This window comes from Desulfosarcina variabilis str. Montpellier (genome assembly GCF_048565275.1).
Classification (GTDB): Bacteria; Desulfobacterota; Desulfobacteria; order Desulfobacterales; family Desulfosarcinaceae; genus Desulfosarcina; species Desulfosarcina variabilis.
On the sequence record NZ_CP159846.1, the window covers coordinates 9109073 to 9570445 of the forward strand.

Genomic DNA, 461373 nt, shown 5'->3' on the forward strand with positions numbered 1-461373 from the left:
GATACCGTTTTTCTCTTCCAAATCACAAAAGCGGTTCAACAAATCCAAACCGGTAATATCTGGAAGCTCAATATCAATCGTCACCAAATCGTAGGGCTGGTTTTCGTTGATGGACCGGACAAAATGCTCAGTGGCCTGAACCCCATTGACCGCCGTATCGCAGTGTCCGACATTGGTCAACATCAATTCAAGTTTTGTCAGAGCAATGGGCTCATCGTCGATTAGTAAAATTCTCATCATCACCCTTTCCATTGGGCTATAAAGGCCTTGAAAAGAACAAATTGTTGTTCAAGATCATCGAAACCCGCATTTAATGTTACTGCGTTTGCGTCGGGGCTGATTTTCTCCAGGTGTGCAGCCGCTTTGGATAAAGGCGCGGCTTCAAGGGTGGCCGCCCCGCCTTTGATGGAATGCGACTCCTTGCGGATGCATTCCCTGTCTTCGTCAGCGATCGCCTGCCGAATCATCTGCAGTTGTCCGGCCACGTTGTCAATCAACTGATCCGCCACCATTATCACGGTATCGGCATCGCCGAACTCATCCACGGCAATGGTAACATCCATGACGGCCACTTCATGATCCGGCTGAGGAAGGGACACCGATGGTGGCGCTGCAGGCGCATCAGATGCATTTTCCTGTTTGCTACCCGCCTGATCAACCCATTGCTTTACCGTATTGATCAACTGATGCCGATGTACGGGTTTGATCAGATAGCCGTCCATACCGGCATTCAGGCATCTTTGTTCATCACCTTTCATGGCATTGGCGGTCAGCGCGACGATGGGGATGTGGCCGCCATCGCTTTTGGCCGTTTCGATTTCACGGATTTTTTTTGTCGCATCAAGACCATTTAAAATCGGCATCTGGACATCCATGAAAATCAAGTCATAGGCCCCGCGGCCAAAGGCGTCAACCGCCTGTTGGCCGTCTTCAGCCAAATCGACGGTAAATCCAGCGGCGGTTAAATGCATGTAAGCCACCTGTTGATTGACCAAGTAATCATCGACGACCAAAATATGACCACGATAGCCTTGCGCTAAGGCACCATCCTTGGCCCCCTCCATGCCGCCGACGGAGGACCGCTTTTGCGTTTGTGCACAGGGATCCGTGACCGGTCCCGTCAGTTGCTCAACAATTGTTTTAAGCTCTGCGCTTTTCACCGGTTTGGCAAGCACCGCATCAAACCCGAGGGGCGCCCCCCTGTCTCCTGTTATCACCGACCTGAGGCTGGTAGTGGCGATAATGGGCGTTTTTGCGTAAGTCGGCATCTTACGCACATGATCTTGCAGTGTTCTCCCGTCCGATACGGAGAACTGAATATCCATGATAATTGCACGGATCGGTTCCTCACCGGCCCTTTCGCTGAGCGCGGCAAGCGCCGCATTGCCATCCGCTGCGGTAATCGAGGATATTCCCAAGTCATCGAGATAGGTTGACAAGATCCGGGATGTAGTGGCACTGTTAACGGCGATGAGGATTGTCAGGTCTTCCTGGTAACAAGGCTTAACAACATCAGTTTGAAATTCCTTTTCAAGGCCGAAAGTGGCCGTAAACCAGAATGTGCTTCCTGAGTCGACACGACTGTCCACACGAATTTGCCCCCCCATCAATTCAACTAGCTGCTTACTGATGGTTGTCCCCAGCCCTGATCCACCATACTGACGGGTCGTGGAATTGTCGGCCTGACTGAAACTCGAAAAAATCCGGTCCACTTTTTCCGGTTCAATGCCGATCCCGGTGTCAATCACGGCAAAACGCACGACAACGCGGTCGTCTGTTTGGTCCGACAGGTTGGCCTCAATAAGAATTTCGCCCGTATGGGTGAATTTTACCGCATTGCCGGCCAGATTGAGAAGAACCTGACGCAGGCGTACCGGGTCCCCGATCAACACATCCGGAACAGCCGGGTCAACAAAGAGATTCAGGTCGACCCCTTTTTCCGTAGTCTGAAAAACAAAACTCTCTGCGACTTCCTGCATCAATGTACGCGGGTCAAAATTGATCTGCTCCAGTTCTAATTTTCCCGCCTCGATCTTTGTGAAATCAAGCACATCATTGATTTGGCTTAGCAGAGAAAAGGACTCACGGCCGATGATTTCAATGATGCGGCGTTGACTGTCGTCCAGGTTCGTGGACAAGGCCACTTCGGTCATGCCGATGATACCATTGAGCGGTGTCCTGAGCTCATGACTCATCTTGGCCAGAAAATCCCCCTTGGCCTGGCTGGCGGCCTGGGCATCTTTGGCCAACGCATTGGCACGCTCAATGGCCGCCTCCAGTTTCTTTTGGGAGGCGATCAGTTCCCGGGTTCGTTCGGCAACCTGCTGTTCAAGCAGGGTGCTTTGGTTTTTCAGCAGTTCCGTGTGGGCCATGCTTTCCGCCGCATTGGCCACATGCAACAAGATGATGGACAAAAGCGTCATGGCCGTATCCGGCAATGCAGTGTGGTCGGCGGGTAAACGTCCGCCAAACATCCCCTTGATTTGATTGTGGTTGGCAATCACATGCAACAGATACTGCCGGTGATGGTCTTTAGCGGAGATCGTGACGCCGCGGCGTTCCCTAATGGCCCAGGCGAAATAGCCTTCATCGATCATAAAGGCCACATCCTGCTGAATCTTGTCGGCCATGTGATCGGGGTATAAAAAAACCGGCTGGAATGAAAAATCCGTTTCATCAACCATATAAAACGCCATCACCTCAAAAGGAAAAATCGTATCGATGCGTCGCTTGGCTTCCGGCAAAAGGGTATCAAGGCAATAGCTGTCGCCGCCGATTTCAGTATAGAAATCCTCCAGCGAGAGAACCATCTCCAAGGCATTCTGGATATATCGCCGATTGTCCTCAAGGTAGGCGATACGGGCCTTCAGGGTATCGATCTCGCTTGTAGACGGCATCTTTATCCCCCGGTTTGAAAAATCGTTGAAAGAAAATCCAAATGGTGAATCGCCTGGGGAATAATCTTAGAAAGGGCCTGGGGAGAAATCCGCAACTTATCCCAAACATCTGTGTCCAGCGTTGGCAATCGCCATTCACCGCTTTTCCCCTCGCCCAGGCTATGGGCAATCATGTCCGCTAAATGGATCATACCGGCTTTGACCGGATCCTGGGCCGCAGCGGGGCGGTGATGGAAGACCACATTCTGAATCAACGTGACAGGAAATTTCCATTTTTCAAACAGATCGGCGGCAATGTCTGTATGCCGAAACCCAAGGGTCTTTTTTTCACTATCGATCAGGGATACCGCATCACCGGATTGTGCCGACAGCATCAATACCGCGGCTTGGGGATAATATTTGAAAATCACCAGTCGACCAATGTCGTGAAGCAGACCGGAGACAAACATCTGTTCGGTATTGCGGATATTTCCACTGGCCGCCAGAATACGGGACAGCACGCCACACGCCAGGCTGTGTTGGGTAAAAGCGCGCATGTCAAACACCGTTTTGGGAATATCCTTAAACACCTCCATGGTGCTGATACCGACCGCCAGCGCCGTGACCTCTTTGGATCCAATGATGGTCACGGCTCGGGCAACACTGTCAATCCGCGACGGAAAGCCATAAAAGGCACTGTTGACGATCCTGAGCAACAGCGCGGAAAGCCCGGGACTTTTTGAAATAACCTGGGCGATGTCATCTGCCGATGAAAAGGGGTCGGCAATGGTATCGTTAAGCTTGAAAATAATGGACGGTATTTCGGGCAGTTTAATATCGCGTTGGCTGATTTTTTTACGCAGTTCCGTTCCTGTGGAACGGATGGGCTGACGCACGCCATCCCGACCGATGGCGGTGGTCTCATCAAAATGGTCCGTCCGGCGGCTGCGATGAAGGATGGCTTGGCGAAATATCTCCGCCACCGCCGGGTGGGTGAAATCGTTTTCTGCAAAAAAATTTTTCAGTTTCTCGGCCACTTGCCGCATCAATCCAGGGTCCAACGGTTTGTCGGTTTCAGCGGTCGCGTCGTCGCCATGGGTCACCGACACCTCCGGAACCCCCCACATCTTGAAAATATTCACATGACTGGCCGTGATGGCCTTTCCCTCGGCAAGCAGCAAACGCCCGTTACTGTCCAGCACGTCAGCGGCGAGCACCATTCCTGGTTTTATACGATCGGTAGAAACAAAGGGCATGGTTGATCCCGTAGTTGATCTAAAATTATCGTTCTACAATTGTTTTTGGTTGTTACCGGTGCGATCTATGTGGCAGTCAGAAATGACCCGTTTTCCTGTTTCAGACCAGGCACTACCTAGTGTCCGTCCAGAAATAGGAAAATTGGGTTGAGATCAAGGCGCCCGAAAAATTTAACCACAGGCATATAGTTGATATTCCGAGGATTAAATTTTTCGCGCAACGCCGATATCGGGCAAATTGGCCATTTCTGGATGGGCACTACCTAATTATTATCGCGCTTCAATCACCAAACTTTAGCATCCCCGTATCTGCAAAACATCTTGAATCAATTGGACAAGTTTATGGGACAGATAATGATGGGCATTTGAAACCGATAAAATCGGGTTTATTTTATTGAATATTACCAACCCACACGATCATTAGGAGGAAACCATGACCGATAATCGCAACGCAGCTGTTTGGGGAGCATTTGTAGCCGATGCACTCTCGCTGGGTGTACACTGGGTTTACAACACCGGCGTAATCGACAAAAAATTTGGCCGGGTCGAACATTACCATGATCCGCTGACCTCTTACCATAAAGGCAAGAAAGCCGGGGATTTCACCCATTACGGAGACCAGACCCTGGTTTTGCTTGAAGCGGTCTGCGCTAAGGGCGGGTTTGACGGGCAGTATTTCGCCGAACGTTGGAAAGCGTTCTTTACCGATTACAACGGCTATTTTGACAAGGCCACCAAAACCACATTGGAAAATATGGCAACCGCGGAAAACATGACTGCCAGCGGTTCACCATCCGATGACCTGGCCGGCGCCGCACGCCTGGCCGCGCTGCTGCCGGTTTGTTCAGATGACTTGGCGTTGTTTGTCGAGGCAGCCCGTAAACAAACGGCGATCACCCATAATAACGATCCGGTCGTTACCAGTGCCGATTTCTTTGCCCGCGTGGTGGATGCGACGTTGAAAGGCCAGCCCCCCGTAGAAGCGATTGAAACAACGTTGAAAACCGATTTTCGTGACAGCGACATTGCACCGCTAATCACCATGGGAATGGACAGTCGCCAGCGCGATACCCGCGAAGTGATCGCCGAATTTGGCCAGATGTGCAGTGTCGAAGCCGGTCTGCCCGGTGCCATCCACCTCATCTGTCGCTATCCGGACGCGTATCAAACCGCGATGGTGGAAAATGTAATGGCTGGGGGCGATTCCTCGGCGCGGGGTATGCTGGCGGGAATGGTATTGGCTGCTGCCCACGGCATGTCAGCAATTCCCGAAGAATGGATATCACAGATGACCGCTGGAAAACACATCGCGGAATTATTGAAACAGTGCTGAAGCCGGATACTGTGGGGCAGTATCCATTGACATCACCGCAATTGACATTTAATAGGAAAAATGGCCTTTAGTTGACTTATCCGATTTCTTACAATATAAAATTTATTTGGGTTATTAGCACAAGGCTAACCATTAAGAATTGAAAGAAAAATTTATCATTTCATATATTTTAAAGTTCACACTGCCCCTAGTATTGATCCTGGTTTCAATTGCTGTGGCCGATGATACGTTGCTTCAGGTATTGGAAAAAGGCCGTATCAATTGGAGCACCCGCACAGCTACGGTCAAAGGAACGGGGGGCTCCAAAGCCACAGATGAAGGTTTGTCACCAACAGCATTATCAGATGGGTTGGGCGCCGCTCGGGTCAACGCCCAAGCGAATCTTCTGGAAACAATCAGTGCCATTCGCATTGATACAAAAACGAGAATTGCGGATCGTATGGCCCAGAGCCCTGACTTTTCTGATGGGCTGGCCACCCTGGTTCAACATGCAAGCATTACCCATCAGGAGTATTTTTCTGATGGGACCGTGGAAATTGAAATGACCATGAAGCTGAGTGGCGGATTTGCTCAATTCGTGCTCCCTGAAGAAATTCAACAAGTGGATTCAATTACCGCTACAACCAGGGCGACAGAAAATCCGGTCATACCGTCCCTGAAAGATGACACCCAACCCTATACGGGCCTTATTATTGATGCGACCGGCATCGGCGCCAAGCCTTCCCTGGTCCCGTTAATCGTCGATGAATCGGGTGAAATCGTGTATGGGCCGGCGTTTGTCAGTCGTGAAATTGCTGTATCGCGGGGGATGAGTGGCTTTGCCGCAACGTTGGCCGCCGCGCGCAGTGATAAACGGGTGGGAAAAAGGCCAATGATTGTGAAAGCAATCCGTACCCATCAAAAGGGGACTACGGACTTGGTAATTTCCAATACCGATGCGGCCCGATTGCGTAGTTCAGTCGTGTATCTGAATTTCCTAAAGGCATGCCAGGTCAGTATTGTCATGAATTTGGAAACAGGATCATAGCTATTGTCCATAACCACATGAAACCGATAACAAGGAAATGACATGATCCAACGCAGTACGTTAATTCTATTGTTTTTGTTTGTCTGTATTGTTTGTGCATGTGGTCCGGACACCATTTTTCTGCGACCTTCGCTGGATACGCCGGCGCAACACGTAAAAAATGGCCATAGCCTGCTCTCATTCGGAAAAGTCGATGCAGCCAATGCCGAATTTATTCGTGCAACAATCCTTGATGGGAACTATGTACCCGCCTATGTTGGCATCGCCCTGGTGCAGGGGCGTCAAGGCAATATTGATGAAGGATTTAAAACCTTGGATTGGGCAAAAGGATTGACAACGACACCGGAGGACGAGGAGGCGGTGAATCAAGGGTACAAGCAATTGGCTGAAATGCAGCAGCCTCAGGAATCGCATTAGTGTTCATCAATGCCCTGCGGCCCTGATCGCTGGGCGGTCGATACCCAACAAAACACAAAAAGCGGGGACAGCATTATCATTGGGCTGTCCCCGTTTTTTCTTCACGCAAATCAATACCGATAATGATCCGGTTTAAAGGGGCCGTCTACTGGAACGCCCAGATAGTCGGCCTGAATTTGGTTCAGTTTGCTCAATTTTACCCCCAGCCGATCCAGATGCAGGCGGGCCACCTCTTCATCCAGTTTTTTCGGCAGCGTGTAAACTTTCTTTTCGTATTTTCCCGTGGCCAGTTCTATTTGCGCCAGGCATTGATTGGTAAAGCTGTTGCTCATCACAAAGCTGGGATGACCGGTGGCACATCCTAAATTAACCAGACGCCCCTCGGCAAGAACAAGAATGGACCGGCCGGATTCAAGCGTCCACTTATCCACCTGGGGTTTGATGGGTGTTCTTTTGCAGGATGCATTCTGGGTCAGGTAGCTCATTTCGATTTCGTTGTCGAAATGACCAATATTGCAGACGATCGCCTCATCTTTCATGGCTTCCATATGGGCACCGGTGATCACCTGATAGCAGCCTGTGGCGGTAACGAAAATATCGCCTTGGGAAACCGCATCTTCCATGGTGATCACTTCAAAACCCTCCATGACCGCCTGCAGGGCGCAGATGGGGTCGACCTCGGTAATCAGCACACGGGCGCCATACCCGCGCATGGAATGGGCACAGCCCTTACCCACATCACCGTACCCACAGACCACAACCACCTTGCCGGCCATCATCACATCCGTGGCCCTTTTGATCCCATCGGCCAGCGATTCACGACATCCGTAAAGATTGTCGAATTTGGATTTTGTCACTGAATCGTTGACATTGAACGCCGGAAAGAGCAGTTCGTCTTTCTGCGCCAACTGGTAAAGCCGGTGAACCCCTGTGGTGGTCTCCTCTGAAACGCCGCGAATAGTTTTGGCAATCCGTGTCCAGAAACCGGGATCTTTCTGGTAGCTGGCTTTCAACCGCACCATGAGAAGCTGCATATCCTCGGAATCATAGGATTGATTCAGCAAGGAGGGATCTTTTTCCACCGCTACCCCTTGGTGAACAAACAAGGTAGCGTCTCCCCCGTCATCCACGATCAGATCCGGTCCGCTACCGTCCGGCCAGACCAACGCCTGCTCCGTGCACCACCAGTACTCTTCCAGGTTTTCGCCTTTCCAGGCAAAAACAGCCGCCGATCCTTTGCGGGCAATAGCGGCCGCCGCATGGTCCTGGGTGGAAAAAATATTGCACGACGCCCAGCGAATGTCGGCGCCCAGAACCTTCAAGGTGTCAATGAGCATGGCGGTCTGAATGGTCATATGCAAACTGCCCGTGACTTTCAGCCCTTTGAGCGGCTGTTGGGGCCCGTATTTTTCACGAACCGCCATCAGCCCCGGCATTTCGTTTTCTGATAACTGCATTTCCTTGTCACCCAGATCGGCAAGCTCAGGATCGGCTATCTTAAATGGCAACGACGGATCATAGGCTGGCGTGCCGTCAATCGCCACAACATTTTTGGCAAGTGTCATTGGTTGTCCTCCGTAAGATTGTTCTATTAGATACCGGCCTTCTCGCGAATAATATCGGCCTTATTGGTCTGCTCCCAGGAAAATTCCGGTTCAGTTCGGCCAAAGTGGCCGTAGGCGGCAGTGTTGCGGTAAATGGGGCGCAACAGGTCAAGATATTCAATAATGGCAGCAGGCCTGAGGTCAAACACCTCTTTGACAATTTCTTCCACCCGTTCCTTGGGCAATTTGCCGGTATGCATCAAATCAATCATCACCGACACCGGTTCAGCCACGCCAATGGCGTATGCAACCTGGACTTCGCATTTTTTGGCCAGACCGGCGGCAACGATATTTTTGGCCACATGCCGCCCCATGTAGGACGCGCTGCGGTCTACTTTGGATGGATCCTTGCCGGAAAAACATCCACCACCGTGACTGCCCTGCCCCCCATAGGTATCCACGATGATTTTACGACCGGTAACACCGCAGTCGCCCATGGGCCCCCCGACCACAAACCGGCCGGTAGGATTGATAAAATAGCGGGTGTCCCCATCAATCATGTCAGCCGGGATAACCTTTTTAATGACTTCCTCGATGATCGCCTCACGCAGGTCTTCATAGGTGACATCCGGTTTATGCTGGCTTGAAACCACGATGGTGTCCACCCGCTTGGGCACCCCATCATCGTATTCAATGGTCACCTGGGATTTGCCGTCCGGCCTTAGAAAATCCAGTGCTCCGTTTTTTCGCACCTGGGTCAACCGGCGGGTCAATTTATGGGCATACATAATCGGCATGGGCATTAATTCAGGGGTTTCGTCCGTGGCAAAGCCAAACATCAAGCCCTGGTCGCCGGCCCCTTGATCTTTATAAAGCCCCTCACCGGTATTCACCCCCTGGGCAATGTCCGGGCTTTGGTGATCGATGCTGGTAATCACCGAACACGTACGCCAATCAAACCCCATCTGGGAGGAGTGGTAACCGATATCTTTAATTGTCTCACGAACAATCTGGGGCATATCCACATAACAGTCCGTGGTGATTTCACCGGCGATAAACGCCAGTCCCGTGGTCACCAGGGTTTCACAAGCCACCCGGCAGCGTTTGTCCTGAGCCATAATCGCATCCAGAATGGAATCCGAAATGGCATCGGCCACTTTATCCGGATGCCCTTCGGTGACGGATTCAGAGGTGAATAAAAATTTGTTGGTCATGCATTGTCTCCTTTGAAAAGTAAATGATCCACAAGTGGATCATAAGGCCGTTATCAGACCAAAATAGTAAACGCGATAAATTGTTATTTTACGGCCATGGGCCACCTTTGGGCCCATTGGCGTATGGGCTGGAATAGATTAATTCGGAAATCACGACAACGCAACAAAGAATTCATTGAGCCATAATAAAATGTTAATAAAGACATCATCTTATAAAAAAAATAAGGCAAAGCACGATGCCGGCTCTGCCTTATGAAGGGATCACGTTAACGGTTGATGATGGCAACCGCGGATATCGGCTTTTTACCGACACCGGCACGGCTGGCGCCAATGCTATAATTTGAGTTAAGACGCCTTCAACGTCTCCTTTTTATTGACCATTTCGCAGATCATGCCTTTAGCCGTTTGCAAATCCGTTTTTCCCATGTTTAGAACCAGATGATACAGGCGAGGACTTTCGAAATCACTTTTACCCAGCCGTTTGTAGAGGTTGATACGCCGCTGGTCCTCGTTTTCAACCATCCGTTCGGCTTTTTTACGTGACAGATCATACTGCTTCATCATGAAGTTAATACGATTTTCAAGATCATCGACCAAAAGGACGTGAAATGCGTCGGGATGGTCGTTAAGTATGTACTGGCTGCCTCGTCCCAGAATAACCACATCCCCTTCGTCGGCAAATTGAGCGATGATCAGTACCAGGTAATCCAGGTAAATCTGTTCGTCCAGGTAGCCTCTTTCATCGCCCAGGATACGGTCCAGCCAGCGTTTGGAGACCATGCTGGAAACAAACCGGGAAAGCTTGCTACCGGCCTCTTTTTCAAAAGATTCGACCCAATTGGTGGAAACATTCGCCTCTTTGGCGACGCGCTGAATAATATCACTATCGGCGAAGGTATATCCCAATTCATCAGCCACCATTTTACCTAAGGTGACGCCGCCTGCGCCGAATTGTCTTGATATGGTAATGACCGCCATTACTGCCTCCTCAATGTCTCGTTGCGGGTTAGGATCGCTTGTGTCGGTGTGTTGGCACTATCCCTCTGCCGGGGGAATGAGCAGGACAGGAAAGATCGACTGCTCCGCCAGTCCTTTGCTGATGCTGGTGCCCCAACGGTCGGTCCACGACCGTTTGCCTGGTGAGCCGGCGATGATCATGGAAGACTGGCACTCACGGGCTGCTTTTTCAATTTCCGAAAGTGTATCCCCAATGTAAACATGGGGTTTGGCAGTGATCCCATCATCTTCCAGGTCATCACACAGGGCTTCCAGCTTTTTGCGGTTCTCTTTACGGGTCTTCTGAATGCCCATGGCCGATGTTTCCTTCAGATCTTTTTCACTAGCCACGTAAATAATGTCCACTTCCTGAACGACTGCTTTCAAGGATTTGATATAGTCGATGGCAAGCTGGCTGCCGGCACTCCAGTTGGTCGCCAGCAGGGGTTTTTCAAACGGATTTTCCGCCAGCGGGCCTTTGCGAAAGAGATACTTATAGACCAGCACAGGGGTGGCGGAACGATGTACGATCTCGGTGATATCGGAGCCGGAGTAAAGCTGTTCAAAACGACCTTTCTTATCTGGGCTTAAAACAATCAGATCAACGGCTTCCTTCTCAGCCGCCCCAATGACCTGAGCAGTAAAATTGCCCACGACGATATAAACCCCAACCTCCATGCCCTGTTCAAAAAGGGTTTCCGCCCAGTCGATAAAGCGGATGTTGGCCTTTTCCCGCAATCTGATTTCAGCGCCCTTTTCATACCCTTTGCCTCGCCGCATGGCCACCTTGTCGCGTTCGATAACGTTGAGGAAAACCACATGGTTGAGGGCAGCCTTTTTCAGATCCATCAAAGACTGCAGCGCATCAAACCGGAGCTTGTCGAATCGGGTGACAAACAGCAGTTTTTTTATCTCCATGATCCTTGTCCTTGCCTGCGATGGATAACAACACACGGGCCCACGCGAAGCAGGCCGTTTATTTATCCCAGGTACCGTTTGATCTCATTGGCCAGTTCATCCGGCTCAACGGGTTTTTCCAAATAGCTTTCCGGTTCGGGAACCGGCTTATCGCCAAATTCGGTCAACGCCTTCTGGGATCGCAAGAACGTCCGCTTGGCGACCCCGGAAAGAATAATCACCGGAATGTTTACCAAGGCGTTGTCGGTTTTCAGTTCCCGATACAACCGGATACCGCTTTGTTTGGGCATTAACACATCAAGGAGTACAATTGCCGGGGGTTCCTTCTTGATAATCTTGAGCGCCTCTTCACCATTTGAGGCCTCCACAGGGGTATAGCCGTTCTCTTCCACGACAGTGCTGTTAAACATCCTCACGTCCGGGTCGTCATCCACGATCAACACTTTTTTACTCATCACACGCCTCCTTTAAGATTTACCCCAATATTAGAACAGGTAAAATATCTATCGTTAGTTGAGACTGGTCGTTTCCACAGCGTTTACGGGAAGCCGCAGAATAAATGTGGTTCCCTCGCCTTCCGCCGACACGACATCGATGGTGCCCTTATGTTCCTCAACTAGTTTCGCGGTAACCAATAGCCCGAGTCCGGTGCCTTTGACCCCTTTGGTACTGAAAAAAGACGAAAACAGCTTGGATTTGACTTCTTCGGTCATCCCACAACCATTGTCACTGACTTCGAAACGGATCGCCCCGTCTGCTTCAACAGCCGTGGTCACGGTCACCCGGTGATCTTTCTCAAGATTTGAATCAAAAATACATGCATCAATGGCATTTGTCACCAGATTCATCAACGAACGGTGCACCGTCCGCGGATCCATCACCACCGACAGCATCTTGTCCGAGAAATTCTCCACCAGGGTGACATCGTTCTCTTCGGCCACAGTCTTCAGCAGATCACACACATCGTCGGCAATTTGATTGGGATCGCATGGCTCGAATTCGGGTTCGCGCTCCTTGGAGTAGGATAGCAAATCCATTACCAGATCCGATGTGCGGCCGATATTACGCTGAATCATGTCCCAGCCGTTTTTCAATTTTTCTGTGTTGTCTCGCTCCAATCCGACGTCCACCAGGTAACTGCCGCCCTTGAACCCGTGCAGGATGTTTTTTATGCAGTGGGCCATACCGGCAACGGTCTGCCCCACGGCGGCCAGCCGTTCGCTATTGACCAGTTCCCGTTCCAGGCGCTTGACTTCCCTTAAATCCTGAAAAAAGGTCACGGTCCCCATCATTTTTTGTTTTTCGCGCAAGACCGACCCGGAAAACCGGACCGGGATCGACTCACCGGTACTGGCCTTGATTTCGGTTTCGGCCCAGGGGGAACTTTCGTTGCCATCTCCAGAAAACCCCGTACTCATGAGTGTCTCCTGCACCCATTGGGGCAGATAGTCCCTGGCATCCTTTTGATTTTCTACATCTTGGGCGCCATAACCGAAAATTTTCTCGGCCGCCGGGTTGAAGATAACCGTTTTCCAGCTTTCATCGGTAGCGATAATGCCTTCGTTGGCGCTTTTGATTAGTTTGGCCTGAAAATTGGATCTGCGAATAATCTCTTCATGCAACAGGGCATTTTCCAGGGTTGCCCCAATACGGTTGCACATCAGGTCGAGAAGGTGCAACTCCTCCGATGAAAACCGTTCGCTCTCTCGCTCGATACGCATGACGCCAAGCCCTTTGCTTTCTTTGGCGCTGATGGGAATATAGGCGAACGTCACATCGTTTCGGGTTGCATCCGTTAAAAAACCGTTTTGGTGGTGATCTCCGGCGTTATAAACGATAGGCTTGTCAGTATGCAAGACCTTACGCATGATCTCGGTTTCGGTATCCGGTCCCGATTTGCCAAAGCCCGGCTGTGCATAACAAGCATTGAAATAGCGCAGATCGAAGCGATCTTCATCCTCAGACATATAAAGACAGACACTGTCCGCTTTCATGAAGTCACGAATCTCAAGCACTGCCCCCTGAACCCGCTCTTGAAGATCCAATGGGGCGTTCAGGGCGGTATAAATGGAACATAAAGTGGTCAACTCCTGATTGCGCAGTCGCTGTTCTTCTTCAGCGCGCTTGGCCGCCGTCGTGTCCCACAGGGTTTCGATGGCCCCCACCACCGTACCGTCGGCCGCCTTGATGGGCGCGGCAGTAAACCAGCACCAGCGCCCCCCATTGCCCAGCCTTGGAAAAAAAATTTCCGCTTCATATCCCCCTTCAATCAAGGCGGATTTTTTCCACCGGCCGCCGTAAAGGTTCCAGATTTCGTGCTCATTCCATTGATCCAGAATGATATCGGACATGGTCGGCCGCTGGGTTTCCCAAAACGGTGCCCACTGGCGATTGGTGCCGATCATTTCCGGAGACGGGTGCCCGGTAAGCTTCTCCAGGGCCTGATTCCAATGGGTGATGATGTGGTCCCGGTTAAGCACAAATGTGGGGATAGTGCTGCCTTGAATGATTTGGGAAAGGGTGTGCTGATTCTCCTCCAAATTTCGGGTGTATTGTCGACGGTCGGCCTCGGCCCGTTTTTTATCGGTTGTGTCCCACAAGGTTTCGATGGCCCCCACCACGGTGCCGTCGGCCGCCTTGATGGGCGCGGCGGTGAACCAGCACCACTTGCCGCCATTGCCCAGTTTGGGAAAAAACACTTCGGCCTCAAAAGCGCCGTCGATAAGCTCTGATTTCTTCCATTTACCGCCGTACAGATCCCAGATCTCATGATCGCTTTTCTGGTCCAGAATGACATCCGCCATGGTGGCCCGTTCGCTATCCCAAAACGGTATCCATTGGTGACTGGTGCCGATCATCTGGGACGCCGAATAACCGGATAGCTGCTCAAGCGCACGGTTCCAATGCGTAATCACATGCTCTTCATTGAGTACAAAGGTGGGAATCGTGCTGCCTTGAATGATCTGGGAAAAAATCCGGCGACTCTCTTCCAGCTCCCGGGTGTACCGGCTACGCTGAGCCTCGGATTCCCTTTTTTCGGTGGTGTCCCAAAAAGTCTCGATGGCGCCGATGATACTGCCGTCGGAAGACTTGATGGGTGCCGCAGTGAAAAACAGCCACTTACCGCCCCTGCCCAGTTTGGGGAAAAACACCTCGGCCTCGTAGGCACTTTCGATGAGTTCCGATTTTTTCCATTTACCACCGTAGAGTTCCCAGATTTCACGCTCGGTATGCTGGTCGAGAATGACATCGGCCATGGTGGGCCTGGCTTTGTCCCAGAAGGGCGTCCACTGGTTGCGTGTGCCCACCATTTTAGAGGAAGGATATCCGGTCAGTCGTTCGATCGCGTGGTTCCAATGGGTCACGACGTGTTCACGGTTCAGGACAAACGTTGGAATGGTGCTGCCCTCGATAATCTGGGACAGCTGGTGCTCGCTTTCCTCGATGCGGATCAGGTCACGCCGGTGTTCGGCTTCAATATGTTTCTTTTCGGTGGTGTCCCAAAAGGTCTCGATGGCACCGATGATACTGCCGTCGGAAGACTTGATGGGCGCCGCGGTAAAAATCAACCAGCGGCCCTTCTCCCCTAAGTGATCAAAAAATTCCTCAGCCTCGTAGGCCCCTTCGACCAAGGATGAAGGTCGCCATTTGGCCCCATAATATTGGCTGATTTCACCCGTTTCCAGCTTGTCCAATATCACATCGGCCATGATCGGACGGGCTTTTTGCCGAAAAGGACGCCAGTGCTGGTTCGTCCCGACTATTTCATTGGCCGAATAGCCGGTCAGTTTTTCCAGGGCGCGGTTCCAGTGAGTGACAATATGATTGCGGTTGATGACGAAAGTGGGCGTCGTGCTGCCCTGGATGATCTGGGAAAGAGCCTGCTCATGTTCCTCCAGTTCGCGGACATGGCGACGGCTTTCCATTTCCGTACGCCTGTTTTCCGTGATATCCCACAGCGTTTCCACGGCGCCGACCACGGTTCCATCGCCCGTCTTCAAGGATGTGGCGGTAAACCAGCACCACCGACCGCCCTGGCCCAGCTTGGGAAAAAACGACTCGGCCTCGTAAGCGTCTTCGAGGATATTGGATTTTCGCCAGCGCTCACCATAAAGTTCGTGCAGTTCTTCTTCCCCGGTCTGCTCCATGATCAGATCAGCCATGGTGGGCCGTTCATTTTCCCAGAACGGTTCCCATTGATGGCGCGTTCCGATCATCCGGGCGGCCGGGTAGCCGGAGAGCTTTTCCAGGGCCCGATTCCAGTGGGTGATCACATGGTCGCGATCCAACACAAAAGTGGGGATGGTGCTGCCCTGAATGATTTGCGACAACGTGCGTTCACTGTCCTCGATGCGGCGGGTATATTTGCGCCGCTCGGTCTCGGCACGCTGTTTTTCCGTATTGTCCCAAAGGGTTTCGATGGCACCAACGATGGTGCCATCCGAGGCCTTGATCGGTGCGGCGGTAAAGAAAAGCCATTTGCCGCCATTGCCGAGATGCTCGAAAAACTCTTCACACTCAAAGCCACCTTCAACCAGGGTCGACGGCTGCCATTTGGATCCGTAATAGTGATTGATTTCACCCGTTTCCAGTTGGTCGAGGATCACATCGGCCATAATCGGCCGTTCCTTCTTACGAAACGGCTGCCAGTGATCCCGGGTGCCCACCATCTCTTCGGCAGGGTAACCGGTCAAGACTTCCAGGGCATGGTTCCAGTGGGTCACCACATGATCGCGATTGATGACAAAGGTGGGGATGGTGCTGCCTTGAATGATCTGGGAAAGGGATTTTTCATTCTCATAAAGCTCCCTTTCGATCTGTTTAAAGCGTCGGTTGCGGTGCATGACGATGTCTGCGGTTTTGCGGAAACACTCATTGATCCGTGCTTTAACGTCCTCAGTGCTGACCGTCCCGGCCGTCAAGGCGCTGAAAGCGCTCTCGCGTATGGTTTCCAACTGCAACAGATCCCACAAAAAACGTGAATCCTGATGATCGATCAGGTCCACTCCCGCCGGTTTGCACCTTTCGATGGCTTGGGCCAGGTCCAGATCCCAGGTCAATTCGATGATGGTGTCCAGTCCCTCCAATTTGCAGAGGTCAAGATAATTCCTGCAAGTATGAATCCCCATGGAACGGGCATGGACCATACCCGCAGCATCGATATTGATGTCGGCAACCCCCAGCACCTCTGGATGGCGACCTTTGAAATGGTCACTAAACAGGTGTTTGAGCAACTTCTCACAAAATCGTCCCCCACCAACCAGAGCGATTTTCGCATTTTCAATTTTGTTGATCATGTTACCACTAGACTAAACATTAATCGTTGACGGGTCAGGGGACCAACAGGACCGGCAATTCGCTGAGCTCGGCGACCCGATGGGACACGCCCCCCAGCCAGTATTCCTTGAACCAATCCTTCCCGGTGCGTCCCATAACAATCATTGTCGCACCATAGTCCCTTGATATCTTAAGAATTTCTTCAACGGTACGACCGATCGCCAAATGCCACTCACTTGCAATTCCGGCATCGTCAATTTTTTTACAATACGCTTTCAGTCTGGCTGTGCTCTCATCTTCGATACGTTTTACACCAGCAGGCTCAACATTCTTGATCTGCCTGGCACCAATTACGTGGGAAACGATAATCTTTTCTGCCAAGCCATTTAACGCAATCGTGGCATCCAGACCCCGCTGTGACGGGTCGGACCAGTCCGATGCCAGCAAAGGCCGTTTCCAGATCCCATCGTTGGTTCGCATCAGCGGCTCGCCCTGCCACTCGTACTGTACCATATACTTGCTCATCAGTACCGGAACCGTGCTGCGACGCAAAATATCCAAAATATGGGTTCCCACATATACTTTTTCCAAGGTGGTGCGTTTTTTACGTCCCACAACAATCAGATCGACTTTCTCCGTTTGAGCCATTTCTAAAATCTTGGCGTTGGTTGTCCCGACCTCAACCCTTTGGTTGAATGTCAGTTGCGGATCGCCAATGGTCTGAACCCAGTCTTCAAATTTGAGACGCGCCTCCTCCTGAAATCGCTTCAGGTCTTCCTTCAAAAAGCCACCATAGGGAACAAAGGCAACATCTTCTCTTGGAATCACATGAGCCAGAACCACCTTTTTCAGTCCGACGGCCTTCAACTCGAGGATACTCTTCAAGGAGTTAAACGCCAGCTCCCTGAACCGGGTGTGAAATAGCAGGGTCTCGAAACGCATTGGCGGCCTCCTGATTTTTAAAAGAAAATAAGCGTCACCACCACAAATGACGGCAACAAAAAGATAATCGTATATTTCATAATATAGCCAAAAAAGCTGGGCATGGGCGTCCCCGCCTCTTCGGATATGGAACGGACCATAAAATTGGGCGCATTGCCAATGTAGCTACAGGCACCGAAAAAAACGGCACCGGCGGAAATCGCCTCCAAATATAAAATTTTATCGGTCATGAGCAGTGGAACCGCCTGGGCTTCGGCCATTCCCGGAAAGTGACTACCCAAGGCAGTGTTGAAAAATGTTAAATATGTCGGTGCATTATCCAAAAATCCGGACAGGGCGCCAGTCACCCAGAAATAGTGAACAGGTGCTTTGACCGTATTGATCAGGAAGGCCAGTTGTCCGCTGGCGCCGGCTTTCAGGATCAACAGGCAGGGAATCATGGTGATAAAAATGCCCACGAACAAGTAGGCCACTTCAATGATGGGAAACCAGGTAAAATCGTTTTGCTCACGAATTTCCACAGATGTTGTAGCCATGGAAAGTATCCCCATCAACACCAGTAATCCATCCCTGACCCAATCTTGGATCCCGCGATGAACGCCCAGTACATTCACGTCGCCCCAATCGACGACACCACTCATCAACACCGCACCGATCACACCGGCTAGAAAAATGAAGTTGTGAAGGCCAATGATCTTCAATGGGGTTTTCTCAGCTTCGTCAACAGGGACACGACCAGCCTCTTTTTTATAATAATAAAGGTCCAGAAAGAAATAAACCACCAACAGCAAAGCGACCACAGTCAGCATATGGGGCAGGATATGAAGGGTCCAGAAAAAGGAAACCCCATGTAAAAATCCCAAGAATAGCGGTGGATCCCCCAACGGCGTCAACGACCCACCCACGTTGGCCACCAGGAAAATGAAGAAAACCACCATGAAGGTCCGGTTTTTACGATAATTGTTGGCCCGTAAAAAGGGACGAATCAGCAGCATGGCCGCCCCGGTGGTGCCCATCCAGGACGCCAGCAAGGTACCCAGGGCTAAAATAATCACGTTGACCACTGGGGTTCCCCGCAGCGATCCCTTCAAAAGGATGCCACCGGAAACCGTATACAGCGACCATAACAAAATGATAAAGGGCACATAATCGGCAAGGATAATGTGGATGATTTCATACAACGCGGTCCCTTTGTAAACAAAAAGGAAAGGAACGGCCATGGTCGCCGCCCAAAATGCCGACACCTTTCCGAAATGGTGGTGCCAGAATTCCGGCGCCACAAGCGGAAACAAGGCAATCGAAAGCAGCATGCAGGCAAACGGAATACAACTCCAAAGCGGTAGAACAGGTCCAAGGTCTGGATGATCATGATGGCCGTGACCGTCACCTTCATCACCATGAGCGTCTTTTGCATGAGCGCTTTCCGCTTCCGGTTGATGATGGGCGGCAGACATGTCAGCCGGTTGGCTGTGTCCTTCGAGATTCGTGTCCCGATGGTGGGTCGGTTCTTCGCTCCACGCCAATGTTCCGGAAAAAAACAGAAGCAAGAAAATAACAATGGGTCCGAAGTAGCAAACGATTGCGCGTCTACAGGGGATGCTCATCGGTTTTACGGCCTCCCTGCTGTTAACCGGGTCGAGGAAACCACGACCCCTGTTGATGGAAAAAAAGATAGGCGGCTCAATCGATAAATCGCTGTTAACAATTAGATATGCATTGAAATGTAGATGTTGCATACTACGGTTCGGCTTTTTTTGTCAATGGGATTAAACGTCAATTCAGATATTGATCCAGTATAACAACCTGATATTTTTTAATTTCCAACAATGGAATCGGGATTGCCGAATTGCCGCCGTATCCAATACCATCGCTGCAAATTTTGTTGGTGAGATGTTGATTTTTTTGGTAACTGTGATGGGCATAATTCATCAAAGGCCGGTCTGACCATAAACGACCATCCAGCGTCCAGATAGAAACAGAGGATTCATATGAATGACAATTATGACAACCCGGATATCATCGTCGATTATATTACCGGAAAATCCGTTCCCAATGTGGGAGCAGAAATCAATCGTCAGCAAGTTGAACGATATCTAGTCGAGGAAAAGGGGTATCGGCACGAGGAGATTCTCGTGGATGCCCCCATCCAGTTGGAAATCGATGGTGAAATCTACCGATCCACCGTCGATCTCGTGGTTCAAATCGACAATCGTCCGTTGATGGTGGTTAAATGTGCCGCAGGCTCACTGGGCTCCCGGGAACGAGAAGCAGTCAGCGCGGCACGCCTATTTGGCGCCTCGCCGATGCCGCTGGCCGTAGTATCTGATGGTACGACAGCCACGGTGCTTGATACAACCAATGGCAAACAAAAGGGAAAGGGACTGGAGGCCATCCCCCATCGGAACGAGGCCCTTGAGCGGGTTCAATCAGAACCGTTGCCTCCCATCGCACCGGAGCGACTGATCAGGGAAAGACTGGTTTTTCGGTCTTACGATTCCATGAATGTCAATGTTCAAAGAAAAGAGGACTGATATGTTGGGTTCACTGGATAGCTATCCAGCGAACCCATCGCACCTCGCAAGCTTATCGGAAAATCGCAGCAGCGGCCCCCGCCGCTCGGTTGCGTAATCGCAAAGGCGTCTCCACCACGCCGCTCCGGTCAATACCCGATGGATTGAATAATCACGCGGATCGGCAATCCCATTGATTTCAATTTGCTCGATGCCAAATTGCCCATAACCCGGGCCTATCATCATGGCGGCAGCGATCACGTCGATGGCATGCTGTTTCATTACGTTCCGGCCATATAATTTGGAAAGTGCCACAGGCCGGCTGTCATACCTCAGGCTTCGTGCAATGCCCACGATCCGGTCCACGGTGAAACGATGCAATTCAACCGGGCATCCATAATCAGTACTAAAAATCTTGAGTGGGGGATTGTTGGTAACCACCAAAAGATCCAGGTCACCAGGAAGGTGATCGATGGAGTCACCGGTCAGATAACGGGCAAACGAGCCGAACAGCAACAACGCCTTGGCGTGATAATCCTGCATGTCCGCGGTAATCCGTGTTATCGCGGACATCATGGATTGCAGATGAAGCTCGGAATGATCCATTTGACCTATTGTTTAATCTGGTTATCCGGAAAGCTCCAGCTGACATCTGTTCCAGCATAATAGCATGACGTTAACTGATCTAAGGGTCAGTGTTAAGTGTGAAGGAAAGGTATCCTATTGATTCTTAAATAAAATTATATCCGATCCACCACTTAACACGTTTTCACTGGCCGTTAACAGCCGGCAACATCTTTCCCGCAGTGTTTACAAACTTTAGCCCGCTTTTTTATTATTTCCGCGCAAAAGGGGCACTCTCGGGTAAAAAATCGCTCGTGGATTTTTTTTACGGCACGGTCCACCTGTTCCTGTAGGCGCTGATTGCCGAATTTCAAATTGCGGATGGGCTCGATGGCTTCCAACTCACCAATATCCCCAATCATCTCCGCAGCCTTCATGCGTACTCGGACCGGCTCCGTCGAATCGGTCAACAGTTTCAAAATAGAAATTCCGTCATTGTTCACATAGCAGTCGGCAAGGATCGAAAATCCCCGCTTGATATTTTGTTTCAACGCCTCTTCCTCGGCCAGCACCTGATCATCGATCACCTGGCCCTGGCCCCCAACTGGACTGAACACCGGAATAAGCTCAAATTGCGTGGTTCCAGGAAAATTGATGCAGCGATAGGAGGCGCGTTGGGCATAATTATCCATCATACTATCCCAACCACTGGTGTAAAGCGGGCATTCATCGTTAAAACACATAAACAGGTATGGTGTCCCCCAGCCCAGGCCATCGCCGACGTTGATGGGTGGCACCTCCCAGATGGACATCTGCTGATTACAGTGCGGGCAAGTCGGTTTTTCCATCTCCAATATTTTTTCAAGGACTTCCTCTTTGGTTTCAAAAGCCATGGGTGAACCTCCGTAGGCTGGGAAAAAGATTAGATCGATCCGTCAACTATCGTTATCAAAGTATTCAAAATGATGCAGGTAAATTAAGGCACGCCCAAAGATTGTCAATGACAAGTGTTGGGTGTCCTGTATTGGCGTTTGTATCACTACTATGCGTGCAGGGGGTAAATTGCAAGATGTAACAATTTTAAAAAAACTAAAGTTATCCCTCCTACTGTCGATATTTATTGCGGGTACATTAAAAACACGACGGCGAGCCATATGAAAAAACGATCAGTATTTGATCTGCTAGATAATGGAACTCGCATCGACGATATGCAAAAGGAGGGACACGATGGAAACGATAAACGCAACCAATTCGATGAGCAATCAAGTTCAGGGACTGGAAAGAGCCCCAAGGGTTAACGAAATCAAACCGGAGGAAGAAAAAACCACCGGCCAGCAGGCCGCGCAAGCCGAAGACAATCCGGATTACCGCGTTAACCTTTCAGAAGAGTCCAGACAAAGAGTAGCCGAAATGAACAGTCCCATGACGGCCCCCCAAGAAGGCCCGGAAGAAAACATGACCGAACAAGAAGCAGCGGGTCTGGCTGAACAAATGGCCAACCAGCTGTCGCAGACCAATGTCGCCATTGCCAACGAGGCCATGCAAAAAGCGATGGGTATTACCTAATCAACAGGCCATCCACCAAAAATCCATCCAGGTACCCTCACCTCATTCAGCAGCCGGTTGTTGCATACACCGGCTGTTTTGTTTGGTTGCAATAAGAATAACCGTGGTGCACCCGCGCCAATCCACACCCTCACCAGCATATAAGGTAAAAACCGATACCCGTCGCAGGGTTCCAGGTCAGCCAACCAATCCGAAGAGCCTGTTTGATAAATCTGTCTCTGGAATCGCTTTAAACAAAAAGCCGGCCGAGATCGAAATCGGTCGGCCGGCTTTGGTTTATGAGCTTAGGGTGTTACCATCCCCAGGTCAGGTATTGGTGAATGGAGTCGGCCGCCTTTCGACCGGCCCCCATGGCCAGAATCACCGTGGCTGCACCGGTAACGATGTCACCACCGGCCCAGACCCCTTTTTTAGTGGTCTTGCCCGTTTCCAGATCGGCCACGATGTACCCCCATTTGTTGAGCTCCATGTCCGGGGTGGACTGGGTCAACAGCGGATTGGCACCGGACCCCACGGCCACGATGACCAGATCGGTGTCCATATGGAACTCGGATCCCTCAATGGGAACGGGGCTACGCCGACCTGAATCGTCCGGTTCGCCAAGCTCCATCTTCAGGCATTCCATGCCGGTGAGGCGTCCTTTTTCGTCCCCTTTGAACTGGGTGGGATTGGTAAGCAGAAAAAATTCAATGCCCTCTTCTTCGGCATGGTGGATTTCCGCAGTCCTGGCAGGCATTTCAGTCCTGGATCGGCGATAGACAATCTTGACGCTCTCCGCCCCCAAACGCATGGCGGTTCTCGCCGAATCCATGGCCACATTACCGGCACCCAACACCACCACGTTCTTGCCAATTGGAATCGGTGTGTCCACCTCAGGAAACTTATAGGCTTTCATCAGATTGGCCCGGGTCAGGTACTCGTTGGCCGACAGGATGCCAATCAGGTTTTCGCCGGGCAGGTTCATGAAGCGTGGCAGACCAGCGCCCACGCCAAGGTAAATCGCCTCGTAGCCCTGTTCAAACAACTCGTCCAGGCTGACCGTGCGGCCCACCACGGAATTGACCTCGACATTCACGCCGAGACGTTCCAGAAAGTTGACTTCCTGGGCCACAATGGCCTTGGGCAGCCGGAACTCGGGAATGCCGTAAACCAAAACGCCGCCAGGCTTATGGAAGGCTTCCAACACCGTAACGGCGTGGCCTTTTTGAATCAGGTCGCCAGCCACGGTCAAACCAGAGGGGCCAGACCCCACCACGGCCACTTTTCTGCCGGTGGACGACGCCTTGGGGGGTAATTCCCCCGTACCATGTTCACGTTCATAATCGGCCACAAAGCGCTCCAGGTTGCCAATGGCCACTGCCTCGCCGCGTTTACCCACGATGCACTTACCTTCACACTGAATTTCCTGGGGGCATACCCGACCACACACTGCCGGCAGGGCGTTTTTGGTCCACACGTGCCGAATCGCACCAGTAAAATCACCCTGGGCCACCAGATTGATAAACCCTGGGATATCCACCCCCACCGGACACCCTTCTACACATCCGGGTTTTTTACACTGCAGACATCGGGCCGCCTCTTCCTGAGCCATGGCAACGGTATAGCCGGTCGGTACTTCCTCGAAATTCCGTTTTCTGATTTCTGGTTTCTGCTCGGGCATCGCCACACGGGGCGCCTTACCCTTTTTTTCTTTTTTTTCGGTCATTTCAATCCCTCCATCTCAACAATCCCCGTGCGCCGATCCATCCACGTATCGCCTTTTTTGCAGATGTATCCATCGCGTTCATCCCGTTCCCGTCACTTTTCAGGACGCATCCTGAAGGGTGCAGAATCCCTCGTAACATTGCTTTTCTTCATCACAATAAGCTTGAAGCCGCAGCATTAATTCATCGAAATTCACCTGATGCCCGTCAAACTCCGGACCATCGACACATGCAAATTTCGTTTCACCACCGACGGTCACCCGGCATCCCCCGCACATTCCCGTGCCGTCGATCATAATGGGATTCAAGCTTACCAGGAGTTTTACACCGTATGGTTTGGTGATGTTGGCCACGGCTCGCATCATGGGGACCGGTCCGATGCCCACCACCAGTTTGACATCACCTTGATCCAACACGTCTTTGAGCACATCGGTAACAAACCCATGGTGTCCATAAGTGCCGTCATCGGTGCAGACCTTTAAGTCATTGGATGCCGCTTTCATCTGGGATTCGAGAATCAAAAGATCTTTGGTTCTGGCGCCAATGATACAGGTCACATCGTTGCCGATCTCTTTGAGGGCACGGGTGATGGGATGCAGCACGGCCACACCGGTGCCACCGCCCACGCACACCACTTTGCCCACTTTTTCCAAATGCGTGGCTTTGCCAAGCGGTCCGATGACGTCCTGAAATCCATCCCCCACACTCAGGGTTTTGAACAGGGCGGTCGATTTTCCTACTACCATGTAGATAATGGTGATAGTGCCCTTGTCCGGATCCGTGTCCGCCATGGTAAGCGGAATCCGCTCGCCGTCCTCATTGGCCTTCAGGATGACAAACTGACCGGGCTTGGCTTTTTTTGCGATCAGGGGCGCTTCGATTTCATTTAAAATCACGGTCCCCTCGGCCATTTCCTCTCGTTTTACAATCTTGAACATGCGTGCCCTCCAAGTCTATTGTTTCAACGCAACCCGTTGGCTGCAAAACATATTTTTTTTACTTATCGTTCATCCATGGCTACTATACATTCCCGTATTATGAAATCAAGCTCAAAACTGGAGATTGGCTGCAATACGAAATATTTTTAGATTGATGACGATTTGTTTTATTTTTTCATATGGAACGACAACTGCTAAAAAAAGCTAAACATTTTAGGCCGATTATGCAAATATAGCTGTTTTATCAATAGGCGAGCCAACTTGCATTCAACCATTGGAAGGCCTCGACAACGATTTGATAAGATAGCTTAACTATTTCTTAAAATGTTCATGTGTTGCGTTTGCAGTAGTATCTATTTACTTAACAATAAAACCGTATTGGGTCGACATAACGCCTTTAAAAGATGAAAATTTTTGACAGTCATTGCCATTTGGACGATCGTTCATTCAACAAAGATTTCCAGGACGTACTGAAACGGGCCACGCTGGCCGACGTTCACAGAATGCTGATTGCCGGTGTTAACGAAAAATCATCCGAGCGGGCGGTAGGCTTGGCCAGTCAGCATGCCAATCTTTTTGCTTCAATTGGGGTGCATCCACACGATACCCATTCGTGTACAGAAAATACCCTGGCCGATCTCAGCAAATTGGCCGCTAATACAAAAGTCGTTGCCTGGGGTGAAATCGGGTTGGATTTTAACCGTATGTATTCACCCAGAGAGATTCAGGAAAAGTGGTTCATCCGCCAGTTGGAAATGGCTGATGCCCTGGATCTGCCACTGATCTTCCACGAGCGGGACAGCCATGGACGCCTGCTGGAAATCCTGAAAAGCCTGCCCAGTTCCCGCCGACAAGCGGTGGTTCACTGCTTTAGTGGCAATCCAAATGAGCTGGCCCAATATCTGGAGATGGGCTTTTATATCGGCATCACGGGTATCGTGACCATTAAAAAACGGGGAGCCGCATTGCGGCAAATGATTTCGTCCATCCCAATGGATCGGATTCTGGTCGAAACAGATGCACCTTACCTGACGCCCACCCCCCAGCGCAACAAATTTCGCCGTAACGAACCGGCTTTTGTACGTGAAGTACTGTTCAAAGTGGCCGACGTTCGCGGAGACGATCCGTCTGCCCTGGCCCAGCAAGTCTGGGCGAACACCTGTACCCTGTTCGGTATCAATCCATCTTAGCGTAGCGCCTATAAGGCCCTTATCGGCGTCCCTGCTTGATGATCAGGCGGCCATGAGATGCTGGACGGCTTTTTCAAGACCGTCGATGGACAATTCGAACATGGGAAAAATCTGTTGGATCATAATGATCGTGCGCGTGTACCCCCACATCGGCGCCGGCACCGGATTGAGCCAGACACTGTGGGGAAACGTGTGGGCCAGGCTTCTCAGACATTCAATGCTGGGTTTGCCGCTCCGATTCTGAACATAAATGGAACCGTCGCGGGACATCAGCTCATAGGGCGCCATACTGGCGTCACCCACCACGATAATACGAGTTTCCGGATCCAGGCGGGACAGTTCAGCCATGCGCATGGGTTTTCGGTAACGTGCCGGATCTTCCCAGATGGTGTCGTAAATGGTGTTGTGGAAGAAAAAGGTGCGCACCTCCTTAAACTGGGCCCGGGCATAGTCGAAAAGGGTCTGCACCACCGACACGTAAGGATCCATGGACCAGCCGCCGTTGTCGATGGCCAGAATCACTTTGAGGCGATCTTTGAGGCGCCGGTCAAAGACGATTTCGATCTCCCCGCCGTTTTTCATGGTGCGATAGATGCTCTCATCGACGTTGACCTGGTCCTTGGGACCGGCCGGCACCAGGTTGCGCAGCCGTTTGAGGGCCTCGCCGACCATGGCCTGGGTCAGGGGGCCGGACAGGGAGTAATCCTTGTAACGCCTTTCCATGGCGACTTTGACAGCCGACTTGTTGCGCGATACACCGCCCACACGCATACCGCCCGGATGGTAGCCGGAATGGCCCACGGGTGAGGTGCCGCCGGTACCGATCCATTTGCTGCCCCCATCGTGACGCCCTTCCTGCTCCTTGAGCCGTTCCTTGAAATAGTCGATGAGTTCTTCGGGCGTCATGCGATTAAGCTCTTCTTCATTGATCCCCAACGCACCCGCCATGGTTTTGGGATCTTTGAGCCATTCTTCCAGCATGGCCTGGGCGATTTCGTCAAGCTCCAATCCATCGACATCGGGCAACTCGGCCCCCTGGAAATGGTAGGCAAACACCTGATCAAACAGATCAAAGTAGCGCTCACTTTTTATCAGGATGGTTCGCGATGCCGTGTAAAATTCATCCAGGGTACGAATCAGATGGCTTTTCATCGCCCGGTGCAGGGTCAAAAACGCCGTGGGGCTGACCGGTATACCCAACTCTTTTAATTTATAGAAAAAAGCCAGAAACATAATCAGAACATTTTCCGCCGGTTGACAAAGGTATTGGCCCTTTCGTAGTCACCGCTTTTTTTGAACAGCACACCCAAAAATGGCAGATCGCCCTTTGCCAGCCGCTTGGGCTTGAAGTCCGGATCGGCTTTCAATGCGCGAATCCAGTTGATCAGCTCGCGTGTAGCGGGCCGTTTTTCCATGCCGTCCAATTCCCGCATACGGTAGAACGCATCAATGGCATTGTTCATCAGATCATCACTGATACCCGGGAAATGCACCGCGATAATACGACGCATCATCTTGGGGTCCGGAAAGGCGATATGGTGAAAATTGCACCGACCTAAAAACGGATCTGAAAGATCCTTTTTGGCATTGGAGGTGATGATGATCACAGGCCTGTGCTTGGTCGGAATCGTCTTGTCGATCTCGATGATGTCGAACTCCATCTGGTCCAGCACGTCCAGCATATCATCCTGAAAATCAGTGTCCGCCTTGTCGATTTCATCGATCAGCAGCACCGTGCGCTGATCGGCTGTGAACGCCTGGCCGATTTTGCCCATTTTGATGTATTCTTCGATGTTACTCACATCCCGCTGGCTATCGCCGAAGCGGCTGTCATTGAGCCGGGTCAGGGTGTCGTACTGATAAAGCGCCTCCACCAGTTTCATGCTGGACTTGACGTTGAGCACCAACAGCGGCATGTTCAGGCTTTCAGCAATGGCATGGGCCAGCATGGTTTTCCCCGTACCGGGCTCGCCCTTGAGCAGTAAGGGCATTTCCAGGGCCATAGAAATATTGACGATTTGGGCCAGTTCCTCGTCCAGGACATATCTGGTGGCGCCGGAAAAGGACGCCGTTGATGGTTGCTCACTCATGAATACCTCTCTGATTTTTTCTAACAATTTCCACCACTGGATAAAGCAGTACCCCGATCTTTCGATCACAATAGAGACCGATTATTTAACACAGAGAACACAAAACCACAAGAACAACATAACATATTACCAATCCTAAACCAACCGATAGACTAAATAAAAAACAACCGCCTCAATTCATCATCAGGGTTTGATCTGTAAAAATAACCACGAATCCATCAAGGTCCACTTTTTTCAAACCGAATTTGGCCGCCAATTGACACCCATATTCCACAATGATATTGTTTGAGCAGCAGTTTCACCCCTTATTTACGGACCGCTGAAACGACTGGATTATCTACATTTAAAAACAACCTGAACAAATGATTGTGGGTGTTCAATAAAGGAAGCACTTCCCGTGATTCGTCAGGGGAAGGCGAAGATATGGTGATTTAACCATGGGCACCATTATTTCATTAGATCAAAAACTGAAAAACAGCCGTGAAAAGCAGGACGCAATTGTAAAAAAAAGGAAACTTTTAGCTGTTCGAAACATCTTCCGTTGCACGCATTGTATATCCAAGTGTGAAAAATGCGGTGTACAAATAACGGCGGATAATCGTCCGGCATTGCCGTCGTATAGAGTTCCCTATGTATTCTGTGACAGCTGTGCCGAAGACTATGTGGCCTATATTGAAATCCTAAAAGGCAACAAAGACAAGGCCATGTACTGGCACAACGATGCGTGGATGAAAGTGTGGGCGACCTGGATCGAACATCAGGGGGCCATTGACAGCTATTTGAAATCCAAAGAGTTTGAACGACTGTTGGATGAACTAAGACCGAATCAGACCTGAATAGATGCTACCGCCTGAATTCGCGCCTATCCAAAAGAAATGCCTGCTTGCTTTTTTCTTGATGTATAAGTATTGGTGGCGGTGGTATATTACAGCGGTGGTATATTACAAATGGTGCTGTAAAGTTCGTTGCGGTTTAAATTGAGGAGGAAATCATGTTTGGAATCGGCATGCCAGAATTAATCATTATCCTGGTTATTATCCTTATTATTTTCGGTGTTGGTAAGCTGCCAGAGATTGGCGGTGGTATGGGCAAAGCAATCCGCAATTTCAAATCGGCCTCCAAAGAAGTCGAGGAGGACGCACCTGAAAAAAAAATCGAGGAGGAAAAAAAAGCCTGATCACTTAGTTTTCTTTTTGTAATGACAACCCGTTAAATTACGCCGGCTGCGCGGACGTTCCCCCACTAGCATGCGCGCCGGCTTTTTTGTTGATGATTGCCGATAAAACCGCCATTCGGATCCAATATTTTCTCTATTTTGGAGTCATGGGTGTTTTTCTGCCCTACTTCAACCTTTATTGCCTGAAAATCGGCTTCAACGGTTTTCAGATCGGCAGCCTGTCTGCCGTACGGTCGATTGTGCTGATCGTATGCTCTATTTTCTGGAGCATTCTGGCGGACCGCCGAGGCATCAGGCGTCCCATCTATATTCTGTGCAGTTTCGTCAGCAGCGGACTATGGGCCCTGTTTCTGCTGACCACCGATTTTTATTGGATGCTGGCCATTACCGTCGCCTATGGTGCGTTTTATGCGCCACTGATTTCTTTCCTGGAAGCCTTTGCCATGGATGTGCTGGATCAAACCAAAAGCCGCTATGGCCAGACCCGGGCATGGGGGTCGGTGGCCTTTATCGCCGTGGTGCTCATTCTGGGAAAAATTATCGATCGCTACACCGTGAGCATTATCATCGGTCTGGTGCTTGCCCTGTCTTTCGCCCAGGCCTTTGCCGCCATCACTATCCCCCGCACGGCGCATCGGCGCCACGCCCAGTCTCAAGGTGCCGCCCCCCGGCTTTTTTCCATGCCTACAGTAATTTTCCTCATTTGTGCGTTTCTCATGCTGGTCAGCCACGGAGCCTACTACGGCTTTTTTTCCATTCATCTGGCCCAACTGGGGCATGACGGCAGCTTTATTGGAACCTGCTGGGCGTTGGCATCCATGGCCGAGGTGGTATTGATGATCAATTCCGCCCGCCTGTTCAACATGTTCTCCTTCAAACGGGTGCTGGGTTTTTCCCTTTTTGTTGCCGCCCTTCGTTGGAGCCTTTTATGTGTCGCGCAGTCGGCGGCAACCATTTTGGCCAGTCAACTGCTGCACGCCGTCACCTATGGCGCATTTCACATGGCCGGTATCCTTTACATGGATCAATTGGCGCCGCCTGCCGCCAAAACCCTGGGGCAGGCCTTGAACAACGCCGTCACTTATGGACTCGGTCTCACCATCGGTTTTTTTGTCAGCGGGGCCGTTTACGAATCTTTTGGCAGCCAACCGCTGTTTATCTTCAGTGCGGTCACGGCTTTTATCGGCGGTGTTATTTTTACCGGCTTCCACTATTTCGCATCTTTTCATAAACAGACCAAGTGAGTATCCATCAACGCAATGGTTGACAGATGCCGAAAACAAGACCATCTTTTTCTCAAAACGCCATTTTAAGACAATGCCATTTTTATAGTGAAAGGAAGTAAGTATGAAAGAGAAAGTCGTCGTCGCGCTAAGCTGTGGTACCGATAATCCCAATCGTTCCACCCGCGCCATCCACCTGGCCACCATCGCTCATAAAGAAGGAAAAGATACCACGTTGTTTTTGCTCGATGAAGGTGTCTACATCGCCAAGGAAGGACTTGCCGATCACCTGCGGGCCGCGACCGGTGACGTGGCTGACGACCTGATCGCTTATCTCCAGGCCCATGAGGTGCCCATTTTAGTCTGTACCCCCTGCGCCAAAGCCCGCCGCATCGAAGAAACAGATCTGATCGAAGGCGCCCGCATGGCCACAGCGGCCGAGTTGATTCACATGTCCTGTGACGCGGCAGTGATCAGCCTGTAGAACACCAAGGGATCTGTATGAAGTAATCCGAACGGCAACCACGACCCACGGGCATTCAGGATAAACCGCCATGCCCACGATCCAGTGCCCGTGCAATGCCTGTGGTCTTAAAAACTGTACTTGAATTCCAAAAAAAGCCGGTCATTATCTCCTATATTTTTGAACGCGGGCAGATTACCGGACTGATACAGGACGCCCCCGCCATCAACCGTCAGGGCATCGATGATTTCATATTCCGCTGAAAGGCGCTGGTAGGCCCCGTCCTGGCCGGTTTCCCCGTAAAACGAAAGCACAAGGGTCAGGGTCAAGGTATCGTTGAGGTAGTCCTTGTCCATCCGGGCCACCCATTGCAGCTGATCCGTATTCCATCCGTCGGGATCCTGTTTCAAATCATCGTTGTGATGGTAAAGGTGCCGATCGACCAGTTCCAGCGAAATCAACGTCTCGTCAAATCCATTGTATTCCAGGCCGGCCATGGTGTCCAAACGGGAAAAGGTTTCATTGGGTGCGTTGGTAAATTTCAATCCATCCAGCCATGCTATTTCTCCCTTGATCAACCAATTGCCCATGGCCACATTCGTCGATGTCCCAACCATCTTGATGCGTGCGTGTGCGCTTTGCAGAGAATTTGATGGTGCGGATGAGCAGCACTCAACATGGGCATCTTTATCGTAGACATCAGCCAGGTAAATCCCCAGATCCCAGCCTGAGAATATGCCATTTAAAGCCATGGCGAACTGCGTGTTTCGCATGTTGCTGTTAACACGCTTTTCAGCCGGAGACGGCGCTGCAAAGGGATAGAAATCCGAACCGTAGGGCGGATTTTCATTGAAACGCACCTCGTGAATCAGGATGCCGGAGAGGTTAAACGCCCCCCAGTAGTAATCCAGTTTACTCAAGGTCACCGGCAGGCGCAGGTCTTCGATGTCGGTGATCCCCGGCATTCGCAGATCCAGCGGGTTTATCACATCCACGACACGGATGTTGTCCGATGTCCCCCAAACCACGATCTGGCGCCCCACCTTAATATCCCACTGCCGGGCAGGACTGCCCATCAGATACATTTCGCGCACGTCCACCTCGCTTTCATAGGCATCCAGAACCGCATCGGTGTATGCGTCGCGTCCATTGATCGGGTAGGCGAAATCATAATCGGCCCTGCAGCTGGCATACACTTGCCAGCCATCTTCCAGCTTCGCGTCAAATTCCAGAAACAACTCCGTTTTCAGGCTGGACAGACCGCGCCAGTCCGTTTCCCCGGCAGCCGGGCGATCGTGGGCAAAATTATAAATCGCGGCGGCCTTGGCATGTCCCCCCAGACGCCCCGGCGAGTCGGCATTTGTCGTCTCAGATGCCAGATCATGGGGATCAACGGGCATGGTCGAATCGTCAAATCCATCTATCGGCACATCTTCTTCTGCAGGTCCGATGTCATCAAATCCATCGAGAAAATCGTCGCTGCCCCAGCCCGGTCGACCATCGGTATGGAGGAAACAGAAAAACACCCCTGCCACCAGCACCCAAAGCCGCCATCGCAAAACGACGTGGCGAAGCATACGCCCACCTTGCATTTCCATCTGGCGCCCTACAACCCCTTTTCCATCTGGCGAATCGAAAAAAAGGCTTCATCAAGCTTCTGATCGAAGCGGACCTGGTCCAGCTTCAAAATGGTTTTGTGGACCATCTGTTTGCCGGTCTTGCGGGTCACCTGCAACTCGGTGGCCACCCAGATCCCGTCAATCGTTTCCAGACGATTGACCATCATGTATTTAAGATCGACGCTGTTTTCGACCCAGTGGATCGATCGCACGATGAAATCGTTGTCCTGCCGGACAAAAACCAGCTCTTTGGTATAGCCAGTTTCTGCCTCTACTTCTTTTGATCGGGGAATGGCCCAGATGGCCCAGGTTTTTACGCCGTCAAAGACCTGCTCGGGCCCCTTTTCGTAAAAGTGGTAATCGTAGTCTGCCAGTTCCCGATCGGCCATGTCCGCATAATTCAGGTCCGAGCCCATGAAACTGCCACTCTTATCCGTAGTAGCGATGCGCTTTGTTTTTCTGAGGGCCGGCAGATAAAGCCACTGATCGTCATCATGCAAAGGGTCGTCGTAATCAATGGTCAAAAAGGCCGTATCCTTGACGTCGGCCGGGTGCAGAAAAAACATCAGCCGCATGGTATCGGGGCCTTTGTCTTTGGTAAACGTGGCAATTTTTCGTGCTCGTTTGCCGCCATGTTTATCGATCAGGATCATCTGCATGTTGGCGGTCTGGTTATCCCCATCATCCCGGGCGTCCACCCGCTCCATGATGGCCCGGGCCTTGGGATCGTCTTTGCAGTGGCCGCATGGAACAGACATCTGAGCCACAAAAATAAAGCTGAAAAAAAACAAAACCGCATGATGAAACAATGACCTGTAATTAATCTTCATTGTTGATCTCCAAACTCGTTGCGGGTTGAGGAGCGCATGGATCCTCGATTGCGCGGCAAGCCCGGGCGGCCAAAGCTGCGGAGGGGGACTGCCCCGTAACCAGAACCATCAGGGCCGGGTTGACGATGAAATCCGCCAGCAAGGCAAAAATAATCGTGAGCCCCGTCAGCCAGCCAAATACGACAAGCAGGGAAAGCGATGCCGACATGAGGATGAAAAAGCCCGCACTCAAGATCACCGAGGTGAGCAAAAGCGCCCTTCCGGTACCCAGCATGGTCTTCTCTATGGAAAAAGAGGCATCGCCGGTCTGATCAAAGTATTTTCTGAAGTTGTACATAAAATGCAGTGTATCATCGACCACAATGCCGATGGCGATGCTGCCGATCATGATGGTACTCATATCAAGCCGGATGTGAAACGCCCCCATAATGCCCATGGTCATAAATATGGGCAGCAGATTGGATATCATGCTGAGCAATCCGATTTTGACATTTCCCACATGGAGTATCATCAAAAGCGTAATCACCAGGAAAGCAGCCACATAACTTTTGGCCATGCTGTGCAGGGACGCCGGAATGGAACGTGATAAAAGGGCCGGGATGCCCGTCACCACTTTGGATGAGACATCCGGGAAACAGCGTTCCGCCAATGCCTGCACATGGGCAACGAAAATTTTCAAATATACCGCATCCGTCCAGGGCGTTTTAATACTCAAGCGGGCAACGCGGTAATCACGGTCGGTAAACCGCTCCAGATCATCCGACCCGCTGTTCTCAAAAAGCAGCAGCTCCTGTGATACAGCGGCTCGCGTCTGGGGCACGGCATGGTATTTTGGATCGTTGCCGTTTAGTGACTGGTTGACCTCCATAATAATATCGTCAATGGCGTATACCTTGCCGACAGATAGATGCGCGTCCGCATATGCCATGATCTTTTGTTTGAAGGCCTGCAACTGGTTTAAAAACAGGGGGGCTTTCAGGCCATCGGCCATTCCGGTGTCCAGAATGGCCTCCAGAATAATCGTGCCGTTCAGATGGGTATCGATGTAAGGCACATCAGCGGTAATCTTCTCTTTCTCATTAATCCAGTTCAGGACATTGTGGGAATAGGACACTTGACAGGTATAGTAAATACTCATGGCAAACAGAAACAGGGCCCCGGCAACCACCTTCCTGGGATGCCGGGTGGAAAACCTCGAGAAGAACAGGAGGGCTCGGTCCATGGCCGCCGACTTTTTTCGTTCTCCAGAATCGATCTTGCGCCTGATGGGGAATAGCGCAATGCAGGCGGGCAGCATCAGAATCGTGTACACAAAGGCCAGCAACACGCCGGCGGCACCGAAAAATCCCAAATCGGCAATGGCGGTCAATTCGGCAAAGGCAAATGAGAAAAGGCTGGCCGCCGTGGTCAGGGCCGTGAGCAACACGGCAAATCCCGAGTGGCCCACGGCATCTATGATGGCGGCCTTTTTGGTGTTTCCGTTTTTGTATTGGACGTAGAAAACAGAAAGGATATGAACGGAATAGCCCACGCTGACGGCCAGAAGAAACCCCGGTAGAACGACTGTGGTCAACTTGATGGTCACCTGAAAAAGCGCCAGCATGCCGCCTGTAGACAAAAGAGCGAAGATAATCACCAATTCAGGCAAGAGCACACCGGACACCCGGCGGAACAGAATCGCCAGAAACACGGCGATGGTCAACAGGGACAGCAATACCACCTTCACGATGTCGATTTCCATGGCCCGGTTATAGACGTCCATGACCACTGGCTCGCCGGCCATGGCGATGGAAAAATCCGGGCTGTGATAGGTTGAAATCGTGTGGTTGATGGCAGCAATGACGGCCCTGTTTTCCTTCTCACCGAAATAGCGCGCTGCGGGTACCGCCTGCGCTTCATCGGCAACGCCACCCGCCTCGTCAAACCCATCGAGAAGGGCGTCAGCTGCGCCTGAACCCTGCAAAATGGCTTGGGTTTCCACCAGCAGTGCGGTGACCTTGCCGTCCCTTGAAATCAGGGTATCCATATACAGGGGATTGGCAAAGATACGTGTTCTCAGAGTTTCGAGATCAGACGGCGTCTGTGGCCAGGTGTCAAGCAAGGCGCCGACCACCAACTCATCCCCTCTACCATATGTGTCACGCGCATTGATCAGGCTATTGACCTCCTTGACATGGGGGACTTTTTTCTCCAATGCCTCGTGAAAAGATTTCAAACGGTGTAAAAAGGTGAGGTCAAACACCTCAGGCGGCGTGACGGTGATCACCAGCATCTCATTTTCGTTGAAACGGTCGCGGAAGGCATCGTATTGAATGCGGATTGGATCATTTTGCCGCAGCAGGGCAACCGCCGACGTATCCATTTCAGCATGCGGAATCTGGCTTGCCAGGGCGGCGACGATGGCCAATGTCATCCCCAGGCACGTCAGGTGATGGCGATAAATGAGCTCCGCAAGACCTGAAAAGAAACCTTCGATGCGACGTCGAAGTTTCGGATTCATATTCGTGTCAATCCCCGGTCAAGAGCTGAAGCCGGATTGTGTGGCTGCCGTTTTTGCCGGCTTTCCATCGGCCCGCAGGGCATGCTGCCGGCCATATATCATTGCCAGCAGGGCCGGTACCAGCAGCAGATCGGCCGCCAGGGCGAAAAGTATCGCGCATCCGACCAGCACCCCGAAATACGCATAACAGGACAGATAGGCGGTGGTGTAGATAATAAACCCGCCGAAAAGAACCAGGCTGGTAATCACCAACGCCCGACCGGTGTGATAAAGGGTTTCTCTCACGGCAGTTTCCACGCAGCCATTGATTTCGTATGCCCTGCGGAAATGGTGCAGGAAATGAATCGTATCGTCAACAACCAGCCCCAGGACGATACTGCCGATGAGAATGGTCATCAGGTCGACGGGAATATTCATGATTCCCATGATACCAAAAATCAGGATGATTGGCACGACATTGGCGATCATGCTCATCAGTCCGATGCGCAGCCGCCCGATCATGACCACCATCAAGGCAGTGATCACCAGCAGCGCAAACAGATAACTTTTGGCCATGCTGGTAATAAATAATTTGGTGATACCGATAAACAGCGCCATGTGCCCGGTAAGGCTGATGGTTTCATGGGGAAACTGCTGTTTGAGATACGCTTTTATTTTTTCGACGTATTCTTTATACAGGACCGAATCGGTAAAAGGGGCCATGATCGATAACCGGCCGGTCCGATAGGTCGCATCGACCAAGTCCTCAAGATCATCGCTGCCACTGGATTCGAAGAGAATCAGCTCCTGGGCGATCAACCGGCGGTTATCCGGAACGGTGTAGGCCGCATCATGCCCCTGGTTCAGTGCACGGTTGGTTTCCTTGAGCACATCTGCCAGGCTCATCACTTTGCCGGCGCGGATGTTGTGAACGGCAACCGTTGGGATCCTGTCGCCCGCCTCGGCCATACGCGCAAGCAGGTCCGGATCATGCAGGCCGTTTTCCCGTCCTGAATCCACGATTACCTCAAGCATGACTGTGCCGCCATTCCTGCCATCCATCAGCCGGGTGCCGACCCGTACGGTGGAATCTTTGGGCAGCCAGTTCATGGCGTTATGAGAAAAGCGTACCCCCAGGGAGGCCATGCCGGCCAAACCCACAACCGCAGCCCAAACCATGGCCACCCAAAGCGGTCGGCCGGTGGTAACCCTGGCAATGGCATCAAACAGCCTGTCCGCGATGGGACGCGTTCCCCCGGAAACACGGCGGTGGGTCTTTGCCGGAAAAATGGCGATCAGGGCCGGCAGCAGAAACAAGGTATAGAAAAAGGCCAGCATGACGCCTATTGGGGCAACATATCCCAGATGGGCGATGATGGCCACATCGGCCCAGATAAAAGAAAGCAGTCCGCAGGCCGTGGTCAGGCTGGTCATCAGTATCGGCAGCCCGGCATAGGCTACGGCCCGGACAATGGCCTCCCGCTTATCACCACTGACCTGAAGGTTGCGGTAGAAAATGGTCAGGATATGCACCGAATCCCCGACACCGACAACGATCAGAAAAGTGGGCAGGATCATGATGGCGTTGGAAATGGGAATCCGCCAGATGGCCATGATGCCCAGTGAGGCCACAAGCGACAGCAACACGGTAATCAACGGATAAACCACACCGGAAATGCGACGGAAGAGCACGGCCAGAAATACGATGATCACGAGAAAAGAGAGCGGAATCATGAGCCTCATATCCTTTTCCAGGCCCCGCTGCAGCTCACTTACGAACACCGGATTACCGGCAAAGAAAAAGTCAATGCCCTGCCCCCTGTATTTGTCGACGATGCCTCGAATCACGGCATCAATCTTAACATTCTGCGCATTACTCAAGTAACGCCCGGCCGGCTGCACGCCAGTCGAGGACTCCTGGGCAAATCCACCCATCAGATCGTCGTCAGCCGCCGGCATGACGGCCCGGGCCTTGACCAGAATCATGGCCAGTGATCGGTCCGGGGACACCAGCAGGCGCTCATAGAGTGGATAATGATCGATCAGGCCTAAAATGCGCCTGTGCTCTGCCGTGGTTTGCGGGGGCCGGGGAATCAGGTCTTCAACGATCAGGGTGTCTTCCTCGGCCCGCACCACCCGCCCGTTGATCAAACTGGTGACCTCATCAAGATAGGGGACCTGATCCTCCAGTTCGGTGTGAAGCCGGTCCATCGTTTCAAAAAAGGCTGGCGTCAACCCCTTTTCGGGCTGCATGGCGATGAAAAACATATCATCCTGGCCAAATTGGTCCCGGAACCGGTTGTAGGCGATCAGGGTGGGATCCGTCTCGTGAAAAAAACTTTCTTCACGGGTATCGATGGTCAATCTGGGTAATTGACTGGCCAGGGCCAGGGTGAGAATCAGCATGATGCCCACAGTCAACAAACGGTGCGCATAAACCCATAAAGCAAGCGCGGCAAACAGGGATTCCAACCGGTGGTGGACGGTACTCATGAACGGCTCCTTTCCTTTATTCCCCCTAATCTTCTGGATGCCTGTCAAGGCCGGCCAGCGTCTGCTTCGTCATGGCCAGCACCAGATCGGCAGCCATCGCTGGCGTCATGGACGGATCGCGGTAGAACATGATCAACACGCCGAAATACTGTGAGAACAGGGCCGCGGCCAGGATGTAGCTGTCAACGGAGGATGCCATCCGCCCGGTGGCTTTCTCCTCGTCGATCATGTTTTCCAGGAAATTGAAAAACGTGATCGTCTGCCAGGTGAGAAACGGCGTATCCGCCTCGGGCTCGAAGACCGTGCTGCGGATGAGCGCCCGATAGAGTTTCCGATTGGCGTCGTAAAAGGAATACATGGCCCGCCAGATATGGGTCAGCCGCTCGGCCAGGTCCCCTTCGGCCGGCAGGCTCGCAAGCGCCTGCGCCGTGGTGCGCTCGATATCTTCGGTCAGGGCGGCTTCCATCAGAGCGCCTTTGTTCTTGAAATGCACCACCACCGATGCGGGCGATACACCGGCCTCCCTGGCGATAGCCCGCATGGTGCAACGGTCCACATCGTTTTCTAAAAACAGTTTTCGGGCGGCTGCCATAATCAACCTGCGGGTTTCGGCTTTGGATACTTCCCGACGATTCATGGATCGGTCCTTGATTAAACAGGTTTTATTATTAAACGTGTTTAATGAAAAAAGTTCTCCCAGTCAAGATAAAAGTCGAAAGGCATTGACAGACCCACGTCATCTAATGTATCGGCAAATGCAACGGTGCGCTGAGATTTTCCATCTCCTCCAAATCGAACGCCATCGCCGCCAACTGACTGATAGAATTGGAATTTCGGCGATACAAAGCAAAGGATTGTATTTTATGCGTAACCAGTCACTGGATATTGTGTCAATCGTTGCCGACATACGGACGGAATTACCAGCAGCGAATTGATCACGGCCTTCAAGGCCAAGCCATAGGTTTGGGCACTAACTAAAGTCTTATCCCCTGATCACGGTTGGCTGTCCTTTTCAGCCTTCCCCTGCCGGTTGTGTTTCGCCCTTTTGACGGCAAAAAACATTATATATCATATCAAATATTTATATTTCAACCAGGCGCATCACCAACGCAAGCGCCAACCCATAGCCATGCCGACAAAGGCGAATTCAATGGAGACAACCATGATCGATGAAAATCGTACTGACAGCATACATACAAACAGACTCATGCAAGGGCTCATCAGGCTCGGATGGGACCAGACGTTCCAGGCCCACCTGGATAAGATGAATCAACCGACCCGCCTGCCGGCCAGAATAATCGGTGTGAGAAAAAACAGGTTCACCATCAGCCAGGGGGATAAGCCGCGTCTGGCGACCGTCGCCGGAAAGCTCCACCACAATCCGGATGAGCGCTTTCCGGTGGCCGGAGACTGGGTCACCGTTGCCGATACGGTCATTCAGACGGTCCTGCCGCGAAAAAACGCCCTGGTCAGAGGGGCTGCCGGCAGCCGTGGCAAACAGGATGAAGCACCCAGCCGAAAGCAGGTGATTGCAGCCAACCTGGACACGGTATTCGTGGTCTGTGGCCTGGATCGGGACTTCAATCTGCGCCGCATCGAACGCTATGTCACCCTGGTATATAATTGCGGCCTGTCCCCGGCCATCATCCTGACCAAGGCCGACCTTCACGCTCACCCGGAAGCCATTGCCGCCGATGTCGAGGGTATCGCTTTCGGTGTGCCGATCCACCTGGTCTCGGCCAAGGAAAGGTCCGGACTGCTTGAACTGGAAAGCAATCTTTCCGCAGGCCGTACGATCACGATGATCGGCTCGTCGGGCGCCGGCAAATCCACATTGCTGAACCGTCTGTACGGTGCAGCGGTACAGAGCACGGGGGCGGTCAGCAGCAGCGACGGCAAAGGCAGACACACCACCACCACCCGGGACCTGATCATGATGCCCCAGGGAGGAATGGTGATCGACAATCCCGGTATCCGGGAAATCGCCCTGTGGGATGGAGAGGATGGCACCGCCCACGCCTTTCCCGACATTGAGCACTTTGCACAGGAATGTCGCTTTTCCGACTGTACCCACCTGCATGAACCGGGATGCCGGGTTCAAGAAGCGGTAGCAAATGGCGAGATTGAACCCGACCGACTCACAAGCTATCACAAATTAAAACGCGAGTTATTCTATTTGGCCGAGCGGCAGCAAAAAAGCGCCGAGCGTGTAGAAAAAGAGCACTGGAAAGCGATTGCACTGAAAGTAAAGGAGATTAAGAAGAAAAAACGCAAAGGATGGAAAGGCTAACCCATGGCCATAGGGTAACCGTATTTGTTTTTTTCTATTTTACCGGCATGCGATTGTAGCGAATGTCAAATGTCCAATGAAAAATGCCAAATGGTGGCATGCTGTCCGTTTTAAATCGATGCGATCCTTCAGTTGGCATTTGGATTTTGACCTTTGGCATTCGCTCTTCATTTGAGAGCGTAAATCCCCCGCCCCACACGCCGAATTTTATCCGATTTAAGCAAGCGGAAAAGGATGTTCTGTACCTGTTTTTGCTCACAGCCGGATTTTTTAACCAGCTCGGCAATACTGGCCCCCTTGGGGTAGGCGGTGAGCATTTTCAGGATCACGTCGGTCATTGTTGCCTGTTTTTTGGATCTGCGCCGGATGGGTGGTCCATAAACACCTCGAGAGATTCTGCGGATTTTGCCGTCGGCCATCAGGCGGCTGATCACCGGCCGCACCGACGCCAGGAGAAAACCGGTTGTGCCGGCGATTTCCGGTGCCCGAATCCCCTTGGGTGAAGATTCGATGAGGCTTAAGATTTGGCCCTTTTTATCGGCCGGCGTGGTCTTGGCTGTTGGGCGGGATTGTTTTTTGGCCGGCCGGGCAGCATTTTTCGCTTTTTTCTTTCCCGCCGGTTTCGTGCCTTTAGAGGGGGCCGAATTAAAATCAGGCACGGCGTCCATGTCGATGCCGAACACCGCCCCCAGATCAGCCTCGGCAATGGTCGGCGTGGTGGTCTCTTCGGCCTTTTCGATCCATTGCCGGCTGGTTTCCTGAACCGCTGTGGTGATCAGATCGTCCATGTCGACCTGGCGAAGGACGAAGAAAAGCGATGGGTCCTGGTCCAGGCGGGCACCAATCCCGTATAGCACGGCCGCCACATGTTTGCACATATAGGCCCAGTCCGGACAACTGCAGCCAAAGCGAATCTCATCGGGAGACGGGAACAGCCCACTGCCCTTTTGCATAAACAGGTGGGCCAGGCTTTTGGGAAAACGGCCGGCCAACAGATCCTGCAGGGAATCCAGCTGCTCGGCACAGGCCGACCGGATCGTATTCCATATAGGCGGAGCAAGCGCAGCAATATCGATCTCCACCGAATAAGGCTTGCTTCGCGATCCCTGCACCAGCGCGTCGACCTTGCCCCCAGCGATCTGAAGATCGAGCACCGCCAGGTGACGCACGTAACTGCGGCCGCGGCCGATGCGGTTGCTGTAGTCCGCATAGCGCTCCAGGTTGGCGTTCCATGACTTGCCCCACCAGGTGTGGGCCAGGGTGCGACCCTCAATGATCACCGGCGACAGGTTGGGATTTTTCTTTTTCAGCTGGCGGATCTTCTTCTCCGCCCGGGCCCGTTTCTCAGCCACGCTGACATATTTGGGGTACTGGAAATAGCTCATTGATACTCCTCTTATTCCAACGATAATCGGAACAGCTCCATCACCTCCCGGTCGTCCATTTCCGTAATCCAGGTTTCCTGGCCGCTGGCAATCACATCGTCGGACAGCTTTTTTTTCTCCTCGATCATGTGATCGATCCGTTCTTCAACCGTTCCCCGGGTAACAAATTTATGTACCACCACATTTTGCCGCTGGCCGATGCGAAAGGCCCGGTCCGTGGCCTGATTCTCCACGGCCGGGTTCCACCAGCGGTCAAAGTGGACCACGTGGCTGGCCCGGGTCAGGTTCAGCCCCACCCCGCCGGCCTTTAAGGAAAGCACCATGAACGGCAAATAGGCATCAGCCTGAAACTGGTCGATGGCATGCTTGCGGGCCTTGACCGGCACACTGCCATGGATGAACAGCCCCGGACGCTGGAACACATCTGCCAGAAAAGTGCACAGCGGGTCAATGATTTCCCGGAACTGGGTGAACACCAACACCCGTTCGCGCTTTTCCAGGACCGTTTCGCAGATTTCGCGCAAGCGGCTAAATTTACCCGATTCGGCCTCCTTATACCCGCCCTCGCCCAGGTACTGATCCGGATGGTTGCAAAGCTGTTTGAGTTTCATCAGCGAGGATAAAATCAGTCCCCGGCGCTGCATGCCGTCTTTTTCAGCCAGGGCCTTTTCCAGACCATCGACCATCTGTTTGTAGAGCACGATCTGCCTGCGAGAAAGATCCGTGAATGTCTTCATTTCGATTTTGTCGGGCAGGTCGCGAATCACGGTTTTATCGGTCTTCAGACGCCGGAGCACGTAGGGTCGGATCAATTGCCGCAGCAGGCCGTAGCGCGAGGGGTCCTGGCTCAAGGATTTGGTAAACCGTTTGAATTCAGCGGCCGTGCCCAGCAGGCCGGGATTTAGAAAATCGAACAGGGACCACAGGTCCGACAGACGGTTTTCGATGGGCGTGCCGGTCAGGATCAAGCGGTGCTGGGCCTGGTAGGCCTTGAGCGTCCGGGTCTGCTTGGTGCCCGGATTCTTGATCGCCTGGGCCTCGTCCAGGATCAGATAGTACCATTGCTGCGCTTTTAAAAAATCATAACGCCCGGCCAGGGCATAGGTGGTTACGACAAGGTCGCAACCGGCAAAAAGATCGCTGCCGCCCTTTTGTAAATCGGCTTTGGACTGCATCCCCGGATGAGCAAAGAAAACGGATAGCGCCGGGTAAAAACGCTGGATCTCGGCCATCCAGTTGGCCAACAGCGAGGCGGGCACCACCAGCAGGCTGGGCGGCCGTCGGTCCTTTTTTGCCCGCCTTTGCGCATAGATCACATTCAACAGCGCCAGGACCTGAATGGTCTTGCCCAGTCCCATGTCGTCGGCCAGGCAGGCCCCCAGGCGCAGCTGGCGCAGCAGCCCCAGCCAGTTCACCCCCACCCGCTGGTAGCCGCGCAGGCGGGCCTTGAATGTCTTGCCGGGGCGGATGTCGTTGAGCGTTGCCGGATCACGCAGTTTTTGCATGAGCTCGGCCAGCCACACGTCGTGACTGACGCTGACCAGTCCGTCGGTCTGGTCTGCATCCCCAAACAACCTACCCGGATTCAGTTGCAGACGCATGGCCTCCAGCCAGGAAAGCCCGCCCTGGGCCGTCAATTCTTCGGCCCGCTGGTAGGCGGCAAGGGTCTGCTCGAGCTTGTCCGGGTCCACGGCCACCCATTTGTTCTTGATCAGGGCCAGCCCCTCGGACTGGGCCAGCAGTTGCTCGATCTCCTTTTTCGACAGGGGCTCACCGTCCAGGTGCAAACGGGGGGTAAAGGACAGAATCGCCTCCATACCCACAAACGCCGATTGTTGACCGCCAAACTGAAGATCAAGGGTAATCCGCGGGGCGCCGGCTTTCCACCAGTTGGGAATCCGGCACAAAACCCCGGCATCTTCGAAGATGGGAATGTCTTGTAAAAAGTGAAAGGCCTGATCCGCCGACCAGGCCAAGGGCTGAAAAATGCTGCCGCTGTCCAGCAGATCGCCAATCAAACGGGACGACCGGGCCGCATCATAGACGGTGGCCATCAACGCCAGCAGTTTTTCCCGGTCCCCGGCAAATTCCTGCAGGGCGAACTTGAGCGGGACGTGCCGGGACTGCCCCTCTTGATTGAGCCGGGTGGAATAGGTGGCCAGGAAGGCAAAAGGCAGGTCGGCATCCTTGTTCTCCACCAGATGAAAAAAAATGCGGCCCACCAGATGGGCATTGGGCCGATAGGTGCGCACAAAGGCCGCCACCGTGCCATCATAGGCCTGGATGGCGGTCTGCCAGACCTCGTGCAGGCGATCCCAGACCGCTTCCAAACGCGCACCGTCCAGATAGTCGAGCCCGGTCATGATGGGTGCGCGCGCCAGCCAGGTGTCGATAGTCTGCGGCGGCAGATCGATCCGGACCGCCCCGCGCAGGGTTTCAAGATCCGGGGTGCGGATCAATTGCCGGGTAAATCGCCCGGCCACATTCCGCCAGAAATTCAGGGAAGGGGAAAGCGGTACGTCGGCATCCGCAAACCCCAGCCCCAGCAGCCATCCCTGGCCCCCTTGCGCAAAACGCGCGTACAACTCTTCCTGCAGCAGCAGGCGGCTCTTGCTCATCCGCGCCCCGGCCGCGGCCCATTCCAGTTGGGGCGGCCCTTGGGGCAAAAGTACGGCGATCAGGTCCGGGTTGGCGGTTTTTTCACCCATCAATCCCCCTTGGCCGGAAAAAGCAGATGGCGCAGCCAGCCAAAATAGGTGTTGCCCTGCAGCACGGCCTGCTCCCAGGCCATGAAGTCCCGGGCGAGTTTTGCCGGATCGGCAAAAAACTGGGCGCGGGTGGTAAAGGTCTCCTCCGGATCCAGTCGTTTGACCACGCGGGCCGGATTACCGGCCGCCACGCAGTTGGCCGGCACCGATTCCACCACGATGGCGCCGGCGCCGATGATGCTGTTCTCGCCGATGGTCACCCCTTTGCAAACGATGGCGCTGTCGCCGATCCAGACGTTCTTGCCGATCTCGACCGCCTCGGCCTGGCCAAAAGAGAGCCGGTCGTAAATGCCGTGCCAATCCGAATCGGTGATGTACGCACCATTGGCGATCATGCAGTTGTCGGCGATGGTGATCCCTTCAGCACTGCTGATGCGCACCCCCGGGCAGATCAGGCAGTAGTCGCCGAGGGTGATATGGCCTTTGCCCGCCTGGGCCGGCCAGACCGACAAACGGATCTTCTTGTCCGGCGTGGCGATGACCGTGGCGTATCGGCCGATACGGATGGGGGCGCCAAACAATTCCACATGCCAGGGACGCATAAAGGTGAAACCGGTGCCCAGCCGGGTCAATTGGGGCCTTAGGAAATGCCGGGCATAGAACTTCTGGAATTTCAGCCAGGCCCGCTTGACCACGTATGGGCGGTGGTCTTTGATCATCGCCCGTTCCACCCGTCTTGGCTGAACAGGCGGGCCGCCGGGGTCAGGTCGAACAGGGCATCGGCGGCCATCAGCACGACGGCGTTGGTCCAGGCGATCTTTTCTTCGGGCCAGCGGGTCATGTCCGGAAAGGTAAAACCACACCAGAACGACCCGTCGGTGAAGACATGGTCGGTCAGCCAGTTGAAAACGATCTGGGCCTTTTCCCGCTCGCCCATGGCGGTCAGGGTCAGCACCAGCTCTGAAGTTTCCGCGATGGTCACCCACGGCTGGTCGGACACGCAGCGCACCCCCAGGCCTTTGACAACAAATTTTTTCCATTGCCGCTGGATGCGACCATGGGCGTCGGCGCCGGTGACGGCCCCGCACAGCACCGGGTAAAACCAGTCCATGGAAAAACGGGACTTGGTCATATTGAACGCATAAGGACGATGGCGGATGGCATGGCCCAGCCGCGTGTAGGCCGCCTTCCAGCCGGGCTGGCGGTGGCCCAGTTCATCGGCGATGGCCAGCGCGCAGCGCAGACTCATATAAATGGAACTGCAGCCGGTGAGCAGGGCCATGGGGTCCACCTTGCCCAAAGGACTGATGGCCCAGTAGATCTCGCCTCCCGGCCGCTGCAGCGAAAGGGCAAATTCGATGGCACGGCGCACGGTATCCCACATGAGCGCCAAAAACGCCCGGTCCCCGGTGACCCGCCAAAAGTGAAACACACCCACGGCAATGTAAGCGCTCAGATTGGTTTCACGGGTGCGATCGGAAGGGCTTCCCGTTCGATACGCGGCATACCAGCTGCCGTCGGTCCGTTGCATGGACCGCGACCATAAATAGGCCTGTCGGGCCTGGGCATAAAAACCACCCACGGTGAGTCCCATGGCGGATTCCACATGATCCCAGGGGTCGGTTTTGTCTCCCCTGGACCAGGGTATTTCACCGGATGGCAATTGAATCGCCGCGATCAGGCGACACACCGCCTCCACATCAACGGCCAGTTTCTGCCGCTGTTTGCAGTGACTCAAATTCATAATAGAAATAAATCCTTTGACGGATATTGGGTCTGGTATAGAATCCCGGCAGCAGATTGGCTCACAGGCCCGGCAAAAAAATAAAATCCGGTTATCCGGAAAGCTCCAGCTGACATCTGTCCCAGCATAGTTGCATGAATTTAACTGGTCGATGGGCCCGTGTGTTAAGTGGTAAGTTTGAAGTGTTAAGGGAAGGCATCCTATCGATTCCTATATAAAACCAGATCTGATCCACGACTTAACACTTAACACTTGAAACTTAACACTTTTACTAAACAACCGTGTCGGAAGCTTTTCGTCTCCAAATTGAGCTTTCTGGAGAACCGCGAAATAAAATACGTGGGAACACGCCCAGATGCAAGAGCAAACACCGGGCCACCCTGGATAACCGCAGTGAGGTAGTGAGGTTGAGTGCTTTAGCCGGGAAGCGTCTTGACTTGGTCCCTAAAACTCTTTATGAACTGGGCGTTAGCAAAAACCGTGACAATGACACCTTTTATCGCCGGTTGGAGGGTCACCGGTCAACCTGGCCGCCGTCCCGGCGAAGGACGATATGAATAAATGAAAAACCAGCTCAAAGAATTGATTCTGGCCGCGGCTGCGGCGGCCCACAAAAACGGCATTCTGCCTTCATCTGAATTTTGTGAGGTGCTACTGGAAGAACCCAAGGCGGACAGCCACGGTGATCTTTCCACCAACATGGCCATGCAGATGGCCAAAACCCAGCGCATGGCTCCGCGTAAGATCGCCGAGGCCCTGATCGACCATCTGGATGATACCGCCGGTATCATCCAGCGCACGGAAATCGCCGGTCCGGGATTCATTAATTTTTTCATCCAGCCGTCGGCCTGGCATCCGGTACTGACTACCATTCATGAACAGGACGATCAGTATGGCCGCTGCGATCTGGGCCAGGGCACACGCATCCAGATCGAGTTCGTCAGCTCCAATCCCACCGGCCCCTTGCATGTGGGGCACGGCCGGGGCGGTGCCGTGGGTGACAGCACAGCCAATATTCTGCGTTTTTGCGGCTATGATGTTCAAAAAGAGTACTATATCAACGATTCCGGCCGGCAGATCCAGACCCTGGGCCTGTCGGTTTACCTGCGCGGCCGTGAGCAACTGGGCCACAGTGTGGAATTCCCGGACACCTGCTACCAGGGCGATTATATCCGTGATCTGGCGGGGGAACTGATCGAGCGGGACGGGAAGGAACTGTTTGAAAAAGACGAGTCGGAAGCGCTGATGGTCTGCGCCCGGTATGCGGCGGGAAAAATCATCGACGGCATGCGGGCCGATCTGGTGGATTTCGGGATCACCTTTGACAATTGGTTTTCCGAGCAGAGCCTCTACGATGCCGGCAAGGTCGAAACAGACATCCAGGATTTCAAAAACAAAGGGCTGATCTACGAAAAAGAGGGCGCCCAGTGGTTTAAAACCAGTGCGTTCGGGGATGAAAAAGACCGCGTGGTGGTGCGCCAGAATGGACAAACCACCTATTTTGCCTCAGACATCACCTATCATAAGGACAAGTTCGCCCGCGGTTTTGAAAAAGTCATCGATGTCTGGGGCGCCGATCACCACGGATACATTCCGCGTATGAAAGCCGCCGTGGAAGCATCCGGATACCGGCGCGATCAGTTTGATGTCCTGCTGGTGCAACTGGTCAACCTGCTGCGGGACGGCCAGCCCATCGCCATGTCCACCCGGGCCGGCAAATTCGAGACCCTGGCCGAAGTGGTCAAGGAGGTCGGCCGGGATGCCGCGCGCTTTATCTTCCTGACCCGTCACTACGACAGCCCGCTAGACTTTGATTTGGAACTGGCCAAGAGAAAAACCAACGACAATCCAGTCTATTATGTTCAGTATGTGCATGCACGCATCGCCAGTATCCGTCGCAAGGCCGAGGCCGACGGGCTGAAGCTGGGCACTGTTGAGCCATCGGATCTGTCGGCTTTGGACACCGGTGAAGATGTGACCCTGATCAAAGCCCTGGCGCGTTATCCGGAAGCCGTGCAAACAGCCGGGGCCTTGATGGAACCGCATCGCATCACCTATTATCTGACAGCCCTGGCCAAAAACTTTCACACGTATTACAATCGGCATCGCGTGTTGTGTGAAGACGACCTGGAATTGACCCGCGCCAGGCTTTATCTGGTCACGGCGGTTCAAAAAGTGATCCGCAATGGCCTGTCGCTTTTGGGGGTATCGGCACCAGAGCGCATGTAAGCGATACGATCCCCAACATACTCAAACCTGAGCTTAGCTTAGGTTTAAACATGGCCCATTAGACGGTTTTCTATGACAGAGGGCAATGCCACCAAACCAAACGGCCGTATCGCCTGGGGTCGACATCTGTTGCTTTTTGGCGTTGCGGTCTGGATGTTTATTTTAGGAATGCTGGTAGGCCGCGGAACGGCACCAGTAGAGTTCGATACCCAGGCCCTGCAAAAGGAGCTGGCCGCCCTGCGGGACAGCATGGTGAAAAAGGAACGCGATGCGATCGAGAAAGCCATGCGCGGTGAGGACGAAAAGGCCGTCGTGGATTTTTATGAGGACTTGAAAAAAGATGGTCCCGACACCACCGTACAGGCCAGGGTGCAATCCGGGACAAAAAGCCGTCAAACAGGAGGAACGTCCCACAAAATACCGGTGGCGTCATTAAAAAAAAAAGCCCGGGCGGCTAAGCCAGAAGTCCGGGCCAGCGCAAAAAAACAAAAACCGGCCGCCGCCCAGCAAGGCAGTCTGACCATTCAGGTGGCATCTTTAAGGGATGCCGATGCGGCCAAACGAATTATTGCAAATCTGAAAAAGGAAGGCTATCCTGCTTACCTGTCAAAACATGCCGCCACAGGTAAGAAACCCTGGTTTCGGGTCCGTGTGGGCTATTACCAGAACAAACGGCAGGCAGGCAAAGACTTGGCACGCTTGAAGAAGAACCGAAACGCTCCTATTCTGGTGGAAGTTGCGAACAATTAATATCTGAGTCGCTTATCTGTTGACCGATTGCATCGAGCTGAGTTGAAAATGATTGAAAAAATTAGAATTGCTCTTTCCCGTGTGTTCGTATTGGCGCTCTTGATGATCATCTTATTGTCCTCCAGCGCCACCAATCAACGGTGGCCGTTATTTGCAGAAACGCTCTTTTTCATGGGGGTTGTACTGGCAGCGGTGGCTTCCATGGGACGGTTGTGGTGCTCGGTATATATCGCCGGCTACAAAACCGATGTGCTGGTCATGCAAGGCCCCTATTCCATGACCCGCAATCCCTTGTACTTTTTCAGCCTGATCGGCGCGATGGGGGTTGCCCTGGCAACGGAGACCCTGATTATTCCTATTCTGGTCCTGTTTGCCTTTGCTGCTTATTATCCATTTGTGATCAAAAGTGAAGAATCCGTACTGCTCAAGCGCCATGGGAATGCATTTTCCAACTACTTTAAAACCGTACCGCGGTTTTTTCCAAAAATGTCCGGGTTTATGGAGCCTGACACCTATGTGGTGCGGCCCAAAGTGATCAAACGGCACATGCTGGATGCCTTGTGGTTCGTCTGGCTGCTTGGGTTTTTAGAACTCATCGAAGTGCTTCATGAATTAGAAATGCTCCCCACCCTCTTATGGGTTTACTAAAAAGGGGTTTACCAAAAAGGGACGTCGCTGATGAAAATATCCAAAGACGAAGTATTGCATGTTGCCCGCCTGGCCCGGCTGGATATCGCAGAAGGGGAGATTGACCGGTTTGCCGAGCAAATCGGCACCATTCTCGATTATGTGGACACATTGAAGCAGGTGGATACCACCGGTGTCGTGGCCACGTCCCATGCGACGGCCTTGACCAACGCCTTCCGAGAGGATGAAGAAGCCCCTCATCTGTCACAGGAGTCGTCCCTGGCCAATGCACCCGAAAAAGACGACGGTGCCTTCGTGGTTCCCAAGGTAATTTAAAGGATTGTAATTGTAAGGAATTTTTGATGACACTCCACCAACTGACCATCGCGCAGGCCGCCGCCCTGCTGAAAAATAAAGAAATATCAAGTGTGGAATTGACCCGCGCCGTGCTTGACCGCATCGAGGCGGTGGACGGCAAGGTCGATGCCTACCTGACCGTGGATACCAACGGGGCACTGGCCCAGGCCAAGGAGGCCGACCAGCGCCTGGCCGACGGCACTGCCGATACACTGACAGGAATCCCTTTGGGCATCAAGGACCTGATGTGTACCAAAGGCCTGCGCACCACCTGTGCGTCGAAAATCCTGGAAAATTTCATTCCGCCCTACGATGCAACGGTTATTACCCATTTGAAAAAAGCCGGGGCCGTATTGGTCGGCAAGCTGAACATGGACGAGTTCGCCATGGGTTCGACCAACGAGCATTCCGGTTTCAAGGTCACCCGCAACCCCTGGAATCTGGAACGTATTCCCGGTGGCTCCAGTGGCGGTTCGGCTGCCGCCGTGGCGGCGGATATGTGCCTGGGGGCCCTGGGCTCGGATACCGGCGGTTCTATCCGTCAGCCCGCCTCCCATTGCGGCGTGGTGGGGATCAAACCCACCTATGGCCGTGTATCGCGGTTCGGGCTGGTGGCCTTTGCCTCGTCCCTGGACCAGATCGGGCCGCTGGGCAAAAGCGTGACCGACTGCGCTCTGATGCTGGATGCCATTGCCGGTCACGACCCCAGGGATTCCACCTCCGTCAATGAGCCGGTTCCGGTCTTTGCCGATATCCCCGATGGGGATCTAAGCGACGTGGTCGTGGGTATCCCCGAAGAATACACCAATGCCAAGGGACTTGATCCCCAGGTGGATGCAGCCGTCAAAAAGGCGATTGCTACCATCGAATCCCTGGGCGCCCGCACCATCACGGTGGCCCTGCCCCACACCGAACATGCCGTGGCCGCTTATTATGTCATCGCCCCCAGTGAAGCCAGTTCCAACCTGGCCCGCTATGACGGCGTCAAATACGGTTTCCGCGACAAATCCCAGACCGATCTGATGGAAATGTACCGCAACACGCGTTCCCAGGGCTTTGGTCCGGAAGTGCAGCGCCGCATTATCCTGGGCACCTATGCCCTGTCGGCCGGTTATTACGATGCCTATTACGGCAAGGCCTCCCAGATTCGCACCCTGATCAGAAACGACTTTCAAAAGGCATTTGAATCCTGTGACGCCATCGTATCACCTGTGGCACCCACGCCGGCCTACCCCATCGGCGCCACCTTGAATGATCCGTTGACCATGTACCTGTCAGACGTCTTTACCCTGTCGGCCAACCTGGCCGGCATTCCCGGCATCTCGGTCCCCTGCGGCTTTTCCGATGAGGGCATGCCCATTGGACTGCAAATCATGGGGCGTCATTTTGGTGAGGCCATGCTGTTTCGCATCGCCCGGGGGTTCGAGGCGGCGGCCGGCATCCAGGACAAAAAACCGACACTTGAATAAACAAAAAAGGAAGGCGTCATGACCACCATCCAGCCCGAGGGCGAAAACCTACGCAAGGCCGTCAAGTGGATATCCGAGGAAGAAAAGGCCGGCAGTGCCAAAACCCATAAAAAGCTTATGGAAGAGGCCTGTTTGATGTTCAACCTGACGCCCATGGAAGCCGAATACCTGACCCGAAGCTATAAGGAGACATCCTGATCGCCTAAATGTCGACGATTCGAATTCTTCCTGAAATCCTGTCCAATAAAATCGCCGCCGGTGAAGTGGTGGAACGGCCGGCCTCCGTGGTCAAGGAACTGGTCGAAAATGCCATTGATGCGGGCAGCACGCGGATCATTGTCGAGGTGCAGCAGGGCGGCCGCAAGCTGATCCGGGTATCGGATAACGGTCAGGGCATGGACCGCGACGACGCCCTGCTGTGTCTGGAACGTTATGCCACCAGCAAAATCGCCAGCGACCCGGACCTGTTTTCCATCCGCACCCTGGGATTCCGGGGTGAAGCCCTACCCAGCATCGCCGCCGTGTCCCGTTTCACCATCATTACCCGCAAGAGTGATGCCGATGTGGGCACACGCATCGACGTGGCCGGCGGACAGATCAAAAAAGTCACCGACATCGGCGCTCCTGCCGGCACATTGATCGAGGTGGCCAGTCTTTTTTACAACACCCCGGCCAGGCGTAAATTTTTAAAAAGCATCAACACGGAGATGGGGCACATTGCCGACACCATCGCCAGCATGGCCCTTTGCCGCCCTCGTGTTCAATTCCGGCTGATCCATAACCAGCGTGTGGTCAAAGACTGGGCCCCGGCCACCGATCCACTGGATCGAGCCATTGATGTTCTCGGCGCGTCCGTAAAAAAAGAACTGCAACCGGTGACCCGGGCCGGCGATGCCGCCAAGGTCAGTGGGTGGGTAGCCGTGCCGCGCCTGAACCGGTCCACCGCCCGGGGAATTTATCTTTTCGTCAACGGTCGCTGGGTCAAGGACCGGGTCATTCAGCACGCCCTGTTTGCCGGCTATTCCGGACGTCTGATGAAAGGCCAGTATCCGGTGGCCGTGCTGTTTCTTGAGGTTGCCTTTGACCAGGTGGACGTCAATGTGCATCCGACCAAGCATGAAATCCGCTTTGTGCGCCAAAGACAGGTTCATGACACGGTCCGCGACGCGGTCAGCGAGGCCCTGCGCCAATCCGATCCAACCTACCGGCAGCCGGCAGAATCGCGTGTCGCCAAGCCACCCGCTCCAGACCCTTTCCAGCGTGTCTCGGAAAGCCATGCCGTCTATACGGAGCCGCGCGTCGTTGCCCGGCCTACCGACAATTCCCGGACGCCCAGACATCAGACACCGGTGGACAATGTCGCCCCAGCACAAAATTCAGATCACCGGTCATCGGAATCGCCGACGGCTTCCTCGATCACCGCTGACCCACCACCCCCCGTCCGTCCGCCCGGCACCCGCCGGCCCAACGCGCAGGCGCCATTGTGGAAGAAACGATTCTTTGCCGATCTGACCGTTATCGGCCAATACCACGGGACTTACATTATCTGTGAATCCGACGACGGGCTGATTCTGATTGACCAGCATGCGGCCCATGAACGCATCGTGTTTGAATCACTCAAACACCAGGCCGAGACGCGAGCCCCGGCGGTTCAACGCCTGCTGTTGCCTGAAACCATCGACCTGGGGTTTCAGGAAGCCCAAATCCTTGAAACCCTGGCACCGGAACTGGATCGCTATGGGTTGGAGATCGAGCCTTTCGGGGGCAACACGTTTGTCGTCAAATCCATGCCGACCCTGCTGCACAGTGGCGATATTCCGGCGCTGATCACCCAGCTTGTCGAAAAAACAGCCGAAATCGGCATCCATGCCGGACTGGAAAAGATTCTCGACGAGTGTCTGATGGTCATGGCCTGCCACAATGCAATCCGGGCCCACCAGCGCCTTGGCGAGGCTCAGATCAAGGCCATGCTCGAGCAATTGGACGGCTGCGACAATCCCTCCCATTGCCCCCATGGCCGGCCCATCTGGCTGCGCTGGCGTGTTGCCGATCTGGAAAAACAATTCCAGCGGATTGTTTAAGCCTGCAAATATCTGTCAATCGGTTGACAAAAAGTGCACCTCTTGACGAATAGCCGCCATTTTCCGGGCGGGTGTCCTGACCGTTGAAACGTAATTCAACAATTAAAAAACAGTATGCAATAGAAGGTACTTAGGGTAAAATGGGAAAAACATCAAATGGCCGGTTTACTCCCCACATTTAACATTCAGGTATGAATTTTGCTTTTTGTCTTCCGCAAATGTGCCCAGACATCCAATTCATCAAAATGAGGAAAGATTTATGAGCCATTGCAGTCGACGTGATTTCATGAAAATCGGTACCGGTCTTTTAGCCTCCTGTTTTTTGCCTTCGGCAGGCTGGGGATCCCTGTTACCGGATCATACCCGCCGGTCACTCTCTTTTTACAACACCCATACCGGTGAACGACTGAGCGTCTGCTACTTTAAAAACGGGGCTTACCGTCCCGATGCCATGGCCAAAATCAATCATATCCTGAGGGATCACCGTACCGGAGAGATCAAAGCCATGGATCCCGCCCTGCTTGATCTGCTGGCCTGTGTTCACCGCGAACTGGGGTGCAGCACCCCCTTTCACATCATTTCCGGATACCGCAGCCCGAAGACCAATGCCCAATTGCGCAAACGAACCACAGGCGTGGCCAAATTCAGCTATCACATGCTAGGACAAGCCATCGACATCCGCCTGCCCGGGTGCAAGACCCGTCAATTGCGCAAGGTTTGCATGGATTTGAAAGAGGGCGGCGTCGGTTACTACCCACGCTCTGATTTTGTGCACATAGATACCGGGGCATTCAGAACCTGGAAGGGGTAAGCAACGATCAAGGAACCTTCGCTGCCGCAGGCGCCCTACTCTACTTTTTCCCACTAAAACGTTGGCCAAGGGCCTTGTCCAGTAAAGGATCTCGATTGTAAATGTCCCCGCGAAACTGGAGAATACCCTGAGCGTCGGCCCAGGCCGTCATATACAACAGATGGACCGGCACCGGATGATCCAGCTGAATTTTCAATGGTTGCCCACTTTCAACCTGCTTGGCCAGTTCATGCGCTGTCCAACGCGGATCCCCCTCGATCAGGAAATAGGCCAGTGCCAGTGGGTCCTCCAGCCGGATACATCCGGAACTGATATCCCGCTGGATCTGATTGAAAATCGTGTGATCCGGCGTGCCGTGCAGGTACACGGCATGCGCGTTGGCAAACATAAATTTGACGCGCCCCAGTGCATTGTGAGGGCCGGGATCCTGGCGCAGGGTGAAGGGGAAGCGATCCTTATGGTAAACCTGCCAGTCGATGGTGGTCGGATCCATTTCAGTGACGTCCGCCCGCCAGGTCGAATAGACCCGTATCCCCCGCTCGGTCAGGTAATTGGTATCTTTCTGGACGAGGGGCAAAATATCTTCCACGGCAATGGTTGCCGGTACGGTCCAGTAGGGATTTACCACCAGATAGGAAATTTTTGAGCTGAACACCGGTGATCGCCTTGCCGGCCGGCCCACGACAACACGCATGGTCAGCACGGTTTGGCCTGCATCCACGGTGCCAAGCGTAAAATCGGCCATATTGACCAGAACGTACCGCTCTTCCAATTGGTGGGGCAGCCACCGCCATCGTTCAAGATTGATCTCTACCTGACGAATCCGTTGCTCCACCGATACATTCAACATCCCCATTGTTGCAGGCCCGACAACGCCATCGTCGTCCAATCCGTGGCGTCGTTGGAAGCGTTTAACCGCCTCAACCAAACCGCCATCAAAACGCTGTGGATCATTCACCTGGACATATGGGTCAAGGTCCCAACCGGCAAGCAGCCGATGGCGTAGTCCCTCGACCTCCTGCCCCCGATCACCCGGTCGCAGCACGGGGAGGTCCTGGTGTGTGGACCAGCCGCCGTATTCGGCAATTTTTCGCAATTGCGCCAATTCCTTACGCAATGCGATGTACCCCTTGTGGGATGGTCGCAAGGCACTTAAGGCAGCGGCCACATCCCCGGTCTCCACCGCCTGGATCAAGGCTGGTAACAGAGCCACCTGCCCCGGATCAACCGTCCATCTGGCAAGCAGGGTCTTGGGATTTACCTTTCCGATCGACAAATGGGTTCCCAACAGCAGGAAGGCATCGGTCAGAATCAGGTCCAGATCGGCCAGCCGATCGGGCGATACCTGATGGCCCGCTGTCCGCGCTTGAGCCAGCTCAGCCACCAACCGAGAAACGGCAATCAAATGATAATCCGCCGGCAACAGGCCGTCGTCCCCTGCCCGCCCGATGGCCTCGATCAGTGCCCTGGCCGCGTCCAGGTTCAGCTGGTCATCGACCCAAAAAGGCATATACGCTCTGCTGCGATAGGCCAGCGGTATCATTTGCATGCCGCTGATCGACACGCCCTGAATGACAAGGGAGCTATCCGCTGATTGACCGTCCAGGCGGTTGTTGATACTGGCTTGTACCTGGGGCACAGAAAAAGCGGTGGCATAGGATGGTGCGAATAAAAACGCTGCGACCAGAAAAAAAGGTATCAGCAGAAATAAAAAGAAAATCGGGATAGGCTGTTTGCGCATTCCACAGCATCTTAATAAAGTTGGTCGGTAAACGTTGTTTACAACCAAAATCAGGCAAAAAATTAGCCCGATTTCGAGCTTTCGAAATCGGGCTAACTATTTGAAATAATGGCGGAGAGAGAGGGATTCGAACCCTCGGTGGAAGTTTCCCCCCACACTCGCTTAGCAGGCGAGCGCCTTCAGCCGGCTCGGCCATCTCTCCGTAAAGAAACCATACTTATAAAGAACAAATCAAAAATTGCAACCCGTTTTTATGGCGGAGGGAGTAGGATTCGAACCCACGGAGCTTTCGCTCAACGGTTTTCAAGACCGCCGCCTTAAACCACTCGGCCATCCCTCCTCCGAGATATTCCGCCTCATTACCATTTCGAACTTTCAGCGTCAATGCTTTTATCCTGCACACGGACTTGTCTTTTACAGGTTGCCTGGGCTATATATCAGATATACCAAATGATGGTTGACATCATAGATATTTTATGATGTTCCTCCGAGCACAACAATCGAGACAGCATTCCATAGCCTTTGGAGGATGATTAGAATGAAACAGAAATATGTGGTATTGTTAAATAACGAGAGCAATCAACTGGTGATCCAGGAATACGCCGAACTGGACAAGGAAATGCTCTCTTTGCTATGCGAGGAAACCTACGATCTGGAAACAATTAAAACCGCCGCCCAAAAAGGTCGCACGGCGCTGGTCCAGTCCCTTCGCACCCATAACATGTATCCTCCAGGAAGCTACACCGAAGAAATCGCCGATAATATCCTCGACATGTTGGCTCCCGGCGGCAACACATCCGCCGAACTGTTTTTTGAAGAAAAAGAAATGTTCACTGCCGTAGAGGAAGAAACAACGGCTGAGGAAGATGAAAATGAAGATGACGACTCGTCATTGGATGTGGATGAGCTGCTCGAGGAAGATATCGAGGATGATTTTGAAGACAAAGGCATCCCCAAAGATCTTAAAAAAACCATAAAAATTTCAAACGGCGATTCCAATATGGACGAAAGCTGACAAGACGCTGTATGGCAAAAAAAGCGCCTGGAATGGAGGCGCTTTTTTTGCTGTCAATGATGCCCGGCAAGCCTCTCCGGTGCTGATTCCAACCCACCTGAAAGATAGCCAAAACCGCATTTACCCTTGACTTCACCAGGGTCTTCCACTAATAATTCTAAACACTGTTTACTTTTTTTTATTGCCTTTAAAATTTAAATAATAAGATCCTACACCGTTGAGAGAATTAGTTGAACCAGTTCAGCCGCGGCCGTGGTGTTTGTGTTCAGACACAGACAGGGTGGTTGGCGGTGGGCTGGTTTTACTTTTTTTGTATCCATAATCATCCATAATCCGCATCAGGAGGTGCCAATGGAAAGGGAAAAATCATTTTACGCAAGGCTGAAGGAAAAAGGCGTCTCACGAAGAGACTTCATGAAGTACTGCACGGCATTGACCGCCACCATGGGGTTGTCCGCGTCATTCGTTCCCAAGGTTGCCGAAGTGTTTGCCGCACCGGTCCAGCGCCCCCCATTGATCTGGCTGCATTTCGGCGAGTGCACCGGGTGTTCCGAGGCCCTGCTCAGAACTCAGTATCCTTACATCGATGAACTGGTTCTTGAAGTGCTCTCCGTAGAATACCACGAAACCATTATGGCGGCGGCCGGTCAGCAGGCCGAAGAGCAGCTTCATCACGCTGTGAAAAAATATGATGGCAAATTCATCTGCGTGGTCGAGGGGTCCATTGCCACCAAATACAACGGCGGATACGGCAAGGTCGCCGGCCGATCCTTTCTGGAAATCGCCAAGGAAGTCTGCCCCAAGGCAGCGGCGGTTATTTCCATCGGCACCTGTGCCTCCTTTGGCGGGATTCCCGCCGCCAAGCCCAACCCGGGCGGCTACAAGGGGGTCAGCGATGCGCTGGGCATCAAAACCCTGAACATCCCCGGATGCCCCCCGAACCCGATCAACCTGGTCGGCACGGTGGTCAACTACCTTCTGCTGGGCAAACTGCCCGATCTGGATGAAAGCGGCCGTCCCCTGTTTGCCTATGGAAAAACCATTCATGATCAATGCCCCCGGCGCGCCCATTTTGAAAACGAAGAGTTTGTGGAGGAATTCGGCAGCGAGGAAGCCGCATTGGGCTACTGCCTGTACAAGGTGGGCTGCCGTGGACCGGAAACCTATAACAACTGCCCGATTGCCAAGTTCAACGATGGTACCAGCTGGCCGGTGGAGGCGGGTCATCCCTGTATCGGCTGCAGTGAGCCGGATTTTTGGGATACGATGACCCCATTTTACGAAGAGATGTAAGGGCTTAAAATAAAGGAGGACATATAATGGGCAAACGCGTAGTTGTTGATCCAATCACCAGAATAGAGGGCCATCTTCGCATCGAAGTGGAAGTGGCCGGCGGCAAGGTTGTCAATGCCTGGAGTTCGGGACAGATGTTCCGGGGCATTGAAATCATCCTTCAGGGACGGGACCCCAGGGATGCGCACCATTTCGTGCAGCGCTCGTGCGGGGTTTGTACCTATGTACACGCCATTTCATCGGTAAGGGCCGTGGACGATGCCATCGGCCTGAAAATCCCCAAAAACGCCCGGCTGATCCGCAATCTGCTCCACGGCGCCCAATACCAGCACGATCATCTGGTTCATTTTTATCATCTGCATGCCCTGGACTGGGTGGATATTGTCAGCGCCCTCAAAGCCGATCCCAAGAAAACCGCCGCCCTGGCGGACAATGTCAGTAATGCCCAGATGGGCGGTACCGCCTACTACAAACAAGTGCAGCAGCGCATCCAGACCTTCGTGGACAGCGGCCAGTTGGGACCGTTTTCCAATGCCTACTGGGGCCATCCGGCCTACAAGCTGCCGCCCGAGGCCAACCTGATGGCCTGCGCCCATTACATCGAGGCCCTGCGCCTGCAGGCCCGCGCGGCCCGCATGCACGCCATCTTCGGCGGCAAAAACCCCCATCCCCAGTCTCTGGTGGTCGGCGGCGTGACCAGCGTGGCCGACATGACCCCGGACCGCATTGCCGAGTTCCTTTATATCACCAAGGAAACCCAGGATTTTGTCAAAAACGTTTACATCCCGGATCTGGTTGCCGTAGCCTCGTTTTACAAGGATTGGGGCGGCATCGGCGGCACGACCAACTTCCTGGCTTACGGCGATTTCCCCCAGAGCGAGGCCGAGCCCGACAGCCTGTACATGCCCCGGGGGGTGATCCGCAAACGGGATCTGGCCAATATCGATATGACCGACCAGGAAAAAGTCACCGAAGAGGTCACCCGGGGATGGTATGAAGACGGCCCGGCCCTGCATCCTTACGATGGTGAGACCAAACCCCTCCAGGAAGATCCCAAATACCGTCCGGACAGCGGCAAATACACCTGGCTGAAAGCGCCGCGTTACGACGGCCTGTCCTGTGAAGTGGGACCGCTGGCGCGGGTGTTGGTCGCCTATGGCAAAGGCCACGCGGACATCAAACCCCTGGTGGACAGCACCCTTAAAAAACTGGACATCCCGGCCGGCGCCCTGTTCTCGACCCTGGGTCGGACCGCGGCCAGGGGCCTTGAAACCATCGCCGTCGGTGATGCCATGCAGAACTGGGTCATGGAATTGGTCGAAAACATCAAGGGCGGCGACACCCAGACCTATGAACCCTACGAAATGCCCGACAGCGCCAAGGGCGTGGGCCTCAACGACGTGCCTCGCGGCGCCCTGGGCCACTGGATCAAAATCGAGGACGGCAAGATCGGCAACTACCAGTATGTGGTGCCGTCAACCTGGAATTTTGGTCCCCGGGATCAAAAAGGGCAGCTCGGCCCGGTGGAGGAATCGCTTATCGGCACCCCCATTGCCGATCCCAAGCAGCCTCTGGAAGTGCTCAGAACCGTGCACTCCTTCGACCCCTGTATCGCCTGTGCGGTGCATGTGATCGATCCGGATTCCAATGAGGTGTATAAGTTCAAGGTAGTCTAAGCACTTGCTTGAAAACGCCGTCTAAGCCCCGCTAACGGCGTTGGAAAACGACTCAAAATGCTCACATATTACATATATGCTCCGCTTTCGAGTCGTTTTCCGCCTTGTTATCGGGCCTGATCCAGCATTTTTAAACAAGTGCTATAGCAGTATTTTTTCTACATGCCGTAAAAAAAATCCCCTCTTTCGGTTTAACACCCGGGAGGGGATTTTATTTTGTATCGGACATCACAATCGCATCCACCGGGCAGTCCTGCTGACAGAAAGTACAGGCGATGCAGTGGCGTTCATTCTTCAAAAACGGCCGGCGCAGGGTCTCGCGGGTTCCCCGGTCCATGGCAAGATCGATGCAAGCCGTGGGACAGGCTTCCACGCAGATGGTACAGGCGATGCAGAGATTCAGATCAAACACCGGCCGTGGCCAGCGCGAACGGATGCGGATACGCTCGCACAGCACCCCTTGGGGGTCGTTGATGCTTGCATGGGGGCAGATGCGACCGCAGGCGCCGCAGGCGATACACACGTCGGGATCGATGCGATGCTGTTTTTTCCGCTTGCCGCTGATGGCATCCACCGGGCAGATGCGCTTGCACACCCCGCAGCCCACACAGCGATTGGTTATTTCGTAGGTCATAATACCTTTTGCCGCACGTTAAGTGGCATCCTCCGGCCGGTCACAGGGCCTCCAATCCCAAATCATGCAGACATTCCGGCGTGGGCACGCCGTTTTCCAGATCGTATCCCATCTCGCGCCAGTAGTACCGGCGCAGTTTTTCAATGGGCACCGTACGGCCTCGATTGGCGCCCGTGGTCTGGGGCGGATCGCCCAGAACCCGGCGGCTGATACGAACGTCCGTGGGGGCGATGCCCTGCTTGATGTTGAACAGCTGTTTGACGGTCTGGATGCGGTGGCCGATGGTCAGATACGCCTCGGGTGAATCGGTCCACCCGGTGGCCGCGTTGAGCCAGTCAAACACCGGAATGCGCTGGGCCCCCAAAAAAGCACCGAACAGGCACACGCCGGCGCCGTTGATTACGTTCATGTAGTTGCTGCAACTGGCCCCCATGATCGCCTTTTCCCGGTTGGCCTGATACTTGGAACTTTTCAGGTAAATCAGGGACGGGTCGGGCAGATGCGCGATCTTGCGCCACAGCTGAAACATTTCATAATACATGTAGGAACCGATGGTATGGCGCCCCGGCGTGGGTTCGACCACGTTGTGCAGGGCAAATCCGGGATCATAGCGCCCATCGTGCATGCCCGGCTCCTGCCCGCCGGCGTTGATGGCCATGGGCGCGGCATCCTTGCCGATACGCTGGGCCGCCAGTTTGGCCCCGTCGGCCAGAAGATCGCCGATGCCTTCCCGACGCACCATCATTTCCACCAGCCGCACAATGGCCTCGCTGTTGCCCCAGGTCAGCTTCAATCCATCCGTATCCGCCTCGGTGAGCAGCCCGTTTTCAAAACACTCGATGGCAAAGGCCACGGTGCCGCCGGCCGAAATGGTATCCATGCCGGCACGGTTGAGCAGTTCGTTCAAATAATAAATGCTGTCGGTATCTTCATTGAGGCACAACCCGCCCAGGGCAATGGTGGATTCGTATTCGGGCCGATGCACCTCGGTGCTGCCGTCCGGCGCCAGGTTGATCCCGCCGCATCCCAAGGGGCAGGAATAGCAGAAATATTTGGCCACCACCGGCTCGGTGAAAACATCGGGATTGATCAGCTTGGATTGGTCAAACCCAAAATCCCGGTTGGAGCCCTTCCAGTTTTTTACCGGGGCATCGCCGATTTCGATGGCCATCTGGTTCTGATTGACCGTGCCCCACTTCTTGAGCATGATTTTGTATAAAAACCCGTCGATCTCCATCTGGGTCGGCAGCACACGCATGATCGATCCCAGATAGGCAGTCATGGTGCCGTTTAAAAATGGGGGCTGGAAGGCCACATGGCGGTTGCATTCCAGGCTGAGGGCTTTCATGCGTTTGGCATCATGCACATCCACCCGGTGAGCACCGCACAGCACGACGGCCTTGAGCCGCTTGGCCCCCATAACCGCACCCAACCCGCTGCGGGCCGCCAGCCGGCCGCCGTGGTTGACGATGCCGCTGATCAACGACCGCTTTTCACCAGCCATGCCGATGCAGGCCACCCGGGCCCGCTGCTTTTTGCCGTGGGCCTTGATGAGCAGCCGCTCGGTCTCCATGGCATCCTTGCCCCACAAAAAGGTAGCGTCGCGCAGTTCGGCCCCTTTGGTATCGGCATACAGATAAACCGGCCGATCGCTCTGGCCGGTGAAGAAAATGCCGTCCACGCCGCAGCCCTTGATCCCCGGCGCCAGGTTGCCGCCGCAATTGGCATCGCCCCAGGTGCCGGTCAAGGGGCTTTTACCCACCACCATCCAGCGGCCGGTAAACAGCGACCCGCTGGCCGTCAGGAGCCCCGAGACAAACCCCAGGATGTTGTCCGGTCCCAAAGGATCGGCACCGGCCGGAATCCGCTGATACAACAAATAAGCGGCCAATCCGGTTCCCGAAAGGAATCGATGAAAAATATCGTCGGAAATGGATTCGGTGGTGATGGTGCCGGTACTCAGATCGACCCAGAGCACCTTGCCCATGGTTGAACGGCCCATGATGGACTCCGCGACAAAGGTTGTCCGCCGGGCCGGTGCTTCCCACCCGAACGGGCAGTTAGTATCCATCCAGAAATGGCCAATTTGCCCGATATCGGCGTTGCACAAAAAATTTTATCCTCGGAATATCAACCATATGCCTGTGGTAAAATTTTTCGGGCGCCTTGATCTCGAACAAATTTTCCTATTTCTGGACGCACACTAGTTATATGAAATCTCCTGAACGAATCAGATCCTTTACTATTTCATGTTGTGGGTATAATTTCAATAATTGGAGGTCAACATGATAATCCACCGACTTATGATCGTGATGATGGCAATGGTCTGGATGTTCCTGTTCGCCACCGGCGATTTGGCATATGCCGGCGGGTGGCTGCTTGGCGATATATCCCTTGTGGAGGGCACCGGCAAGCACACCTACGGTCAGTATATCAGCGTTTTTCTTACCCGCAAGGCCATTGCCGTGCCCCGTGATCCGGCGTTGAACAGCATGGAGCGGCATCGGCGGCTGGATCGGATCAACCAGATGCACATGGATTTTTTCAAAACCTTTTCCCAGTATCGCGGCCGCCCCGACTATCTGATCGCCCATGCCGAATCCTCGGATACCGGCAATTTCGCCTTTCTGGACGTGCCCGCGGGAGACTATTATGTGGTCGTGACCTTCCCGGCCATGATCGGCGGGTACAAGGTGGCCTGGCAGCAGCCGGTTACCATTAAGCCCGGCCGCCCCGCCTATGTTTCCTTAAATGATGATAACCTGGCACTGCCCACGGATCGACGCAACTAAGGGCTCGCGCAAAAGACCCATTTTCCGAATCCGGTTCTCCGCAACGCGCAAGTTTAAGTGGATATCGGCTGGAGCTTTCCGAAGAAGCGGTTTTTCCTAATCATCATACCTTGAACGGAAGAAGAATTAATGCTACCAATGCAAAGGTGAAAAGCGCCACCGTGTGGTACACGCATGTCCATGCATGGACGCGAAAGAAATGGTAGTAATCCGTTTGACCAACACAGGGATAAAATGAACACTGAACATGTCATGATTATGGGTGTCGGCAACATTCTCCTCAGTGATGAAGGATTCGGCATCCGGGTGGTGGAAGCCCTACAGCAACGGTACGATTTTCCCGACAACGTCTCGGTGATCGACGGCGGCGTACTGGGGATCAACCTGATGGGTGTCATTTCCGAGGCGGACCAGTTGATCGTGGTCGACGTTATCCGCAACAAGGGCAATCCCGGCGATCTTTACCGCATCGACGGAAAGGATATCCCGGAACGGATCCGGGCCAAGAACTCATTGCATCAAATCGATTTTTTGGAATCGTTGACCTTGTGCCAGGCCCTGGACAAGGTGCCGGAAACGGTCATCGTGGGCGTCGAGCCCCAGGACATCGAAACCCTGTCCATTGAGCTGACCCCCACAACGGCAAACCGCATCGACGACATGATCCAGATGGTGCTGTCCGAGATGGACCGCCTGGGAGTCACCTACACCGAAAAAGAGAGGGCCTGAACCACTATGTGCCTTGCGATTCCATCCAAAGTGACCCACATTGAAAACGGCATGGCCACCATTGACGTGGACGGTGTGCAGCGCTCGGCCAGTCTGATGCTGCTGGACGATGTGAACATCGGCGATTACGTGATCGTGCATGCCGGCTTCGCCATCCAGAAACTCGATGAAGCGGCAGCCGCCGAATCGATCCGCCTGCTTCGAGAAGCCGCCGCGATCGTGGACGATCTGAACGCTGAAAACGAATAAACGAGCAAGTCAGAGCAATGCCGCCTGCAACAACTCCCCCACCCACGGCGATTCGCCTTGAAATCAACGGTATTGTACAGGGGGTGGGGTTTCGGCCTTTCATCTACGGGCTGGCCGGACGTTATGGCCTGACCGGCGAGGTGGCCAATACCGCCACGGGCGTCAGTCTCCGGCTTGAAGGGCCGGCAGATCAGATTCAGTCCTTTATCGACGATCTGCCCCGCCGCAAGCCGCCGCTGGCCCAGATTGTGGAGATATCACGAACCCAGGCGCCGCTTTCAGGATTCACCGCCTTTTCCATTGTCAAAAGCCAGGCAAGCACCACCCGGGCCACCCTCATCTCCCCGGATGTGATGGTCTGCGAGGACTGCCTGGCCGAAATGCGTGATCCTGCCGACCGGCGCTACCGCTATCCGTTCATCAACTGCACCAACTGCGGCCCGCGCTACACCATCATCGACGATATCCCTTACGACCGGCCCAAGACCAGCATGCGCCATTTTACCATGTGCCCCGACTGCCAGGCCGAGTATGATGATCCGAACAACCGGCGTTTCCATGCCCAGCCCAATGCCTGTCCGGTGTGCGGGCCGCAGGTGACCCTGTGCAATGGCAGGGGGATACCGATCGACACCGATGATCCCATTGCCGCGGCCGCCCGGCGCATCCGCGCGGGTCGCATTGTGGCCGTCAAGGGCCTGGGCGGATTTCACCTGGCCGTGGACGCGGTCAACGAGGCGGCGGTGGTGCGCCTGCGCCGGCGCAAACATCGCGAGGAAAAGCCGTTGGCCCTGATGTGCGCCAGCATCGAACACATTCGCGCGCTTGCCCGAATCACCCCGGAAGAAGAAAAGGTGCTCGTGTCCATCCAGCGGCCCATCGTGCTGCTCGAAAAAAACGCCGCCACCCCCATCGCCGCATCGGTGGCCCCCAAAAGCCGCACGTTCGGCATCATGCTGCCCTATACGCCGCTGCATCATCTGCTGCTGGACGCCGGGTTCACCGCCCTGGTAATGACATCCGCCAACCTGAGCGAAGAGCCCATCGCCATCGACAACCAGGAGGCATTTGGCCGACTGCGCGACATTGCCGACGATTTTCTGATTCATGACCGCGACATCTACCTGCGCAGCGACGATTCCATCGTGCGTCACAGCGCCGGGCAGATGCGCCCGTTGCGTCGCTCGCGAGGCTACGTGCCCGTGCCGGTGTTCTTGAAGGATGAATTGCCACCGGTGTTGGCCTGCGGGGCGGAGCTGAAAAACACGGTCTGCCTCACCCGGGGGCGACAGGCGTTTGTCAGCCAGCACATCGGCGATCTGGAAAACCGCGCCACCGACGATTTTTTTCGCCTGACCATCGACCACCTCAAACGCATTCTGGACATCACTCCCCAAATCGTGGCCTGCGACCTGCACCCCGATTACCTGAGCACCCAATACGCCCGGGAGACAACCGATCTGCCCGTGGTCGAGGTCCAGCACCACCACGCCCACATTGCCGCCTGCATGGCCGAAAACAAGACCCACGGCCCAGTGATCGGGCTGGCCTTTGACGGCACGGGGCTGGGCACCGACGGCACCATCTGGGGCGGCGAGGTGCTGGTGGCCGATTACCAAGGATTCACCCGCGCGGCCCACCTTGAGGCCGTGCCCATGCCGGGCAGTGCCGCCGCCATTCGCGAGCCCTGGCGCATGGCCCTGGCCCATTTGATGGCCACGGTCGACGATGGTTCGGACATCACGGATCTGCCCCTGGGCCGCTTTGCCGACGCCCGGCAGATACAGATCATCCATCAGATGATGGCCAAAACCATCAACTGTCCGCTGACTTCCAGCCTGGGCCGGTTGTTCGATGCCGTGGCAGCCATGGTCGGCCTGCGCGGACAGGTGGCCTTTGAAGGCCAGGCGGCCATAGAACTGGAAGCCATCGCCGATAATGCGGAAACCGGCACGTACGATTTTTCCTGGGATGAAACCGGCAAGGACGCCATCATTATCCCTTGCAGCCCCCTGATCCGGGCGGTAATAAAGGATCTGCGTGGCGGTCAATCACCGGCGACCATCAGCGCCCGGTTTCACAACACCCTGGTGGCCTTGTTCGACGCCCTGTGCCGGCAGTTGCGCAATCGTACAGGCATCGACCAGGTGGCCTTGAGCGGCGGTGTTTTTCAGAACGACCGGCTGCTGTCCGGGCTTTGCACGGCCCTTGCGAAAAGCGGCTTTCAGGTGCTGACGCATCGCCTGGTGCCGGCTAATGATGGGGGGATTTCACTGGGGCAGGCGGTAATCGCTGCGACTACAACGAAACGATAGAATTTGAGAGAACGGGTTTGGATAGTGTTAAGTAAAAGAGGAATGATATTCCATGGCTTTAGAACATAACCGCGACCGTCACGACCCGGCCATCGCCCGGCACCTGGCGGACCGCATCACCCGCACCAACAAGCGGCCCATCCGCCTGATGGAGGTGTGCGGCACCCACACGGTATCCATCTTCAGAAGCGGCATCCGTTCATTGCTGCCGGACACCGTCTCGCTGCTCTCCGGCCCGGGCTGCCCGGTGTGTGTGACCGCCCAGAAAGAAATCGACGCGTTTATCAAACTGACCCGCGAGCCGGACACCATGGTGGCCACCTTTGGCGACCTGATCCGCGTGCCGGGCAGCGGCTCTTCCCTGCAGCGCGAAAAGGCCGATGGCGCCGACGTGCGCATCGTCTACTCCACCTTCGATGCCCTGGCCCTGGCCCGCCAGCACCCGGACAAGCGGGTGGTCTTTCTGGGCGTCGGTTTCGAAACCACAGCCCCCACGGTCGCCGCCGCCATTCTGGCCGCGAGCCAGGAAGGGCTGAAGAATTTTTTCGTGATTTCAGCCCACAAAATCGTTCCGCCGGCGCTTACGGCACTGGCCACGGGCAAGATCAATATCGACGGATTTCTGCTTCCCGGTCACGTCTCGGTCATCATCGGTGTGGATGCCTACCGGCCCTTTTTCAAAGCGCATCAGGTGCCTTGCGTGGTGGCCGGTTTCGAGCCCACCGATTTATTGCAGGGCATCGCCATGCTGGTGGACCAGATCGAAGCGGGGGCGCCGGCCCTGGAAAACGCCTATGCACGGGCCGTCACCGACGCCGGCAACGTCAAGGCCGTCGAGGTCATGCAACAGGTGTTCGAGGTGGCCGATGCCGACTGGCGGGGAATCGGTACCATCGCGTCCAGCGGCCTGGCCATTCGTGAAGCCTATGCGGCTTTCGACGCCCTAAACGCCTTTGACATTACCATGCAGCCTGTTCCGGAACCCAAAGGGTGCGCCTGCGGAGAAATTCTCACCGGCGTGAAAATCCCGCCCCAGTGCCCGCTTTATAAAACCGTATGCAACCCCATGGCACCGGTGGGACCGTGCATGGTCTCCAGTGAGGGGACTTGTGCAGCGTACTACCGCTACCACAGTACGAATAAAATATGAAAACAGACAAAATACTACTCGACCACGGCAGTGGGGGCAAAATTTCTCATCAGTTGACTGAAACAATGCTTCTGCCGGCCTTTGACAATCCGGCCCTGGCCATGCTTGACGATGGCGCGGTGCTAAGTGTAGCCCCCGGTCGCCTCGCCTTTTCCACGGACACCTATGTGGTGGACCCGATTTTCTTTCCCGGCGGCAGCATCGGCGACCTGGCCATCAACGGCACGGTCAACGATGTGGCCATGTGCGGCGCCACGCCCCTTTATTTGAGCGTGGGCATGATCATCGAGGAAGGCTTTCCCATGGCCGATCTCGAGCGGGTCGTGGCAGAAATGCGCAAGGCCGCCCAAATCGCCGGTATCGCGGTGGTAACCGGTGACACCAAAGTGGTGCCCAAGGGCGCGGCCGACAAAATCTACATCAATACGGCCGGCATCGGCACAATCAAGGAGGGGGTCGATGTGTCCGGCGCCAATGCCCGGCCCGGGGATGCGGTGATCCTGAGCGGCACCATGGCCGATCACGGCATGACCATCCTCACCCTGAGACAGGGACTGGCCTTTGAGTCGGATCTTGAGAGCGATTCAGCGCCACTCAACCACATGGTGGCCGCGATGCTGGACAGCGGGTGCGATATTCATGTGCTGCGTGATCCCACCCGCGGCGGCGTGGGGACCACGCTCAATGAAATCGCCGGCAAATCCAAGGTGGGCATCCGCATCCACGAGGCCAAACTGCCGGTCCGGCCGGCCGTGGCCGGGGTGTGCGAACTGCTCGGGTTCGATCCGCTTTACGTGGCCAATGAAGGCAAGCTGCTGGCCTTTTGTCCGGCCGATCAGGCCGATACCGTGCTGTCAATCATCAGGCAATCGCCCTACGGAAAAGATGCCTGCCGCATCGGCGAGGTGATCGACGATCATCCCGGCCGGGTATTCATGAAAACTCACATCGGCGGCGAGCGTATCGTGGATATGCTCACCGGGGAGCAGTTACCGCGCATATGTTAGTTGTTTTTCAACGCCAAGCCTTTACGAAAATTCTTCTTCTGGTTGCCGTCCTGCCAGCACTGCTCGCTGCCGGTTGCCTGCCCCAAAAGGAACTGGCCCTTTCCGGCAAGACCATGGGCACCACCTATCACATCAAGGTGGTGGCCGGTCTTTTCACATCGGCCGAATCGCTCCAACAGGACATCGACGCGCGTTTGGTAGCCATCAACCGCAGTATGTCCACCTATGACCCGACCAGTGAAATCAGCCGTTTCAACGCCATCCAAAACACCGCAGAAACCTTTTCTCCATCGGCAGATTTTCTCAAGGTGCTGACGGTTGCCGCCGAGGTACACCGCCTGACCGAAGGCGCCTGGGACGGCACCCTGGATCCTTTGATCACCCTATGGGGCTTCGGCCGCAAGGGAATAGTCGACCAGGTCCCTGATCAAGCCCAAATCGATCAGGCCCTGGCCCATGTCGGCTTTGACCTCATTGAAATGGACAAGTCAGGCAAAATGCGCAAGACCGACCCGGCCGTCACCCTGGATCTGGCGTCCATTGCCAAAGGGTATGGTGTGGATGCGGTTTCGCGTTTACTGGGCGACAAGGGATTTGAGAACTTTCTGGTGGAAATCGGCGGTGAGGTTTTCGCCCGCGGCCATCGCAAGGACGGCAAGACCTGGCAGGTGGGCATCAACCGGCCGGATCGGGACGCAGCCTTTACCGATGTCTACAAAGCTATAGGCCTGACCAATCAGGCCATGGCCACCAGCGGCGACTATCGCATCTTCTTTAAGGTCGGCGACCAATTCTACTCCCATATCATCGATCCGCGTACCGGCTGGCCGGAGACGAGCGGCGTGGTCAGCGCCACGGTCGTGGCGGCCAACTGCACCGTCGCCGACGGGCTGGCCACGGCCCTGATGGTCATGGGGCCGGAAAAAGGCGTGGCCCTGGTGGACGGGTTGCCATCGGTGGAGTGTTTGATCGTTGTGCGGCAGCCTGACGGCCGATTTGTCGACCATCCATCCAAGGGGTTTATCCTGGAGCGGTAGCGGTTTTTGCAGGCTTTCAGCGTTGATAAGCTCGTAAAAAATGCCCTCGAAGGGGGCTGAAAACCAAGTTAAGGAACATCGAGAACTGAACGTCCAACGTTGAAGATTGAAAATGGCAATCAGCGCATTTCAAAAGAATCAACGGTCTTTTTGAAATGCACCAGGCCACTATCGTATTTTGATTCACGGCTGACCAAAACGATCGAGACAGAATAAAGCTTGCCATAGCTGCCTTTATAAATGATGCTGTTTGCGATCGCCTTCAAGTCCTGACATTGCATTAGGATTTCCGAAGCAATGCAGGCATTGCTGCATTCTTCAATGTTGTCATTAAAAATTGAGTAATTATAATATTTCCAACCGGGCTTGCTGCTGAACCGCTTCTTATCCCTGGCATAAAATCCATCAAGGGAGGAAATGAACCGGTCGGAATACATTTTAAAACTTGTCCAGCCGGCGTCGGTTTTTTCAGCTGCTATTACAATGAAGCGTTTATTGTTCAAGTCGGAAAATGTGGCCTTGAACTTGTATCTGTCCAAAATTGACATTTTTTTGCTGAAACTCTCAGGAATTTCATTGGATACCGTCCACCCCTCCGGCACTTGCAGTGAGAATTGATACTTTGGATTAATGTACAACCCGTTTTCCACAAAAGAAGGCTTCGTTGCAACGCACCCCATGATCAGGGTAAGCGATAAAATGCCGATTACTTGTTTGTAATTCATATTGGCCTCCGGTTGAATGAAATGGTGGCTTTAACGGATACGTCAAGTTCCAATTACGTCAAGTTCCAATCCGTCCATTTTTTTCAATTTGATGTCAAATTGTCTTGATCATATAAGGTCGAATAATGATGTTCGCTTAACTATTGTCCGGCCTGAAATAGGAGGATCTTCTTGTTTTCAGAATTCTGCGCATATTTCGCGGGTAGGAAAAGGACCTGGATCGATATTCTGGTGGTTTGCCTGCTGCCCCTTTTTTTATCTATTCACGCAACTGCAGCTGATTACAGTATTATTACTATCGATTTTGCGCCATGGTCAATGGATAGAAATACCGGAATTTTCCCGGATATCGTCAAGGAAATCGAAAAGCGCCTGGGCACGAATAAAATACCCCGTAAACTGCCGTTGAATAGAGTGCTGAAACATGATGCCGTTGCCAACGAAAACTATATCCTAGCCCCGGTAACCCGAACGGATTCTTTTGAAAAAGACTGGACATGGATCGTAAATGTGATGCCCTTTGAAATCGTTTTCGTCACTGTCGGCGGTGATCCGGTCGATCTTGAAGCGGCCAGCGGATTAGAAAGGATTCTTGCTTATAAAAATCTGCCTGCCTACAATCTACTTGTTAAGAAAGGCTTTACAAATATTGATGCCTACCCTTGGGGAAAGCTCTCTTTGTTGAAAATGTTGGCGGCCGGACGGGCCGATGCCTGGTGTGTCGGTCGGGCCTTTGCAAGATTCTTTGCCAGGGGAACACCGTATGAAGACAAACTTGTCTTCGGCCCACCGATTTTTAAATCCGGCTTATATATCGCGGGGACAAAAAATATTGATCCTCAAATCGTCAATGACTATCGGAAAGTCTTTGAGGAAATCAGGGTAGAGGGTATTGTGGACGAGATTATTATCAAATATCTTGGCGAATAGGAACAGGATGCGGGGCCATCTCCTGAAGAGTCATAAGAAAGAGTCCCATGGGAGGTCTGGGGACATGAGGTCTGGTAGGTCTGGCGGAGGTCTGGGGGGCGGAGGTCTGGGGACGGGCCAAGCCAATCAACTGAAATAAAATGGAAAAGATTGAAAAAGCTGTTCTATTTGGGACCTATTTTGCGATTTTCAAAAATCGCATTATAGGCCAATTGCGCTTCCCGCAGCTCAAATGCCCCTTCGGTGGGTTGGACCAAACGGCCTTTTGCCATCACTCCCATTGCGTTTTTAATGCCTTGGATAAAGGGCTTGCTTCCAACGGCAACACTTTCCGTCCAGCGACTTTGCCTCGTGTTATCAATTTCTTCGAGAGCCGCTTGAACCCATTTGTGGTGGGCTGAAGCGAAAGCATCATAATTCTTGAATCCAGCCAATTCCCTTAGCCTATCGTATGCGATGATGACATTTTTTCGTCGGGGTGCTTGAATTTCATTATAACCTCCGTGTGGCCATTGGGATGGATGGTCGACAACGCCGGCACGGACCATATTCAAGTCGACGTAAACCAAACATTGCAGCAGATGCTCTCCGGATTCGATGGCAGTGGCATGGTAACGGTCTTCCCAGAATGCCCCTTTGCGTTTTTTACGCTGGTTGTATTCCTGTGCCGTTCTTCCGGCGATCAATCCAATCGCCTGGGGAATAATACGATTTTCACTGTCATCTTTTACGATTATATGGATGTGATTTGAGGTCGCAAGATAGTTCAATACCACCAATCCAAAGCGCCGCTTGGCCTCAAAAAGCCATTGAATCCAGCGATATCGGTCCTGCTTAAATTTCAGCAGGAATTCCCGTTTATGGCATCTTTGGGTGATGTGCCAAATTTGATAGGGGATATAATGCCGTTTAGCTCTTGCCATAATTAGAAATCCTATATCGCGGTTTTTGACCTTAAAAATTGCGATATAGGGGGTATTTCGGCCCTTCCAATCAATAATTTAGCCTTTATACCGATGGGTTGGCGTGGCCCGTCCCCAAAAAAGCTTCGATCCGGTTCATCCCCACGCATGTGGGGAACTCGCTGTCGGCTGTCGCATCGATGCAAAAGAATACCGGTTCATCCCCACGCATGTGGGGAACTCCCAGATATATCCAGCCTCGTCTGGCGGGGTTACGGTTCATCCCCACGCATGTGGGGAACTCGGAATTAGTCACGCCTTTATACATCCCAATGCCGGTTCATCCCCACGCATGTGGGGAACTCTGGACGTTCAGGCCGTCAGCCGTGTTTGAGTCCGGTTCATCCCCACGCATGTGGGGAACTCTTGAATTTCTTAACCTCGCTATCGCTATATTTCGGTTCATCCCCACGCATGTGGGGAACTCTTCAACTCATGGTCCACAATCAACGGGCATTCCGGTTCATCCCCACGCATGTGGGGAACTCGTGGGGGCGTTGGTACACCGCAGGTACCCGCCCGGTTCATCCCCACGCATGTGGGGAACTCGTGGCGGTCCTCCAAATGTCGGTACCCGGCCAGCGGTTCATCCCCACGCATGTGGGGAACTCGTTGTCGGCTGTCGCATTGATGCAAAAAAACACGGTTCATCCCCACGCATGTGGGGAACTCCCACCAACCAGAAAGGAGAAAAAAGCAGAACGCGGTTCATCCCCACGCATGTGGGGAACTCAGTCCTGATGGCGCTACGACGCAGCGAGTATACGGTTCATCCCCACGCATGTGGGGAACTCGTTGTACTTTATGAAGTTGGGAACGTAAATTAGCGGTTCATCCCCACGCATGTGGGGAACTCCTGGCAGCCGGCCGGGAAATCATCACCAACTGCGGTTCATCCCCACGCATGTGGGGAACTCGGCGCAGTACCCGGCAAACCCCGGCAGGTCGGCCGGTTCATCCCCACGCATGTGGGGAACTCCAGTGGTATTGGTCGAGGTAGTGTTTGTGCCACGGTTCATCCCCACGCATGTGGGGAACTCCTGGAGTGCCAATACGCCTATGGGTACAATGGCGGTTCATCCCCACGCATGTGGGGAACTCGGCCCCGCATGATGCACCGTTTAGAAAAATCTCGGTTCATCCCCACGCATGTGGGGAACTCTCAGGTTTGTGGAGCAATAACGCGGTGCCGGCCGGTTCATCCCCACGCATGTGGGGAACTCTATTTTCATTGGCGACATTGTCAGACCTTGAGCGGTTCATCCCCACGCATGTGGGGAACTCTCTCACCATCATACGTGTCGTCAATGATCAATCCGGTTCATCCCCACGCATGTGGGGAACTCGTTCACATTTATCCCTGTCCTTTCTGAAATTTCGGTTCATCCCCACGCATGTGGGGAACTCACTTCCTGTATCACCCTGAAATTAAGAAGTTTTTTTAGTAACGAAAAATCTACCAAGAATTTTGAATCCCAAATGACATTCCAAATTGTCAAAGAGCAGAGCCATCATTGCTTTCCTCCGGCGGTAAAAAAGACACCAACCTCAGCCCATCATAGTCTATGGGAACCCTCCTGTTTTTTCCGTATGTCTGGAAGTCGAAACCAGATTCTGTATTCGTGGCCCAGGCCATGGCCACATTACCATCTTCCGCCAGCATCGAAACCTGCTCCCAGATCATTTCGCGAATCCGTTTGGAGACGTTGCCAACATATACACCGGCTCTAATCTCAAGCAACCATATGGCCAGCCTTCCTCTGAGTCTCGGTGGAACGGCTTCAGTAACAATGACAAGCATACTCATCTTATTTGCTCCGATGTCCTTCATCCCCAATTTTCTCGGGTTCGGGGATGGCTGGCGGTTGTGCATCGTCGGGCGGCGGAGGGGGGTCTATTCCGCCGGCTGAAAGGATATCCTCGATGGCCGGTATGATCTTTTTTAATAGGCGCGTCTGGCGAAAAATATCCCGGCAGGCAATGCGCACTTCACGGTCCGGTTGTCCTGGGTTTTTCGACGCAATCTGGAACGCCACCGGCACAACGGTCTCGAATTTAAAGATGTCTGCGATATCGTATACAAATGAAAGGGGTTTTCCGGTATGCAGAAAACCAACAGCCGGCGCATAGCCTGCCGCAAGGACTGCCGCTTCGGTAACACCATACAGGCACGATGTTGCCGAACTCAAGCACTGGTTAACCACATCTCCGCTTTCCCAGCGCTTTGGATCGTATCGCCTCCCCTTCCATTTCACACCATACTGTCTGGCAAGCAACTCATAGAGCTTTTTGACCCGGGTGCCTTCTATGCCCCGAAGCTGATCGACACTCCGGCGTTCAGGCGGTTTTTCGCCAAAACGGATTTCAAACATCTTTTTTACGACTTTAAGTCGCAATCCCTCATCCAAGGCCAATTTGGCCTGATAGAGCAGTTTATCGGATCGGGCGCCACCCGGCTGTCCCGAGGAATAAAGCCGCACACCGGCCTCCCCCACCCAGATCAGCAGTGTACCCGTGGCAGCGGCCAGTTTTACTGCCGCGTGGCTGATTCGGGTTCCCGGCTCGAGCATGACGCAGGCCACCGACCCAACGGGGATATGTTTGCGTTCCCGGTCCACGCCATCGATTTCGTTGATAACCACAAATGCACCGTCCTTGACATCAATACGGCCATAATAGACGAAAATCATGGAAACGCGATTTTTAATGGGAATAGGCTTCAGTGGAATGGGAGGCGGCACGGGCATTACTTTTTCCTCGATTTTTGTTGTTCCATCATCCTTTTTCGTTTTGGATGATTGGGAGGCAGGCGCTCCAAAAGCTGCCTTTCAAATTCCTCGGCACCTTTCTTGAAGTGATATTGTTGCTTTGACTGCTTGGTTAAATGCCGCTGTCCCTTTATTTCGGAATTCTGCAGGTGATCGGCCCATCCACGCAACTGGCGGGAACAACCCTCGGCCATGGATTTCAAATTTGAAATTTGAGATTTGAAATGGGCAAACACCCTTCGTTGTTCGATGAAGCAGAGCATGGAACGGACCTCACCGGCCGATCCTCGGGCAATGTAAAGAAACGCCAACAATTCCTTGGTGGTGCCACGCTCAAAACCTTCGGCAATATTGTTCGACACGGACAGAGCCGCCCGTTCGATCTGATCACGCAGACTCCGACTGCCCTTCCAGTCTAAACTTTCGGTCATGTCATATACACCGTTGGCCAGCCGGATAGCTTCTTTCCAGACGGGTAGGTCTTCGAAGCGGGCGTAGGTCATAATAAATCTCTCCCATCCCAATAGGGATGGATTATTTAAACTCTTCTAACCAACATCAGGCCGCAGCCAAAGGCTTTGGCCCGTCCTATACCCTTCATCAACGTTCGATAGAATCGATCAGATTCAGTTACCATCAATAAACCGTTGTAATCGAGAACACTGAATTGAATTTTGTCTTTTTGCTTTTTGCTTGTAAATCGGTGTTGTTGATAACCATAAATGCGAACGTTCTCTGGGTCAAAACCGAATCCGAGTTTCTCGGCCCTTTCACCAAGCCATTTGATACCAACAGTGTGTTGAAGCTCGCCAGCTGAGCAATCCATTTGCGATATTGATGAAGCCTTCAGGCTGTGCTTTGCATTCATCACAATATCGTGACGGTATCTTTTTTTGCCATCAGCAGCTTTTTTAGTAATCACGGGATTGATACGTAGGCTGAACGCCAACTGCTGGCCATTGTGCAGTTTTGGCTGATAGGTCTTACTCTCAACGCGGACCAACCCCGATAGTGGTTGCGGCTTTCGTTCAGAAACCAAATAAAAAAATGGCCAACCATTGGCGACTTCCCGACGAAAAAGAAAATCGCGCTTAGCTTCCTGATCTTCTGGAAACAGGCGCCAAATAATTTGGTGAACATTGTAAACATCACCTTTTAACAACGCAACCAAGTCTTCTGGATCAGCTGATTTCGCATCTATGCTGACACGGCTGAAATACATCACGCCTCCTTATAGGACACAAACAGTTTTTCCGTTCGAGGGCTGAATTGCCACCGTTGCCTGCTTTTTGGCACATCCCACCGCTCCACGTCTTGAGTGGCATGTAATCCGCTGTCCGGCGTTTCGTCCCAGCAATACATCTGGCTATGTTGGCGACCAAACCGTAAAAATTTTTCTTCAAAATCCGCTCGGCTGTCCAAAGCATCTTTCAGCGTCTCGTACTTACTGACCTCCGGGGTGCACGGAATAGAGATCGGGCACGATTTTCGGCCAAGGTAGAGAAGGTATTTCGGTTTTCTCAGAGCACTGCACAATTCTTTCAGAGCAAATGGAGCAGACTCTTTTTCACTCCACAGTGCAACTACATACGCGGCATCACATCTATATTCCCGGCTTGATAGGAGCGTTCCCAATTTATCCGCGGCCAGTTCTTCCTTGCGTGTTGCAAAAACGACATTGCGTTTTTGTGGTGGGACCTGGACGGTATGGTAATCCACCAACAATGTGCCTGCTGAAACAACTTTAATGCCAATCCCGTAAGCGGATGCCATGGCGGCGTGAATCTCTTCCTCATTCCTGTCGATACCGAGAGAAGCCCCTACAATCCCAAGCAGGGCAGATTTGCTCGGCTGAAGCGCACTGCGCCGCGTTTCACCCACAGCGATATCACCCCACGCAGCCATCTGGCCGTATAGTTGAAATATAAGATAATCCGGCATGGTTACTCCTTACAAAAATCCACAATGGCCTTTAATGATCCCTCGCCCGCTTCCACATTCATAATGATATGTTGAGCAGCGCAATCGCCATATGCCTGATCCATTTTTTCTCTTTGCTGCTCAAGTGCTTTTATACTGTCTAAAAGAAGATCTTTCCCTCTGACGGGCCTCAGGAATGAAACTGATAGAGAACGGGGTTGTTGATCACCACGCTCGGCCAATATGTAGGAAGCGTAAGCCCTTGAGGCAAAACTGTTCTGTTTGCCTCCTGGAGCTATTTTGGCAACGGTTTCCACAAATGCAGCGATCGCATTAGCGGCCAATGCTTCATCCCCATCGAGGTTTTTTACCAGCTGCTCGCGATTGATACACGAATACAGATAAAATAACCCTGCCGCAAAACCAGCATCCCCCACATGCCCGGCGCCTGCATCCACATCACCGCGATTGAGGTCATCAACCGCAGTGAAATAATCGTCTTCTATAGCCACATCATGGGTTGAAATGGCGTGGGCCACCTGTACTGCAGCCTCAACGTTATAAAACGGCTTATCTGCCAGCATTCGGCCAAAGAAAGCGATATCCACGGCCTTATTGTTTTTTTTTAGAAGGGTGAGTTCGTCCTCGCTGGGTGGTCGTTTTTCGTTTGCCAGAAGTTTGGCCAATTTCATGATTGAATTCCACTCTTCCGGGCTGAAATGGGCAAGCTGCTCTATACTCAAATCTTCATCAGGGTTTTTCTTGTTTTCCTTTTTCAATTTACCAAAAACACCAGCGATTGATTTGGCCCATGTTTTGGATTTCTTTTCGTCAACCCCCATTTCAACCAAGCGGTTACGCACTTCAACACCGGCCCGCTTTGTGCGCGTTCCGACATGTCCGTCAAGTGCATCTTTAAACAGATCGGATGTACGCCAGGCTCTCTTTAAACTTTGGGATGAAATTCGCAGGCGATCCACGCCCCCCATTTTAGCGGTCTTCGGTCGGCCTTGATCATCGCGGTTAAGGTTGGCCGGTGGGTAGGATGTGAGAACATGTAATTGGATAAATCGACTCATGAAACCTCCTTTTTGCCTGCAGTTTTTTCACTTTTTATACTTGCTTCAAAGTAGTCTTCAGCAAACCGGAACTGAAAGCTCTGGCCGGGTTCCGGCCTAATTTTTCCACGCCCTTTAAATCCGAATTGAAAAACCAAATCGGCAACAGAAATGATATTCACGTTGGAACCTACCATTTTAATGGCGCGTCGCATGCGACGATAAAACTCCGGCCAGTCACGACTTTTGATAAGCTGCCGAAATCGGGATTCACTCATTACCGGAGCACTGCCTTCAGTTTTTGCGGAGCCTAGTTGGGTCGCAAAAGTCTTTTGCGGCAAACTCCCCCCACTATAATCTGCGATGGAAAGAAGTCCTGCAACAGCGGCCAAGGCCAGTGACTGGCTGTTCGGCAAATCTGGTATCGACGCCTTGAGCTCATAATAGGAGGCATTCAGCAAAACCTGCATCGGTTCCCGGCAACGCCGAAGTCGAGCACGCTCACCACGGTTGTCATCCAGTCGTTTTTTCCATTCAACAATGGCATCACGATTCTTCTTTTCTTTAAGAAAGCTTGTCATTAACGGCTTTTTTGTCATCGCCCCTCCCGTCTGTTATCGGCTCACGCCTTGCCAAGCAGTTCTTTTGTTTTTTTCCCAGTTTCGAGCCAGATGGATAATTTTCGTCGCGCACTGACCACACGGCGCATGTCCATGTCACCAAATGGCCCACCCATCGAATATTCATCGAACAGTGCCATCGCCGTACGTTTGAGCAATCGGTGGATTTTTCTCATGACATCATTCGTGTTTTTACCTTTATTCAAAGTGTCTATACTCTCCTGCAAGCAGTCGTAAAAAGTGCCTTCGGTGGACTGCCAGAACGCATTGTCCACAAATGACCAATCACCCTTAACATCCTGCGGACGTTTATAGCGGGCATTTCGGATCTCTTTTCTTAAATTCGCATTCATTTCCACAGCCGCGTCGATGATCTTGGCAACTATGTCCTTAATCGTTTCTCTGATCGAAGGGTTCATGTTGTAAAGTGGCATCCTCGAGTCGTACCAGCATCGCGCTTTCATGTTGTCCATGTCATAGCCAAAAGCCCAAATGCGTGGATTTCGATCCATTTTCAGCCGGCGGATACGTTTATCGAAAAAATGCGCAATGGTCCTTGCGGGAAATTGACAATTATCTCTATCCCCCAATGTAAGTCCCAACCAGTTGCGATAGGTGACGCCTCCTTTTTGGCCATGAAGTGGCAATGGTTCATCGGTCTGTTTTTTTCGGGAGTACGGCGTTAATGGATGCTCCCAGATCCCGGAATAATTGATGCCATAATTTTTCGTTATGAAATGTCGGATGAGAGGTGTGTCTTCGGCACCGCAGACATCACATCGTCCTTTCGTAAGGTCTTTAAAATCAATTCGAATTCGGCGGGGCATTCCCCAAAACATCTGATAAGGATGCACATCGCTCAGAAATGTATCTTTACCCGTTTTTTTCTCGCTGGTGGGTGTTGGTCCGAGCCATGGAAATATTTTCGTCAAATCAACACTATAATGGCGTTGATTGTCTTCTTTAGGTAAAAGAGCGTCTTCCGGTAACACATTGAGCCACAGCTTGTGCCAAAGCGTTTGCGTGCCTGCGTTTGTTCCAGAGGTAGTTTCATCCAGATCAATCAATGTCGTTAATGGTCCGCCACCACGTAATCCGACCCGGTGACCGACACCTCCTGAAGGTGCGTTTGTCTGCAAAGTAAACAAGGCAAGAGCCGCACAGGTATGACAAACGGCCTCAATACGCCCTCTTTTTATAAAGTGATCAAGGTTGTCGCGCAGTGTTTTGCCACCGGGAGATTCTATTAGAAGCGCAGAGATGGTTTTTGACTCGCCCTCAGTCAAGTCGAAGTCTTGCATGAATGCCGGCCCATCCGAATCGAATTCGAAGGCGTGCGCCATGGCCGCAAATCGACCATTTAATTCGTCCGAGGTTGGTGGCGTTTTCCACAAGGAAAACCATTCTTTGTCTGTCTTGGGAGACATGATGGTTTGAAGCAGACCGATGAGGAATTGATACAAGGCTCCTTTGAAATCGGGTCTGTCTGTTATTACATCGGTGATGGGGTTGGAGCTGCGAATGTTTTTAGTGATTTCGTATGGGGCAATTTTGGATTTGGTATTTCCTGAATGATGAGCATAACGTAGCCATCGGTCCTCAATAAGATTCATGGCATTTCCCTCGGTTCATTTGGTTTTTTTCGGGCGAAGACAAAGGATGAAAATGATTCCGAAAGTTACTGTCGCCAAATAACATAGTGCAGATAAAAAAATAATTGCCGTGGGTGTAACACTATTTAATGATTTGATTATATTTGATATCGCCTCTGTTAAGAGTTCCATAGCCACTGTCTTTATGGGTTTATAATAATAAGACCATAAACACTTGTGGCCACCTTGTCAAAAGTTATTTAGGTGATTAGTTAAAAGCTTGCTATATTTTTCAAATATGGTAAATACATCTTATTCCTGACTTATTGGGATGAACCGTTATTTAGGTGATTAGTTCGCCTAGTGACAAATTGTTCCCCGCTTCTGTGGGGTTAAAAAATAAGGGGCGGCCATTCAGCCGCCCCTTATTTCATCCCCCACCATCATCCCAAGCTCTACATCATAAAGAATCTCGACTGTATTCCCGTTACCATCAACCCCTTCGGACATCCACTTCCCTTCTTCCCTTTCAGTCACCGGAACAACCACCGCATATTTGTTTAATCGTTTTTCAGTTTGGACGAGCAAATCCAATTGATCCTGATATTTTTCCCGCATCATCGGAGCAAGGTTGTCCAATTTTCTGCGCGGCATTCGAATGCTGCTTAAATCCCACGCAAATTTTCCTTTTTTTAGCGGCACCAAGTTGCCGTCTTCCTCTTTTGCCAGATAGACGATATGGGATTCTTCACCCAGGCGTGTCGGCACATGGATTTCTTCGGACCACTGTCCACTGCTGAAGCTGTACCCCCTATAGAAATCCAATCCGTTATATTTACCAAGACTTGCCATTCCCATGGCCTCCGCCTCGGCTACATTGGACGCTTCCAGCAAAGCTTCCGGAACCGGTTCAAATGGGTCTCCATAAACGCCTTCTATCAATTCTCTTAAATCAAAGGGCATGTTGATCTCTCCCTTCTTTTTCAAAATCCGGGCGGCAAGCCACAATTGACCAAGATTGGGGTAAACGAATGCGGCTTTCGGAAAAAAATCCGCATACCATCGCCCGTCCGGACGATCGACCGGCTCAGGCGTCAGGATATGAAAGATCGGTGCTGGTCTCTGGTCTGCGGCACCGGTTTCGACAAGAAGGTTTCCGTCTGCGTCCCTCTGGTGTCGATGTAGTCTGCCGGCCCGCTGGATTATCGCATCAATGGGTGCCAGGTCGCTAATCATTCCATCGAGACAAAGATCGAGAGAATTTTCTATGACCTGTGAGGATATCAATATTTTTCCGCAGCGGTCAGCGGCGGTGGATGTTTTTCCAAATGCGCCAACAACTTCTTTTTCAATTCTCAAACGGTCAGCCAAGGTGAACCGGGCGTGGAATAAAATGAGTTTTGAAGGATCAATGATTTTTTCTTGTATAAGGTGATGGTATGCCTCAATTGCATCCCATACTGTATTGCGAATCCAGCAAGCGCATCTGCCGTTTTTCGATTGAGCCTCCAGGAAACCATTGGCCGAATTGATATCGTGGATAAACTCTACGGGTATACGCCTTATCGATCCCTTGCTGGCTTTAACAGGCCTGTTCTGTAGGTGTTCTTTTTTTACTATGGTTACCAAGGGATAGTTCTTGCACGCTTTGGACTGACAATCATGACTTCCAAGCCCCCACTGATATGCCTGGGAAAGTTCCGTCCTCATCTTTTGCGGTAATGTTGCCGAAAGCAGAATCGCACTGCCGCCTATATGGGCGTGAAATGTCAGCAACCGTTTCAGCAATTGATTTACATAGGCATCATGGGCGTGAACCTCATCGACCAGCAAAATCTTGGTTCCAAGCCCTAATAGGCGCAGGCTCTGATGCCTGGAAGGCAAGATGGAAAGCAGTGCCTGATCAACAGTTCCCACACCAGCATCGGCCAGGAGTGTCTTTTTCCGATTGTCTGCCAGCCATGCAATACATTGCGCCGTTCCTGTCGGTTCATTTTCACCATAAGATTCTTGATTTGCAGGAATATCGATGATCGATGCTCTGAACTGATTTGAAAGATGGCGTGATCCATGCGCGAGAATCAACGATGGTGACTGGTCATGCTTGAACAATCGTCGGTAACAACCAGCCATTCTACGATACATGCCATCGGCTGTAGCCATCGTAGGCAATCCGATATAAAACCCATTGGCTTGTCCCGCAGCCATCATTCGATTCACCAACAGCATGGCTGCCTCTGTTTTCCCTGCACCGGTTATGTCTTCCAGTATCCAAAGCTGAGGTTCGTTGAATTGACCGGATGCATCACAAAGCGTTTGTAAAGGCGTTGGTGAGAAATCTTCACCTGATAATTTGTTGAGGGACATTGACTCGCTGGGATAGCATGGTAGCAATCCACATTTGCTTAACGCCTTTTTCGAATTCGGCAAGGCAATGACGTGCCAATATTTTTCAAGGCTCATAGGTTCATCGACATAATCGAAGATCAAGTCATCAGAACCCACCCAATCACATACGACCAATAGACCGGCAAGCCACCACGAAAATTGATTGATCCTATCATCTTCTGTAAGCGACTCGATAATATGCGCTACATCATCGACATGCATTTGCCATTGTTCAGAAATAAATAAGTAGACGGTGTCTATGTCCCTGCCGGAAAAATAATTCTTTGCAGATAGCTCCCGGTGGCCATCATTAGACTTGGATGGGTATCCATGATGACCGGTCGCACAACATGCCAACCGATTGAATGAGTCCTCCAATTCAAATTCCGAAGGATGATTGGCATTAAAACCGAAAACCGCATCACAAACCAGACGGTCCCATAAATCCTTCCATACAATATATCCCAAGTTGTCATGGCGCATGGTACTTTGCCGTCCGTCATCTATGCCATAGAGCCGCTGCCTCAGATCTATCCGTTTATTTTGAAACACTTCAGAAAATTTACCAATATCGTGGATAGCCATGAAGAATGTGCAAAGTTGTTTAACCGATTTATCATCGAGCCCCGTGGCAACGGAAAAACGATGACGAAGTAAATCGTGGCATTCGAGCATTGTCATTCCTACAGCTGCGACATCCAGGCAATGATAAACCAAGCAGTGGTAACGATCAGGATCGCCGCGATCCGCCTTGCCCCAATATTTGAAATAGGGTTTTTCTTCGGTCATTGATTTTCCCATGCTTTTAGGCTCATAACGAGTTTCAATCGCGGCCATGGACAGCTCCTACAGGTGCAGCGCTTGTCTATCCGATCTTGCTCTATATCATGCTCGATTGGACATAACGTAAACTCTTCTTATTCAAACGTTAATTGGTTTTGTTGGTTCTATCGGTTTGTTTGTTTAAATAGTCAGAATTCCACCAGCCCTAAAAACTTTCAGCCTTCGACCTAAACCGCTGAACTCTGGTTCTTTGGGTTCGTTGAGTTGAAAAGTGGTAGACTCCCATCTTCCACCTCTATCTCCCCCTTCCCCTCGCTCGCAGCGCCCCTATCCCCTATCAGCTAATCGACAATAGTTTTTTGCATCTCGCCACTTCCGCTCTTCCGATCTTCGGCGCTTCCTTCACCATCCGCTCCTCGCCCCATGCCCAATCCCCCTCTATCTTCCTGAAACCAGAGACCGGAAGAAGCAGTTCCAAACTGTGGGTGAAAGAAGCCTGCGCGCCAGAAGAATGGCCAGAATTTCCTTCTCGCTGATTTGAAAGCGTGGAAGGGCAAATGAGCCGTCACGGTAAGAATACCCCTTGCGGGCGGCATCGTACTCGAGGGGGGCACCAAAACGATCACGCAGGGCATCAATGCATCGCTGGGCGGTTTTCGGTGAAAATTCGAACCGCTCAGCCAGTCGGGTTGCCTTCGGATAGCGCTTGCGCCGGACCTGTTCATCGAACCAGAACATCCGCTCCAAAGTGGCGACGTTAGCCATGACCGTATCTTCGCAATAGCTGAGGCCTGTTATCAGGTCAGAATGTGGATTAATTTGATATAATGTATTTATTTTTTCTATATTAGCGAATACTCATAATATGTCAATTGTTTTTGGTTGACTGATTGGTTGGTTGGTTGGTTGGGTTGGTTGAAAAACGATAGAATTCCACCAGCCTTAAAAACCTTCAGCCTTCAGCCTAAATCGCTGGTTCTCTGATTTGTTAGGTTCGTTGCTTTCGCCATTTCCGATCTTCCGCTTTTCCGCGCTTCCTTAATATAGTGTTTAGTTCACGGCTCAATTGGAATAGTAACTCGTGTAAAATTCAGGTATAAAAAAACAATGGCGGATCTGTTTTCAATGGCATCAAAACGGTGTCTATGGAGTCGAGATTGTCGACTATCATTGAGGTGATCATATGAGAGATTTCCCCCCATCCACCCGGGCAAAATTCTGCTTGAAGAATTTCTGACCCCCATGGGCATCAGCCAGTACAGACTGGCCAAGGACATCAATGTTCCGGCCATGCGTATCAGTAAAATATGCAGCGGCAAAATTGGAATCAGCGCCGACACAGCACTGCGTCTGGCGCGCTATTTCAGCACATCTGTAGAGTTTTGGACAGGCATCCAGAACCATTATGAAACTGAAATGGTTAAAATGAACCTTGGTGACCGGCTTGAGAAAGAAGTCAAAGTGCTGGAGCACGTATCGTAATCAGCCTTCAGCCTGAATCGCTGACCTCTGGTTGAGTTTATTGAGTTGGTTAAAAATGGCAGAATGCATTTTCCCATCACCCATCACCCATCACCGATAACAATCATTTCCCGTTGACAACCCAGCGCAAGTCTTATAATTGGCGTTGAAGTCATCACAAAGCTCATAATATTGATAAGTTAGATTCCAGTGTAGTTAACTTTTTAAGACAAACCGGCTAGGCATGTCCCTTCCGGACGCGCCCTGGCCTGTGGTAAGGAAGGTGAAACGTGGAAATTGCCGTATTGATTAAGCAGGTTCCGTCCACCGATTCAGTCGTCGAAATCGCCGCTGACGGGACAACCATCAAGACCGATGTCATCAAATGGGTCGTCAACCCCTACGATGAAATGGCCGTGGAAGAAGCTCTGCAGATCCGCGACGCCGTCGGCGGAAGCGTGACCGTGTTCACCCTGGGGCCGGACAAAGCCGTGGACGCCCTGCGCACCGCACTGGCCATGGGCGCCGACACCGCCGTACGCATCGATACCGAAGGCAAAGCCCTGGACGGTCTGGCCGTGGCCAAGGTGCTGGCCGGCGAACTGAAAAAAGGCAGCTTCGATCTGATCGTTGCCGGTCACCGGGCTGTGGACGATGACAACTACCAGGTCGGCCCGGCAGTGGCCGAGTTCATGGGCATTCCCCACATCTCCATGGTCATCAAACAGGAGCTGGACGGGGACAAGATCCGTTGCACCCGTACTGTTGAAGGCGGCACGCTGGTCCTGGAAGCCGCCCTGCCGGCCATGATCACCACCCAGCGGGGCCTTAACGAACCCCGTTACACCAGCCTGCCCGGCATCATGAAAGCCAAGAAAAAACCCATCGATACCCGCCCGCTGTCCGAGACCGGAACCGATGTGGGTGAGGCCATGGTCAAGACCATTGCCCTGAAACTGCCCCCAGAGCGCAAAGGCGGCCGGATCATCGAGGGTGAAAGTGCTGCGGAAAAAGCGGCGGCGTTGGTGAAGGTATTAAAAGAAGAAGCCAAAGTCATTTAGAAAGGGAGATAATCATGCCACAAGGAGTACTGGCCTTCACCGAACAGGTTGATGGCGAATTTAAAAAGATATCATTCGAGGCCGTTTCCACAGCCAAACAAATTGCCGAAAAAATCGGCGGGCCGGCCATGGCCGCCGTGATGGGCAGCGGCGTTGGCGCCATTGCCGACCAGACCGCAGCGTATGGTGCCCAGCGCATCCTGGTCGCCGACAATGATGCCCTTCAGGACGGATTGGTGGATGCCTTTGTTCAGGCCGCCGCCCAGCTCGTGGAAAAAGCCGATCCGGCCGCAGTGGTGATCGGCGCCAGTGCCATGGGCAAGGACATTGCCGCCCGGCTGTCCGCCCGGCTTTCCGCCCCCCTGGCCATGGATTGCGTGGATGTCCGCGTTGACGGCGATCAGATCGTGGCCACCCGTCCCATGTACGGCGGCAAGGTACTGGCCGATGTCAGCCTGGCCGGCACACCGGCCATCGTTGCCATTCGTCCGCGGTCCATGGACACCGTGGCGGACCCGGGTGCCGGTGAGGTCGAAACGGTAGATATCGAATTGACAGCCACAGCCCTGAGCCTGGTCGACAAACAGATGGAAACCGGCAAGATCGAGTTGACCGAAGCCGATGTGGTCGTTACCGGCGGACGGGGCATGGGCAGTGACGACTTCAGTGTCGTGGAAGCCCTGGCCAAGGCATTGGACGGTGCCGTGGGTGCATCGCGCAGCGCCGTTGACGAAGGCTGGCGGCCGGTGTCCGATCAGGTGGGCCAGACCGGCAAGGTGGTCACCCCCAATTTGTACGTTGCCTGCGGTGTTTCCGGCGCCATCCAGCATCTGGCCGGCATGGCCTCGTCACGCGTGGTGGTGGCCATCAACAAGGACCCGGAGGCACCGATATTTTCCAAATGCGATTTCGGCATTGTCGCCGACCTGTTCGACGCGGTACCGGCAATGACTGCCGAGGTTGAAAAACTAAAAGGGTGATTTGCTTCTCCCTGCGTAATATTTCCAACCAATGGAACGTAATAGGCCGCCCGAGTATTTTGGGCGGCCTTTTGACTTTTCCACGGGTTGATGTCGGTGGTGGGCAATGCCCACCCTACATATACTGCTCCATATACGGGTAGCCTGGGTTTGAAACCCGGGGTAACCGCATTTATAATAATCCATGCCGACTCACATGATAGTAAGAATATGATAAAAATTCGGATGATTATAATGATTTGAGATGATTAAAAATATGCGGCCGATCGGGTCGTAGGGGCAGGCCCCTGTGCCTGCCCTGGTTTTGAGGCCGGGCCATCATCTTGTTGTGTGGATCGGCTAACAAAATCAATGGGAGGGGTAAAGGGCAACCACTGGGGGTTGCCCCTACGGTCGCCGTGATAACCACAATGCCGTGAATGGGCTTCAACCGGGTATCACCATGTCATCAAAAAAAAACAGGACTAACGGCTGATTGCTGAAAGCTGACAGCTCAGCTTGGGTTTCTTAAACCGGCATTTTCAGCCTCATAAACAGCGGGCAAATCCGTGCATTCAGAAAAAAATAGAAAAGAAATTCCAAATGCGGTCACCCCGGGTTTCAAACGGGAGACGCTCGACAATCGCTCAACAAGGTGGTAGATGAATTCGTTGGCAGTTGACGGGAATATCTAAAAAATTCTATAGCATTCAAGATACTGTTTTTGGGCTGCGTTATCGGTTGTGGCATATGACAATACGGCTTCCTTTCTCTGGCCTTGCCAAAAACATTATTTTAAACACTACATTTGTAAAGGGATTCAACACCCTTTTGAAGGTTCCATGCAAATATACATAGAAAGTTTAGGCTGTGCACGCAACCAGGTGGACAGTGAAACCATGGCTGGACAGTTGCGCCTGGCCGGATGGCACCTGACCGAGGATCCGGCCGAGGCCGAGGTGATCGTGGTCAACACCTGCAGTTTCGTGGAATCGGCCATTAACGAATCCATCGACACGATCCTCGAACTGGCCCGTTTCAAAGAAGACGGACACTGCCGGCAGCTGATCGTGGCCGGATGCCTGCCGGAACGCTTCCGCGATGCCATTGCCGATTCCCTTCCCGAAGTGGATCAATTCCTGGGCACCGGCGCCTTTGGCCGTATCGTCGACGCTGTGGAGGATACGCTTCCCCGTGGGGCCTGTCTTTTGCCCGATCCAGATCTGATTCCCATCCATTCTGCCGCAACCCGCCAGCGGCAGCAGACCCACACCGCATACCTGAAAATCGCCGAGGGATGCAGCCGCCATTGTACCTACTGCATCATTCCCCGGTTGCGCGGCCAGCAAAAAAGCCGCCCCATGCACCTGATCATCGAAGAAGCCCGGCAGTTGATAGAGGCCGGGGTCAAGGAAATCAACCTGGTGGCCCAGGACACCACCGGGTACGGCCATGACCTGGCCGAGCCGGCAACCCTGGCCGACCTGCTGGAACGTCTGGCCGGCCTGGAAGAGCAAACCTGGATCCGCTTTTTGTACGGCCACCCGGAGAGCATCACCGATGGCGTGATCGATACGGTTGCCGCCCATCCCAACCTTTGCGCATATTTCGATCTGCCGGTTCAGCATGCGGCCGAAAGCGTACTGAAAAAGATGGGCCGCCACTATGACAGCAAACAACTGCTTGATCTGTTCGCACGCATCCGCTCACGGGTGCCCGGGGCCGCTATCCGGACCACCCTGATCGTGGGCTTTCCCGGTGAAACCGATGCGGACTTCAAACAACTGATGGATTTTGTCGAGACGGTGCGTTTCGACCACTTGGGCGTATTCGTCTATTCCGATGCCGAGGATCTGCCCTCGCACGCGCTGCCCGGGCATGTATCCAAACAGACGGCCCAACAGCGCCATGATGCCATCATGGCCCGGCAGCTGGATATTTCGGAGGATAATCTGGCCGCCCTTTGCGGCAATGCACTGCCGGTCCTGATTGAACACTCGCCCGAACCCGGCCTGTATGAAGGACGGACGATGTTGCAGGCGCCCGAGGTGGACGGGCTGACCTATGTTCGCCAGCCTCCCGGCGCCCCTGAGCTGGCCATTGGACAAATTGTGCCGGTAACCATTGTGGAGACACTGGAATACGACCTGATCGGAGAGGCAAAATGAGCGACCTGAAAACCAAAATCCTGACCGCCGTGAGCGATGACCTCAAGGTCATCGAGGACGCGCTGGCCGACAACCTGACCCCTTATTTCGACCTGGTGTCTCAAGTGGCCGGGCATATTCTTTTCGCCGGCGGAAAACGGCTGCGGCCATTGCTGATGATCCTGACCGCCCGGCTGTGCGACTATCAAGGCGATCACACCGCCCGTTTTGCAACGATTTTTGAATACCTGCATGCGGCGACACTGCTGCACGACGATCTGGTGGACGGGGCCGACATCCGGCGCGGCCGAACCGTGGCCCACAAGGTCTGGGACAATCCCACAGCGGTACTGACCGGTGATTTTCTCCTGGCCCGGGGCCTGTCCATTGCCGCCGATACCGGACTTAGTGAAGTCATTCGAACCATCGCCCGGATCACCGAAAACATGTCCCAGGGTGAAATCCGCCAATTGGAGCGCAAAGGCGATATCACCCTCACCGAAGCCGAGTATCTTGAGGTCATTCGCTGTAAAACGGCGGTGTTGTTCGAGGGCGCCTGCCGCACCGGCGCCCTGGTGGCCGGGGCCAGCGCCGACAAGGTCGCCGCCCTGACCGATTACGGCTATCAGCTGGGATTGGCCTTTCAGATGGCCGACGACCTGCTGGACTACACCCAGGACCTCGCATCGCTGGGAAAAAAAGCCGGTGCCGACCTGCGTGAGGGCAAGCTGACGCTGCCACTGATTCACGCTCTGTCCCGGGCGCCGGAGGCCGATCGACAGCGCATGGTCGCCATCCTTCAGAAATCGGACTTTTCCGAGGGCGAATTCGCCGATCTGGTCGAAATGCTCGAGCACCATGGTGGTATTGCCTATACCCGGACCGAGGCGGCCGCTCGGATACAGTCGGCCAAAGCCGCCCTTGACTGCTTTGACGGCAATTCCACGCGTCAAGTATTGATGGACATTGCTGATTATGCTCTAATCAGGAAAGCTTAGTTAGTGTCCATCCAGAAATGGCTAATTTGCCCGATATCGGCGTTGCGCGAAAAATTTAATCCTCGGAATATCAACTATATGCCTGTGGTTAAATTTTTCGGGCGCCTTGATCTCGACCAAATTTTCCTATTTCTGGATGGACACTAATTCATTTCTCTATCGACATGATCTGTCCGGACCATATCGCGTCCGGCAAGGACACCCCGGCCATCCATGTGCCGGGAGGGGAGGAGTCCATGTCCAATATGTATTCTGCCAAACGATGGATCGGTTCCATCGTTATTTTGATGTTCCTGGTCATTGCCGCCACCGACGGCTTTGGCGCCGAAACCGTACCCGTCCAGCAGCTGAACGTGTTGGGAACCTCGGTTATCCACAAAGGCAACCGGGCTGAAGGCCGGCAAAATTCGGTAGACAATGCCCTGGCCGCCGCCGTTGGCAGCATGGTCATGGAAATGCTGACCAGTGAAACCGTTGTCCGACGATTTCAGCTGATCAACGAATCCATATTGAATCAGCGCGACCAATACGTGCAGAACTATCGCGTGCTCACCGAATCCATCAATGGCGACACCATCAGAACCCTGGTCCAGGTGGATATCTCCGCGGACCGGCTCAGTCGTGATCTTTCCCAGCTGGGACTGGCGCTGTCAGGCACGGTTTATCCCCATGTCCTGCTGATGATCGCCGAAAAAAATATGGTCAACGGCCAAACCGCCTATTGGTGGGGGCCAACTATGCAAACCGAACGAACGGTCTGCGAAAAGGCCCTGGCCACCACACTCGAGCAGGCTGGCTTCCAGATCATCCCTACCCCCGAACTGACCGCCCCCCTCAACCGTGACATAACCCCCTCCCAAGAGGATATGCTGGCATTGGGCAATCGACTGGGCGCGGATATCATTGTATCCGGCATCGGTACCGCCACGTCCGCCACCAACACCATGGGCGGCAATATCCAGGCCTTCCAGGCAGAGATGAACGTCAAGGCCATCGATGTACAAACCGGGCAACCCATGGGGAGTTTGCACCAGAAGGCGGTGGCCTCGGCCCAGGAAGCGGATGTGGGCGGGCGACAGGCCCTCTTCAATGTGGGTGAACAGGCCGGTGACAATCTGGCCCGGCGACTGATGTCGGCCTGGCAACAAAAGCAAGCGGGCAGTACCGATATCGAGGTCGTGGTGGAAGGCACCAGCGGCCAGATCGCCAGTTTTGTGAAACTGCGCACCGCCATTAATTCCCTGTCAGGGGTCAAGGAATTGAAAATGAAAGAGATGGCCACCGATCATGCACTGATCACCGTCAATTACCGAGGCAGTGCCCGATCCATGGCCGATGCGCTATTGCTGAGAACCTTCAGCGGTTTTGGAATCGATATTTATGACATTACCCCCCAGGCCATTCGTATCCGCCTGATCAACAAATGATCCATATGCAATGAATAGCGGACGATCCAACACAACCATTAACATTCCCAATGCACTGACCCTTTTCCGGTTGCTGCTGACCCCGCTGTTCGTGATTCTGCTGATTCGCAACCAATTAAAGCCGGCGCTGGCGGTTTTTTTCCTGGCCGGGATCAGTGACGGGCTGGACGGCCTGATCGCCCGCTGTTTCAATCAACGCACCGTCATCGGCGCCTACCTGGACCCGGTGGCCGACAAGGTGCTGCTCATGTCGTCCTATGTCTGTTTAGGAGTGCTCGGAATCGCTCCGGCCTGGCTGGCCGTGGTCGTTCTGTCCCGCGATATCCTGATCGTTATCGGCATCGCCATTTTAACCCTGATGGAAAAGAAGGTCCGTATTCAGCCCAGCCGAATCAGCAAATGCACCACGGCCTTGCAGCTCTTCACGGTGGCGGCGTCCTTGATCGCCCCCGGCCCGCTCCTGTTTTTAACAATATTGTTCTGGGCAACGGCAGTGTTGACCATAATTTCCGGTATTCATTATATTTATATGGGGATGGCGATTTTTCAGCGGATCGATTAGTGATAACGTGATGAAATTTCAACCTTGGTTTGTGGCTTTGGCAAACCTGGTAATCATGCAATTTCGATTTAAGTGGCATTTTGGCTGTATTTTCCTTGACAGCGGTAAGGCCAAATGGTATCTGATTCACTTCATGTAGGCACGTAGCTCAGGGGGAGAGCGCTTCCCTGACACGGAAGAGGTCGTTGGTTCAAATCCAATCGTGCCTACCAGACAATAAGAGGGTTTACGGCAATCGCCGTAAGCCCTTTTTGAGTTCGGACGGATTCGTAAAAAGCCCGATATCGGCGTTACGCGCATCCTTCGTCACTGCGGAGTACTCTATGTACGCCTCCTTCCTCAGGATTCGCAAGCCTTGATCTCGGGCTTTTTACGAATCCGTCCGAACGGCGACTTTTTACCGATTCATCAGTTTTGGTCACCCGCGTTAAATTGGAAACAGCTCGGCAAACAGGGGGACGATCTCCGGCTCGGTCAGTTCGAGTTGGACCTCCCACTTGTAATACCCATCTCTTTGCAGCAAAACGTGGTGTTTTCCCATGGGCAGTTCAATCAGCATGGGCGTTACGCCCATATACTCGCCGTCTATGTATATTTGGGCCGCATCGGGATCACTTTTAACAAGAATCGTCCCGCCTTCAGTGATTTCAGGAATCTTTTCAGGTTCCACACAAGCTTTTTTGTACAACGCCAGGATATCCTGAAATTCCGGCCTTTGAACGTAAACACCGCCGGTTTCATCAGCAATGCGGCGGAGAATATCCAGGTATTTTTGTTCTACTTTGGTATAGCCGACGGTCAACACTGAAACGTTTTGTTTCCTGAGGCTGCCGATGACCTGATCAAGGATTGCCCGGCTCCCTTCATCTTTGCCATCTGAAAACAATACAATGTGAACATTTTCATCACCCTCTGCACTCAAAATATCGCCGGCCATCAATAATGCGTCGTTCAATACGGTTAATTTACCGGCGGTTTGAAGACCGTTGATCATCTGCTTCAGAACTTGCTTATTTGAGGTGACAGGAGTAACCAAACGGGGTTGGTCGTTAAAGGTCATCAATTGAACCCTATCCTTGGGACCCATGAGGCTGATAAATTCAACTGCGGATGCCTTGATGCCGTCCATGGGTGCACCTTTAATCGAGCCGCTGGTATCAACCGCCAAGATAAAGGATGCCCCCTGAGCAGAGCCGGGCAAGGGAATCGCCGGCAGACTGTCCAATGGCAGGACAACGGGTTCATCATTGGGCACCATCACTCGGGGGAGCGGCGGTACAAACGATGCGTGGCCTTGACCCGTAACTGGAATTTTTTCTTTCCGGATTTTAGCAGATGTCATTCCCCCTTTTTCTGACAGGGGGATATCCTGGGTGTGTGCTGCAAGGCGGATTTGGCCCTTCATCGGTTCAATGTCTACCTCCGGATCATCTTCCGGGGCAAGGGCGTTGACGGCCGTGGTGGTAACACCAGGCGTTTTTCCAGGGATCCTTACACGTTCAGCAGGGGCCACGATCGCTTCCCGAACCGCTTTCAGGGTACTTTGGGACAGTTTTCCAGGACGCTCGAGATGCAAAACGATGGGCTCTGCCACCATTTCAGGATCGGATATCGCAAGTGTCGATTCATATTCAACGACCATGGGGGTGGACCGGCTACTGAAGACTTTCGGCTCGGAACGTGGACCCGGAGCATGGATGGAAACCACATGGCTTTCCCGAATCGGCAGGGGTTGCACCGCTATCGTTTTTTCCGGTTTATCTTGCGTCGGCAGCCCATACTGGAATAAAAGCGCGGCAATGGCACAATGGAAGAAAATGGAAAGGATAATATAGGGAAACAATCTGTTTGGTTTCACCGGTCATCTTTGCCTTTGATGATCTGCCGAACTGTCAGGGTTCGTTCTTGTCCGATTGAGCCCCCTGCTGCGCCTGCTCTAGTTGGATGGCAGACTCAAATTGTCGCTGGGCCGCTTCGTACTTGCCCATGTCGAGCAAAAGCATCCCCAGATTGTTATGAATATCCGCACGTTGGGGACTGCCGGCTTCGGCGCGGACCAGATATGCATGGGCTTGCGGATAATCCTTTTTTTGGAAATAAAGCACGCCGACGTTGTTCAGTGCATCCGTAAAATCCGGATTTTTTTGCAAAAGAGATTCATAGGCGTGGATGGCACGGTCTGTTTCACCGGCCAAGGCCAATAGTTCGGCCAGTTTGAAATGGGCATGGACATTATCCGGTTCAATTTTCAGCAAAGACTGATAGGCCGCTTTGGCTTTTTCTATTTCACCCAACGCTTGATAGACATTGGCCAACCCTAAAACAGCGTCCCGGTTGGACGCATTCAGGTCAAGGGCTTGTTGATATGCCTTTGCTGCTTCGGCATAGGCATGTTGGCTTTCCAACACGGCGCCTAAATTGTAGAACGCCTGTTCAAAGGACGACTCCAGAACGGTCGCCTGACCAAGCGCCTTTTCTGCGTCGTCAAGGCGGCCTTGTTTCCAGTGTACCACCCCGATGTTGTTATGCACACCGGCATCTTCAGGGTTGATGTCCAAGGCGCGTTGAAAGGCCTCAAGGGCTTCGTTAAATTGCCCCATCCGATGATGGAGCAGGCCCAGATTCGTGTGCGCATCAACAAAATCCGGTTTCAGTCCAATGGCTTTTTGATAATATTGCTTGGCCTTATCCAATTGGCCTTGCCGTTCATACAGGGTCGCCAGATTGAACAGCCCCGCTAAAAACGTCGGATCGATTTGAAGGGCCTTAATATATTCTTTTTGCGCTTGATCAAGTCGTCCCGCCAAATCATGACAAAGGCCTAATTGGAATCGGATCTCCTTGTTATCGGGAGCGATTGATTTGGCTCGTTGAAGGTGGTCCGTGGCCTTTCCAATCGATCCTTTTTCTCTGAAGGCCACGCCTGCCCCCAAAAGGGCCTCAATGTTGTGCGGGTCTGTGTCCAAAACGCGCAGGTATTGCACAATGGCTTCATCCGCTTGACCTTTTTCCATCAACAACATCGCCAATTGGTTCCTGGCGCGAATATGATCCGGCTTCTGTCGCAGCACCAATCGGAATTCGGTCATGGCGTCTTGCAGCCTCTGTTGAGCCCTGTATACTTGTCCGAGTTCGAAATCGATTTCCGGATTCATCGGGTCGATTTGAAGGGCGGCCTGATATTGCTTTACGGCGGCATCCAGATCTTGCAATTGAACATATGATTTGGCCATGCCCGCATGTATTTCCGCCGCACCGGCCGGATGGTGCGATAGTGCCTTTTCATAATTCAAGATGGCGTCGGTGTAGCGAGCTTGTTTGTGGTAAACAATCGCCAGATTGTAGTAATCTTTCCAACTCGCGCGTTGTGCAATAATGTGCAACAATGTTTTTTCAGCATCAGCCAGCTGACCTTGTTGGGTGTAAAGATAGGCCAGATGACGATACGCTTTGAATGAAGCGGAATTGAGCTCAACTGCCTTTTGAAAAGATGAGACAGCGAGATCCGATTTCTGCATTTTGAGATAGGTCAGCCCGAGGTTGATGTGCAGGGCCGCATTATCCGGCGTACGCTTTAACTGGTCGTGATAGGCTTGTTCGGCGGCCTCGTATTGTCCGTTTTGCAGATAAGCAGCCCCCAGCAACGCGTAAAGATTCGGGTACTGTGGATCGATATCCACCGCAAGCTTGAATTGCCGGATGGCCTCATCGAACTTTTTCAGTTGATAGTAGCTGACACCAAGATTGACGTATGACGAGGCTTTCTGAGCAAAAACCGGTGTGGTGGCGGGAAAAAGAAGCCAACCGATGAATATGATATTAATAACAAAGTTTCTCATCAAGTCCACGGCCCCCTAAGAGCCTGAATGCCTTTTCACCGTAATTAAAATTTTCTCCACGCCGGCGGAATTACTGATGTCCATCATTTCGACCACCTTGCCGTGGGGCACCTGGGCATCACCCTTTATCACCAACGTCACACCGGCGCTCTGTTCGACGATTTCACTGAGCACGGATTCCAGATCAGGCACCGCAATGGGATTGTTCTCTAAAAAAATCCGCCCATCGGTTTTTATCTGCAGGGTTAATGTCTGTTTCTTTTGCAGCTGTTCCCCTGTGGCCGCTTCCGGTAAATTCATTTGCATCACTCGCTGAACTTCAAACGTGCTCGTCAAGGCGAAAAAAATTAACAATAAAAACACCATATCGATCATTGGGATCATATCAATGACTTCGATACTTCTTCGCTTGCGCTCTATTTTGCCGCTGTAGCCCCTCGGCACTTCAACTAAGGACAAAGCGGGGGTCTTGGATGGAAGAAACTGCATCAACTCCGGTATCTTGCCGGCCAAATCCCAGGTCTTGCCCCCATCACTGGAAACCATGTCACCCGGATGAATCATGTTTTCATAGGCCCATTTTCGCAACACATTCAAGGCAACGGGCTTATAAATCTTGTCTTTTTTTCTTAGTATATACTGTTTATTCATGGGCGTTGGCCATAAAGATCTGATAGCGTTTTGCCAATTGGCCGATAAACCAGGCTTTGGCCTTTTGGGCATCGGTGACCAAACGATCCACTTTACCCTGAAAATAGCGATGCAGGAAAAAACAGGGGATCGCCACAACCAGACCGGCGGCGGTGGTGACCAGGGCTAACCCGATACCTTTGGACAACAAAGCAGGATCAGGCACACCATCACCGATACCCAACGTAAAAAAAATCTTGATCATCCCAATCACGGTACCCAGCAGTCCCAATAAGGGCGTTCCCCGGGCCAAGGTATCAAGGGCATTGAGACGCCGCTCCAGCGAGGGAATAATTGATACCTGAATTTCTTCGTCCAAGATTCGCTGGACCAGGGCGATATCTTCATCCATGGATGGGTTTGATTGCTCGTCACTTCCCAGCTCCTGCAAAGCGACTAAAAACATTTGGGAGATGAAGCCCTTGCTCTCTTCGCATAACAAACGAGCCTCGCTGATTTTATTGCCGATAATAAGCGGGGCGAGCTTTTGGGTTATTTTTTGAATATTGCCCTTAATCCTGCTGTAACTGACCAATCGTTCCAGGATAATTCCCAAAGCAAAAACCGAGCAGATTGCGATGGGAATCATCAGCCAACCGCCTTTGGTAACCACATCAATCCACAGCATCAGCTTTTCCTTTTATAACTCTTTGTATTATAATAGAATTTACTATATCCGCGCCCATGCCTGTCAAGATAAATTTTTTATAAATCAATCGATCATGGGCATGATCCATAAAATTGGCAGCAAATTTGCTGTTTTCTACATTATAATTGGAAAGCGTGGCATTCTAAACATTTTAGTAAGAATAGAATGTATTATAAACAAAAATGTAATTAACCCTGTAAGAGAATATGATCAAGCACCGGATCCCACATTGGTTATCCTGAATGCCGTTTGGCAGAAGCTGCAGCAAACGCACGTATTGCGTCTGGTAAAATCGTAACCGGGTTAAACGTGAAAGGATGGCCCAGCCATAAGGGCGCAGGAAAAAAAAGCGGGACACACCATCGTGTGTCCCGCTTTTTACCGTAATTCTAAAAACAGATGACGATGATTAATCACCGGTAGCTGCTTTGTGGGTCTTGATCTCCACCTTTTCGGTGAGGCCTTCATAGTACTCACGCAAAATGGCGACAACTTCGTCACGACCAAAGTGATCGGGCAGCTCGCCGCCTTCGCTGAGCATCTTGCGCAGCATGGTACCAGAGAGCAGTACGCGGTCTTCCTTGCTGTGGGGGCAGGTTCTCAGGGAAGCCATGCCGTCACACTTGTAGCAGTAGAAGGTCCAGTCGATCTTCAGCGGCTGGCAGAGCAGGCCTTTGCCTTCACCCGGAGTCGGGATCTTGTCGAAAATGGTCTGGGCTTCAAACATGCCATAGAAGTCACCCACGCCGGCATGGTCACGGCCGATGATCATCTTGGAGCAGCCATAGTTCTGACGGAACACGGCATGCAGGAGGCCTTCACGGGGACCGGCGTAACGCATATCCAAGGGATAGCCACCCTGGATAACGTTTTCTTCAACAAAGTAATTCTTCACCAGGGCATCGATACATTTCACGCGGACTTCGGCGGGAATGTCACCCGGTTTCAGGTTACCGACCAGGCTGTGGATGTAGACGCCATCGCACACTTCCACGGCGATCTTGCACAGGTATTCGTGGCTGCGGTGCATGGGGTTACGCAGCTGCAGGGCGGCCACTTCGCTCCAGCCGCGCTCTTCGAACAGCCGGCGGGACAGTTCCGGACGATGATAGACGCCGGCGTATTTGGTCGGATAGTTGCCTTCGCTGAGGACCTTGACCGGGCCGGCCAGGTTGAAGGCCTTCTGGCCCATCACCATCTGCACGCCGGGATGATCCTCTTTGGCGATCTTCCAGAACTCTTCCGCCGTCGGGGTGCCTTCACCCATGAACACCTTTTCGCACTCCCACACCTTGTTGGCTTCGGTCAGTTCGTACTTTTCGGTGACCTCCATGGTGGCCATGATTTTCTTATCTTCAGGATCAAACAAGGCGATTTCTTCGCCAACGCTAATGGCGCTGGCATCTTCGCTGCTGACATCCAGGCACACGGGCACCGGCCAGAAGGTACCGTCGGCCATCAAAAAGTTTTCACAAACGCCCTGCCAGTCGGCCTTGGTCATGAAGCCGGTCAGGGGGCTGAAGCCACCGATTCCGATCATGATCAGGTCACCCTTAACGCGGGGAGAAATCTCAACCTGTTTCAGGCCGGCAGCCTTCTTCAGTTCGGCTTTTCTTTCGTCGCCTTCGAGCAGGCACATCGTCAGGCCTTTACCGCCATGGGGGGGAATAAGTTTGGACATGGATTCTTTCTCCTTTCAATAATGTGATTTTCACAATCTGTATTCACAGATATTTAGCCGGGAAGGAATGAAAATACCAAGTAGATGTAACTATTCGGGAACGGTTTTTTTGTCAAGACTAATTCGGGAATGATGGAGGAATCATTAAAGATAAAGGCCTCCCGGGCGTTGCTTTTCGAGTAAATGTTCATCCGCAAATGGGACTTCATGCTTGGGTCCGGACGACGGGCAAATTGGTGGCGGTCTGTCAATTATTAGAACCGTCTCAAAAACAGGATTCCGGTTCAAGATCAAGGCGGCGCCGTGTTTCGAACCGCAGGCATATACCTTAGCAACAACGCTTTTAATGGTTTTAGGCCGGGCCAAAACGAAAAGTTTATACTTTGACATCAGTCAATTACGCTTCTATACTGCTTCTTATCAACAATCAGCGGTCCTCGCCTTTAATGCCAACCCCCAAAAAGGAGAAGCAGCCCCATGACAGCGTCCCAGCCCCCGCAAGATTCCCGCAATACAAAACGACGACGAATCGGCGAACAATTGATGGACAACGGCCTGATCAACGCCGATCAGCTTCAACAGGTGCTCAAGCGTCAGGCCCAGGTTGGCGGACAGCTGGGATCCATTCTGATTGAAATGGGGTTTGTGGCTCTGGATGACCTGCTGGACCTGCTCAGTCGCAAATTCGCGGTCCCGGGCGTCAACCTTTACCAGCGCAATGTCAAGCAAGAGGTGCTCCAGTTAATGTCGCCTCAACAAATGGCGGCCATGCAGGCCCTCCCCTTGGCCCTTGACGGTCAGACCCTGGTGTTGGCCATGGTCAATCCCCAGGACTACTCGACCATCAGCGAGCTTGAATTTTCATTGGGCAAAAAAATCAAACCGGTGGTCATGCCCGCGTTTATGGTGCAAAGCGCAATCCGCCATGTCACAGCCAATCCCAATGCCGGACTGCGCGGTGAAGTCCTGGCCGAACTGGTCGAGATGGAGAAGGGTGAAAAATCCCCTCAGTTGATGCCGCTGTTGCGTTATTTGAAAAAAACCGGCGCCAACGACATGGTATTTACCGCCGGGTCGCCGCCGTCCATAAAAATTGCCAACACATTAAAACGACTGGCCATTCCAGAACTGAGCCCCGAAGACTGCCTGGCTTATGCCCGCGAAATGGTCAGCGATGAGGGCTGGGAAGCGTTCAAAACCCGGCACGACTATGATTTTTCGGCCACCTACCCGGATATCGGGCGATTCCGGGTGGCCCTGTATCGCCAGCGCGACACCGTGGCCATTGCCTTGCGGCCCATTATGGACGATGTACCACCATTGCCCCAACTCAACTTGCCGGAATGGATCGCCAACTTTGCCCTGCGTCCCCAGGGCCTGATTCTGGTATCCAGTCCGGCGGGCCACGGTAAAACGACCACCATGTCGGCATTGGTGGACATCATCAACAATCGGCGGGGGTGCAACATCGTCACATTGGAAGATCCGATCGAGTATCTGCACCAACACAAAAAAAGCAACATCAGCCAGCGTGAAATAGGAAGGGACGTGGCATCCTTCGCCCAAGGCATGCGTCACGTCCTGCGACACACGCCGGACGTGATCGTCGTCGGGGAAATGCGGGACAAGGAGACGTTTCGGATTGCCCTTCAGGCAGCCAATTCAGGGCACCTGGTGCTTTCCACGGTGCACTCGGACAATTCCACCTCCATCATCGAACGCGTCGTCAACATGTTTGACCCCCATGAGCAAAGCCTGATCCGCATGACCCTGGCCGAATCCCTTTTACTCTCCCTGTCCCAGCGGTTGATCTCGCAAAAGGATGGCAAAGGGCGGGTTCTGGCCCTGGAATACTTCGTCAACAGCCAGCGCATGAAAAGCTTCATCCGCGACGGCAAAACCCATCAGATTCGATCTCAGATGCAAACCGGCAGCGACGATTTTTCCAGCATCGACATCGCGCTGGCCAATCTGGCAAAAAAAGGATTGATCCGGGTGGAAGACGGCCTCAATTACTGTGAGGACGACCTGTTTTACCGCAGCTTGATTCAATCGCCGAGTCAAAAGTAGGGGATCATCGTGGAATAGTGTGGAATCGCACGATGAGCAGCTATTAGCCTTTAGCATTTAGCTGTTAGCTTTTATTCTACACACCATTGCGTGTCAAACCGACTGGGGTCGCGCCGGCCGTTCATTTGGTGGTGGCCACCGGAATCACCAGATCGGCAGGCATAGCGGTCACATCGCCCAGGGGATAGTCGCGGGCCCGGGTCAGATCTTCCAGGTGGCGGATACGCCGGCGGTTTTCCGGGTGAGAGGCAAAATAGTGGCCGAAACGGCCCGGATCAGCGGCTTCGGGAATTTTTTCAAAAAAAGCGGTGGCGCCGGCCACATGACCGTAAAGGCAATACAGGGCTTCCAGGGCGAATTCGTCGGCCTGGGTTTCCTGTTTGCGCGAAAAGCTCAGCTCGGTCAGCACCATTCCCTGACCGATCATGTCGCTGACACTGTTGTCGGCCCCAAAAAGCATGGTGGATGCGGCCATTAACACCACCGCCCGTCCCAGGCCCCGCAAATGATCCCGGTGGGCAAAATGCCCCAGTTCGTGGGCCAGCACAAAGGCCAGTTCGTTTTCCGAGCGCATTTCCGCCAACAAGCCGCTGAACACCAGAATGTGTCCGCCGGGCAAGGCTGCCGCATTGACGGCTGGGGACGGCTGGACGTGGACGGTGATGGTGTAAGGCAGGGAGGCGCACCGGGCCTGCAGGCGGTCGACCAGGGCCTGAATCGACCGGGTGGTTTCGGCCGTTTCATCGGTTTGGGCAAATCGTTCTACAAAAGCACCGGCCAGCTTTTTCTCCAGGTTCATGGAAATATGGGGCACAACCAGATCCACAGCCAGCCCCAGGGCCAGGTAAACCCCAACCACAATGGCCAATAGGCCTCCCGCCAGAATGGCGAACTCTTTTAATGGATGGGTCGGTGAAACATTGACATTGCCATTGGCATCCGGATGCCGGGGGGTAAACTTCACCTAATCCTCCACGGTCAGCGCCGTGCCATAGGCCACGGCTTCCAGGCAGCCGATGTTCTTGCGTTTGGACTGTTTGCCCACCGCACTAGTTTCGATGCGGACATTGACAATCACCGTGGCATCCCCGGCCATGACCTTCATTCGCAAAAGCGCTTCCCGCCGGGCCCGGTCGATCAGGCTTTCATAGGATTTCACCTGGCCACCGAAAATATTGCGCAGGCTGGCCAGAATGCGCTTGAAATAATCAACGGAAATCACGGCGCTGCCATAAACCATGCGGGCCGACCGGATTTTGTGCTCAGGCACAGCGACGCTTTTCAAGGTTACCACCGGCAGATTGAGCATGTCCATTTCACGTTTGGCAATCGACCGATAATGCCGTTTTTCCGCCCACGTTCCAGCACCGTATCCCAGAGCCAAAAGTGACAAAAAAATGATCAGATCAATCATCGTTAGCGCTCCTATTCCACGCGTACGGCAGTGCCGTAGGCATAAAGCTCGGCCGCGCCCTGGGCCACGGAGGAGGTGGAAAAGCGGACATTGACAATGGCATTGGCACCCATCAGACGCGCCTGTTCGACCATTCTGTCCACAGCCTGCTGCCGGGATTCCTGAAGCAGCTGCGTATAGCCTTTGAGCTCACCGCCGACCAGGTTTTTCAGACCGGCCATTAAATCTCTGCCGATGTGCTTGGCCCGGATGGTACTGCCGGAAACCAGTCCGAAATGCTCGGCGATGGTCTTGCCGGGAACCGTTTCAATGTTGGTGATGATCATTGTTCCTCCATCTGATGTTGGGGTGGTGTGAACCTTGACGTGGGTCTGGGGCGATTGAGGGGGGCTGGCCGGCGCCGGATCAGGGGCTGCGCCGGATTCTGAGGCGCGGGTATCCACCTCACCTTCTTTTCGTATCTCACAGTGTGCACCGGCACTGTGAAACACCTGCCTGTATTTTTCGGCCGTGGCCAGGTCCGTACTTTTGCGCACGGCAACGGGAACGCCGCTGAACAAGCGGCCGATCCCCTGATCATCGATTTTAAGCGCAGATTTGATTCGCTCCTTGACCCTGTCTTCATCTTTGCCAGGCAACAGTCTGCCTTCAAAAATGACATTGTATCGATCACTCATGAGGGGGGGGCTCCTTGTATGTCAAACGGTAATTGACAGCCGATGGCAATTTTGGCTTAATATTGCACAATATACTTAATGAAATCATCGATTTTTAAGCATTATCGGGTGGATGCCAATGAAACATAAGCAGAAAACGATCCAACTACAAATTTCCAATATGATTGTTGTTTTTCTCCTGATCGGTCTGCTTGCCGGATGCACGACCGCTTCCCGCCCGGCACCGTCAACCGGGACCCCTGCTCGCCATGTATCTTTATCCGAGGATCAGGGGTGGTGGCGGATTCGTTTCAGAATGGATCATGCCGATGAAGAACCCCACTGGGAAAGGGATCTTTTAATTGCGCACCGGATCATTGCACCGATCCTGACAGCCCATGCGCAACAGATTCACCTGTGGCGCTTTCATCGCCGGTCCGCCGATGACGAGACGGGGCATCAGTTCAGTTTTCTTTTTTATTCCAAGGCAACGCAAGCAAATTTGATCAACCGACAAGTGATGGAAGTCCCGTTGCTGTCGCGCATGCTGGACCATCAATTGGTGCGTGAGGTTCTTGTTGATCAAGTCGATGCCAACCCCCGGCCCAACATCGAGGATACGTCCGATGCCAACTGGTCACCGGTCATGCAGGTTGCCTGGCCCCATTATATCATGGGGGTCAGCCGGATGTGGCTGGAGATGATCGATCAACTGTCAATGCAGACCGGCACTGCAGGCCCCCTCGACCTGGACCAGATGATTGACCACTACAGCACCATCAACGTCGAAGTCACCAAAATCTGGCAGAAGGAAGCCTATCATGCCCTGCTGCATCATCTGAACGCCATTTACGGGTATACCCCCATGATTTACTGGGAAAAGCGACTAAAAGCATTCTGAGGCCACGATGCCTGCCGCGTCGCTTTGCCGCCCCCTTGCATTGGCAGACACCTTGCTCGGTATGGGTCAACAGTAGCCTTAACGGGGCAGCGCGGTAGCCAGAACCATGGCCCGCACCGGGGCCGGGTAGCCTTCCACGGTCTTCCCGGGATCATCGGGATCCAGAAAATCCACCAGGCTCTGGGTATCGATCCAGTCGGTCTGACGCTGCTCCACCGATGTGGTTTTGGAAACATCCACGCAGCGAATATGATCAAAACCGCATCTTCTCAGCCAGTTTTCCAGGCATTTAACGCTCGGGATAAAGAAGATGTTGTTCATCTTGGCATACCGCTTTTCAGGAAACAACGCCATCTGCGTATCCCCTTCAACAATCAGTGTTTCCAGGACCAGCAGCCCGCCGTCGGCCATCATGGCACGCATCGAAAAAAGCGTGTCCAACGGTGATCGCCGGTGGTACAGGATACCCATGCACAGCACCGTATCGAAACAGCCGCGCATGACCGGCATTTCTTCCAGCTTGAGCGGCAGACAGTAAAGCCCGGGCAGCGCCAGGTAACGGGAAAGGGCAAGATATTGGAAATAATAGTTCAGGTAAGGTTCGATGCCGATCACCAGCGCCGGCTTACGGGCGGCCAGTCGAAACATATAGTAGCCGCAGCTGCTGCCGATGTCCAGCACCCGCTTGCCGGTTTGCGACCCCAAGTGATCGGCCAACCGGTTCCATTTGATGGCACTGTTCCACTCGCTGTCCAGATCAATCCCGAAAATCTCAAAAGGGCCTTTGCGCCATGGCTTGAGCCCCTTTAGACCGGCCAGCAAATCGTCGGTCTCACTGGCACCTATGTCCGTTGCGGCTCCGATGCGAATGCGATCGAGATCCGCATCAATGCAAGATGGCGTCCGGTCGGGCAGGCGGGCCAGCGCCCGGGCCAGTTCGGCGCCCTTTTTATTGCGCTGAAAAATGGACTGGTGGCGCCTTTCGACCCGCTGCACCAGTTCCGGCACAAAGGGGCCAAGAACGGGATCACTGGCCAGCCCACCAAAATTGTCTATTTGAGGCAAATCCATGAGCAAAAGTTGAACCACTTCATCCACAGGTCAAAGTCGTTGAACCCGCATCGGCGCAGCCGGTCCTGATGCGCATCCACGGTTTCCGGCACCAGGACGTTTTCCAGCGCCTCGCGCTTCTGGCTGATCTCCAGTTCGCTGTAGCCGTTCTCTCTTTTGAAACGATAGTAAAAATCCACCTGAAGGGTCGACAGACACGGATCCGGATGAACGATCTTCTCCGAGAACATCAGCATTCCGCCGGGAATCAGGGCATCATGAATCCGCTGCAGCAGCGCATCCCGGTCCGGCGGTGGAATAAACTGCAGCGTGTAATTGACCACGACCACCGAGGCCCGTGTCATTTCAACGCCGCGAATATCATCACAGATCAGGCTGACGTCGCCGGACCGTCCGATTGCGGTGAGCTGTTTTTCAAATTCCGCCAGCATGGGCCGGGAACTGTCCACGGCCACCATTTCAAAGCCGCCGACGGGCATGCACGCGCACAAGGCCATGGCCAGGTTGCCATTGGAGCAGCCCAGGTCATAGATTCGTGTACCCGGCTGGTAGCGCTGCCGGGCCATCTGGGCCTGTCGGCGGACAACCTCCCCGTACATGGGCACCGAACGGCGAATCATATCGTCGAACACATGGGCCACAGCCTTGTTGAACGCAAAGGGGGGCACGTTTTTCCGGCGGGTTTGGTAAATGCGATCAATGGTCATCAATCAACCTGCAATGGGAATTGTCGGCCTTTGGGTCAGTTCCCGTTTTTACCTGGTAAAACCAAATTGAGCACTACCCCCATCACGCCGGACAGGCCGATGCCGCCCAACGTGAACGAGCCGAAGGGCAGCACCATGCCGCCAATCCCGCAAACCAGGATCAGGGCAACAATCGTCATATTGCGGGGATGGGTCAGATCCTGGCCGGCCTTGACCAGGGTGTTGAGTCCCACAACGGTGATAGCCCCGAAAAGTAAAAGCATGATGCCCCCCATGACCGGCACGGGAATGGTCTGCAAAAGGGCCCCCATCTTGCCGATAAACGCCAGGGCAACGGCAAAAATGGCGGCCCAGGTCATGATGCCGGGGTTGTACATGCGGGTTAAGGTGACCGCACCGGTCACTTCACTGTAGGTAGTGTTGGGCGGCCCGCCCAGCATGGACGCAAAAGCGGTGGCGATGCCGTCGCCCATCATGGTGCGGTGGATACCGGGATCCTTGACGAAGTCCTTGCCCGTGACCGTACCGATGGCCAGAATATCGCCGAAGTGTTCGATGGCCGGGGCAATGGCCACCGGCACGATAAAGAAGATGGCCTGCAGATTCCACTGGGGCATCACGAAATCGGGCACCGCGAACCAGGGTGCGTCCACCAAGGCCTTGAAACTGACCAGGGCCGGCCCGCTAAAATTTTTCAGGTTCCCGGGGTCAAACTCCGCCTGGATGGCGGCCGATACCCCCGCGACGTCTAAGATCAGGGCCGTCAGGTACCCGGCACCGATACCGATCAGAATCGGAATCAGCCGCAGCCACCCTTTGGCCAACAAAGAGGTCAGAACCGTCACCACCAAGGATACCCCGGCAATGATCATGGCCGTGGTTTGGGGGACCAGCCATGCGGATCCGTCCCCGGTGCGTCCCATGGCCATGTGAACGGCCACCGGTGCCAGCACCAGCCCAATCACCATGATGACCGGTCCGACCACCACAGGCGGCAGAATACGGTGCAGAAAACCAGCGCCAAACGCTTTGATACAAAGGCTTAAGCCCACATACAGGAATCCGGCGGCAACCAGACCGCACATGGTCCCGGGGATTCCCCAGGTGCCCACGCCGTGAATGATCGGTGCGATAAAGGCGAAAGACGACGCCAGAAAGATCGGCACCTTGCGTTTGGTGATAAACTGAAAGATCAAAGTCCCCGCCCCGGCGGTAAACAGGGCGACATTGGGATTCAAACCGGTAAGCAAGGGGACCAGGACCAGCGCGCCAAAGGCGACAAACAACATTTGGGCACCCACCAGGCTGTCCTTGGGACGAAACGCGTAATCGGTGGAAACATTTAGCGTGGACATAACACCTCCTGTGGAAAATAGGAAACGCCGGGGGCTGGGCATGATCAACGTTGACCGGTCTATAGGCGTAAAACCATAACTGTGTCAAGCATCGTGCAAAACACCTTGTTTCTCGCTCAACGCCCAACCCAAAGTTCTCCAGCTTTTCCTTGCCAAAAGAAAGAAAACACTTTACAAGTCCAATGGTTGTGCCGATATCATCGTTTGTGCAAAATACGGACAGATTACATGACGACGTGACGAAAGACATGAACAAAAAAGCCCAATTATCGCTGATCGAACTGCACAGTATCGGGTGGCTGGTGGTATTCGTTGTCCTGCTGGTACCGCCGGCGGCGGCGGATATTTACATCTACATCGACAGCCAGGGGGTCATGCATTTTACCAATGCACCGACCTCAAGCGACTACCAGGTATATCTCAAGGAGCGTCCCAAGCGCCGGGGCGGCGGGATTGATACCAATCGTTTCGATCGCTACATCGATGAAGCCGCCACGCTGCACGGTGTTGATTTCCCCTTGCTTAAAGCGGTGATCCGGGCCGAATCCGCCTTCGATCCCAAGGCGGTCTCCAAAAAAGGCGCATTGGGACTGATGCAGATCATGCCCGCCAATCTCGAAGCCTTTCAGGTTCATGATCCGTTTGACCCCTGGCAGAACATCATGGGGGGCGCCCGTTACCTCAAATCGTTGATCAAACGCTTCAAGGGGCAGGTGCCGCTGGCGCTTGCCGCCTACAATGCCGGTCCGCGAACGGTTGATGTCCATCGCGGCATCCCCCCCATTCAGGAGACCGAAGAATATGTTAAACGGGTGATGAAATTCTTCTACTTGTATAGAAATGGATGACCCGCTGGCGCATGATCGTTCCCAGCGCCTCCATCGCATACGTCATCCCTTCGTGTTCGTTGTCGTTGTCGTAATCTCAAATCGCAATCGGAACGGTTGGTTTTCGACAACGATTCACGAAAAAATCTCAACGACGTCCAAGGTAAACCAGCAATAGCCCCGCAACCATCATGATCAATCCGAAGCGGCGCAAGTTTCCCGCCGGCGTTTGCATGAGCGCGGCCATCCATTTTTTCATTCGATCCGGCGCCGCAAAATAAGGGACCCCTTCGATAATCATCACCATACCGATCACACAAAGAAAATAATCCATATTGTTCCGTTTGCATACTGATTTGATTACTGGGCAAAATAGTCTACCCAAGGGCTGAAAAATGTCTTGCTGATCCGTTTCTGCAATTGTGTCACCGCACTCAAGGCGTCTTTGAGCAGCAAGGTTTCATGCCGCGTCAGGGTTTTCGGATCCACGGTATGGTCCGGGCTTTGGCCGGCCTGCACCGTCTTCAGGTTTTCGCGAATCTGAAACATGGTCAGGGTCTCGAATCCGGCGCGATAAAGCGCGGCATCCTCGGCATTGATCACACCTTTTTCGGCCAGTTGGTCCAGACGCCCCAGGGTCGATGCGGTAGTGATGTGCTGCCCCATGGCCAGCAGGCGGATCCCATTGATCATGTGGAGCAAAGCCGATTTTTTAATGTTGAATCGCCCTTTGGCCGGCCCTTTTCGCTCGGTCACGATCTGGCCCAGAAATCCGACCGGCGCCTTTTGCATCTGGTCGTCCCGCAAAAACATGGCGCCGGCACTGGATGAAGCGCTGAAGGCCTTTACAATTTCGGTCCAAAGCCGATCAGCCAGATCGGTATTGCCCCAGATGCAGCGGTAATCCATCAGAATCGTCAACATGCGGGTATCGTTGGGTTCCAGGGAGGTCATCCAGCCCCGGATCAATTCGCTCCATTTGGATATGGAACGGCACCACTCGGGGGTGGAGGCCATGACGCCGCCGCGACACCGTTTGAATCCACAACGGACCAATCCGTCAACGATGGTTGTACCCAATTGTCTGAAATACGCCTGTACCCGATCCGCTTGCCCCTTTTCCGGATCAGCATAGATGATGGCATTATCCTGGTCGGTGCGCAAGGTCTGCTCCAGTCGCGCGGCACTGCCCATGTTGATCCAGCAGTAATCCACCGGCGGCGCTCCCCAGCCATCCGCCTGCAGCTGCGCCTCACCGAGTTCGATCACCTTGCGGGTAATGCGGTTGTTCAGCCGGGACATAATTTCCATGGTTTCCCGGACTCCGGCCCGCTCGGCCACCAGGGCTTCGAGGATCTGATCGACACGGCCGCTCAGGCCGGCCAAGGTGTCGATATCGGTCTGATGGGCGATATCATGGATCACCATCAGGTTGTCCACCGACTGGGAGCGTACCAGGTCCGCAAAGGAAACCACGCCCACCGGCCGGTTGCGATCCACCACCACCAGCTGTCGCACACGATTGCGAATCACACTGGCCAGGGCTTCACCCAGGTAGGCCTGCGGGGCAATGGCGAATAGCCGTGAGTCCATGAGCTGGGCCACACGACATCCTGGTACCGGGCATTGCTGCTGGACCACCAACGCATCCACCAGTTGACGTTCGGTGAGGATCCCCTGATACCGGCCGGCATCATCCACCACCACCAAACACCCCACCTTGCGCTTGATCATGGTGCGGGCGGCCGAGGTAACCGGATCATCGGCATGGCAGGTCAATACCGGTGCGGACATCACCTGGCGGACCTTTTTGCGGAACAACATGGCCGCCGCGCCGTGGGCAATGGACACCGCGCAATCATTAAAGCTATGGGCATAGAGAATCCGCATTCGATCGGCCAGCAGCCGATTGAAAAAAACAGCAAACTCCGGGTGGCTGTAGATCAGGGTTTCGAGATCCTGCCGTTTGATACAAATGCAGGTCAAGCGCCCTTTGGACCGGGCTGATCCCGGATAGGGCTCGCCGGACAACACAGCGGTTTCGCCAAAAAACTCGAATTGTTGGCGCCCCCCAACCCGTTTTTCGACGCGGTCCTCGTCCTCGACCACGATTTCTACCCGCCCATCGGCAATGATGAACAGGCAGTCACCGCCGGCATCCCCCTGACGAAAAACATACGCCCCGTCATCGAAGTTACGAACCGCAAGCCGCTGAACCACATCACACAGATCCTTTCGGTCCAGCAGGGCAAACGGGTTGGTTCGCTCTAAAATGGAAAGCAGCACCTCGTTATTCATTGGGTTTTCCTGGTTTTTCATTGATGCATCATAGTCAAAAACGCGACGGCGATCTGAAAATAAATCGTTATCCCCACAGCATCAATCACCGTGGCAATGAACGGTCCGGCTGTCAAGGCCGGATCCAGGTGCAGCCTTTTCAGCAGCAGGGGCAACAGGGCACCGGTCAGGTTGGCGGTCAGCAAGGTGGCCACTAACGCCACCGCGACAGTGCCCCCAAGCCAGACATTGTGATCCTGAAAAAATACCCGGAAGTAGGCCATCACCCCCAACGTGACCCCCAGGGCCAGGCCCATGAACAGTTCCCGGCGAAAGACCTGCAAGAAATCACCCGGACGAATCTCTCCTAAGGCCATGGCGCGGACCACCATGGTGGCCGACTGGGTCCCGGCATTGCCGCAGGTTCCGGTGACCAGCGGAATAAAAAAAGCCAGGGCCACCATCTGATGCAAAACCGCACTGTTCATCTCCATGATCGTCGTAGACAGCAGCGAGGTAAACAGCAGCACGGCCAGCCATATAAACCGGCTCCAGAAAAGGCGCGGCATGGACCGCTTTAAATAGCCTTCATCAAACGGTACCACAGCTGAAATGCGCTGGAAATCTTCGGTGGTCATTACCGCACCGGCGGTCCCTTCGGCGTATTGCCATAACCGGCGAATCTCATTTCGTTCGGCCTGGGCGATCAACGGCATGATGGCCTCGCGGACATCCGTGTCCACCGCTTTGAGCAAATCCACCCGGTCGTCAGGTTCCATGCCTTCAATGAATCGCAGCATGGTATGCGCATTGGAAGCTTCCAGGCAGACCTGCTGGGAGTCGATTGACAATTGGGCAAAGGCATCGCTGGCCTTGTGGTTGCCCACCTGAACCAGCAGGTCGACAATCTGTGACGGGGTCAGGCCGCTTTCTTCCAGGGTTTCGGCAATGTCCGAGGGATGTAGATTTCTCAGTGCCTCAACTTGCGCACGGGACAAGACACCAGTGACGGGATGAACCAAGGGGGTAATGATATCAAGAGCGAGGGTCATGGGGCGCCTCCTTTTCTTCCGCAGCCGGTATCCGGCCGGCAGAACGTCAGGCGCCTATTGACTAACGGGAAAGCCCCCGCGTCAATTGGAGAAGATGACTTGCTGTGGGCCGGATACCCGTTGTTCGGGTACCGGTGGATGGATGGTATTCAATCGTGTTGCTACAACTACCAGGGCCAGGGTCGTCCATTCGATCTTTCCTTTGTTACTGTTTTCGTTCCCGGCAAATTAACCGATCGGACATTAATCCACAATATGGGAAATAGCAAGATCGATTTCCCTTCAAAAACAGGGTAACCGGGGCAATCGCATGTAGATTTCCAGGTTGCCTTTCTTTCTGAAATTAGAGCGATAATGAATACCAATTGACGAAAACTCACTTTTTTCGATAGTCTGAATAATTCAATAATAGAAAATTGCCGGTTGAAAATGGAGGGTGAACGATGAAGAATCATAAAGTCCACAGCCTGTGGATTGCCTTGGTGGTTGTCGGTGTGATCATGACTGGATGCGTTCAATCGAAAATGGCAGGATCCAAGGCAGCCAGCGGCCAGCCAGCGGCCATTCAGGCAAACCCTGGAGAATTGGTCAATCAACTGAGCAGCGCCATCACCGAAGCCCGCCTGGCCAAACTCAACATTCTCGCACCCAATGGATTCAAACGGGCGGAAGCTGCATTTTTAAGCGCTCAGGAAGACCTGGCAAAAGGCAACGAAATTGCCGGAATTAACGCATCTGTGCAGGCATCCCAGGAGTACCTTAAAAGAGCAAAAGAAATTGCTACGATTTCCAGCACAACCCTTGCCGATACCCTCAAGGCCCGGGACATGGCGCGCAATGCCGGCGCGACCAAATTCGGAAAAGCATATCGACGGGTAGAGGACAAATTTCTGGATCTTACCCGTAGCATCGAGAAGGGCAATCTCAGCTATGCCCAAAAAAATCGTGACCAGGTGACCGACCAGTACCGGGCACTCGAAATCCGCGCAATCAAGGAAGAAACCATCGGAACGGTACGCACCCTCATTGCCCGGGCCGAAGACGCTGGTGCCCGCAAAATCGCGCCGCGTACCTACAAGAAAGCCATGGACCAGTTGGCAGCCACGGATGCGTTCATTTCAGCCAACCCTTACGCCAAGGAAAAGATGCAGTCCATGGCCAAGGACGCCTTGTTTCATGCCGAACGTCTGGTCGTGGTGACAACGCTGGGCAACCGGGTCAAAGACATGCCGCCCGAGGATGTTGTCCTGCTCTTGGAAGACTACCTGCATACCATCGCCACCACCGTGGATGCCCAGGATATGCGTAATCACGATTACCAGACCCAACTGGACAACATTGTCGGCTCTGTGGACGCCTTGAAAGCGGACCGCAACTTTATTGCCCAGAAAAATGACGATCTGCAGGCGGAAATGGAAACGCTTAAATCTGATAATCAGGCGCAAATCGATGCCCTCAATGTCCGGCTGGCCATGCTGGAAGGCAAAACCCGTGAAGACCAGATGGCCAAGGAGCATATGGCCAGAGAGCGCAGGGCCGTGGAAAAACGCCTGGCCGCGGAAAGAAAGTTCAACCAGCTCTATGCCGCGGTGCGGGATTATTTTGAGACGGATGAAGCCGAGGTCTACAAGAAAGAAAATCAACTGGTGCTGCGGCTCAAGGCCATGCGTTTTCCCATCGGCAAAAGTACGATCCTGCCGGAAAATTACAGCCTGCTCAGCAAGGTCCAGAAAGCCATCCGCACCTTTGATGATCCGCGGGTCATCATCGAAGGCCATACGGACACCACCGGATCCGACGACGTCAACATGCTGCTGTCTCAACAGCGGGCCGAGGCCATGCGCGATTATCTGATCGCCAACCAAACCCTGCCGCCGGAAAGCATTTCAGCCGTCGGCTATGGATCGGAGCGCCCCCTGGCCTCCAATGCCACATCAGCGGGCCGGGCCATGAACCGTCGCATCGATATCCTGATCATCCCCCAGGATAACCCCATCTGACACCGATTAGGGAGGTTGTATGAAATCACTGCGGCTCACCGCTTTCACCGGTTCCAGACAGACCACCATGGCCAAGGATATGGGATAGTGGCGCGGATCGGCGTTTTCATCTGCCAATGCGGGCCGATGCTTGAAAAAGCGCTCGATATCTTAACCCTTGTCCATGCCGCCCGGCGGTTGAAACACGTCGTCCATGTCGAGACCGTCTCCCTGCTGTGCGCGCCGGAGGCCAAAGCAGCGCTGGTCGAGACAATCCGCGCCCATGCCATCAGCCACGTCGTGGTGGCTGCATGCGCCCCCCGGGAACACGAAAAAACCTTTGGCAAGATCCTTTCTGCCGCCGGCCTGAATCCGTTCATGTTGCAGATTGCAAATATCCGGGAGCATTGCGCCTGGGTGATCCATGACCGGCGACAGGCCACGGACAAGGCTGGGTCCCTCATCCAGGCCGCCGTCCAGCGGGTACGCCATCATCAACCGCTGTATGCCCAGCAGATCGACGTCCAGGCCGATGTGCTGGTCATCGGAGCAGGGGTGACCGGCATCAGTGCCGCCCTGACCCTGGCCCAACCGGACCGCCGGGTCTATCTGGTGGAGCGATCGGCATGGATTGGCGGCAAGGTGGCGCTTTACGAGGACCTTTGCCCGGACATGAACTGTGCCGCCTGCCTGATTGAGGCGGACCTGGATACGGTTCTTCACAACGATCGGATCAACGTCATCACCCTTGCCCGGGTTGTTGCGCTGCGTGGCCGCAAAGGCAACTTCACGGCAACCATACAAAAGGCCCCCCGATGGGTGGACACGGATCGATGCCTGGGCTGTGCGGCCTGCATGGATGTCTGCCCGGTGACCATCCCCAATCCGGTCAACGCTTTTCTGGACCACCACCCGGCCATTCATATCCCCTATCCCGGCGCCCTGCCCCATGTGGCAATGGTCGATCGGCAGCACTGTCTGCGCACCAGGGGTGAGCCCTGTACCCGTTGCCAGGATGCCTGTCCATTTGAGGCCATTGATTACGATCAGACCGAAACATGCAGGGACGTATCCGTCGGCGCCGTGGTCGTGGCTACGGGCTTTGACCCCTTTGATCCGAATCGCGATGGTCGCTATGGCCACGCTGAACAGGATAATGTAATCACGTCCGCCGCATTCGAGCGGCTGGTCAATCCCAACGGCCCCACGCAAGGCCGGATTGTCACCAACGATGGCCGGAGACCGCAACGTGTAGCCTTTGTGTACTGTGTAGGATCGCGCACCGACGCCTTCAATGCCTATTGTTCCGGCGTGTGCTGTCAGACCGCCATCAAGCATGCCCGCCAGGTCAAACGCCAGCTTCCGGAATGCGTGGTAGACCACATCTTCGCGGACCTGTGTCTGCCGGGAAAATCGGGCCAACGCATTTTCGATGGCTTGCGCACCGAACCGGGAATTGTTTTGCACCGCATGAAGCACCCTGGATCGGTTCGAATCGAACGGGAAAACCGCACGCGTATCGTACATGTCACCGGTCCGGATGGTGTCGTTCAGCAAATCCAGGCTGATCTGGTGATTCTGGCAACGGCCCTGGAACCCCCTACCGGAACCCTGCAGCTGGCCGCATGCCTCAATATCGACCTGGACGGGGACGGTTTTTTCAAGGAAAGCCACCCCATCACAGATCCCACACAGTCCTGTCGGGAAGGCATCTACCTGGCCGGCTGCTGCCAGGGGCCCAAAGATATCCCCATGTCCGTGGCTCAGGGACAGGCCGCGGCCGGGCTGATTCTGCAATCGCTGGTGCCCGGTGGTAAAATGTCCCTGGATCCCATTGTGGCCCGGGTCGACACGGATCTGTGCTCCGGCTGCCGAACGTGCCAGGGGCTTTGCCCGTTTGGCGCCATCACCGGCGATGAAAACGAATCTAGCGTCTATATCGAAAAAACACTTTGCCGCGGTTGCGGTATCTGTGCCGCCGCCTGCCCCAGCGGTGCAATTATCATCAACCATTTCAGCCGGGACGCAGTGGATGCGGAAATAACAGGGCTGCTCAAGCCCACTGATGGATATCATGAAATCCCTTGACCTGAAAATCATTGCCCTGCTGTGCCATTGGTGCGCTTACGACAGTGCCGATGCTGCCGGCCGGTCCAGGCGGGATGTTCCTCCCCAGATCCGTGAAGTACGGGTCATGTGCAGCGGCCAGGTGGATCCGGCCATGGTATTGAAGGCCTTTGCCGCCGGCGCGGATGGGGTGATGGTGCTGGGCTGCAAGCCCGGGGACTGCCACTATCGGACCGGTAACCACCAGGCCCTCAAACGCATGCGATTGCTCCAGCAGGTGATGGCGGCCACCCCTATCCATCCCCAGCGGTTGCGCCTGGACTGGGTATCCGCCGGTGAGGGCGACCGCTATGCCCGCCTGGCGCAAGAAATGGTATCCCAAGTCAAAGCGCTGGGACCTGTCGATGCCAAGGGAGGTATGTAACCATGGCCGGTCCCCCCACGATTGCCCTTTACTGGTGTGCGGGTTGCGGAGGGTGTGAAGAGTCGGTCTTCGACATGGCCGAGCAGTTGCTGGATGTTTATGAAAAAACGCGCATCGTTTTCTGGCCGGCGGCCCTGGACGCCCGCAGCTCGGATGTCGAAGCCCTTGCCGACGGCGAAATCGATGCCGCTTTTATCAACGGTGCCATCCGTCTGGACGAGCATGTACAGATGGTACGCCTGTTGCGCAAAAAATCCAAATGCCTGATCGCCCACGGTACCTGCGCCCACATGGGCGGGGTAATCGGGTTGGGCAATTTCTTTTCATCCAAGCAACTGCTGGCCTGTGCCTATCAGCACGCCCCCAGCATGGCTACCCCAAAGGGTCCCCTGCCCGGCCAGGGCGCCGACACCGGCACCACCCGACATCCCCTGCCCGGATTGCTACCAGCGGTGTTGCCCCTGGATCGGATCGTATGCGTGGAGGCCGTCATCCCGGGGTGTCCGCCACCACCCGAAACCATGGCCCAGGTCTTTGACCAGATCATCGCCGGCGTTCTGCCGGCCAAAGGCACGGTCTACGCGCATCAAAAGGCGCTGTGCCATAGCTGCCCCCGACGGGATACCCGGCCGGAACGAATCACGGTCAGCCGATTCAAAAGGCTCCAGGACACGCTCTGGGATCCAACAGTTTGCTTCCTGGCCCAGGATTTGATCTGCCTGGGACCGGTGACACGCGGCGGTTGCAACGCCCGCTGCATCAGTGCCAACATGCCTTGCCGGGGCTGTTTCGGCCCCACAACAGCCATGGACGACTTCGGTGCCGGGGCCATGGCCTTGATCGCCGCCCTGATGGCCGACGGCGACGAGACGGATTACGAGGCCCTGATTGAAAGTATTCCCGATCCAGGGGGCCTTTTCTACCGCTATAGTCTGGCCGCATCAATATTGGGCAAAGGACGCCGCCCATGACCCGCCGCATTCTCATCGATCCGGTGACCCGGCTGGAAGGCCACGGACGGATTGATATCCGCCTGGACGAGGCCGGCAATGTATCCCACGCTTTTTTTCAGGTACCGGATTTCAAAGGGTTCGAGCAGTTCAGCGTGGGACGGGCCGCTGAAGAAATGCCCACCCTGACCCAAAAAATCTGCGGGGTCTGCCCCACGGCCCATCACATCGCCGGCACCAAGGCCCTGGATGATCTGTTCACCGTAACGCCACCGACAGCGGCAAGGCTGATCCGCGAATTGATGCATACCGCGTTTATCTTCGAGGATCATCTGCTGCACTTCTTTTACCTCGGCGGCCCGGATATTCTGGTGGATGGTGACCCGGCAAAGCAGAACCACAATGTGTTCGGCGCCATTGCGGCCATGGGAGATACACTTGGCAGACAGGTCATCAACATCCGCAAAAAGGTCCGGGCAATGAATGCCATGCTTGGCGGCAGTGCGCTGTATCCGGTGTGCGGGCTGGCTGGAGGGGTGTCCAAACCGGTCGATGCCAAGATGCGGGCCGAGATCATCCAAACCAGCACCGATGCCCTGGCCTTGGCCCGGCAACTGTTGGCCGTGTTTCATGACAAGGTTCGCAAAAAGCCGCTTTATAAGGAAATGATCGGCAATCCCGCCTTTAACCTTTCCACCTATTACATGGGGCTGGTGGACGACAACGATCGGGTCAATTTCTACGATGGCCGGCTGCGTGTTGTCACTCCCGATGGACGGCCATGGGCCTGTTTTTCAGCAGATCAGTATCTGGATCACCTGGCGGAGCGCACCGACGTGTACAGCTATATGAAGCTGGTTTATCTTAAAAAAGTGGGCTGGAATGGCTACCAGGATGGCCCTGACAGCGGATTATACCGGGTGGGGCCCCTGGCCCGGCTCAACGCCGCCAAGGCAATGGCAACGCCTCTGGCCCAACAGGAATATGAACGGTTCTACGACACCATTGGCCACAAACCGGCCCACAACACCATGCTTTACCACTGGGCCCGGTTGATTGAAGTCCTCTATGCCGCCGAACAGATGGTGATCCTGTCCAGACGAAAGGCGCTTACCGATCCGCATGTACGCACCCTTCCCACCCAAGTCCCCACATTGGGCGTGGGTGTGTGCGAAGCCCCGCGCGGCACACTGATTCATCACTATCAAACCAATGCCAATGCCATTGTCGAGCGCTGCAACCTTTTGGTAGCCACTCAGAACAACGCCGCCGCCATCTGCCTTTCGGTGGAGAAAGCCGCCCGTGCGCTTATTAAAAAAGGGAATGTGACCGATACTTGTTTACAACAGGTGGAAATGGCCTATCGGGCCTATGACCCCTGTCTGGCCTGTGCCACCCATTAGCAGTTTTGATTTGCGCATATCGGAACCGATGTCAGCTGGAGCGTTCCGAAGAAAAGGAATACTTTCCATGGCTATGGAAATTCTGGATATGGTGGGCATGAAATGCCCCCAACCGGTACTGAAAATTGCCGTTAAGGCACCTGATATGAATTCCGGCGACATCCTTGAAACCATCGGTGACTGCCCCACTTTTGAACGGGATGTGCGGGTCTGGTGCCAGCGATTGAAAAAAACGTTTTTATCCGTCCAGGACGAAGGCAATGGTCGCAAACGGATCCGAATCCTTTTTTAACGCGTGTACAGTGAGATACCGCAACACCCAAACAAGTGATTCTGAATCTGACCGTAGACGCCCTGGATGCCATCAGCTTTCAATGAACGATAAAATCAAATGCAAAGATCTTCTTGAGTGCAAACGGATCGACTGCCCGGCCTATGACGCAGACAATCGCTATTGCTGGCTGACCGAGGGTCCCCCCCCCAACGACGGGAGTCCCGGCCCCGTTCTGTCAAAAGTCGAACGATGCCTCAACTGCCCGGTGTTCAAAAAGAACCTGGATCCAGCGGAGATGGAGGCGTCTTGCCGGATGGTGGCCCGGCAGTTTAGTGAAACCCGCCGGGCGCTGGAACAGCGAGACCAGGAGTTGGAATCGATCAGCATGGAGATGGCCATCGGCCTCTCCGAAGTGTTCGAAGCCTTGAAAAAAATCGCTGCCGGCGATCCCCTGGTGCGGCTGGACGAAGCCTCCCCCCTTGAACTGATTGCCAAGCTCAAACAAATGGTCAACCAGACAGCGGCAAACATGGGCGAGATGGTTGATATGAGCCATGAATTTGCCATGGGACTGGCCGAACATTTCGATGTATTGCATCGGGTCAGTGGTGGAGATTTGGATGCACGTGTGGAAGGCAGGTCCTCCATCGAGCTTCTCGAGTCACTCAAAGCGGTTACCAACCAGACCATTGCCAGTGTCGAAGAAGAAATCCGGCAGCGAAAACAAACAACCAAGGATCTCAAAGAGAGCGAGAGACGCTTTCGCACATTTGCCGAAAATGCGCCCATCGGTATTTCCATCATGGCTCCGGATTTGACGTTTACATTCATCAACCGGACCTTTACGGAAATATTCGGCTATACCATCGATGACATCCCCGACAAATTCACGTGGTTCAAAAAAGCCTACCCGGACCCGGAATACCGGGAACAAGTCATCACTAAGTGGAATAGCGATAGCACCCGCATCGGACGATGCCATCAGGCAACCTTTCAGGTCCGCTGTAAAAAAGGGCTGAAAAAGACAGTCGCTTTCCAGACGGTGATCATGGAGGACGGCAAGCATTTTGTGACCTATGCGGATGTAACCCGTCAGGCCATGGCCCAGGCGGTGCTCAAGGAGTCAGAGGAAAAATATCGAACGTTAATCGACAACATCCAGGACGGAGTAATTCTTACCGAAAAAGGACGGTTTCTGTTTGTCAACGAGGCCATGGCGCGGATGATCGGGTATACGGTCGAGGAAATGATTGGCATGGAACAACTCAAAGTCGTCGCACCTGAAGACCGTGAGATGGTGGCCGATCGGTATCACCGTCGCCAGGCGGGTGAACCGGTCGAGCGCAGTTATGAACTGCGCTTATTGCACAAGGATGGCTCTACACGTTTATACGTCAACATGCAGGTAGGAATCATCAATTACCAGAACCGGGGGGTGACCATTGCCACGATCAAGGATATGACAGCGAGCAAACAAGCCGAGATCGAACGCCGGAAAATGGCCGAGAAACTGGAACAGTCCAAAAAAATGGAAGCCATCGGCACTCTTGCCGGCGGGGTTGCCCACGATTTGAACAATATCCTGTCCGGCATCGTCAGCTACCCGGAACTGCTGCTCATGGACCTGCCTGATGATAGCCCCCTAAAGGGGCCGATTCTGACAATTCAAAAATCCGGTGAACGCGCAGCCGCTATTGTTCAGGATCTGTTGACCCTGGCCCGCCGGGGCGTGGCGGCTATGGAGGCCGTCGATCTGAATCAAATCGTCACCGATTATCTGGGCAGTCCGGAATTTGATAAACTATGCTCTTTTCATCCTCGGGTGACCATTCACCGCAGTCTTGCCGACGGGTTGCAGGCCATCAACGGCTCATCGGTCCATTTGGCAAAAACGATCATGAACCTGGTTTCCAATGCCGCCGAAGCCATGCCCGACGGGGGGACCATTTTTATTTCCACTGAAAATCGCGCCGTGGATTCTTGCATTGACAAAGAGCATGATCTTGCCGAGGGGCAATACGTTGTCCTCAAAGTCGTCGATACCGGGGTAGGTATTTCACCCAAAGACATCGAACAGATTTTCGAGCCCTTCTACACCAAAAAAGTTATGGGCAGAAGCGGAACCGGTCTGGGCATGGCTGTGGTGTGGGGCACGATCAAAGACCACAAGGGACATATTGACGTAAAAAGCGTCGAGGGACAAGGCACCACGTTCAGCCTGTTTTTTCCCGCCTCCCTGGATGCTCGGCACACCTTGCAAAAAAAAGATGTCACCCTGGATTCCATTATGGGCAATGGTGAAACGATTCTGGTGGTGGATGATGTGCCTGAGCAACGCGATATCGCCACCGCCATGCTATCTCGATTGGGGTATCGCGTGACCACTGTTGAAAGTGGAGAGGCCGCTGTCGCCTACCTGAAAAGCCATGCTGCGGATCTCATGCTCCTGGACATGATCATGGCCCCAGGGATCGACGGTCTTGAAACCTATCGGCGCATCGCGGCCTTCAAGCCCGACCAGAAAACCGCCATCGCCAGCGGCTATTCAGAGACCGGTCGGGTCAAAGAACTCCAGCGGATGGGGGTCAGCGCCTATTTGAAGAAACCGTACACATTAAAAAAAATTGCCAGGGTGGTCAAACAGACCCTGTCCGCTCGGGTGATGGACGACAATGACCATTGACAGTCGCACGAAAAAGACCTATTAATAGATCATATAAAAGAATCAATTATCGAACCATTAAAGGTCTTACCATGCTAACAAAAATTCACGCCAACCTGTCGGTCAGTATCAGCGAATTGAAACGTAATCCCCAGGCGATTATCGACGACGCCCACGGCGAAGCGATCGCCCTGCTCAACCGCAACAAGCCGACCGCCTACATCATTCCAGCCGAAACCTATGAAATGCTGATGGAGATGACCGAGGACCTGGAGCTGGCCGGAATCATCGAACAGCGTAAGGGTGAGAAAGCTGATGCCGTCGAGGTCAGCCTCGATGACTTATAAGCTGAAGTTCCTGCCGAGCGCATTGAATGAATGGCGCAAGCTGGATCCGCATATCCAGGGGCAATTCAAGGCGCAATTGCAAAAGCGGCTTGAGACCCCTCATCTCCCTGCATCCCGTCTTAGAGGCTATACCAATTACTATAAATTAAAATTACGATCGGTTGGCTATCGTCTTGTGTATGAGGTTGAGGATGATGCGATCACGGTTTATGTGATCAACGTCGGGCGGCGCGACACGATTTACAAGATGCTGAAAAAACGGTAATGTTAATGGCGCTTAAAATTATGAATGCAGCAAAACAGGCTAAGCGCGCCGAAGCCGAAGGCCACCTGGGCGAGGAAGCAACCGAAAAATAATTCTACGGATTCATTAACTGTTTGGTGAATTTATAAAGCGTTGGGCTGGTGCACACTTCGTAGTATTTGCGGTGGGTAAAATAAAGCTGACTGAGATCTTCGGGATTGACCGCCGGCACCTCGGCTTCACGCAGCACCAACCGCTGGTAGCGGCCGGATTTGGTTGGAAACTTGCCGGTAAAAAGACGAACCTTTTCCAACTGCAGGTCGGGAATGTCACCGTAAAATTCCTTCAGATCGATTTCCTGGCAGAGTTTGCGGAAGCCAGCCTCGTTCAGTTCGATCCCATTGATATTATAACGCAGCATCAAATCGTCGGCCGTCTTTTCCATTTCCTCATCCGTCGCCCCCTGAAAAACAAACAGATTAAAGGGACTGACGTTTTTGCTGATGATACGCCGGATCGATTTATGGCAACCGGAAAGGCGGTCTGCCAGGTTGATGGCCGGCGAAATCATGATGCGGTTATCCCCATCGAACAGGAAGGTCGGTGGACTGGCCCGATGGCAGATGCCGATGCCCAGTTCCAATATCGGCAGCTGGTAGGCCTGGCTCTTTTTGTTGTAGCGGTTGATGATCATCAGCATGTTGATCGCCATGCCGCAGGCCCGGGCAACACTATACCAGCCGCGAGGGGTGTCTTCGTGCTCGAAGATGGTCAGAATAATGGCATCGCCCTCGATAAAAACCTTTTGGGCATCGTACTCGGCAAGAATATCCGTGATGGGGTCGAAAAAATTAAGACTGAAGTAGGACGCCGGGTTCAGCCCCCGCTCGTTCATCTGATGGGTGATATCGGTTGATCCGCGTAAATCGGCCTTGATGACGGTGTGGTTCAGGATGGGTTTCTCGCCGACTTCCTGTTCGTGGGGCAGTAAAAATTCATACAGGGTTCGGTTGGTTTTGGAAAGAGCGATGATTTTCTTGTCGGTAACCAGGTTGATGCGTTCCGCCGCCTCACGATACACCTGAAAGCAGCAGTAATCACGGTGGTACTGGCAAAAAGCGCGCAAAAAGCGGATCAAATAGGCCCTTTTCTTACGCTTGCCAAGCCGCTCCATCTGCACCACCTTGCGATTGAGGGGCCACAGATTAAAGGTTTTACCATAAAGTTTTTTCAGCCGCTTGAGCCGGCTTTTCACCTGTTTGCGACTACGGGGGGCAATCAGGTACTGCAGGATCTGTTGCGGGACAAGCGGAGGACAGAAGTCGCGATACAGCGACTGCATTTCATAGGAAGCGGAAATCCGTTCCAAAAGGCCGGTTCGAGAAAACTGTTGGAAAAAATAACCCATCAGCAAGCGTTGGTTTTTCATCCGCTGGCGCTGATGATGCAGTGTATCCTTGTCTGCTTTTTCCCGTTTCATGGCCTGATACTGCTTTTTGGCCAGGTCCCGATTGAGCAGTAAATCAATATTTTGGGGATGCTTGATCCATCCGTCCAAGCGTTGCAGCTGGAACTTTTTGGTTTCCTCGTCACCGGACGGTTCGGCGGCCGCCATGCGCCGACGGCGCCGGTCCAGCGACCAGGCAATGGGAGCCGTCTCCTCCATGTCCAGATATGCAAAAATATTGCGCATCAAGCCAAGCATCATATCGTAGCGATCCGGATCTTCCACACGGCGCCCCAGGCAGATGTCATAGGCTTCGATCATGAAATGATCATCATCGGGATGGTCCATGTGCACAATGGGATTGGCAAGCAGGTCGAACAGAAACGGCAGATCCTGGCCAAACACGGCCTCGCGCAACTCACGAATGTCGGATTCGCGGATTTCCCTGAAATATCCGCAAAGCTCCAGCCCAACGGTGCGCTGAACCGTTTCCCGAATCGAAAGCACATGGGCCAGATTCTCTTTGAGTTTCAGCACTTCCTTGTTGTCTTCGTTGTGGGCCAGATCCGACCGGCGGATGGCGGTTTTACAATAGCCGATCAAGATGTCATACTGCTTGCGGATCTCATCGTGAAGCATGCTGATGATGGCGATCTGGGCGAGAAAGTCGATCTGGATCTCTTTGGCCGCCCTGGCTTTGTTGACCGCATCGGTAATGATTTCGGTATATGATTCATGGAAACGTTCCTGCTCCCGAGCCAGTGCCGCGACCCTTTTTTTCTCCGAGCGGGTCCAGATACCGGTTTCCCGTTCGATGAGCAGACCAGCCAATTTGGCCGTCGTTTGGCAAAACCCTGGACTCAACCGAACATCGCAACGGATATTATCCACACCCAGAACCAGACGGTCCAATGAGCACTCGACGGAATAGGACTCCATGGGAAATTCTTTGAGTCCGGGCAGTCTCGGTTGAAATTTGAAAAAATCGAGCATTCCAGCACGTTCCGTCTGCTGTTATTATTAGCCCAGGGTCCAATCAACCCTTTGTTACCCTTACCATTTGGTCTTTCTGGTGTCCATAAAATTAACCGGCCCGGTGCGATCACCGGATCGGTGCTGGACAAGCTGCCATTGAGCCGATAAAGTGTAAAAATATCCACTTCACCGATGTTTATATCGCCCACTTATTTGTCTTATAGGGAGTATTCATGACCAGCTTTTTGATTACCCATGCAATGACGGTAAACGAAGGCGTGTCGACGTACCATGATGTATATATTCGCGGCGGCCGGATTGAGGCCATCGCCGGCAATTTATCCGCCAAACCAGCCGACCGGGTAATTGATGCCGGCGGCCGGACGCTCATCCCCGGAATGATCGATGACCAGGTGCATTTCAGGGAGCCGGGACTGACCCATAAAGGAAATATCGCCTCGGAATCCCGGGCGGCCGTGGCCGGCGGAATCACCAGCTATATGGAGATGCCCAATACGAATCCACCCACCACCACCATGGATCGGTTGGCGGAAAAATACCGCATTGCCGAGGAGACATCGTTTGCCAACTATGGTTTTTATTTAGGCGGCGCCAACGACAATATCGAGACCATCAAACGGTTGGACCCGAAAGCCGCTTGCGGCGTCAAAGTGTTCATGGGCTCTTCCACCGGCAACATGCGGGTGGACGACCCTGCAGCCCTGGAGCAAATATTCACCCATAGTCCGGTGATCGTGGCCACCCATTGCGAGGATGATCCGATCATCGAGGAAAACACCCGGCGCTTTCAAATCATTCATGGCGAAGATATTCCCATCGCCCTGCACCCGGCCATCCGTAGTGAAGAGGCCTGTTATCGCTCCACTGCCCTGGCCGTTGAGCTGGCCCGTCAATGCGGCACACGGTTGCATGTGCTGCATTTGAGTACGGCAAAGGAACTGGATCTGTTTTCAGATGGTCTCATGGATGGAAAACAAATCACCGCCGAAGCCTGTGTGCATCACCTGCTTTTCGCGGGCACCGATTACGGAGAAAAAGGCAACCTGATCAAATGTAATCCGGCAATCAAAACAGAAATGGATCGTGAGGGGCTGTTGGCGGCATTGGCAAGTGGCAAAATCGATGTGGTGGGAACGGATCACGCCCCCCATACGCTTGAGGAAAAACATCAGCCCTACTTACGCTCGCCATCGGGTCTGCCGTTGGTCCAGCATGCCCTGGTCAGCCTGCTGGAACATGTTCACAACGGCGTATTGACACTGCCCCAACTGGTGGAAAAAACCGCCCATGCACCGGCCCGGCGATTTAACGTGAAAGACCGCGGATATCTTCGAGAAGGGTATTGGGCGGATCTGGTGCTGGTGGACATGGAACAGCCCACGGTGGTGGACGATGAAAAAATCTACTATCGCTGCGGCTGGACCCCCTTTGCCGGTCGGACCTTCCACGCAAGCGTGGTGGCGACGATGGTTTCGGGGCATCTGGCCTATATTGACGGCAAACTCGATCCCGACCCAAAAGGTCGGCGGCTGGAATTTGATCGGTGAACAGAGGCCTGTCAAATCGCTGTTTCAATTAAAAAACGTTCAGTGCCCCATGTTCCCATAAAATATTCACCCCAATGGCCAGCAACACCAGGCCGCCGGTCAGTTCGGCCCATCGGCTCAATTGGGCCATGCTGCCGATGGCTTTGCCCAGGTGCATGCCAACCGTGGTCAAACCGCCGGCCACCAAACCGATTACCAGGGCCGGGGTCCAGATGGACACGTTGATCATGGACAGGCTCAGGCCCACAGCCAGGGCGTCGATACTGGTGGCCACGGAGAGCATCACCATGGTCATGCCCCTGGTCGGGTCCTTGGCATTTTCCTTGTCATCGTCACCTTTGAACGCCGACCGCAACATCCCCTGGGCCACAAAAACCAGCAGTCCGAAGGCCACCCAGTGATCGTAGGCTTCGATGTGGCTTCTGACGGTCAGGCCGGCACTCCAGCCGATTACCGGCATCATGGCCTGGAACAGCCCGAAATGCCAAGCCAGGCGAAACGTCTGGCGCAGGCTGACGGATTTTAACGTCACGCCGGCGGCAATGGAGACCGCAAAGGCGTCCATGGCCAGGGCCACGGCAATGGCCAGGATGTTAACGAGTTCCAATGATCGTATCCCAATAAAATAAAAGCCGGTGTGTTGCCATTGAGGTTGGTGGTCAATGGGCAGCGCACCGGCTTGTCAGGATCTATGGGGCGAAGTTCAATTCAATCAGCGCTGCGCCGCTCGGGGAGCCTTTCCGGCAAGCGGATTATAGAGCTTCATGATGGCAAGCTTCATGACATCCAGGGTTTTGGTATCGGCAATGACGCCCAGCAGTGTTTGTTCTGCTTCGCCGGGCAGCACACAGGCATTGGCGTCGTCAAAAGCAAGATCCGAAAACCCCTTGCACAACTTTTTCTGTTCCTTTTTGGTCATCCCCACCTGGATCGCTTCTTTCCCGTCAATGGAGGTGATGCTGTCAGTCAAACCAGCTTCTGTGATGACCGCTTTCTTTGCCTCATCCAAAAACACGTTAATAAAATAGTCTGCCATTTTGCTCCTCTCCTTGCAATGATGTGGTTGTCGACAGTGGCAAGAACATCTCCAAATGGCATTTTTTATTAGAAAATGGCCATCAGGTCAACCATGGATTCACCAGCATTTCTCCGCTTTGGGGTAACTGCCTAATAGTTTGACAAATACGGCATGCAGGGTCAACTCGCCAATGGCCGCCTTAACCTCGTCGTCATCGATACCGGCCTCGAACGCGGCATAAAACACATATTCCCAGGGGTTTTCCGGGATCGGCCGGGATTCCAGCTTGGTCAGGTTGAGGTTGTATTTCTGGAAGATCTTCAGGCAGTCCACCAGGGCACCGGGATAATGGCGGGTTTTGAAGGCCACGGTGGTTTTACTGGTGACATGATCGGGAGGAACGTTTTCCTTTTTGGCGATCACGAAAAAACGAGTCGTGTTGGAGCTGTTGGATTGGATGTTCCGCTCAAGGATCTCCATATCGTAAATGCCGGCGCACAGTTCCGAGGCGATCGCCGCACAATCCATGCGATCACCGTCAGCCACGGCCTGGGCCGCACCGGCGGTGTCATAGGTGGGCATCATTTTAATGCCCTGGGATTTGAGATAATCCTTGCACTGCTTAAGGGCATGGGGATGGGAAAAGGCCTCGGTGATATCTTCCAGGCGGGCGCCCTTTTTGGCCAACAGGGTATGACGGATGGGCAGGTAGGCCTCGGCAATGACAAACACGTCATTGGCAAGCAGCAGATCGTAGTTTTCCACCACCGTACCGGCGATGGTGTTCTCCACCGGAATGAAACCGTAAAGTACCGAACCGTCGATCACCGCCTCGAACACCTCGTCAAAGGAGTCGCAGCTGACCGTTTCAACCGTCTCGTCAAAATGTTCATGAAGGGCCATTTCACTATAAGCCCCGCGGATTCCCTGGAATGCGATTTTCATCAATCGAGCCTTTCATGGATGCCGGTCATGGCATCGATAAACGCCTGGCGTTTTTGCCGGGCGTATGGATTGTAAGTATGCATGTCCTCGAAAAGCTGCCAGGTATCGTGACTGACCACCCCTAGAATATGCATCAGACGTTTATAGCCTTCGGTATCGATATCCAGATCCGTGGCGCCAAAAGCCGACAGGGAACGGCCGATAAAATGGGTCAGGGAAAGACTCACGGCGATCTTCTCGTCATGTTCATCGGCCGTGGCCTGGATAACGATCAGGCCCTGGCGCTCGAGCCATGATTTTATTTTTTGGTAAACATCATCGGCAATGCGTTCGGGGCAAAGCACGATCTTGCGATCCTTTAGGGACTCAGCGGCACTGTCCGGCCCGAACATGGGATGGGTGGGCAGAATCGAAACGCTGGCCGGCAGCAGCTCGCGCATCCACTGTACCGGGTATACCTTTACTGAGCAGACATCCACCACCAGGGCGTCCGGTTTGAGCATGGGGGCCACCTGCCTAAGGGTATCGCGCATGGCCGAAATGGGCATACATAAAATCACAATCGGCTGCCCGCAGGCGGTCTCAAAGGAGACCGGCCGGGCGCCGCAGGCACGGATGGCCGCATCTTTGTCGCTGCGCGTGTGCACCACTACAGAAAAATCCCGGGCCAGATAGCGCGTGGTAAGCTGTCCGAAACGCCCAAATCCAATGATACCGATACGACTCATAACACCTCACGAATTCTTTTGAATGCTTCTAAAAGCTGAGTTTCCGGTGCAGCAAAGCAGATGCGCACATACCCATCCAGACCAAAATCCTCGCCCGGAACCACCGCCACACCGGTTTGTTCCAGAATCCGAGCTGCAAAATCGCCCGATGTCTCACCAGGTTTGAGATGACCGGAGACGTTGGGAAAAAGATAAAAGGCACCCTGGGGCCGCACACAGGGGAAAACATCGGCGATCTGCGCCACGGCCAGATCCCGTTTTCGTTCGAGCTCGGCCCGCCTTTGGACCAGCAGTGTCTCATCCATGGAAAGGGCTGCCAGGGCTCCGTATTGGGCAAACGTACACACGTTGCCGGTGGTGTGGCTGTGCAGCCGAATCATTGCGTTTGCCACCGGTATCGGGGCCACTGCATAGCCCAGCCGGAAACCGGTCATGGCATAGTGCTTGGAAAAACTGCGCGTAACGATCACCCGGTCCCGAATCTCGGCCAGATCGTATAAAGAGGTACAAACCGCGCCATCGTACACAAAAAAATCATAGGCTTCGTCAGCCACCAGAATCAGATCGTGCCGGACCGCCAGGCGGGCGATGCGCTCCAGATCCTTGCGCGGATACAAGGCGCCGGTGGGGTTGTTGGGTGAATTGATCAGGATGACCCGGGTGCGCCCGGTAATGGCGGCGGCCATGGCATCCACGTCCAGCTGGTGATCCCGGGTGGGGACCAATACCGGCCGCCCCCCGGCCATCTTCACCTGCTCGGTAAAGCTGACCCAGCAAGGGATGGGCAGGATCACCTCGTCGCCCGGATCGCAGATGGCTTGAAAAATCGTGTGCAGGGCCTGCTTGGAGCCGTTGAAAACCACGATATTTTGGGCGCCGGCCCCTTCAAAACGCTCGGCCAGGGCCTCGCGCAGCACCGGCAGTCCGGGAATTTCACTGTAGCGGGTGGCCTGGCGGTCCAGGGCACGCTTGGTGGCCTCAATCACCGGGTCCGGCGTGTCGAATTCCGGCTCGCCGATGGCCAGGCTGATTACCTGACGTCCCTTTTGCCTGAGCTCGGCCATCAGCGGAATAAAACGCGCGGTTTTTGAGCCCTCGATGGCTTCGATGCGTTGGGATAATTTCAAATTTATCTTACTCCTCTTAATACCGTTAGCGGGCCTTAGACGGGGTTTTCAAATCGCTCCTTAAGGCCTGCGATGGACCGTTGTCTTAACGCCTCATCCCCCAACACCAGGGCAGCCATGGTTTCCACGATGGGTACGGCGCGCGGCACCACACACGGATCATGGCGGCCCTTGGCCTCCAGAACGACCGGGTTGCCGTCGAAATCCACGGTCGGTTGGGGCAGACCGATGGTTGCCGGCGGTTTGAAGGCTACCCGGAAGACAATCGGCTCGCCGTTGGCAATGCCCCCCTGAATTCCGCCGCTGTTGTTGGTCAGGGTTCCCAGCCGACCATCGGCAGCCACAAACGGATCGTTATGCACGGAGCCCTTGAGACGCGTTCCGGCAAACCCCGACCCGATTTCAAATCCCTTGGTGGCGGGGATGGACAGCATGGCCTGGGCCAGCCTGGCTTCCAGCTTGTCGAACACCGGGTCCCCCCAACCGGCCGGCACGTGACGGCACACACAGGTCACAATGCCGCCGACACTGTCTTTTTGCTCCTTAACCTGGGCCACCAGATCTGTCATGCGCACCGCCGCCTCGGCATCCGGACAGCGCATTATATTCTGGTCGACGATGTCGCGGGTAATGGCCTTTTCATCGATCGGGGCCGCCGTGATGTCATTGACCGCACTGACCCAGGCTACAATCTCCACCCCATAGACCAGTTGCAGCATCTTTTGCGCCACTGCACCGGCGGCCACACGACCAATGGTCTCCCGGGCACTGGAGCGGCCGCCGCCGGAGGAGGCGCGGATGCCGTATTTCATCTGATAGGTATAATCCGCATGGGAAGGCCGGGGAATCTTGCTCATCTCACGGTAATCACCGGGCCGCTGATCCTTGTTGGGCACGAAAAGGCCGATGGGCGTGCCCAGGGTAAGCCCCTTTTCCACGCCGGAAAAGATCGTCACCCGGTCGCTCTCCTGGCGGTCGGTGGTCAGTTTGCTCTGGCCCGGCCGACGCCGGTCCAGCTGGGGTTGGATGTCGTTCTCGTCAAGGGGCATGCCCGGCGGGCAGCCGTCGAGAATCGCCCCCACGCCCTTGCAGTGGGATTCACCAAAAGTGGAGACTTTCAATAGGGTTCCGAAACTACTGGACATGATTTTTCCTGTTGATTGGTTTGTTAGTTGATTAGTTATTTAGTTTGTTAGTTCATTGGGTTTGTTGGGTTAAAAACGATGGAATTCACGTTCCCTAAAACCCTTCAGCCTAAATCGCTGCTTTTACCTTTATTTCAATTCCATTAGAATTCGGTCACAAATCATCTCAATGCTTGCCTGATCCGTTTCGATCGTGATGTCCGCGGCCTTTTCGTACCGCGGCAGGCGCTCGCCCAGGACCTGCCGGATTTCCGCAATCTGCCCCTGATCGGTAAGCGAGGGCCGGTTGGTTTGCGTGGCATGGTCGGCCAGCATGCGTCGGGCAATGGTCGTCTCATTGGCCGTCAGCCAGACCACCGTGCCGGTCTTTTGCATGACACCCAGGTTGCGGTCATCCAGGACCACCCCACCGCCGGTGGCCACCACCTGGTCGCTGCCGTTGGCCACGGCCGATAGGGTCTGTCGCTCAAGCCGGCGAAAATAGGGCCATCCGTGTGACTCGACCATTTGGGCAATACTGGTACCGGCGGTCTCGACAACCACCTCGTCCGTGTCCACGAAGGTCCAGCCCAGGCGCTCGGCCAGGGCCTGTCCCACGGTGGTCTTTCCTGTGCAGCGATATCCGATGAGAAACAGGTTCATGAAAAATCATCCGTTGTAAAGGGTGTTCCAGACCTCCCAGAAAGTGGGAAAGGATTTCTCCACACAATCCGGATCATTAATGCGAACACCCGGTACCATCAATCCCGCCATGGCAAAACTCATGGCCATGCGGTGGTCGTCATAAGTGTCGATCACGGCGCCATGGGCATTGCCGCCCGTGACCAGTAACCGGTCCGCCTCGGCCACGGCGGTAACCCCCATTTTGCCAAGCTCGGTGCAGGTGGCGGTCAGCCGGTCGCTTTCCTTGGCCTTGAGATGGGAGACATTTTCGATCACTGTGGTGCCCTCGGCAAAAGCCGCTACCACCGCCAGGGTGGGTACCATGTCGGGCATGTCGGCCATGTCCACGGTCACGGCCGTAAGCTTCCCACCGGTAACCGTGATGCCTTTTTCATCCTCATCCACCCGGCACCCCATCCGTTCAAACACCCTGGCCAGGCCCACATCGCCCTGAGTGGACGCGCGGGTCACGCCCTCGACGGTCACGCTACCGCCGGTAATGGCCGCCGCGCCCCAGAAATAGCCGGCCTGGGATGCATCCGGCTCCACGGTGTAGTCACCGGCCCGGTAGGTCTGGCCGCCGGCCACGTCAAAGCGGGTATACCCGTCGCGCTGAACCTTGATACCGAAATCGGCCAGGATATCCACGGTCATGTCTACGTAAGGCCTGGAGACCGGGCCGTGGGAGACGGTAATGGACAGGCCTTTTTCGGTACACGGCGCCATGAGCAGCAGCGCGGAGAGGAACTGGCTGCTCACGCTGCAGTTGATGGTCACCGCACCGCCCGTGGCCTGGCCGCCCGGAATCCGTACCGGCGGACAGCCGTTATCATCCACAGCCCGGGCGTCGATGCCCAGTTGAACCAGCGCATCCAGCAGGTGACCGATGGGCCGGTGGTACATGCGCGGTGTGCCGGTCAGTGTATATGTGCCCTGGCCCAGTGCCGCCACACCGGCCAAAAGTCGCATGGAGGTGCCTGAATTGGCCAGATAGATTTCATCGGCACAGGGTTTGAATGAGCCGTTTTGCCCCTGGATCTCGATGACGGTCTCACGGTCGACGGCCGTGGCACCCATTTTTTCCAGGGCCGCCAGGGTCAACAGGGTATCCTGACTGCGCAGCGGACGCCTGACCGTGCAGGTGCCATCGGCCAGGGCCGCGGCAATCAGGGTGCGATGGGTGTAACTTTTGGAACCCGGCACACTGACCCGGCAACGGCCGATGCGATGAGGTTTGATTTCAATCATGGTATGTCCTTATTTAGTGTTCAATGCCTCCAGAACCATATCGCGCATCAATTGCACCGGCGCCGTCTGACCCGTCCAGCGCTCGAACTGGATGGCCCCCTGGTGCACGAACATGGCCACCCCGTCCACCACCTGGCAGCCTGTCTGCCGGGCTGTTTGCAGCAGCAGCGTGTCAATGGGGTTGTAAACGATATCCATCACCGTCATGCCGGTGCGCAGGCATTCGCGGGCCACGGGCATCTGATCGACTGCGGGGGTCATGCCCACGGAGGTGGTGTTGACCAGAATATCGATCCCCTCGCCGGTGAATTCATCCAGCCCAACGAACGCACCGTCCAATTCGTCGGCAAGCCGACGCCCCTTGTCCGGGCTGCGGTTGACAATGGTCAGCCGCCCGCCGTGGTGGTTGATGCCGTAAGCCACGGCCCGCGCCGCCCCGCCGGCACCGATAACGGCTGTATGCCTGCCGGCCACGGGGGTCTTTTCCAACAGCGCCGCCATGGCGCCGGGACTGTCTGAATTCAATCCGATCAACCGTCCGGCATCGTTGACAATGGTATTGACCGCACCAATTTGACGGGCAGTTGGATCCACCTCGTCAATCAAATCCATGATGGCCACTTTGTGGGGAATGGTCACGCTGCATCCTGAGACGTTCAGAGCCCGGATCCCGGCCACGGCACCGGCCAGGTCTGTCACGTGAAAAGCCACGTATACCCCATCGATGCCCGTTTGCGCAAAGGCCGCATTGTGCATCAGCGGACTCAGGCTGTGGGCTACCGGATCACCCATGACCGCGTAAAGCCGGGTGCGGGGAGAGATGGTTGGCAAGTCCATGGGCTACACCCCCTGGCCGAGCATGGGATAGGACCCCAGATTTTTAAGGTACAGGGCATGGGGCCGGATCATGTCCATGGCCTGCTGGATGCTGCCATCCGCTATGTGTCCTTCCAGGTCGATGAAGAAAAAATGGCTCCAGCTTTCATGCCGGGTGGGACGCGATTCGATCTTGAGCAGGTTGATCGATGCTTGGGTAATCGGTGCCAGGGCACTGGCCAGGGCCCCGGGCACATGGGCCAGGGCGAACATCAGGGAAGTCTTGTCCTTGCCCGACGGCCGGACCCGCTCTTTGCCGATGACCAGAAAGCGCGTGGGGGGACGTGAAAAGTCCTCGATCTTGGAGGCCGCCGCCTCCAGACCAAACAGCGCGGCCGCACCGACACCGGCAATGGCGGCCGCAGCTTTTTGCTTCTTCGCCTGTTCAACGGCAAACGCGCTGGAGCTGCATTCTTTCAGCTCTGCTTGCGGAAGATACTGATTGAGCCAGGCGCGGCATTGATTCAGGGCAGAAGAATGGGCATACACCGTTTGGATCACGCCCAGACTGACCTCCTGGGCCAGCAGGTCGTAGGAAACCGGCTGATAGCGCTCGGCGCAGATGAACAGATCCGATTCAAAAAACAGATCCAGGGTGTGGCGCACCGATCCTTCCACGGAGTTTTCCACGGGCACCACCCCGTAGTCGCAGGCCCCCTTTTCCACTTCGCTGAAGATTTCACGGATGCTGGGCTGGGGCACATAGGTCACGGAATAGCCGAACTGGCTGGTGGCCGCCAGATGCGTGAAGGTGGCTTCGGGGCCCAGATAGGCCACCCGCTGAGACGCCTGGATGGCCCGCGCCGCGGCAATGATATCGATGAAAATATGGTGCAGCACATTGGGGTTGAGCGGCCCCTTGTTGCGGGCGGTCAGGCGTTTCAAGATTTCGCTTTCCCGGGTACTGTCCACCACCTGGTTACCGGTGTCTTTTTTGAGTTCACCGATTTTTTTGGCCAGGTTCAGCCGCCTGTTGATCAGTTCCAAGATGGTGTTGTCCACATCATCAATCAATTGGCGGATATCACAGATATTTGTTCCCATTGTGCAGTTCGCGTCTTGTTCGTTCCCTACCGTATCGTTCTTTGCCATAATAATCAGCCGCCTTCCATCTAACGTTGCGGGATAAAACAAAGGGCCGGGGAGAGTGTTCTCCACGGCCCTTAAAGCATAAAAAAGCCGTGGGGTTTTGAGGTCTGCCCACGGCTTGGTTTGTCTTTTAGGTTCTTTGGGACATTTTAGCGCGCGCCAGGCAGACCCTTGCTAAAAAAATAATAAAAGCAAAAATAGCTGCCGGTGTAAAAGCGAAACATCAATTCAAATCCTTTTCTTGCGCCAAATTTGCGAAAAAATACAAGGTCGCCTCTTCCCTGTCAAGCTTTTTTCCGGCCTTAATTTATTGAAAAGGCACCAGTAGGTGTACTGGGTGGGCATTGCCCACCACCGATATCAAGCCATCGGGTAGCCGAAAAGAAGATCAAGGCCCTTTCTGTGATGTCGCTGAGGTCGCCGGCGGGGACAGTATCGCCCGTCGTGGCAGGAGAAGTCCCCAGATCAGGCAAATCAATGCGGCCAACAGTGCCAGCCAGAAAACATCAATCACACAATTGCCGATGGCCTGGTGGAGCACCCCAAGCGCGTTCTCAGAAAGCTGCTGCTGCACATCCGAACGAAAGAAATTCTCGAAGTTAAGCCGGATCTGGTTCATGATCTCCGGTGCAATGGCCCCTTGAAGGGCTGTTGTATTGAGCGAATCGGCCATGCGCGCAAATTTGGCCGTAACCAGGCTGCCGCAGATGCCGATACCCACCGTACCGCCCAGGGTGCGGGTAAACTGGTGGGATGAGGTGGCTACCCCAAGGTCTTTTTTTTCCACGCTATTCTGGACGATCAGCAAGGTCGAAATGGAAGTAAAGCCCATGCCCACACCGGCCATCCCGATGGCCAGGGCACAGGTCCACAGGTTGGTAGTGGCCGAGAAGCGAACCGTCATGGCGCAGCCAAGCATCAGTACCAGGCTGCCGATGATGGCAAAGGGTTTTTCCCCGAACCGATGGGCCTGGCGGCCGCAAAAAAGCGCCCCGCCCGACCAGCCGAAACTCAGCGACACCATGACCAGCCCCAGTTGAAACGGCGATTGTCCCAGGGCGCCTTGAATGAACAGCGGGCTGAAAGCCGACAGACAAAAGATCGACACGCTGCTGAAAAAAACCAGGCCATTGCCGGTAGTAAAGCCTTGCATGCGAAAAAAGTCGAAGCAAAAAATCGGCTCCCGGCTGCGTCTTTCAGCCAGGTAAAATCCGGCAGCAGAAAGGAAAAAGAGGACCGACAATCCCACAATCGGCAGGGATGCCCAGGCAACAGTACGCCCGCCCAATAGAAAAACGGTTAAAAAGGATAAAATGGCTACGACCAGGGTAAGGATACCGGCATAGTCGATCTCGATCACTTGTCGTTTTTCACGGGTTTCGGTCAGGAAGAACCAGATACCTGCCAGGGACAACAGGCCGACGGGAATGTTGATGTAAAAAATCCAGCGCCAGGAAACCCAGCTGACGATGAATCCGCCCAGGGACGGCCCCAGCACGCTGGCCAGCCCCCAGACAAAACTGGCATAGGACATCATGCGGCCGCGGTTTTCAGGCTCGCTGATATCCGAAAGTACGATGTAGACTAAAGCGAAGTTGCCGCCGGCGCCAATCCCCTGGATCGCCCGGAACACAGTTAGCGCCAGCATGCTGCGGGCCATACCGGCCAGTACCGACCCCACCAGAAAGATGAGGATCGACACCAGATAAAGGGTGCGGTTGGGAAACAGGTCGGCCAGCTTGCCAAACACCGGCAGGGCCACGGCCCGACTGAGCAGGTAGGTGGAAAACACCCAGCTGTAAAGGTGCAAGCCTCCTAAGTCGGCCACGATGGTGGGCATGGCCGCACTCATGATCAGGGTGTCCAGGGCCGCCAGGAATAAGGCCAGCAAGGTGGCCAGGATCAACAGCACCCGGCGATGGGAGGATAACGGTGCAGGGGAGGCCATGGTCGCCTTTATCGTTTGGTATTCGATTGCCCGGCTTTTCGCCGGTTACATCAAAATTTTGAAAATACGCATGCTTTGCAAACAATTCAAGTTTGCCCATGCGCGTTAAAATGTAAAAGCAGACCAAAAACCCGATGCAACAATAAAGTCAGGCAGAATAGAGAAGGCTCATGGCCTGCCGCAACGCGTCAATGGGGATCTGGCCCGGCGCCGATGAGGCCTGTCCCAAGGCAAAGGTGATGTCCGAGCCGAACAAACCGCCGGCCATTCTGGAGACAAGCCCTTCCTGGGCCATGGATATGGTAATCAGTGGAATGTCGAGGGCTTCTGACCGCGCTTTCAGGGTGGCGCCCAAAAGGGTCAACACATCCTGAACCCCCTTTGGCATCACGGCCACTTTGGCGATATCGGCACCCAGCCTCTGGGCCTGTTTGAGTTTGTCGAGGATAAAATCTTCCCTGGGAGTCTTTGTAAAGTCGTGGTAGGAAAGGATCAGTTTTATCCCATGGCTCCCGGCGGCGCTTCTTATGGCATCGATGAATTCATCGTCATTGATCAATTCAATATCGACAATGTCAATGGCTTTCGACTGGATCGCGGCCTCAATAATGCACCTGCGGGTGGCCTGGGAAAGCGGTTGCATGCCCCCTTCAGCCTCGATCCGGCAGGTAAAAATCAACGGCATACCACCGATGACCGACCGCAGGGCATCAAGCGCCGCCAGACAGTCTGGTATTTCACCGATACCTTTGTAGCCATCCGCACGCCACTCGACCAGATCGGGTGACAATGACTTTATTGACGCGGCCTGATCGAGCAATTCTTTTTTATCCGCTGCCACCAGTGGAACACAGATCAACGGATCCGGTCCGCCGATAACGGTATTGCCCACCTTGACCGGTTTTTTGCTTTGGGATCTCACCGAATTCTCCTTCTTATATAGTGTTTAAGATAATGTTTTTGGTAAGGCCAGAGGGAGGAAGCTGTATAATCAATACCGCGACGACCGATAACGCAGTCCAAAAGCATTATCTTGAATGCTATAGATTTTTGGTATGTTTATCATCCACTAATGATAGCGGTCAAATATCAAAGCGGCCCCTTTGAAGTCGTGCCATCCTAAACAGGGCGATTGTCAAGCTTGCCGCATCCAACACTTTGCTCGAACCGGATACGTCCCTGAATTTTTTATCGGACCGGCTGAAATTTTTGCCGATCGTGCAAAAAATAAGGATATTTACGGTTCGCGAGACGCCACACGTAAAGCATTTGAGCTGGGATTGATAGAGCAATGGCGAGGACTGGATGGACATGTTGCAGAGCAGGAACCTGACGTCCCATACTTACAATGAAGAAGTGGCCGAGGAAATCTGTCGGGCCGTGGTGGGCACATACTACCCCCTTTTCAGGAAACTCGAGAAAAAATTAGATAGTTTGCATTCCCGGTTCGAGCAATCGGCCACAAAAAAGTGAAAAATGCATGCCATACGGTCTAAGCAAAGATATAGTCGATCGGATTATCAACGTGCTATCGAAATTTTCTGAAGTCGAGGAAGTTGTTTTATACGGCTCCCGCGCCAAAGGCAACTTCAGACCCGGCTCTGATATCGACCTCACGGTAAAAGGCCATGGACTTGATTTAAAACGGCTTAATAAGATCCGTTTAGATCTTGATGATCTGCTTTTACCTTACACATTTGATATTTCGTTGTTTCGTCAAATCAAAAACCAGGACCTGATCGATCATATCGAGCGGGTCGGCATTGTTTTCTATCGTCAGGGTTCGGCCCTCCAAGAAAATAAATCGACGAATGAAAACCGTTGACTGGTTATCTTAGCGCCTGAAAAATCGTATCAATGTTTGCCGGATTGAATCCTTTTTCCTGCATCATTCAGCCGGCCTTTGCCATCCACGATTTCATCGAAAACAACATTTTCGATGTTGTGTACAAATCGTAACGAAATACACCTCGGACAATGAATAATCATACCCCGACCACCGAATGAATCGGCGTTTGTGCGGTGTGGAGTCGTATTTCATTTCAACCCACCTCCGTCGTAGGGGCAGGCGCCTGTGCCTGCCCTGGTATGGTATACACGCCCTTATGTTTTTTCGCCGAGAAAAATTGACACCAGTAAAATTCGTTGGTATTAAACGAATATGACTGGTTTAAAACGCAACCTTGAAATTAAAATCAACCGCCTCCTGAAAAACTTTCCGGTTGTCATTATCCTGGGGGTTCGACAATGTGGAAAGACAACCCTCGCTCAAATTCTACGCCCCAAATGGCGTTATTTCGACCTGGAGCGTGGAATAGATTATGATTTTATCACCCGTGATTTTGAGTTTTTCATCAAAGAACATCCTCATTCCATTATTATCGATGAGGCTCAACGCTTCCCAAATCTATTTCAGGAGCTACGGGGTGTTGTCGACCGTGATCGCCAACGCAAAAACCGGTTCCTGTTGACCGGCTCCAGCTCGCTTGAATTGATAAAAAATGTGTCGGAAAGTCTTGCCGGACGCGTGGGGATCGTTGAATTGGCAACCTTAAAAACCAACGAACGTTACGGATTGAATATTCCCGATTTCTATCAACTTTTTCAAGGGCCACTGACTCACAAAACCACTGAATTTATCAAAAGCTTAAAAGCCCATCTTACTCATGATCAAGTGATGGAAATGTTTCTAACGGGAGGGTATCCCGAACCGGTGTTGGCTGAGGATGCTCTTTTTTACGAAAGCTGGATGGAAAACTACGTTCAGACGTATGTCCATAGGGATATCAGATCCCTTTTCCCAAAGCTGGATCTGTCTAAATATCAGCGGTTCGTATCGATGCTGACTGCGCTTAGCGGCACCATCATTAATCGCTCGGAGATTGGAAGATCGCTGGATATCTCCGAAAAATCCATTCGGGATTATCTCCAGATTGCCGAAGGAAGTTACATCTGGCGCAATATTCCCAGCTACGAAAAAAGTGTTAGCAAATCGGTTGTCAAAATGCCCAAAGGCAATATCCGGGACAGTGGCCTGACCCACTTCCTCCAGGGAATCACACGGCGAAACAAGCTCCTGACTTACCCGCAAGTGGGCGCTACTTTTGAAGCCTTTGTTTTCGAGGAAATCATAAAGGGACTTCAATCTACCATGCTGACCAACTGGAGCTACTTTTATTTCCGGACGAAAAATGGTGCTGAAATCGATATGATATTGGAAGGATCGTTTGGCATTTTGCCTGTCGAAGTGAAGTTTGGCAGCACTGTCAAGCTACGCCAGCTGAAAGCCCTGAAAGCTTTCGTTTATAATAATGATCTTCCGTTGGGAATCGTGATCAATAACAGCGACGACATACGTCTTCTTGCGGATCGAATAATCCAACTCCCGGTAACATTTATTTAATCCCCCACTCTTCGCATGTTCTGCGTATGGCGCTACCCCATGCCAGCCGGAAAATAATTTACAAGGGGACATTGTTTCATTGTTGCAAACGCTTATTTCTTGTTCCCGTCATTAAAATGGTATCAAGGAGCAATTTTCCAAGTCGATCGATAGTAAAAAATGATGATCAATTACGCCGTTCGAGCACCAAAAAACGCCAATGCCCGCCGTGCTCGTGCTTAATATCGTAACAGGTTTATTGACATATCCCATCGCCCGGTCTCATGAGATAAACCCGCTACATTTCTGTTGTTTCGTACCAAGGCTATTTTATAATCCACCAGTTCAACATGTCATCAAAGATAAAACAAGGACTTACGGCTAATTGCTAAAAGCTCACCGTGGGTTTCTTAAACAGCTCTTTTCAGCCTAAAAAACAGCGGTCAAATCCGCTTTTCATCCCCTTTTCACAAAACCTTCATTTTTATTTCACCCATCCCGGGCAGGATGCACTCCAACAGTAGATGCGAACCAATTTTTCATCAGGAGGTTTATAATGGGAAAGGCAGCGGTGATTTTTTTTGTAATCTGGAGTGTAGTGTCAGCCGGAGTCGGACCGGCAATGGCGGAAAATGAAGACAGGCACCTTTCACCCTATTTTTTCGTTGAGGGGGGTGATGAGGGCCAGGAATGTTTCCCATTAAAGTCCACAACGGTTAAGGCGGCCATCAGCGGGGTGATCGCCGATGTAAAGGTAACCCAGACCTATACCAACACGGGTACCCGGCCGATCAACGCCCGCTATGTGTTTCCGGCCAGCACGCGGGCAGCGGTCCATGGAATGCGCATGACCGTGGGCGAAGAGGTCATCGAAGCCAAAATAGAGGCCCGTCAGAAAGCCCGGCAAACGTTTAAAAAGGCCAAAGCAGCGGGCAAAAGCGCCTCACTGCTCGAGCAGCAGCGGCCCAATGTGTTTTCCATGCATGTCGCCAATGTCATGCCCGGTGAAACCATTGCCATCGACCTGCACTACAGCGAGTTGCTGGTGCCCGAGGAAGGCCTGTACCAATTCGTTTATCCCACGGTGGTCGGTCCGCGCTATTCAACCATCCCCGAGAAAGGTGCCGACGATCACCACAGGTGGTTGCAAAACCCCTACCTGACCGAAGACCAAGATCCCACCAGCACCTTTGATATAAAGGTCAGCCTGGCTGGCGGCCTGCCCATCGGCCAGGTGGCCTGCGCCACCCACGCCACCGATGTGACCTGGGACGGCCCATCCAAGGCGCAGATCAGCCTGGCGGCCGATGAGACCCACGGCGGCAACCGCGATTTCATCCTGGACTATCGCCTCAGCGGCGACCAGATTCAAACCGGGCTGATGACCTACGAGGGCGATGCGGAAAACGTCTTCATGCTCATGGTCCAGCCCCCCCAGCGCGTCACTCCGGACGCCATCCCGCCTCGGGAGTATATCTTTGTGCTGGATGTCTCCGGCTCCATGCATGGGTTCCCGCTGGATACGGCCAAAGTGCTGATCAAGGATCTGTTGGCGGGCTTGCGGCCCGAGGATCGCTTCAATGTGATCCTTTTCGCCGGCGCGGCCCGCCTGCTGGCCCCCCGATCGATTACCGCCGACCCGGCCCAGATTCAGGCCGCGGTCAATTTCGTCGACGACCAGGATGGCGGCGGGGGCACCGAACTGGACCGGGCCCTTTCCACCGGCCTGAACCTGCCGCGCGATGAAGGCTATGCCCGCACCATGGTTGTGGTCACCGATGGATATATTGCCGCGGAAAAAGCGGTGTTCAGCCGTATCGCCGATCAGGCGGGACAGTGCAATGTGTTTGCCTTCGGCATCGGCAGCAGTGTCAATCGCCACCTGATCGAAGGAATAGCCAAGGCCGGCCAGGGCGAGCCTTTTGTGGTCACCGAGCCCAAGGAGGCCGCCGCCACCGCCGCCCGTTTCAGACGCTATATCGCGGCACCGGTGCTCACGGACATCGAGATCGAGATCGACGGTTTCGACGCCTATGACGTGGAGCCCCTGCAACCGGCCGATCTTTTTGCCCAGCGCCCCTTGATCGTCTGCGGCAAGTGGCGCGGGGAGCGGCAGGGCACCATCGAGATCAAGGGCACCGGCGGCCAGGGCCCATATGCGGAAGTCTTCCATGTTGCCGAGGCGTTGCCAGCGGACGATAACGGAGCCCTGCCCTACCTGTGGGCCCGTAAGCGGCTGGCGCGGCTGAGCGACTTTTCGGTAACCGAGGATGACGAACAGATCAAGGAACAGGTGACCCAAATCGGGTTGGCCTACAATATGCTGACCGCCCATACCAGCTTTGTGGCCGTCCACGAAAAGGTTCGCAATACCGCCGCTCCGGCAACGGATGTGGATCAACCCCTGCCCCTGCCCCAACACGTATCCAACCTGGCCGTGGGCGCACGCCATGTGCCGGAACCGGATCTGGGAGTGATGCTGATAGCGGCCATTCCACTGGGACTCTGGATGGTTTTGCGCCGGCGCCGATCCTGAGCATGATGTCTGACCCACAGGAGGAAGCCTGTAATGAACCTTGCCATCGCCGATCCCCAATCAGACCTGGCCGCTGTCCACTGGCGGATCAACCGGCTGCTGGCCGCCATGCTGGCCGTTGCTGTCATGCTGATGTTCAAACGCCATTACAGCCTGGCCGGGCCGGACCAATTGACCTGGATACTGTCTCCCACGGCACGCCTGATCGCCTGGCTGACCAGTGCGACCCCGGTGTGGGAAGCCGGGGTCGGGTATGCGGATTTTGACCGGGGAATCATCATCGTACCGGCCTGCGCCGGGATCAATTTCATGATCATGGCTTTTGGGCTGGCTGTATATTGCGCCCTCGGACGGTTGCGGATCTTTACCGTGCTGGCCATTTGGATGGCCGCCGCGCTTGCCGGCGCCTATGTATTGACGTTAGGGGTCAACACGCTGCGCATCGCCGTGTCCATGGTTCTTTACCAGGCGGACGTCTATGGTGCCTGGCTCACGCCTGAGCTGCTCCACCGCCTTGCCGGGGTCTGGATTTATCTCGGTGCTTTGGGCTTGTTTTTCAAAGGGCTGCAGCCCATAATAAACGCCTTGGCGGATCGTTTCGATCCGCACCCCCGGTTGGATCGCATCATCTGGCCGGCATGGCTGCCCCTTTTGTGGTACCTTGCAGGGGCCGTGGGGGTACCGGCGGTGAACCTGTTGTTCCGGCCCCCCCTGCCCGCATTCGGCAAGCATGGGGTGACGGTCTTGGCGGCTGCCGTCGCCTTGTGGGGCGGCGTTGGACTGGTTAAATTATTAGCTCAATATTCAAACAGGAATTGGCTAAATGGCAAAGATATTGATCGTGGAGGATGAACCGGCAATCGCCGACACCATCCAGTATGCCCTGGAAACGGAAGGATTCACGCCGTTAATTGCGCCCACCGGCCAGGAAGCGTTGCAGGAGATCGACTCCGATGGAATCGATCTGGTCATTCTGGACATCGGCCTGCCGGACATCAACGGCTTCGAACTTTGCAAACAGATCCGGCAGACCAGTGCCCTGCCGATCATTTTTCTGACTGCCAGAAACGAGGAGGTGGACCGCGTGGTGGGGTTGGAGATCGGTGCCGACGACTACGTGGTCAAGCCCTTCAGCCCCCGGGAGCTGACCGCGCGGGTCAAGGCGGTGCTGCGCCGCACCCAGCCCAACCATGCCCCTTCGACAGAAGAGACGGTCTGGGCTGTGGATGATAACCGGCGCCGCATCGATTACTTTGGCCGGCCGCTGGAACTCTCGCGAACCGAATTCGACCTGCTGCGCACCCTGATTCACCGGCCGGGCCAGGTTTTTACCCGCGAGCAGCTCATGGCGGCCATCTGGGATGAGCCCGAAGCCAGCATGGACCGAACCGTGGATGCCCATATCAAAAACCTGAGGGCCAAGCTCAAGGCCGTCAAACCAGGCATCGACCCCATCGTCACCCACCGCGGCACCGGTTACGCCCTGAAAGAACTAATCGAATCGCCATGAAACTCGGATTACGCATTTTCGGCTGTTACCTGGTCATTTTTTTCATCTGTTTCGCATACCCTGTGGGATGGGTGCTGGACACCCTGCGTACCCGCTACCTGGAAGGGGTGGAGGATCCCCTCGTGGACCAGGCCCACATCCTGGCCGGCATGGTGGGCCAGATGATGGCCGAAGACCGCTTCGATCCCGGCAGACTGTATAAAACCTTCGAGGTCATCTACAAGCGCCCGCTCGACGTGCAGATTTACCATCTCACCAAAACCGTCGTTGATCCGGCGGTCTACATCACCGACGCCAACGGCAAAGTGCTTTTTCATTCCCAGGACCCGGCTCAAATCGGCGAGAATTACACCCATTGGCGGGACGTCGGCCTGACTTTAAACGGCGACTATGGTGCCCGCACCAGCCTGGCTGATGCAACCGATCCCACGTCCTCGGTGCTTTTCGTAGGCGCCCCGATCATGGTCGACGGACGACTGGCCGGTGTCTTGAGCGTGGCCAAACCCACCACCAACATCAACAGCTTCCTGAAACAGGCCAAACCCCGAATCATCCAGGTCGTCATGCTTTCGGGGCTGCTGGCCGTGGTGCTGGGCTACCTGGTAGCCCTGTGGATCACCCGGCCCATCGGACGCATGACCCGTTATGCCAATGCTGTATCCGAAGGCCGGCATGCTGTATTTCCACGCCTGGACCGCACCGAAATCGGCACCATGGGCCGCGCCCTGCAAAAGATGCAAAAGACCCTGGAGGGTAAGGCTTATGTGGAGCGCTATGTCCAGCAGCTGACCCATGAAGTGAAGAGCCCGTTGTCCGCCATCCGCGGATCGGCCGAATTACTGGAAGAAAATGTCCCCCCCCAGAGGCGTAAGCGCTTTTTGACCCACATCCGCACCGAAGCCAACCGGATTCAGAATATCGTCGACCGGATGCTGACCCTGTCGGCGTTAGAAACCAAGCAGCAAATCACCAAACGGGAAAAGATCCGCCTGGCCGATCTCGTTGACGAGGTGATCGAAAGCAAACAGCCTATGCTCATGGCCAAAGACATTGACGTGGCCATAAACGTCGACAAAACAAAAATGCTTTTCGGCGATGCGTTCTGGCTCCGTCAGGCCGTGGCCAACCTGTTTCAAAATGCCATCGATTTCAGCCGGTCGCAGACAGAAATCGCCATTAGAGCAACCTCCGATGGCACTTTCGTGCGGCTTCAGATCGAAAACAGCGGCCCCCCGATCCCTGATTACGCTCTGGAAAAGATCTTCGACAAGTTCTACTCTCTCAAGCGCCCGGACAGCGGCCGCAAGAGCACCGGCCTGGGGCTCAATCTGGTCAGGCAGGTGGCCCTGTTGCATGGCGGCCATGTCAAGCTGCACAACCGTCCATCCGGTGGTGTAATGGCAGTACTGACACTGCCGATAAAAAATGACCCGCGGGTCAAACGCTTTTCAAGGCCACCCATGGCCAGCCAGATGAAGTAATGGAACCTCTTAGCGCCTGTTTTTGAAGTACGGATTTATCAAACAGGCGTTTAGGGAACCGTCACACACCCTTTGGCCTGGGCCAAAACCCGCTGCATATGACCAGGCAGGGATCGGCCCAGGATGGTTTCCAGATAAACCACCGCCTCGCACAGGGCCGCAAGATCGATCCCCGTGGCAACGCCCATGGATTCGAACATGTTCACCGCATCCTCGGTGGGCACGTTGCCAGCCGCCCCCCTGACGAATGGACATCCGCCCAGGCCGGCGGTGCAGGTGTCGAAGCTTTTGACCCCGGCCTCAAAACCGGCAAACAGATTGGCCAGGCCCAAACCACGGGTGTTATGCAGGTGAAGGCTAATGGCGACGTCCGGAAATTCGCTGCGTACCCGCTCAACCATACGGCGAATGGCAAGGGGCGTGGCCATGCCGGTGGTATCAGCCAGATTGATTTCCCTGACCCCTGTGGCCACCATCTTTTCGGTTGCCCGCAGCACGCTATCCGCTGACATGCGCCCTTCGTAAACACAGCCAAAGACACATTGCAGCCCGGCCCGCACGTCCAGACCGGCGTTCAGGGCATCAATAATGAGGCCGGTCATGGACGAAAGCGCGTCGGCCGCCGGGCGCCCGGCATTTTTGCGGCTGTGGGTGTCACTGACCGAAACGGACATGTTCAGGTGCGACACCCCGCAACGCATGGCCCGTTCCAATCCCTTGTCGTTTAAAATCAGCGCCGACACGACCAAAGAATCCGATTTGCCGATAGTGCGAATCAATTCGTCGGTGTCGGCCATTTGGGGTATGATATGGGGATGCACAAAAGATCCCACCTGAAGGCGCTTTACGCCCGCTTTGGATATCAGCTCGAACAGGTGCAGTTTTTCTTCCAGGCTGAAGATTCGGGATTCCATCTGAAGGCCATCCCTTAAGGTCTGATCTTCAATGGATAGCTTGGTTTGGCTTGAGTCGACGCTCATTGTGCGTTCCTTTGCTGTCGCGAATCGTTGCCGCAGCGCAGACGACTGTTGAAATCATCGCGGTTGTCGTGGCATACTGCCGCGAATCGATTTTAATCGCTATTTTTTGCCCATGTTCTTCATGAAAAGGCGGCAACCTCAATTTTTATAGTGCGCATGCCTGCTTTATTTTTTCAACCCCCTGCAGCCGGTGCATCAAGCCGGATTCATTGGTCCGCTGCGGCCAGTTACCTGATGTCCGGTTTACTGCTGCATGCCATCACCCTGATCACGCTGGTGTTGATCGTGCTGGTGACGGTGTTCATAGAAAAACACCCGCTCAAGGTGATAACCATCGCGGGTGGGGGAATCATTGCCGCTTTCGCGCAGCTGGACGCCCGATCGCGGTTCCAGGAATTCAAACAGATCCGGGATCAGCTGATCGACTTCGGCCCGGACCGACGCATTTTTCGGTCCGTTGCCGGATCCCGCTGCCGGCGCGACGCAGCCCTGGCAGCTGCAAGGCAGTTGGGGTATGAAGCGGTCTGTCGCAACCTTTTTACCGATATCGGTTACCGCTGGTATCACCTGTTGCCGGACCGCATCGTTCAGGCTCCCCGAGTGCTGCTGACCCTTGCATTCTGGCGGGCCACCTTTTTCGTGCCCGGTTACCACAGCCGCTACCCGCTTACAACCGATGAGATTTTCCATGCAAGCGCTTGACCCAGGGGTAAGATGGTGTAAGGGTGGTCCCTGTCCGTTTGCAACCCACCAAGGAGCAAGCAAATAATGATTTCTCTATCGGTAAGAAACTTGGCGTTGATGGTCGTTCTGATCATATTGCCAATGGCCGCAGAAGCCTACGAAGAGGTCGAGGATCTGGTTGAAATTTTTGTAACCGACAATCAGTTTACGGCATCGGTCGATGGCCGGCGTGCGTTTCCCGAGAGCATCAAACCGGGAGAAAACGTTCTTTGGGAGGGGGCAAAAGGAGAAGTCGGAGCCATTCTGACCAATGAACGGCTGCTGGCCGTATCCATCACCTCGGGCGGATGGAACATGCTCGATCTGAAAATCAGAGAAAAACGGAGCACGCCGGAAATGCTGCTGGCCGCCCACCTGGTCGTCATGCTGACCGATGAACGCATTGTGGCCTTGGGCACCTACACCGACGGCTTTTTTCAGACCCCGATGCCCATCGGCGAATCGGTGGTGGCCAGCCAGGCCGAAGGTCGTGTGGCCGCCGTGGTCACCTCCAGCCGCGCCTATGGGTTTTCCGCCTATCGCCGCGGTGCCGCTGAGATACGCCTCAAACGGCAGGAGGAGATCGTGGCCATCAAGGCCACTTACAACAAGATCACCCTGCAAACATCGGAGAATCGCGCCCTTATCTTGAGAGCTAAGGATGCCAGATGGTCAAGGGTGGATCTGGATTAGAAAGGAACAACGAAATCATGAACATTCTGTTTGCCGCCCCGGAAAACGCCTGGGGCGGATTCCTGGAATTGGTGCGCAAAAAACTGCCGTCACACCATTTTACCGCTACCGGCGAATTTGCCATCCAGAGTCTGGCCGGCATCGATGTACTCATCCCGACCATGTGTCCCATCACCCGTGAGACACTGCTGGATGCCAATCGATTGAAACTGATTCAGCAGTGCGGATCAGGGTTGGAGGGCGTTGATATTGCCGCGGCCACAAAGAAAGGGATCGGGATGCCTTGGAATGGGCGCTTTCAAGCGGCACCATCGCCGGTGCCGGCCTGGATGTCTTCTGGGAAGAGCCGCCGGATCCCAATGACCCGCTTTTCAATCTGAACGTCCTGGCCACCCCGCATGTGGGCGGTTCCACCGATCGTTCCATGCAGGGGATTGTTGCCGGGGTGGTGGAGAATATCCAACGCATCGAGGCCGGATTGCCCCCCCCATAACCAAGCAGGGTGATGCCCCGATCAACATCATTTGGTTAAAAAACAGATAATTGTTGAATCCTCAACTGAATTCTTCAGGAGTTATCAGATCGATGCATCAATTGACAGATTCAAAAATTCTGGTGGTGGAAGATGACCCCAACATGTGTGAGAGCATACAATCGCTGTTAAATGCAAACGGGTTCGACGTTCAAACAAGTACAACCCTTCCCGATGCACTAAATGCCCTCCAGAACGGCCATTTTGACCTGATCCTGCTTGATTTGAAGTTAGACGATCAATGCGGGTTCACACTCATCGACCAGCTTGTCGACAGACAGATGGATACCCGCGTGATCGTGGTCACCGGCCAGCACTCTGAAACGCATGCCATCACGGCACTGAAAAAAGGCGCGACAGACTATCTGAAAAAGCCGTTTGACCCCAATGTGCTCATTGCATCGGTCAATACGGTACTCAAACGCCAATGGCATCAGCGGGAACTGGAACTGTTCAAACATGCGGTGGGTGCCTCATCGACAGCGATTGTGGTTGGCGATTCCGATGGCAACATTGTTTATACCAACGGGGCCTATGGAAAACTGATCGGCGTAAATAATGGTGGTAGCGGGCATTCAGCCGACGTTGCGTTCAATATTGAAGGACATGCAGCCACCGATGAGCAGATTCGAAAGGTAGTGGAGACCGGAATGCCCTGGAATGGCAAGGCTGAACTGGTAGATCCCAACGGCCAGTCGGTCGTGGTGTGTAAACGGGTCGACCCGATACCTGAACCAATCGGCGGCACCGCCTATGGCGTGGCCTTGATGTGCGACATGACCGCTCAGCGGGAAAAAGAATATACCCTGTCCAACAGCCGTGAGCGCTATCGCAGAATCATCGATAGCCAGCAGGATTTTTTGTATCGATTGAATTCAAAATTACTCATCACATTCGTCAATCAAACCTTTGCATCCACCCAGGCGACCCCCTTACGGTCCATGATCGGCATGCCGATTACGGCCTTCATCCAGGAATCAATTCAGCCCAGGCTGCTGAATGCGTTCGAAGCCATTCGATCCGGCAGGGCGCCAATCGAACTCGAATTCGAGGTTGTCGACAAAAACGGGATCACTTGCTGGCAGCAATGGCGGTTTGAAGCCATTCGTGATGAAGATGGTGATCTGACGGAATTTCAGGCGGTAGGCCGTGACATTTCGGCTCGTAAGCGTGCCGAGAAAAAACTGCAAGAGGAATCGGAAAAGCTCAAACAAGCCCTTGCCAAAGTAAAGCGACTGAGTGGGATGCTGCCCATCTGCGCATCATGTAAAAAAATCCGCGACGACAGCGGATATTGGAACCAGATCGAGGAATACATCCAAAGCAATTCCGATGCTGCGTTCAGCCATGGCCTCTGCCCGGAGTGTGCCCGAAAATTGTATCCGGAGCTATATAAAAAAGGTTAGGGTGCAGGAAAAAAATAATTACGCCAGATTGCGCCGGATTTGTGTTCGTCCACAAGGCTCATCCGCCGGTGCATATTTGGAATCTGTGCCGACGGATGGAACGCCGTGGACGGGCGCAAGGACAAGCAAGATGGTGTAATTATTTTTTTCCTGCGCCCTTTGGCGCTCACCTTGGGGGTTGCACGGGCAGCTCAACCGTAAACGTCGTTCCCTCACCAGGCGTGCTATCGCAGACAAGGTCGCCGCGAAAAGACTTGACGATGTTGTGGACGACCGACAGCCCCAGTCCGGAATGCGGGCCTTTTTTTGTGCTGACATAGGGATCGAAAAGCGTTTCCCTCACGGATTCCTCAATTCCCGGCCCGTTATCCCGAAAAATGATCTGAACATGACCATTGCCGCCTGTCTTGCGCCCCGCAGATTTTACGCCTAACGGCGTTGAGAGAAACCGTGTTTGCACGTCAAGTCGCCCGCCATTTTCAGACATGGCTTCAATCGCGTTTTTAATCAGGTTGATAAAGACCTGCTTCAGCCCATCCGGATGGGCGGCAACGGCCGGCAGGTCGGGGTCCAGGTCGCTGTAAAGATCAATTTTGCTTCTGTCCATAAGCCCCTGGCCAAATAGTGCCAGAATATCTGCCAGCAGTGCATTGGCGTTGGCGGTTGCCTTGGCTGGGACCTCGCTTTTTGAAAAAGAGGTCAATTTCTGAAGCAGACGGCCAACGCGTGAAACTTCTTCATTGATTATTCTCAACTCATCATGTTCCAGTCCTGCTTCCGCCATCCGCATTTCAACCACTTTGATGTAATTTTTGATCACGCTGAGCGGGTTGTTGACTTCATGGATAATGCGTCTGGCCAGATCGATGGAAGCTTCCATTCGCTTGGCATGGACCATTTGCATTTCCCGGCGACGGATGTTCTCCATACGAAGCACGGTAGCCCCTTTGTGCATCACAAGACGTAAAATCCTTTTATTTTCCAGCAAAACAGGAATATCATCGCTTTCAATGCCCACCGCCAGCACCCCCACCGGATCATTATGAACGATCAGCGGCAGACAAAACATGCCCTTGCCACCGAGCAATCGGATAATCTGCTCGTCAATGATCGACAACGGTGCTTTCAGTCCGCTGGCAAACGAATCCATCTCGCAACGCTTTTTGAGGCAATCGACCAATATACTGCCATGCATTTGCATGGAAATGGCAAATTGCGGGTGTTTGATATAGGTTCCCGTCTGATCCGGAAGAAATCCGACAAGCGCATCTCTTTTCTTTTCGGTGAGAAAAAAAATGGCCTGCTGAATATCAAAAAGCAGTTTGATTCCATCGCCCATGCATCTTAAGATATCACTAGTATCCTCGGCCGTGAGAAATCCTTCGAGGATACCCATGGTCAGAGAAAGGTCCTTGACTTCACATCTCAGGCGGTTGCGGATCTGTTTGTCTTTTTCATCGGGAATGGAACCATCAACCGCTGTGGAATCGATATTGATATCCAATGAATTGGCGACATGCCTGGCCTCCTCATCGGATAGGGTCAAAATCGCCTGGCATCGTGACGGATCAAGATTGAACAGACGATCGGCTAATGCGACCCCCTCATCGATTTCATCTGTGCTGTCCCTGCACAGTAAATTGGCCACATGGATGATCTGTACCATGGTAATGGCATGCGTGATGCGATCGGCCCGTTCATGGTGGTAGCGAACGCAATCGACAATGGATGAATCCAGTTTCCAGCGATCCAGCAACCATGCTCCAACCTCGGCGTGGGTCGCCCCCATGCGGGACTCGCCGGTAAGCAGCAGATCGGTATTATCTCCGCATTGGTATAGCAAGGTTTCGTAGTCTTTTTTGAAAGTTGTCCATAAAATCACCTTGCCGATATCGTGCAGCAGGCCTGACAAGAATGCTTCATCGGGGTGACCGGTATTCTGGGAGGCTGCCAGGTGTTTGGCCATGAACGCACAGCGAAGCGAATGCCACCAGAATCTTTTCAGATCAAAGGTACTGGCGGTTCCTGTTGATTTTGGGAACACATCATAGACGCAGGCACAAATGGCCAGATTTTTAATTCCGCTGGTGCCCACAAGAACAACGGCATGGCTGATCATATCCACCTTTCTCGGCAATCCCAAAAAAGCGGAGTTGACCAGTTTCAGAATTTTGGCGCTTAGTGACGGGTCTTTGGAGACCATGTCCCCGATTGCATTCAAATCCGGGTCGTCCTGGTTGCAGGCTTCGATCAGTTTCAACAAAATATGCGGAAGGGTTGGAAGATTGGTCAGCGTTGAGAGTCTGCTGAAAATTTTTTTCTGATCCATCATCAATTCAAACGCTCCATAGAAAAAAAAGGGGGCTGCTTTTTTCAAAACCGTGACGATTGGTGTTGGCTTGCAGTGCGCTATTGATTGTGGGCCACTTAGAATAGAGGTCCGCTGAACAAATGGAATATCGGCAGGTTAGGACAAAACTTGACCGTTTTCACACCGATTCGCCAACGGTTGTGGACGGGCCTTTATCGCTATCACAAAAATAAATGCCAACAGCCGTGGCTGTTGGCATACCTGATCTTGACACTAAGATTAGATGTAAAGCGATACAGGCGAAAAAGAAAAAGGAAGTTGAGCGTTTCAAATTTGGCAAGTGGAATATTGTCAATTCCCGGCCTTAGTATTTTTCTCCTTTAACTTGAGGTCAAACGCGGCCTTATTGATCACAAACCGTTCGTGCCGGCCGCGGCTGATCAGATCCACATCATCGTGCGCTTCGATTTCGAATACCAGCCGGCGCCGATCCACTTCCACCAGTTTGACCTTGACGGTCACCGCGAATCCGTTCGGCGTGGCGGCCACATGGCTGACATCAACGTGCGTCCCCACGGTTTGCTCATCGGGCCAATCCAAATGCGGCTTTAAAGCCTGAATGCAGGTCCACTCAAACAAGCCCACCATGAATCCGGTGGCAAAAACCGTTGGCATGACTTGAAATTCATCGGCCTCCGGGAAAAGGGCCGGTACGGTCTGGGCATCGGTGACGCAAAAGCGAAATTCATGTTCAAGACCGGGAACCAATGTCGATTTCATTCATCCTCCTTTTAATTTAAAAAGAAACGCCGGCGCGATCGTAGGATACGCTCCGGCGTTTTATCAGCAATAAATCAATGGTGATTAATTGGGCCTGGCACCCGCATAACCGATGCCCTTCAGAGCACTTTCCATTTCACCCAAAATTTCCGGATCATCAATGGTGGCCGGCACATTGTATTCTTTGTTGTCGGCGATTTTCTGAATCGTGCCGCGCAGAATCTTGCCTGACCGCGTTTTGGGCAGACGTTTGACCACCGTGGCGGTCTTGAAGGCGGCCACCGGCCCGATGCGGTCGCGGACCATCTGAACGACTTCCTTCTGAATGTCGGTATGGGGGCGATCGACGCCGGCTTTGAGGACCATGAAACCGATGGGCACCTGCCCTTTGAGTTTATCTTCGACACCCAGTACGGCACATTCAGCCACATCCGGGTGATCGGAAAGGACCTCTTCCATGGCGCCGGTGGAAAGCCGATGGCCTGCCACGTTGATGATGTCGTCCGTACGGGACATGACATACGCATACCCCTCGTCGTCGATGTACCCGGCATCGGCGGTTTTGTAGTAGCCGGGGAACTCTTCCAGGTAGGATTCGACAAACCGGTCGTCATTCTGCCACAAGGTGGGCAGGGTTCCCGGAGGCAGCGGCAGTTTCACCACCAGGGCACCGATTTCACCCGGTGCAACCTGCTGGCAATTGGAATCGACCACCTGCAGATTCCAACCGGGCACTGCCTTTGTGGGGGATCCGTATTTCACCGGAAATTGATGCAATCCCATGCAGTTGGCCGCAATGGCCCAGCCGGTTTCGGTCTGCCACCAGTGATCGATGACAGGAACCTTGAGGTTGTTTTCCGACCACTGGATCGTATCCGGATCGGAGCGTTCACCGGCCAGGAAGAGAATTTTGAAATTTGAAAGATCGTACTTTTTGATCAGCTCGCCTTTGGGATCATCACGTTTGATGGCGCGGAAGGCGGTGGGTGCCGTAAACTGGGATTTCACTTTGTGTTGGGAAATGACTCTCCAGAACACGCCCGCATCGGGGGTCCCCACAGGTTTGCCTTCGAAAACGATGGTCGTTGCACCTTTGAGCAGCGGCGCATAGACGATGTAGGAGTGTCCGACCACCCAGCCCACATCCGATGCGGCCCAGAACACATCGCCGGCATCGATGTCATAAATGGCCTTCATGGTCCATTTCAGGGCTACCATATGCCCGCCATTGTCCCGCACCACGCCTTTGGGCTGGCCGGTGGTTCCCGACGTGTAAAGAATGTAGAGCGGATCGGTGGCGGCCACCGGCACGCAGTCGGCGGGCTGTGCCGACGCCATGGCATCGGTCCAGTCCACGTCGCGGCCGTCAATCATCTCGGCTTTCGCCATGGGGCGCTGAATCACGATACAGGATGAGGGTTTGAACTCGGCCATATCAATGGCTTTATCCAAAAGTGGCTTATAGGCGATTACTTTTTTGACTTCAATACCACACGAAGCGGATACGATGACCTTGGGCTTGGCGTCATTGATCCGTGTGGCCAGTTCTTTGGCGGCAAATCCGCCGAATACCACCGAATGAATCGCACCGATACGCGCACAAGCGAGCATGGCAATGGCCGCCTCGGCAATCATGGGCATATAAATGAGCACCCGGTCGCCTTTGGTGACGCCCTGGGCAACCAGCACACCGGCAAATTTGGCAACTTCATCACGCAATTCACGATAGGTATAGGTTTTTATCGTATCGGTCACCGGGCTGTCATAGATCAGCGCCGCCTGATCACCACGGCCGTTTTCAACATGCAGGTCCAGTGCATTGTAGCAGGTATTCATTTCTCCACCGGTAAACCAGCGATAAAAGGGTTTGTTGCTGTCATCCAGGACTTTGTCCCAACGTTTGTACCAGTGGCAATCCTCGGCTGCTTTACCCCAGAACCCATCAGGATCGTTAATCGATTCCGCATAATCAATGTCGTATTGGTTGCTCATAAGTGCTTCCTTTCAAGGGTTGACCGTGATCGGTTGTTTGTTGGATTTCGCTGTATGGATAAGATCTGAAGTGTCGACATGGCACTTTCGAGCCCTGCCCGGAACCAGTGGTTAAATCAGGCAAGGAGCGAAATCCCTTTTTCAGGATTGGATCGGTTAAAAAATAGCGTGGAACATGAGTTGCCGTCACCGGCTAAGCGGCTCTTATGGCCAGCATGGTGGGGCCATGCTGGCCGAGGTGACGGGAGTTAGGCAGATTCTTTGGCCAGATCACCGACCGGCTCGGGAGCAGAATCGATCCATGGCTTGCCAAGGGGCAGAATCTGTTTGCCGAAAACCTGGGCATAAATGGCGGCAGCCATCATATACCAGGCATTGAGGGCACACAGAATCAGAACATATGCCGTGGGTTTGGTCAGTGCCGGATAGCCGAAATGCGCCAGATCCAGCCCGATAAACCCAATCAGCAGCAAGGTGAAGGTCGAGGCCATGGCGCCGTGGATACGCATGGCACCGATCCACATGATGGCGGTGTAAAGGGTCCAGACGATCAGAAAAAAGCCTACGTCCGTATGGCTTAAAGTGTAAATTTTAAAATGGTTGAGCAGCCATATGATCCCCAGGGCGATCCAGAAAGCACCGTATGAAACAAATGCACTGTACCCGAAATTATTCCCACATTTAAATTCCTGGAAGCCGGCAATCAGCTGGGCGCCACCGCCAAAGGCAATCGCCAGGGCCAGCACCGGACCAATACCGCACAATCCAAGATTGTGAATCTGAAGAATCAACGTGGTTAAACCAAAACCGGCCAAACCGACAACTGCTGGATTACCTTGACCTTCTGCTGACATTGCTACCTCCTTGGGAATGTGAGTGAAAAAAGAGATGATGTGCACTAAGAGCAGCAAGCATCATGCCAGTCACGAAAATCAACAACAAGGTACAAATAAATTAACCATTTACAATACGTGATCGTTTATTTTTAAATGAATACAATTTTGCTAATAAACGGGGCTTAATTGTCCCAAAACCGACCAATCGGCAATACAAATTATTGATATTTATTATAATATAATATTGGGAAATTTTTGTCTCGTTTAGAGATATTCATAGCCCATAGGCTTTCATCTTGCGGAACAGGGTGCGCCGGTCAATCCCCAGCAACTCGGCCACCCGGGACCGATGCCATTGGTTTTCCCTTAAAAGGTGCGCGATATATTCTTTTTCAAAGGCGCCCACCGCATCGCCGAGGGTCTGATCAAAACGCTGCGGATGGAATCGGGATGAGGCGGCCGGTGGTGAAGCGGCCGGCGCGTCAGCATCGGCCGCCGGGGGCAGGTCCAGAAAATCGATCTCCCCCAGGGTAATGTAGCGATGAATGGTATTTTGCAGTTCACGCACATTGCCCGGCCAATCATAGCGCTGCATGGCGGCAATGATACGCTGGGGCACCACAGGCAGTTTGTCACCATGGGGAAAATCGCTGACAAAATGGTTGACCAGCAGCGGGATATCCTCCTTGCGGGACTTCAAAGGGGGCAGGTGGATGGGCAGAATATGGATGCGGTAATAGAAATCGCGCCGGAACTGGCCGGCTTCCACACGTTTGCGCAGATCCCGATTGGTGGCGGCCACAATACGGATGTCGGCCTGCTTGACTGCGCTGCTGCCGATGGGAGTGTACCCGCCACCCTCGATGGCCCTTAGCAATTTGACCTGCATGGTCAGGTTGAGTTCTCCCACTTCGTCCATAAACAAGGTGCCGCCGTCGGCGGCATCCAGGTAGCCGGGCTTGTCCTGATCCGCACCGCTGAAGGCGCCCTTGCGATAGCCAAAAAACTCGCTCTCGACCAAGTTGTCGGGAATGGCGCCGCAATGCACGGTAACGAATTTGGCGCTGCCGCGATCGGAAAGATCATGGATGGTTTTGGCCACCATTTCCTTGCCCGTGCCCGATTCGCCGTAGATGATCACATGGGCATTGGATTCCGCGGCCTTGAGAATATTTTCGTAAACCAGCTGCATGGGCCGGCTTTTACCGATAATGTTGCCGAACCGGCTGGCCGTGCGCATGTTGGATTTCAATCGCCGGGCCTTTTCCGCCAGCTGGGCCTCGCGCTGACGCAGCCAGTCTTCGGTGGCCTTGCGCTCGGTGATATCCAACTCCACGGCCTGCAAAAAACGAACATGCCCCTGGCTGTCAAACACCGGGGCCTGGACAGCATCGTACCAGCGGCCATCCTTGGCGTTGAAAAACTCGGTATGCACGGTTTGTCCGGTAAATACATCCGGGTGTCGGCACCAGGGACAGGGTTCTGAAAAATCGAACAGCACCTCATGACAGCGCTTGCCGGTAACATCGTCCCCCACATGCTCGGCCAGCCGGCGGTTGACGAAATCCAGACGAAACGAGGCATCACAGGTATAGATAAACCCTTCAAAGATCGAAACAATTTCCCTCAGGCGGGCCTCGCTTTGCTTTAACGCGGAAGCGGTCTTCTCGCGCATGGCCATCTCTTTTTTCAGCTCCGCGTTGGCCGCCATGAGCTGTTCCGTACGCCAGTGCAGATCCTGGGTGCGGGCCTGGATTTCATCCTCCAGATGGGCCTGGTAGCGCCGGTTTTCTTCCCGCAGCCGGGTATGCTCCAGGGCGCGGTTGACCGAATGTTCCAGTACGGCCATATCGACGATGGGTTTGGTCACATAATCAAAGGCCCCCAGGCGCAGGGCCGCTACCGCATCCTGCAGCACGCCCGCCCCCGTGACCACGATTACGGGAACCTGATCCAGCTCGCCGGCAATCGCCTCCAAGACTTCCAGGCCATCCATGCGCGGCATGCGCAAATCCAGGAGCACCACATGGGGCTGTTTTTCCTGAAACTGATCCAGGCCTTCCCGGCCATCCCTGGCCTGGAAAACGACAAACCCGCTGTCCGCCAGGTAGGTCGACACACTGTCACGGACAATATCCTCGTCGTCAATCACCAACACGCGTCGCTCTGCGGGGGAATCAATGCTCACGCCCATCCTCCTTGCGGCTTGAATGGTCAGCTGCATCAGGTTCAGCCGGTTTTAGCAGTGGGTCGGCAAGGGGCAGCCGGATAATGAAGCTGGCCCCCTGTCCCGGTGACGATTCCGCGACCATGGAGCCGTTGTGGTTGTTGGTAATGATAAAATAGGCCACTGAAAGGCCCAAGCCGGTACCCACCCCCACTTCCTTGGTGGTAAAAAAAGGTTCGAAAATGCGCTTGAGTTTCGAGTTCTCCATTCCCGGCCCGTTGTCGGCGACCTCGATCACGGCCACCTCCTTTTCCCGGGAGAGGTGCAGAGTAATACACGGGACGTGGTCGTGGCCAGCGGACGTCTTTTCACTCATGGCCTGGGCCGCATTGCGCAGCAGGTTGAATATCACCTGCTCAATCTCAGTGGCGACACAGGGCACCGACGGCAGCCCCGGCTCGTAGTGCCGCTGGATTTGGATATGACGGAAGTCGAATTTCTTTTTCAGGTCATAGTCGTGGGCTGCCAGTTCAACCGCCTTGTCCAGCAAATCAGGCAGCGCCACCGGTGCCTTGTGCGATTCACTGCGCCGGCTGAAACTGAGCATATTTTCGACAATGTGCGACGCCCTTTCCCCGGAGATACGAATATTGTCCAGGAAACGAAAGATCTCCCGACGCTCCAGATAGCATCGAATGGTTTCCAGCTGGGTGCCGCAGGCCTTGGCATCGGCCTCGTTGGCCGGCAGTCCGGTGGAAAGCCGCCTCATCACATTTTGCAGACTCTGCAGCATGCCCCCCAAAGGATTGTTGATTTCATGGGCCATGCCGGCGGCCAGGCCGCCCACGCTCATCATTTTTTCGGTTTGCACCATCATGGTTTCCATGCGCACCCGCTGGGTCACATCATCCACCCGGATCACCGCCCCCTTGGCCTGGCCCACTTCAATGGGGTAGACCATGATATCCGCGTGGAATGTCCTTTCCTGAAAACTGCACAAGACTTTTTCCACCTGCCAGGCCCGCCCTTCATTGATGGCCGCCTTCATCATTTCCGCATGGGGAACCAAAAGGGGCAACAGCGCCGTCACCGGCCGGCCCCGGGCGTGTTGGTCGTCAATACCGGTCATGCGCTGCGCGCTGCGGTTCCACTGTGTCACCCGGCCTTGGCGGTCCACCCCCACCAGAACCGAGGGCATGGCATCCACAAAATTTTTCAGGTAATGACGCATGCGGGCCATCTCCTGCTCGGCCTTCCGCGATTCGGCGATAGTGGTTTTCAGGCTCTCGCTGTAAGCCTCCAGCTGCTCCATGAATGTATTGAAATAACTGGCCAGCATGCCCAGTTCATCGCGGCTGCGGGGTTTCAGACGCACCGAGATATCCCCTTTGGCCCCGGAAGCGAAGCGTTCCATCAGCTCTCGCAACGGATTGGTGATCGAGGAACTGATCCTGGACGTAAGGGGCAAAACCATGATGAAGGAAATCACCACCGTGGCCAGGATCAGATGACCGATGGTTTTTAGCGGCGCGTAAAACTCTTCCAGAAAACTGGACGAGGCCACGATCCATTCATATTCGGGAATGTAGTTGAAAATAACCAGTTTTTCACGGGCCTTGGATTCACCTGGCGCGGCCCAGGAATAGATGATTTTACCGCTTTTACGCTTGCACATCTCCTTGATAAAGCGCAGTCCGGTAACATCGGTGGCATCGTAATAATTGCCTTCCAGAGAAGGGTGCACAATCAGGTTGCCCTCCAAATCCAAAACATAGATATAACCGGTTTTACCGAATATGATGGAAAGAATACTGCCGCGGAAGTCATCCAAATTGACCAGTTCCCTGAACTCGTTACGGTAGGAGGTTACCGAAACAATCCAGTCCCAGGGTTCGAAATAGGTCATGTAAAGGGCCTTGGGACGCGGCTGCTTCTCACCGGGATTCTTCCAGTTGTACTCCAGATAACCAACCTTGCGCGCCATCTGATCAGTAATAAAAGGATGCGGAGACAGATCCGCCTGAATCAGTTCGTTCTCCGGGTGAATCTGGATCACGCCATGGCTGTCGATACAGTAGATGTAGCCGGTCTTGCCGATGGTCTGGCTGAGCATCACCTCCCGGGTCTGTCGCTGGGCCTCGTCCATGCTGATCATGCCGGCCAGCGCCTTTTCATAAAAATGCTGGGCAATCTCCCGATTCTTTTCCGCCACGGCCCGCAGATGATTTTTAATGGACACACTGGCGGAGGTGCGGACCATGTTCAATATGGTCTGGGTGGTATTTTTCAGCTCACTTTCAATATTTTCCTCAAGAGATGACTTGACGAAAAAAAAGATGATGATGGTGCCGAGGGTCAGGGTCAACATAAAAACCGTGGAATAGCTGATCAACAGCTTGTAGCGGATGCGTAAGTCCGCGAATCGACGGGCCGGGTTCAACATCTGCCGCTCCTTGGGGGCCGAAATGTGCTGACCGTGCGAAGATAATCATCAAGCTTACGGAAAAAAATACAATCCCCGAAAGGCCACACCCTAAAAGAGGGTGGGCCATTGTGTCAACGGGGAAAAGGGGGGATACAGAGCAATCGCAAGTAAAACCAAAAACCGGCCGTTCCTGAACACGCACTATTGCCGAAAGTGGGAAAATGCCAAATGCCAGGGCCCAAATGTCCAATGAAGGCTGAGATCGATTTCAAAATACATAGAATACAACCATTTGGCATTTTTCATTGGGCATTTGACATTCATGGACGATCTGATTTCGGGAAAAAAAGCAACCCGAAAATCTTCATGCGATAGCCCTTAATGGGGTTAGGGTAACGCCATTTGCGTTTGTGGGCTGATAAAAATCTGCAAACACCTCTTAAGGCTAACTGTGTAAATGTGGTTAGCGATTGAGCCGTTAGCTGTTGAGCTTATACCTTATACCTTAAAGCTTACACCTTATACCTTACCGCATTTTGCTAATCGCCCCCACAGGGTCTTAGGCAGATTCAACCGCCTTGACGCCAGGAATCTGCTGTTTGAGCACCCGCTCGATTCCATTTTTGAGTGTCATTTGAGACATGGGACATCCGGCGCAAGCCCCCTGGAGACGTACCTTGACAATCCCATTTTCCACACTGATCAATTCCACATCACCGCCGTCCGCCTGGAGCATGGGTCTGATTTTATCGATGGCCGCTTCGACTTTTTCCTTCATTGGCTGGATTCCTTTCTTTTGATTTGGTGGGTAATCCTCGCTTACCGTTTTAAATATAAAACGCCGTTGGTAAACGGTCAAATATTCCCACCAACAAACCGGGCGATTATTTTCTAAAGTTAGTTACCCAAAAGCCGATACAAGGCCTCCTGGCAATGAATTGAGCGAGGGTGTTTTAGAGTAAATTTGGTCCGACGTTAGATGTTTTACCAATTAATGGAGTACATTATGAAAAAACAGACCATATGGGTATTGACCACGTTGATGTTTATCTTTTTTGCGTTTTCCGCGCAGGCCGGCACACGCGACGATTGCGTTACCAAATGCAAGGAAGCCGTTCAGTATTATCAGAAATGGGGCAAGGATGCCACCATCAAGGAAATTGGAAACAAAACCGGCAAATTCGTGTGGAACGACGGGGTCAGCTATGTTTTCATGATGGATATGAAGGCCATGATGATGGCGCACCCGCACAAGCCGCAACTGACCCAGGTCAAAGACCTGATTGACCGGCCCGATGCCGAGGGCAAGCTTTTCCGCAGAGATTTCATCAAAGCGGCAGAAAAAGGAAAAGGCTGGACCAAATATGTTTACGAAGTACCGGGCATGGATGCTGTTAAACCGAAACATACCTTTGTTTGCCGCATACCCGATACGGACTATTTTGTCGCATCTGGATTTTATGTCATCAAGGCGGGCGTTTATCGTTGATGCCCACTACCAACCAAAACAAATATCAAGAAAATAAGAGCATCTACCATCCCCACGCGGACAAGGGGAATAGGCTGCACCAGTCGAACGAAAACAAAACACCTTGGTGATCGTGTTCGTAAATACGGTGGCGTACCGTATTTATGAATAGGGGCACTAAACCTTCGCTTATCCATGGGCACCTGTTAAGGTGCCCTTTTCTTTTTCTTCATCCCGGTTATCCGGAACCACACCTTTTGGGGAAAAGTTTTCCCTGGAGATCAGCGCGGCCGTTTCTTTTATCAACCTTACAGCCGATGCATCCTCGCTGGTCACATCCAGTCCCACATCAAGGGTAATCACCGCCCCGGCGGGCTTTCCATGGTAGTTAAAAAACGGTGCGGCCACGGCATTGATGCCGGGCAGTGTTTCGCCGATATCCGTCGCGTAACCTGATTGACGAACCTTTTTCAATTCCTTCAGATAGGTGGAGACATCCGTGATGGTATCCGGCGTGTAAGCGAACATTTCCTGACCCAGTAGCGGTGCGAGTTCCTCCTCCGGCAGAAATGCCAGGGTCGCTTTGGCGCCGGCGGCAGCATGCCAGGGCATGATATCGCCGACGGTACCGGCGAATCGCCAGACACGATCCCCATTGAGCACACAGAGTAAAACGCTCTGGTTGCCCGTCAGCAGCTCGAGGGTGACGGCATATCCGGTTTTTTGGCGCAGGGCTTCCATGTGAGGTAATGCTGTTTCAACAATCGATCGAGATCTCAGAGAATGGGTCAACGCGCTGCCCAGTTCAAGCACGGCAGTACCCAGCGATACTTTATGGGGGTCCCTGTCGCGCTGGAGAAATCCTTCCGAAATAAGGGATTGTACGCTGCGGTGGACCGTCGTACGATTGAAGCCAAGCCTTTTACTGATGTCCTGAACACTCAATGCTTGGTTATCATCGGCAAAACATTTTAGAATCTGCAGGGCCTTTTCGATGGCGTTGCTTTTTGCGTTTCCCATGTTAGTCTAAAGATTTCTCATCGCTCAGATAAACGAATCACTCCCAGGTTGACACTCTCGGATAAACACAGACCGATGACTCGCGTATCCCCATCGGCCTGGATACGAATCGTGTATTCACCGCTATCGGGCTTAAGGGCATCAAATTTGAAATCACCGAAAAAATCGGTTTTGCAGCGATCCAGTGGCCTGTCATCCTTCAAAAGCGTCACCTGGGCATCGGCCACCACGTCCTCGATGCCGTTTTTCACCGCAGCCACGCTACCGGCAATGTGCTCGCCTGAATAGCGGTAAAGATTCTTATACCAGATCCGCGGCCGGGTGCCAAACTCGGGGTGGAGCACCTCAAGTCCATGTTTGTCGGCCAGGTCCGTCATCTGATCATCGCTGATCTTCGCCGCCATGAGGCTTCCCGTGGCACAGACCGATACCGGCCGGGGCTCCTTCCAGCCTGCATCGAGCAGGTGGGCATCCCAGCACCACTTCTGGGGGATATCCTCCTTTTCGTTCCACCAGATGTGCCCGTAGGGGCAGGCATCCACCAAATGCCGCTGGCCTTTGGCCTTGACCGGATCGATGATCACGATTCCATCGGCGCGCTTGGTCACGGCCCCGTTTCTGGCGGCCTGCCTGCATGGCGCGTCATCGCACTGGTTGCAGGTGGTAAACAGATAGGCCACATCCATCAACGATCCGCTGCCGCGCTCGCGCGTATGGAGCTGAATCCAGTGATGGCCATGGTGCGGGCAGGGTCCGCTGTAGCCCGCAAAGGTATTTCCCACATATTCGTCAAGAATGGTCATGTAGCAGTTGTTGCAGTTCTCGCAACGGGCCACATCCACGATCAGGTTCCATTTTTTTTCTGCGTTTTCCATCAGGCCTCCTCCCACTTGCGGACGTCGATCAGACAGGAATTGCTGGCGGTCGAATGGGATTTTTTGATCATTGGCCGGCTCGGGGTAAGGATGTTTACGCACCCGCCCCGATCCGGGGACCGGCCCGGCTCGCCGATGGGCGCATAGACCGCCGACGATTCATAGGAATGCACCGTGCCGGCTGGAATGCGCTCAGTGAGGTATGCATATAGAATCACCGAACCGCGGTCATTATACGCCTCCACCAGATCACCGTGGACGATGCCGCGCGCCTTGGCATCCATGGGATTGAGGCGCACGATCCAGTAGTACCAGCCGTCCACCCGCACCCGGTGATCTTCGATATCGTTGAGCCAGCCGTCTTTGCCATCCTGCATGGTATGAAAACTGTAACGACTGTGGGGCGTAATCAGAAACAGCGGGTACTTTTTGTAAAGATCGCAGTGGTGCCCCTCCCAGGCCGGGATATATTTGGACATGACCGGCCGCTCGGGATCATCCGGGTCATAGGCGGAAAGGCTGGATGAGACAAACTCCAGTTTGCCGCTCTGGGTCCCAAGGCCGTGGCGAAAGGTATCGGCGTAGTCGGCCGGCAGGGGGCTGATTTCAGGTACATCCTTGGCACGGCCCTCGTAGTACCAGTTCCACGACACTGGATCACGTCGATTTTCCTCGGGGCTGGGCACTACGTAATAGCCCTTTTTGAGAAATTCGCGCCAGCTTGTCACCTGGGGCAGATCGGTGGCGTCGAAAAGCCGCTTGCACCAGTCCAGCTCGGTGCAGTTTTCCGTAAAATAACTGCCCAGCCCCAGCTTGGCGGCAATCATGGCGAAAATCGCGTAATCGGACTTGGATTCCCCTAAGGGGTCGATGCACTTGTGCTGGAGGGTGAGCACCCGGTGGTTCCACTGGGTGTAGCTGTGCTGGATGTAACCGCCGCTGTTGGCTGTCTCGCCGATGTCCCAACGCTCGAAGTTGGTGCAGGCCGGCAGCAGGATATCGGCGAACTGCGCCTCACCCTCCATCCAGATGGACTGGTTGACCACCATCTCCAGTTCCTCGCTGCGGTACATGTCCGCATAGCGGTTGGTCTGGCACATGGTGCCGAAATGGCTGCCCCCGTACTTCCAGTACAGCTTGACTTTTGAGTGGCCCGGCGACGGATAGTGGATGGGGAAAAACTGGCCCCGGATGGTGGAGGCATCCGTGGGATAGCCGGTGGTCCGGCCCTCCAGAATGGCCTGGGGAATCTGCAGGCGCGGCACGCTCTGCTTAACCGTATTGACGGTCATCAGCTGGGGCATGCGCTGATACATGTTGATCATCAGGCCCGTGCCGGCCAGATCGCCGGACAGTCCGCCCTCGGCATATCCGGGAAAGAAAAACCGTGTGTCCACCGGGGTGCCCTGCTGGAGGCAGCCCATGTTGACGCCGGGTTTGCCGATGCCCTGCATGGCCATGAGATAAACCATGCTGCGGGCCCATTCCACACCCGTGGCGCAGCGGCAGGCCGACCCGAACCCCTGGATGCCGCCGGCGGCCAGATACGTCCGGCACGTGCCCCACTGGCGGGCCAGGGCCCTGACCTCACGGGCCGGGACGGCTGACTCGCCTTCCTGCCATTCCGGCGTTTTGGGAATGCCGTCATCCTTGCCCAGCACATAATCGCGCCATGCCTCAAATCCGGTGGTGCGGTTTTCCACAAACCACCGATCGTAAAGGTCTTCCGTGATCCATACGTAGGCAATGGCCAGGGCCAGGGCATTGCCCGTGGCCGGCCGGGGGGCCAGCCATTTGCCGCCCATGAGTGCGGCGGTATGATTGTAAAAGGGATCGATATGCACGCAAGGAATGCCCAGTTCCTTGGCCCACATGCGCCGGACAGTGCCTTCCTGGGCGCCGTACACGCCCGAGGTGGCTTCCGGATCACTGGACCAGAAAACGATCAGCTCGGCATTTTTGAGCAGATCCTCCACGGTGGAATAAGTGTCCGGCGCACCGTTGCGGATTGAGTTGCCCCAGTGATGGGACGCGCCCCAGAACCAGCCTTCCCAGCTGTCCGGGTTGTGATCGATGTAAGTACAACCGATCATGTTGAAAAACCGGCGACGGGCCGACAGCCAGTACCCCAGGTTGCCCCAGGTGTGATGGGACCCGGAGCCGTTCATGATCGCCCCGGGGCCGTGTTCTTTCTTGACCCGCTTGATCTCATCGGCCACGATGGTGGCGGCCGCTTCCCAGGAAATGCGCTTGTACCCTGAAATCCCCCGGTTCTGGGGATTGCGCTCGCCATGGGGATCGAAATCGACCCGCTGCATGGGATAGAGCAGACGATCCTTGGAGTAGATGGTAGACTTAATGCCTGAGGTGTAGGAGGTGAGCGTTGTTTTACGCGGCGGTGTGAAGCGTTTGCCCCGCGCCTTGATGGTCCAGGGCGCGGCATCGGTCTCGTCAAATTCAATATGCGTAATACGCAGAATCTTGCCGTCCTTGACATAAACGAACACCGGACCGGCATTGGTATTGTTCACATAGCGCGTGGACCCGTCGGGCATGGGCAGGCCGACACGGGTATACTGCTGATCCAGCACCTCGGCCGTGATTTTGGAGAAATGCAGCAGGGCTTCGTCATTGCCGGCCGCCTCGGTGAGAAAATTCTTCGCCATGTGGATAAACTGCAGGCGCGTCTCACGGCCTGGAAACGGGGTCATCAGTTTAACCGCATCCCGGGCATTGTCGAACACCAAATCGCCGTCCGGCGCCTTATGAAAGCCGGATCTGGATTTGACCTTCCCTTTTTGAAAAGAGAACCACTGTCCCCACGATCGGTCCCGCAGCCGGATCTGCACAATGCAATCTTTCTCACCGATCAGCTTGCGGATTTTCCTGTTCTTGCCGGCAACAAGTTTCAATAGCCCACCGAGCAAAAAGAACATACCCTTCATTTTGGCCCGTGCTACGCGCTCAGAGAGTTGATGAGAATCTCGCATCGTTGCTCCTTAAATATATCTGCCATACTCCTTAGTAAAATCAAACCACGCCTTAATCAATTCCGGCTTGGTTTCATCGACCATGCCGCGCGGCGCCATGATAAAACCGCCGTCCTTGCCCACCACGTCGATCAGATCCTTGGCATAGGCCTTGACATCGTCCACCGTTCCGGTCTGCAAAAGGGAAAGCGGCATGAAACCGGACATGCACATGGTCTGCCCGAGCACCTCCTTGGCCTTGCGGTAGTCGGTGCGATCAAAGAGCCCCACGACCTTCCCCTTGGGCAGTTCGGTATAGTACTCAAGCCGCGAATCGTGAATGCCTTCGAAAAATGGATAGGGGGTCAATCCGGTATCGATGAGCGCCAGAAGGAGCTTTTTCAGGCTGGGCCAAAAAAAGCGTTTGAACTGCTCGTCGGACAGAAATCCGTCGGAGCCCTTGTGCAGCGGGATGAACACACCGGGATTGCCGGTGGTCTGGCATTGCCCGATGGCCAGATCGATGGTCAACTGGGTCACCTTGTCTACCGCTGCCAGCAGTTTGTCCGGCCGGCGGAACATGTCCATGAGAATTTCGCGCAGCCCGCGCATGGTGTCGCCGATAAAATCAAAAGGCGCCAGGGTGATGGCACCGCAGGAAAGCGGAAAGCCCTCTTCTTCCATGTCGGCAATAAACTGGGCTGCCCGACCTGCATGGGCCTGGACGCTGCGCGCGGCCTGGCAGAATTTTTCCATGGCGGTGATGATCTCATCGCTGACCATACCGGCGGTGACCGGAACCCCGTAGTATCCCAAGAGCAGCGCCGTTATGGGCGGCAGGTTACCCAGCGGTGCCAGCGCACCGTGAACTCTGGGCAGGTAGCGCGAGATGGTGAACCAGGTGGGATCATCAAGGAACATATCATATTCATCGCCCTTCAGGTACTCGCCCTCCACGAACTGAAAGGACTGGGTGATCGGCAGGTTTTTCTGCCCCGGCAGCACCACCTGCTTGCAGTCCAATGTCTCGAGGGCGTCGCCTGGCGTGTGAATGGCGTGGCCCGGATTGAAAAAGAAGTCCGGTTTAAAATCAATAAAGGTTTTTTTATAGGCAGCGAAAAGCTTGTCCCCGTCGTACATGGCATCCCGGCTGGTGATGCCGGCGTATTTGGCCGGGAAAAACCCCGCATCCTGAAACCAGATGGGCACCCGATCCGGAACCTTCAAGGCAATCACATCCGCGATCCGTTTTTTCCTCTCTACCAGCAGTTCCTGTTTCGATTTTTCCATGTGATGCTCCCCTTTGATCAGTATTGTGGAAATACAACAGTTCACTCGGCAGTGTATTATACCACCGCATAATGTTCATTATACGAACACAATGTGTGTTATTTGAACATATAGTCGGATTCACATGGCATGTCAATATGTTTTCAGTTCATTCAAGCGGGTTTGCAGGGGATGGAATGATCGAACATCAAACTTTGACGAGCTCATAAAAATTGCCTGACTCGTCATGCCGGGCTTGATCCGGCATCCAGAACAGATTCAACACACTGGATTCCGGCCAACATCGAAATGACGCCAAATTGGTATTTTCAACGCTTTATGGAACCGTCAATTTTGACCATGATAAAAACATGAACCGTTTGAGAATCTATTCGTATCTTTTTAGCCACATGCTGACGGATGATGAGTCAGTCCCATTTTTCACCAATTTTATAACCCTTAGGCGCAATTTCAGGCTTTTTTTGCGCCGCACAATTTTTGCCTGTTGACAAAACCATTGCCTCCCGTAATATAGCGTACGGCAATCGCAAAACTAAATATCGCACTGCAATATTTTATTTTAAATAATACAGAATCTTAACCTACGCGCGCATGCGAGAATCAACCTGAATGGAGCAATCTCATCAATCTAAGTGGTACACCAAAAGGCAAGGTCATCAGACCGGGGGAGGCAATAGATGGATATTTTTGCAGAATTATTAGAAGACTTTAATGCGATGGTTTGGAGATATTCTGCGTTTGGAATTAAAAAATGTGAAACACCAGGTTGTACCCAAAATGCCATATCAGGGAAAAAATTCTGCCTGAAATGCATCAGAGCCAATGCTGAGATTAAACAGATTGAGCTTTTTGAAGAAATATTAAAATCCCTGGAGAGAATTGAAACTGCATTAACACAAAATAGCATTTCCATGTCACCCGGGCAAACCAAGAAGATAAACAATGAAATTGAAACTCAGCAAAATGTATTTATCCCCAGCATTGAAATACCGGAAACAAAAATCAATGTTTTAAATGAGAAAAAAACGACGATCGTCAAAGATCTATCGAAACTTGCAAAACAGTTAAACAATTTCGATAAGGAGGACTGAAACATGAGTAATTTCTGTGGGCTCGATGTGGGAACAATGAACCTTGTTTCAGCAAAATTAAATAATGACGAGGCTGTCGATATCAAAAAATTAAGAAACATCTTTCTTGAGGTTGATAAAGACGCTGCTGAAATTATGGATCTTTCAGGAATCTCTCATACGGTAATCGATGACGCCATGTTTTTCATTGCTGAGGATGCTTACAACTTTGCGAACATATTAGGCAAAGAGGCAAGCCGGCCGATGAGCAACGGCATGATATCGACCAAAGAAATTGATTCGGTGGATATTCTTGCCGTGATGGTTAAGGAACTGATTGGAACATCAAACGGCGGCAGATGCTGTTATTCGATCCCGGCCGATCCAATCGACAACGAAATGAATGTCATCTATCACCAAAACGTTTTTGGCAGGATTATCAATGAACTTGGCTTTCAAGCGGAAGCGATTAATGAGGCCACCGCCATTGTTTACACTGAATGTGAGGAATCCAATTTCAGCGGTATCGGTATTTCTTTTGGTGCCGGCATGACAAATGTCGCCTTGGTGTATAAAGCGATTCCAACAACGGTTTTTTCAATCGCCAGAGGGGGAGACTGGATCGATTTAAACACCGCCAATTCCACAGGTTCCATTTCAAACCGGGTGACCCTGTTAAAAGAGAATAGTTTCAGCTTAAACAATCATCGATCAGGCAAAAAGAAGGATCGAAAAATCAAAGAAGCACTGGTGTATTATTATCATGATCTGATTAACTATACCATTAAATCCATCGTTCGTTCGCTTGAGAATACGGCCATCGAATTGCCTGAATCTCTGCCGGTGATCATATCCGGAGGCACTTCAATGGTTGACGGTTTTGTTGAGATGGTCCGTCAGGTGATCGAACAATATGAGTTTCCTTTTGAAGTATCGGAAATCAGGCATGCAGGCAACCCGCTGACCGCAGTTGCGGAGGGCTGTCTGATCAGGGCGTTGAAATATCAAAACTAAATAGGGTTTTCAAATCATTGGGCGAATATGGATCAAGGCGGTTGTCAACACCAAATCCTAACCTTAGGCAAACAAAATTCTAACATGCAAATGGTCTGCTTGAGAATTTAAGACCTCAATATTGCCAAAGACAAGGATACCGCCCCATGCCTCTATTTCGCGCAGTCAATCGAAAGCTTTTCAACAGCGTTCATGCCAATAATCTGATCTACAACACCTGTTGGGAAGATCCCCGCCTGGACCGGCAGGCGTTGCAGTTGACTTCCAAAGACCGCCTGCTGATGATTACCTCTGCGGGATGCAATGCACTGGACTATGCCCTGACCGGTCCTGCCCATATCCATGCGGTGGACGTCAATCCTCGCCAGAATGCCCTTTTGGAACTGAAACTGGCAGGCATCCGGACACTGAATTTTGACGATTTTTTTCAGTTTTTTGGAAAAGGGCATCATCCGGAATGCCGGGGACTTTACCATCGGCGACTGCGCGATGCCCTACCCCTCAAGGCACGCTCCTATTGGGATTGTCACCTGGACTATTTTGATGGGCAGGGGATACGCAAGTCCTTCTATTTCATGGGAACGGCCGGCTTTTGTGCCCATTTGATCAACCTTTATATCAACCATGTGGCCCAGTTACGCAGCCGCATCGATGCCTTGCTGGCATCCAAGACCCTCTCCAGCCAGCAAGATCTCTACTTCGATGAGGTTCACCAGACGTTCTGGAAACGCTGGGTGGCCTGGCTTGCCGGTCAGAACGGCACCATGTATCTCCTTGGCGTGCCCCAGCCCCAAATCGATCAGATCAAGCGGCACTATCAAAGCCTATCGGTATTCATCAAGGAGTGCCTGGACGCGGTTTTCGGCTACTTGCCACTGGCGGACAACTACTTCTGGCGGGTCTATCTGACGGGGCGTTATACACGCAGTTGCTGCCCGGAATACCTTGTGCCCGAGAATTTCAACAGGCTTAAATCCGGTCTGGTGGATCGGATCTCCACCCATACCTGCAGCGTGACCGAATTTCTCAACCAGAACCCGGAACCCATTTCCCGCTTTGTCCTGCTGGACCACATGGATTGGCTGAGTACGTTCGGACATCAGCTCCTTCAGGAGGAGTGGCAGGCCATTGTGGATCACGCCACACCCGATTCGCGGATTATCTGGCGCAGCGGAGGGATCAATATTTGCTATGTGGATCCCGTGGAGGTTCGCCTGAAGGGAAGCCGCTGGCGAGTGGGGGATTTGCTCAGCTATCGCATGGAACTTGCCGCCGAGCTGCATAAACGCGACCGGGTCCATACCTATGGCAGTTTTTATATCGCTGACCTCAAGGCCGCTTAGAGGAATTTTCATGACAGTCATCCAGGACCTTTACATCCTCTACCGCATAGTACTGGCGCCCATCCGGGGCACGACTCACGCCCAGCGGCTGGAATCATTCTACGGAGCCCAGGCCCAAGGCTATGATGACTTTCGCCGGCGCCTGCTGCAAGGGCGCCGGGAATTGATCGACGAACTGAATTTCTCACGTGGGGAGATCTGGTTGGATATGGGAGCCGGCACCGGGGCCAACCTGGACTTTGCTGCTCACCGCGTGCCGGATCTTGGACAGGTCTATCTGGTGGACCTGTGCCCCTCCTTGTTAGCCATCGCAAAAAAGCGCATCGCCAACCACCACTGGTCCAATGTGGAGACCATCCAGGCCGACGCAGCCACGTTCAAGCCTCCCCGTCAAGCCGATGTGATTACCTTTTCCTACTCCCTGACCATGATCCCCAACTGGATCCAGGCCCTGATCAACGCACGTGCCCTGCTCAAACCCGGGGGCCGCATCGGGGTGGTGGATTTTTATGTATCGCCAAAGCACCCCGCTGCCGGGCGGGTGCGGCATAACTGGTGGATGCGCCATTTCTGGCCCATCTGGTTCGAAACCGACAATGTCCACCCTTCCCCGGATCACCTGCCTTTTCTCAGCGACACGTTCAAGCCCCAAACAATCGTCGAATCCACGGCCAAGATCCCCTATTTACCGGGAATACGCGTGCCCTATTACCGGTTTATCGGTCGCTGACCGCGCAACGCGTAGGGGCGGACCTGTGTGTCCGCCCTTCTGTGTGTCCGCCCTCCTGTGTGTCCGCCCTCCCAATAATAATTAAAACGGATGCAATAATGGTTTGCGAAAAAAATGGCGAATCCCGTGAAATGGGGCGGACGCATTTTCGGGGCGATGGGGTGGGTATATTGATGGGGCGGACATATTTATAGGGCGGACACATTAACAAGGGCGGACACATAGGTCCGCCCCTACGCCACCACCACCACCACCACCACGACTGCCGGATGGGCTGGTTGTGCGATGGTAACAAATCAATGGCATCCAATGAATATATCCCAAAAATGGCCGAATGGTATTTCAAAAACAATCCCCGGCAGCACCGGGAAAATATGGATGGTACCAAATGATCAAACAGAACCCAAAATTCATCAATTGCACCGTCGTAGGGGCGGACCTATGTGTCCGCCCGATGCATGACCTATGTGTCCGCCCGATGCATGACCTGCGAGTCCGCCCGATGTTATCCGCCAGCGTATAAATGGATGAAATCCGATGATCAAAAATAAACCGGACATCCCTCACCGTCGATCCATCCGGTTGAAAGGACATGATTATTCCCAAAAGGGGTATTATTTCGTCACCATCTGTACCCAAAATAAAATTTGTCTGTTCGGTCAGGTGGAAAACGATGACCACCAATGCATATATCCGCGGCGTTAAAAAAAACGACTGGCCACCGTTTCCGGGAAAACTATGGCAACGTAACTACTGGGAACGCATCGTGCGCAATGATAATGAATTACAGAAAATTCGAAATTATATCATCCACAACCCGCGGAACTGGTTAAATAACCAATTAAAAGGCGGGATTGGTTAAAAACGATCTCCCAGCACCGCAACCCCTGATTGCCGATCTTTTTCGGCGGATTGAAATGGTGGAAACCTGTGGCCGCGGCATACCGTTGATTCTTAAATTCGCACCGGATGAGGGTTTTCGTGAAATCGGCAACATGTTTATTGTATCTTTCCCCCGGCCATCTTTTGGGGAACTGAAATTAGATCAACTGGTTATGAAGATTAATTTCTGCAAGCGGGCACTGGTGGTTTCAGGAAAAGCGGAAAAATCTAAATCGATGGCACTTTACACGCCCTAAACAGCTTCCGTCTTAATTGCCAAACCGCTCTTTTATCTCACGCCAAGCCGCGAAGAACGCGAAGGGGTGTTTTCAAAGTAGTTTTTTTCTTTGCGGCTTCGCGTCTTTGCATGTAAGCGCTGGCGAATAGTGTAACGCCAATGTTCGCAAAATAATAATTATAGCGGGGTCACCAAGCTGGATGCCCAATTGGCGTGGGTTTATGTAAAAAACAGGCCCATTTTTCGACCTTAAACCGATGTTTTTGGAGTCCAAAAAGAGCGATTTAAGGAGCGATTTAAGGGATCATCCCGACGCGATGGATATCACCAATAGTCACAATTTTCGATTTTGTGCCCTCAACTACCCTTCTCTCTGAGGAAAGTGATCGAAACCAGCCCCAACGGAAATAATCGGAAGCTAACCGTCCACCGCTCAGCCCATCTGATCGGCGGTAATTGCATTGAGATCACCTGGCAAGGAAATCGGTTGATCCTGGATGCCGGCAGTCCATTGGACGAACCGGAGACTGATGCAGATGTTGTCCCAACATCTCTGGATGTTTCCCGCTCGGTGGACGGTGTAATCGTTTCCCATCCGCACCAGGATCACTACGGATTACTGCAGGCACTGCCCGCCAACTGGCCCGTATGGTGCGGCAAACCCACCGAAGCGCTGATGCGGTTGACCACCGCCCTGATGGGTGACCGTCTGCCACAGCAGATCCACACCTTTACCAGTTTCCAGTCCTTTGATATCGGGCCGTTTAAGGTCACCCCTTTTTTAACCGATCATTCCGCCTTTGATGCCCACATGATCCTGGTCCAGGTGGCGGGCCGAACAATCCTTTAATCTGGTGATTTTCGGCGCACTGGCCGAAAATCCGTGCTTGTTGACCGGATGCTGGCATCTCCTCCACGCAAGGTGGACGTGCTCCTGCTCGAAGGCACGACACTGGGTCGTGAAGAAAGTTTTCCAACCGAAAGCGACCTGGAAAGTCGGTTCAATGCTAAGGTTCTCTTACCTTGATGGCAGTATTTTTTTTGCAACTTTTATCAGTTTTTTATTAAATGTAGCAAACGCCTCTGCGTCTTTTGACTGGGCCAGATGGAGGGCATCGGCAAAATCCATTCCGTTTTGATGCCATTCGATGGCGTTGGAAATTACAAGCGGATCTTCTAATTCGACATTCGGCAATCCAAATAACGATTGGAACGCCTTTGTTATTTCAGGTTGTTTGAAGTGGTAGGCATATCGTAAACCCCATTCACATTCGAAAACTACAGTTGATGTGACAAGCACACTTTCTCGGGAAAACAGCGCTTTGGATTTCTCAAATTGTTCCTGATCATCACCGGTCAGTAAACGGACAATGACGTTGGTGGCCACTGAGATCATTCTTTTTGCTCCTAAACGCCCTTTTTAATCGCCGCTTCCATCTGGTCAAGAGAAACCGGCTTGCCTGAATGCTTCAATATCCCAGCAACCTGATCGAGTTCGGTATGTTCAAAAGGGCGTGAGGGCTTTAATAGAATACCGTTGCCCGTATCGATTACGTTCAGTATTTGGCCGGCACTCCAATTATATCGATTCCTTAGTATTTTCGGAATTATAACTTGCCCTTTGCTTGATAGTTTGGTTGTTTGCATGGCAACCTCAAAATAAAAGTAAGATTTAAGTAAGACTGTAAATTGTGGTTTGGAAAATATCAATAAAAAGTGGGTGCTTATAGGCGGTTTGACATCCCAGTAACAAAGCAATACTTTTGTTGGTATTACAACTATTCCGGAGGACAAAACAAGCGTGTGACAACCAAAGGGCAGGTCACCATTCCACGCGCAATTCGCGAAAAGCTTGGGATCGTACCGTCAACAGAGGTCGATTTCGTTGAAGAAAATGGTCGGGTCTACCTGGTGAAAAAGGCGGGGCCGGCGACTCGAAAACACACTTTTTCCAAGCTTCGCGGCGTGGCCACGGTAAACATGACCACCGATGAGATTATGGCGCTAACCCGGGGGGATGGATGAGCGGAATCTTCGTCGATTCCAATGTTATCCTGGACCTGTTTCTGGATGATCCGAAATGGGCGCAGTGGTCAGAAACCACACTTGAGCATTACGCCCGTCATGGTCGCTTGTACATCAATCCGGTCGTCTACAGTGAGATATCGATCGGGTTTGAGCGGATCGAGGATCTGGAGCAAGCCGTTGGCACGGCCGGATTCCAGATGGTGCCGATCCTCAGTGAAGCCTTGTTTCTGGCAGGTAAGGTTTTCATGACATCCCGCAAGCGCAGCGGCAGAAAAACATCACCTCTCCCCGATTTTTTCATTGGCGCCCAGGCCGCCGTCCTCACTCTCCCTCTGATGACACGGGACGTGGCCAGATACCGGACCTATTTTCCTAGTTTGAGACTGATTCATCCTTAAAAAGCCGAACAAGAGCGATTAGATATAGGGACTTCCTTCGTCAGCGTCGTCTGCCTCAATGGGCAAAAGACGCCCCGGAAGCCAGAAAGGTAAGAGCCCTTGGGAGAGAGGCGTCAGGTTCGCCCACTCAGAGGGATAGCTCCCCCTACACTCCGTGGCTGGAGCACGCGGACCCGGCAGTGGTGGCCAATACCCTGATTTGCCTGATCCACCAGGCCAACTATCTGCTGGACCGCCAGATCGCAGTGCTGGAGCGGGCTATCATCGAAAAAGGCGGTTACCGTGAGCAGCTCACAGCCGCCCGCCTGGCCGAGCGGGGGAAGGGAAAACACGTTTCGGGGACGGATAATAAAGGCCGGACCAATCCGCCCTCACCGTGTTGTCCGCGCTGCGGCAACCCCATGATCCTGCGAACCGCCCGCCGTGGGAGAGCTCCGGGCGCTTCTTTCTGGGGGTGCACCGGCTATCCGGACTGTACCGGCACTCGCCCTCTGGAAAAAAAAAAATCCAATCCGCCAGACCGGTCTGATAAAACGATCTACTGGAAAGATTTAAAATTCTCTTTTTGTTGTCTTGTTAATTTCATCTGTCAACCTTTGGATTACCCCCAGCGCTGTTTATATAATTCCATCAAATCATCATCATTACGTTCGACAAGCGCTGCTTTTACCCGTTCACTCAGCTTTTTGTCAGTATGATAGATTGCCAGTTCTTTGACGACAAACCGGGCACTTGTCAGGCCCTCCTCCGCAATCACGTCAAGCAACCAGGCAACGGCATTTTCACTGCGATGCAAGATGGCTCCCAGCAATAAAGCATTGTCCTGCTCTCGCTTAAATGGTTCATTATTCCAGGCTGAACGCAGCATTTCCAGGGCCTCATCAAGTTTCGATGCACCCAGTGCAAAAGCCACTGCTTGGCGCAGGTTTGGATCACCTGAGGAATCCAGATAACTTGAGACAAACGCTTTCGATGCGTGTGGAGAGATCTTAAGCAAGGCACTCAATGCCTCAGCGGTAACGTCAGGCTCAGCGTCTCCTGCGATGGCTTTGGAACGTAGCACCGCCTCTGCCGCCAGTGGTTGAGTAAAGGCGATTGCACGAATCGCCCCTTTACGAACATGCGGATTATGATCGTGAAGCAGTGCTACAATTTCAATCAACGCCCGAGAATATGATGTATTCACCAGCCCCATGGCACAACTCACACGCAAATCAATGGCGGTGTCTTCGGACCCTCCCCATACCGGCTCATACTGATGGTATGCTAACCCGGCAATGAAAAAATCGACGTCCTGACTGTCCAATGCAACCAAGGCACGGGCTATCGCACCCTTGGCCGTGCAGTTGGGGTCATTCTTGACAGGCTTTTTGAGAAATCGTTGATAGGCCTTCAGCAGGTCGGCTTCCAAATCGTAGATCAGCCGTTCTTCACAGGATTCCGCAGCCTGTTTAACCATCAAGCAGTTGCGGTCTTTCAGTGCCTTTTTTACCGTCGCCTGGACCTTCACCGGATCGGTGTTGGTGCATTCTAAATGAAACGCTTTGATGCGTTCTTTGATTGCGTTGGTTTTGTGTGGCATGTTCAACTCATTTTATACTTTTGATAACCTTCTAACAGCAAAGAAAATCAAACGGGTTGCATCCATCACCATTGCGGCTGCAAAGAACGCAGAAAGGTGACTTCCCTGCGGTATTTTGAAATTGTGGGACGATGCGGCTGAAGCGGATTTTCCGGTGATGCCGCCATGGGCAGCAAAGCCTCATGGTGAAAACCACATCGCTCAATGCTCATGTTGAAGGCGGTGAGCATCAGTGCCTCGAGATTAATGGCATCCTGAAGATTATACGCCAGAAGCGTTTCAAGGGCACGCTCATCGCGATTGCGCAGATAGGCCTTCCACAGCACCACGGCAAAAAGCCCGTCAATGTCCTCCAGATCACCGCGGTCCATTCCCAACTGCATCTCACAACGTTTCAGGCCGCCTTTGAAGCCCAGCGCGGCCAGCACATAGCGCAGGTCGATGTGCGCCTGATCCAGCCGGCAGCCCAGCACCCGCTCGATCACCGGCACGTCGAAGCACTTGCCGTTGTATGTCACCAGCAGCTTGTAACCACTGATGTCGCCGGCAAAGTCATCCAAATTTTTCCCATTCACATAGGTGGCCATGGTCGACTCGTCGTATACGGCAATGGTGGAAATCGTACAATCCGCCTCCAGCCCTGTTGTTTCGATATCCAAGTAGGCCGTTTGGTCACGGAATTCGTCGAACAACCGCCAGTGTTGCCCGGCCGGCAGGCGATTGGCAAAAAAATTAGCATTATGAGAGGCCAGCTGACGCTTTGATTCGTGCAGTTCTTCGGCAATGTGCGCCCGCCTGGCAGGTGGCAGCTTCAGCGGCATTCCATTAAAAAATGTCGCCCAGTCTTTAACGCCGGCGGCCCAGAAGCCCTGTTCCGTTTTCGGCCCGACCCCAGGGATGTGGATAAAGGTATTTTGAAGCATGGTTGGTTTTCTTCTGGTTTCTTTTAGCAGGGATTCGATATTTAATATTTCTCTGCTCATAATTGGATGGATACCCAGCCATTATCATTAAGGGACAAACCAATGATACCTGGCCTATGACGAAGGATAAGGCTTAAAAATTTACTCGTTTTGACAAGTTTCTTCTTCATCGTTTCAAAATTTGTGAAGGTCTTAACATGTATCGATTCGGAACATCAAATATGATGGACTCAGCAATACAGGTTTCTATCAATAAATTAGCAATTTTTGAATGGACAATAGCATAGCATCAAAAATATGCGAATCTTTTCCAGCATTACCCCGCTCCACCCCCAGGGTGACCGCATTTGACACCTGATATGAGAAAGCGATGTCGCAGGCATGGCCGGCTCCCACATAAAGAAGCGGACAAATAATTAAATTACGAATTGTTGTAAGAGCGAGCCATGCCCGCGAAAAAGACAAATCGATGCAAATGCGGTCTCCCTGACTCTGTCCCAAGCGGTCGTTGACATCATAAAACTGCTATGGTACTGCCCCGGAATCCTGTAAGGGCGCAGGAAAAAAATAATTCCAACAGATTGCGCCGGATAGCGTGTGCATCTACAGGGCCTACACACCGGTGCAAATCACGCATACATGCCGGTGGCATGTAACGTCGCAGATGGGCACAAAGACAAGCAAGAAAGGGAACAATGGGGGATGAGCCCGTCCAATGTAGCATACAGATTGCTGAAACCGTTTGAGTACCATGAACCGGGCAGTGCTCAAGAGGCCGTGGATTTGCTTTCCCGATACGGTGCTGGTGCCGCGGTGATCGCCGGCGGCACGGATCTTTTGATCTCCATGAAAAAGCGTGAACTCAATCCGGTCCACCTGATTTCCATTGCAAAAATCCCCGACCTGGACTTCATCGAAAGAACCAGTGACGGTGGATTCAGACTGGGTCCCCTCGCCACCCACACGGCCATCGCGCAATCCCCTTTGATTAAAAAGCATCTTCCCATGCTGGCCACCGCCTGTGGCAATGTGGGAACGCCTCAGGTCCGCAACATGGGGACCATTGGGGGCAATCTGTGCAAGGCCGGCCCGTCTCAGGATACGCCGCCGGTTCTGGTCGCCCTCGAAACCGAACTCAGGCTTCTGGGACCGCAGGGCGATCGGACCGTTCCCCTTGACAGCTTTTGTACCGGCCCTTTTTGCACCATCATCGAGCCGGATGAACTGGTGGTGGAAATTCGGGTGCCGCCGCTGCCGCCGTCGAGCGCCGGATGTTACAAATATAGTACCAAGGTCACGGTCGAAGATGAAACCCTGGCGGGCGCCGGCGTGGTTCTGGTCTGCAAGGATGAAAATACCTGCCTGGACCTGAGGATCGGCCTGAGTTCCGTTGCTCCCATGGCCATCCGGGCCCGTATGGCCGAAGCGGTGCTTCGGGGCCAGGCCATCAACACCGAACGCATCATCGAGGCGGCCAGAACGGCATCCATGGAAGCCGAACCGCGTTCCAGGGCCGAGTACCGGCGACACATGATATACGTGTTGGTCCGGGACGCCATTAACGAACTTTGGCAGGGTATTGCCTGTAACCTGAAGGAAACCGCCCCATGAAGATGATTGCTCGATTTATCGTCAACGGCGAGGCCCACGAGCTCGCCATTGAACCGCATCAACTCCTCATCGAAGTTTTAAGGGATCAATTGCGGCTCACGGGAACCAAGCACAGTTGCGGGGCCGGCAATTGCGGCGCCTGCACGATCCTTTTGGATGGCACGCCGGTCCTGTCCTGCATGACACTTGCCATTACCGCAAGGGACAAAGAAATCACCACCATTGAGGGACTGGCCCAAGGCGAGGTCCTGCATCCCATCCAGAAAGCCTTTGTGGATCATGGAGCCATCCAATGCGGATACTGCACTCCCGGCATGATCCTGTCGGCCAAGGCCACGGGAGAAGCCAAGTATGCGGGCGACATCCATCTGCCCGGGATGCTGATTGCCAAGGTGTTGCGGTGTCCCCATGCCCATGCCGAGATCGCGCGCCTCGACACGACCAAGGCTGAAGAGCTTGCCGGTGTTGCAGCGGTGATTACCGATCGTGATATGGAAGGCTGGAATTTTTTCGATCGGGGCATGAAAGACAAGCCCCTGGTTGCCGGCGGGTATCGCGTGCCGCCCGAAGAAGGCGTTATCAACATCCGGAAGGAAATGTGGAAAAAGCCCTGGCAGAGGCCGACTACGTAGCGACAGGATCATTCAAGACCGGCAAACAGGAGCATTGCACCCAGGAGACCGCCGCCTGTGTGGCTAATGTGGATGCCGGCGGCCGGCTCAACGTATGGTCCCAATGCCAGCTGGCGCATCTGGCCAGGCGTGAACTGGCCCATATCTTCAAGCTCCCGGTAGGCCGGATCAAAATCACGACGCCCTTTGTCGGCGGCAGCTTCGGTCAACGCGGCGCCCTTTGAGCCGAGCCTGTTGCGGTTGCCCTGGCGCTCAAGACCAAAAAACCGGTCAAATTTGTGATGTCCCGGGAAGAACAATTCGTCGGTCTTGAAAGCCGCACCGGATTCGATCGGATAGAGGTCCGTCTGGGTTTCAAAAAGGACGGAACCCTGACGGCCTTTGACACGTATATGCTCGGCCGGCTGGGCGGCTACATGGGATGCGGCCCCATGTCCTCGGTCATCGGCATGACGCTGGCCATGGGCCACTACCGTTGCCCCAATCGCGCGGGATCATCGGATATGGTCATGACCAACACCCCGCCTTCCGGCGCCATGCGCGGGTTCGGAAATGAGAACATGAGCTTTTGCATGGAGCAGCTCATGGACGAAGCCGCCGAAGCTTTGGGGATAGACCCAATCGATATCCGCCTGACAAACGCCAAACAGGTCGGGGACACCGCCGCCATGGGGCTGCGCCTGGAGAGCACCTACATGGCGGATTGCCTTAAGATCGGCGCAGCGAAATTCGGCTGGAAAGAAAGGCAGGGGGCTGACCGTTCTCAAACGGGAAAGGTCAGACGCGGATACGGCTTGGCTACCATGAGCCATTGCACCGGCGCTGCGCCGCTGTATCTGGAGCATTCCAATGCCATGGTCAAGTTCAACGAGGACGGATCAGTGGACCTGATCGTGCACCCCGCGCCCGTGGGCCAGCACATTTGGGGAGCATTGTCCCAAATCTGTGCCGAAGAACTGGGTATTCGGGCCGAAGATGTGCACATCATCGGCGATAATACGGACGTCACCCTGTTCGAGTACGGTTCCGACGCGAGCCGTTCCACCTATGCCGTGGGCGGGGCCACCCTGCGGGCAGCCAGGCAGGCCAAGGCGCAACTTCTCTCCTGGGCAGCCGAAATGCTTGATGTGCCAGTCACTGATCTTTTTGTGAAGGATCGCATTGTCTATTTCAAAAACGACCCGGACAAGCACATACCCATCAGCGAGGTATGCTTTGAGGCGATTTACCGTTTCGATGGCAGAGCGACAAACTTTTTCGGCAAACAGTCTTTTGAACCCGAATGGAATTCACCGACTTACGGCGCCTATTTTGCGGAAGTCGCGGTGAACACGGAAACCGGCCGGGTGACCGTAGACCGATTGGTGACGGTGATCGACTGCGGCACCCCGATCAATCCAATGGCTGTGGAAGGCCAGCTGGAGGGGGCCATCCAGCAGGAAATCGGTCTGGCCCTGACGGAAAATTACCTGATCAAAAAGGAAACCGGCGTGGTGGAAACCACCAACTTCGATTCCTATAAAGTGCCAACAGCCCTTGATATGCCCAAGATCGACATCCACATCGTCGACAAACCAGACCCCAAAGGCCCCTTCGGGGCGAAAGGCGTCGGCGAATCGGGAACGGTCGGCGTGGCCCCTGCCATCGCCAATGCCATCTATAACGCTGTAGGCGTAAGGATGAGAGCGCTTCCCATCCCCCCCGAACGCGTGCTTGCAGCCCTGGCCGAAAAAAATGCGTGTAAACCGGACAGTGAGAATTAATCAAATTAATCCACATCTTCACAGATAAACGCCTATCGTCAAATCAGGATTGCAAATGAATGTTTAAAAGCTTGATAAAATCCTTTGGATTATGGGTACGCATAATTCTACCCAAAGGCTGTGGTTGTGATGGGCAAGCGGAAATAGTAAAGTCATCCGGGTCGGCAAGGAATTTCTTTACTTCAATCAAGGCGTTTTGAGCAAACTCATCTTTTTCTTTTGCAATTTCTTTTTCGATATCTCCAATCAAAGCCTTTTTGAAGTCTTCTGCAGATACGTTTTTTTGTTCAGCGCCAAACTTGATAAGACGGTCAACCAGTGAATCATCTTGATATTCAATTCTTGCTTCGTGGAAAATAATCTGCGGAAAACTAAAAATGAGCATTGCTATTTCTACCGGCTCAAGAGAGATGTTGCCCAGCCGAAACCCCACACTGATTTTTCCTATATCATCTGCGCCTAGGCTCAGTTTCTGTATGTTTAATTCTCTTTTTTCCTTGTCGCAGGTGTAATTGGTGGTCAAGTTGACCATCAATTTATCGTTGTATCCTAACGCCCTGAGTTTATGTGCATTTTTTCCAAGATCATTTATATTCAACCCGATTCCATTGCAGGTCATGGAAAGAAAAGAGGGGATATCTGATTGGTCATCAAAGTCTGAAATGATAATTTCATCAATGCTGATTTTTTCCTTTGCATTTACTGGAGAAACAAGAATATCAAAAAGATGCACATCCGTGCGCAACAGATCAACACTGACTTTTTTATAATCAACATCAACGATGCTGGCATTCTTTGCGATAACTTCGTTCACTTTCGCTTCAGCCGCATTTGAGGCGTACATCTGGATGCCCCAATAAACGGCGAATAAAGCCAATGCAAGGCCAATACCGGCAATTAGTTTCTTGATCATTGTATTCTCCTTATTCTTTATCCAACATTTCGCTCTGTTGAAATTTTAGAGCAGAAAGGAAAAACGAATCCCCAGCGTTGCAAAAATCGGAGGGCTTCAGAGCCATAAGTCTTCGGAATGGGGGTCGTTCAGGGCTTCGGGTTTGACAACATGGATTTGCCCTCGCCTTTTTTCGATGATGCCTTTTTGGCGCAAATCGCTGAGCACACGCAGCGCCGATTCGGTGGTCGTGCTCGCCAGATCGGCGATTTCCACCGAGGTGAAGTTAAGCCGGGGACCAAATTTTTCGGACAGGTGGAACAGCACCCGTTTGAGTCGCTGGACCACTTTTTTCTCCTGCATGTCCAGAATCCGGCTGTTCGAACTGTCCAGCGCCTGGCCGAGGATTTCGATAATATTGATCACCAATTGCGGATGGGAAAAAGCCACCCCGATAAAATCCTTCCTTTCAACGCAAACGACCGTTGAATCTGCCGCCGCCTCGACCACATTCGACATCGGCTTGCCGATAAACGGACCGATCAGATTGGTCGGTTCTCCCGGCCCTGCTAAAAGATAGGTCAGCCGCTTGCCGAGCGGCGAATATTTGCATACGCGGATCATCCCTTCCTCCACGATCATGAAGCTGTCGGATGGTTCCCAGGCCTGGGTGAGGATGTCGTTTTTTTTATATCGTTTTAAAACAGCCAATCCGGCAAGTTCCTCCTGGGCCTTCGGGGGAACGCCTTGCATTACGGCCGCCCGGTTGAATAGGGCGATAATCCTGTCAAGGTTTATGCTTATATTGGATTTTGTCATATACCCTGTTTAGCGAATCTGAAGCGTTTGTGAAATCTTTTTTTGGCGTTGGCCACTCTACAAACTGAACGGCAATCATAACAAACCTATCCCTCATAATATAACTTTCGGAAGCATGATCGGGGTCATAGACGAAAAGTACTGTTTCAAGGTAAGGAGCATTCACCCCCTGACAAAAAAGAAAGCAAAAAAGGAGTGTGAAATGGAAGCAAACATTGATCTGCACGAAATGGATGCAATGGCCCGAAGAATCCAGCTTGCGGCTGAACGCCTGAATCGTTTAGGTAAAAAGTTTCCTACCCTGACAAAAAACTCTCTAAATGTGCTTACCAGCGCTAAAATGCTTGAACTCAATATAAACGATCTGATCAATCGTAAAAATTAGCAAATCATCCGAATATTGACCTGCCGTTCGATAGCACAGATCGGGCTTGGTTCTAACTTCGCTCACCTATAAGGGCTGATCCCATTTTGCCTCGCGTTCCCACGCTCCTGCGTGGCAACGCGGGGTATGCGGGCAAAATTAGCGCCAAACCCCGCGGGTTATTACGTGGTAAAAACGGTCAATAAAGAACTCACACCAATCTATCATACTGAAATTCATCTAATTTTATCCTAATCGGCTAATTTTCAATCCAAAACCGGCTGATTAGGAAAAGGGATTGTTGATTCCATTCCCTAAGCGCGTGTTTCCGATATCTGCATCGGTATCGATGCCGTATGGGGTTATCTTTTCCCGAAACATAAAAGTATCTCCCGTTTACCCTATCTTTCCGCCCTTCACCCTGAAGCCAAGCCGATTTTTTATTTCCTCAACAAGCAGCTTACTACCGACTGCAATGCGATTGGTCTATTTGTCATCAAAGATATGATGAAAAATACCAGGTGCATCTATAGTATTCAAGATAATGTTTTTGGGCTGCGTTATCGGTTGAAAGCGGTATTGATTATACAGCGTTTTCCCTCTGGTCTTGCCAAAAACATTGTCTTAAACCCTATATCTTGGCAATTGACAACGATGGTCGGAGGACGCTACGCTAAAGCGAAGCGATCATGCTTCGCATTTTCAAAGCGATTGGCACACAATCACGGCCTTCAATGCACACCATCCGTAAACCATGATGGAAGTGAACGATGCTTGAATACATGGTTCGAATAATGGTGGTTATCCTGACCAGTCCATTCATTTTTTCAACCGTTCGCGCAGATGTCAACGTGCTGGTCATCCCGAAAAACGCTAAATCAGCGTTTTGGAATATTGTGGACAAGGGCGCTCAACAAGCTGGAAATGATCTGGGTATCCGTGTTACATGGCGAGGTCCAGGCAGCGAAGATCAACGCGATGCGCAGATCAAAATTATCAAATATGGGATCAGGAAAAAGTTCGATGCCATTGTACTTGCCCCCAACCACACGACTGCTGCGGCCCATGCTTTAAAAAAGGCCGTTGAAAATGGCATCAAAATCGTTCTCATCGACTCCAACATGGCATCCGGGTATCACGATTGTCTGGTGGAGTCTGACAATTACAAGGCGGGCCAAACGGCTGCCGACCACCTTGCCCTATTGGTAGGGGATGACGGCCGGGTCATCCTGGCAAGGCATATTCAAAACAACGCCTCAACCAATGATCGTGAACAGGGTTTTTGGAACACGATCAAATCGCACTATCCAGGATTGGAAATTGTCGCTGATCCATATGTGGGTTCAACAATGGGTTCGGCGTATCACGCCATGTCTTCCCTTCTTGACAAGGAACCGGCCGTTGATGCAATCTTCTCAGTCAATGGAATAATAACGCAGGGCACCTTGCAAGCATTAAAAAGCAAGGGGCTCCAGGGAAAAATCAAATTTATCGGCTTTGATTTAAATCCTGCCATCATGGATGCGATTATCAACCATGAACTGGATGCGACCATCGTTCAGGACCCATTCCGGATCGGCTACACGGGAGTCAAGGTCGCTTATAAACTTATCCTTCATGAGAAGGTGCCCGAAAAAATTTTTACCGACACCATACTGTTAACGACCGAAAATTATCAAACCGGCAAGATACAAGAATTCTTAGCCCCTCATCTAAGTTATCAGAAATAAACCCCAATGTTGTTGCACACCGCTATCATCCATACCGTTTTACAGTTGTGGATAGCGTGTAGAGCACCTTTTGCAACATCGCCTTCAATTCGTTCCGCGCCGCCTCCTGTTCTTCGTCATCACCGGATCGCAGGGCGTTGAAAAAGCGTGCGCAGATTTTCCGCGAAGATTCGTCCCATTCATACGTTAGACCGGCTTTAGCCGGCAGCTTTTTATCCTTGTAGGCATTATCGAAATCCCGCCGGCCATGGGCCCAGTTAATGATATGCGAGTAGAAGATCAGCGCCCGGTCAAGGAGAATATATAAAAATTGGATCTGTTCGTGGGGGCCGGTCTTTATCTGATGTCCGCCCAGGGTAAGGCCGGCCACCTTTGTTTTGGCCAACTGCTTGTCCCCGCCCAAGGCCATCCACCCCGCGCCGACCGCACCGGCAATGGCGGAAAAAACACCAAAGGTTACGCCGGCGGCCGCGACATCGATGGCCGCACCAACAGCCGCACCGCTGACCCCGGCGGTGATAATCAGCTGCTTCCGGGTGAGCCCCAACACCTGCCATGTCTTTTTGTCAAACAGGTCTTCGTGCAAAATCGATTGCGCCGGCAACTCGTAATTGAAAATATTGTGCTTGAAAAGCCCGCGAATACGCTTATGGGCGCTTCGCTCCTTTTTTTCAATGTCCTGACTGTATTTGAGAGCCACTTCCCGACGTACTTTCTCTTCTGAACTGTTTCGGGACAAATTGCGGCTCACGGAATGGGTCAGGCAGTCGGCGAGCATGCGGCAAATGATGTCCGCCGTGACCACATTGCGCGCGTCCCAGTCATCTTTAAACGCTTTGATGACGGCTTCCAGGGCGGGCTGCCAGTCCTGGTCAATGCTCTTTAAGTTCTCCAACAGGGCGATTCGTTCTGCATAAGTGGCCTGATGGGCGTTGAACCGGCGCACGGCATTGAAGTGTTTGCGGAACTCGCTCTTCCATTGTTCCAGGTAGCTCTGTTCCGTCTCCTTGCTGTTAATGATTGCCATGCGCGGACACCCGGTCATGCGCAGAATTTCCATTTCCGCACGATCCACCTTGCGCAGGGGACGCGAACCGTCCACCACGTAGATAATGCCCGCGCCTTCGGTGATCGGTTTGAGCAATTCGCAGTCATCACGAAAATCCGGATTTTCCAGGTGTGCGTCCCGAAACGCCCGGACAATCATCTCGTCCGGGCCGGTATACTCCCGCATCCACTGTAAAGTAGCCTTGGGATTCTGAAATCCTGGCGTATCGATGAACCGGATCAACTCTTTGCCGTCGATGATCACGGGAAAGGTCTGGCATTCGATCGTCTCTCCGGGCGTCGGCGTCACCCTTACGCTGTCATCTTCTGCCAGAGTGGAAACCACGGATGATTTACCCTCGTTGGGGTGGCCGACAATGGCGAATTCAGGTATACGCTTATCATTCATGCGGGTACAAGCCTCTCCAGACGCAAATACGGGTCTCCGAACGTTTGCAGTTTTCGTTGCCATGTATGCCAGTCCGCTGCGCTGGGTGGAGTAAAGATGGTTTCCGGCCTGGGCCGACCGACCAGTCCGATTTCGATTTTCGCGCGTTCTCCCATGGCCTCTCTCAAGTCAGATAAAAAGGTGAGAAATTCCCTGATCGGCGGTTGCCAGGCTTCCTGAAGTATAAAAATCCCTGGAATTTGATCAGACCATTCAAAATCACCCAGCCGCTGAATGATCTCGCGGTCAGCCGCCAGATTATCGCCGAACTTGAGAATCTCACCGATCTGGGCGGCCAGTGCTTTTTGAACATGATTTCGCAGTTCGTCAGTGGGGCATTCGTCAAAAATATCGTCCGGTATCAAAGCCATCAGCTGTCGATCCTGGGTGGTGGCAACGTTGGTTTGCGCATCCGGCTCCGGAAAAGCAAGCGGCACATCGGACTCCGGATTGGCGGCTGACGGCTCCCCCCTGGTGCTCACTCGGGGGGTCTGAAGTCGTTGGTAAAGCCGGTCAATATCGCTGTGACTGAAATCGATGCGCTTCAGGGACTGGCGGGTGCGAAAAACGCCGAAAACAAACAGAAGCATGCGCGGCAACAGTCCGTAAAATATCACGGCAAAGCATAAAAAGGGCCACCATGCCACGAGATCGCCGGTCGCCAGGTGATATATCCCCTCTTTCAGCACCATATGGCTGCCCTCGACCTGTGCCAGGCTGGGATACGCCAGATCCGCGGGCAATAGCCATGCCCACGGCATGGCAATGGTGTGAACCAGGTTGTAAACCGTCTGTGCACTGGGCTGCAGGGTTGATTGCCATCCGAACGCCAGATCCGTCCCGAGCACTCGCAATAATGTGCCGGTCAGTACACCAAGATTCAACGCCACACCGAATATCTGGAACAGCCGAAACACCGGCCAGAAAAACAGGTTGCCATAAATCTTTCGCCTGCCGCGCAGCAATCCGATCGTAGCGGCAACGGCGCCCTGTTTTTCAGCAGATAGCCGTTTCAATGCCTTTTGCTTAAACTTCAGGGAGACAAAGACCGCCAGTCGGCCGATCAATCCATAGAGAACGGATCCGCTGAATCCACCGGGACGAATGCAATGGACCGTAATCACCAGTGTCGTGATCATTAAAATGGCAATCTGAAAAAAGACCAGAATCCCCAGGTAAGATGCGATGTTGACAGGCTGGACACCTGAATACCGCAGCAATGCGGCTGCCATCCCCCAGCCGGTAATGCCGGCCATGATAAAGAAAAGCACCTGAAGCAGACCGTATATTTCTGAATAGGTCTCTCCGGGAAGGAAAGCGGTGTCAGGATGGTTGGCTTTTTCGATTTCTCGCTTGCGGTCGAGCCATTTTCGGATCACATGGCGGCGCGACGCAGGCGCGGACGCATCAAGGGCTGGGAGGATGTGTTGGACATAGATATCGCGGTCCTGACCGGGGTCGGTCGTCCCCGGGCCATTTAATCGGAGAAAATATTCCAGGTCAAGGATGTCGGGTATTTGCCAATCGGTTTTCATTCCATCTTGTCTTTTAATGATAAGCGGATTGGGATACGGCGCTTCAACGGCGGTTTATGCCAGTTTATACTCAAATCCCTGCAAAATGGCAAGATTAGGGTCGCGGAAGCGCTTTAAGAAAGACCAAGCTTGTGTTTCTTTTTTTCAAGATTTGCAAAAAATTTCCTGGAGTCAACAACAAACCGTGTGTGAGTACCCTCGGCTACCTTTTCAACTGAGTCGTGGGCTTCTACGTGATAGGTCAGTTTCCTTCCTTCAATGGCAGTTAATTGTGCTGTTGCAACAATAGTCGCTCCAATCGGTGATGCGGAAAGGTGTTTCATATTATTGGACACGCCTACCGTCATGTAGTTTTCAGGCAGGAATTCATGGACGAATATACAAGCGGTTTCCATAACACCAACAAGGTGAGGTGTACCTAAAACCGGCATCCCCTTGTAACCGACAGCTTCGGCGCTGTTTTCGTCTGAGACAATGATACTCAGTGTGCTTTCCATTCCAATTTTCAATCCTGAAAGGTCGATTTCGCTCATTGATTTTTCTCTCACTTTAGGTAATAAATTCTTTTAAATCAGATTTAAGGATTCTTTCCAGTTCGACGATGTTTTCCTCTTTTGTTTCTGTAAACAGGAATCCAAAAACAGGGTATTCGTTGTAATCGATTTTCCGTAATTCAAGTGGGTTTTCGAAATTGGACAGCAATCGATCATAATCAAACGAAGCGATTTGAGTTCCTTCGATACCGGTTGAATTGTCAAGGACGATGATGCTGTAAAGCTTTTCTTCTTTATTTTTTAGGAGTTCTGTCCAGTCAGGTCGTTCTTGTGAAAAGTAAAGCACATAAGGATTGAATCCATAGGCGAGATAGGTCGCATCGGCGGTTGAACACCAGCCGCCAAATCTCATTGGGTTGATCTCGATTGGCAATACTGAACCGGTACGATCACGTCTGATCTCGGCGTGGACAGGAAAATTTTTCACCCCCGACAGGCGCCCGATTTGATTCAGGAATGCAGAGAATTGGTCAATATTGTTCTGTATGATTTCTTTTGATGAAATATAAACACGATCACTGACATCTTCGCTGGAAGAAAATATGTGTTTGTGAATGTTCAGAATGACGGGTTCACCTGTCGCATCAAAATAGGCATCAACTGCGAATTCCTCACCTTCAATACACTGTTCGATAATGAATGATTCTGTATTGAAAACCTCCGTTGGATAATAATCTTTGGCACGGCGTATCTCCGCCTTCATCGCTTCTTTTACCTGCTCCCATTTTTGGGAACTAGTGACCTTGTAAACGCCCATGCTAAAAAAACCAACTTTAGGCTTAATAATAAATGGCATGGGAATGTTGCTCACCGACAAATCGTCCAATTCGTATAGTTGTATTTCTCTGAAATAGAAATCAGGATACATTGGCTTTATCAGCGTTCGGAATTGCACCTTGTCTTTGAATAATTCAATTCTTTGAGGAATCTTTGTAGAGGATAAATGCTCGGCTATCCAACCAATGGAGTTTTCAGATGTAGTGTAGATCATGATATTTTCTGAAGACTCTGCTTGTTGAATCGCTTTCTCTTCATCAAGTATGTTCAATCCATTACTGAAACCGAGTTTTTCTGCAATTTTCGTTTTGACAACAGGAAATCCATTTTCTTTAATTGTTTTTCTTAAAAAATCAGAAACGTATGGTTTATCTATAAAAATCATTTTTCCACATTCTACTTTTTTGCTTTTTGAAGTATCAGGCGCCTACCCCTTTGAGTCCGTGTGAGTGGGGATGTCAGCCCTCAATTTGAAACAACTTGATGGATACAACCTTCTGATAATGAAAAAAATCATCATCATTTGTGAAGATAGGTGCATCAATTCTATTCGCCACGGCACATATCAAAAAGTCAATATGTGATCCTTGAATTCCGTTCTTACGACACTGATTGTTGAATTCTGCCGCAAGCTCATAATCGCTGTCCATGATGGAGGTATTTTCAAAATAGGACAGCTTGTCTCTTACAATTCGGTATTTGTGCAGATCGCTATAACCGGAGAGGATTTCTTGTCGAATGGGTCCAATTATGATAGCTCTCTGATCCCGAATAAGAGCGGTAAGCGTTTCGATTTCGGATTGATATTTTTTATTCTGGGAACGCAACGCATAAGACCAAATTGGCGTATCAACGAGGACCTTCAACGGTTTCTTCCCCTTTTATAGTCATAATCCGGATCCGGGTCCATTTTACCGAATATTTTTATTATCTCCAGTTGCTTACGCCTATCAATAAACTCCTTCAAGGCAAGATTGACAGTATCCTTTTTAGTTTTTAGCCCACTTATTTCTAAAGCTTCATTTAATAACTTAGTATCTATCGCCAGATTAGACGCCATTGAGCACCTCCGTTTTCACACTAATTATTACACATTCTCATGTGTGTCAACAGGTGTAGACTTGCAATGATAAGCATAACCGTTCGCTGCATAGAGGTTATAAAGCCCTATCGTATCGCCATGCTTACCCATTTTCATGTATACTAGGATTTAGATCGCCCAGTTCAAGTTTAAATATTAAGGGCGTGATATACGCGTCAAGTTAAAAAACTTGCCCAAAATCAGTTAAATATACTATAGACAAATCGACTGTTTCAAACTTGCAACATGGGAACGTTTTCTTGTATCAGCAAAATTACCAATTTGGACGTTGAAATATTGATAAACAAGAAAGGGGAAAAGACATGGCAAGGTACAAATTACTTATTCTGTGTGGCATTCTGGTACTGGTATTTGGCGGTCAGGCCTTTGGCGGCGGCAAACTGGTTAACGGTATCGACGCCAATTTCCCGCCCTTTGCATTCATTGACAAGACCGGTAAACCCAGCGGTTTTGACGTCGAGGCCATGGACCTGGTGGCAAAAGAGATAGGCATGGAAGTAACCCACCAACCTATCGAGTGGGATGGCATCATTACCAGCCTTCTCACCAAAAAGATCGACATCATCGCCTCCGGTATGAGCATAACGGAAGAGCGGGCAAAGAAAGTTAATTTCTCCATTCCCTACTGGATCATCAAGCAGGTCATGGTCGTCAAGAAAGACTCATCAATGACCATCGATGAAATACTGAACGGTAAGAAGGCCGTCGGTGTTCAGCAGGGCACATCGGAGGCCAAATGGATCAAGGAAGAGGCCGCCAAAAAAGGCTGGAATCTTAAACTGCATTACTATAGCTCCGCTCCGCTGGCTGTTGAGGACGTGCTTAACGGCAGAATCGATGCGGCAGCCATGGATGACGCGCCGGCAATGGATGCCGCAGGCAAGAAAGACGTCAAGATCGTCGGCACTTTCGGCATGCATGAAGAAGAGTTTGGCTACGCGGTTCGCAAAGAAGATGCGGAACTGCTGGCTAAAGTCAACGCCGCGCTTAAAAACCTGATGGCCACACCCAAATGGACCGCGTTGATCGAAAAGTATGAATTGAACAAGTAGTCTTTTCTACTGAACAGGCCCTGGGACGTACCGTCCCAGGGCCTGTTTCATCTGTGCGGTCAACGGGCCTATCGTCTTAAGACAAAAGCAACAAGAGGAAAAAAAAGGTTTTCTTTTCTTTCCGTTACCCGGTAACAATCAGTCAGGCTTGGCTGTAAAAACACCCCAGGTAGTCCCATGCCAAACGCGCTATCGGTCGTTATCGACGCCCTTCCTTATCTACTGCAGGGATCCCTATTGACAGTGGGCATCGTTATTGCCGCGATGTCCCTGGGCCTGATCATCGGAACCTTCATGGCTGTGGGGCTGGTCTACGGCAACAAGATCGTCCGCTATCTGCTGACGGTCTATCTGTGGATCTTCAGAGGGGTGCCGGTGGTCGTGCTGCTCTTTTTGTTCTATTTCGGAATCTTCAACTTTCTCGGACTGCAGTTCAGCGCTTTCACGGCCGTGACCATCGTCCTGGGGATGATTACCGGTGCCTATCAGGCCAATATCTTCAGGGGTGCAATTCTTTCGCTGCCCCAGGGCCAGTTCAAGGCGGCGAGTGGTCTGGGCATGACCGACGGCCAGGCAATACGAAGCATCATCCTTCCACAGATATTGCGGATCTCCATTCCGGCCTGGTCCAACGAGTTTTCGATCATCCTCAAGGATTCGGCCCTGGCCTTTGTCATCGGCGCGCCGGAAATCATGGCAAGGACACAGTTCGTGGCATCGCGCACCTACCAGCACCTGTCCATGTATATTACAGCGGGCATCATCTACTTTATTCTTACCTGGGCCGGCGTAATGGCGCTCAGAAAACTCGAACAGCATGTGCATATACCCGGCTATTCATACAACGGAAACCAATGAACAATCGACACGCCATACTGAAATGTACGGACATTTCCAAATCGTACGGTAACCAGACCATACTCAGCGATGTCAGTGTAGAACTGGCCAAAGGTGAAATCAAGGTGCTGATCGGCCCTTCAGGTGGCGGGAAAAGCACCCTGCTGCAGTGCATCAACTGTCTGGTCGTTCCGGATTCCGGAGAAATCATGATGGAAGGCCAACGCATTGACCTGACCCGCAAGCAGGATCTTTACCGGCTGCGACAGCAGGTTGGAATGATTTTTCAGGACTTCAACCTGTTTGACCACCTCACGGCGTTGGATAATATCACCATCGCCTTGCGCAAAGTCAAAAAACTGAACAAGGTGGAGGCGAAAGAAAGGGCCCTGCTCGAGCTCGACCAGGTGGGACTTGCCGATAAGGCGTCGCTCTACCCGGCCCAGCTTTCCGGCGGACAGAAACAACGCGTCGCCATTGCCAGGGCACTGGCCATGGATCCGAAAATCCTGCTTTTGGACGAACCGACCTCAGCCCTTGATCCCACGCTTATCGGAGAAGTCATTGCGGTCATCAAGGGGCTGGCGGTCAAGGGCATGACCATGATCATGGCCACCCATCAGATCAGCCTCATCAGCAACATTGCCGATGAAATTCTTTTTATGGAAACGGGGCGGATCGTTGAGCACGGAACGCCGGCCATGCTACTCGGCTGCGGCAGCGACAGCAGGTCCCAGGCTTTTTGTGACAAGCTAAACGACCTGTCGGCTACGGAGGGATAGCCATGGAACTGTCGCCCTTCTATCAGGAGCTTCTCACCAGCCTGAACCGTGGTGTGATCATGTCGGTCGCGCTCATTGTTCCTTCGGCAGTGGGCGGTGTACTGATTGGTATTCTTGCCGGCGCTGTCCGTACCTTCGGCGGCAGGGTGACCAGGGCCGTCGGCGATGGATATGCCGCCGTTTTCCGCGGCACGCCACTGGTGGTGCAGCTGTTCGTCCTCTATTTCGGACTGCCGAACCTGGGCATCTACTTTTCACCCTATGCAGCCGCCGTCACGGGCTTTACCCTTTGCAGCGGTGCCTATCAATCGGAATATGTGCGCGGTGCGCTCCTATCCATCAAAAGAGGCCAGCATCTCGGCGCCCAGGCACTGGGATTCACCACCTTTCAGACCATTTTCTGGATCATCGTCCCCCAGGCCATACGGCGGGCCATTCACGGGTGCGGCAACGAGATCATCTATCTGATCAAATACTCATCCCTGGCTTTCATCGTTACCTGCATCGAACTGACGGGGGAGGGCAAGACCATCGCTACCGAGTATTTCCGCTTTACAGAGGTGTTCACCATCATCGGCCTCTACTATCTCGTACTGGTCTCCCTGGCCATGCTTATTCTGAAAAAAATTGAAAAAGGCCTTGCCATTCCCGGCTTCGGCCATCAATAAAAACATCAACCGACTTGTGATCCGACGACCATGGATGCATACACGCCTGTCAAAGAAAAAATAAGAAGCATCATCGAAAATCATCTTGGCACCGGAAGCATCGTCACCGATCCGGATACTCTGACGCAGTGCGCCGGCGATGCCTCCCATTTGCGTTTTACTCCGGAACTGGTAGTCCGCCCAAAAACCGTGCACGACATCCAGACTCTGATGCGACTGGCCAATGTTCACCGATTTCCCGTGACGCCACGCGGCGGTGGATCAGGCCTTGCCGGCGGCTGCCTGCCGACCTGTGGCGGTGTGGTGCTGCTCCTTGACGGATTCAATCAGATCATGGAAATAGACCGCAGGAACCTCATCATGCGCGTTCAGCCGGGGGTTATCAGCCAGAAGGTGCGTGAAGCCGCGGCGGACGCGGGCCTGTTTTATCCACCGGATCCAGCCGGCATGGATCAGAGTACCATCGGCGGCAATGCCGCCACCGATGCCGGAGGGCCGGCCTGCGTCAAGTATGGCACCACCCGGGACTACATTCTCGGACTCGAAGCCGTGCTCCCCAACGGCCAGCAGATCGCCACCGGTGTGAGAACCCGAAAAGGTGTGGTCGGATACGATCTCACCAATCTGCTGGTGGGCAGTGAAGGGACCCTGGGCATCATCACCTCACTGATCCTTAAACTCGTCCCCAAACCCCCTGCCGTGAAAACGATGATGGCCGTGTTCGAAAACATGGTATCGGCCATGAACGGTGTAGCCGCCATTATTGGAGAAGGATATCTGCCCAGTGCCATCGAGTTCCTCGATCATCGCTGTCTCAAACTCATCAGCGACCTGCTGCCCTTTTCATTGACCCACCCCAGGCCTTCCGTTCTCATCATCGAGGTGGACGGTCCAGGGCGCCAGGTGAACGAGGACATGCAGGCAATCATCGACATTGTCCGAAAAGAGTCGGCCATCGAGACGCTCATGGCGGATTCGGATGAAGAGCGAGAGAAAATCTGGTCCGTACGACGGGCGGTCAGCCTGCGTATTCATGACCACGCCAAAATCTATATCCCGGAAGATATTGCCGTCCCGATCACAGCGATTGCCGAGCTTGTCGACGCGTTGCCTGACTATGAAAATAAGTACGGGATTGAGATTTTTGCCTTTGGACATGCCGGTGACGGCAACATTCATCTCAATATCACCACCCAGCAGCTTGAAAAGGAAGCACTGGCCTGGCAGGGTACCAAGGCGCTGCTCGAACTGACACTGCGTCTACAGGGCACGATCTCCGGCGAACACGGCATCGGTCTGGCCAAACGCGACTATATATCCATGGAGCTTTCAAATACCAGCATCGAGCTGCAAAAACAGATCAAGGCGCTTTTCGATCCCAACCACGTACTCAACCCAGGCAAGATCTTTCCGTAAAATCGAGAAAAACAATGGAGGGTAGATCCATGTGATTCGTCGGCTCGTCCATGACAATAATATGTGGCAGACGGGTCATGCCCAGCGCCAGCAACAACTTACGCGTTTCACCGGGGCTGGGGCGGAATTTTCCAGTAAACGGCGTGGACGCGTGCCCAGACGACTGATGATCGTCATGACATGCCCCAATTTCGCTTTTGGGAGTTCCTTGACTATCGTCAAAATTTCCTTTGAAGGCTGTCTTTTTGGCAGATAGCCTGAAAGTTCGAATTCTGTGATGTTATCTTCTTTTCAACCCGTGACTCCTTATTTTCTGTACCAGATACAGTTGCTATATGATGAGGTAAATCAACATATCTATGAATTCATTTTCTGTATAGAAAAATTTGGGCTTGGTTCTAACTTCGTCCACTGACCTCTCGTTCCCACGCTCTGCATGAGTACGAGAGGCAAAACAGGATTGCCCCCTTTTTTCAGTCTGTCCAGGAACAACTTACCAGAGTCTCCGTATCCGTCTTGTTGGGTACAGCTACTTTCAATCAACTTCTTTAGGCTCTGTAAGAAGCTTAATGGCTTGCAAAATTTGAAGAATACGATTTTTAGGCAAAGTTCCAATTTTTTCGGATAAATCGCTTTTATTCACGGTGAAAATCTGTGAGATGTTCACTACGCTTTTTTTGGGCAAATTTGCTTCACCCTTTTCTAATTGGACGTTTCCAGGAGCATCTGCTCTTTTGATGTTCGAGGTGAGAGAGCAGACAACTACCGTATTAATCCTGCTACGGTTGAAAAGATTATTTTGAATAACAACATGTGGATGGCGATACCCAGGCTCGGACCCACTCGGAGAATCGAAATCTATCCAGAACACATCTCCTTGATTAATTACCATTGATCTTTCACCAATTTATAATGGCGGGAACGCATTTGTGTCACCGTAGGCTCGGATTCTGGAGCGTCTTCGTATGCATCGTTAAGCAATTGAAGAAGCTCCAAATTGTTGTGTCGTTCAATAAACTCCTTAGCAGCCATGGAAAATAGGCGACTCCTTGAAACTTTTAAATTTTTTGCAAGGATATCCATCTTTTCAAAAATTGGTTTTTCGATTGATATAGCTGTTTTGACATTTGGCATGTTGTCACCTCCATTGATGAATAAAGTGTAACCAATGGTATTACTGATGTCAATACTACGCCTTGTCATCTGCATCCAACGGTTCAATCAGCGCACCGGTTCTTAGGTTCCGTTCGACAATTTATCCAAGTCGTTCGAGAAAGCGATATCGATCTTGTTCATCAAGGAATGTTTTCCGGCGTTCAATTCCCCGAACGATGATATGCTATAACGTTCTGGGGGGCATCTATTCTTGCTTGTCTCAGCATTTTTTATGTGTATCGCCTTTGCTTGAATATAGAAACGCATAATTTCATGCCCGTTATATATTAAAATCATTAAGGAAAATACCTCCACAAGTAGTATAAAATAGAAGCTGTTTCGCGTAGAAAAAGAGAATTCCTCCTGATAAACAAAAAGGAAAAATATCTTTGCTAATTGAAAAGCAGGAGGAACGAAAATGGATGACATTGCACGCTTTTTATTGTTTATCAAACTCCGTAGCCAGATTCGCGGCTCGGACAACCACCTGATCGTCGGAATCGATATTGCCAAGGACAAGCACCATGCTTTTTTCGGTACCCCCAAAGGCCAGTCATTGTGGCGGCGCCTGATTTTTACCAACGATCTGTCAGGGTTTAACCGGCTCACATGTGCCTATCTGGTCCTGTACAAAAGGCTGTCGCTGCCGAAGTTGACAATGAGAGGGGTCTGAGTATACCCAATCTTCTTGCCTATCCTTACGGTAAGGTCTCTTGAAAAGCTTCCAAGCTCCGTAACCGTCACCTTTCCATCCCTATTTATGTCTGCTTTGTTTTGCAGGCCAGTCATAACCGCATGCGTGAACAGGCCATTTCCTTTGTATCCATCCAGGGCTTCCTGTGTGGAGCTGGCGGATGTATACATATGAAGCCCCATGCTCTTAGCAAGAACAGTCATCCTGGCGTCATAGAGCCCACTGAAGAGGTTATTGACACCCCCAGCATGACAGGTGTCAAAGATAAACAACTGCTCCAACGCCTTCAGTTTCTTGGACACATCCATGATCTCATCCGACCGTATTAAACAATCACCGTCAATATATCCAGGGTAATCATGAGTGACAATCGAATAGACGCCTTGATTCAATACCCCATGACTGGCTATGAACAGCACAAATCTGTCCACGGGCCTAATCTTGGCCCCTATTTTAATAAGCGTGGCTAGAATTCCCTGTTTTGTTGCATCATTGTCAAGCAGTCTATAGACGTGAACCTTCTCTGCACCGAATACAGTCGCCACCTTTGAAGAGAGCCTGGCGAGCAAATCCTCCGCATCCTTCACGGCATATCTGAGGGTTGAAGCCCTGTCCCTGTATTTATCTATCCCAACAGCCATGATGAATATTCTGGCATCCTCCCGTGGTACATCAGCATATATCCTTGTTGTCCTTATTTCGCTCTGAACCGTGTTGGAAGCGTTGAAAGCCGCAATGCCGACTTCATTTTCGCCGGACACCACGTCAATACCCACTTTCCCAATGAACGAATTTCCCTTTGGGTGTGTTTGGACGAGACTGCCCTTTTCAAGGGCCACGGTTACCCCTCTCAGCTGCCTTGTGATGACATCAGCAGTCAGGCTAGCCAGTTTCACAGGCTTCCCCTGCCCGACTTTCGCCAAATCCCTGTAAAATCCGTCAGACTGAATGAGCTTGCCGTTGTGAAAGACTCTAACTTCCCCTATTCCTCCCCCGGTGCTGGAAATCTTGTACTGAAACTCAACCTTCTTCTTGCTTGTTCTGGTTGGTGCCCCCATTATTTCTATTCTGGGCGGTGGCGATGACAAGGCATCCTGCACCGTCAAAGTCACAAGTGGCCTGATATCTTCCCCGCTGAGCTTCCTGTCCACCAAGTCCGGCCGATAGAACACATCATATAATTGATTGAAATCGATTGGTGCCAACCCCCTCACGTAATGGATGTATTCGTTGAATCGGCCGGTTCCTGCGAAATAACCCTCCGGAGTTACGGTCACACTTGCATTCCTGCCAATCTCATACCTGTTTGCCAAAAGGCGCCCCGAACCGAGATCAAATATCTTCTTTGTGCCATTGGTAGTATATGCTATGAGGCTGTTTCCCTTTCTCATCACATCGGCCAGCATTCCATCATATCTGAAAGTGTTTTCAGGCCTCATCTCCTTGTCAACCGGCAGCTCACGCACCATGGCTCGCTTTTGCCTTTTGAGGTTGTAAGAGACAATCGCCCCTTCATTGTCATTGATCAACAACAGGTAACCGTCCATCATCACCACGCCGCCGGAGCCGACAAGAGGACCCCTTCTCTTCCGCTGAATGGGGTATATGCCCTTCAGAGGCGCAGTCGATCCCAACAGCTTGCCGTCAAGGTCCAACACATAGAACATGTGCTCATAGGTCAGGTCTCTAACCAGGACAGCCACTCTATTCTTCTCATCCACAAGCTCTGGTTCGAAGATGTCTGCAGATGCAGCGCCGATCCACCCATTAGTAGTTATAAGCTTTCTCTTTGCTCCGGCTGTACCCTTGCTAACAAAAAACGTCCTCTGGTCTCGGTCGAGACTGCGCCCTACTTCAAGCTTGAAAGCACTCGGCTTACGGTACTTGTCTGGATCAATCCTCTCTCTTTGCACACTGAGATTGGAACAGTACTTGTCCCTGACTGACCTGGTAAAATTATCACTTCTGCTGACTTCAACACTGTGGAAATACTTCTTTCCATCAAACGATCGCACCCTCATTGTTCCGATTGGATTGAACCTTGAGTCGAACATGTGGGCTATATTGTCACTACAACGATATTCTGGCAATCCCTGCCATTCCTGTGTTTCCTCACAGTTGTCACCAGGGCTGACCCTTCCCTGGAAATGACCTTCAAGCAGATAATACCGGTTATTCTGATACCCTACGTCTATTATTGAAGCTGCATTACTTCTGAGTCCCACAACCTGCCGAATTTCCTTTTTCTTGCCCTGCTCGTAATCATAGACCAGCCATAGGCTCCTCCCCCTGGGGGAACAATCAATCATGACGATGTACCTGCCGGTAATGACAAATCCAGAGGAGAGCGTGCCATGAACCGAAAAGATCTGCGTAATGGAGTCCTTGTGAATGTCAATCCTGTACAAAGCACGCGTTGTCTGAATGTACACGGCGCCTTTCAGAGCGAAGATAGCCATCCCTGGCCCGTCCTGAACTTTGTATTCGGAAATCAGTTTCCCATATCTTTTATTCCATATCTTAAGCATCTGGTCGTTTCTGGAGTATGTGGCAACCAGCGACTGGTCTATATTATGTTTAATGTGAACATTCTTGAGGTGCTTTCGGTTCACCATCGTCTTGACTCGGACAGTCCCTGTTTGCCTCGCACGGAGGTCGTGTCGGGCACCAGAAGAAGCCTGTTTTGTTGAAACCGATATGGATCTTCCGCTCCTGGCAAAGCGTTCACCCGCATATGACAAACCGCATGAGCTGTTGGTGATGACGACAAACACAATCGCGGCCACTGCAACAAAGAATCCTCTACCTTTCATGTTTTCCTCCCAATCTCTTTTTCAAGCTCAGTGGACATTCACCTGTAACAACTTATGAAACACATTTTAAGCTGCAGCTCTGCCATTTTCTCGCTTAAGATTGCGCCGATCCTCCATCACAAGGCAGGACTCCCTGAGACCTTTAGCTTTCCGAGATAATATCGCTTGACGTAGTTTCGCTAAACGGGGTCCCAATACAAGGTGTTATTCGCATCAATATCGCACTTTTCGGCCTCAAAACGGGCATTATAGGCATCGATGGTTTCTTTTAACTCGAAGCCATCCTTCGATGGTCGAACAGGTCTTCCAACTGACATTGCACCAAGCTTTCTTTTTAACTCAGCAACAAAGGTTTCACCACCAAACGCAATGGATTGCGTCCATTTGGTGTCTCGAGTTAAGCCTGTCTTCTGCTCAAGCGCAGCAATAATCCATTGCCGGTGTTCATTTTGAAAACGCTGGGAATTATCAAATCCAGCCAATCGGCTCAATATGTTGTAATCGATTAAAACACACTTTCGCCGAGGAAACTGTATCTCATTATACCCTCCGTGCCGCCATTGCTCAGGATGATCAACGACCCCGGCTCGAACCATATTCATATCAATGTACACTATACATCGAATCAGGTGGGCTCCATCTTCAATAATGGTAGCATGATATCGGTCTTCCCAAAATGAACCGCTAAGGCTTTTCCGCTGATTGAACTCTTGACCAACTCTACCAGCTGAAAGGCCCTTTGTCGATCCCATCACCCCTTCTGGCCATACTGTGGTTGCCGATCGAGGATACCAAGAGCATGCCTTTTTTGATTACTTGAAAGATCAGAACAAGCATTTCATTATTCGGATCAAAGCCAGCACGGTCAAAAACGTTGTCAGTGCAAATGATGTCTGTCCGGATAGTATCGTCTTTTACGATGCCGAAGTACTGCTTGGCACCAAGGAAAACAAAAATCAGTCACAAAAACCGGTGCGGCTCGTAGGGTACCGGATTGAAGGCGTCGATTACTGGATCGCTACGGATCGAAGAGATCTGACAGCCGAGCAAATCGCCGAAATTTATAAACTCAGATGGGATGTTGAAAACTTCTTTGCTTGGTGGAAACGCCATCTGAGGGTCTATCATTTAATTGATAGAACAAAGCACGGCTTGATGGTACAGGTTTATAGTGGCCTCATTACCTATCTGCTGCTTGCCATCCATTGTCATGAGAACCATGGTGAACCGGTCACCATAAAGCGAGTTCGAGAGTTACGGATCAAAATTCAAAACGAACTTCGTGCATCTGCTGGAGTTAATTCAGGTCATCAATTTTTTAAAGACCGGGAACATCAAAATTTATATGCAAAGACCTAACCGGAAATTACTGATATCAATTGCGTAAACTTGGCGGTCCGTTGTGTTTCAATTTGGCGACATGTTGCCCAAAAGATACATTTATACTTTACAGCAGGATGAACAGCCCTGCCATAGCACCAAACAATATAAATTATGGACAGTTGGTCCCTTTTTTTGTATCAATAAGGCAACATGTTGCCAAATAGATACATTTATGACGTCACGACGGGATGGACATTCCCGCCGTGACAGCAGCGGCCCCCAGAGGAGTCATTCCATGCCAAATCCAGAATGCGAAGATATTCAGTTCGTTAAGGACCAGCTGGAACTGTTTCAGCTGATATTTGACAGTATTCATAATGGGGCGATCGTAACCGATATCGATGGCATCGTCACCCATCTGAACAAAGCCTATGCCGACTTTCTAGGCGTCCCCGTGGCCGAGTGCATCGGCAAGCACTGCACCGAACTGGTGGAAAGCAGCCGCATGCATATCGTCGCCCGCACCGGGCGTCCTGAGATCAATCACATGCAGATGATTCGCGGAAAAAATATCGTCGTTTACCGCTTTCCCATCAAAAAGGAAGGGCGAGTGATCTCCGCCTTCGGGCTGGTGATGTTCCAGGATGTGGGTGAGATGGTCAGACTGGCCAAACGGATGCATGAACTCGAATCCCAGCTCAAACGCTACAAGGAAAAACAGGTTAGCCTGCGGTCGACGCATTACACACTGGACAGCATCGTCGGCAGCAGTCGGACGATCACCGACCTCAAGCAGGACGCCCTGATGGCGGCCACCAACGACTACCCGGTGCTGATTGTTGGTGAGAGTGGAACGGGCAAGGAACTTTTCGCCCAGGGCATCCATCACGCCAGCCCCCGGGCGGTTCACCCGTTCGTCCAGATCAATTGCGCTGCCATTCCCAAAGACCTGTTGGAAGCCGAACTTTTCGGCTACGATCGCGGGGCTTTCACCGGCGCTCTGTCGGGCGGCAAACCGGGGAAATTCGAACTGGCCAACAAAGGTACAATTTTTCTGGACGAAATCGGGGATCTGCCCCTCGAGATGCAACCCAAGCTGCTGCGCGTGCTGGAGGAAAAGGTGTTCGAGCGGATCGGCGGGAACACTGTCATGCAGTCGGATTTCAGGGTCATCGCCGCCACCAATCAGAACCTGGAACGGCTGATTGAAGCAGGTCGCTTCCGCCGGGATCTATATTATCGGCTCAACGTCATCTCATTGTCTATCCCACCGCTGAAAGCGCGCAAGGACGATATCGTACCCATTGCCCGGCACCTACTCGGGTGTTCGCCACAGCAGCCCGGCGACCACGAAGTTGGGCTCAGCCCATTGGCAGTCGATGCGCTGCTCGGCCATTCGTGGCCAGGAAATGTCCGCGAACTGGCCAATGTTCTCGACCGGGCCAAGGCCACCATGGGTGGAGAAACCGTCGAGTTGGAGGACCTGCCCGTTGCCCTCAGGCCAAGCGCAGCCATGCCTGTCGATGCCGGCACGATGCCAATCCAACAGGTTAAAGCCGATGCGGAAAAAGCGGCGATTGTCGCGGCCCTGAAAAAAACCGGGAACAATAAGGTCAAGGCCGCGGCTCTGCTGAGTATTAACCGTCCCCTGCTCTACAAAAAAATGAAAAAGTATGCCATCGCTCTGGACGGTAAGGGGTGACGCCATCCCGTTTGACACATCCCAATAAGATGTAAATTGCACGCTCCCGGTCTAATCACCGTCCAGCGCCTTGCGGGCTTCTTCCCGACTTTCATAGATATGCGGGGCGACCCCTCGCCGCTCCAGTTCGTCGCCGAGCTTCATGCGCAGGAATGTGCTGGTCGTGTAACGGGTGACGCTCTCATAAAACCCGGCCGCGTATTTGACCATTTCAACATATTCATCAATTAGGTGCGGCGAGACATTGAAGTTGTCATAGTTGGCGATGGTATGAACCTTTTTGCCCAAGGGTTTCAGTGCATCGCTCACGATTTCCTTCATCTGCTGAATTTCCGCACTGTTTTTTACATAGACGTTTTCCAGGTTGATGAAGAAAATGTTATCTGCCGCATGATACGTGAAGCGTTCCGCCAGGGGAATGGTCAACAAATCCTCCTTGATACCCATGCGGCCAAAACGGAAAATGCGACCGTCCATGAGTCTGGGTGGACGCCTGATAATGGGGGTGAAGTCCATGAGCGCCAGTACCTGGGTGTCCAAATCGATCCCCGGAGCGATTTCGGTAAGTTCCAGGCCTTCCTCGCACAGGGAGAAAACGCAGCGTTCGGTGATGTACAGAACCCGCTGCCGGCTCTGGGCCGCATATCTTCCGCTGAAGGTTTTCTGTTCCACCTGCCCGACGAACTTTTTCTGCCGACCTTCCTGAACGATTTTGAGTTGATCGTCTTCAATGGCAAGCTGGAGGCCGCCGGCGGTAAACATCCCCAGGAAACAGACCGTCTTGGCGTTCTGGCTGATGTCAATGAATCCGCCCGGGCCCGTGAAACGGGGGCCGAACCGGCTCACGTTGACGTTGCCTTCCGCGTCCGTCTCGGCCATGCCCAGAAAGGCGATGTCGAGACCGCCACCGTCGTAGAAGTCAAACTGATAGTTCTCCGTGATCAAGGCATCGACGTTGATGCCGGCTCCGAAATCCAGTCCCCCCATGGGAAGCCCGCCGATGATTCCCGATTCTGCCGTCAGGGTGCAATACTCCAGGATACGCTCTTCGTTTGCCACTCGGGACACCCCTTCGGGCATGCCGATGCCGAGATTGACAATGCTGTTCGGTTTCAGTTCGAATGCGGCGCGTCGGGCGACAATCTTGCGGCCGTTCAATTCCAAAGGTGGCACCGCCTGCATGGGCACCCGGTGTTCGCAGCTGAATGCCGTGCTGTATGGCTCGCCAAAGGTCTGCCAATGATTTTCGGGCTTGGCCACGACCACACAGTCGACCAGAATGCCGGGGATGATCACCTCGCGGGCATTGAGCGTGGCCCGGTCGGCCAGCCGTTCGACCTGAACGATCACCACGCCGCCGGAATTCCTGGCGGCCTGGGCCATGCTCAGTGCATCGAGAACCATGGCCTCTTTCTCCATGGAGATATTGCCGTCCGGATCCGCCGTCGTGCCACGCAGGAAGGCCACATGGATGGGGAATGATTTGTAAAGCAGATAATCTTTACCATCTACCTGCATTACCGTGATGAGGTCTTCTCCCCGGGATTTGGTCAGTTCGTTGAGCTTGCCGCCGTCGACCCGCGGATCGATAAACGTACCGAGTCCCACATGGGTCAAATTCCCCGGTTTTCCGGCGGCGATGTCACGATAGAGCTGGGTCACAGCGCCCATGGGAACGTTGTAGGCGAGGATCTTGTTATCGTTGACCAGTTTTCCCAAGCCCGGCGTCAGTCCCGTATGACCGCAGATGATTCTACCCACCAACCCCTCAATAGCCAGATGGTTCAGGCCTTTGGTCTTTCCGTCCCCCTGACCCGCCGGATAGGTTAAGGTCAGGTTTCGGGGCCTGCCGGTTTTCAGGAATCGATCTTTGAGCGCAATGGCCAGTTCCTCTGCAAAGCCTGCCCCGACGAACCCGGCCGTCACAATCGTGTCGTCGTCACGGATGAGTTCGATGGCCTCCTGGGCGCTGACAATTTTGCCTTTCTTCATCCGCATGGCCGCAATGGGATCGATCATTGGGTGTTTGATTTCAATGAGATGCTGTTTTCCGATCAGTGGATGGGGTTCTTTTTCCATAACGGTGCTCCTTAGGGGGATGAATTCAAATGGGGCGAATGGAACGTGACACGTACCTGCGCCTCCCCGAACACAAATTCAATTTTCTGTACGGACCTTTTGGAGGCTGGAAAACAGCAATTACTGTACCAATGCCATCAATTTTATCACTTAACTTTCGTGAACGCTGAAAGGAAGGGAGTAAGTTCGCCTTCGATTCATTTATTTGATCCTTGTATGAGCGCTTCAAATTTTAGTATTATTAAAATGCATTAAATCGACTATCAGTTTTAAAGCCGCTTATTTTTCCGTTATTATTGGTTACAGTTAGAATAGAACTGAGGAGAAGCCAGAATGAGGAAAAATATGTCTAAATATACTATCCGTCGGGTTACATCCCGCATTAAAACAGGATTGTTTCGCCAAAAGGAAAGACGTTCCAGATCTGAGACTGGAAGTAACAAGGTCTTGGTAGGCGCATTAATCGGATTAACAGGGACAATTATAGTAGCGTTGATCGGATTAATAGGGACTATAATTTCAGCAAGAAATCAATTGGTGGGATCAATGGAGCAGATACAAGCTCAATCGGAGCGGGTAGAAAAAATTGAAGAAAACAAATTCAGACTTGAGAGAAATCGCTTCATTCAAGAGCTTTTCATGAAAATTATCGACAGTGCAGATAATCCCGACAGAAACAATGCTCCGACCATTAAGGCAAAGATTGAAGCTTTGGGAGCCAGTGGTGAGAAGGACGAGGTGCTGGATTACCTGATTATGCTTCGTGGTTTTTACAAAACTCGAAACAATAATCTATATAGACATCACATTGACAAAACGATACAAAAAATCCTGCTTCCCGACAGGAAAGATTTAACAGATATGAAATTCAGCCTCAAAGACAACAATAATGCCTTGAAGGGTCGAAGAAAATGTAGTCGTGTAAACGTCCTTACAAACTTCACTAATTTTGATCTTTCCGGTGCTGATTTTGACGGGTGCACACTAGTGGGGGCAGTTTTTAGAAACACCATTTTAGAAAACGCAAGTTTTGAAGGGGCAATGCTGATCGGGGCGAATTTTCAATCCTCGGACTTGTCGGGAGCAAGTTTTGCGCATCACCCTTCACGAGCAAAATGGAAAACAGATATCAATGGTGCCGATTTCAGAGGGGCCACACTAGATGGAGTAGCCTTCAAAGAAGTTGTTAATCTCGAAAACGCACATTTTTCCCCTGATATGATAATAAAATTCAGCATAGAACGGACTAAGAATCAAGGGCCGTTTGCAGGTGTAGGGGATCAGACGATAGAAGCGTTATATAATAATCACAAAAACAGTATAATTGCTGAGGCTAAGAAAAATAAGGATTTCCTTCAGGAATTAAAAAAAACACCTGTTTGGAAAAAACTGAGATTGTCATTCGTTCTATGACGCACAGCTTAGGTTTTATTCAGAAATTACTTGATCCATAGACTTTGCTTGGGAATTTTTAGAAACCAGCTTAGCTTCAATAAACCTCGGTGTTACCGCTTGGATTTCAGCTCTCTCCATTACATCGACATTCGAATTATCAGAATGATGGTAGACTATCAACCCTCTTCCCTGTAAGTCAATTTCATAACCGAAGTCCGTATAAATGCGATTTTTGTTTCGCTCCTTTACAAATCCGCTGAACAATGGAAATTCCATTAGGACCCTTTTTGCTAGAAGTTCTGCCCATGCTTCGTTTTCTTTATCTTCATTTCCCCCAAGTTTATTCGTGTGAAAAACATCAGCATATACTAAATGGGATTTGTTTTTGGCATTTATAACCACTCCGTAAATTATTTTCCCATCTGCCGTATCGTGGATCAGTGTATTTCTATCTTGGCTTGATTTATTATTAATTTTTAGAATCCACGTTTTATTTGTTTCTTCGAACCCTCCTGATGCATTTAGGTTAAATCGTTTAAAGCTTTGCAATGTCTTAATTAGACTACGTTTAAAACTTTCGTTGTTGGTATTTAGGATCGACTCTTTATCTATTACCAACTCCATTCGTTGGTCTGGCTCAAACGGTGCCGGAAGTTTCCTAATAACAATTTTTTCTTGGGGAATCTGTTTGTTGAGGCAGAATACAATTTTGTTCTTACCCATTTTTAATTTGATTGATTTTGTCAGCTTGGCGATTTGAATATTGGTGGGGAATCTGTATATTTTTATAGGGGGATAGCCCGATCCTTCATTTCTGATCTCCAAGGATTTAAGCTTGTCTGCATTTTCAATCGAGAACTGTAACGGCATCGATTCCTGGTAAATAGTTACCTCGTGGTTCGCCTCGAGAAAGAACCCTTCAAACGAAATCTTCACTTCACGCACATTGGCTTGTAACGAATAGAAACCTGCTTGGCTTGACATCAAGCTAGCAAGAAGTGGCTGATTTTTTGTACTCATCAGGCTGTCCGGTGAAATGTAGGAATGGGTGGCATTGCCAAGGATATCTTTCGCTATAACTGTTACCGTTTCCATGCTATCAACAACATGGCTGAAGTGGTTTTCCAACGTTAAGTCCACTGGCTGCCCGTCGATAGTCAGTGAAGCCGCTCCGGCTTCATCAGTCAGATACCCGTTAATCGACCATTTACGTATATTCTGGTATGCACCTTCCCCAATCGGCTCGAAGAAAATGTCCGGCCCTTCACGATCCACTTGAACAGTGACCTTTCGACTGGCCGGTATCCCTTTGAGGTTTGTAGCTTCTATCTTTATTTCGTGCAGGCCTGACAAGAGGTTAAACGTTTCTCTGAATCGAAGGTGCTTCTGAGGCCGGTTGATCCTTTGAAGCTTGCCGTTAATCATACTGCCCTGAACATAGACCAAGCATTTTTCAATATAATTGTCATCTTCGACAAAACCGGACACAACAACAGGATTGGCGCGAGTCAAAAAGAGCCCTGATTCTTCATCTAAAATGATTTTTGGTGTAGTAAACGGTCGCGGAGTCGACTGAACCAAAGCACGACGGGTAAGGTTCAAAAAGTAGTTCGCTTTGTCAGAATACGTCTGGGATAATGAAAGCTCAAGATACCTTTCGGCATCTTCGTAGTTATGCATCTTGTAATAAATGATCCCCAATTCCCTGCGAGGAAAAAGGTCGAGTGTCCAGTCCCCGGGTTTTAGATAATCCCATTGATCAGAAACAGACTCTGATATAGCCATTTTAAAGTCATCAATGGCGAGATCAAAGCATTCGCAACGGGCATATTCAACACCCCGTTCATAGTACTCATCCGCTTCACCCCATGCAATGATCACATTTCCACATTCATGACCTTCTTTTGTACATGAATTGCTGTCTACTGAAACGATTCGACATCCGCTTAACATAAAGGCAGTGAATGCACCGAAAAAAAAAGCAATGCCAATAATTGATTTCATCTTATTTCCCATAGCAATCATTGAAAGCGGCGGGTAGTCATGTTAAAGGTAAAATTTATTTGGTATCATATTTCTATTGTTGATAGGTAAATCTTACGACTTTGGTTCATAAAACACCTTAGCCAAGTTCAAACAGTTCAAGAACAAAAAATGAGAGCCACGCTGAAAGTCATCATTTGAATATTATTAGATAATACTTGGATTATCAGATAATTTCAATAGTACCAAAACTTCTTTTCGATTTGACATTGCTTGCTATTTTTTATAGATTTTTTAGAGGTTCTAGTAGAAATAATCTAAATTGCTACGTCTTCCTCAAAAAAATATTACACACCAATAAAACAAGACTCATCACCCCCGAAAGGAGGTGCGATCAGATATTAAGCGAATACTTCCTGCTGCCTTTATTATTCTCTTGATAGATCAGATATTCAGCTCATTGCAGACTCAAACTTTATCCTATGCAGGTGGAATCGGCGCATTCTCTTGCAAATGCGTATCATGAAACAGGTTACCAGACACTACAATTTCCTGAAATTCACTTGTTCTCGAATCTTCCTGAATCAACTCATATTTCTGGTGGGTTTTAAAACTCAGGTAACGAGACAAGGCGTTAAAAATGCAAAGGATAATTCGATTATGGTCTCTATGGCAAACAAAGTTATCAGATTTCATTCAATCTTTGTCCTCGCCAGCATCTTTTTGATTACTTCAACAACACATGCGCAACTCTCTGTTGAGAGCGTATCACAGAACATCGGCCAAGTGGGCGGGGAAAATCTTTCAATAACCATCAGTGGTTCCGGTTTCGATAGCGGCACCCGGATCATGATGGTTCCCGACGTTGGCAACCGCCACCAGCGAATCGCGTCATTGGAGATGCCCTTTTCCACTCAACATTTGACTGCATCCGGCCACTATGCTTACGTTGCCGGAAACGGTAATCTGCAGGCCGTGGATCTCAGCCAACCGATGTCGCCGGAAATGATCGGCGAACCGTTTCCTATCTCAGATTGGGTCACGAGTCTCACATCGAAGGGAAATATTCTATGCGTCGGCCTACTCCATCAAGGGCTCTGGCTGATAGACGTCTCAATCCCTAATAATCCGTCAATAATTACAACGATTACTGAAACCGGTGGTGCAATTCGGGATAGTGTTTTCGTCGGAAATTTTGTTTACGCGGTTAACGACCATGAACTGCTGGCCGTGAACATGGACGACCCGGCCGACATCAGAAGGGTCAAACCAGATATCTCAACGGACAGTTGGAATAATTTAGCTATAGGCGGTCAGTACGCATATATCGCCGACAGCAACGGACTGAATGTCATTTCTTTAGGTAATCTATCTGATCCAGAACTAACGTATATCGGGGCCGCGCCCTTGTCCGGCAGTTGGGTTGGCAACAGCGTAAACGTATCAGAAAACAGAGCTTACATAACCGGGGCCGGCACTCAACCCGACAATACCGATTGGGGATTGCAGATATTCGATATCAGCGATCCGGAATGCCCTGAGGTCATTGGTTTAATAAAAACCAATCAGGCTGCCACAGGTGTCAACGTTTTTGGTAGAAGGGCTTATGTGATTCAAGAATACGAAAACGCCCTTACCGTTAATATTGATGATTCTTCCACCCCCATTGTTGTCGGCATTGTAAAGCCGTCCGGATTTATCTGCGGCTTGGAGGTCATCAACAACGTGATGGTTGTTGCTTCATCGATTTCCGGTCTTGAAATTTACGACGCAGAAGATCCAAGGCCTTCGCTGGTGCAAGGCGTAGTAAGCTTGCAAGGTGCCGAAGGCATCGATATTGAAGGCCAATACGCCTATGTCGCCAATTGGTCGGGTCTGCATCTGGTTGATGTCCGCTATCCTCGTGCGCCTCAGCTTTTAAAATCCGTTGATATCCCGGGTGGAGCCAAAGCCGTTGAAGTGATGACGTGGGAAAATTATGTTTGGGCATTTGTGGCAGGTGGATACGGAAGATGCACGTTGGTTGATTATACGATTATTGACGGTACCCCCTCTTATAATTCACCTTATCAAGAAGACTTCTATGTGGAGTTGCCAACTGGCCTTGCCCGTGATCTAAAAATCGGACAGGACGTTGCATATGTCATAACCGACAGCCAAGTTGACGGTGCCGCACTATATAGCCTCGATATATCCAGGCCGATTGTCACCTACAAGCCAAATGAAGAGTTTATCCTCGCTGAATGGTCGCTTCCACCGAACCCAATTACAGCCCCTGTCAATCCCATGCATCTCGATATCAACGGTGGATTTGCCTGTGTAGCCGATTGGTATAATGGCCTGTGGCTCATCGACATTGAGAGATCCACCTCAATACCGCAGCTCAAATCCGTGCCCGGCACAGCCGAAGATGTGGCCGTCATTGGTTCCCGGGCGCTCGTGGCGGGCGATCAATTTGTGGATAACAACGAAAATAAGAGAGGCGGCCTTTACATTGTCGATCTCGACAATCTGACCGCGGAAGCTGATGTTGTGGATGTCCCTGCAGACGTAAATACCATTACCATTTCTGGAAACAGGGCTTATTTGGGCACGAACTATGGTTTTTATATTGCCGATATAGCATCATTGGATGCTCCAGTTGTCATTGGCAGAATCGACACCTTGGGCGACCCACAAGAAATTATTCAAAAAGATGACCTTATTTATGTGGTTGACCGAACCATCGGCCTGACGATTCTGCCTGATCCAGTTGAGATCATTGAAAAGGTCATTGACAGCGAGGAGCAGATGACGGTGACAATGCCCAGTCCCCCTCTGGCAGGTCATTACAACATATGGGTCTCCAACCAGGACGCCACAGATGAACTGATCGGAGCGGTTACCTTTTTGTCTCCTTCAGATTATAGTAATCTATCTGAAAAAAAGGCGATCCTCATTGCCGGTCGCAATCCTGGTAATGTCGAATTATGGGAAGCGACCCAATTATGCCTCAGGACAGCATACAAGGCCCTTTTAAACAGAGGGTACGACAAAGAGAACATATTCTTTCTCAGCCCTGAAGGGGTTGACCTGGATGGGGATGGAAGCAATGACGAGGATCACTCAAGCTTGGATGCATTGACATGGCCGGTCGAGGGGTGGCCTTCGGAAACCGGGGAATTGCTGGTTTACATGGTTGGCCACGGCACTGATCGCGGGTTTCAATTCGATGGCAGCCAGTTTCTCTGGGCCGAGGAGTTGGACGGTTGGCTGGATGACATCGCGCCCGACATCGCTACCAGGACCGTGTTGGTCTATGATGCCTGCCGCTCCGGCAGCTTTCTCCAGGAGCTGACCCCTGCTGGAGAAAACCGTATCGTGATTGCCAGCACCAAGCCGAATGATACTGCCCTTTTCGGCAGCGATGGCACGCTGTCATTCTCTTATCACTTCTGGAGCCGTCTTTTTAATGATTCCAATCTGGCCAGGGCGTTCAACCGGGCTAAAAGTCTAGTTCGCGCCCCCCAGGTCGCCCAGCTCGATGCCAACGGGAACGGCATTGCGAACGAACTGCAGGATGACATCGCAGGCATTGAAATCGGTGCGGTCCACTCTACGGACCGGGTCGGTCCAAACATCGGCCGAATATCCGAGCCGATCTCATTAAGTGACACAACAGAGGCCACATTCGAAGCAAGCTCCGTTTCTTCAGACGCCGGTGGCGAGTTGTCGGTCTGGGCTGAGATTCTACCGCCCGGCTCCTGGACCGGGGCGACATCCATCACCGACAATACCATAATCCAGCTCGTAGATGATAACAGCGGCGTTTATCAGGGCAGTTATGCCGACTTTTCCATTTCGGGCACCTATCAGGTGCTGCTGCAAGCCAGGGATCTAAGCGGTGTCTCACTGCCAAAGGAATTATTGGTTTACAAGGACGGAGCGGATACTTATGAACCTGACGATGTCAGCGCTCAAGCAAAAAGCATCGGCCTGACCCCAGACAGCCCACAGCATCACCACTTTCACCAGGCAGGGGACGAGGATTGGATCAAATTCTATGGGATTGCCGGAGAGACCTATACCATCGCCGCGACGAACCTTTTTCCCGACTGTAACATCGTTTTGGAGTTGTTCGACAGCAATGGGTCATCACTGCTCGACGAGCCAAAGGACACGATCGGAGATCCGAATGCCGATGAAATCATCGATTGGCAATGCCAAACAAGCGGTATTCACTATATCCGGTTGACACACAAGCAACCGGAACAATTTGGAATCGGTACCGACTACGACATCAGCATTTACAGGCCGATAGCACCGCCCAATCAGGGAACGCTTGCCGGGAAGATCCTGGATGAGCAAACGGGAGATCCAATCCAGGACGCCATCATTCGCACTAGTGGAAACTGCACATTTATCAGTCTTAATGACGGATCATATCTGGTCAGCGATGCACCGGGTACGTGCACGATAACTGTAAGTGCAGATAATTATACAACCCAAACAATTTCGGTAGAGATCCCCGAAGTGGGCAGCACCCCGCTTGATATCAAAATGGTCAAAGGGACCGGCTCATCATCTTCTACTGATACCGATGGAGGCGGTGGAGGCGGTGGATGTTTCATCGGGCTGATTGATCAGGAATGACTTAATTTCGGGATGTGGGCAACCGGGGGGGAAACCCCATTATTGAGCTACTCAATTTGATGCCCATTTATCTATCGGTAGCAAGGTGCAAATCCCACGAATAACGAATAGGAAACTCAGCATGATAGCTGCCTGGCGTGCCCACCGTTGGATTCTGTGTACCTTGCTGGTAGGCTTTTTTTATTTACCCTGGCCAATTGGACTTGTATGGGGTCAGGAACTTCGCAGGATTGAGATCCCCTCTTCGTTCAATCCGGTTGGATCCGGTGCTCGGGCATTGGGGATGGGCGGAGCGTTCATCGGCTTAGCCGACGACGGCACGGCAGCCTCCTGGAACCCCGCCGGACTGTCTAAACTCAATAAAAGGCGAGCCTCTTTTGCCCTGTCCGCCTTTGATCGCAGCGAAGACAATACCTTTGGCACAAACCCGGAGGCCGACGGAAAGCAAAGCGTCTCCCAGGGCAACATCAATTACGCCAGCCTTGTATATCCATTAAAGCAGATCGAGCCCCATATGGTTGTTGCCGTAACCTATCAGTACCTTTACGACCTCAATCGACAATGGCAGGTTCCATTTCGTATCATTTCTGAAACCGTAAATGCCCATCAAACGTTTGATTTCGAGCAATCCGGCGGGCTCTCTGCTTTAGGGCTGACCTACAGCGTGATACCTGTTAGGAGATGGCGATTCGGCATCGGTTTTACAGTCAATATCTGGGATGCGGGTTTCAATCCTAGCCAGTGGGAAGAAACAACCCGTCAAACATGGTCCGGCACACTGAACGGCAATCGTTTCAACATGGTCACCGAGATCTATAATAAATATACATTCAGTGGATACAATGTGAATCTGGGTGTGCTTTGGAAACCGATCAAAGACAGGCTGCAGATCGGTGCTGTTTTTAAAAGTCCGTTCAAGGCCGATATCAGCCATGAGAAGCGGACGTCGTCTGATCTTCAATACCCTGATGAGCCAGAGGCTGACGTAACCAATTCAACCCGGGTCGTAACCGATGAGACCCTTGAGATGCCCATGTCCTATGGATTGGGTCTATCCTACCGCCTAAGACCAAACTTTATCGTTAACCTTGATTTTTACCGCACCGAATGGTCCGATTTTGTGCTTGAAGATGCACAGGGCAATCGAACATCACCCATCAGCGGCAAACCCATCGATGAATCCGCAGTAGACGCGACGCACCAAATTCGACTGGGTGGACAGTATCTATTCCTCCGTCCGGGTTCATCTATAAACGACTACGAATTTCCGTTGCGTGCCGGTGTCTTTTATGACCCCGCACCGGCCGAGGGTAGTCCGGACGATTTCTACGGATTCAGTTTGGGCTCCGGCATGAAAATCTACAGAAAAGATCCAAAATCTGATCCCGCTAACCCTACAAGGAAAGATTTCTTAGCCATAGACATTGTCTATCAATTCCGATTCGGGAGAAATGTTAGCTCCGCAGTCTTTGAGAATTTAAATTTTTCACAGGACGTCGATGAACACACATTCATCGCATCTGCTATCTTATTTTTCTGAAACATCATATGGTTTACCCCAATGTTGCATAAAAAACATTGGGGTTTATATAGGTCCTTTAAGGCAGAAGATCCGCGATATCGCACACATCCAGTTCCAGCACCCTTAAACTTGCGTTTATCCGATTGACATTGCAATCAATGGCGACAATACCGCCGGATATCTCCTTAAGCGATTCGACATGCTCCTTGATCGTCTGGATTTCTCGGGCCATTTCCTTGTAGTCGTAGTTATTTTGCATGATATCACCATTTTTAGTGTTGATGTCGTAAATCCTGAAACCGTTTGCCTTTGCCTTCAAAACGCGGTAGGTCGCCGTATTGCTGAAATTCCAGGATATAATTTAAATTGGTCTGCAAGCGCAGTTTGGCCAAAAGCGCCTTTCCGATTGCGTCTTCCTGGCTTTCGTATTCGGGCATCAATTCGACCTTTAAATGGATCTGATCCGCATCCCCCTTTTTAGAAAGGATAATCTGATACTCGTCACTGAGTTGATCAAATCCCCGCACCACTTCCTCTACGGCAGACGGCGCCCACAGGACGCCCTTGACCTTGGTGATATCGTCACAGCGGCCGATTATGCCGCCGTCCAAGCGCCGGAAGGTGCGTCCACATTCACACGGCTCGTCATTCCACTGAATGATGTCTTTGGCATCGAAACGAATACACGGCTGGGCCATTCGGTCCAGGGAGGTGGCCACCAGCCGCCCTTTCTTTCCCGGCTCGGTGATAATCTCACCGGTCTCCAGGTCTTCTATCTCAAAAAGAAAAAAAGCCTCGTTGACATGCAGACCGGCCTGATGATGGCATTCCCACCCCCAGTGACCGATCTCCGTACTGCCGCATTGATCGTAGACCTTGGCACCCCATAGTTCTTCCATACGCTTGCGGGTGGCGGGAATGCTGCCTCCCGGTTCACCGGCAACCGTAATTTTTTCGACCTTCAGGTCCTGGGCCGGATCGATGCCCATTTTGTCCCTTGCCACACGCCCCATGTTCAATACGTAGCTGACCGTAGCGGCCATGGCGTTGCTTTCCAGTTCCTGCATTTTCAGGATCCGTGCTTCCGTATTGAGCACCCCCCCGGGAATGACTTCCAGCCCAATCTTCTCGGCCGCATAGTGTGCGGCCCAGAATGCCACGAAAATATTATATCCAAAAGGCAGCAGCATGCGATCGGTGGGGCGGTAGGTTTGTGCCCACAGGGCATGGCTATAGCATTCGATGCCCCACTCCCAGTCCTGCCAGGTGTCGGCCTGATAGACCGGCTGGCCGGTAGTGCCGCTGGTCTGACGATAGGAACAGACTGCATCCTTGGACACGCATAGAATATCGCCGTACGGATAATTATCCTTACCGGGTCCCTGAACATTGCGCATCATGGATTTCTCAATTTTCGGTACCTTGTGGATATCATCAAATGTCTTGATATCCCCCGGTTCAATACCGGCATCGCTGTAAAGTTGACGATAAAAGGTTGAGTTTTCATAGGCCCACTTGAAAATACGCTGGAATTTCTTCAACTGCAAATCTTGCAGTTTTTCACGAGGCAGGGTTTCCAACAAGGGATTCCAGTAGCTGGAAGGGTCCATGCGTTTCCTCCTTAATTGTTTTTTTATCAGTATGCTATCGGCAGGTATGACTTAAGACAATATAGAGATTGCGCCAAATGTCAAAATCATAAATCTTATCCAATTCATAAGCGCAAGTTATCGATCGATCGAGAAAACCACTGATACGAATCACTGATAAGATTTTCTTATGGTTTTCATAACATTATTGAAATTGACAGTTTCCAGGTGAATTTTCCATTATCATGTACAACACCAGTAACATTTCGCCAATCATCGAAAATCGCTTATCGTTCGATGAAAACCGCTTTTTGCGGGAGTATCTCTCCCCGCCCTGGAAACATCCATCCGGCTTTTCCGGCCATCGGTGAGAAGTTGGAAAAGTCTGAAACCACATGCTGTCGGCAATGATCTAAATGTGTCAGATGTTTTACATACCACCCTATAACGGCACACAAGAAGGAGGTTGCAATGGAAGCCCAAAAGGACTTGGCAGAAGCCCAAAAAAAAGCAGAAAAGGTAAAACTGTTCGCCCATGACATTCACGGCGTGCTGACCCCCAACACATTTTATTGTGACGTCGAAGGTAATCGTCGCTATGGATTCTGGCACATGGATGGATTCGGAGATCTCTCCCTCATGGCCAATGGTATCCGTATCGCCTTCCTGGACGCGACTTCCGTGGATGAAGAAGGCTACTATCGCGCCAAGGAGCTCAAACTCGACAAATACTACTACAAAGTCGACGATAAGGTCGCAAAAATGGAAGAGTTGATAAGCGAATTGAGCCTTGAAGAAGATGAGATTGCCTATGTCGGTAGCGAAATAACCGACCTGTTGCCTATGAGTAAAGCCGGCTTTGCCATTGCAACGGCGGATGCCATCGATGAAGTAAAAGAAGCGGCGGACTATATCACCAGCGCCCCGGGCGGCAGAGGGCCGATCCGGGAATCATGTGAATTTATTTTAAGATCGATGGGCAAGTGGGATGGCTGGGTCGAGAAGGTTACCAAAATGGGATACAAATAAGCGAGTCAAGGGGGAATAAGCATGACTGTGACGGAAAAGGCGATCGAGCAGGCAAAACAAGTCAAATTCGTTATCCTGGATATCCACGGCATTCTGACTGACAACACTTTGTACTATACCAACGACGGCACCAAATCCGAATGTTTCTCACTGGTTGATCGCATCGGATGCAAAGCCCTGGTAGAGGGTGGGATCGGTGTCTCATTTTTAACCAGCAAAGTCTCTCGAGCCATGGATGTGGTCGGCGAGATTTATGATGTCCCGCCGGACAAACGGTGGGGAACCAGCGCCAAAATCGGCAAACTGGACGAGTTCGAACAGGAATCCGGGTTTTCGGACGAAGATTTCTGTTACGTCGGCGATGAAATGATCGATCTGGGGGTGATGCGGCGGGTCGGATTTCCGGTAGCACCGGCCAATGGCGCCGTGGAGGCCAAAGAAGTGGCATCCCTGATAACAAAATCGGATGGTGGCCAGGGAGTGGTCCGAGAACTGGCCGAGTTTATCCTCAAAGCCCAAGGTAAGTGGGAAACGGTGATCGAAAACCTGTCAAAATCCGGCCTGTCTTAGAAAGGAAGAAACATGTCCTACAACAGTCCAAAAGACAATCGAGCGTTTATCCAACAGCTAAAGGAGTCCGGAGACTTGGTCACAGTCAACCAGGAAGTCGACTGGGACCTTGAAATGGGAGCAATCGTAAGAAGAGTTTGTGAAAACCAGTTGGCGGCCCCTTACTTCAAAAAGATTACCGATTACCCCGGATTTGAGGCTTTTGGTGCGCCGATGGCAACGTATCGGAGACTGGCCATCGCCATGGGACTGGATGCGGCCACACCAATTCCTGAAATTGCAAATGCTTATGTCCAGCGGACCCAAGAAGCGCCGATTGACCCGGTAATCATTGATGCCAGCCAGGCGCCCTGCAAAGCCAACATCTTGACCGGCGACAACGCCAATCTTCTGCACCTGCCCGGCCCCATGGTTCATGATGGTGATGGCGGACGCTATCTGGCCACATGGCATTTTGTCGTGTCAAAGGACCCGGACACCCAGGCCGTCAACTGGGGTATGTATCGCATGATGGTGTTTGACGAAAAAACCATGGTGGGCCCGGTACTTCCGTTTTCGGATATGGGCAAAATGTTTTATGGCAAATATGTCCCCAAGAATGAACCCATGCCATTTGCTGCGGTACTGTCCGCCGATCCAATCTCGAGCCTGGCCGCCTGCGCCCCATCGCCGATTCCCGAGGATCAACTCGCCGGCATGTTGCGCGGTGAACCGGTAGAGCTGGTTAAATGTGAGACCTGTGATCTGTATGTCCCTGCGCATTCGGAAATCATCATCGAAGGAGAAGTCATTCCCAACATCATGATTGAAGAAGCCCCCTTTGGGGAATACACCGGCTATCGCACATCACCGCGAGAGCCACGAACAGTTTATCGGGTTAAAACCATTACCTACCGCGACGACCCGATTATGATGGTATCCAATATGGGCATACCAACCGACGAAGGCCAGCTGTTGCGCTCATTCTCGCTCGGGTTGGAAATGCACAAGCTGCTTGAAAGCCAGGGTATCCCGATTACCGGGGTCTACATGCTGCCCGAATCAACCCACCATCTTGTGGTGGTTGGCGTGAAACCGGCTTACACCGGTATTGCCTCACAGATCGCCAACCTGATCTTTGGAAGCAAATTGAGTCCCTGGTTTCACATGGTCGTCGTCGTTGATGAAAAGACCGACATCTATAGCAAAGATGAACTGATCCATGCATTATCCACAAAATGCCATCCAACCAGAGGAATTCATATTTATGAAAATCAGGTCGGAACACCGCTCAATCCTTATGCATCACCAGCAGAACGAAAGATGAGTCAAGGCGCTAAGGTGTTGTTCGACTGCCTATTCCCACTGGACTGGCCCGCCTCAGACCTGCCGCTCAAAGTCGCTTTCAGTACCAACTACCCACCACAGATCAAGGAAAAAGTGCTGAGCAACTGGGAAAACTATGGATATGCAAAATAAAAAAAGAAAAAAACGGACGACTTGAAGAAACCAATCATTTTAACAGGAGTTTTTCATGAGCTACAACAGTCCCAAGGACAACCGGGAGTTCATCGCTCGGTTAAAGGAAAGTAAAGATCTGATCACCGTCGACCAGGAAGTCGATTGGGATCTTGAGTTGGGTGCGATTGTCAGAAGGGTCTGCGAGAATCAACTGCCTGCCCCTCATTTTAAAAAAATTACTGATTATCCGGGATTCGAGGCTTTCGGCGGTCCCTTGTCCACCTATCGGCGGCTGGCCGTAGCCATGGGCATGAGCCCGGATTCCTCAATTCCGGAAATCGCCGATGAGTATGTACGGCGGACCAAAGAGACGCCGATCGATCCGGTAATGGTCGATGCCAAGGATGCCCCCTGCAAGCAGAACATCCTGGTGGGAGACGATGCCAATCTGTTCCACCTGCCCGGACCGATGGTCCATGAAGGTGACGGTGGCCGTTACCTGGCAACCTGGCATTTCGTAGTCGCCAAAGACCCGGATACGCGGGAAATCAACTGGGGTATGTACCGCATTATGGTTTTTGATGAGAAGACCATGGTTGGCCCGGTATTACCGTTTTCCGATATGGGCAAGATGTTTCACGGCAAACATGTGCCCCGCAACGAACCCATGCCCTTTGCCGTCGTTCTTGCCGCCGATCCGCTGTCAAGCATTGCCTCATGCGCGCCGTCACCAATTCCCGAGGATCAGCTTGCCGGGATGCTGCGCGGAGAGCCGGTGGAACTGGTCAAGTGCGAAACCTGCGACCTGGAAGTTCCGGCCCACGCTGAAATTATCATTGAAGGCGAGATTATTCCCAACGTCAGCATTCTTGAGGCCCCATTTGGCGAATACACGGGGTATCGCACCTCCCCGCGGGATGGCCGAACCGTTTACCGGATCAAGGCGATCACGCATCGCAACAATCCCATTATCATGGTGAGCAATCCGGGCATACCAACAGATGAGAACCAGCTTTTGCGTTCTTTTTCCCTTGGGCTGGAGATGCGCAAACTGCTCGAAAGCCAGGGCATACCGATCACAGGTGTGTTCATGTTGCCGGAATCGACCCACCATTTGGTGGTAGTGGGTGTCAAGCCGGCCTATACCGGTATTGCCCGCCAGATCGCCAACCTGGCTTTCGGCAGCAAACTGGGTCCCTGGTTTCATATGCTCGTCGTTGTGGATGATAAAACGGACATTTACAGCAAGGATGAAGTTATTCATGCCCTGTCCACGAAATGTCATCCGATTCGTGGCATTCACAAATATGAAAATGATGTGGGAACCCCCCTGAACCCCTATGCCTCTCCCGAGGAACGCAAAATGAGTGTTGGCGCCAAGGTCCTGTTCGACTGCCTTTTCCCGCTGGATTGGCCGACATCGGACCTGCCCCTCAAAGTCGCCTTTGCCACCAACTACCCGAAGGAAATACAAGAAAAGGTTCTCAATAACTGGGAAAACTACGGATACGACAAATAAGGAGGTAGTACTATGGCCAGAGAATATGACACGTTTATTTTGGATGATCCGGCAACGATTCCCGAGGACCAGGAGATGGAGTTGGTTGTCCGCGAACTCACGCCCGATGACCGCCGATACAAATACCGATCTTTTTATGCCATTGCCAAGATATCCAAATCGGAATCCACTTATACGGATCGTCTTCAGGTCCGACTCGGTCGGGGGCAGTTGCTTGAAGATCGCTGGTCCATTGAACTGATCAAGGAAATTAACAAATTTCAATAGAGGAGATGGTATGACACGGGCTATTGGCGGACTTCAGGAGTTTGTGGAAGAGCTTGAAAAAATAGGCGATGTCAGGCGGATTAGTGAACCCGTCGATCCTCAGTTCGAAGCGGCGGCCATTTTAACCCGCCTGGACCGTCAGGCGGGACCGGCCATTTTTTTCGAACGTGTCAACGGACACAGCATGCCGATTATCGGCAATCTGCTGGCAGCACCACGACGTCTGGCTTATGCCCTGTGTATGACCGAAGAAATGCTTCGCAAGGGTCAGTTGCCACCCAACCATGACCAGTTGATCGACCCGGTTCTTGTCGACGGGAATACGCAGCGAAGGGTCATTACGGCAGACAATGGCTTTGATATTCGTGATCATTTACCGGCATTAACCCATTATCGCCGCGATTCTGCGCCGTTTATTACCTGTGGCGTGGCCTCGGCGCGAGACCCCCAGGATGGTGGTCTGCGCCGGGGCCTTCACCGGGTAGAGATACGGGGAGCGAAAGAACTGGGAATATCCCTTGTCAATCCGCCATTGGCAGGAGTCTATGAGGCCCATAAGAAAGCGGGGTCACCAATGGAAATTGCCATCGCCATCGGTGTTGACCCCGCCATTCTTCTCTCCTCAGTTTTCAAATGCCCGCCGAACATGGACAAATTATGTGCAGCCGGCGGGTTGATCGGAACCCCCATCCACCTGATGCATGCGCATACGGTGGACCTTGAAATACCGGCACAGGCCGAGGTCGTCATCGAAGGGGTGATCGATCCACGGGTGACCGAGGAAAAAGGGGTTCTCGGAGAAGTCAGCGGGTATTACCTGGCCTTCTCAAGCCCGAGTATTACCATTACCGCTGTTACCGTGCGCGATCGACCGCATTTCCAGGCACTCCTTCCCCAGGGAAATGAGGTCGATCAGATTCTCACGTTTATTCACGGACTCAATGTCATCCCCAAAATGAAGACGTTCTTTCCGTCCATCCTTGATCTTCATTTTACGCCCGGTACCTTTGGCTCTCACCTGGTAATGGCCATGGACAGCGATAAGCAAGGGGAAGCCAGGCAGGCGCTTACGATGGCCCTGTCGATGCAGGCGATCAAAAAGGCCGTAATTGTCAATGGCGACGTCGACATCCGGGATCCGTTGGCCGTGGAATGGGCGCTGGCGACGCGCTTCCAGGCAGACAAGGACCTGATCGTGATACCTGGACTTGGTGGCCAGGTTCTCGATCCATCTGCCAACCAGGATTATACGACCACCAAAATCGGTATGGACGCCACCCATCCGCATCGGGACGGATTCGAGAAAATTGATTTCCCAAAGGACGCAAGGAAATCGGCCATGAACATTGAAATAGCAACCACAAAGGGGGTCAAATGAAGAGATTAGTCATTGGGATGTCAGGTGCTACTGGGGCAATTTACGGCATTCGTCTGCTGGAAGCCCTGGCCGACACGGATATTGAAGCCCACCTGGTTATATCCGATGCCGCGCGTAGAACCATCACCATGGAAACCACCTGGTCGGTCGATGATGTCCTGGCCCTCGCGCATACCTGTTATGACATCCGGGACATTGGCGCCAACATCTCCAGCGGCTCCTTTCTGGTTGAGGGCATGGTGGTCATTCCCTGTGCCATGAAAACACTTTCCGGTATTGCTCACTCCTACAATGATAATCTTCTGGTTCGGGCAGCGGATGTCAATTTGAAGGAACGACGCAAGCTGGTTGTGGTGGCCAGGGAAACGCCGTTTCACAAAGGGCATCTGAATCTGATGATGCAGCTATCCGATCTTGGTGCAACCATTCTTCCACCGGTTCCTGCGTTTTACTGCCTACCACAAACGCTTGACGACATCATCAATCACCTGGTGGGCAAGGTGTTGGATATGTTCCACATCGAGAATCGGATGTTCCAACGCTGGGGAAGCACAAAGTTAAATCGCGCCATAAAGATGCTGCAGGCCTAACCAATGAATCATAATCCTGCAAGATTAAACACGGTCCTTCAAAAAATGGGATCCGTGGGGCAACGCAAACGGGAGCATCTGAAGATCTGCATCGAAAAAAATGTTTCCTTTAAAAAAACAAATGGTTTTGAGCATTATGAGTTCGAGCATCGGGCGCTGCCGGAACTTGGAATTGATGACATTGACACATCGACCACATTTTTGGGGAAAGCGCTTAGACTGCCGTTTCTCATCGAGGCCATGACCGGTGGCTGCCCGGGTACCGGAAGGATTAATCGCAACCTTGCCCGGGCGGCCGAAACACTTGGCATCGCAATGGGTGTTGGATCACAACGCGCGATGCTCAATCACCCGGAATTGATTCAAACGTACCAGGTAAGACGCGTCGCGCCCTCCATATTACTCTTCGGAAATATTGGCGCGACCCAGCTGACCGGCTTATCTCCCGATGCCGTTCATGCCCTCATCCGCCAGATTGAGGCTGACGGTCTGGTTGTCCATCTCAACGCGGCCCAGGAGTTATGCCAGCCTGAAGGCGACAAGGATTGGCGGAACATCGTCATTCAAATCAAAAGACTCTGCAAAATCCTTGACGCCCCGGTCATTGTGAAAGAAACCGGATGCGGTATCGCCGGCAAGATCGCCCGTTTGTTAGCCCCTGCTGGCATAAAGGCCCTGGATGTAGCCGGGGCCGGTGGAACTGCTTTCACCAGAGTCGAATACTATCGTGGGGCGCCTTTGGCAAAAGCGTTCTTCGAATGGGGTATTCCGACAGCCGAATCGCTAAAACAGTGCAAAGATGCGGTGGACATTCCACTGATTGCCTCAGGTGGAATTCGCACAGGTCTCGACTGCGCAAAAGCCATTGCCATGGGCGCATCCCTGGCTGGCTTCGCCTTGCCGCTGCTGCAGCCGGCCCTTACATCTCATCAAGCGGTCATCGATAAAATCAAATTTATAGAAGAAGAGTTCAGGATGGCAATGCTGTTAGTTGGAGCAGCGAATATTCAGCAGCTGGCTGCAACACCTATAGTAATATAACACAAAATTATAGGTCCCATAATTTTAATCGCTTTGACAAGCGGTTATGTTGCCAGTAAATAGTATTTTGATGAGTAAATACAATACAAACTGTCCCATTTATATCAAGCAGGTTCCCAGCACTACAAATGGTGTGTTCTGGGTGAGTTTCGAAAATCATCCCCAACTGAAAAAAACCAGGGCGAACATCTATGGTAGATGTCTGCCCTGCATTACTAATCTTTTTGAGCAGTTAAAAACGGGCAGTACGACCGTTGACCTGGGCAACGCCTACCACTGTTGGAAGATAACGACCGTTCTGGACAGCCTGGACACATGCTTTGAATTGCTGGAGAAAGTTTCAGCACACCCTTTTGACGGCTGTTTGATCGGCAAGCTTGGCAATGGGCGGCCGGCTGCCAATACCCGGGTAGTAGTTTTTCATACCCAGGATGAAGAGCAAAGAGAACGGATTCGACAGATCGTCGGCTTGTGCCTGTCTGACATGAAGATCAATACAAAGCCGGTCATCTCTCGCGCCTGTGAAGTTCTCTATGCACCATTGTTCGGTGACTGGCGGAAGTGGCAGCCAACGTCACCGATTCTTTATCCACAACGAATTGAAAAACATATCGCCTATCTCAAAAAGGTCCTGTATCAAAGTGCGCTTTGACATAAAAACGCCTTTTGGAAAGGTTCTTTTGAATTTATGGTTAAAGTGGTAACAAATATCGAGGCGATGATGTTTGATCTGGATGGCACGCTAATCGACTCCATCCCCGCCTATTTTGATTTGCTGCAATCGATTTTTGATACGCTGGGGCTGCCTCAACCGGAGATACCGCTAAAAAAAGCGTTCATCGGCCGCGGCCCCGTCGTATTTGAGCAAATGATCCCCGAACAAAACGATCTGGACCGAGATACTGTCATCCAACAATGTTTCGAGGTCGGCAGGCGACTTTCCCGGGATATGTTTCGCAACAAAGTTCGCCTTTTTCCGGGCGTTAAAGCGCTTTTTGAAATGCTAAAACAACAGGGCATATCGATTGGCATTGTCAGTACGACCGAGCGACAATTTATCGAACGCAAAATGCAGCCCCTTACCAATGAAGGGATACGAAAGGCTGTGGAAGTAATTATTGCCATCGAGGATGCACCGCAACGCAAACCGGCGCCGGACCCCTTGCTCGAGTGTGCCAGGCGCCTTTCGGTTGCCCCTCAAAAATGTGTATATGTGGGAGATTCCGACGTTGATATTCTTGCTGGCAAATCGGCTGGCATGCAGACCATTGGCGTGCTTAGCGGACTGGCTGACAGGCAGACCTTCCACAAGGAGCAACCGACACTGGTTGTTGAAAGTGTTAACGACATTTGGCGTCATCTGGCCCCTCAAACTGAAAATCCAAAAAAGCGTGGAGAAAATACGCATGAACCAGAATAAAGCGACCGATAAACCGATCCGGTCCATATCCGGCATTGTTCAAAGCGGAGTTGGCAAGGGGTGCTTTTTTACTTCAGTCGATTGGGTGGTCCGGCAATGCAAAGACAAATTGGGCTATACCCCTTTTCCGGGGACGCTCAATGTCAGGGTTTGCGATGAAGATCTGCCCAGGTTGAACCAATTTTTAGAGAAAACAGATGCGGCCTTTGTGCCCAATGATACATCTTTTTGCTCAGCACCAGTAAAAAAAATCGAGGTTGATGGAATCTCAGCTGCGATTGTTCTGCCATCGGAAGATGTCCGTGTCCACGATCACTGTATTTTAGAAATTATTTCTGCTTGCAGTTTCAAGCAGTCATTAGGTCTCAGAGATGGTGATCAGGTCGAGCTGACGACCATGCCGGGGAAATCACAACGGTAAACAGGAGCGTAAAATGAATATTCACGAAGAGGTATACGAATTTGCCGCATCAGCCGGTGCACTCGAAGGATACGTATTCGAAAAAGGCCAACTGGAATCTGCGCATTTTGACAACTGGATCGGCAATCTGAAAAAGCAATATTCTCATCTGCCTAAAGATGTGCGTAGCCACTTTCAAGGTTCCCTCAACAGAACGCTGGGCAGAGCGGTCCAATCACTGATTGCCTGCATTGGGGCTGATCATGATCATGTAAGAACGCTTAAATCCATGATCAAAGGCGATCTTCCCATATCGGCCCACGATTTCGATGTGGAAAAAGAATCCAAAAAGCAGCGCTTTGCCAACTGATAACAGCATTGCACTTTAAAATTGAATTTCAGTACGAAATCCAAAACGAATTGAATTATCCAGATAATATGCCCGTTGCGGAGCAAAGCAATACAGTTTTACCCGAAACCGTTTGCTGAAACCGACGAGATCAAGGGACTGACCGTCTTCAAAAAAATCACGGGTAAATGGAAATTTTTTGATATAAGCGCGGAGAGCTTGAACGGCGGTGATGCCCGGGCGCACCGATTTGATGCGTCCTGCCATCTGAAGCCCTCGAATCCCTTGCCATGTATTCGAAGATGCGTGAATAGCGGCAGCGACCGGCCGATCGGCCTGTGACTGGGTGATATGCAATGATTCCGGATCTGAGAAAAAGAAAAAGGCATTTTTGTAAAAGACAAAGTACACGGGTGCTGCCCACACGCTCTCGGCATCCGATGTCGCCAGTGTCAGCGTGCTGAGCTCTTCGATAAGACTGAGGGCCTGTTCTTTGTATTCTTTTTCGACAGGTGGTGTTGCGTTCATCACTTTTCTCAAATGCGCTGCAGTGAGTACTTATACCAAATAAAATCTGAGTTTCGATGCCGTCCCACCGCAAGGAATCATCCTTGCGGTGGGATATATTTAACTAACCGTAATTTTATTTACTAGTCAAGCCCCATCTCACTCCACCGGGATTTAAGGCGCTGCAGCACCTCTTCATTCATATGTACGATGGGTGGTTTACGCTCCCACTCAAAGGGGAACGTGGCATCCATGACAATCCTGGAGGTGATAAATTTATTCTCGTCTTCGCTAAGGGCCGGATCCAGAGGCGTTGAGCGTCCGCGTTTGATGATCTGCGTTCCTTTTTCGGGATGGTATCGTGTTGCCAGTGCCCACCATACCCGCGGCAGATCATCGGCATCGATGTCATCATCGACAATAATCAACCCTTTGAGTCCGTATGTGCAGGTATTGCTGGCGATCACTGCCGCCGCAACCTGGTTGGAGTGCCCGGGATACATCTGCTTGACTGACACGATGGCCCAGAAACGGCCACAGGCCTCAGGCGGCATGTAAACCGATTTCACCCCACGGATACCCATACGGGTCAACTCTGTCCACAATGTGGCGTTGCGCACGAAGGCCAGCATCATGTGATTGTCGTTAACTGGCCGCCCCACCGACGCGCACATCATGATTGGATTGTTGCGATGGTAAATGCGTTTTACATCGATGGCCGGCTTTTCGATCGTTTTGTAAAGCTCGTCCGTGTAATACCCCGTGTACTCGCCAAAGGGTCCTTCGGCCCTAAGATTATCACCGTCAATATACCCTTCTAAAACCAATTCAGCCGAAGCCGGGATCGGAAGTCCGGTGAGTTCGGCGGTTACCGTTTCCACCGGTTCACCCCGCAATGTGCCGACAACATCATACTCACTGGCATTTTCGACCATCGCACTGCCGGCGAGCATCAGCAGGGGATCACAGCCGACGACCAGGCAAATGGGCATTTTCTTCCCCGCCTTACGATACTTCTGCAGAATTCTGTCTCCGCGTTTTCCCTTCAGGATTTGCGCGCCGACGGTCTTTTCATCCAAAACCTGGCTTCGGTATGTTCCCAGGTTGATTTCATCCGTATCCGGGTCGCGGGTCACCATGAAACAGGCCGTCCCGATATAACGGCCACCGTCCTGTTCATAAAAACGGGGTGCAGGAAAATCGAAGATGTTGACGTCATCTTCTTCGATAATATTTTCGAATACCGGGCCGCTCTTCACGTCTTGGGACCGAATGACTTCCCCGATGGACATTTCCATCCAGGCCTTGCTTAACTCGCACATGGTTAAATCAGCCGGCTTCCCCAAGCACATCGACATTCGTTTCGTACTACTGTAGGCGCCAAAAAAAACCGGGCTGTTATGGCCTTTCACGTTTTCGAACAGAACCGCGCGGCCGTCTTTTTCTTCTATCAGCTTTGCGATGTGCGTCATCTCAAGGTCCCAATCCACCTCTGCCGTTACCCGTTTCAAGTCTCCTTCATTCTCACAAAGAGCGATGAAATCCCTTAAATCCATACGATACCTCCTCTTCTTGCGCTTGCGTTATAGTGAAGGCGGTCCCCTCCCATAGATACAGAAAAGAACCAATTATCAGCGTATTCAACGAGCGATCACGATTGTTTTGTATTCATTGTTAATAATAAGAGAAATCACTATAATGATTTTTAAATCATTTTTCGCCAATAGCAAAACACAGTGAAAGATATGATCGGTCATCAGACCCTACAGAAAAGTCCCGGGCTAAAAGCAGCACTTTTGTGCAATGGTAAGTGCTTTTATAATAATAGATTATAGCCCTGCCAGAGTCTTAGTAAGAATGTATTTAGATTAGACGAGGCACCCGTTTTCATCTTCCATTAAAGCAAGCTTTCTATAAATCGGAGGGTCTGTCAAAATCATAATTCTTATGGAATCCATAATGGAAGATTATAAATACCCCGAGGCATCATCGGGATCCGTTCCAGGTCCTTTTTTAGATCTCTCTAATAAAACTCTCAGCGTACAAAAGCAGAACCTCTTGATGCGAATCACCGGCTGGATATTCGGCGGGGAGATTGGATGCGGATTGACGATAACCACAAAAAAGGGAACCCGAGGCGAGGCCCCCTGGATAGCATCTACCGATTATTGAGGATTTGATACGGGGGTGCAAACACTGCCATCGGCCCGGAAGGCATTTTAGAGATCACGCCGAATCGTTTTGAGCGGCTCAGATTCCGAAATGAACATAACCATACAGATCGGTATGGATGGGTTTGACCTTGGTTTCTCTTTTCGCGAGAAGACTCCGGATGCCGTTGATGGGCAGACTTCTCTCGCATAACTCATCCAACATTTGGATAAAAGCCTTGGCCGGCGGAGAGAGGGGTTCGTTCTTTAAGCGAGCGATACAGGCATCAATGTAGACCTTTTTTCCTTTTATGGCGACCGTCATCAGTTTTCGCTGCGCCAGCTCTTCTTGAACCGCTTCACGGACCAAAAAAGATATACCGCTTCCTTTTATTACCTGTTCTTTTATAAATTCTGAGTTGGCTGTTTCCATTAAAATATTTGGAGGGCAGCCTTCCCTTTCAAACAGTTCTGTCACGTACTTTCTGGTTCCCGAGCCGGGCTCATTTAGAATTAAGGGTTCTTTTGCCAATTCGTCGACTGTAACCGATACTCTGGAGGTGAAAGGATGCGAGGGACTTATAATCGGAATTAACTCTTCTTTGGAGAATGGTGAAAAAGAAATGTTAGGATCATCCAAAACCTTCGTCCCAATGGCAATTTCGTTTGTCAAATCCAGCAGGGATTGAATAACTTCTTTTGAGCTGCCTTCATTCAGGCAGATTCTGATCATTGGATATTTACGCCTGAAGGATTCAGCCAGCATGGGCATCAATAAACGGACATAGGTTTTGGTGGTGCCAATACGCAATACACCTTGCTTTAATTGTTTAAAATCATCAAGTAACCCTTCGATTTCTTTTTCATGCTCAAAGATCTTGCAAACGCGCATGTAAAGTACGTGCCCTGTATCGGTTAATTGAATTCCCCGTCCCTTTTTCTTGAAAAACTTGAGCTCACACCAGTTTTCAAAAAGTTTCATCTGGGCGGTAACGGCCGGTTGTGAAACACAAAGCTCTTTGGCTGCTTTAGTAAAACTAAGATTTTTGGCGACACAGTAGAAGATACGGAGATGGTTGAGATTTAACATAGATTTAGCGCCTCCACCCGGAATGCCGTTTTCATTTGTTCCCGACAGCGATTATGCCAACTGAGATATAGTATATATGGATTCTCTATTTATTTTCTCCATCTGATTACCAAGCCTTAGTTTACCAAATCAATCACACTTATAACGTCATTCATTAAATAATCACTTATCAATATTTTTTGTAACCTTGATTGTCAACACAATTTTGTTCATTGGCGCATGATTCGACACCTTTCACCAGGTGCCATATCAAAACCAATAATGGCTCAAATGAAACATGACGACCCTGATCCCTTTCCTTTAGCGCATCGCACTCAGCCGACCGCGTACAGGTTTGCCTAAGTTACATGCGGGTCAAAAATGATCGTAATTAGGGATGTCGAGATGACATTGAGTGAAAGGTCACCGATCGGCAGAGATGGCAGCCAATGGATGAATCGTTTACCGTCCGGCCCAAAGCGGATCGATTTCCTGCCTGGAAAGAGTGTCGGCACGAAGAGAGATACTGAAACCGGGAGGTAGAAAAATCTCATCGTGATATAAGGCGCAGCGCTCCAGGCCGGGCCATACCAGACCGACCTGAAGCAAAGCAAAAACAGGGTCATCTATCGGAACATGGCAATCCTTTCCGTGGACGACCGGGATTCAACACGCGAATCCGACGCAGATACTGGGGGCTGAAAGGCATTGTTGAACAGCTTTCTATTTTTTGCGGGTGACCTCCATGGTGATCAGCACATCCACATCCTTTCCGACCACACCCATATCATAGAACTTACCGCCCCCGACATGATAGGCCAGGCGATCGATGGTCATTTTGGCCTCAAACCCGGCAACTTCGGATTTTTTGTCAAATGGATGGTCGGAAACCCCAAGCAGGGTAAAGGGAACCGAGACGGATTGGGTCACGTCCTTGACCGTCATCCTGCCCTCGACTACATACTGGTTGTCCTTGACGTGCTTGACCGCCGAACTCTTGAAGGTCATCTTGGGATATTTACCGGAATCGAAAAAATCACCCGAGTTAAGATGACTGTCCCGCTTGCTATTACCTGTGTTGATGCTTTTTACGTCCACTTCAAAATCAAAACGGCTGCCGGCCAGGTCATCGGGTGCGAACACCACCGTTCCTTTAAAATCTTCGAAATATCCCCGCGTCGCAGAGTAGATATGATTGACGCTAAAGTAAATGGCCGTATGGGCCGGGTCCACTTCCCACTGCGGTGCCTTTGCATAAACCTGGGTGGAAAACAGCAGTACAAAAAGAAAAAGCGCAGATCGTTTCAGGATTGTTTTCATACCATGCCTCCTCTCGTCAGCATCATAAAAAGCGTTACAGCTGTCCAAAGACTCGCTCAATAACCGAAAATCTCGGTATGAATGAAGCGCGAGGGAAAGCCGAGTGCTTTCAGGTCAGTCGTTATTTGTTTCATCATCAAAGGCGGGCCACATACAAATACAGCCGCCTTTCGATTGTGATCACGGATCATGGTTTCAAGCCGGCGCCGGTCCATTCGGCCGGCGTTTGAATTGCTATCCGTGTTACGCGTAAACATAGGAATGAGACGCAGCCCTGTCAATTTTGCCGACAGAATATCCATTTCATCGGCAAACACCATGTGCTGTGGGGTACGGTTGCTCCAGATCAGCGTAATACGACGCGGATCATTCTTGTCGGCCATGTATCGCAGCATACTGAGCATGGGGGTGATACCGATGCCGCCGGCAATCATGATCAGTTCCCGGTCCGGGGAAAGAAAAAGGTGCCCGAACCGGCCAAAGGGCCCCTGCACCAGGGCCCTGTCTCCGGATTGCAGACGGTTCACCCCTCGGGTCCAATCACCGCAGGCCCGGATGGTGAACTGCAGGTCCGCGCCTCGGCTGGGGGAAGATGAAAGGGTAAAGGGATGCGGCTCCGACGACAGTTGCGGTGATTTAAAACGGACAATGGCAAACTGTCCGGGAACATAGGCAAACGGTTTGTCGGATAGGGGGGATAGCGTCACTGTGATGGCATCTGCGGCACCTGTCTCAACCCGGGTCACCTGGTATGGCCGGCGACTCGCCCGAATCCAACCGCTTCTGACCCATAACCAGGCTAGTGCCAAAATCGTTGCGGCAACCATCACTGCCAGACGGGGAATAAGGTTGTCGGTAAACGATTCGCTGACGTAAAGTACATGGGCAATCAACAGTACCAGGATCAACAGGCCACCAAAGCGATGCAATGGCGCCCACACATGAAAGGCCAGGCCCATGCGCTTGCGCCAATAGCTGGCGACCAGCACAAGTAAAATCATGATCAACAGGCCCCCCCCCACCCATTCCGGCCAGTAGCGAATTTCCCAGGGAATCAACCATTTTTTCTCGGAGTAAAGCACAAAAGCCGGATGGGCCAGGGCCAACGCTGCTATCGCCCAGGCATGCATACGATGCTGCCGGATCAGACCGGGCATGGAAAACACCCGGTCAAGAAACTTGAACCGCCCGGCCAGGGGAAGCTGCAGCAAAATCAGCACCCCTGCCGCCAGCCCCAACATCTTGCCCACCCGCAGGCTCGTCTTGTCCATGCCGAATTTGTACCACATGGATGGGGATTCAAAAAGATATGGAACCGTCAGCGCAGCGGCCAAAAGCAAAACCGCAAGCAGAATGATTGCGATCGCCACTGTAGCGCGGATATTGGCTGGAAGAATTTTGGCTGATATTGAATTCATCACTTCTGCTTATTGCCTAGTGGTCAATAATTCAAATAACTGGATGCCATCTGCCAAATAAGCAGGCGTTGATTACTCCTCAATTGCAATTCCATTTTCAGCGCACCACGCTTTGAGTGCCGCCTTTTGCCGCTCATCTTCAAACTTGTACCATTGATCAAGCAGACCTTTCTCAAACAAAAGATCTTTATATCGCGAATATGCCCCTGGATGCCGGAAATGTGAATAGACCCGATCAAGCTCTTCTGGTAAAAATTCTGAAACGAATTCGATTACGAGATTTCTGCCAAGATCAAGATCATTTTTATGTGGGATTGAAATATACTTGGGGTCATCAATATCATCTGGAAATTCATCTATACCAGCAAGCTCAGAAGCATAAAATAGCTGCCCGGTTTCTGTACAAAGACAGGCATTAGACATAAACTCCTGGTCCATGCTTACAAACATAAATGCATTTTCGATATCATCAAATTTTATCGTTGTCATTTAACGGTCCCTTTATAAACGGTCGCTTGTGGCTAAATTGATACCCAACCCAACAAACAATGCGCCAAGGCCGCGATCCATCCAGCGCGATACTTTCGTGTTTTTGCTGAGATAGGTGGTTAACCGACCACCAACCAGAATCAACGGAGGCTCAACAAAAGCAGCAACGACGATAATAAGGAAGCCATGAATGAACAATTGGGCGTTGGCAGGCCCCCTTCCCGCTTCCACGAATTGCGGCAGGAATGCAAGAAAAAAAACGGCAACTTTCGGATTTAATACGGCGACCAGTACACCTTGTTTGAAAATTTTCATCATTCCCTTTGGAGAGGCCTGACCATTAATTGATATACTGGAACCTTTGGACCGTAGGGCCTGTATGCCCAGCCAGATGAGATAGGCCGCGCCGATCCATTTCACTGTTGAAAATGCGACAGCAGAAGTAGCCAAAATAGCAGACAACCCCAGCGCCGCAAAAAGGACATGAATAAATGCACCGGTCCATATCCCAAACATTGCTGAGAATCCTGACTGCACGCCTCTTTTAGCGGTTTGGCCAAGGATGAAAGCCATATCCGGCCCCGGAGACAGGTTTAATAAAGCGGCGGCGGTAAAAAATGTAGCCCAATGGGCAATAGAATATTCAAACATTTTTAACTCCTTAATAAAAAAATATTATCATCCTAAAACACAACACAAAGGGTGTTGTCCATAAAAAATTAATCTCCCCTGATAAAAGGGACGCTTTACGACAAAATTTTTTTCACGCCTTGATCTTACGGCCAAAGTTGCCTATTTCTGGACAAACGTTAACTAGTGCCCATCCAGAAATGTCACCATTTCTGGATGAACACTAACTAATTGGGTTCGCGCAAAACGCGCATCTCGACAGTGAATGATCCTTAACCTATTCCCAAGGGTTGTCCCATGCCCCAAGACAGAATCAAAACCATCGGCCGGTCGCGGATTCAATATGGCCCCCTGTCCGACCGGGTCTACCTCATGCAGCTGGCCGCCGGAGAGGCCGAGGCGGTCATTACCGCAATGGCTGAATTGGCTCAGGCCGAAGGCTACACCAAACTCTTTGCCAAAATTCCAGGCAAAAACGCTGCTGTATTCGAGGATGCAGGATTCGAAATCGAGGCCCAGATCCCGGATTTTTACGCCGACGGCGACAAGGCGCTTTTCGTGTCGCGCTTCATATGCAAAAACAGGCGCCGGTCCTGCGATGCCGAGCGCATCCAAAAAGTGTTGGAAGCGGCCCTGAAAAGGGCCGGCGCCGGTATCCGCCATCCACTGCCGAGCGACTGGGACCTGACATTCATGACCGCGGATCGCGCAGAGCAGATGGCGGCCCTGTACAGTCGGGTGTTCGATAGCTATCCGTTCCCGATTTTCGATGCGGACTACATTCGTCACAGCATGGATGAGAATTTCCGCTATTTCGGCATCCTTCAAAATGCAACGCTGATCGCACTGGCATCTGCCGAGCGAATCGAAAGCGGGGTGGAGATGACCGATTTTGCAACGGCCCCCAAACATCGGCGCGCCAGTCTTGCCGCTCACCTGCTGGCTGCCATGGAAGCCGACGCCCGGCAAAACGGCGTGAAAACGGCCTTTACCATTGCCCGCGCTGTCTCTTACGGCATCAACATCATGTTCGCCCGGGCAGGTTACACCTTCGGCGGAACCCTGGTCAACAATACCAATATCTCCGGTCGTGTGCAGAGCATGAACATCTGGTACAAGCCTCTCGCACCGTGCCCCTCGAATGGCTGAAAAAGCATCCACTGCCGTACCGATCACATTCACAAATTCCATGCATCCACTTTGGTTTTCAGGAATATTGCGTCCGGACCATTCGGCAGGCTGGCGGGTACCCCCATCTTTTTCGGTTCAGGGGAATATCGGTTTCGGCGGATCGAAGACAGGACAATTTAAGATTGCATTTTGAATTTTACAAAGATACAGTCAGATAGCGACGGCCAATGGGCTCCAAGCAGACAAAGCCGATTGGCGAACTAATCCATTACGGCAAAAGTGGTGAGACATGCACAACGAAACAACCGTAAGCCATCCGCCGGCGCTAAAAGTCGAAAACCTGCACAAACGATTCGGCACGTTAGAGGTTCTCAAAGGCATATCACTCACAGCCCATCAAGGGGACGTCATCTCCCTGATCGGTTCTTCCGGGTCCGGCAAAAGCACCCTGCTGCGTTGTATCAACCTATTAGAGATTCCCAACTCCGGTCACGTCTGGGTCAACGGCGAACGCATCGAAATGACCACCAACCGAAAGGGTGAAACCATTCCCCAATCCAGCCGTCAGGTGGACCGCATCCGCTCGAAGCTGGGCATGGTGTTTCAGCAGTTCAACCTATGGACCCATATGACCATCATGGAAAACGTCATCGAGGCGCCGGTCCATGTTCTCGGCCAGAATAAAAAAGAGGCCAAAGAAACGGCCATGGCGTTGCTTGAAAAGGTCGGCATCGCCGACAAGGCCAAAAGCTACCCCGCGCACCTTTCCGGCGGGCAGCAGCAGCGGGCCGCCATCGCACGGGCCCTGGCCATGGAGCCGACTGTCATGCTGCTGGACGAGCCGACCTCCGCCCTGGACCCTGAGCTGGTGGGCGATGTGCTGGCCGTCATGCGGCAGCTGGCCGAAGAAGGGCGCACCATGCTCGTTGCCACCCATGAAATGGACTTCTGCCGTGACGTCTCCACCCAGGTCATATTCCTGGACGAAGGACGTGTGGGCGAGCAGGGCTCCCCGGAAAAAGTTTTCAACGCACCCGAATCGGTTCGTTGTCGACAGTTTCTGTCCCGCTTTCTGTGGCAGGATCAAACGAATGGTTCACATAACACCCAAGACGAGCAGAAGGAGGAGAGATGAGAAGACTACTGACCACGTTACTGGCCGCCGTCGTCATCACAATGATGCTTGGTTCACCCGTTTCCGCAGGGGAATGGAAGACCATACGGTTTGCCACAGAAGGCGCCTACCCCCCTTTCAATATGCTGGACAGCAACGGCCAACTGCAGGGATTTGATGTGGACATCACCAACGCACTGTGCAAGCAGATGGGTGTTGAATGCAAACTGATGATTCAGGACTGGGACGGACTGATTCCCGGACTGCTGGCCAAGAAGTACGACGCCATTGTGGCCTCCATGTCCATTACCGAAGAGCGAAAGCAAAAAGTCGACTTCACCAACAAATACTATGTCTCGCCAGCCCGTTTCGTCGCTAAAAAAGGCGCCGGCATCGATGTCAGCAAAAAAGGGCTGAAGGGCAAAGTTGTGGGCGTCCAGCGGGCGACCATTCACGAGAACTTCGTTCGTGACAATTTCGGTGACAGCATCCAGATCAAATCCTACGCCACCCAGGACGAAGCCAACATGGACCTGACCGCCGGCCGGGTTGATCTGGTCATTGCCGATGCGACCGTGTTGCAGGGCGGATTCCTGGATACCGACGCAGGCAAGGGCTATGCCTTCATCGGCCCTTCCTTTACCGACGCCAAATGGTTTGGCGAGGGGATCGGCATCGCCGTGCGTAAAGGGGATGGTGACCTGAAAGAAAAGCTCAACAAGGCCATCAAAGACCTCCGTAAGAGTGGCGTTTACCAGAAAATCAACGCCAAATACTTCGACTTCGATCTTTACGGAGAATAGCGCAGCCTGAAACGGAACGTCCCATGCTGGAAATTCTCAACTTACAGGGATACGGATCACTGCTAATCAAAGGCGCCAAGCTGACGGTGCTGGTGGGCCTCAGTTCAATGGTCATCGCCATACTGCTCGGTCTGGTGGGGGCCTGGGGAAAACTGGCACGTTCACGCCCGGCCAACATCGCTGCCGGGGCTTACACCACCATCGTCCGCGGCGTGCCTGAACTCGTTCTGATCCTGCTGGTATATTACGGCGCGCCCACCCTGATTCAGGATATTGCCGCGCTCATGGAGATAGACCTGTACGTTGACCTCAACCCCCTTGTGGCCGGCATGTGCACCATCGGATTCATTTACGGTGCGTTCTCAACCGAGGTCTTCCGGGGCGCTTTTCTGGCGGTGGACAAGGGCCAGGTGGAAGCCGCCCGCTCGGTCGGCATGGGACGCGTGCTGTGCTTCCGACGCATTCTGCTGCCTCAGATGTGGCGGTTCGCCCTACCGGGTCTGGGAAATGTCTGGATGGTCCTCATCAAAGCCACGGCCCTGATATCGGTCATTCAGCTGCCCGAGCTGATGCGCAATTCGGACATTGCCGCGCGGGCCACCCGGTTACCGTTCACCTGTTACTTTCTGGCCTCACTCATTTACCTGGCCATCACCATTGTTTCCCTGGTCGGGCAAAAGCAGCTCGAGAACTGGGCCAACAAAGGCGTGAGAAAGGCTTGATCTGATGCCCCTGGTCCCCGACATCGTCATCGAAAGCCTGCCGAAACTGATGAGCGGCACCTGGGTGACCGTTCAGATCACGGCCCTATCGGTAACCATCGGCCTGTGCCTGGCTGTCCCGGTGGCCCTGATGCGCGTGGCCCGCAATCGTTTGCTGTCGATTCCCAGCTACGTCTTCTGTTTTTACTTCAGGGGGACGCCGCTGCTGGTGCAGATTTTCCTCATTTATTACGGCAGTGGACAGTTCGTTGATTTTCTCGAAGCCATCGGCCTGTGGCAGTTTTTCAAGCAGGCCTATTTCTGCGCCATCCTGACGCTGACCCTGAACACGGCCGCCTACACCGCTGAAATCCTGCGCGGGGCCATAGAAGCCGTTCCTTATGGCGAGATCGAGGCGGCCAAGGCCTGCGGGATGAACACCCAGGTAATGTTTCGCCGCATCATTCTGCCCAAGGCCTTCCGCCTGGCATGGCCGGCCTACACCAACGAAGTGGTTTTTCTGTTGCAGGCCACATCTTTGGTCTCAATCATCACCGTCATGGACCTGACCGGCGTAACACGGGTCATCGCGGCCCGTAGCTTCGCATTTTACGAGATGTTCATCGCCGCCGCACTGATCTATCTGGTGATGGTCTACGGCGTGCTGTTCGTCTTCCGCCGCATCGAACGCCGCATCTTAGCCCACATTCAGCTTCCCGCCTGACTTTACCCCTGCGTTGCACGTCAGGGGGTGATGGCCTGAACGACAAGGAAAATGTACTGGTGCATTGCCTTTTCAAGTGGAAAGCCGCCGTCCCGTAAACACCAGTCGAAAACGATCCCCCGGGCCGTGGTGAAAAGAATACGATTGATCTCTTCGGCACTATAGTTTGTTTTGATCTCTTTTTTCTCGATTCCGTTGGCAATGATATCCTGAAGGATAGTGACCATCACGCGCTTTTCACTGACAAATAACCGGTTTTGGGTATTGAACAGGGCCTTGCTGAATCCCAACCCGTGGCGGATATAAATCTGAGCAAAAAGATTGAAAAAGCTGACGATTTTTTCCGTTGCCGTCTTGCCTTGAATTTGATTGTTGGCCATTTTTTCCTGAAAGAAATCATCCGCCCGGTGGAATATTTCCGCCATAATGTCGTACTTATTCTTGTAATGATGGTAGAAAGTGCCCACGGAAACGTTTGCCTGCTTGCAAATTTTTTCGACGGTCAGCTTCTCGAATTCACTTTCCTGCACCATTTCAAGAAACGTGTCATAAATAATTCCTTTGGTTTTAATCGCTTGAAGTTTTCTTTTGGTCAGTTTGGCCATGACAATTCATTTTCTCAAAAGCATACAAAGGCGCCGGGCTCAATGCCTGGCTTGAAAAGTCAATAAAAGATAATGGATGCCTTTGCTTCCCGGGAAACTAACAATTTATTTTTATTAACAGATTTCCGGTTAAAGCGCAATTTTCTGTCGCTAAACGATCAGCGCCGTCATATTTGGGACTCGCTTTAAAATGATGCTCGCAGCCATGGCCTGCACTATAATATGGGAAAAGGCCTGATCATTGGCGGGATTATATGGATGGGCAGTAGAAAAAAGGGAACCCGCAAAGCGGCGAAAACGGTTACAACAAGAGCTTGCATTCGGGCTGGGGGGGCGTGTAACCGTTTTTTGTCGCCATTAGCGGTTTTGAAGATTGAACCCACCATCAATAAGGGCGTTTAGTTGAGCATGGGGTCGACAAATCCCCTGCCCTTGAACATCTCGATTTCCGCTTTGCTGTAGCCGGCAATTTTTCTGAGAATCATATCCGTATCCTGGCCCAGGCGAGGCGACCCACGCCAGACGAGAGGCGGGGTGTGGCTCATCTTGGGAACGAAACCAAATGCCGTCACCGTTTTCCCCAATGTCTGATCCTCGTATTGGACAAAGTTTCCCCGGCGCTGGTAGTGCTCACTGTGGGCCAGATCCCTTGCGGTTCGGGGAATGCCGCAAGGCACTTTTTTGGTCCTGAGAGTGGCCAGGCATTCCTCGGACGTGCGCGAGCGCATCCACTTTGCAATGTCGCTGTCCAGTTCGCGTCCCAACTTGGAATCCAATGCCTCTCTGGACGCCCCGGCTTTATCATGCGGATATTTTTCCACATCGATATCCATGGTCCGCAGGGCCCTTTTATACACAAATGGTCCGAAGGCACCGATGTAAACATAGCCGTCCTTGGTCTTATACAGATTGGCGGGTTGAAATACCGGCACACGATTGCCGGCCCGTTCCTTGACCCGCCCCAGGGTGAAGTAATTGACAAAGGTATCGTTGAGGCATTTGCTCATGCACTCAATCTGCGCCACGTCAACCACTTGGCCCTGCCCCGTTTTCTGAGCGTTGATATAGCCCATCATCACGCCATTGGCACAAAATACGGCACTGATATAGTCATTGATGAATGAGGCTCCGTATCCCGGTGGTGAGGGTTCCGGGAAGCCATTGATATACATCCACCCGCCTTCAGCCTGGCCCACGGGATCATAGGATGGCCGGTCGCACTCTTCTGGCACCCCGCCAAACTGGGGGCGTCCGAACCCACTGAGATGGGCGATGACCAGTTTGGGATTGACCTCGAAAAGCATCTCGTCCGTGATACCGAGTTTTTCCACCCAGACCATGTTCTCCATCCACACATCGCAGTTCTTGATCAGGGAAAGGAAAATTTCCTTGATTTCCGGAATGCGCATGTTCAGTTCCAAGGTCAGACTCAGCTTGTTGCGCGCCTCCTGGATCCAGGCCGCGCTGATCTTGTCCGCTTCCGGCGTGTCGGCCTCGGCCAGGACAAATTCTCCGTTACCATTACCCGTGGTGATAACCGGAGACTGGCCGCGATAAGGATCACCCACACCGGGGCGCTCGACGTGAATCACCTCCGCTCCGTAGTCGGCCAGCATGCTCGCGGCAAACGGTGCCGCTACAATGCTGCCGGTCAAGAGCACCCGCATGCCTGTCAGGGGGCCATACGAAGGAATGATCGCCGGCGCGGGTACACGCTCGATTGCTTTCCATCTTTCCATTAAGTCCTCCTTTTCCGAACAAACGCTACCGTGTTACCACGGAACAATTTTAAACGAATATTTTTCGGTGAACTTTATTCGACGAATTTTATTCGGTATAAACCGACACCGCTACACAAGTCAAGGGAAAAGTCTGTTTGCACAAAATTGCTACCAAAGGCTTGTATTTAATTGGAATTTTTTATTCTTAGAGGAAGAAAAAAGCCTCTGTGCAGAGGCTTTTTGGGAGCTGGACCCGGATAAGGCGGGTGTTTAAAGTGGGTCCCCTTTTAATGGGCGACCCGTTTTCATTTTCATCATCCCGACACCGAAATTTTATGGCGCGGTATCTGAAATGGAATTGATTGTATCAATTTGTCCGGTGTTACCATCCAAGGTAAAAACATTCCACCATCGCCCATCCCCATCAGGGACATCCCATTTCTGAATCAAACCGGATTCCCCATAAACTTCAACCGTGGCTCCTGAATCTGATATGGTGAGTTCGTAAGAAAAATTATGTACCGCATATGTGTAAGTGCCATCTTGAGCTTGATAGATAGTAATTGTTTCTGGACCGCCACTTGTCATGTCATCAACATCCAATTGCGTATAGGGTGGATAAATCTCCGATCCCATGGAATAATAACAAACATGACTTCCATCCGGAGTCCATATGTGTGAATCTAAATCTCTTGGTGTACTGACCCACGTCAGAACAATCCTATACTCGTCAGAATTAACGATAGTTTCAGACAAAACAAAATTTAGGGTTGAGGGATTCCCTTCTTCGAGGGTAACGGACTCCGTAGACGACGTATAACCGCTCATTGATGCGCTAACCGCATAAGATCCAACGATAATATTTTCAAAGCGATATTGCCCTGCTGTGTTGGTAGTGGTGGTGTATGTCCCTTCACCGACTGATATGGCAGCGCCTGATATTGGTTCAGCAGTTGATGCGTCAACAACAGTGCCACTTAATGATGTGGTCGCATCATCGTCACTGAAAGTGGTGATAAAGCGTCTGACTTCTGAATCAGCACCGATGTTGCCGTATAGATCTTTCGCGCTGATCTTCCAGAAATATTCTGTCAACGACTGAAGAGCTGAAGGTGTATAGGTTGTTTCAGCGGTTGATGCATCGATAATTATGGTTTGAAAATCGATGTCTTCCGCCACCTGTACGATATATCCGTCGGCATTTTGAACAGGATTCCATTCAAGGGAACATCCGTTGGGATTAACTTGCTGGTCGCCGTCGTCAGGGGCTGAAAGCGTGGGAAGAAAGGGCGAGGCATCAATTTCGACATCTTGGATTTCATCGGGATTGATAGTGATCCCGGAGGTCTCTCCCTGACAGATGATGTTTCCGTCAACATCCTCTGCCAGCACCACAAATGACCGGTCCTGACCAACCGGGATGTTATCAACCCTGCCGCTGTGGTCCGAATAACTCCAGGGGCCATCGCTTATCAGCCAGTCGCCGTTGGCATCGTACACCTGGCAAACCACATTTTCAACATCGCCTTCCGGGCAATCCTGATCAGCCCGCAAGCTCGATGAATCCGAGAGCTTAGACGTATTGTTCCAGCGAATCATCAAGGTAGCCGATGAACGCTTTGAATCAGAAACAGATGTGGTTTCATCACCGCATCCCAATGGAAGCAGTATCAGCAGAAAAAAGATCAGCAATAATAGACATATTCGAAACCGTTGCCTTTGGATGACTTCATGAATTTCCATTCATCCCCCTTGTCTCTATTGGTTCTTGTGCCCCCAGGGTTTAGCCGGACCAATATTCTGATATCAATTGAATATATATAGTGTCTATCCACGAACAGGAAAATTTGGTCGAGATCAAGGCGCCCGAAAAATTTTACCACAGGCATATGGTTGATATTCCGAGGATAAAATTTTTCGCGCAACGCCGACATCGGGCAAATTGGCCATTCGTGGATGGGCACTATCTAAAAAAATAGAAATAAGAATCGACCGTTCATAAATAGGTCAAATAGAATGAACAAATGTTTAGATAACGCGCTTTCCAGATCATGATTTGAGCTAACGATCTATACATAGACGCAATTAAATGTGGTGTCAATTTAAATAAACTGAATCCACTGAACGAAGAACCAAAAGAATATCAGGCATATTCCGTGTTTTCGCAACACCGCTGAGCGGGATGGCTGGGCGCTGAAAATGTGAAGTTATTTTTGCGCGAGCCCTAAACACGCCTTCATCATTGGAAAAGCATTCAGCCGGCATTTTACCGGCATTTGCCGCTGCCGATATTGCTATTTTATCTTTCGAAAATGATTCTAAGGCGGCGAACGCATCATTAAGCGGATTTCACTATATTTTCCATAAGTAATATCAAAACGATAAGAGTATAGTGTGCGAATATGAGCACTTGCTAAAGTAAATAATGCTTGTGAAAAACTCAAATCCAGGCGAAGACAGGCTTGATTCTATTACTGCTGTAATGCGATGAGCATATCAAAATTATTGCTTGTTTTAGTGTGCAATCTGTGTATTATGGTCGTCCAAAAAAGAGAAAAATATCATCTTCAACCGTAGGATTGATCAGCCTTTGAAGGGTGAACGCTAAAAACAATGACAAAGCCAAAAGGATAAAACAATGATGAATACAAAAGGCATACTTTTTTGTTTGTTGGTTATTGCGGGCTTGATGATTTGCGAAACTGCCTCGGCTGAGTCAGCCAATCGAATTGGCGTTGGCTTGCATTACTGGACGGCTCTGGAAGATATTGAAATTGATGATGTAGACGAAAACGGCTATAGCTGGATTTTTTCCTACCAGCGCATTCTGAGTAATTTATTTAAATTTGAAATAGATGCCGGACTTACGAAGGAAGGCTATGCTGGCTCTGATACAACCGTTTGGACCCCCCAAGCTTATTTTCTCATAGGCAATACAATCTATGCCGGAGTTGGCGCGGGTATCAATTATATCGACGATGAATTCGCCGATGATCCCTTTTACGCCTTGCGAGCGGGGATCGATCTTGAAATATTTCCTAACCTTTTCCTGGATATCAATGCCAATTATCGCTTTGAAAAATGGAATACAGAGAAAATAAAAGAAGATGTTGATACGGATACGGTAACCTTAGGGGCAATCCTGCGGTTACAATTTTAGGAATTGGCTTCGCCCACTTACTCCTCGTTCCCACGCTCTTTGTGGGAACGAGGGGATCGGCAATTTTCTGTACGAGCTGGGCATGCCTGCAACAACGGTTTTCCATATTGGATGCCAAATGCGGTTACCCTGTTTTTCGATGAAAACGCATCATTCTTCGTTTTTCCATTTAATCTGGAACTCAATTTCTTCATCGGCGCCTTCTCTTTCGTGTTCGATGTTGAACTCGGCTCTTGCAGGGACGTAGATCCTTTCTCCGGCAATCTGTATTTCAAATTTGTGAGGACAATTTTGCAAAATATGCATGAAAATTAGACAGAAGGTCTATTCTTTGGGCAGACCTTCCTCTTCCATTGGAATAGTCTCTGTTCCTTCCTTTTCCAATTCTTCTACCGTGCTTACCCCTTCTTCCGTGCCCCAATCTTCTCTCGCTTCAACGGCCCCTCCCGATCCAAGTGCCTCTATTGTCGTTTTCCGCTCTTCAATCTGTGCGGTCAACTTATTAATCTGCCGTTCGGATGTGGCCACCTTTGCTTCAATTTTCACCCTTTCAGCTTCAACCCCAAGCTTCTTTGATCTCAAGTCTGCTTTTTTCTGGATGTTATCTTCCTTTTCTCCCAGATCTGATCGGTCTATTGCCTCCAACTTGGCAAGATCCAGGGCAAGCTGTGCCTCCTTGTGTAACTTGTCAGCCAAATCCTCCTCGTATCCGGCATGCTTTTTAATAAAGTCGGCCAACTCCATCTTTAGTTCGGCCAGATTCATCTTCTCTTCGGAAACCTTGAGGGCAAAAGCAGCCTTCTCCACGTCTCCGCGCGCCTCTTCTGGAACTTGGGCGAACAGATCTTCGTCCACATTAGACGTCATAGAGCTAACTTTGGAAGTCAATTTACCTTTGAAGCTTTTGGTGGTCTCGCAGCCGATGCACACTGAAAGACAAAGCACAACAAACAAGGATAGTATCGTAACGCTACGCATGTGTTTCACCTCCGTATCAAAAAGTGAAAAAATCAAAACAAAATGAAGCAAGTCCAGAATAGAGGCATATTAACTTGACTGCCAGACAACATGCAAGCCCGTTTTGTTCTGCGTTAATATACCCCCAATGTTGCAAAACAGATACAAAAAAAACGTGCTTTTTCGGGACAAATATATGCCGAAACCACAATAGGTTGTCAATGAAAAGTCACCACACTATGTTGTACCCGCTATGCAAGGAGGCAGCGGGTTTATGGGGAACTTCCGGTGAAATAAAAGCAACAAATATGTCCCGACATGGGTTCAGCCGGAAACCACCTCGATTCCTTCGAGCAACCAGTTGGTCTCGCCCACCTTCTTGGCCCAGGTCCACTTCTCGGCGAACTTCACCGGATCAGTCATTGACCCTTCGATGAGTTCCCCATTTTTGTCGTCGACGGTGTAGTCCAGAAGATTGGCGGTAAAAAGGACAGTAACGAAAAGCTCCGACCCCATCATCCCGGCGGCCACGATTTTTGAGTTTCGCACGGAGATGTTCTCCAGTTTGTTGATCCGGCCTTTTTGGACCATCTCGTCAAAATGACCTTGATATTCCAAGGCCAACTGATCCCCGATAAGACCTCGAATGGATGAAAGGTCGCGTCTGATCCAGCCGGCCTGAACCCGAAAGAAGACGTCCATAGCGATCTCCTTGAACATCTCTGGATCAAATCGGTCATCGGCCCTTTTCACGGACGCCAATCCCTCCTCCACACTTTCCCCGGCGTCTCCCAAAGGCGGGGGTGGAGGACCAACCGTTTCCTGGTCATCGAATCCGCTTATCGGTCGGTATGCCGCAGGTTCGCCTCCAGCCGATGAGGGGGACGAGGATTTAAGCATTTTTCTGACAAGAAAATAGCCGATTCCCATAATGAGAAGGAGGGGCAGCAAGCCGACACCGGTGCCGAACAGGCCTCGCCCGCCGAACAGGGCGCCAAAGAGCATACCGCCAATGGCGCCGCCTATCAGTCCGCCGGCAATACCCTTCCAAAATGAGGGATTTCGGGTCGAACGAGTTGTCGAGGTGGACCGTTGTGTCGGGCTCGCGGGCGGGGCCGGCGGACGTGTCGGCCGGCTGAAGGAACGCCCACCCGAACGGGATCGGGCATGGGCTGGATCGGAAAAGGTCCCGTTGAATCCGACGAGGGTAAAGACAAAGGCCAGAATGAGAAAGGGAACAATTCTCTTTTTTTTAGACAGCATCATGAATAATCCTCGGCAAAAATAGGGTTGGTAAAAAAAATCAGCCGCTGATTGTGGCACGGGATAGGGTAAAGGTTCAACCTTTTTATATCGGGGAGGCACCCATGCTTGTTCTATTCCGAATCTTCGAAAAAGAATAAGGATCGGAGATGAAACAAACAAAAAGACAAAAATGTAAAAAACCAGCCGGCCACTGCAAAAACAATGCGATGAACCGAAAATAGGTGGGATTTTATGCATAGGCAGGACGCGAGCTGCACCCATAGGGATCGGGAAAAAAACGATACATCTTTAGGCCAACCCCAAGCGGGGATTTTGTAGATGTTGTTGATAAATTGAAACCACCAGGAATAATACCGTTACCGTATTTTATCTCTCTTGCACGTCATCCGTTTTCCATACAACCTCGTACAACTCCTTCCGGCGGCTCTCCAGGTTGCGGACGCTGCCCTGCTGACGCAATTCTTTAAGCAGGTCAAGATCCAAATCCACCATCAGGGTCATTTCCGTGTTGGGAGTAGCCTCTGCGGCAATGGCGTCATGGGGAAATGCAAAATCCGAGGGAGTGAATACAGCCGATTGAGAATACTGGATATCCATATTTTCCACTTTGGGTAGGTTTCCGACACTACCGGAAATTGCCACGTAGCATTCATTTTCAATAGCCCGTGCCTGGGCGCATCGCCTGACTCTAAGATAAGCATTTTTAGTGTCGGTCAGAAATGGAACAAGCAAAAGCGTCATTCCCTTGTCTACAAGGTTCCTTGACAATTCGGGAAACTCGACGTCATAACAGATGAGAATGCCGATCTTTCCGATATCCGTATTAAAAATCTCAAGCTGATTTCCGCCTTTAAGCCCCCAGTATTGCGATTCGTCCGGCGTAATGTGCAGTTTGTATTGTGCATCCCACGTCCCGTCTCGTCGGCATAAAAATGCCACATTGTACAATGTATCGTCTTTCAGTTCCGGCATGCTGCCAGTAACAATATTGATGTTATAAGTAATCGCCATGTTGACGAAAGCGGTGCGTATTTCACTTGTATATTCCGCTAAAGACCGCATGGCTTCGGCTGGATTTTCCTGATTGAAATTTTTCAGCAAGGGAGCGTTCAAAAGTTCAGGAAATAAAACAAGATCGGAATTATATCCGGCAACGGCATCCACAAAAAACTCGACCTGGTGCAGAAAGTCATCAAGTGTATTAAATACCCGCATCTGCCACTGCACTACACCGATTCGTGGATAGGATTTTCTGCCTCCGAATAATTTCTGACGTTTCTCATAATAGATATTATTCCATTCCATCAACACACCATAAGAATCTGAATGCGTGTCTTCCGGAATATAATTTCTTAATATTTTTTTGATATGAAAATCATTTGACAGTTGGAATGATAAAACCGGATCGTAAATTTCGTTGTCTTTAACTTTTTGAATATAGACGGCAGGTTTCATATTTTTTGAATATTTTCCATAACCAGGGATCCGGCCTCCGAAAATGATACTTTTCAAATTCAGGGTTTCGCATAATTGTTTACGGGCGTCATATAACCGCCTGCCCAGGCGTAAGCCACGATAATTTGGGTCGACAAAGACATCAACGCCATATAGTGCATTTCCCTCTGGATCATGACCGCTCATCTCCCCCCCGCTAACAACATCGTCATAAGTATGCCGTTGATTTTCGAATTCTTCTGCATTGACCAGGATAGCAAGCGCGGCCGCCACCACATGACCATTATCTTCTATGCATATCTGTCCTTCAGCAAACTTTTGAATTAATGTCTCATATTCGTTTTGCGTCCATGCGCCCCCCATCCCTTTATACACGCGATCCATTATTGTTTTGATGTCCGGATAATCCGAACGCCGCAATCCTCTCAATATTAATTTATGTTCCGATTGTTCTGTTTCATTCATAATCACCTCCTGGTTACCAATATGATGCCAGGGCATCATGTTTTCAACAACCGCAATTTTCAAGACGCGGCTGATTTTTTTATTTTTCGTCAGCCAGCTGACAGATAAATCAGTCCCTTTATTATATGATTTTATAGTTGCCCGATAACCACGTGCATGTTATTCGAACACGGATATCGCAATGTACCGACACTGAGTTGGAAAAAGTAGGAGAAAAACCATGAACAGAGATGCACAGTCTGTAGACCTTCCCACTGAAAACAGTGGACTATCTTCAATTACAACCCCAAATCTATTGAATAAAAATTCATGCCAGGAGGGCTATCTGTTCCACAGAAAGATCGATTTTAACGATAATTCCCCCTTCATCTAAGCAATACAATCAGGTCCAATCCCTTGTTCGGAGCAATCGCCTCACCCCGTCTGATCGCATACCCGATACCGGATACCGTCATTACCAGTTCCTTTGCAGGCGTTGTCTGCGTAATGCCCAGGTCACTGTAACACCAGTAGCAAAATAGCCCTCGGGCATCCGACCGCTTTTTCTGACGACCTTTTTGGAATATTGTGTCTTTGTTGATTTGTAACGGTTTTGAAACAATTGGCCATGACGGTGATGCCGGCGGTTAAAGCTGACTACATATCCGGTCAACAGTCGTTGCATCAAACCTGAAAGTCCAACAGAGCCGGAGCGAAATAAAAAATGGGCGTGATTGCTGAGCAAGGCCCAAGCGTAGCAACGGGTTTGGGTATTTTGATCTGTGGACAGGTATCAACAAAAAGCACCACCACATTTTAAAAAATGAGAACTGAAAGTGTCGCAAAAAGTCACAGATATGATATAGAGCATAGAGTTGAGCAATCAGTTTTTAGCCCGCATACTGTGAGTATTCCTCAGTAAATTCATACTCAATAGTCGGGTGAAGTGCAAAACTTCAGCATTTTTTTTGATTACAATGCTAATTGCTCACAGCTATCGGCTAATCGCTTATTTTCAGGGTAGCATCACTAAGCCGTTTTTGCTGAAGGATGGAATTCCGCTGATGCGGTGTAATTTGGTACCCGCGAAACAAAAGCTATAGATAGCCTATCGTATTCGGCATATTCAGTCAGTGTGCGACTTTTGACCTACTCATCATCATTGCGGAGCGACTCTATGACTTCAGACCTGACCCCCAGACAGAAAAGCGTGCTTGAATACATCATCTCGTTCCAGAGGGAAAACCGCATGGCGCCCACGGTGCGAGAAATCTGTGCTCACCTGGGCCTGAGCGGCCCTGCCGGCATTCACCGCGTTCTGAACATCTTAAAAGACAAAGGCTATATCCTTGCCGATCCGGGCAAGAAGCGCTCGTGGCGGATCAGTAAAGACATTAGCGGATCAGGCATCCCGCTGGTCGGGACGATTGCCGCAGGCCAACCGGTGGAGGCCATTGAGAACCTGGAAGGGGAAATACCTGTTTCGCCCGATCTTTTCGGCTGCAAACAATGCTTTAGTTTGCGGGTCAAGGGAGACTCCATGATCAATGCTCACATTTTAGATGGTGATCTGGTGATCATTCGTCCCCAACAACGGGTTGAAAACGGAGAGATCGCCGCCGTCATCGTGCAGAACCAGTTGCCCGAGGCCACACTTAAAATCGTGAGACGCACGCGCAGCGCCGTGTCCCTCGAGTCGGCCAACCCAGCCTTTTCTCCACTGGTGTTCAAGGGGCCGCAGCGCAAACATGTCTCTATTCTGGGGAAATATGTCGGGATCGTGCGTAAAACCTGATCCTTTAAATCAGAGAAACTTGCGATCAAGCAGAAGGTGAGAGAAATAGCCCACGGTGAAGGCCACATAAAATGGCAGATAAACCATAAATGTGGATCGGCCGAGGACCAGCACGGGGATCACCACGATCGGTATGCCCACAACGAGCATTGCCCACCAGGTGTGGGTCCAGCTTCGGTGATGCCCCAGGGCCGGCAGCATGGCAAAAAGCCCCACCCATGCCGCCCAACTGTATTGGCGAAAATAAATCAGGGCCCCATCGCCAATGATCAGCAGGCCATAGAAAAGATTTTGCCCCTTGGAATCCGTATCCGAATCCGGAAAGAGGCCGCCGAGCAGGCAAAAACCCACCAGTCCGGCGATCTGTGACGGGGTCACCAGAAAATGATAGCCAAGCATGAATGCTGCGACTGCGGCGATGCCGCCGGCAACCAGGCTGCCGGTGATGTGCCCTTTGTATCCTGGCATATGACCATCCTTATCCAATTGATATTATAAGAAATAGTACTATTTGACCGACTTTAAATCTCTTTCATGAATTTATAGGTGCTTACTGTTGTTGGATATGGCTTTTCATGCTTTCATTGAGTGTCACAACAATATCCGCAGCAGTAAGCCCCTCCTGGGGCCAGCGAACATCAGGGGCACCCTGAAGATAAATGCCGGCCAGTTCCCCGCCGAGCCACTGTCTTGCCAGCTCTGGATCATGGGTTTGTTTTACGGCCTTGCCATGGGATACGCTGAGGTCTTTTTCCAGCAAGGCGCGGTACAAGGCGTACTCGGCAACCAGCGGTTTCATGTCATTGACCCGCCGGGAAGTATTGATGGCTGCCGGAATAGCGATGCCCGCAGGATCCAGATCGCCAAAATAAACGATGCCGCTGGAGCCCAACTGGGCCTCGATATCCACCAATCCGTCACTGGCCCGCTCGGCGGCACCGGCCGTGACCTTGAATCCCTGACCGTAAACGACCGCGGCAAAATGTTTTACGGAGGCATTGGCCTGGCAGCAGCTCCAGTAGGTGTTGGCATTCTCCACCACCAACAGCGGTTTTCCGGCTATTTCGCGTTTGTCCATGGAAAGGGCCCTGAACGGCAGCGGTTCCGGACAGTAGAAGCAGTCCAGATCAGCCAGGGTGATGCGTCCGCCGAACAACCCCTTGCGGGTGTATCCGTCCAGGGCTTTCTCATCATCGAAAATTCTCAGCGCCCGCTCCCGATGGGGAATCATGGTGGCTTCGGGTTCACGTCGAAGCAGATAATGATTGACCTTTACAGCCCGCTCCAGTTCGGCCATGGTCTTCAATGTTTGGGCAAAGGCCGCCATCTGGGTAGGCTCCCAAGCGGTCTGGTGGCGCAGTGCATCAATGTCTTGCCTGCGTTGCCGGCGGACCGCATCGGCGTAGTGCCTTTGTGCCGTGACATAACGCGGCAGACCGGTTTGAAGGTCCCAGCAGTGCCTGGCTTTGGGCAGGCGCAGCCGGTTTTCCTCCTCGAGTGTTTTCAGGACGGCCAGCAGCCGCTGCTGGATTTCGAAATCACTGATCGATGCGGCGGCTTTAAGGCGGACGGTGGCAAGGATCGACACCATCTCCACCCGCTTGCCTTTGCAGGACGTTAGGGTGTTAATGACCGTCTCACGCAGCACGCGGTCCATGCTGTCTCTCCACATTGAGTTCCGTGACCTCCAGGCAGTCGTAAAGGCAGCCGTCGATCTCGACCTTTTTCTCTCCCTTGCGGATCGCCACGCGCAATTCAAAAAGGTCCAGGGACTCCCGGTCGTTGATGCCGGTCAGATACACGCACTGCAACCCCATGCCCCGGGCAACCTTGAGCTGGGCATCCAGAAAATCAGAGCGATTGCACACCCCCAGGGGGTTGTCCAATACCAGAAAGGCGGGAATCCGGTCATCGGACGGACCGCGCCGTTTTTTGCGCATGGAGATTAAAAGCGCATAGAGCAACACAGCGATGGTCAGCGCCTCACCGCCGGAACCGAGGTCCTTGCCCACGGGTTCATAATTACTCCCGGTATCATCGCACTTGAGCAGACGGATGCCGAAGACCTGCCGGCCTGATGCCGCGCCCAAAAGCTGATAGAGCAGCTCGGCACCCAGGCAGTTGCCCATCCGGGGATTGACCTCGGGCAGGCGGCCCTGCTGCATCAGCTCGTAGAGCCAGTTCTCGATCGACTGGCGGAATGCGTCCTGGTGTTTGGCAAAATCAAGGCGCGTGCCAGCCCTTAAAATCGGTTTGCCGCCGTAGACGAACACCTCGTCCGGGAGGACTTCCTGGGCTGCAGCTTGAAGTTTTTGATGGTATTCGCGGCCGTGCTGGAGCAGCATCTCCACCAGGCTGTCCATGAAGCGCTGGGTAATCTCCAGATCGGTCTCGAAATTGCGGGCGATATCCTCGCAACGCTGAATCAGGTCCTGGGCCTGGGCGCCCAGGGATTCAGCATCATGGCTTCTTAGCTCGTCAACCACGGCGGGCAGGTCCGAGCGATAAGCATCGCTTTGCAGATCCACCTGGAACCGGTCAAAGGCACTTCTCATTTTGCGCTGAGCCGATTCCACGGCCTTGCGGTCTTCTTTTTCCTTGGCGGCCATCTGCTGTAGATCCTGGCGCATGGTCTCGATGGCCGCCATGCGGGTCTCTTCACCGGTATCGGCCAAAAGGTCCGGCCATGGGTGGCGGGGAGAGGCCTCGTCCCACACCGGCTCAAAGATCTGGTTTTGCGCAAGACCAAGCCGGATTTCCTGGTGCCACTTCTCCAGGATCGATTGCTTTCTCTCAAGATCATCGCAGCGCCTGGCCAGCTTTTCGCGCGTGGCCGAGAGTTTGCGCTGTTCATTCCTTAAACGGTGCAAAAGCCCGTCCAGATCCTGCTCGCCAAGCATTCCTTCCGTCAGGTCCGGGTGCATGCCCCGGGCCTTGCGATCGGAGAGCGCCGCTTCAATTTTGGCCATCTCTTTTTTCTGGTGGCCGATCTCGGTATCCAGGCGGATACTGGAAGCGGTGAGATCGCCTTTCTGCCTGGAAAGCACCTGCTGGCGTTCCTCGCGCTGGACCTGGCTGCGGCCGGTCCAGTCGCCGGCCACGTTTTCATCAAACGGATTCTCACGCCGAAAAGCGTCGAAACGAGACTCGCGCTGGGCAATTTTTTCCTCGAGCGTCTCCAGCTCCTTGCGTAAAAGGTCAATCCCCAGCGCATGGGTCATCTGGCGCAGGTCCTCTTTGGCCCCTTCATGCAGCCGCCGCAGGGTGTTCAGATCCATGGACAGGGCCGCGTCCTGCTCGTCCCGGGTCAACGCCACCGTCTGCGGTCGCAGTACGTCCCCGGCCCGCTCGTCGAGTCCCTTGAGCCTGATCTTTTGCTCCTGGACGTCTCCTTTGATCCGGTAGCCTTCTTCCTTGAGGTCGGCCAGGGTGTCGGTATCGCTGCGGATGGTTTTCTCAAGTCCGGCCCGCTCAATCTGTTTCTGCTCGGCGTCTTCCTGCCAGTCACCGAGTGCCGCAAACGTTTCGAGCCACAGGTCCACCTGATCCAGACGCTGGATGAGCCGGGCGGCCTCGTCTCCCAGGCGCCGGTACTGCGCTTCCAGATCGCTCTTGCGCAGTCTCAGGCTTTCCGTTTTGGATTCGACATCCTCAATATCCCTGGCCAGCCGCGTGCCGGTCGTCTCCAGCATGCCGACCCGTTCGCTCAAGGTCGCCACGGCGGCCCGGTCGGGAAATGTCTCCCGGTAGGCGTGAAGCAGGCGGCTGGACTTTTCCATCTCCCGCAGCAGCGTCTCGGTTTCCTCGATCGACTGGTTCAAGGCTTCCATATCGGCCTGATGCCGGGCCTTGATCGCGGCCATGTGGCTTTTGGAATAGACCTCGGAAGAAGAAGGGCGAATCACCGTTTGAGAAACAGGTGTAACGTCATCGGGCGCGCAGGGTGTGGATATAACCACGGGCCGGCACAGCCACGATGGCACGGGCAGCGCACCAACCGTCTCGACAACGGTGTCCGTGGCGGCCATGATACCGGTGAACCGAGCTGGATCGCCCTCGATGAATACGGCGATCTGCTCCGGCTTTTCATACAGGTTGGCCAGATACTCGGGGTAGGATTTGAGATCTCCGGCGGCAACGCCCTTTTCGTGATAGTGGGCAATCAGCCGCTGGGTCTGGTCGTCGGCGGCCAGGGTGTCGGTCCGCGCCAGTTCTTCCAGGCGTTGCTCCAGCTTGAGGCTGCTGCGCGTCTTCTCGGTCAGCCGGGTTCGCGTACGGGCCAGGGCGTCGTCCAGGCGTGACACGAGTTCGGCCGATGTGACCTCGATCTGTTGGGTACCCGCCACGCGAACCAGATGGGGATCGGCCTTGAGCCGGGCACATGCATCAGCCTCGGCCGCCACCTGTTCCCGTGCCCGGGCCAGCGCGGCCGCGGTTTGCGAGCGCTGTTCCTGAAGTTCTCTCCAGCGGTTGTTCTCCACGCGCACGGCTTCGTCAAGCGCGGCCATTTCCCCCCGTACCCGCGTGATGCGACCGTCAATGGCGCTGGTTTCCGCCGTGAGCCGCTGCTGTGCAGCTTCAGGGTCTTCTCCCGGCTCCATGGACAGGGCCGACCGCCGGGCTTCGGCTTCCTGAATCCGGGCGCTCAGCCTACTGAGTTCCCTGTCCAGGACATCCTGACGGGCAAGGATTTCCTTGCGGTGCTGCATGACCTCTTCTTGCCGTGCCTCGACATCGCCCTGCTCTTTTTTCAAATTCTCGATGGCCGCCTCCACCTGGCGGCGATCCTCGTCAAGGCGCACATGGTACTGGGCAGCCAGGCCGTCGACCTTGCGCTGCATGGGTGCGATTTCTTCTCCTTTTTGGCTCAGGGCCTCTCTTTTCGTGGCGGCCATGGCCTGGGTCGCGCGGATGTCAGCCATGAAATCGGCCGCCTTGATGGCCCGCCCCTCTGCCTTTACCTGGCCGATCGTCTCCCGGGCAAGGCGTAGCTTTTCCTCCTGGCCTGTTATCTCCCGGCCCATTTTCACATGGTCCACAGCCAGGATATTGCTCTGGACGGTCTCCTGACCGGCTATGGCCGCCTGGTGACGGGTCCGGGCCTGGTCCAGGGCCGGGGCGAGCGTGCGGGCGGCGTCCTCGGCCGTCTGGTCGGCGGTCTGCAACAGATGGGTGGCCTCTCCGAGTTTGCGTTGCCAGGTCTCGATGGCCCGGCCGGCCTTGCGCCACGCCGCGGCAATGGCGTCGAAATCAATGATTCGCTCCTTGAGGCTGCGCACGGCACCCAGCTGTCCCAGCTTGCGCGGCCGGTCCTGCATCTTGCGCAAATCCTGATCGATGCGCTCGCGCAGTGTCACGGCGGCCGCCAGATCGGTTACACAGCCCAGAAAAAAGCTCAGGAATTCGGATTCGGAGCGGAATTTGAAGGCGTCCTTGATCCCGCCTTCGGTACGGGCGAAATCCACCTGACGATCGATCAGCCAGGGATCCAGGCCGAGCTGTTCCAGCTTGTCGGCCCACTCCTTCTGACTGGTGGTCTGCTGAATCAGGGGCAGCATATAATCGCGCACCGCCCGGTAAGGCTGGTCCTGGCCAAGCAGTTCATCCCAGACGCCACGCAGCGTGTCGAAAAAATCGGCCGACTGGGCAATGAAAAAAGTACGATCGGTTTTGTCGGGCATGCTGCGGTGGCGATAGAGAAGCTGGCCCAGGACCAGATGGTCCACGGGCTCCGCCTCGAACAGGGTGGGCTGCATGACTGTGGCCAGATCCAGCAGCACCAGGGCCGGCCGGCCGGGGATCAGGTACTGCTCCAGGGTTTTGTCTCCGCCGGACTGCAGGTGCTGAACGAAACGCTGACGCCCCGGGCAGAAGACGCTCAGGATAAACGACAGCAGGGTCGTTTTACAGGTGCCGTTGGCGGCAAACAGCACGCCGTGGTCAGCCTGCCCGTTTTCCCGGAACACCGGGACGAACCCGTTGCGCAACAGATTGCCGCCGGCCGTGATATCGCTGACAAAAATTCTACTGAGTCGGTACATCCTGAACCTCTTCCATGGCGCCGTCCGTTGCCGTTGTTTCTTCCTGGACCTGGGCCTCCTTGACAATGTCCCGGAAGGCATGAAAGGAGTAAACGATGCCTTCGCGCAAGGCCGTCTGATAGGCCGGTGTGGGCCGGTACTCCGGATCTCCCGCGGTTTCCTCAAAGGCCAGGAGGTAGCCGGTGTCCACCATGTGATCCAGCACGCGGCCGATCAGCCCCACCCAGCTATTACCACTGCCGGCGCGCTGCCGGTCCGGATTGTCCTCGGGCAGCAGACGCAGGCGCTCGGCCACGGATTTGACCTGGGGATGGAGCCGGCTCTCATCCTCGGGCAGGTTCGCTTCGGCCTGGGCGAAACGGCGCAGAATGTCGATCACGTCGGCCATGACAATGGCGCCCAGGTCCTCCACCGGTGCGTCCAGATCCGATTCGGTGGGGAAAAAGGCCGTGGCAATGGCGCAGTGCACCGGCAGAATCTCGGCCGCCCTGAGATCGCTGCGGGCCAGCAGGCGACCGTAATCGGTCAGGGTGGCGGCGAAAAAGCTCTCCGAGCGGCGCGCCGACAAACGCAGGCCACCGTCTTCCAGAGCCAGCAGACGCAGCTGCATGGCCTTCAGCCCGGCTTCCACCAAACGGCGAAACGTGTCCTTGGCCTGGAAGCGCTGGATCAGTTCCGTCATCTCGGCACTGTAGGGCACCATGGCCCGCCGGCTGCCGCTGCTGTAAATCAGGCTCAGGTAAATCAGCCGATTGGCCGCGTAAAAGGTCTCGGTTTCGGTTTCCATAAACGGTCGATCAATCTTTCTTTATCTACTTGGAATTCTTTTCGCGGTATAGTTGGATCATTTAATCAAAGGGTTAGTGTTAAGTGTTAAGTTTAAAGTGTTAAGCAAATGTGTCCCATCGATTTATATATAAAATCAGACCCGGTCCACCCCTTAACACTTAAAACTTAACACTCTTACCAATAACCATTGAGGATGCGCCCATCCCAAACGTTAGATTTGAGGATAACCGCATTATTCTTTTGTCTTTACTCGATATTCCAAAACCAGGTCGTGGCCGCGGTAGCGCCGCCCGGCCCCCAGGTCCATGGTCATGCGGGCATCGGGATCAGGCAGCAAAACGCGCAAGCGATGTTTGGCTGCCAGGCGCTGATCCACCAGGCACTGGAACACGGCCATGGCCGCTGCCACCGGCAGAAGATCGTCGCCCGGTGATTGGACGGCTGCTTCGAGCAGGCTGCCCAGTGGCACCGTTTTTTCGCGGCCAACTGTCGTGTGCATCATTTCAAAGGCCTGGTGCATCAACCGGTCGCTTAATTCCGACGCAAAACGGATGACCGGCTCGCCATCCACTTCCAGCACGGCCTGATTGTGGTCGCCGGCCACGTTCTGTCGTTCCAGGGCGCGGTCGCAGGCCTCGATCACAGCCGCCGGATCGAACAGCGCCTTTTTTGCCGGCGGATCGATGCGGGCGATAAATTCTTCGCCGATCTGGGCGGCATGGTCTTCATCAAGCCGAAAAATCCGTCCCATGACCTCGTCCATGCTGGGAAAGGCACCCGAGGCCCGCCGCCGGAACAGTTTGTGACTGAACCGCTGATAGTCTTCCGGCAGATCTTGCAGCTCGCCGGCCAGCTTCATCAGGTGATGGTTGAGGATTTCGAGCTTTTCGGCCAGCCGGTGCAGTTTGACGCTGTGCCCCGCGCTGCGGGCGCCGGAGAGGTTTTCAATAACCAGGTTGTGCAGGCGGCTACCCTCTTTCTGGATGTCCATGGCCTGGTTGACGCCTTCCTCGGCCAGCGCCTGGACCCGATCAAAGGCCACGGCCTTGATGTTACGCCGGATCAGCCGCCGGATGTTGTGCACCTCCAGGGCCTTGCGGGCGCACTGCTTACGGTTGCCTTCGGCCACGGTAATAGCATCGTCCAGGTTGCCCCGCTCGATGAGCAGTTTGATTCTCAGGTTGCCGATGGCCGTGGCGTCCAGGGCGCTGGTCTCATGCAGGCCGAAATAGGCCACATAGCCTTCGTCGGTCAGAGAAAAAAGCGCCGCTTTGCCCTCGCCGGTGTACACCGTTTTGACCAGCCAGAAGCGCCGGCTCTGGTAGCGCCCCGAGGCCCCGTCAAAATAGGTATAAGAAAAAGGCAGGTAGCGGTTGGCCCGGTTGACCAGATGATCGAAAACCTTGTTGACGACCGCTTCCAAGGCCTCGTCCGTGGCACTCACATCACAGGCGACCACCTGCTGGCGAACGAGGGGCAGGACTTTTTGCACCACTTCGCTGCGGGTGACGCCGATCTGGTATTCGGTCAGCTCCGAAATGACATCCAGAACTGCAAAGGCGGTCCACATCAGGTCCACGCCTTGCCATACGCCGGCGCTGTCGTCCGCGTCCCCCTGACCGAAACGGCGGGCCTCTATCTCATAGATGGGCCGCATGATCAGGGCCGAATGCACGGCCCGGCTGACATCCGAAGCAAAGCCGATGGTTTTTGGCGCCTGACCCTCCGCTGGTTCCGGGTGCGGTGAGGTGTCGGTGTCGGTATCATCAGCCAGACGGTTTTTTACAAAATCAATGAGACTGAGCTGAATGGGCATGAACGGTTAAATTCCTGCTTTCCCACCCCCAAGCTGAAGCTGAACTAAAAATCTTCCACTGGGGACGGTTTCCGGTATTGCGGCGGATATGATTGTTGCTATGGTATGCACGATACATGGAAGCTGCAGGTCGGTCAACAAGCAAGCAGCAATTGTAATGATGCCATGTTGAACTTTTCGATTACGATTACGAGCACCGCATAGCTGAAGCACGAGCACGACGGGCATTGGCGTTGTTTCGTACTCGTGCTCGTGCTCGTAATCGTAATCGATCATCCATTTGGATTTATTTCTATTTTTCGCGGGCATCGCCCGCTCTTACAAGTGCCTATGATGTGAATCATTTATCGGTCTTTTACGGATTGCTTTAATTGCTTTACCGGCCCCGAGTTTCAATAATACCGAATGTGGTAATTATGCGTTTCTTTTGCTAAGGAAAGGAAATATCCAATTCACGCATTATCTCTTCTCCCCGCGTTACCGCGCGACTGATGGTGGATTGTCCCACTCCCATCCGCTGCCCTACCATTGTGCCATCCATGCCTAACCGTCTCACCGCAAGGTAGGCTGCCACGCTGCGGGCCTTAACCCGATGGGGATGCTTTCCTGGAAACAGGATGTCATCGATGGAAATGCCGAAATGCTCACTTACCTGCTCAATCATCCGCTCAAACGTATATCCACTGGCTGACAGGCGATAGCGTTCTTCCATTCGCTCCTGGGCGGATTCAAGCACCTGCATCACAAAGTCGCTGTCGCCCAGTATCCGCTCATCGCCCTTCAGATGCTCCTTCATCCGGCGCATGGACTTGAGCACGCCCCACCCTCCAGTGCTGCGCAGAAGACCGCCGCCGGTCAGTTCTGGTCTTTTCCCCTGATCGATACCATCCTGGATAAAGCGCCGATAGCGTTTACGAGCAGCCTTTTTCTGCTTACCGAATAAAAATAAAACGCCATCCACCGCCTGCCAATCACTTTCAATATGGCCGGTCAATCGGCTGTGACCACAATAGGCATAACCGTCTAAACCATCCAAGTCTTTGACGATGCCGGCACGCAGGGGATTCAAATGGATGTACCGGACCAATTCCAGAAGATAGGGATCTTCCTGGCATAAGATTGATTTATAGCGGTTTTGAAACAATCTGCCGTGGCGCCGGTGACGCCGATTAAAGCTGACGGCATAACCGGTCAACAACCGGCGCATAATGGTAGTAATGGGAACATTCCCGGTCCGCAAAAGCAGATGGAAATGATTTTCCAACAGTGCCCATGCGTAACAAAGTGTTTCACTGTCGCTGATAATAAGGGAAAATCGATCCACAAAATCATCCCGATCAACATCACTTAGAAAGATCTTTCGCCGTTCAATTCCTCGGCAGATGATGTGCTGTAATGCTCCGGGGGCATCTATTCTTGCTTGTCTTGGCATTTTTTGAATGTATCACCTTTGCTTGAAAATGGAAACGCATTATTTCATGCCCGTCCCCATAATCTCTTCGCTTGAATAGAAACGCATAATTTCATGCCATATTCCCCTTTTGGAAAGTTGCTGACTATTTTATCAGCATATTTTTTCAAATCGCCTCGTTGACAGCCGTCTGAGTTAAACGACAGGTTCGATTTAACTATTTGATATTTCATCCTGATTTAAAAATTGCTTGATTTTTTTAACTTTTGTTGTATTTTTGATGTAAGGCAATTGTCAATACAAAATACATGATTAGGAGTATGTTATGGGAAAAACAGCAACCATTCAAACCCGTGTTGATCCTAAAATAAAACACAATGCTCAGATTATATTGAAAAAATTAAACATTTCAATGTCAGAGGCAATTTCAATTTACCTATCGCAGATCACATTACATAAAGGAATCCCCTTCGAGATAAAACTGCCCAACGATGCCACTGCAAAAACGCTGAAGGAATCTGAAAACGGAAAAAACATGCATAAAGTTGATTCTGTTGACGAATTGTTTGAGGAACTTGATAGTTGAACATACATTATACGACTCAATTCAAGAAGGATTACAAAAGGATCAAGAAACAAAACAAAGATCTTTCAAAATTGAGAACCGTTATAGAAAAACTATCTTCGAAACATATATTAGAGCAAAACTATCGGGACCACCCGCTTTCAGGAAACTGGAAAGATCACCGCGATTGCCACATTGAACCCGATTGGCTCTTAATCTACCGTATCACGTCCGAAGACTTATATCTCGAAAGAACCGGATCACACTCTGACCTGTTTAAAAAATAGTAATTGCCAAAAAGCGAACGTTGCGGGTGAGCGGCCGGGTCTCAAGTAGAAGCGCCTACGTATTCCTGGGTACGGTAATGTAATTATGCGTTTCTTTTGCTAAGGAAAGGAAATATCCAATTCACGCATTATCTTTTCACCCCGCGTTACCGCGCGACTGATGGTGGATTGCCCCACTCCCATCCGCCGTCCTACGGTTGTTCCATCCATCCCTAACCGTTTCATCGCAAGGTAAGCTGCTACGCTGCGGGCCTTAACCCGATGGGGATGCTTTCCTGGAAACAGGATGTCATCGATGGAAATGCCGAAATGCTCACTTACCTGCTCAATCATCCGCTCAAACGTATATCCACTGGCTGACAGGTGATAGCGTTCTTCTATTCGCTCCTGGGCGGATTCAAGCACCTGCATCACAAAGTCGCTGTCGCCCAGTATCCGCTCATCGCCCTTCAGATGCTCCTTCATCCGGCGCATGGACTTGAGCACGCCCCACCCTCCAGTGCTGCGCAGAAGACCGCCGCCGGTCAGTTCTGGTCTTTTCCCCTGATCGATACCATCCTGGATAAAGCGCCGATAGCGTTTACGAGCAGCCTTTTTCTGCTTACCGAATAAAAATAAAACGCCATCCACCGCCTGCCAATCACTTTCAATATGGCCGGTCAATCGGCTGTGACCACAATAGGCATAACCGTCTAAACCATCCAAGTCTTTGACGATGCCGGCACGCAGGGGATTCAAATGGATGTACCGGACCAATTCCAGAAGATAGGGATCTTCCTGGCATAAGATTGATTTATAGCGGTTTTGAAACAATCTGCCGTGGCGCCGGTGACGCCGATTAAAGCTGACGGCATAACCGGTCAACAACCGGCGCATAATGGTAGTAATGGGAACATTGCCGGTCCGCAAAAGCAGATGGAAATGATTGTCTAACAGTGCCCATGCGTAACAAAGTGTTTCACTGTCGCTGATAATAAGGGAAAATCGATCCACAAAATCATCCCGATCAACATCACTTAGAAAGATCTTTCGCCGTTCAATTCCTCGGCAGATGATGTGCTGTAATGCTCCGGGGGCATCTATTCTTGCTTGTCTTGGCATTTTTTGAATGTATCACCTTTGCTTGAAAATGGAAACGCATTATTTCATGCCCGTCCCCAAAATTCCCAAAATTCGCACGAGCCATCCAACGCCACATCCCCCGGGGCGGTGGAATAGGCCAGCAGAGTACCGGTCGGCACATTGTCCAGGCGTGCCAGCCCGCGTTTGGCACTAGGGAAACGCCGGGTCAAAGGATTGTTGCGGCAGGCATCGAGAATGAAGATGTTCAACCCGTTCTGGGCATATCCGATTTCATCCAAGATCCGGCCGACATCGACCGTTTCATATTTCAGATCGGTCTCCCGTTGCAGGGTTGCATCAACGGGGATGAGATAATTACGCCCGGCAGACTGGATACCGTGACTGGCATAAAAGACGAAACCGACGCTGTTCGGTGTCAATTTGCGACCGAAATCGGCGATCGCCGCTTCCATGTCCCTGAGGGTGGCATCGGTTTTGAGAATAACGTCGAACCGGCAGCGAACAAGGACATCGGCGATAAGCCGGGCATCATTGGGCGGATTGGCAAGCCGGGAATGGGGATAGGCGCCGTTTCCAAAAACAAGCGCCACCCGAGGCCGCTGCGCAGACGGGACACCAGCAGCGGGCACAGGCACTTGTATTATCCCACGCTTCTCGGCAGCGTGGACAGACCACCCCGTCAACATGATCACCAAGAAAACCGAGACAATCCAGACAAAGCAATTCGTTTTCAGCCAATTTTGCATTGGAGACCTCTCCAGCGGCGCAGATTCCAAATATACACCGGCGAATTCGCCCTGTCTGATTTTAATATGATTGGCGAACGCAAATCCGGCGCGGTCTGGTGCAATGATTCTCTTCCTGCACCCTAAAATAATATCCACCACGGCACAAGCCCCGAGGAATTTTAGAGCAAGTCCCAAACACCGCCCAACCCACTTCAATTATTAATATTTTTCATGTAAATAAGTAAAGTTTGACTGTTCGAACGGTCCTGCAACATTAGGGTCTATTGTCCATCCAGAACCTATTAAGCACACTGGATTCCGGCCTACGCCGGAATGACGACAAACTGGAGTTTTTTTACTTTTTACGAAGGCATCAAGTGGTGGATCGAATCTAATTTTATATAGGAATCGATAGGATGCCTTTCCTTAACACTTTAAACTTAACACTTAACACGGGCCCATAGATCAGTTGAATTCATTCTCCTATGCTGGAACAGATATCAGCTTTCCAGATAACCGGATAAATGTAAACGTTACGGCAGCCCGGTGGACCGCCGCAACGCATCAATCATGGATGGGGTTAATATGACGGCAACGCGGTCCCCGTATTGAAACACTGGGCACCCGTGTCGCTGTCGGTAAAACGGCCGCTCACCCCCACCATATCCGACGTCGAGGAAAGCGTTCCAGTGGCCGCTGTTTGCTCGGTGGCACCAGTGGGAACAGTGCCGAAAGTGACCGGCGAGGTAAATCCATCCTCGCTGACCAGCAACCATTTGAAGCCCGTGCCCGTCATGTCGCTCACATAAAGCGTATTGACGGTAACGTTGGGCGTCCAGCTGATCTGCTGACCGCTGACCGTCACGTCCAGGGTGCTGGTGCAGTAAAGCAGTTCGGTGGTGATATCCACATCGCTGCCGGCAGCCGGACAGGCACTCAGGTTCCGCTGGCCCCAGTAAACGTAATTGATGTCGCTGCCGGTCACGGTGTGCATGGCGTAAATTTTTAAACTGGCGGCGATTTCGCTTGAAAGTGCGTAGGATCCATCCGAACCCGAGGTTGTAAAAAATTCCAATGGATCGGTGCAGATGGTACTGGTCCCATCGATTTCGAGGCTTTCGTCAAAAGCGTAGAGGGTCGCACCGCTGACGGGGTTGCTGTTCGGATCGTAGACCGTACCGGTTATCTCACAGCAGGTAATCTGAACCTCATTGGCGGCCAACAGCTGAAAATCCTGGGTCATGCAGCCCGTGGGGCAACTGCCCTGCCCATCGGCAAGGGTAAAACTCTCCAGACGGTACATTTTGTCGGTAGACCGCACCGTTAGACTGAGCGTCTGGGTTTCTCCGCTGACGCCGTCTCCGTCAAGATCTTCATCTGCGTCTTCGTTGCGCATCACGTCGATGCAGAAATGGCCGGCGGCATCGGTCACAACGCTGCTGCTGGTACCCGTGTAGGAGATACCCGAAATGCTGACCCGTGCACCGGCCACGGGCGCGCCATCGGTGTCGGTGATGGTGCCGCTCACGCAGGCGTGGGTCTCCACGGGGTAATCCACGTTCCAATAGGAGAAATGCGTTGCTTCAGACTTGGCATAGAGGCTTCCGGTAAAGGTCGGCGGCGAGCTGGTGATGGTGGCCAGGGTCGCGGCATCGATAGCCGTACCGTCGCCGTCTTCCAGCGTACCCGAACCATCACGTACCCATTCGCCGGTCTCTTCGTCAAAGTAATACATGGGCACGTCGATGATGTCGGGCGTGCTGGTATCCAGATCTTTCAAAATCCCCCAGGTATCCTGGGGGATTTTCATCCGGACCGTGGCCGGATTGCTGGCGCTGACCGCCCGCACGCTGCGTCCCCGGCTGTCACGCAGATCAAAAGCGGCGAAAACACCGGAGACGAGCATGTTGCCCTGGTCATCGGCAAACTCGCCCGGAAAGCGGTCACTCTCGGTGGCCGGGTTGAAGGCCCGCGCCGAACCGGATTCAATGTCGATATTGCTCACGCTGACGGTGTTGCCGCTATCCTGCCAACGGTCTCCGGTATCTTCCAGTGTGCGCAATTTCGATAAAGTGGCGTCAAGCCCGGTAATCGGGTTGAGGCTGCCCACATCGACGGTGAGCAGTTGGGTGGCATAGCCTTCCATTACAAAGCTTACCGTGGCACGGGTGCCCACTTCTACAGGGGCGGTAATGGAAAAATTTCCGTCGCTGTCAGTGTCTGCACTGGCCTGCTCAGTGCTGTCGATGCTGCCGTTGGCGTCGATGTCGCTGCTGACGGTAACGGTGATCCCACTATCCGGCGTGGGGTAGGAAAGCAACGCACCGTCATCATTGGCCAGCATGGCCTGGCCGCTGAAAGCGATCTGTTCTGCATCGGTTCCACCACCGGTGGTCGTAGTGGTGCCATCGCCGTCTCCACCTCCGCCACAGGCCAGGAGCATAATTCCTGATACCAGCAGACAATTGAAAAGGCAAAACAGGTGTTCGCATCGTGAAAGACGTTTACGCATCCGTTTGATCATTACTGCGCCTCCTTGATTAGTCCTAAACTGGGCGATTCAAATTCTGGGAGGCAATAATGAGCTATCGTGTTACCATGCTTACCCATTTTCATGCATACCAGAATTTGAATCGCCCAGTTTAGGTTAGTAAGAATCTCGGACATGGATCCAAAGGCAACTGTAATAGTTGAAAAACTAAAGATTATTAAGTGAGTGAACCTTTTACTCGCCACAGCGCGTATAGTCGGCCATAATAATTTCTCATCATTTCCAACATACCGGTTTTGAGTAAGATATCTAATTTCAAGTGGTTTTTGTGGCATTTAGAGCCTGTTTGAGATGATCGGCATCTTGAGCATTATAATTGAGTATTTTTTATTATATTTATTAAAAAACAATCGGCTAAGCCATGCCGTTGACATCGGGCAACCAAGCATGAAAAAATGGCAATGGCTTTTTATAGAGATGGAGGAAATCGATAAATGATTGCCACCCAGACCACGATTGATATTCCTGGCAAAGGTTTAGTATCAGCGGTACTGAGTATGCCGGACGGTCCCGTTGACGCCTTATCGACCGGCGTCATCATCGCCCATGGTGCCGGCAACGATATGCACAACGATTTGATTGTCGCTTTTGCCGATGGATTGGCCGACGCCGGCCATACCACGTTGAGGTTCAATTTCCCTTACAAGGAAAAAGGCAAAAAATCCCCGGACAGCCAGGCGGTCCTGGTTCGCACCTGGCAAACCGTTTATGCCTGGCTGAGGTCCAATTCCCAGGCGCCTGTCCAGCGAATCATCGCGGCAGGGAAATCCATGGGGGGACGGGTGGCCTCCCAAATGGCCGCTGCAGGAGAACTGGATGTGACCGCGCTGATTTTCCTCGGCTATCCGCTGCACGCGCCGGGTCGGACCGACCAATTGCGTGACGGCCACCTTTATAATATCAATGTACCAATGCTGTTTTTTGAAGGCACCAAGGATCCCTTGTGCAATCTGGACAGCCTCGGCCATGTGCTGGATCGCTTGCCGGGTCTCGTAACTCTGAATACCATTGAAGGCGGAAATCACTCCTTCAAGCTCCCGGCATCGTCGTCTCGCTTGCCGGCGGATGTTCATCGGAAGATCATTGATCAAAGTGTAAAGTGGATTGATTCTCTTAATTAAAATGAGGTAACCATGCGCTTATTGTTCTGGTATTGCGACCGTTTCGCCTGGAATCCAGCAATGAAAACCCTGTCCGACGCACCGGATGCAAATCCCATGGCCTACGAAAAGACAGTCGTGGCCTTTATCCATATCGAGCCCAAAGATGTGGCCGACGGCAGTTCAGCGGAAACCAAGCTGGTTAAAAACGCCAAATGGCTGGCCAGGAAGTGGGAGACCCAGCAGGTTATCCTGCACTCGTTTACTCATCTGGGCGAAGAAAAGGCCGATCCCGGTGAAGCCAAGGCCCTGCTCGACCGTGTGCAGCAGCGCCTGGAAACCGCCGGATACACGGCCATCCAAACTCCATACGGTTATTTCAACGATCTTTCCATGGACGCACCCGGCCATCCGCTGGCAAGAATTTATAAGGAATTTTAGGTGGCATATGAATAGCGATTTCGGGCCTGAATACGCATCGGCCCATGATACGTCCTTTGTTCCCAAATACCAAGCCAGTTGCTACTGCGGGGCCGTCCGCTATGAGGTATGCGCCGATCCCGTGGACGCCAAAATCTGCCATTGTCTGGTCTGTCAGCGGCTTCACGGCGCCCCCATGCAATGGGCCGCCATTTTCCATAAAAAAGACGTCAGAATCACCGCCGGTATCGAGCACCTGCGTTTTTACAACAGCGAACGCGACCAGCACGCCCGTATTCTGCCCTGCAAGGTCAGCTGCGCCAGGTGCGGCACGCCCATTGCCGATGAAGGACGCCAAATGTGGCTGGCCTTTCCCTCATTGTTTGATTTCGGACCTGGTCGGGAAGTACCGGCGGCCTTCCGGCCGACCTGCCATATCTTTTACGGCACGCACGTCGTGGAGATCTGTGATGATCTGCCCAAATGGTCGGGGCACAAGAACCATTCCCAGCGTTTATAGGCGGTCTACGGGGCTCTCTTTTCTTAAAGCACCAGTAAAATTAAATGCCGCTTGATAACGGCCCGTACCTTGAAATGTGATGAACTCATAAAAATTGCCAGACGCGTCATGCCGGACTTGATCCGGCATCCAGAACATATTGAAAAAGCTGGATTCCGGCTTGCGCCGGAATGACGTCAAATTGGAAATTTCGACTTTTTACAGAACCATCAAATTTGTTGAACGCGTAACAAGATCTATGGCCATTCTTCACGGACATATGGGTATTCGTTTGAAGATACTGGGAATTCTTGCAGGCGTCCTGATCTTTTATTTCATATTGACACAGATTGTTTACAGTCTTGTGATCCTGCCCAGTTACGCCGCCCTGGAACAGGAGGAGGCAACCGAAGATGTCCACCGGTGCCTGGATGCCCTGCAGCGGGAAATCAAGTATCTGGAAACCGTTACCCATGACTGGGCCGCCTGGGATGACACCTATCAATTTGTTCAGGAAGAAAACGAGAGCTATCGCCGCTCCAACCTCCTTCAGCAAACCTTTCTGGATAACCGGATCAACGCTATATTATTTCTTAATCTTCGAAAAGAGATGATCTGGGGAGAGGTGCGATCGCTGAAAAACGGAAACCCGATTGTCTTGCCTGAACTATCTGAAGCAGCACTGCAAGATGCCCCTGTCCTGTTCGCGTCCCACGACGGTGACGGCGGCGTGTCCGGAATCATGCAAACGTCGGTGGGGCCATTTATTTTGTCCAGCCAGCCGATCACCACGAGCGATCATCAGGGGCCCATCCGCGGCCATCTGATCATGGGCCGATTTTTTGACACCGATTATATTGAGCGGCTGAAAGACCAGACCCACATCGATCATGAGTATCTGCCGGTAAGTGAACACAAGACAATCGTGGAAAAGTGCCTGTCGGATGAGAACAATCCACCCACAATTTATTTCGCGGTTAAAAATCAGGCCATTCTGAATGGGTTTACCGTCATCAGGGACATTTATGGCGAGCCGGCACTCGTGTTGCGAACCACCCTGTTACGGCATATTTATGCCAAGGGGTCCGAAACCCTCCGGTTGGCGCTGATATCCATTGCTCTGGCGGGTCTGGTCATTCTCATCCTCATGGTGGTACTGATCAATAATACGGTGATCGGTCCCCCGGATATTAATTTTTCGGTCGGTAAGAGAGCTGCTGTTCAGTATCGTCAAGCATGCCAGGGCAAATCACGTTGACATTCGGTTGCGGCACCGCCCCAACGGGTTTCACGTGAGGGTCAGCGATGACGGTATTGGATTCGACCCGTTGGATGCGGGACCGGAAAGCCCCACCACCGAAGGGTTTGGTCTGTTCAGTATCCAGGAGCGATTGTCGGCGATCGGCGGCAAATTCGATATTGATTCGGCACCGGGCAGGGGCACACGGATAACCTTGATCGTGCCGACCAACAATCCAGATTAAGGTGGCCCATGGCAATCAGCATTGTTCTTGCGGACGATCACCATATCATCCGGGAGGGATTGCGGGTGCTGCTTGATGCGCAGGCCAATTTCTCCGTCATCGGCGAGGCCGCCGACGGGCGCAGTGCGGTAAAGATGATCATCGACCGTAAACCGGATGTGGCCGTGATGGATGTATCCATGCCCAGCTTGAACGGAATCGAAGCCACCCGCCAGATTGTCGCCGGCTCAACCAAAACCAAAATCATCGCCCTGTCCATGTATGCGGACCGGCGCTACATCGACGGGATGCTCAAAGCCGGCGCGTCCGGCTATCTGCTTAAAAACTGCGTGACCAAAGAACTGGTCACCGCCATCAACACCGTCGTCAAGGGCAACGTCTATCTCAGTCCGCAAATTGCAACCACGGTTGTCAATCACTACCTGTGTCAAACGGCATCCTCGCCGGGCATCGCCTCGGACGAACTCACCGATCGTGAGAGAGAAGTGCTGCAATTGATTGCCGAAGGCCTCAGCATCAAAGACATCGCCGACATGCTGCACATCGGCAAGAAGACCGCCGAGAGCCACCGTCGCAACATCATGCAGAAAACAGGCATTCACTCCATCGCCGGATTGACTCAGTTTGCCATCAGGGAAGGGTTGATCCAGCTTTAAATAGTGTCCATCCAGAAACGGCGCCTCTCACCCGATTCCGACGTTGGGCAACAAATTCAAATCCTCAAAATATTACCAATATTCACCCCAAGGGTACTTCCTAAAGGGCGCCTCCGGTTTGAATTTGTTGGCCGCCTTGGACTCGGGCAAGATTCACCATTTCTGAACGAACACTAAATAGTTCCTCTAAGCCTATTGATCCTCCATAAATAATATTTTGGGAACCCCAAAATAAGGCATCGCCTGATTTTCAGCTTCCATCACCGATGGTACGTTTCCTCTACAACGCATTTTTTAAGGAGGAATCAAAATGAAAACACGGGTATTTGTTTCTCTGGCTGTTTTTCTTTTCACGGGCGTTGCCGTCATGGCGTGGGCCGCAGGGGGGCCACCAGCGGTCGACAGCAACCTGGAACGGCTCGGTATGCGGCTTTACAACGACAAAAACCTTTCTTATAACGGCACCCAATCGTGCCGCAACTGCCATCATCATTTTGCCGGATTCGCCGATATCACCAACCACGTCAGCCCCGAGGTCAACATGGTTTCCACCGGCGCGGATGGCGTGAGCAAGGGCGGTCGCAATGCGCCGTCAGCCGCTTATGCCGGATTCAGTCCACAGCTGAGCGATGATTCCGGCCAGTGGGTGGGCGGGATGTTCTGGGATGGCAGGGCCGATGGATCGACGCTGGGCGACCCGCTGGCCGAACAGGCCCAGGGCCCGCCACTGAATCCAGTGGAGATGAATATGCCCAGTAAGGAGGCCATCATCCAGGTCATTCGGGATTCGGGTTATGTGAACCTTTGGAACCGGGTTTTTGGTGCAGGTTCGCTGAATAACGTCGATGCCGCTTATGACAATTTCGGCCGGGCCATCGCCGCTTACGAGCGATCAGCGGATGTGACCAAATTCAGCTCAAAGTACGATACCGCTAGCGACGAGTTTACTGCCGCCGAAACCCGGGGTATGGCCCTGTTTGATGCGAATTGCGCCTCCTGCCATTCCACCACGGCCGCATTCGACGCACCGGCAACGCTTTTCACCAACTACGCCTACGCCAACATCGGCGTGCCAAACAACCCGGCCGTGTTGTCCGAAGCGGATCTGGGGCTGGGGCCGGTCGTCGATGATCCGAATCAGAACGGTAAATTCAAAGTGCCCACATTGAGAAACATCGTCATGACAGCCCCGTACTCCCACAACGGTTATTTTCCGACCCTGTTGGAGATGGTCGAATTTATCAATGACAGAACCGGGTATGTGCCGGATGTAGATCAAAATATTGACTACGGTGAAGATAGTGTAGGCAATTTTGGGTTATCAGCGGAAGAAATCAACGATATCGTGGCTTTCCTGGCAACGCTCACGGACGAGTAATCAACCATACCGGTATAAACCGGGCTTGCATCAAGTGGTCCGGGCAGGCAGTGATAATTTTCATGGGCCTGTCTGACACAGACGGAAAAGGTGACGGGGGGTGCGGCAGCATCGCCCGTTACCCATTTTTAAGGGGCTGAAATTCTTATTCTGGCCATGCTGACCGGGGAAAAAAAGGTACCCTGATTGGCTTGTCCCCCTTCCGGATTATTAAATTGGGAAGGGGGACACCCACAAATTGGCGAGAGTTGTAGTGTCTGTCCAGAAATAGGCAAATTTGGTCGAGATCAAGGCGCACGAAAAATTTAACCACAGGCATATAGTTGATATTCCGAGGATTAAATTTTTCGCGCAACGCCGATATCGGGCAAATTGGTCATTTCTGGATGGGCACTATCTATTCCTTCAACTCGGACAGTTGCTCAATAAACGCCTCCACCTTGGTCTTGGTCTGCTCATCGGACACACAGCGCATGTCGCACAAGTCGCCGTCGATAGTCAGGCTGGGGATGCCGCTGACATTCTCGATCCGTTTGACCATGCCGTAACGGCAATTGGAGTTGTTCGGGCAGGTGCGGGCATCGTGATAGATGATGCCGTCAATGTCATACAATTCCAGTTTGTCCTTGATGTACTGCTCTTTGTAATCATCGGAACGGACGATAAACAGCTCCGTGTAGGCACGGGCCATGCTCCGGAAAGGATCATCGGCTTCCAGGGAAGTAAAGATCCAGCTGCTGCAATAGGTCGATGCCAGGACATTGGCCTGCATGCCGGCAAACAGCTTGGCGTGAGCGGAAAGGCGGCCCCACACCGGCATGCCGTCCCAGTAGATACGGTATTTCTCACCCTCGATGGCGGCATCCTTGTTGGCGACCTTTTCCTTGAGCTCGGCCAGCAGCATGTCATAAAGATCCACAGCGACCTGGGTACCGCGGCCCACGACCGCCGGCCCCATCAGGGTGGAGGCATCGAAAAAGGTCAGCGGAGCGGGTTTGGCTGCCGCGGTTTCCAGAACTTCCTTCCACCGATCGGAACATTGCCGGGACAATCCCACGGTTTCCTTGAACAGGTCCATGTCCAGCGGTTTGCCGATAATCTCCTGCAGCGGTTTGACCAGGCTCTCGATCTGCTTGGCAATGTCGTCCACGATGGCCTCGTTGACATCGTTGACGCTCCGGTTGGTCTCAACACCGATCACCGGCACGTTGAACTCACGGGCGTAGTAGGCAAACCAGTCCTGCACGTCGCGGCACTGGTTGGTGTTGTATACCAGTACATCCGGCTTGGGCACGCTTTCGATACCGGGATAGGCCTTGGACAGGGGGGTAAATTTATTCAGGTAGGCCCCCACATCGGAGGTGAGATAAGAGCAGATTTCCGGTGAATAGCCCAGTGCGTTGGCGCTGGGAATCACGTCCGTGGCGGTTCGGGTGCTGCCCAGCATGGCACCGTGGGTTTCGGGAAAATACACCAGAAACCCCATGGCCCGCAACAGCTCGGTCGGCCCCACGCTGGTACACCAGGCAATCTTGCGATTGCCCGTGGTAGCGGCGTCATTGAGTTCATAGTAATAATCCTTCATGAACAGGCCCATGTCCTTGGCGGTCTTGATCACTTTCCTGGCTACTTTTTTCTCTTCTGTCATGCATTCCTCCGGAAAATCAGTTAAATTGCTCGCTACCACAACGATCTTAACATTGGGGTCTACGATTGATGGTTCATAGCAAATAGAGCGGCCCCAACGGCACCGGTAAGCTGCGGATAAGCCGGCACCAGGATTTCTCTTTCGATCATTTCTTCCGCCATGTTGACCAGATATGGATTATGGGCCACCACCCCGCCGGTCATGACCACGTTTTCGGTCAGCGCATCCATCTCCATTACGCGTTTGATCACCGAAAAGAAAAGGCCTTTGATGATGTCCTCCACCTTCTTCCCGTTGCGGATGTTTTCCAGCACCTCGGTGCCGGAAAACACGGTACAGTAACTTCCCAGTTTGACCATCTCGGTGGACCGGGTCGCCTGGTCGTTCATATCCTCCAGCGGGATATTCAGGCGCAGGGACATTTCTTCCAAAAAGGCGCCCGTACCGGCCGCGCACTTGCGGTTCATCTTAAAATCCGTGCGCAATCCCCGCTCATTGAGCTTGATGATCTTGTTGTCCTGCCCGCCGATATCGATAATGGAAAGGGCTTTGGGAAAAAGATGATAACATCCCTTGGCATGACAGGCGATTTCGGTCTTGTTGTCCTTGGCAAAGGAGACATTCTTGCGGCCATAACCGGTGGCAAAGGTTTGGGCAATATCCGCTGTGGATTTACCGGCCATGGCCAGCGCCTCTTCAAGGCAGGCATCGGCTGTCTGGCCGTAATCGATTCCCGATTTTTTAACCGATCGACCGATCAGCTCCTTATTTTCATCCAGCACGGCCACTTTGGTCCTGGATGCCCCCAGATCAATTCCTACAAAAACAGATGACGACATGGTGTTCCTTTTCAACGACTATAATAACTGCGCCACGTGCACCACTTCAACCGGCAGATCATAGCGACGGAGTCCGTCCATCAGCTGAATCATGCATCCCGGACAGGCGGTAGCGACAATGCTGGCTCCGGTTTTTTCAATGGACTGGATCTTTTTTTCCTGAATCGACAGGCTGGTCTCACGATGCTTGATACCAAATGTCCCGCCCAGCCCACAACAGGCATCCGCATTTTCCATCTCCACGAATTCCACCCCGTCCAGAGATTGCAAAAGCTGGCGTGGATACTCGCTGACCCCCTGATGCCATTTGAGATGGCAGGGATCGTGGTAGGTGATTTTCACCGGTGCGTTTGCCTGTCGCTTTGGCCTAAAGCTGGAGCCCACGAGAAATTCCGAGAAATCAGCGACCTTTGACGATACCGCATGGGCTTTGTCACGCAGGTGCGGATCATTTTCAAACCATTTTCCGTATTGCTTCAAGGTGGTCCCGCAGGTGGCGCAGCTGGTGACGATATGATCAAAGGATGCCAGGGCCTCGATATTCTGTCTGGCCATGGATCTGGCAGTCTTGCTGTCACCGGCATTTTTCACCGCCATGCCGCAACAGGTCAGGTTGTCAGGATAGACCACCTCATAGCCGGCCAGGGCCAGAAGACGAATACTGTCAAAGCCGATCTGGGAGAAGAAAAACTCAAACCCGCAGCCTGGAAAAAAGGCCACCCGTCCCTTGGCGGGCCGACATTGGGTCGGCACAATGGGCTCGGGGATGCGTTTGGACAAAAACGTGCTGGCGATACGGGGCACACGCAGACCACCGGTAAAAAGGGCCGTTGCATCGGCCATGTGCCGCAAAGGCCTGCCTTCCGAATGATTGAGCCCTGGAATCAGGGCGGCAACGCGAATCAGCTGGGCCATGAGGGGGCGGTGTTTCAAGATACCCCGGTACAGCAACTGCTGCCACAGGGGAACGCCTTCTTCGGACAGACGCTTTTCCCGGGCCTGAATGTTGATTTCCGGCGACGGCACCCCGGCCGGACACACGGCCTGGCAACGCCCACAAAGCAGGCAGGCATCCAGGCATGCGCCATAGTCGTCCTGATCCGGCACCGATTGTTGCTCGGCCATGCGGATCAGCAGGTTACGCCCCCGTGCGACATGGCTTTCCACGTGATCCACCTGATATACCGGACAGGTTGACATACAGAAGCCGCATTTCATGCATTGAGTGGCACTGATTTGTTGCACTGACGAATTCATGACGACTCCCAAATTTTTCCCGGATTAAGAAGTCCCTTGGGGTCAAACACGGACTTGATCCCCTTGAGCAGCGCGATGGCCTCCGGTGACATGGCTTTTTTGAGAAATCGCTGTTTTTCAAGGCCAATTCCATGTTCTCCGGATATGGCGCCGCCAAGTGCCAGGGCGTTGTCGAAAATTTCTCCCGCCACCTTCTGGGCCAGGGCATAGTGGGCGGTATCGTTTTTGTCGGTCAGAATACAGGGGTGAAGATTGCCGTCACCGGCGTGACCGATGATGGGAATAATCAGGTCATATTCCGCGCATAATTTTTTGGTGTGGGCGATCTGATCGGCAATGCGATTGGTGGGCACGGTCACATCCTCGGCCAGAACCGTGGGCGAGGCACTGAACACCGCCGAAAAACCAGCCCGCCGGGCCGTCCAGAAGGTGTTGGCCTCGGCATCATCTTTGGCGGCCCGCACTTCCATGGCGCCGGCCTGCTGGCAAAGGTCGATCACCGCTTGGGTTTCCTGCGCCACATTTTCTTTGGATCCGTCCATTTCAAACAGCAAAATGGCGTCGGCGGTCAATGGAATGCCCAGCGGGATACGCTCTTCGATGCGGCGCACCACCCAGTTGTCCATCAGTTCGATTTTGGCCGGCATCACCCCGCTTGAGCGTACAGCATGCACAGCCTTGCCGGCGGTCAGCACCTCGTCGAAAATGGCCAGGACCGTGCTTTTGGCTGGAGGCAGGGGCAAGAGCCGCAGGGTGACGTCCACAATCACCGCCAGGGTGCCTTCAGCCCCGCACATAATTTGTGGCAGATCATAGCCGGTGACGTTTTTCATGGTATTGCCACCCAGATTGACAATCTTTCCGGACGGCAGGATCGCTGTCACGGCCAAGAGATAATGCTTGAACACCCCGTATTTCACCGCATAGGGACCGCCGGCATTCTCCGATACGCACCCACCGATGGTGGCGGCCAGAAAACTCTGCGGATCCGGCGGAAAAAACATCTTTTCTTTGGCCAGGGCCTGGTTCAGGTCGTTCAGCACCACACCCACTTCCGTCTTGACCGTGAAATTTTCCCGGTCGATGGAAAGGATATGGTTCATGCGGGTGGTGCACAGCACAATGCCCCCGGCCACGGGGACCGGGCCACCGCTCAGGCTCGTGCCCGCGCCCCGCACCGTCACCGGAATTTCATGGGCATCGGAAAGCGCCATGATCTGGGAAATGTCCTCGGCCGTGGATGGAAAAACCACGGCCTCGGGCTCACCCTTGCAATGAGTAGTGCCATCAACACCATAAACAGCCAAATCGTTGGCGCCGGTAAGCACTGCATCGCCGCCAACGATGGTTTCGAGCGTTTTGATTAATTCCGGTGTCAGGCGCATGGCATTTTCCTTATCCTGCTAAATCGAAACTTAACTCACCATTGATGCCCTGGGACTGTTTGATCAGTACCTGGCACAAAAACACCATCACGCCAAAAGGCATGCGGTCGGCAATGGTCTGAACCCATTTGGCCTTTTCCATGGCGATCTCTTTGGGATTTTCCCCACCAGCGGTGCGATCGAGCATCTCCTGGTGATAGGCACCGGTGGTCTCGAGCGCTCTGCCCAGAAAACCGTTCACGTCCGCATCGACGCAACCATTGTGACTCAGGGCCAGACGACTGGCACCCAGCTGGCCCAGTTTTTTCAGGCTGGACACATAGTTTGGCAAGGATTCGAAGTAGTTGGGCCAGAACACGTTTTCTTCGGGGTTGTAAAAGCCGGTGGCATCCCCGATGGCCAACGTGCCTTCCTTTTCTTCATGGTAGGCCACCTGACAGGCCGAGTGGCCTGGAATGGCATGGGCGGTCCAGGCAATTCCGTCACCCAGATCGATGCGTTCATTTTCGTTGATTACCGTATCAACATGGAAATTATAGGCATCCAAATCTTCCGGTATATCTTTGATTTCCGCCTTGGACTGCAGGATCTTGGAAATACCGCTGTCAAGTCCCTTGAACTCCTTGAGCACGAATCCGTTGTACAACACCTTGGCGGCCAGCGGACTGCCAATGGCCTTCAAATGGGGCCAGGCCATTCTGAGTCGCGGCAACGCACCGATGTGATCGGTGTGGGTATGGGTCAGGGCAACATACTTGATCCGCTGTGGATCGATCCCCAGAGTGTTGATTTGATCCATGACGATATCAGCGGTGGCACTGATCCCCCCTTCGATCAGCATGGCGTCTTTGCCAACGGACAAGTACATCGGGAAGAAAGGGGTTCCCAATTGATAAAAATTCGGAGTGATCTCGAGCGGCTCGAATTTGTCGGTCATGGCAACATCCTTCTCTGCGATAAGTAATATATTAATAATGATGACGCTAAAATTGATTTTTACCTAATTTTATTAAGTAGCGTCATACCATGCCAAATACATAATATGTAACTAAATCCAGGCTCGTAGCACATTTATCGAAAAGAGCGCAAATGTTTTTAAAGGCCATAACAGACACGAAAATCCAATTTTTTGTAAATTTATTTTTATTTCAAATAGATATATAATTAATAAAATTATGCGTAGTGCCTACTATTTTAGCTGGCACAAAGGATTAAGAGCTAAATAGGAGCCACTTGAATATCTCGGTCCGGCACCAAATCCATCCCAACGGCCATACCAATTTCCAACAAAACCCATCTTAATTTATTAATTTAACAAGCATATTATTATTTCCCGAGGGTATTTCCAGACACGGTTCGGCCCACTTGTCGAACCGGCCGGCAGCCGCGTTAATTCGCTGATAATTATATTCGGTGTATGCCTACGAACTTGGAGTCAAGGAAAACGCAGACCATTGAAGTTACGCGGTCAGGAGGCCAATGGTGCGAAAAAAGCATGTCAACGGTTGAACCGTTGGACCAGCAATTGTAATTATGCCATGTCGAGATTTACGATTACGAGCACCGCATAGCTTAAGTACGACGGGCATTGGCGTTTTCGTGCGCGTACCTGTAATCGTAATCGATCATCATTTTTTACAATCGTCTGTTAAGCCCACCGCATTGGGTAACACAAAGAAATAACTGGGATTAATACGATCAGACACGCCAATTTCAACAGATGGCGACCGATTCAGGCCCTATGGTGCCGGACAACAGCTTGTGTCAATCCATCAAATTGATGTAATATACTGATTTAAATGGATACGGCTACTAGTTCCCGCTATCTACCCGAATCCTTGTCTGCTAAATTTTTGTCAAAATAACAGATCGAATCCAATGCCATGTCATTTATACGATCAGCCAATTGATCCGAAAGCGCTGTGTATAATCGATAATGGATACATATGGACAATCCGCATTATTGGCTACAATAGTGTAAAAAACGACACATTTTCGGAAGTCAAACAATTGAAAGAAATGCTGCCGATCTGTAGTAATGCTTGTTATCCGCTGAAGATCCAAATAGCTGAAAGAGTTGCGATTTCTGATTGCTGATAAAACTTACATACAAGGACGCTGAATGGAAACGTTTCGCTTGGCTGACTTAATTGATTTGGCTGCTGTTCAAAAGATGGCTGATGCCCATTACCAGGCAGCGGGAATGCCCATTGGCATTATCGATGCGGTTGATGATTCAATCCTGGTGAGCGTCGGCTGGCAGGACATCTGCTTTAAATTTCACAGAGTCAATCCCCAAACCCTGATAAGATGTCAGGAGAGTGATCGTACCATCAAGGCCCATATGCGTGACGGGCACGCATACCATTACAAATGCAAAAACGGGCTCTGGGATATTGGTGTGCCGATCATCGTTTCGGGACGTCATTTGGCGACAATGTTTTTGGGACAATTCTTTTATCAGGGAGAGACGCCTGATCGGGAATTTTTTATCCGCCAGGCCCGAAAATTTGGATTCGATATTGACGACTATTTGGCGGCGCTTGATCGGGTACCTGTTTTCACGCGTGACAAAGTCGAGGATATTCTTAAATATAACCAGGCACTGGCAGGTTTCATCACCAGTCTTGCGGAAAATTCCCTATCAAAAAGAAAAGCGGATGAAGCGGTTTTAAGGCAGCAATATTTTCTTCGCAAAGCGCAGGAAATCGGTCGCATCGGCACATGGGAACTGGATATCAACACCCACGAGTTTAAATGGACGGATGAGACCTATAATATTTTCGGGATACCCATCAACGCCAGGATTACCTATGAAACTTTTTTGATCGGTATTCATCCTGATGACAGAAACGATGTTGGCAAAAATTTAAAAGCATTACTGGAAGGCAAGCCTTTCGACATCGAGCATCGCTTGATTGTAGATGGAAAAGTAAAATGGGTCCGGCAAAAGGCTGAATCTTTTAAGAAGGATGATGGCTGCACAAGAATTGGCGTGACGCAGGACATCACCACTCAAAAGCAGGCTGAGACGGCATTGATCGAAAGTCGGGCACTCCTTCAATCCGTCATTGATTGCGCTGATACGGCCATTTACGTCAAGGATGAATCAGGACGGTATATTCTCAGTAACCGATACCACGCCGGCCTTTTCGATCGTACACCGGATGATGTTGTCGGTCGCAGAGACGTCGACTTTGACGTCCTGAGACCTCACGCCCAGGAATATAAAAACAACGATGATCATGTCTGGCGAGAAAACCGCGCGGTTGAATTCGAGGAGACGTTGTCCCGCAAGGACGGAGACTACACCTATCTGTCATGCAAATATCCACTGCATAATGCGAAAGGAAATATTTTCGCGGTATGCGGCATTTCAACCGACATCACCCAGCGCAAACGCATTGAGGAGGAACTGGAACGGCGTGTCAAGGAACGAACGGCCAGACTGGCAGAATCGGAAGCCAAGTTCCGCGGCTTGGTCGAAAACACCTCCGACATCCCTTTCAGCATCGATGCGGGTGGACGACTGAGCTACCTCGGGCCGCAGGCAAAGCATTATGGGTTTGATCCCAAAGCCCTTCAAGGCCGCAAATTTTTTGAATTTATCATGCCCGCCGACCGGGAAAATGCCGTTGCCGTTTTCGACCAAAGCCTTCAGAAAGTCGAAACCGCTCCGGTGGAATTTCGCATCCAGTCACCAAACGGCAACATCATCTGGTTCGAGGGGCGCAGTCTGCCCCAGTGTAACGATGCTGGTAAAGTCACTGGAATTACCGGTGCGCTTCGGGATGTTACCGAACGCAAACAAATAGAGAAAGTGTTAAAAGAAAGTGAGGAACGCTATCGCAACCTGTTTGAAGCGGAATCCGGCCCCATTTTGGTGTTTGAAACGCAAGGCCACCGTTTCGTGGATGTCAATCCCGCAGCAGAAAAACAGTACGGTTATACCCGTGAGGAATTTCTTGGTATGACCTATTGGGACATCACCTGTGAACCGAAAGCCTCGAAAGCGGTAATCCAGCGAGCACTAAAGGAAACTTTGCGGGAAGCGATTCCGGTGCGATGGCACCGCAAGAAGGATGGCTCCATCTTTCCCGTTGAAATCTCACCCAGCAAATTTACCCTTGAGGGACGCACGGTGCTGGGGGGCATCATGAGAGACATCACCACCCGCATGGAGGAACAAAAACAGCGCGATGAGCACCAAAAACGCCTTCGGCAGTTGGCTGCCAAGCTGGCTACAGCCCAGGATGAAGAACAGCAACGCATTGCCGAGGGACTGCACGATGACGTGGCCCAGGATCTGGCGCTTTGCAGTTTAAAACTCGCCCTGGCTGAGAGAGAATTGGATCCGGCCAAGGCCCGTCTGATTCGAGATGAAATAGGGGAACTGATCCATACTACAGCCGAGAAAATCAGATCCTTGAGTTTTGAATTATCTTCCTCTTCTCTTTTCCGGATCGGTTTCAAGGAAGCAATTGTTGAGCTATGCAACAGCATGGCAAAGCGATATGATGTCTGTTTTACCGTCAAAGGCAGCGATCATGCCCGGATATTGGACGATACCACTGCAGCCGTCTTGTTCAAGGCGGTTCGAGAACTCCTCTTCAATGTCGTCAAACATGCCGGGACCAAAGAAGCTACCGTTTTCATCGATTGCAAGAACAATATTCTGAAAATTGAAGTCGAGGACCGAGGAAAAGGATTCCATCATCGGGTTGACGAAGACTTGATCAATATGGGCAAAGGAATGGGGCTCTTTGGAATCAAGGAGCGTCTGACAGACCTGGGCGGTGAGCTTGATATTGACTCCACGCCCAGTGACCGAACGCGAGTGACACTCAAGGTACCCGTCGGAAAATTTTTTCAATCCTCAAACCATTAATATAGGGGACCCCATGACCGGCAATACCATTCACGTTATCCTGGCTGACGATCATCACATTCTGCGCGAGGGACTTCGCGCGCTTCTCAAGCATGATCCGGAAATAAAAGTCGTGGCCGAGGTCTCGACCGGCCATGAAGCAGTAAAGATGACCACACAGCTTGAACCGGATGTGATCATTATGGATATCGGCATGCCTGACCTCAACGGTATCGATGCAACACGAAAGATTGTCTCCAGTCCTTGCAAAACCAAAGTGCTGTGTCTTTCCATGCATGGTGAAAGTGCAATGGTCCATGCAATGATGGAAGCCGGCGCAAGCGGATACCTGCTCAAAACCACCGTGGGCAAAGAGTTGATTGAAGCCGTTCGTGTTGTTGTTGCCAACCAGACATACCTTTCCCCTTCTATTGCCCGTGTTATCGTCGATCACCATGTGCACGGCCGTGATCGTCAAAAAGACAATGCCTTCGACCAACTGACCCTGCGAGAACGTGAAGTGCTTCAACTGATCGCAGAAGGTCACAATACCAAAAATATTGCCGATCGCCTGCATATCAGCCCCAAAACGGTTTTATCCCATCGCGACCGACTGATGAAGAAATTAGGTGTCGATTCAACAGTCGCCCTGACCCGCTATGCGCTTCGCCAAGGAATGACAGAGTTGTGAGGCTGTAAAGATTTTATTCTACCCCATATTGTCAGGCCTTCCCCAGGCTACCGAGCGCCCGTTTTATTACTGATAATTAAGAATTATTCCTAATCGATTTCAGAATTTTGCCAATTGCGACATTGCCAGTAAAAACATATTTAAAAGACTGGAAATTTTGAAAACGAAACATTCAAGCTCAATGCGTCAACCCTAATGTTGCTTAAAAGATACAAAAGCCATTGTTACCAAATGAAATCTAAAAGAACTTGAACAACGCAGCAATCTTTTGGAAATCATCATGGGTGCGTTCTTAAGAAGGGTAACAATGGTTTTTTGTATTTTTTTATTGTTGAACCGATCATATGTTTTTCTCTATCTACGCTAGGAGTGTCTACAGTGAATGGATTACCGACAGAATTGGACCAACTGATCACATTGATTGCGCAAAGCCTCGTTGACCAACCGAACAATGTCCATACGAAAACCCTCAATAGTAATCACACGATGGTTGTGGAGCTGAGTGTTGCCAAGGAAGACATAGGCAAAATCATCGGAAAAAAGGGACGAACCGTCAATGCCATACGGACCCTTATGGGAGCCGCTGCATCAAAAATCAACAAAAACACCATCCTTGAAATTGTCGAATAGATCGCCGCTTTTCTAGTACCAGTCCAAAACTCTGGCCTGTCGGGCCTATATCGACGATGGGCGGTTTTTTTTGGATACTACCCAAGCCAAGCTTTTCTATCCACAGACAAGACATCATGAGACTGGGCCGAATCACCTTTTTCAAGGGGATATTTGTATGTCACATGGAAAAATTCCAATCGATCTAATTCTATCAAAAATGACTGAAAATGCAGAGCATTTCCAGTCCCGTGCTCAAAAAGCATCGAAGGTTCTTTCGGGGCATTTAAACACGGGGCTGGCCCAAACCCCATATGACATCGTGTATGAGGAAGACCGGGTCAAGCTGAAACATTATCGGGCCCGCACTGCGATCCGCTGCAAGACCCCTTTGCTGATCACCTATGCCCTGATTAACAGGGAAACCATGCTGGACCTGGAACCTGGGCGCAGCGTGGTCGAACGGCTTTTGGATAGCGGCGTCGATCTTTACATGATCGACTGGGGGTATCCCACCTATAAAGACCGGTTTCTTGGATTTGATGATCACATCAACGGCTATATGGACAATATCGTCGATTTTATCCGCAAGCACCGGCAAATTGACAAAATCAACCTCATGGGAATCTGCATGGGGGGAACGTTCAGCGTGATCTACTCGGCCTTGCACCCGGACAAAATCAAAAACCTGGTTACTACGGTCACGCCGACCAACTTTGACACCAACAAGGGGCTATTGCATGTGTGGATGAAGCGCATGGATGTCGACCGGATGGTGGATACCTTTGGCAACCTGCCCGCCGATATGATGAATCTCGGTTTTTTGCTGCTCAACCCTGCACGCTTGATGATTGATAAATACGTCGGCTTCATGGAGCATATGGATGACAAAGAGTTTGTTGAGAATTTCATGCGCATGGAGAAATGGATCTTTGACAGCCCTGATTTGCCCGGTGAAGTTTTTCGCCAGTTCACCAAGGACTGCTATCAGGGCAACAAGCTCATAAAAAGCAAGTTATCGGTGGGGGGAAAACAAGTCAATCTTAAAAAACTGACCATGCCGTTGCTCAATATATACGGCAAATATGACCACTTGGTTCCTCCAGAAGCCTGCAACCGGCTGACCGCGGCAGTGGGCAGCAAGGATACCGAAGACATCTGCCTCAATACGGGTCATATTGGCATCTATGTCAGTTCCAAATGCCAGGAGGCCTTCGCCCCCAAGATTGCCCAATGGCTCAAAGAAAGAGATCAGGCTCCCCAGAAAAAACCGGTACGCAGAAAGACCTCATCAACAGGATCAGCTGTTGGGCTAACGGCAGCCACGCAGAAGAAAAAGAGTTGTGCCAAAACACAAAAACCAATGGTAGATCCGGAATTGTTCGAGGCTGACGATTCGATTGAAACGAAGAATGTGGTGGCCTCCCGATGATTTGGTATTGACAAAAACCGTATATTCCTCTCTGATTCAAGGCGCATTTCAAAGAGAGGAAATGAAAAATGAAATATGTTCATGGGTACGATCAAAGGGAAACCATACGACTGCAGGATCAAGCCTCAACGCTGGTCGAATTGCTCCACGCGGACACCGCATACCCACCAGGATGTCAGATCCTCGAGGCCGGATGCGGTATCGGCGCTCAAACCGTGACGCTGGCCCGCAACAGCCCCCACGCCCATATCACCGCGGTTGATATTTCTGACCGCTCACTTGCCCAGGCCCGACAATTAACCCAAGAGGCGGGATGTACGAATGTCAGTTTCAAACAGGCGGATATCTTCAACCTGCCTTTTGAGGCGCAAGCATTCGACCACATCTTTGTCTGTTTTGTGCTTGAGCATTTGGCAAGGCCGGTAGACGCACTGGATCGCCTGAAAAACAGTCTCAAGGTCGGCGGCACGATCACGGTTATCGAGGGTGATCATGGATCGACCTATTTTTATCCTGACAATGCGGCGTCACACCAGGCGATTGAATGCCAGGTTGAACTGCAAAGAAAGTCAGGCGGCAATGCCAATATCGGCCGGGCGCTCTATCCCCTTTTGAACCAGGCGGGCTTCAACACTATTCACGTATCGCCGCGAATGGTCTACGTTGATTCAAGCCGGCCGGAGCTTGTCGAAGGCTTCACGAAAAATACGTTCACAGCCATGATCGAGGGCGTACGCGAATCGGCCATCAGCGCGGATTTGATTGATCCAGAGACATTTGATGACGGCATCAAGGGATTGTACCGCACAACAGAAAAGGATGGTGTCTTTTGCTACACCTTTTTTAAGGCTGTTGCATACAAGCAGTAAATCATTTGTATTTCAAAATGCTGACATCCTGTTTGTCTGTGGTTCGCTCCCGGTATTCCGTTTTTTGATCAGCACCCTGGATGTGGGGAAGCAATTGCTGGGTGATCCATGCCGTGCTCGGCTGGCGGAGAATGGCCCACACATCGGAAAACGTATTTCGATGACGTAAACGGTTGTAACCCATGAGCGGCTCCTTTCTTTCTCCTGCGAAGGGTACAGTGGTCTTGGAAACCTTTCCTTAAGAGCCTAATTGAGACTCATATACTAAACTACTATCGGCAAAATCCGCAACAGATAAAATAGTATCTTTCTACAACCGTCCCATTTACCCGACAGCGGTATCCTCTCCAAGCGATCGCAAGTTGATTTATGCGGCAATATAGGCTATCCCAATTGATAAGACAAATGAATCTATTTGATGTTTTGCATAAGGAATGTTTATGAATATTGAATTGCCGATTGATCTCTTACGGACCTTTGCGGCAGTCGCCGAGAACGGCAGTTTTACCCTGGCCGGTCAGGTGCAGCACATCACCCAGTCTGCCGTCAGCATGCAGATGAAGCGCCTGGAAACCAATGTGGGACGCGCCCTGTTTCAAAAAAACGGCCGCCAGATTCGGCTGACGCCTGCGGGAGATGCCCTGCTGGAGCACGCGCACCGTATTCTGACGGTCCATGACGAGGCTGTGGCGGCATTTTCGAATCCGGAGCTTTATGGACGCGTGCGGTTCGGCTGTGCAGAAGATTATGCGGCCCGTTTTCTACCATCGGTACTGCCGGATTTTCGCAAAGCGTTTCCCCGCATCCGGGTGGACATCCTCAGTGCGCCTGGAGTTGAACTGCATGAACGGTTTCGTAAAAAAGAGCTTGATCTGTGCCTTCTGGAAAGTATTCCTGAAAAAGATGATCATGCGAAGCAAAAATCCAAAGACAATGTATATCCGATCCCATGCTCCCATTGTCATGTACCGGGCGGCCAGGTGGTTCACCGGGAACCGGTTGTCTGGGTCACATCGCAAAGCGGGTCCGCCCATACGGCCGACCCCTTGCCCCTGGCGGTCTATCACAAAGGCTGTATCTACCGCAGATGGGCTGAGGAGGCACTGCGGGCGGAGGGTCGACAATACTGGATTGCCTTCGTCAGCCCCAGTATTTCCAGTATTCTGGCGGCGGTGAAGGCGGGGCTGGCCGTGGCGCCCATCGGTATCGGCAGTCTGACCGAGGGGCTGCGCCCCCTTCACCCGGAACACGGATTTCCTCTGCTACCGGTATCCGAGGTTTCCCTGCACCGGTCCGCATCGGCCAATAACGAGTTGGTTGACTGCTTCGCCAACTATGTGGTTGAATCCTTCCGGCCAGCGCAAGGTACAAACTTGATGGAAGAACTATAAAAAATGCCAACTGGCGGCATGCTGTCTATTTTTAATCGATGCGATCCTTCAATTGGCATTTGGATATTGTAATTTGGCATTTTTCTTCACACGGTTGCCCTGCGTCTTTTCGCGCCCCTTATCTGCGCCGGAACGCGTAAAACAGGATGAGCAGCAATATACCCAGCAAAGGGGAAATCTTAAAGCCCATTACAATGCAGAAGATGGCCACTGCATAGCGCAGCCAGCCGGTAGCGGGACGCTGCGGGGCAGGAGCGGACGGGGTATCAGGCTCAGGGACAGGTTCTGGGCCGGGTTGCCCGTCCGGTGGGGATTCGATCCGGGGGGTGGGTGTTTTAACTTCTGGCAGAACCCATTCAGGCACGGGCTTTTCATCAGGCTGCCACCAATTCTCACGGGGCGGCTGGCCGGCCGCGGCTTTTTGCCTGAACGCGTGTTTGGACAGGGACCCGGCGATGGGTTGGGATGCACGGTAGTTGTATTTTTTAATGATCCCATTCACCTTGGCCAGATATTTTTGCCCCTTGGCCGGATCGACCATGCGGATAAAATGCGCATAACCTTGAATCGCTTCAAAGATGTCCCCCCCGCGTCCCCAGGTTTTCCCCTCCGGACCGTCCCTGTCGATCTGAAAGAGCAACGCCCGAAAGCGTTTTAAGGTTTTCCGATCAATGGACAGCTTGCGGTTGACGACAATCCCGGTGACCTCCTGGCGGCGGCCGCGATGCATGATCCGCGTTTTGGCCGCATTGAGCATAAACCCCTCTACAGTGACGATCTGCCGGGTGCGCCACAACAATTTCTGCAGCCGTGCATGGCCATTAGCGCGGCATGAAAAAGTCAGGTCGTCGGCATAGCGGGTGTAGATGAAACCCAGCTTGGCGGCCATGCCGGCCAGCCGGCGGTCCAGACGGCAGCACAGAATATTGCTGATGGCCGGGCTGGTAGGCGCCCCCTGGGGCAGAAAACGCAGTCCGCGGCCGACAAAATAGGCCGTGCCGTCCAATTGCACCGCGTCCGTGTCGGGTTCCGAGCATAACAGGCCGAAGATGGTGGCCACCTGCTCCGAGTATCCGAGTGAGAGAAACAGTCCCTTGATGCGCGGGAAGGTGATCGTAGGGAAAAAGTCTTTCAGATCCATATTGATCACCAGTCCGGCCCCAATGTGGGGCTGGGCATTGGTAACAATGGACCGGGAAGGAACAAAGCCGTGGGCCATGCCCGGCAACTTGATTTTGGTGATGATGTTGTCCAGTATCCAATACTGGGCGCGCTTCATGCGGGGCATGGGGGCTGAAATCAGCCGGGTGCCACCGGTTTTCTTGGCGATTTCAAAACGCTTGTAGTGATGGACCGTCGATACCGGCCGGGCAAAGGCGAGGAATCGAAGCTCGGCCAGCCCAATGCCCATGGCCTTTGCCAGCGCCGATGCGTCTGCAAGGTCGGGAAGGTCATAGCGGGCCAGCCTTTCGGGCTGCGTGGCAACCGGGTTCAGCCCTTGGGAGTAGTCCTGGCCCAAAAAGAGAATTTCTTTCCGGCGCCGCTGGTCCCAGGCAACGGCCCTGTCGTGGGCCGCCTGCATGCGCGCGATTTTGTTTTCCTCGCGTTTGCGGCGTGACTCGGCCATGCGGGCTTTACGCATCGCTTTAAGCGCCTGATCCGGATCTTCCACCAGGCGATGCATCGCCATGAGCTCACGCAATTCGCGTTCGAGTGCGCCCTGGCGTTCGATGACGGCCTCGGGCGGACTGGGCTTGTCCTGGCCCTTGGGCCAGAACCCGAGCCGGTTCATCTCTTCCAGAATATACTCATCCTTTGAGCTTTGGCGAATGCGTTCGTAAATCTGCTGCCGGGTGAGTTTTCCGGGGGCGCTTTCCGCCATGGATCAGTTCTCCTTACCAATAGGGGCAACAATTCAGGGACAACCATGCCGATGATGAAAACCGAACCAGTGCCGCTAAAGAAAACCTAAAATAGGTAACAATGATGAACTCGTAAAAAGTCACCGTTCGGACGGATTCGTAAAAAGCCCGAGATCAAGGCTTGCGAATCCTGAGGAATACCGCTATCGCGGGTGCCGAAGGCAGCGTACATAGAGTACTCCGCAGTGACGAAGGGTGAAGCGTAACGCCGATATCGGGCTTTTTACGAATCCGTCAATAGGGAAAAGAAGAAGCGGCAACGCAGGGGGCCGTCTTCGCAGAAAACTCAGGACTGGGCAGCTCAACTCGAAGCGGGATACGCCTACTGTCGCTCATTGGCTTTTCGAAAGCCGTACCGCAATAGCGACAGTAGGCGGTATCCCGCCCAGTCAAGAGCTGACCAGTGATGCATGTCATTGCTTTTTGCATGGACGGCGATCCACCGTCCGGATTGCAAGATCGTGGCCTTTTGCGTTGCCGCTTCGGTGCGTATTGTCAACCGTTCTTATCAAAAATATCCGCTGCTGGGCAAGTCCTGTGTGATTACGATTGATAATCGATCCCGATAGCGATTTCGATAGCGAAAGCGATCCTGATAAACTTGAGTTACATGCATTTGTCCTCACCTATCCGTTGATCGGTCCATGTGATGCTGTATGCGAAGCGCCAGCATGTGCTCACACGGGCCTTTGAATAATTTGTTGTGGACGAAAAAATGGCAGGTGCAGTGCCCCTGGACCAATCGCTGATCGGCATCGATGGTAATGCTCGGTGTGTAGGTAACAGCATCGTCCAGGACGGTCCCGGCAAGGCTCAGCCGGTCTGCCTGCATATCTTTTTGGGTGACCGTCACCAGATTGGCCTGCACAAATCGGTCGGCATTGGCCTCACGCTGACTGGCGTAACGCAATTGCCCCAAGGGCAATGGCTCCCGGCTGAGTTCCCTTAACCGAAAAACCTTCTTGTTGATATCAAACATGACCCGTCCGGACTGGGTAAAAAGCGCCAGGGCCCCCAACACCTGGCTGCGGTCCAGCGCCAGGTCCCGGGCCAGGGTATCGGCCGAGGCGAACCACGTTTTTTTCAGGGCCTGGAACACGCGGCCCTTGGTGATGTCGTCCACCTGGGCGCGCGGGGCCATCAGATCGAAATTGCCGATGCGCGACCAGTCGTTGGCGGTCCAGCCGGAAAGGCCCAGGGTAAATGTCATGTCGTCCATGTGAGCCACAAAAAATGAGGGCATTCCCGTCCCCAGCAGATGCAGCTCGAATCGCCTGGCAATGGGAATCAGACGCTCCAGAATATGAATCCGGCGGCGACCCCAGACGCGGATTTCCTCCCGGGTGGCCCCCTGATAGGATGCGCGTGGACAGACAATTTCGATATTCCAGGGCTCGAAGAACACCCGTACCGGCTGCCCGGGCTCAAGCAAGAAGCGCATGGACCGCGGGCCTTTTTTCTCCTTGCGCCGGCGCAGCACAAAGCAGAAATTGTGGATATCCATGGGATGCAGGGCGATGGTCTTTATAGGCAGGTTCATGGCCGCACTGACCTGCAAAAACCCTCTGACCCAGCTTTCGGGCAAATCGATCTTATTCTCGGTAAAGGCCTCTTCATGGGTGGTGGCCACTTCAAAGCCGTCTGGATCGATTTGAAAGCGGGTTTTCTTGTAATCGCGAATTTTCTGAAATTCCGCATACAGGCCGTCGGAGTAGTCGATATTGGTGGTGCCGCAGGCGAATTGCTCAATGTTCTTGAAAACATTGAGCGAGCAGCTCAAACGGCCGTAGCTCGATTCATCCAGACTGAAACATTCAAAAAAAAGCTCGTCGGGATGAACACTGATCACAGGATCCAGTACCAGCCAGGCGTTGTTGTCGTGGGTATAAAGGTACCTGAAATAGCAGCTGCGGGCCTTGTAAAACGGCGCCATGATCTCGGCGCTCTGATCTCGCAGCTCCTTGAGCTCGCTGCCCCGCGCATCGATTTTCTCTTTGAGTGTGTCCTTTCGGGCCATGAAGCCGGCAAGCAGTTCGGCTTCACTTTCTTTCAGCCATGCCTGGTAATCCTCACGGTCCTTGGGCGTGAAACGGAGATCGGATACGACCACCTGATGAAGGGCCCCCATGGCTTCGCGAAACGGGATGTGGTTGTCCAGGTCAGCCACGAAAAAGGTGGGATCACGAAACGTGTCCGGTGCAAAATGCATGGCCGTGGCTGCCGCACTGCTGGAAATCTGGCTGCTGCCATAGTAGCGGTAGTTAAACTGCATGACGGGCCTTTCCGGTTTTGATCGGCCGGCGCTGCACAGCGATGGGGGTCAGGTGCGTGGCAACCATTGGATACCGCCGGTTGATGGCATTTAGGATCTGAACACAGCGCCCCCGGTCGCCGATGGCCATGGTGGCCGAGACGCGGTTTAAGACCGGGGCCACCCGGGCCGCCGCCTCGGCCGATTCAACGGCCAGCCGGTCGAGCAGGTCAAAGATGCGGGCCTTGGCGATCCGGCCGCAATTGACCTGGGACAAAACCGTCAGAAAATAGGGGGTCAACTGCTCGATACGCGCCAGGTCTCCATGGGCGTAGTCCTCAAGGAAATTGGAGGCAAATAGCTGAACGTCAATGGACGGGTGCTGGCTGAGTTTCAGAAGATAGTCGACGCCGTGGGTGGAATCGAAAAACGTGGTGATCAACTCACGGCCGAACTGTTGCACATCGTCGCGGACGCTATCGCAAATGCTCACCAGAAGGGTGGGCGTCCAGTGGGCGGCGTCGAATCGGTTTTTGAAATAATCGATGGCAAAGGCCCGCGTGTCGTCCCAATCGCTGTCCAGAATTCTCAGGCCGTCGGTCATGTTGCCGGCAATGTCAGATGGGTGATCCGCATAGGCCTGCCAGCCCCACTGCCGGACCGCCAGCAGCGCGTGATTTCCCAGGCGCGCCCACTGGCGGATGGAGAGGATCTGTGGTTTGGCCTTGGCCAGCAACGCGGCGCCGAGCTGCCCGGCCCCGCGTGCCCGGGCCTGCAACAAACGCCAGATCGTACCCGCATCCAGCTCTGCCGCCTGCCCGGCCAGGGCGTCAGAGAGCAATGCCACCAAATCGTCTCTGAACTCAGGTGACGGGGCTTTGCGGAAAACAGCCGGAAAGAGCCGGTCGAAAAGGTCGCGACCAAAGACGTGATCGGCCTGGGCAAGGCGTTTGACCATGGGGTGGGCGGCCCGTCGCACATCCACGTCGTCGGCAATGCAAAAGGCGTGGATCAGATCGGCATGGCCCAGCAGCATGGCGTCGGGCAACCCGGAGAAAAGCTGCACGCCGATTCCCCGGACCTGGGAGGACTCGGCCTCGATCAACGCGCGAATCAGCGCCGGCGGCAGCTGGTCCGGCGAGGTGTGGTGATTGAGCAGCAGCCGGCCCGCCAGAGCCTTGAGCGCGGTGAGTGGATGGTACAACAGATCGGCGATAATCCCGACATCCATCCGTTGGCAGGGCTTGGCCCACCCCCCGAGCATGACCGAAGCAATGTCCGCAATGATGGCGTCGTGGAAATCGGGCCGATCGTCCAGGCCCAGCAAAAAGGCCACCAGCCGGGCGATCAGCATTTCAATATCTGCATCGTCAAATGCCACCCGCGCAATGAGGGTGTGCCCCCACTGCCGCACGTCGGCATGGCCGCAAGTCAGAATAAAGGCCATCAGTCCCGGGGTCTTTACAAGCAAATCGGGCTGGTCTTCCACCCACCCGCGGGCGATCTGCCGGGCGTCATCCAGATCCGCGGCCAACAGGGCCTGGATCAAATCGACATCCGGAGCGGACGGGTCGTACCGGTCTTTGGACAGGGACAGGCCCAGCAGAATGGTGACTGTATAGGGGCTGGACAGCAGCATCTGGATCTTTTGGGTGGTGAGCTTACGGCAGAAATCCACCTGGTCCATCAACGCCCGGGCTGCAAATCCATGCACCGGTTCGCACCGGCTCTGGGCAATCAGCGTCCACAGGGCGTCCGGCCGTTTGTCCCATAGCTCGGGAAATACCTCGTAGCGGGGGGGCGGCTCGGTGTCGGTAACTGAAGACGGCCCGGCAACACGCAACCAGCTCAGCCCGTTGGGAGACAACTGACAGCCGGGATCATGGGCGCGCAGAATATGATTAAAGGCGACGCACCCGCCATAGGGACCGTACTCCCGCGTTGCCACAGGAACCGACTGCCACCGGCCGTCGGCGCCCTGTTGCCAGCTGTAATGGGTCGTTTTTTTGGGTGGGACGGCATGTGCGTCGGTAAAGGCCAGCAGCATCCCCACAGCCATATCCACGTACTGCGGATTGGCCGCGTCGCCCAGCCGGCGAAGCATCCGCCAGGCACGCCTGCGCAGGTAATTACGGGTGCGGCTGGAGTAGGCCAGCCGGCTGTCGGGTCTGACGATTTCCTCTTTCAGCTTGACGTATTCCCAGGTGCTTGGCAGCGTGACATACTGGCGGCTCCAATTGGACAGGTAAAACCAGGCCTTTTCCGTTTCAAACCGCCGGGCCAGCAGACCGACGACTTCGGCATCAAAACGGAATTCAGCGGCTTTGTAGATGTAGCGGATCGCCTTGAAGTAACCGGGTTCGACCGGAATTTCGGCCAGTGTGGGCAGGATGAACGCCCGCGCCAAAGGAATGGCCGCCGACACCCGGTATAGGGTTTCGAGAAGATGCATGCCTTCCGGCCCGCCCTTGAATATTGTGCCGGCTGCGGCCGCGGCCAGCTGATTTAAGTCCTCGGCGGCCAGGGCTGCCTGGACCGGCGGCGGCATGGTTTCGATCAGTTTGTCGGCGATGCCGCGGCTTCCGGTCCCGCCCGCCTCGGTCAGCAGCGCTTCCTGCGCCATCCGCTTAACGGCCTCGGCGCCTGTGATGGTGACCAGTATATCAAGCGCCGGATAGGCCCGGGGGTCGGCACAGCGTCCCAACGCCCATGCCACGCAATAATTGAGCAATTCGTCGCGGGCCGGAATCAGGCCCGCCAGGTCAGGCACGGCTGATTTGACGGCCAGCTCGCCGATCCGCCAGACCGCCCGCCTGAGCTGCCTGGGATTGTTGCTGTGCAGCGCATTCTGGAAACGCTTGATCAGTGCAGCCTCAATGGACGGGCCGGGCCCGGCGGCATCCGATGGGGCCGCGGCTTTCGGTTGGTGGTCGCTGTCCCTGTAGCCTTTGTTTCTCTTGGACACCACGACGCTGTCGAAAATCGCGTCAGCCTTTTGCCGGTCCACCGGCGTCAATGTCTTCGTGCCTTCGCGCAGCCGGCCGCCACGCCTGCCATAACGAAAATTAACCACATACCGGTCCTTGGAGAAGCGCAGCAACTCCACTTCATAAACCTTGTCAGCCCCACCTTCTTTGAAATAAAGTCTCGCTTTGCGAACCTGTTGCATGCGTGTCCTTTTGCGATCAATGATTGGAAACGGTTCATCCGGTGCAAGATTCGATGGCGTTCGTCGCTAAGGGTTCGCGCAAAAATAAATTCACAAATTGTCAGTGTTCAGGCGCCCGCTCAGCAAGGCGCGAAGACAAAGGAATATCAGGCATATTCCGTGTTTTCGCAACGCCGCTGAGCGGGATGGATGGGCGCTGAAAATGTAAAGTTATCTTTGCGCGAGCCCTAAGCAGCGTGTATCCATGCCTGCGGGTGTTATCCTGTTTGCATAGCATTATCGCCGTCAGCCATCAAGCAGACTGTTCGGCTGACACAGGTGAAATCGTTGTCGTTGTCAGGGGAGCGACGCGTAGCGGTAATCGTTGTCGTAATCGAAAGGTAAAAGATCGATGACGATGACGATGACGAAATAGGCTGGAATAACTACTTCTATGGATGGGCACGAAGAGCCTGTTTGAGAAGTCTGGATCAGGCTCGATAACAAGGCGGAAAGTGGCTCAAAAGCGGAGCATATATGTAATATGTGAGCATTTTGAAACACTTTTCAAGGCCGCTAGCGAGCCTTAGACGGATTTATCAAACAGGCCCTAACCCAGGATACCGGCCTGACCGGTATACCTCTTCCTCAGTTTCGGTTTTTCAATCTTTCCTGTCGGGCTGCGCGGAACATCGGCAAAAATGACCTTGCGCGGCCGGGTGTAGCGGGGCAAGCCCTCACAAAAGGTCATGAATTCAGCTTCGGTCATGGTCTGCGACGGCTTGACCTTTATTACGGCCAAGGCAATTTCTCCTAAACGCTCGTCCGGATATCCGATCACGGCAGCGTCCTGCACCTTGGGATGCCCCATGATAAAGCTTTCGATCTCCACGGGGAAAATATTCTCACCACCGGTGATGATCACGTCTTTGGCACGATCCACCAGCCAGATGAACCCGTCCTCATCCTGGCGGGCGATGTCGCCGGTCAGCAGCCAGCCGTCCGTTAGCGTTTCGGCCGTGGCCTCGGGATTTTTGTAGTACTCCTTCATCACGCCAGCGCCCTTGACGGCCAGTTCACCGCTGGTCCCAGGCTGTGCCGGTGCCAGTTTGTGTTCGGTGAGCCACGTGTTGAAATCGATGATCATGCATTCCCATTCGTATCCGGGAACGCCGATGGCACCGACCTTATGGGTGTTTTCGATCCCCAAATGCACACAACCCGGACCGGTGCATTCGGTCAGTCCGTAATTGGTGTCGTAGGCATGATGCGGAAATGTCGCCTTCCACTTCTTGATCAGCGCCGGCGGCACGGGTTGGGCGCCGATATGCATCAACCGCCACTGATCCAGATCATAATTTTCCAATTGAATCTTTTTGTCTTCGATGGCAATCAGAATGTCATGGGCCCAGGGCACCAGAAGCCAGACAATGGTGGCCTTTTCTTCGGAGACAGCCTCAATAATATGCAAAGGATCAATGCTTTTGAGAATAACCGCCCTGGCCCCCACCAGAAAATTGCCGAACCAGTGCATCTTGGCGCCGGTGTGATAAAGGGGCGGAATACAGAGAAAGGTATCCTCACGGGTCTGCCCGTGGTGCTGGTTTTCCACATGACAGGCAAATTCAAGATTCGCATGGGTCAGGTGAACGCCTTTGGGGCGCCCCGTCGTGCCGGAAGTAAAATAAAGACCGGCACTGTCGGCGCTGTCGATTTGAACACCCGGGTCAGTGGGCGCGCCGCTGCCAAGAAAGTCTATATAGGCATCGGTGTAATCCGGACGCATGGTCTCCGGCCCAACGAAAATATATGTCCGGATGGTTTGATCGAGGACGGTTTTGATCGTATTGATGCGGTCAATGAAAATGTCGCCGAAAAACATGGCCTTGGCTTCGGCCAGGTGCGTGCAGTACTGAATATCATCGGCATTGAAGCGGAAGTTCAAGGGGACAACCCAGGCCCCGGTGCGCAGGATGCCGAAGTAAATGGGCAGCCACTCGAGGCAGTTCATCAGCAGCAAAACGACCTTGTCATCCTTCTGGATGCCCTTTTGTATCAGTGCCTGGGCAATCTGGTTGGCCTGCCGGTCAAATTCAGCCCAGGTGATTTCTCGCCGGCTATCGTCGGCGGGGTCTCTTTCGACCAGGGCAATGTCCTTGCCGTAACGCGCTGCGTTCTTGGATAATATGTCAGTAATCGGCATTTTTTCACCCTATTTTTACAAATCCGTCTGAATGGCGACTTTTAGGAGTTCATCATAGCTGTATATTTGCGAAGTTGTCACTTTCGTAAGAACACCATTTCCGACACTTTCATTACCGGCTGGTCTTCTTGAGTCAACTCCACCTGCACCCGGGCAATGCGGCCCTGGGTGTCGATGACCCGGGCCGTGGCGATCACATCCTTTTCCGGGTCCGCGGCATGCATAATTTCGATATCGCAATTGAGCGGCAGCCCCACATGACCTAAAGAGTTGGCCACGGCGGCCATGGTCTGCTCCGCCAGGGTAAACAGGGCGCCGGTGTGGGTGTAGCCGAGAAAATTGGGCAGTTGCGACGTACCGGGCAGCTTGGCCGTAGCCCGACCGGGCTCGAATTCGGTAAAATGAATCGACAGTGCTCTGGCCAGGGGGGACGTTTCCAGAGCCTGGCGCAGGGCGTCCAAGTCCTCGTCCTTGATGGCGTCACGCACGGCATCCGGCTCATAGGCCGATTCGACCACCGAAAGCTTCTGGCGATTACGCTCCTCAACCCCGCGGGTCAGCCAGGATACCGCCTCGTTGTATGGCGTGGGAATGTTAAACCGTTTTCCTTCAGCGACGATCACCTCATTGAGATTGCCAATCTCCGTGGGACGCCCGGCCTCCACATCCTGAAGCATGGACACCTTGTTGTCCTTGGTGGAAGCAAAAGCCTTGAGGGAAAAGGCCAGTGGATCGGCCAGTTCGGGAAAGTCGATGCCCTTGGCGCGGGCCACCTGGGCCAGTTCCCGGCTCAGGGCCTCGATAATCTTCACCGACGCCTGGTGCTCCACTGCCGTGCCGCCGGTCAGACCGGTCAGGGCGGCAACCACATTGGTGGACACGTTGGCGATCAGTTTTTTCCAGATCACGCTGTTGATGTCCGCTGTGGTATGCACGTCCAGACCGGCCCCCTGAAACGTTGCGACCATCCGCTCAAAGCCGGGGCGCACCACGCCGTCATAGGGGCCAATGACCAGCAAGGGCCCCAGGCCGCCCACATACCGGACCTCGTTCATGCTCACCGGCATGCCCGAATGGGCCGTAATGCCGCCCACCACCCGCTCCGGCCCCACGGCCCCGGCGATGACCTCGAGATTTCCCAGGCCGTTTTGAACCGACAGGACCGTGGTCTCTTCGCCGATCATGGGCAATGCGCTTTGAATGGCCGAGGCGGTGTGATACCCCTTGACCGCGATCATCACCACATCCTTGATCCCCACGGTGTTGACATCCGATGTGATGGAGATCTGCTCATGAGTACGACTTCCATCCGGCCACTGCATCCACAGGCCTTCCCTTTCAATCAGATGCACCCGTTCAGTGAGTACTTCGATCAGGGTGACCGAAAACCCTTTTCCCGCAAAAAGACTACCGAAGATGGATCCCAGAACCCCGGCTCCAACGATGGCGATTTCCATGGCGCTCCTCTTTGGCTGTTGTGGTCATGGGACAAACAGATAGGCATAAACAATTTTCGTTGCATGCCAATTGGGCCTTTTAAGGAAAACCCTCAGGTAACCTTGCGTCCTTGATCAAAGGCCACCAGGTTCAAGTCCTTGAACTTGGGCGGCACCCGGTCGGCGATCACGGATTTCCAACTGTCCACGGACAGGTCCAAGAGGGTCGAAGCGACGCCCAGCAAGATGGTGTTCACCAGCCTGGGATTACCCAACTTGATCGCCATGGGCAACGCGTCCACCACGATCGGATTTTCAGCCCGCTGCTTGATCACCTGTTCCGCATCTTCCGGATAGCTGCCCATGCCCGCGTACACGGCCGGGGGAATGATCCGCTGGCTACTGGTGATGACCCGCCCGCCAGGTTTTACGTAATGCAGCCAGCGAACCGTTTCAGCCAGTTCAAATGAAAGCATGATATCGGCCTCACCTTCCATAATCATGGGTGAATACACCTTCTCGCTGTAGCGCACATGGCTGGTCACCACCCCACCGCGCTGGGACATGCCGTGAATCTCGCTCTTTTTCGCGTCAAACCCGCTGATCATGGCCACGTCCGACAGAATCTCGCTGGCCGTGATCACCCCCTGACCGCCGGTGCCGACCACCAGCACGTTGGTTGTCTTTTTATCATCGCGATTCATCATTCGTCTCCTGTCTTTTTATTATCCGGCCACTATGCTGATGGCGTTCTGTTTGCAGACCTGTTCGCAAAGGGCGCAACCGTAACAGGTGGCGGCATCGATATAGGCGTAGCGCCGCTCCTTCTTGCCCTCTTCATCGGGGATGATATCGCCCTGGGAAATGGACGGACAGCCCAGTTTCAGGCACATTTTACAGCCGATGCAGGCATCCGTATCCACCACGCGCACGGCTTTGGGATCCTGGCGGAACAGCTGGATGCAGGGACGTTTGGTGACCAGGACGGAGGGGCCGTCATGATCGATCTCTTCCTTGAGTGCCGCGATTGTGCCTTCCAGGTCAAAGGGATCGATTTCCCGGGCTCGCGAGCACCCCAGCCCCTTGACCAGCGTGATGATGTCCACGGCATTGGTCTCTTCCATCTGCAGTGTCTTGCCGGTGCCGGGATTCTGCTGCCCCCCGGTCATGGCCGTGATGCGGTTGTCCATAATGATCACATTCACATTGCCCTTGTTGTAGATCACATCCAACAAGCTGGTAATCCCCGAATGAAAGAAGGTTGAATCACCGATGGCGGCAAACACCGGGCGCTTGTCGTCGATGCCGGCCTGGGCCATGGCCTTGGCCGTGCCATGGGCCATGCTGATGCTGGCCCCCATGCAAAGGGTACTATCGATGCTTTGCAGCGGCGGCAGCACGCTCAAGGTGTAGCAACCGATATCGCTGTGTACGATGGCTTTCATCTTGTTGAGCGCATAGAACAGCCCCCGGTGCGGGCATCCGGCACACAGCAGCGGCGGCCGGGGCATCTCACCGCCCGGGGCCTTTTCCCCGGCCGTCGGCAGATCAAAGGGCAGCACGCCGGCCTTGTCAAATCCCGCGGCCACGGCGTCCGGGGAGAGTTCGTCCAACCGAGAGAAAAAGGCTTTACCCTCCACGGGCAATCCCAGGATACGGATTTCGTCTTCGATATACGGTTCGAGTTCCTCCACCACAAAAAGCCGCTCGACCTTGGCGGCAAATTCCCGAATCATCCCGATCGGCAGCGGAAAGGTCATCCCCAGTTTGAGCACCGACGCCTCGGGCATGATCTCCTTGACATACTGGTAGGAAATGCCGCTGGTGATGACCCCGATCCGCGGATCGTTCATTTCCATGCGGTTAAAGGGACTTGTCTCGGAGACCGCCTTCAATTTTTCTTCCCGTTCGAGCACCAGGGGATGTCGCAGCTTGGCAAAGGCCGGAATCATAACGAATTTCTTCAGATCCCGTTTAAAACCCTCGGCCGTCGGGACCTCTGCCTGGCTTTGCGAATCCATCCCAACGATACCCTTGGCATGGCAGACCCGGGTGGTCATGCGCAGCAGGGCCGGCGTATCGTACTTCTCGGAAAGCAACAAACCGGCCTCCACCATATCCTTGGCCTCCTGGCTGTCGCTGGGCTCCAGCATGGGGATTTTGGCGAACCGCGCGTAAAAGCGGTTGTCCTGCTCGTTCTGGCTGCTGTGCATGCCTGGATCATCGGCGCACACCATCAGCAATCCACCGGGGATGCCGGTGTAGGCCAGGGTCATCAATGGATCGGCGGCCACATTGAGTCCCACGTGTTTGGTGGTGAACAGGGTGCGCACGCCGGTCATGGCTGACCCAATGGCCACCTCCAGGGCCACCTTTTCGTTGGGCGCCCACTCGGCGTAAACACCGTCGTAGGTGGCAAAATTCTGCAAAATTTCCGTGCTCGGCGTGCCTGGATAGGCACTGGCCACCTTGACCCCGGCCTGAAAGGCGCCAAGGGCGACCGCCTCGTTACCTGATAGGATATGTTTGTTCATAATGGGTTCTCCCGTGACTCAATCGATTGGAGCGAATTGCTCGCCCGGCTGGATAGGACCTAAGAATTAATAATTAATCAAATTTATTTATTAACAGCATAATATTTTTTTTATGTCAATATATAACTTATTTAATAAAGATATTGACTAAATAAGCAAAATTTCTTAAATTTTCGATATTCAATTCAATGCCAAGGCGGCCGCATGGATTCGCCCAACTCATTGAAATCAGAAGTTTTTTCCTTTACCAAGGACAACTCCGATGAAAATTGACGAAACAGACAAGAAGATCCTCGAGATATTGCAAAATGACGGCCGCATCACCAATGCCAAACTTGCCGCCACCATCGGCATTTCACCACCGGCCATGCTGGAACGTGTCCGCCGTCTGGAAACGGCTGGCATAATTACCAATTATACGGCGGTCCTGGACCGCGAAAAAATCGGTCTCGAAGTCATGGCCATCGTGTCCATCTCCCTGGCGGCCCATGAGCTCGAATCCATCGACCGGTTCCGGGAAAAACTGCTGGCGCTGGACGAAGTTCTGGAATGCCATCAGGTCACCGGGGAAGATGATTTTATCCTCAAGGTCGTTTTGGAAAATATCAAAAGCTATTCGGAGTTCGCCATGAAAAAGCTTGCCGGCATACCGGGCATTCAAAACTTCAAATCGTCCTTTGTCCTCAATACCATCAAACATTCCAATAGCCTGCCTGTCAAACTGAGCAAATCCTGAGCAGCCCGTCACCGCCATCATCTTAGGCTCCGCAAGCGTTGATGAATCTGTAAAAAGTCGCCATTCGGATGGATGTACGCATTGTGTGTTATCGCTGTGCAAAGCACCGGTCGAGGTGGGATGCCTCCGATTTCGCCGTAAACAGGCTGACAGCGACCGTGACAACAAAGGCGATGGGAAGCGCAACGAGAATCGGGTCCACCACCATCCAGGGAAAAGAATCAATCAAATAGGGTTTCCCGAAAATTGCCTGACTGAAGCCCAAGGCCACAGCCTCCTTTTTATGGATGAAGAAAAGCCAGAAAAGCGAACTGAAGGCACCGAAAAACATTCCTGCGATGGCTCCCGCCCGGGTGACCGATTTCCAATACAGCCCCAATACAAACATGGGCAGAAAGGTCGCCGCGGCAATACCGAAAAACATCGCCGTGGCCCGGGCCACAATGTTGATGGGCAGATTATATCCCAGGAATAAACTGAAGATAATTCCGACGACGATACCGATGCGAACAAACAGGATCGTACGTTGTTTGGAAGTCGATCGGCTCCTGTAAAATGTGCTTTCGTACAGGTCTTTTCCAAGAGAAGTTCCCATGACATGAAAAAGACTGGAAAGGGTGGATGTGGCGGCAGCCAGCAAGGTTACCATAAAAATATAGGAAAACCAGCGCGGTGTGGCGCTGGTGATATAAAGCGGTATAATTTTATCGAAATTCCCGCCTGCCATTTCCAGGGCATTCTTCCCCGCCGTTTTTAAAAAAAAGACGTTGGACAACGAACCGACCACAAATGCCACACCGGTCATGGCAAAGATAAAGATGCCTCCCACGAGCGTGGCCCGGTTGAGTGACGTATCGCTCTTGACTGTCATGAATTTAACGGCAAGTTGCGGCTGGGCCAGGGTTCCAATGCCGACGCCGAGGACAAGCGTCGAGATCACCACCCACCATAATTCGGATCCGGTCTGGGGCATTTTGGCCCACCCCTGGTGACCGATGGCCTGCAGTTTTTCAGGAACCTGTGTCGCCATGTCTGCCAATGCTGAATGTGCTTCGGTTACACCACCCAATTTATAGTAAGTCAAGATCAACAGGAAAGACATACCCAAAAACATGATGCTCCCCTGGAAGGCGTCCGCGTACATGACCCCCTTGATGCCGCCGGTGACGACATACAATGCGATAACAAAAGTAAAAATGACCAGTGCGACCATAAAGCTCAGGCCAAGCGCAGTTTCAAGAAATCTGGCTGCGCCGATAAGGACTGCCCCGGCATACAGGGGCATGAAGAAAAAGATCACCAGACTGGTGAAAATCCGGATCAAACGGGATTCATACCGTTTACTTAACAGGTCGGGGAAAGTGACCGCTTTCAGATTCTGACCCATCTGGCGGGTCCTTTTCCCGAAAAAGATAAACGCCACGAAAATGCCGATAAAAATATTAAAGACCGTAAGCCATAACAGCCCCATGCCAAAAGCACCGGCCGCACCACCAAAACCGATGATGGCGGATGTGCTGATGAACGCGGCACCATAGGAAAGCGCCATGATAAAGGGATTGATTTCCCCGCCGCCGATCAGGTAGTCACCGGCCGATTTTGTCCGTTTGTATCCCAAATACCCCAAAAATGCCACGAGTCCAATGTAGATGACGAGAATGGTGTTGAATAACGGATAGTTCATCTTTTTTTCGGTCTCCTTACCTTTCCATGGAATGCGATTCGCCGACAAATCCATGCGGCGTTTAGGGATCTGTCGGGACGCCCGTTTTCAAGTCCCCTTAAAGCAATCCGCCCTGCCGGCCGGCCCCTCAGTCCTTGTTCCAGCGCAAAAAACCATAAACAATGCAGATCATCGTACCGACACCGGACAAACCATAAGCAAGAAGAATCCATATGTCTGTTAAACCAAACATCTGTTGCCCTCCGTTTGTGTATGGATGAAAAAAATAAGATATTAGAGAATTTCAAAGAAAAGCATCATAATATTTGCTGAATGTCAAATATTTTTTTATTTTTAGATTGTTTTTGAGCAAATCTTACTAATTTTATTATGGCCCATTCTTTTTTCCCTGCACCCTGCAGGCCAAGCGTGGATGGTGACAATGAAAAGGACAGCCACAGAAAACACCTCGGCCCAGCAGGCAGACAAAAAAAATGAATGCGCCTCAAAATTTACATAAAAACATATTGACCGTATAGCTTATTTTTATTATGTTGATTTTAAAAATGGCCTTATTTAATTTTGTTAATATATTATTTTGATTAATTTTTATTTTCTCTTCTCAGGACAACACCGACTTGCTCGGAACCATTTTACTCATCAATAACTCCATGAGAGAGGCGTTGTTATGAAACTCAAACAAATCGTCGTTTCCATCGAAAATTCTCCAAACCGACTTTTCCGGGTAATTAGGGCCATGAGTGATGCCGGCATCAATTTGCGGGCCATGAACCTGGTGGACACCGGCGCCTTCGGTCAACTTCGCCTGTTGGTCTCCGAAGTGGTCAAGGCGAGAAAAATTCTCATGGAGATGAATATTCCCGCCTATGTCAATGAGGTTATTGCGGCTGAGATCGAGGATACACCGGGCAGCCTTTCCAACATCATGCTCCCACTCATGCAATCCGGCATTCGCATCGAGTTTATGTATGCCTATATCGGCGGAACGTCGGAGGGAAAAGCAGTCATGATTTTCCGTTTTTCCGATAATGACGAGGCCATCAATGTACTGCAGCAACATGGCGTCAAAATACTGGATGCAAAGACCTTCAATATCACTGATCATGAATAAACAACCTTGAGGGGCACTTATGAGCAATTTTAAATCAAACCAGACACGACATTATGGCATCATCGGTGCCGGACCAGTGGGATGCATCGTCGCCGCGTTTCTTGCTCAAGGCGGCCACAAGGTAACCCTATGCGACATTGTTCCCGAACTGGTCGATACGGCACGGGAGCGGGGAATCATTATCGAAGGGGCGGAAACCCTCGAACAAAAGATCCCCGATACGTGCAACCAGATGGAAGATCTAATGGACGCCGGACCCGATGCCGTTTTTATCTGCGTCAAGGCCCAGGCGCTGCCGCTTATCTCATCGGCTTTGGGAGATATTTACAAAGAAGGCATCGCCATCGTCAGCTGGCAAAACGGAATCGATACGGAATTCGAAATTGCCAATGTCCTCGGCAAGAAGCCGGTCATGCGCGCGGTGGTCAACTGGGGATGCGGTCTCATCGGACCGGCCCACGTCACCATGCCCTTCCATCATCCGCCCCACTATATTCAGGAGCTTGATCCCGCGACCCGCGATGTCGCCGTTCAGATCGCAAAAGACCTTACCGGCTGCGGCCTGCACACAGAGCACACCGACCGGATCGTTCCCATGGTGTGGCGCAAGACCATCATGAACGCATCGATGAATCCGGTCTGCGCGGCAACCGGTCTGACCATGGCCCAGGCCATGGGCGACCCGATGACGTTTGGCGTGGTCGACGCCCTGTTAAAAGAGTGCCTGACCGTGGCGCGAGGCAATGAAATCCTTCTCGGCTGGGATTACTACCAGAATGCAGTAGAATATCTTAAAAGCGCAGGCGGCCACAAACCCTCGATGCTGATGGACATCGAGGCCAACCGGCGAACGGAAATCGATTATATCAACGGCAAATTTGTGGAATACGGCAAAAGGGCCGGCGTGCAGACTCCTTATAACAACACCATGCGATCCTTGATCAAGGGGATTGAATTCTGCATGGAAGCCAAAAAATAACCCCCAATGTTGCAACGTTGGGGATAATCTATCGCCAGGGCAGCAACCATGAACCCATCACCTGCAGCTAAAACGCCGATCTATGCCGGAGTCGATGTGGGCGCTTCACATACAAAAGTGGCCCTGATCGATACTGCCGGAAAACTTCTCGGCCATGCCGTGAAAAAATCGGGGGTGGATTTTTCCGCCACAGCAGACACCTGTCTGAACATTGCGCTAAGAATGGCCGATTGTCGGCCAGAGCAGGTGATTCGCAGCATCTCTACGGGGTACGGCCGTCACAATGTGACCTATGCAAACGGTAACCGCACGGAGATCGGCTGCCATGCCTCAGGCTGCTATTTTTACTTTCCGGAGGCCATCACCGTTATCGATATCGGTGGGCAGGACAATAAAATCATCAAACTGGACGACGGCGGCAAACGCATCAGCTTTAAGATGAACCGCAAATGCGCGGCCGGCACGGGCGCATTTTTGGAAGAGATGTCAATCCGCCTGGATATTCCATTATCTGAAATGGATGCACTGGCCCGTCAATCCACTGAAACCATCAACATCGGCAGTTACTGCACCGTTTTCAGCGCCACTGAAGTATTGGAATATATCCGCCACGGTAAAAAGGTGCAGGATATCGTTAAGGGGCTCTATGTCTCGGTTATTCGGCGTGTACTGGAAATGGACGCATTGACGGAAATGGTAGTAATGAGTGGAGGGGTCGTCGCCCATAACCCCTTTCTGGTCGATCTGGCTGAAGAAGAAATCGGCCGGAAGATCCACACCCCACCGTTTCCCCAGCTGGCCGGCGCCATTGGTGCAGCCCTCTATGCGAGAAACGAGGATATTAAAGACAGCGAGTAATAATCATGCCCCAAGAAAAAAAACAGATATTAAAACGTCTTAACGCTGCAAAGGACCTCTCCCGTTTCATGGCCGAGTACTACTACGAGTTAGATGAAGCGGATCGATCCGGAAAGCAAAAGATCGCCTGGTGCACAAGTGTGGGACCGGCCGAGCTGCTGCGCGGCATGGGATACCACATTTACTTTCCCGAAACCCACTCGGCCATGCTGGGCACCACACGCATGGCCACCGATCTGATCCCCACGGCCAATGCCATGGGATATTCACCGGAGATCTGCTCGTACCTGACGGCGGATATCGGGGCCTTTGTCAAGGGCGTGACGCCGCTGTCCAAGGCCTTCAAGGGAATCAGCCACGTCCCTGAACCAGATATTCTGGTGTACAACACCAACCAGTGCCGGGATGTTCAGGATTGGTTCAACTGGTATGGGGATCAGTTCAAGGTCCCGGTGGTCGGCATTCAATCCCATCGGTCAGTCGGCCAGATCACCGAATCCCACATCGATTCTATTGCCTCACAGATCGAAAACCTGGTGGCCCCGCTGGAAGCGGTGGCCGGCCGCCGGCTCGACATGGACGTATTCAAGTCTGCCGTGGCATTGTCCCGGGAATGCTCGGATCTATGGGAAAAATGCCTGGCCACGGCCTCGACCAGCCCCGCGCCCTTGACCTTTTTCGACGCCACGACCCTCATGGGTCCTGCGGTGGTGGGCCGCGGCACCCAAAAAGCCGTGGACGTCTACCGCCTGCTCCTGGAAGAACTGGAATCTCGCGTGGCTGTCGGAGAGGGCGCTCTCGTCGACGAGGAAAAACACCGTCTGTACTGGGACGGCATGCCGGTATGGGGTCGGCTGGGCATGCATTCCAAGATGTTTGCCGAGCTGAACGCCAATGTGATTGCCTCCACCTACTGCAGCAGCTGGATCTTCTCAGCCCTGGACCCGTCCGATCCGTTCCGCAGCATGGCCCGCGCCTATACCGAACTGTTCATCACCCGTGATGATGCCTACAAAGAGAATTACATCCAGAACAAATTGGCGTTTTTCGGCTGTGACGGCATGGTCTACCACAATGCCCGTACCTGCCCCAACAACACCAATTGTTTGTACGGGTTGCCGCAGCGCCTGCAGACAAAGACGGGTATTCCTTTTGTGATCATCGATGGTGACCTAAACGACCTGCGCTGTCTGTCAGATGAACAGACCCGAACCAATATCGAAGCGTTTATCGAACAACTCGAAGAGAGAAAATAAGGAGGTAGACCGTGGTGCACTGGATGAATCTAGGTCAACAGTTGAAGGTCAATGCGCGTAAGTATGCAAATAAATTGGCCTTGAAGGACGAAGGGCGAACTTTCACCTATGCCGACACCAATCGGCGCGTCAATCAGCTGGCCCATGGTCTTATGGGGCTGGGCCTTTCCAAAGGCGACAAGGTGGCCGTGTTCATGGACAACTGCATCGAAATCATCGAGCTCTATCTGGCTACGGCCAAAACCGGCATCGTGATCGTGCCGATTAATTTCCGGCTGGTGGGCGCCGAAGTGGATTATATCGTGAACAACGCCGATGCCAAGGCCATGGTCGTAGAGGCCCAGTTTGCCGCTGTGATCGACCCGATCAGGAAAGATCTTGGAAACATCCCTGCCGATCATTACGTGGTCGTGGGCGATGAAGCCCAAGGCTACGTGGCGTATGAATCCTTCATCGCAGGCCAGCCCGATGACGAGCCGCAAGTGGCTGTAAAGCCCGAAGATACATGGATTTTGATCTATACCTCCGGTACCACCGGCAAACCCAAAGGGGTAATCCGCTCCCATGCGTCCCACATCTCCTTCTGGCTGATCAACGGCCTGGAAATGGGGTTCAACGAGCATGACTACTGCCTGAACATCATGCCCCTGTGCCATATCAACTCGACTTTCTATACCTTTATTTTTCTGTATATCGGCGGGTCAGTCTATGTCCATCCGGCCCTGGCCTTCCGGGCGCCGGAACTCTTGAGAATCGTTGAAGCGGAGAAAATCACTTTCATTTCCCTGATTCCGACCCATTACAACCTGATCTTGAACGTGGACGCGGAAGACCGCCGCCGCGATGTCAGCTCCATCCGCAAACTGCTCTGCTCGTCGGCACCGGTGCGGCGCAAAATGAAACGGGAAATCATGACCTTTTTCCCCAACGCCGAGCTCTATGAAGGCTATGGCTCCACCGAAGCCGGATGTGTGACCGTGCTCAAGCCTGAAGATCAGATGACCAAAACCGGCTCCATCGGACGAGAGGCCCTGGGCACCGATGTTGTTAAAATATTGGACAGTGAAGGCAACGAGGTCCCCACCGGTGAGGTGGGTGAAATTTTCTCGCGCGGGCCCATGCTGTTCGACGAGTACTACAAACTGCCGGACAAGACCGCCGCAGCTTTCAGGGACGGCTGGTTCTCCGCCGGCGATATGGGTAAAAAAGACGAAGATGGCTATTGCTATATCGTCGACCGCAAGGACAACATGATCATCACCGGCGGAGAAAACGTCTATCCCAGCGAGGTGGAAGAAGCGGTGGGCAGTCATGAATGCGTGTTTGACTGTGCCTGCATTGGCCTGCCCGATGAGAAATGGGGGGAAAAGATCGTGGCCGTGGTCACCCTCAAAGATGGCATGGATGAGCACAGCGTCAGCCAGGAAGATATTCAATCCTGCTGCCGGGAAAAGCTGGCCGGCTATAAACGCCCCAAAGAGGTGATCTTTATCAAAAGCGACGAAATGCCGCGCACGGCAACGGGAAAGATCTTGCATCGCAAACTTAAGGAAAGATATGTCGAATGAATATATGCCTTGGATTGGCTCCGACAAGAAAGGCAAACGTTCTCTGCGATATTGCATCATTGAGGGCATTTCATCTTTATAAGCATCAACTCAGGAGGTTGTCATGAACTATTCAAAATACGCCGCTATCCATGCCCGTCATCTACCCGATAAAATCAGCCTGATCGAACGAACCCCCTCGATCGGTGAGAGACGGACCTTGACCTGGAAGCAGTTCAACGACGCCATCAACCGCACGGCCAACTACCTGGCCAAGGAATGCGGCGTCAAAGATGGTGACTATGTCATGCATTTGCAGAACAACTCCCTGGAGTGGCTGATCACCTATTATGCCATCATTCGTTTAGGCGCCATTGTCGTTCCCTTGAATTTCAGATTTGAAAGCAACGATGTGCTGTTTGCGGCAGGCGTAAGCAATCCACGCGTTTTTTTGCTCGGCTCTGAGTTCTTAGACGTTGTTCAACCCATCCAGAATAAACTGGGATCCGTGGAAACATACATCTGCATCGGTGACACCGTGCCGGATGACATGGTTGATTACAAAGCCGTTGAAACCTACGATGATCTTTCCGATGCCATGGTGGATGTGGCGGATCAACACGATCTGGCCATGATGTTTACCTCCGGCACGACCGGAACCCCCAAGCCGGTCATGCACACCCATTTCTCGCTGAAAAACACGGCCATCGGCAACGGGATGTCCTATTTTGTCGAAAAAAACGACAATTATCTTTTCTTCCTCCCCCTATTTCACAGCGGCACCATGTTTTTGTGGGCACCGTTTTACGCCACCGGGGCCACCGGTACCATCCTGCGCGAATTCAATGACGCCAGGTACATCATCGAAGCCATGGCCGAGGAAAAATGCACCGACACCCTGTTTGTCGTGCCCGTTGCCATCATGATTCTCAACGCCATCGACAACGGCACCATCAATCTGGCGGATTACGATTTGTCGGCCTGGCGCTACATGGAGATCGGTGCCCAGCCAGTCCCCTTCGACATTATGAAAAAGCTGGTCGAGGTCCTTCCCTGCGGTGTATCCAATATTTATGGCATCACCGAAGGGGGCGGAGGGGGATTGTTCAATCTCTATCCCGAAGATGTCCTCCGAAAACCCGGGTCCATCGGCAAACCCACCTTCGGCGTGGAAGCCAAGCTCATCGATTTCGATGGGACTGAAATGCCATCCGGTGAAGTCGGAGAACTGCTCTTTAAAACAGAGCGCATGATGAAGGAGTATCATAACAACCCGGAAATGACCGAGTCCACGATCAAGGATGGTTGGCTTTGCACAGGCGATCTGCTCAAAACCGATGACGAGGGATACTACTACATTGTCGATCGCGCCAAAGACATGATTACCAGCGGGGGAGAAAATATCTATCCGGTGGAAATCGAGGACGCCCTGATGGATCACCCGGATATCGAGGATGTGGCCTGCATTGGATATCCCGATGACCGACTGGTGGAAATCGTACTGGCCGTGGTACAGCTCAAACAAGGCAAAGCCATGACCGAGGAAGAGCTGATCGAATATGCCAAAACAAAAATGGCCACCTACAAGGTGCCGCGCAAGGTGATTTTCGATCCGGTACCGCGTAGCGCCACCGGAAAAGTCTTGAAGCCCGCCATCAGAGAAAAGTATACCGGCAGGCGGGAAGCGTTTAAAAAACTTGACTAAAGATGGAATCAAAAGCCCGCCAGTCCCAGGGCGGCCGGACGTGATCCCGCGCTTGCGTATCCGGCCAGGGCCATCCGTCAGGCGGGGGACAGGTCAACACCAGGCGCTGCCCCCGCGTGGGATGATCGACCTCCAGATGATTGGCCAGCAGGGCAATCTCCCGGTCAGGCAGCGCCGCCGTCGCACCATAGCGCCGGTCACCTAATATCGGACATCCCGCGTGGGCCAGCTGGATGCGGATCTGATGCCGCCGCCCGGTTTCCAGGCTGATTCGCACAAGGCTCCGCCCACCGTCATGACCCAGCACCTCATATTGCAAGCTGGCGTTTTTGCTGCGCTTTGTGGGTTCAGGGACCACCCGGTTGCGGCGATTGCTGCGTTCAATATGATGCCGAAGGCGTCCTGACGTCTTCGGCAGCGTGCCTTCCACCACGGCCAGGTATGTTTTCTTGACCGTTCTTTCACGAAACTGTTGAGACAATCGTGAAGCCGCCTTGGACGTACGGGCAAACAGCACCACACCGGCCACCGGTCGATCCAGGCGGTGGACCATCCCCAGAAAAACCTTTCCAGGCTTTTGGTAAAGAACTTTGAGCCAACGTTTTGCCAGGTCAAGCAGACAAATATCGCCGGTTCGGTCTCCCTGCACCAGAAGACCTGCCGGCTTGTAGACCGCAAGCAGATGGTTGTCCTCAAAAAAAACAGGCCACCGGGAATCATAAAAGCATTGTCGATCAATGATAAAATCCGTGGAGACCATGGGAACGTCTGAAACCATCATCGGCCAAGCCTGGCAATGCCTGCAATCTGGCGGGCCAGCGTCACCGGTTCGGAATGGATGGGAAGCAGATTGATATTTGGGTCCATGTTTTTTCCAAGATTTTTGCGATCGGACATGACATTGGCGGACAGGGCAACCAGGGGCAATCCTTTGGTGTGTTTATTCATTTTCAACAAACGCAATAAATTGATAAACGTGCCATCGATCCTTGAATGAATAACAACGGCGACCGGTTTTATTTTCATGACGGTATCGAGCATGCGTGTCAACCCGGTATTGATGGTGACCTGAAAGGTCTGCGATTCAATGGCTTCAATCAACGCGCTTGAAAAACCACCGATTAAATCAATGATCAGGATGGATGCATTAACGGATTTTTGTTCGTTTTCGACCTGATAGGCGCTTGAAAGTATTTCCAGCGATTCTTTGCGGGTCGAAATGGACTGTTCAATGGTTTCAATCAGCACAGCAGGGTCATTGAATTGGGATAAAACGGTGGCGTCACAGCCAGTGTCCATTTTATCTTCATCGGCAATCACAATAGCCGGGGTTTCCTGAAAGTTGGCCAGTGATCTGAGTTTAGGCAGCAAAGAAGAAGGGTTGACTGAATCCAGATTGAACAGCAAGGCATCCGGAGACATTTGGAGCATTTTTTTCCAATCGCTTTTAATATCATGTCGAATCAGGCGATAGGGCGCTTCAAGATAGTCCAGGGTATCATCCATTTTGCAGTTATCATGAATCAAACAAAGCGTGGGCGGCGATGCCTTCAGATCATTTCTTTGCGCGCATTTGCTTTTGATGGTATGCGCAACCGCAAAATCAACCAGCATTTTTTTATTGGCTTCGGAGATTTTATTTATTTCGGTGCCAATTCTCACCCCCTGTCCGCTTTCAAGGAGATTCCTGACCACAATCGTTGCCCTTACACTACCATGACCAGGGATTTCCAATTCACTGTCGACTTCATCCTGGCACTTTGGCACCGCGCAATCAGAAGAAACCACCAGAGAAAAACCATTGGCGGAAAATTCCTGCACACAGGTGGTGACGGGGCCACTATTCGGCAAATCCAATGTCACCTTAAGGGGCAGCTGGTCTCCCGGATAACACCGCAACCATTTGCGGCGATTGACAGCACGAATCGCCATGGGACGACGGATTTTGAAAAACGTTCCAACATTCTTGACGTTGTTGGCGCTAATTATTTCACTCTCGAAATAATGCTCAAAGCCATTAAAAAAATAACTGATCGTCACAGGACGGTCTATTGGCAGCGCCAACGGCGCCGCTCGGACAACAATTTCTTCAGACCGATGAATATTAAAGATAAACCGACGGACGGTGATAGGGGAACCTGCATCTGCACGAAGCGTCATCATCGGCTGGACACGGTAAACCCATAACAAATGAGATTCAATCTGCTCCACCGATTGAATCTGTCGAATGATCGTCATCGCTCTTCCACCATCATACCAAGCCGGATAGTTATGCAGGTTTCAGCAAGCTTCCAATATCTTCCCCACCTTACCGATCACTGGAAAAATGATCAATAATTCAGTGTATTATAGATAGTGAGAGTGGTTGTGTCAATGTTTCGGGAAGCCGACGGTATTGTATCCATGCAAACGCAATCGGCAAACAATTGGATGTTGATCGTGAATTTCACCTTTCAGGTCAGACCAAAAGCAAATCCAATCTAAGGATTTAATTAAACGGGAAACCAGACGATATACAACTTGGACGGTGTGCGCCCCATGGAACAATCAGGCGCATATCCAGCAACCAAAGATCAGATCAAATGAAGGGATATTGATGAACAATCCACGACACCACCTGTTTTGGATGGCACTTTACCTGGCAATTGTCAGTGTTGTATGCCTGCTCATGTTTTCACCGCTTCAAAAAGCGTTTATGGCCAACTGGGGCTTCAATCTGCTGATCATTGCAGCACTTTTTACCGGCATTGCCATCAATATGCGCCAGGTATTCGCCCTTGAACCTGAACTTCAGTGGATCAAAATGTTCCGTACCGGCAATGTGGGGATTTCAGTTTCCGACCCGACCCGGTTGATGAAGCCACTGGCCAAGCATTTGGAGGGGCTCAATCGTGACCACTTTTCGCTGTCGGCCTTTTCCATGCGCACAGTCCTGGATGGAATCCGCGGACGCCTGGATGAATCCCGCGAAATATCGCGCTACATGATCGGATTGCTTGTATTTCTGGGATTGTTGGGAACGTTTTGGGGACTGCTTGGGACCATCTCCTCGGTCTGGCAGGTCATTGATGGGCTGGAGGTGGCCAGGCATGATTTCGCAGCCGTATTCGCCAACCTCAAAACCGGCCTTCAAGGCCCTTTAAGCGGCATGGGCACCGCGTTCAGTTCTTCTCTGTTTGGCTTGGGCGGCTCCCTGGTGCTGGGTTTCATCGACCTGCAGGCCGGTCATGCGCAAAATCGTTTCTTCAATGAGCTGGAAGAATGGCTGTCCGGCGTCACCCATCTGATCGACAAAGCAGAGGGGCAAGCGCCGATCGTCCACGCTCCGGCAGCATCTGATACCGCCGGTGATCTGAAAACGCAGCTGATTTTAATGAATCAGGAACTGCGTGAAAACAACCGCAGAATTCATGAATTGCTTACAGACCGGCAGCCGGTCGAATCCCCAAAAGGCAAACGGTCGGTCACGGCCATGAGGGCTTGATGCATGTCCAGTATCGCCAAACGAAACCAGCGCACCTTCAATGTCTGGCCCGGCTATGTGGATGCACTCAGTGCCCTGCTCATGGTCGTTATCTTTCTGGTTCTGATCTTCTCTGTGGCCCAATTTCTGCTGAGCCAGATTCTTTCCGGCCAGGAAAGCGAATTGGCCAACATGCAGCGCCAGCTCAGTGAACTGACCGCCCAGCTGGGATTGGAAGAGCAGCGCAACCGAACCCTGACCGCCAACGTTTCCGAGCTGTCGGTCATGATCAGCGATCTTACAGACACCAAGGTCTCGCTCGAGGACCGGATCGTGGATATGGCCAATGACGCCGAACAGGATCAGTCCCGGATCGAGCAGCAACTGTTGACCATCGGCAGTTTGCAGGAAGACATCGATGCCCTGCGGCGCCTTCGTGAAACGTTGGAAAGCCGAATCGGTGCCATGGCCACGACCATGGAAGCCAATCGTCTGGAAATGGGAACGCTGCGAGACCGCTCGAAGGCCCTGGAGGCCCGTCTGGCTGACGAAACAGAACGAACCCTGTTGGCCCAACAACACCTCGATCAAAAAGAGATCCGCATTCAGGCACTGACCGCACTAATCGGCGAACAAAAACAGGCACTGGAAGATGAACGCCAGCTGTCAGCCAGTGCGCGTGCCCAACTTGCCCAGTTGAAACAGAGTATTGCCTTGCTAAAGGCCCGTTTGGAGACGGTAAGCCAGGCCCTGAACATCGCCGAGGATGAAAATCAGAGTAAATCCTCTGAGATCAAAGATCTGGGCAAACGCTTGAACCTGGCCCTGGCCAATCGAATCAATGATCTGGAATCCTACCGGTCTGAATTCTTCGGCCGCCTGAGAACCGTGCTGAGCGATAATCCGCTGATCCGCATCGAAGGCGACCGCTTTGTATTTCAGGCTGAACTGTTATTTGCCTCCGGGTCGGCCACCCTTGGAGAAGAAGGACGCCGCCACCTGAGTCAATTGGCAACGCCATTAAAGGCCCTGGCCGCTAAAATTCCGGCGGAAATCGACTGGATTCTGAGAATCGACGGGCATACCGATCGTGTACCGGTAACATCCGGACGATTTGCTTCCAACTGGGAATTATCCACCGCACGGGCCGTCTCGGTGGTTCGCTTTTTATCCAGCCAGGGGATTGATCAATCCCATATGGCCGCCACCGGTTTCAGCAAGTTCCACCCCCTGGATTCTGCCGACACCCCGGAAGCTTACCTAAAAAATCGTCGCATCGAAATTAAGTTGACCTCGCGATAAAAAAATTCTACGTGTTACGCATCTGGCTTTTTTCAACATATCTTTTTAAGGTGGGGTCCCCGCTTGAAACCGAACTCAACCAAGCCGATGGTCAATTCATTAAGGCGAGACGAAAAAAAAAGGCCTAGCCCGGAGCTGATGAAGACGCTGCTAAATCGCTGCGGCATTGACCTTTCCGGGGTTCAACTGGATCAGTTGTGGGTCTACCATCGATTGCTCCGCCGCCACGATGCCGAATTGAATCTGACCCGTATCCGCAATTTTGAAAACATGGTCATCAAACTGTACGCGGATTCCATGTTGCCGGCCCTCAAGACCCACTTGCCATCCCCACTGATGGATCTGGGCAGTGGTCCCGGCATGCCGGGCATCCCGCTTAAAATTTTTCGTCCTGATCTGAGTATCCTTTTGGCCGAAAGCCGGCAACAGCGGGTCCAATTTTTAAAAACCGTGTTAAATGCATTACATCTTCCCGGTCTTGAAGTGATCGAACGGGGAATTGCACCGGATTACGACCGTCCAGTGGCCGGCGTGATCACTCGGGCCGTGGAACCTATTGCCGACACTCTAACACGCGTGGCCGGCTGTGTTAAAAAGGATGGGGTCATCATTTTTATGAAAGGTCCGCGTTGCGATCAGGAAATCGAACAGGCAACACGCGATTTTTCAGGTGATTATGACCTGATCGAAGATACGCCGTACCAGATTCCCCACACCCCGAATCAGCGCCGGCTTGTTTGTTATCGGCGCAGAGCCGCCGCCGTTCAAATCGAAACGGAAGCACAACCGGTAACGTATCACCGTATTCGGGCCATCGAAAGTGAATCCAACCCGATCTTCAAAGATCTGAAAAAAATGCTGGGTGGACGGGGGGTGAAAAAACTGGGTAAAACCCTGGTGTGTGGTCGACGACTGGTTGCCGAAGTGATGGCCCAATCCCCCGAGCGCTGTTTGGCATGGATCAGTAGCGGTGATCGCCATGGACCACCGGCCGATGCCCCGCAGCATCTGGAATGGCTCCAACTGTCAGCACCGCTTTTCCGGGAACTGGACCAGTTCGGCACCCATGCGCCCATGGTGCTTTACGACTTCCCGACGATAAAATCCTGGGCTGCTGATCGCTCGGCCCTGGGATGCAGCCTGCTGATCCCTTTTCAGGATCCTGAAAACGTGGGTGCCGTGATCCGCAGTGCCACAGCTTTTGCCGTGGAGCGGATTATCTTGCTCGCCGAAAGCGCCAACCCCTTCCACCCCAAGGCCATTCGCGCTTCGGCCGGCACCGTTTTTTCGGCAACCCTTTACCAGGGGCCGGCAATGGAAAAACTCCCCGATGATCTGCCTGTTGTCGCCCTGGCAGCATCGGGGAAACCGCTCCCCGACATCGTCTTTCCTGACTCCTTCTGTCTTATGGCAGGGATGGAAGGGCCAGGGTTGCCGCAACGCTGGCAGCAGCAGGCCATTTCGATTCCCATGTCAGGGAATGTGGAGTCACTCAATGCGGCCGTGGCCACCTCAATAGCCCTCTACGAATGGCGCCGGCACCCTAAACGCTCGGGCTGATGGCTGTGCTATCAGTTTCAACGGTGGGCATTGATCGTTCATTCAACATAACCCCCAAAAAAAGGAGGGCCAAAGGCCCTCCTTTCAACACACCCCCACGTACTACTCGAAATATCTATTTCCGACCGCTATACTCCTGGTAAGCCATGGCCACCGTCCGGTAGACGATGTGGGCCAGCTTGGAGAACGGCGTATAGGCAAACAGGCTCCAGATGAAGATCAGGTGCAGATAGTAAACAAAGGCTGACAGACCGTACATGCCGCCCAGACGCAGCATCTCGGTCAACAGACCGGTCAGGCCCAGGGCCAGCACCAAGCCTACAAGATACCAATCCCAGTAGCTGGAAGGCTGGTCTTTTTTGGCCAGACGGTTTTTGAGCAGCAGGATACCGCCGATCACCAGAGCGATACCGGCAATGTTCCCCAGCCACTTGACCGGGTTGATCTGCTGATAGGGCCCTTCAATATGGAAAATCCACTCAGCCGCAAAAAAGCAATTGGTAACGATAAACAAGCCGATGAAAGCAAAGAGCACCATCATATGGGCGGTTGAGCGTTCCTTGTTTTCACCGCACTCGTTGAATTTCTGATGCTTCATGATTGTCGGTACAACCTTGATCAACGCCTGCACAAAACCTGCGGGATCAATCTTTTCTTTATTGGTTTTTCCTTCCAGCAGCGCGTTGGCATGCATATCGGCCAGAAAGCGCTTCAACCCCAGGGCAAACACGCCGATGGCAAAGAAAAAGGTGGGAATCATGATCATGTCCACCAGATAGTTGCCGATATAGTCAGCCTGCCACAGGTGATCACCACTGGGAGCAAAGTTCAGCCAGTCCACCCCGACGATCTTGAGCAGCAGCCCCACGACCAGAAAAATGGCCGCCGGAATAGCCAACAGTATGGGCAGTTTCTTGGGATCACTGACCATCTTGGCGATGGGCTTGGGTGTCGCATACTCGATGACCGTAGCGGCGCGGACTGCCGCAAGCACTTCGCCGGGATGAGCACCACGGGGACACAGGGTGGAGCAGTCACCGCAGTTGTGACACAGCCAGATATCACCGTTGCCGATCAGCCGGTCTTTCAATCCCCAGGATGCGGCAATCATCTCTTTTCGGGGAAACGGTTTGGTATCCGGAGAGATCGGGCAGGCCACCGCGCAGGTAGCGCATTGGAAGCACTTTTTAACATCGGCGCCGCCCAGTCTGCTCACTTCTTCAATAAAGCTCACATCAGGTTCGACCAGATATGAATCCGCCATTTCTAACCTCCTCACTTGGACAAATGGGTAAGCAAGACGGCTAGCCGCCCTGCCCTCATATCATTATTTAATTAGAAGCCCTTGAACGGGTTGGGACCGAGCGCCTCGATGGAATCCACAAAATCGTTGATGATCTGGGGAACCTTGTCGTAATCGTCGATGGCCACTTCAAATTGGGCCACTCGCTCGTTTTCCAAGGATAGGCTGGCCAGGGCATCGCCGATCTTTTTCATACGGATGTCAGCCAGTTCGGAGCCCTTGACAAAATGGCACTGATAGTCGTCACCATGCTTGCAGCCCAGCAGGAAAACACCGTCCATGCCCTGGGAAAGCGCATCCTTGATCCAAATGACATTCATGGAACCCAAGCAGCGAATGGGAATGATGCGGACATCCGCTGAATAGGATGAGCGGTTGAGCCCGGCCATATCCAGTGCCGGGTAGGCGTCGTTTTCGCAAACCAGGCCCAGGATACGCAGCGGCGGTTCGGTGTAGTCGTCTTCGGACGGTACGCTGACCGATTTGACCATGGAGCCAATGCTGTCGATGTTGTAATCGGCAAAACCGATGATACGCTCGGGGCAGGCACCCATGCAGGTACCGCAACGGCGGCAGCGCGTGGGATTGGGTTTCGGGGTCCCCTTTTCATCGTCGTCCAGGGCGCCAAAGGGGCACTCTTCCGTACACCGCTTGCACTGGGTGCAGCGCTGGAAGAAGAAGTCCGGGAAGGTCATGTCGCCCGACCGCGGATGCACAGCCACGCCGCGGTTAACCGACTCGAGGCACTGGATGGCCTTGAGGGCCGCACCAGAGGCGTCCTCCATAGCCTCTTCCATGGTCATGGAACGACGGATGGCACCGGCGGCATAGATACCGGTCCGCTGGGTTTCATAGGGGAAGCAGATGAAGTTGGAGTCCACGTATCCGTTGAACAGGCCGATATCGCGGAAACCCGGTCCCTGACGGTAGGCCAAGTTAACGACTGGATCATCCTTGGTTACGGGAACCATACCAGCACCCAGAACGACCAGGTCAGCCTTGACCTGCAGCTTCTCGCCCAAGAGCGTGTTCGAGGCATCCACGATCATGCCGTCGCCGTTTTTCTCGACACTCATTACGGAACCCTTGGTCATGAAAATTCCGGGGTCCTGCTGCAGACCTTTGTAGAAGAGCTCGGAAAAACCAGGCGTACGCATGTGCTGGTAGAAGATGAAGGCCTTGCCGTCGCTGTAGTCTTCGCGCACATACTTGGCCTGTTTCAGGGAAACCATGCTGGTCACGGCGCCGGCATAGGCAAAATCGCCGTCTGACTCGTCCTTGCCCGGGCTCTGGACGAAAACCACCGACTTGGCCGGCTGGCCGTCGGACGGCCGCACGATCTTGCCGGCTTTGGCAATTTCTTCGAACTGGGCGTTGGTGACCACGTCGGGAATGACACCGTACCCAAGGTGTGAAAAATCGCCGTCGGAAAGATCATCCGGGCGCCAACCGGCAGCCAGAATCACGGCGCCGAACATCTCGCCGTCGGGATCGAACTTGAGGATGTCGTTCCTGCCTTCGTTATATTTCATGTAGACTTCGTGCTGTTTGTCTACATCCAGTTCCTTGCCGCTCTCATCGAATTTCATTTCCTCAGGCAGCGGATAGGGGACATCAAAAGGAATCTTTTCACCCGGTTTTTTCATCGTCACCGTGAACTCACCTGGCTGGCCGGCGATACGGGCGATCACCGTACCGGTTTTCACGGTAATATTGGGCATGGCCTCGACCTCGGCGATCTTGGCCTGGACGATCGGCGAAATCAGCGCATCGTAAGGCGCTGCGACCGGCATCTGCTTTCTCACCTTGGCCGCATAGCCGCCCAGGTTGTCGGTTTTCTCGACGATGGTCACATCGTATCCAAGCTTGGCTGCATCGATGGCTGCGGTCATACCGGTGATGCCACCGCCCAGTACCAGGATTTTCCGGGACAGATTATCCAGCAGAAAGGGCTCGGGCAGTTTGACTTTCTCGACCCGGATCATGCCCATGCGGATGTAATCCTCGGCCATCATCTGAACGCGATCGTAATTGTCCTCATCTTCTTTTTCTTCATCGGTCAGGGCCGGGAAATCGCTGCGCGGATGGGACCAGACCACGCCTTCACGCAGGTTGACGCGATCGACAATACAGCCATCGAAGCTGAAAACATCAAAATTGACGCGCCGGGAACAGGCGGCCAGGACGATGCTGTTGGTGCCGCCCGCGATGTCCTTCTTGATCAGTTCAACCCCGTCTTTGCCACACAAAAACGGATGGGTTTTGACAGGCACACCCTCTTCTTCGGGAATCCCGCACAGGGCTTTCACATCGAGAGACTCCCCGATGCCACAACCTTCGCAGATATACACACCATACTTTTTATCCATGGTTTACCTCCTACCTTTTCACCAGGGTTTGAATGGCTTTCAGGGCCATGCCGGTCGCATTCTGGTTGGATGAAATCACGTCTGCCGGCTTGGTCGCGCAGCCGGCGGCAAACATGCCACCCTGTTCAAAATCATTGACGAAAAATCCATCATCATTGATTTTAAGGTCAGCCGGCAATTTGGTGTTGGCGGCAGTCGGCTGCATACCCGTTGCGAGAACAACCATATCCACCGTCTGGCGAGTCTTCTCCCCGGTAACCGCGTTTTCGGCAACCACGGTAATATTCTTGGTGCTGGGGTCTTCACTGACCTCGGCAACCTTGCCTTTAATAAAGATGACGTTTTCATCTTCCTTGATTTTGTTATAGAACTTCTCGTATCGATCGCCTGGAGAACGGATGTCGATATAGAAAATGTAGACTTTGGTGTCCGGATACTGCTCACGGATATAGGTGGCGTGCTTAAGCGATGCCATGCAGCAGATGTAGGAGCAGTAGGGCAGGTGGTTCTCGTCACGCGAACCGGCACACTGCACAAAGGCCACGCTCTCGGGCGCCTTGTCATCGGAAGGACGCACGATTTTGCCTTTGGTGGGACCATTATTGGATGCCAGGCGCTCGAGCATCATGTTGGTGATGATGTTGTCGTACTGGCCGAAGCCCAGGTTGTCGATGCGATGGGCATCGTAGGGCTCCCAACCGGTGGCCCAGACAATGGCGCCCACGGGCAGATCGACGGTCTTGGCCTGCATGTCCAGATCCACCGCGTCGTATTTACAGGCCTCTTTGACCTTGGTGGCATCATCGGTGCCGATAATCTGGGGAGAAATGACATATTTGGCCGGAAAGGCCATTTGAAATGGCAGATAGGCGCCCTTGGTCTTGCACATGTCGAAGTTGTACTCATCGGAGACTTCCGTCTCACAGGCTTCGGCACAGGCACCGCAACAGGTACAGTTCTCGTTCACATAGCGAGGATTGATCTTGACACTGACAGTGTAATTGCCCGGCGTTCCGTCCACTTTCTCGACTTCGGCCAGGGTAAACACCTTGATTCTGGGGTTGTCCTTGATCCGCCGGAAGTTGATCTCCAGACCACAGGTCGGAGGGCATAGCTTTGGAAAGTACTGATTCAGCTGTGCAACTCTTCCGCCCAGATAAGGATTTTTTTCGACCAAAAACACTTCATACCCCACTTCAGCGGCCTCGATGGCCGTGGTCAGACCGGCGATTCCGCCGCCCACCACCATAATGCTTCCACTCGCAGGGGCTGCTTTGTCGTTTGTCATGCTATCCCTCCGTGCATCAACGTTTCTAAAAAGGTCATGAATAAAAGTTCAGGATTGTACTGCCATGGTTTCGGGTAATACCCTTTTATTGAAGCTGGAAACAGGGAACTGGAAACAATCCAGTTATCATGATGATCTCCAGGTGCCGGTTTCAGGCTCCAATATCCAGGCAACACCACATCGGCCGACAAGGTCACCTGTCCATATCACGAATAGGTACTACCCGAAAACAACTACCGTCGATTCGGTAATAAAAACCTCCAGGCGCCCATCGGGCACCTGGAGGTGTACAACTATTCGACTAAAACAACCGTCGACATTCTCATTCGATTAGTCCGGAATGATTTTGATGTAGTCTACTTTCTTAACATCCCATTCCTTCTTTTCCGGATCGAACTTGGAATTGGTGAAGCAGAACCAATTCTCATCATCCTGTCCCGGATAGTCAGACTGATAGTAGAAGCCCGGATAGCGGGTTTCTTTACGGAACTGGATGTGGCGCAGATGCGATTCCACAGTCCAGATACGATGCTCGATTTCCCAGCATCTCATCAGCTCATGCAGGTCACCGGCGGCCAGTTTCTCGCAGTCTTCGCGCATGGTGGCAAGCAGATCCATGACGATTTCCAGAGACTTGCTGCTGGTCATGTAGAAGGTGGCCGTTCCAGCACCGTACTCATGGGTAGCCTTCATCAGCCGATACATCATCCCGTTGGGTTTGATGTAGTTGGGGTTGATGTCGATGGCGGTGGTGTATTCGCAGTTATCCAGGAAGGTACGGACCGGTTTGTAAATCAGGTCAACCAGTTCTTCCTTGGACTGTTTCAGGGCCGGTTTGAAATCGGCGAAGTCCGTTGCGTAGCGCACCATCTGCTTGGCGGCGATACGGCCTTCGGCATGGGAACCGGAGGAGAACTTGTGGCCGGAGCCGCCCACGCCGTCGCCAGCGGTGAACAGACCTTCAACGGTGGTCATCTGTTTGTAGACCTTGCCATTGCGGGCTTTGATTTTGTAAGCATCCGGGACCCAGTCATAGTCGGGGCCGGAGCACCACAGACCGCAGCAACCGGAGTGAGAACCCAGCAGGTAAGGCTCGGTGGGCATAACTTCGGAGTTTTTCTTCTCCGGCTCACAGTCCTGAGCACACCACAGGTTGGCCTGGCCGCAGGTCATATCCAGGAAGTCTTCCCAAGCTTCGGACTCGAGGTGCTTGAGCTCTTTTTTATCCATGGTTGCGCCGAGGGTAGCCAATGCGGTTACGGTATCCATGAGGATCGGGCCGCGGCCTTCTTTCATCTCGAACAGCATCAGGTGGTTACGCAGACAGGTCGGGGTGATGGCGGCGGTGCCGTAGGGAGCGTATTTTTCCAGCTCTGCCTTGGCGGCGTCGCTACCGGCGAAAGCCTCGCCCAGACCGTTGAGGGTTTTGGCCTTGAACAGCAGGAACCACGCACCAACCGGGCCGTAACCATCTTTAAAACGAGCCGGGGTGAAACGGTTTTCCATCATGGTCAATTCGGCGCCGACCTTCATCGCCATGGTGTAGGTGGAACCAGCGTTCCATACCGGATACCAGGCACGGCCTTTACCTTCACCAACCGAACGGGGCTGATAGATGTTCACAGCGCCGCCGCAGGCAACCATCATGGTTTTGCATTTGATGATGTAGACGAGGTTCTCACGGACGGAGAAACCAACAGCGCCGGCAATCTGATTCTCAACGTTGGCGTCGAGGAGCAGTTCAACGATGAAGCAGCGCTCGATGATGTTGTCTTCGCCCAGAGCCAGTTTGGCGGCTTCGGCGACGATACGCTTGTAGGACTCACCGTTGATCATGATCTGCCATTTACCGGTACGGACCGGCTGCGCACCTGATTTCAGGGTGCCCATTTTCTGGCCTTTTTTACCGTCCATGTTCTTTCCGTCTTCGCTCTTTTTCCAAACGGGGAGTCCCCATTCTTCGAACAGGTAGACGGAATCGTCAACATAGCAGCCCAGGTCATAGATCAAATCTTCGCGAACCAGACCCATCAGGTCGTTACGGACCATGCGTACGTAGTCTTCTTTGGCATTGTCGCCAATGTAGGTATTAATGGCGGACAGACCCTGAGCAACAGCACCGGAACGTTCCATGGCGGCCTTGTCGCACAGCAGAACAGTCTGATCGTCTTTCAGCCATTTTTTGACTTCAAACGCGGTACCGCAGGCAGCCATACCACCGCCGACGATGAGAACGTCAACTTCTTTCTCGACAACTTCGGGATCCCGTACAGCCTTGAGTTCACCCACAGGTTTATTCGGTAATGCCATATTTCATCCTCCTGTAGAAAGTCAGATTCTTAAAAGTTATTTTCCAGCAATCAATGAACCGATCTTACAGCTGCGGGGTCGGAATGGTGACGCCGTCAGCTTCTTGGGTGGACAGCAGACCGCTTTCGAGGTCTTTGCCTTTGAGATCGGCATAGGCATTGGCCTGGCCTTCGGGGGTGGTCCGGATGGGGAACTTAAAGCGTTTGATAAGGCCGTTTCTGAACTTACAGGTCCACATGACATCTTCGGTACCCATCATGGGCATGATCGAGCTTCCCAGCGGTACAAAGTCAGCGTAACCGCGAACTTCGATAGCCTGGGTGGGGCAGATCTTTACGCAGGAAAAACATTCCCAGCACTGATCCGGTTCCTGGTTGTAGGCTTTCATGGCGTTGGGATCCAGCACCATCAGGTCGTTGGGACAAATGTACATGCAAGCGGTTTTGTCGCCACCCTTGCAGCCGTCACATTTTTCCTGAATTACGAAACTTGGCATTTAATATACCTCCTACGGTTAGTTAAAAAAGAGTTCACTCAACCTACTTTCCGAAACTTAAGGATTAACACCTCCTGTTCGTCGCACCTCCCTTCAATTTAGTGGCGTCCGAATGGGTTCGATCCGGACTGTTAAACTTCGTTAACATCTAAACCTAAACTCCACACTTCGTTTCCAAAAAACGCAGATCAGATATGAATTCAATACACTACGGCATTGATTGGTTCGATTGAATATATCTTAATAAATTCGGGAAGATAGTCACAGCGTAACGCAAGGTAAGATCAATACCATCCAGCATATTCATTGTCAAGAACTTTTGGCGCCATAAAATCCCTTGAGATGCAGCCACTTACGGTCCGACACCCAACGACCCACATGTCGTTGAATCATTCCTCATAGACACAATATGTGGTAGAGAAAATCGTTCATCAGATTATCTGCAATCTTTTCCTAACAATTGATAGGCGCCCACTGGCGATTGTTTTTTAGCATCGGTTTCGGCGCTGTTTTAAAAAATGCGGTTGACATGACCGGCCAACATGCTACCACCTCTTCGTCAAGCAACCCCAGATAGGCCAATTCAAATCCAAATGCTGAAGGACGCCGGTCATGAACGATCCCATTTCGCCACTGGACAAGGACCAACCCTTTTGTTTCGCCTGCTCGCCCCAGGTGGCCTGCTTCAATGCCTGCTGCCGGGATTTGAACCAGGTGTTATCGCCCTATGATGTACTATGCCTGAAACAGCATCTGAACCTCTCATCCGCTGACTTTCTGAGCACCTACACCGACGCCCATACCGGCCCTGAAACCGGTCTGCCGGTAGTCAGCCTGCGCTTCAAGGCGGACGATGACCTGGCCTGTCCGTTTGTCACCGATGCCGGCTGCAGCGTTTATCCGGCCCGTCCGGCCTCCTGTCGCACCTACCCGCTGGCACGGGGCGTATCACGCGACCGCAACACCGGCCGGTTGACCGAACACTGGGCCATCATCCGTGAACCCCACTGTTTGGGCTTTAATGAACAACGTTCCCAGACCGTGGCGGCATGGGTGGCCGACCAAGAGATTTCCACCCACAATCAGATGAACGATAGGATGCTGGAACTGCTCAGTCTGAAAAACCGCTACCGCCCCGGTGTGCTCAGCCCCACCGACGGAAACCAGGTCTATACCGCCTTGTACGACCTGGATACATTCCGCCAAACGATATTCAGCAACCCCGACATGGCCGGGATTAGCGTAAATCCGCAAACGATTGAACGCGCCGCCACCCATGACCTGGATCTTTTGACGGTGGCCATGGCCTGGGTCGGCCAGACAATTTTCAAAGGACCCGAAACCAAACAGGCACACCCAACATGAAGACAGACAAAAAAGTCGCCCTGGTGCTGGGCAGTATCAAGGGCATCGGTAAAGCCATTGGTCTGGACCTGTTGCAAGGCGGCACGCGAGTGGCGGCCACCTGGTTTGACTGGCCCGAAAGCCTGCCGGCCATGCAGGCCGATTTTGCCGCCACCGGCACAGACCACATGATCGAGCGCATTGATCTATTGGATACGGAAACGATACCCGGTCTGATCGACCGTGTGGTGGATCGTTTCGGTCGGCTGGACATCCTGATCAACAATATCGAGCGTGGCGGGTGGCCGGTGGTTCACGGTGCCTACGTCCAGGAGCAGTGGGATCTTGAAATGGCCACCACATTGCGGGCCAAGCGCTGGCTTTTCGATGCGGCCCTGCCCCACCTGAAAGCCACGGGCGACGGCGCGGTGATCAACATCTCCTCCATCGCCGGCATCGTCGGCCGCAGCGGTCCGGCCAGCTACCTGTTCAATGAGGGCTACGCCACTGCCAATCGGGGCATTGGCCTGCTCACGGAAACCTGGGCCCGGCTTGGTGCGCCTTGCGTGCGGGTCAACGAACTGATGTTGGGCGTGATGGAAACCCGCCATGGACCGCATACCCGCGGATGGGGACTGTTGACCGAATCCCAGCGCCAGGCCATTGTGGATCACACCCTGCTGGCCCGAATCGGTCGCATCGATGATGTGATCCGGGCCGTCCGGTTTCTGCTCGATGACGCACCGTTCATGACCGGCAGCATCATCCGCCTGGATGGCGGGTATCCGCTAGGCGGAGAACCCGTAGCGCCCATGCCTGAAGGGGTGGTTTGATATTATAGTTGGTGTCCATCCAGAAATAGGCAAATTTGTTCGAGATCAAGGCGCCCGAAAAATTTAACCACAGGCATATGGTTGATATTCCGAGGATTAAATTTTTCGCGCAACGCCGATATCGGGCAAATTGGCCATTTCTGGATGGGCACTAGTTGTATCTGGAACGTACCATCTCTACTATACGGCTACGCCGCAACCAGCAACGGGGATCGTCACTGTCCTGTTGAAGAATGGCTTGCAGATACTTCTGCTGCTTGCGGATGGACCGCTGATATAGATCCTGGTCGATATCCCAGCGCGCCTGGAAATGATGAATCATCAAGCGGTTGAACGCATCCAGTCGCAACTCGAACCGGTCCGTCATCTGTAAATAAAAATCCTCTGCGCGCCGCAAAAGATCCAGTTCGTCAACATAGTCGTCAACACACGCTTCATCCAGTTCAAAATAGAGCAACAGGAGCTTTTCCAGATAGGTACGATCGGCCATTTGGGCCAGTATATCCGCGGTTGCCAGCATTTTGCCAAGCCGTTGGGTGGCTTGATCGGGAAAGGGAATGGCTGAAAGATCCGCACCAAGATCCGTACAATGAATCATGGTCATGCAGGCATGAACATCCGCTTGTTCGAGGCCAAAAGCGGCAAAATGGCGTTGAACGAAATCCATGCCGCGCCGCACATGGCTGGTGGTAAACTTGGCGCCTGTGCCAAGGGTGTCTTCTTTGTGCTGCAGATATCCCACATCATGCAACAGCGCCGACACCAGCCCCTGGCAGATCTGATAAAACGAAAATCGAATGCCCGAAACAGCGGCGCCGTGAAGAAGGCGAACCATTGCCAAAAAACAGTCCGTTACATGTTTCAGATTGTGATAATCGGTATTGCACCGACTGACGTCCTTCCATCGACCATTATATAATGAAACGGTCTGGGTGAATGCCGACCGTATCCGTTGGGGCTTGGTTTTTTGGGGAAAAAGGCCGATTATTTTTATCGCTTCGTCTAACACCGCTTGAGGGGAATCCATGTCAACCAGATTCGCCAGCTGAATATCTGCCATTTTCAATTTACCTTCCTTAAAAGCGGATGATGCGCCTATTGCCATACACTAAATTTTCCTTATCGGTTTTCACGCTCGACATATCAAGCGTTTGGTAAAATAAGGCATACTGCTCCCTTCAGCAATCGCTGCGGGGGTTTTGTCTTTCATGGAATGCATCAAACTTCAAGGCCCATTTGCATATGGCCAGCACCTGTCGCTCATCATATATGCGCAATCGCCCACTTGCGATAATCGTAGATTATTGATAAATCAATAATTAGTATTAAATCGACATGACGAGGATAAAAAAGTAATGCGGGTGGTAACAAGGCCAGATTTTGATGGTGTGGTATGCACGGTCCTGCTAATGGATGCACTGGACATCGATCAGCCGGTGCTATGGGTTCAACCCAGCGATATGCAACATGGTCGGGTTGATGTAAAAAAGGGAGATATCATTGCCAATCTGCCTTTTCACGAACGTTGCAGCCTCTGGTTTGATCACCACTACTCCAACCAACCCGAGGCCCCCATCAAGGGTGTATTTAAAATCGCTCCGTCGGCCGCCGGGATCATCTTTGAAACCTATCACGACAAATTTGACCGCGATTACGCTGAACTGGTGCATCAAACGGATCGCATTGATTCGGCGGATTTAACGCTGGATGAAATCCTCCATCCGCAAAACCACCCTTTTGTGCTACTTTCCATGACCATCACCGGCCACGACCCCGAGGAATCCCGCTATTGGAATCACTTGGTCACCCTGCTGCGCACCCGATCACCGGATCAGGTGATGGGCGACCCCCAGGTCAAACAGCGCTGCCGGCAGGTGGTCGCCGACAATGCCGACTATGAACAGGCACTGAAAAAACACACCATACTGACAGGCCCGGTTAGCGTAACCGATTTCAGAGAACTGGACCCGGCACCGGACGGAAACCGGTTTTTGGTCTACTCCTTGTTTCCCGACTGTACGGTCAATGTCAAAATCGTGTATTGCGAAAACGATCAGGCCAGCATCAAAGTGGGTCACAGTATTTTGAATCGCCGGTGCAAGGTGAATGTGGGAAAAATGTTGTCCGCCTTTGAAGGGGGAGGGCATCCCGGTGCCGGCGCCTGCCGCTTTGCTCGTTACAAAGCCGCGGATTATCTGGAGCGAATCATCAAGATCCTGGTAAAAAACGAGCCCCAGTGAATGATGAACTCGTAAAAAATCGCCGTTCGGACGGATTCGTAAAAAGCCCGAGATCAAGGCTTGCGAATCCTGAGGAATGAGGCGTACTTAAAGTACTCCGCAGTGACGAAGGATGAAGCGTAACGCCGATATCGGGCTTTTTACGAATCCGTCAGTGAATCCTGCCGATCAATTATCCTGAAATAGCGCCCGGATCCGCTCCCGGCTGGCCACAAGCATTTCGCGGTTGGGATCAAACACTTCCAGGGTGATCGTCTTGTCATAGCCGGCCCCTTTCAAACGCCGAACCAGATCGGCAAATTTGATCGTTCCCTGTCCCACCGCAAGATGATCATCCACCCGGCCTTTGTTGTCACTGATGTGCAGGTGACAGATTCGCGGTCCGAAATCGTCCACAAAGGTTTTCAGCCGTCGTCCCCGACGATCGTCAATGTTGGCATGCCCGGTATCAAGCGTCATTTTCAATGTGGGAAACACGTTAAATATTTCCTTGAAATCATCCGGTTCCACCCCCAGGCGGTTGCGTGGAAACATGTTTTCCAAGCAGATGGTCACCCCCAACCGATCGGCTGCGTCCACCATTTCGGCGAAAAAGTCAAATGTATACCCTTTGACCACATCCAGCACAAAGGCGCCCATCCCGCCGGCCATGCTGGGATGGAGGACCACTTTGCCGGCGCCTAGCTCGGCGGCAACCGCTAACGATTCGTGCATTTCCATGACGGATGCCTGCCGCAGGCTTTCAGTCAGGTCGGCCGTGGTCACAAACGTTGGAAGGTGACAAACCAGCCCCATTCCATGAGTTTTGAGCGCCTGGGCAATGGCGTTTTTATTTGAGGCCAGAATGCGATGGTGAGCCATGGGCGGATCCATGGTCAGTTCCAGGTAATCGAACCCCAACCGGGAAAATGTCTCGATTTCATCCAGCACCGGTGCGACTGGAAAATTCATCGCGCCAAACTGCATATGCTAACCTCCATGACGTTTATCGTGTATTCCACTTACCACCCCCTGCCCAAAGGAAACGTAAACGTAGGCCATTTGGGGCTTCGATGGACCAACAAAATACCGGTGGCGATCAAAACCAAAGCGACAACCAGACTGGGTGAAAGGGGCTCATGCAAAATCAGCCCACTGAAAACCACACCGGCAATGGGCATGATAAATACGAACGAGTGCAGGGTAGATGCACCATATTTTTCAATGTAATCCGTTCACCGGGGATAAACCGGTGGGAAAGAAACAATACGAAAAACGGCAGCAAATTGGAAATCAGCACCCCGCGGGATGCAAACGTGCGCTCGAGCCCCAGATAAAACAGCGTTAGCTGAGTGGTAAATCCAAGCGAAACCAAAAGCAGGTGAAAAACCTGGTCCGCACGGATGCAAAAAGACCGTCTGGTAACCCGTGCCCAACAGGCAATGGCAGTCGCGGCCAGGACAAAGCGAAGCCCGGCACTGGTCAGTGGCCCCATACCGGTGAGGGTCAGTTTGATCGCCACCGCATTACCTCCGAAAATGACGGTCAGCATGATGGTAACGCATACTGAAACCAGTGTCATATGAGACGTGGCGGATGCCATGCCAACAGTCAACGGTGATTTTTCCGCGTCAGACCGCATCGAGCATGAACCTTAAAAAATAGCCCACATGTTTGGCCGCATAATGGGTGCCGGTTCGCTCGGCAAATTCCGGATCTCCGGAAAACACCGGACCACCGGCGACAATCCGGGTTTTCGGGGATAGATTTGCGGCGATAACGATCAGATCATCTTCCGTGTCGAATTGAAGAACGGTCATGCCCAGGAAATCCGGCTGCTCGCACTGACAGGCGGCGATGATGGTCTCGGGCGTTTGCATCAGCCCCAAGGAGACCAACCGAATTCCGATGGTTGAGGCATATTTTTCAATCACGGCCAATCCCTGCCCCAACCCATCATCCAATGTCGCCGTTACCATCACCGGGGGGGAGGTCCAGAGGCCCTGAATGCCAAGCTGATCACGAAGACGCAGGAGCCGATCGGCCGCGCGGTCAATCTCCTGACGTGACGGCAGCCCGGATGAAATCCAAGTCTGGGCCAGTTGGTCGATCGCTTTTCGGTATGTATCGATTGGGTTTTGCATGGCAACGCATCTTTCCTCAAACAGCGGCAGCGCTTGTCAGGTGGTGGTTGGCATTCGCGTTGGGCACCGGATAACATCCCAGTCAAGTCGAGTCAAACATTACCTTTTCTTCTCATTTTCCAAGCATCGGGCAAATTTTTGTATCATTTTCGCTTTCCATTCGAGACAATATTTTTTCAAACATTTAAAAAACGCTATATATTGAGCATGTTATCCAAATGATAAATAGTTGGCAGCAAATTTGCTTTTCAATTATGTAACATAATGCTGAAAGATTTGTCGAATAGAAAGGACGCGCCCATGCTTGATTACATGCTTTTCGGACTGGTTTCTGGCCTGATGGTTTTTTTCTCGCTTTTTCTCGTTTCCTTCGTCACCTTGGGATTGATCACCGGTTTCATGCGTTTGGCGTCTGTGATTGTAAATGGTGTCGGATTTGACCAATCCGCAACTTACGAACAGCAAACCGCATAAGCCGATGCACCGGTAGGCCGCCTTCCGTTTTCACACTCCGATTTATGCCGCAGTGATCCGCCTTCCTGGAGCCCTAATCTCCTGGCGTTGATCTGAAATCGATTCAACTAAGCTGAAAATCAGTGGTTGACTTTTTCGTTGTGCCGCAATAAAAGAAAGACCGGTTGGTTTTAAAAAGGAGTGTGCCATGTCCGCCAAAGGCGAGTTGACCCGTCGCAATATCATTGAAAAGTCCCTGCAGCTTTTTTCCGTCAAAGGATATTTCAACACTTCCATCAGCGATATCCTGCAGGCTACCAGATTGACCAAAGGCGGTCTGTACTGCCACTTCAAAAGCAAAGAAGAAGTCTGGCGGGCAGTATACGACGATGCCGTGGAGATCTGGCGCAGTGTTGTTTTTAAGGATGTACGCCCCATTGCCGACCCGCTTGAACGGATTGAGCGCACCATCGAGAATGTACTGTTGAATTATCTGGGCAAAGAGACGTTTGATGGCGGATGCTTTTTCGTCAATATGCTGGTGGAACTGTCCGGCCAGTCCGATACCATGGGGCGCCATATCCTGAAAGGGTTTGTGGGGTTTTCCAAGCTGTTCCAGTCCTGGCTGGGCGAAGCCGACTCGGCCGGACTGCTCAAAAAGGACCTCAACTTCCGGGAGATTGCCGATTTCATTATCATCACTTTAAACGGCGCTGCCACCTTGTATATGTCCACGCGGGAAAATGGCATCCCCCGCCAGGCGAATGATCAGCTGGCCTTTTTTATCGGTCAGTTGAGGAAGTGATCGGTAATCGGTAATCGGTAATCGGTAATCGGTAAATAAATACCAACCGGTCTTAATTTTTCAAGGAGAAGAACCATTATGCTCACCCAATCCCACCTTGCCCACCGGACCCGCAATATGGGCGCCAGTGCCATTCGCGAAATTCTCAAAGTCGTCTCGCGCCCGGGGATGATTTCTCTGGCCGGCGGGATACCGGCGCCGGAAAGCTTTCCCATGCACATCCTGCAGGACATCATCGATACGGTCATACGAAAATACGGATCGCGGGCTTTCCAGTATGATCTGACCGAAGGATTTCTGCCCCTGCGAGAGGCGTTGGTCGGTTATCTGGCAGCAAAGGGCATCGACGCGGCAGCGGATAAAATCCTGATCACCAGCGGTAGCCAAGGCATACTAGACGGTTTGGGAAAAATTCTCATCACGCCCGGTGACCGGGTGGCCGTGGAAGCCCCCACCTACCTGGGCGCCCTCCAGGCATTTGCCCCGTATGCCCCCCGGTACGTTCAAATCGACACGGATGATCAGGGGATGCGGCCCGACGCCCTGGAACAGGCACTGTCGACCCAATCCATTAAATTCGTCTATCTGGTGGCCAACTTTCAGAACCCCACCGGGCGCACCCTGCCCATGCAGCGGCGCAAGGCCATCGCCGACATCATCCGGCGGCACGATACACTGCTTTTGGAAGACGACCCGTACGGTGATCTTCGGTACCGCGGAACCCCGCTGTCCCCCATCAACGTCCTGGCACCGGACCAGGTGGTGTACATCTCCACCCTGTCCAAGGTGCTCGCGCCGGGGCTGCGTATCGGATTTTGCCTGGCGCCGGCCTTGATTCGCCGCTGGCTGGTGCTGGCCAAACAGGGGGTTGATCTGCACACCAGCACCTTTAACCAAGCCCTGGCCGCAGAATACTTATACGGGGGACATTTAGACCGTCATCTGCCACGCATCATCGCACTTTACCGACCACGGCAACACGCCATGCTGGAGGCTATGCAACGCTTCTTTCCCAGTGAATTCTCATGGTCAAGGCCCGATGGTGGGATGTTTGTCTGGGTTCAAGGCCCATCGGGAATGGATATGAAAATCGTCAACCAACAGGCCATTGCCCGCAATGTGGCGTTTGTACCCGGCACGTTTTTCTTTGCCCGGCCGGGAGACGGTCGTGAAACCCTTCGCCTGAATTACACCATGGCCGATGAATCCACGCTTTACCGGGCGATCAAGGTTTTGGGGGACGTTTTTCGTGAAGCGATGACGCAAATACCGGATTGGCGACAGGCGGTGTAGCATCTCAGATACATGTGCATCCGGACAACCCAAAGGCCGTGTGGCATGGATTCAGACCCATTCTAAAATCAAATTATCGATGCACCGGCTATCGTTTCCGTCAAAAGGGAATACTGTCCAAATCATCTTGCTGTTCGATGGTCTCGCTAAGATGTTGGATCACAGCCCCCTTGTCACCGGATTGAAAAATAGTGGTCAGCTCATGCAGGGCATCATAGCCCTGCTCATAGGTGTTCATATGAAAATCCTGGACCAGCAGGGAAAACTGTTCCATATCCGTCTCTTTGATACAGGCATCGGTGTAAAAATCGATGAGTTCACCCAACATACTGTCAAATTCACTGAAATAGGCCAGATCATCCAAAAGATCCAGGTCTGTGGGGTTAAGGGTCAAGCCCATCAACAGGATCGCTTTCAAGTTGGGGTTGGCTTTTTTAAAGTACTTGCGAATCAGCGGTAGATTGGGCGTTTCGGTATACCGTTCATTCAGGTATGCATTTAAAATCAGTTGGTCAACGACCCCGCCGGTATCAAAAAAATCTACCAGCTGACGCTGGTTTTCGGATTCCGGAGCGGCCAGACACTCTTCTTTGGCCTCTTCCTCGTACAACAGGTCATACTCGTCATCCTGCCAGACAAACCCGATCTCTTCCAGCCGCTCTCGATAATCCCGAGGGTGATTTTTCATGATTTCATTCACCTGGGAAATCGGGTCCGGCTCTATTTCAAAAATAAAATCATCGCATGCCTCTGCAATTTCCGGATCACCATCGGGCTGGGCCGATCCGGTAATACAGCGAAAACACCCATAACCGGCAACAGCAGATCCCGCCACCCAGAGGGGATTCCCACATGCGCACCGTACCCCCTGACGAAAGGCGGCAAGCGCGTCTTCGACACCCGCCCGCACGGTATCGCTGTCGGCCCCTTTATTGTTGTGCAAATACTGCTTGATGAACTGATCCACTGAAACGGGTCTGAAACCTGTCATTGTCACTCCATATCGTACCCAGTTCCAAATACCGGTGGCAACGTCGGACACCCTTTAGTTCATAATCATTGTTCACTGGGCCATGTAGTTAAAGGGGCGGTCTTTTTCTTCACCCATTGACCGCATTCTTAGCAAATGGCGTTTCTTTTGGCTTTTGGCACAAGCAATTTGGGCAGTCAAGTATTAGCATACCTCTTACAAGCCTAAAAAACATCGATTTTCTCGCATATTCTTTGAATTGTAATTGAAATCGATGTGTTTCAAACGTTTGACAAGACCCGCACGGTGATTATCTTTGGCTTGCAAAATACAGACCAAAAGGTCTGTCAGGATTATTTTATACTTATGGAGGAACAAAAGATGCGTTTTGATCGGTTTACTATAAAATCGCAGGAACTGATCCAGAATGCCCAGAGCCTGGCATCCACCCATGGCAATCAACAAATTGAACCCGAGCACCTGCTCTCGTCCATGCTTGATGAAAAAGACGGCGTGGCACGCAGTGTGCTGAAAAAATTAGGTGCGTCGAACGAACGCATTGCCCAGGAGGCAGCCAGTGCCATCGACCGATTGCCAAAGGTCAGTGGTGTGGGCGATGTCTATCTGTCACCTGTTGCCAAGGCCGTGTTGGAAGCCGCTTTTGCCGAAGCCGGCAAAATGAAAGACGAATACACCAGCGTGGAACATATCCTTTTGGCCCTGTGCGATAAAAAAGCCGGTGAGGTGTCGCGGATTCTGGCGGCATCCGGGGTCAACCGGGATATGGTGCTCAAAGTGCTCATGGAGATCCGCGGCAATCAGCGCATTACCGATCCCAACCCTGAAGAAAAGTACGAGGCCCTGAAAAAATTCAGTCGCGACCTGACCGACATGGCCCGTAGCGGTAAACTGGATCCGGTGATCGGCAGGGATGATGAAATCCGCCGCATCGTGCAGGTCTTATCGCGCCGGACTAAAAACAACCCGGTGCTCATCGGTGAGCCGGGCGTGGGCAAAACGGCGATTGTCGAGGGCCTGGCCCAACGGATTGTCGCTGGTGACGTTTCCGAAAGCCTGAAAAACCGGCGGCTGGTGGCCCTGGACATGGGCGCGTTGATCGCCGGGGCCAAGTACCGTGGCGAATTTGAAGACCGCCTCAAGGCGGTTCTCAAAGAGGTGGAAAAGGCCGAGGGGGAAGTGATCCTGTTTATCGACGAACTTCATACCCTGGTGGGGGCCGGCGCTAGCGAAGGATCCATGGATGCCAGCAATATGCTCAAACCCGCCCTGGCCCGGGGAACCCTGCGCTGCGTGGGCGCCACCACCTTGAACGAGTATCGCAAATATATAGAAAAGGACGCCGCCCTGGAACGCCGTTTCCAGCCGGTACTGGTGCGCGAACCATCCGTGGAAGACACGGTCTCGATCCTGCGCGGCCTGAAGGAAAAATACGAGGTGCACCACGGGGTGCGCATCAAGGATTCGGCCATCGTGGCAGCGGCCACCCTGTCCCACCGCTACATTGCCGATCGATTCCTGCCGGACAAGGCCATCGATCTGATCGATGAGTGCGCCTCCAAACTGCGCATCGAAATTGATAGCATGCCGGTGGAGATCGATGAAATCCAGCGTAAAATTCTCCAGGCCGAAATCGAACGGGAGGCCCTTAAAAAAGAAACTGACCCGGCGTCTCAGGAACGCCTGGCCAAGCTCGAGGACAGCCTGGAAGGCATGCGGGCCCAGATTGCCGGTATGAAAGCGCACTGGGAAGAAGAAAAAGGGCTCATCCAAAATATCCGCAAGATCAAGGAAGAGCAGGAACAGTTGGGCATCGAAGAGCAGCGGGCCGAACGGGAAGGCAACCTGGCCCGGGTGGCCGAGTTGCGCTACGGCCGGACCAACGAACTCAAGGCGCAACTGGAACAGGCCAAGAAAGACCTGGAAGCCTTGCAAGCCGATAAAAAGATGCTCAAGGAAGAGGTGGACGATGAGGACATCGCCGAGGTGATCTCCCGCTGGACGGGAATTCCGGTGAGCCGCATGCTGGAGGGGGAACGCCAGAAACTCGTGCAGATGGAAGAGCGCTTGGGCTTGCGGGTCATCGGCCAGGAGCAGGCCATTGCTGCCGTGTCCAACGCCGTGCGGCGGGCACGCTCCGGGCTTCAGGATCCCGATCGCCCCATCGGCTCCTTTATCTTCATGGGGCCCACCGGCGTGGGTAAAACCGAGTTGGCCAAGGCTTTGGCCGAGTTCATCTTCGATTCCGAGCAGGCCATGGTGCGTATCGACATGAGCGAGTTCATGGAAAAGCACTCGGTGTCCCGTCTGATCGGTGCTCCTCCGGGCTATGTGGGATACGATGAGGGCGGCTACCTGACCGAGGCGGTGCGCCGGCGGCCCTACTCGGTGGTGTTGTTCGATGAGATTGAAAAGGCCCATCCAGAGGTGTTCAATGTACTGCTGCAAATCCTCGACGACGGCCGCATGACCGACGGTCACGGCAAGACCGTGGATTTCAAGAACACCATCATCATCATGACCTCCAACATCGGCAGCCAGTATATCCAGGAACTGGGCGGACATGATCGCGAAGAGATGGAGCGCCGGGTGACCGAGGCCCTGCGAGCCGGTTTCAAGCCGGAATTTCTCAACCGCATCGATGAAACCATCATTTTCCTGAACCTGGAGCAGGAACAGATCGGCAAAATCGTCGATATCCAGATGCAGCATCTGGCCCGGCGCCTGGCCGAACAGAACATTGATCTGATTCTGTCTGACTCGGCCCGCGATCTTATCGCCCGTGAAGGGTATGATCCTATATACGGCGCCCGGCCGCTCAAGCGGGTGATTCAACGTCAGATCGAAAACCCGCTGGCCATGGAGATTCTGGAAGGCAAGATTGCCGAAGGGGATCGGATCAGCGCCGAGACCGATGCTGAACAGGTGATCTTCCGCAAGGCCTAACCCACCCCCCCATTCCCAGCTATAAACCGTGGGAATGGGGGTTTATACCTCGTGTCAGCCATAGACGAGCCCCATGTTTTTTATGGGCTGGCACTAAGAAGCGGGGTTACGTGCGCCTCTATCAATCCGGCGAGAAGCAGTCCAACGATCACCAGCGCGGTAATCATCAGGATAGGTAATTGCCTTTTGTGGGTTTCAACTTTTTGAAAAACAAGATGCGTCGGGCTGCCTGGGGTTTTCGTACCGATTAACAGGTTTGCCGAATACGGAACCGCACCGGCCAATGCGAATGCAGGAATCTCGATTACCCCATGGGGCAACAAGGCAACAAAGGCGGAGAAAAAGGAGCCGAACAGGGCGGTGGCCGTCGACACCTGCAACCCACTTTCGATGCCCAGCAGCATGAGCCCTAAAAACGGCACCATCAGCCAGACATACAGCCGGCGCAGCGGCTCGGCCTCAATCTTCGCGCATCCCGGCAGATAGCAGAGCAGCTTCATCCGCGACCGACCGCAAAAAATCGATCGCAACCATCGTGGAGGCGATTGGCTGTGGTCGGGATCGAACAACGCCGCCGCATAAATGAAGAATAATGTGATCATGGCCCCTGCGATGTTCCATGCAAACAGCAATACCCCCATGTCGATGCCATGCGCCACACCCGATTCGAAAACCGGATACGCATAGGAAAGTCGTTTGGACGACAGCTCAAACAGACGCTCCGGCTGGACATGTAACACCTTAACGAAAACCGTTCCGGCGACCAGACTGATAGCAAAAGAGACAACGTACACCTGGACCAGTTTTTTCCAGGCCGAAAAAAGTAGTGATCGATCTGTATCCATGGAAGGGTTATTGGCGTTTCAAGGTGGAGGCTTTAATTTGGCAACCCGCTTCTTATAATTTTCTGCGGGCGGTGCGCACGCGGTACATGCGTTCGGTGAACCCGCCTTCTTTCTCAAAAGCTTTGGATTGGGCCGCAATCTGGCGGTCGAGCAGGCTGCAGGCCACAGCGATGAGTGCCAGCGCGGCATTGGCGGCGATTTCGGGGTAGGTGGAAGGGGTGGACGACATGGACGCTGTGGACCTTGTGGACACCAAAACCTGTCCATTCCGTCCACCCTGTCCGCATAGTCCATCATGAATTGCTTTTACCCAACTGGCCACTTCATCTACAGTTTTACACCGCCGTGCAATCAAAGAAGCCCGGCGCGGATCATCCCGCGCCCACACCGGCAATCGCCGCTGGCGCAAAAAATCCTCATAGTCCAGCCGCAGTTCCTCCAGGCTGGCCCGGGCCACGTTGGTCAGTTTCAGTTCGGTTTTCCGCGACGTCCCCGAGGCCTGACTACCCTCGGCGATATTCTGCACGCCGCTGCGCGCGGCCTGAACCATCTGGTCACGGGTACGGCTGAAGCGATCCACATAGCGCTGGCAAAACCGCACCGTTAGATCATATACCAATTGGGCGATCTGAAAGCTCTTCAGCTTGCGATAACCGCCATGCTTGGGAATCAAGGATTCACGGTCAACCATAGTCACCGTCCATGATGTCCATGTTGTCCACACCGTCCAGCTAAATTATCCTTACACCATCATAAACGCTCCCAAAGCGCCCAATCAACCACCTTTTACCCCTTAACCACCGCCAGCGGCCGTAATTTCAACATCGGCCGGATCAGATCCAGCTCGGCATCGATGACAGCATCGATATCTTTATAGGCCTGGGGCGCTTCCCCCAGATCCAGCATCCCTTTATCACGGCCACGCCGAATGCAGTTCCAGCGATCAAAAACAATGCCGGCCATAGCCCGATCGCACGCCTCGGGCGACAGGCTGCGCGAGGCGGCCTTGCGGCCCATGCCCCGCCCGGCCCCATGGGGCCCCGTGGGAACAGGACATGAAGGATTCGGGATTTCCCAAACCGAGAACGATGTAGGACGGTGTTCCCATGGAACCCGTTTAACCCACTGCATTATCTGTTGACTCCTTCTGTGCAAAGATCGATTTCCCATGCGCCATCCCCGGTTTCACGAGGTTCACAGGAAAGCGCCATGAAATGGCGGATAATATCGATGTTGGTCAGGGTGTGCCGGCTGGGCGGCAGGGTGACAAACGCGCCACCGCCGGCAATGGCCATGGGCACCAGCAGTTGATCGGCCAGATAGCGTCCCACGGGAACCGCGGCGGCCAGGTAATCCCTGGCCTGGCCGGCAGCCCGGGCGGCAACGGTTTCGGCCGACACCCCGCGCTGGCCGAATCCGGTAAAGACTTCCGTCAATGTCTCGCTCTCGATATCGATGAAAAGCACATTGCCGGGCCCCGGCGCATTGTCGATGCAGATCGTTTGCAGATCCGCGGAAGCAAGCCCGAGCGCTTTGGCAACCACTTTCAGCTCGCGGCGGGCAATCCCCGGGTTCAGGTTGGCGATGATAGCTCTGGCCGACTGTCTTCGGACCGGTCCCCGATTTTTAAGTTCCAGGCGATTCAGCGATGCGGCCGGATCAATGGTGATACGCATGCGCCCACCACCGGCTGGGAAAAACCCGGGACGCTCCAGTTCGGCCACAATCCTTGGCCCCATGCGTGCCAGCAAGGGCAAAAATACCCTGGCCAAAAAATCAAAAGGCGGAGCAAAGGGATTATGGGTCCCGCCCTCTAAAACGATTTGCGAGGGTCCGCCGGCGATGATCAAGGCCGGCAGGATGGTCTGCAGCACCAGTGTGCAGCTTCCCGCTGTACCGATAGACCAGTGGAACCGACCGCAGCGGATGGTTTGCGGGGCAAAGGCAAAGGCCTGTGAGCCGATGGCGTTGCCGCTCACCCGGGCAGCGCCCACCTCGGCGGCCGCATTGACCGCCGTGAGGTGCTGGCGCATGAGGCCGGGCTTTTTGCGGCCGGCACGGATTTTCTCGATTCGAAACGGCTTTCCCGTAACCAGGGAAAGCGCCAGCGCACTGCGCAGGATCTGTCCTCCGCCCTCTCCATATGAACCATTAATGGTAATCATTTTTTCTCGCTATTCTTTATTAACACATCACGGATACCCAGACTGATGATCGTTACGCCGAACTGGGCGGCGCGCTGGCGCAAGGTGGCCTCGAGCTCAGCGGCGACCCCATTCTTGTCGCTCAACAGGGCATCCAACTCAAAGCCACCGATGGCGGCCCGCAAGGCCAGTTGCGCCTCGCGATAGATGGCCTGAGTGCTGTCTTCCGAAGCGGTAACGGACAACCGGAGGATCGACCACACGATAACACACCAGCGCATTGAGCCTCAACGTCACCATATTCGGAACATACCGGGTTGTCCCACGCCAAGGCATTGAGTGGCCTTGCATTTGAACCCGGGGTGCCGCTGGCCCGGCAGTATCAGCTTAAAAAAACTGTCGTGAGATAGAGCAACGCATGTGCCACGACATAAAAACAACCGCATTTTTATGCAACCAACTGTATTTAATATTTATACTTCATAAGGGAAACGTCGTGGAAGTCAATTGCGCCACATTGCGCGGAGACGCTGCCATGAGCGCGCTGTTCGGCCATCGCAAAGGCGCCTCACCGGTGCGGTGCAGGATCGCCAGGGACTATTGAAAGCGGCCAACAAAGGCATGCTCTTTCTGGATGAAGTGGGTGAAATGAAAAAAAGTCGGCCCCGCCTTCGGAACAACCGAAAACGGGGCCGTTTGAGGAACCCCTGCCATGGGTATGCAGGTATAGTTGAGAGGTGGGTTGCGGGCCGAAGCTATCTGCGTCGCTTCGGCCCGTCCCTCCCCTCACCCGGCCTGGTCGATTCAAGGTTCATGCGGAGGATTTGCCAAGGTTTCGAACCTTTAATCAACACAGACCGGTTCACCAACAGGTTGTATCGATCCTTTCACAATTGGGCAAATTGGTCATTTCTGGATGGACACGCCTATGGTGCCGGCCAGGATTTGACCACCTGGTTGTTCTTGTTACGGATGGTGATGGAAACGCCGTGATCGCCGTCCAGGCGATGGGTTGCACAGCTGATTCATGGGTCGTAGGCACGCACCGACATTTCGATTTTATTGAGAATCGTCTCGTCCACGTGCCCGTTTACGATCAGGCTGCGGGCCGCCTGATCCACGCTCATATTGATGGGCCCCAGGTTGTGGGTGGTGCCGACGATCATGTTGGCATGCGTGATCAATCCGTTTTCATCCGTGGAATAGTCATGGATCAGGGTCCCACGCGGCGCTTCCACGCACCCGACCCCCCGACCGGCCCCCGGTACCACATCGGCCCGGACATTGGGATCGGTGATCTCGGGATCATTCAACAGTTCCATGGCCCGCTCACAGGCATAGACCTCTTCAATCAGCCGCGCCCAGTGGTAGAGCAAGGTGGCCTGGGTCGGCCGACCGAAGGTTGATCGGAATTCTTCCAGTTCCGCCTGGGCTTTGGGGGTGGCGATTTTATCGACCACGTTCATGCGCGCCAGGCAGTTGGCACGATAAATCCCTTTGGGCGCGTCAAGGTCCAGCGAGAATCCTTCGTTCCAGCTTTTCGCATAAGGAAATTTGCCGTAGGACCAGTCGACCACCTTTTCGCTGATGTAGTCGGTGTAGTCCTTGACATCAAAATCCGTATAACTGCCGTCGGCCTTCATCAACCGCAGCTTGCCGTCATACAGGTTCAAGGCGCCGTCATCGTCCACGGTGCCCATAAAACCGGTGTTGATCACGCCCAGGGTCTGGACGGTTTCCAGATAGGGAGGGAAGACCTGGGTTTTGGCAAAATCAATGGTATACAGGGCAAAATCCAGAATCTCCTGCATGTCGGTCAGCATCTGCCGCCGGTCGTCTTCAAGCATGGGCTTGGCAAAGCCGCCGGTCACGCCGGCCACCGGATGGATCGCCTTGCCGGCAAATTTCTCCAGCATCATCTTGGCCTTGAACCGCATCTGGACCACTTTCTGCGCCAGTTCCGGGTTGGCCTTGGCCACGCCGATGACGTTGCGCACGGCATAGTCGGCGTCGGGCCCCATGACGAAATCAGCCGCCGCCAGAAAGAAAAAGTGCAGGAGTTTATCTTCTGCATGGGCGATAATCTGCATCAGCTCTCGCAGTTTCTGGCCGGCCGGTGGCACCGTAGCACCAAAACAGCCATCCACGGCTTTGTTGGCAGCCAGGTGGTGATGCCAGGGACAGATACCGCAGATGCGGTTGACGATGCGTGGCAACTCTTCGGCGGGTTTGCCTTCCACAAATTTCTCAAAGCCGCGCAGGGACTGAAAATGGACCTTGGAGTCGGCCACATTGCCGTCGTCATCCAGCTGGATGGCAATCGAGGCGTGCCCTTCGATCCGCGTGAGCGGCGCAATGTTGATGGTTTTTGCCATTTTAAGGATCTCCTTAACGCCCCTTTTGGGGCCTGAGCAGTTGATGCGCACCGGAAAAGCGCAGCAAGGAAGTACTTTCCGGCAGCGACTGGATATCGATACCATTGGATGCCAGGGCATTGAGCATGTCCAGGCGCTGGTTGCCGTCGTGTCTGACCGGGCCGTAGCATCCCCGGCAGGGTACCCGGGCGGAAATGCAGCGTGGAATCACGGAATCACCACCACAACCGGCGCGGGTGACCGGGCCCATGCACAAAATGCCCTGTTCCAGCAGGCAACGCATGCGATCGATGGGTTCACCGGGAGTGAATTTGGGTTTCTGTAAAAACCGTCGCAATTGCTTGAGCTGGCCTTTGCCTTCCCGGATGGTCGGGCAGGTATCGCAAACGCTTTTGCCCCTCAGCGTGGGAGCCTTGCCCTCAAGCAAAGCCACAAGCGCGCCGAAAATCTGATCCGAGTGGGGCGGGCATCCGGGAAGATAGACATCCACCTTGATCTTCTCATCCAGGGCGTAAGCAGAATCCAGAAGTGGAGGAATACCGTCCGAGGGAAGTCGCTCCGCCGGAGTCGTGCTTTCGGTTGAGTAATAGCGGGCCAAAAGATCGGGATTGGCATAGCTGTTGGAAAGGGCCGGAATCCCCCCGTGGGTGGCACAGGTGCCCAGGGCAATGATCAGCTTGCACTGCTTGCGCATTTCAAGGGCCACTTCCAGATGATCCTCATTGCGGATGCCGCCGCTGATGATGCCGACATCGGCCTCTGGAATGGCCAGATGCTGCCCGTCACCGGTCTGTCCAAAATATTTATGATCCATCAGCACCGGGATGTGAACGAAATCCACGAGGTTGAGCACATCCAAAAGGCGCTCGCCCATATCGACGATGGAAATTTCACAGCCCGAACAGCTGTTGAGCCATTCGCTTGCAACTTTTACACTCATTGGTTTTCCTCATCATTGGATGATATTGCCGGCCAGGTGTCCCTTGGTGGCGGTCAGCCAACTACGGTAACACCGGTTTTTCCGTTTTCACGACGATGCTGACGCGCCATTTTCTTCTTGCGCGCCGACCAGCCACGCACCAGACTCAATGCATGGCTGGCAAAGGTTTCATCCTCGTCGTGGGTCATTTCCTCGATGGCCTTGTCCCTGGCATCGGCAAAGGCCGCCCGCCCGAGTGGCGTGCGAATGATGGCGGTGGTCCAGCCTTCCCGGGCACCGATACCGCCAAAGGAGATGTCGGCGAACTCGGCCGAGTAATCACCGCAATACCGGCATCCCACCCGTTTCATGAAATCAAGGTTTTCCAGGGGAATATTGAGCATCTCGCCGTCTTTAAGGTGCACCTGGAAGTGCTCTTTGACGTTGAGACGCGCCACCTGCTCCCAGTCGAAGTGATAGTCGGTGGCCAGTTTTTCTCGCTCCTTGTCACCAAAGACAAAATTGCCCGAGCAAAGCAGGCCAAAGCAAAACTTGATCGAATCGGCAGGCACGATATCCATGGCTTCCATGCGCCGGAAGGCCTTGATCTGGCAGGGCATGCCCACCAAGGCCACCCGATTCAGGCCTTTGCGCACCATGGGAGCAAATTCCTCGATGGAGGAGTAGGTCAAATAGGCATCGCTGAACTGTTTCATTCCGTGAGACGTATCAAAGTAAAACCCGGCCGCACTTCGAATTTCCTCGGCACTGGTGGCCAAACAGGGTTGACGCTGAAACGGTCCGGCCGGTTTGGTAACAATCGCGCCATCGATGCGTCCGGTTTCGAAAAGATGTAACAGCAGGGCGGTGACCACCCCGCCATCCGTGGCCGATGCCCGCACCTCGGGGTCCAAAGCCCTGGCGATTGTGGTTTCGATGACGCGTCCCATGGGGGCGCTCCAGGCGGCACGCTGCTTGGTGACCGCCTCCAGTTCATCGATCTCCGGGCAAATGCTGTAGCACAGCCCGCACTCGATGCATTTTTCGATGTCACCGTAACGGGGTTTGCCGTCCGGGTCCAGTTCCAGGGCGCCGTAGTTGACGGCGTTGCAAAACGTCACGCATCCACCGCAACGATGGCAGCGTCCCGGCTTATGGACCTCTTGGATCAAGTTGAAAAAGGTTTCCATCGCTTCTCCTTATTAACCAGCTGCCGCCATGGGGTTACTCGATGGGTTGGGTCCCAACGCGCGAATGGTTTCCGTAAAACGCGTGACCACCTCGGCGAAACGCGGTGCCTCGGCCGACGAGACCCACTCCAGGGCGAAGCGCCGGGGATCGATGCCGCCTTCCGCCAGTATGATATTAATGACTTGGGCTCTTGCCTTGGCTTTGTGATTACCGTCCAGGTAATGGCATTCTCCCAGGTGTCAGCCCATCACGATAACGCCGTCGGCCCCCTTTGAAAGCGTGTCCACCACCAGGTCAGGCGGCACCATGCCCGAGCACATGACCCGGATGGGACGCATGTTGGGCGGATACTGCAGGCGCGATACACCGGCCAGGTCACCGCCGGCATAGGCGCACCAGTTACACAAAAAACCGATGATTACGGGTTCGAATGGTTCTGACATGAATAATCTCCTCAAAGAATCAATCATCGAAAAAATATTGAAATCGATTTTTCTATCGGCCCTCTCGAATAATGGGGCTTGCCGTGTCGGGGCACGGCGCGCCGTGCCCCTAAGTCCTCACGGATATCAGTTAGGCAGCGGTTCAGACTCGGACAACCGTTGCCGGATCGGCTCCAGGGCGGCTTCCACCTGGACTTTGAGCTGCTCCAGGGTAAACCCGTGCACGAAAATGCCGCCCTTGGGACAGGTCGCCTCACACAGCCCGCACCCCTTGCACAGGGCGCTGTCCGTCGTCACCCGCCGGGCAGGCACACCGTCGATCATCTCGTCCACCAGGGATATGGCCTTGTAGGGGCAAACATCCAGGCACAGGGCGCAACCATCGCAGGCCTCGGTAACAAAGGATTTGATGGGGTCCAGTTGCATGGCGGCCTTGGAAAGCACCACACCGGCCCGTGACGCGGCGGCCTTGGCTTGCGCCACGGCTTCATCGATGGGTTTGGGATAGTTGCAAAGCCCGGCAACGTACAGGCCGTCAACGCTCATGTCCACGGGCCGCAACTTGGGATGGGCCTCGTTGACGAACCCTTCCGGGTTGCTGCTAAACTTGAAGATATCGGCCAGGGCACTGTTATCGGCAGGCTCGATGGCAGCGGCCAGCACCAGATAATCGGTGGTAATGGCCACGGGCAGCTGAAGCACCGGATCTTTGGTGCGCACAACGATATGTTGACCATCGAGTTCAACCTGCGGCTTGTTGTCCACGTCGAAACGAATGAACACCACCCCCAATTCACGCGCCCGGGTGTAGAGCGTTTCGCGCAACCCGTAGGTACGGATATCCCGATAAAGCACATACACGTTCATTTGCGGATTGATGGTTTTCATCTCGATGGCGCTTTGCACCGTGTGGGTGCAGCACACCCGGCTGCAGTAGGGGCGCCGCGCATCCCGCGATCCCACACACTGGATGAACACGGCACTGTCGGCGCTTGCCAGGGCGTTGGGATCCTTTTGCATGAGGGCATCCAACTGCAGGTGGGTAAGGATATGGTCATGGCTGCCGTACATGTATTCATCGGGCGTGGATTCTTTGCCGCCGGTGGCCAATACAGCCGCCCCATAAGCGATGGTGCGAGGGGTGCCGTTGACGTCCAGGTCACTGGAAAAATTGCCCACGGACCCGGTGGCGGTCAGCAATGTGGTCTGCATCAAGACCTCGATCTCAGGATGGGCCATCACGTCATGGGTGAGCGTTTCCAGCATGGGGCCAATGGCTTCTGCCTGGCTGGTCCGGCCAAGATGCCAGGCATTGCCGCCCAACCGGTCGCTGCGCTCGATCAGCACAGTGGGAAATCCCTGACCGGCCAGCATCAGTGCGGCCTTCATACCGGCGATACCGCCGCCGATCACCAAGGCCTTTTGCACCACATCCACCTTGATCGGAGTCAGGCCGTAGGCCACCGAGGCCCGTGCCACGGCCATGCGCACCTGGTCCTTGGCCTTCTGGGTGGCCTTTTCAGGTTCTTTCTGGTGAACCCAGGCATTCTGATTTCGGATATTGGCCATTTCCACCAGATGTCCGTTGAGACCTGCCTCTTTGAGAGTATCCTGGAACAAGGGCTCATGGGTCCGCGGCGTACAGGCGGCGACAACAATACGGTTGAGATCGTGTTCCTTGATCTTTTCGCTGATCAGACTCTGGGTGTCCGTTGAACAGGTAAACAGGTTGTTTTCCACCAGCACCACATGGGGCAGGGTGGCGGCATAATCGGCAACGGCGGCCACATCCACCACATTGGCGATGTTGATACCGCAGGCGCAGACAAAGACACCGATGCGCGGCGCTTCGCCGTCCAGTTGGCGCTCGTCCGGATAGGTTTTGGTCTGGGTCAGGGAACCTTTGGCCGACACCAGCGCACGGCTCGCCTCGGCGGCGGCGGTCGAAGCCTGGGTGACCGACCGTGGAATGGCCATGGGCGCCTGGAAGCTGCCACTGACATAGATGCCGTCCCGGGAACTGGTTACCGGCCGAAAACTGTCGGTCTTGGCAAAATGATGCTCGTCCAGGTCAATGCCCAGCCGCTCGGACAAGGCAATGGCATCCGGTGAGGCTTCCATGCCGATGGACAGCACGGCCATGTCGAAGTCCTCGGTGGTCTGGGTGCCATCTTCCAGGGTGTAGGTCAATGTCACACCGGAATTACCGGGCCCCGGATCGATCGTGTGCGGCCGCGCGCGCACGAATTGAACCTGTTTGTGCATGGCATCTTCATAGTAGTGCTCGAACTCTTTGCCGTGGCTGCGAATGTCCATGTAAAAAATGGTTTGGGCCAGTCCGTCGCCGGAAAGATGCTCGGCCGTCACCAGGGCCTGCTTGATGGCGTACATGCAGCAGACACTGGAGCAGTATCCATTGTCGCAGCGGTTGGTGTTTCTGGAGCCAACGCACTGCAGCCAGGCGATTTTCTTGGGTTCCTGATGATCCGAGGGTTTGACCAGATGACCCTGGAACGGACCACTGGCGGACAGCATGCGCTCGTACTCCAGACTGGTGACCACATCCGGAATGGTCCCGTAGCCATAGTAATCCATGCCTGACGGATCAAACGGCTTGTATCCGGGGGAGAGAATCATGGCCCCGACATTCAGCGTCAAGGTGGTTTCCTGGTCTTCGAAATTGATGGCACCGGTAGGGCAGAATTTTTCGCAGGCCCGGCATTTTCCCTTGGTCAGGTAAAGACAATGCTCGGGATCGATCACGTATTTCAGAGGCACCGTCTGTCCGTACTGAATATAGGCGGCTTTGCGCTTGGACACGCCCATATTGAATTCGTCATCGACTTTTTTGGGGCATTTCTGGGCACACAGACCGCAGGCAATGCATTTGTCCATGTCAATATAACGGGGTTTCTGACGGACGGTGACGGTAAAGTCGCCTTTTTGTCCACTGACATCAACGATTTCAGAAAGGGTAAATAGCTCAATGTTTAAGTGCCGACCGCACTCGACCAACTTGGGCGAAACAATTCACATGGCACAGTCATTGGTTGGAAAGGTCTTGTCCAGTTTGGCCATCACGCCGCCAATCCCCGGACTCTTTTCCAGAAGGTACACATAATACCCCGAGTCGGCCAGATCCAGGGAGGCCTGGATACCGGCGATTCCACCACCGACCACCAATACCGATCCAACGTTTTTCTTGCTCATGGGCGTCTCTTTTCGTTTTACAGGCGGGTGTGCTACGCTCAACAGTTCAGGTTCCGAATGATTCTGGTCGGCATTGATCCATGGCTGCACGACAGTAATGGGTATGCCTTGGGACTCGGCAAATTTGAGAAATTGGTCCTTGGGAATCTGATATTTTTTCCCCACAGTGGGTGTTGCGTCCAATACCCCGCCCTTTATCCAATTGCGCACGGTATTGCGGTGAACCCCCAATGCCTGGGCCAATTCGCCCACGCGAATGAAGATCATGGTGCCTCCTTTCCAATCATTTCCAAAATTTTATCGCTGGCCACGGAAACGGCCGATGCAACCGGTGGTGACAATCCCGGGGCAACGTGATCGGGTATGGTTTCGACCTGTGCGACAAGCACGTGAATGTCCATGTCGGTGGCGGTTTTCAGTTCAACGAGCATATTTGTCGTGGGAAACTGATGGAGTGAGAAATCGCTGGTTTTTTTGGGGTTCATCTCATCAATAGCAATTTCAAACACATCCCCAGGCTGTTTTTCGGGTTGCTGGGCTGCGTCCACGATAATGATCGTTCGAGGCTTTTGAGGGGAAAGTAAAATATCAAAAAGAAAATCACGGATGGATGTGCCCACGTCCAGGCACGCCACATGCTCCGGCATCGGACAATGGGCTTCAAGGTGGGCAACGACTTCGGGACCGAAACCATCATCTCCAAACAGGGGATTCCCACATCCGAAGACAAGGCAACGTTTTGTATGAATAAGTTCTATCATGGCACCCCATATCAGTTTTCAATGTGCATTTTGTGCAAACGCACTCCTACAATCCAATTTACGTGCCATTTGTGCAAAACAAAATTGTTATAGTTTTATTAATATGTTATAGCTTGCACAGCATTATTGCACAAATTGCACAATTGGGGTCTTATCACCCCAGGAATCATTTCGGATTTAAAATAATCCTAAAAGATCAAGATGTTATATATACGAGGCCAAATTTCTTCGTTTTGGGGTGATAAGACCCCATTCAACATTGTGCTCAGGCCAAATAAAATTTTTTGTATCCATTTTACAATTTGAACCTTTTGACAATGGGATCACCTGTTGGTTTCCATTCGTCGGCCCCCACTGTTTTGCTTGACACCATCTCCAATTTATTGTTTTTAAGTTAAAAAGGGGACGATATGATTAAAGCGCAATCTACGGGTTGTAGTGATATTGGAAAAATCCGCCGGGCAAATGAAGATAGCTACCTCCTCAACGAATCCATGGGGTTGTATGTTGTAGCAGACGGCATGGGCGGCCACCGCGGAGGCGGCATGGCCAGCCAGATGGCCATTGAAGCCATTGACCAGTATATGTCTGACCCATCGTTGCAACAGCAGTACAGCGATGAAAAAAGCGGGCTACAAAATCGCTATGCCAGTTGCCTGATTCAAAGCATTCGCCTGGCCAACAAGCAGATCTACGACCGATCCGTCTCCGAAGAAGCGTTTCGGGGAATGGGAACCACCGTTTCCGCCCTTTATCTGACGGACAATACCATGATCACCGCCAATGTTGGTGATAGTCCCATTTTTCTGCTTAGAAATCAGGAAATTGAGCAGCTATACACGCCCCACACCCTGCTTCACGAGCGCAAAAAAATCCCCAAATCAATGGAAGGTCGTTTGTCCAAGGCCAAACTGGGACACATTCTTACCCGGGCGGTGGGGATACGGTCGGAGGTCAAGGTCGATCTTGTTGAAACACCCTGCTTCAAGGATGACATCATTGTGCTGTGCAGCGATGGTCTGAGCAACAAAATCAGTAAGGAAGAAATCAGAGATCTGGTCTGCGACAACGATATTGAAGACGCCTGCAAAAAGATGACCGACTCGGCAAATCAACGCGGAGGAGAGGACAACATCACAGTCATTATTGTACGCATTGTATCGACAGAAAAAGGTTCGGCCGGAACGCTCTTTCACCGTGTATTCCATATACCCCAAAGGATTGCTTCCCTTTTTCGCGTTCAAAAGCGTTCCTGATCAAACGAAAACTTCTTTTTTTTTCACAAGTACCGATATTGTGTATTATCGGCAAGATCGACGCCGACGACAATCAACCGGTCGTCAAAAAGCATATAGGGCTGCAATAAAAGGCTGACCAATGATCAGACTACTTGTAAAATTCAAGGATAGAACTGTAAAGGAACTCGCCCTTGATCGAATCCCCACCCTGTCCATCGGGAGGAGCGCCAATCACGATATCGTGATCGATAATTTTGCGGTGTCGGCAAATCATGCCCTGATCACCAAAGATGGCAACCGATATGTATTAAAGGACACCAACAGTAAAAACGGGACCTTTTTAAACGGTTACACGGTTGATCAGGCAGTTTTAAAAAATGGTGATGTCATCACCATCGGTAAGCATAGCCTGGTTTTTTTAGATCGTGGAAGAGCTCGTCCCAGACCTGAACAGGGTGGATTGAAAACCTCCAGCGTTCCTGATGATCCGGGCCCGGACCACACCATGTTCATGGATACCGAAGTCTATCGGCGCATGCTGGCTGAAAGCGGCGACATTCCTGGAATTCCCGAGACGCAAGCCCATGTCGTTTTTTTATCTGGTGAAAAAGGCCATCTGAACCTGGACAAAAGTGTGGTTACCATCGGCAGAACCAACCACTGTGATATTATCATTTCCGGCTTTTTTTCTTTCCTGGCAGGTGATCCGGCAGCGACCATCAGCAAGACCCCCCAACACCACTACATCAGCAGCGTCGGTGGCTGGGTTAAGCCCAAGGTCAATGGGCAGGTCATTCGCGGCCCCGTCCGTTTGAAAAACATGGACATCATCAAAGTGGGGACCGTGATCCTCCAATATGCCTCGGGTGATCAGGGGTAAGCTATCCCCATTTTTGCCAATTACCGCCCAAACAGTTAATTACGGAAGTGCGCACCATGAAAAAATGGATCGTTTTGATTGCTTTTTCAGTTTGTTGCGCGGCTGCGATCTCATTTATAAAAATCGATCAGGCGGCCAGTAAAAAAGTTATCTATATCAAAGGCGGAGATCCTGTGTTGGCTGACCGGGTCAGTCAATCGGACCAGTTTATCATTTATGAGGCCGATGGCGGGCATGGGATGTTTATGAAAGATGACGTCACTTCCGTAGGAACGATTCAGGTCCAAAAAAAGACGTCCATGTTGAATATGATTGATCGGACCAAGCAGCAGGTCATGGCGGACATGGGATTCAGCGCAACGGTCATTCATGCTGCGGATAGTCGCCTGCTGGTCTTTTTAATCGCTCTGGGATTGACATCCGGCATCATGCAGCTGACCTTGCTGCTGGTTACCATGATTAAAACGCACTGGCTTGCATCACCCGCCAAAGAACAGGACTCTTCGGATGCCGATAAAAACAGTGTGTTTACCCCAGATGATGAAGAGACTTCTGAATATCGTGATCTTGTTTTATTCTTTTTAAAAATATTTAAACTTCAAAATGGACTTGGGTCCGATGCTGTGTCCCGCTTTTCCATCGATTCGACGGCTGCGCCAGGCAAAAGAAAAGTTTTTGAATTAGGCGTTAAAGGCAATAGCGACTGGATCAACCGGCGGATGTCCATTGCGCCGTTAGGGGAAGACTCCGGAAGTAAAAGCAAATGCTATTACGTCATTTACGACACCCATATGGTAGTAAAAATACCGCCGGAACGGGTAACGGACATCGCCAAATACATCAACGACATTCGTCGGGAAGTCCAGATCACCAGCCAGCTGGCGCCAATGGCCTGTATCGTTCCCATGGTATCGGTCATCCTTAAAAAAATACAGAAACTGCCCTTTGAAAAAAGCCTTACCCAGGAGCAGCTGGAAAAGCAATATATACGAATGGTCGAAGAGAAACCGGAATATCAGGACTACCTTAAAATTGGCGATTGTTTTGCCTTTTTCATGGAATTGACCAATAATTTTTTTCTGGGAAGCGTCATCGATGAACTGCACAAACAAAAAAACGAAATTGGTGAAGAAATCCGGGAATCACCAGAGGTTGCCTGGAACCAGGAAGCCTTTACCACTCGCTATGGACTTGAATCCCTGCCTGTTTTTGAAAGTCTTCAAACACTTTACCGGCGTTGTGAAACCCAAGCCCTTCAGGTCATCAAAGAAACCGGCCAGGACACCACCATCCATCAATTTCATCTAAAAAACTGGTTTTTAGCCTGTATCACCGGCGAAGACCTTCAAGGAACGGATAAAGATGTCGATGCCGACTTGTTGGTCAAGATAAAAAAGGAGTTCAGCACCATTTTCAAAGCCAATCCCAAACAGGTAAACGACCTTGTTCGACTTCTGAAAACACAGCTGGCGACCAAAACGTTCTTAAAAAGCCGTCAACAGATCCAAAATGTTGCCTCCAATATGTTGACCTTGCTATGCCAGCTGAAGGAAAAGCGCATTGCGCTGCGGGATCTTAAGCCGGACAACCTGTTTCTGGACGCCGCGCCTGACAATTATCCGGTATTTCTTAATGATTTATCGTCCTTTTCGATTGGTGTGATTGATGTGGAAACGGCTGTGTCCCTTGTCCCCAAGGCCGATGGATCCATTGCTCAGCCACTGATCGGGGGCACCCCCTTGTATGCCACACCACTGCATCTATTAAAAAACCAGACCATCTCCAAATTCTTCGGCGACCTGCCCGAAGCACTCCACTTGGAGGATTGGTTTGCCACCATTGCAATCATTTTCAGGGCCATTACTGGAAAGAACCTGTTTCCCAGAGCCGCGCGAACGTTTCCGGCCCTCTTAAAAATTCTTAAATCCAGCCGAAATCGATCCGCCCCTGACGAGGCCACCGTAAAAAAAATGAGCAGAACCTTTTGGTCAGCGGCAGTCGTTGATATGAAAAAACAACTGACAGCATTTTCAGACATACTCAATCGATTGACCGTATTGATTCCCGAAGAGATGCAAAAGCCCATTAAAAGCGAACTGGAACGGGAAAAAGCATGCCTCAGCCAAGCCATCCAGAAGCATATTTCCCTTTTCCCGTTGACGAAAAGTCAAAAGAACAAGGCGTTTTTGGTAAGCGCCGCCATGGCCGATATTACCAAACAAATTGATCGATGGGAAAATACAGATAAGCTTCCGGAACAGCATCGCCAAATCGCTCCCCAAATGGTCTCTTTTCTAAAAAACCTGAATCGACTGAAAAAAGGAGAAAAGGAAAAACGCGATGCGGTGTCCAGCGCTGCCATGTCACCGTGTGAAATCAGCGCCTATTCACTTATCGAGGCCATGTTTCAAATCGCTTTTCGGGCCATGTATAAATCCCCCTGGAAGGCCCTGACCAAGCCAACCCAACAAACTGAAGAGAAGATCGCCGTAAAGGATGATCGGGATCTGGTGACAACCATTATCAGCACAGACTAGCGCAGCAATCCATGGCGCTTCATTTTTGTAAACAATGTCTTGCGATCGATGCCGAGCAGTCCGGCCGCCTTGCTGCGATGCCAACGATTTTGGTCTAAGGTCTGCTCGATCAGTTTTTTTTCATAAGCATCAATCATCGCGCGCAATGGGCCCAGATTGCTGCCTTCTGCGACCGGTTCAGGCGGCGTGGCGTCAATGGGCTGCAGCGTCGATTCCATGAGTTCAATCTTCTGGGAATGGGAATAACGGATGATGACATTTTGCAGCTCGCGCACATTTCCCGGCCAATCATAGGCCATCAGCTGTGCCATCATACGATCATTGATGGGGAGCAGATTTTTCTTTCCCCCGTAAAGCATCATAAAATGATCGATCAGTAAGGGTAAATCGTCTTTACGCTGCTTTAAGGGGGGCAGATAGATTGGCAGAATATGGATTCGGTAGAAAAAATCCTTACGCATCCGCCGGCTTTCCATGCGTTCTTTCATGTCTCGATTGGTAGCGGCAATGATACGGATATCAGATTGGCGAACTTGATTGGATCCAATGGGGGTATACCCGCCACCTTCAATGACACGCAGTAGTTTGACCTGCATGTGCGGACCGATCTCGCCAATTTCATCTAAAAACAGCGTCCCTTGGTGAGCAAAATCAATATACCCCTGCTTGTCTGTCCCAGCCCCGGAAAAGGCACCTTTCACATAACCGAAGAATTCCGACTCGATCAAATTTTCAGGGATGGCACCACAGTGGACGGGTACAAACCGTTCCTGCCGCCGCTCACTCATGTCGTGGATCGCATGAGCGACCAGTTCCTTTCCCGTACCGGGTTCACCGTAAATGATGACCGTGGCGTCGGAGGAGGCGGCATTGATGATCTGTTCATAAATCGCCTGCATGGGCTTGCTTTTGCCAACAAGATTTCCGAATTTACTACGTTGCGTGATCTTGCTGCGCAGCAGTGTATTCTGCCTGCGGAGCTGGGATGCGTTTTTTTTATGGGACAGCTCCACGGTTTTGCGGGCATGGATATCAGTTACCACCGATAGATGCGAAATGGATTGATCGGCTTGAACGATGGGCGTGTTGACACTGTAATACCAATGGCCATCCATTGGATTTTTCACTTCGAAACGCACCGTTTCACCATCCAGCACTTGATCGTGAACACAAAACGGGCAGGCGGAGGAGCGCTGGTACAGGACTTGGTAGCATCGCTGGCCGATGGCAGCATGTCCGATTTTGTTTTTTAGCTGCTCATTCATGTACTCGATCAAAAACGATTCCGACACCAAATAGATCAACCCGTCAACGCTTTCAACAATGGCCGACAACAAGGCTTTGCTTTGAACGATTTGATCCTCGGCCCGTTTCAGGGGCGTGATGTCCATGAAGGTGCCGATGCTTTTTTGCGTGCCAGGAATCAGATCCAGCGTCAGATAGACGTGCTTGATTTTTCCATGCTTATCTTTGATGCGGCAGGCCAGCTCGCGTGGCACATTCCCTTTTCCAGATCGCCTGTCCGCATGATAGGTGATCAGCAGGTCATGGTCCGCTTCAATAAAAAAATCGGTCCAGGTCATCCGGCCTTCAATCTCGGCTTTTGTGTATCCCGTGAGCCATTCAAATTGCGCATTGACCTTTGAAATCGTCATATCCGCTTCTTTGACAAAGGCGCCCGTCCCCGTGTTTTCAAAAATGGCCTGATAACTGGCATCGCTATGCCGCAGTGCATCCCATTCCGGTTCATAGTGGTACAAAAGCCGTTCATACTCGCGGATTTTGCTTTTGTACTCGTCCAGTTGCCGTAGCAGATGGTTGTCGTTGGATGAGTCCATGAAAAAGGTCCTGTTCGCATGTGCTCCAAGGTTGATCAACGCGATGCCTGACACCCCCAACGCCATGGATGTCATTTGTTTTGTAAATATTGATAACTGATTTGGCTCAAGAAAGTCAATTTCGATGAAATTGATAAAACGGCTGGGATTTATAATCAATTTCAAAAAAAACGCCGTCAGCACCTGTATTTTTGATATCAGGCACTGCCGGCGTTTAAACAGACAAAAAACGGTGCAACGCTTTTACTTATAATTGTTGAAAATACAAAAACCGTTTACTCTTCAACGGCAACAAGCCTTTGGGCAACGTCTTTTCCACCAACGACCATACCGATCACGGCACCCAGGGCGGCGTCCTGATTAAGCTTTTGCATGCTGATCACTAAATCATAGTTCAACGGATCAGCCACATCGGCATGAAAGGACTGCTGGACAAAGGCGGACCGGCGGTTTTCCCTGTTCAAGACCCGCCGCTTGGCTTCTTCAAGGTTAACACCAAACTCTTTGGACACATTCGCTACCCGGGCATCAAATGGAGCGACCACACGAATACTCAACCGGTTTTCCGGTGGAATAAGAAAATTGGCACCTCGCCCAACGATAACGGCATTACCATGACTGGCAATCGTGGCCACAACTTTCATCAGATGATCCAGGTAGACCCCGGGCCATAAATAACGGTCATTGACCAGGGAAGAAATGAAATCCTCAATGCCGGTCAACCGTTCCTTTTCCATGGTTTCGATGACGGCACTACTGATATGCGCGCTTTCCGCAATTTCCTTGATAATATCCCGATCAAACAAATCTATGTTGAGCCGTTTGGCAATCAGCTTCGCAAGAATACGTCCGCCACTGCCTGGCTGCGAAGAAACCGTGATCACCGGAATATTACTCTGGGTTTGCGTCTTCCACTTTTCAATCTGTTCTTTGACAAAATTTTCGATGGAAGGACTGGTTTCCATATTCTCTTTTTTTTACCCCTCGCCCAGTTTGCAAAAAAATTATATTGGATGCCGTCTTACAAAGGCGGCGGAATAAAAAATGGACAACAGCCATTACATGGCTGCAGTGGTGTTTGTTTATGACGCCACCGCATCCCCTTCACTTTGCATGCCCTGCATATAGATATCAAAAAGGCGCTGATTGTCGCTTTCTGTAATGATCTTGGGCAACTGTTGCGTAGCTTGCTCGAAAGCCAAGTCCGCCAGCTCCATCTTCAGCCGGCTTTTGGCCTGAGCGATACGGGTTTCCATTTTCTTGTGGGTTTCCTCGATCATGGCCGCACTTTGCACCCGGGCCTGCTCAACAATCTGCTGTTTTTTCGTTTCGCCCTGGCTAATCAAGCGCTCTTTTAGCTCTTTCAATCGGACTTCACTTTCGGCAGCTTGGGTTTTGGCGGCCTGGATTTCTCCAAGCACCCGTTCTTTTTCGGTTTCCAATTCGTCGAGTTCCGAAACCACATCTTCTTTTTGCTGTTTGAGAAAATTCTTGATGGGTTCTCGACCATACTTGACGATCACAGCAGCGAGGATGAGAAAGTTAACCCACCTGAGAATCAGGTCGTAGGTGGGTCTCCATTCGGGATTGTCCCCCGCCATCGCAATCGACGGCATCATCATCGCCAGCATGAGCGTGATTGTGATCCATGACCATCCGATGTTGCACGATTTGACCGTTTTCATGATTGCAGACTCCGATGCAACACTTTTTCCATGATTATCGTGGTGATGGCATCCACCTCCCCGGTAAGTTGCTCTCTGGCGGCTTTGATCTGCGCCTCGACCTTTTGTTCCGTTTCCTGCCGCAAGGCCGTAATTTGCGATCGCGCCGCATCCATAACCTCTGAGGCACTTTTATCAGCCTCTGCCTCCAACGTTTTCACGACACTATCAGCTTCCTTCAGCACCGATTTGCGCTGCTCGTCCAGATCCTTGGTAATGCTGTCAAGGTCGGTATGCGCCTTTTCGATATCTTCTTTTACGATTGCAAAGTGGTCTTTTCGCTGTTCCATGGTTTGGAGTAGCGGCTGGATCATCACCCGGTTCAAAATGAACAGAAAAATTAGAAAGGATATCAATTGGGCGAAAAGGGTTTCATTGATACTGATCAAAGCCGTAGCGTTAATGATCTCCATGGTCCATCACTCCGTCTGGATTAAAATACGGATGCACATTGAGCCGATAGGCAACTAGCCGAAAAAAAACGTGGACTACACCACAAAAAGCAAAAGCAATGCAACCACCAGCGAATAAATACCGGTCGACTCGGAAACGGCCTGACCAACGAGCATGGTACGGGTCAGCAGACCGGCTTCCTTGGGGTTGCGTCCAATGGCTTCGCAAGCCTTCGCAGCCGCCATGCCTTCACCCACGCCCGGTCCAATGGCGCCGAGTCCCATTGAAAGTCCTGCACCCAAAAATGCCGCTGCTTTTATTAGATCTACGCCTTCAATTGCCATCGTCTACCTCCGCAAATTAGTAAGGTTGGTAAATTATACGTTAAACTAAATGACAAAGATCAAAATCAATGCGATAACCAACGAGTAAATACCCGTAGACTCTGCCACCGCCTGGCCGACCAGCATGGAGCGGGTCAGTTCCGCAATGGCCAAGGGTCTTCGGGCAATCCACTGAACCGCGCTCCTGGCGGTGAACCCTTCACCGACCCCCGGGCCAATGGCGCCGATGCCCATACAAAGACCGGCACCCAACAGTGCCATGGCCGGCGCAATGGTGTCGGCCGCCGGAAACTGCTTGAACATCAGAATAAAACTGACCAACAGTCCATATATGGCCGTTGTTTGGGTGACCGCCTGACCGAGCAGCATGACATTGGTCACGGTACCGGCCATTTCCGGATTGCGAGCGGTTCCCTCACAGCTGGTTTCCGCCACCAATCCGCCACCGACCCCGGAACCGATAGCGCCGAGCCCGGAAGCCAATCCGGCACCGAGGATCGCCGCCCACGTCGGAGAAACGGGCCGGCCGGCAAAATTGGTAAACAGCAGAATAAATGAAGTCACCAACGCAAAAATCGATGGTGTCTGGCAAACTGCCGAACCGATCAGCATATTGGTCATCAATCGGCCGCTCATGGACGGCTGTCTGGCCATGCCGATACACGCGGCACCGGCCGGATATCCCGACCCGACCCCGGATCCAATGGCCCCCAACCCCATGCAAATGCCGGCCGAGAAAACCACCGCAACAGTCACATACGACTCGGCGGAAAAATTGGAGAAGAGCAAAATCATGGCAACCACCAGTGCAAAAATCGAAGCCGATTCGGCAATGGCTTGCCCGACGAGCATAGATTTAAAAACATCGCCGGATATGCTAGGATTGCGTGAAATGGCGAAGTTGGCCTGAGCCGCCGTGTATCCTTCACCGATGGCCGCACCGATCGCACCGCATCCCATAGCTATTCCAGCGCCCGCAAAAGCTGATAACTTGACCCACGTCTGAATGTCTTGTTCCATGGTTTATTTCGCCTGCACAGAGATATAAACTACGGTTAACATAGTAAAAACGAATGCCTGAATGGCGCCCACAAAAAGTCCGAAAAACGCGTACAGAAAAGGTGGCAGCAAAACACTGTAAGTCAGGTACGAAACCACAAGAATGATAATGGCCCCACCCATGATGTTGCCGAACAAACGAAACGAGATGGAAACGATTTTGGCCAACTCACCGATCAGGTTGAGCGGCATCATGATGAAGAAAGGTTGGAAATACTCGCTGATGTACGCTTTAAACCCCTTGGTTTTGATGCCTACATAATGGGCGATGAAAAATCCCATAACACCAAGGCTAAGCGGCGTGTTCAGATCTTTGGTAGGCTCTTCCATGTAAGGAATGATACCGATCCAGTTGCACAGCACCAAAAACATGAACAACGCACAAACCAGTGGCGCGTAGGTTTTGGCCATTTGCCGGCCCAACGCATCTTCGGTCAGGTCGTAGAGCTTTGACACGAACAGTTCGCCAACCACTTGCATGGTCCCTGGAATGACTCCTCGATTTTTCGTGCTGAACACGCCAAGCAACAAAATCAACAGCATGACAATCCACGAATAAACGATCGCATTCAGGTTGAACACCATGTCGTGGCCAGACAAGGGAATGATGAGCTGGTAAACTTTTCCTAATTCTTCCATTGAATAAGCCCTTTTTTCACTTTCTCCATGAAAATTGAAAATTACGGTAGATGTGTTGGGTCAAAATGACCGTTTGCACCATAAACAACCCCGCAATGGTGGCCACCAAATCGAATCTGGGAAACTTTATGGCGATAAACAACGGAATGGCCATGAAAATGTATCTGAAAAGAATATTATATAGTGCAGCAAGTGAGGCTTTTTTACGATCGGGTCTGATCTTGGCGTGAAAAGAAAAGGCCATCAACACAAAATTGATCGTGCTGAAAAGCGCCCCGAGAACCACCCCCCGACAGACGGACTTATAGCCTAACAGCAAGAAAATCAGGCCGATGCCGATCGCCAGTGCCATGGCTTTGGTGCCATAGCTTTTTTGCATTTCACGGACGGGTAGTGCGGTGGTCATCAGGATCATCCTTTTTTTTGGGATCCATCACTTCAAGTATCTGTCGATAACAGACGTTAGCCCCACCGGCAATGCCGAGAAGAAGGAACATGGTTGTGAAGATACCTCTTATTCCCAACCATTTGTCGATAAAAAAACCGACAAAAAAACAAAATACGATACAACCGGCCATGGTCAGGCCCAGCTGCATGACAAGGGTCAGGTTTTCTGCCCAGTCTCTATTTTTCTTATAATTGAACACCCCATGTATCCGTTTTCAGTCATCGGTTTTTCTGTTTTGCCGGCGTTAAGACAAACCACTAGTGTCAGTTTAAATGCCAGTTAAATCAAAAAGCAGATAAAACGGTAGATCGTCAATGCACGTCAGAGCACATATCGAATATGTTACATAATTTTTATTGTGTGATTAATTTCCAAACAGCGGCAGAAATACCAAATATCATTCAGTGTTGTCAAGCATCATAATCGCTTAAGCCTTATTATTTTCTCTTCTACAAATTGCGTCAAAGTGTTCGAAAATGAGCACTTGGTTAGTAAAAGGGGAAGCATATCGAACCCAATTCTCAGACTGAGATTGAGTTCTTCGGCATATCATTCTAAGATGTTGAAACCTTTCATGGTAATACAACAAAATGAAGAATAAGGAGCAAATGATCACTATGGAAAGTCAAATCACAATTCTTGGCTCAGGCACCTGTGTTCCCTCGCTCGTACGCAACCCTTGTGCGTTGGTAATGAAGACCGAAAAAGACCATTTGCTTTTCGATTGCGGGCCCGGGGTGATGCGCCGGCTATTGGAAACCGGCATCTCGATCTTTGACATATCGACCCTTTTTCTCAGCCATTTTCACCCTGACCACAGCGGCGAGTTGGCATCGTTTTTATTTTCGTTGAAGTATTCATCTTTCGACCTGAAACAGCGTTTACTGACGATTGTGGCCGGACGGGGGTTCAAATTGTTTTTCGACCGCCTGCAAACGGCTTACGAAAACCACCTTTCCCTTCCCGAGAAACGCTTGCGTATTATCGAGATGGATACCGCCCGAATGGACCAGCATGCGTTTTCAACATTTACCGTGACCTCCATGCCTGTCGCGCACCGTCCCGAGAGTCTGGCGTATCGGATTACCGACAGGCGCGGCAAACAGATGGTCTATACGGGCGACACGGATGTTTGTGATGGGCTCACAGCCATTGCCGCCGGTGCCGATCTGATGATTTGCGACTCTGCTTTTCCCGACGGCCAGAAAGTCGACGGCCATCTGACCCCCTCACTGGCTGGTCAAATCGCCCAGGCCGCCGGGGTCAAACGTCTGGTTCTGACCCATTTTTATCCCCCATGCGAAACAGTGGATATTGAAAATCAATGTCGAAGTACCTATAATGGGTCGCTTGTACTGGCAAGGGACCTAATGACCTTGATCTTGTAAGGTTTTGATTATGCGATACTATCCTGTAAATCTCGATATCCGCGGACGACACTGTCTGGTGGTCGGTGGGGGGCGCGTGGGCGCGCGTAAGGTCAAAACGCTGGTCGACTGCGGCGCGGTGGTCACCGTGGTCAGCCCTGCGATCGTACCGTCGATTGCCAAACTGGCTGAAAGCCGGACCATTGGTTTGAAAAAGCGCCCATATCAGCCAACGGATCTGGAGGGCATGTTTCTGGTCATCGGCGCCACTGACGATGAGACGCTTAATCGTCGTATTCATGCCGATGCTGAACAGCAAAACATGTTGTGCAACATCGCCGACCGCCCGGAGATCTGCAACTTTACCCTGCCGGCGATTGTCAGGCGCGGTGATTTTATGATGGCCATCTCCACAGCCGGTAAAAGCCCGGCCTTTGCCAAACACATGCGCAAACAACTGGAAACCCAGTTTGGACCCGAATACGGGGTATTGCTGGATCTGATGGGTGCCATACGCCGCCAGCTCCTGGCCGAAGCCCATGAACCGGAAGCACATAAACCGCTTTTCGAGTCGTTGATTGCCGGTGATCTGCTGGCCCTGGTCAAGGCCAATGACATTGCCCGCATCGATCAGTTGCTGCATCGAGTTCTGGGCCCCGGCTATGGTTACCACCAGTTAATGCCCGACAACCCAAACGCCGGGGAGTAACATGGAGCCGCTTTTTATCATCGCCGTAATTGCTTACCTGATCAGCTGTGCCTGCTATTTCGGCTATCTCTTTTTCCAAAAACCGGTCCTCCAACGCATCGCTTTAGGGTTGATGCTGACCGCCTTTGCCCTGCATACCGCCTTTCTGATTGCCAGCGGTATCCGTGCCGGCAATTTCCCGGTCAACAATCTTCGTGAGACCCTGTCGGTGACGGCATGGGCAATCGCCGCCGTTTATCTTGGGTTTACCTATGTGTACAAATTAAAAATTCTGGGAATCTATGCCGCCCCATTGATCACCTTGACGTTGGTCGCCGCCTACAAAATGCCTGCGCCGGTGTTTGAAGACCCCAAGCTGTTCAAAAGCTGGTGGCTGGCCACCCATATTGTGACCATTTTTCTGGGTAACGCCGCCTTTGCCCTGGCCTGCGGTGTGGGGATACTGTATCTGCTTCAGGAAAAGGCCATCAAGCAAAAAAGGCGGGGATTTTTCTTCAGCCGGCTGCCATCATTGGATTTGTTGGATACGACCGGCTACGCCTGCATTGTGGTTGGTTTTTCAATGGTGACGATCGGTTTGATTACCGGCGTGGTTTATGCCAAGGTCATTTGGGGCCGCTTTTGGAGTTGGGACCCCAAGGAAGTCTGGTCGGCCATCACCTGGCTGTTTTATGCGGCACTGTTACACGAACGACTGGCGGTCGGCTGGCGAGGCAGACGGGCAGCGATCATGGCCATCATCGGCTTTGGCGTTATGCTCTTCACCTTTTTCGGCGTGAACTTTCTATTGCAGGGCCATCACGGAACCTTTACGGCCATGTAGGACAATATAGAGCCATGCACGACATTGTACTGATCGGACTGAATCATAAAACCGCCTCCGTGGACGTTCGGGAGTGTATCGCCTTCACACCGGATGAAACCGAACGGGCGCTGGTGACGCTGCGCAACCAGCCCGCCATTTCTGAATCGGTCCTTTTTTCCACCTGCAACCGCATCGAGCTGCTCATGACCGCAGCCGAAAGCCAGGCGGCCATCAATGCCGCCAAACAGTTTTTTTCCGAATTCAAAAACGTGCCATTATCTGCATTTGAAAGTGCGCTTTATCACTATACCGGAGACGAGGCGGTCCGGCATACCTTTCAGGTTGCCGCCAGCCTGGACTCCATGGTGGTGGGCGAGCCCCAGATTTTGGGTCAGATGAAAGAAGCCTACCGTCAGGCCACGCTGGAAAAAACCTCCGGTGTGATCCTCAACAAATTGCTCCACCGCACCTTTTTTGTCGCCAAAAAAGTACGCACGCAAACCGGCATTGGCGACCATGCAGTCAGTATCAGCTATGCCGCCATCGAGTTGGGTAAAAAGATATTCGGAGATCTTACCGGCAAACGGGTCATGCTCATCGGTGCCGGTGAAATGGCGGAACTGGCGGTCGAGCATCTGATCCGCAACCGGGCCGGTGCCATCACCGTGGCCAACCGCACCTTTGCCCGGGGGGTCGAGCTGGCCAAGCGTTTTTCCGGTGAAGCCATCAAATTCGAAGAGATCCCCGATACCATCAAAAATGTGGACATCATCATCAGTTCCACCGGTGCCACGGACTACGTGCTACGCAAAAATCAAATCAAAGAGGCCATGAAAAGCCGGCGCAATCGCAGCCTTTTTTTCATCGATATTGCCGTCCCCCGGGATATCGACCCGGCCATCAACCGCATCAGTAACGCCTATGTCTACGATATCGACGATTTAAAAGACATCGTTGACGAAAACATTGAGGATCGCCAGCGCGAAGCCCTTAAAGCCCAGCGGATCATCGATGAAGCCGTGATCGGCTTCCGAAAATGGTACGAGACCCTTGATGTGGTGCCAACCATCGTCTCGTTGCGTGGCAAAGTGGAAGCCATGGCCAGTCAGGAACTTAAAAAAACCCTGGGCTCACTGAGCCACCTTTCCGAAACGGACCAACGGGCCATCAAACGCATGACCGGTGCCCTGGTAAATAAAATTCTCCATGATCCGACCCAGTTTTTGAAAAAAAACGGGTGTCACGGCGACAAATCCGTTTCGCTTGATCTGACCCGTAAACTCTTTAATCTGGAGGAAGACCATTGAAATCAATCGCATTCCTGTTTCCCGGTCAAGGTTCCCAGGCCGTGGGCATGGGAAAGGACCTTTACGATGAATACGATAGTGTCAGGGACATTTTCGATGCGGCCGATGACATTGCCAAAGCGCATATCTCTCGCTACTGCTTTCAAGGGCCCATGGAAACCCTGACCGAAACCGTCAATCTTCAACCGGCCGTCACCGCCGTCAATCTGGCCTGCCTGGAAGCCATCGAGCGTGCCGGAATCAGCTGTCAATACACCGCCGGCCACAGCCTTGGCGAGTACAGTGCGCTGGCCTGTGCCGGCGTGGTATCCAAGGCCGATAGCCTTCGCCTGGTGTTCAAACGAGGCGAGCTGATGCATCGTGAGTCGCTGAAAAACAAGGGTGCCATGAGTGCCGTCGTGGGGCTGGACATCGATGCCGTCAGTGAACTGGTACAGGCGTGTCAACAGGAAGGTATCGTTTCCGTGGCCAATCACAACGCCGAGCAGCAGATCGTCATTACCGGCGAGCCTGAAGCCGTTGCAGCAGCAGCCGAAAGCGCCAAGGCCAAGGGCGCCCGGGCCATCGGTTTGAAAGTCAGCGGTGCCTGGCATAGCGAACTGATCAAAGGGGCCGAAGATGAATTCAGCGCTTTTTTAGCGGGCTTTCAATTCAACCCACCGACCCACCCGGTCATTCACAATGTAACCGCCGACGGGTGTGATGATCCGGACACCATTCGCCAGCTGATGGCCCGGCAACTGTGCAGTCCGGTAAAGTGGTACGATACCGTCTGCCGGCTGGTCGATGAAAAGGTCAATGTCTTTGTGGAGGTAGGCCCGGGAAAGGTGCTGACAGGCTTGCTGAAAAAAATTGTCCCCCGGGACGTGGATTATACCGTCTATTCGGTCAGCAACCTGAAGACATTGGAAGCGCTTGTTTCCAAGCTGAATTAAAGAACGCTTGCGCCAAGCGTTAAGCGGCAGCCATGCGGGATAACCGCAGGCTGCCGGCTTTTATAGGTATTGCCCGTCCACGAATGAAAAATCAATCCTCGGGTTCAATCCAAACGATGTGAGCCTTGTTGATGAACAATGTTTTTCCCTTGCTCTCCTGGAACGACGCGTCCACAACCGTGAGAAACGGCCCCTTGTTGAGCGACAGCAGATCCGAGACCCGCTGGTTTGGAGCAATATTGACCTTCCCCTGAACCGTCGACCCATCGATGGTTTTGATGCTCACAATCCGATAATCCGTTTCATATGTCTTTTCTTGCTCGGCCATTGGATCTTCTCCTTGATTGGCGGTGGTAAAGGCCAACGTTAAAATAATTATTTTAAGGGATATATTATCAGGACTCAAGAAAAAGATGCCACCATTTCGGAGTGAGGCCAAACAAAGCACCAACCATCCGAATAATCATGTAAAATGAATCTTGCTGAAACAACGATGCAGCTGACAAAGCACTTTACATGCCCATATGCATGTGTTAGCTTATTTTTTTTGGTGGGTTAAAGTCAACTTCACTTCAGTAGGATTGAGCCATGAATGAAAAAGACTTAAAATTCTTTGAAGAGCTCCTTCGCAAACGGTTAGAAGAATTGCTTAGCCATGCCGGTGAAACGGTATCCGGAATGACGGAACAAAAAGAAAATTTTCCAGACCCAACGGACCGCGCAACACTGGAATCAGATCGCAATTTCATGTTGCGTATTCGTGACCGGGAACACAAACTGATCAAAAAAGTAAAAAAGGCACTGCAGCGTATTGAAAACGGAACCTTTGGTATCTGCGAAAGCTGTGGAGAAGACATCTCTATCCAAAGGCTCAAGGCAAGACCGGTCACCACCCAGTGTATCGACTGCAAAACCAAAGAGGAGGCTTTTGAAAAAGCCCTTGGTATCTGATTGATGGGTGCGGCGGGCGGCATCGATCTGCATATTCACTCGACGGCGTCCGATGGTACCCTGACACCATCCGAAATTCTTGCGCTGGCGGTCCAGCTGGGCCTTAAAGCTATCGCCATCACAGACCACGACACCCTATCCGGTTCGGTTCGTGCCCTGGCCAAGGGCATCCCATCCTCGCTTGACTTTCTGACCGGGATTGAAATCAGTGCGGCAGCACCGGCCGGATATCGTCTTAAAGGCAGTGTTCACATTCTTGGATACGGTATCGATCCTCACCATGCCGGTTTGTGCGCACTCTTGAAAAAATTAATGACCGCCAGAAAAAACCGGAACCCCAAAATAATCGCCCGGCTCAATGAATTGGGAATGGATCTGTCCATCGAAGAATTGAACCAGATCACAGGTGGCGGCACGGCAGGCAGGCCCCATATCGCCCAGCTGATGGTAAACAAAAATATGGCCAGCTCCATTGATGATGCCTTCGACCGTTTTCTGGGAAAGGATAAACCCGCTTACGTCAACAAATACCGGGCCCCCATGGACCAGGCCATTGGTGCCATCAACGCGGCCGGTGGAATCGCGGTGCTTGCCCATCCTTACCTAAACAACATTCATGAGCCATCGATCTTCGAAACATTTTTGCTGACCCTCAAATCCATGGGGCTTGGCGGAATCGAAGCGCTTTATCCGGAGCATCCAAAGCAAGCAACAGATCTGTACTGCAGGCTAGCTCGCAAACACGGCCTGTTGATCACCGGTGGAACGGACTGTCATGGTCAAGTCACCCCCGGTATTCAAGTGGGTATTGGAGATGGCACCTTTCATGTCCCCTATTCGATTTATCAAGCATTAGTCGCCCACCTGGACCATTGACAATGACCAACCCTACCCAACCGGATCAGTCCATTGAACATTTAATTGAGCGTTTGGGATATCCATTCAACGATCCCAATCAACTGGTCAGCGCGCTGTGTCACAGCTCCTATGTGAATGAACAACCGCAGCCGAGCATGACCAGCAACGAACGTCTGGAATTTTTAGGCGATGCGGTGCTGAACCTGGCCATCAGTCACTTATTGATGCATCATTTCCCTGACCTGGCGGAAGGGGAACTATCGCGAAACCGGGCCTTTCTGGTCAACGAAACCCGCCTGGCGGCCATTGCCCGCGAAATTGGCATCGGCCCCCACCTGCTGCTGGGCAAAGGCGAGGAATTGACCGACGGCAGGGATAAAAGTTCCATTCTGGCCGACGCCGTCGAGGCGATCATTGCCGCCATCTACCTTGACGGGGGATTCGAGGCTGCCTTTGCTTTTGTTGAAAAACAATTCAAAGAACGACTGCACAAATCCAACCGCAGCCGCTATGCAACCGACTATAAGAGTCAGCTTCAGGAGCGTGTCCAGTCCCTTTATCACCAGGTTCCCAAATATCAGGTAGTCGCAAGCAGAGGGCCCGATCACGATAAAACCTTCACCGTTCGAATGACCGTGGCGGGTATCCGTGCCGAAGGGGACGGAAAAAGCAAAAAAATGGCTGAACAGGAAGCCGCGCGGGCAGGTCTTGAACAGCTTGATCAATCCCGTTGACATAATCTGACATGAAATCCCGGATCATGCCATTCGTCCATGAGCGGCCCCTGGTTATCCCGCTTTTTATTCCCCACCTGGGATGTCCCCATCGGTGCGTGTTCTGCGACCAGCGCACCATCACCGGGTCAGGCGGTCAACTCCCCACACCGGATCAAATCCGCGCCGAGGTCAATCGCTATTTAAGCTTCACCCATAAACACTATTCCAGCATCCAAATCTCTTTTTTTGGCGGCAGTTTTCTGGGCCTCGATCAAGCAGTGACACTTCAATTGCTGGACATCGCCGCCGACTTCGTCGATCGCGGTGTGGTTGACAGCCTGCGCTTTTCCACACGGCCGGACACGATCCGCCCGGATCGCCTTGCGGACATCGCTCCGTATCCGGTCAAAACGGTGGAGCTGGGCGTTCAATCCATGAACGACGCTGTGCTGGCCGTCTGCCGGCGCGGTCACACGGCTACGGATACCATTGCCGCAGCCACACGGCTCAAAGATGCGGGTTACCAGTTGGGCCTGCAAATGATGGTCGGGCTGCCCGGAGACGACGATCACGGGGCCATGACCACGGCCCGTCAGCTGGTCCGTCTCAACCCCGATTTCGTTCGCATTTATCCCACCCTGGTCCTTTCCGGCAGCCCACTGGCCCGGATGCATCGCTCCGGCCAATACCAGCCCATGGACATAGACGCCTGCATCAGGCTGGTGGCACGACTTTACCTGTTGTTCAAAGCCAATGACATTCCTGTTGTTCGCATGGGGCTTCAGGCTTCAGACGGGCTTGCTGATCCCGGTGCCCGGCTGGCCGGCCCCTATCACCCGGCCTTCGGCCATCTGGTACACGGCCAAATCGTACTGGATGCCATCTGCCGTGCGCTGGCCGACATGAAAGCGTTTCCCCATAGGCTTACCATCGGCACCCATCCGAGCATGATATCGCGTGTTCAAGGGTTGAACAAACGCAACCTCCACTATTTGCAGAAGCACCATGGTTTTAAAAAGATATCGATTATCCAGGATGAAAACATCAAACCCGATCAGCTGATAGTCGGCGATCAATCGATCTATTTTTAAAACTAAAAATCCCCGCCACTGGCGGGGATTTTCAGGAGGTTGATACTTCAGGTGGTGAACAAACAACAAAATTTGATCAGGCCGGCGCTTTTTTGAACAATCCGGTAATCTGAGAGAACCAGATACCGCTCAACAGATAGGCATACACATAAGTGCCAAGGATGATCAGTACAAAGGCTTTGACAATATCCATGGCACTGCCGTCCAGACTGAACGCCGGCACATATCCGAACAGGAACGGGCCCAGGTAGAGAAACTTGGCGAACTTGAACGCGGCAAATGCCGTGCGCCACATGTTGGCCTTGGCGATGGTCGCCCCGGCAAAAGCGGCAATGCACACCGGTGGGGTAATGTTTGAATCCTGGGAGAGCCAGTAAACGATCATATGGGCGGCGACTTCGTTGACCCCTAAATGGGTCAGGGCCGGCACGGCCACCACGGCCGTGATCAGGTAGGCGGCGGTCACCGGTACGCCCATGCCCAGCACCAGGGAGGCCAGTGCGATCAGCAGAATCGTCAAAATCAGGCTACCGCCGGCCAGTTCGATGACAATATCGGCAAAGGTCAGCACCAGTCCGCTGTAGGTGAGCACCCCGATAATCACACCGATCACGCCCACCGTGGCCCCGATCTTCAGACTACTAGTGGTGCCGATACGGCAGGCATCCACAAACTGGGTCAATTCGGTCTTCAAATCAGCACCCTTGGCCCGCCGACGCACGGCCAGAATCACCGCGAAAATCAGGCCATAAACCACCAGGTAGCGCTCGGTAAAAATCCGTTTCACCGGGGCAACGCTTTCGGGTCCCATCACAGCGGTCATGCCGCGCAGCAGCCATCCGCCCAAGAGAACGAAGGCCATCACCCAGACCACGGTAAGATCAATCTTGGTGTCGTCGCCGCCCTTGAAGCTGACGGCCACGCAGGTGGCCAACCCCAAGATGGCCGAATAGCCCGGCGAAAACCCAGTGAGCATGAAAATGGTAATGACCACCAGGGGCAGAATGTAGATCCACTCTTCTTTTAGGATCTGCATGGCGGGCTTTGCGGAGCGCTCGCCGACGACGTTGTATTTTTTGGCTTCCCAGTGGATCATCATATAAACGCTGAAAAAATACATAATGGCTGGAAAGATGGCGATCAGCATAATTCTGGAGTAGGGCAGGCCGGTCATTTCCGCCATGATGAATCCGCCAGCCCCCATGATCGGCGGCATAAACATACCACCGATGGAGGCGGCCGGCTCGATACCACCGGCAATGTGGGGCCTGAACCCGGCTTTTTTCATCATGGGAATGGTGAAGGTGCCGGTGGATACTGTATTGGCGATGGCGCTGCCCGAAATCGAACCGAACAACCCACTGGCGATCACCGATACCTTAGCAGGGCCACCGACTTTATGGCCCACGGCAGCCAGCGGCCAGTCGATGAAAAATTTCTGGGCGCCACATCGTTCCAAAAAGGCACCGAACAAAACGAACAGGACCACATATGTGGCCAGAACGTTGGCCATAATGCCGAAGACACCGTCGCCCTTGTAAAAAATACTGGTGCACATTCCCGGCAGGGTATCCCCGGCATGGGCGATGAGATCCGGCATATGGGCACCGTACATTCCGTAGAGCAGAAAAAGCGTCCCCAAAATGACAAAGACGACGCCGACTACCCGGCGGGCCACTTCGATGCCGATCAGAACACCCACCACGGCAATCCACTGATCCAGTGGCGTTTCGGCGCCGGTGCGGTAATTGATGGCCTCAAAATTGAAAATCCAGTAGCCTACCGACCCGATGGACAGGACAATCAGTATGTAATCCACCACCCGCATGACTTTGCTTTTGGACCGGTAGAGCAAAAAACACAGAATATAGGTAATAATGACATAGATACCGCGGTGATACTGCAAGTTGGCAGGCTCGACCACAGCGGACCAGGAATAAAACAGGACCAGGATAACGGCCAGGGTATCGAAAATGATTTTTTCGAAATTTTTTAAATTATCATACATGGCTCATCTGCCGTTCTTGAAATTGACGTAGGGTATGCGGGGCGCATTGTCACCGCCCCGCAGCCGATGCCTGCATTCATTCGACCTGTGCGGTTAACCGTTAGCGCTAAGCGATTAGCAAAATGATTTCAAAGAATGGCTGCATTTTGGCATTCAACCTAAAGAGCTAATCGCTAACAGCTAATTGCACAGCTCGCATTTATTTGAGAACGCCCATTTCTTTCCAGAACTTTTCGGCACCTGGATGCAATGGGGTGGCCACACCTTTGAGGCCTTTTTCCAAAGCCATGGCCTTGAAGGTCTTTTTCTGGGCAACCATCCATTTCAATCCTTCAGGCGTGTAAATCGCTTTGAGCATGTCAAACACCAGATCGTCCGGCGTTTTGGTATTGGCCACCAGCAAGGTGGTGTCCCGCCAGGAATTCACATCCTCGGTAATCCCGCGATAGCGACCGTCCGAGGTGGGAATGGTGAACGGCTCGAAGTTTTTGTATTTATCATAGAATCCGAATTTTTTGGCATCGGCGTCCAGGTCCACCATGGCAATGGAATTCATGGTGGCCGCCTGGATGACCGCTGAACTGGGATAGGCGGTAAACAGCCAGAGGGCTTCCACCTGGTTGTTGCTCAGCGCGTCAGCACCGGCATTGTAGCTGATCGCATTACGTTCGATCTTGTCCCATACGCCCAGGTGGGTAAAAAACATTTCGCAATAGGAAAAGGCGCCGGAGCCGGCCGGTCCGACAGCCACACGCTTGCCGACCAGATCCTTGACGCTTTTAATACCGGCCCCCTTTAACACTACCAGTTGGGCCGGGGCTTCATAAAGGTAAGATACGGCCATGACGTTGGTATATTTTCTGGAGTCGTTGACCATGAGGCCTTCGCGACCGGCGAAAACATGCCCGGAATACACCGTACCGAAGTGAGCCTTACCTGAGTTGACTTTTCTCAGGTTCTCAGTGGATCCACCCGACGATTGCACTTTGATGTTGTAGTTCAGAGCCTTGACCGGTTTATAGGTGGCGATGGCCTGGCCCACAATCTGAAAGGTGCCGCCCGCCGGTCCGCCGGCGAAAATGATTAACTTTTTGGCGGCAGCGCCGGGAACGATGGTCACGGACAGCATGAGCACTAAGCTTACACACAACAAAATGGACAAAAATCGTTTTTTCATGGTCGGTCTCCTTTTTTTGCTGAATTTATTAGACAATCAATTCTTACCGAGACCTACCGATTATATCAATTGGACGATTTCTGATTCTGGTGTAGTAAATTTTCTTACAATCACAAAGACCGTTCACGCGGCTTCGGATATAGTGCCGCTGATATGGGTGCCGGATTCAGGGGCACGCTGAAACGCACCCGGCTGCCGCCGCCAGGACTGGACGATACACTGAACGCGCCGCCCACCAGTACCGCCCGTTCACGCATGCCCGCCAGGCCCAAGGACTCCTCATCACTGAAGGTCTCAACATTGAACCCCTCGCCATCATCGGCAACCGTCAACACCAAGTCCTCTTTTTCCATGGACAGGGACACCTCCGCATGGGTGGCCCGGGCGTGGCGGGCCACATTGGTCAGTGCTTCCTGGGCAATCCGATAGGCGGCCGTGGCAATGGCATTATCCATTTTGGCAATTGTGGTATGGGTAAAAATGCAGGTGATCTGGCTGCGGCGTTCAAACTCCGTGGTGTACCACTCCAGGGCATCGACCAGCCCCAAATCGTCCAAGACCCCCGGGCGCAGCCGGATCGCCATTCCGCGCACCTCTTCGATGGTGGTGTCGATCAGGGCGCACATGGCTTCCGCACGCCCTGCGGCTTTTTCATCAACGGCCTTGATGCGCTCCTGCAACCAGACAGCGTCCATGCGCAGGGCGGTCAGTAATTGGCCCAATTCATCGTGCAACTCCCGGGCAATGGCGGTGCGCTCATTTTCCTGGTTGGCCATGATCGATCCCGAAAGCCGCCGCAATTGATCCTGGGCCTTCTTCAGTGCAGTAATATCCGTGGCAATACCGCACACGCCGCGAAGATGGCCGGACTCTTCGTAAATGGGAAACTTTACCGACAGATAGGTATGCCTGCCGTCTTCCTGGTCGATCGTCTCTTCCATGTTCAGGGAACGGCCGGCAGCCAACACGCGCTCATCGTTGGTCTGGAACTGCAGCGCCACGGCCGGTGGAAGAAAGTCATGGTCGGTTTTGCCGCGCACATCCTCTTTACGAACCCCGAAAAGCTCTTCATAACGACCGTTGATCAACAGATAACGACCGTTCGTATCCTTGATGTAAACCACATTGGGGGAGTATTTGAGGATCGCGCTGATTTCTCCTGTGCGGATACTCACCTGCCGTTCCAGTTCCCGGGAATAGCGGCTGAGTTCTTCCTTGGCCAGACGCAGGTCCTCCTCGACCCGGTTACGCTGGGTAACATCGATGGAAACCGCCAAGGATCGCAAAATTCTTCCTTCGCTGTCACGCTCGGCAATGGCCGACATGGATGCCTCGATGATCTCGCCGTTCTTTTTGACATATTGGTATGAGATGTCCGAACAAAAACCGTCCCTGAAAAACTGAGGAAATACGGTTTTCAGGGCAAAGGTCCTGGCCTGGGAGGTGAAGAAATCGGTCAAGGGCCGGCCGATGACCTCTTCGCGGGCATAGCCCATGATTTGGGCCCAGTAATCACTTACGCTGAGCAGTCTTCCCTTTGGATCGATGGAATGCAGCATGGCCGGGGTATGATGGTACAATGAGCGGTAGCGGGCTTCACTCTCTCGCAAGGATTTTTCTGCAATACGCCGACGCTGGATTTCACGGCTGGCTTTACGATACAAGACCAGAACCGAAATACCGATCAGCATAGAAATCAACAGGGCCACCGGCCCGACGATGCGCAGTAAGGGAGCGGAAATGGATTTGGCGATCAGACGGGTGTCGCGCAAATGAAAAATCGTCCACCCGTCAAACAGATCGACCGGCACCTGATGCATCAGAAAGCGATTCCCCTGATTGTCTTCCACATGATTCTCATCCCACAGATGAAGTCCGGTCCAGGCCCAGGGCCCATCGCCGAACTGACGTTTGGCGGCGATCTGTCTGCGCCGGTCCTCAGGCAACTGCCAGGCCAGCCTGAAAAGCCAGTCAGGGCGGTTGGAAATGAAAATCACGCCCTGGGGATCGGTGACCAGCACGACATCTTCGGACTGCAGTCCCAGTGCTTTTTCGGTTTTTTCAATGGAGGTCTTGATCACGGTGACACCGATGGGGGGGGCGTCGGGATCATCGTAGACCGGATAACTGTGGTACACGCCGCGCTTGGCTGAAGTGGTGCCCAGAGCCAGGTAGGCACCGCGTTTGCCAATGGAGGCATCCTTAAAATAGGGCCGGAAGGAGAAGTTCTGGCCCACAAAACTGTCCGGTGCATCCCGGTTGCTGGAGGCGATGGTCAGGCCCTTGATGTCCATCAGGTAGCAGACATCGGCATCCAGGGTGCTCACGAACCGATTCAGCACCACATCAGCGGCGTAGATGTCTTCAACCGTTTGTGTCCGCAACGCACGCTGTATGTCCGGCATGGCCGCCAGGGTGGCGACGGGTTTGCGATGTTCCGACAAGAAGAAGTTGAGGCTTTTGCTCACCAGTTTCAGGCTGGCCCTGGCCTGACGTTCGGCGTCCTGAAAGGCGGCTTTGCGCAAGGCGGAATAGTAGAGTGCGCCGCCGGTGGAGGTCGACAAAAAGGCGAGTAAGGAAAGAACCAACAATATATGACGCAAGCCCATAATGGTGCTGTCCATGGATTGATTTCAGGACCGGCTTTTTTCTATGAGCAACTATGTCAAAATGGGGATTGGGTGTCAATGCTGTCTATAGTTTATGAGCTGTAAGCTATAAGGTGGAAGGTGGAAGCTCATGAGCTGTACGCTCATGAGCTAAATCAACTGCCATCAGCGGGAGCGGCCGTCAAAACCCATCAAACGGAGGCAGCAGACCGCAGCATAATCCGGCAGTCGGCCACCACGGCGCCTTTGCCCTTGCCTTCGGGATAGACGATCAGGGGGTTGATATCCAGTTCGCTGATCTGTGGGTGATCGTCCACCAGGGTCGAAACCCGCAGGATGCACTCCCTTATGGCAGCCAGATCCGACGGCGGGTTGCCGCGCACCCCCTGAAGAATATTGAAGGTTTTGATGGAGCGAATCATGTTCTCTGCACTGGCGATACGCATGGGGGCCAGGCGAAAGGTCACGTCTCTCAAGGCTTCCACAAAAGTGCCGCCCAGACCGAACATGACGATGGGGCCGAATTTGGGATCCCGGGCACAACCAATGATCACCTCCACGCCCTTGCCGGCCATCTCCTGCATCAACACCCCGTCGATTCTGGCTTCCGGGTTGAAACGCAGGCCGCCCGCCACAATTTCGTCAAAGGCCTGGCGGGCCTGGTTCGCATCGGCGATGCCCAGCCGCACCCCGCCGGCATCGACCTTGTGAATGATGTCCTTGGACGCGATCTTCATGGCCACGGGACCGTGCATGGCCTCCATGGCGTTCGTGATCTGCGATGGATCGGATACCAGCCGGCTGGTGAGCAAAGGCAGGCCGTAACAGGCCAGCAGATCGGCGGCTTCCCGCTCGGGCAGGTAGCACTTGGGTTGTCCGCCCAGTTTTTCTGCGATCAGCCGGGCCGCGTTATCTCGCTCGACGGAAAAATGGGGCAGATCGCGATGTCCGATGTTGAGCCGTTCGCCAAAACGCATCATGGCGGCCATGGTGCGCGAGGCCGCCTCGGGAAAAACGTAGTTGGGAAGACCGTTTGACTCCAGATGAGCCACCCCCTCGGACACGTCGGTAATCCCCATGAACGAACAGAGGATCGGCTTGTCGGTCTGGCGGGCCACATTGGGAACGATCTGGGCCGTCTCCAGGATATCGGTCATGGCCTGGGGAGTAAGCAGCACAATGGCGCCGTCTACGTTGGGATCCTGCATGACGGTTTTAAGAGCGCTTTCGTAACGCTCGTGGGTAGCATCGCCAATCACGTCCACCGGATTGTGAATGTTGGCTGTGGGCGGCAGGCAGCGTTTCAGTTTTGCGGTGGTTTCATCGGTAAATGCGGCCAGCTTGAGTCCCTGGCGCACGGCCGCGTCCGTGGCCATGATGCCCGGCCCACCGGCATTGGTCACGATGGCGATGCGTCGCCCCTTGGGCAGCGGCTGGCGGGAGAAGGCCATGGCGTAGTGAAACAGCTCGTTGATCCCGTCCACGCGCTGGATGCCGCTTTGCAGGAAGATTGCGTCGTAGGCCGAATCCGAGCCCACCAGGGAACCGGTGTGCGAAGCCGCGGCCCGGGCCCCTTCCGAGGAAGTGCCCGACTTGACGGCCAGGATCGGCTTGCCTTTGTTCCATGAGATGTCGCTGGCCACATCGATAAAGGCCTGGCCTGCGGTGAGATCCTCCAGGTACATGCAGATCACCCGGGTCTGCGGATCCTCGCCCAGGTAATGTAAAAGATCGATCTCGTTGACATCGGCCTTGTTGCCGAAGCTGATAAACTTGGAAAAACCGATCTTGCGCCCCTCGGCGTAATCCAGCACCGAAGTGCAAAGCGCCCCGGACTGGGAAATGAACCCGATGTTCCCGGGACGCGGCATCAGACGGGCAAAGCTGGCGTTCATGCGCACATTGGTATCGGTGTTGATCACCCCCAGGCAGTTGGGTCCCACCAGGCGGATCTTGTGGCGAGCGGCAATCTCTTGAATCTGTTTTTCAAGCGCTGCCCCCTGGCCGCCGATCTCCTTGAATCCCGCGGTGATGATCACCGCGCCGGTGACGCCTTTACCGGCGGCTTCTTCCAGTAGCTCGGGCACGGCCTCCGGCTTGACGATGATCACGGCCAACTGCACCGGGTCGGGTATGTCGGAAAGGGTCGGATAAGTCTTGACCCCGTATATGGATTTGAGTTTCGGGTGCACCGGGTAGAGCACCCCCTGGAATTCACCCTGAATCAGGTTGCGCATGACGGCCTGGCCCACGCTTCCGGACCGGTTGGTGGCGCCGATGATGGCGATGGATGTAGGGCTGAAAATGGTGTTGATATTGTCGATCATACTGAGTCTCCTTAAAGAATGTGGATCAGAGAGGTCCAATCGTGTGGACCGTTTCAACGCTTTGCATCAACAGCGGGCTTCGATCTCCTGCCAGATGGCCTTCATCGTATGCCGGACGGTGCGCCGGCGATCACGATAGGTGGTATGCAGCAGGTCGTGGGCCCGGTGCGAATTGGGTTCACCGAGAAATGCATCGTAAATCTTGCCGATCAGTGGGTTGTTGTGGGACTGGCGCACCGGCCGCTCGCGATCGATGTCGTACAGGGCCGCCTGGCGCTGCTGCCAACCGGCTTGATAGGCCTTTTTGCTGCGTGGCTGGCCGCCGCCGCCCATGCATCCGCCGGGACAGGCCATGACTTCGATAAAGTGGTAAGGTGACGCTCCGCTTTTTACCATTTCTGCCACCTGGCGGGCCGCCTTGAGGCTGTGGGCCACGGCCACCTTCAGGGGGGGTGTTCCGTTTTTCAGATCCACCGTGGCTTCACGGACCTGGTCGTTGCCCCGGACGGCCTCGAATTCGATGGATGCCAGCTCACTGCCGGTGACCACCTTGTGCACCGTTCTCAGGGCCGCCTCCATCACCCCGCCGGTGGTGCCGAAAATGGCCGCCGCACCGGAATAGTCACCCATCCAGGGGTTGTCATAAACCGACGGTGGCAGGCCCGCCAGATCGATGCCCTCACGCTCCAGCAAACGGGCGAACTCCCGGGTGGTCAGCACCACATCCACGTCCGGCGCGCCGCTGGTCTGAAACTCGGGGCGCCGGGCCTCTTCTTTCTTGGCCGTGCAGGGCATGATCGAGACCACCCGCATCCGGCGCGCATCAATGCCCATCTCCTGGGCCAGGTAGGTTTTGGCCATGCTGCCGAAACACTGCTGGGGGGACCGGGTGGTGGAGATGTGAGGAAGAATTTCCGGGAAGTTCTTCTCGGTAAAATTGATCCATCCCGGACAGCAGGAAGTAAACATAGGCAGCCGGCCGCCATCGGCGATGCGGCGCAGCAGCTCTGTGCCTTCCTCCATGATCACCAGGTCGGCGGTGAAATTGGTGTCCAGCACCACATCACCGCCCAGATGTTTCAAAGCCGTGACGATCTGACCCTCGACGTTGGTGCCGGCCGGCATGTTGAAGGATTCCCCCAGGGCCACGCGAATGGCCGGAGCAAATTGAAAGACGGTCACTGTTTGCGGATCGTAAAGGTAGTCAATCACCGTTTCGGTGTTGTCGCGCTCAGCCAGGGCACCCACCGGACAGACCAGGATGCACTGACCGCAGGCCACGCAATCCGAATCGCCCAGGGGCAGGCTGTCGCGCACGCTGATTTCCGTGGCCAGACCTTTTTCAGTGATCACCAGGGCATCGGTACCCTGTATTTCTCGGCACACCTTGACGCAGCGCAAGCAGCGGATGCATTTGCTCATGTCGCGCACGATGGCCGCCGACGAATCATCGCGGGTACGCTGTTTGTAAAAATGGGGATAGTGGTAGCGCGACTGCTGCAAGCCCACGAACTGGGCCACATCCTGAAGCTCGCAATTGCCGTGGCGGATACACACGGCACAGTCCTGGTTGTGGTCGGCCAGGAGCAGTTCCACTTGAAGGCGCTGCTGTTCACGCACCGCAGGGGTGCGGGTTAGCACGGCCATCCCCGTTTCCATGGGCGTATTGCAGGCCGTGACCACCTGCCGCGATGCATCGCCTTGACGCTGGATTTCCACCAGGCACACCCGGCAGGTGCCCGGGGTGTGGTCCAGGTCGGCCATCTCGCACAGGGTCGGGATAAAATGGCCATAGCGTTTGGCCACGCCAAGGATGGTTTCATCTGCCGCGAATTCTACCGGTTTGCCGTTTATGGTTGCTGTCATCGTCATGCGCATTCTCCTTTATTGCTCGGTAATCACTGAATAGACCCGGTAACAGCGCATGCAGCGCTCGGCTTCGTGGTAGGCCTCCTCCACTGAAATGGGTTTTTCCACTTCCTCGAACATGCGTTTTCTCACCTCGGGATCCAGTTCACGGACCTTGACCCGGTATTCGTGGCGAATGGGAATGGAGACGCCCTTGGAAATCATAGGCTGGATGGCCTGCACCAGCCGGCTCATGCGATCCTCGCGAGAAAAGCGAACCCGGCCGAGGGTCAGGTAGTCATCGATACAGCGGGCTGCCTGGTGCCCCTGGGCCATGGCCTGGACCAGGGTGGCCGGCCCGGTCACGCAATCGCCGCCGGCAAAGATGCCTTTGCGACTGCTCATCAGGGTATCGGGATTGACCTCGATCAGCCCTTGACGGGTAAAACGGACACCGTCCTCGGCGCCGACAAAGCTGTGATCCACCTGCTGCCCGATGGCCGGCACAACACAGTCGGCGTCAAGTGAGAATTCCGATCCGTCCACCGGCGTCACGCTGCAACGGCCGTCAGCCCCCTTCTCGCCCAGTTCCATGCGTGTGACGGTCAGACCGGTCACGCGGCCGTCCTGGCTGAGGACGCGCACGGGGTGGGTCAGGAAGTGGAAAATCACGCCCTCTTTTTCAGCAGCCTCCACCTCCTCGTGATCGGCAGGCATCTCAGCCCGCGAGCGCCGGTAGAGTAAATGGACCTCCTTGACGCCCATGCGCAGGGCCGAGCGGGCGCAGTCCATGGCCACGTTGCCGCCGCCGACCACGATCATTTTCTCTCCCAGGTTCAGGTCCAGACCCTGGTTGACGTAGTCGTGGTTGATGTTCAGCAGCATGTTGACGCCGAAGCGATACCCTGCCAGGGTGGGGTCCTCGCCGGCGATGCCCATGGTCTTGCCCCGGTGGGCGCCGACGCCCAGGAACACCGCCTGGTATCCTTCGGCAAAAAGGTCACTGATTGAAAGATTACGCCCCAGTGCGCATTCATAAAGAATTTGTCCGCCCAGGGTCTCGATAATACTGATCTCCCGGCCCAGCACATCCTTGGGCAGGCGATAGTTGGGAATGCCGGTGGCGGCCATGCCGCCGGGCACGGTTTTGGCCTCGAACACATCCACTGGGTAGCCTTTGAGCAGCAGATGATAGGCTGCAGAAATGCCGGCCGGCCCGGTGCCGACGACGGCCACCTTCAAATCGGCGGATTTGACTTCCGCCACCGGGTAACTGTCGAACCAGGCATTGGTGATGTAACGCTCCCGGTCGGCCACGAAGCGTTTGAGAACTTTGATGCCGACCGCCTCATCTACCTGGGTGCGGCGGCAGGCCATTTCGCAGAAACGGACACAGACCCGGCCACAGGTGGCGGCCATGGGGTATTTCTGGAGGATCACCCCTAGAGAGTGAGTGAATTTGCCATCCTTGATATAGTCGATGTAGCGCGGCACGTCGACACGGGACGGACAGGCCTCGATACACGGCGCCGACACATAGGTTGTGCACGGTTGAGCCACGGTTTTCTCGCCATTGTTGATTTCGGCGAGCAGTTCATCACCCAGATGCCGGATCATTTCCAAAAGGGCCACGGTGGCGGTCTGTCCCAGCCCGCACAGGCTGGTGCTGCGAATGTGCTCGGCAATGGTGGTGATCTCATCCAGAACGCCCGGATCCCGGTTGCCATTTGTGAGCTCACCCAGTTTGGCGGCGATAATCTGCGTGCCGACCCGGCAGGGAGTGCATTTGCCGCACGACTCGCGGGCCACACGCTGCATGTACTGGCGGGCGGCATCCAGCAGACAGACCCCCTTTTCGAAAATAAAAAAACCGTGGCCACCAAAAAAGGCCTTGATAGGGTTGCCGGGATTGAACTCGTCGAACGCCTGGAAGGCAGGGTGTTCGTCGATTTCGAAGACATTGCGATTGCGGTTGTCGATAACAGTGCCATCCCAGACGCCAAAAATCACTTTTGCCATAGAGGTGTCCTCGCTTTCAGTTTCAGTGCCCGTCCAGAAATGGCCAATTTGCCCGATTTCTGGACAGCCACTATTTATGCGTTCGCGCCGGAACGCGGGTTTCCGGCAACATCGCCGGGAGTCCGACAGGCCCTGGGCCATTGACCGGCCCCCCGGGCGCGAGCATGCGGAGAATCCCCCCACCGGTCGCATCCCAGCCTGCGGCCCATCTTTAAAATCCGCGCTTCCAATGCCTTTTGAAATGCGGGATCGGTTTCATCCGCGCCCGGCTTGCCGTCATAAAGGGTGTAACGCTTTCGGATGTCGATGGGGGTGGTCTGGGGCATGATCACATTGGCCCCAAAGGAGAGTCCCATTTCGCGGCCTAACGGCGCCAGGGCCTGCAGGGCCGTGGTCGCGGCGATATTGACATCCTTTAACACCAGGCGCACCACAGCAATGGTGAGCAGTGCCAGACGCAAGCGCTCGGTCGGGTCGGGGGCACCGGCTGCGGCCAGGGGTGCGGCGTGGTGGGGGATGTATGGCCCCATACCGATCATGTCCACATCCTGTTCCTTGAAAAAAAGAACATCCGCAGCCAGATCGGCCGGGGCTTGAGCAGGGGCACCGATCATCATTCCGGTGCCTACCTGGTATCCGATGGACCGCAGGTCATCCAGACAGCGTCGCCGGCCCGTATAGGTTTGATCCGCCGGATGCCACCGTTTAAACAGCTCGGGCGATGAGGTTTCGATGCGCAGCAGGTAACGATGGGCTCCGGCATCGAAAAACCGCTCATAAGTCTCCCGCGACTGCTCCCCGACACAAAGGGTAATCCCCAGGCCATCCGGCAGTACTTCCGAGCGGGTGGCCGCTTTGATGGCCCGCACAGCATCGATTACAAACTGAACGAATGCCGGGTCTTGCCGCTCGCCGGATTGAAGTACCACCGAACCGAATCCCTGGTCGGCACACCAGCGGGCCTGGTCAAGAATTTGCGACTGGGTAAGCTGGTAACGGGCTACTTTGCTGTTGCTGCGGCGAATGCCACAGTAGTAGCAGTCGCACCTGCAGATGTTTGAAAACTCGATGATGCCACGAAAATAAACCGCCCGGCCGCAGTAGGCCAGGGTCGTGTCATAGGCCTTGCGCCGCAGGGTGTTGATGGCCCCGCGGGAGGTGAGGCGCAGCAGGGTTTCAAGCTCTGCAATGGTGAGCATCGCAGGAGAACTGATATCGGGAAGGTCGATGTTGGGAGGCGTCATGGGGGTAACCTCGGTTTTTACCGATGAATACGATTTTATAGTGTTTAGGATAATGTTTTTGGCAAGGCTAGAGGGAGAGAAGCTGTATAAACAATACCGCGACGACCGATAACGCAGCTCAAAAACATTATCTTGAATGCTATAGGTAAAGATCCCGTTCGCCGGCAGCAATACGCCGGTAATAATCCATAAAAAGATCCATGGATTGGGGTTGTTGCCGGCCGATGGCCTCGATTTCACGTTGGATCACCGGTTCACCGGCGGCGGCGGTTTCCTCGGTGGCAAAATCATCCAGCCACTCTCTGAAGGTCAGCACTGCATTGAGCTTGCAAAAGCGCCCTTCCTTGCCGCTGCGCAAAAGATCCATGATGCGTTTGCCGGTGCGACCACAGCGATAGCCGGCCGTGCAAAAAGAGGTGATGGTGCCGGCCTCGGCCAGTTCGCGAATCACCGTGTCCAGGCTGCGTGTATCACCCAGCACGAACTGCTGGCGGTTGTCCTGATCGTCCAGGGCGCTGCCATCGGCATAGGCACCCACCCCGATGCGACTGGAGGCATCGATCTGGGTGATGCCCAGGGGCATCAGGGCTCGCCGGGTATCTGCCGATTCACGGGCGGTGAGAATCATGCCCGTGTAAGGCACGGCCAGGCGCAGAACGGTGACCGCCCGCCGGAAATCCGCGTCAGCCACACGCAAACGGGTATCCTGGATAAACGGCGTATTTTCCGCCGGCTCCAGTCGCGGGAAGGAAATCGTATGCGGACCGATGCCCACCGCTCGTTCCAGTTCATGGGCGTGGGACAGCAGCCCCAGGGTCTCGAAACGCCAGTCGGCCAGGCCGAAAAGTGCCCCGATGCCGAAATCGTCAACACCGGCTTCAAAGGCCCGGTGCATGCAGTAAAGCCTCCACGGGTAATGGCCCTTGATCGTGTCGGCCGGATGCAGGCGGGCATAAGTGGCGTGGTGATAGGTTTCCTGAAAGACCTGAAACGTGCCGATACCTACCTCATGCAGGCGCTTGAGGTCCTCGATACATAGCGGCGCGGCATTGACGTTGACCCGCCGGATGCAGCCCACTCCTTTTTTAGTGGGCACCTGAACATCATAGATGGTGCGGATGGATTCCACCATGTAGTCGATGTCCGACACCGGATGCTCGCCGTAGACCACGATCAGCCGTTTGTGACCGATTTGGCCGCACAGCACCGCCACTTCCCGGCGGATCTCGTCCATGGAAAGGGTCAGACGCCGGATGGCCTTGTTCTCCCGGCGAAAACCGCAATAGCGGCAGTTGTTGACGCAGTAGTTGCTTAAGTAAAGCGGGGCAAAGGTCACAATACGGTTGTCGTATACCCGGCGCTTGATCTCACCGGCCGCCGCCTCCATTTCGGCCACCAGATCCGGGTCGTCCACATGGATCAGGGCCGCAGCCTCGTCCAGGGTCAGGGTTTCAATGGACAGGGATTTGGCGATGATCTCACGAATGTATACCGGATCCGGATGGTAATTGGCGGCAAGGGCCTTGGTAATGGCGCCCTCATCGATAAAGTCCCGGTCACCTTGCATGAAGCGCTGGATCTCGTCTGACCTAATTTTACGCTGTTGCCACGATTCGGTTCTCACAGGTTGACTGAGCATGGGCATCTTCTCCACAGATTGGGTGAACAGTTTGCCAGGCATCGGGGAAGGGTTCGAGGACTCGATTGAGCACCCCGTGCAGGGCGGAAATACATACGCCGTAATTGGTGATGGGCACACCGGCCGCCGCGGCCCGCTGCATCCGGGCCAGCATTTCCCGGCGGGTGAGCATGCAGGCCCCGCAGTGAATGATCAGCCGGTAGTCGGCCAAATGATCCGGATAATCGCGCCCACTGTAGGTATCGATCTGAAGCTGTCGGCCGGTGGTGGCTTTCAGCCAGCGGGGAATTTTGATGCGACCGATGTCATCCTCCAACGGATGGTGGCTGCAGGCTTCGGCCACCAGTATGCGGTCGCCATCTTTCAGTTCATCGATAGCGGCCACGGCCGCTGCCAATTGCGGCAGATCCCCTTTCAAGCGGGCAAAAAGAATGGAAAACGTCGTGCAGGGTACCCAGGGCGGCGTATCGTTGACCATGCGCATCACCACCTGGCTGTCACAGACCACCAGGTCCGGCGGCCGGCTCAGGCGGTTCAACATCGACCGGTACTGGCGCTCGTTGACCACCAGGGTGGCGGCCTCGTGATCCAGGGCATCGCGGATGGTCTGCACCTGGGGAAGAATCAGCCGTCCCTTGGGCGCTTCCAGGTCGATGGGAACGATCAACACCGCCAGGCCGCCGACAGGTAAAAGATCGCCGATAATGGCCGGCTTGGGCATGGCACTCTCGGGCAAGGCCTGGAGCAGAAGCGCCTTGAATGCGCTCACGTAGCGATCGCGCTCCCATAGGGCTAAGCTTGAAACGCTGCACACAAAGGGAGAGGCTTTCTCTACCATCTGCATAAACCCGTTGTCCGGTGGATTAACGTCAATCTTGTTGACCACTATCAGGCAGGGGCATTTTGACGCTCGGGTAGCATCGAGGATGGTGGTTTCATATTCGGTCCAGCATCCGGCTTCCACGAGCAGAACAAACACCTCGGCGCGGTCGAAAATCTTCCGCGTACGCTTGAGGCGCGAGGCACCCAGCGCGGTGTCATCGTCCATACCACCGGTGTCCAGAAACATCACCGGCCCGATGGGCAGAAGCTCCATGGCTTTTTCCACCACATCGGTGGTGGTGCCGGGCATTGGGGACGTCACGGCCACATCCTGGCCGGCGATCATATTAAGAAAACTGGATTTACCCACATTGGTGCGGCCGAACAGACCGATCTGCAGACGCATGGACTTGGGCGTGGAATTCATCATTGGCCTCCGAGTTGGCAGTACTACTGTAAAGTGAGACGTTAGCTTGGAAAAAATCGGTTCGCTTGCCTGTTTTTGACAAGAGCAAGGGTAGTGCCAGGCGGAATCGATGATGCATTGCAGCGCTAATTAGTTTTAAAATCAATACATTAAAAAAAGACTACAATCTGGTCGGTGTTCGTATACCAGCACTTGGCGCTGTCACTTTTTTTTTCATGCTGTAAAGCGAGGGATGGAAAGAATGATGTCAGCAGCTACAATGAAGCTATGTTGATGTATAGATTGGTGCGCCGGCCTTAAGGATCTCCCGTCCCAATTGTTCCGTTTTGCTTCCAGCACCGGCATGAGGAATGAAAAAGCTTCGGCCCAGTTGTGCAACCAATTGGTTGCGCTGTTGGGCGGTCGCTTATGATTTTTCCTTCGTTTTCCCCTATCGTTGATTCGCCGTTTTCAGCTATTGATACCTTCAAACGATATTTGGTCCATCGACCGAAGCCGGCCTGTTCCAAGAGACCAGCTTGAACCAGCCCCTGCAGATCCTGGCCGGCTGTCATCATATCCACACGATGCAGACGTCGGTAATCCTGGTTATCGATATCATGGTTCTGTTTGAGATAGACCAGCGCCAGGCGTTGATGGTCATTCAATGGTAAATGGGAAAACTGATTGACTCATTTTTTTTGGTACCGATATGCATCTTCAATTCAGTTGACCGATAGCCAGCCCGGCTAAAATGGAGATCAGTATCCAAAAAAGGGTTTTTACCGTATCCTGCCAAAATTGGCGGTAGGATCGGGGTTGGATTTCCGAAAAACGGCCGCGCCCCTCGATGGATTCAGCCGATTCGGGACGGAAAATCAGAAAAATAAGGGATCTCCATTGGTTTCTCATAACCACCTCCGTAAACTGAAGATTGCCAGTGAGATGAATTTAAATCGGTGAGCGTATGCAATCCAATCGTAAGATCGGATGGGGGCCATCACAAAAGCGGATTGACAGCCGCTGGGCAGCGATTTAGTATCGCACGAACCCTAATCGTGACGACTTATTATGGAACTGTATCACCTGAAGACCTTCATTACGGTGGCCGAGGAGGGACACCTCACCCGGGCGGCCCAGCGGCTGAATACGAGCCAGCCGGCGGTCAGTGCCCACATCAAGGGCCTGGAGGCGGAGTTGGGGCTGATGCTCTTCGTCCGCACGCCCAAGGGCATGCGTCTCACACGGGAAGGCGAGGAATTGAGGGATCAGGCGGTACGAGCGCTGTCCATGATCGACACGATTCGCGACCGTGCCGGTGCGCTCAAGGACGAGGTGAATGGCTTTGAAACCGGTCAAGGTGACCATGGCCGACCACGAGCCGGTAGTGGCCACGCTGGTCACCGCCGGCGTTGGGCTGGCGGTCATGATCGAGGACGAGGCCCTGGTCTACCGCGAGGCCGGTCAGGTTGCCGTGTGGGACGAGATCGTCGGTACGGTGGATCTGAATTTTATCTATGATCGCAGGCGGGCGAAAGAGGCGATCATTGGTGCGGCCGTCGATGCCGTTAAGACCGTCTGGGCGGACTGAAAGCTGTAGGCAGGCCCCCTATTTTAGATAAGCAATCAACAATCAGCCATGACGGTTTGCACACTCCCGGCAGGGATCGCGCCTTCGTTGCCTTTGTTTTTATCTGTAATAATTGAAATTTTGGACGAACGCGTTGTGAATATCTGTAATTTCATCTGACTGAAAATTCAGATATACATCCGACCAATTATTCCGAGCCATTTATTGCACACTTTCCAAGCTTCGGACATAGAATCTCAACAGCCTCGCCCTTGTAAAAAATAATGGTATGTTCGTCATCTTCTGAGTCTCCTAAGCGGACTCGTTTTTCCTTGCTCATCTTTTTCATCTCTCGAATAGTATTCTCGAAAAAATCCGATTCATGTCCACAGTCGCACCGATAAGATGATGGGAAAAGTTCTATCGCCATTGTTAGATTTCTCCATAATGTTAACTATCTGCGAGCACTACACTTTTCAGCAGGCGCTGCTTTTTGCGATTCGCTGCAAAAGCCCTGTTGGGCATTTTCGTTTGTTCATGACAATATAGTTTTCTAAGGTACTGGAGCAGACGATATCTCCAAATGTATGTTCTCTTTATCAATCCTTAAATCGTGTCCCATTATAACCGTTCTAATCTTTGGGAATAAATCTGTTTGCCTTTTTTGCAAATTTTCAAAAACGCGAAGCATTGTCATTACATCTTCGGGATCACAATCATTGGGAAGAATTTCTTCTATTAACTGCTCTTGAAACTCTTTTTGTTTTTCTTGAGGCAAAAATGTCATATTCCATGCTGCAATTGCTAAAGATATTATTCCTCGAACCCGAATTTCATTCCCCCAATACAATTTAATATAAGGTTCAGCGATCTTCAAAATCACAGCCGACATTTTTATTTCATTAGGATTATCGATAAAACCAATTTTTTCCGAATTTATCCCTCTTACTTTAAGCATATCCTTTACCTTCATATTTAAATGATGGTATTTTGATAAAGTTAATTTATTTTTTACAATAGATTTAGATACATTTGATTTTTTCTTGCGCGTTTTATTTCCCATTCACCAAACTCTCCTTAGCAAAACTCAACATTGTTACTCACTGCAATACGATGAAGACCGAAAGCCAAAAAGTTTACGGCTTTATAGACAAAAAGTTGAAATCGGTTGAAATCTGCTAACGTTTTAACAAATTTTCCTAATTAATCAAGATATTGTCCTTAAATTCCAAACATGCGTCTATCGAAGAAAAATAGGGGACAATGTTTCATTGTTGCAAACGCCTACTTTTTGTTCTCGGCCTTAAAAAGGTTATTGAGCAGGCAGATAGTTCCACCAGCCTGTCAGGTACTGATTTAGTCCCTTGATGACTTGATCCAGATCTTTCCACATACAATCAGTACCTATCAAAGAATGCACCGGTTAAGCTTGTCTTGACATTTGTCCGGACAATTATTATTTTGCCAGTGAACAAAAAAATATGAGGTGAATCATGTCCCTGGCAACGTTACATCATGATAAGCAAGAAAATCAGCCGACAAGACCATCTTTAAAGGATCTTAGCCCAATTATACAACTGAAGCATGTTTTTGAGGCCTTTCCATTGTCTCGTGAAAAACTGGCTCAATTGATCGGTGTAAGCCCCCGGACATTAGCCAGGTGGGCTAAATCCGGTGCAGGTCCAGAAAAACGGGAACACATTACCCGTTTAGCAAAACTTCATGAGATTCTTGAACTCGGCGTCAAGGTCTATACGGCCGAAGGCTTGCGGGATTTTTTCAAAACTCCCCTGCCGGAATTTGATCATCAGACCGCGTTCGATGTTTTGACGATCGGAAGATTCGACGATGTGCTTGGCGCCTTGGCCGCTGATTACGAGGGACTTGGCAGTTGAATATTGCCGAGCATATCAAACCATGGAAAGGCAATGCCTTTCGGCATCTTCCCGATATGGCGACATCCGATGTCCGTGATTTTCGGTATTGTGCACTTTCAAAAACCAATCGATGGAACTCAAAAGGCGAACCGACACGTTACCTTGCAAAGAGTAAATCCGTTGCCGCAGGAGAATTCTCCCGACATTTCTCGGAAGACAGATCTTCAAAGCTTGCCGCTCAAGTGCACAGGCGACAAATATGGAAAATTTCGGTGGAGTTGAACAAAACGATTGACTTGTGTGATTTGAAAGCTTGTGAAGCGTTGTCTTTAGCCGATCCACCACATTGTTTTTACGATATTCAATTTGCCAGGGCCACTGCATCATTTCTAAGGAACACATTAAAAATAGAAGCCCTATTTGTACCGTCAATGGTCTTCATGGATGATTTGTCAAAATGGAATCTGGTAGTTTTTTTAGAAAATTTGCCGAATGAGACCACAGCATTTTTTCCCAATGCGCATCAAGACGGCTTTCTGGATATTCAATAGCTACCGGCATAACCATTCCTTCCTGATACCTATATGCTTTCAATGCAGTTGACCAATGGCCAGCCCGGCCAAAATGGAACTTAGTCTCCAGAAAAGGGTTTTTACCGTATCCTGCCACGATTGGCGGTAGGATCGGAATTGCGATTCCAAAAAACGGCCGCGCCCATCGGATGCTCTTCGTGCGCACGCCTAAAGGCATGCGCCTCACACGGGAAGGCAAGGAATTGAGGGATCAGGCGGTGCGCGCGCTGTCCGTGATCAATACGATTCGCGACCGTGCCGGTGCACTCAAGGACGAGGCAGGTATCTCTGTTGATGTGGACAGGTTCTAATCCCTCCTTCAGCTAATAACCCCGTGACTGCTTACCTTCTATCAACATTAAACTTATTCAGCTGTCAGTTCGCAATAATTAAAGACATCTTTTTCCTATGCCATATTTGTTTTTTCATAAGCCATGATATTTAAACACCTTGCTAACTAAGGTTCTGATTGTGGCATGGACAGCCTCTTCAATCGCTTCACAATGCTGTAGGTTTCTTCCTAAAACACGGTCTCTAAGCCCATCCGACCATTCCGTACTCTGAAGCATGACCCCGCCCAAACCTAAAGCCAGACCGCTATCATTGTCTTGACCGCTCATGATTTTCCAGGCAAGCGCCCATCCTCTGATCGTATTTTCAACGTGATATCCACCGCCGCCCGTCGCAAGGATGGGTTTATTGAAGCCCAGGAGTTTTTCGATAATTGCAGCGTGGGCATTGTTTGTCAGCTCCAGGTGCGCCAACGCATCACCGGCCAGGGCATCCATCCCCAGCTGGAGCACGAAAACATCAGGGCGATAGGCATTGGCCAAGGGAATAACGATTTCATTAAACGCTTCAAGATAAACCCGATCACCAATACCAAGGGGTAAGGGAATGTTGACATTGAAGCCTTTTCCTAATCCTTCCCCGATTTCATCTTCAACTCCCGTCCAGGGCCATAAGGTTTTTCCACTTTCGTGCAGCGAAACTGTCATGACCTGATTTGTTGAGTAAAATGCCTCTATAACACCGTCACCGTGGTGAGCATCAATATCCAAATACAGTACTTTTTTGCCGCTATCTGAAAAACGCATACACGCCAGCACCAAGTCATTGAGATAGCAGAATCCGGATGCCTTTTCGGCCCGCGCATGGTGAAATCCTCCCGATGGATTGAAGGCGATGTCTGCTTCACCGGATAGTATCAGTTTAGCCCCGCTTAATGTGGCCCCGCAAGCCCAGCGGGCGTAATCAAACATATCTGGGAACACAGGGCAATCGGATGTACCCAAGCCCATGCGACGGCTTTCCTGGGTCAAGTTCCCTTTGGCGGCCTGTTGTAGAACACCCAAATAGCTTTCCGAATGAAACCTTTGCAGCTCCACGATGGTAGCCGGTGCAGGAACCGCTTCTACCGCATGGCCATTGCCCAGTAGCCCCAAAGAAATCAGAAGTTCACGAGTTTTTGCCACTCTCGTCGTGTCAAACAAAGCATCCACCGGGTAACTGTATTTTTCAAATGCAGGTGAGTAAATAAATATGGATTTTTTAGTATTTGTCATAGTCCTCCGTTTGGATCCGCTGGCAAGATCATTGCGGCATGCTAGCCCAACTTAGAAATAAAAATACTAACAGTTATTAAAAATGGACCTTGGCTTAAAGGGACGGTCGGTTCGTTATCGGACGGGCTATTCAGGCAATCTGCAATGTTACTTTTTCCGGCTTCGTCCATCGGTGGGCGGGGGGGAGATCTTTAACGTCCTGATTTTTCGATAAAGCGTACTATCATCGATCCCCAGGTCCTTTGCCGCGAGTCTGCGGTTGTCGCTATGACGGCCCAGCGCCTCCTCGATCATCAACCTTTCCATGGCCTTGAGTGTTCTCGTCTCCGTGAAGTCAACCTTGCTTAGGGTTCTTTCCGCGCAAAAATCTGGCGGCAGGTGGTGCATCTCAATCAGACCGCTGTGACAAAGCGCAAACCCATGCTCGATGATATTTTCCAACTCTCTGACGTTGCCTGGGTAATCATGCGCCATCAATCGCAGCATCACCGCTTGCGATACCCCGGCGATATCCTTGTTCTTGAGCCGGTTGAATTTGCCCACCATGTGATCGACGAGCAATGGAATATCCATGTGCCGTTGCTGAAGGTCGGGCAGTTTTAATTCAACCACCCGAATGCGATAGAATAAATCCTTACGGAATTTTTTTTCGCGTACAAGCGTCTCTAAATCTTGATTGGCGGCGGCCACCACGCGTACATCCACCTCGACAGGGTGAACGGCGCCCAAGGGTTCGATCCGTTTTTCCTGCAGCACCCGCAACAGCCGAACCTGCATTGCCGGCGAGATATCGCCGATTTCATCCAGCAAAATGGTGCCACCTTGGGCCAGGGCGAACCGCCCTGGCTTGTCTTTAATGTATAGTTCGCTTCCAACGCTTTCCGAAGCTGTTCGACCTGGGTCAGATCCTGAACGGTCTCTACCCCACCGACCACCGTGCCATCTTTCTCTTTCAGGGGGGCCGTGGACAGGCGGATGGGAATCTGGTTGCCGGATTGGGTGACAATGCGGGTCATTACGTTTACCATCGGCTTGCCGGTGGCAAGGGTCTGTTTCATCGGGCAGGCCGTTTCACAGATGCTGGTCCGAAAGACCTCACCACAAGGCCGGCCGATCGCATCCATGCTTCGAACCCGGGTAATCTTTTCGGCCGCCCGATTGAAGGAAGTAATTAGCCAGTTCAAGTCGACGGTAAAAACGCCCTCATTGATTGAATTCAGGATGGTATCCTGGTGCCTTTTGACAATCTTTGAAGCCAAAGCCGCACCCTCACGAAAAGAATTGCATTTTACAAGGGTTTACTACTTCTAATAATGCAATTTGCATGGTTCAAATGCAAATAAATAATTTGTTTTTGTAAAATCACCTGATTTTAAAGGGTATCTTGTGCGCCTTGGAATTGGCCGGAATATTGCTGTGTTATTTTATCATGAGAATCGCAATTTCCCATCAGCAGGGCCGCATTTCACCGGTGTTCGATGTGGCTGCGCGCATTTTACTGGTAGATATTCACAACGGCCGGACCGTGCGCCGGAATGAGAGAGCGTTGGTTCAAATGGATTCTCTGGCCCGGGCCAGGCAAGTGTCGCAATTCGGAGTAGAGCTATTAATCTGCGGTGCCATCTCCTGGCCTTTGGAAAATGCGCTCTCATCCATGGGCGTGCAGGTGGCCGCATGCATTTGCGGCCCGGTAAATGAGGTTATCAAGGCATATGTGAATGACAAACTTGGCGACCCGGCATTCATTATGCCCGGATGTTTGGACAGACAACAACGCTTAACAACCAAAAAGGAGGGCTCCGTGAATAAACACAACATCAATTATGATACTCTTGTTCGCATCACCAAGGCAATCTCTACCATCCAAGATCCGGAGGAGATCGTGCTGATCACCGTTGAAGGGGTCACCCACGCGCTCAACGTCAAGGGGTGTGCCCTGTTTCTGTTCAGTGAAAAAAGCGATGAACTCAAGCTGGCCGGTTATTACGGGCTGAGCGATGAATATGTCGACAAGGGGCCGGTGAGTGCCATCCACTCCATCGCCTCGTCGCTTCAGGATAGACAACCGGTGGCTATTTTTGATGTCAGCGATGATCCGCGCATCCAGTACCCTGAGGCGGCTATCAGAGAGGGGATCGCTTCAATTCTTTCCTCTCCCATCATCATCGGAGACCGACTTTTGGGCTGCCTGCGCGTATACACGGCCGAGCCGTGGGAATTTACGCTGAGCGATGTGAATTTCGTTCAGGCCGTTGCCCAGTTGGTCGGCATGGGAATAGAGATGTGCCGGGTCAACCAGGGGTTGCGGGAAAGTATCGATGTCCTGGAAATGATGCAGGATTCGACTGCTGCCCAGCTAACTGTCCTATGACATGAAATAGTTTTAGATAGAAAGCGATAAGGAGGCTATCATGTTTACCTTAAAAACCCTAAACATGGGATCGATCCCTTCGGCGCTTCAAAAAGCAGAGAGGTATCGGCTACTAAACGAACATAGAGAAGCGGAAAGCATCTGCCTGGATATTCTTCAGGCGGAACCCGACAACCAGGAGGCCCTGATCATGTTGCTCCTGGCATATACGGACAAGTTCAAAACGGAGCTCTATCCAGCATTCGACAACGCCTTAAATGTGCTCGAGAAGCTTCGCGACGAGTATAGCAAAACCTACTATCGTGGGGTCATCTACGAACGGCGGGCAAAAGCGCAGCTGAACCGGAGCGGGCCAAGCTCTGACGATATCGCTCACGAATGGTTTACCAAGGCCATGGCCGAATATGAACGTGCCCTGGAAAACGATCCCGATGGAATCCAGGATGCGGCCTTGCGGTGGAACACCTGCGCTCGCATTCTGAACGAAAACCCAAACCTCAAACCGGCCGAAGAAAATCAAGAAGTCGAGCTTATGGACGACTATGAGTAAAAAAGGAGGGCTTAAACCATGAATGAAAAAACAGAGGACTGGGAAATCCGTATTAAGGAGATAGATCTTTTTAAGGATCTAGATTTTAAAGTCATGGAAGAAATAGCGGACACCGCTTGCACAGAAGTAACCTATGACAAAGGGACTGTGGTTTTCAGTGAAGGCGATTCCGCCAATGCCCTTTTTCTTCTTTATGAGGGCGTTGTAGATCTTAAGGTTGGAGGGGAAAAAACGGTCTATAGCCTGACAGAGAAAAGCGATATCTTCGGCTGGTCAAGTCTGGTTGCAGATGCAAACTACACCGCTACCGCAATCGCTAATACGGATATTCAAGCAATAAAAATCGATGCTCGTAAATTGAATCGCGTGTTTAACGCCAATCCGTTGTTTGGGCTTGAAATTTACCGGCGGCTTTCAGCTGTTTTCAACAAAAGACTTGCCAATATTTATGGCCTGCTTTTATCCGTTCCGTCGGTTTTATGACTATTTGGCGCATGAAAAATCCATGAATGGGAATTGGTAAACAGTTCCTGAAAAGCAGGCCCGTGTGCATAGTAGTCCTCAACATTCCTAAATCGGTTGCGAGGTCGACCGATAGTGCATCCGTTACGCGAAACTTCAATAATGAATCAACCTCGGCAACAGCGATAAAAAGTAGAAAAACAGGTGCATTCAGCACCACCCTGGGGCTGGGAAGCAGAGGAACCTGCCAGTCCCATTATTCATTTTAGTCACCCTAATCTTATTATGAGGAGGCATCATGAAAATCGCGATCTCGTCCAAAGGAACCGACTTGGACGCACAGGTTGACCCACAATTCGGGCGGTGCCAATATTTTATCATCGTTGACTCCGCAACTGAGGCATTTGAAGTCGTGGACAACAAAGCCGCTGCGTTGAGTGGCGGTGCCGGGATCCAGGCCGCTCAGACTGTCATCAATGCAGGCGCTAAGGCGGTGGTTACGGGAAGTTTGGGGCCGAACGCAACAAATGCGCTGAAGGCCGCCGGTCTGAAGGTTTACCTCGGTGCTTCGGGGACGGTGCGGGAAGCCCTGAAGCAAAGCGACAGAGGCCAGTTGCAGGATGCTTCCAAGTCCGCGGGGGATGTGCGGGCCGGTCGTGTTGCTGGGGGCTACGCACCGGGCGTTGGCCGAGGGATGGGAGGCGGAATGGGGGCCGGCAGAGGATGGGGCCGTGGTGGCGGCAGGGGACTCGGTCCGGCTGGAGAGTGCGTATGTATAAACTGTGGAGCCAGGGTGCCTCATCAGGCGGGCGTCCCTTGTTTCGAGCATCAATGTCCCCACTGCGGAGGCGGTATGAGAAGATTCTGAGGCCATTCCAACGTAAGCCTCACCGACACAACCCCGCGGCAGACTTGCAGATGTCCAGTGACATTCACAACGCAATGGGTATTGAACCCAGGAGCGCCTCTGAACCAGATTGTACTAATGAAATCCTTCCGCGAGGGGTCTGGAGGCGGAGAATTTGTCGTGGCTTCACCAACAAAAATTCATGAAAAGGCTACTATAAAAAGCAGATGAGTCGACTAATTAAAGGATACATTCATGTTTATACGGGCAACGGCAAAGGGAAGACAACCGCAGCATTGGGTCAGGCGCTGCGAGCAGCAGGCAGTGGACTGAAAACGTTCATAGTTCAGTTCATGAAAGATTTTCCGTATGGCGAAGTAAAAAGTATACAGCAATGGAACGAATGGATCGAATTGGCACAGTATGGAAATGACACCTTTGTCATTGATAAACGGCTACCATGTCAAAGTGATTTTGAAGCCGCAAAGCAGGGGCTGCAGCGAGCTCAAGAAGCCATGTTAAGCGGTAAATACGATATTTTGATCATGGATGAAGTCTGTGTCGCGATCCATTTTGGCTTATTAAATACGGAAACGGTGCATTTATTGTTAGAAAAAAAACCGACCTTTGTGGAAATCATTTTGACAGGGCGATACTGTCCATCGGAACTGATAGAAAAGGCGGACCTGGTTACCGAAATGCAAGAGATCAAGCATTATTACCAGAAAGGCATAGAAGCCAGAAAGGGCATCGAGTCATAGCGCGTACTTATCCACAAATAGCCAATTTGCCCCATCTCTGCATTATGCTAAAAATTTTATCCTTGGAATATCAACAATATGCCTGTGGTAAAATTTTTGGCAATGTCCAAATTTTCTTTGGACTTTTAGAGACCTTTCTTGGCGCTCATGACTCAACCTCGGCCCAGTAGGCGTCGACGTGCGTCTGGATATCTGCCAGCATCTTCTCATCACGTTTCGGTTCAAAGAGGTGCTTGAAGCGTCCCTGAAGTTTCAAGTACGCATCAACCGGCGGGCGCTTCGCGGGCTTCTTGGTATGCGTGATTATGCCGTTTTCATACTCCTTGAGGGGCCAGATGCCGGTGCGCACCGCGAGCTTGCCGACTTTCGCCGTCAATGACGGATCGAAATCCCAGCCCGTAGGGCAGGGCGACAGCGAGATGATCATGCACGGCCCCTCGATGTCGCGCGCCTTCTGGATCTTGCGTGCCAGGTCGAGCGATTCCGCGCCGATGACAGTTGCGACATAGGCCGGCTTGTGCGCAGCCCAGATCGAGAAGAGATCCTTCTTGAAACCAGGATATCCCCCGGGTCCGGTACTGGTCGAAGTCTTCGCTGCGTGCGGTGTGGCATCGGAATACTGCTGCCCGGTGTTGCCGTAGCCTTCGTTGTCGTAGCACAGATAGATGAAGTCCAGCTTACGTTCCATGGCGCTCGAGGTGGCCGAAAGCCCCATGCCGTAGGCTGAACCGTCGCCGGTCAGCACCACCACCTGCAGGTCTTCGTTTTTGTCGATCCTCTTTTGCTCGATCAGGATATCGAGCGCGTCGCGGATACCTTGCGCACCGGCGGGGGCCGATGCCATGGCGGTGTAGAGCCATGAGCCGCGAAACGGCGTAAAAGGGTAGACCGACAACAAGGTCATGCAGCCAGCCGCGTTGACGAAGACGGTGTTCTTGCCGAGCACATCGTAGATCTGGTGGATCGCCTGCAGCCCGCCGCAGCCGGCACACATAGGCGTGCCGGTGCCCAGGAGATGGGTGGAGGGAAGGTCGCGCATGTGTTTGAAAGCGGTCTCTGTCATCGCTCGTTCTCCAGTTCGTGCCTCTCGACGCACGCGATGTCCTGCAGCTTGCGCACCTCGCGCAGTTCGGTCTCTGTATAGAGCAGACGGGGCTCTGGGGCCTTGCCGTCCGCCACGGCCTGTTTTGTCACCTTGGCCATCTCGTAGAACTCCTCGGCGCTGATATCGCGGCCACCGAGTCCGCCGATGAAACTCACGAGGAGCGGCGGTTTGTCGGATTTTCCGAGAATTGCCGAGGCAAGCTCGGTGTGCAGCACACCACCCCGTCCGAAGGAGATGTTCTGGTCAATGACGGCAACACCCTTCTTGCCGACCAGCGCCTGGCGGATTTTCTCCTCGGGAAACGGACGAAAGAGGCGCGGGCGCACGAGCCCGATGGACCAGCCTGCTTCGCGCAACTGGTCAACGGCCTGGCGTGCCTTTGTGGCGAAGGCGCCCATCATGACGAAGACATACTCGGCATCATTGGTTCGGTAGCACTCCATCGCCGGATTGGCACGGCCGGTTGCTTTTTCGAACTCGGAGGCGACCTCGTCGTAGACCTCAAGTGCCTGCAGCGAGGCGAGATGGGTTTCGTAGCGAAAATAGGAGTAGGGACCGCCGCCGAGTACGGCCACGGCATGGCTGACTGGCATACTGGCGCGGAACTGCATGTTCTCGGGATCGTATGGCGGCAGGAATGCTTCCATGGTCTTTCGGTCTGGAATCTCTACAGGTTCGCGTGTAAAGGAGAGATAGAAGCCGTCCTGATTGACGATGACCGGCAGCCGGACGCGCAGGTCCTCACCGAGTCGGTAGGCGATCAGCATACTGTCAAGCACCTCCTGGCAGGTGGAGCAGTGGAGTTGCAGGAAGCCGCAGTCGCGGGCGGCCAGGACATCATTATGATCCGGTTCCAGAGTGATCGGGGCCGACAGCCCACGCGAGACATTGATCAGCACGAAGGGCGCACGCCATCCCGCGACCGTGTAAAGCATCTCCATGCTGTACAAGAGTCCCTGGCTTGAGGTCGCGCTGAAAACACGCACGCCCGTGGCCGCCGCTGCACCTGCCGCCGTGATCATCGAATGTTCGGATTCCAGCGTCACGAGCCGTGCCGGCATTTGATCACTGCCGATCCAGTGCTCCAGCGTTTCGATGATCTCGGTCTGGGGCGTGATCGGGAAGGCCGGGATGTAATCGACGCGCGCGAGCCGCGCGCCCCAGGCCGCCGCGCCATTGCCCGTCAAGAGTTTTCTGCTCATGATGCCTCCTCCGCTGCTGCGATCTTATGTTCCGGGATCGTTTTGATGGCGTGCGACGGACAGACGCTGACACAGGTCAGGCATCCCTTGCAGTGGTCGTAGTCGATCTCGGGTGCCCCTTCTTCGTTGACCGAAATCGCGCCGTCGGGGCAGGAGGCGCTGCAGATCCACCAGCACTTCTTGCAGTGGTTGTAGTCAATGACCGGCCGCATGGTGCGCCACAACCCGGTGCGAACCATGATGCTGGTCAGGCCTGTGTGAATCGACGGCGAGGAGATTCGCGCCACCTCGAACGGCACCTCGATCCATGCGGGGGGTGTGTATTCTTTCGCGGAGGGTAAGGTTCCTTCTTGCACCAGCCCTTTGTGATCGGCCATACGGTCGTAGCCTTCAAATGACATTTCGATGTTGCGGTGAATGACTTTCTGCGTTTTGCCTTCAAGCTCGTCGCGGATCGCCCGCTCGAGTTTCTCCTTAGAGATGACGCCTGTGAGGCAGGCAGCCGCGCCTGCGCACTCGGCCCCGACATAGCGCAGCTCGAGCCGATCCTCGACCGCTTCGGGTGCGGGCAATGTAAAGACGGTGCTGCTGATATTGAGCCGGTGGCGCCATTCATCGGCGGTTTGGGGGGTGCTGATCAGCAACACTGTTCTATCGGTCAGTCCGGCCATGACGCCGGCAGCGGGTACCGGGACCAGCGAGTCATCGGCAACAATGACGAGATCGGGATGCAGAATGATGCCGCGCTCGAAAATGGGCCCCCTGTCGGCACGAACATAGGCAAAGATTGGCGCCCCGCGTCGCTCTGCGCCATAACGTGGAGCGTCCTGGACCGCGAAGCCCTCCAGGAAGAAGGCTGCACCCAGCAGGCGGCTGGCGGTTTTCATGCCCTGGCCGCCGCGGCCGTGAAAGCGTATGCGATACATATTCTGTCTTCCTTATTTGATTACAATATAGTGACTTCAATTTTCATACCCTCTTTATGGCAAATCCTCTAAATAATTATGATGGCATGAAAATCATAAAAGATTCAAGTGCCTCAGACGCATAGCCTTTTCGTAATGGATTTAAGGTAGGGGGCACTTTTTTTAATGTTGCGTCATGTAACGTTACTATGCGTTACCATAACGATATTAGCTGTAAGTTTTAAACTTGAAGGCACATCTGTGCATTTGTTTTTAAGCACTTCATCTCCCTTCACATGTTCACAAGCGACTATAAGAATCTTTTTTGCATCCATACCTATTCCCCATCGGATGCATTCTCTGTTTTACCGGTAAGACTTTATACTCGTTAGCTTTTTTGGAATTTCAAGCGACCTTGCCTGGTTCGTTTGCTCCTCTGTACCGGGTGTGACGAAGACTTCGTCAGGGCAAAACAACGCCTTGGCTTTCGATTCATGATAGACGCGTTCGTCACGCCTTTTCCTTTGACACTCACGATTTGATAGGTGGCACATCCTTTGCTGCTTAAATTAGTAAGATAGCCATTTTCGTCGAAGGAGGTGATGCTTTAGCAGAAAATAAATCTCAGGATCACTTTGACGACAGATGCGAAGGGAACGTTTATCCCCCCCGAAACCAACTGCCAGTATTTAATCGACAAAGATGATTATTAAGACTTTGCCCAATTTGTATCCGTCAAATTCAAATTTTTTCAAACGTTAACAAATGATTCCCTTCAGTTTAACCTTATCGACTGCAGTTTAAGACCAGGAGGTGCGCTATGATCGGGAACAAAGCAGGCAACAAGATTAAAAAAAACGCCCTCTATTCCAAGCCAAACGACGATGCTGAAATCCGGCGGCAGCAAGACCGGCGCAAAAAGGCGAGTCCAGGCTTTGCCTATATCAGCATGGTGGGCTGGATTTGCCGCCGGGAAAGAACCCGGCGAAAAGATGAGCCGTTTGTTCTGTCAGTTCATCGCGACTTCTTTGCGGAATAGATCAACCGTTATTCTTATCGAGAAATACTCATATTAACCAAAGGAGGCGTGTAATGAAAAATCTGAAGGCATCCGATGTAATGGTCAGGCCCGTGGTGGCCGCGAAAAAAAATGCACCGGCAAGAGATGTTGTCTTTCAGTTTCTGAATGGATTTTACAGCGGCATGCCGGTCACCGATGATGAAGGTCAAGTCATCGGGATTGTCACCGAACTGGACATCCTGGACGCCGTTTTAGTGGGAAAGGAGTTGGTGAAAATTACCGTCAAGGATGTCATGACGACCAAACCGGTAACGGTAGATGTAGACACGGCCTTGACGGAGGTGGTTAAAACCATGAAGGAAAAAAACATTATCCGGCTGCCGGTTACGGAAGATGGCAAGTTGGTGGGGATCGTCGCCAGATGCGATATTCTTACCAGCTTGATCGAACCAGAATTTGTTACCTACATGTAAAAAACGTGATCGATAAACGGATCGACCAGAGAGCGGTCGACCTTCTTCCTTTGCCGATTGATCGAAAAGCTTTCTCCCCAAATGCTGCCGTTGATTTTCACGCAGTGCGGTACCCGATGAATCGAGGCCGGAATTTACCAACTGCTACGGAAGGCGCCCCTCCCCTATTAATTGTAGAAAAGCAGCTTATTCCTGAAGAATAAAACGAGAGGATGGATTACATTTTCGGAAATCACCAAAAGTGCGATGACGAATGGAAGGATACCGTTGACATTCACAACGCAAAAGGTGGGTTCATGAAAGAAGCCATGCTTTACGACGCCGAGGCCGATGCTACGGTGCATTGCAACCTCTGCAATCATGGATGCCGGATCAGCGAGGGAAAACGTGGAATTTGCAGGGTCAGGGAAAATCGGGAAGGCGTGCTCTATTCCCTCGTTTACAGCAAGATCATCGGCCAAAATCGGACGCCCGAACAGATCGTTGAAAGGGCAAAAGCGGCCGGCTGCAAAACCATCGCCTACACGTATACCGAACCCACCATATTCTACGAATTCGCCTACGATACGGCGGTTCTGGCCCATCGGGAAGGTCTCAAAAACGTCTTTGTGAGCAATGGTTATATGAGCGCCGATGCCGCACGTGAGATTGCCCCGCATCTGGATGCCATCAACATCGACTTGAAGGCGTTTACGAAAAAATTCTACAAGGAAATCTGCGGTGCCCGCCTCGCGCCGGTGCTGGAAACCATTCAGCGCATGAAAACCCTGGCTGTGTGGGTGGAAGTGACAACGCTCATTATCCCCGGCTTGAATGACGGTGAAATGGAACGCCAGGAGATGGCCCGTTTTGTAAAAAGCGTCGGCTGTGAGGTGCCATGGCACGTTACTGCGTTTTACCCTACCTACAAGCTTACAGACCGGCCATCGACGCCTGCGGCCACGCTGCACCGCGCGCGTGAAATCGGTTTAGCGGAAGGGCTTCGTTATGTATACGAAGGCAATGTGCCCGCTGAAGCGGGTGAGAACACTTACTGTTATGGATGTGGGGCCGTAGTCATTGAGCGCTCCGGTTTAAGTTTCATACATAATCGGCTGCAGGATGGAAAATGTTCCCAGTGTGGAAGGCCAATCGATGGGGTGGGGCTGTAAGCACCCAAAACAAACAGCGACCGTGTCGGTGGGTGAAATCGATTCCAGCGATAGGCCTTGAAACGGAAAAAGAATGGCACTTCTGTCTATATTCAAACACGCGCTGATGATCAGCTTTTTCGTTTTTGTCATGATGCTGCTGGTCGATTTTATCGATACGGCCAGCCGCAAACAAATGTCGGATCTCATTAAAGGTGGACAGTGGCGGCAATATTTTCTGGCCTCTTTCCTCGGATCTACCCCCGGTTGCCTGGGAGCTTTCATGAACGTAAGCCTATACGTACACGGCATGATCAGTTTCGGGGCCATTGTCGGTGGAATGATCGCGACTTCCGGCGATGAAGCGTTTGTGATGCTGACACAGTTCCCGGGCGTGGCGCTGGCGCTTTTTGGTTTGTTGTTTGTTGCGGGACTTCTTTGTGCCTGGATCAGCGATAAATTCATAACGCGTATGGGGGTGATTCCTTGTGAATCTTGCCTGGAAGCGCATTGTGAGCACTGCATATCCAGCGGGGACGAGGCTGAGCGGATTGCGGACATTTTTCGGTTAACCAACCTTTTTGAAAATTTTCGCTCGCTTTCGTTTACCCGTTTTCTTCTGCTGGTTCTGATTGCTTCGTTTCTGGTCCTTGTCGCTTTGGGGATTATCGGGCCATCGGTCTGGAACTGGAAGCGGATTACGTTTATCGTTCTTTGCCTGGGTTCACTGTATATCGCCATCATCGTTTCCGAGCACTATCTGCATGACCACATCTGGGATCACATCATTAAACGGCACCTTTTTCAGATCTTCCTGTGGAGTTTCGGCGCCTTGCTCTTTGTGCATATGGGGCTGGCCTATTGGAATCTGAAGGCCTTCATTCATGCGCATATGCTATGGATTTTGGTCATCGGGGCGATCCTTGGGATTGTACCTGAATCCGGACCGCATCTGATTTTTGTAATGATGTATGCTCAGGGCTTGATTCCGTTTTCCGTATTGTTCACCGCTTCCTTTGTCCAGGACGGCCATGGCATGCTGCCCCTGCTTTCCTACAGCATCAAGGATTCTTTACTGATCAAGGCGTTTAATCTTGTTTTTGGGTTGACTATTGGGGGAGGGCTACTTGCTCTGGGATTCTGAAAGATAAGGATCCGAAATGAAGTCATCTGGGCCAACGCTCGATCGCCCCCCAATTCCATCGATCGAAAGAAAGGAGCAAAACATGGAATTTTCAAAAATCATCAAAAAAAGTCAGGATGAAGGCAAGGAGAAGCACATTCCGACCATCACCCTCGATAAAGGATGCCATGAAGGCAAGGACATTGTTCGGGTCGTAGTTGGCCACGAGGTGCCGCATCTGCATCCGAATACCCTGGAACACCACATTGCGTGGATCGAACTCTACGGGGTGAAAAAGGACAACGATCAAGTGATCAATCTGGGCCGTGCAACCTGGGCGCCGGTCTATTCAAATCCCAATGTTCGTTTTCAGATCAACCAGATCGGCGATTTCAAGGCGTTCCACGCCTTGGCCTACTGCAACATTCATGGATTATGGGAAAATTCACTGAAGGCATAACCCTTTGAAGGGAGGAAAAAGAACCATGGTTGACAGCACCGAAGTGAGGGTACCGTTGGATGTTCCCAAAAGTGCCAGACATATCTATACAGCAAACTATCTCGGCATGACGAAAGGCAGCGGCCGCTTGATGCTGTTCGCTGGTGATCAGAAGGTCGAGCATCTGAACAACGATTTTTACGGCGACGGCATCCATCCTGACGATGCTGATCCGGAGCACCTGTTCCGGATTGCCGCCGAGGCGAAAATAGGTGTTTTCGCTACGCAGCTGGGAATGATTGCAAGATATGGCATGGATTACCCGCATGTCCCTTATCTGGTGAAACTCAATTCTAAGACCAATCTTGTGAAGACGCAACAAGCCGATCCTTTCAGCAACCAGTGGCTGGATGTTCAGGATGTGGTGACTTTCCGTGACAACAGTGGATTGAAGATCACTGCAGTCGGCTATACGGTCTACTTGGGCAGCGAATTCGAGGCTCAGATGCTGCGCCAGGCCGGACGGATCGTCCATGACGCCCACAAACACGGATTGATCACAGTATTGTGGATTTATCCCCGCGGCAAAGCAGTGGCGGACGAAAAGGACCCTCACCTAATTGCCGGTGCCACGGGAGTGGCTGCATGCCTTGGCAGCGATTTTGTCAAGGTGAACTACCCTAAAAAAGAAGGCCAAGAGTCAAAAGCGCTGTTAAAGGAAGCGGTTCTGGCGGCAGGCCGCACCAAGGTTGTTTGCGCCGGCGGATCGAGTGTGGATGCCAAGGTCTTTCTGCAACGCCTTCATGATCAGATTTTTGTCAGTGGTGCATCGGGAAATGCCACTGGCAGAAACATTCATCAAAAGTCCCTGCAAGAAGCTGTCGCGATGTGCAATGCCATTTACGCCATCACTGTAAACGGTGTGGACGTGAAATCGGCAATCAAGATAATGAAATGAGAAGTTTTCAAAAACGAACAAAGAGAAGATAATGACGAGTTATGGCTTGACTGCTTTCAACAGCCATCATGAGCGTTATGAAGCATGGTTTACGTTCCACGAAGCGGCTTATCTATCCGAAGGGATATGGAAACGGGGGCTTTGTCGCTGTTTTAGCAATGACATCTTCATCGTAGTGAAGAGTCCCCGTTAATGAAACGAAGAAAAACAAGATCATTATCGGTTGATACTTTTAACTGGTATCTTTCAGCGGCATGCCGGAAGGATTAGAATTTATGCCAAGTAAAATCAATCGAAAGGAGCAGCATCAGCGGCAGGATGCAATTATAAAGGAACGACTTAAACGCATAAGCAACAAGATATTGGTCATGAGTGGAAAGGGGGGTGTTGGGAAAAGCAGCATCGCTGCCTATCTGGCAGTAGGTCTGGCCAAACGGGGCTACCGAGTCGGCCTTATGGACGTAGACCTGCATGGTCCCAGCATACCCCGTCTGCTGGGTCTTAAAGGGACAATCGACTCCGCCACCCATGAGGGCAAGGCCCATGCCGTGAAGTATCTTCCGAACATGGAGGTGCTTTCCATCGAGTCGCTCATGCGCTCATCGCCGGTAAGACAGTGATTGAGCACGGCAAGGGGCCGGCTTTCGAGGCACTGCGTCAGATTTGGCAAGTGTTGAGAAAAGAACTTTGATGAAAAAAGACAACATTAGCAACTCGTTTACTATTGTGAGATTCACGATAAGTCTATGGATGGCGGCAACATTCGACAGTTAATCTTGCCGTTTTATGCTTGAACCCAAAAAAGGAGGGACAGCCATGTTTGATCTAACGCCCCACAGAAGGCGAAGCGGAAGGGAATTGGTCAGTTTCAGAGATGAAATCGATAATCTGTTCAACCGTTTTTTTGATATGGATTTTCCGCTTTCCCGTCGGCTTTTCGGTGATAGCGAATGGGCGCCTCGGGTGGATGTGAGTGAGGCCAAGGGCGAGATCACCGTCAAGGCGGAGATTCCAGGCTGTGATGGCAAGGACATTGACGTGAGGCTGGAAGGACGCTTGCTCACCATCAGCGGTGAGAAAAAGGAGGAAAAGGAAGAAAAGGATGAAAAATTCCATCACGTCGAACGAACCTATGGTAGTTTCAGCCGCATGGTCGAATTGCCTGGGGAGGTCGAACCTGATGCGATCGATGCCACCTTCAAAAAAGGCGTTTTGAAGCTGGTGTTCAAAAAGACCCAGACCTCACAGGCGAAGCGGATCGAGATCAAGACCGGATAGCCACCTTCAATCCACTTGTCGGGCAGCACGCCGGCTTCCCTGCCATGCTGCCGACAAGTGGCTTGTTGCTCTCTCATCAAACGGTTAGATAACCGTCACCACCCAAAGGGACGCCATGAACAGAATGAAAAAAAATCCATAGCAATTTGAGGGCCCATGAGCGGTTTACCACCAACGTTGGGGTCATCTGTAGGCCTTATAGCTGTGCGGCACCGTATTCATTTGGCTCAGGACCGGTGCTTTTGCTACCATCCGAGATTGTTTTTATCCTTCAATCCCTCCACGGATCGGGCCTTGATCCCTGCGCTCTGCCTTGCAGGATCGGACAACATTGCGGCGGCCTGCCCATCGGCTTTGATGCGGGTTCCATTCACGATTGTGTCGAGCATTTGGATGCGGCATCCCATCACGGGGCCGGATTCTTGTTCAAACATTTCGATGTCACCGGTTTTCTGTGGGCCATCGACCATCGACCAAGCCATGGCCTTTTATGCACAACCGCGGGAGTGGCCGGCCTGCCAGGTAAAGCGGATCATGACCGAGAGCCTGACGCGCTTCGATCCAGTTATACGTCGCCGCTTAATTTATTCTCCTTCAGCCATTTTTCGAGACCGAACCAATATCTTCATATGCGATAACTTTATTGCGTCCGGCATCCTTCGCAGCGTAGAGTGCTTCATCGGCACGGTTAATATTGTCATAAAGAGAAATTTTAGTCGCCATTTTTACAATACCGAAAGAAGCTGTAATGTTCAATTTTTTGTCACTATCCAAGTCTATCAGTAGCGAGGACAAATCATTCCGCAACCGGTCCACAATTTTCTTGGCCTTGTTCAGCTTCGTATTTGGCAAACATATAAGAAACTCTTCACCACCGTAACGACAAATCGAATCATAGGGGCGTAGTTTACTTTTTAACTCGTATGCAACGTCACGCAACACTCTATCGCCAACCATATGGCCAAAGGTATCATTTATGCTTTTGAAATGATCAAGGTCAACCATGCAGATGCAACATGGTTGGCCAGTACGTGATGATCGTTCATATTCATAGGAGAGAATACGAAAGAACGCCTGACGGTTGAAAACATCTGTCAGAGCATCAAATTCGAGTAGGATTTCACGTAGTTCATCTCTTAACTCAAAAATTTTTTTGGAGAAATCCTGTTCCTTAGCTATGAATAAATCGTAATCTTTGGTGGAAATAGTTCCATAATGTTTTATTTTATCAGCTAATACGAAGGCTCTACTATGCAAGTCGCGATGAATTTGACCAATTAATAAAAAAACCGTATGGTCTTTCAAAATTGGTGAAGACTGACTGTAGTACCATTGACCAAAACCGCATTGTCGGTATGAATCCTTTGAAAAACATATCTTTGCTAATGGCTGATCGAATATCAAGCTACGATGCCAATCATTAAGCCATCTGCGATGTTCGTTGACAGCCTGTTCAAGTACTTGAATAGTAGATTTAATATTTTCAGTAGTAAAACGCATCCGGAATGTGAACTTACCTGAGTTTGTAAGGATTGATCATCAGCACGGGAACCGGTGATTTTTTAACTACTTTTTCCGCAACGATCCCAAAGATCACCTGCTCCAACCCTTTCCGGCCATGTGTTCCCATAATCAACAGTTCTATGCCTTCGGATTCAATGACCTTTAAAGTATCATCGTCAGCATCTCCGGAAACAACCGTTTTTTGAAAATTGGCGCAGCGTTGAAACGGATCCAGGTCGTGTAGAAAAAGGTTTGTAGGCATGTCCGCGCCATTGCACACCGGCATGGGTGGAAACATTTAAGTAGATAGAATATACTTGTTTTGTATACCCATCTTATTTGCAAACCGTTAAGCGTTTTCGGATGCCCGCTACGGGTTTCCATGCGCAAAGCGTGCCAGCCGCCATTGCGGTGTCTGACAAGCCAGTTGTAGATACAGGCCCGACTGAAACCAAGCGTCCTGATGACTTGCTCCGGGCGTTCTCCATCTTGAACCCGTTGAACCGCCCGAATACGGATTTCTTCCATTACCTTGGGATTTATTTTTCTGCCTTCGAGTGTTTTCATGTTCGAATTTATAGCAAAAAGTGAGAATAATGCTAAATATTTATGCACTTATTAGTATGTCGACAATCAACACTAATACGCTATGCAGATACATTTGATGTAATGACTGAAGAGGACGCTCCCTGCTATAGTAATCCCGACGGCATTGAACTCGAAATGGGTGGCGACGATGAATAATGATTTTTTCGTAGTGGATTTAAGGTAGGGAACACTTTTCTTAACGCTGCTCTATATAACGTTACCGGGGTGTTACCGTAACGATACCAGCCGCAAATTTTTAACTTGAAGGCAAAAACTCACTGGGCCAAGGATCCGGACACCGATGATCATCTGCCGACCCCGTTTGGTGGCAACCGAAATTCGGTGATCCATATCAGTGTATGGATGGCTGCAATGTTCGACAGTTGATCTTGCCGTTTTATGCTTGAACCAAAAAAAGGAGGGACAGCCAATTTTCCCACAGCTTCCATCTTTTGGGCTTGAAGCAGTTGGCCTTCAAGGTTTTCTTTTTCTTTTTCAAAACGTTTCGTCTCTGTTAAATCCCTAAATTCAACGACTCTCACATTTTTTCCCTGGTAGGGAATATTTCGGGCTTCCAGGCGAACCGGATAAATCTCGCCGTTTTTACGCACGCCTTTTACTTCGTAAGGCTTTTCATATCCTGTGTTGATATTGTGGATTACTGTTGCTCGCGTATCGTCGGAAATTAGTGATAGCCCGTCCATCCCGATCAGTTCCTGGTATGAATAGCCTGTAATCTCAGACAAGCCATTATTGCATTCAATTATAAGACCTCTGTCATGGATACCAATACCGCCAAAGGAGGCATTGTGCAGTGCTTTGAAGCGCTCCTCGCTTTCTTTGAGTGCCGTCTCGGCTTGTTTGCGCTTTGTGATGTCTCATGTGGTGCCGATAATGCCGGTCGGTGACCCTGTATCGCCACGTATAAACGTGGCATTGACCTCAATCGGAATGATGCTGCCGTCTTTTCGCACGGTGTCGAGCTCTAAAAAGATGGATCGATCCGGATCAACGCCAGGCTCTCCTTCTCTATCCAGTTCTTCTGAAAATATTTGGATCACTTTCTGATACGATTCTGGAGTGAATGTCTCTTCCAATGGCATTTGCAGAGCCTGTTCAGGTGTATAACCGCGTAGCTTCTTTACCGATGGGCTGATATAGGTATATTTTAGATTCATATCAATTGACCAGATGACATCCGTTACATTGTCAGCCAGCATTCGAAAGTTGCGCTCGCTTTCCCTCAAGGCCTTTTCAGCCTGTACACGATCGCTGATGTCGACAAACCCACCGACGATTCCAGCAACCCCTCCGTTCTCGTCGCGGAAAACATTTTTATAATAGATGACAGGCCGAATATCCCCTTGTTTGTCTTTGATTTCATATTCGTAAATTTGTTGCTGCTGATCTTCCAGAAGATCAAGATCATTCTGATGGTATACACGGGCATGATCGCTGGGCCACAGATCGATGACTGTTTTCCCCCGGATATGTTCGTTGGTGACCCCCATGATGTCCGTAAACGCCGTATTGCAGCCCAGGTATCGGCCGTGTGTATCCTTAAAGAATACCGGTGATGGGATAGACGCCAACAACGATTCCGTGTATATGCGGCAAGCTCGACAATCGCCCAGTTTAGTTAACAAAGACGTCCGGGAAAGGATGTTGTCAGCGATTGGAGAATTGCTTGATACTGACAGCTTGCAGATGATTGGCTTTAACCATCCTTTTGGCATTTACGCCCGTTATGCGATTGAGGCCTACAACCGCTGACCATTTTCATCGTACCGGTACCACCCTTGACCGCTCTTTTTGCCAAGATGCCCGGCTCTGACTTTGCGCCGCAAAAGTTGGGGGGGATAATAGCGATCTTCACGGCTTTCCTGGTATATGGATTTCAACGCGTTGTATGAGACGTCGAGCCCCACCACATCTCCGGTTTCAAACGGCCCCATGGGCCGGCCGAACGCCAGCCGGACCCCCTTGTCGATATCTTCCGCCGTGGCCACGCCCTGCTCCAGAAGCTTGATGGCTTCGACATAACTCACCAGGTTGATGCGGTTAAGTAAAAACCCCGGCAGATCGCTTTCCACCCGGATGGGCGCCTTGCCCAATTCCCGCACCACAGCAGCCCCCATCAGCATGGTCTCCTCGGACGTACTCACACCCCTGACCACCTCCACCGCCTGCATCATGGGAACCGGGCTGAAAAAATGGAGCCCCAACACCCTTTCCGGACGCCGGGTAACCGCCCCAAGTTCGGTAATCGGCATCGAGGAGGTGTTGCTGGCCAGGTAAGTGTCCGGTTTGCATATCTCATCCAGGCGTCGAAAAATATCCTGCTTGAGGTTTAGATCTTCGAAAACCGCCTCAACCACAAGGTCCGCGTTTTCGGCCTTTTTCAAATCGCCGGAGAATTGAATCCGTTCAAGAATGGTTTCTCGTGGTTCCTTGAGCCGACCCTTTTCGACAAGCTTGCCTACCGACCAGGCAATGTTCTTTTGCGCCTTTTGCAACGCTTCACGGTTTGTATCACTGAGGATCACGGTCATGCCGGCCTGGGCAAAAACCTGGGCGATCCCGCTGCCCATCAGGCCGGAACCAACAACGAATAGGTTATGGATTTGCATGGATTGCCTCCTTTGCGGCCATGGGGAGCAGGCCCCCTTGGACGCTGTTTTTCCGGCCCTGTTTATTGGCGATAGTTGGAGAAATCGGGCTTTCGTCTTTCCATGAAGGCATTTCTGCCTTCCAGGGATTCATCGGTTCCATAATACAGACTCAAGCCACCAACACCCAGATTGGTGATTCCCGCAACCCCGTCGGTCTCAGCGTGGAAGGCATATTTGAGCATTTTAAGGGCCGTGGGACTTTTCTCCAAAAGGTCCTGACACCATTGGTCGACTTCGCTGTCCAGCTGATCCAGGGGCACTACCGCATTGACCAACCCCATGTCAAGTGCCTCATGGGCCGTGTACAGCCGGCACATATACCAAATTTCCTTCGCCTTCTTCAGTCCGACCGCTCTGACCAGGTCACCGGTTCCATATCCGGGATCGAAGCTGCCGACTTTGGGTCCGGCCTGGCCCAGTTTGGCTGTCTCGGCGGCAATGGACAAATCGCAGACGACCTGAAATACGTGCCCGCCCCCGATGGCGTAACCATTCACCCGGGCGATGACCGGCTTGGGGATGCTCCGGATCAGATGGGATACGGTCTGCCAGCCGACTTCCACGGGCAGGGCCGCAATGGTGCCGGCATACCCGCTTTTATCCCTGATGGACTGATCGCCGCCGGTGCAAAAGGCCTTTTCGCCGGTACCGGTAAACACCACCACCCCAACGGCTGCATCGACCCAGGCATCCGTAAGCGCCTTGTTCAGCTCCAGAAGCGTCAGAGAAGTACAGGCATTGTATTTCTCGGGCCGATTGATGGTGATCCGCGCCACGCCATTTTCTTTATCATAAATGATCTCTTCAAAATTCATTTTGTTTCCTCGTTAAATATGGGCAAGTGTTTAATCGTTTTGGTCTTGAAGTAATCAAAACAAATGCAAAGGGTGATTCATCTACCGATAATACCGATAATTGTAGGGCAAAAAATCTCTCCCAAACAATTCCCGCTGAACCACCAGTTTGGAGACCTGGGAAGTGCCATCGGCAATTTCAATGGCCAGCACATCCCTCAACCGCTGCTCCAGCGGATAATCTTTGGTGTACCCATAATGGCCATGCAGTACGATACAATCCCTGATTGCATTGGTTGAAAAACGGGGGGCCATCCATTTCACCATGCCGGCCTCTTTACTGCTGGAGCGGCCCTGATCTCTCAACCACAGTGCCTTGTAGCACAGCAGCCGCACCGCCTCCAGGAGACTGAAGTGTTCAATGATCGGGAAAGAAACGCCTTCGAAAGTCGCCAGTGGTCGGCCGAAGGCCTCGCGCTGTTTGACATAGTCCAAGGTCTCTTCAAGGGATACAAAGGCGGGAGCCAGGGCTTCCAGGCAGAGCAGGATACGGCTTTGGTCAAACCCCTGCATGGCCAGTTTGAACCCTTTGCCCTCCTGGCCGATCAGATAGGTCTCGGGGATCTGTACATCCTGCAAAAAGAGGGAGCCCCGGACGACGGCGTTGCATCCGAGGTCTTCGTAGGATTGGGTCGACACGCCGGGAAGGTCCATGGGAATGACAAAACAACTGACGCCCCGGGCACCGGCCTCGGGATCGGTCTTGGCGAAAACCAGGGCAAAGTCCGCATCCATGATGGCGGTGATGCCCGATTTCTCTCCATTTAAAACATAGGTGGCGCCCTTCTTCTCAGCCCGTGTTTGAAGGGCGGCGGCATCTGTCCCGCACTCGGGCTCGGTCAGGCAGAAGGCCGGGATCTTTTCACCGGCCAGAAACGGCTCGAGAAATGTATCCTTTGCCTCCTTGTGCCCCTGCTCCAGAAGACCGCCGCAAAGATGATTGGCCACATGGGTTGACATCGAAATACTACAGTCCCCCCGGGAAATCTCCTCGCACACGATCCCCTCGGTGACAAACGACTCGCCCAGCCCCCCATTCTCCTGACTCACCGATACGCCGATGAATCCCAGTTCACCCATTTTTTTGACCAACTCCCGGGGGTACCGTCTCTCCCGGTCCCACTCCTGATACCTTGGCGCCAGTTCTTCCTGGGCGAAGCGGCGCACTTCCTTTTGGATCATCTTTTGGTGTTTGCTGAATTCAAAATCCATGTCAGGACCTCCTGCTTGCGGGTTGTTAACCTATTTATTTTTCATCGTTTAAAAATAAATACGCTGGGTTTCAGAAGGATGAAAAAGCAGAGACTGTGTTTTTTGCTGGTCTGTCAAAATACCATATCTGATATTCATAAATATCATATTTGGTACTTAAACCGATTGTATCCTTGTGTCAAGAAAAAAAATAAGGCGAAACGCCTACTTTAGATGAAAAAAATTTGGAGGAGAATTTGAACGATCTACTGGCACCAAAAGAATGCGAGCTGTGCAGCTTAAAAGAATGGGCGGCCACATGATATGAAATGGAATACTATGCTGCTCAATTATTAGATTGGTATCCCATATCAGCGGAAGCCTTTCGGGCAGCATCGACCACCATTGCGCCATATTTCTCTTTGTCCTTAAGATCAAAATTAAAGATGGAGGCGGATAATCCGATACACCCAACATGCTTTCCTGAGAAGTTAAAGATGGGGGCGGCAATTCTTCTGACACCCTCTCTTAATTCCTGGTCCTCGAATCCAAAACCGCTGGCTTTTGTCTGTATAAGCTCAGCGTCAAGGGCTTCAGGGTCTGTAATGGTATATTTCGTGATGGCAGGCAAGCCTATTTTTTGAATGACTTGGTGTCTTTTTTCTTCGCTCATCAAGGAAAGATAAACCTTTCCGACACTGACCGCATGAAGATAGGGAATGACACTTCCAACGCGGGAATACAGGGCCATGCTCTCGCTTCCGCGTATCTGTTCCAACAGGATCAGTTGATCACGGTCCAATGTCGCCAGTTCAATGGTTTTGCGTGTTTTCGTCGACAGCTCCTTCATGTATTTCCAGGCAGAATTACGCAGATCGTATTTGTCATGGAGCCTATGCCCCAAGTACAAAAATTTCAAACCTAGCCGGTAAAGCCCTCTTTTTCCGGATTTGTCAAGAAAACCTCTTAAGCAAAGGGTGTTGAGGATGCGGATAAGCGACTGGCGTGGAATATCGACGCGATCCATGATGTCGGAAAGCGACATCTCCCTGTCAGACGCGGATATGCATTCGATTACATCAACGGCACGGTCAATTGCCGGAACTGTATTCTTCGTCTCACTCATCACAAAAACCCAATATTAGATTACAAACTTATTAACGGACACCACACCAGAAACTTATATTTACACTATTTGTTATGTCAAAAGTAACCCTATTCATAACGCGGTTTTCCAGAAAGCTCAAGTTGGAGACGCAAAGCTTCCAGGGCGACCGCATTTGGAACCGAATTCTTCAAAAATAGGGTCGCAGGCATGGCCAGCTCCTACAATAAACCGCACATAGCTAAGCAATTGGCGGTTGATAGGAGTGGGCCATGCCCGCGAAAACCATCAAAGCAATCCAAATGCGGTTACCCTGGCAAAGCTTCCGACGTGGATCGAATCTAATTTTATTTAGGAATCGATAGGATACCTCAAAAGGCATTATCCGGAATCTCAACGATTTCTCGTTCCTCGCGCAGGCAAGTGTTGATTCTGGCTATCGTATGGGGCAAGGTGGTGTCCACGAACCAGGTCGCTTGATACACCTTGCCCTTGAAAAAATCATTTTTTCGGCCGTTTTTAGCGGCCCGATCCGATGCAATGACCGCCATATCCATCAGCCGCCAGGCCATGGTCAGGTCGCCGAACGCCAGCAGGGCCGGGTAGGTATACGAGGCCCATTGGAGCGGGTCGGATTTCATTTGTTTGCGCATTTGTTTGGCGCACGACCAGAGCTCGCCGGCGGTTGCCGCTAATTTGCCGACCTGCGCTTTCAACACCGGATGCTCACGGTGGGCGGCACAAAAGCCGTCGATCTCCTCCTGAAAGGCTTTCAGGCAAGCGCCATCTCTGATTCGCATCTTACGTCCCATCAGATCCATGGATTGGATGCCGTTGGTTCCCTCGTACAAGGACATGATTTTGACGTCGCGCAGGTAACGCTCGATGGGATAATCCCGGCAGTATCCGTACCCGCCCAGGCATTGCATGGCCGTTTCACAGACCCGGAACCCCATGTCCGAACAGTATGCTTTCAGAATCGGGGTCATGAAGTCGATCAGATTCTGGTAGCGTGTTTTTTCAGGTCCGGGAGGCAGTCCCTTGGCCAGGTCTTCCCAAAAGGCGGTGGTGTAGACCATTGAGCGCATTCCATCGGAGACCGCCTTCATCCACAGCAGCATGCGCCGAACATCGGGATGATGGATAATGGTAACATCCCCTTCCGATCGACCGGCGATGTCACGGCCCTGCACCCGGTCCTGGACATAGGCCAGGGCATTGCGATAGGCGCTGCCGGCCATGGTCATGCCGCTGACCGCGGAGTTGATACGCGCCCCGTTCATCATCTGGAACATGTGGGCCAGGCCTTTGTTTTCCTCACCGCACAGATAGCCGATGCACGCGTCCCGCCCCCCAAACGTCAGGGCGGCCGTGGGCGCGGCATGCAGGCCGCATTTGTGCTCGATGCCGGTGCAGACCACATCGTTGGGGCCGGCCAGTGTGCCATCGTCGTTCACACGGATCTTGGGGACCACAAAAAGAGAAATCCCGGCCGTGCCCGGCGGTGCGCCTTCAATCCGGGCCAGTACCAGGTGGATGATGTTGTCGGTCAGATCATGTTCTCCCCAGGAGATGAAAATCTTCGACCCCTTGATGCGGAAATGATCGCCTTCCGGGTAGGCCATGGTTTCAAGGACGCCTAAATTGGACCCGGCATTTGGCTCGGTCAGGCACATGGTACCACTCCAGATGCCGTTAAACATCTTGGACACAAAAAGCTGCTTGAGCGACTCGCTGCCGAAACTGTGAATCAACCGGGCCGCGCCGAACGTCAGGCTCGGTGCGCTGTTAAAGGCCTGGCAGGCGCCGTACATCATTTCATTGATCACGATGCGCATCATCAGCGGGAATCCCTGGCCGCCGTAGGCCGGATCACCGACTGCAGCGATCCAGCCATCGTTTCCGTATTGATGGAAGGCATTGCTGAATGCGTCCGGGCAATGCACGATCCCGTTTTCAAACGTTATTGGATTTTCTTCGGCAATGGCATTCAAGGGATCTATAACACCCCTGGCGAAATGAATCGCTTCGTTGACCATAAGGTCGAGGGTTTTCTCGTTCAGATCCGCAAATGGCGCCAGATTGCATAGGTCTGCGTAATTGAGCTGTTCTTTGAGAATGTAGAAAACATCCCTGACATCTATTTTAAAATCAGTCATCTTTTTCTCTTTTCAATTACATTATCCAATATTCGGGAAAAGATCGGTACCAATGATGTTTCTCTGTATTTCCGCCGTCCCCTCATAAATGGACAAAATTCTTGCATCACGATAGTAGCGTTCCACTTTATACTCCTGAAAATATCCATATCCACCAAATACCTGCAAAGCATCGTAGGTGACTTCATTGGCAATGTTGGCGGCATAATATTTTGCCATTGCCGCCGCCCGATGATCACGCTGCCCCTTGTCAAACTTGGATGCCGCTTTGTGAACCAGGTGGCGAGCATTTTCGATTTTCAGGTACATCTCAACGAATTTGTGTTGCATGCTCTGAAAACAGGCAATCGGTTTACCGAACTGTTTCCTTTCTTTAGCATATTGATAGGCAAGATCAAACGCTCCCTGGGCCACCCCCACGGCTTGGGCCGCGATCTCTATCTTGCTCTCTTCAAAGAATCCCATGGCTTGATAGAACCCCTTGCCGGCCTCACCCAAAAGATTTTCCTTGGGCACCTCGAGGTTGTCAAAAACCAATTCAGCGGAACTGGTCAGCCGGATACCCATCTTCTCTCCAAGTTCATTGACCTGAAATCGCTTGCCGATCATATCACGGTCAACAATGATGATGCTCATGCCTTTGTATTTTGGTGAAGCATCCGGATCCGTTTGGCATAGAACCGTATAAAAATCCGCGATCGTCCCATTGGTGATGAATGTTTTATTGCCGGATAGAAAGTAACTTCCATTTTTCTTGGTTGCTACCGTGTTCATTTGGGTAATGTCACTGCCATGGTCCGGTTCGGTCAGGGCAATGGCGGCACCGAACTCGCCTGACGTAATCTTGGAAAGATATCTTTCTTTCTGATCATGATTCCCGTAGCGATAAAGAAATTTACAGGGCAGCGATGCCAGATCGATTGCAAGGCCGATACTGGAGTCCGCTTTACAAAATTCCTCTACGATCATCGCGTTCTCGAGAATGCCCAGTCCATCACCACCATAGGCTTCATCCACATAGGGCGCGACGAATCCCAGTTTTGCGGCTTTTTTATATATTTCTAAAGGAAACTCATGTTTTTTTTCCAATTCATAGGCCAGGTCCGAATCAAATTCTTTGGTGGCGAATTCACGTGCGGCATTGATGATGGCTTTTTGGGATTGATTGAGTTCAAAATTCATATTGTTCCTCCTCATTCGAGATAATTGATACGTTTTATTGAAATTTGTTTTTCGATTTAAAACGATGAGGCTTTTTCGAACAATCCATCCTGCATTTCGATCTTTGCCTGCTGCTTCGCCTTGTAGTGGATTTTTTTACCCGTCGCCGTTAAATACAGTGATTCTACGAATCATCTTTACGGCCGACAATCGTAACGAACTCTTTTTCATTCCACGTCGCCAAATCGCCGATATACAGATAGCCTCGATAATATTTAGCATTTGCCTCTTCTTCCCGGTTGATATAAGCGTAGGAGCATTTTCCCGCCGCTCGGATGATAACTTCGCCAACGGACTCGCCATCTTTGGCAACGGTGTCTTCCGGCTCGGCCAAACGATCCGGATAGACATTCACGACTGCCATGTCATCGTCTGTGCATGAGCGGCCCGCTGAACCGGCCATTTCGGGCAAATCCTGGGGGCGCAGGAACGTGTTCCAGAATGCTTCCGTAGAGCCATACCCATTGAAGATGTTTTTTGTAAGAACCTCCTGGAAATTCATGCAAGCCTGCTTTTCCAATGGGGCGCCCATGGTGACGATACCCTTTAATTTTTCAAGGTTGCGGGGTTTTTTCTGCTGCGATTCGCAAAGGGCCTTCAAGGTAACCGGCGCACCGATCAAAAAGGTCAGGGAATACTTTTCGATATAATCGATTACCATTTGGGGATCGAATGCGCGCAGAACGGCTACTGATGCACCGACGTACAGAGAAGGATTGGGGCCGCCGGCGTATAATCCGCCGCGATGAAACCAGGGTGTCATATTCATGGTCCGATCGAACGGAGACAAGGGAAAGTGCATCAATACATCATGGGCACTTAAGATTTCGTTGATGTTGTTCAGTGGGACGCCTTTGGGCATACCCGTTGTTCCCGATGTGTATAACCTTGTTATTTCGTCGTAAATATGGGTTGGACGAAAGATTTCAGGATCGGTTTCGGGCTTGTCACGGACATATTCTTCATAGCGGATAGAACCGGCAAACGGAACTTTTTTTCCCGAAACATCGACCATCACGACTTTTTCGGGCTTGTGCGTTGCCTTGTTCAAGGCCTTCTCGGCGACATCCTTCAACTCGCTGTCGTAAAAATACACTTTTGGCTTGCTGTCATCGATAATGTAAGCGGTTTCACCATAGGAAAGCCGGAAGTTGATCGGGCAGTTAATGGCGCCAATTTTTTGCGGGGCCAGATATAGAAAAACAAACTCAGCACTGTTGAGAAGCTGGTACATGACAAGGTCCTGCTTTTTAACACCATCTTCCATTAACGCATGGGCAAGCCGGTTGCACTGCGTGTTGACTTGCGGATACGTCCAGGACAGGTCTCTAATCGGGCAGATTAATGCGGTTCTTTCTTCAAAACGGTGCACATTCCTCAAAAATCCATTAAGATAGGTGAAGTCGTTTTGAAAGGTTTCCTTAAACATCGTTGCGTTATAGGTTAATTTTTCCTCCGACATTTTCGTTCTCCTTCTATTAGATTTTCGGTGGATATGCGGCTGCCAACCCTATTCGGAAATTATCGGAGGCGATATTGCCATCCGAAAAATAAACGACGATCATGCAGAAAGGAAAAGACGGAAACGAGGAACTGCAGAGCATTGAACGCTGTCCGGCAGAGAAAAATGAACTTTTAATTTACTGCCGCCATTTAAGTACCATATATGTTATTTATGTGACCATATTTGGTACTTAAATAATATCATGGTACTTGTCAAGGAAAAAAATGTGGGATCACATTTTTTGGGCGTGTGGGGTTAAAAAACAACTGCCTGCAGAAATGGAGGACATTGCCCGCTTTGAATTGTCCCGGTGACCCCGGGCGCCGGGTCAGCAGGAATTGATCCACCGCTTTGCGAATCAGGACGGCTCCTGGCTCCCGGGTGGTTTTTGACAGTTCCCTTAACAAATCCATACTCACTACCGATAGGAGTCTTCAATGAAATCCGCAGTTTTGCCGCTATTCAGTTGCATCATCATATTGGCCGCTTGCTCAACGATCGAAAGACCGCACGAAACACCGGTGGCGTCGGTGTGGTCCAGCGCGAATCCGTCCAGCATCCCTTACGATGTCCGTCGCGAGCAATTCGCAAAAGGCAATCTCGTCACCAACCCCTCTTTCGAGGACGGTCAATTGCTCAAGCGTGGCCCTGACCCCCTTTTCAGGCTCACGGGGTGGGAGACGGTCGGCGACCACATCCAGTGGGTTGACCAAAATTCAGCGTCCAATGCCTCCGATGCGCACCAAAGCGGCCGTCGCTGTATAAACATCACCCGTGACAAAGCCAATGAAATTGACGAGGCAGAGGGCGTCATCAGTAATTACATCCCGGTGATTCCTGGAAACTACGATTTCACGTATCGTGTCCGGTTACAAAACATCGTGAGCAACAAGCGCCGATTGGGAGTCCGACTCTACGATGCAATCGTCGTTAATGTACTATTTTTTGACAAGGACAAACAGCCGTTGAATCCGGCAGGGGTGAATCCTCTCAGCGGCGGCTTGCTCGACAATTCGGACAAGAGCTTTTCATTTTCCAATTTTTGGAGAATTGAAGACTTCCCCTGGGGAAAAGTCAGGGGGCGATCCTACAATTATCCTTTCTCCGAGGGCGATATTCCGGACCAAACCCGCTACGTGCGCCTGTTTTTCGGCCTGAAAGGTACCGGTAGCGTGTGGCTGGACGATATCTATTTCGGTTACTCGAAATGGAATTTTACCGCGTTGGAGCGCTTCACGCCCTTTTTCAATCGCCATTTCACGCTTGCCGAAACACTGATTCCCACGCCCAAACACGTTCGTGAAGTCGACGCGATAACCTATTACCATTCCCACGATCCCATCGCTCATTTGCCTGTCATCGTCCTTCCTGAAAATCCCACCCCAGCGGACCGATCGGCGGCCATTCTCGTGCAAACAAAGCTCGGCGACGTGTTGGCTGAAGCAATTCCCGGCAAAATCGATAATCAGATAAAAATTAAAATATTGGAAAAGGATTACGGAGAAGAAGATCTATCGGCATCACATCTGATCATCAGCATCGGCAAAAATCGCGTCTTTCAAACGGTCCAGCCGGAACTTCCCATGCAGTCCGTCCGCGGCAACGCACAGGGATATGTTCTCAAGGCAGAGCGGTTTGGCGGCGGTCATGTCCTGTTCCTGATGGGGGTCACATCCATCGGTAACTACTATGCCGCCACCACGGCGGTGCAGCTTTTCGAAAAGGATCAGTTTGTCTATCACAATGCCACCGTCGCCGATTATCCGGACTTCTTAGGCCGTTCGTATGTGTTCAACGACTGGCGACGTGAAGATCAGCTGCAACGGGATCTGGGCGCCGTTAATAGAATGAGTTTCTATAAATTGAACAAGGTGTATGTCGGCTACGACCGGGCAAAGAAAAACTGGTATCAGCCCGAGGACCTGTTTCGCCGCGGATTGGCCGAGGCCGGCCGCCAATTCAAAGAAAACGGGGTGATGCATCTTGCCGTGATGGTCAATCCGTATTCCCACTTTCCCATGGAAACCGCGCAAGAAGATTTGAGCGATGCCTTGCGATACACCTGGACCCACAGCAGTCCGGAAAGCCTCGAGACACTGAAGGATGTTTATCGGATTGGACTGGATGCCGGGGCAGACACAATCATGTTGTTGTCCGATGATTTCGTGCCCCACGTCGGAGCGAATCGTCAGAATTATGCGTTGTTCACCGCTGAGGACAGACGCCGTTTCGTCAATCTTCAAAATGCGCAGGCCCATGTCATCAACCAATTGAAAACCTGGCTTGATGCCGAGTACCCGGGAACCCGGTTTGAATTTTGTCCGCCGTGGTATTCCAATGAACATATCGATCGCAGTGATGGAAAGGCGGAATTGTACCTGGAAGAATTGGCATTCCAGATACCTCGTGATGTCGCTATCATATGGACCGGGCCGACCATACGGTCCCTGTCCATCGACATGGTGGACCTGCACCGTTTCAATTCACTGATCGGCAGATGGCCGATGCTCTGGGACAATACCTTGTATGCCAGAAATATCGAAAGGAAACGTTATGGCGGTTATGCCACCTATTATCCCGGCAAGGTAACCCTGTGCAATCTGTTCGAACCCTATGATACCAACATGCCCGGGGACTTCCAGCAATACAGCGACAGCCGCCAAAAGTACACGAACGGCCACGCGTCTACTGAAATATACAAAATCAAGTACGCCACCGTTGCCGATTACGAATGGAACATAGCCGCCTATCATCCGGAGCGTTCCTTGTGGAATGTGTTGAGCCGAACATACGGGCCGGCGGGCGCCGAGCAGTTGATCCGTTTCAGCGATGCCTACTACCATGTTTACGGCATTTGCATGCGGATGGAATCCCAAGGCGATGCAGGCGCCTATCTTGCGATCGGCAAGAAATCGATGGCCAGGCTGGATGACAGCTTTCTGAACCTCTCACAGACATTATCCAAAGATGAAGCACTGTTGAATGAATTGGGACAGTTTCGGGACAGACAGAAAAAACGACTCGATCGGTTGACCCAGGGCGTAAATCCAGAAGGATCCTGACGACCACAATCGGTTGGATCATTTTCAGTAAATTATCAAGGCAGTCCTTTTTAGGTTGCCCATGATGATAAAAATCTATTCGTAATTCTATTTGGAAAATTACGAATAGATTTCCAAATAGAACTTTATAGGCGTTCATATGTCTGAAATATTGAAACAATTCTATTTGAAATAATTCCCAATAGAAATCAAGACAACTCGTACCGGGTCCATCGCCCCTTCCCCAACCACTTGATTGCCCCATTACCAGTCATTTTTTTAAAGTAGGTTAAAATAGACAGGAACAGTGAGGGAAGAAAGATGGAACCTCTCGCATTCTTTGGCCAGAGTGCTTTAGGATCGCTTGCCACGATAACCATAGATGGCAAAAATTATGATATCACCCAAAATTCTCAATCGCAAATCGTTATTTTCCCTTCTTCACAAGACAAATTTTGAATCATATTGTTGGGATTATTGTATCGTATCCCCACTGCTTGCCGATGGGGATTGGGTATTGTCTGTAACGGCGTGGGAGCTTCCAGTGCTTGTGATTTGCCGAATAATCTGCACTTTGATTTGAACTGCCGTTTGCGGGATCTTATGTGCGGCTATTCGAGCTTCCGTTAGTCTTTCCAATTTATAGCATGGTTATGAAGCATGGTTAACAAATCCTGAAAGAAGAAAATTATTACTTGAATATGGTGTTAAACAATCATCATTCTGACCCTTTAACATTGTAATTTGATAATTTCTAAATAATAACTGCTGTGAATAATGGGTTAGGCCAATCGGGTAGCCGGGGGTTTTTCTCCCCCAGCCCCCACAACACCCAGCATGCGGGTCCGCACTGGGCGTTTCACCAAGCTCACCGGACCGTAGTCGGGTAGTGGATGTTCACCCACAGCTCTTTGACAGATAGCAGACCTTGATCCTTAAGCCATTGGTTGGTCATGCCGGTTTGGGTTGCCAACGTTCGGGATAGATGCCAGGGACCTTTCCGACTGAGCGCCGTCAGGATCGCGACTCTCTTGTAGGTTCCAAGTTTGAGAAGATTGCTGACTTTCGTACGGGCGTAGCGCCACTGTTTCCAGAAACACATACGTAGCCGCCTTCTTAGCCAGTGATCGATTTCCGGGATTGGACGGTAATACTCCGATATGCCGTAGTAGTTCATCCAGCCCCGGAGATACTGCGCCAACTTCTCGAGTCGGTACTCCATGGAGACGAACCAACTTCGGCCGGTCAATTTCCGTAGGCGGTGCTTGAACGTTTTGAACGACTTGTCCGACCAGCGGATTTTCTTGCCTTTGAAAGTGAAGCCAAGGAAAGTAGCTTGATCGGTGGGGGCAACCTTGCTTTTGGTCATGTTGACCTTGAGTTTCAACTTACGTTCGATAAAGCGCTTGATGCTGGCCATTACTCGTTCTGCGGCACTCCGGCTTTCCACGAAAATGAGAAAGTCGTCGGCGTAACGAACAAAGCGATGACTTCGGCGTTCAAGTTCCTTATCCAGATCGTCAAGGACAATGTTGGCCAAAAGCGGTGATAACGGTCCTCCTTGCGGCACCCCTTCCGGGGTTTGCTGGAGACGCCCGTTTTCCATCACTCCGGCACGCAGGTACTTGCCGATCAGTTTCAGGACACGTTTATCGCGGACCTTCCGGGCCACTCGGTGCATGAGAACGTCGTGGTTGACCGTATCGAAGGAAACCACGACACACTACCCACCTCGACGGTTTTCCTCAAAGTGTAGAAATAATACGCAACCGACACCCATTGCAAGGACAATCCCTGCAAGTTCTCGGATGGACACACCGAGATGGAAAATTAAATTTGACACTGGTTCTGCCAGACGGGAGCCGATCGCTCATTCCGGCCGATTGGACTGATCTGAATGAAGGCAACTCCACAGCGACTATCCGCCTTCCGGCATCTAATTTGATTGCCACTACAAGCCACTTGCTCCATACACGCAATATAGTGGATGCTCTTCTTTGTAAGCTCAATTCTTCAAAACAAGAATCGAAAAAAGCTTCAAAGGAGGGCCGCAATCATGCCAAGACAAATGCAACTTTGGGCCACCCCAAAAGAATCGCCTCAGTCTCAGAAAATTTGGAGAAACCTCGAACATCAGCTTCAAAAAGACGTCATCGCCGCTCTGGCAAACCTGATTTGCAAAATGGTTCTTTCACAAGACGCAAATCAGAGTCAGGAGGAAAGCCATGAGCGATAGCAGAAAAGTAACATCAACCCACTTGCAACGATGCGCATACGTGTATGTACGTCAATCAACAGCCGCTCAGGTTGAATATAACCGAGAGTCTACCGATCGACAATATAAGTTGGTCGACCGAGCCATTGGTTTGGGTTGGCCCAAGCAACAGGTAACGGTTATAGATGACGATCTTGCTCAATCCGGATCCAGTACGATACAGCGCAGTGGATTTACAACAATGACCGCAGAGGTTGCCTTAGGCCAGGTTGGACTGATTCTTTCCATCGAGGTCTCCAGGGTAGCCCGCAACAACGCGGATTGGTATCGACTGCTTGATTTGTGTAGTGTCACCGACACGCTGATTGGTGATGAGGACGGCTTGTACCATCCGGGGCTTTTCAATGATCGACTGCTACTTGGATTGAAAGGAACCATGGCCGAGGCCGAACTGCATGTGATACGTGCCAGGCTCGAAGGAGGCATTCGCAATAAGGCAGCCCGTGGTGAATTGCGCCGTGGGCTACCAGTCGGTTTTATCTGGGGTGAACAGGATGGTGAAGTCCTAATGCATCCAGACCAGGCAGTCACCGGAGCTATTCGTACTGTTTTTGAAAAATTTGCTCAGATAGGGTCAGTCCGCCAAGTATGGCTTTGGTTCCAATCCAACCAACTGAATTTCCCACTGCAAACAACCACTTTGCCAGAGATAACATGGGTTGCGGCCAGTTACCACGCCATTCACTCGGTCTTAACGAATCCGGTCTATGCAGGCGTTTATGCTTATGGTAAAACAAAACAAGAATCCTTCGTGGATGAATTCGGGCAGGTAAAAAAACGAGTCAAGCGTTTGCCTCAAAAACAATGGGCGGTATTGATCCAGGATCACCATAAAGGATTTATCGACTGGGAGACCTACGAGATGATTCAGGCTCGAATTGCCAAAAACACCAGACCTGTTGAACATCAAGCCACAGGAGCTGTTCGAGAAGGTGCGGCGCTGCTGCAAGGTCTCGCCACCTGTGGCAAATGCGGTCGTCGGCTCAGAGTTTACTACCAAGGGAAGTATTCTACTCCCGGATATTATTGCGCTGCGAGTCAAGCCATGGAAGGTCGGGCTCGTTATTGTATGCGTGTCGGTGGTGTCAAAATCGATGAAGCAGTAGGCAATGCTTTCCTTGAGGCCATCACTCCTGCCGCAATGAAAGCGGCGTTGCTTGCCGAGAAAAACATTGCAGCGGATTATGACGCTGCTCTTGAACAATGGCGTCTGCAAGTTGAACGAACCAGGTACGAGGCTGATCGTGCACAACGTCGCTATCATGCAGTAGAGCCAGAAAATCGTCTTGTGGCTCGCACATTAGAGACACAGTGGGAATTATCTCTAAGCGATCTCAAAGATGCAGAGAGAGAACTTGAGCGGCGTCAAAAGCAAAGACCTGGAAAATTAACACCTGAGCAGCGCAACAGCATTCTTAGTTTGGGTAAGGATCTCAAACGCGTTTGGCAAGCACCCACGACAACTGATCGCGATAGAAAAGAGCTGCTTCATATTCTTCTTGAAGAAGTAAACATCTCTTTAAAACGAAAAGAGAACAAAGCTCATTTGATCCTGCGATGGAAAACAGGCAATATCTGTGAGCACGAAGTAAATTTGCAATATAAAAACGTTCCCCCTCTCCGGACTGATCAAGACACTATCGAGCTTGTGCGCCGTCTTGCCGCGCACTATCCTGATGCAGTTATTACCGGCATACTCAATCGGCAAGGTAGAAAGACCGCTCGCGGTGATCGGTTCACCGCAAACAAGGTCGGAAATTTACGCCGGTATTGGAAAATCCCCCGATTCGATGCTTCGACGGTTCCCACCGATGGAAAATTGGTAACGATCACAAAGGCGGCCGAAATACTCGGCATTGCTGCTTCAACAGTCCATCGCTGGCTTGCTGACGGTTTCATCGCCGGTGAACAGATCACAGCAGGAGCACCCTGGCAAATTCGCATGACTGATGATCTGCGGTCTCGCTTTATCGAAAAAGCCCCCGAGGGATACGTGACGATGAAGGAAGCCAAAAGCATTCTCGGTGTTTCACGGCAAACGGTGTTGCAACATGTAAAGCGCGGGGAGCTAAAAGCCGTTCATGTTCGTCGCGGCAAACAAATTGGCTTATATATTAAAGTGTTAAGCAAACAGATAGGTCTCTTTTAATCCTTTCATAAAAAGGGGGGCATTATGGCGAGGGCTCCAAAAACTTTTCAAGGTCCATGTCCACGACCCATCGGCACCCCGCTTTTATGTATTCGCGGGCCTGATATACAGCGTCGTGGGCGGACCGGCCGGGCCGGAACCCGTAGCTGTAATCGGAGAAGCCTGGATCGAAGATCGGCGTTAATACCTGTGCAATGGCTTGTTGGATCACCCGGTCCAGCACACTCGGCACGGTCAAAGGTAAAAGCACTTCACAACAGCGAGCCTTCGGGATGCGCTAAAATTAAACATCCATTTCATCCTCTTCTCGATCAACAATTTCCTATATTAAAAACCAGAATCGTTTCGGGCTGTCAAACCCTGATCCTGCAGGGGGCAGCTAACGGAACATTTGCCGTCCCTATTGAATGGACCGATCAGAATAGTAGCTTCAGCCCTGATCATCATCAACAAGAAAATTTGATACTTGATTTCCGGGGCCTTTTGGCGCTGAACGATTTCCTCAAAAAACTTGATATCTCTATTAAATAATTGACAAATGAAATTTAAAATGGATTACATCCCCCTGGATTACAAAGCGCAAGCTTTAGAATATATAGAAAATTTTCGCCACATAAAAACGATTCTGGAAGAGCTTTGCGAAATCAACCGCGAGCTGATAAGGCGGCGGGAAAAACTTTAGCCAGACCCCCTCCATACCTCTGACGGAGCCTTTAGATGGCCATGGATTGCTTTGATATTCAAGAGTTAGCCATTTTATTGGCTAACATGCTCGAAAATGCAATGCAATGTGATGACGTCCAACTTTGGACAGCGGAGGTAGAAGATGAACAGCAAGATTCAAAAATTTCATCTGCAGAAACCAGCCTATATTTATCTGCGCCAATCAAGCATGAATCAGGTCCGGCACAACCAGGAAAGCACCGAGCGCCAGTATGCCCTGAGGGACAAAGCCATCGCACTGGGATGGCCGGCGAACATGATTCATATCCTGGATGGGGACTTGGGTCTATCGGGTTCACATGCAGCCCTGCGCAAGGATTTCCAGAGCTTGGTCGCCTTGGTCTCAATGAGCAAGGCCGGTGCGGTCTTTGCGCTGGAAGCGTCCAGACTGTCCCGATCATGCACAGACTGGCACCGCTTGTTGGAGCTTTGCACCTTCACGAGTACATTGATCATAGACGAAGATGGATGTTACAATCCGTCGGACTTCAACGATCAATTGCTATTAGGCATCAAAGGAACTATGTCTCAAGCCGAGTTACATTTTCTTCGCGTGCGCCTCCAAGGCGGGAAGTTGAACAAAGCTAAAAAAGGAGAACTCAGGCGACCTTTACCAGTAGGCTATGTTTACGATGATGAAGATAAAATCGTTTTCGATCCCGACATGCAAGTTCAACATGCGCTACGCTTTTTGTTTGATTCTTTTCGCTTGACTGGTAGCGCTTACGGTGTGGTTCACAAGTTCTCGAAAGAAGGTCTGGATTTCCCCAAACGATCTTACGGCGGTGTTTGGAAAGGCAAGTTGATCTGGGGCCGCTTGACAGAAAACCGTGTCCTTGGGGTATTGAAAAATCCAACCTATGCCGGGGCTTATGTTCATGGCCGGTATCAAAGCATTAAAGAGATCGGATCGGATGGGACCTTTCGTTCCACAGCGAAAAGGATGCCCATGTCGTCCTGGACCGTTTTAATCAATGACCACCATGAAGGTTACATCACTTGGAGAGAATATATAGACAATCGAAAAATTCTTGAGAGTAATCGCACCAATGGAGAAGAGACCATTTTAAAAGGCCCGGCCAGGGAAGGGTTGGCTCTTCTCCAAGGACTTTTACTTTGCGGATGTTGCGGTCGTCGACTGACGGTGCGCTATAAAGGCAATGGCGGGATCTATCCCACCTACGAATGCAACTGGAAACGCCGAGAGGGGCTCTCGACCGGGTCATGTATGCACTTGCGCAGTGATCTGATTGATACGCCGGTCATCAACAGAGTCCTTGAGGTGATTAAACCAAAACAGATTGAAGCGGCAGTTAAGGCCTTGGAAGAAATCGAACGAAGAGAGGAAGCTGTCGATAACCAGTGGCGCATGCAAATTGAAAGAGCCGAGTATGAAGCCAATTTGGCACAAAGGCGCTATGAAGCGGTGGACCCGGACAATCGCCTGGTGGCCGGAACACTGGAAAAAAGGTGGAACGAAGCACTGTTGAAGTTCGAAGAAGTCAGACACAAATTTGATGAACACAAACAAAAAAACAGGATATCTGCTACAGAAAATCAAAAAGCCCAAATTTTAAAACTAGCCCATAACCTTCCAAAATTATGGAAAGCTCATAGCACAAGCGCTAAGGATCGCAAACGTATTCTGCGCCTGATCATAAAAGATATCACCGTAGAGAAACTGGCTGAGCCGAAACAAATAGTACTGCATATTCGCTGGCAAGGTGGAGCCATAGAAGATATCCCGGTTGAAATACCAGCGAAATATTCTGATCAAATTCGCTATGGGGATCAAATTATCGCCAGGGTCAGAGAATTGTCCCAAAACTACACCGATGCACAAATTGCCAACCTTTTTAATGAAGAGGGGCTCAAGAGCGCTAAAAGCAAACGTTTTACCATATCTATGATCAAGTGGATCAGATATAAACACGGCATTTTAGGCCCTGTACTGAAACGGGCTGATGAGCTAACGGTCAATCAAGTGATGGATAGGTTCACAGTCAGTAGGTATGTCGTTTACCACTGGATTGAACGAAAAATTATAACCGCCAGAAGGCTCAACCATGGTTCGCCTTACTGGATCTCTATCGACCCGCAAAAGGAAAAAGAGCTGACCGAATTAGTAAAAAATTCAACTAAAATTCAAGACCAATCCAATCAACATTCCAAAACGAAGCAGTAGGAGGTGCAGTATGAGTTCACCGTGGGGATGCCCAAGGGGCGTTTACCACCCGATGATTTGGGAATCAGAACGCGCTTAACCGGTAGGGGTTGGTATGTACCTGCCAAAAGGGATTGACGGATCGTTGGCCACTTATCGCGAGCGAATGCGGCAAACTGGTCGACGGCCATATGATCGACACCTGGGGCGCCGTTGTTGGCCCTGACCTGATCCCACGCTTGGTAAATATTGGCGCGAGACAAGATCCATTCGAGCAGGCGTTCATCTGGGTTGGGCGATTCCGTGACGCGCCGCACAGGCACTCCGCCGTTCGGTTTCGTTGTGTTGTGCGAACTCATGGAGGCTCCTTCCCTGCTTGGTGTTCGGCCCTTCACCATGTCCCGACCATTACGCCGGGCGTTGGGCTACTATGGCCTCTGCTGACTTCTGACCGATCACCCGAACGGTTACCCGCCAGGGCGTTGCCGACGAACAAGCACCCGGAGCCCATCCTGATCGCGCCCTTTGTTTCTTTGCATGGCATCGGGCGGCTGCATTCCCGGGGCCATTGGGACTTGGTCAACCGGTTGCCCGGCCGGTCGTTTCTACGGATGGTTTCGGATGCCGTCTGTGGCAACCTGCCGGTCAGATCTCCCCGGATAAGGACGTGAACTGTCACTGCACAACCGCGCCATTTACCGTATCTCCTGAACCCTGGGCTTCGTTATGTTGTGCTAACTTACCCGGAGACTCGGCCTTATATGACGTTTCTGTTCGTCGGCTCACAGTTTTGCACTCGGGCTTCCTCCAGACAGCTCCTCGCGAGGCTGCCCTTGCCGTCGGCTAATGTTTCGATCTGAGCCAGAGGGGCTCTGATCGGGTTCACACATAGGGGACTTGCACCCCATTAGTTCACGCCCATGCCGGGCGTACACAAAACGGTCGAGAGGAACTCCTTACCTGCTCCGCAGGCCGTCGTCCCTCACCTCCACGTTCACCACATACAGATTATTCCTTCTAATCTTTCTTCCTGGTATAAAAATCGAAATTCCAGATAGGTACAGGCAAGCTCACGCTTAAAAACACTTAAAAAACTTGTGTTTCCAACTATCTACGAAAATGTCAGTTTGTGGCGATAGACAGACCGTATTCCTACAGGCGGTGTTGGGCCATATGGTATTGTAACCGCTACCGGTACTTTGAAATATTTTGGATCATCGTATTGTATATATCTGTAATAAGAACCGGCTGGAAATAAGTTGGATGTACCTGACATCTGTACTTCATTCATAAGAGTAGAAGCAGAGTTGTCTTGGTGGCTTCGTAGTTTTTTAGTAGGTTGCATCGTCAATTTGTTCACATTGTTCAGGTGTCATTTTTCTAATAATGGGAGAAAAATCTTTCCCAGACCAAATTATCCATGTAGATCTGTCATCTATAGGAGTTTGTTCATATTGGTTATGAAGTAAATAGCACTCCCCTGCTTTAAAATTATACGGCTTCATTGTCAAATAAAGTGAACTTTGTATGAAATTTCCAGCGTGTGACGAATAAGAAACCATAAGCGTATGTAATCCAGCTGGCAACATCAATGTATAATAATAAGGTTTACCATAACCCTTTCCACCCCCTCCAATTGTTTTAAAAGGGCTTTCATTATCTACAGTTTGTAAGGCAATTGTGTCTTTCCACTTAATTGTTGACAGTTGATCAATTGGAACCCCTTCTTTGTTATGGACATGGTGTAATTTAGGGCCGCAACCAGTTAAAACAAACACTATTATAAAAAAGACAACGAACAAATAAGAACTCACAGCATCCCAACTATATTTTTGTACACCTTTCATACAATCTCCGTTCTTTTTAGGGTCATATGTAACAGGCATGTAATAACTGACATTGGATTAATCAGCTTTTTTGTAAAGCTCTTTCTCATACGCCAAAGGGGAATTACAACCTGAGGTCGAATGCAGGCGTATGCTGGTGTAATAGCCGATACAAGCGATTGCTTATGGATAGGCGGCTTTTCTGGTTGTAAAGTGTAATGCTTTGAGAGTATCTTGAGTCGGCCATCCCTGTCAAATGTTGTGATTGACACCCTTTGGAAGGCTTGGCGGGATTTATGAGAAAATCAAGATACGTACAATCTAACGTCTCAGAACCGATCAAAAACTTGTATTTTCATGTATCTATAAAAATATTAGAATCCTGACTATAGAAACGCATGAAATCATGCCCGTCCCCAACTTTCTCCGGCAAGGTAACCCTGTGCAATCTGTTCGAACCCTATGATACCAACATGCCCGGGGACTTCCAGAAATACAGCGACAGCCGCCAAAAGTACACAAACGGCCACGCGTCTACTGAAATATACAAAATCAAGTACGCCACCGTTGCCGATTACGAATGGAACATAGCCGCCTATCATCCGGAGCGTTCCTTGTGGAATGTGTTGAGCCGAACCTACGGGCCGGCGGGCGCCGAGCAGTTGATCCGTTTCAGCGATGCCTACTACCATGTTTACGGCATTTGCATGCGGATGGAATCCCAAGGCGATGCAGTCGCCTATCTTGCGATCGGCAAGGAATCGATGGCCAGGCTGGATGACAGCTTTCTGAACCTCTCACGGACATTATCCAAAGATGAAGCACTGTTGAATGAATTGGGACAGTTTCGGGACAGACAGAAAAAACGATTCGATCGGTTGACCCAGGGCGTAAATCCAGAAGGATCCTGACGACCACAATCTGTTGGATCCTTGTCCATCGCCCCTTCCCCAACCACTTGATTGCCCCATTACCAGTCATTTTTTTTAAAGTAGGTTAAAATAGACAGGAACAGTGAGGGAAGAAAGATGGAACCTCTCGCATTCTTTGGCCAGAGTGCTTTAGGATCGTTTGCCACGATAACCATAGATGGCATAAATTATGATGACACCCAAAATTCTCAATCGCAAATCGTTATTTTTCCTTCTTCACAAGATAGATTTTGAATCATAACCGGTGTAGGAACTGATGACGCTTGGGATAGAATCGACTATCCTGCAATAATCAGTAAAAAAGGTCGGGCACAAGATGTTGTATATGGCCGCCTTTTTTTTATGGTTTAATTGAGTGCAGGGAATAGCAGGTACCACAAGCCATCTGTTTATTGTGCTTTGTAACATCTATTTGATTTATAGCCGCCCTGCAATCTCCTGCAGCCGGATCACCTGTTGATAGTAAAGCGGAAAGGTCATCACGCTTTCCATGAATCCGAAGACATACATGACGGTGGAGACCACCTGACCGAAGCTGGCTGAAGCCGATGTTGCCACCACGATAATCGACGCCAGTAGAACTGCCGCGAGGATCACCCAGGTAAGTGAGAAGTTGATGGTTTCGAGGTCGGAGAGCCGGATGTTCCAGTCACAGCGATGCCAGCTTTAGCCATGGCATTTGTCCGGAATGCGTAGAAAAATTATATCCGGATCTGAATCTTACCAATTGAAGGAATGCATCGTAAGCAACTCCACCAGCTCAACAATTTCGATTCCATCTATTCGTGGGATAAGGATAATCTTGTTTTGCGCCCCCCCGGTACCGAAATACTCTCATAGGATAGATTCAACTTATGGCAGATCTGTTCAACCAGCATCAGGCCGAGGCCGAAACCGGATTCGTCCGCAGTCAGCCGCGATCCTTCGGTGTTGGATGACGCATTGGTGATGGTTACCGCCGTTGGGGTCACCTTGATCGCGATCCTTCCCTGGCCGGTGTACTGAAAGGCGTTCCGAACCAAATTTCCCAGAGCGATGCGTAAGGCCGTCCGCGGCAGGGTTGCCTGGGCCGTTTCCAGATCCAGAGTCAGATCGACATCCTTGCCGGCTATCAGATATCGATTTTCCTCGACGAGGTCCGCCACCAGTTCGTTGACTAGGATGGCCTCTGGAAGGGGCATGGTTTCTTCCTTGCGGCTGAGCCAGAGCAGGGTTTCCGTTAGCCGGTGCATGTTATCCACGGCCCGCCGGATTCTTTGGTGTGAGATTTTTTCTCTATCTCCGGAGTTTGTCTGAAGCCGTTCAAGCAGGTCCATGTTGGTACGGATCACGGCAATGGGCGTCCGCAATTCGTGGCTGGCATTGCGCAGGAAATGGTGTTCACGGTTCAGGGCCTGGTGAAGGTCCCCCACTGCATTCTGGATTAGGTCGGCCAACTGGTTGATCTCTTCAAAATTAAAATCCGGGTGAGGCACTGCCAGGTTATCATGGTCCAGTTTTTCGGCCCATCCCCACAACCGTTCAAGGGGGAAGGATACCGTGCGGAATAGGCGCCGGACACAAACCAAAAGCAAAACAATGAAGAAAATGCCGGTGCCGAGGATGATGATCTCAAGATTCTCCGAAAAAATAAATGCCTCCGGAAGATCATCCTTTTCGGTGTAGCTCTGGATGATATAAAGCCGCTTTCCGTCATGGAGCTCATTGGGCAGCATGACATGGTACTCCCATTGTCCCTTTCCATATTCCGCATCGGTTGGCTCGTCTAAAGCGAGTGTTCCGACGGGCAGATCCGCCGGTGAAAATCTTTTTTTAAACCAGCCGGGCAGGTCTTTTTCCCCAATATAGGCCTTGACCCGTGGATACATGGGCAATGATGCGTGAGGATCCTTCTGGTACGATAGTGAAATATCTTTTGCCAGCAGTCGAAGATCAAAAAACGCTGCCTCCTCAATCCCCTTGATCAGGGTGTACTCCACCAAAATGGAATAAACACCGATCATGACCAGCGCCGCCAGGCCCAGGGAGCGGGTAATATGCCGGCGCAGTTTACGGGTTTTTTTCATCATTTTCCCTCAGCACATATCCCTGATTTGAGACGGTATGGAAGACCGGGGCTTGGAATTTCCCGTTGATCTGCCGGCGGAGCTTGTGCAGATGGACTTTCAGGCTGTTGGTTTCCGGGAAATCATCCCCCCACACGGCCTGTACCAACTTGTTCCGGCTCACCACGGACGGATAAGCCCGAACCAGGGTTTCCAGGAGGATCCACCCCGTAGGGGTCAGATTCAGTTTCCGGCCGGTTCGGAAAGCTTCCTTGGAATCCAGATTCATGGTCAGGTCCAAGGCACTCAATACTCTGGCCTGGCCACTTTTCCGCCGGGCCAGGGCCTTGACCCGCATAATCAGTTCGGGCATGTCAAAGGGCTTGACCAGGTAGTCGTCGGTGCCCGAAGTAAACCCGGCCAACTTGTCATCCAGGGTATCCCGGGCAGTGAGCATCAGGATGGGCGTGTCCCTACCGGCGTGTCGCAGGGCTTCACACACTTCCAGGCCGTTGAGCCTGGGAAGCATGATGTCCAAAAGCAGGACATCGTAATCGTTTTCACGGGCCAGGTTCAAACCGGCTTCCCCGCTGGCCGTGTGATCACAGGTCATGCCCTCCAGTTCCAGGTACTGAACGATGGTTTCCGCCAGATCAAAATTATCTTCAACCAGAAGAAGGAAAAGAGACATCAATCGACCTCCCAGAGTGTCTATAATTTGACGTTGCCATACGATCCTAAATGAAACCGTTTGAAAATAAAATAAAAATTCACTCCTTTTCCATAAGCCTATATGGCGTGAATTAGACAAACGGAAGTCCCACATAGCCCAGCACGGGTTAACACCGGGTTAATCCCCAGCCATAATCTCCATGTTCAGATCTCATTGGCGATGCGTCGGCACGGATGAAGTCCCATCCCACGACGATTGTCTTGGTGACTTCTAAAAAAAATCCGGTACACCTTGAAAAAGAGACCAAGCCTTAACCCCGGGTTAACCCCGGACCCGGTATCCTGCGCGCATCAATGAAAACGTAAAGGAGAGCTTCAAATGTACAAAATACTTGCAGCCCTGGCGATCCTGGGTCTGTCGATGACGGGCCAGGGGTGTTCGTTTTTCAGCCCGCCCATTATTCCTCAACTTCCCCAATTGCCTCACAAGCTGGCATCGGCTCCGGAAAGTTCAAAGCTGAAGGTCACGTCTTCCCTTCTTGAGATGGTAGATGAGCCCATGGCAAAGGCCCTGGTAAACGAGGCGTTGGAAAACAATCATGATCTCAGGGCCACGGCCCTGCGCCTCAAATCTTCAGGCCTGCTGCTTTCAACGCCCCGGGCGGCGCGGCTGCCAACGATAGATTCAGGATATTCCGGTAGCCGAAACAACCAATCCCTGAACCGGGAAGTGCAAAGCATCCACCGAATTACCCTCTCTCTGGCCTGGGAGTTGGATCTTTGGGGGAAACTGGCCGATCGCCATGCTGCCAGTCAGCATAATTTCCGGGCCCGGGAAGAGACCTATTACCGGACCATGGATTCCCTGGCGGCCCGGGTGCTTCAGAACTGGTTCCGCGTCAGGGCCAATAAAATGCGCCTGGGCATCCACGATAAACGGGTGAGGATCTACCAACGCATTGAAAAGACCATTTCGGCCAAGTACAAAGCGGGCCTGGGCAGCCTCCAAGACATGACCACGGCCCGGTCCAGAACCAACCTGGCCCGGGCCGATCGCACCCAGGCCGAATTTATCCACAAGGCTTCGGTGAGAGATCTTGAACTGCTTCTGGGACGCTACCCAGGTGCCGCCCTCAATGAAGCGGACGGTCTACCTGAAGTCGCGCTGACATACCCCGAGGTCCCGGCATCCATTCTGGCCAACCGCCCCGATGTCCGGTCGGCCTTGGAAAATGCGCGAGCGGCAATGAGCGAGGCCCGGGCCGGCCATAAGGATCTGCTGCCCGCAATCACCCTCACCGGAAATATCTTCAGGGACAATGCCCAACTGGGACACCTGGGTGCTTCTGAAAATGGCTGGAGCCTGGTGGGCAATATCCTGTTTCCCCTGTTCAACGCCGGCCGGATAAAAGATGAGGCCAAAGCCGCCGATGCAAGAGCCAAGGCCGCGTACCAAGATCTTACCGGCATCGTACTGCAGGCCATGAAAGAGGCTGAAGATGCCTTTTCAACGGAAACCAACTTAAAGAAACGCTTGGAATTTTTGGAGAAGGCCATGGCTGATGCCCGGCAGAGCAGTGCCTACTACGAGGCCCGATTCAAAGAGGGCCTGGCCACCATTATCGAACTGAACACGGCTCGGGACCAGGAACTGGATCTACTGTCCGGCATTCTTGACATCAAAGCCTCACAGGTTTTGAACCGGATCGATATGGCACTTTCTGTAGGAACAGGGGTTTTCGAAAGGAATGAAAATGAAAGGATTTGAAAAAATGAAAAAATGGCTGATATTCGGCCTGATCACCACCATCTGCAGTTTAGGGGCCGTGGGCCTCTATGCCATGAAACCGGAACAGAAAAAAAAAGAAAAAACGTCGCCCCCCCTGAAACGGGTCAGTGTGGAACCGGTGGCGCCCGGCACCTATCCGGCCCGGGTGAAGGTATACGGAGAAGTCCATGCCAAATGGACCACCACCCTCAGGTCCCGGGTGGGGGGGCAGATCATCTGGATCAATGAGAACCTTCTGCCCGGACGGCACTTTAGAACGGGAGAGACCATCCTATCTCTGGACAGAACCGATTACCAGGCTGCCCTGGCCCAGGCCCGGCTGGAACTTGAAAATGCCAGGGTCAACCTCGCCCAGGTGGAGCGCCAGGCCTACCAGGCCAGGAACGACTGGGAGGCGTCCGGGATCAAACAGGCTCCGGCATCCCCCCTGGTTTTTTACAAGCCCCAGCTCAAAGCAGCCCAAGCCAGAGTGGACTATGCCCGAAAGGCCGTGGAAAAGGCCCGGGAGGATCTGAATCATACCCGGATAACGGCTCCCTATGACAGTCTGGTGGCGGAACGCTTTGCCGACAAGGGGGAAATCTTGTTCGCCGGGGATCACGTGGCAACCTTGATCAGCGCTGATGATGTAGAGATCCGGGTGAGTCTTGACGGGACTCAGGTCCGCAGTCTTGGCCGTTGGCAGGATGCCGAGGTCGAGATCGGCGATCCGGCTACTGGACGCTCCTGGCGGGCAACCATGATCAGGGACGGCGGACAGGTCAATCCCAAAACCCGGTTGCGGCAATTTTACCTCAGGCCCCTGGACCCCAAAAAGGAGCTGGCACCCGGAATGTTTGTCACGGCTGTTATCAAAGGCAGTCCCAGGGCGAACCTTTTGGCCCTTCCCGAGTCCTGCCTGACCCGGGACGGAGAGATCTGGTTTGTGGATGCCGAGGACCGGCTCCGGCGCCTGACGGCTGAGGTGGCCTTTTATGAAGACGGCAATGTTTACGTTAAAAACAGTATCCACGCGGCGTCCCTAAGGGTGGTGACCACGCCGATTCCCGGATTTATCGCCGGAACCAGGACCGCCCCCGCGGCACGGAAGGAAGGGTAAAATGAGCGCATTGTCAGAATGGTTTACCAGGAATCCCGTGGCTGCGAATCTGCTGGCCCTGCTGGTCATCCTGGGCGGAATGTTTACCCTGTCCGGCATCCGTATCGAAGGATTTCCCAAAATCCCCCCCACGACCATATCCATTTATGTTGCCTATCCGGATGCCAGCGCGGAACAAGTGGATATCGGCATTGCCCGCAATGTGGAAAAATCCCTGGAAGGCCTGGCCGGAATAAAAAAAATAACGTCGACCGCATTCGAAGGGGCGGCCCAAGTCCTGGTCCGGAAGGAAACCGGATACGACATGCTCCGTCTGCTCAACGATGTCAAAACCAAGGTGGGCGGCATCGACAATTTTCCCCAAAAAGCCGAGCGCCCGATTGTCAGCGTGGATGAATTCAATGACTTTGCCCTTTTGGTCCAGGTCTTCGGGGACGTGGACGAAAAAACCCTTCAGCAATCCGCCCGGATGGTGGAGCAGGAATTGAAGGCCGATCCCAAAATTTCAAAGATCACATGCTTTGGAAAAAAAGAGAGGGAAATGCGTCTGGAACTTGATGGGCAGAAACTCAAGGCCTTCAACCTTTCCGTAAACGATGTGGTCGCGATTGTATCCCGGAATCTCTCCCAGGCCGGTTTCGGTCGGCTAAAAAGCGACGGAGGCCGGATCATCATCCGCTCCGATGCCAAGCTGGAATACCAGGACCAACTCATGGCCCTGCCCCTGATCACCGATAAAGACGGTGCCACCGTATTTTTCCGGGATGTGGCCACCATCGTTGATGGCTACGAGGATGAGGATTCCCTGGCCTTTTTCCAGGGCCAGCCCTCGGTGGGCATGGTGATCCACACCAGTTCCAAGGGACACCTGATGGAGGTGAGCCGAGCCGCCCATCAGGTGGTGGCGCGTCTGCAGGCCCAACTCCCGGAGGCGGTGCATCTGGATATTTGGGCGGACATCTCCGTTTACATGCAAAACCGGCTGAACCTGCTCCAGACCAATGCATGGCAGGGATTGTTGATTGTATTCGTAATTTTGGCCATCTTCCTGAATTTCAAGCTGGCTTTCTGGGTGGCCATGGGCATTCCTTTCTCCATTGCCGGCGCCCTGGCCCTGATGGGGAAATCCTTTTTGGATTACTCTCTCAATGATGTTACCACTTTCGGTATGATCATCGTTCTGGGTATCCTGGTAGACGATGCCGTTGTGGTGGGTGAATCCATCTATGAGGAACGTCAGAATACGCGAGATCCCGTGCAAGGCACCATCAAGGGCGTGCACAAGGTGGCCGTGGCAACCATCTTCGGTTGCTTTACCACCATTGCCGCCTTTTATCCCCTCATGCTCATAAAGAATGATTTCGGCAGAATTCTGGCTTCCTTTGCCATGGTGGTCTGCGTGGCCTTGATCTTTTCCCTTATCGAGAGCAAGCTGGTCCTGCCGGCCCACCTGGCCGCAGTCTCCGTAAAAGCCAAGGCCTCTGAGAATGCCTTCATGGCCGCCTGCAACCGCATTCGGGAGCTGGCTTCCAGAGGGCTGGATGTTTTCAACCACCGCATTTACACACCCTTGCTCAGGGTTTGCTTGGTCCACCGGTACTCAGCCCTGGTGGTTTTCATTTTCCTGGCACTTTTGGGAGGCTGGCTGATCCACATGAATCATGTCAGAACGGTTTTCTTCCCGGATATTCCTGGGGACGTCATCATGGTGTCCGGAACCATGGAAAAGGGCCTGCCCGTAAAACTTGCCTTTAAAAACGCATACAATTTAGAAGCGGCGGCCGATTCCCTGAACCGCGATCTCATGGCCCGGCACGGCACGGACCAGCCGCCCATCCGGAAAATCATGACTGCCGTGGAGGACAACGAATCCATCGAAATTTACGCCGAGCTTCAACCCCAGGAGCAACGAGTGGTGGAGACCATGGATCTGCTGGCCCAATGGCGGGAACGGGCCTCGGACCTGGAAGGGGTCCAGAGCCTCAAATTCAGCGGCAATGCTGAAACCGGGGGCGGATTTGTCCTCAAGGTCTCCTCACGCAATCCCCATGACCTGGAACAAGGTGTCCGGAGGTTGAAAAACGGGCTTCAGAAATTGGAGGGAGTCTTTGATATCCGCGACGACCTTGCCGCAGGGCAATCCGAGATCCGCCTGCGCCTCAAGGACGAGGTCCGGCATTTGGGACTGACCCCGGCTGACCTGGCAGCCCAGGTCGGTGCGGCTTTCGGCGGGTTCGAGATCGACAAGTTCCAGAAGGGAGACGACGAAGTCAAACTCAAGGTCATCATGGGCAAAAAACAGCGCCAGTATATTTTTCAGCTTTTAGAGGCCCGGATCGCTCTCCCCGACGGTGCCTTCGTCCCCCTGCCCATGGTGGCGCGTCTCGAGTCCAGGCGTGCTGCGGGCCATGTTCATCGAGAGAATGGCCGCAGGATAGCAATGGTCATGGCGGCCCTGGATAAAACCAAAGTCAGTGCGGGATCCGTTTTCAAGATCCTTGAGGATGACGTCATTCCCTCCATTGAAGCCTCGCTTCCAGGGGTAATCGTTTCCCAAGGGGGGGAACTGGAAGAAGAGAGCGAGGTCAAGGGCGGCCTTGTCAAAGCGTTGGTCATGATCCTTATTTTGATCTATACGCTACTGGCCGTGCCCCTGAAATCCTATTGGAAGCCCTTTGTAATCATGTCCGTGATTCCTTTTGGCTTCGCCGGAGCCACGGCCGGGCATTTTATCGCCGGGGTTCCCTTGAGCGTGCTCTCTTTTTTCGGGATGCTGGCCCTGGCCGGGATCGTGGTCAACGACAGCCTGGTGATGTTGACCCGCTTCAACGATATCCTGGCAGAGGGCCAGAGCGTTCAAAAGGCCTTGCAAACAGCCGGATCCAGCAGGTTTCGGGCCATTTTTCTCACCACGGCGACTACTGTTTGCGGCTTGCTACCGCTACTCTCAGAGACATCAGAACAGGCACAATATCTGATACCAGCGGCCGTTTCCCTTGCCTATGGGGAATTATTCGCCACCGTCATTACTTTGCTGCTGATTCCGTTGTTGATGAACATCGCCTATGACCTTCGGTCCCTATTCTCCAGGTTCGTTGCCGTTAACTCGCTTGAAAAAGATATCGGTTGAATCAATCAATGAAGAATTATATCATTAATACTTTCAATGTCGGTTTCAGAGCAGCGAATGAAGCACAATACAGTGGCTCGATTTGTCACCCAGAGCTTTCCTATGAAAAAACAATACCACCATGTCAGTATATTTGTATTGGCGTTTTTTATTTTCTTTTTCGATCTCTTTTCTTGTATTGGCCTTGCTTATGGTCAGCAGCGAACAGCATTCAATATCCTGCATATCATGAGTTACCATTCCCCCTGGAAATGGACCGACGATCAATTCAATGGCTTTAAAGAGGCCCTGAAAGGGGTGGACATCCAATACAAGGTTTTCCAGATGGACAGTAAACGCAATACGTCCGAAACCCATGTACAGGAAGTCAGCCGCCAAGCCAAAGAATTGATCGATACCTGGAAACCGGATCTGGTGTATGCGAACGATGATGCCGCCCAGGCCCACGTCGTCACCCATTACGTCAACACCCAAACGCCTTTTGTTTTCAGCGGGGTCAACGCCAATCCACTAAAATACGGTTTTTTGGGAAGCACCAATGTAACCGGCATCATGGAACAGGAACACTTTCTCGAAACAGTGCACCTACTGAAAGAGAATAAAAACGCTGCAAACCGAGGTCGATGCCATCGCCCTGCTGGGTATTTTCACCTACAAAGATCCGTCCGGCCAAAATGTACCCTATACCGAGGTGCTTCGCTGGACGACTGAAAACAGCAACCTTCCGGACTTTAGCTTTTGGAAAGACCGCATCTTTTATGGAACCCTTTGCACCGTAACCGTGTCCGGTTATGAGCAGGGTCTGGCTGCCGGCACACTCGCCAGGCGCATCCTATTGGATGGGGCGTCGCCGCGCACGCTGACCATGCGGCCTTCCTTGAAAGGCGAACCGGTGATCAGCCTGGCAAGGGCGAAAAAGCTGGGCATCCGGGTCAAAGCCGGCCTACTGCTATCCGCCGAGGTGGTAACCGATTTTAAATGGGATCAATAAATGCAACTGCGCACGAAAATAATCCTGATCTGTGTGGCGGTATCATTTCTGGCCGGCGGTACCAGCACCACGGTCAACGGCATTTATTTTGCCAGGGAGTATTTTCAGGTCCGCAAGTCGGAAACCTTCGTTATTGCCCAGACCCTCAAATCACAGTTGGACCGGTTGATAAAAATGCATATTCCCTTGGCCCAGTTGGAAGGGTTCGAGGAAATGTGCCAGGAAGTTGTCGCCAAACATGCGTTCCTGTCTTACGCCATGGTCGTGGACACGGAGGGGACAATCCTGTTTCACAACGATCCTGGCCGGCACGGGCAACATATATCAGATCGATCGGTCCTCAACCGCATCAAAGAAGCCCGCAAGACGGTTCAGCTTTTTTCGATGGACGGACTGGCTTTGTACGATTTCCAAATACCGGTACTGGGGAATCGACAAAAACACATCGCTACCATCCGAACCGGCTTTCCCCGCTTTCTCATTGCGGACAAGACCAAAACCCTTGCCCTTTATTCGATCGGCATCACCCTGATTTCGTTTGCCGTCGGCATCATTTTGATCGTTGCGGCACTGGAGCTATGGGTCGGCAAGCCGGTAGCAAGATTTATTCGAACCATCCAAAAGATCCGCAAAGAGTGGTCGTCCGAATCGCCATTGGTCGAGACTTACTCCCATGACGAAATTGGCCAACTGGCCCGGGCGTTCAATGAGATGACCGAGGCATTGCATGAGACAACCATGTCCAAAGACTTCGTGGACAATATCATTGAAAACATGCTCAACAGCTTGATCATAATCGATGACGAGCTCAGGATTCAGTCTGTCAATCAGGAGACATTGAACCTTTTGGGTTATGCTGAAGAGGAACTCATAGGCGCCTCCTTCGCCAAAGTATTCCTGGCGCATCGTCAATCCAAAGTTTCCGCCATAGACGGCACGCCGCTTGTGGAACCGGTGAAAGCCGTCGAAACGGAATATATTTCAAAGGCGGGCAAAGCGATTCCGGTGCTGTTCTCCTGCAGCATCATGAAGACCAATGACCAAAAGCTTCAGGGCTATATTTGTGTGGCCCAGGATATTACCGAGATCAAAACCCTGCGGGGTTTTCTACCGATCTGTTCTGTCTGCAAAAAAATCCACGATGACAGTGGTTATTGGAATCAAATCGAAATGTATCTTGAAATGCACTCGACTGCCCAGCTGAGCCATAGCATGTGCCCGGAATGTATAAAAAAATGTATGGAAAAGAAGACTGGTTTGATAAGATGGATTTAAACCGACATTCCTGATGGGGTGTTTTAATCGTGGGCATAAATGCGATGATAAAATATACCTTTAAATGGATTCCCCCAATGTTTCGGCAAAAGTACAAAAAAAATATGAGAACGCTTTCCAGATACGTTTCCATCGGCATTATCCTGATGGTGATCTTGCTGACTGCTTGCTCCAAAGGGGAAAAAACCTACCGCGTGGGTATCCTGACATTCAAAGGCGGTTCGTTTATCAGGATAGCAGAGGGATTCAAGAAAAAAATGGCTGATTTGGGTTATGTCGAGGGCCGGAATATTGTTTATGACGTTCAGTTTATGCAATTTGATCCTGAAATGGACCGACAAACACTCACCAAGTTTATTGGCGACAAGGTCGACTTGGTCTTTTCATTTCCAACTGAACCCACCGCTACGGCCAAGGCTATCCTTTCAGGAACCGGCATTCCCGTTCTTTTTGCCCTAGCGGGTATCGAGGGAACGGACCTGGTTGAAAACATCCGGCAACCGGGCAATGGAATTACCGGTGTGCGAACGCCTGCTGTCGACACAACGCTGAAGCGCCTTGAATTCTTGAAGGAATTAAAGCCTTCCATCAAAAGGGTTTTAATCCTCTATAACCCGGAGTACCCCCTCATCGCACCCACGCTTGAAAAATTGCGTCCGCTTGCAAAATCCCTGGAGATCACCCTTGTTGAAAAACAGGTCGATACCCCCCAGGCGGTTCAAACCGCCCTGCAGAAACGGTCCGCATTGGAAGAGATCGGCGTTGATGCCATTCTGGACGTACCGGACGGTGTCACCCATACCTCAGACAGTATCAAGGCAATCATCCAGTTTGGAAAACAACACAAGATCCCGTTTGCCGCCACCGGCAGTTTTGAAGAAGATCAAGGGGCCACATTCAGTTATGGGCCGGATTTTTTTGATGCCGGAACCCTGGCAGCGGCGCTCGCCCATAAAATTTTCCAGGGAATCCCTGCCGGCACAATACCGGTTGCTACACCTGAAGCGCACTTGAAAATCGACATCGGGGCATTAAAACAAACGGGGCTGACACCCAGTAAAGGAATGATGGCCATGGCTACAAAGATCGTAGACTAACATCGATTTCCAGTCTCAACAGGATTCATGAAACCGTTTCCATGGTACAAAAAAGAACAAAAACCACATCCAACAGAAGTTTGACAACCACACTGGCAATTGCTTTTGCCGTTTTATGCACATCTGTATTAATCATCTCGGTCTGCTTCGAGATGTATGTCCACCTGCAAAGCCAGAAAGAGATGGTCGCCGCCCGCCAGCAGAATATGGCACAAAAAGCCGCGGGACAGGTGACTGCCTTTATCAACGAAAAATTCAAGGTGATAGACGCGGCCATTCATGCAAGCGACTTGTCTTCGATTGGACGGGGCAAGCAGAAAGACGCTCTTCACGTCATTTTGGGAATGGAGCCGGTCATGCGTCAGGTGCTGCTCTTTGACGCCCGAAATGTCAAACTGGCAATGGCCTCACGCTTGTCACGGGCTGCGTCTGAAAGCACCATGGCACATGTTACCGGTGATGTGTTTACAGGCGTGCGGCAAACAGGCAGATACCTCGGTCCAATTTTCGTTGATCCGGTTACAAGCGAACCGATGCTGATCGGGGCCCTTCCATTGAAGGATTTTATGGGAAACGTCAAAGGAACGCTGGTGATGGAACTGAATCTGAAATTCATGTGGGACCTGATAGAAGACATTGAAATCGGCCGTCACGGATCGGCATATGTGGTAAACAAGAAGGGCTATCTGATCGCGTTCAAGGACACTGCGCGTGTCCTGAGAGGGGAAAACGTATCCCGTCTGAAACCGGTTGCTACATTCATGAATACCCCAAGCACGGATAATGGGATCGGCGTATCGATATCTGCAGGCATCAACGGCGATTTAGTGCTCGGTTCATATGTCCCGCTGAAAAAACCGGAATGGGCGGTCGTTACTGAACTTCCGCTTCTGGAGGCATATCGGAAAATTTTGCAAATCGCTTCCGTATCCCTGCTTTTTATTACTGTCATCGCCGTATCGGCAGCCATGATCGGGGTACGCCTGGCACGACGGCTGAGTGCACCAATCCTTGATTTGAAAAACACCGCCACCCGTATTGCAGAAGGACAGAAAGGTCTCAAAGCGGCAATACAGGGTTCCGCCGAAGTTGTTGTCCTGGCAGGGGCATTCAATCGCATGACGGAACAACTTCAGGCTATGCTGGATGCCGAAGCGGAACGGGCCGGCAAACTGGCGCATGAGGTTCAAAATCGACTGAAGGCCGAGGAGGCGCTCCAGGAGAGCAGATCGATCTTGACGGCCACGCTGGAATCCACCCATGACGGAGTTCTTGTGGTTTCAGAAGGAGGCAAAGTAACCCACCACAACTCACGATTCGCAGAAATCTGGTCTATCCCGGAAAATCTCCTGAAAACGAAAAACGATGAGGACCTGATCGCCTATGTTCTCTCCATGTTGGTCGAGCCGGAACAATTTACGGCAAAAGTCCAAGAGTTGTATGAAAGTTCAGAGAGATCCGAAGATCTCCTGAATTTGAAAGATGGTCGCATATTGGAACGTCACTCCTACCCCTTGATGCAGGGCCGCCGCAAGACCGGGCGCGCATGGTTTTTTCGTGACATCACCAAACGCAGGCTGGCAGCCGAGGCGCTCAACAAAGAACGAGACCGAATTGCCAACATCCTCGAGGCCACCAGCGCCGGAACCTGTGAATGGAACTACCAGACCGGGGAAGTGCATTTAAACCCACGCTGGGCGGAAATAATGGGCAAAACGCTCGAGGAACTGGAGCCCATCGGCGTTCAAACATTGACCAACAGCGCGCATCCGGATGACCTCCCGAGAATAAGGCATATACTGGGGCAGCTTATCAGTAGAGAGGTGGATTACTTTGATTTGGAATTCAGGCAGCCCCATAAGGATGGAAGTTGGGTTTGGGTCAACTCCAGAGGTAAAATTGTGGAATGGACAGAGGATGGAAAACCGTTGTGTATCAGCGGGACCAATCTGGACATCACCCAACGGAAACAGGATGAAGAAGCGCAACGCCTCACCCGCGTCGTTTTCGAAAAAGCCCCCATCGGCATCTGGCATTTGGGGCTGGCGGGAGAGGTCTTCGATGTAAACGAAGCGGGCTGCGCCAGCCTCGGCTATACCCGGGAGGAACTCCGCCGAATGACTATCTTTGATTTAGATCCCGATTTCAGCCCAGAGCAATATGCCGCCACTGCAGCAATACTCAGAGCAGCTGGATTCCATGTCCTCGAAAGTCGGCAGCGACGTAAAAATGGTGAACTTTTTCCCGTCCAGGTCATATCAAACCTGGTTCGGTTCGAAAACCAGGAGATATGTGTGGCTTTCATCCAGGATATCACCGAGCGTAAAAAGTACATGGAAGACTTACGCCAGCTGCGCAATTACCTCGCCAACATCATCGATTCCATGCCTTCGGTGTTGGTGGGCGTGGACCTGGAGGGTCGGGTAACCCAATGGAACAGACGGGCCGAACAGGTCACCGGACTGCTTTCCAACCAGGCGTTAACCAAACCCCTGGAGAGCGTATTCGCCCGACTGGCGGATCAGATGGCTCCCATCAAAACCGCCATTCAAGAGCGCCGGACGATCAGTGCCTCCAAAGTCACCCGTAGAGCGGAGCAGGAAACTCGCTATGAGGACATCACTATCTTTCCCCTGGTGGCCAATGGCGTGGAGGGGGCCGTGATCCGGGTGGATGACGTTACCGAGCAAGTGCGCATGGAGGAGATGATGGTCCAAACCGAAAAGATGCTCAGCATCGGAGGTCTGGCCGCCGGGATGGCCCACGAAATCAACAACCCCATGGCCGGGATGCTGCAGACTGCCATGGTCTTGGAAAACCGGTTGACCACCCGCCTCCATATTCCCGCCAACCAGAAAGCGGCCGAAGCCGCTGGCACCACCATGGAGGCGATCGAGCAGTTCATGCAGGACCGGAGGATACACGAAATGCTGGCCACCATAAAAAACACGGGACACCGCGTTGTTGCGTTGGTGGAAAACATGCTCAGTTTTGCACGCAAAAGCGAAGCAAAATTATCCACCACCGACCTTGGGATGCTGATGGATAAAACCGTGGAGCTGGCCGGTACCGACTATGACTTGAAAAAAGGATACGATTTCAGGAAAATCACCATCGTAAAGGAATACGCCGGAGCGCCCGTTTCCGCGGCATGCGAAAGCGCCAAAATCCAACAGGTGCTCCTGAACCTTTTTCGAAACGGCGCCCAGGCCATGCAGGAGGCGGCGATTGAATCACCCATGTTCATCCTTAGAACACGGCTTGATCATAACCCGGACATGGCGGTGATGGAAATCGAAGACAACGGCCCCGGCATGGATGAAACCACGCGGAAAAAGATATTCGAACCCTTTTTCACAACCAAGCCCACAGGTGTGGGAACCGGTTTAGGCCTTAGCGTATCCTACTTTATCATTACCGAGGATCATCAGGGCGAAATGTCGGTGGAATCGAGCCCGGGTTACGGTGCGAAATTTACCATCCGCCTGCCGATGCAAAACTGTTGAATAAACTTCTTTCCTCACGGACAACGACACCTCAACATATTGCGGATACCGTCGCATGTTGAGGCAAAATCCTCTTCGGAATTATCTTCAATTACTCCGTAAAATCTTCGATAAAAGCACGTTAAGCTAAATATGGATAGCTGGTGTAAGGTGGCATCGATTTTGAGGCAACAGTCATATCGGCTTCTCAGGTATCACGCGATAGTGTTTCACACAGTTCGTTCCCGAGTGCAAAAAAAGCCAGTCGCCGGTAATAATAAGCGTTTGCCCTGACTTACCAAACGCATCAGGGACTTCACTTTAACCTTAAAAGCAAACATTCATCAAGCATTTCAATATGATAAAAACTGGAGGGACTCGTTATGGGAAAGAAAGTATTCATTGACTTGACTCATCCATTCAGTGCGGAAATCCCAAGATGGCCTTACTTCGTGAAGCCGGTCATCGATTCCATGCACACCATGGCCAAGGGAGGCGTCCTCACTCAGCGGATCGATTGTGTTCAGCACACCGGCACCCATGCCGATGCACCGCGTCACGTCATGGAACGCGAATTCGACGGTAAAAGGGCGCGTTATACTCACGAAATGCCTGTCGACGCTTACACGGGTGATGCAGTTTGTCTTGAAATCAAGATCCACCGTTGGGGCCTGATCCTGCCCGAGCATCTTGAGGACGCCTGCAGGCGTGCGAACATCGAGCCGGAAGCGCTCAAGGGCATGGTGCTCTGCCTTAACACCGGCATGCATCGCAAATTCGACGACTCCAAAGAGTACTATCACTATTCGTGCGGTACCGGCGTCGAAGCCGGCAAGTGGTTCGTCAAGCACCAGGTCAAGTGCGTGGCCATGGACATGCAGGCGCTTGATCATCCGCTGCATACGGCGATGGGCAAAAATGGCCCGCCCCAGATGAATCTGTCCGGCGCTTCGGGAAGGCCGATCACGGAAGAATACGCCGAGCAGTTCGGTGAAGCGGCGTATGCCGAATTCGAGAAGGCGGCTTACATCAAGCTGCATGGCCAAGCTGCCTATGATGCCAAATTCGGCGATCTCGAAAAAATTGGATGTGAGGGAACCTGGGAACCCTGCCACAAGCAGATGCTGGGTCACGGGATTGTCGGTGCCCTTTCGGCAAGCGTGCATGAAATGCCCTGAGAAATAAGATATCATTGGTTGTCAAAAAAATAAGGAGGACAACCAATGAACGATGATATCCATGCATCAGATGATTTACCCATTGCCTTTAGCCTCGAGCAGGTCCAGCAACGTTTTGAATCCTGGCGTCAGCGCAGAAAAAAGCGTACCCATATTCCCCAAAGCCTTTGGAAGGCAGCTGTTACGTTATCACAAGAGTATTCGATATGCCAGTTATCAAAGGCACTGCGGGTCAATTACACGGCGCTGAAAAAACAAGTCATCAAATCCAAAGATACAGGACCCAGCACATCCGAGGTGTTTTCTTCTTCCCCATTCATAGAAATACCGGCCCCAGCCGCCCCTTTAATCGAATCAACCATCGAAATGATAAAGAGCGACGGTTCGGTTATGAGAATGCATGTAAAAGGAGCCGGCTGTTTGGATTTGGTGGAACTGGGAAAAGCATTTTGGGCAATCGATTCATGATCTCCATCACCCCGCATATGCGGATCCTTATCGCCGTGGAGCCGGCTGATTTCAGGAAAGGTATCGATGGGCTGGCCCAGCTGTGCCGCAATCATCTAAAATCGGATCCCTTTTCAGGCGCCATGTTTGTTTTTCGCAACAAAAGAGCAACCGCATTGAAAATCCTCGTGTATGACGGCCAGGGTTTCTGGCTCTGTCAAAAGCGGCTATCAAAAGGCCGGTTTACCTGGTGGCCCGACAGCGAAAAGGTTTTGCGCCAGCTCGATGTTCATCAGCTACAATTGTTGATCTGGAACGGGGACCTTTCCACGGTTAGGGTTGCCCCGCAATGGAAAAAAATTGTTGCGCGGGAAAAATAAATGCTTGCGTTCCAGTAACGATTGCGCTATTTGGGCTTTCATGGAACCGATACTCACATACCGCGGCAGAACGGTTACCGCTCAGGATGCGGTATATATTCAGCAGTTGATCGACCAAAACCCCACGGACAGCCGCCGGCGCCTTTCCGTCAAGCTTTGCCAGGCCTGGGATTGGCGGCAGGCCAACGGCGCCTTTCGCGATATGGTGTGCCGGGGATTGATGCTTGCCCTTCACCGGGCGGGCCACATTCAATTGCCGGCCAGAAAAATGACCCCGAACAATCCGCTGGCCAGACGAAGGGGGCCTGAGACCATCACCATTGATCAGCACCCAATTGAAGACAAGCTGTCCGCCATTACCCCGCTTGTGTTTCGACAGGTTCGCCGTACAGGTGCCGAAAAGTTATGCAACAGCTTGTTGGCCCAATACCATTATCTGGGCTACACCCAGCCGGTCGGCGAACATTTGAAATACATCGTTTACTCCCAAGACCGGCCCATTGCGTGCCTGTCCTGGTCATCGGCCGCCAGGCATATTGGTTGCCGTGACCGGTTCATCGGTTGGTCGCAACATCAACGTACGGCCAACTTGCATCTGATGGCTTACAACAGCCGGTTTTTAATACTGCCCTGGGTTCGCGTGCCCCACCTGGCCTCTCATATTCTGGGCCGGATGAGTCGCATCCTGCCAACAGATTGGCAGGCGACATACAAGCATCGTGTCTATTACCTGGAGACCTTTGTGGACAAAGACCGGTTTGCCGGCACCTGTTACAACGCCGCCAATTGGATCTATATGGGTGATACCACCGGTCGTGGAAAAAATGACCAGACCCACCGCCCGAACCGGTCCATCAAGGCGGTTTGGGGATATCCCTTGGGCAAGCGGTTCAGATCCCATCTGACCGCAGGAGCAAGTGCATGACACCGCCGCCCATCGAACTGTCGGCTGAGGAACTCGAGGCGCTGATCGATCGGGTCACGGGTCAACTCCCGTAGTCTTCTGGAAAAGGATTATGAAACCCTTGCGGCCATGGGCGAGACGATCAATGTGTTGAGCCACAGTGTGGATGAAAAAGCTGCCTCCATCAAGCGATTGCTCAAGATGATCTTCGGCGCATCCACGGAAAAAACCGCCACCGTAACCAAAAAACGAAAGCCAAAGGGCAATTCACAACCAAAGGAGAAGAAAAAAGGCCATGGCCGAAATGGCGCTGCCGATTATACCGGTGCCGAAAAGACCACGGTTGCCCATGCACAGCTCAAACACAAAGATCGGTGTCCGGCTTGCCTGAAGGGCAAGGTCTATGTCTGTAAACAGCCCAGAACGCTCATCCGTGTCACCGGTACCTCGCCTTTAACGGCATCGGTGGTCGAGTTGGAAAAACTGCGCTGTAATCTGTGTGGCGAAATTTTTACGGCCAATGCGCCACAGGATGTTGGCGAGGAAAAATACGATGCCTCTGCCGGGGCGATGATTGCCCTGTTAAAATATGGCAACGGCTTTCCTTTCTACCGTCTGCAAAACCTGCAGGACAGTATCGGCATACCGCTGCCGGCATCCACCCAATGGGATATTGTCAGAGATTTTTATTGGCATGCCTACCCGGCCTTTGATGAACTGATCAAGCAAGCGGCCGGTGCAAAGGTGGTCCACAATGACGACACCACCATGAAAATTCTTTCCATGGTTAACGAGACCCAGGACGCCAAAAGAAAGGGCATCTTTACCAGCGGCATGATAGCGGTCGTGGACGGTCACAAAATCGGGCTGTTTTTTACCGGGCGCAACCATGCCGGAGAAAACCTGGCTGATCTTCTATCAAAAAGCGAAGCCGATCTTGGCCCTCCCATCCAGATGTGCGATGCGCTGTCCAGAAATGTGCCCAAGGATTTTAAAACGCTTTTGGCCAATTGTATGTCCCATGGAAGGCGGCGCTTCGTGGATGTATACGATAACTTCCCGGACGAATGCACCCATGTGCTGAACGTGTTGGGGAAAGTATATAAAAATGATGCCGATGCAAAAGCGCAAAACCTGTCTGACGAGCAGCGGATCGAATTGCACCAGAATCGTAGCGGTCCATTGATGAAGGAGCTTAGAAAATGGTTTGATGAGCAGTTCGAGGAAAAGAAAGTGGAACCAAACTCCGGTCTCAGGCAAGCCATCAAATACATGTGCAAGCACTGGGACGCGTTGACCCTGTTTTTACGCGTGCCCGGGGCACCATTGGACAACAATGTTTGTGAACGTGCCCTGAAAAAAGCCATTTTAAACCGGAAAAACGCCTTGTTTTACAAAACCGAACGTGGCGCCCGGGTCGGAGACCTGTATATGAGCCTGATCCACACATGCGAATTATGCAGTGCCAATCCCTTTGATTATCTGGTTGCACTTCGGGAGAACTCATCTGAAGTAAAATACCAACCTGACCAATGGATGCCCTGGAATTACAAACAGGCCGCTTCTGAAATAAAATCCTAACCATGACCTGGGCGTTTTGCCCTGCCTGTTCCATTATATCTTTAACACCACCGCCGCCGAACCAGCAGCACCCGCCTGGCGAAAAAAATCTATCTGCTCACGTTTGCCGCAAGGACACATAGGTGTTGATTTTGTTGAAGAATAAAACCAGACGAACGAATCTGTCAATAATCAAAGTGAGTTATCCATGATTGTGTGGAAATACCGATCTTATTTGCCACAGATTCATTGAAGTGGTTTTAGCCAGCACATACATGCAATGTGAGCGGGGCATCTATAGACAGAGGAAAACTACATTATATAGTGGTTTTTGAATATTACATTAAATTACAATGAGATAGCAGCTACCTGTACGCATAGCATTTGCCATGTACTTGTATGTAATCGTTAGTTTCGGAGGCGTGAAATTTCTTGGGATAATTAGCGTGGGTTGCACATCACAGATGGCCGGAGAATTAGAACCTCATAACGTTTAACGGAGTTGCTCCTCAACAGTCCTGCCGGCCTGACTTAGGCATCAACCGCACCGCGAGGAAAGTGCTTAACGAAGCCTGATAGTAGCAAGCCCGTCTGAGCCCAGGTGGGTCCGCTGGAGGAACTTGTTGGACAGCGGCGCTACGAGGACTTGCCCGAGTTTAGACCTGCTTGCTGGACGAGGCCGTCCAGCGCTTCAGCGAGGACCTCTGGAGCGTCCAAGGGGACAAACGTCATGGGCCCTTCCACACGGACCAGGTTGGCGTTGGGGAAGTCCTTGGCAAGTCGTTCGCCATCGGATAAAGGAAAAATCTTGTCTCCGTCGCCCCAAACGACCGTAACCGGATGCGTGAAGTCGGCGAAGCGGCGTGCTGTAGCGAGCGTTGTCGTTTGGCAGTCAGCCCCTGCGATGAATTTCACTGAGTCCGCACGGCTTTGAGGGTTTGAGTTGAAGTTCGCGAGAAGCTCAACGGAGCACTCTTGTGGGACGGGTTTGCTACAAACACTAGACATGAAGCGTTTAGCACCCTATGGACCACTAATTAAGCTATCGAAACGATTATTCGCTTCTGCCGGATTGGATTTGCATAAGTCTCGAAGCGGTATCATTTCCTTAGGCGGAAAATTCTCGTAGGAATCTACATTCGTAAGCAAGAGTCCTGCGATGCGGCCAACTGCCGGATGGTCGGAAGTAACAACGAGCTGGCAAACAGCGCCACCGGTGTCGTTGCCAACCAGAATAACGTTGCGCAAATCCAAGCGTTCGATGAACTCGAGCACCATGGCTGCCACTCCGTGCGGAGACAGGTCGGCGTCTTCAAAGCGCTCACGATGACCGCCGAGCGGCCATTCAACTTGGAAGGTTCGCACGCGACCGTCAAAACAATCGACTGTGTCGTCCCAAAGTCCGCTGGACACCCAGATGCCCTGTACGAACACAACTGGAGTGCCTAAGCCTGCCTCAACGTAGTTGAGGACTCCTCCCGGTACTTCGATGCGCTTCTCTTCCAATCTTGAACCCTCCGCCAAATAGCTGATTCACCGGCCAGGGAATTTGTTTGCCTGGACGTCTATTGCTTAAATTAAAATCCATCATGCACAAAAAATACAGTCAATCTCTGACCTTATCAACCCCCAACCTTCTATGTCGCTTTTTTTTTAATTTTTTGTCACACTTTTTAAATATATGAGTCTAAATAGAAAAACACACTTTACCAGAAGGATTGATTAGATGGATTCAAATTTGGAACAATTCGTCAGGCGGGCAAAAAATGGGAATCTGCAGGCACTCGAAGAGGTTGTCTGCGGTATTCAAGAGAAAATTTACGGGTTGGCATTGCGGATGCTGGGTCACCAGGAAGATGCAGAAGATGAGACGCAGGAGATTCTAATCAAGGTGATAACTCATTTAAGTGACTTTCGTGAAGAAAGTGCTTTCAGTTCCTGGGTTTACAGAATCGCCTGTAATCATCTTCTGACTGTACGGAAAAAAAGATACGAACGCATGGATTTAACATTCGATCTAATGGAAGAATCGGTTTCTGCCGGGCTTGAAAATATGGAACCTCTGACTGTTTCAGGACCGGAGCGGGATGTGTTGTTGGAAGAAACCAGGGTCGGTTGTATGCAGGGAGCTCTTGTCTGTCTGAAGAGGGAAGTGCGAATAGCCTTTATTCTTGGTGAACAATATGGGGTAACCAGTAAAGAAGGTGCTTTTATATTGGATATCACTCCTGAACTGTTCCGCAAACGCCTTTCCCGGGGCAGGAAGAGTTTACAAAATTTCATGCAAAAAAACTGCGGCCTGGTCAATAAGGACAATGCCTGCAGGTGTCACAAACAAGCCGGAGGACGCTTGAAAAATGGTCATATTGATATGACTTTTGTTAAAAAGGAAAATGCTTCAAAAGGCAGATCGGAAGCTGTGGCCCATTTGAAGGAATTGGCTGAAATCGACCGGACTGTTGCAATGTATCGCCATTATCCAGAATATCATACGCCGGAGTCGTTTACTTTTATCATGAAAGATTTGATAAAGTCAGGGAAATACAAAGCCCTCAGTGAATAACACCCCTTGCAGACAATTCTGCTGAGGGCATTTAAAAACATCATTTAAATAAGGAGGTTACATCATGAAAGTATTAGTGACTTATTTCAGCCAGAGCGGAAACACAGAAAAGATAGCAAAAGCCATTTGGGAAGAAGCAACACAATCGAATGAAGCAGATTGTAAAAAGCTTGAAGATATCACCCCCGAAGGTGTTTCTGGATACGACGTCATTTTTATCGGCTCACCGCTGCACGCCGGCAGCCTGGCAGCACCCGTAAAAGAATGTTTAGGTGTTCTCAAGGCAAGTTCCGGTCAAAAAATGGCGGGTTTCATAACTCATATGGCTCCGGCCTATCCTGATCAGGACATGGAAGTTTTTACCGAGCCCATAAAAGCAGCATGCAAAGAAAAAGGCATTGAATACAAGGGCTGTTTTGATTGCCAGGGTTTTTTGGCTGAAGCTATGCATGGTCCGGTGCAGAAGAAACTGAATATGGATGATGAACAGTGGGCAGGTATGGTTAAAGCGATGACCGGGCACCCCAACGAAGAAGACGTGGAAAACGCTAACGCGTTTGCAAAGGAAGTTTTGGGCTGATTTCAAACCCAATAAAAATATGGAGAAATAGAAATGGCAAAACACAATTGTGAAAACTGCAAATTAAGAGCACGGTACGACAAAAATCCCAGATCTCTAATAGGCCGTATGTGGCGGTGGCACATAAACTGGTGTCCCGGTTGGAAAAGGTACATTACCTCATTGCCGGATGAAGATCGAAACAGGATTTCACGCACATACAATATGAAAAAATATAAAAATGTAGACGGGACCATCGCAGCAGAATTGCAGGGGTAAACGAAGAGGGTCTTATCATATATCTAAAAAAATCGCAGAACAAAAATCAGAGGAGAATTAAACAATGAAAGTATTGGGTATTTCGGGAAGCCCCAGAAAAGATGGCACATCAGGGACTTACAAGCTTGTGAAGACAGTTGTGGAGAACACTGGGTGTGAGTATGAGATTGTCTCTCTAAGAGGAAAGAAGATTTCAGGCTGTATTGCCTGCCTTGGATGTGCCAAGGATAATATATGCAAGCTAAAGGACGATTTAGAGCCCCTGCGGGAAAAAATTGTGGAGGCAGATGCCTTTGTAATAGGAGGACCCAATTATTTCGACACCCTGAATGTCCTGACACACGCTTTTTTTGAGCGTTGGTTCCAATTCCGGCATCAGGCAGGCAGTACCTTGTGGGGAAAACTTGCCGTGGCCGTTGGCGTGGGCGGAACCAAAGGGAAAGCCCCTGCTGACCAGATCGAAAAAATGTGCCTGTTTAATTTTATTGAAACCGTGGCCAAGGTCCAGGGCCTGGGAGCTGCCTCCTGCTATACCTGCGGGTTCGGGGAAACTTGCGAGGTGGGGATACAAGCCTTTCACCGCTCCCAAGGGTTAAAATATACAGATGAGATGCCTCCGGATGTTGAAAAACAACCAGATGTGATAAAGGCTGCAGCAGATGCGGGAAAGCTGCTTGGACATCGCCTTAGTGACGGGCATGACAGAACAAAAGTGACCAAGGAGGTTCAGGAAAAAGTAATGGCCTTGTTCGGCCAGGCCGTATAATTCGTATCCGTCGCGCGACCTATGGAGGCGAAATGAGTCTTGTGACGCCATGCAGATTAAGCGAACTGTTCCGCTAATCCGTTTTAGATAAAGCGACATTCCGGGAGAGCGGTCATTCTATAGTTTAGATGTCTGTTTGGGACACAAACCTGCTATTCCATTATTAACTACACGTATCACAATTAAGTTAGAAGGTTTTCATCATGCTTAAAGGTAGAAAGTTTCTTATTCAAACCATCATTGTCCCTTTTTTGATAGCCATAACCACATTAAAAGCAGAGGCACAAAATATGTCACAAATTGATATTGCTACGAAATATTATAATGCTCTTTATTCGGGTGAATACGATACTGTTAGAAGTGTTGCGTCTCCTGATATGGTGTTTGAAGATCCTACAGCACCAGAAGGGTTTGGCATCCCACCCCGAATAGAGCAATTAGAGGAATGTCTAAAGTTTATTGAAGCTAATACGCCGGGGGAAATAGAAATTGAATACACAGATAATTATGTTTCAAATGATCGCGTAGTTCTAAAAGCTAAAATGAACGGTACAGCACCAGCAAAAATTTTCGGTATGGGGGAGGAAGGAAATGTTGCATTTACTACGAAAGGTGTATCCATTTTACATGTTGTAGATGGTCGGGTGATTCACCACTCTGATTACATGGATTATTCAGGTACGGTTTTAAGAAAACTCGAAGATTAAATGTCAAGAAAATAGATTTAAGTTTCTAAAAAATCTTTCAATGAAGCAAAGGGCAAGTGTGGTTATCAAAAATACCGTTTTTTGTAATCTGTTTTGGAGATGTTGAACACTGATAGAAGAAAAAGTTGAAAAAGATGCATTTCAGAACAACAAAGATCTGATAATATGAAAATTTTTAATGGGACTGTAGTTGATATAGGTAAACTTTGCCTCAGATTTACGATTACCGAGGAACTCAATCCCTGGATAATGGATTCAGGAAATACTTTCTTCAAAATTGATGGTCGTACAGAATTAAAAGAAGGTATTCCAGCAAAAGAAGGACTTGGTTTTTTTAGAAGCATTTACATTACTTCAAATGGAGAAACCATCTACACAAATGATTCCGGGTACTTGACTGACAACAAGGATCAGTTTGGCCAAGTAAAAGAATCTACGATTTTTATAACACCTTCTAAGACCTGCCTCTCCTTGAATGCAGTTGGTAATTACTTTGGTAACGGTGAATATAATATCACCAAAAACAAGGTTCTTGGAAATATTCCAATTGAATCTTGTGAGGATATATTTCACACTGACCAGTTAAAAGACTTAACTAAAACAGATCTGGGTCTTTTTCGAGTAAAAGAGGGTAAGCATGCCAGTCAAAGATATATGTCAGAGAAAGAGCAGGACGAATTTGTCAGATTTATTTCAAAAATAGTAAATAAACATTCTATTATTCATATCCAATCAAAAAGGAAAGAATTTCTTGAAATTGTAGAAGGGGAAATTCCCATTGTTGTTCCCGAACTTGTTAGCCAGGGGTATTATGCGCTTCCGGTAAGAGTGATGACAGGATGTGGGGGAAAATGTAGAATGTGTAGTTTTTATGGCAAAAGGTCTATCAAAATCTGGGATACTTTAAAAGTATTAGAAGAAATAGAAGCACTGAAAAATTTTATGGAAGAAGATTATAAAGATATGAAAAGATTTTTTTTAAGTGATGGCGATGCACTGGTACTGGAGACTCATTCACTGGAAAGAATTCTTAATAAAATTAATGCCACGTTTAATCTTAATTATGAGTACACCACGGCTTCACCTTCCCTTGGTTTTGCGTATACTTTTGCAAAACCTTCAACAGTCGCAAAAAAACCACCTGAAGATTTAGCAAAATTAAGAAGAGCAGGATTGAGTTATGTAAATATGGGTATGGAGACAGGGTGTCAAGAACTGCTCAATCTGGTAAAGGAAGACCTTGTATTAAAAGATCTTAAAACAACAATACAAAAGCTGGATGACGTGGGGATACAATATTCTGTTAACCTTATCCCGGAGTTAGGAGGAGAGAAATACAAAGAAAAAAACTATGAAGCAATGAAGACATTTTTCCATACCATTAATTTTAAAGGTAATGTTTTTTTAGCATCTATGCAAAGAGGACCGATTTATCAGAATTTTTTGGAAAAAAACAACTTGAAAGATTGTCCCAAAAACACAAAGTATCCTGCTGATAATTCTGATTGGCTAAAACTTTTTATAAAATACCAATATTTTTTTGAGGACAAAGGTATTTCAGCCCAGGAATACAAATTTGTCAGTATGTGAGGGGGCCAGAAATGGAACGTTTTAAAAAACCCCTTGTTATTTCATGTGGCATTTTGCGTAAAGAGATTGAGCATCTCCAGAGAAAAGGCGATATCGACGTGGAAGCCTATTTCCTGAGTGAAAAACTGCATATGGACTACAATCTTCTGGATCGAGGGCTGAACTGCGCTCTCAAAAAGCATCAAAAAAAGAGCCACCGGGGTATCGTTGTTGTTTACGGGGATCTCTGCCTGGGGTTTAACGATGAAATGAAGACACTGATAAGTAAATACGATGCTGTCAAGGTGGATGCCCTGAATTGCATCGACTGTCTTCTCGGTGGCAAGGGGAATCTCCTTAATTTGGACCCGGATCATAAGATCCTCTTCCTGAATCCAGCATTCATCGAATTTGGTGAGAAGATAAGGGAAGAAACCAAAGAATGGACCCGGGAGACGTACAGCATGCTCGACGGTATCGTCCTCTTGGATGCCTTGGGTGATCTGGACGATTACCAGTCGAAGATCGATGAGATTGTGGAGCGTACCGGCCTCCCGATTATCGATCGTATGGATGCGACATTCATATTACCCAAGCACCTCAGTTCACAGTCGCAATCGGAGCGGTTTTGGCCGGATAAATCAAGCCGTATTAACACCTTGAATTTTAAGAATTATTGCCAGGCTAACTGACAGATAAAATCTGTGCCGAGGACTATTGATAGTGTTCTTTTCGGGATTAATGATTTCAACTCAGGACTAATTCCACCGCCTTTCACATGAAGACATGTGGTTGGTAAATTGAGAGGAAATTTATTAAAAAGGTTGGTGCAGAATAGATCACAAGAACCGAAGCTATTTGCCCTTGCAGAAGTTCCATGTAACTTGCCAGCCCCCCTAAGTATAAGGCAAGACATAAAATTTGCATTTAGCAACTGGATATCATACGATTATCTTGGGTACTACCCGTATCGTGAACCCTTTAACCCAAGGAGGAAGGCTATGAAACTTTCCAAAGCAGCCAAAATCTGGATCGATTACCACAAGACCCATTCGAAAAAAAAATACGGTGCGAGCCTACCGGGCCATCATCGAACGGTTTATCCAGGAATTCGGTGACGGGCCCGTTGACCAAGTCACTCCGGAACAAATTCTGACCTACCTGAACCGTCTTACCGAAGGAAACAAACCCTACACCAAGCGAATCCGTTATTCCCAGCTCTCTTCTTTCTTCAACTTCGTCCGCAATAATATCGATCCCGAACTTCTTAATCCATGCGATAGACCCATGATCCGAAAATTGTATCGGGAGAGGGTGCCTTTGAGGTGGAAAATCATCGAAAAGGAAACCATTGACGAAATCATCTTCCGCACCACCAAGGTTCGAAATCGATTGATCCTAGAATTAATGGCCCGAGGCGGCATGCGCATTGGTGAAGTACTGAAACTACGATTGGGAGATCTGCAGGGCCGCAAACTGGTTCTGCGTGAACCCAAAAGCGGCAAAGAATATGAGTTTGTTTTCATCCCTCAGAAAGTGGCGGATCGATTACGCGAATACGCGCTGCAGGTGTGCAATGACCCCAGTGATCGGATATTCCCGATTTCCTATGAGGCTGCCAGAATGATGGTGATCAAATCCGGCAAACTGGTCGGTGTCAAACTCCGACCGCATGACCTGCGTCGGCATTCGGCAACTTTTGCATCTCGGTCTGGCGTACCTATTGAAATTATCAGCAAAGTCATTCTCCGGCACGCGAATCTTTCGACCACACAAAGGTATCTGGGAACGATCAGCGATGTGGAAGCGATCCGATGGATTGAGAATATATATGGCTAAAAGAAAAGGGGTGAGGCCGGTTGCCGACTTCACCCCATTCATACTTGCCAGTAAAGATACGCAGAGCTAAGCGTTGATATTTTCGGGAAATGGGAGCCACAATATATTGTATGGAGTGGTCTATTATGCTGAAAATATAAGTATAAACGTCTATAGCAGTAAAACGCACGTTTCAGAAACCATGAAGTATGATTCGGCTATAACAAGTTATAGAAATTCCACCCTTTCCACACTATACCAAGCTGATCTCTATACCGGAAATAATGAATTGGCGTCGGGAAATGGGTAGCAACCACCCTGGCAGATTCATAGCGCCTTTTTGATCTCAATTTTTTCCCTCGACAAGCGATCTCAGCAACCTGTATATTTTATTAGTAGTTTTAGGCCATCCTGTCTGCGCCGTTACCGATAATTTTACAGACATGGGGATATTGTTTTCCCTAACCAATCAAAGCTGCCTTCCATCAGGGCACTTCAGTTATAGTAGATGACGAGAGCCTAATATGAACTGCACTGATATTTCTTCTTTTTTTAATCTCAAGTGGATGGGCCTTTTCATTCTCTTGATGCTTTGCGGCACCACAGCTTATGCCAGTGAGCCTGAACTCCAGACCCTGACAATGGCAGAAAAAGAGTGGCTGAGCAAGCATTCCGAGGATATTCCCCTTTGGTTCAATGATAATTTTCCCCCTATTGAATATATTGACGAGGAAGGAAATTTTAATGGGATGGCGGCCGATGTGATCGCCCTGGTGGAAAAACAATTGGGCATCACCTTTGCGAAAACGGTTTCCAGAGACTGGAACAGGAATCAGGTTGCCCTGGAAAGTGGAGCGTGCGCCGTTGCCCCGGCGATTGTCAAAACCGCGGAAAGAGACCTGTACGTTTTGTTTTCGCCTGCCTACGCCAAGATTCGCGCAGTCATCATTAGCACCCAAATTTACGGCACCGGTATTGCCATCAAGGACCTGAAAAATAAAAAAGTTGCCGTTGTATCCGGAAGCGCGACTGAAAAATATCTCAAAAGCCTTCCCGATTTGTCTTTGAACATCATAACCTTTGCACACGTTCCTGAATGTTTGCGTGCTGTCGCTTTTGGACAGGCGGATGCTTCTGTAAACAATCTGGCCATTGCCTCTTACCACATAACTCAGGAGGGAATCACCAACCTTCATGTGGCCGGCGTTACCGATTACATCTCCGAGTTGCGCATCGGTGTAAGCAAGAAATACCCGTTGTTGTTTTCTTCGATTCAAAAAGCTGTGGAGAGCCCATCCCCGGAAGCGTTGGCCGCGATTCAGGATCGATGGATAAAGCTGAACGTAAAGGTGGGGTTGTCTTCAAAAACGGTAGAGCGATTAAAGGCAGCCGGCATCTTTCTGTTTCTGCTTATTATCAGCCTGGCCTGTATTTCCATCATTTTAAAGCGACGGCTGAACGAA

Annotated in this window: 412 protein-coding genes, 3 tRNA genes, 6 pseudogenes and 1 CRISPR repeat array (2 of these 422 only partly in view); of the genes and pseudogenes, 204 read left to right on the forward strand and 217 right to left on the reverse strand. The window is 52.3% G+C overall.

The genetic code is table 11. The annotated features are described in order from the left end of the window. The 3 genes in view from Dvar_RS40865 to Dvar_RS40875 are tightly spaced (at most 2 nt apart) and all read right to left on the reverse strand, a layout consistent with a single transcriptional unit that may run on beyond the window. Positions 1 to 240 carry the 5' portion of a response regulator gene (locus tag Dvar_RS40865; RefSeq protein ID WP_419659214.1) on the reverse strand. Its footprint begins 153 nt before the window's first position, so 240 of the gene's 393 nt are visible here — the first part of the coding sequence; the start codon lies at positions 238 to 240; its stop codon lies beyond the left edge, outside the window. Further along, positions 240 to 2897, reverse strand: coding sequence for a response regulator (locus Dvar_RS40870; RefSeq protein ID WP_419659215.1), 2658 nt, complete (start codon positions 2895 to 2897; stop codon positions 240 to 242). Before Dvar_RS40870 ends, Dvar_RS40865 begins: the two co-directional genes overlap by 1 nt. 2 nt (positions 2898 to 2899) lie before the next feature. Further along, complete coding sequence (locus Dvar_RS40875) at positions 2900 to 4132, reverse strand: HDOD domain-containing protein (RefSeq protein WP_419659216.1); 1233 nt, start codon at positions 4130 to 4132, stop codon at positions 2900 to 2902. A 433-nt stretch (positions 4133 to 4565) separates the two neighbouring features. Here Dvar_RS40875 and Dvar_RS40880 point away from each other — a divergent pair, with 433 nt between their 5' ends. From Dvar_RS40880 to Dvar_RS40890, 3 genes are all read left to right on the forward strand, one after another. Next, a complete protein-coding gene (locus Dvar_RS40880) occupies positions 4566 to 5465 on the forward strand; it encodes an ADP-ribosylglycohydrolase family protein (RefSeq protein ID WP_419659217.1) in 900 nt (299 codons plus the stop codon). 139 nt (positions 5466 to 5604) lie between these two features. Further along, the gene (locus Dvar_RS40885) at positions 5605 to 6492 is read left to right on the forward strand and encodes a hypothetical protein (RefSeq protein ID WP_419659218.1); all 888 of its coding nucleotides are present in this window, start codon (positions 5605 to 5607) and stop codon (positions 6490 to 6492) included. A gap of 42 nt (positions 6493 to 6534) precedes the next feature. Next, positions 6535 to 6909, forward strand: a complete 375-nt coding sequence (locus Dvar_RS40890) for a tetratricopeptide repeat protein (RefSeq protein WP_419659219.1) — start codon at positions 6535 to 6537, stop codon at positions 6907 to 6909. 110 nt (positions 6910 to 7019) lie between these two features. Here the strand turns inward: Dvar_RS40890 and ahcY are convergent, their stop codons facing one another. The 8 genes from ahcY to Dvar_RS40930 form a co-directional block, all read right to left on the reverse strand. Continuing rightward, on the reverse strand, positions 7020 to 8474 hold the full coding sequence (gene ahcY, locus Dvar_RS40895) for an adenosylhomocysteinase (RefSeq protein WP_419659220.1): 1455 nt from the start codon (positions 8472 to 8474) through the stop codon (positions 7020 to 7022). A 26-nt stretch (positions 8475 to 8500) separates the two neighbouring features. Further along, positions 8501 to 9667, reverse strand: coding sequence for a methionine adenosyltransferase (metK, locus tag Dvar_RS40900; RefSeq protein WP_419659221.1), 1167 nt, complete (start codon positions 9665 to 9667; stop codon positions 8501 to 8503). A gap of 345 nt (positions 9668 to 10012) precedes the next feature. Next, positions 10013 to 10645, reverse strand: a complete 633-nt coding sequence (locus Dvar_RS40905; RefSeq protein WP_419659222.1) for an AAA family ATPase — start codon at positions 10643 to 10645, stop codon at positions 10013 to 10015. A gap of 57 nt (positions 10646 to 10702) precedes the next feature. Next, positions 10703 to 11581 carry a universal stress protein gene (locus Dvar_RS40910; RefSeq protein ID WP_419659223.1) on the reverse strand — a complete coding sequence of 293 codons (879 nt, stop codon included), beginning with the start codon at positions 11579 to 11581 and terminating at the stop codon, positions 10703 to 10705. Between the two features lie 62 nt (positions 11582 to 11643). Next, positions 11644 to 12036, reverse strand: a complete 393-nt coding sequence (locus Dvar_RS40915; protein ID WP_419659224.1) for a response regulator — start codon at positions 12034 to 12036, stop codon at positions 11644 to 11646. Positions 12037 to 12090: 54 nt separating this feature from the next. Continuing rightward, positions 12091 to 16878, reverse strand: a complete 4788-nt coding sequence (locus tag Dvar_RS40920; protein WP_419659225.1) for a PAS domain S-box protein — start codon at positions 16876 to 16878, stop codon at positions 12091 to 12093. Positions 16879 to 16912: 34 nt separating this feature from the next. After that, positions 16913 to 17800, reverse strand: a complete 888-nt coding sequence (locus Dvar_RS40925; RefSeq protein ID WP_419659226.1) for a universal stress protein — start codon at positions 17798 to 17800, stop codon at positions 16913 to 16915. Between the two features lie 17 nt (positions 17801 to 17817). Then, on the reverse strand, positions 17818 to 19404 hold the full coding sequence (locus tag Dvar_RS40930; RefSeq protein ID WP_419659227.1) for a sodium:proton antiporter: 1587 nt from the start codon (positions 19402 to 19404) through the stop codon (positions 17818 to 17820). Positions 19405 to 19788: 384 nt separating this feature from the next. Between Dvar_RS40930 and Dvar_RS40935 the strand changes: the two genes are divergently transcribed. After that, the gene (locus Dvar_RS40935) at positions 19789 to 20331 is read left to right on the forward strand and encodes a type I restriction enzyme HsdR N-terminal domain-containing protein (protein ID WP_419659228.1); all 543 of its coding nucleotides are present in this window, start codon (positions 19789 to 19791) and stop codon (positions 20329 to 20331) included. 21 nt (positions 20332 to 20352) lie between these two features. On the opposite strand, the gene Dvar_RS40940 is transcribed toward Dvar_RS40935, so the two are convergent. Both Dvar_RS40940 and Dvar_RS40945 read right to left on the reverse strand, forming a co-directional pair. After that, positions 20353 to 20916 (reverse strand): hypothetical protein, encoded by a 564-nt coding sequence (locus Dvar_RS40940; RefSeq protein WP_419659229.1) that lies wholly within the window; start codon positions 20914 to 20916, stop codon positions 20353 to 20355. A 173-nt stretch (positions 20917 to 21089) separates the two neighbouring features. Then, positions 21090 to 21767 (reverse strand): zinc ribbon domain-containing protein, encoded by a 678-nt coding sequence (locus Dvar_RS40945; protein WP_419659230.1) that lies wholly within the window; start codon positions 21765 to 21767, stop codon positions 21090 to 21092. 334 nt (positions 21768 to 22101) lie between these two features. On the opposite strand from Dvar_RS40945, the gene Dvar_RS40950 reads away from it, so the two are divergent. Then, a complete protein-coding gene (locus Dvar_RS40950; RefSeq protein WP_419659231.1) occupies positions 22102 to 22440 on the forward strand; it encodes a hypothetical protein in 339 nt (112 codons plus the stop codon). A 292-nt stretch (positions 22441 to 22732) separates the two neighbouring features. Here the strand turns inward: Dvar_RS40950 and gltA are convergent, their stop codons facing one another. Both gltA and Dvar_RS40960 read right to left on the reverse strand, forming a co-directional pair. Then, positions 22733 to 24145 carry an NADPH-dependent glutamate synthase gene (gene gltA / locus Dvar_RS40955; RefSeq protein ID WP_419659232.1) on the reverse strand — a complete coding sequence of 471 codons (1413 nt, stop codon included), beginning with the start codon at positions 24143 to 24145 and terminating at the stop codon, positions 22733 to 22735. 99 nt (positions 24146 to 24244) lie between these two features. Further along, positions 24245 to 25081: a sulfide/dihydroorotate dehydrogenase-like FAD/NAD-binding protein gene (locus Dvar_RS40960; protein WP_419659233.1), complete on the reverse strand. Its 837-nt coding sequence runs from the start codon at positions 25079 to 25081 to the stop codon at positions 24245 to 24247. A gap of 404 nt (positions 25082 to 25485) precedes the next feature. Between Dvar_RS40960 and Dvar_RS40965 the strand changes: the two genes are divergently transcribed. Continuing rightward, the gene (locus Dvar_RS40965; protein WP_419659234.1) at positions 25486 to 26271 is read left to right on the forward strand and encodes a TatD family hydrolase; all 786 of its coding nucleotides are present in this window, start codon (positions 25486 to 25488) and stop codon (positions 26269 to 26271) included. Positions 26272 to 26313: 42 nt separating this feature from the next. Here the strand turns inward: Dvar_RS40965 and Dvar_RS40970 are convergent, their stop codons facing one another. Both Dvar_RS40970 and Dvar_RS40975 read right to left on the reverse strand, forming a co-directional pair. Then, positions 26314 to 27504 (reverse strand): vWA domain-containing protein, encoded by a 1191-nt coding sequence (locus Dvar_RS40970; RefSeq protein WP_419659235.1) that lies wholly within the window; start codon positions 27502 to 27504, stop codon positions 26314 to 26316. Positions 27505 to 27506: 2 nt separating this feature from the next. Beyond that, the gene (locus Dvar_RS40975) at positions 27507 to 28361 is read right to left on the reverse strand and encodes an AAA family ATPase (protein WP_419659236.1); all 855 of its coding nucleotides are present in this window, start codon (positions 28359 to 28361) and stop codon (positions 27507 to 27509) included. A 608-nt stretch (positions 28362 to 28969) separates the two neighbouring features. Here Dvar_RS40975 and Dvar_RS40980 point away from each other — a divergent pair. The 4 genes from Dvar_RS40980 (at position 28970) to Dvar_RS40995 (ending at position 31245) form a co-directional block, all read left to right on the forward strand. Further along, positions 28970 to 29197 carry a hypothetical protein gene (locus Dvar_RS40980; protein WP_419659237.1) on the forward strand — a complete coding sequence of 76 codons (228 nt, stop codon included), beginning with the start codon at positions 28970 to 28972 and terminating at the stop codon, positions 29195 to 29197. A 155-nt stretch (positions 29198 to 29352) separates the two neighbouring features. Continuing rightward, positions 29353 to 29538, forward strand: a complete 186-nt coding sequence (tatA, locus tag Dvar_RS40985) for a twin-arginine translocase TatA/TatE family subunit (protein WP_419659238.1) — start codon at positions 29353 to 29355, stop codon at positions 29536 to 29538. A gap of 92 nt (positions 29539 to 29630) precedes the next feature. Next, positions 29631 to 30782 carry an MFS transporter gene (locus Dvar_RS40990; RefSeq protein WP_419659239.1) on the forward strand — a complete coding sequence of 384 codons (1152 nt, stop codon included), beginning with the start codon at positions 29631 to 29633 and terminating at the stop codon, positions 30780 to 30782. A 103-nt stretch (positions 30783 to 30885) separates the two neighbouring features. After that, entirely contained in the window at positions 30886 to 31245 is a 360-nt protein-coding gene (locus tag Dvar_RS40995; RefSeq protein WP_419659240.1) for a DsrE family protein, read from the forward strand. A gap of 107 nt (positions 31246 to 31352) precedes the next feature. Here the strand turns inward: Dvar_RS40995 and Dvar_RS41000 are convergent, their stop codons facing one another. The 5 genes from Dvar_RS41000 to Dvar_RS41020 are packed head-to-tail and all read right to left on the reverse strand — an operon-like array spanning position 31353 to position 39282. Then, positions 31353 to 32801: a DUF1302 family protein gene (locus Dvar_RS41000; protein ID WP_419659241.1), complete on the reverse strand. Its 1449-nt coding sequence runs from the start codon at positions 32799 to 32801 to the stop codon at positions 31353 to 31355. A 29-nt stretch (positions 32802 to 32830) separates the two neighbouring features. Further along, positions 32831 to 33673, reverse strand: a complete 843-nt coding sequence (locus Dvar_RS41005) for an outer membrane lipoprotein-sorting protein (RefSeq protein WP_419659242.1) — start codon at positions 33671 to 33673, stop codon at positions 32831 to 32833. Next, positions 33663 to 36173, reverse strand: coding sequence for an efflux RND transporter permease subunit (locus tag Dvar_RS41010; RefSeq protein ID WP_419659243.1), 2511 nt, complete (start codon positions 36171 to 36173; stop codon positions 33663 to 33665). The genes Dvar_RS41005 and Dvar_RS41010 overlap by 11 nt, the downstream gene beginning before the upstream one ends. A gap of 18 nt (positions 36174 to 36191) precedes the next feature. After that, positions 36192 to 38645: an efflux RND transporter permease subunit gene (locus Dvar_RS41015; protein ID WP_419659244.1), complete on the reverse strand. Its 2454-nt coding sequence runs from the start codon at positions 38643 to 38645 to the stop codon at positions 36192 to 36194. A 25-nt stretch (positions 38646 to 38670) separates the two neighbouring features. Then, entirely contained in the window at positions 38671 to 39282 is a 612-nt protein-coding gene (locus Dvar_RS41020) for a TetR/AcrR family transcriptional regulator (RefSeq protein WP_419659245.1), read from the reverse strand. Positions 39283 to 39795: 513 nt separating this feature from the next. On the opposite strand from Dvar_RS41020, the gene rsgA reads away from it, so the two are divergent. After that, complete coding sequence (rsgA, locus tag Dvar_RS41025; RefSeq protein WP_419659246.1) at positions 39796 to 40935, forward strand: ribosome small subunit-dependent GTPase A; 1140 nt, start codon at positions 39796 to 39798, stop codon at positions 40933 to 40935. A 167-nt stretch (positions 40936 to 41102) separates the two neighbouring features. Here rsgA and Dvar_RS41030 read toward each other — a convergent pair whose 3' ends face one another. From Dvar_RS41030 to Dvar_RS41045, 4 genes are read right to left on the reverse strand one after another with little or no spacing between them, the layout of a single operon-like run. Further along, positions 41103 to 42320 (reverse strand): SWIM zinc finger family protein, encoded by a 1218-nt coding sequence (locus Dvar_RS41030; RefSeq protein ID WP_419659247.1) that lies wholly within the window; start codon positions 42318 to 42320, stop codon positions 41103 to 41105. 11 nt (positions 42321 to 42331) lie between these two features. After that, positions 42332 to 45028 (reverse strand): DEAD/DEAH box helicase, encoded by a 2697-nt coding sequence (locus Dvar_RS41035; RefSeq protein WP_419659248.1) that lies wholly within the window; start codon positions 45026 to 45028, stop codon positions 42332 to 42334. After that, positions 45028 to 45747, reverse strand: coding sequence for an acyltransferase (locus Dvar_RS41040; RefSeq protein WP_419659249.1), 720 nt, complete (start codon positions 45745 to 45747; stop codon positions 45028 to 45030). Before Dvar_RS41040 ends, Dvar_RS41035 begins: the two co-directional genes overlap by 1 nt. Then, on the reverse strand, positions 45744 to 46772 hold the full coding sequence (locus Dvar_RS41045) for a phenyltransferase domain-containing protein (protein WP_419659250.1): 1029 nt from the start codon (positions 46770 to 46772) through the stop codon (positions 45744 to 45746). The genes Dvar_RS41040 and Dvar_RS41045 overlap by 4 nt, the downstream gene beginning before the upstream one ends. Before the next feature lie 561 nt (positions 46773 to 47333). Here Dvar_RS41045 and argS point away from each other — a divergent pair. From argS to Dvar_RS41085, 8 genes are all read left to right on the forward strand, one after another. After that, on the forward strand, positions 47334 to 49001 hold the full coding sequence (gene argS, locus Dvar_RS41050; RefSeq protein WP_419659251.1) for an arginine--tRNA ligase: 1668 nt from the start codon (positions 47334 to 47336) through the stop codon (positions 48999 to 49001). Between the two features lie 72 nt (positions 49002 to 49073). Next, positions 49074 to 49751, forward strand: a complete 678-nt coding sequence (locus Dvar_RS41055; RefSeq protein ID WP_419659252.1) for an SPOR domain-containing protein — start codon at positions 49074 to 49076, stop codon at positions 49749 to 49751. A gap of 48 nt (positions 49752 to 49799) precedes the next feature. Next, positions 49800 to 50399 (forward strand): methyltransferase family protein, encoded by a 600-nt coding sequence (locus tag Dvar_RS41060; RefSeq protein ID WP_419659253.1) that lies wholly within the window; start codon positions 49800 to 49802, stop codon positions 50397 to 50399. Between the two features lie 30 nt (positions 50400 to 50429). Continuing rightward, entirely contained in the window at positions 50430 to 50714 is a 285-nt protein-coding gene (gatC, locus tag Dvar_RS41065) for an Asp-tRNA(Asn)/Glu-tRNA(Gln) amidotransferase subunit GatC (RefSeq protein WP_419659254.1), read from the forward strand. 26 nt (positions 50715 to 50740) lie between these two features. Further along, positions 50741 to 52204 (forward strand): Asp-tRNA(Asn)/Glu-tRNA(Gln) amidotransferase subunit GatA, encoded by a 1464-nt coding sequence (gatA, locus tag Dvar_RS41070; protein ID WP_419659255.1) that lies wholly within the window; start codon positions 50741 to 50743, stop codon positions 52202 to 52204. 18 nt (positions 52205 to 52222) lie between these two features. Beyond that, positions 52223 to 52402: a hypothetical protein gene (locus Dvar_RS41075; protein ID WP_419659256.1), complete on the forward strand. Its 180-nt coding sequence runs from the start codon at positions 52223 to 52225 to the stop codon at positions 52400 to 52402. A gap of 8 nt (positions 52403 to 52410) precedes the next feature. Next, positions 52411 to 54285, forward strand: coding sequence for a DNA mismatch repair endonuclease MutL (gene mutL / locus Dvar_RS41080; RefSeq protein WP_419659257.1), 1875 nt, complete (start codon positions 52411 to 52413; stop codon positions 54283 to 54285). A gap of 259 nt (positions 54286 to 54544) precedes the next feature. Beyond that, positions 54545 to 55096, forward strand: coding sequence for a DUF882 domain-containing protein (locus Dvar_RS41085; protein WP_419659258.1), 552 nt, complete (start codon positions 54545 to 54547; stop codon positions 55094 to 55096). A gap of 40 nt (positions 55097 to 55136) precedes the next feature. Here the strand turns inward: Dvar_RS41085 and Dvar_RS41090 are convergent, their stop codons facing one another. The 3 genes from Dvar_RS41090 to Dvar_RS41100 form a co-directional block, all read right to left on the reverse strand. Continuing rightward, entirely contained in the window at positions 55137 to 56837 is a 1701-nt protein-coding gene (locus Dvar_RS41090; RefSeq protein ID WP_419659259.1) for a L,D-transpeptidase family protein, read from the reverse strand. Between the two features lie 109 nt (positions 56838 to 56946). After that, a tRNA-Ser gene (locus tag Dvar_RS41095) sits at positions 56947 to 57039 on the reverse strand. A 52-nt stretch (positions 57040 to 57091) separates the two neighbouring features. Then, positions 57092 to 57177 (reverse strand) — tRNA-Ser (locus Dvar_RS41100). A 198-nt stretch (positions 57178 to 57375) separates the two neighbouring features. Here Dvar_RS41100 and Dvar_RS41105 point away from each other — a divergent pair. The 3 genes from Dvar_RS41105 to Dvar_RS41115 all read left to right on the forward strand — a co-directional run bounded on the left by Dvar_RS41105 (position 57376) and on the right by Dvar_RS41115 (position 60821). Continuing rightward, a complete protein-coding gene (locus Dvar_RS41105; protein WP_419659260.1) occupies positions 57376 to 57852 on the forward strand; it encodes a hypothetical protein in 477 nt (158 codons plus the stop codon). Positions 57853 to 58203: 351 nt separating this feature from the next. Beyond that, positions 58204 to 59145, forward strand: a complete 942-nt coding sequence (locus tag Dvar_RS41110; protein WP_419659261.1) for a hydrogenase small subunit — start codon at positions 58204 to 58206, stop codon at positions 59143 to 59145. Between the two features lie 26 nt (positions 59146 to 59171). Further along, on the forward strand, positions 59172 to 60821 hold the full coding sequence (locus Dvar_RS41115) for a nickel-dependent hydrogenase large subunit (RefSeq protein WP_419659262.1): 1650 nt from the start codon (positions 59172 to 59174) through the stop codon (positions 60819 to 60821). Between the two features lie 211 nt (positions 60822 to 61032). Here Dvar_RS41115 and Dvar_RS41120 read toward each other — a convergent pair whose 3' ends face one another. Further along, positions 61033 to 61455 (reverse strand): 4Fe-4S binding protein, encoded by a 423-nt coding sequence (locus Dvar_RS41120; RefSeq protein ID WP_419659263.1) that lies wholly within the window; start codon positions 61453 to 61455, stop codon positions 61033 to 61035. A gap of 40 nt (positions 61456 to 61495) precedes the next feature. Beyond that, entirely contained in the window at positions 61496 to 63526 is a 2031-nt protein-coding gene (locus Dvar_RS41125) for an aldehyde ferredoxin oxidoreductase family protein (RefSeq protein ID WP_419659264.1), read from the reverse strand. Between the two features lie 214 nt (positions 63527 to 63740). On the opposite strand from Dvar_RS41125, the gene Dvar_RS41130 reads away from it, so the two are divergent. The 7 genes from Dvar_RS41130 to Dvar_RS41160 all read left to right on the forward strand — a co-directional run bounded on the left by Dvar_RS41130 (position 63741) and on the right by Dvar_RS41160 (position 70734). Further along, complete coding sequence (locus tag Dvar_RS41130) at positions 63741 to 64247, forward strand: carboxypeptidase-like regulatory domain-containing protein (RefSeq protein ID WP_419659265.1); 507 nt, start codon at positions 63741 to 63743, stop codon at positions 64245 to 64247. Between the two features lie 234 nt (positions 64248 to 64481). Then, a complete protein-coding gene (locus tag Dvar_RS41135; protein ID WP_419659266.1) occupies positions 64482 to 64976 on the forward strand; it encodes a HyaD/HybD family hydrogenase maturation endopeptidase in 495 nt (164 codons plus the stop codon). A 6-nt stretch (positions 64977 to 64982) separates the two neighbouring features. Beyond that, positions 64983 to 65225 carry a HypC/HybG/HupF family hydrogenase formation chaperone gene (locus tag Dvar_RS41140; RefSeq protein ID WP_419659267.1) on the forward strand — a complete coding sequence of 81 codons (243 nt, stop codon included), beginning with the start codon at positions 64983 to 64985 and terminating at the stop codon, positions 65223 to 65225. Positions 65226 to 65242: 17 nt separating this feature from the next. Next, positions 65243 to 67540 carry a carbamoyltransferase HypF gene (hypF, locus tag Dvar_RS41145; RefSeq protein ID WP_419659268.1) on the forward strand — a complete coding sequence of 766 codons (2298 nt, stop codon included), beginning with the start codon at positions 65243 to 65245 and terminating at the stop codon, positions 67538 to 67540. Positions 67541 to 67592: 52 nt separating this feature from the next. Then, the gene (gene hypD / locus Dvar_RS41150; RefSeq protein WP_419659269.1) at positions 67593 to 68690 is read left to right on the forward strand and encodes a hydrogenase formation protein HypD; all 1098 of its coding nucleotides are present in this window, start codon (positions 67593 to 67595) and stop codon (positions 68688 to 68690) included. Next, positions 68687 to 69697, forward strand: coding sequence for a hydrogenase expression/formation protein HypE (gene hypE, locus Dvar_RS41155; RefSeq protein WP_419659270.1), 1011 nt, complete (start codon positions 68687 to 68689; stop codon positions 69695 to 69697). The genes hypD and hypE overlap by 4 nt, the downstream gene beginning before the upstream one ends. Next, positions 69691 to 70734 carry an FAD:protein FMN transferase gene (locus tag Dvar_RS41160; RefSeq protein WP_419659271.1) on the forward strand — a complete coding sequence of 348 codons (1044 nt, stop codon included), beginning with the start codon at positions 69691 to 69693 and terminating at the stop codon, positions 70732 to 70734. The genes hypE and Dvar_RS41160 overlap by 7 nt, the downstream gene beginning before the upstream one ends. Positions 70735 to 70853: 119 nt before the next feature. On the opposite strand, the gene Dvar_RS41165 is transcribed toward Dvar_RS41160, so the two are convergent. Further along, complete coding sequence (locus Dvar_RS41165; RefSeq protein ID WP_419659272.1) at positions 70854 to 71459, reverse strand: hypothetical protein; 606 nt, start codon at positions 71457 to 71459, stop codon at positions 70854 to 70856. 171 nt (positions 71460 to 71630) lie between these two features. Between Dvar_RS41165 and Dvar_RS41170 the strand changes: the two genes are divergently transcribed. Continuing rightward, complete coding sequence (locus Dvar_RS41170; RefSeq protein ID WP_419659273.1) at positions 71631 to 72389, forward strand: substrate-binding periplasmic protein; 759 nt, start codon at positions 71631 to 71633, stop codon at positions 72387 to 72389. 164 nt (positions 72390 to 72553) lie between these two features. Here Dvar_RS41170 and Dvar_RS41175 read toward each other — a convergent pair whose 3' ends face one another. The 11 genes from Dvar_RS41175 to Dvar_RS41225 all read right to left on the reverse strand — a co-directional run bounded on the left by Dvar_RS41175 (position 72554) and on the right by Dvar_RS41225 (position 85245). Then, a complete protein-coding gene (locus Dvar_RS41175) occupies positions 72554 to 73312 on the reverse strand; it encodes a transposase (RefSeq protein WP_419659274.1) in 759 nt (252 codons plus the stop codon). A gap of 131 nt (positions 73313 to 73443) precedes the next feature. Then, positions 73444 to 74758: a CRISPR direct-repeat array (repeat unit 29 nt; unit sequence CGGTTCATCCCCACGCATGTGGGGAACTC). An 88-nt stretch (positions 74759 to 74846) separates the two neighbouring features. Beyond that, positions 74847 to 75182 carry a type I-E CRISPR-associated endoribonuclease Cas2e gene (gene cas2e, locus Dvar_RS41180; protein ID WP_419659275.1) on the reverse strand — a complete coding sequence of 112 codons (336 nt, stop codon included), beginning with the start codon at positions 75180 to 75182 and terminating at the stop codon, positions 74847 to 74849. Continuing rightward, positions 75160 to 76098, reverse strand: a complete 939-nt coding sequence (gene cas1e / locus Dvar_RS41185) for a type I-E CRISPR-associated endonuclease Cas1e (protein ID WP_419659276.1) — start codon at positions 76096 to 76098, stop codon at positions 75160 to 75162. The genes cas2e and cas1e overlap by 23 nt, the downstream gene beginning before the upstream one ends. Continuing rightward, positions 76098 to 76622, reverse strand: a complete 525-nt coding sequence (locus tag Dvar_RS41190; RefSeq protein WP_419659277.1) for a four helix bundle protein — start codon at positions 76620 to 76622, stop codon at positions 76098 to 76100. Before Dvar_RS41190 ends, cas1e begins: the two co-directional genes overlap by 1 nt. A gap of 35 nt (positions 76623 to 76657) precedes the next feature. Then, positions 76658 to 77341, reverse strand: a complete 684-nt coding sequence (gene cas6e, locus Dvar_RS41195) for a type I-E CRISPR-associated protein Cas6/Cse3/CasE (RefSeq protein WP_419659278.1) — start codon at positions 77339 to 77341, stop codon at positions 76658 to 76660. Further along, on the reverse strand, positions 77341 to 78060 hold the full coding sequence (gene cas5e, locus Dvar_RS41200) for a type I-E CRISPR-associated protein Cas5/CasD (protein ID WP_419659279.1): 720 nt from the start codon (positions 78058 to 78060) through the stop codon (positions 77341 to 77343). Before cas5e ends, cas6e begins: the two co-directional genes overlap by 1 nt. A 2-nt stretch (positions 78061 to 78062) precedes the next feature. Beyond that, positions 78063 to 79118: a type I-E CRISPR-associated protein Cas7/Cse4/CasC gene (gene cas7e, locus Dvar_RS41205; RefSeq protein ID WP_419659280.1), complete on the reverse strand. Its 1056-nt coding sequence runs from the start codon at positions 79116 to 79118 to the stop codon at positions 78063 to 78065. Next, entirely contained in the window at positions 79115 to 79696 is a 582-nt protein-coding gene (gene casB, locus Dvar_RS41210) for a type I-E CRISPR-associated protein Cse2/CasB (protein ID WP_419659281.1), read from the reverse strand. The genes cas7e and casB overlap by 4 nt, the downstream gene beginning before the upstream one ends. Positions 79697 to 79719: 23 nt before the next feature. After that, positions 79720 to 81330: a type I-E CRISPR-associated protein Cse1/CasA gene (casA, locus tag Dvar_RS41215; protein ID WP_419659282.1), complete on the reverse strand. Its 1611-nt coding sequence runs from the start codon at positions 81328 to 81330 to the stop codon at positions 79720 to 79722. Between the two features lie 393 nt (positions 81331 to 81723). After that, positions 81724 to 84534, reverse strand: a complete 2811-nt coding sequence (gene cas3 / locus Dvar_RS41220) for a CRISPR-associated helicase Cas3' (protein ID WP_419659283.1) — start codon at positions 84532 to 84534, stop codon at positions 81724 to 81726. 384 nt (positions 84535 to 84918) lie between these two features. Then, a complete protein-coding gene (locus Dvar_RS41225) occupies positions 84919 to 85245 on the reverse strand; it encodes a hypothetical protein (protein ID WP_419659284.1) in 327 nt (108 codons plus the stop codon). 477 nt (positions 85246 to 85722) lie between these two features. Between Dvar_RS41225 and Dvar_RS41230 the strand changes: the two genes are divergently transcribed. The 8 genes from Dvar_RS41230 to Dvar_RS41265 all read left to right on the forward strand — a co-directional run bounded on the left by Dvar_RS41230 (position 85723) and on the right by Dvar_RS41265 (position 93307). Further along, a complete protein-coding gene (locus Dvar_RS41230; RefSeq protein WP_419659285.1) occupies positions 85723 to 85962 on the forward strand; it encodes a HigA family addiction module antitoxin in 240 nt (79 codons plus the stop codon). 269 nt (positions 85963 to 86231) lie between these two features. Then, complete coding sequence (locus tag Dvar_RS41235; RefSeq protein ID WP_419659286.1) at positions 86232 to 87002, forward strand: electron transfer flavoprotein subunit beta/FixA family protein; 771 nt, start codon at positions 86232 to 86234, stop codon at positions 87000 to 87002. A 14-nt stretch (positions 87003 to 87016) separates the two neighbouring features. Then, positions 87017 to 87982, forward strand: a complete 966-nt coding sequence (locus tag Dvar_RS41240) for an electron transfer flavoprotein subunit alpha/FixB family protein (protein WP_419659287.1) — start codon at positions 87017 to 87019, stop codon at positions 87980 to 87982. Positions 87983 to 88803: 821 nt separating this feature from the next. After that, a complete protein-coding gene (rimO, locus tag Dvar_RS41245) occupies positions 88804 to 90129 on the forward strand; it encodes a 30S ribosomal protein S12 methylthiotransferase RimO (protein ID WP_419659288.1) in 1326 nt (441 codons plus the stop codon). Further along, on the forward strand, positions 90126 to 91106 hold the full coding sequence (locus Dvar_RS41250) for a polyprenyl synthetase family protein (protein ID WP_419659289.1): 981 nt from the start codon (positions 90126 to 90128) through the stop codon (positions 91104 to 91106). Before rimO ends, Dvar_RS41250 begins: the two co-directional genes overlap by 4 nt. Before the next feature lie 236 nt (positions 91107 to 91342). Continuing rightward, entirely contained in the window at positions 91343 to 92533 is a 1191-nt protein-coding gene (locus Dvar_RS41255) for a hypothetical protein (protein ID WP_419659290.1), read from the forward strand. 10 nt (positions 92534 to 92543) lie between these two features. Beyond that, on the forward strand, positions 92544 to 93095 hold the full coding sequence (locus tag Dvar_RS41260) for a CDP-alcohol phosphatidyltransferase family protein (RefSeq protein ID WP_419659291.1): 552 nt from the start codon (positions 92544 to 92546) through the stop codon (positions 93093 to 93095). Positions 93096 to 93232: 137 nt separating this feature from the next. Then, positions 93233 to 93307 (forward strand) — tRNA-Val (locus Dvar_RS41265). 215 nt (positions 93308 to 93522) lie between these two features. On the opposite strand, the gene Dvar_RS41270 is transcribed toward Dvar_RS41265, so the two are convergent. The 4 genes from Dvar_RS41270 to Dvar_RS41285 are packed head-to-tail and all read right to left on the reverse strand — an operon-like array spanning position 93523 to position 98213. Next, positions 93523 to 94953: a VWA domain-containing protein gene (locus Dvar_RS41270; protein ID WP_419659292.1), complete on the reverse strand. Its 1431-nt coding sequence runs from the start codon at positions 94951 to 94953 to the stop codon at positions 93523 to 93525. Positions 94954 to 94987: 34 nt separating this feature from the next. Then, a complete protein-coding gene (locus tag Dvar_RS41275) occupies positions 94988 to 96934 on the reverse strand; it encodes a tetratricopeptide repeat protein (protein WP_419659293.1) in 1947 nt (648 codons plus the stop codon). A gap of 15 nt (positions 96935 to 96949) precedes the next feature. After that, positions 96950 to 97585 (reverse strand): ExbD/TolR family protein, encoded by a 636-nt coding sequence (locus Dvar_RS41280; RefSeq protein ID WP_419659294.1) that lies wholly within the window; start codon positions 97583 to 97585, stop codon positions 96950 to 96952. Further along, on the reverse strand, positions 97578 to 98213 hold the full coding sequence (locus Dvar_RS41285; RefSeq protein WP_419659295.1) for a MotA/TolQ/ExbB proton channel family protein: 636 nt from the start codon (positions 98211 to 98213) through the stop codon (positions 97578 to 97580). The genes Dvar_RS41280 and Dvar_RS41285 overlap by 8 nt, the downstream gene beginning before the upstream one ends. Here Dvar_RS41285 and Dvar_RS41290 point away from each other — a divergent pair. Further along, positions 98203 to 98571 (forward strand): hypothetical protein, encoded by a 369-nt coding sequence (locus Dvar_RS41290; protein WP_419659296.1) that lies wholly within the window; start codon positions 98203 to 98205, stop codon positions 98569 to 98571. The genes Dvar_RS41285 and Dvar_RS41290 overlap by 11 nt on opposite strands. A 111-nt stretch (positions 98572 to 98682) precedes the next feature. Here Dvar_RS41290 and sat read toward each other — a convergent pair whose 3' ends face one another. Beyond that, a complete protein-coding gene (gene sat / locus Dvar_RS41295; RefSeq protein ID WP_419659297.1) occupies positions 98683 to 99954 on the reverse strand; it encodes a sulfate adenylyltransferase in 1272 nt (423 codons plus the stop codon). Between the two features lie 211 nt (positions 99955 to 100165). On the opposite strand from sat, the gene Dvar_RS41300 reads away from it, so the two are divergent. Together Dvar_RS41300 and Dvar_RS41305 are read left to right on the forward strand one after the other, a co-directional pair. After that, a complete protein-coding gene (locus Dvar_RS41300; RefSeq protein ID WP_419659298.1) occupies positions 100166 to 100435 on the forward strand; it encodes a hypothetical protein in 270 nt (89 codons plus the stop codon). Then, positions 100432 to 102024 (forward strand): PilT/PilU family type 4a pilus ATPase, encoded by a 1593-nt coding sequence (locus tag Dvar_RS41305; protein ID WP_419659299.1) that lies wholly within the window; start codon positions 100432 to 100434, stop codon positions 102022 to 102024. The genes Dvar_RS41300 and Dvar_RS41305 overlap by 4 nt, the downstream gene beginning before the upstream one ends. Before the next feature lie 121 nt (positions 102025 to 102145). On the opposite strand, the gene Dvar_RS41310 is transcribed toward Dvar_RS41305, so the two are convergent. The 3 genes from Dvar_RS41310 to Dvar_RS41320 are packed head-to-tail and all read right to left on the reverse strand — an operon-like array spanning position 102146 to position 104115. After that, entirely contained in the window at positions 102146 to 102988 is an 843-nt protein-coding gene (locus Dvar_RS41310) for a M48 family metallopeptidase (RefSeq protein ID WP_419659300.1), read from the reverse strand. Then, positions 102989 to 103438 (reverse strand): YbjQ family protein, encoded by a 450-nt coding sequence (locus Dvar_RS41315; protein ID WP_419659301.1) that lies wholly within the window; start codon positions 103436 to 103438, stop codon positions 102989 to 102991. 11 nt (positions 103439 to 103449) lie between these two features. Beyond that, positions 103450 to 104115: a YbjQ family protein gene (locus Dvar_RS41320; RefSeq protein ID WP_419659302.1), complete on the reverse strand. Its 666-nt coding sequence runs from the start codon at positions 104113 to 104115 to the stop codon at positions 103450 to 103452. A gap of 118 nt (positions 104116 to 104233) precedes the next feature. On the opposite strand from Dvar_RS41320, the gene Dvar_RS41325 reads away from it, so the two are divergent. Next, positions 104234 to 104995 (forward strand): hypothetical protein, encoded by a 762-nt coding sequence (locus tag Dvar_RS41325; RefSeq protein ID WP_419659303.1) that lies wholly within the window; start codon positions 104234 to 104236, stop codon positions 104993 to 104995. Between the two features lie 78 nt (positions 104996 to 105073). Here Dvar_RS41325 and cmoB read toward each other — a convergent pair whose 3' ends face one another. From cmoB to Dvar_RS41340, 3 genes are read right to left on the reverse strand one after another with little or no spacing between them, the layout of a single operon-like run. Further along, complete coding sequence (gene cmoB / locus Dvar_RS41330; protein WP_419659304.1) at positions 105074 to 106066, reverse strand: tRNA 5-methoxyuridine(34)/uridine 5-oxyacetic acid(34) synthase CmoB; 993 nt, start codon at positions 106064 to 106066, stop codon at positions 105074 to 105076. Beyond that, positions 106048 to 106773, reverse strand: coding sequence for a carboxy-S-adenosyl-L-methionine synthase CmoA (cmoA, locus tag Dvar_RS41335; protein WP_419659305.1), 726 nt, complete (start codon positions 106771 to 106773; stop codon positions 106048 to 106050). The genes cmoB and cmoA overlap by 19 nt, the downstream gene beginning before the upstream one ends. A 35-nt stretch (positions 106774 to 106808) precedes the next feature. Beyond that, positions 106809 to 108128 carry a uracil-xanthine permease family protein gene (locus tag Dvar_RS41340; RefSeq protein ID WP_419659306.1) on the reverse strand — a complete coding sequence of 440 codons (1320 nt, stop codon included), beginning with the start codon at positions 108126 to 108128 and terminating at the stop codon, positions 106809 to 106811. Between the two features lie 248 nt (positions 108129 to 108376). On the opposite strand from Dvar_RS41340, the gene Dvar_RS41345 reads away from it, so the two are divergent. Next, entirely contained in the window at positions 108377 to 108976 is a 600-nt protein-coding gene (locus tag Dvar_RS41345; protein WP_419659307.1) for a transglycosylase SLT domain-containing protein, read from the forward strand. A 127-nt stretch (positions 108977 to 109103) separates the two neighbouring features. On the opposite strand, the gene Dvar_RS41350 is transcribed toward Dvar_RS41345, so the two are convergent. From Dvar_RS41350 to Dvar_RS41360, 3 genes are read right to left on the reverse strand one after another with little or no spacing between them, the layout of a single operon-like run. Next, on the reverse strand, positions 109104 to 109289 hold the full coding sequence (locus tag Dvar_RS41350) for a DUF2065 domain-containing protein (protein ID WP_419659308.1): 186 nt from the start codon (positions 109287 to 109289) through the stop codon (positions 109104 to 109106). A gap of 26 nt (positions 109290 to 109315) precedes the next feature. Beyond that, complete coding sequence (locus Dvar_RS41355; protein ID WP_419659309.1) at positions 109316 to 111253, reverse strand: DUF294 nucleotidyltransferase-like domain-containing protein; 1938 nt, start codon at positions 111251 to 111253, stop codon at positions 109316 to 109318. Positions 111254 to 111270: 17 nt separating this feature from the next. Next, positions 111271 to 112284 carry a magnesium transporter gene (locus Dvar_RS41360; protein WP_419659310.1) on the reverse strand — a complete coding sequence of 338 codons (1014 nt, stop codon included), beginning with the start codon at positions 112282 to 112284 and terminating at the stop codon, positions 111271 to 111273. A 443-nt stretch (positions 112285 to 112727) separates the two neighbouring features. Here Dvar_RS41360 and Dvar_RS41365 point away from each other — a divergent pair, with 443 nt between their 5' ends. The 9 genes from Dvar_RS41365 (at position 112728) to Dvar_RS41405 (ending at position 122655) form a co-directional block, all read left to right on the forward strand. Further along, positions 112728 to 114284 carry an OmpA family protein gene (locus tag Dvar_RS41365; RefSeq protein ID WP_419659311.1) on the forward strand — a complete coding sequence of 519 codons (1557 nt, stop codon included), beginning with the start codon at positions 112728 to 112730 and terminating at the stop codon, positions 114282 to 114284. A gap of 87 nt (positions 114285 to 114371) precedes the next feature. Then, complete coding sequence (locus tag Dvar_RS41370; RefSeq protein WP_419659312.1) at positions 114372 to 116351, forward strand: 4Fe-4S binding protein; 1980 nt, start codon at positions 114372 to 114374, stop codon at positions 116349 to 116351. Further along, positions 116338 to 116754: a hydrogenase iron-sulfur subunit gene (locus Dvar_RS41375; RefSeq protein ID WP_419659313.1), complete on the forward strand. Its 417-nt coding sequence runs from the start codon at positions 116338 to 116340 to the stop codon at positions 116752 to 116754. The genes Dvar_RS41370 and Dvar_RS41375 overlap by 14 nt, the downstream gene beginning before the upstream one ends. Positions 116755 to 116756: 2 nt before the next feature. Then, entirely contained in the window at positions 116757 to 117725 is a 969-nt protein-coding gene (locus tag Dvar_RS41380; RefSeq protein WP_419659314.1) for a hypothetical protein, read from the forward strand. Further along, positions 117722 to 119107 carry a Ni/Fe hydrogenase subunit alpha gene (locus Dvar_RS41385; protein ID WP_419659315.1) on the forward strand — a complete coding sequence of 462 codons (1386 nt, stop codon included), beginning with the start codon at positions 117722 to 117724 and terminating at the stop codon, positions 119105 to 119107. The genes Dvar_RS41380 and Dvar_RS41385 overlap by 4 nt, the downstream gene beginning before the upstream one ends. 67 nt (positions 119108 to 119174) lie before the next feature. Continuing rightward, positions 119175 to 119399 (forward strand): sulfurtransferase TusA family protein, encoded by a 225-nt coding sequence (locus tag Dvar_RS41390; protein ID WP_419659316.1) that lies wholly within the window; start codon positions 119175 to 119177, stop codon positions 119397 to 119399. Positions 119400 to 119481: 82 nt separating this feature from the next. Beyond that, positions 119482 to 122064: a PAS domain-containing hybrid sensor histidine kinase/response regulator gene (locus Dvar_RS41395; protein WP_419659317.1), complete on the forward strand. Its 2583-nt coding sequence runs from the start codon at positions 119482 to 119484 to the stop codon at positions 122062 to 122064. A 71-nt stretch (positions 122065 to 122135) separates the two neighbouring features. Further along, positions 122136 to 122390, forward strand: coding sequence for a type II toxin-antitoxin system Phd/YefM family antitoxin (locus Dvar_RS41400; protein WP_419659318.1), 255 nt, complete (start codon positions 122136 to 122138; stop codon positions 122388 to 122390). Beyond that, complete coding sequence (locus tag Dvar_RS41405) at positions 122380 to 122655, forward strand: type II toxin-antitoxin system RelE family toxin (RefSeq protein ID WP_419659319.1); 276 nt, start codon at positions 122380 to 122382, stop codon at positions 122653 to 122655. The genes Dvar_RS41400 and Dvar_RS41405 overlap by 11 nt, the downstream gene beginning before the upstream one ends. A 94-nt stretch (positions 122656 to 122749) precedes the next feature. On the opposite strand, the gene Dvar_RS41410 is transcribed toward Dvar_RS41405, so the two are convergent. Then, positions 122750 to 125074 (reverse strand): hypothetical protein, encoded by a 2325-nt coding sequence (locus tag Dvar_RS41410; protein WP_419659320.1) that lies wholly within the window; start codon positions 125072 to 125074, stop codon positions 122750 to 122752. 215 nt (positions 125075 to 125289) lie between these two features. Here Dvar_RS41410 and Dvar_RS41415 point away from each other — a divergent pair, with 215 nt between their 5' ends. After that, positions 125290 to 126624, forward strand: a complete 1335-nt coding sequence (locus Dvar_RS41415) for a dihydroorotase (RefSeq protein ID WP_419659321.1) — start codon at positions 125290 to 125292, stop codon at positions 126622 to 126624. A 28-nt stretch (positions 126625 to 126652) separates the two neighbouring features. Here Dvar_RS41415 and Dvar_RS41420 read toward each other — a convergent pair whose 3' ends face one another. The 12 genes from Dvar_RS41420 to aroD form a co-directional block, all read right to left on the reverse strand. Further along, positions 126653 to 127231, reverse strand: coding sequence for a manganese efflux pump MntP family protein (locus tag Dvar_RS41420; RefSeq protein ID WP_419659322.1), 579 nt, complete (start codon positions 127229 to 127231; stop codon positions 126653 to 126655). Between the two features lie 105 nt (positions 127232 to 127336). Continuing rightward, positions 127337 to 127660: a DUF6955 family protein gene (locus tag Dvar_RS41425; RefSeq protein ID WP_419659323.1), complete on the reverse strand. Its 324-nt coding sequence runs from the start codon at positions 127658 to 127660 to the stop codon at positions 127337 to 127339. 99 nt (positions 127661 to 127759) lie between these two features. Then, positions 127760 to 128587, reverse strand: coding sequence for a prephenate dehydratase (pheA, locus tag Dvar_RS41430; protein ID WP_419659324.1), 828 nt, complete (start codon positions 128585 to 128587; stop codon positions 127760 to 127762). Continuing rightward, on the reverse strand, positions 128587 to 129315 hold the full coding sequence (locus Dvar_RS41435; RefSeq protein WP_419659325.1) for a prephenate dehydrogenase/arogenate dehydrogenase family protein: 729 nt from the start codon (positions 129313 to 129315) through the stop codon (positions 128587 to 128589). Before Dvar_RS41435 ends, pheA (Dvar_RS41430) begins: the two co-directional genes overlap by 1 nt. Continuing rightward, positions 129312 to 130442, reverse strand: coding sequence for a pyridoxal phosphate-dependent aminotransferase (locus Dvar_RS41440; protein WP_419659326.1), 1131 nt, complete (start codon positions 130440 to 130442; stop codon positions 129312 to 129314). The genes Dvar_RS41435 and Dvar_RS41440 overlap by 4 nt, the downstream gene beginning before the upstream one ends. 35 nt (positions 130443 to 130477) lie before the next feature. Then, entirely contained in the window at positions 130478 to 131587 is a 1110-nt protein-coding gene (aroC, locus tag Dvar_RS41445) for a chorismate synthase (RefSeq protein ID WP_419659327.1), read from the reverse strand. 129 nt (positions 131588 to 131716) lie between these two features. Further along, positions 131717 to 132229: a shikimate kinase gene (locus Dvar_RS41450; protein WP_419659328.1), complete on the reverse strand. Its 513-nt coding sequence runs from the start codon at positions 132227 to 132229 to the stop codon at positions 131717 to 131719. Between the two features lie 6 nt (positions 132230 to 132235). Beyond that, the gene (aroA, locus tag Dvar_RS41455; protein ID WP_419659329.1) at positions 132236 to 133498 is read right to left on the reverse strand and encodes a 3-phosphoshikimate 1-carboxyvinyltransferase; all 1263 of its coding nucleotides are present in this window, start codon (positions 133496 to 133498) and stop codon (positions 132236 to 132238) included. A 9-nt stretch (positions 133499 to 133507) separates the two neighbouring features. Continuing rightward, complete coding sequence (locus Dvar_RS41460; RefSeq protein ID WP_419659330.1) at positions 133508 to 134335, reverse strand: shikimate dehydrogenase; 828 nt, start codon at positions 134333 to 134335, stop codon at positions 133508 to 133510. A gap of 3 nt (positions 134336 to 134338) precedes the next feature. Then, positions 134339 to 135466, reverse strand: a complete 1128-nt coding sequence (gene pheA / locus Dvar_RS41465) for a prephenate dehydratase (RefSeq protein WP_419659331.1) — start codon at positions 135464 to 135466, stop codon at positions 134339 to 134341. A 385-nt stretch (positions 135467 to 135851) separates the two neighbouring features. Beyond that, the gene (locus Dvar_RS41470) at positions 135852 to 137411 is read right to left on the reverse strand and encodes an MFS transporter (RefSeq protein ID WP_419659332.1); all 1560 of its coding nucleotides are present in this window, start codon (positions 137409 to 137411) and stop codon (positions 135852 to 135854) included. A 148-nt stretch (positions 137412 to 137559) separates the two neighbouring features. Further along, complete coding sequence (gene aroD / locus Dvar_RS41475; RefSeq protein ID WP_419659333.1) at positions 137560 to 138333, reverse strand: type I 3-dehydroquinate dehydratase; 774 nt, start codon at positions 138331 to 138333, stop codon at positions 137560 to 137562. Between the two features lie 380 nt (positions 138334 to 138713). Between aroD and Dvar_RS41480 the strand changes: the two are divergent. The 7 genes and pseudogenes from Dvar_RS41480 to creC all read left to right on the forward strand — a co-directional run. Continuing rightward, positions 138714 to 138830 (forward strand): annotated as a pseudogene (locus Dvar_RS41480) (nucleotidyltransferase substrate binding protein); the annotation flags it as partial. A gap of 61 nt (positions 138831 to 138891) precedes the next feature. Then, entirely contained in the window at positions 138892 to 139236 is a 345-nt protein-coding gene (locus tag Dvar_RS41485; protein ID WP_419659334.1) for a nucleotidyltransferase domain-containing protein, read from the forward strand. A gap of 336 nt (positions 139237 to 139572) precedes the next feature. Next, on the forward strand, positions 139573 to 140814 hold the full coding sequence (locus Dvar_RS41490) for an ATP-binding protein (protein WP_419659335.1): 1242 nt from the start codon (positions 139573 to 139575) through the stop codon (positions 140812 to 140814). 535 nt (positions 140815 to 141349) lie between these two features. Next, a complete protein-coding gene (locus tag Dvar_RS41495) occupies positions 141350 to 143329 on the forward strand; it encodes a VIT domain-containing protein (RefSeq protein WP_419659336.1) in 1980 nt (659 codons plus the stop codon). Between the two features lie 33 nt (positions 143330 to 143362). Beyond that, on the forward strand, positions 143363 to 144181 hold the full coding sequence (gene xrtK / locus Dvar_RS41500) for an exosortase K (protein ID WP_419659337.1): 819 nt from the start codon (positions 143363 to 143365) through the stop codon (positions 144179 to 144181). Then, the gene (gene creB / locus Dvar_RS41505) at positions 144153 to 144839 is read left to right on the forward strand and encodes a two-component system response regulator CreB (protein ID WP_419659338.1); all 687 of its coding nucleotides are present in this window, start codon (positions 144153 to 144155) and stop codon (positions 144837 to 144839) included. Before xrtK ends, creB begins: the two co-directional genes overlap by 29 nt. After that, entirely contained in the window at positions 144836 to 146320 is a 1485-nt protein-coding gene (gene creC / locus Dvar_RS41510) for a two-component system sensor histidine kinase CreC (protein WP_419659339.1), read from the forward strand. Before creB ends, creC begins: the two co-directional genes overlap by 4 nt. Before the next feature lie 50 nt (positions 146321 to 146370). Here creC and Dvar_RS41515 read toward each other — a convergent pair whose 3' ends face one another. After that, the gene (locus tag Dvar_RS41515; protein WP_419659340.1) at positions 146371 to 147300 is read right to left on the reverse strand and encodes a hydroxymethylglutaryl-CoA lyase; all 930 of its coding nucleotides are present in this window, start codon (positions 147298 to 147300) and stop codon (positions 146371 to 146373) included. 156 nt (positions 147301 to 147456) lie between these two features. On the opposite strand from Dvar_RS41515, the gene Dvar_RS41520 reads away from it, so the two are divergent. The 5 genes from Dvar_RS41520 (at position 147457) to Dvar_RS41540 (ending at position 150654) form a co-directional block, all read left to right on the forward strand. Beyond that, on the forward strand, positions 147457 to 148002 hold the full coding sequence (locus Dvar_RS41520; RefSeq protein WP_419659341.1) for a hypothetical protein: 546 nt from the start codon (positions 147457 to 147459) through the stop codon (positions 148000 to 148002). Positions 148003 to 148068: 66 nt separating this feature from the next. Then, positions 148069 to 148716: a hypothetical protein gene (locus Dvar_RS41525; RefSeq protein ID WP_419659342.1), complete on the forward strand. Its 648-nt coding sequence runs from the start codon at positions 148069 to 148071 to the stop codon at positions 148714 to 148716. 17 nt (positions 148717 to 148733) lie between these two features. Next, positions 148734 to 149096: a hypothetical protein gene (locus Dvar_RS41530; protein ID WP_419659343.1), complete on the forward strand. Its 363-nt coding sequence runs from the start codon at positions 148734 to 148736 to the stop codon at positions 149094 to 149096. After that, positions 149000 to 149209, forward strand: coding sequence for an NAD(P)-dependent oxidoreductase (locus tag Dvar_RS41535; protein WP_419659344.1), 210 nt, complete (start codon positions 149000 to 149002; stop codon positions 149207 to 149209). The genes Dvar_RS41530 and Dvar_RS41535 overlap by 97 nt, the downstream gene beginning before the upstream one ends. A gap of 92 nt (positions 149210 to 149301) precedes the next feature. Continuing rightward, positions 149302 to 150654, forward strand: coding sequence for a response regulator (locus Dvar_RS41540; RefSeq protein WP_419659345.1), 1353 nt, complete (start codon positions 149302 to 149304; stop codon positions 150652 to 150654). Between the two features lie 166 nt (positions 150655 to 150820). Here the strand turns inward: Dvar_RS41540 and Dvar_RS41545 are convergent, their stop codons facing one another. The 7 genes from Dvar_RS41545 to Dvar_RS41575 form a co-directional block, all read right to left on the reverse strand. Beyond that, positions 150821 to 152986 (reverse strand): HDOD domain-containing protein, encoded by a 2166-nt coding sequence (locus tag Dvar_RS41545; RefSeq protein WP_419659346.1) that lies wholly within the window; start codon positions 152984 to 152986, stop codon positions 150821 to 150823. Between the two features lie 330 nt (positions 152987 to 153316). Beyond that, positions 153317 to 153745, reverse strand: a complete 429-nt coding sequence (locus tag Dvar_RS41550; protein WP_419659347.1) for a thioesterase family protein — start codon at positions 153743 to 153745, stop codon at positions 153317 to 153319. Between the two features lie 84 nt (positions 153746 to 153829). Beyond that, a complete protein-coding gene (locus tag Dvar_RS41555; RefSeq protein ID WP_419659348.1) occupies positions 153830 to 155737 on the reverse strand; it encodes a propionyl-CoA synthetase in 1908 nt (635 codons plus the stop codon). A 248-nt stretch (positions 155738 to 155985) separates the two neighbouring features. Next, a complete protein-coding gene (locus Dvar_RS41560) occupies positions 155986 to 156591 on the reverse strand; it encodes an acetate uptake transporter (protein WP_419659349.1) in 606 nt (201 codons plus the stop codon). A gap of 256 nt (positions 156592 to 156847) precedes the next feature. Continuing rightward, on the reverse strand, positions 156848 to 158761 hold the full coding sequence (locus Dvar_RS41565) for a sigma 54-interacting transcriptional regulator (protein ID WP_419659350.1): 1914 nt from the start codon (positions 158759 to 158761) through the stop codon (positions 156848 to 156850). After that, the gene (locus Dvar_RS41570) at positions 158751 to 161183 is read right to left on the reverse strand and encodes a cache domain-containing protein (RefSeq protein WP_419659351.1); all 2433 of its coding nucleotides are present in this window, start codon (positions 161181 to 161183) and stop codon (positions 158751 to 158753) included. The genes Dvar_RS41565 and Dvar_RS41570 overlap by 11 nt, the downstream gene beginning before the upstream one ends. A 541-nt stretch (positions 161184 to 161724) precedes the next feature. Continuing rightward, a complete protein-coding gene (locus Dvar_RS41575) occupies positions 161725 to 161943 on the reverse strand; it encodes a NifU family protein (protein WP_419659352.1) in 219 nt (72 codons plus the stop codon). Between the two features lie 228 nt (positions 161944 to 162171). Between Dvar_RS41575 and Dvar_RS41580 the strand changes: the two genes are divergently transcribed. Continuing rightward, positions 162172 to 162654, forward strand: coding sequence for a cache domain-containing protein (locus Dvar_RS41580; RefSeq protein WP_419659353.1), 483 nt, complete (start codon positions 162172 to 162174; stop codon positions 162652 to 162654). Positions 162655 to 162822: 168 nt separating this feature from the next. Here the strand turns inward: Dvar_RS41580 and Dvar_RS41585 are convergent, their stop codons facing one another. From Dvar_RS41585 to Dvar_RS41600, 4 genes are read right to left on the reverse strand one after another with little or no spacing between them, the layout of a single operon-like run. Beyond that, complete coding sequence (locus tag Dvar_RS41585) at positions 162823 to 163653, reverse strand: IclR family transcriptional regulator (protein ID WP_419659354.1); 831 nt, start codon at positions 163651 to 163653, stop codon at positions 162823 to 162825. Positions 163654 to 163670: 17 nt separating this feature from the next. Further along, positions 163671 to 164528 (reverse strand): 4Fe-4S dicluster domain-containing protein, encoded by an 858-nt coding sequence (locus Dvar_RS41590; protein WP_419659355.1) that lies wholly within the window; start codon positions 164526 to 164528, stop codon positions 163671 to 163673. Next, entirely contained in the window at positions 164528 to 167518 is a 2991-nt protein-coding gene (locus Dvar_RS41595) for a molybdopterin-dependent oxidoreductase (protein WP_419659356.1), read from the reverse strand. Before Dvar_RS41595 ends, Dvar_RS41590 begins: the two co-directional genes overlap by 1 nt. A 9-nt stretch (positions 167519 to 167527) precedes the next feature. Then, positions 167528 to 168787, reverse strand: coding sequence for a uroporphyrinogen decarboxylase family protein (locus Dvar_RS41600; RefSeq protein ID WP_419659357.1), 1260 nt, complete (start codon positions 168785 to 168787; stop codon positions 167528 to 167530). Between the two features lie 677 nt (positions 168788 to 169464). On the opposite strand from Dvar_RS41600, the gene Dvar_RS41605 reads away from it, so the two are divergent. The 7 genes from Dvar_RS41605 to Dvar_RS41635 all read left to right on the forward strand — a co-directional run bounded on the left by Dvar_RS41605 (position 169465) and on the right by Dvar_RS41635 (position 174914). Further along, the gene (locus Dvar_RS41605) at positions 169465 to 169878 is read left to right on the forward strand and encodes a hypothetical protein (protein WP_419659358.1); all 414 of its coding nucleotides are present in this window, start codon (positions 169465 to 169467) and stop codon (positions 169876 to 169878) included. 27 nt (positions 169879 to 169905) lie between these two features. Then, positions 169906 to 170871 carry a hypothetical protein gene (locus Dvar_RS41610; RefSeq protein ID WP_419659359.1) on the forward strand — a complete coding sequence of 322 codons (966 nt, stop codon included), beginning with the start codon at positions 169906 to 169908 and terminating at the stop codon, positions 170869 to 170871. Between the two features lie 146 nt (positions 170872 to 171017). Further along, a complete protein-coding gene (locus Dvar_RS41615; protein WP_419659360.1) occupies positions 171018 to 172214 on the forward strand; it encodes a DUF3419 family protein in 1197 nt (398 codons plus the stop codon). A gap of 10 nt (positions 172215 to 172224) precedes the next feature. After that, on the forward strand, positions 172225 to 172944 hold the full coding sequence (locus Dvar_RS41620) for a class I SAM-dependent methyltransferase (RefSeq protein ID WP_419659361.1): 720 nt from the start codon (positions 172225 to 172227) through the stop codon (positions 172942 to 172944). A gap of 673 nt (positions 172945 to 173617) precedes the next feature. Then, positions 173618 to 173806, forward strand: a complete 189-nt coding sequence (locus Dvar_RS41625) for a hypothetical protein (RefSeq protein WP_419659362.1) — start codon at positions 173618 to 173620, stop codon at positions 173804 to 173806. 55 nt (positions 173807 to 173861) lie between these two features. After that, on the forward strand, positions 173862 to 174083 hold the full coding sequence (locus Dvar_RS41630; RefSeq protein ID WP_419659363.1) for a hypothetical protein: 222 nt from the start codon (positions 173862 to 173864) through the stop codon (positions 174081 to 174083). Between the two features lie 363 nt (positions 174084 to 174446). After that, positions 174447 to 174914 (forward strand): MBL fold metallo-hydrolase, encoded by a 468-nt coding sequence (locus Dvar_RS41635; RefSeq protein ID WP_419659364.1) that lies wholly within the window; start codon positions 174447 to 174449, stop codon positions 174912 to 174914. Positions 174915 to 175082: 168 nt separating this feature from the next. Here the strand turns inward: Dvar_RS41635 and Dvar_RS41640 are convergent, their stop codons facing one another. Then, a complete protein-coding gene (locus Dvar_RS41640) occupies positions 175083 to 175460 on the reverse strand; it encodes a type II toxin-antitoxin system VapC family toxin (protein ID WP_419659365.1) in 378 nt (125 codons plus the stop codon). A gap of 11 nt (positions 175461 to 175471) precedes the next feature. Beyond that, positions 175472 to 175711, reverse strand: coding sequence for an AbrB/MazE/SpoVT family DNA-binding domain-containing protein (locus tag Dvar_RS41645; RefSeq protein WP_419659366.1), 240 nt, complete (start codon positions 175709 to 175711; stop codon positions 175472 to 175474). Between the two features lie 156 nt (positions 175712 to 175867). Between Dvar_RS41645 and Dvar_RS41650 the strand changes: the two genes are divergently transcribed. The 3 genes from Dvar_RS41650 to Dvar_RS41660 all read left to right on the forward strand — a co-directional run bounded on the left by Dvar_RS41650 (position 175868) and on the right by Dvar_RS41660 (position 177188). Next, complete coding sequence (locus Dvar_RS41650) at positions 175868 to 176089, forward strand: AbrB/MazE/SpoVT family DNA-binding domain-containing protein (protein ID WP_419659367.1); 222 nt, start codon at positions 175868 to 175870, stop codon at positions 176087 to 176089. Continuing rightward, entirely contained in the window at positions 176086 to 176490 is a 405-nt protein-coding gene (locus tag Dvar_RS41655) for a type II toxin-antitoxin system VapC family toxin (RefSeq protein ID WP_419659368.1), read from the forward strand. The genes Dvar_RS41650 and Dvar_RS41655 overlap by 4 nt, the downstream gene beginning before the upstream one ends. 182 nt (positions 176491 to 176672) lie before the next feature. Then, entirely contained in the window at positions 176673 to 177188 is a 516-nt protein-coding gene (locus tag Dvar_RS41660) for a four helix bundle suffix domain-containing protein (RefSeq protein WP_419659369.1), read from the forward strand. Here the strand turns inward: Dvar_RS41660 and Dvar_RS41665 are convergent. The 3 genes from Dvar_RS41665 to Dvar_RS41675 all read right to left on the reverse strand — a co-directional run bounded on the left by Dvar_RS41665 (position 177092) and on the right by Dvar_RS41675 (position 179165). Beyond that, positions 177092 to 178072, reverse strand: coding sequence for a HEAT repeat domain-containing protein (locus Dvar_RS41665; RefSeq protein WP_419659370.1), 981 nt, complete (start codon positions 178070 to 178072; stop codon positions 177092 to 177094). The two genes, Dvar_RS41660 and Dvar_RS41665, sit on opposite strands and share 97 nt — an antisense overlap. A 65-nt stretch (positions 178073 to 178137) precedes the next feature. Beyond that, positions 178138 to 178995 (reverse strand): ribonuclease H-like domain-containing protein, encoded by an 858-nt coding sequence (locus Dvar_RS41670; RefSeq protein ID WP_419659371.1) that lies wholly within the window; start codon positions 178993 to 178995, stop codon positions 178138 to 178140. Between the two features lie 56 nt (positions 178996 to 179051). Beyond that, on the reverse strand, positions 179052 to 179165 hold the full coding sequence (locus Dvar_RS41675; RefSeq protein ID WP_419659372.1) for an RNA 2'-phosphotransferase: 114 nt from the start codon (positions 179163 to 179165) through the stop codon (positions 179052 to 179054). A 532-nt stretch (positions 179166 to 179697) separates the two neighbouring features. On the opposite strand from Dvar_RS41675, the gene Dvar_RS41680 reads away from it, so the two are divergent. The 4 genes and pseudogenes from Dvar_RS41680 to Dvar_RS41695 all read left to right on the forward strand — a co-directional run bounded on the left by Dvar_RS41680 (position 179698) and on the right by Dvar_RS41695 (position 183001). Then, complete coding sequence (locus Dvar_RS41680) at positions 179698 to 180606, forward strand: FAD binding domain-containing protein (RefSeq protein WP_419659373.1); 909 nt, start codon at positions 179698 to 179700, stop codon at positions 180604 to 180606. Then, on the forward strand, positions 180603 to 181238 hold the full coding sequence (locus tag Dvar_RS41685) for a 2Fe-2S iron-sulfur cluster-binding protein (protein WP_419659374.1): 636 nt from the start codon (positions 180603 to 180605) through the stop codon (positions 181236 to 181238). The genes Dvar_RS41680 and Dvar_RS41685 overlap by 4 nt, the downstream gene beginning before the upstream one ends. Continuing rightward, a pseudogene (locus Dvar_RS41690) lies at positions 181205 to 181822 on the forward strand (xanthine dehydrogenase family protein molybdopterin-binding subunit); the annotation flags it as partial. The gene Dvar_RS41685 and the pseudogene Dvar_RS41690, both read left to right, overlap by 34 nt. A gap of 111 nt (positions 181823 to 181933) precedes the next feature. Then, positions 181934 to 183001 carry a xanthine dehydrogenase family protein molybdopterin-binding subunit gene (locus Dvar_RS41695; protein ID WP_419664235.1) on the forward strand — a complete coding sequence of 356 codons (1068 nt, stop codon included), beginning with the start codon at positions 181934 to 181936 and terminating at the stop codon, positions 182999 to 183001. Positions 183002 to 183044: 43 nt separating this feature from the next. Here Dvar_RS41695 and Dvar_RS41700 read toward each other — a convergent pair whose 3' ends face one another. Beyond that, a complete protein-coding gene (locus Dvar_RS41700) occupies positions 183045 to 183914 on the reverse strand; it encodes a hypothetical protein (protein ID WP_419659375.1) in 870 nt (289 codons plus the stop codon). Between the two features lie 96 nt (positions 183915 to 184010). After that, positions 184011 to 184646 (reverse strand): Crp/Fnr family transcriptional regulator, encoded by a 636-nt coding sequence (locus Dvar_RS41705; RefSeq protein WP_419659376.1) that lies wholly within the window; start codon positions 184644 to 184646, stop codon positions 184011 to 184013. A gap of 268 nt (positions 184647 to 184914) precedes the next feature. Here Dvar_RS41705 and Dvar_RS41710 point away from each other — a divergent pair, with 268 nt between their 5' ends. Continuing rightward, positions 184915 to 185097 (forward strand): hypothetical protein, encoded by a 183-nt coding sequence (locus tag Dvar_RS41710; protein WP_419659377.1) that lies wholly within the window; start codon positions 184915 to 184917, stop codon positions 185095 to 185097. A 749-nt stretch (positions 185098 to 185846) separates the two neighbouring features. Further along, positions 185847 to 186806: a substrate-binding domain-containing protein gene (locus tag Dvar_RS41715; RefSeq protein ID WP_419659378.1), complete on the forward strand. Its 960-nt coding sequence runs from the start codon at positions 185847 to 185849 to the stop codon at positions 186804 to 186806. A gap of 25 nt (positions 186807 to 186831) precedes the next feature. On the opposite strand, the gene Dvar_RS41720 is transcribed toward Dvar_RS41715, so the two are convergent. The 6 genes from Dvar_RS41720 to Dvar_RS41745 form a co-directional block, all read right to left on the reverse strand. After that, a complete protein-coding gene (locus tag Dvar_RS41720; RefSeq protein ID WP_419659379.1) occupies positions 186832 to 188262 on the reverse strand; it encodes a GTPase/DUF3482 domain-containing protein in 1431 nt (476 codons plus the stop codon). Continuing rightward, positions 188259 to 189836: a DUF2868 domain-containing protein gene (locus Dvar_RS41725; protein WP_419659380.1), complete on the reverse strand. Its 1578-nt coding sequence runs from the start codon at positions 189834 to 189836 to the stop codon at positions 188259 to 188261. Before Dvar_RS41725 ends, Dvar_RS41720 begins: the two co-directional genes overlap by 4 nt. A gap of 113 nt (positions 189837 to 189949) precedes the next feature. After that, the gene (locus Dvar_RS41730) at positions 189950 to 190369 is read right to left on the reverse strand and encodes a thioesterase family protein (RefSeq protein ID WP_419659381.1); all 420 of its coding nucleotides are present in this window, start codon (positions 190367 to 190369) and stop codon (positions 189950 to 189952) included. Between the two features lie 16 nt (positions 190370 to 190385). Beyond that, positions 190386 to 191552 (reverse strand): ATP-grasp domain-containing protein, encoded by a 1167-nt coding sequence (locus Dvar_RS41735; protein ID WP_419659382.1) that lies wholly within the window; start codon positions 191550 to 191552, stop codon positions 190386 to 190388. A gap of 73 nt (positions 191553 to 191625) precedes the next feature. Next, positions 191626 to 192033 (reverse strand): PIN domain-containing protein, encoded by a 408-nt coding sequence (locus Dvar_RS41740; protein WP_419659383.1) that lies wholly within the window; start codon positions 192031 to 192033, stop codon positions 191626 to 191628. Then, positions 192030 to 192227, reverse strand: a complete 198-nt coding sequence (locus tag Dvar_RS41745) for a type II toxin-antitoxin system VapB family antitoxin (protein ID WP_419659384.1) — start codon at positions 192225 to 192227, stop codon at positions 192030 to 192032. Before Dvar_RS41745 ends, Dvar_RS41740 begins: the two co-directional genes overlap by 4 nt. A gap of 344 nt (positions 192228 to 192571) precedes the next feature. On the opposite strand from Dvar_RS41745, the gene Dvar_RS41750 reads away from it, so the two are divergent. The 5 genes from Dvar_RS41750 (at position 192572) to Dvar_RS41770 (ending at position 197024) form a co-directional block, all read left to right on the forward strand. Then, positions 192572 to 193321 carry a transporter substrate-binding domain-containing protein gene (locus tag Dvar_RS41750; RefSeq protein WP_419659385.1) on the forward strand — a complete coding sequence of 250 codons (750 nt, stop codon included), beginning with the start codon at positions 192572 to 192574 and terminating at the stop codon, positions 193319 to 193321. A 177-nt stretch (positions 193322 to 193498) separates the two neighbouring features. Beyond that, positions 193499 to 194179, forward strand: a complete 681-nt coding sequence (locus Dvar_RS41755) for an amino acid ABC transporter permease (RefSeq protein WP_419659386.1) — start codon at positions 193499 to 193501, stop codon at positions 194177 to 194179. Beyond that, positions 194176 to 194940 carry an amino acid ABC transporter ATP-binding protein gene (locus Dvar_RS41760; RefSeq protein ID WP_419659387.1) on the forward strand — a complete coding sequence of 255 codons (765 nt, stop codon included), beginning with the start codon at positions 194176 to 194178 and terminating at the stop codon, positions 194938 to 194940. The genes Dvar_RS41755 and Dvar_RS41760 overlap by 4 nt, the downstream gene beginning before the upstream one ends. Before the next feature lie 2 nt (positions 194941 to 194942). Further along, entirely contained in the window at positions 194943 to 195608 is a 666-nt protein-coding gene (locus Dvar_RS41765; RefSeq protein ID WP_419659388.1) for an amino acid ABC transporter permease, read from the forward strand. 30 nt (positions 195609 to 195638) lie between these two features. Continuing rightward, on the forward strand, positions 195639 to 197024 hold the full coding sequence (locus tag Dvar_RS41770) for an FAD-binding oxidoreductase (RefSeq protein WP_419659389.1): 1386 nt from the start codon (positions 195639 to 195641) through the stop codon (positions 197022 to 197024). A 535-nt stretch (positions 197025 to 197559) separates the two neighbouring features. Here the strand turns inward: Dvar_RS41770 and Dvar_RS41775 are convergent. After that, on the reverse strand, positions 197560 to 197916 hold the full coding sequence (locus Dvar_RS41775) for a type II toxin-antitoxin system PemK/MazF family toxin (protein WP_419659390.1): 357 nt from the start codon (positions 197914 to 197916) through the stop codon (positions 197560 to 197562). After that, on the reverse strand, positions 197910 to 198158 hold the full coding sequence (locus tag Dvar_RS41780; protein ID WP_419659391.1) for a CopG family transcriptional regulator: 249 nt from the start codon (positions 198156 to 198158) through the stop codon (positions 197910 to 197912). The genes Dvar_RS41775 and Dvar_RS41780 overlap by 7 nt, the downstream gene beginning before the upstream one ends. Before the next feature lie 439 nt (positions 198159 to 198597). On the opposite strand from Dvar_RS41780, the gene Dvar_RS41785 reads away from it, so the two are divergent. Next, complete coding sequence (locus Dvar_RS41785; protein ID WP_419659392.1) at positions 198598 to 198852, forward strand: hypothetical protein; 255 nt, start codon at positions 198598 to 198600, stop codon at positions 198850 to 198852. Here the strand turns inward: Dvar_RS41785 and Dvar_RS41790 are convergent. Beyond that, complete coding sequence (locus tag Dvar_RS41790) at positions 198795 to 201686, reverse strand: caspase family protein (protein ID WP_419659393.1); 2892 nt, start codon at positions 201684 to 201686, stop codon at positions 198795 to 198797. The two genes, Dvar_RS41785 and Dvar_RS41790, sit on opposite strands and share 58 nt — an antisense overlap. A 179-nt stretch (positions 201687 to 201865) precedes the next feature. Next, positions 201866 to 202438, reverse strand: coding sequence for a transposase (locus Dvar_RS41795; protein WP_419659394.1), 573 nt, complete (start codon positions 202436 to 202438; stop codon positions 201866 to 201868). Between Dvar_RS41795 and Dvar_RS41800 the strand changes: the two are divergent. Next, positions 202416 to 202973, forward strand: a pseudogene (locus Dvar_RS41800) (IS4 family transposase); the annotation flags it as partial. The gene Dvar_RS41795 and the pseudogene Dvar_RS41800 sit on opposite strands and share 23 nt — an antisense overlap. Before the next feature lie 331 nt (positions 202974 to 203304). Beyond that, the gene (locus Dvar_RS41805) at positions 203305 to 204711 is read left to right on the forward strand and encodes a sigma-54 interaction domain-containing protein (protein WP_419659395.1); all 1407 of its coding nucleotides are present in this window, start codon (positions 203305 to 203307) and stop codon (positions 204709 to 204711) included. A 51-nt stretch (positions 204712 to 204762) separates the two neighbouring features. Here Dvar_RS41805 and Dvar_RS41810 read toward each other — a convergent pair whose 3' ends face one another. After that, positions 204763 to 206790, reverse strand: coding sequence for an acyl CoA:acetate/3-ketoacid CoA transferase (locus Dvar_RS41810; RefSeq protein WP_419659396.1), 2028 nt, complete (start codon positions 206788 to 206790; stop codon positions 204763 to 204765). A gap of 333 nt (positions 206791 to 207123) precedes the next feature. On the opposite strand from Dvar_RS41810, the gene Dvar_RS41815 reads away from it, so the two are divergent. Continuing rightward, entirely contained in the window at positions 207124 to 208203 is a 1080-nt protein-coding gene (locus Dvar_RS41815) for a pentapeptide repeat-containing protein (protein WP_419659397.1), read from the forward strand. Positions 208204 to 208218: 15 nt separating this feature from the next. On the opposite strand, the gene Dvar_RS41820 is transcribed toward Dvar_RS41815, so the two are convergent. Further along, positions 208219 to 210189, reverse strand: a complete 1971-nt coding sequence (locus Dvar_RS41820; RefSeq protein ID WP_419659398.1) for a hypothetical protein — start codon at positions 210187 to 210189, stop codon at positions 208219 to 208221. 501 nt (positions 210190 to 210690) lie between these two features. On the opposite strand from Dvar_RS41820, the gene Dvar_RS41825 reads away from it, so the two are divergent. Continuing rightward, entirely contained in the window at positions 210691 to 214800 is a 4110-nt protein-coding gene (locus Dvar_RS41825; RefSeq protein WP_419659399.1) for a hypothetical protein, read from the forward strand. Positions 214801 to 214963: 163 nt separating this feature from the next. Further along, a complete protein-coding gene (locus tag Dvar_RS41830) occupies positions 214964 to 216340 on the forward strand; it encodes an OmpP1/FadL family transporter (protein ID WP_419659400.1) in 1377 nt (458 codons plus the stop codon). Positions 216341 to 216398: 58 nt separating this feature from the next. Here the strand turns inward: Dvar_RS41830 and Dvar_RS41835 are convergent, their stop codons facing one another. Both Dvar_RS41835 and Dvar_RS41840 read right to left on the reverse strand, forming a co-directional pair. Continuing rightward, positions 216399 to 216581 (reverse strand): hypothetical protein, encoded by a 183-nt coding sequence (locus Dvar_RS41835; protein ID WP_419659401.1) that lies wholly within the window; start codon positions 216579 to 216581, stop codon positions 216399 to 216401. A gap of 13 nt (positions 216582 to 216594) precedes the next feature. After that, positions 216595 to 217932, reverse strand: a complete 1338-nt coding sequence (locus tag Dvar_RS41840) for a phenylacetate--CoA ligase family protein (protein ID WP_419659402.1) — start codon at positions 217930 to 217932, stop codon at positions 216595 to 216597. A 450-nt stretch (positions 217933 to 218382) separates the two neighbouring features. On the opposite strand from Dvar_RS41840, the gene Dvar_RS41845 reads away from it, so the two are divergent. From Dvar_RS41845 to Dvar_RS41900, 12 genes are all read left to right on the forward strand, one after another. Next, positions 218383 to 218940, forward strand: a complete 558-nt coding sequence (locus Dvar_RS41845; protein WP_419659403.1) for a KdsC family phosphatase — start codon at positions 218383 to 218385, stop codon at positions 218938 to 218940. Positions 218941 to 218961: 21 nt separating this feature from the next. Further along, positions 218962 to 219510 carry a KdsC family phosphatase gene (locus Dvar_RS41850; RefSeq protein ID WP_419659404.1) on the forward strand — a complete coding sequence of 183 codons (549 nt, stop codon included), beginning with the start codon at positions 218962 to 218964 and terminating at the stop codon, positions 219508 to 219510. Between the two features lie 12 nt (positions 219511 to 219522). Beyond that, entirely contained in the window at positions 219523 to 220968 is a 1446-nt protein-coding gene (gene ppcA, locus Dvar_RS41855; RefSeq protein ID WP_419659405.1) for a phenylphosphate carboxylase subunit alpha, read from the forward strand. 55 nt (positions 220969 to 221023) lie between these two features. Continuing rightward, on the forward strand, positions 221024 to 222469 hold the full coding sequence (ppcA, locus tag Dvar_RS41860) for a phenylphosphate carboxylase subunit alpha (protein WP_419659406.1): 1446 nt from the start codon (positions 221024 to 221026) through the stop codon (positions 222467 to 222469). A gap of 12 nt (positions 222470 to 222481) precedes the next feature. Next, the gene (locus tag Dvar_RS41865) at positions 222482 to 222736 is read left to right on the forward strand and encodes a phenylphosphate carboxylase subunit gamma (protein WP_419659407.1); all 255 of its coding nucleotides are present in this window, start codon (positions 222482 to 222484) and stop codon (positions 222734 to 222736) included. A 10-nt stretch (positions 222737 to 222746) separates the two neighbouring features. Further along, positions 222747 to 224114 (forward strand): UbiD family decarboxylase, encoded by a 1368-nt coding sequence (locus tag Dvar_RS41870; RefSeq protein WP_419659408.1) that lies wholly within the window; start codon positions 222747 to 222749, stop codon positions 224112 to 224114. Next, the gene (locus Dvar_RS41875; RefSeq protein ID WP_419659409.1) at positions 224111 to 224704 is read left to right on the forward strand and encodes a UbiX family flavin prenyltransferase; all 594 of its coding nucleotides are present in this window, start codon (positions 224111 to 224113) and stop codon (positions 224702 to 224704) included. The genes Dvar_RS41870 and Dvar_RS41875 overlap by 4 nt, the downstream gene beginning before the upstream one ends. A gap of 3 nt (positions 224705 to 224707) precedes the next feature. After that, complete coding sequence (gene fni, locus Dvar_RS41880) at positions 224708 to 225745, forward strand: type 2 isopentenyl-diphosphate Delta-isomerase (protein ID WP_419659410.1); 1038 nt, start codon at positions 224708 to 224710, stop codon at positions 225743 to 225745. Positions 225746 to 225887: 142 nt separating this feature from the next. Then, positions 225888 to 226397, forward strand: coding sequence for a hypothetical protein (locus Dvar_RS41885; protein ID WP_419659411.1), 510 nt, complete (start codon positions 225888 to 225890; stop codon positions 226395 to 226397). 36 nt (positions 226398 to 226433) lie between these two features. Continuing rightward, positions 226434 to 227165 carry an HAD family hydrolase gene (locus Dvar_RS41890; protein WP_419659412.1) on the forward strand — a complete coding sequence of 244 codons (732 nt, stop codon included), beginning with the start codon at positions 226434 to 226436 and terminating at the stop codon, positions 227163 to 227165. Continuing rightward, entirely contained in the window at positions 227152 to 227586 is a 435-nt protein-coding gene (locus Dvar_RS41895; protein WP_419659413.1) for a DUF120 domain-containing protein, read from the forward strand. The genes Dvar_RS41890 and Dvar_RS41895 overlap by 14 nt, the downstream gene beginning before the upstream one ends. Before the next feature lie 13 nt (positions 227587 to 227599). Next, entirely contained in the window at positions 227600 to 227935 is a 336-nt protein-coding gene (locus tag Dvar_RS41900) for a hypothetical protein (RefSeq protein WP_419659414.1), read from the forward strand. Positions 227936 to 227950: 15 nt separating this feature from the next. Here Dvar_RS41900 and Dvar_RS41905 read toward each other — a convergent pair whose 3' ends face one another. The 7 genes from Dvar_RS41905 to Dvar_RS41935 all read right to left on the reverse strand — a co-directional run bounded on the left by Dvar_RS41905 (position 227951) and on the right by Dvar_RS41935 (position 235518). Continuing rightward, a complete protein-coding gene (locus Dvar_RS41905; RefSeq protein ID WP_419659415.1) occupies positions 227951 to 228454 on the reverse strand; it encodes a hypothetical protein in 504 nt (167 codons plus the stop codon). 110 nt (positions 228455 to 228564) lie between these two features. Then, the gene (gene ppcB / locus Dvar_RS41910) at positions 228565 to 229977 is read right to left on the reverse strand and encodes a phenylphosphate carboxylase subunit beta (protein WP_419659416.1); all 1413 of its coding nucleotides are present in this window, start codon (positions 229975 to 229977) and stop codon (positions 228565 to 228567) included. Between the two features lie 694 nt (positions 229978 to 230671). After that, entirely contained in the window at positions 230672 to 231661 is a 990-nt protein-coding gene (locus tag Dvar_RS41915) for a LysR substrate-binding domain-containing protein (RefSeq protein WP_419659417.1), read from the reverse strand. 702 nt (positions 231662 to 232363) lie between these two features. Beyond that, positions 232364 to 232960 (reverse strand): YceI family protein, encoded by a 597-nt coding sequence (locus tag Dvar_RS41920; protein ID WP_419659418.1) that lies wholly within the window; start codon positions 232958 to 232960, stop codon positions 232364 to 232366. Positions 232961 to 233016: 56 nt separating this feature from the next. Continuing rightward, entirely contained in the window at positions 233017 to 234378 is a 1362-nt protein-coding gene (locus Dvar_RS41925; RefSeq protein WP_419659419.1) for a ferric reductase-like transmembrane domain-containing protein, read from the reverse strand. A gap of 72 nt (positions 234379 to 234450) precedes the next feature. Next, a complete protein-coding gene (locus tag Dvar_RS41930) occupies positions 234451 to 234867 on the reverse strand; it encodes a hypothetical protein (RefSeq protein ID WP_419659420.1) in 417 nt (138 codons plus the stop codon). Between the two features lie 12 nt (positions 234868 to 234879). After that, on the reverse strand, positions 234880 to 235518 hold the full coding sequence (locus Dvar_RS41935) for a LysE family translocator (RefSeq protein WP_419659421.1): 639 nt from the start codon (positions 235516 to 235518) through the stop codon (positions 234880 to 234882). Positions 235519 to 235794: 276 nt separating this feature from the next. Between Dvar_RS41935 and ablB the strand changes: the two genes are divergently transcribed. The 5 genes from ablB (at position 235795) to Dvar_RS41960 (ending at position 239970) form a co-directional block, all read left to right on the forward strand. After that, complete coding sequence (gene ablB / locus Dvar_RS41940; protein ID WP_419659422.1) at positions 235795 to 236646, forward strand: putative beta-lysine N-acetyltransferase; 852 nt, start codon at positions 235795 to 235797, stop codon at positions 236644 to 236646. 271 nt (positions 236647 to 236917) lie between these two features. Beyond that, positions 236918 to 237763 carry an ABC transporter ATP-binding protein gene (locus tag Dvar_RS41945; protein ID WP_419659423.1) on the forward strand — a complete coding sequence of 282 codons (846 nt, stop codon included), beginning with the start codon at positions 236918 to 236920 and terminating at the stop codon, positions 237761 to 237763. Beyond that, entirely contained in the window at positions 237760 to 238545 is a 786-nt protein-coding gene (locus Dvar_RS41950) for an ABC transporter substrate-binding protein (RefSeq protein WP_419659424.1), read from the forward strand. Before Dvar_RS41945 ends, Dvar_RS41950 begins: the two co-directional genes overlap by 4 nt. A gap of 23 nt (positions 238546 to 238568) precedes the next feature. Beyond that, positions 238569 to 239267, forward strand: a complete 699-nt coding sequence (locus Dvar_RS41955) for an ABC transporter permease (protein ID WP_419659425.1) — start codon at positions 238569 to 238571, stop codon at positions 239265 to 239267. A 4-nt stretch (positions 239268 to 239271) separates the two neighbouring features. After that, on the forward strand, positions 239272 to 239970 hold the full coding sequence (locus Dvar_RS41960) for an ABC transporter permease (protein WP_419659426.1): 699 nt from the start codon (positions 239272 to 239274) through the stop codon (positions 239968 to 239970). A gap of 20 nt (positions 239971 to 239990) precedes the next feature. Here Dvar_RS41960 and Dvar_RS41965 read toward each other — a convergent pair whose 3' ends face one another. The 3 genes from Dvar_RS41965 to Dvar_RS41975 all read right to left on the reverse strand — a co-directional run bounded on the left by Dvar_RS41965 (position 239991) and on the right by Dvar_RS41975 (position 244039). Then, positions 239991 to 240575, reverse strand: a complete 585-nt coding sequence (locus tag Dvar_RS41965; protein WP_419659427.1) for a TetR/AcrR family transcriptional regulator — start codon at positions 240573 to 240575, stop codon at positions 239991 to 239993. A 398-nt stretch (positions 240576 to 240973) separates the two neighbouring features. Next, complete coding sequence (locus tag Dvar_RS41970) at positions 240974 to 242314, reverse strand: CaiB/BaiF CoA transferase family protein (RefSeq protein ID WP_419659428.1); 1341 nt, start codon at positions 242312 to 242314, stop codon at positions 240974 to 240976. Between the two features lie 315 nt (positions 242315 to 242629). Beyond that, the gene (locus tag Dvar_RS41975) at positions 242630 to 244039 is read right to left on the reverse strand and encodes a carboxypeptidase regulatory-like domain-containing protein (protein ID WP_419659429.1); all 1410 of its coding nucleotides are present in this window, start codon (positions 244037 to 244039) and stop codon (positions 242630 to 242632) included. Between the two features lie 895 nt (positions 244040 to 244934). Here Dvar_RS41975 and Dvar_RS41980 point away from each other — a divergent pair. Beyond that, positions 244935 to 245456, forward strand: coding sequence for a hypothetical protein (locus tag Dvar_RS41980; protein WP_419659430.1), 522 nt, complete (start codon positions 244935 to 244937; stop codon positions 245454 to 245456). A 324-nt stretch (positions 245457 to 245780) separates the two neighbouring features. On the opposite strand, the gene Dvar_RS41985 is transcribed toward Dvar_RS41980, so the two are convergent. The 3 genes from Dvar_RS41985 to Dvar_RS41995 form a co-directional block, all read right to left on the reverse strand. Next, positions 245781 to 246434 (reverse strand): hypothetical protein, encoded by a 654-nt coding sequence (locus Dvar_RS41985; protein WP_419659431.1) that lies wholly within the window; start codon positions 246432 to 246434, stop codon positions 245781 to 245783. 303 nt (positions 246435 to 246737) lie between these two features. After that, positions 246738 to 247679: a Tim44 domain-containing protein gene (locus Dvar_RS41990; RefSeq protein ID WP_419659432.1), complete on the reverse strand. Its 942-nt coding sequence runs from the start codon at positions 247677 to 247679 to the stop codon at positions 246738 to 246740. Positions 247680 to 248045: 366 nt separating this feature from the next. Further along, positions 248046 to 249599, reverse strand: a complete 1554-nt coding sequence (locus Dvar_RS41995; protein ID WP_419659433.1) for a GNAT family N-acetyltransferase — start codon at positions 249597 to 249599, stop codon at positions 248046 to 248048. Between the two features lie 1156 nt (positions 249600 to 250755). On the opposite strand from Dvar_RS41995, the gene lexA reads away from it, so the two are divergent. After that, the gene (lexA, locus tag Dvar_RS42000) at positions 250756 to 251373 is read left to right on the forward strand and encodes a transcriptional repressor LexA (RefSeq protein WP_419659434.1); all 618 of its coding nucleotides are present in this window, start codon (positions 250756 to 250758) and stop codon (positions 251371 to 251373) included. Between the two features lie 9 nt (positions 251374 to 251382). Here lexA and Dvar_RS42005 read toward each other — a convergent pair whose 3' ends face one another. The 7 genes from Dvar_RS42005 to Dvar_RS42035 form a co-directional block, all read right to left on the reverse strand. Next, positions 251383 to 251841 carry a metal-dependent hydrolase gene (locus Dvar_RS42005; RefSeq protein ID WP_419659435.1) on the reverse strand — a complete coding sequence of 153 codons (459 nt, stop codon included), beginning with the start codon at positions 251839 to 251841 and terminating at the stop codon, positions 251383 to 251385. Positions 251842 to 251923: 82 nt separating this feature from the next. Next, positions 251924 to 253030, reverse strand: a complete 1107-nt coding sequence (locus Dvar_RS42010; RefSeq protein WP_419659436.1) for a Wadjet anti-phage system protein JetD domain-containing protein — start codon at positions 253028 to 253030, stop codon at positions 251924 to 251926. Beyond that, on the reverse strand, positions 253011 to 257414 hold the full coding sequence (locus tag Dvar_RS42015) for a hypothetical protein (RefSeq protein WP_419659437.1): 4404 nt from the start codon (positions 257412 to 257414) through the stop codon (positions 253011 to 253013). Before Dvar_RS42015 ends, Dvar_RS42010 begins: the two co-directional genes overlap by 20 nt. Further along, complete coding sequence (locus Dvar_RS42020) at positions 257398 to 258201, reverse strand: hypothetical protein (protein WP_419659438.1); 804 nt, start codon at positions 258199 to 258201, stop codon at positions 257398 to 257400. Before Dvar_RS42020 ends, Dvar_RS42015 begins: the two co-directional genes overlap by 17 nt. 234 nt (positions 258202 to 258435) lie before the next feature. Further along, entirely contained in the window at positions 258436 to 260019 is a 1584-nt protein-coding gene (locus tag Dvar_RS42025) for a hypothetical protein (RefSeq protein ID WP_419659439.1), read from the reverse strand. A 6-nt stretch (positions 260020 to 260025) separates the two neighbouring features. After that, positions 260026 to 260328 carry a hypothetical protein gene (locus Dvar_RS42030; RefSeq protein WP_419659440.1) on the reverse strand — a complete coding sequence of 101 codons (303 nt, stop codon included), beginning with the start codon at positions 260326 to 260328 and terminating at the stop codon, positions 260026 to 260028. Between the two features lie 121 nt (positions 260329 to 260449). Continuing rightward, positions 260450 to 261451, reverse strand: coding sequence for a transposase (locus Dvar_RS42035; RefSeq protein WP_419659441.1), 1002 nt, complete (start codon positions 261449 to 261451; stop codon positions 260450 to 260452). A 304-nt stretch (positions 261452 to 261755) separates the two neighbouring features. Here Dvar_RS42035 and Dvar_RS42040 point away from each other — a divergent pair, with 304 nt between their 5' ends. Both Dvar_RS42040 and Dvar_RS42045 read left to right on the forward strand, forming a co-directional pair. Continuing rightward, positions 261756 to 262016, forward strand: coding sequence for a type II toxin-antitoxin system RelB/DinJ family antitoxin (locus Dvar_RS42040; RefSeq protein ID WP_419659442.1), 261 nt, complete (start codon positions 261756 to 261758; stop codon positions 262014 to 262016). Further along, complete coding sequence (locus Dvar_RS42045) at positions 262013 to 262282, forward strand: type II toxin-antitoxin system YafQ family toxin (protein WP_419659443.1); 270 nt, start codon at positions 262013 to 262015, stop codon at positions 262280 to 262282. The genes Dvar_RS42040 and Dvar_RS42045 overlap by 4 nt, the downstream gene beginning before the upstream one ends. 99 nt (positions 262283 to 262381) lie before the next feature. Here Dvar_RS42045 and Dvar_RS42050 read toward each other — a convergent pair whose 3' ends face one another. The 3 genes from Dvar_RS42050 to Dvar_RS42060 form a co-directional block, all read right to left on the reverse strand. Then, the gene (locus tag Dvar_RS42050; RefSeq protein ID WP_419659444.1) at positions 262382 to 263383 is read right to left on the reverse strand and encodes a transposase; all 1002 of its coding nucleotides are present in this window, start codon (positions 263381 to 263383) and stop codon (positions 262382 to 262384) included. A 44-nt stretch (positions 263384 to 263427) separates the two neighbouring features. Next, a complete protein-coding gene (locus Dvar_RS42055) occupies positions 263428 to 264111 on the reverse strand; it encodes a caspase family protein (RefSeq protein ID WP_419659445.1) in 684 nt (227 codons plus the stop codon). Between the two features lie 562 nt (positions 264112 to 264673). Beyond that, positions 264674 to 266617, reverse strand: a complete 1944-nt coding sequence (locus Dvar_RS42060) for a carboxypeptidase regulatory-like domain-containing protein (protein WP_419659446.1) — start codon at positions 266615 to 266617, stop codon at positions 264674 to 264676. A 461-nt stretch (positions 266618 to 267078) separates the two neighbouring features. Between Dvar_RS42060 and Dvar_RS42065 the strand changes: the two genes are divergently transcribed. The 7 genes from Dvar_RS42065 (at position 267079) to Dvar_RS42095 (ending at position 272181) form a co-directional block, all read left to right on the forward strand. Further along, positions 267079 to 267765, forward strand: a complete 687-nt coding sequence (locus tag Dvar_RS42065; RefSeq protein WP_419659447.1) for an alpha/beta fold hydrolase — start codon at positions 267079 to 267081, stop codon at positions 267763 to 267765. Positions 267766 to 267777: 12 nt separating this feature from the next. Beyond that, the gene (locus Dvar_RS42070; RefSeq protein WP_419659448.1) at positions 267778 to 268185 is read left to right on the forward strand and encodes a threonyl-tRNA synthetase editing domain-containing protein; all 408 of its coding nucleotides are present in this window, start codon (positions 267778 to 267780) and stop codon (positions 268183 to 268185) included. A gap of 7 nt (positions 268186 to 268192) precedes the next feature. Next, the gene (locus Dvar_RS42075; protein ID WP_419659449.1) at positions 268193 to 268684 is read left to right on the forward strand and encodes a GFA family protein; all 492 of its coding nucleotides are present in this window, start codon (positions 268193 to 268195) and stop codon (positions 268682 to 268684) included. A gap of 259 nt (positions 268685 to 268943) precedes the next feature. Beyond that, positions 268944 to 269921, forward strand: a complete 978-nt coding sequence (locus tag Dvar_RS42080; protein ID WP_419659450.1) for a CHASE4 domain-containing protein — start codon at positions 268944 to 268946, stop codon at positions 269919 to 269921. After that, positions 269890 to 270147, forward strand: a complete 258-nt coding sequence (locus Dvar_RS42085) for a sensor histidine kinase (protein ID WP_419664236.1) — start codon at positions 269890 to 269892, stop codon at positions 270145 to 270147. Before Dvar_RS42080 ends, Dvar_RS42085 begins: the two co-directional genes overlap by 32 nt. 8 nt (positions 270148 to 270155) lie before the next feature. Continuing rightward, positions 270156 to 270803: a response regulator gene (locus tag Dvar_RS42090; RefSeq protein WP_419659451.1), complete on the forward strand. Its 648-nt coding sequence runs from the start codon at positions 270156 to 270158 to the stop codon at positions 270801 to 270803. A gap of 310 nt (positions 270804 to 271113) precedes the next feature. After that, a complete protein-coding gene (locus tag Dvar_RS42095; RefSeq protein WP_419659452.1) occupies positions 271114 to 272181 on the forward strand; it encodes a cytochrome-c peroxidase in 1068 nt (355 codons plus the stop codon). A gap of 397 nt (positions 272182 to 272578) precedes the next feature. On the opposite strand, the gene Dvar_RS42100 is transcribed toward Dvar_RS42095, so the two are convergent. Genes Dvar_RS42100 through Dvar_RS42120 form a run of 5 tightly spaced genes read right to left on the reverse strand, consistent with a single transcriptional unit; the run spans position 272579 to position 278247 of the window. Further along, on the reverse strand, positions 272579 to 273829 hold the full coding sequence (locus Dvar_RS42100; RefSeq protein ID WP_419659453.1) for a 2-hydroxyacyl-CoA dehydratase subunit D: 1251 nt from the start codon (positions 273827 to 273829) through the stop codon (positions 272579 to 272581). Between the two features lie 59 nt (positions 273830 to 273888). Then, positions 273889 to 274668, reverse strand: a complete 780-nt coding sequence (locus Dvar_RS42105) for an acyl-CoA dehydratase activase (protein ID WP_419659454.1) — start codon at positions 274666 to 274668, stop codon at positions 273889 to 273891. Between the two features lie 18 nt (positions 274669 to 274686). After that, positions 274687 to 275925 carry a (Fe-S)-binding protein gene (locus tag Dvar_RS42110; RefSeq protein ID WP_419659455.1) on the reverse strand — a complete coding sequence of 413 codons (1239 nt, stop codon included), beginning with the start codon at positions 275923 to 275925 and terminating at the stop codon, positions 274687 to 274689. Continuing rightward, positions 275922 to 277310, reverse strand: coding sequence for an FAD-binding oxidoreductase (locus Dvar_RS42115; protein ID WP_419659456.1), 1389 nt, complete (start codon positions 277308 to 277310; stop codon positions 275922 to 275924). The genes Dvar_RS42110 and Dvar_RS42115 overlap by 4 nt, the downstream gene beginning before the upstream one ends. 10 nt (positions 277311 to 277320) lie before the next feature. Then, positions 277321 to 278247 (reverse strand): MBL fold metallo-hydrolase, encoded by a 927-nt coding sequence (locus Dvar_RS42120; RefSeq protein ID WP_419659457.1) that lies wholly within the window; start codon positions 278245 to 278247, stop codon positions 277321 to 277323. A gap of 1185 nt (positions 278248 to 279432) precedes the next feature. Between Dvar_RS42120 and Dvar_RS42125 the strand changes: the two genes are divergently transcribed. The 5 genes from Dvar_RS42125 to Dvar_RS42145 all read left to right on the forward strand — a co-directional run bounded on the left by Dvar_RS42125 (position 279433) and on the right by Dvar_RS42145 (position 285778). Further along, positions 279433 to 282198 carry a PAS domain S-box protein gene (locus tag Dvar_RS42125; RefSeq protein ID WP_419659458.1) on the forward strand — a complete coding sequence of 922 codons (2766 nt, stop codon included), beginning with the start codon at positions 279433 to 279435 and terminating at the stop codon, positions 282196 to 282198. Between the two features lie 13 nt (positions 282199 to 282211). Next, the gene (locus Dvar_RS42130) at positions 282212 to 282868 is read left to right on the forward strand and encodes a response regulator (RefSeq protein ID WP_419659459.1); all 657 of its coding nucleotides are present in this window, start codon (positions 282212 to 282214) and stop codon (positions 282866 to 282868) included. A gap of 399 nt (positions 282869 to 283267) precedes the next feature. Then, on the forward strand, positions 283268 to 283498 hold the full coding sequence (locus Dvar_RS42135; protein WP_419664237.1) for a KH domain-containing protein: 231 nt from the start codon (positions 283268 to 283270) through the stop codon (positions 283496 to 283498). Between the two features lie 157 nt (positions 283499 to 283655). Further along, on the forward strand, positions 283656 to 284909 hold the full coding sequence (gene phaC, locus Dvar_RS42140; protein ID WP_419659460.1) for a class III poly(R)-hydroxyalkanoic acid synthase subunit PhaC: 1254 nt from the start codon (positions 283656 to 283658) through the stop codon (positions 284907 to 284909). 68 nt (positions 284910 to 284977) lie between these two features. Beyond that, complete coding sequence (locus Dvar_RS42145; protein ID WP_419659461.1) at positions 284978 to 285778, forward strand: class I SAM-dependent methyltransferase; 801 nt, start codon at positions 284978 to 284980, stop codon at positions 285776 to 285778. A 1-nt stretch (position 285779) separates the two neighbouring features. Here Dvar_RS42145 and Dvar_RS42150 read toward each other — a convergent pair whose 3' ends face one another. Further along, the gene (locus tag Dvar_RS42150; protein ID WP_419659462.1) at positions 285780 to 285962 is read right to left on the reverse strand and encodes a hypothetical protein; all 183 of its coding nucleotides are present in this window, start codon (positions 285960 to 285962) and stop codon (positions 285780 to 285782) included. Between the two features lie 256 nt (positions 285963 to 286218). Between Dvar_RS42150 and Dvar_RS42155 the strand changes: the two genes are divergently transcribed. Further along, positions 286219 to 287169, forward strand: a complete 951-nt coding sequence (locus tag Dvar_RS42155) for a LysR family transcriptional regulator (protein WP_419659463.1) — start codon at positions 286219 to 286221, stop codon at positions 287167 to 287169. A 118-nt stretch (positions 287170 to 287287) separates the two neighbouring features. On the opposite strand, the gene Dvar_RS42160 is transcribed toward Dvar_RS42155, so the two are convergent. From Dvar_RS42160 to iorA, 7 genes are all read right to left on the reverse strand, one after another. Continuing rightward, on the reverse strand, positions 287288 to 289051 hold the full coding sequence (locus tag Dvar_RS42160; RefSeq protein ID WP_419659464.1) for a reverse transcriptase domain-containing protein: 1764 nt from the start codon (positions 289049 to 289051) through the stop codon (positions 287288 to 287290). A gap of 662 nt (positions 289052 to 289713) precedes the next feature. Beyond that, positions 289714 to 291363: an SWIM zinc finger family protein gene (locus Dvar_RS42165; RefSeq protein WP_419659465.1), complete on the reverse strand. Its 1650-nt coding sequence runs from the start codon at positions 291361 to 291363 to the stop codon at positions 289714 to 289716. Beyond that, entirely contained in the window at positions 291353 to 294511 is a 3159-nt protein-coding gene (locus Dvar_RS42170; RefSeq protein WP_419659466.1) for a HEAT repeat domain-containing protein, read from the reverse strand. Before Dvar_RS42170 ends, Dvar_RS42165 begins: the two co-directional genes overlap by 11 nt. 589 nt (positions 294512 to 295100) lie before the next feature. Continuing rightward, complete coding sequence (locus Dvar_RS42175) at positions 295101 to 296693, reverse strand: AMP-binding protein (RefSeq protein WP_419659467.1); 1593 nt, start codon at positions 296691 to 296693, stop codon at positions 295101 to 295103. A gap of 77 nt (positions 296694 to 296770) precedes the next feature. Further along, positions 296771 to 298150, reverse strand: a complete 1380-nt coding sequence (locus tag Dvar_RS42180; RefSeq protein WP_419659468.1) for a 2-dehydropantoate 2-reductase — start codon at positions 298148 to 298150, stop codon at positions 296771 to 296773. Between the two features lie 92 nt (positions 298151 to 298242). After that, the gene (locus Dvar_RS42185) at positions 298243 to 298836 is read right to left on the reverse strand and encodes an indolepyruvate oxidoreductase subunit beta (RefSeq protein ID WP_419659469.1); all 594 of its coding nucleotides are present in this window, start codon (positions 298834 to 298836) and stop codon (positions 298243 to 298245) included. An 18-nt stretch (positions 298837 to 298854) separates the two neighbouring features. Further along, the gene (gene iorA / locus Dvar_RS42190) at positions 298855 to 300663 is read right to left on the reverse strand and encodes an indolepyruvate ferredoxin oxidoreductase subunit alpha (RefSeq protein WP_419659470.1); all 1809 of its coding nucleotides are present in this window, start codon (positions 300661 to 300663) and stop codon (positions 298855 to 298857) included. A gap of 262 nt (positions 300664 to 300925) precedes the next feature. Here iorA and Dvar_RS42195 point away from each other — a divergent pair, with 262 nt between their 5' ends. Then, on the forward strand, positions 300926 to 301399 hold the full coding sequence (locus Dvar_RS42195; protein WP_419659471.1) for an Lrp/AsnC family transcriptional regulator: 474 nt from the start codon (positions 300926 to 300928) through the stop codon (positions 301397 to 301399). A gap of 88 nt (positions 301400 to 301487) precedes the next feature. On the opposite strand, the gene Dvar_RS42200 is transcribed toward Dvar_RS42195, so the two are convergent. Both Dvar_RS42200 and Dvar_RS42205 read right to left on the reverse strand, forming a co-directional pair. Next, positions 301488 to 303083 (reverse strand): sodium:solute symporter family protein, encoded by a 1596-nt coding sequence (locus tag Dvar_RS42200; protein WP_419659472.1) that lies wholly within the window; start codon positions 303081 to 303083, stop codon positions 301488 to 301490. 127 nt (positions 303084 to 303210) lie between these two features. Next, on the reverse strand, positions 303211 to 303315 hold the full coding sequence (locus tag Dvar_RS42205; RefSeq protein ID WP_419659473.1) for a symporter small accessory protein: 105 nt from the start codon (positions 303313 to 303315) through the stop codon (positions 303211 to 303213). Between the two features lie 435 nt (positions 303316 to 303750). Between Dvar_RS42205 and Dvar_RS42210 the strand changes: the two genes are divergently transcribed. The 6 genes from Dvar_RS42210 (at position 303751) to Dvar_RS42235 (ending at position 310539) form a co-directional block, all read left to right on the forward strand. After that, positions 303751 to 304194, forward strand: a complete 444-nt coding sequence (locus tag Dvar_RS42210) for an amino acid-binding protein (RefSeq protein ID WP_419659474.1) — start codon at positions 303751 to 303753, stop codon at positions 304192 to 304194. A gap of 19 nt (positions 304195 to 304213) precedes the next feature. Next, positions 304214 to 305173: a ketopantoate reductase family protein gene (locus tag Dvar_RS42215; protein ID WP_419659475.1), complete on the forward strand. Its 960-nt coding sequence runs from the start codon at positions 304214 to 304216 to the stop codon at positions 305171 to 305173. A 48-nt stretch (positions 305174 to 305221) separates the two neighbouring features. Next, the gene (locus Dvar_RS42220) at positions 305222 to 306031 is read left to right on the forward strand and encodes an acyl-CoA dehydratase activase (RefSeq protein WP_419659476.1); all 810 of its coding nucleotides are present in this window, start codon (positions 305222 to 305224) and stop codon (positions 306029 to 306031) included. 5 nt (positions 306032 to 306036) lie between these two features. Further along, positions 306037 to 307287: a 2-hydroxyacyl-CoA dehydratase subunit D gene (locus Dvar_RS42225; protein WP_419659477.1), complete on the forward strand. Its 1251-nt coding sequence runs from the start codon at positions 306037 to 306039 to the stop codon at positions 307285 to 307287. A 23-nt stretch (positions 307288 to 307310) separates the two neighbouring features. Then, complete coding sequence (locus Dvar_RS42230) at positions 307311 to 308855, forward strand: class I adenylate-forming enzyme family protein (RefSeq protein WP_419659478.1); 1545 nt, start codon at positions 307311 to 307313, stop codon at positions 308853 to 308855. Positions 308856 to 308958: 103 nt separating this feature from the next. Further along, positions 308959 to 310539 (forward strand): class I adenylate-forming enzyme family protein, encoded by a 1581-nt coding sequence (locus Dvar_RS42235; RefSeq protein ID WP_419659479.1) that lies wholly within the window; start codon positions 308959 to 308961, stop codon positions 310537 to 310539. Here the strand turns inward: Dvar_RS42235 and Dvar_RS42240 are convergent. Further along, positions 310523 to 311320 (reverse strand): RluA family pseudouridine synthase, encoded by a 798-nt coding sequence (locus Dvar_RS42240; RefSeq protein WP_419659480.1) that lies wholly within the window; start codon positions 311318 to 311320, stop codon positions 310523 to 310525. The genes Dvar_RS42235 and Dvar_RS42240 overlap by 17 nt on opposite strands. Then, entirely contained in the window at positions 311317 to 312777 is a 1461-nt protein-coding gene (locus Dvar_RS42245) for a hypothetical protein (protein WP_419659481.1), read from the reverse strand. The genes Dvar_RS42240 and Dvar_RS42245 overlap by 4 nt, the downstream gene beginning before the upstream one ends. A 358-nt stretch (positions 312778 to 313135) precedes the next feature. On the opposite strand from Dvar_RS42245, the gene Dvar_RS42250 reads away from it, so the two are divergent. From Dvar_RS42250 to rsmG, 3 genes are all read left to right on the forward strand, one after another. Then, positions 313136 to 314023, forward strand: a complete 888-nt coding sequence (locus Dvar_RS42250) for a biopolymer transporter ExbB (RefSeq protein ID WP_419659482.1) — start codon at positions 313136 to 313138, stop codon at positions 314021 to 314023. A 3-nt stretch (positions 314024 to 314026) separates the two neighbouring features. Beyond that, on the forward strand, positions 314027 to 315304 hold the full coding sequence (locus tag Dvar_RS42255) for a peptidoglycan -binding protein (RefSeq protein ID WP_419659483.1): 1278 nt from the start codon (positions 314027 to 314029) through the stop codon (positions 315302 to 315304). Between the two features lie 138 nt (positions 315305 to 315442). Next, a complete protein-coding gene (rsmG, locus tag Dvar_RS42260; RefSeq protein ID WP_419659484.1) occupies positions 315443 to 316864 on the forward strand; it encodes a 16S rRNA (guanine(527)-N(7))-methyltransferase RsmG in 1422 nt (473 codons plus the stop codon). Between the two features lie 115 nt (positions 316865 to 316979). Here the strand turns inward: rsmG and qmoC are convergent, their stop codons facing one another. From qmoC to aprB, 5 genes are all read right to left on the reverse strand, one after another. Then, the gene (qmoC, locus tag Dvar_RS42265) at positions 316980 to 318128 is read right to left on the reverse strand and encodes a quinone-interacting membrane-bound oxidoreductase complex subunit QmoC (RefSeq protein WP_419659485.1); all 1149 of its coding nucleotides are present in this window, start codon (positions 318126 to 318128) and stop codon (positions 316980 to 316982) included. A 71-nt stretch (positions 318129 to 318199) separates the two neighbouring features. Continuing rightward, positions 318200 to 320536 (reverse strand): FAD-dependent oxidoreductase, encoded by a 2337-nt coding sequence (locus Dvar_RS42270; protein ID WP_419659486.1) that lies wholly within the window; start codon positions 320534 to 320536, stop codon positions 318200 to 318202. Between the two features lie 10 nt (positions 320537 to 320546). After that, a complete protein-coding gene (locus Dvar_RS42275) occupies positions 320547 to 321824 on the reverse strand; it encodes a CoB--CoM heterodisulfide reductase iron-sulfur subunit A family protein (protein ID WP_419659487.1) in 1278 nt (425 codons plus the stop codon). Between the two features lie 330 nt (positions 321825 to 322154). After that, a complete protein-coding gene (gene aprA, locus Dvar_RS42280) occupies positions 322155 to 324134 on the reverse strand; it encodes an adenylyl-sulfate reductase subunit alpha (protein WP_419659488.1) in 1980 nt (659 codons plus the stop codon). A 64-nt stretch (positions 324135 to 324198) separates the two neighbouring features. Continuing rightward, entirely contained in the window at positions 324199 to 324630 is a 432-nt protein-coding gene (gene aprB / locus Dvar_RS42285) for an adenylyl-sulfate reductase subunit beta (RefSeq protein WP_419659489.1), read from the reverse strand. 612 nt (positions 324631 to 325242) lie between these two features. On the opposite strand from aprB, the gene Dvar_RS42290 reads away from it, so the two are divergent. Then, positions 325243 to 325995, forward strand: a complete 753-nt coding sequence (locus tag Dvar_RS42290; RefSeq protein ID WP_419659490.1) for a YkgJ family cysteine cluster protein — start codon at positions 325243 to 325245, stop codon at positions 325993 to 325995. Beyond that, complete coding sequence (locus Dvar_RS42295) at positions 325992 to 326807, forward strand: SDR family NAD(P)-dependent oxidoreductase (protein WP_419659491.1); 816 nt, start codon at positions 325992 to 325994, stop codon at positions 326805 to 326807. The genes Dvar_RS42290 and Dvar_RS42295 overlap by 4 nt, the downstream gene beginning before the upstream one ends. A 151-nt stretch (positions 326808 to 326958) precedes the next feature. Here Dvar_RS42295 and Dvar_RS42300 read toward each other — a convergent pair whose 3' ends face one another. After that, positions 326959 to 327867, reverse strand: coding sequence for a hypothetical protein (locus tag Dvar_RS42300; RefSeq protein WP_419659492.1), 909 nt, complete (start codon positions 327865 to 327867; stop codon positions 326959 to 326961). A 295-nt stretch (positions 327868 to 328162) separates the two neighbouring features. On the opposite strand from Dvar_RS42300, the gene Dvar_RS42305 reads away from it, so the two are divergent. Then, complete coding sequence (locus Dvar_RS42305) at positions 328163 to 329047, forward strand: exopolyphosphatase (RefSeq protein WP_419659493.1); 885 nt, start codon at positions 328163 to 328165, stop codon at positions 329045 to 329047. Between the two features lie 168 nt (positions 329048 to 329215). On the opposite strand, the gene Dvar_RS42310 is transcribed toward Dvar_RS42305, so the two are convergent. Genes Dvar_RS42310 through Dvar_RS42325 form a run of 4 tightly spaced genes read right to left on the reverse strand, consistent with a single transcriptional unit; the run spans position 329216 to position 331170 of the window. After that, positions 329216 to 330013 carry a sugar phosphate isomerase/epimerase family protein gene (locus Dvar_RS42310; protein ID WP_419659494.1) on the reverse strand — a complete coding sequence of 266 codons (798 nt, stop codon included), beginning with the start codon at positions 330011 to 330013 and terminating at the stop codon, positions 329216 to 329218. A gap of 35 nt (positions 330014 to 330048) precedes the next feature. Beyond that, positions 330049 to 330207, reverse strand: a complete 159-nt coding sequence (locus tag Dvar_RS42315; RefSeq protein ID WP_419659495.1) for a hypothetical protein — start codon at positions 330205 to 330207, stop codon at positions 330049 to 330051. Further along, complete coding sequence (locus Dvar_RS42320; RefSeq protein WP_419659496.1) at positions 330174 to 330668, reverse strand: EamA family transporter; 495 nt, start codon at positions 330666 to 330668, stop codon at positions 330174 to 330176. Before Dvar_RS42320 ends, Dvar_RS42315 begins: the two co-directional genes overlap by 34 nt. Then, positions 330658 to 331170: a cobalamin B12-binding domain-containing protein gene (locus Dvar_RS42325; protein WP_419659497.1), complete on the reverse strand. Its 513-nt coding sequence runs from the start codon at positions 331168 to 331170 to the stop codon at positions 330658 to 330660. Before Dvar_RS42325 ends, Dvar_RS42320 begins: the two co-directional genes overlap by 11 nt. Before the next feature lie 300 nt (positions 331171 to 331470). Here Dvar_RS42325 and Dvar_RS42330 point away from each other — a divergent pair, with 300 nt between their 5' ends. From Dvar_RS42330 to Dvar_RS42340, 3 genes are all read left to right on the forward strand, one after another. Further along, the gene (locus tag Dvar_RS42330; protein WP_419659498.1) at positions 331471 to 331644 is read left to right on the forward strand and encodes a hypothetical protein; all 174 of its coding nucleotides are present in this window, start codon (positions 331471 to 331473) and stop codon (positions 331642 to 331644) included. Positions 331645 to 331831: 187 nt separating this feature from the next. Continuing rightward, the gene (locus tag Dvar_RS42335; protein WP_419659499.1) at positions 331832 to 332428 is read left to right on the forward strand and encodes a TetR/AcrR family transcriptional regulator; all 597 of its coding nucleotides are present in this window, start codon (positions 331832 to 331834) and stop codon (positions 332426 to 332428) included. Positions 332429 to 332506: 78 nt separating this feature from the next. Beyond that, on the forward strand, positions 332507 to 333721 hold the full coding sequence (locus tag Dvar_RS42340; protein WP_419659500.1) for a PLP-dependent aminotransferase family protein: 1215 nt from the start codon (positions 332507 to 332509) through the stop codon (positions 333719 to 333721). 100 nt (positions 333722 to 333821) lie between these two features. On the opposite strand, the gene Dvar_RS42345 is transcribed toward Dvar_RS42340, so the two are convergent. Then, positions 333822 to 334712, reverse strand: coding sequence for a hypothetical protein (locus tag Dvar_RS42345; protein WP_419659501.1), 891 nt, complete (start codon positions 334710 to 334712; stop codon positions 333822 to 333824). 360 nt (positions 334713 to 335072) lie between these two features. Here Dvar_RS42345 and clpB point away from each other — a divergent pair, with 360 nt between their 5' ends. Beyond that, positions 335073 to 337655, forward strand: coding sequence for an ATP-dependent chaperone ClpB (gene clpB, locus Dvar_RS42350; RefSeq protein WP_419659502.1), 2583 nt, complete (start codon positions 335073 to 335075; stop codon positions 337653 to 337655). A gap of 80 nt (positions 337656 to 337735) precedes the next feature. Here the strand turns inward: clpB and Dvar_RS42355 are convergent, their stop codons facing one another. The 6 genes from Dvar_RS42355 to Dvar_RS42380 form a co-directional block, all read right to left on the reverse strand. Then, positions 337736 to 338500 carry a stage II sporulation protein M gene (locus tag Dvar_RS42355; RefSeq protein WP_419659503.1) on the reverse strand — a complete coding sequence of 255 codons (765 nt, stop codon included), beginning with the start codon at positions 338498 to 338500 and terminating at the stop codon, positions 337736 to 337738. A 52-nt stretch (positions 338501 to 338552) separates the two neighbouring features. Further along, positions 338553 to 339191: a four helix bundle suffix domain-containing protein gene (locus Dvar_RS42360; RefSeq protein ID WP_419659504.1), complete on the reverse strand. Its 639-nt coding sequence runs from the start codon at positions 339189 to 339191 to the stop codon at positions 338553 to 338555. A gap of 95 nt (positions 339192 to 339286) precedes the next feature. Continuing rightward, positions 339287 to 339517, reverse strand: coding sequence for an RtcB family protein (locus Dvar_RS42365; RefSeq protein ID WP_419659505.1), 231 nt, complete (start codon positions 339515 to 339517; stop codon positions 339287 to 339289). Beyond that, on the reverse strand, positions 339444 to 339608 hold the full coding sequence (locus tag Dvar_RS42370) for a hypothetical protein (RefSeq protein WP_419659506.1): 165 nt from the start codon (positions 339606 to 339608) through the stop codon (positions 339444 to 339446). The genes Dvar_RS42365 and Dvar_RS42370 overlap by 74 nt, the downstream gene beginning before the upstream one ends. Positions 339609 to 339630: 22 nt before the next feature. Further along, entirely contained in the window at positions 339631 to 340665 is a 1035-nt protein-coding gene (gene rtcA / locus Dvar_RS42375) for an RNA 3'-terminal phosphate cyclase (RefSeq protein WP_419659507.1), read from the reverse strand. Beyond that, a complete protein-coding gene (locus Dvar_RS42380; RefSeq protein ID WP_419659508.1) occupies positions 340662 to 340925 on the reverse strand; it encodes an SPFH domain-containing protein in 264 nt (87 codons plus the stop codon). The genes rtcA and Dvar_RS42380 overlap by 4 nt, the downstream gene beginning before the upstream one ends. A 298-nt stretch (positions 340926 to 341223) precedes the next feature. Between Dvar_RS42380 and Dvar_RS42385 the strand changes: the two genes are divergently transcribed. Beyond that, the gene (locus Dvar_RS42385; RefSeq protein WP_419664238.1) at positions 341224 to 341637 is read left to right on the forward strand and encodes a sigma 54-interacting transcriptional regulator; all 414 of its coding nucleotides are present in this window, start codon (positions 341224 to 341226) and stop codon (positions 341635 to 341637) included. Between the two features lie 32 nt (positions 341638 to 341669). On the opposite strand, the gene Dvar_RS42390 is transcribed toward Dvar_RS42385, so the two are convergent. From Dvar_RS42390 to Dvar_RS42420, 7 genes and pseudogenes are all read right to left on the reverse strand, one after another. Continuing rightward, positions 341670 to 343019, reverse strand: a complete 1350-nt coding sequence (locus Dvar_RS42390; RefSeq protein ID WP_419659509.1) for a Ni/Fe hydrogenase subunit alpha — start codon at positions 343017 to 343019, stop codon at positions 341670 to 341672. 13 nt (positions 343020 to 343032) lie between these two features. Further along, complete coding sequence (locus tag Dvar_RS42395; RefSeq protein ID WP_419659510.1) at positions 343033 to 343959, reverse strand: methyl viologen-reducing hydrogenase; 927 nt, start codon at positions 343957 to 343959, stop codon at positions 343033 to 343035. 53 nt (positions 343960 to 344012) lie between these two features. Continuing rightward, positions 344013 to 345128 carry a Coenzyme F420 hydrogenase/dehydrogenase, beta subunit C-terminal domain gene (locus Dvar_RS42400; RefSeq protein WP_419659511.1) on the reverse strand — a complete coding sequence of 372 codons (1116 nt, stop codon included), beginning with the start codon at positions 345126 to 345128 and terminating at the stop codon, positions 344013 to 344015. A 12-nt stretch (positions 345129 to 345140) separates the two neighbouring features. Further along, positions 345141 to 345572, reverse strand: a complete 432-nt coding sequence (locus Dvar_RS42405; protein WP_419659512.1) for a hydrogenase iron-sulfur subunit — start codon at positions 345570 to 345572, stop codon at positions 345141 to 345143. Positions 345573 to 345698: 126 nt separating this feature from the next. Beyond that, positions 345699 to 348782 (reverse strand): FAD-dependent oxidoreductase, encoded by a 3084-nt coding sequence (locus Dvar_RS42410; RefSeq protein WP_419664239.1) that lies wholly within the window; start codon positions 348780 to 348782, stop codon positions 345699 to 345701. A gap of 120 nt (positions 348783 to 348902) precedes the next feature. Then, positions 348903 to 349049 (reverse strand): annotated as a pseudogene (locus Dvar_RS42415) (helix-turn-helix domain-containing protein); the annotation flags it as partial. Continuing rightward, entirely contained in the window at positions 349046 to 349543 is a 498-nt protein-coding gene (locus tag Dvar_RS42420) for a hydrogenase maturation protease (RefSeq protein WP_419659513.1), read from the reverse strand. The gene Dvar_RS42420 and the pseudogene Dvar_RS42415, both read right to left, overlap by 4 nt. A gap of 410 nt (positions 349544 to 349953) precedes the next feature. On the opposite strand from Dvar_RS42420, the gene Dvar_RS42425 reads away from it, so the two are divergent. The 3 genes from Dvar_RS42425 to Dvar_RS42435 all read left to right on the forward strand — a co-directional run bounded on the left by Dvar_RS42425 (position 349954) and on the right by Dvar_RS42435 (position 354198). Beyond that, complete coding sequence (locus Dvar_RS42425) at positions 349954 to 350799, forward strand: PP2C family protein-serine/threonine phosphatase (protein ID WP_419659514.1); 846 nt, start codon at positions 349954 to 349956, stop codon at positions 350797 to 350799. Positions 350800 to 350920: 121 nt separating this feature from the next. Next, positions 350921 to 351661, forward strand: a complete 741-nt coding sequence (locus Dvar_RS42430; RefSeq protein ID WP_419659515.1) for an FHA domain-containing protein — start codon at positions 350921 to 350923, stop codon at positions 351659 to 351661. A gap of 56 nt (positions 351662 to 351717) precedes the next feature. Beyond that, entirely contained in the window at positions 351718 to 354198 is a 2481-nt protein-coding gene (locus Dvar_RS42435) for a hypothetical protein (RefSeq protein ID WP_419659516.1), read from the forward strand. On the opposite strand, the gene Dvar_RS42440 is transcribed toward Dvar_RS42435, so the two are convergent. The 9 genes from Dvar_RS42440 to Dvar_RS42480 form a co-directional block, all read right to left on the reverse strand. Further along, on the reverse strand, positions 354195 to 356036 hold the full coding sequence (locus Dvar_RS42440) for a sigma 54-interacting transcriptional regulator (RefSeq protein WP_419659517.1): 1842 nt from the start codon (positions 356034 to 356036) through the stop codon (positions 354195 to 354197). The two genes, Dvar_RS42435 and Dvar_RS42440, sit on opposite strands and share 4 nt — an antisense overlap. Positions 356037 to 356311: 275 nt before the next feature. Beyond that, on the reverse strand, positions 356312 to 357001 hold the full coding sequence (locus Dvar_RS42445; protein ID WP_419659518.1) for an AAA family ATPase: 690 nt from the start codon (positions 356999 to 357001) through the stop codon (positions 356312 to 356314). Between the two features lie 117 nt (positions 357002 to 357118). Continuing rightward, positions 357119 to 357721, reverse strand: a complete 603-nt coding sequence (locus Dvar_RS42450) for a hypothetical protein (RefSeq protein ID WP_419659519.1) — start codon at positions 357719 to 357721, stop codon at positions 357119 to 357121. Further along, positions 357718 to 358173: a hypothetical protein gene (locus Dvar_RS42455; RefSeq protein WP_419659520.1), complete on the reverse strand. Its 456-nt coding sequence runs from the start codon at positions 358171 to 358173 to the stop codon at positions 357718 to 357720. Before Dvar_RS42455 ends, Dvar_RS42450 begins: the two co-directional genes overlap by 4 nt. A gap of 75 nt (positions 358174 to 358248) precedes the next feature. Continuing rightward, entirely contained in the window at positions 358249 to 358497 is a 249-nt protein-coding gene (gene atpE, locus Dvar_RS42460; protein ID WP_419659521.1) for an ATP synthase F0 subunit C, read from the reverse strand. A gap of 45 nt (positions 358498 to 358542) precedes the next feature. Further along, positions 358543 to 359517: an ATP synthase F0 subunit C gene (atpE, locus tag Dvar_RS42465; protein WP_419659522.1), complete on the reverse strand. Its 975-nt coding sequence runs from the start codon at positions 359515 to 359517 to the stop codon at positions 358543 to 358545. Between the two features lie 3 nt (positions 359518 to 359520). Further along, positions 359521 to 360195, reverse strand: coding sequence for a F0F1 ATP synthase subunit A (gene atpB, locus Dvar_RS42470; RefSeq protein ID WP_419659523.1), 675 nt, complete (start codon positions 360193 to 360195; stop codon positions 359521 to 359523). Positions 360196 to 360211: 16 nt separating this feature from the next. After that, positions 360212 to 360601 carry an ATP synthase subunit I gene (locus Dvar_RS42475; protein ID WP_419659524.1) on the reverse strand — a complete coding sequence of 130 codons (390 nt, stop codon included), beginning with the start codon at positions 360599 to 360601 and terminating at the stop codon, positions 360212 to 360214. Next, positions 360576 to 360842 carry an AtpZ/AtpI family protein gene (locus Dvar_RS42480; protein WP_419659525.1) on the reverse strand — a complete coding sequence of 89 codons (267 nt, stop codon included), beginning with the start codon at positions 360840 to 360842 and terminating at the stop codon, positions 360576 to 360578. The genes Dvar_RS42475 and Dvar_RS42480 overlap by 26 nt, the downstream gene beginning before the upstream one ends. 418 nt (positions 360843 to 361260) lie before the next feature. Here Dvar_RS42480 and Dvar_RS42485 point away from each other — a divergent pair, with 418 nt between their 5' ends. The 5 genes from Dvar_RS42485 to fabD are packed head-to-tail and all read left to right on the forward strand — an operon-like array spanning position 361261 to position 365766. Then, entirely contained in the window at positions 361261 to 362031 is a 771-nt protein-coding gene (locus Dvar_RS42485; RefSeq protein WP_419659526.1) for an MBL fold metallo-hydrolase, read from the forward strand. 10 nt (positions 362032 to 362041) lie between these two features. Next, entirely contained in the window at positions 362042 to 362719 is a 678-nt protein-coding gene (locus Dvar_RS42490) for a precorrin-2 dehydrogenase/sirohydrochlorin ferrochelatase family protein (RefSeq protein WP_419659527.1), read from the forward strand. Position 362720: 1 nt separating this feature from the next. Further along, positions 362721 to 363542: a c-type cytochrome biogenesis protein CcsB gene (ccsB, locus tag Dvar_RS42495; RefSeq protein WP_419659528.1), complete on the forward strand. Its 822-nt coding sequence runs from the start codon at positions 362721 to 362723 to the stop codon at positions 363540 to 363542. A gap of 14 nt (positions 363543 to 363556) precedes the next feature. Then, positions 363557 to 364831, forward strand: a complete 1275-nt coding sequence (gene hemA / locus Dvar_RS42500) for a glutamyl-tRNA reductase (RefSeq protein ID WP_419659529.1) — start codon at positions 363557 to 363559, stop codon at positions 364829 to 364831. Next, positions 364828 to 365766 (forward strand): ACP S-malonyltransferase, encoded by a 939-nt coding sequence (gene fabD / locus Dvar_RS42505; RefSeq protein WP_419659530.1) that lies wholly within the window; start codon positions 364828 to 364830, stop codon positions 365764 to 365766. The genes hemA and fabD overlap by 4 nt, the downstream gene beginning before the upstream one ends. 91 nt (positions 365767 to 365857) lie before the next feature. Here the strand turns inward: fabD and Dvar_RS42510 are convergent, their stop codons facing one another. Further along, on the reverse strand, positions 365858 to 366094 hold the full coding sequence (locus tag Dvar_RS42510; RefSeq protein WP_419659531.1) for a hypothetical protein: 237 nt from the start codon (positions 366092 to 366094) through the stop codon (positions 365858 to 365860). 260 nt (positions 366095 to 366354) lie between these two features. On the opposite strand from Dvar_RS42510, the gene dksA reads away from it, so the two are divergent. From dksA to Dvar_RS42530, 4 genes are read left to right on the forward strand one after another with little or no spacing between them, the layout of a single operon-like run. Then, the gene (dksA, locus tag Dvar_RS42515) at positions 366355 to 366717 is read left to right on the forward strand and encodes an RNA polymerase-binding protein DksA (protein ID WP_419659532.1); all 363 of its coding nucleotides are present in this window, start codon (positions 366355 to 366357) and stop codon (positions 366715 to 366717) included. Positions 366718 to 366720: 3 nt separating this feature from the next. Further along, positions 366721 to 367593 carry a PHP domain-containing protein gene (locus Dvar_RS42520; protein WP_419659533.1) on the forward strand — a complete coding sequence of 291 codons (873 nt, stop codon included), beginning with the start codon at positions 366721 to 366723 and terminating at the stop codon, positions 367591 to 367593. A 2-nt stretch (positions 367594 to 367595) separates the two neighbouring features. Beyond that, positions 367596 to 368309, forward strand: coding sequence for a ribonuclease III (gene rnc / locus Dvar_RS42525; RefSeq protein WP_419659534.1), 714 nt, complete (start codon positions 367596 to 367598; stop codon positions 368307 to 368309). A 26-nt stretch (positions 368310 to 368335) separates the two neighbouring features. Further along, a complete protein-coding gene (locus tag Dvar_RS42530) occupies positions 368336 to 369382 on the forward strand; it encodes an elongator complex protein 3 (RefSeq protein WP_419659535.1) in 1047 nt (348 codons plus the stop codon). A gap of 76 nt (positions 369383 to 369458) precedes the next feature. On the opposite strand, the gene Dvar_RS42535 is transcribed toward Dvar_RS42530, so the two are convergent. From Dvar_RS42535 to hydF, 9 genes are all read right to left on the reverse strand, one after another. Continuing rightward, positions 369459 to 371390 (reverse strand): TRAP transporter permease, encoded by a 1932-nt coding sequence (locus Dvar_RS42535; RefSeq protein WP_419659536.1) that lies wholly within the window; start codon positions 371388 to 371390, stop codon positions 369459 to 369461. Positions 371391 to 371589: 199 nt separating this feature from the next. Further along, a complete protein-coding gene (locus Dvar_RS42540) occupies positions 371590 to 372567 on the reverse strand; it encodes a TAXI family TRAP transporter solute-binding subunit (protein WP_419659537.1) in 978 nt (325 codons plus the stop codon). Between the two features lie 110 nt (positions 372568 to 372677). Next, the gene (locus tag Dvar_RS42545; RefSeq protein WP_419659538.1) at positions 372678 to 375191 is read right to left on the reverse strand and encodes a PAS domain S-box protein; all 2514 of its coding nucleotides are present in this window, start codon (positions 375189 to 375191) and stop codon (positions 372678 to 372680) included. 176 nt (positions 375192 to 375367) lie between these two features. Next, on the reverse strand, positions 375368 to 377503 hold the full coding sequence (gene acs / locus Dvar_RS42550; protein WP_419659539.1) for an acetate--CoA ligase alpha subunit: 2136 nt from the start codon (positions 377501 to 377503) through the stop codon (positions 375368 to 375370). Between the two features lie 66 nt (positions 377504 to 377569). Then, positions 377570 to 379375, reverse strand: a complete 1806-nt coding sequence (locus Dvar_RS42555; protein WP_419659540.1) for a [FeFe] hydrogenase, group A — start codon at positions 379373 to 379375, stop codon at positions 377570 to 377572. 12 nt (positions 379376 to 379387) lie between these two features. Next, the gene (locus tag Dvar_RS42560; protein WP_419659541.1) at positions 379388 to 381370 is read right to left on the reverse strand and encodes an FAD-dependent oxidoreductase; all 1983 of its coding nucleotides are present in this window, start codon (positions 381368 to 381370) and stop codon (positions 379388 to 379390) included. A 74-nt stretch (positions 381371 to 381444) separates the two neighbouring features. Beyond that, positions 381445 to 382614 carry a [FeFe] hydrogenase H-cluster radical SAM maturase HydE gene (gene hydE / locus Dvar_RS42565; protein ID WP_419659542.1) on the reverse strand — a complete coding sequence of 390 codons (1170 nt, stop codon included), beginning with the start codon at positions 382612 to 382614 and terminating at the stop codon, positions 381445 to 381447. A 139-nt stretch (positions 382615 to 382753) separates the two neighbouring features. Further along, a complete protein-coding gene (hydG, locus tag Dvar_RS42570) occupies positions 382754 to 384253 on the reverse strand; it encodes a [FeFe] hydrogenase H-cluster radical SAM maturase HydG (protein ID WP_419659543.1) in 1500 nt (499 codons plus the stop codon). Continuing rightward, entirely contained in the window at positions 384210 to 385505 is a 1296-nt protein-coding gene (hydF, locus tag Dvar_RS42575) for a [FeFe] hydrogenase H-cluster maturation GTPase HydF (protein ID WP_419659544.1), read from the reverse strand. Before hydF ends, hydG begins: the two co-directional genes overlap by 44 nt. Before the next feature lie 515 nt (positions 385506 to 386020). Here hydF and Dvar_RS42580 point away from each other — a divergent pair. After that, positions 386021 to 386155: a hypothetical protein gene (locus tag Dvar_RS42580; RefSeq protein ID WP_419659545.1), complete on the forward strand. Its 135-nt coding sequence runs from the start codon at positions 386021 to 386023 to the stop codon at positions 386153 to 386155. 46 nt (positions 386156 to 386201) lie between these two features. On the opposite strand, the gene Dvar_RS42585 is transcribed toward Dvar_RS42580, so the two are convergent. Beyond that, complete coding sequence (locus Dvar_RS42585) at positions 386202 to 386393, reverse strand: hypothetical protein (protein WP_419659546.1); 192 nt, start codon at positions 386391 to 386393, stop codon at positions 386202 to 386204. A 159-nt stretch (positions 386394 to 386552) separates the two neighbouring features. On the opposite strand from Dvar_RS42585, the pseudogene Dvar_RS42590 reads away from it, so the two are divergent. Both Dvar_RS42590 and Dvar_RS42595 read left to right on the forward strand, forming a co-directional pair. Further along, positions 386553 to 386726 (forward strand): annotated as a pseudogene (locus Dvar_RS42590) (LysR family transcriptional regulator); the annotation flags it as partial. 94 nt (positions 386727 to 386820) lie between these two features. Next, the gene (locus Dvar_RS42595; RefSeq protein WP_419664251.1) at positions 386821 to 387072 is read left to right on the forward strand and encodes a hypothetical protein; all 252 of its coding nucleotides are present in this window, start codon (positions 386821 to 386823) and stop codon (positions 387070 to 387072) included. Between the two features lie 532 nt (positions 387073 to 387604). On the opposite strand, the gene Dvar_RS42600 is transcribed toward Dvar_RS42595, so the two are convergent. After that, the gene (locus tag Dvar_RS42600; protein ID WP_419659547.1) at positions 387605 to 388114 is read right to left on the reverse strand and encodes a hypothetical protein; all 510 of its coding nucleotides are present in this window, start codon (positions 388112 to 388114) and stop codon (positions 387605 to 387607) included. A gap of 430 nt (positions 388115 to 388544) precedes the next feature. Here Dvar_RS42600 and Dvar_RS42605 point away from each other — a divergent pair, with 430 nt between their 5' ends. The 3 genes from Dvar_RS42605 (at position 388545) to Dvar_RS42615 (ending at position 389811) form a co-directional block, all read left to right on the forward strand. Next, positions 388545 to 388946: an antitoxin Xre-like helix-turn-helix domain-containing protein gene (locus tag Dvar_RS42605; RefSeq protein ID WP_419659548.1), complete on the forward strand. Its 402-nt coding sequence runs from the start codon at positions 388545 to 388547 to the stop codon at positions 388944 to 388946. After that, on the forward strand, positions 388943 to 389479 hold the full coding sequence (locus Dvar_RS42610) for an RES domain-containing protein (RefSeq protein WP_419659549.1): 537 nt from the start codon (positions 388943 to 388945) through the stop codon (positions 389477 to 389479). Before Dvar_RS42605 ends, Dvar_RS42610 begins: the two co-directional genes overlap by 4 nt. A 179-nt stretch (positions 389480 to 389658) precedes the next feature. Beyond that, on the forward strand, positions 389659 to 389811 hold the full coding sequence (locus Dvar_RS42615) for a hypothetical protein (RefSeq protein ID WP_419659550.1): 153 nt from the start codon (positions 389659 to 389661) through the stop codon (positions 389809 to 389811). A 114-nt stretch (positions 389812 to 389925) separates the two neighbouring features. Here Dvar_RS42615 and Dvar_RS42620 read toward each other — a convergent pair whose 3' ends face one another. From Dvar_RS42620 to Dvar_RS42630, 3 genes and pseudogenes are all read right to left on the reverse strand, one after another. Next, a complete protein-coding gene (locus Dvar_RS42620; RefSeq protein ID WP_419659551.1) occupies positions 389926 to 391065 on the reverse strand; it encodes an acetoin utilization protein AcuC in 1140 nt (379 codons plus the stop codon). A gap of 147 nt (positions 391066 to 391212) precedes the next feature. Continuing rightward, positions 391213 to 391875, reverse strand: coding sequence for a sigma 54-interacting transcriptional regulator (locus Dvar_RS42625; protein ID WP_419659552.1), 663 nt, complete (start codon positions 391873 to 391875; stop codon positions 391213 to 391215). A 122-nt stretch (positions 391876 to 391997) separates the two neighbouring features. Then, positions 391998 to 392324: pseudogene (locus Dvar_RS42630) on the reverse strand (PAS domain-containing protein); the annotation flags it as partial. A gap of 170 nt (positions 392325 to 392494) precedes the next feature. Here Dvar_RS42630 and Dvar_RS42635 point away from each other — a divergent pair. From Dvar_RS42635 to cobO, 5 genes are all read left to right on the forward strand, one after another. Further along, positions 392495 to 393436, forward strand: coding sequence for a GAF domain-containing protein (locus Dvar_RS42635; RefSeq protein ID WP_419659553.1), 942 nt, complete (start codon positions 392495 to 392497; stop codon positions 393434 to 393436). Between the two features lie 40 nt (positions 393437 to 393476). Further along, the gene (locus Dvar_RS42640) at positions 393477 to 393986 is read left to right on the forward strand and encodes a hypothetical protein (protein ID WP_419659554.1); all 510 of its coding nucleotides are present in this window, start codon (positions 393477 to 393479) and stop codon (positions 393984 to 393986) included. Positions 393987 to 394004: 18 nt separating this feature from the next. Beyond that, positions 394005 to 394469, forward strand: coding sequence for a cyclic nucleotide-binding domain-containing protein (locus Dvar_RS42645; RefSeq protein WP_419659555.1), 465 nt, complete (start codon positions 394005 to 394007; stop codon positions 394467 to 394469). 277 nt (positions 394470 to 394746) lie between these two features. Further along, on the forward strand, positions 394747 to 395316 hold the full coding sequence (locus Dvar_RS42650; protein WP_419659556.1) for a NifB/NifX family molybdenum-iron cluster-binding protein: 570 nt from the start codon (positions 394747 to 394749) through the stop codon (positions 395314 to 395316). A 206-nt stretch (positions 395317 to 395522) separates the two neighbouring features. Beyond that, positions 395523 to 396056 (forward strand): cob(I)yrinic acid a,c-diamide adenosyltransferase, encoded by a 534-nt coding sequence (gene cobO, locus Dvar_RS42655; RefSeq protein WP_419659557.1) that lies wholly within the window; start codon positions 395523 to 395525, stop codon positions 396054 to 396056. A gap of 145 nt (positions 396057 to 396201) precedes the next feature. Here cobO and Dvar_RS42660 read toward each other — a convergent pair whose 3' ends face one another. Genes Dvar_RS42660 through Dvar_RS42670 form a run of 3 tightly spaced genes read right to left on the reverse strand, consistent with a single transcriptional unit; the run spans position 396202 to position 399289 of the window. Continuing rightward, positions 396202 to 397119, reverse strand: coding sequence for a thiamine pyrophosphate-dependent enzyme (locus Dvar_RS42660; protein ID WP_419659558.1), 918 nt, complete (start codon positions 397117 to 397119; stop codon positions 396202 to 396204). Continuing rightward, on the reverse strand, positions 397116 to 398363 hold the full coding sequence (locus Dvar_RS42665; RefSeq protein WP_419659559.1) for a transketolase C-terminal domain-containing protein: 1248 nt from the start codon (positions 398361 to 398363) through the stop codon (positions 397116 to 397118). Before Dvar_RS42665 ends, Dvar_RS42660 begins: the two co-directional genes overlap by 4 nt. After that, positions 398360 to 399289 (reverse strand): 2-oxoacid:acceptor oxidoreductase family protein, encoded by a 930-nt coding sequence (locus Dvar_RS42670; protein ID WP_419659560.1) that lies wholly within the window; start codon positions 399287 to 399289, stop codon positions 398360 to 398362. Before Dvar_RS42670 ends, Dvar_RS42665 begins: the two co-directional genes overlap by 4 nt. 799 nt (positions 399290 to 400088) lie before the next feature. Between Dvar_RS42670 and Dvar_RS42675 the strand changes: the two genes are divergently transcribed. The 8 genes from Dvar_RS42675 (at position 400089) to Dvar_RS42710 (ending at position 405690) form a co-directional block, all read left to right on the forward strand. Further along, the gene (locus Dvar_RS42675) at positions 400089 to 400307 is read left to right on the forward strand and encodes a hypothetical protein (protein ID WP_419659561.1); all 219 of its coding nucleotides are present in this window, start codon (positions 400089 to 400091) and stop codon (positions 400305 to 400307) included. A 53-nt stretch (positions 400308 to 400360) separates the two neighbouring features. After that, entirely contained in the window at positions 400361 to 400762 is a 402-nt protein-coding gene (locus Dvar_RS42680) for an HPP family protein (RefSeq protein WP_419659562.1), read from the forward strand. Positions 400763 to 401058: 296 nt separating this feature from the next. Continuing rightward, the gene (gene amrS / locus Dvar_RS42685) at positions 401059 to 401913 is read left to right on the forward strand and encodes an AmmeMemoRadiSam system radical SAM enzyme (RefSeq protein ID WP_419659563.1); all 855 of its coding nucleotides are present in this window, start codon (positions 401059 to 401061) and stop codon (positions 401911 to 401913) included. A gap of 73 nt (positions 401914 to 401986) precedes the next feature. Next, positions 401987 to 403036: a putative manganese transporter gene (locus Dvar_RS42690; protein ID WP_419659564.1), complete on the forward strand. Its 1050-nt coding sequence runs from the start codon at positions 401987 to 401989 to the stop codon at positions 403034 to 403036. Between the two features lie 82 nt (positions 403037 to 403118). Beyond that, positions 403119 to 403475 carry a desulfoferrodoxin family protein gene (locus Dvar_RS42695; RefSeq protein ID WP_419659565.1) on the forward strand — a complete coding sequence of 119 codons (357 nt, stop codon included), beginning with the start codon at positions 403119 to 403121 and terminating at the stop codon, positions 403473 to 403475. A 25-nt stretch (positions 403476 to 403500) separates the two neighbouring features. Beyond that, positions 403501 to 404412, forward strand: coding sequence for a hypothetical protein (locus tag Dvar_RS42700; RefSeq protein WP_419659566.1), 912 nt, complete (start codon positions 403501 to 403503; stop codon positions 404410 to 404412). A 275-nt stretch (positions 404413 to 404687) separates the two neighbouring features. After that, on the forward strand, positions 404688 to 405032 hold the full coding sequence (locus tag Dvar_RS42705; protein ID WP_419659567.1) for a P-loop NTPase: 345 nt from the start codon (positions 404688 to 404690) through the stop codon (positions 405030 to 405032). Between the two features lie 196 nt (positions 405033 to 405228). Continuing rightward, the gene (locus tag Dvar_RS42710; RefSeq protein ID WP_419659568.1) at positions 405229 to 405690 is read left to right on the forward strand and encodes an Hsp20/alpha crystallin family protein; all 462 of its coding nucleotides are present in this window, start codon (positions 405229 to 405231) and stop codon (positions 405688 to 405690) included. Positions 405691 to 405935: 245 nt separating this feature from the next. Here the strand turns inward: Dvar_RS42710 and Dvar_RS42715 are convergent, their stop codons facing one another. The 13 genes from Dvar_RS42715 to Dvar_RS42775 all read right to left on the reverse strand — a co-directional run bounded on the left by Dvar_RS42715 (position 405936) and on the right by Dvar_RS42775 (position 418445). Beyond that, positions 405936 to 406124: a hypothetical protein gene (locus Dvar_RS42715; RefSeq protein WP_419659569.1), complete on the reverse strand. Its 189-nt coding sequence runs from the start codon at positions 406122 to 406124 to the stop codon at positions 405936 to 405938. 160 nt (positions 406125 to 406284) lie between these two features. Further along, positions 406285 to 407190 carry a diguanylate cyclase gene (locus Dvar_RS42720; RefSeq protein WP_419659570.1) on the reverse strand — a complete coding sequence of 302 codons (906 nt, stop codon included), beginning with the start codon at positions 407188 to 407190 and terminating at the stop codon, positions 406285 to 406287. A gap of 13 nt (positions 407191 to 407203) precedes the next feature. Next, positions 407204 to 407455 carry a universal stress protein gene (locus tag Dvar_RS42725; protein ID WP_419659571.1) on the reverse strand — a complete coding sequence of 84 codons (252 nt, stop codon included), beginning with the start codon at positions 407453 to 407455 and terminating at the stop codon, positions 407204 to 407206. Next, positions 407356 to 407760, reverse strand: a complete 405-nt coding sequence (locus Dvar_RS42730; protein WP_419664240.1) for a helix-turn-helix domain-containing protein — start codon at positions 407758 to 407760, stop codon at positions 407356 to 407358. The genes Dvar_RS42725 and Dvar_RS42730 overlap by 100 nt, the downstream gene beginning before the upstream one ends. Before the next feature lie 326 nt (positions 407761 to 408086). Further along, positions 408087 to 408656, reverse strand: a complete 570-nt coding sequence (locus tag Dvar_RS42735; RefSeq protein ID WP_419664241.1) for a PAS domain S-box protein — start codon at positions 408654 to 408656, stop codon at positions 408087 to 408089. 3 nt (positions 408657 to 408659) lie between these two features. Then, on the reverse strand, positions 408660 to 409373 hold the full coding sequence (locus Dvar_RS42740; protein ID WP_419659572.1) for a PAS domain-containing protein: 714 nt from the start codon (positions 409371 to 409373) through the stop codon (positions 408660 to 408662). A gap of 168 nt (positions 409374 to 409541) precedes the next feature. Continuing rightward, positions 409542 to 410411 (reverse strand): 3-hydroxyacyl-CoA dehydrogenase family protein, encoded by an 870-nt coding sequence (locus tag Dvar_RS42745; RefSeq protein ID WP_419659573.1) that lies wholly within the window; start codon positions 410409 to 410411, stop codon positions 409542 to 409544. Positions 410412 to 410473: 62 nt separating this feature from the next. Beyond that, positions 410474 to 411268 carry an enoyl-CoA hydratase-related protein gene (locus Dvar_RS42750; protein ID WP_419659574.1) on the reverse strand — a complete coding sequence of 265 codons (795 nt, stop codon included), beginning with the start codon at positions 411266 to 411268 and terminating at the stop codon, positions 410474 to 410476. A gap of 81 nt (positions 411269 to 411349) precedes the next feature. Further along, entirely contained in the window at positions 411350 to 412519 is a 1170-nt protein-coding gene (locus tag Dvar_RS42755) for an acyl-CoA dehydrogenase family protein (protein WP_419659575.1), read from the reverse strand. Positions 412520 to 412844: 325 nt separating this feature from the next. Continuing rightward, positions 412845 to 413624, reverse strand: coding sequence for an IclR family transcriptional regulator (locus tag Dvar_RS42760; RefSeq protein WP_419659576.1), 780 nt, complete (start codon positions 413622 to 413624; stop codon positions 412845 to 412847). Positions 413625 to 413974: 350 nt separating this feature from the next. After that, positions 413975 to 415762, reverse strand: coding sequence for an acyl-CoA dehydrogenase (locus tag Dvar_RS42765; protein WP_419659577.1), 1788 nt, complete (start codon positions 415760 to 415762; stop codon positions 413975 to 413977). A gap of 21 nt (positions 415763 to 415783) precedes the next feature. Next, positions 415784 to 416944 carry an acyl-CoA dehydrogenase family protein gene (locus Dvar_RS42770; RefSeq protein ID WP_419659578.1) on the reverse strand — a complete coding sequence of 387 codons (1161 nt, stop codon included), beginning with the start codon at positions 416942 to 416944 and terminating at the stop codon, positions 415784 to 415786. 163 nt (positions 416945 to 417107) lie between these two features. Beyond that, positions 417108 to 418445: a class I adenylate-forming enzyme family protein gene (locus tag Dvar_RS42775; RefSeq protein WP_419659579.1), complete on the reverse strand. Its 1338-nt coding sequence runs from the start codon at positions 418443 to 418445 to the stop codon at positions 417108 to 417110. Positions 418446 to 418924: 479 nt separating this feature from the next. Here Dvar_RS42775 and Dvar_RS42780 point away from each other — a divergent pair, with 479 nt between their 5' ends. Next, a complete protein-coding gene (locus tag Dvar_RS42780; protein WP_419659580.1) occupies positions 418925 to 421549 on the forward strand; it encodes a beta-N-acetylglucosaminidase domain-containing protein in 2625 nt (874 codons plus the stop codon). An 847-nt stretch (positions 421550 to 422396) separates the two neighbouring features. Here Dvar_RS42780 and Dvar_RS42785 read toward each other — a convergent pair. Beyond that, positions 422397 to 423245 (reverse strand): reverse transcriptase domain-containing protein, encoded by an 849-nt coding sequence (locus Dvar_RS42785; protein ID WP_419659581.1) that lies wholly within the window; start codon positions 423243 to 423245, stop codon positions 422397 to 422399. 339 nt (positions 423246 to 423584) lie between these two features. Here Dvar_RS42785 and Dvar_RS42790 point away from each other — a divergent pair, with 339 nt between their 5' ends. Both Dvar_RS42790 and Dvar_RS42795 read left to right on the forward strand, forming a co-directional pair. Next, the gene (locus tag Dvar_RS42790) at positions 423585 to 423764 is read left to right on the forward strand and encodes a hypothetical protein (RefSeq protein WP_419656365.1); all 180 of its coding nucleotides are present in this window, start codon (positions 423585 to 423587) and stop codon (positions 423762 to 423764) included. Further along, the gene (locus Dvar_RS42795) at positions 423754 to 425952 is read left to right on the forward strand and encodes a recombinase family protein (protein WP_419656366.1); all 2199 of its coding nucleotides are present in this window, start codon (positions 423754 to 423756) and stop codon (positions 425950 to 425952) included. The genes Dvar_RS42790 and Dvar_RS42795 overlap by 11 nt, the downstream gene beginning before the upstream one ends. Before the next feature lie 22 nt (positions 425953 to 425974). Here the strand turns inward: Dvar_RS42795 and Dvar_RS42800 are convergent, their stop codons facing one another. After that, positions 425975 to 426202 carry a reverse transcriptase domain-containing protein gene (locus Dvar_RS42800; RefSeq protein WP_419657329.1) on the reverse strand — a complete coding sequence of 76 codons (228 nt, stop codon included), beginning with the start codon at positions 426200 to 426202 and terminating at the stop codon, positions 425975 to 425977. Here Dvar_RS42800 and Dvar_RS42805 point away from each other — a divergent pair. The 3 genes from Dvar_RS42805 (at position 426142) to Dvar_RS42815 (ending at position 428860) form a co-directional block, all read left to right on the forward strand. After that, positions 426142 to 426483 (forward strand): DUF5372 family protein, encoded by a 342-nt coding sequence (locus Dvar_RS42805; RefSeq protein ID WP_419657330.1) that lies wholly within the window; start codon positions 426142 to 426144, stop codon positions 426481 to 426483. The genes Dvar_RS42800 and Dvar_RS42805 overlap by 61 nt on opposite strands. 19 nt (positions 426484 to 426502) lie before the next feature. Beyond that, the gene (locus Dvar_RS42810; RefSeq protein ID WP_419657331.1) at positions 426503 to 426634 is read left to right on the forward strand and encodes a hypothetical protein; all 132 of its coding nucleotides are present in this window, start codon (positions 426503 to 426505) and stop codon (positions 426632 to 426634) included. A gap of 144 nt (positions 426635 to 426778) precedes the next feature. Beyond that, entirely contained in the window at positions 426779 to 428860 is a 2082-nt protein-coding gene (locus Dvar_RS42815; protein ID WP_419657332.1) for a recombinase family protein, read from the forward strand. Here the strand turns inward: Dvar_RS42815 and Dvar_RS42820 are convergent. From Dvar_RS42820 to Dvar_RS42830, 3 genes are all read right to left on the reverse strand, one after another. Next, entirely contained in the window at positions 428836 to 429198 is a 363-nt protein-coding gene (locus Dvar_RS42820) for a hypothetical protein (protein ID WP_419659582.1), read from the reverse strand. The genes Dvar_RS42815 and Dvar_RS42820 overlap by 25 nt on opposite strands. Before the next feature lie 32 nt (positions 429199 to 429230). After that, the gene (locus Dvar_RS42825; protein WP_419659583.1) at positions 429231 to 429518 is read right to left on the reverse strand and encodes a hypothetical protein; all 288 of its coding nucleotides are present in this window, start codon (positions 429516 to 429518) and stop codon (positions 429231 to 429233) included. Positions 429519 to 430170: 652 nt separating this feature from the next. Next, the gene (locus tag Dvar_RS42830) at positions 430171 to 430686 is read right to left on the reverse strand and encodes a hypothetical protein (RefSeq protein WP_419659584.1); all 516 of its coding nucleotides are present in this window, start codon (positions 430684 to 430686) and stop codon (positions 430171 to 430173) included. A 377-nt stretch (positions 430687 to 431063) separates the two neighbouring features. Between Dvar_RS42830 and Dvar_RS42835 the strand changes: the two genes are divergently transcribed. Then, on the forward strand, positions 431064 to 431576 hold the full coding sequence (locus Dvar_RS42835; protein ID WP_419659585.1) for a hypothetical protein: 513 nt from the start codon (positions 431064 to 431066) through the stop codon (positions 431574 to 431576). A gap of 438 nt (positions 431577 to 432014) precedes the next feature. Here the strand turns inward: Dvar_RS42835 and Dvar_RS42840 are convergent, their stop codons facing one another. The 3 genes from Dvar_RS42840 to Dvar_RS42850 form a co-directional block, all read right to left on the reverse strand. After that, on the reverse strand, positions 432015 to 432158 hold the full coding sequence (locus Dvar_RS42840; RefSeq protein ID WP_419659586.1) for a hypothetical protein: 144 nt from the start codon (positions 432156 to 432158) through the stop codon (positions 432015 to 432017). A gap of 218 nt (positions 432159 to 432376) precedes the next feature. Next, positions 432377 to 433666 carry a sensor histidine kinase gene (locus Dvar_RS42845; protein ID WP_419659587.1) on the reverse strand — a complete coding sequence of 430 codons (1290 nt, stop codon included), beginning with the start codon at positions 433664 to 433666 and terminating at the stop codon, positions 432377 to 432379. Beyond that, on the reverse strand, positions 433647 to 434333 hold the full coding sequence (locus tag Dvar_RS42850) for a response regulator transcription factor (protein WP_419659588.1): 687 nt from the start codon (positions 434331 to 434333) through the stop codon (positions 433647 to 433649). Before Dvar_RS42850 ends, Dvar_RS42845 begins: the two co-directional genes overlap by 20 nt. 360 nt (positions 434334 to 434693) lie before the next feature. Here Dvar_RS42850 and Dvar_RS42855 point away from each other — a divergent pair, with 360 nt between their 5' ends. The 13 genes from Dvar_RS42855 to tnpC all read left to right on the forward strand — a co-directional run bounded on the left by Dvar_RS42855 (position 434694) and on the right by tnpC (position 451670). Next, positions 434694 to 436082, forward strand: a complete 1389-nt coding sequence (locus tag Dvar_RS42855; protein ID WP_419659589.1) for a TolC family protein — start codon at positions 434694 to 434696, stop codon at positions 436080 to 436082. Further along, on the forward strand, positions 436069 to 437202 hold the full coding sequence (locus Dvar_RS42860; RefSeq protein ID WP_419659590.1) for an efflux RND transporter periplasmic adaptor subunit: 1134 nt from the start codon (positions 436069 to 436071) through the stop codon (positions 437200 to 437202). Before Dvar_RS42855 ends, Dvar_RS42860 begins: the two co-directional genes overlap by 14 nt. Position 437203: 1 nt before the next feature. Next, entirely contained in the window at positions 437204 to 440332 is a 3129-nt protein-coding gene (locus Dvar_RS42865; protein ID WP_419659591.1) for an efflux RND transporter permease subunit, read from the forward strand. Between the two features lie 102 nt (positions 440333 to 440434). Next, entirely contained in the window at positions 440435 to 441043 is a 609-nt protein-coding gene (locus Dvar_RS42870; protein WP_419659592.1) for an ABC transporter substrate binding protein, read from the forward strand. Next, on the forward strand, positions 441024 to 441323 hold the full coding sequence (locus tag Dvar_RS42875) for a hypothetical protein (RefSeq protein WP_419659593.1): 300 nt from the start codon (positions 441024 to 441026) through the stop codon (positions 441321 to 441323). The genes Dvar_RS42870 and Dvar_RS42875 overlap by 20 nt, the downstream gene beginning before the upstream one ends. Further along, the gene (locus Dvar_RS42880) at positions 441324 to 442598 is read left to right on the forward strand and encodes a PAS domain S-box protein (RefSeq protein WP_419659594.1); all 1275 of its coding nucleotides are present in this window, start codon (positions 441324 to 441326) and stop codon (positions 442596 to 442598) included. 77 nt (positions 442599 to 442675) lie between these two features. Next, positions 442676 to 443695, forward strand: a complete 1020-nt coding sequence (locus Dvar_RS42885; protein WP_419659595.1) for an ABC transporter substrate-binding protein — start codon at positions 442676 to 442678, stop codon at positions 443693 to 443695. A 41-nt stretch (positions 443696 to 443736) separates the two neighbouring features. Further along, the gene (locus tag Dvar_RS42890) at positions 443737 to 447201 is read left to right on the forward strand and encodes a PAS domain S-box protein (RefSeq protein WP_419659596.1); all 3465 of its coding nucleotides are present in this window, start codon (positions 443737 to 443739) and stop codon (positions 447199 to 447201) included. Between the two features lie 362 nt (positions 447202 to 447563). Continuing rightward, positions 447564 to 448358, forward strand: coding sequence for a cyclase family protein (locus Dvar_RS42895; protein WP_419659597.1), 795 nt, complete (start codon positions 447564 to 447566; stop codon positions 448356 to 448358). Between the two features lie 45 nt (positions 448359 to 448403). Continuing rightward, on the forward strand, positions 448404 to 448826 hold the full coding sequence (locus Dvar_RS42900; protein WP_419659598.1) for a hypothetical protein: 423 nt from the start codon (positions 448404 to 448406) through the stop codon (positions 448824 to 448826). Beyond that, positions 448823 to 449185, forward strand: a complete 363-nt coding sequence (tnpB, locus tag Dvar_RS42905; RefSeq protein WP_419659599.1) for an IS66 family insertion sequence element accessory protein TnpB — start codon at positions 448823 to 448825, stop codon at positions 449183 to 449185. The genes Dvar_RS42900 and tnpB overlap by 4 nt, the downstream gene beginning before the upstream one ends. A gap of 40 nt (positions 449186 to 449225) precedes the next feature. After that, complete coding sequence (locus tag Dvar_RS42910; RefSeq protein ID WP_419659600.1) at positions 449226 to 450110, forward strand: DUF4338 domain-containing protein; 885 nt, start codon at positions 449226 to 449228, stop codon at positions 450108 to 450110. 108 nt (positions 450111 to 450218) lie between these two features. Beyond that, positions 450219 to 451670, forward strand: coding sequence for an IS66 family transposase (gene tnpC, locus Dvar_RS42915; protein WP_419659601.1), 1452 nt, complete (start codon positions 450219 to 450221; stop codon positions 451668 to 451670). Positions 451671 to 452285: 615 nt separating this feature from the next. On the opposite strand, the gene Dvar_RS42920 is transcribed toward tnpC, so the two are convergent. After that, positions 452286 to 452564, reverse strand: a complete 279-nt coding sequence (locus tag Dvar_RS42920) for an alpha/beta fold hydrolase (RefSeq protein ID WP_419659602.1) — start codon at positions 452562 to 452564, stop codon at positions 452286 to 452288. Between the two features lie 108 nt (positions 452565 to 452672). Further along, positions 452673 to 453155, reverse strand: a complete 483-nt coding sequence (locus tag Dvar_RS42925) for an alpha/beta fold hydrolase (protein ID WP_419659603.1) — start codon at positions 453153 to 453155, stop codon at positions 452673 to 452675. Between the two features lie 220 nt (positions 453156 to 453375). Between Dvar_RS42925 and Dvar_RS42930 the strand changes: the two genes are divergently transcribed. The 8 genes from Dvar_RS42930 to Dvar_RS42965 form a co-directional block, all read left to right on the forward strand. Beyond that, complete coding sequence (locus Dvar_RS42930; protein WP_419659604.1) at positions 453376 to 454212, forward strand: RNA polymerase sigma factor; 837 nt, start codon at positions 453376 to 453378, stop codon at positions 454210 to 454212. 64 nt (positions 454213 to 454276) lie between these two features. After that, entirely contained in the window at positions 454277 to 454792 is a 516-nt protein-coding gene (locus Dvar_RS42935) for a flavodoxin family protein (RefSeq protein ID WP_419659605.1), read from the forward strand. 322 nt (positions 454793 to 455114) lie between these two features. Then, positions 455115 to 455816: a flavodoxin family protein gene (locus tag Dvar_RS42940; RefSeq protein WP_419659606.1), complete on the forward strand. Its 702-nt coding sequence runs from the start codon at positions 455115 to 455117 to the stop codon at positions 455814 to 455816. Positions 455817 to 456019: 203 nt separating this feature from the next. Further along, positions 456020 to 456523, forward strand: coding sequence for a nuclear transport factor 2 family protein (locus Dvar_RS42945; protein WP_419659607.1), 504 nt, complete (start codon positions 456020 to 456022; stop codon positions 456521 to 456523). 165 nt (positions 456524 to 456688) lie between these two features. Then, entirely contained in the window at positions 456689 to 458113 is a 1425-nt protein-coding gene (locus Dvar_RS42950; protein WP_419659608.1) for a radical SAM protein, read from the forward strand. An 11-nt stretch (positions 458114 to 458124) separates the two neighbouring features. After that, positions 458125 to 458784 carry a DUF1638 domain-containing protein gene (locus tag Dvar_RS42955; protein WP_419659609.1) on the forward strand — a complete coding sequence of 220 codons (660 nt, stop codon included), beginning with the start codon at positions 458125 to 458127 and terminating at the stop codon, positions 458782 to 458784. Between the two features lie 376 nt (positions 458785 to 459160). Further along, a complete protein-coding gene (locus tag Dvar_RS42960) occupies positions 459161 to 459931 on the forward strand; it encodes a tyrosine-type recombinase/integrase (protein ID WP_419659610.1) in 771 nt (256 codons plus the stop codon). Between the two features lie 503 nt (positions 459932 to 460434). Further along, positions 460435 to 461373, forward strand: partial view of a PAS domain S-box protein gene (locus tag Dvar_RS42965; RefSeq protein WP_419659611.1) — the beginning only. 2322 nt of this gene lie beyond the right edge of the window; only the first 939 of its 3261 coding nucleotides appear in the window; it begins with the start codon at positions 460435 to 460437; its stop codon lies off the right edge, out of view.

Bases quoted from the DNA above. Each gene is read 5' to 3' on its own strand.
- Dvar_RS40870 (WP_419659215.1), bottom strand. From the start codon at position 2,897: ATGCCGTCTACAAGCGAGATCGATACCCTGAAGGCCCGTATCGCCTAC.
- Dvar_RS40875 (WP_419659216.1), bottom strand. From the start codon at position 4,132: ATGCCCTTTGTTTCTACCGATCGTATAAAACCAGGAATGGTGCTCGCC.
- Dvar_RS40880 (WP_419659217.1), top strand. From the start codon at position 4,566: ATGACCGATAATCGCAACGCAGCTGTTTGGGGAGCATTTGTAGCCGAT.
- Dvar_RS40890 (WP_419659219.1), top strand. From the start codon at position 6,535: ATGATCCAACGCAGTACGTTAATTCTATTGTTTTTGTTTGTCTGTATT.
- ahcY (WP_419659220.1), bottom strand. From the start codon at position 8,474: ATGACACTTGCCAAAAATGTTGTGGCGATTGACGGCACGCCAGCCTAT.
- metK (WP_419659221.1), bottom strand. From the start codon at position 9,667: ATGACCAACAAATTTTTATTCACCTCTGAATCCGTCACCGAAGGGCAT.
- Dvar_RS40905 (WP_419659222.1), bottom strand. From the start codon at position 10,645: ATGGCGGTCATTACCATATCAAGACAATTCGGCGCAGGCGGCGTCACC.
- Dvar_RS40910 (WP_419659223.1), bottom strand. From the start codon at position 11,581: ATGGAGATAAAAAAACTGCTGTTTGTCACCCGATTCGACAAGCTCCGG.
- Dvar_RS40915 (WP_419659224.1), bottom strand. From the start codon at position 12,036: ATGAGTAAAAAAGTGTTGATCGTGGATGACGACCCGGACGTGAGGATG.
- Dvar_RS40920 (WP_419659225.1), bottom strand. From the start codon at position 16,878: ATGATCAACAAAATTGAAAATGCGAAAATCGCTCTGGTTGGTGGGGGA.
- Dvar_RS40925 (WP_419659226.1), bottom strand. From the start codon at position 17,800: ATGCGTTTCGAGACCCTGCTATTTCACACCCGGTTCAGGGAGCTGGCG.
- Dvar_RS40930 (WP_419659227.1), bottom strand. From the start codon at position 19,404: ATGAGCATCCCCTGTAGACGCGCAATCGTTTGCTACTTCGGACCCATT.
- Dvar_RS40935 (WP_419659228.1), top strand. From the start codon at position 19,789: ATGAATGACAATTATGACAACCCGGATATCATCGTCGATTATATTACC.
- Dvar_RS40940 (WP_419659229.1), bottom strand. From the start codon at position 20,916: ATGGATCATTCCGAGCTTCATCTGCAATCCATGATGTCCGCGATAACA.
- Dvar_RS40945 (WP_419659230.1), bottom strand. From the start codon at position 21,767: ATGGCTTTTGAAACCAAAGAGGAAGTCCTTGAAAAAATATTGGAGATG.
- Dvar_RS40950 (WP_419659231.1), top strand. From the start codon at position 22,102: ATGGAAACGATAAACGCAACCAATTCGATGAGCAATCAAGTTCAGGGA.
- gltA (WP_419659232.1), bottom strand. From the start codon at position 24,145: ATGACCGAAAAAAAAGAAAAAAAGGGTAAGGCGCCCCGTGTGGCGATG.
- Dvar_RS40960 (WP_419659233.1), bottom strand. From the start codon at position 25,081: ATGTTCAAGATTGTAAAACGAGAGGAAATGGCCGAGGGGACCGTGATT.
- Dvar_RS40965 (WP_419659234.1), top strand. From the start codon at position 25,486: ATGAAAATTTTTGACAGTCATTGCCATTTGGACGATCGTTCATTCAAC.
- Dvar_RS40970 (WP_419659235.1), bottom strand. From the start codon at position 27,504: ATGTTTCTGGCTTTTTTCTATAAATTAAAAGAGTTGGGTATACCGGTC.
- Dvar_RS40975 (WP_419659236.1), bottom strand. From the start codon at position 28,361: ATGAGTGAGCAACCATCAACGGCGTCCTTTTCCGGCGCCACCAGATAT.
- tatA (WP_419659238.1), top strand. From the start codon at position 29,353: ATGTTTGGAATCGGCATGCCAGAATTAATCATTATCCTGGTTATTATC.
- Dvar_RS40990 (WP_419659239.1), top strand. From the start codon at position 29,631: ATGATTGCCGATAAAACCGCCATTCGGATCCAATATTTTCTCTATTTT.
- Dvar_RS40995 (WP_419659240.1), top strand. From the start codon at position 30,886: ATGAAAGAGAAAGTCGTCGTCGCGCTAAGCTGTGGTACCGATAATCCC.
- Dvar_RS41000 (WP_419659241.1), bottom strand. From the start codon at position 32,801: ATGCTTCGCCACGTCGTTTTGCGATGGCGGCTTTGGGTGCTGGTGGCA.
- Dvar_RS41005 (WP_419659242.1), bottom strand. From the start codon at position 33,673: ATGAAGATTAATTACAGGTCATTGTTTCATCATGCGGTTTTGTTTTTT.
- Dvar_RS41010 (WP_419659243.1), bottom strand. From the start codon at position 36,173: ATGAATCCGAAACTTCGACGTCGCATCGAAGGTTTCTTTTCAGGTCTT.
- Dvar_RS41015 (WP_419659244.1), bottom strand. From the start codon at position 38,645: ATGAGTACCGTCCACCACCGGTTGGAATCCCTGTTTGCCGCGCTTGCT.
- Dvar_RS41020 (WP_419659245.1), bottom strand. From the start codon at position 39,282: ATGAATCGTCGGGAAGTATCCAAAGCCGAAACCCGCAGGTTGATTATG.
- rsgA (WP_419659246.1), top strand. From the start codon at position 39,796: ATGGAGACAACCATGATCGATGAAAATCGTACTGACAGCATACATACA.
- Dvar_RS41030 (WP_419659247.1), bottom strand. From the start codon at position 42,320: ATGAGCTATTTCCAGTACCCCAAATATGTCAGCGTGGCTGAGAAACGG.
- Dvar_RS41035 (WP_419659248.1), bottom strand. From the start codon at position 45,028: ATGGGTGAAAAAACCGCCAACCCGGACCTGATCGCCGTACTTTTGCCC.
- Dvar_RS41040 (WP_419659249.1), bottom strand. From the start codon at position 45,747: ATGATCAAAGACCACCGCCCATACGTGGTCAAGCGGGCCTGGCTGAAA.
- Dvar_RS41045 (WP_419659250.1), bottom strand. From the start codon at position 46,772: ATGAATTTGAGTCACTGCAAACAGCGGCAGAAACTGGCCGTTGATGTG.
- argS (WP_419659251.1), top strand. From the start codon at position 47,334: ATGAAAAACCAGCTCAAAGAATTGATTCTGGCCGCGGCTGCGGCGGCC.
- Dvar_RS41055 (WP_419659252.1), top strand. From the start codon at position 49,074: ATGACAGAGGGCAATGCCACCAAACCAAACGGCCGTATCGCCTGGGGT.
- Dvar_RS41060 (WP_419659253.1), top strand. From the start codon at position 49,800: ATGATTGAAAAAATTAGAATTGCTCTTTCCCGTGTGTTCGTATTGGCG.
- gatC (WP_419659254.1), top strand. From the start codon at position 50,430: ATGAAAATATCCAAAGACGAAGTATTGCATGTTGCCCGCCTGGCCCGG.
- gatA (WP_419659255.1), top strand. From the start codon at position 50,741: ATGACACTCCACCAACTGACCATCGCGCAGGCCGCCGCCCTGCTGAAA.
- Dvar_RS41075 (WP_419659256.1), top strand. From the start codon at position 52,223: ATGACCACCATCCAGCCCGAGGGCGAAAACCTACGCAAGGCCGTCAAG.
- mutL (WP_419659257.1), top strand. From the start codon at position 52,411: ATGTCGACGATTCGAATTCTTCCTGAAATCCTGTCCAATAAAATCGCC.
- Dvar_RS41085 (WP_419659258.1), top strand. From the start codon at position 54,545: ATGAGCCATTGCAGTCGACGTGATTTCATGAAAATCGGTACCGGTCTT.
- Dvar_RS41090 (WP_419659259.1), bottom strand. From the start codon at position 56,837: ATGCGCAAACAGCCTATCCCGATTTTCTTTTTATTTCTGCTGATACCT.
- Dvar_RS41105 (WP_419659260.1), top strand. From the start codon at position 57,376: ATGAAACAGAAATATGTGGTATTGTTAAATAACGAGAGCAATCAACTG.
- Dvar_RS41110 (WP_419659261.1), top strand. From the start codon at position 58,204: ATGGAAAGGGAAAAATCATTTTACGCAAGGCTGAAGGAAAAAGGCGTC.
- Dvar_RS41115 (WP_419659262.1), top strand. From the start codon at position 59,172: ATGGGCAAACGCGTAGTTGTTGATCCAATCACCAGAATAGAGGGCCAT.
- Dvar_RS41120 (WP_419659263.1), bottom strand. From the start codon at position 61,455: ATGACCTACGAAATAACCAATCGCTGTGTGGGCTGCGGGGTGTGCAAG.
- Dvar_RS41125 (WP_419659264.1), bottom strand. From the start codon at position 63,526: ATGGATACTAACTGCCCGTTCGGGTGGGAAGCACCGGCCCGGCGGACA.
- Dvar_RS41130 (WP_419659265.1), top strand. From the start codon at position 63,741: ATGATAATCCACCGACTTATGATCGTGATGATGGCAATGGTCTGGATG.
- Dvar_RS41135 (WP_419659266.1), top strand. From the start codon at position 64,482: ATGAACACTGAACATGTCATGATTATGGGTGTCGGCAACATTCTCCTC.
- Dvar_RS41140 (WP_419659267.1), top strand. From the start codon at position 64,983: ATGTGCCTTGCGATTCCATCCAAAGTGACCCACATTGAAAACGGCATG.
- hypF (WP_419659268.1), top strand. From the start codon at position 65,243: ATGCCGCCTGCAACAACTCCCCCACCCACGGCGATTCGCCTTGAAATC.
- hypD (WP_419659269.1), top strand. From the start codon at position 67,593: ATGGCTTTAGAACATAACCGCGACCGTCACGACCCGGCCATCGCCCGG.
- hypE (WP_419659270.1), top strand. From the start codon at position 68,687: ATGAAAACAGACAAAATACTACTCGACCACGGCAGTGGGGGCAAAATT.
- Dvar_RS41160 (WP_419659271.1), top strand. From the start codon at position 69,691: ATGTTAGTTGTTTTTCAACGCCAAGCCTTTACGAAAATTCTTCTTCTG.
- Dvar_RS41165 (WP_419659272.1), bottom strand. From the start codon at position 71,459: ATGAATTACAAACAAGTAATCGGCATTTTATCGCTTACCCTGATCATG.
- Dvar_RS41175 (WP_419659274.1), bottom strand. From the start codon at position 73,312: ATGGCAAGAGCTAAACGGCATTATATCCCCTATCAAATTTGGCACATC.
- cas2e (WP_419659275.1), bottom strand. From the start codon at position 75,182: ATGAAGGACATCGGAGCAAATAAGATGAGTATGCTTGTCATTGTTACT.
- cas1e (WP_419659276.1), bottom strand. From the start codon at position 76,098: ATGCCCGTGCCGCCTCCCATTCCACTGAAGCCTATTCCCATTAAAAAT.
- Dvar_RS41190 (WP_419659277.1), bottom strand. From the start codon at position 76,622: ATGACCTACGCCCGCTTCGAAGACCTACCCGTCTGGAAAGAAGCTATC.
- cas6e (WP_419659278.1), bottom strand. From the start codon at position 77,341: ATGTATTTCAGCCGTGTCAGCATAGATGCGAAATCAGCTGATCCAGAA.
- cas5e (WP_419659279.1), bottom strand. From the start codon at position 78,060: ATGCCGGATTATCTTATATTTCAACTATACGGCCAGATGGCTGCGTGG.
- cas7e (WP_419659280.1), bottom strand. From the start codon at position 79,118: ATGAGTCGATTTATCCAATTACATGTTCTCACATCCTACCCACCGGCC.
- casB (WP_419659281.1), bottom strand. From the start codon at position 79,696: ATGACAAAAAAGCCGTTAATGACAAGCTTTCTTAAAGAAAAGAAGAAT.
- casA (WP_419659282.1), bottom strand. From the start codon at position 81,330: ATGAATCTTATTGAGGACCGATGGCTACGTTATGCTCATCATTCAGGA.
- cas3 (WP_419659283.1), bottom strand. From the start codon at position 84,534: ATGGCCGCGATTGAAACTCGTTATGAGCCTAAAAGCATGGGAAAATCA.
- Dvar_RS41225 (WP_419659284.1), bottom strand. From the start codon at position 85,245: ATGGCTAACGTCGCCACTTTGGAGCGGATGTTCTGGTTCGATGAACAG.
- Dvar_RS41230 (WP_419659285.1), top strand. From the start codon at position 85,723: ATGGGCATCAGCCAGTACAGACTGGCCAAGGACATCAATGTTCCGGCC.
- Dvar_RS41240 (WP_419659287.1), top strand. From the start codon at position 87,017: ATGCCACAAGGAGTACTGGCCTTCACCGAACAGGTTGATGGCGAATTT.
- rimO (WP_419659288.1), top strand. From the start codon at position 88,804: ATGCAAATATACATAGAAAGTTTAGGCTGTGCACGCAACCAGGTGGAC.
- Dvar_RS41250 (WP_419659289.1), top strand. From the start codon at position 90,126: ATGAGCGACCTGAAAACCAAAATCCTGACCGCCGTGAGCGATGACCTC.
- Dvar_RS41255 (WP_419659290.1), top strand. From the start codon at position 91,343: ATGTCCAATATGTATTCTGCCAAACGATGGATCGGTTCCATCGTTATT.
- Dvar_RS41260 (WP_419659291.1), top strand. From the start codon at position 92,544: ATGAATAGCGGACGATCCAACACAACCATTAACATTCCCAATGCACTG.
- Dvar_RS41275 (WP_419659293.1), bottom strand. From the start codon at position 96,934: ATGAGAAACTTTGTTATTAATATCATATTCATCGGTTGGCTTCTTTTT.
- Dvar_RS41280 (WP_419659294.1), bottom strand. From the start codon at position 97,585: ATGAATAAACAGTATATACTAAGAAAAAAAGACAAGATTTATAAGCCC.
- Dvar_RS41290 (WP_419659296.1), top strand. From the start codon at position 98,203: ATGGGAATCATCAGCCAACCGCCTTTGGTAACCACATCAATCCACAGC.
- Dvar_RS41285 (WP_419659295.1), bottom strand. From the start codon at position 98,213: ATGATTCCCATCGCAATCTGCTCGGTTTTTGCTTTGGGAATTATCCTG.
- sat (WP_419659297.1), bottom strand. From the start codon at position 99,954: ATGTCCAAACTTATTCCCCCCCATGGCGGTAAAGGCCTGACGATGTGC.
- Dvar_RS41305 (WP_419659299.1), top strand. From the start codon at position 100,432: ATGACAGCGTCCCAGCCCCCGCAAGATTCCCGCAATACAAAACGACGA.
- Dvar_RS41315 (WP_419659301.1), bottom strand. From the start codon at position 103,438: ATGATTGATCTGATCATTTTTTTGTCACTTTTGGCTCTGGGATACGGT.
- Dvar_RS41320 (WP_419659302.1), bottom strand. From the start codon at position 104,115: ATGAGTGATCGATACAATGTCATTTTTGAAGGCAGACTGTTGCCTGGC.
- Dvar_RS41325 (WP_419659303.1), top strand. From the start codon at position 104,234: ATGAAACATAAGCAGAAAACGATCCAACTACAAATTTCCAATATGATT.
- cmoB (WP_419659304.1), bottom strand. From the start codon at position 106,066: ATGGATTTGCCTCAAATAGACAATTTTGGTGGGCTGGCCAGTGATCCC.
- cmoA (WP_419659305.1), bottom strand. From the start codon at position 106,773: ATGACCATTGATCGCATTTACCAAACCCGCCGGAAAAACGTGCCCCCC.
- Dvar_RS41340 (WP_419659306.1), bottom strand. From the start codon at position 108,128: ATGTCCACGCTAAATGTTTCCACCGATTACGCGTTTCGTCCCAAGGAC.
- Dvar_RS41345 (WP_419659307.1), top strand. From the start codon at position 108,377: ATGAACAAAAAAGCCCAATTATCGCTGATCGAACTGCACAGTATCGGG.
- Dvar_RS41350 (WP_419659308.1), bottom strand. From the start codon at position 109,289: ATGGATTATTTTCTTTGTGTGATCGGTATGGTGATGATTATCGAAGGG.
- Dvar_RS41355 (WP_419659309.1), bottom strand. From the start codon at position 111,253: ATGAATAACGAGGTGCTGCTTTCCATTTTAGAGCGAACCAACCCGTTT.
- Dvar_RS41360 (WP_419659310.1), bottom strand. From the start codon at position 112,284: ATGACCCTCGCTCTTGATATCATTACCCCCTTGGTTCATCCCGTCACT.
- Dvar_RS41365 (WP_419659311.1), top strand. From the start codon at position 112,728: ATGAAGAATCATAAAGTCCACAGCCTGTGGATTGCCTTGGTGGTTGTC.
- Dvar_RS41375 (WP_419659313.1), top strand. From the start codon at position 116,338: ATGAAATCCCTTGACCTGAAAATCATTGCCCTGCTGTGCCATTGGTGC.
- Dvar_RS41380 (WP_419659314.1), top strand. From the start codon at position 116,757: ATGGCCGGTCCCCCCACGATTGCCCTTTACTGGTGTGCGGGTTGCGGA.
- Dvar_RS41385 (WP_419659315.1), top strand. From the start codon at position 117,722: ATGACCCGCCGCATTCTCATCGATCCGGTGACCCGGCTGGAAGGCCAC.
- Dvar_RS41390 (WP_419659316.1), top strand. From the start codon at position 119,175: ATGGCTATGGAAATTCTGGATATGGTGGGCATGAAATGCCCCCAACCG.
- Dvar_RS41395 (WP_419659317.1), top strand. From the start codon at position 119,482: ATGAACGATAAAATCAAATGCAAAGATCTTCTTGAGTGCAAACGGATC.
- Dvar_RS41400 (WP_419659318.1), top strand. From the start codon at position 122,136: ATGCTAACAAAAATTCACGCCAACCTGTCGGTCAGTATCAGCGAATTG.
- Dvar_RS41405 (WP_419659319.1), top strand. From the start codon at position 122,380: ATGACTTATAAGCTGAAGTTCCTGCCGAGCGCATTGAATGAATGGCGC.
- Dvar_RS41410 (WP_419659320.1), bottom strand. From the start codon at position 125,074: ATGCTCGATTTTTTCAAATTTCAACCGAGACTGCCCGGACTCAAAGAA.
- Dvar_RS41415 (WP_419659321.1), top strand. From the start codon at position 125,290: ATGACCAGCTTTTTGATTACCCATGCAATGACGGTAAACGAAGGCGTG.
- Dvar_RS41425 (WP_419659323.1), bottom strand. From the start codon at position 127,660: ATGGCAGACTATTTTATTAACGTGTTTTTGGATGAGGCAAAGAAAGCG.
- pheA (WP_419659324.1), bottom strand. From the start codon at position 128,587: ATGAAAATCGCATTCCAGGGAATCCGCGGGGCTTATAGTGAAATGGCC.
- Dvar_RS41435 (WP_419659325.1), bottom strand. From the start codon at position 129,315: ATGAGTCGTATCGGTATCATTGGATTTGGGCGTTTCGGACAGCTTACC.
- aroC (WP_419659327.1), bottom strand. From the start codon at position 131,587: ATGTCCAGTAGTTTCGGAACCCTATTGAAAGTCTCCACTTTTGGTGAA.
- Dvar_RS41450 (WP_419659328.1), bottom strand. From the start codon at position 132,229: ATGAACCTGTTTCTCATCGGATATCGCTGCACAGGAAAGACCACCGTG.
- aroA (WP_419659329.1), bottom strand. From the start codon at position 133,498: ATGATTGAAATCAAACCTCATCGCATCGGCCGTTGCCGGGTCAGTGTG.
- Dvar_RS41460 (WP_419659330.1), bottom strand. From the start codon at position 134,335: ATGGACTTGCCAACCATCTCTCCCCGCACCCGGCTTTACGCGGTCATG.
- pheA (WP_419659331.1), bottom strand. From the start codon at position 135,466: ATGGCAAAGAACGATACGGTAGGGAACGAACAAGACGCGAACTGCACA.
- Dvar_RS41470 (WP_419659332.1), bottom strand. From the start codon at position 137,411: ATGGCCTCCCCTGCACCGTTATCCTCCCATCGCCGGGTGCTGTTGATC.
- Dvar_RS41485 (WP_419659334.1), top strand. From the start codon at position 138,892: ATGCCATACGGTCTAAGCAAAGATATAGTCGATCGGATTATCAACGTG.
- Dvar_RS41490 (WP_419659335.1), top strand. From the start codon at position 139,573: ATGACTGGTTTAAAACGCAACCTTGAAATTAAAATCAACCGCCTCCTG.
- Dvar_RS41495 (WP_419659336.1), top strand. From the start codon at position 141,350: ATGGGAAAGGCAGCGGTGATTTTTTTTGTAATCTGGAGTGTAGTGTCA.
- xrtK (WP_419659337.1), top strand. From the start codon at position 143,363: ATGAACCTTGCCATCGCCGATCCCCAATCAGACCTGGCCGCTGTCCAC.
- creB (WP_419659338.1), top strand. From the start codon at position 144,153: ATGGCAAAGATATTGATCGTGGAGGATGAACCGGCAATCGCCGACACC.
- creC (WP_419659339.1), top strand. From the start codon at position 144,836: ATGAAACTCGGATTACGCATTTTCGGCTGTTACCTGGTCATTTTTTTC.
- Dvar_RS41515 (WP_419659340.1), bottom strand. From the start codon at position 147,300: ATGAGCGTCGACTCAAGCCAAACCAAGCTATCCATTGAAGATCAGACC.
- Dvar_RS41520 (WP_419659341.1), top strand. From the start codon at position 147,457: ATGCCTGCTTTATTTTTTCAACCCCCTGCAGCCGGTGCATCAAGCCGG.
- Dvar_RS41525 (WP_419659342.1), top strand. From the start codon at position 148,069: ATGATTTCTCTATCGGTAAGAAACTTGGCGTTGATGGTCGTTCTGATC.
- Dvar_RS41530 (WP_419659343.1), top strand. From the start codon at position 148,734: ATGAACATTCTGTTTGCCGCCCCGGAAAACGCCTGGGGCGGATTCCTG.
- Dvar_RS41540 (WP_419659345.1), top strand. From the start codon at position 149,302: ATGCATCAATTGACAGATTCAAAAATTCTGGTGGTGGAAGATGACCCC.
- Dvar_RS41545 (WP_419659346.1), bottom strand. From the start codon at position 152,986: ATGATGGATCAGAAAAAAATTTTCAGCAGACTCTCAACGCTGACCAAT.
- Dvar_RS41550 (WP_419659347.1), bottom strand. From the start codon at position 153,745: ATGAAATCGACATTGGTTCCCGGTCTTGAACATGAATTTCGCTTTTGC.
- Dvar_RS41555 (WP_419659348.1), bottom strand. From the start codon at position 155,737: ATGAGCAACCAATACGACATTGATTATGCGGAATCGATTAACGATCCT.
- Dvar_RS41560 (WP_419659349.1), bottom strand. From the start codon at position 156,591: ATGTCAGCAGAAGGTCAAGGTAATCCAGCAGTTGTCGGTTTGGCCGGT.
- Dvar_RS41570 (WP_419659351.1), bottom strand. From the start codon at position 161,183: ATGTTGAACCCGGCCCGTCGATTCGCGGACTTACGCATCCGCTACAAG.
- Dvar_RS41575 (WP_419659352.1), bottom strand. From the start codon at position 161,943: ATGAAGGAAAAAGTCGAAGCGGCCATCGATAAAATCAGACCCATGCTC.
- Dvar_RS41580 (WP_419659353.1), top strand. From the start codon at position 162,172: ATGAAAAAACAGACCATATGGGTATTGACCACGTTGATGTTTATCTTT.
- Dvar_RS41585 (WP_419659354.1), bottom strand. From the start codon at position 163,653: ATGGGAAACGCAAAAAGCAACGCCATCGAAAAGGCCCTGCAGATTCTA.
- Dvar_RS41590 (WP_419659355.1), bottom strand. From the start codon at position 164,528: ATGGAAAACGCAGAAAAAAAATGGAACCTGATCGTGGATGTGGCCCGT.
- Dvar_RS41595 (WP_419659356.1), bottom strand. From the start codon at position 167,518: ATGCGAGATTCTCATCAACTCTCTGAGCGCGTAGCACGGGCCAAAATG.
- Dvar_RS41600 (WP_419659357.1), bottom strand. From the start codon at position 168,787: ATGGAAAAATCGAAACAGGAACTGCTGGTAGAGAGGAAAAAACGGATC.
- Dvar_RS41605 (WP_419659358.1), top strand. From the start codon at position 169,465: ATGGATATTTTTGCAGAATTATTAGAAGACTTTAATGCGATGGTTTGG.
- Dvar_RS41615 (WP_419659360.1), top strand. From the start codon at position 171,018: ATGCCTCTATTTCGCGCAGTCAATCGAAAGCTTTTCAACAGCGTTCAT.
- Dvar_RS41620 (WP_419659361.1), top strand. From the start codon at position 172,225: ATGACAGTCATCCAGGACCTTTACATCCTCTACCGCATAGTACTGGCG.
- Dvar_RS41625 (WP_419659362.1), top strand. From the start codon at position 173,618: ATGACCACCAATGCATATATCCGCGGCGTTAAAAAAAACGACTGGCCA.
- Dvar_RS41630 (WP_419659363.1), top strand. From the start codon at position 173,862: ATGGTGGAAACCTGTGGCCGCGGCATACCGTTGATTCTTAAATTCGCA.
- Dvar_RS41640 (WP_419659365.1), bottom strand. From the start codon at position 175,460: ATGATCTCAGTGGCCACCAACGTCATTGTCCGTTTACTGACCGGTGAT.
- Dvar_RS41645 (WP_419659366.1), bottom strand. From the start codon at position 175,711: ATGCAAACAACCAAACTATCAAGCAAAGGGCAAGTTATAATTCCGAAA.
- Dvar_RS41655 (WP_419659368.1), top strand. From the start codon at position 176,086: ATGAGCGGAATCTTCGTCGATTCCAATGTTATCCTGGACCTGTTTCTG.
- Dvar_RS41665 (WP_419659370.1), bottom strand. From the start codon at position 178,072: ATGCCACACAAAACCAACGCAATCAAAGAACGCATCAAAGCGTTTCAT.
- Dvar_RS41670 (WP_419659371.1), bottom strand. From the start codon at position 178,995: ATGCTTCAAAATACCTTTATCCACATCCCTGGGGTCGGGCCGAAAACG.
- Dvar_RS41675 (WP_419659372.1), bottom strand. From the start codon at position 179,165: ATGAAGAAGAAACTTGTCAAAACGAGTAAATTTTTAAGCCTTATCCTT.
- Dvar_RS41680 (WP_419659373.1), top strand. From the start codon at position 179,698: ATGAGCCCGTCCAATGTAGCATACAGATTGCTGAAACCGTTTGAGTAC.
- Dvar_RS41685 (WP_419659374.1), top strand. From the start codon at position 180,603: ATGAAGATGATTGCTCGATTTATCGTCAACGGCGAGGCCCACGAGCTC.
- Dvar_RS41695 (WP_419664235.1), top strand. From the start codon at position 181,934: ATGGCGGATTGCCTTAAGATCGGCGCAGCGAAATTCGGCTGGAAAGAA.
- Dvar_RS41700 (WP_419659375.1), bottom strand. From the start codon at position 183,914: ATGATCAAGAAACTAATTGCCGGTATTGGCCTTGCATTGGCTTTATTC.
- Dvar_RS41705 (WP_419659376.1), bottom strand. From the start codon at position 184,646: ATGCAAGGCGTTCCCCCGAAGGCCCAGGAGGAACTTGCCGGATTGGCT.
- Dvar_RS41710 (WP_419659377.1), top strand. From the start codon at position 184,915: ATGGAAGCAAACATTGATCTGCACGAAATGGATGCAATGGCCCGAAGA.
- Dvar_RS41715 (WP_419659378.1), top strand. From the start codon at position 185,847: ATGCTTGAATACATGGTTCGAATAATGGTGGTTATCCTGACCAGTCCA.
- Dvar_RS41720 (WP_419659379.1), bottom strand. From the start codon at position 188,262: ATGAATGATAAGCGTATACCTGAATTCGCCATTGTCGGCCACCCCAAC.
- Dvar_RS41725 (WP_419659380.1), bottom strand. From the start codon at position 189,836: ATGAAAACCGATTGGCAAATACCCGACATCCTTGACCTGGAATATTTT.
- Dvar_RS41730 (WP_419659381.1), bottom strand. From the start codon at position 190,369: ATGAGCGAAATCGACCTTTCAGGATTGAAAATTGGAATGGAAAGCACA.
- Dvar_RS41735 (WP_419659382.1), bottom strand. From the start codon at position 191,552: ATGATTTTTATAGATAAACCATACGTTTCTGATTTTTTAAGAAAAACA.
- Dvar_RS41745 (WP_419659384.1), bottom strand. From the start codon at position 192,227: ATGGCGTCTAATCTGGCGATAGATACTAAGTTATTAAATGAAGCTTTA.
- Dvar_RS41750 (WP_419659385.1), top strand. From the start codon at position 192,572: ATGGCAAGGTACAAATTACTTATTCTGTGTGGCATTCTGGTACTGGTA.
- Dvar_RS41755 (WP_419659386.1), top strand. From the start codon at position 193,499: ATGCCAAACGCGCTATCGGTCGTTATCGACGCCCTTCCTTATCTACTG.
- Dvar_RS41760 (WP_419659387.1), top strand. From the start codon at position 194,176: ATGAACAATCGACACGCCATACTGAAATGTACGGACATTTCCAAATCG.
- Dvar_RS41765 (WP_419659388.1), top strand. From the start codon at position 194,943: ATGGAACTGTCGCCCTTCTATCAGGAGCTTCTCACCAGCCTGAACCGT.
- Dvar_RS41770 (WP_419659389.1), top strand. From the start codon at position 195,639: ATGGATGCATACACGCCTGTCAAAGAAAAAATAAGAAGCATCATCGAA.
- Dvar_RS41775 (WP_419659390.1), bottom strand. From the start codon at position 197,916: ATGGTAATTAATCAAGGAGATGTGTTCTGGATAGATTTCGATTCTCCG.
- Dvar_RS41780 (WP_419659391.1), bottom strand. From the start codon at position 198,158: ATGCCAAATGTCAAAACAGCTATATCAATCGAAAAACCAATTTTTGAA.
- Dvar_RS41785 (WP_419659392.1), top strand. From the start codon at position 198,598: ATGGATGACATTGCACGCTTTTTATTGTTTATCAAACTCCGTAGCCAG.
- Dvar_RS41790 (WP_419659393.1), bottom strand. From the start codon at position 201,686: ATGAAAGGTAGAGGATTCTTTGTTGCAGTGGCCGCGATTGTGTTTGTC.
- Dvar_RS41795 (WP_419659394.1), bottom strand. From the start codon at position 202,438: ATGGGATCGACAAAGGGCCTTTCAGCTGGTAGAGTTGGTCAAGAGTTC.
- Dvar_RS41805 (WP_419659395.1), top strand. From the start codon at position 203,305: ATGCCAAATCCAGAATGCGAAGATATTCAGTTCGTTAAGGACCAGCTG.
- Dvar_RS41810 (WP_419659396.1), bottom strand. From the start codon at position 206,790: ATGGAAAAAGAACCCCATCCACTGATCGGAAAACAGCATCTCATTGAA.
- Dvar_RS41815 (WP_419659397.1), top strand. From the start codon at position 207,124: ATGAGGAAAAATATGTCTAAATATACTATCCGTCGGGTTACATCCCGC.
- Dvar_RS41820 (WP_419659398.1), bottom strand. From the start codon at position 210,189: ATGAAATCAATTATTGGCATTGCTTTTTTTTTCGGTGCATTCACTGCC.
- Dvar_RS41825 (WP_419659399.1), top strand. From the start codon at position 210,691: ATGAAACAGGTTACCAGACACTACAATTTCCTGAAATTCACTTGTTCT.
- Dvar_RS41835 (WP_419659401.1), bottom strand. From the start codon at position 216,581: ATGCAAAATAACTACGACTACAAGGAAATGGCCCGAGAAATCCAGACG.
- Dvar_RS41840 (WP_419659402.1), bottom strand. From the start codon at position 217,932: ATGGACCCTTCCAGCTACTGGAATCCCTTGTTGGAAACCCTGCCTCGT.
- Dvar_RS41845 (WP_419659403.1), top strand. From the start codon at position 218,383: ATGGAAGCCCAAAAGGACTTGGCAGAAGCCCAAAAAAAAGCAGAAAAG.
- Dvar_RS41850 (WP_419659404.1), top strand. From the start codon at position 218,962: ATGACTGTGACGGAAAAGGCGATCGAGCAGGCAAAACAAGTCAAATTC.
- ppcA (WP_419659405.1), top strand. From the start codon at position 219,523: ATGTCCTACAACAGTCCAAAAGACAATCGAGCGTTTATCCAACAGCTA.
- ppcA (WP_419659406.1), top strand. From the start codon at position 221,024: ATGAGCTACAACAGTCCCAAGGACAACCGGGAGTTCATCGCTCGGTTA.
- Dvar_RS41865 (WP_419659407.1), top strand. From the start codon at position 222,482: ATGGCCAGAGAATATGACACGTTTATTTTGGATGATCCGGCAACGATT.
- Dvar_RS41870 (WP_419659408.1), top strand. From the start codon at position 222,747: ATGACACGGGCTATTGGCGGACTTCAGGAGTTTGTGGAAGAGCTTGAA.
- Dvar_RS41875 (WP_419659409.1), top strand. From the start codon at position 224,111: ATGAAGAGATTAGTCATTGGGATGTCAGGTGCTACTGGGGCAATTTAC.
- fni (WP_419659410.1), top strand. From the start codon at position 224,708: ATGAATCATAATCCTGCAAGATTAAACACGGTCCTTCAAAAAATGGGA.
- Dvar_RS41890 (WP_419659412.1), top strand. From the start codon at position 226,434: ATGGTTAAAGTGGTAACAAATATCGAGGCGATGATGTTTGATCTGGAT.
- Dvar_RS41895 (WP_419659413.1), top strand. From the start codon at position 227,152: ATGAACCAGAATAAAGCGACCGATAAACCGATCCGGTCCATATCCGGC.
- Dvar_RS41900 (WP_419659414.1), top strand. From the start codon at position 227,600: ATGAATATTCACGAAGAGGTATACGAATTTGCCGCATCAGCCGGTGCA.
- ppcB (WP_419659416.1), bottom strand. From the start codon at position 229,977: ATGGATTTAAGGGATTTCATCGCTCTTTGTGAGAATGAAGGAGACTTG.
- Dvar_RS41915 (WP_419659417.1), bottom strand. From the start codon at position 231,661: ATGTTAAATCTCAACCATCTCCGTATCTTCTACTGTGTCGCCAAAAAT.
- Dvar_RS41920 (WP_419659418.1), bottom strand. From the start codon at position 232,960: ATGAAAACAATCCTGAAACGATCTGCGCTTTTTCTTTTTGTACTGCTG.
- Dvar_RS41925 (WP_419659419.1), bottom strand. From the start codon at position 234,378: ATGAATTCAATATCAGCCAAAATTCTTCCAGCCAATATCCGCGCTACA.
- Dvar_RS41930 (WP_419659420.1), bottom strand. From the start codon at position 234,867: ATGACAACGATAAAATTTGATGATATCGAAAATGCATTTATGTTTGTA.
- Dvar_RS41935 (WP_419659421.1), bottom strand. From the start codon at position 235,518: ATGTTTGAATATTCTATTGCCCATTGGGCTACATTTTTTACCGCCGCC.
- ablB (WP_419659422.1), top strand. From the start codon at position 235,795: ATGCCCCAAGACAGAATCAAAACCATCGGCCGGTCGCGGATTCAATAT.
- Dvar_RS41945 (WP_419659423.1), top strand. From the start codon at position 236,918: ATGCACAACGAAACAACCGTAAGCCATCCGCCGGCGCTAAAAGTCGAA.
- Dvar_RS41950 (WP_419659424.1), top strand. From the start codon at position 237,760: ATGAGAAGACTACTGACCACGTTACTGGCCGCCGTCGTCATCACAATG.
- Dvar_RS41955 (WP_419659425.1), top strand. From the start codon at position 238,569: ATGCTGGAAATTCTCAACTTACAGGGATACGGATCACTGCTAATCAAA.
- Dvar_RS41960 (WP_419659426.1), top strand. From the start codon at position 239,272: ATGCCCCTGGTCCCCGACATCGTCATCGAAAGCCTGCCGAAACTGATG.
- Dvar_RS41965 (WP_419659427.1), bottom strand. From the start codon at position 240,575: ATGGCCAAACTGACCAAAAGAAAACTTCAAGCGATTAAAACCAAAGGA.
- Dvar_RS41970 (WP_419659428.1), bottom strand. From the start codon at position 242,314: ATGGAAAGATGGAAAGCAATCGAGCGTGTACCCGCGCCGGCGATCATT.
- Dvar_RS41975 (WP_419659429.1), bottom strand. From the start codon at position 244,039: ATGGAAATTCATGAAGTCATCCAAAGGCAACGGTTTCGAATATGTCTA.
- Dvar_RS41980 (WP_419659430.1), top strand. From the start codon at position 244,935: ATGATGAATACAAAAGGCATACTTTTTTGTTTGTTGGTTATTGCGGGC.
- Dvar_RS41985 (WP_419659431.1), bottom strand. From the start codon at position 246,434: ATGCGTAGCGTTACGATACTATCCTTGTTTGTTGTGCTTTGTCTTTCA.
- Dvar_RS41990 (WP_419659432.1), bottom strand. From the start codon at position 247,679: ATGATGCTGTCTAAAAAAAAGAGAATTGTTCCCTTTCTCATTCTGGCC.
- Dvar_RS41995 (WP_419659433.1), bottom strand. From the start codon at position 249,599: ATGAATGAAACAGAACAATCGGAACATAAATTAATATTGAGAGGATTG.
- lexA (WP_419659434.1), top strand. From the start codon at position 250,756: ATGACTTCAGACCTGACCCCCAGACAGAAAAGCGTGCTTGAATACATC.
- Dvar_RS42005 (WP_419659435.1), bottom strand. From the start codon at position 251,841: ATGCCAGGATACAAAGGGCACATCACCGGCAGCCTGGTTGCCGGCGGC.
- Dvar_RS42010 (WP_419659436.1), bottom strand. From the start codon at position 253,030: ATGGACCGCGTGCTGCGTGAGACGGTCATTAACACCCTAACGTCCTGC.
- Dvar_RS42015 (WP_419659437.1), bottom strand. From the start codon at position 257,414: ATGTACCGACTCAGTAGAATTTTTGTCAGCGATATCACGGCCGGCGGC.
- Dvar_RS42020 (WP_419659438.1), bottom strand. From the start codon at position 258,201: ATGGAAACCGAAACCGAGACCTTTTACGCGGCCAATCGGCTGATTTAC.
- Dvar_RS42025 (WP_419659439.1), bottom strand. From the start codon at position 260,019: ATGCCCATTCAGCTCAGTCTCATTGATTTTGTAAAAAACCGTCTGGCT.
- Dvar_RS42030 (WP_419659440.1), bottom strand. From the start codon at position 260,328: ATGCCCGCGAAAAATAGAAATAAATCCAAATGGATGATCGATTACGAT.
- Dvar_RS42035 (WP_419659441.1), bottom strand. From the start codon at position 261,451: ATGCCAAGACAAGCAAGAATAGATGCCCCCGGAGCATTACAGCACATC.
- Dvar_RS42040 (WP_419659442.1), top strand. From the start codon at position 261,756: ATGGGAAAAACAGCAACCATTCAAACCCGTGTTGATCCTAAAATAAAA.
- Dvar_RS42050 (WP_419659444.1), bottom strand. From the start codon at position 263,383: ATGCCAAGACAAGCAAGAATAGATGCCCCCGGAGCATTACAGCACATC.
- Dvar_RS42055 (WP_419659445.1), bottom strand. From the start codon at position 264,111: ATGCAAAATTGGCTGAAAACGAATTGCTTTGTCTGGATTGTCTCGGTT.
- Dvar_RS42060 (WP_419659446.1), bottom strand. From the start codon at position 266,617: ATGATCAAACGGATGCGTAAACGTCTTTCACGATGCGAACACCTGTTT.
- Dvar_RS42065 (WP_419659447.1), top strand. From the start codon at position 267,079: ATGATTGCCACCCAGACCACGATTGATATTCCTGGCAAAGGTTTAGTA.
- Dvar_RS42070 (WP_419659448.1), top strand. From the start codon at position 267,778: ATGCGCTTATTGTTCTGGTATTGCGACCGTTTCGCCTGGAATCCAGCA.
- Dvar_RS42075 (WP_419659449.1), top strand. From the start codon at position 268,193: ATGAATAGCGATTTCGGGCCTGAATACGCATCGGCCCATGATACGTCC.
- Dvar_RS42080 (WP_419659450.1), top strand. From the start codon at position 268,944: ATGGGTATTCGTTTGAAGATACTGGGAATTCTTGCAGGCGTCCTGATC.
- Dvar_RS42090 (WP_419659451.1), top strand. From the start codon at position 270,156: ATGGCAATCAGCATTGTTCTTGCGGACGATCACCATATCATCCGGGAG.
- Dvar_RS42095 (WP_419659452.1), top strand. From the start codon at position 271,114: ATGAAAACACGGGTATTTGTTTCTCTGGCTGTTTTTCTTTTCACGGGC.
- Dvar_RS42100 (WP_419659453.1), bottom strand. From the start codon at position 273,829: ATGACAGAAGAGAAAAAAGTAGCCAGGAAAGTGATCAAGACCGCCAAG.
- Dvar_RS42105 (WP_419659454.1), bottom strand. From the start codon at position 274,668: ATGTCGTCATCTGTTTTTGTAGGAATTGATCTGGGGGCATCCAGGACC.
- Dvar_RS42110 (WP_419659455.1), bottom strand. From the start codon at position 275,925: ATGAATTCGTCAGTGCAACAAATCAGTGCCACTCAATGCATGAAATGC.
- Dvar_RS42115 (WP_419659456.1), bottom strand. From the start codon at position 277,310: ATGCGCCTGACACCGGAATTAATCAAAACGCTCGAAACCATCGTTGGC.
- Dvar_RS42120 (WP_419659457.1), bottom strand. From the start codon at position 278,247: ATGACCGACAAATTCGAGCCGCTCGAGATCACTCCGAATTTTTATCAA.
- Dvar_RS42125 (WP_419659458.1), top strand. From the start codon at position 279,433: ATGGAAACGTTTCGCTTGGCTGACTTAATTGATTTGGCTGCTGTTCAA.
- Dvar_RS42130 (WP_419659459.1), top strand. From the start codon at position 282,212: ATGACCGGCAATACCATTCACGTTATCCTGGCTGACGATCATCACATT.
- phaC (WP_419659460.1), top strand. From the start codon at position 283,656: ATGTCACATGGAAAAATTCCAATCGATCTAATTCTATCAAAAATGACT.
- Dvar_RS42145 (WP_419659461.1), top strand. From the start codon at position 284,978: ATGAAATATGTTCATGGGTACGATCAAAGGGAAACCATACGACTGCAG.
- Dvar_RS42150 (WP_419659462.1), bottom strand. From the start codon at position 285,962: ATGGGTTACAACCGTTTACGTCATCGAAATACGTTTTCCGATGTGTGG.
- Dvar_RS42155 (WP_419659463.1), top strand. From the start codon at position 286,219: ATGAATATTGAATTGCCGATTGATCTCTTACGGACCTTTGCGGCAGTC.
- Dvar_RS42160 (WP_419659464.1), bottom strand. From the start codon at position 289,051: ATGGCGGAAAGCGCCCCCGGAAAACTCACCCGGCAGCAGATTTACGAA.
- Dvar_RS42165 (WP_419659465.1), bottom strand. From the start codon at position 291,363: ATGCAGTTTAACTACCGCTACTATGGCAGCAGCCAGATTTCCAGCAGT.
- Dvar_RS42170 (WP_419659466.1), bottom strand. From the start codon at position 294,511: ATGCAACAGGTTCGCAAAGCGAGACTTTATTTCAAAGAAGGTGGGGCT.
- Dvar_RS42175 (WP_419659467.1), bottom strand. From the start codon at position 296,693: ATGCCGATTACTGACATATTATCCAAGAACGCAGCGCGTTACGGCAAG.
- Dvar_RS42180 (WP_419659468.1), bottom strand. From the start codon at position 298,150: ATGGAAATCGCCATCGTTGGAGCCGGGGTTCTGGGATCCATCTTCGGT.
- Dvar_RS42185 (WP_419659469.1), bottom strand. From the start codon at position 298,836: ATGATGAATCGCGATGATAAAAAGACAACCAACGTGCTGGTGGTCGGC.
- iorA (WP_419659470.1), bottom strand. From the start codon at position 300,663: ATGAACAAACATATCCTATCAGGTAACGAGGCGGTCGCCCTTGGCGCC.
- Dvar_RS42195 (WP_419659471.1), top strand. From the start codon at position 300,926: ATGAAAATTGACGAAACAGACAAGAAGATCCTCGAGATATTGCAAAAT.
- Dvar_RS42200 (WP_419659472.1), bottom strand. From the start codon at position 303,083: ATGAACTATCCGTTATTCAACACCATTCTCGTCATCTACATTGGACTC.
- Dvar_RS42205 (WP_419659473.1), bottom strand. From the start codon at position 303,315: ATGTTTGGTTTAACAGACATATGGATTCTTCTTGCTTATGGTTTGTCC.
- Dvar_RS42210 (WP_419659474.1), top strand. From the start codon at position 303,751: ATGAAACTCAAACAAATCGTCGTTTCCATCGAAAATTCTCCAAACCGA.
- Dvar_RS42215 (WP_419659475.1), top strand. From the start codon at position 304,214: ATGAGCAATTTTAAATCAAACCAGACACGACATTATGGCATCATCGGT.
- Dvar_RS42220 (WP_419659476.1), top strand. From the start codon at position 305,222: ATGAACCCATCACCTGCAGCTAAAACGCCGATCTATGCCGGAGTCGAT.
- Dvar_RS42225 (WP_419659477.1), top strand. From the start codon at position 306,037: ATGCCCCAAGAAAAAAAACAGATATTAAAACGTCTTAACGCTGCAAAG.
- Dvar_RS42230 (WP_419659478.1), top strand. From the start codon at position 307,311: ATGAATCTAGGTCAACAGTTGAAGGTCAATGCGCGTAAGTATGCAAAT.
- Dvar_RS42235 (WP_419659479.1), top strand. From the start codon at position 308,959: ATGAACTATTCAAAATACGCCGCTATCCATGCCCGTCATCTACCCGAT.
- Dvar_RS42240 (WP_419659480.1), bottom strand. From the start codon at position 311,320: ATGATGGTTTCAGACGTTCCCATGGTCTCCACGGATTTTATCATTGAT.
- Dvar_RS42245 (WP_419659481.1), bottom strand. From the start codon at position 312,777: ATGACGATCATTCGACAGATTCAATCGGTGGAGCAGATTGAATCTCAT.
- Dvar_RS42250 (WP_419659482.1), top strand. From the start codon at position 313,136: ATGAACAATCCACGACACCACCTGTTTTGGATGGCACTTTACCTGGCA.
- Dvar_RS42255 (WP_419659483.1), top strand. From the start codon at position 314,027: ATGTCCAGTATCGCCAAACGAAACCAGCGCACCTTCAATGTCTGGCCC.
- rsmG (WP_419659484.1), top strand. From the start codon at position 315,443: ATGAAGACGCTGCTAAATCGCTGCGGCATTGACCTTTCCGGGGTTCAA.
- qmoC (WP_419659485.1), bottom strand. From the start codon at position 318,128: ATGGCGGATTCATATCTGGTCGAACCTGATGTGAGCTTTATTGAAGAA.
- Dvar_RS42270 (WP_419659486.1), bottom strand. From the start codon at position 320,536: ATGGATAAAAAGTATGGTGTGTATATCTGCGAAGGTTGTGGCATCGGG.
- Dvar_RS42275 (WP_419659487.1), bottom strand. From the start codon at position 321,824: ATGACAAACGACAAAGCAGCCCCTGCGAGTGGAAGCATTATGGTGGTG.
- aprA (WP_419659488.1), bottom strand. From the start codon at position 324,134: ATGGCATTACCGAATAAACCTGTGGGTGAACTCAAGGCTGTACGGGAT.
- aprB (WP_419659489.1), bottom strand. From the start codon at position 324,630: ATGCCAAGTTTCGTAATTCAGGAAAAATGTGACGGCTGCAAGGGTGGC.
- Dvar_RS42290 (WP_419659490.1), top strand. From the start codon at position 325,243: ATGAACGATCCCATTTCGCCACTGGACAAGGACCAACCCTTTTGTTTC.
- Dvar_RS42295 (WP_419659491.1), top strand. From the start codon at position 325,992: ATGAAGACAGACAAAAAAGTCGCCCTGGTGCTGGGCAGTATCAAGGGC.
- Dvar_RS42300 (WP_419659492.1), bottom strand. From the start codon at position 327,867: ATGGCAGATATTCAGCTGGCGAATCTGGTTGACATGGATTCCCCTCAA.
- Dvar_RS42305 (WP_419659493.1), top strand. From the start codon at position 328,163: ATGCGGGTGGTAACAAGGCCAGATTTTGATGGTGTGGTATGCACGGTC.
- Dvar_RS42310 (WP_419659494.1), bottom strand. From the start codon at position 330,013: ATGCAGTTTGGCGCGATGAATTTTCCAGTCGCACCGGTGCTGGATGAA.
- Dvar_RS42315 (WP_419659495.1), bottom strand. From the start codon at position 330,207: ATGCCCATTGCCGGTGTGGTTTTCAGTGGGCTGATTTTGCATGAGCCC.
- Dvar_RS42320 (WP_419659496.1), bottom strand. From the start codon at position 330,668: ATGCGGTCTGACGCGGAAAAATCACCGTTGACTGTTGGCATGGCATCC.
- Dvar_RS42325 (WP_419659497.1), bottom strand. From the start codon at position 331,170: ATGCAAAACCCAATCGATACATACCGAAAAGCGATCGACCAACTGGCC.
- Dvar_RS42330 (WP_419659498.1), top strand. From the start codon at position 331,471: ATGCTTGATTACATGCTTTTCGGACTGGTTTCTGGCCTGATGGTTTTT.
- Dvar_RS42335 (WP_419659499.1), top strand. From the start codon at position 331,832: ATGTCCGCCAAAGGCGAGTTGACCCGTCGCAATATCATTGAAAAGTCC.
- Dvar_RS42340 (WP_419659500.1), top strand. From the start codon at position 332,507: ATGCTCACCCAATCCCACCTTGCCCACCGGACCCGCAATATGGGCGCC.
- Dvar_RS42345 (WP_419659501.1), bottom strand. From the start codon at position 334,712: ATGACAGGTTTCAGACCCGTTTCAGTGGATCAGTTCATCAAGCAGTAT.
- clpB (WP_419659502.1), top strand. From the start codon at position 335,073: ATGCGTTTTGATCGGTTTACTATAAAATCGCAGGAACTGATCCAGAAT.
- Dvar_RS42355 (WP_419659503.1), bottom strand. From the start codon at position 338,500: ATGGATACAGATCGATCACTACTTTTTTCGGCCTGGAAAAAACTGGTC.
- Dvar_RS42360 (WP_419659504.1), bottom strand. From the start codon at position 339,191: ATGGTTGACCGTGAATCCTTGATTCCCAAGCATGGCGGTTATCGCAAG.
- Dvar_RS42365 (WP_419659505.1), bottom strand. From the start codon at position 339,517: ATGGGCCGCAAGGCCGCCTCGCGCAGCCTGTCGCCCGAGGCGTGCGAT.
- Dvar_RS42370 (WP_419659506.1), bottom strand. From the start codon at position 339,608: ATGGGAACACCGTCCTACATCGTTCTCGGTTTGGGAAATCCCGAATCC.
- rtcA (WP_419659507.1), bottom strand. From the start codon at position 340,665: ATGATTACCATTAATGGTTCATATGGAGAGGGCGGAGGACAGATCCTG.
- Dvar_RS42380 (WP_419659508.1), bottom strand. From the start codon at position 340,925: ATGCGCTGGTGTGTTATCGTGTGGTCGATCCTCCGGTTGTCCGTTACC.
- Dvar_RS42390 (WP_419659509.1), bottom strand. From the start codon at position 343,019: ATGGCAAAAACCATCAACATTGCGCCGCTCACGCGGATCGAAGGGCAC.
- Dvar_RS42395 (WP_419659510.1), bottom strand. From the start codon at position 343,959: ATGAGTGTAAAAGTTGCAAGCGAATGGCTCAACAGCTGTTCGGGCTGT.
- Dvar_RS42400 (WP_419659511.1), bottom strand. From the start codon at position 345,128: ATGGAAACCTTTTTCAACTTGATCCAAGAGGTCCATAAGCCGGGACGC.
- Dvar_RS42420 (WP_419659513.1), bottom strand. From the start codon at position 349,543: ATGATAGAACTTATTCATACAAAACGTTGCCTTGTCTTCGGATGTGGG.
- Dvar_RS42425 (WP_419659514.1), top strand. From the start codon at position 349,954: ATGATTAAAGCGCAATCTACGGGTTGTAGTGATATTGGAAAAATCCGC.
- Dvar_RS42430 (WP_419659515.1), top strand. From the start codon at position 350,921: ATGATCAGACTACTTGTAAAATTCAAGGATAGAACTGTAAAGGAACTC.
- Dvar_RS42435 (WP_419659516.1), top strand. From the start codon at position 351,718: ATGAAAAAATGGATCGTTTTGATTGCTTTTTCAGTTTGTTGCGCGGCT.
- Dvar_RS42440 (WP_419659517.1), bottom strand. From the start codon at position 356,036: ATGGACTCATCCAACGACAACCATCTGCTACGGCAACTGGACGAGTAC.
- Dvar_RS42445 (WP_419659518.1), bottom strand. From the start codon at position 357,001: ATGGAAACCAGTCCTTCCATCGAAAATTTTGTCAAAGAACAGATTGAA.
- Dvar_RS42450 (WP_419659519.1), bottom strand. From the start codon at position 357,721: ATGAAAACGGTCAAATCGTGCAACATCGGATGGTCATGGATCACAATC.
- Dvar_RS42455 (WP_419659520.1), bottom strand. From the start codon at position 358,173: ATGGAGATCATTAACGCTACGGCTTTGATCAGTATCAATGAAACCCTT.
- atpE (WP_419659521.1), bottom strand. From the start codon at position 358,497: ATGGCAATTGAAGGCGTAGATCTAATAAAAGCAGCGGCATTTTTGGGT.
- atpE (WP_419659522.1), bottom strand. From the start codon at position 359,517: ATGGAACAAGACATTCAGACGTGGGTCAAGTTATCAGCTTTTGCGGGC.
- atpB (WP_419659523.1), bottom strand. From the start codon at position 360,195: ATGGAAGAATTAGGAAAAGTTTACCAGCTCATCATTCCCTTGTCTGGC.
- Dvar_RS42475 (WP_419659524.1), bottom strand. From the start codon at position 360,601: ATGACCACCGCACTACCCGTCCGTGAAATGCAAAAAAGCTATGGCACC.
- Dvar_RS42485 (WP_419659526.1), top strand. From the start codon at position 361,261: ATGGAAAGTCAAATCACAATTCTTGGCTCAGGCACCTGTGTTCCCTCG.
- Dvar_RS42490 (WP_419659527.1), top strand. From the start codon at position 362,042: ATGCGATACTATCCTGTAAATCTCGATATCCGCGGACGACACTGTCTG.
- ccsB (WP_419659528.1), top strand. From the start codon at position 362,721: ATGGAGCCGCTTTTTATCATCGCCGTAATTGCTTACCTGATCAGCTGT.
- hemA (WP_419659529.1), top strand. From the start codon at position 363,557: ATGCACGACATTGTACTGATCGGACTGAATCATAAAACCGCCTCCGTG.
- Dvar_RS42510 (WP_419659531.1), bottom strand. From the start codon at position 366,094: ATGGCCGAGCAAGAAAAGACATATGAAACGGATTATCGGATTGTGAGC.
- dksA (WP_419659532.1), top strand. From the start codon at position 366,355: ATGAATGAAAAAGACTTAAAATTCTTTGAAGAGCTCCTTCGCAAACGG.
- Dvar_RS42520 (WP_419659533.1), top strand. From the start codon at position 366,721: ATGGGTGCGGCGGGCGGCATCGATCTGCATATTCACTCGACGGCGTCC.
- rnc (WP_419659534.1), top strand. From the start codon at position 367,596: ATGACCAACCCTACCCAACCGGATCAGTCCATTGAACATTTAATTGAG.
- Dvar_RS42530 (WP_419659535.1), top strand. From the start codon at position 368,336: ATGCCATTCGTCCATGAGCGGCCCCTGGTTATCCCGCTTTTTATTCCC.
- Dvar_RS42535 (WP_419659536.1), bottom strand. From the start codon at position 371,390: ATGTATGATAATTTAAAAAATTTCGAAAAAATCATTTTCGATACCCTG.
- Dvar_RS42540 (WP_419659537.1), bottom strand. From the start codon at position 372,567: ATGAAAAAACGATTTTTGTCCATTTTGTTGTGTGTAAGCTTAGTGCTC.
- Dvar_RS42545 (WP_419659538.1), bottom strand. From the start codon at position 375,191: ATGGACAGCACCATTATGGGCTTGCGTCATATATTGTTGGTTCTTTCC.
- acs (WP_419659539.1), bottom strand. From the start codon at position 377,503: ATGATCGACAATATCAACACCATTTTCAGCCCTACATCCATCGCCATC.
- Dvar_RS42555 (WP_419659540.1), bottom strand. From the start codon at position 379,375: ATGACGATGACAGCAACCATAAACGGCAAACCGGTAGAATTCGCGGCA.
- Dvar_RS42560 (WP_419659541.1), bottom strand. From the start codon at position 381,370: ATGGCAAAAGTGATTTTTGGCGTCTGGGATGGCACTGTTATCGACAAC.
- hydE (WP_419659542.1), bottom strand. From the start codon at position 382,614: ATGACGCCTCCCAACATCGACCTTCCCGATATCAGTTCTCCTGCGATG.
- hydG (WP_419659543.1), bottom strand. From the start codon at position 384,253: ATGCTCAGTCAACCTGTGAGAACCGAATCGTGGCAACAGCGTAAAATT.
- hydF (WP_419659544.1), bottom strand. From the start codon at position 385,505: ATGATGAATTCCACGCCCAAGTCCATGCGTCTGCAGATCGGTCTGTTC.
- Dvar_RS42585 (WP_419659546.1), bottom strand. From the start codon at position 386,393: ATGAGAAACCAATGGAGATCCCTTATTTTTCTGATTTTCCGTCCCGAA.
- Dvar_RS42595 (WP_419664251.1), top strand. From the start codon at position 386,821: ATGGCTTTGAAACCGGTCAAGGTGACCATGGCCGACCACGAGCCGGTA.
- Dvar_RS42600 (WP_419659547.1), bottom strand. From the start codon at position 388,114: ATGGGAAATAAAACGCGCAAGAAAAAATCAAATGTATCTAAATCTATT.
- Dvar_RS42605 (WP_419659548.1), top strand. From the start codon at position 388,545: ATGTCCCTGGCAACGTTACATCATGATAAGCAAGAAAATCAGCCGACA.
- Dvar_RS42620 (WP_419659551.1), bottom strand. From the start codon at position 391,065: ATGACAAATACTAAAAAATCCATATTTATTTACTCACCTGCATTTGAA.
- Dvar_RS42635 (WP_419659553.1), top strand. From the start codon at position 392,495: ATGAGAATCGCAATTTCCCATCAGCAGGGCCGCATTTCACCGGTGTTC.
- Dvar_RS42640 (WP_419659554.1), top strand. From the start codon at position 393,477: ATGTTTACCTTAAAAACCCTAAACATGGGATCGATCCCTTCGGCGCTT.
- Dvar_RS42645 (WP_419659555.1), top strand. From the start codon at position 394,005: ATGAATGAAAAAACAGAGGACTGGGAAATCCGTATTAAGGAGATAGAT.
- Dvar_RS42650 (WP_419659556.1), top strand. From the start codon at position 394,747: ATGAAAATCGCGATCTCGTCCAAAGGAACCGACTTGGACGCACAGGTT.
- cobO (WP_419659557.1), top strand. From the start codon at position 395,523: ATGAGTCGACTAATTAAAGGATACATTCATGTTTATACGGGCAACGGC.
- Dvar_RS42660 (WP_419659558.1), bottom strand. From the start codon at position 397,119: ATGACAGAGACCGCTTTCAAACACATGCGCGACCTTCCCTCCACCCAT.
- Dvar_RS42665 (WP_419659559.1), bottom strand. From the start codon at position 398,363: ATGAGCAGAAAACTCTTGACGGGCAATGGCGCGGCGGCCTGGGGCGCG.
- Dvar_RS42670 (WP_419659560.1), bottom strand. From the start codon at position 399,289: ATGTATCGCATACGCTTTCACGGCCGCGGCGGCCAGGGCATGAAAACC.
- Dvar_RS42675 (WP_419659561.1), top strand. From the start codon at position 400,089: ATGATCGGGAACAAAGCAGGCAACAAGATTAAAAAAAACGCCCTCTAT.
- Dvar_RS42680 (WP_419659562.1), top strand. From the start codon at position 400,361: ATGAAAAATCTGAAGGCATCCGATGTAATGGTCAGGCCCGTGGTGGCC.
- amrS (WP_419659563.1), top strand. From the start codon at position 401,059: ATGAAAGAAGCCATGCTTTACGACGCCGAGGCCGATGCTACGGTGCAT.
- Dvar_RS42690 (WP_419659564.1), top strand. From the start codon at position 401,987: ATGGCACTTCTGTCTATATTCAAACACGCGCTGATGATCAGCTTTTTC.
- Dvar_RS42695 (WP_419659565.1), top strand. From the start codon at position 403,119: ATGGAATTTTCAAAAATCATCAAAAAAAGTCAGGATGAAGGCAAGGAG.
- Dvar_RS42700 (WP_419659566.1), top strand. From the start codon at position 403,501: ATGGTTGACAGCACCGAAGTGAGGGTACCGTTGGATGTTCCCAAAAGT.
- Dvar_RS42705 (WP_419659567.1), top strand. From the start codon at position 404,688: ATGCCAAGTAAAATCAATCGAAAGGAGCAGCATCAGCGGCAGGATGCA.
- Dvar_RS42710 (WP_419659568.1), top strand. From the start codon at position 405,229: ATGTTTGATCTAACGCCCCACAGAAGGCGAAGCGGAAGGGAATTGGTC.
- Dvar_RS42715 (WP_419659569.1), bottom strand. From the start codon at position 406,124: ATGTTTGAACAAGAATCCGGCCCCGTGATGGGATGCCGCATCCAAATG.
- Dvar_RS42720 (WP_419659570.1), bottom strand. From the start codon at position 407,190: ATGCGTTTTACTACTGAAAATATTAAATCTACTATTCAAGTACTTGAA.
- Dvar_RS42725 (WP_419659571.1), bottom strand. From the start codon at position 407,455: ATGCCTACAAACCTTTTTCTACACGACCTGGATCCGTTTCAACGCTGC.
- Dvar_RS42730 (WP_419664240.1), bottom strand. From the start codon at position 407,760: ATGAAAACACTCGAAGGCAGAAAAATAAATCCCAAGGTAATGGAAGAA.
- Dvar_RS42745 (WP_419659573.1), bottom strand. From the start codon at position 410,411: ATGCAAATCCATAACCTATTCGTTGTTGGTTCCGGCCTGATGGGCAGC.
- Dvar_RS42750 (WP_419659574.1), bottom strand. From the start codon at position 411,268: ATGAATTTTGAAGAGATCATTTATGATAAAGAAAATGGCGTGGCGCGG.
- Dvar_RS42755 (WP_419659575.1), bottom strand. From the start codon at position 412,519: ATGGATTTTGAATTCAGCAAACACCAAAAGATGATCCAAAAGGAAGTG.
- Dvar_RS42760 (WP_419659576.1), bottom strand. From the start codon at position 413,624: ATGAGTGAGACGAAGAATACAGTTCCGGCAATTGACCGTGCCGTTGAT.
- Dvar_RS42765 (WP_419659577.1), bottom strand. From the start codon at position 415,762: ATGACTGATTTTAAAATAGATGTCAGGGATGTTTTCTACATTCTCAAA.
- Dvar_RS42770 (WP_419659578.1), bottom strand. From the start codon at position 416,944: ATGAATTTTGAACTCAATCAATCCCAAAAAGCCATCATCAATGCCGCA.
- Dvar_RS42775 (WP_419659579.1), bottom strand. From the start codon at position 418,445: ATGTCGGAGGAAAAATTAACCTATAACGCAACGATGTTTAAGGAAACC.
- Dvar_RS42780 (WP_419659580.1), top strand. From the start codon at position 418,925: ATGAAATCCGCAGTTTTGCCGCTATTCAGTTGCATCATCATATTGGCC.
- Dvar_RS42790 (WP_419656365.1), top strand. From the start codon at position 423,585: ATGCCAAGACAAATGCAACTTTGGGCCACCCCAAAAGAATCGCCTCAG.
- Dvar_RS42795 (WP_419656366.1), top strand. From the start codon at position 423,754: ATGAGCGATAGCAGAAAAGTAACATCAACCCACTTGCAACGATGCGCA.
- Dvar_RS42810 (WP_419657331.1), top strand. From the start codon at position 426,503: ATGGATTACATCCCCCTGGATTACAAAGCGCAAGCTTTAGAATATATA.
- Dvar_RS42815 (WP_419657332.1), top strand. From the start codon at position 426,779: ATGAACAGCAAGATTCAAAAATTTCATCTGCAGAAACCAGCCTATATT.
- Dvar_RS42820 (WP_419659582.1), bottom strand. From the start codon at position 429,198: ATGAGTTCGCACAACACAACGAAACCGAACGGCGGAGTGCCTGTGCGG.
- Dvar_RS42830 (WP_419659584.1), bottom strand. From the start codon at position 430,686: ATGAAAGGTGTACAAAAATATAGTTGGGATGCTGTGAGTTCTTATTTG.
- Dvar_RS42835 (WP_419659585.1), top strand. From the start codon at position 431,064: ATGAAATCATGCCCGTCCCCAACTTTCTCCGGCAAGGTAACCCTGTGC.
- Dvar_RS42845 (WP_419659587.1), bottom strand. From the start codon at position 433,666: ATGATGAAAAAAACCCGTAAACTGCGCCGGCATATTACCCGCTCCCTG.
- Dvar_RS42850 (WP_419659588.1), bottom strand. From the start codon at position 434,333: ATGTCTCTTTTCCTTCTTCTGGTTGAAGATAATTTTGATCTGGCGGAA.
- Dvar_RS42855 (WP_419659589.1), top strand. From the start codon at position 434,694: ATGTACAAAATACTTGCAGCCCTGGCGATCCTGGGTCTGTCGATGACG.
- Dvar_RS42860 (WP_419659590.1), top strand. From the start codon at position 436,069: ATGAAAGGATTTGAAAAAATGAAAAAATGGCTGATATTCGGCCTGATC.
- Dvar_RS42865 (WP_419659591.1), top strand. From the start codon at position 437,204: ATGAGCGCATTGTCAGAATGGTTTACCAGGAATCCCGTGGCTGCGAAT.
- Dvar_RS42870 (WP_419659592.1), top strand. From the start codon at position 440,435: ATGAAAAAACAATACCACCATGTCAGTATATTTGTATTGGCGTTTTTT.
- Dvar_RS42880 (WP_419659594.1), top strand. From the start codon at position 441,324: ATGCAACTGCGCACGAAAATAATCCTGATCTGTGTGGCGGTATCATTT.
- Dvar_RS42885 (WP_419659595.1), top strand. From the start codon at position 442,676: ATGTTTCGGCAAAAGTACAAAAAAAATATGAGAACGCTTTCCAGATAC.
- Dvar_RS42890 (WP_419659596.1), top strand. From the start codon at position 443,737: ATGGTACAAAAAAGAACAAAAACCACATCCAACAGAAGTTTGACAACC.
- Dvar_RS42895 (WP_419659597.1), top strand. From the start codon at position 447,564: ATGGGAAAGAAAGTATTCATTGACTTGACTCATCCATTCAGTGCGGAA.
- Dvar_RS42900 (WP_419659598.1), top strand. From the start codon at position 448,404: ATGAACGATGATATCCATGCATCAGATGATTTACCCATTGCCTTTAGC.
- tnpB (WP_419659599.1), top strand. From the start codon at position 448,823: ATGATCTCCATCACCCCGCATATGCGGATCCTTATCGCCGTGGAGCCG.
- Dvar_RS42910 (WP_419659600.1), top strand. From the start codon at position 449,226: ATGGAACCGATACTCACATACCGCGGCAGAACGGTTACCGCTCAGGAT.
- tnpC (WP_419659601.1), top strand. From the start codon at position 450,219: ATGGGCGAGACGATCAATGTGTTGAGCCACAGTGTGGATGAAAAAGCT.
- Dvar_RS42930 (WP_419659604.1), top strand. From the start codon at position 453,376: ATGGATTCAAATTTGGAACAATTCGTCAGGCGGGCAAAAAATGGGAAT.
- Dvar_RS42935 (WP_419659605.1), top strand. From the start codon at position 454,277: ATGAAAGTATTAGTGACTTATTTCAGCCAGAGCGGAAACACAGAAAAG.
- Dvar_RS42940 (WP_419659606.1), top strand. From the start codon at position 455,115: ATGAAAGTATTGGGTATTTCGGGAAGCCCCAGAAAAGATGGCACATCA.
- Dvar_RS42945 (WP_419659607.1), top strand. From the start codon at position 456,020: ATGCTTAAAGGTAGAAAGTTTCTTATTCAAACCATCATTGTCCCTTTT.
- Dvar_RS42950 (WP_419659608.1), top strand. From the start codon at position 456,689: ATGAAAATTTTTAATGGGACTGTAGTTGATATAGGTAAACTTTGCCTC.
- Dvar_RS42955 (WP_419659609.1), top strand. From the start codon at position 458,125: ATGGAACGTTTTAAAAAACCCCTTGTTATTTCATGTGGCATTTTGCGT.